The organism is Nocardia sp. NPDC051832, assembly GCF_040681285.1.
GTDB lineage: Bacteria > Actinomycetota > Actinomycetes > Mycobacteriales > Mycobacteriaceae > Nocardia.
The window spans coordinates 222,661-677,347 of the sequence record NZ_JBFAYL010000002.1; the positions used below are offsets into that span (position 1 = coordinate 222,661).

Sequence of the window (454,687 nt, forward strand, 5' to 3'; positions counted from 1 at the left end):
CAGCCTTCTTGTCTTCTTCCGACGCATTCGGATCGCCCACCGCAGGCTCGATCACGATCGTCACATCCGGCTGCGACTTGGGCCCCACCGAGATCCAGAACAGCCCCTCGGCCTGCACATCATTGCGCAGTTCGAGCCCGAGCACGTCGGTATAAAAGGCCAGCGCCTCGTCGTGGTCAGCGGCGGCGATGAAGGTTTGCGAAAGTTTGAGTTCCATGGCTAAAACGCTAGGCCCGCAGCCCCAACCAGCGCTTCTCGATTCCTGATCGGTGTCAGCCCTGATAAGGCTCGACCGTGAACTCCACCTGCCCGGAGGACCCGACACTGAGAGCGTTCACAGTGACCGTCCCAACAAACTTCCCAAACCCAGGCTGGAAGATCGTCGTCTTCGGATCACTGATCCAATACCCCGGCCCGGTAGCCTTCGCGGTCTTCGTCCCCGACTCCCCGGTATCCACATTCCGCCAGTGCAACGTGACATCCAGACTGCACGACCCGAACCCGGTCATGTTGGTACTCACCGTGAACGACGCCGAACTCGGATACCCCGGCCCATGCACCGACGACTCCACCACCGCAACGCAAAGCCCATTGGTCAACGAGTAGATCGTCTGAAACTTGCCGCCGTTGGCAGCGGTGGCAGGCGCGGCGGTAAGCGTTAGAACCGCAGCCGTGGCAACAGCACCTGCGGTAGGAAGCATGAAACCTCTTCTGACCGAATTCATCTGAAACCTCTACAGTTGGGAAGGATCTTCGGATGATGCGGGGAACCTTACTCGCACAGCGACCAGAACGGGGCCGGATCCCATAAACTCTGCCGCATTGCTGTGGACCTAATCGTCAGCGAGATCCGGTCAAGCTTGTCCTAATCCCGGGAGAACGCCTTTCCTATTTCAGATCGATTGATCGTGATGGGGAAAGTCAATTGGACTTATTATTGCGCTCTCGTGCAGCTTTCAGAACATCGATTATAGACTTTCCGACGGCCTGTGCAACTGGTGGAGGAAAAGCGTTCCCGACCTGTCGGTACTGCGCAGTCTTTCCTCCAGAAAATTCCCATTCAGTTGGAAACCCCTGGATTATAGCTGCCTGCCGAACGGTGAGCATGGGGCCATTCTCGCCGAAAAGTTCACGGTTCTCGACCCTTGTCCGCTTCTCCTGGTCGAACATTTTCAGCTCCTCAGGGTCGGTAGCCACTCCCATGCCAGATATGCCCAGGTTGTCCCAGGCTGCTTTTGCCCGGCTTGGTCCAAGATCTGCGCCGCCATGTTTTTTGGATCCACCGACTAGTGTTGGCGCAATACCGCCACCCTTTCCCGCTGTTGCGACTTCTCGCTGAGAAGCCTGATCATGCCACTTCTTGTACTTCTTGCGTGCTTCTTTTGAGCGCGGTCCATTGTAGTATTTCTTGTATCGCTGTTCCATTGATGGTTGAAGGCTCCGCGCAACACTAACTGGAGTTTCGTGGGTCGGCGAAGGCCATTCGTACTTGATATCTTGGAGGATGTCATCCCGAATTGCTACCAGAATTGCCCGAGGTCGAAGCTGTGGTACACCGAAATCGCTGGCCTCCAGGACATCCCATTTGCAAACCGTGTATCCGAGGCCTTCTTCAACGGCGAACTGCCCGTCGTCGCCAAAGTAGGTTCCGCCTTCCAGTTTCGCCTGGATCCAATCGCGGTAGGTCGAGAACTTCGGATCCATGATGCCGCGTACATTCTCGATCATCACGGCTCGCGGCCTGAGGATCTGGACGAGTTCGAGCATTCGTGGGAAGAGATCGCGCTCGTCGTTCTTACCCAACTGCTTACCTGCATGTGAGAACGGGGGGCACGGCACCCCACCAGCCAGTAGATCCAGGCCATGCTTTTTGAATATTTCAGCACCCTTGACCAAATCTTCGGAAGGCTCGAACTTCTTGACATCCTTTGGAAGAATGTCGCAGTGTTGGCGCTCCCAAGACCATACCTCGTGGTCCTCGATATTCAGCTCCAGCGTTTTGACAGCGTTTAGATCGATCTCCACGAGAGCTAAGTGCCTGAAGCCCGCCTGATGCAGGCCGACAGCTTGTCCGCCAGCGCCGGCGCAAATCTCAATCGACGTGAACTCCGCCGAGGTTGTCGAAGTAGTCTCGGGGTGTTCCTCGGCATCAGCGGTGGCAAGAGTCTCATCGACACGAAGCTCGGTCACGCTGGTGCCTTTCGTTGTAGGGGCTGGCGTCGTACGGTCGTTGGTGCGGGAGTATCTTTCCGCACGGTATTCGCTGGCATCGGACTGGGACAGATATGACGGAGAGTAGATCTGACGAGGCGCGCAGAAAAGCCCACCTGTCGGGCGCCTACCCGGCTCCGCTGAACGAGGGCCGCTCCCGGAACATGCGAGCGAACCGCCGCTCTGACACCAAGCCCGAGATCCTGCTGCGACGGGCACTGCATCGGCTGGGCTACCGGTATCGCAAGGATCTCCGACTCGACCTGGGTTCGGCGAAAGTTCGCCCTGACATAGTGTTTACGGCGAGGAAGGTTGCAGTCTTCGTGGATGGCTGCTTCTGGCACGTTTGTCCACAGCACGGTCGCCAGCCAACAATGAACGAATGGTATTGGACGCCAAAGCTTCGCCGGAACATCGAGCGCGATCGCGCCGCTGACGTCGCTCTGGCAGAAGCGGGTTGGCGAGTTGTCCGCCTGTGGGAGCACGAGCCCGTTGAGGATGCTGTGACCGCCGTAATCGAGGTGCTTCGTCGCGGATCCGAACATGCGAGCGATCATATTGGATAGACCCGCTGTTGATTGCGCGACGTGCTCGATTCGACGCGCAGCCCTGCATAGCTCACCCGGGTATGCCACTGAGCTGCCCCGGTCCTGGAAGGACGAGGACGACTAGGCTTCGCGGGTTCCACGTGCTGGAAGTGTCGGCGCTACGCAGGCTGGATCACTGGCCCGTGCCCTTCGCCACCGTTGACCGTCGATCATCACCCCCGAGGCTGCTGCCGGCGTAACTCGCACGGAGATGTAGTGCATGTCGTCCGGTGCCGGAACCCCCAGTTCCTCGGCAAGATGTGCGTAGTAGCTGCTGAGGATGATGTACCCCTCGGGTTTCAGTGCGGATCGAGCACCGCCGTTTGTTCGGACGCGCTTCTGGTCGTCGAGTTGCTTAGCGACAGTTCGGACAGTGTTGCGGTGTACTAGTTTTCCCTCAGTGGCTCGGAAGAGTCTGTTGACGCGTTGCGTACCGAACTTGCTGTCGAAGATATCTGCAACCGTCTCGTCGGGAAGCTGCAGCAGGATGCTCGCCGGCATAGGGTGTTCTTTCCACAACCACCGAATCGCGAAGTTGCCTAGCCGGTTCAGGGAGCTCTTCTTGTCACGGTTAAGGCCCTCGCGTCGATACTTGGCTTTCACACGCACCAGTCCCAGTGAGAACTGCGCGTCGGGGTCGCTCGCTGTCGCGACGAGCGCAAGTTCATCGAAGACCTCGGGTGGAAGCATCCATCCGCCCTCGATCTGACTCCACTTTGCGTCGACCTGGTGGCCGGTGATCCGAAAGTCGGTGGAATCTCCTCCCTCGAAGCCGAACTCGCGCTGAGCATTGATTTCGAAGACGGTCCCGAAGTGGGTTTTCTCTGTTTTCATTAGCTCCGACCAACGAAACCGCCCAGTCTCTGGCCCGTTGTAGATCATGTCGTAGGTGTGTCGTATGACCGCACCCCACCGTCTGCCACCGGGGTCTAGGCGGAGCAGTTCAGCGGCCACCTCGGCGAGCGCGGGATCCGGCACATCATCGAAGAGTCGAGGCATCGAAAAAATATACCCGCCTTGCTCTCCGTATGCCGGCTGGGAGCCGACGGCTGGAGCGTCCAGCCTCGAGCATTGGCGGCTGCTCGTAGGCTCAGAGCGTTGAAATCGATTCCACGTCGGGTTCACCGAAGGCTGCTATGGCACTGGGTTCCGACCCGCAGGTGACTGCTCTGGCCCGGCCGGATCGGGCTCCGGGGTGTCGACGTACTTGAACACCATAACCATGAAACTGGTGGCACCGGCGAACGCCGCACCGCCGGCGAGTACCGCGGAGGCGGGTACCTTCCCGCAGGCGATGGTCAGCCAGCCGGCAATGATGCCGGCGATGATGCCGATCAGGATTGCGATAATGGCCAGAAAGATCCTGATGGTTTTCTTGGACACGGTGTTCCTTTCGGGGACGCGTTTGATCGGAACCGGAACTTCGGATTCCGGCTCAGTTCTGAAAGCTCGCCTGAGAGGTAGGCTGCACCGCCGACGTGGTGTCTACCTAGGGCGAGATTCGGGTTATTCGGTTATGTGTGCGTGCGCACACAGGCGGGTGCACTTGACGCCCTCATGGGCCGGTGGTTCTGAAAGCGCTTGCGCCCCAACGTATGTGGAGACTGTTCGGAAGCGGCGATATAGGTCGGGCCAGTTGCAGTCCTCTCGTGCTGATCGGTCGTATGCGGCCGGGCTAGGTGATGTTCTCCGTTGCGAGCGGGCGTGAATTGACGACCGCGTGCTCCAGTAAGGCGTCGGCGTCATCTGCTTGGCCTTGCCGTTTCAGCGAGTGAAGGATGCGGAGCACATCACCCTCGGATCGGCTGCCCGCGTAGCTGATGATTGTCTCGGCGGCGTCATGGAGCGCTAGCTGGCGAGCCGAAGCGATTGCGGTAGCTGTCTCGCTGGGCGGTGTGTCGAGGCCCGCGTGGCGCACGAGGCCGTTGACTCGCTCCCAGTCGCCTGAATCGATGTAACGGGCGAGGTCGTGAACAGCCGGCCATGCAGGGCTCGATGCTTTGCGATTGTGCCGGTCCCCCCGTCTCGGGGGGACCGGCACAACATTTTCGGACATAACCCCGGCCGGCTTGCCTGGATCGTGCGTGCTGCTAGAGGTGCCAGCCTTGTTGGGGCTGTGGGCAGGTGGGACGGTGCCACATGAGGAGCAGGGCGCAGCGTGCTGACGGGATGTGGGCAGGAGGGCGCGCCAGAGCTCGACAAGGTCGGCCCAGGGGATGATCTCGTTGAGCTCTGCTTTCGAGCATGCGAGATCATGGAGCCGCTTGAGGGTATCCAGCGACGGAGCGCGCTTGCGCTTGCCGTTGGCCAGGTCCCATAAGGTCGACTTGCTCAGATAGGCCTGCTTCGCGACCTCCCGGAGTGGCAAGCCGGTGCTTCGGATCAGATCGCGCGCGGCTGTTCCAAGTGCCTCCCACTCCGGGGACGTGCCGGATTCGGTGGCCTCGGGCGCGCGTGCTTGTAGCTGGTTCTCTGCTCTGTGTGGCAAATGGGTTCTCCGCCATAGTGATCGGATAGTTCTCGATCGAGATTCTGCCTCCTGGGCGGCGTTTGCGCTAGATCATTAGAGAAATCTCCAATTTTTCGTTATCGCTATAAAAGGGCAATTTTGTGTCTGCCGTCACTAATTCTCCTGTCGGCTATGAAATAAACCGCTGTCCGGAGTTCTGCGCAAACTCCGGACGGTCAAACTCTTTACAATCCTCGGGGTGATGCGGTTCAGTTGCGGGACAGCTGTCTGCGCTCACCGGTACTGCAGACGGCTCATCCTGAAATTGGCTTCTCTGTCTTACTGAAAAGGATGGAACTTCCTTGACCATGCCTTCCTGGAGAGACTCGAATCTCGGCACCATGAAGCGTGCGGCACTGTGGCTGGTGCAAGAGGTCGGCGTCGGAGAGTTGTTCACGAAAAGTCAGCTCCGCGAGGCGTTCCCCGAGGTTGCGCAGATTGATCGAAGGATGCGTGACCTGCGTGATTTCGACTGGCGTATTGACACGAGTCGTGAAGATCCCGAGCTTGGGAGCCACGAGCAACGATTCGTCAAACAGGGTGAGCCGGTCTGGGAGCCGGGCAAGGCGAAGCGTAAGGCCGGCGTCACGATCACCGCGGCCGAGCGACAAGGGGCGATGATGCGAGACGGTCACAAGTGTCGCTCGTGCGGCATCGGCCCCGGCGAACAGTATGCCGGCACGTACATTACGTCGCAGCTTGACGTTGCCCGCCGGGTGGTTCGGTTGGCCGATGGCAGGGAAAGCCTGCAACTGGTGATCGAATGCACCCGCTGCCGCATCGGAGGCCGCGACCTGATTGCCGACCTGGGCGAGGTTCTCACTCGCATCGCTCGCCTCCCGGTCTACGAACGGAAGATGCTTGCCGCCTGGGTCGAGCAAGACGCCCGAAAGTTCAGTGAGACAGAAGATCTGTGGGCTGCGTATCGGACATTGCCGGCGGACTCCCGGGACCAGATCCGCAACATTCTGCGCAGCGACACATGATGTGGCTACGCAGCGCATCGACCGAAACCTTATCGCCCATAACGAATCTCGAGCTGTTCAAACTGCTGACAGGAGCTTTCCGCAATGTTCAAGGACTATGGCCTTCCTCCGACTGCCGCGGCTACCCAATCAAAAGTGGAGCAGCGGTTGAAAGAGCTGAGGGAAGGCGCAGGTGTCGCGGAGACTCTGACCGTCGAGTGGCGCGGCGCACCCTTGCATGTCGAGGTGATCGACATGCCTCTCGCGGATCTCTACTACAATCCCAGCACACACAGGATCCGAGCTCAGCGTGACCTCGAACCGAGCCGAGATGCAGCTCTTGCGAAGGATCCATGGAGCACGGAAAGCCAAGCCTATCTGGGGCACTTGCTTAAGGTTAGGCCTTCGGAGCCAGGACATCGGGACCCTGCGTTCGAAGACCTGAAGGCACATCTCAACGAACATAAGCAGATCGAGCCCGGCCTAATCACACGCGATGGGATTCTGGTCAACGGCAACACGCGTTGCGCAGCGCTGCGCGAGCTCAACACCATCACCAGCATTCGTGTCGGCATCCTGCCGGAGTCCTGCACCTGGGACGACATCAACGACGTGGAATTGTCGCTACAGCTGCGCTTCGACAAACGTCGCGATTACTCGTACATCAATCGATTGCTAGCGATCGAGGAGCAGCGGGTCGTTCTCCATCGGGACTTGTCGGTGATCGCCAAGGCTTTCCACACGGACGTCAGGTCGTGCGAGCGTGACCTGTGGATTCTTGCTCAGCTCAAGGATTTGATCGCGCGTAGCGCGACCGATGGGGGCCCGTCGTTGCGTCTGATGGACCTCGAGGGTGCGCAGGAGCGGCTCTACGAGCTCTACCGTGTCTATCGCGACGAGCACGCAAAGAACAAGGAGCGTGCCGACATTCTGAAGGAAAGTAGGCTGGCCGCAATTGTTCTCAACTTCTCGAAGACCGATGTGCGCTATATAGACCCGGACTTCCAGAAGAAGTATCTGGACAAGACGCTTCCGGATGAGCTGAAGCCGGCAAAGACGACAGCGTCAGCCAAGGCGATTCCAGGTTTGGGCAGGAGTGTGCAGGCAGAGGGCGCCGAGGTTGCGGCGGCACGTGCGCTGTCCGATAAACTTCTGCGGGCAAAGGCCGTTGAGGTCGCTGGGGAGGCCGCGACGCCTCAGGAACATGCTGCCGCAGCTGCCGTCATCGCCTCGTACAAAGGGGCCTTCAACGATGCAATCGAACGCGCTGGTAGGGACTTTCGCTTGCGGAAAAAGCGCCTGGCGGCCCCAGATCGGATCAACGACGCATGCAAAGATCTTGAGTTGTCTATCACCGACCTCGTCATGTCTCGCGGTAGTTCGAGTTTGGATGAAGATGCCTTCGATGACGCCCTTCAGCAGCTCCGCACCGTACTTGGATCACTGGCATTCGAAGCGAAGCGAACCGTCGAGCTTCCTGGGAAGGGTCTTGATTGGCTGATCACCGCGGTGGACGCGAAGGGATCGCAGCCATGAGTAGCGCCGAACCCTCACTCTCATTGGGTTTCGATGTAACTCGGACCAAGGTCGAGCTGCGCACAGTTCCGGCCTACCAGCGGGACTTCGGGCAGCTGACGGCGCGCATCTCCGCTGGTGGCCAGCGTGGCCCGCTCTCTGCGGAGATCGACCTTGACGACTTGCTGGTCAACCTTACTGAGCTGGCTACTTGGCCCAACGATGATGTCGAGTGGGCGCCCGACCTCGCGGCGCTCGTCAATGGTGTCCTTGACGACGCAGAAGTAGTTCAGAACCGCCTCAGTGACGGCGCGCCTGAAGATGTTAGCGACGGGATCCATCCCGATGAGGTTGTGGGCCTTCTCGGGAACGACTGGATCGCCGACCTCACATCTTTTCAGCGACGTGACATCGCACACCTGCTTTCACTGCGTCATGGTGCCAACTTCAGCGTCCCTGGAGCAGGCAAAACGCGTGTAGCGCTGGCGATCTACGCCGCGATGCGCGAGCGTGGGGACGCACAGCGACTGCTGGTGGTCGGTCCAAAATCGGCCTATGAGTCGTGGGAATTCGAGAACGCCGTCTGTTTCAAGGAACCCTTGCTTGCCACTGTGGCCGGACGAGCCGAGGACCCACTTGCGGAGTTGCGAATCGTCAATTACGAGCGGCTCCATCGCTCGATGGGCAGTCTTGCCGTCTGGCTGCGAACAGGACCAGCGATGGTCGTGTTGGACGAGGCTCATCGAATGAAACTGGGGGCTAGCGGTACATACGGTGCTGCCTGCCTCGCGCTCGGCCCCCTTGCCGACAGGAGGCTGATCCTCACCGGTACACCAGCTCCGAACGGCGCGAAGGATCTGGAGAACCTCCTGTCCTTTGTATGGCCAGGTCGCGGAAAGAGAGTCGTGACGGAGGCGGTCGGTGGTGGCGACCTGGCTTACGCCAGCTCCGTTCTTCGGCCCCTCTTCACCCGCACCACGAAACACGAACTTGGACTGCCACCGTTTGAGCCAAAGATCCGGTACCTGGACATGCCCCCCGTACACGCGGAGATCTACGACGCACTGAAGGGAAACTTCTCGGCTCGTGCCGAGGGCTCTCGGAAGAGCATCGAGTCGTTGGGCCGGGCTATGCTGCGGCTCCTGATGGCAGCGACATGCCCGGCTCTTCTCTTGGAGGGCGCGAGCCGCTACGAACCCCTGGAGTATCAGCTACCACCGTTGGAACCTGACCCCAGCGATTCGTTATATGAGCTCTTGCAGAACCTCCCGAGTATCGAGTTGTCGCCCAAATACCAAGAGGCGCTGGCGATCGTCGCCGATAACGCCGAGAACGGCCGGAAGACATTGGTCTGGACTACATTTGTCCGAAGCCTTACGACTTTGGAGAAGCTGCTAGAGGGCTATTCGCCGGCGGTTGTCCACGGCGGCACTCCCGACCGTGACGAGCAGTTGCGACGCTTCCGGCAGGATCCGGGCTGTCACGTCTTGATCTCCAACCCGGCTACCTTGGGCGAAGGCATCAGCCTTCATCAGGTCTGTCACGATGCTGTCTACGTAGATCGCGACTTCATGGCAGGGCGATTTCTGCAGAGTCTGGATCGTATCCACCGCCTTGGTTTGGCTCCCGATACTGAGACCAGGGTGACAATCCTGGTTGCTCGTAACACGGTCGATGAGGTAGTCCGTCTGCGCCTGGAGGAGAAGCTCGAGTTCATGGGCCGTATCTTGGACGACCCAGGTGTCCAACAGCTTGCTGATTTGCAAGAGGAACCGGCAGTTGGCGCCGGGATGGACGCGGCCGATGTCCGGGCACTCCTGCGGCACCTCGAAATTGGAGATCCGGTGACTTAATCACCATCAGGGCGGGTCGGCAACCGCTGGCGATAGTCGGCCGTGACGAACATCGTGTTCTGCTCCACACTCAGGCTCGCACCTACTTGCGCAGTCGCGCCATCGCGATTTGGGTTGTGTCCTGGGATTTCGGTGCGCCATATGGGCGCATGCCAGCACGGTCCGTGCGTCCCTCCCATTGCGGTGGTTGGGAGCGGTTCAGCTTCCGCTGCTGCTTTCGTTGCTCGACTTGCCGAACCCGCCGCGGAGGATTTTTCCTCCGCTGGCCGGTACTCCGCTGTCCCGTAGTCGGCCGGTTGTCGGCCGGATGAAGGTGCCGGCGCTGAGGAGGATGGCGGCGCCGATGGCAGGGTAGAGGAGGTCGGGGGTGTGGGGGTACCAGAAGTGGCGGTAGGGGGAGGTGGTGGATTTGCATTGGTCATCGGGGACTCGGACTGAGGTTTTGGGGTCGACGCAGACCGCTACGTTGGTGGGGTCTTCGGAGGCGGCGGTGCTGGTTGTTGGTGTTGTGGGGGTGACGCTGCGGTCTGGGGTGCCGCAGGCGGCGGCGAGTAAGGAGACCGCGACGGCCGCTGGGAGGGTGTAGGACACGCGGCGGGATTTGAGTTCGGTGCGGTTCGGTCGCTTTTCAGTGGATGCGCTTGGCATCTCCACCCCCTGAATTGGAAACGTCTAGCGACCCGAGGCTAGCAAAGGGATCTGTTCGGCGACAAAGGAGTTCAGCTTGTCGGCTGCAACTGGTAGGGGTGCATGGGGTTGGCCGGGTTCACGGGGCTGAGGGGGCTCAGTGCGCTCGACGGGTTGGCTGGGTTGTTCAAGTTCAGCGGGCTGGCGGGGTTGGCGGGGTTGTTCATGCTGGTGTCCCAGCACGGGTCGGTGGGTTCGCAGTCGTCGAAGGCGCCGATGGCGGTGGCCTGTGGGGTGGCGGGGGCGGCGACGGCGGGGATGGCTACGGCGGTGAGGGCGGCGGCTGCGAAGGCACTGGCGATGGCGACGCGGGCGTAGAGGCGGCGGGAGGCGGAGAGCGAGGACATCGTGGGGCCTTTCGGTCGAACCGGTGTGCGTCGGTGTCGGTCGCACAGTTCAACTTTGGCGTATGAAAGCGTGAAAATCGCTGTTACCAGCAACTTCCCAGGGAATGTTCATCCTCGAGAATGATCAGACAGGCCCGGGGTACTAGGGGTTGTCCCCTAAAGCAGAACCGTGGTGGCACTCGCGGTGAGGTCGGAGCCAAGTCTGTTGCTATGTGGTTACCGGACTGCGAGTCGTCGAGCGCCTCCGGTTGCGCTGAACAGGCAATTTATGTGAAGGTGCTGGATGTAAATGCGGTTGCTGGAGGGCCGCCACGACGGGGAGGTCCGATGTCGGAGACTTTCAAGGTTGATCCGGGAGCGGTGGACAAGTTCGCCGCGGACTTGCGGGCGCTGGCCGAGGCGAACGCGAATGTCGCGACCTATCTCGAGAGCTGGCTGGTGCTGGACAACACCGTGTGGGGTGACGGCGGGCTGATCCGGACGGGGCTCAGCGCCGTCAGCGAGGCCTACGAGAAGTTGAAGCCGAACTACGAGACCTTGGGCACCCTGACCGACGCGGCGGCGACGGAGTTGACCAAGGTGGCGCAGGTGTACCGGACCACCGACAAGGCGCGGGCCGATGAGCTGGACCGCACCTATCCCACAGGCAGTGGCCGATGACTCCGTCCGAGCGGCTGACCGAACCCGCGCTCGAGGACCCGCTCAACGACAGTTTCGAGTTCCTCATCACCTCCAATGTGATCTCGCCGAGCTACTGGGCGTGCAAGTGGAGCGAGAACGTCATCGGGATGGATCCACTGAAGTGGTTCTCGAGCAAGATCGCCGGTGACTGGGAGGCCTTGCAGAAGGCGGGCAAGGCGGTGGAGAACCTCGCGGCCTACAGTTCGAGCTTCGCCGAATCGGTGCAGTCCGCCGCGTCGACCGTCGACGCGACCTGGGACGGGAACGCGGCGACCAGCGCCCAGGCCTATTTCGCGAAACTCGCGGCGGGTATCGATGCCCAGGTCGAGCCGTTGAAAGAGATGGCTTCCGAGATCGGTCGCTTCGCTTCGACCGCCTACCACCTCTCGACGGCCGCCAGCAATACCGTGCAGGCCCTGCTGGACTGGGCCGCCATCGCGATCATCGAATGGGCCGCGGCGCAGGCGTCCGCGCTGACCGGTGTCGGCCTCGTCGCCACGGCGGCCCTGGTCGCCGCCGCCACCGCGACCACGATGCTGGTGATCAAGGAGTGGGGGCTGTTGGTCAACACCCTCAACAAGGCCTATGTCGCGCTCGAAGCGATCGCCGGCGCCGGTTTCGGCGTGGCCGCCGTCATCGAGTCCGCGGAGCTGCCCGCGCTGCCCACCGCCACCTACGACCATCCTGGAGCCTGAATGGACGCGCCTGAGCCGATGCATGATCTGGCCCGTGGCGATGTGGGGGTTTCGCGGCAGCTGTCCCGCGCGCTGCGCGTGCTGCTGGACACCGCGACCGATCCGCAGTTGAAGGACCAGTTGCGCGGCATCCTCGAGGGGAAGGGCAGCGCCCGTGACCTCCTGCACAACGAGGCGTTCAATCAGGTGCTGGATCAGACACTGCCCGCCGCCATGCAGCAGTTCGCCGAGATGCCGGAAGAGGAGCGGCAGCGGCTGGCCGAACAGGGTGAGGCCGAGTTGGAGCGACTTCGGTCGGACGTGCCCACGGAACCACCTGCGGAGCAGCAGCCTGCGGAACCACCTGCGGAGCCCCGGCTCACGGCACCTCCCGCTGAATCCCGGCCCACGGAACCCGCACCCACGGCAGAGGCCCGGCCGACCTCGCCCGTGGTCCCCGGCACCCGCAAGCCCAACCGCGAGGTCATCGTCACCCCGGACGATGACGACGAAGACGACGAGTACTTCCGCGACCGCCGCCAGCACGGCTGGCTGGAGTAACCGTGCCCCAGATCGGATTCGACACCGAGATCAACCCGGCCTGGCCGCCTGCCCCGGACCCGGCCGAGCTGATCCTCGCCGAGCCGATGCCGGACCTGTGCAGTGAACACGGCTTACCCGCCGCCGAAAATCGTTCCTGCACAGTCAATTCCAGCGGCCCGCTCTCGGTGCGGCCGACAGTCTGGGCCATGCTGCGCACCATCAAGCCCCCAGGTGCACACCGCGACCCGGTCCTGGCGCGCGTCCGATTCGACTGCCCGGCTTGCGAATTCTGCCTGCGCACCGCGCGCCGGTACCGCCGGATCGCGCTGCTCGCCCTGCTCGCGATTCCGCTGATCATCGCGGCGGTCTACGCGGCACGGGCTTTCGAGCTCGAATCGCTCTACTTACCTTTGGCTTTCGCGATCGTCCCGGGCTGCATGCCGCTCGCGCCGATGGTGGCGATGCTGGCCTGGAGCCGATCGGGTTATTTCGCGGACGTCTGGCTGAACGAATCGGCGGACCAGCTGATCGTCTCGGCGCATCCCGACTTCGTGGCCGCGGTCGAGGAGCGCCGGGCCGATAAACACTGAACACCCCACCGAAAGTTCCCGGCGGGGTGTGTGTGACCAGTGCTACCAGCTGCTGCCCGAGGAGAAGGGCGGACGGTGGTAACCGGGGTGGTGCGGCTTGCGGGGGCGATCGCACTTGTCCCAGAAGTTGTCCCAGGGATCGTTCCTGCGGTTGTCCCAGAAATCTTCCCACGGCTGCTTCTTGCGGCAGTCGTCGCGGCGGTGCGCTTCGGTGACGCCGGGGAGGTCGGCGGCCGGGGTGGCCGAAGCGGGAACGGCCAAGGCGGACAAGGGGATCGCGGCGAGGACGCCGGCGACGGCGACGCGGGCCAGGGTGCGGCGGGCGGTGGACTTTCTCGTCGTGTGCAACGTAAATCCTTTCGGCTCTTCGGCGAACATGCGCGTTCGCGGCGTTCGCACACCTGACACTGTGCCGCACTCGGGCTGAAAGGTCACTGGTGGAAAGGTATTCCAGTGCAGATCTCACTCTCGGGTATGAGACCTCGTCGGGGTGCACCCTGAGGTTCAGGTGGGGCTAACCCGACTTTCGGGGGTCCGCGCGAGCTGCGGTAGATCTTGCGAGCCGAGAGCGTCAGGCAATTGAATAGCAACCATTGTGCGGCGGAGCCGTAACGCAACGGTTCAATGCCTTGCCGCTCCGGAATATCGGCGGAAGACTGGGCCGATGACGAGCGCGGCGACCACTCGAACCGATCTTTCCGCCGCTGTGGAAGGCCGGGCGGCCCGCAAGGTGGTGCCGCGTTCCGCGCACGCGGAATGGCGGCCGCCGAAGCAGCGCGCCAACCCGGTGACGATCCTGGAAAAGCAGGCGAAAACTCGGGTCCCGGATCTCGTGCCCATTCGGTATGCGCGCATGTCGACCGGCCCGTTCCCCTTCTATCGCGGCGCTCCCGCGATCATGGCCGCCGACCTCGCCGTCGGCCCGCGCACCGACCTGATCGTGCAACTCTGCGGTGACGCGCACCTGTCCAATTTCGGCCTGTTCGCCTCCCCGGAACGCGAACTGGTCTTCGACCTCAACGACTTCGACGAAACCCTCCCCGGCCCGTTCGAATGGGACGTCAAACGCCTCGCGGCCAGTATCGCGGTGGCCACTCGCGCCAACGGCGGCAGCGACGCCGAAGCGAATACAGCGGTCCTGGCCGGAGTTCGTGGCTACCGCGAGGCAATGCATCGCTTGGCCGGTCTGGACTCGATCACCGTCTGGTATGAGCGCACCAACGCCCAGGCGGTCGAGGACCTGATGAGCACCGTCCGCTTCCGCAAAGGCGCGGCGAAGATCATCCAGGACGCCCGCGCCCGCACCAGCGCTCAGGCCCTGCACAAGCTCACCGAACCCGGCGCCGACGGCGGCCGGCGCATCCGGGAGAAAGTCCCGTTCGTCACCGAGACCACCGAAGCCGAGAAGGGTGCGATCGACGTCGCCTACGGCGACTACCGCCGCACCATCGCCGAGGAACGCCGCCCTTTGCTGGATCGGTACCGGCTGGTCGACACCGCCCGCAAGGTGGTCGGCGTCGGCAGCGTCGGCACCCGCTGCTACATCCTGCTGCTGGCGGACCTGCACACCGGTGACCCGCTGTTCCTGCAAGCCAAACAGGCGGAGGCGTCGATTCTCGCCCCCTATCTGAAGCCGAGCAGGTTCCGACACCAGGGCCACCGGGTCGTGGCGGGCCAGCGCCTCATGCAGGCCACCAGCGACATCCTGCTGGGCTGGGCCACCGGCCTGGAAAACCGCAACTATTACGTGCGCCAGCTGCGCGATATGAAGGGTTCGGTGGTCCTGGAGGAAATGCCCGCCCCGGTGCTCGCGGCCTACGCCGAGCTGTGCGGCGCCACCCTGGCCCGCGCGCACGCCCGCTCCGGCGACCGGGTCGCGATCGCCGCCTACCTGGGCAACGGTGACGTGTTCGACAAGGCGATGGCGGAGTTCGCCCACGCCTACGCCGACCAGACCATCGCCGATCGCCTGATCATGCTCGAGGCGATCGACTCCGGCCGCATCGAGGCCGCTCCCGAGGCGTACTGAGCCTTCCCTACACTGGTTACCGATGAGTAAGTTCTTTGCGTCGGTGGATGAGGTGACCGCGCGGTTGTCCGCGGCGGGATACCTGCCGTCCACCGATATCGCCACCGCCGTGTTCCTCGCCGGGCACCTGGGCAAGCCGCTGCTGATCGAGGGACCGGCCGGCGTCGGCAAGACCGAACTCGCCAAGGCGGTGGCGGAGGCGACCAGCTCGGAGCTGGTGCGCTTGCAGTGCTATGAGGGCATCGACGAGGCCCGTGCGCTCTACGAGTGGAACCACGCCAAGCAGCTGCTGCGGATCACCGCGGAGCGCGAGAACTGGGACAGCACCCGCGATCACGTCTTCACCGACGAATTCCTGCTCGAACGGCCGCTGCTCGCCGCGATCCGCAACCCGCACTCGACGGTCCTGCTCATCGACGAACTCGACAAGGCCGACGTCGAACTCGAGGGTCTGCTGCTGGAGGTGCTGGGCGATTTCCAGGTCAGCATCCCCGAACTCGGCACCATCACCGCCGTGCGTAAACCGTTCGTCGTCCTCACCTCGAACGCCAACCGCGACCTCTCCGAGGCGTTGAAGCGCCGCTGCCTCTACCTCCATATCGACTATCCAACAGCAGAATTGGAACGCGCGATCGTCCGATTGAAGGTGCCGGAACTGGACGAGGTCGTCGCGGCCTCGGCGGTCGAGATGGTCGGCGCGCTGCGCCAGCTGTCGCTGCGCAAGTCGCCGTCCATCGCCGAAACTGTCGACTGGGCACGAACATTGGTGACTCTCGGCGCGCGCAACCTGACCAGCGGCGTGGTGCGCTCCACGCTCGGGGTGCTGCTGAAGTACCAGTCCGACCATCGGGTGGCGATCGAGCGGCTCGCGCTGCTCGATCCGGATGCCGGCGACAAGGACGCACGGTGACCCGACTCGGCAGCCGGACGATGACCGATCGGCTCGTCGACTTCGTCGGGATCCTGCGCGAGCACGGCATCAACGCGGGACCGAGCGAAACCGTCGACGCCGCCGAGGCGATCATCGCGCTGGGGTTGTCGGACCCGAATCGGCTCAGATCCGGACTCGCCGCAACCCTGCTGCGCCGCAACGGGCAGCGGTCCGTCTTCGACCAGCTCTTCGACCTGTACTTCCTGGGTTCGGAACTGCCGCAGCAGGTTCCAGACATTCCGCTGGACCAGCTCCGTGACCGTTTGGTGGACGCCCTCGCGCAGGACGACCCCGCCGCCGTCACCGAACTCGCCCGCCAGGCGCTCACCATGCTCGGCGGCTACGGCGGTGTCGGCACCGGGCAGTCCGATCAGCCCGTCACGACCGCTTCCGGCGCGGGCTGGTCGTCCTACCTGACCATGAAGAACCTGCGCCCGGAAGATCTTCAGGACCGCGTCATCGAAGCCATGGGCGGCTCCGGCCAACTCGACACCGCCGTCCACACCATCGAAGCCCAGCGCCGCCTCACCGACTTCCGCACCCAGGTGCAGACCGAGGCTCGCCTGCGCTCCGCCGAACTCCGCGGCACCGACTACATCGCCCGCCGCGGCATCGAATCCGCGGCCGACCAGATCGATTTCCTGGGCGCCCGGGAACAGGACCTCGCCGAAATGCGCCGCCTGGTCAGCCCTTTGGCGCGCAAGCTCGCCACCCGCCTGGCCGCCCGCCGCAAGAAGGCCGTCCGCGGCCAGATCGACATGCGCCGCACGTTGCGCCGCTCCATGGCCACCGGCGGCGTCCCCGTCGACCCGGTGCTGCGGGCCCGCAAGCACGGCCGCCCCGACCTAGTCGTCTTCGCCGACCTTTCCGGCTCGGTCACCGGCTTCGCCGAATTCACCCTGCAACTCGTGCAGGCCCTGCAAGACCAGTTCAGCCGCGTCCGCAGCTTCGGCTTCGTCGACACCTGTGACGAGATCACCGGCTTCTTCACTCCCGGCGAACCGCCCGAGCCCGGATTGTCGGCGCGCATCCTCCGAGAGTCCCGAGTCGCCCGTTTCGGCAGCAGCAACTACGGCGAAGCCTTGCAGGGCTTTGCCGACCACTACCTCGACGCACTCGGACCCCGCACCTCACTGCTCATCCTCGGCGACGCCCGCACCAACCGCACCGACCCGAACATCACTGCCCTGCAACAGATGTGTGATCGCGCCAAGCATGTGTACTGGCTGAATCCGGAACCGTCGCGCTCCTGGTCGACGGGTGATTCCGCGGCCCACCACTACGCCGAGCAGGTGACCATGCACGAATGCCGCAACGTCAAGCAACTGGCCGAAGTAGTCGCCCGCCTACTCCCTGCCTGAGAGCCCCCGCATCAAGAGCTGCGCAGCGCCATCCAGTCGCCGGGTTTCTCCAAAGGCTGGAATCCGACCTTCGCGTAGACCCCGTGCGCGTCTCCGGTGGCGAGCAAGATCCGCCCCAGCCCGAAAGGCTCGAGGTGGTCGCGGACGGCGATCGCGAGGGTTGTGCCGAATCCTTTCCCGCGAACAGACCGATCGATGTAGACATCGCACAGCCACGCGAAGGTGGCGAGGTCGGTCACGACCCGCGCGTATCCCACCTGCACACCGGAAACAGACTCGTACACCCCGAAATTCAGCGATCCAGCGATGGCCGCATCATGCTTCGCCCGAGTCCGGCCCATAGCCCAGTACGAATCGGTGGACAGCCACTGATGGACCAGGCCCGCATCGAGACGGGCAGCGTCGGTGGATATCTCGTATCCGTCGGGTAGTGCGGAAAGTTGATCGGTCATTACCAAACCTCCTGTGCCGCGCCGCGCGGATCATGCCGCCTGACTATCTGCTTACCATGCGCGACCGACATGCCGGACATATCGGGAGCTCCCGCGGCTTCGGAGCGACTTGGTGAATCAGCGGCGTGCCGAGGCGGTTTGGGCACGTTACGCCGCCCCAATTTCCACACAACGTGCTCGCCGAGCGGGATATCGCGCCGTTTGCGGAACACCTTGCGCCGATGCGCGCGTACTTCCTGCTCGGCATGGTCGGCCCACGCCACATCCACGGGACCTGCCGCCCGCGCCAGGGACTGCGCGTCGAAGTGCCGATTGGCCCGATGCGCCCGGGCCCGGGCGCGCGGGATGTTCTTACGCGACGCCTTGTCGTTCTCGCCGTACTCGTTGCGGCAGTCTTTCGCGTAACTGAGCCGTTTCTTCTCCTGTGGTGTCTTCCGCACCCGGCCACGGTATGTCCGCTGGGGCCCCAAAGCACCCGAATTTCGGGTCAGTGCGCGCTGTGCACGTATTGCCAAGTGGCCCAGCCGGATATCGCGATCCCCACCAGCATCAGCACCACACCACAAGCGATGAGCCGCAGCGTGAGCCGCTGGTACAGGCTGAACCGCGACTGGTTGGTGAAGTACGCGTCGGTCGGCAGATCCCCGTTGATGAAACAGGATTCGGCAGCCCGAGCAGCACGATCGGCGCGCAGATCGGTGACGGCGGAGGCGAGTAGAGCGGCGACAGCGGTGGCGACACACACGATCGACACAGCGGTAGGCAAGACGTGCGACATGGGAACCCCCCCAAGGAAATCCAAACCGGATCAGCGCGGGCACGCTGTCCACCACCAGTGTGTCACCGCAGTACGACATCCCGCCGCTACCGGAGCGGTCGGTTCGGACCGCTCTAGCGGCGCACCTCGTCGTGGCGCACCGGGCGGCCGTCGCGGCGCGAGAGTTCGCAGGCCTCGGCGATGTAGAAGGCCTCGAGCGCGTCAGCGGGATGACAGGGGGTGGGAATCTCGCCGGTGACTACCGAGAGGAAGGCGAGGAGTTCGGCGGTGTAGGCGTGGTGGAATCGCTCCATGAAGTTGGGGTAGGCCGGGGAAGTGGATGGGGGACAGCCGGGTTCGACGGAGCGCAGGGGTGTGCGGTCGTCCAGGCCGACGATGGCGTTGCCGCGCGAGCCGAGGGCTTCCAGTCGCACGTCGTAACCGGCGCCGTTGTACCGGGACAGCGACACCGTCGCGAGCGTCCCGTCGTCGAGCGTCAGGGAGACCACGGCGGTGTCGACATCGCCTGCGGTACTGAAGAATTCGTCGCCTCGATTGCCGCCCGTGGCGTACACCTGGACGACCTCGCGCCCGGTGACCCAGCGGATGATGTCGAAATCGTGGACACCGCAGTCCCGGAACAGCCCGCCCGAGCGGGCGACGTACTCCGCGGGCGGCGGTGCCGGGTCGAGGGTGGTGGCGCGCAGCGTGTGCAGCCAGCCGAGTTCACCCGAGGTGATGGCGGCGCGGGCCGCGCGGTAGCCGGCGTCGAAGCGCCGCTGAAAGCCGATTTGTACTGGGACATCGCTGTTTTCGAGATGCTGGAGCACCGCGAGCGTGCCCTGGATGTCCGCGGCGACCGGCTTCTCGCAGAACACCGGAAGGCCGTGATCGACCGCGCGGGTGATCAGCTCGGGGTGCGAGTCGGTCGCCGTGGCGATGACCAGGCCGGAAAGTCCGGAGTCGAGCAGTGTTTCGACATCGGGCGCGAAATCGATGCCGAGTTTGGTCGCGGTGGCCTGCGCTCGGGCCGCGTCGGCGTCGGCGACGGCTACGGAGCCGACGCCGGGCAGGGATTTGAGGGTTTCGGCGTGGGCGGCGCCGATACGGCCGGTGCCGGCGAGGCCGATGCGGAGGTCGGTCGTGGTCATCGAATCTCCTTGGGTGCGGGCGCTGAGCTCAGGTGAGAGCGGCGGTGGTGGAGCGAACGACGAGAGACGGTTCGACCCGGCGGCGGACCGGAGTGGTCCGTCCGTCGCGCAGGCGTTCGGCCAGGGCCTCGAGGGCGAGCCGGCCCATTTGGATGCGTGGTTGATCGATGGTGGTGAGCGAGACGTGGCGGAGCGCGGCCAGCGAGGTGTTGTCGTAGCCGACGATCGACACGTCCTCGGGCACCCGCAGCCCGGCCTCCTCCAGCCCGGACATGGCGCCGACCGCGTTGAAGTCGTTGCCGCACACCAGCGCTGTGGGGAAGTCGTTGTGGGAGAACAGGTTCCGCAATTGCTGCACGGCGGCGAGACCGGCGGAGTCGGTGTGTTCGCTGGGGACGACCATCGGTTCCAGCCCGTGGCGCCGCATGGCGGCGAGGTAGCCGCGGCGGCGCGCGGCGGAGGAAAACGCCGCGCCGCCGTCGAGATGCACGATGCGGCGGTGCCCGAGCGTCACCAGATGGTCTACCGCCAGGGCGGACCCGGCCTCCCCGTCGTCGTTGACGGTGTCGACCTCGGGAACGGTCGAGCCACGCGACACCAGCACCACCGGACCCTGTTGCGCCGCAAGACGAATGGCGGCGGCGGGCAGCACGGGGGAGAGCAGGATGATGCCGCCGGGCCGGAATGCGAGCAGGCTCTCCACGGCGGTGCGTTCGCGGGCGGCGCTGCGGCGTCCGGTATTGAGGATGAGTTCGAAGCCGAGTTCCTGCGCCGCGGTGTCCATGCCCTCGACCACGTCGGCGAAGAACGCGTTGCGCAGATCGGAGACCAGCACGCCGACGATATTGGAGGTCCGGCTGGCCAGCGAACGCGCCATGATGTGCGGCTGATAGCCGAGATCCTTCGCGGCCGCCAGCACGGCGCGGCGGCGATGCTCGCTGACCTTGGGCGAGTTGCGCATGACCAGCGAGACCAGGGCGCGGGATACGCCGGCCCGGGCGGCGACGTCCTCCATGGTCGGTCGCGCCATCTCGCCTCCGGTCCGCCGGATCCGGCAGGCGCTGCACCCGCTCCGGTGTCCGTGCGGCTCGCACGTTACAAGGTCCGCTACGGCTAGGCAATAGAGCGCTCTAATCGATCGGCCGCCCGGCTCCGCTTCGGCTGAACGGCAACGTCTTCCGAGGTGGCGCGGCTTTCCGGCCCGAGCGCACACCCCTTGACACGCTGTGGCCTGCGTTACATAGTTGGAGCGCTCCAATCCGCGAGCCCTCGTGCACAGGTCGGAGAGTCCTGATGGCCGAACCGTTCCACCCGCCGCGTATCGCGGGCGCGCCGATCTCCTGGGGCGTCTGCGAGGTTCCCGGCTGGGGCCACGTCCTCGACACCCGGACCGTGCTGGCCGAGATGTCCGCGCTCGGCATCACCGCGACCGAACTCGGGCCGCCGGGCTATCTGCCCACCGACCCGGGTGCGCTGCGCGCGCTGCTGGACGAATACGGCATGCACGCGATCGGCGGTTTCCTCGCCGTACCCCTGCACTATCAACCCGATCTCGCCCTCGCGGCCGTCCGGCGCAACGCCGCGTTGTTCGCCGCGACCGGCGCCGAGGTCCTGATCCTCGCGGCGGCCACCGGCCTCGAGGGCTACGACGGCCGCACGCCCCTCACCGGCCGGGAATGGCAAACCTTGATCGACACCACGACGCGGGCCCGCGATATCGCCGCCGAACACGGCCTGCGCGCCGTGCTGCACCCACACGTCGGCACCCAGATCGAAACCCAGGCCGAGGTCGAGCGCTTCCTGGCCGACTCGGATCTGGACCTGTGCCTGGATACCGGGCACCTGCTCATCGGCGGTACGAGTCCGGTGCGCCTGGCGCGTCGCCACCCCGGCCGGATCGGGCACATCCACCTCAAGGACGTGCGCAGCGACCTCGCCGACGAAATCCGGGGCGGCAAACTCGAATACAGCCAAGCGGTGCGCCAGGGGCTGTATGTTCCGCTGGGTGAGGGCGATGTCGATATCGCGGCACTGGTAGGCGGTATGCACGAATCCGGTTACCGCGGTTGGTATGTCATCGAGCAGGACACCGCTCTGGCGCCCACCGGCGCGGCGAGCCGGCCGCGCCGGGACACCGAACAAAGCTTGCGCTATCTCGCGGGGATCAGCACCGCACTGGCGTCGGGTGAGAAAGTAGTTGGGAAGTGATGACAACGATGTCGATACAGCGCGTACGCCGTTTGGTGCCGTGGATCGCCGCGGCGACGATCCTGGCGGCCTGTAGCGGACCCGGCTCCGACGAGCCCGCCAAGACCGAATCCCCCGGGGCCCAGGGCACCCTGGAGTCGGTCGCGGTCGTCACGCACGGCAGCGCCGGCGACGCCTTCTGGAACGTCGTGAAGAACGGCGCCGAACAGGCGGGCAAAGATCTCGGCGTCCGCGTCGACTACAACTCCTCCGGCGACCCGGGACAGCAGGCCAAGCTGATCGACAACGCCGTCGCGCAGGGCGTCGGCGGCCTCGTCGTCTCCATGGCCAACCCGGACGCGCTGCGCTCCTCCATCGAAAAGGCGGTGGCGGCGGGCATTCCGGTGGTCACCATCAACTCCGGCGAGAACGACAGCGCCAAGTTCGGCGCCATCACCCACGTCGGCCAGAGCGAGACCCTCGCCGGGACCAACGCGGGCAAGCGCCTGGCCGACGCCGGAAAGAAGAAGCTGCTCTGCGTGATTCACGAGGCCGGCAATATCGGCGCGAACCAGCGCTGCGACGGCGCCACCAAGGCGTTCGGCAACGGCAGCACGCTGCAGGTCGACATCAACAACCCCACCGACGCCCAGGCCCGGATCAAGGGCGCGGTCGAAGCCGATCGCTCCATCGACGCGGTGCTGACCTTGAATTCGCAGGTCGCCGCGCGCGCCGTCGACGGCGTCAAAGAGGCGAGCTCGGCCGCGACCATCGCCACTTTCGACCTGAATTCCGATGTGGTGGAGGCGATCAAGGCGGGCAAGCTGCTGTTCGCGGTGGATCAGCAACAGTACGAGCAGGGCTATCTCCCGGTCGTGCTGCTGAAGCTGTACCAAACCAATCGCAACACCCTCGGCGGCGGCGCACCCGTGCAGACCGGTCCGGCGTTCGTGGACAAGAACAATGTGGAAGCCGTCGCCGCCCTGGTCTCACGTGGCACCCGCTGAGCAGGAGGCGATGACATGACCGTTGCGGCAGCCGGTCCCTCCCTGCTGCATCGCCTCCTCGTGCGGCCGGAGGTGGGCGCCGCCCTAGGCGCCCTGCTGGTGTTCGTGTTCTTCTCGATCGTCACCGAGCGGTTCCTGAGTCCGATGGGCATCGCGAACTGGCTCGACGACGCCTCCACCCTCGGCATCATGGCCGTCGCGGTGGCGTTGTTGATGATCGGCGGCGAGTTCGATCTGTCGGCGGGCGTGATGACCGCGTCGACGGCCCTGGTCACCGCCCTGCTGGCCGTGCACGCCGGCTGGAATGTCTGGGCGGCGCTGCTGGTTTCGCTGCTGCTCGCGCTGGCGGTCGGCGCGTTCAACGGCTGGCTGGTCATGCGGACGGGGATGCCGAGTTTCATCGTCACCCTCGGCACCTTCCTGGCGCTCCAGGGCCTCAACCTCGGCATCACCCGGCTGGTCACGGGAACGGTTCAGGTGGCGGGCATTCGGAGCGCGCCCGGCTACGAGTCCGCGGGCTCGGTCTTCGCCTCCACCCTGAAAATCGGCGGCACCAGCGTGCAGGCGTCGGTGCTCTGGTGGATCGTGCTCACCGCGATCGCCGCGTTCGTGCTGACCCGCACCAAGTTCGGGAACTGGATCTTCGCCGTCGGCGGATCGCTGCCCAGCGCCCGAGCGGTTGGCGTGCCCGCGGACCGGACGAAGATCATCCTCTTCATGACCACGGCGTTCGCGGGCTGGGTGGTCGGCTCCTGCATGATCCTGCGGTTCACCAGCGTGCAGGCCAACCAGGGGATCGGGCTGGAGCTGCACTACATCATCGCCGCGGTGGTCGGCGGCTGCCTGCTCACCGGCGGATTCGGGTCCGCGGTGGGCGCCGCGATCGGCGCGCTCATCTTCGGCATGGCGCGGCAGGGCATCGTGTTCGCCCGCTGGGACAGCGACTGGTTCATGCTGTTCCTGGGCGTGCTCCTGCTGGCCGCGGTACTGGTGAACAATCGATTCCAGAAGCGAGCCGAGAGGGTCAGGCGATGACGGCGGCACGCGGCGATTCGACCGGGAACGACGACCAGGCCAGGGATGCGCTGGGGCCGCCGCTGATCGAGACCGTCGATATCGGTAAGAGCTACGGCGGTGTGGTGGCACTGCACGATGTCTCGATGACGGTGCGCGCGGGGGAAGTGACCTGCGTGCTCGGGGACAACGGCGCGGGCAAGTCGACGTTGATCAAGATTCTCGCGGGTGTGCATCAGCACGACCGCGGGGAGTTGCGGCTCGGTGGTGTGCCCACCCGGTTCTCCTCTCCGCGTGCGGCTTTGGACCACGGAATCGCGACGGTGTACCAGGACTTGGCCGTGGTTCCGCTGATGAGCGTGTGGCGCAACTTCGTTCTCGGGTCCGAACCGACCGTCGGTGTCGGGCCGTTCCGCATGCTCGACATTCGCACCGGGCGGGAGATCGCCCGAAAGGGACTGTCGGACATGGGGATCGAGATTCGCGATATGGAGCAGCCGGTCGGCACGCTCTCCGGCGGACAGCGGCAGTGCGTCGCGATCGCCCGTGCGGTGCACTACGGGGCGAAGGTGCTGATCCTGGACGAGCCCACCGCGGCGCTCGGCGTCAAACAGGCCGGGGTGGTGCTGCGCTATGTCGTGCAAGCGCGGGATCGCGGGCTCGGGGTCGTGCTCATCACCCACAATCCGCATCATGCCTTCCCGGTGGGCGACCATTTCTTGCTGCTCAAGCGGGGCGGCGTCCTCGGCTCCTACGACAAGTCCGAGATCGATGTCTCCGATCTGACCAGGCAGATGGCGGGCGGCGCGGAACTCGAGGCGCTGGAGCACGAGCTCCAGCGGGTGGTGGACGCCTCGTGACCGAGCTGGAGGTCCTCACGATCGGGCGGGTCGGGGTGGACCTGTACCCGCAGCAGAGCGGCGTGCCCCTCGCGGAGGTCGAAACCTTCGCGAAATCGCTGGGCGGCACCGCGACCAACGTCGCCGTGGCCGCCGCGCGGCTCGGCCGGCGCAGCGCGGTGCTGACGAAGGTCGGCCCCGATGGTTTCGGTGATTATGTGCGGTCCGCCCTCGAAAGATTCGGCGTGACTTCGCGATACGTGGCGACCGCGCCGAATTTGCAGACGCCCGTGGTCTTCTGCGCACTGGATCCGCCGGAAGACCCGCCGCTGCTCTTCTACCGCTCGCCCCTCGCGCCCGACCTGACCATCGAAGCACGCGATGTCCCCTGGGATGTGGTGGATCGGGTGCCGCTGCTGTGGGTGACCGGCACCGGCGTCAGTGCCGAGGCGAGCCGCAGTACGCAGCGCGCGATCCTGCACCGCCGCGCCCGTCGTGGCCACACCGTGCTCGACCTCGACTACCGCCCGATGTTCTGGCCGGACCCGGCACTGGCCCGCCCGGAGATCGCCTGGATGCTCGACCACGTCACCGTGGTGGTGGGCAATCGTGCCGAAACCGAAGTGGCCGTGGGGACTTCCGATCCGGATGCGGCCGCGGACCGAATACTCGCACGGGGCGTCAGCCTGGCGGTCGTCAAACGCGGCGCCGAGGGTGTCCTGATCGCCACCGCCGAGGCGCGCTGGACGGTGCCGCCCTGTCCGGTACAGGTGGTCTGCGGGCTCGGCGCGGGCGACGGGTTCGGCGGCGCGCTGAGCCACGGTCTGCTCTCGGGCTGGGATCCGGAACGCATCGCCGTCTACGCGAACGCCGCTGGGGCACTGGTGGCTTCGCGGCTGGCGTGTGCGGACGCGATGCCGACGCACGAGGAGATCGACGCGCTGGCGACCAGAGTGCCCCGCAACGACCAGTGAGTGAGCAGGTTCCGTTCGAAGGAGGCGTGATGTATCTGACCGATGCTCGCTGGCGTGAACTGCTGCGCATCCGCGCTACCGACCCGGGCGCTGTCGAACGTGCCTACGCTCGCCGCGTCCGCCGCCCGACGCTGATGCCGGACAAGCGCACCCTGTTCCTCGTCGCCGCTGATCACCCGGCGCGCGGGGCCTTGGAAGTCGGCGCGGATCGCACTGCCATGGCCGATCGCCGGACCCTGCTGGAGCGCCTGCTCATCGCGTTGTCCAACGAGGCCGTGGACGGCGTGCTCGGGTCTCCGGACGTGGTCGAAGAACTCCTGCTCCTCGGTGCCCTCAACGACAAGGTCGTCATCGGGTCGATGAACCGCGGCGGCCTGGCCGGCGCGGAATGGGAGATCGACGACCGCTTCACCGGCTACGACGCCGCCTCACTGGTGAAGTACCGCCTCGACGGCGGCAAAATGCTACTGCGCCTGGTGGATTCGGATCCCGGCACCGTCCCGACCCTGCACGCCTGCGCCCAGGCCGTCTCCGACCTCGCGGCCCACGGCCTCATGGCCATGGTCGAGCCGCTGCCCTACCGCCGCGACGAATCCGGCGCACTGGTCATGAGCAAGGACGCTCCAGCACTCTCCCGCGCCATAACCGTCGCCTCCGGCCTCGGCGTCACCTCCGCCTACACCTGGCTCAAAATCCCCGCACCCGACGACAACTCGGTCCTCGACGCCACGACGCTGCCGGTAGTCGTCCTCGGCGGCATCCCGTCCGGTGACCCCGCCGCTGACTTGACCGCGTGGGGCAGCGCCCTCACCCATGACGTAGTCCGCGGCCTGGTCGTCGGCCGCTCCCTGCTCTACCCGCCCGACGGCGACGTAGCCGCGGCGGTCGACGCCGCGGCACGAGTCCTGAAGGAAGCCCGATGAACCCCTGTCCTCCCGGCGCGCTTCCGGCCGGGACCCGGGCAGCGGATTCCAGCGCGATCACCCACCGCACGGCGGCGCCCCGGCTCGCGGCCGAAAGCGGGCCGGGACGACGGGGCCGTCGCATGGATCGCGAGCGCTGCGTGGTCCGTGCGGGGATTCGGCGGCGGCGGTGCCTGGGCAGGTGCGCCGTGAGCAGGCGGGTGGTGGTGCGATGACGTTGCATCTCCCTGCGGGGACTCTGATGGACGGGCTCGACCCTGTTCTGCTGACTCCGGAGACGGCGCAGTGGCGTTACGCCGGGTTGCGGGTGGTGAGCGTGGCCGCCGGGACGTCGAGGACGGTGTGGACCGGGGAGTTCGAGGCGTTCGTGCTGCCGCTGGCGGGATCCGGGACTGTGCGTGTCGACGGGCAGACCTTCGAACTGCAAGGGCGTGCATCGGTTTTCACCCGGGTCACCGACTTCGCGTACGTTCCCCGTGCCGCCGAGGTCGAGCTGTCCAGCCGGGAGGGCCTGGAGGCGGCGTTGCCGATGGCGCGTTGCACGCGCCGCCTGACGCCGAAATACGGCCCTGCCGAGGACGTTCCGGTGGAAGTGCGCGGTGCGGGTCAGGCGACCCGTCAGGTCACCAACTTCGGGGTTCCCGGGGTCTGGGACCATGCCGACAAACTCAATGCCTGTGAGCTGCTCACGCCGGACGGCAACTGGTCGTCCTATCCGCCGCACAAGCACGACGAGGTGAGCGACTGCGAGGTCGTGAACGAGGAGATCTACTACTTCCGCATCGCAGGCGGGGACGGAATCACGCCGTCCCGCACTGGTTTCGGTATGCACCGCACCTACGGCGGCACGCTCGACGAGAACGTCGCCGTCCGGGACGGCGATGTCTTCCTGATCCCGCACGGCTATCACGGACCGTGTATCGCGGCCCCCGGCTACCCGATGTACTACCTCAACGTGCTCGCGGGACCCGCCGAGCAGCGCTCGATGGCCTTCTGCGACGACCCGGCGCACAGCTGGGTGCGCGAGACCTGGAACACCCAACCCCGTGACCCCCGCTGCCCCGTCACGAATCACCAGGGGCGCCTGTAGAGGACGGTTCCGATGAAGTCGACCACCGCACAAGCTCTCGTCTCCTGGCTGATCGCACAGCGCTCGGAAACGCTCGATGGTCGTGAAGTCCCGTTGTTCCCAGCGGTGTTCGCGATCTTCGGGCACGGCAACGTGCTCGGCCTCGGCACCGCGCTCCAGGAGCGGCGGGACGAAATACCCACGTGGCGAGGGCATACCGAGCAGGGCATGGCACTCGCGGCGGTCGGCTATGCGAAAGCGACGCACCGCCGTCAGGTGGGTGTCGCGACCTCCTCTATCGGCCCCGGGGCGCTGAACATGGTCACCGCGGCCGGGGTGGCGCACGCGAATCGGCTTCCGCTGCTGCTGCTTCCAGGTGACACCTTCACCGGCCGCGCACCGGATCCGGTCCTGCAACAGGTTGAGCATTTCCACGACGCCACCGGCACCGTCAACGACGCCTTCCGCGCCGTCAGCCGGTACTTCGACCGCGTCACCCGCCCCGAACAGCTCATCGCCACCCTGCCCCAAGTGGCCCGCGTGCTCACCGATCCAGCCGACGCGGGGCCGGTCACGCTGGCCCTGCCCCAGGACGTCCAAGCCGAGACCTTCGACTTCCCCGACGCGCTCTTCGAGCCCGTCCTGCATCGAATCCCGCGTCCCCGTCCCGACATTCGGGTACTCGCCGAAGCCGCCGCCGTCATCCGCACCGCCGGGCGACCGCTGATCGTCCTCGGCGGCGGCGTCCGCTATTCGGACGCGGTATCGCAGATACTGGAGTTCGCTGAGCGCCACGGCATTCCGGTGACCGAAACCACCGCTGGCCGCACTCTCGTCCCGCACGACCACCCGCTGCACGCGGGCCCGCTCGGCATCACCGGGTCGGAATCGGCGAATGCCCTTGCCGCCGAAGCGGATCTGGTCCTGGCGATCGGCACCCGCTTGCAGGACTTCACGACCGCCTCCTGGACCGTCTTCGCTCCCGGCGTCCGCCTCGTCACCGTCAACACGGCTCGCTTCGACGCCGTCAAGCACGGCGCGCTGGCCATCGTCGGCGATGCCCAGGCGACCATCGCCGAGCTGTCCGAGCATGTGCAGCGGGATTGGCGGGTCGAGCAGTCCTGGACCGAGCGCGCCGCGGCCCTGCGCGGGGCCTGGGATGCCGGTATCGACAAGCTCCGTGCCCCCACCGCGGGCGAACCCAGCTACGCCCAGGTCGTCGGTGTGGTGAACGAGCTCAGCGCGATCGGCGACTACGTCATGACCGCCTCCGGCGGTCTCCCCGGCGAGCTGATCGGCGGCTGGCGGGCCCGCGGCGGCGCACCGGAAATGGACGTCGAGTACGGCTTCTCCTGCATGGGCTACGAAGTGGCCGGCGCGTGGGGCGCGGCCATGGCGCACACCACAGGACTGGTCACCACGCTGCTCGGGGACGGCTCCTATCTGATGGCCAATTCCGAGCTGTTCTCCGCGGCGTTCGCGGGCCATCCGTTTGTCGCCGTCGTCTGCGACAACGACGGCTACGCGGTCATCGCGCGGCTGCAAGAGGGGCAGGGCGGAGTTTCGTTCAATAATTTCTACGCCGATTGCCGAACCACCCTCGCCGAACCACCGCGGGTGAATTTCGCCGAGCACGCCCGAGCCCTGGGTTGCGCGGTCTATACCGCCACTGACCTGGTCGAATTCCGTGCTGCCTATGCTCGGGCCCGGAGCGCGGCCGCCGAGCACTCCCGGCCCGCCGTGGTAGTGGTCCGCACCCAGCCCGCAACCTGGACCGAAGCCGGCGCCTGGTGGGAAGTCGGTGTGCCGCAACATCTTTCCGGACGAGCGGACTACGAGCCGGGCAAGCGCGACCAGCTCCGCTACCTCGGCCCGGCGGGTGCGAACTTTTCTCAGCTGCGCCATCGGCCTCCTCGCGCAGAACTTCCGGATGGAAATGGGCGTTGAGCGGGGGAAATGCCGATCGGGCGGCGGTCGCCACACCGCGCGGCAGAGGTTGTTTTCCTCACATCGGGGGTACCGGACTGTGGCCGAATTCGTCGGATCATGGCATCGTTGATCATCGAGACCAGGGCATTCCGTTTGCCAGAATCTGGCTCGTCTACAGAAGGTATGAAATGGCTCAGGGTGTAGTTAAGTGGTTCAACAGCGAGAAGGGCTTCGGCTTCATCGCGCAAGACGGCGGAGGCCCCGACGTCTTCGTGCATTACTCGGCTGTTAGCGGCTCGGGTTTCCGGTCCCTCGACGAGGGGCAGCGCGTGGAGTTCGAGATCGGCCAGGGCCAGAAGGGCCCGCAGGCGCAGGACGTCCGCGTTCTCTGATCTCGCGATCTAAGCTTCGACAGCCCCCGCACCGGCACGGTGCGGGGGCTGTCTCACGTTCGGGGCCGTTCTAGGATGAGCTTGTGGCGCAGGGCACAGTGAAGTGGTTCGACACGAAGAAGGGCTTCGGGTTCATCTCCGAGGACGGCGGCCTGGACGTCTTCGTCGACTATCTGGAACTCGACGGCTCCGGCTTCCGCAATCTCACCGAAGGGCAACGCGTCGAGTTCGAGATCCGGCACGCCAAAGCCGGCCCCGAAGCCCTCGGTGTCCGCCTCATCGACTGAGCGCGGTGTTCGATCGGCCACATCTTCGCGGGTGCGCCGTGATCATCGGACCGCTGGCCGATGCCCGATATGTCCGTTGCTGTCGGCGGGGTTCCGATGTCTGATCAATCCGATTCGCCCGAATAGTAAGCAGTGCCCGGCGCGGGTCGTGCAACGCAATCACGGCGTTGCGTTGCCTGCTCATCACGTGAGTATCACGGGTGAATCACCGAGAATTGTCGTCGACGATCGGCAGGGCGCAGGTGCCGCTGTAATGGCCTCAATGATTCGACATTCAATTCGTCTACCAGCAATTCTTAGACGGCTGCCAGAGTTCTCACATGAAGCCGCAACGCTCTGGCGAACTGGTCGATCGTCCAGCCTGCCGGTGTGGCATTTCCCCAGGTAAAGCCCCAGATTCCAGGGTCATTGGCGGCAATATTTGGTGACCTGGGCCACTTCAAGCCCATCGATGTGTCCTGCATCACTAATCGTGAGAATTCCGTAACCGCATTCGTCCGGGCCCCGATGTGCCATGTGCAAGCCAGTTCACTGGAAACATTACGACCGAAGAGGTTTTCAAATGATCCCCGTTATCATCGACACCGGTTCCGCTGCGCTCGACGGCCTGTTCAACACCTTTGGTGCCGCCCTCTCCGGCATCTTCAAGACCCTGTGGACCGGCTCCTTCGGCGGCTGATTCGAATTTCCGATCGAATAATTCGATCGACCCCGCGCCGCCCGGTCGGCGCGAAATGTGGGAAGGCCTCTCGCCCCTGTGGCGCGGGGCCTTCCGCCGTGTCCGGGCCTGCTCGCGGAGTGTCACACTGACGGCGGCTGCCTACCGGGGGGTAAGGGTGGCCGAAATCGATCCCACTAAGCTAGGCGGCGGTAAATGCCGACCACCATTCCCCAGGAGTACTCCATCGTGAGCCAAGCAGGCCGTCCCGTTGTCCTGATCGCCGACAAGCTCGCCCAGTCGACCGTCGACGCGCTCGGTGATGGAGTCGAGGTTCGTTGGGTCGACGGCCCGAACCGTCCCGAACTACTCGCCGCGGTACCGGAGGCCGACGCGCTGCTGGTCCGCTCCGCGACCACCGTCGACGCCGAGGTGCTCGAAGCCGGCAAGAACCTGAAGATCGTCGCCCGGGCCGGCGTCGGCCTCGACAACGTCGACGTGCCCGCGGCCACCGAGCGCGGCGTCATGGTCGTGAACGCCCCGACCTCCAACATCCACACCGCCGCCGAGCACGCCGTCACCCTGCTGCTCGCCGCCGCCCGCCAGATCCCCGCCGCCGACGCCACCCTGCGTGAGCACACCTGGCAGCGCAGCAAGTTCAACGGCGTCGAGATCTTCGGCAAGACCGTCGGCGTCATCGGCCTGGGCCGGATCGGCCAGCTCTTCGCCCAGCGCCTGGCCGCGTTCGAGACCAAGCTCATCGCGTACGACCCCTACACCTCCCCGGCGCGCGCCGCGCAGCTCGGCATCGAACTGGTGACCTTGGACGAGGTGCTCGAGCGCGCCGACTTCATCTCCATCCACCTGCCGAAGACGCCCGAAACCAAGGGCATGATCAACGCCGAGACGATCGCCAAGACCAAGAAGGGCGTCATCATCGTCAACGCCGCCCGCGGCGGGCTGATCGACGAGCAGGCGCTCGCCGACGCCATCACCTCGGGCCACGTGCGCGCCGCGGGTCTGGATGTGTTCGAGACCGAACCGTGCACCGACAGCCCGCTGTTCAACCTGCCGCAGGTCGTGGTCACCCCGCATCTGGGCGCGTCCACCGCCGAGGCGCAGGATCGGGCCGGCACCGATGTCGCCAAGTCGGTGCAGCTCGCCCTCGCCGGTGAGTTCGTGCCCGGCGCGGTCAACGTGACCGGCGGCGCGGTCACCGACGTTGTCGCGCCGTGGCTGGAGATCGTGCGCAAGCAGGGCGCGCTGCTCGGCGCCATCGCCGACGAGCTGCCGGTCAGCCTGGAGGTCCAGGTGCGCGGCGAGCTGGCTGCCAGCGACGTCGCGGTGCTGGAGCTTTCGGCGCTGCGCGGCGTCTTCTCCGCGCTCATCGAGGACGCGGTCACCTTCGTCAACGCGCCGTCGCTGGCCAAGGATCGCGGCCTGGAGTCCTCGGTCAGCACGCACACCGAGAGCCCGACCCACCGCAGCCTGGTGGACCTGCGCGCCGTGTTCGGCGACGGCAGCACCCTGAACGTGGCCGGCACCCTGACCGAGCCGCACCAGGTGCAGAAGATCGTCAACATCAACGGCCGCAACTACGACATGCGCGCCGAGGGCCTGAACCTGGCCGTCCTCAACTACGAGGACAAGCCGGGTGCGCTGGGCAAGATCGGCACCAAGCTCGGCGAGGCCGGCGTCGACATTCTGGCCGCGCAGCTGAGCCAGGACGTGGATCAGGAAGGCGCGACCGTGGTGCTGCGCGTCAACCAGGACGTGGCCGCCGACGTGCAGGCCGCGATCGCCGAGGCCGTCGGCGCGGCGAAGGTCGTGCTGGTCGACCTGGCCTGAGCCGGCTGAAAGTCTTTGCCGCCGAGTCCCTTCCACAGTGCGTGGAAGGGACTCGGCGTTTCGGTCAACCGATGCCGCGTGCCCGCGCCTCGACCGCGTCCTTGGCTTCCACCAAGCTGGCCGCGGGATCGAGATCGCGATAGGCCTTGATCGCCTGAATCTTCTTGCCGCGCTTGATCAGCGCGTCGACCTCGGCGTAGTCGAACGCCAGGCTCGGGTCCGGGATGTTCAGATGCTCGAGGATGAGGTCGAGTTTGCGTTCGAGCCGGTCGATCTTTCGCTCGAGTCTGTAGGTGTCGAACATGGTCCGAACCCTACCGACGCTCGGCTATCTCACTGTGTGAGAGAGGTTTGCCCTGGTGGCGGGGGTATCGGGGCCGCCAGCTATCGTGGGCCGTGTTGACGGGCGCACGAATTCGAACAGGAGCATTACTTTCATGAAGCTTGCTGTCATCCCTGGTGACGGAATCGGTCCCGAGGTCATCGCCGAGGCACTCAAGGTGCTCGACGTGGTGCTGCCCGGTGTCGAGAAGACCGAATACGACCTGGGTGCCAAGCGCTACCACGCGACCGGCGAGATCCTGCCGGAGAACGTGCTCCCCGAGCTGAAGCAGCACGACGCGATCCTGCTCGGCGCCATCGGCGACCCGTCCGTGCCCAGCGGCGTGCTGGAGCGCGGGCTGCTGCTGCACACCCGCTTCGCGCTGGACCATCATGTGAACCTGCGCCCGTCCAAGTTGTTCACCGGCGTCACCAGCCCGCTGGCCGGTAGCCCCGACATCGATTTCGTCGTCGTGCGCGAAGGCACCGAAGGTCCTTACACCGGCACCGGCGGCGCCATCCGCGTCGGGACCCCGCACGAGGTCGCCACCGAGGTGAGCACCAACACCCGCTTCGGCATCGAGCGCGTCGTGCGCTACGCCTTCAACCTGGCGCAGACCCGCCGCAAGCACCTCACGCTGGTGCACAAGAACAATGTGCTCACCTTCGCCGGCTCGCTGTGGCAGCGCACCGTCGACCAGGTCGCGACCGAATTCCCCGATGTCGCAACGGCTTACCAGCACATCGACGCCGCCACCATCCACATGGTCACCGACCCGGGCCGCTTCGACGTCATCGTCACCGACAACCTCTTCGGCGACATCATCACCGACCTCGCCGCCGCCGTCTCCGGTGGCATCGGCCTGGCCGCCTCCGGCAACATCGACGCCTCCGGCGTCAACCCCTCCATGTTCGAGCCGGTCCACGGCAGCGCCCCCGACATCGCCGGCCAATCCAAGGCCGACCCCACCGCCGCCATCCTCTCGGTCTCCCTGCTCCTCAACCACCTGGGCCACACCGAGGCCGCGGCCCGCATCGAATCCGCCGTCGCCAAGGACCTCGCCGCCCGCACCGGCCCCGCCTCGACCGTCGAAATCGGCGACCGCATCGCCGCCGCCCTCTGAGCCGAGCCGCATCGAAGGCTCGACCGAACGGTCGGGCATTCGATTTGCGCGCGCACCAGTACGTGCTGGTATCTGCCCAGGCAGTTACCATCGGCGTTAGGCTGATGTCCATTCGAACGGGACGTCGCGGCCAGGTTTGGTTGACCAGCCGCGTCGGCCCGACGTAATCGAGACGACCAACGGAGGCGAGATGACGGCACATCGATCCGCCCACGACGCTGGTTTCGGCCCCTACACTGTCCTCGATCTACACGAGTTGCCAGAGGACGGTAAGGGTTTCGAGCTCGAAGACGGCTGGCTGATCGAGGAGGCGGCGGGGTATCGACACAACTGGATTGCTCGGCGGCTTGCTCGATTGATCGAAGATGCCAGTGCTGGGACCTTGGTCGCACTGGACGGCGGTGAGTGGGAAGTCAATACCCCGAGCGGTGTGCGTAAGCCCGATATCGCGGTCCTGGATGTGGAGTTCGCGCACGCCCTCCTCCTCGAGGACTCCCCGAAGCTGATCCCTGGGAACGCGCTCGTCGTAGCGGTTGAGGTGATCTCGCACGGCAGTTCCAGCGAGCGTACCGATCGATTGCGGAAGGCTCACGAGTACGCAGCACTGGGAATTCCCGAGTACTGGATCATCGAACAGAAGCCGCAGATCCGGGTCCTCCGGCTGGTTCTCGATGGTGCGACTTACCGATCTGGAACCGCCGTTGCGGCGGGATCGGAATTCGTTGCTGATGTCGACTGGGACAAGCCGTTCCGGGTTGCGTTCGACCCTGCCACCCTGCTGGGGCACTGATCGAGAGCGCATAGTATCCGGCTGGCGCGCGTAGTTACGTTATGGCCCTGCACCTTGATGGTGCAGGGTCACAACGGTATTCGCGATGAGAAATAGGTGGTTCGCGGTTCCGCTGCCACGATGATCGAGATATGCGCGGTCTCAACGGGATCGGAGAGGAACGGCTGGAGGCGTAGCGGCCGGACGCCAGCGGCCTTTTGCAGGATGTGAGACGGCCGCGTTGCCGGGCCCAGCTGATGGCGTTGGTCGTCCAATTCTCTGGTGGCGAGTCGTGACCTGGCCCCCAGATGGACAGAGGCCGGAATTCGGGACTGTTTACTTCTCGCCCGGTGTGCCGGGTGGCCGGGGAGTGTCAGGCGGGCGAGGGTTGTTCGAATCTGTTGGTGGGGCTGGCTTTTCGCTTTGGGGATGTGGGTGCGTTCGCCAGGATGTGTCCGGGTGTGCTGGGTGAGCTCGTGGATGTGGTGGGGGAGTCGGCCATTCGTTGCCCGAGGGGCCATCGAAGTGGGGGCCGTCCGGGGGTGGCGGAAATCCATCGCCCGGTGGGGGCGGCCATGGTGCGCCAGGTGGTGGCGGGGGCCACGGGGCTCCGGGTGGAGGTGGTCGCCAATGAGGCTGCTGGGCAGGAGGATCCGAGTCCAGATGTGGCGGCGGATTCGAACCCCAATGAGGCTGCTGGGTGGGGGCACTCGGGTTGGCGGGCGGTACCGGCGGGGTATGGGGCCCATGTGGTTGTCGCGCGAGACGATCGGCGCCCGGAGGGGGAGGTGGGTGCGGCGGTGGATTCGGTCCCCGATATCGCTCCTGGGCAGAGGGATTGGCGTCTGGGTGCGGAGGCGGGTGTGGTGGGCGGGGTGCGCCGGTTGGTGGGGTGGGTGGAGGTGGTGGGTCAGGCGGGTTGTTGGGGTCGGTGGGCATTTCTATCTCCTTGTGGTGGAACGCAGTTCAGTGCTGATGTCCCGGGGTAGGCGGGTGGCCGGGGTGGGGCGGGGCTTGGATGTCGGGTGCGCTCGGCGGGGTTTGGAAGCCGGGAGGGGTCGGTGGGGTTCGGAAGTCGGGGGCCGCCGGTGGGCCGGGTGGGGCCGGGAAACTGGGGGCGGGCGGTGGGCCGGGTGGGGTTTGGAAGTTGGGGGCGGCTGGGGGGCCGGGCGGGAAGGGAGGCATTGGTGGATGCGGGAAGGGGCCGAGTGGGGGCATCGGGCCGCTGAAGCGCTGGAAGGCGGCCTGGCGGGAGGTGCCGAGGAGGTCGCCGAGTTCGGCCCAGGTGTGGCCTTCCTCGCGGGCTTGGCGGGCGAGGGTGTGCAGGATGTCGTCGACGAGGCGGCTCAGGTTGCGGGTGGCGGTGAGGGCGGCCAGGACGGGGACCTTCGGGTCGCCTGCTGCGGGGCGCAGGACTTCGACGACCAGGTCGGCGTTGGCGGACAACAACATTCCGAGGGTCGCTCGTTCGTCCTGTGGGTCGGGACGGTGTTCTTCGGTCATGTGTAAAGCGTGGCTTGACATCCAAGTGTTGTCAAGGCCAGCTTTACGTCGAGCGGGCTTACGCCTCCGTGTCGAACGGGTAGCGGTCGGCGAGGCGGGAGCGGTCGCGGTAGCCGAAGTTGATCACCAGATCGTCGGCGACCTGGAGGATTACGTCGCGGCCTTCGATGTCGGCGACCCAGTCCAGGGGGAGGGCGGTCAGGCCGTGGATGGCGCCGAGCAGATTTCCCGCGACTGCGCCGGTGGAGTCGGAGTCGCCGGAGTGGTTTACCGAAAGCATGAGGGCGGCGCGGACATCCTTGGTTTCCTCGGCTTGCAGCGCGCAGTAGACGGCGATGGCCAGGCATTCCTCGGCGATCCAGCCCGCGCCGACCTGCTCGACCGCCTCCGCGCTGGGTTCGGTCGAATCAGCCAGGCGGAGAGCGGTTTCCAGCGCGGCGACGGTTTGCTCGCTGCTCGGGATCCGACTCAGCTGAGTAATGGTCTGCGACAGGGCGGTTCGCAGATCGAGCCCGCCGAGAATACGGTCGAGCAGGGCGGCGAAAGCGCCCGCCGCGAGGTAGCCGGTGGGGTGGCCGTGGGTCAGCTGGGAGGCGCGGGCCGAGGCGGTGAACGCGATGTCGGGACCGAATCCGGCCAGGCCGAACGGCGCCGAACGCATCACCGTCCCACAGCCTTTGGAATTGCTGTTGACCGTGCCCGGCTCGCCCAGCGGCACCGGCGTCTCGAAACCCTTCCGCTGCTGGCGCAGGCCGCCCATGCAGGCATTGCCCGGTGCGCGCACGTCGTAGAGGAAATGCTGAGCGGCCAGCCAGCCGTCCGGCGCCGCACCGGGGCCGGACTGGTATTGGGTGTCCAGCCAGCGCAGGTATGCCCGGCGCAACGACGGCACCGGATCGACACCGGCGGGGCAGCGCAGCAAGCCCTCGGCAGTGAACAACGTCATCTGGGTGTCGTCGGTGATCCGATGCGGCACAGGGCGACCGGCCAGGAACCCGGTCACGCCCGCGGGCCCGTACTCCGAGCGGATCTGGGCCAGCGATTGGAACTCGATCGGCCACCCCAGCGCGTCCCCCACGGCCCCGCCCAGCAACGCGCCCCGGACCTTGTCGACGATCTGTGCGTACTCCTCCACCTGGACGATCCTGTCAGGTAACAGGATTCCCGGCCAACCATTCCGCTGACCGGGAATCCTGCCGCGCGCTGGTTGCGACGGCCCTAGCCCGGCGGGATCTAGAGCCGTCGCGCTCAGGATGGCAGCGTCTGGTGTCGATCCTTCGGCACCAGGGGCACTGCTGCCGCGGCCAGGACGGCTGCGGCGATGTAGGCCGCTGGGAATCCGGTCGCGGTGATCAGTGCGCCGAAAACCGGTGGAACAGCGGCGATAACCAGGTTCTGACCGGTGTTCTGGACACCCAGCCCGCGCCCGCTCCAGTACGGTCCCGCGATCTCGGCCACGGCGGTGAACGCCAGCCCGTTGTCCGACACGGTGATCACCGAGGCGGCGACCAGCAGCGGAATCGCCGCCCACCACCAGTGCGTCCACGCGGTGAATCCCAAGGCGGCCATGGCGATCACCGCGGCGATCGCCACCGTCCGCAGCGGTCCCATCCGGCTCCCGACCCGATCCGACCACGCGCCCGCGCCGATTCGCCCGAACGCGCCCAGGATCTGCGTGAACGTCACCAGCAGACCGGCCGCCGCCAGCGACCACCCCAGATCGCGGTGCAGCCACAGCAGCGCGAAGGTCCACACCGTGGCCTGCGGAACCACCAGCAGCACCGACACCGCGTGAATCCGCCACAGCGTCGAGTCGCCGCGATAGGGGTTGGCGCGCAACGCCGGATCGGCCTCGGACAGTTTCGGCCGCGGCGGGTCGACAATCCCCGCCAGACACCCGATCGCCGCCACGCCGGCCATCGCCGCGGGCACCAGAACGGCTGCCGCCACGCCGTGTTCGGCGGCCACCGACGGAATCGTCAACGCGCCCACGCCGACCCCCAGGGGCTGCGCGGTCTGCCGGATCCCCATGGCCAGCCCGCGCCGATGCGGCGGGAACCAGCCGACGATGACCCGGCCGCTGGCTCCGTTCGTGCTCGCGGCCCCGACGCCGCCGGCGAACAGCAGTGCGCCCAGCGCGATGTCGTTGTGCGTCAGCGCCGCCGCGATTCCGGCGGCGAACATCAGCAGCGGCCCGCCGACCAGGACCTTGCGCTCACCGATCCGGTCGACCACATAGCCCCACGCGATCAGGGTGCACACCAGGCCGACGGTCGGCATGGCCACCAGCAGCCCTGCGGTCGGCAGCGCCATGCCCCGCGCCGTCAGCGCGGGCAGCAGGAAGGGCACGCCGTGGATGAAGACCGAACTCGAGGCCTGCGCGAAGACGCCGAGGCCGAGCATGGACCACCGTCGAACCTCGCGGATCTCCGTTACGGTAGCCATCGGCCTCACCTCTGATCTCAATATGTGGAATTCTGGTCCCACTGTATGAACAACTGGTCGCTACGCTACACCGGCGTGACCGGATCCGTTCCCGCGCCTGGCTGTCGTACTTCTCACACCGGCCGGGGCCCTCGTCCCACCGACCGGCCCCGGGTCCGAAGCGGGGAACAAGTTCGGCCGCACCCCCTTTCGCACGGTCCGGACACGCCGGTAGAAGCCCGGTCGCGGCCCTGTTCGGCCAGGTCGACGCTGGTCGATAGACTGCCGGACATGCGCCTAGGTCGAGTTGCAAGTCCCGATGGGGTCGCGTTCGTCAGCATCGACGGGCAAGGAAGCGACGCCATCGCGAAGGAAATCGCGGAACACCCGTTCGGTACCCCCACCTTCACCGGGCGGAGCTGGCCGCTGGCCGACGTCCGCCTGCTGGCGCCGATCCTGGCCAGCAAGGTGATCTGCGTCGGCAAGAACTACGCCGCGCACGCCGCGGAAATGGGCGGCCCCGCGCCGGAGGAACCGGTCATCTTCATGAAGCCGAGCACCGCCATCATCGGCCCGAACGCCCCGATCATCCTGCCGCCCAGTTCTTCTCAGGTCGACTACGAGGGCGAGCTGGCCGTCGTCATCGGCCGCCCGTGCAAAGACGTGCCCGCCGCCCGTGCCAACGATGTGATTCTCGGCTACACCGTCGCCAACGACGTGACCGCGCGCGATCAGCAGCGCAAGGACGGCCAGTGGACCCGCGGCAAGGGCTACGACACGTTCTGCCCGATCGGCCCGTGGATCGAAACCTCCTTGGACGCAACGGATGTCGAGATCGTCACCGAACTGGACGGTGAAGTGAAACAGCGCAGTCGCACTTCGCTTCTGCTGCACGACATTCCGAAGCTCGTCGAATGGGTATCCACAGTGATGACCCTGCTGCCCGGCGATCTCATCCTGACCGGCACCCCGGAGGGCGTCGGCCCTATGAAGGACGGGCAGCAAGTGTCCATCACCGTCGAGGGTCTGGGCACCCTCACCAATCCCGTTGCCACCAAGCGCTGATCGCGAAAGAGAGCCATGACCGACGTACGCGTCCGCTTCTGCCCGTCCCCCACCGGAACACCGCATGTCGGCCTGATCCGGACCGCCCTGTTCAACTGGGCCTACGCCCGCCACCACGGCGGCAAGTTCGTCTTCCGCATCGAAGACACCGACGCCGCACGCGATTCCGAGGAGTCCTACCAGGCGCTGCTGGACGCGCTGCGCTGGCTCGGCCTCACCTGGGACGAGGGCCCGGAGGTCGGCGGCCCGTACGCGCCCTACCGGCAGTCACAGCGGCGGGATCTGCATCTCGACGTCGTGCGCAAGCTGGTCGAGGCCGGCGAGGCCTACGAATCCTTCTCCACCCCAGAGGAAGTCGAGGCGCGCCACAAGGCCGCCGGTCGGGACCCCAAACTCGGCTACGACAACTTCGACCGCGATCTGACCCCCGAGCAGATCCAGGCGTACCGAGATGCCGGTCGGCCCGCGGTGATTCGGCTGCGGATGCCCGACGCCGATCTGACCTGGCACGACCTGGTGCGCGGTGCGACCACCTTCAAGGCGGGCACTGTGCCCGACTTCGCGCTCACCCGCGGTAACGGCGACCCGCTCTACACGCTGGTGAACCCGGTGGACGACGCGCTGATGAAGATCACCCACGTGCTGCGCGGCGAGGATTTGCTGTCGTCCACTCCGCGTCAGCTCGCGCTGTACGGCGCATTGGAGCGGATCGGCGTGGCCGGCTTCACGCCGGAGTTCGGTCATCTGCCGTTCGTGATGGGCGCGGGGAACAAGAAGCTCTCCAAGCGCGATCCGGAGTCGAATCTGTTCGCTCACCGGGATCGCGGATTCATCCCCGAGGGTTTGCTGAATTACCTCGCGCTACTCGGCTGGGGTATCTCCGACGATCACGACCTGTTTTCGATGGCGGAGATGGTCGAGGCATTCGATATTTCGAAGGTCAATTCCAATCCGGCCCGATTCGATCAGAAGAAGGCCGACGCCCTCAACGCCGAGCACATCCGATTGCTGGAACCCGGTGATTTCGCCCGCAGGCTGCGCGAGTTCCTGACCGGACACGGCCATATCGGCGCCGACGTCGATGAGAAGACCTTCGCCGCCGCCGCGGAACTGGTGCAAACCCGCATCGTCGTGCTGAGCGATGCCTGGGAACTGCTGCGATTCCTGTTCGTTTCGCCGGCGGAATTCGCTGTGGACCCGGCGGCGGGCGCGAAGAATCTCGGCGCCGACGCGGTGCCGGTATTGGACGCCGCCATTGCCGCGCTGGAGCCGCTGGCCGAGTGGACCACCCCCGCTATCGAGGAAGCGCTGAAAACCGCGCTCATCGAGGATTTGGGCCTGAAACCGCGTAAGGCCTTCGCGCCGGTGCGAGTCGGGGTGACGGGTTCGCACATCAGCCCGCCGCTCTACGAGTCGATGGAACTGCTGGGCCGGGGTGTCACCCTGGACCGCCTGCGTGCGGCCCGAGACTGGACCACAACAGCGTAATTCGGCCAAAAATAGGGCTTTGACCAGGCGATTTGTAGTTTACCGGCAGAGGTTTGGTACTCTTCTTCTCGTTCGGAACACGGCCTCACAGTCACCCAGACGGTGGGGTCAAACGTTCTGGTCATTGGGGTATGGTGTAATTGGCAACACAGCTGATTCTGGTTCAGCCATTCTAGGTTCGAGTCCTGGTACCCCAGCTGGAGAATGTTGTTCGTCTCTCGGTTCGCGACCGAAAGTTGTTCAGCATCCGGCGATTTGGTCGCCGAGCTTCGGTCAGCTAAGCTAACCGAGCTTCCAACGATCACCAGATTGAACCTCTGGAGATCACTCGGATGGTCGCCACGGAAACGTGGAGGATCAGTCCTGGCCCCGTCGTCTAGCGGCCTAGGACGCCGCCCTCTCAAGGCGGTAGCGCGGGTTCGAATCCCGTCGGGGCTACACAAGATAGAAGGCTCGTGCTCACGAAGAGCGCGAGCCTTTCTTGTTTCGCATCATTTTGTGGGGGCGGAGCCCCCACACCCCACCCGGATGGGCTTCGCCCCCCGGACCCCCCTCCGTTGGGGCGCTGCTTCCCAGGCGCTGAGTGTGGAGGTTTGCATGTCGGGTCACCTTTTTGCGTGTGGGGGGGGCTGGGTGCTGTTTCTGCAGATGGAAAAGGCCCTCGCAGCGTTGCTGGGAGGGCCTTTCGGGGGGGCTGTTGCTTATCCGCTCTTGCGGCGGAATTCGCGCTTGTGGCTGGCGTTGCTGTGGGTTCCGGAGGCCTTCGAGCGGCCATCCAGATGGTCGTTCGACTGCGCGTGCTGGGACTTCTTGCGCTCCAGCGCCTCACGGAACTTGCGCTTCACCTCGTCGGCACTGGTGGCTGAACTTTCCGAATCCGTCATCGCCTGCTCCTCCTCGTCGACCTCTATCGAACTACCGAACGCTATACCCGCAGGCCCGCCGGTGTCATTCCGCTTTGCGGCGCGGTCAGTCGAGGGGGTCGGCGGTGGTGCCGCCGCGGGGGAGGGCGGGCAGGTCGAGTTTGCGGTGGTCCCAGGAGCGGGTGCGGTCGGGGACGATGCGGACGGCTACCCGCTTGTGCAGCATCTGGTCGACGAAGGGGCGCATTTCCTCGGAATAGGGGCCGGTGTAGCGCTCCCAGACGCTGACGCCCACCGCGAAGAGCTTGTCGGCGTCGTCGATGATCTCGGCGGTGCCTTCGAAGGAGACGCCGCGCAGCTGGTCGTAGGTGTCGCCAGCCTCGATCATCACGGTGACGCGGGGGTCGCGGCGCAGGTTCACTGCTTTTTGCGACTTGGCCTTCGTTTCGAACCAGATCTCGCCGTCGATCAGGGCGTACCACATGGCGGTCAGGTGCGGTGTGCCGTGCGCGCTGATGGTGGCCAGCGTCGCGACCCGGCTGCGCTGCAGGAACTCGGCGATCTCGGTCTCGGACATGGTGATCTGTGCCCGTTGGTTCACTCCCATGGGCCCACTGTAAGGCCCACGTCCTAGAACGTGTTACAGACGCTTGTGCAAAGCCTCGGCGGCGGCGACGAGATCGGCGGCCCAGCGGGCGCCGGGGCGGCGGCCCATGCGGTCGATGGGTCCGGATACCGAGACGGCCGCGACGATGGCGCCGGCGCTGTCACGGACCGGGGCCGAGACGCTGGCCACACCGGCCGCGCGCTCGGCCGCGCTCTGCGCCCAGCCGCGCTTGCGGACCTCGGCCAGGGCGCGTTCGCCGAAGACGGCGTCGGCCAGGATGGTGCGCTGCAACTCGGGATCGGCCCAGGCGAGCAACACCTTGGCGGCCGAGCCCGCGGTGAGCGGCAGCCGGGCGCCGACGGGAACGGTGTCGCGCAGGCCGACGGGCGGCTCCATCGAGGCGATGCAGACCCGGGAGTGGCCGTCGCGCACGTAGATCTGCACGCTCTCGCCGGTGATCTCGCGCAGGCGCGGCAGAATGGCCGCCGCGGCCTCCTGGAGCGGATCGGAGGCGCCCGCGGCCAACTCGGCCAGGGCCGGGCCCGGCCGCCACAGTCCGTTGCTGTCACGGGCCAGCAAACGGTGCACCTCGAGTCCGACCGCGAGCCGGTGCGCGGTCGCGCGGGGGAGGCCGGTGCGGGTGCAGAGCTCGTTGAGACCACACGGATGCTCGGCGACGGCGTAGAGCACCGCCACTGCTTTGTCGAGGACGCCGATACCGCTATGCTGTCTCATAGAACGATATTAGCGTCTCGGATGTTGAGATGGTCAACCCTGGGGGTGATCACCCGGATCCGGTGTCGCGGTTATCCAAACTCTTGGCGGCCGCCAACTCGCGCAATCAGCCCAGATCGCGGGATGACCGGTCGCTCGTCGGAAAGGTGATCGAACATGGCCGACCGCCCACGCACACTGGCCGAAAAGGTGTGGGAACAGCACGTCGTTGCCCGAGGCGAAGGCGAAGGCGCAGCGCGGGAACCCGATCTGATCTACATCGATCTGCATCTGGTGCACGAGGTGACCAGCCCGCAGGCCTTCGACGGCCTGCGCGCCGCCGGTCGCCCGGTGCGCCGCCCCGATCTCACCATCGCCACCGAGGACCACAACGTCCCCACGATCGATATCGACAAGCCGATCGCGGACCCCGTTTCGCGCACCCAGGTGGAAACGCTGCGGCGCAATTGCGCGGAATTCGGGGTGCGGTTGCACCCGATGGGCGATCTCGATCAGGGCATCGTGCACGTGGTCGGCCCGCAGCTGGGCCTGACCCAGCCGGGCACCACCGTGGTCTGCGGTGACAGCCACACCTCCACCCACGGCGCGTTCGGCGCGCTGGCCATGGGTATCGGCACCTCCGAGGTGGAGCACGTGCTCGCCACCCAGACGCTCTCGCTGCGCCCGTTCAAGACCATGGCGATCACCGTGGACGGCCAATTGCCGCCCGGCGTCACGAGCAAGGACCTGATCCTGGCCGTCATCGCCGAGATCGGCACCGGCGGCGGCCAGGGTTATGTGCTGGAGTACCGCGGCGAGGCCATTCGGGCCATGTCGATGGAAGCCCGAATGACGATCTGCAACATGTCGATCGAAGCGGGCGCGCGGGCCGGCATGATCGCGCCGGACGAAATCACCTATGAATTCCTGAAGGGTCGCCCGCACGCACCCGAGGGTGATGACTGGGATGCCGCTGTGACCGCCTGGGAAGCGCTCAAGACCGACGAGGGCGCGGTTTTCGATCATGAGGTGCACATCGACGCGAACGCGTTGACCCCCTTCGTCACCTGGGGCACGAACCCCGGTCAGGGCGCCCCGCTGGGCACCACGGTGCCGAATCCGGCCGACATTGCCGACGAGTCGGCGCGCGACGCCGCGGAGAAAGCACTCCGGTACATGGATTTGACGCCGGGGACCCCGCTGCGGGACGTCACGGTGGACACCGTATTCGTCGGTTCGTGCACCAACGGGCGCATCGAGGATTTGCGCGCCGTGGCCAGCATTTTGGAGGGACGCAAGGTCGCCGACGGCGTCCGAATGCTTGTCGTACCGGGGTCTATGCGGGTGCGCGTGCAGGCGGAAAAAGAAGGACTGGGCGAAATTTTCACGGCCGCGGGCGCGGAATGGCGGCAGGCCGGCTGCTCGATGTGCTTGGGAATGAACCCCGATCAGCTGGAGCCGGGTCAGCGCTGTGCTTCCACGTCCAACCGCAACTTCGAGGGACGGCAGGGCAAAGGCGGCCGTACGCACCTGGTTTCCCCGCTCGTGGCGGCCGCGACGGCGGTCCGTGGAACCCTGTCCTCGCCTGCGGATCTGGCCTGACCGGGCGCGAAACCCTACTCAATCAGGAGAATCTCATGGAAGCCTTCACCGTCCACCAGGGCATCGGGGTGCCGCTGCGCCGCTCCAACGTCGACACCGACCAGATCATCCCGGCCGTCTACCTGAAGCGCGTGACCCGCACCGGATTCGAGGACGGCCTGTTCGCGGCCTGGCGATCGGATCCGGACTTCATTCTCAACACTGAGCCCTACAAACACGGCAGCGTGCTGGTCGCCGGTCCGGATTTCGGCACCGGTTCCTCGCGAGAGCACGCCGTGTGGGCCCTGTCGGACTACGGCTTTCGGGTCGTGATCTCGTCGCGCTTCGCGGACATCTTCCGGGGCAATGCCGGTAAGGGCGGCGTTCTGGCCGCGCAGATGTCACAGAATGATGTCGAAATGCTCTGGAAGTTGATCGAGGAACAGCCCGGCCTCGAATTGGTTGTAGACCTCCAATCCCGCACCGTAACGGCCGGAACGGTCGTGTTGCCGTTCGATATTGATGACTACACGCGCTGGCGTCTGCTCGAAGGCTTGGACGACATCGGGCTGACGCTGCGGCGTAGCGAGGTCATCACCGAGTTCGAAAAGGCAAGGCCGGCTTGGCAGCCCGTCACGCTCCCGGCACGTATTTCGCAGGCGTAATCACACCGGACAGATAGCTGGGTACCACGGGAGAGGGTAGCTAGACGTGTGCTAAACCACGATGAATTTTGGCGTGGCACATAGACTCTTGCCCAATGTGGGTTTACCGTGGTACCTAGTCGGTCCGACGACGGGCCATTAGTCTGCGGAGGATTCAATGAACAAGGCGGAACTGATCGACGTTCTGACCGAAAAGTTGGGTACGGACAGGCGCACGGCTACCGCGGCAGTCGAGCATGTTGTCGACACCATCGTTCGCGCGGTTCACAAAGGCCAGAGCGTCACCATCACCGGTTTCGGTGTCTTCGAACAGCGCAAGCGTGCGGCCCGTGTGGCCCGGAACCCGCGCACCGGCGAAACCGTCAAGGTTAAGCCGACTTCGGTGCCCGCGTTCCGCCCCGGCGCCCAGTTCAAGGCCGTCATCGCGGGTAAGCAGAAGCTCGCCGCGAGCGGCCCGGCGGTCAAGCGTGGCGTGAATGCGCCTGTGGCAGCGAAGAAGGCGGCCAAGAAGACGGCGGCGAAGAAGACCACCGCCAAGAAGGCCACGGGCCCGGCCAAGAAGGCCGCCAAGAAGGCCCCCGCGAAGAAGACGGTCGCCCGCAAGACGACCGCCACCAAGACGGCTGCCAAGAAGGCTCCCGCCAAGAAGACCGTCAAGGCTGTCGTGAAGAAGGCGGCCCCGGCGAAGAAGGCTGTTGCCAAGAAGACGGTTGCCAAGAAGACCGCCGCGAAGAAGGCGCCCGCGAAGAAGACCACCGCCAAGAAGGTCACTGCGCGTCGCGCTCGCTGATCCAGCGTTCGACAAAATGCGGCACGGTTCCTACTGCGCCGCTGGGTAATTCGCTGCCGAGGCAGTCGAATCACCTGATGTACCGACTGAAAGTGGCCCCGAGGTTCATCCTCGGGGCCACTTTCGTTTTGTAAGTATGGAGCTGAATCAGCTTGTGGCGTCGGACTTCACGACGTCGGTCGACAGTGCGCGGTCCATATGATCGGCGGCCACCAGCTTGCCGTCGACGAAGGAAAGCGCCCACGCGCTGCCCTTGCGATTGCGCGCGGACGGCAGCGTCACGCCGTCGCGCTCGGCCCACCAGGCCAGCAGATCGGGAATTACCTTGCCCTGACTGCACACAACACGCACCGCGGAATCTGAAACAAGGCTGACCATGCGCGCTCGGGCTTCGTCTTTCGCTGCCGCATAACCGGATTCGGAGAGCAGGTGTTCCAGAGTTATTGGTACGCCCAGTTTCTCGGCCAGCGGCTGCACCGTCTGCACGCAGCGCAGCGGATCGGCGGAGAACACCTCGGATGCGCCGAACGCCAACAGGTTCGGCACCAGGCTCTGGGCCTGGCCCTGACCGGCCCGCTCCAGCGGACGCTCGGCGTCGGGACCGTCGAACCGATCGCGCCGGCCGGCCTTCGCGTGCCGCACCAGCAGCAGCGTGCTGGTGCGCGCGGGCAGCCGGGTGAACGAGCGCAGCACCTGCCGATCCATCGGATAGGACAGCTGATCCTGCACCTTGTCCAAGGTGTACCAACTGAGCTGATCCACTTCGGAATTGGCGGTGAACGCGCCGCCCGCCACCTCGGCGGACCAGTAGTCCACCCGCTTGAGCTTGCGATGGCCCGGAATCGGATAGGTGACGTGCCCGAGATAGCGGCCCAGCCGGCAGTCCAGCCCGGTTTCCTCGCCGACCTCGCGCACCGCCGCGATCACCGGGGTCTCACCGGGATCGAGCTTGCCCTTGGGCAGCGACCAGTCCATGTACTTCGGACGGTGCACCACGGCGATCTCCACCGCGCCGGTCTCCGCCGACCGCCGCCACACCACCGCGCCGGCGGCGTGAATATTGGCGTGTACTCGGGGATCCCAGAACGGCTGGCCGTTCTCCTCGTAACCGGTCGAACCCTTCACCGCTGATCAGGTCTCCGCAATCGCATCATGAACTCTTGGTGGTCACGCACTCGCACGCCGTTGGCGCTTTCCCCGGGCTCGGTGGGCCAGGCGTGCCAACTGCCGTCGGACTGGAGTACCCAGCACCGGGTCGTGGGATTCAACGCCGAGTCGAACACCTCGCCGAGTTGTTCGGTCAGGCGCGGATCTTTTACCTGCGCCATGACTTCCACCCGCCGGTCCAGATTGCGGTGCATCATGTCCGCGCTGCCGATCCAGTACTGGTCCTGAGCCTGGAAGTGCATGATCCGCGAGTGTTCCAGGTAGCGGCCGAGAATCGAGCGCACCTCGATGTTGTCGCTCATGCCGGGCACGCCGGGGCGCAGGCCGCAGATGCCGCGCACCACGATCTGCACCGGGACACCGGCCTGGGAGGCGCGGTAGAGCGCGTCGATCACCTGTTCGTCGACGATCGCGTTGGCCTTCATCCGGATTCGCGCGGGCTCGCCCTGGCGGGCCAATTCGGTCTCACGTTCGATTCGTTCGATGATGCCCTGGCGTACGCCCTGGGGTGCGACGAGCAGATTTCGGTAGTTCGCCTTGCGCGAGTAACCGGTCAGCGAATTGAACAGGTCGGTCAGGTCCGCGCCGATTTCCGGTGCGGCGGTGAGTAATCCGACGTCCTCGTAGAGCCGGGCGGTCTTCGGGTTGTAGTTGCCCGTGCCGATATGGCAGTAGCGGCGGATGGTCGCGCCCTCGCGCCGCACCACCAGGCAGGTCTTGCAGTGCGTCTTCAGGCCGATCAAGCCGTAGACGACGTGCACGCCGGCCTGCTCCAGCTGGCGGGCCCACTTGATGTTGGCCTGTTCGTCGAAGCGGGCCTTGATCTCGACCAGCGCGACCACCTGCTTGCCGGCCTCGGCGGCGTCGATGAGCGCGTTGACGATCGGGGAGTCACCGGAGGTGCGGTACAGCGTCTGCTTGATGGCGAGCACCTGCGGGTCGGCCGCGGCCTGCTCGATGAAGCGCTGCACGCTGGTGGAGAAGGAATCGTAGGGGTGGTGCACCAGCACATCGCCTTCACGCAGCGCCGCGAACACATTGCGCGGGGTCTCGCGTTCCCCGAAGGCGGGCGGGGTGGCCGGAACGTAGGGGAAATCCTTGAGATTGGGCCGATCGACGCCGTAGACCTGCCATAGGCAGGATAGGTCGAGCAGGCCGGGCACCTGGATGACATCGCCGGGATCGACGTCGAGCTCGCGGAGCAGCAGATCGAGCATGTGCTCGGTCATGTCGTCGGAAACCTCTAGTCGGACAGGTGATCCGAAGCGCCGGCGGGCCAGTTCACGTTCCAGCGCTTGCAGCAGGTCCTCGTCGCGGTCCTCGTCGACCTCGAAGTCGGCGTTGCGGGTGATCCGGAACGAATGGTGTTCCACCACTTCCATTCCGGGGAACAGCAGCTGAAGGTGCGCCGCGATGAGCGCCTCCATCGGCAGGAAAGCCGCGATGGGAGAACCGGATTCGGTGCGCCGCACGCGCACGAAGCGATCGACGTTGTCCGGCACCTTGACGCGGGCGAAGTGCTCGCCGCCGGTCGCCGAATCCTTCACGGTCACCGCGAGATTGAGGCTCAGGCCGCTGATGTAGGGGAACGGATGCGCCGGATCCACCGCCAGCGGCGTGAGCACCGGGAAGACCTGATCCTGGAAGTGCCCGGACAGCCGCCGGCGCTCGTCGTCGTCGAGATCGGACCAGTCGATGATCGCGATGCCTTCTTCGGTGAGCGCGGGCAGCACCGAATTCATGAAGACCCGGGCGTGCCGGTCGGCGATCTCCTGGGCGCGGGTGGCGATCAGCTCCAGTTGCTCGCTGGGGGAGCGGCCGTCGGCCGAACGCACCGTCAGGCCGGTCTCGGCCCGGCGCTTGAGGCCCGCCACGCGCACCATGTAGAACTCGTCCAGATTGGAGGCGAAGATCGCGAGGAACTTCGCGCGCTCCAGCAAGGGCAGCGAGGCGTCCTCGGCCAGGGCCAGCACCCTGGCATTGAAGTCCAGCCAACTGAGTTCGCGATTGAGGTAGCGATCACGGGGCAACCGCTGCGCCTCGGGGTCGGCCGAGAGCGGCGTCGCGGCGGGCGGTGGCGTCGGCAGCATCTGCTGCTTGACGATTTCCGTATCACTCACGCCCACGATCATCCCCTATTTCCGCCGTTGCGCGCAGGTCGACACCCGCCAATGCAGCGAGTCTCACGTCCGTTGGCGATCAACTAGCACACGCGGCGAACAGCTTCGTGAACCTCGGGGGACCAGCTGATTTCGCGGAGGAGAGCACGGGTGGCCGGGCCGGCCCCGAGCGCGACGGCGGCGTCCAGATCGGCCGCGGTGTCGACATCCAACCGTAACCCTGGCCAGTCACCCGCCAAGTCGACGGCGCCCGCGGCGCGATGGGCCTGGGCCGAATTGGGACCGAAGCGCGGATCCAGCGTCAAGGTGCCGTCGCCGACGAACAGCGCGGCCGTGCCGGTGCCCGCGTGATCGATGACGACGGAGCGTTTTCCGGCGGGCGCGGTGGCGAGCATGTCGGCCAGTTCCTCCGGGCACAGCGCGGGCAGGTCGGCTTGCAGAGCGAGCAGTTCGACGGGGCCGTGCTGGGCGCGCAGCGCGGCGGCCGCGTCGGCGAGCGCGCTGTTCAGATCGGCGGCGGAGCGCGGCTCCGGATGCACGACCGCGCCGAGTCCGGGTGCCAGGGCCGCGACCGTGGGATCGGGGGTGACCACGGTGACCGAGCCGATCCGGGGTACCGCCACCGCGGCGGTCACAGTGTCGGCCAGCATGGCGAGCACCAGCCGCGCCCGGTGTTCGGGGCGCAGGCGGTCGGCCAGTCGGCTCTTGGCCAGATCGAGGTTCTTCACGGCGATCACGGCGTGCACGGAGTGCGGACGCATGAGGTCGATCCTTCCATGCCGCGCCGGTGTCTTCCGGGGGCGGGCAGCGGGGGCGCCGCCGCGCGGGGGATGGCATATTGGGCAGATGACAAGGGCGGCAGTAATGGGTGCGGGTTCGTGGGGGACCGCGTTCGCGAAGGTATTGGCAGACGCGGGCACCGAGGTGACGATCTGGGCGCGCCGGCCCGAGGTGGCGCACGCGCTGGCGACCGAGCATCGCAATCCGTCCTATCTCACCGATGTGCAGCTGCCCGCGGTCGCGGCCACCTCCGATCACGAGGCAGCGCTGGACGGCGCCCAGATCGTGGTACTGGCGGTCCCGTCTCAGACCTTGCGGGGAAATCTCGAGAAGTGGAATGGCGCGCTGGAGCGCGCGGTGAGCGGCCAGGACGCCACCCTGCTGAGCTTGGCCAAGGGCATCGAAACCGGCAGCCTGCTGCGGATGAGCCAGGTGATCGAGCAGGTCACGGGCAACGATCCGAGCCGCATCGCGGTGCTCTCGGGCCCGAACCTGGCCGGCGAGATCGCGGCGGGACAGCCCGCGGCCGCGGTCGTGGCCTGCTCCGACGCCGAACGCGCGGCGGCCGTGCAGCACGCCTGCGCCACCGGATACTTCCGGCCGTACACGAATACCGACGTGATCGGTGCGGAGATCGGCGGCGCCTGCAAGAACGTCATCGCGATCGCGACCGGTATCGCCTCGGGCATGGGCCTGGGCTACAACACCCGCGCCAGCCTGATCACCCGCGGTCTCGCCGAGGTCATGCGGCTCGGAGTGGCGGTCGGCGCGGATCCGGTGACCCTGGCCGGCCTGGCTGGCGTCGGTGACCTGGTGGCCACCTGCACCTCCGCGGATTCGCGCAACTACTCCTTCGGATACGTGCTCGGCCAGGGCAAGTCCATGGAAGCCGCCCAGGAAGCCACTCATGGCCAGGTCGCGGAGGGTGTGAAGTCGTGCACATCGGTGCGCGCGCTGGCCGCGGTGCACCAGGTCGAGATGCCGTTGACGAATGCCGTGCACCAGGTCTGTCATGAAGGTGTGTCGGTGGCCGAGGCGGTCGGGATTCTGCTCGGCAGGCAGATCAAACCGGAGCGTTGATCGTCTGGGCCGGTTGGGCACCGAGGATTACGACTGCCTCGAGCGGGTACGGTTCCAGCCATGACGAACCGGATCAGGGTAGCTGTGGTCTTCGGCGGGCGCAGCAACGAGCACGCTGTGTCGTGCCGGTCGGCGGGCAGTGTGCTGCGCAATCTGGATCCGGAGAAGTACGAGGCGGTGCCGATCGGCATCACCCGCGAAGGCAGTTGGGTGCTGGGCGGTTCCGAGGTCGCCGCGATGGGGCTGCCGGACGCGAGCGGCAAGGCCGCGCTGCCGTCGGTGGACGCCGCGGGCGCCGCGCTCACCTTGACCACCGACCCCCAGCGGGCCGGTCAGTTGGTGGCTCTCGACGACGCGCCGATCGCCGAACTCGGTGCGGTCGACGTCGTTTTCCCGATCCTGCACGGACCGTTCGGTGAGGACGGCACCCTGCAAGGCATGCTCGAACTGGCGGGCGTGCCCTATGTCGGGCCGGGTGTGCTGGCCAGCGCGGCGGGCATGGACAAGGAATTCACCAAGAAGCTGTTCGCGGCCGAGGGCCTGCCGGTCGGCGTCCAGGTGGTGCTGCGGCCGGGCGTCAAGACGCTCACCGACGCCGAGCGCGAGCGGCTCGGGCTGCCGGTGTTCGTCAAGCCCGCGCGGGCGGGTTCGTCCATCGGCATCACCAAGGTGACCGACTGGGACGATCTGGAAGCCGCGATCGGCCTTGCCCGCGACCATGATCCGAAGGTGATCATCGAGGCGGGCATCGTCGGCCGCGAGGTCGAGTGCGCGGTGCTGGAGTTCCCGGACGGCCGGGTCGAGGCCAGCGTGGTCGCCGAAATCCTGATGCCCGAGGCCGACACCGCAGCTCCGGAGTTCTACGACTTCGATACCAAATACATCGACGACGTCTGCGAATTCGACGTGCCGGCCAAGCTGGACGACGACGTCTCCGACCAGATCCGGGAACTCGCGGTGCAGGCGTTCCGGGCGCTGGACTGCCAGGGCCTGGCGCGGGTCGACTTCTTCGTCACCGCGGACGGCCCGGTCATCAACGAGATCAACACCATGCCCGGCTTCACTTCGATCTCGCTCTACCCGCGGATGTGGGAGGCGACCGGAATCGACTACACGACCCTGATTTCCACGCTGATCGATACCGCGATCGCGCGCGGCACCGGCTTGCGGTAATCGGGATGTGCGTTCAGTTCGGGATTGGGCCCGGATCGATCGGCTTCTCGGGGAGCGCCTTCTTGATGGTGTCCGACACCTCTTGCAGTGGGGTGGGCCCAGAGCCGTCCGGAACCGTCAGCGCCACATAGGTTTCCCGGTCGACCGCGAACCAGGTGCTGGTCTTGGCGGTCTGGTCGCGGGCCTCGAACCACTGCACGCCGTTGACGATCTGCAATACCGAGGCGCGGTGGAAGTCCAGCGGGCGGTCCAGGCCGCAGCGCAGCACGATCGGGTCGCCGCCCTCGGGGAGCTGCCAGGCGCGGGTGCCCGGCGGCTGCGGGTCGACCAGCTGGGAGTGGGTGTAGTCGCCGAGCTTCGCGGGCAGCGCGGGCAGCAGCGTGGTGCACGCGGGGCCGTCCGCGGCGGGAGCCGGAACGGGACCGAGTACCAGCGGCTCCCGGTCGACCGGGGCGCGGCCGGCCAGCACGGCGGCCACGAGCACGCCGACGACGAGCGCGACCGGCAAGGCGACGGCGGCGGCCACCAGGGCGGGCGGATACGCATGCGTCCGGCGGCCCTCGGGCTCGGTGGTCTTCGCTTCGCCGTGCGCAGCGGCCGCCGGTTCCCCTGAGGGCTCAGCGGCCGTCGCTGCGGCGCTCCCGGCTTCGTCGCCGGTCTGCTCGATCCTCGGATTCGACGAATCGCTGTCCGGCTCCTGCGCCGCCATGTGTGCCGACCCTTTCGTGCTCGGTAGTCTCGACTGCCCTGGACAATGTACCGTCGTCCGGATTTCACCCAGTACGACGCCGGAAGGGGCGGGTCATCAGCGACAGCAGTCCAGAGGGATGGCGGCCCGCGGAGCCGGGTGCCGTGGATCCGACGGAGCCACTGGGCCGGGTGCGGCCGCAGACGGTGCGCGAGCTCGGCGAGTTCGCGCTCATCGAACGCATCAACGCGGGCCGCGTGCAGGGCCCGGCCGTGCTGCTGGGTCCCGGTGACGACGCCGCGGTGGTCGCCGCGCCGGACAGCCGGTTCGTGGTGAGCACCGACATGCTCATCGAGGGGCGGCACTTCCGGCTGGACTGGTCGAGCCCGGTCGACATCGGGCGCAAGGCGATCGCGCAGAACGCCGCCGACGTGGTCGCGATGGGTGCGGCGCCGACCGCGTTCGTGGTGGCCCTGGGCTGCCCGGCCGAGACACCGGTCGAGGTGGTCGACGGGTTGACCGAGGGCATGTGGGCCGAAGCCGGCCGGGCCGGCGGCTCCATCGCCGGCGGCGACCTGGTGCGCAGCCCGCGCATGGTGATCTCGGTGACCGCGTTCGGTGATCTGCGCGGCCACGCCCCGATCACCAGATCCGGTGCGCGCGTAGGCGACGTGATCGCGGTCGCGGGCCGGTTGGGCTGGTCGGGTGCGGGCCTCGCGGTGCTGGCCGCCGGGGCCGGGATCGATCCGTCCGCGGATCTGGTTGCCGCGCACCGGGCTCCGCGCCCGCCCTACGGCGCGGTGCTGGACGAGCCGTCGCGGCCGAACGCGCTGACCGATGTCTCCGACGGACTGCTCGCCGATCTCGGGCATCTCGCCGACGCCTCCGGTGTCGCCATCGATCTGGATTCCGCGGCGCTGTGGGATCCGGCGCTGGAGGCGCTGGCCGAACGTCTCGCGGTCGAGGTGGCGCTGGATGTCGATGCGGCGCAATGGGTTCTGGCCGGCGGCGAGGATCACGCCTTTGTCGCGGCCTGGCCGCCGGGCGCCGAACTGCCGCTGGGCTGGCGCCGGATCGGGCGGGTGCTGGCTGGTCAGGGCGTTACCGTGGACGGGCTGCGGCAGCCCGGCAACGGCGGCTGGGAATCGTTCAGCGGGGCGGACTCGGACCGCCGGTAGGTCCGGCCCCGCATCGGGTTCGACCTCGGTTGGACTTCGCCCAGCCGCGCCGATTAGGTTGTGCGGTCATGGGCGCGCAGAAACCATTGGCGGAAATCATGGATCCGGGCTGGGCGCAGGCGCTGGAGCCGGTCGCGGATCAGATCCGGACCATGGGTGAGTTTCTACGCGCCGAGAACTCCGGCGGCCACGGCTACTTGCCCGCCGGTGAGAACGTGCTGCGCGCGTTCCAACGGCCGTTCGAGAACGTGCGCGTGCTGATCGTCGGCCAGGACCCGTACCCGACGCCCGGGCATGCGATGGGCCTGAGTTTCTCTGTCGCGCCGGATGTTTCGCCGATTCCGCGCAGCCTGTCCAACATCTTCGCCGAATTGGCCAAGGACCTCGGCCATCCCGCGCCGTCCTGCGGTGACCTGAGCCCGTGGTCGGATCAGGGCGTGCTGTTGCTGAACCGCGTGCTGACGGTGCGCCCCGGCGCGCCCGCCTCGCATCGCGGCAAGGGCTGGGAAGCGGTGACCGAGCAGGCGATTCGCGCGCTCGTCGCGCGCGACGAGCCACTGGTGGCTATCCTCTGGGGCCGTGACGCTTCGACTCTGAAGCCGACCCTGACCGCCGCCGAGGTGCCGTTCATCGAATCCGCGCACCCCTCACCGCTGTCGGCCTCCCGCGGGTTCTTCGGATCCCGGCCGTTCTCGCGGGTGAACGAACTGCTCGACGAATTGGGCGCCGAACCCGTCGACTGGCGGCTGCCCTGACCTACGCACGACCGCACCACCGATAACCGATAGAGGAGCTCTTTGATGCAGACCCGAACCGCTCTCCGTGGCGCCACCGCCGCCTTCGCCCTGTGCGCTGCCCTGGCCGGAGGCACCGCCGCCGCGAGCGCCGAGCCGCTGAAGCTCGAGCCCGCCGCGCCCGAAACCACGGTCCCGGTCTCGGAGCAGATGACCTCCACCGGCTCGTCCACCATCTCCGCCTCGGTGAACGCGAAGATCGCGTGCATCTTCCAGAACACCCTGAGCGGCCACAAGCTCGACTGCTGAAAATCCATTCAGCGGAGGCTCATGTGAGCCTCGATTCTTGCTGTGCGATGCTCAGATCGTGAGTAACGCGAACAATCTGCTCGAGCCGGTTCGGCTGGCGCTGACCGGCGCGGGTGGAATCGAGCTGGCCGCCGACCAATTCGGCCCGGCGGACGGCCCGCTCGTCGTCTTCCTGCACGGCGGCGGCCAGACCCGGCATTCCTGGAAGCAGACCGGCGCGAAGCTCGGTGCGGCCGGGATGCGTGTGGTCACGCTCGACGCGCGCGGGCACGGTGACAGCCAGTGGGCGCCCGACCGCGATTACACGCGCGCGACCATGGTCGCCGATCTGCTCGCCGCGCTCGAACAGCTCGGCGCGACCCCGGACCACGGTGCGGTCGTCGTCGGCGCGAGCATGGGCGGCATCACCGGCCTGATCACCACGGCGGTGCCCGGCGCGCCGATCCGCGCGCTCGTCCTGGTCGATATCGTCACGCGCCCGGAACAAGAGGGCGTATCCCGCGTGCTCGATTTCCTCGGCAAGCACCGCGACGGCTTCGACACGCTGGACCAGGCCGCCGACGCGGTCGCCGAATACCTTCCGCACCGTCCGCGCCCGAAGAGCACCGACGGCCTGATGCGCAATCTGCGGGAACGCGACGGCCGCTACTACTGGCATTGGGATCCGGACATGCTGCGCGACCGCGTCGAGGACCCGACCGCGATGATCGGCGACATGGAGGCCGCCGCCCGCGAACTCACCATGCCGGTGCTGCTGGTGCGCGGCCTGCGTTCGGACGTGGTCAGCGCCGAGGGCGCGGCGCAGTTCCAGGAACTCGTCCCGCACGTCCAGATCGCCGAAATCGGCGGCGCCGCACACACCGCCGCCGGTGACGACAACGACGCCTTCACCGACGCCGTCGCCCAGTTCGTGCTGGCGAACTAGTCCGAGATCTGCCGGCCGCCGAAGGCCGCCAGGCGGTCGTACAGCGGTGCCGTGCCGGCGACCGCGACCTCCGGTGCGACGTGGAAACCAGCGGATTCGTCGCCGCGAATCTGCGGGACCATGTTCTGGTGCGCCCAGGCCAGCGCGAACTCGCCGAGATCGGGATCCAGCTCGGTGGACTGGCCGGTGGCCTTGGCGATATCCCAGGCGTGGATCGCGAACTCGGTCGCCTGCTGTCCGAGCAACCAGCTGCCCGGTACCTCGCCACCGGGCAGCACATGAACGCGGTCCAACGCGCCCGGTGCGCGCCACGCGGCCCGCAACGACTCGGCCGCGTTCTCGAACGCCGAGGTCCAATCGTCGCCGAGGTAGTCACCCGAGCTGGGGCCGCGCCGTCCGGTGGCGGTCGATTCGGTGAAGCGATAGGTCTCGTCGACGACGTGGTTGATCAGATCGCGCACGCTCCACGACACGCACGGCGTCGGCAAGCCCGCCTGATCCGGCCGTACCTTCGACACGAGCACGCCGAGCTGCTCGAGGGCCCGGAACACGTAGTCCTGGTTCATTTCCGCCTCCGTCTATTCGATTCACCCGAATAGACGGAATGCCGCGGCAAAACTCATCGCGGCGCCAAATCCGGTGTCTCAGTTCGCCTTCGTGTAGTCCGGCTTGCGCTTCTCGACGAACGCGTCGATGCCTTCGGTGCCCGCCGGGGTGCTCGCGGCGGCGGCGATGGCGTCGCGTTCGGCGTCGAGCTGGTCGCTCAAGCTCGCGGAGACCGACTGCGCCAGCAGGGTTTTCATGGTCGCGTAGGTGGAACGCGGTCCGGTGGCGAGGGTTTGGGCCAGGGTCAGTGCGGTGGCGCGGACTTCCTCGTCGGCGACCAAGCGGCTGAGCAGGCCGAGGCGGGCGGCTTCGTCGGCGTCGAGAACCGCGTCGGTGAGCAGGATTTCGCGGGCGCGGCCGAGGCCGACGATGCGCGGTAGGGTCCAGGACATGCCGCCGTCCGGGCTCAGGCCGATGCCCGGGTAGGCGGGGCGCAGCTTGGTCGAGGGGCCGCCGATCGCGATGTCCGCGGCGCAGACCAGGCTCATGCCGGCGCCGGCGGCCCAGCCCTGGACGCCGACGACCACGGGGACCGGAGCCGCGTCGAGCGCGCGCACGAAATCGTGCAGCGTGGTGGCGAGCGCGTGGATGTGCGCCGAGCGGTCCGCGGCGGCCGCGAAGCCGCGCACATTGCCGCCCGCGCAGAAGTTCGCGCCGGTTCCGGTCAGCAGGACCGCACCCACCTCGGGGGCCAAGCCCTTCAGCGCGGCGGTGCCCGCCTCGATGCCGGCGAAGTCCATGGACGTGCCCGCGGCGGCGGTGGCGATGGTGATCTGCAGGACGCCGTCGGCGATCGAGACGTAATCGGTGCTCATGTCCTGCACACTAACGGTCGCGCGGTGGGACCGGTTTCAGCGGCCGGGGCGCACCATCCGGACCTGCATGGCGGGGCTGAAACCCTCGACCTTGCGGGCGCCGTCGAGCTCGAAACCATGTTTGCGATAGAAGGCCTGGGCGCGCGGGTTCTGCTCGAAGACCCACAGCGAGCAGGAGGCTTCGGGGTCGACCGCCGCCCGCAGCAGCTCGTCGGCGAGGCCGGTCCCGTACCACGGTGACCGCACGTAGATGGCGTTGAGCTGGATAGTGGCGACCGGGGTTTCGACGGGGGTCTGCGGCGCCGCCACGGAGTCGGCCGCGCGGTCCGGCGCGGCGACCGCGAATCCGATGACGGCGCCCTCGGATACGGCCACGTGCAGACAACCGGGATGGCGGACCCGGTCCCGCTCCCAGCGTTCGGTCAGCCGCTCGACGTCGAAGGCCGCGAGCAGATGGTCCGGCACCAGTCCTCGGTAGGCCTCGCGCCAGCACGCGATGTGGCATTCGGCCAGGCCGCGCGTGTGCTCGGCGGTGAGGGGGCGGATCTGCCAGTGCGTCATGGTTGCGCAGTATCCCGCAGAATGCGATTGCCGTCACTCTCGCGCGTGGGTCGCAGCGCCCGAATTGCCTGAACTATACCCACTTTGGTTAATGAAAGGTTACTTCCACCTGAAAGGTTGCTTTGCTGGATATTCAGCCTTGCGAACGAGTTGTAGTGTCCGATCATCGCAGCGCAGCGATTCTCGATCTCCAATTTCACCGGGTGGCGAAGTGATCAGGACCACTTCCGAAAACCCTTGCCGTGGTTCGCAATGAGTGCGAGTCTACGGCCCGCCCGGTACCTCCGCAAAAGCACATCTCTTTTGATAGGTGGTCGAAATGGCCGATCTGTTGATGAATGAGTTTCACGGCGAAATTCGTACCTGGTCCGCGCCGCATTGGAGCGCGCACGACCTGATCGCCGCGAAACGCGGCCGAACGGTTTCGGTGGTACTCCCCGCGCTGAACGAGGAAGCCACCGTCGGCGATGTCGTCCGCGCGGTCCGATGCCTGCCCGACGGCCTGGTCGACGAACTGATCGTGATGGATTCCGGCTCCACCGACGCCACGATGCGGGTCGCGGCCGCCGCCGGCGCGACCGTGGTGCATCGGGAGGCGGTGCTGCCCGACCATCCGCCGGTCCCCGGCAAGGGCGAGGTGCTGTGGCGGTCCCTGGCGGTCGCCTCCGGCGACATCGTGATGTTCATGGATTCCGATCTCATCGATCCGGATCCGCAATTCGTGCCCAAACTCATCGGGCCGTTGCTGCTCGATGAATCCCTGGTATTCAGCAAGGCCTATTACCGGCGCCCGTTGCTCGTCGGCGAGACATTCGACGAATCCGGCGGCGGCCGGGTGACCGAACTCGTCGCGCGGCCGTTGCTCGCGGCGCTGCGACCGGGCCTGCGGCACGTGGTGCAACCGCTGGGCGGCGAATACGCCGCGACCCGGCAGGCCCTCGAAAGACTGTATTTCGCACCGCATTACGGCGTCGAGATCGGCTTGTTGATCGACGTTTACGACACCTACGGGGCCTCGGCCATCGGGCAGGTCGACTTGGGTGTGCGCAAACACCGCAATCGGCCGCTGCACGAATTGGGCGTCATGAGCCGGCAAATCGTGGCGACGGCGCTGGAACGGTGCGGCCTGCCCGATTCGGGCGCGGGCATCGTCCAGTTCCCGCTCGGGGCCGAGGGTTTCGCGCCGCGCGAATCCGCCCTGTCCACCCAGCATCGGCCGCCGATGCGTTCGCTGCTGCGGATCGCGTCGTGAACGCCGGCTCCGGAACCGAAGGAGGACCCCACTCATGATGCAGAGCGGGCTCATCGAGGACTGGCGGCCCAAGGGCGGCCGGCTGACGATCATTCGTCCCAGCGAGAACGCGCGCGCGGCGGCCATCCGGGCCCGGACCGACGCCACTCCGCCGTCCTTCCAGCAGGACGCCTACCTGGCCATGGCGCGCACCGCGAAACAGTCGGGCCGCCGCTTCGATCGGCTGATCCTGTGCGCGTTCACCCTCGCGGGCGATCCCGATATCGCGGCGCTGGTCCGCGCCACCACCGCGGTGGTGCGCCGGCACGACGCCTTCCACAGCTGGTTCGAATTCGACGCCGATCTCCGGATCCAGCGGCGGGTGCTCGAGTCCGAGGACATCGATCTCGTCGCCGATTCCTGGGGCGAGATCGACGGCCTGCTGATCAGCCGGATCGTGCAGCGGGTGACACCCGGACCGACCAGCTGGGATTGCTTCAGCTTCGCGATCATCGAACACGGCGGCTCGTTCACCGTGGTGGTGGCCTGCGATCACCTCAATACCGACGCCGTCTCCGGCGGGATCATCGCCGCCGAAGTCGTCCAGCTGTATTTCGATCCGGCCGCCGCGACCCGGCTCGCCGAGGCGCCGGTGGCCAGTTACCGGGAGTACTGCGGGCGGGAACGCGCGCAGGCGGCCGAGCTCGCCGCGCAGTCGCCGCAGATCACCCAGTGGGCCGACCGCATTCTGGCCAACGGCGGCAAGTTGCCCAGTTTCCCGCTGCCGCTGCGGGAACCGGAGGCGACGGCGACCACCTCGGCGGCCTCGGACCGGCGCGTGTTGTTGTCGGGCGCGCTGGCCGAGGCGTTCGAGGGCGAATGCGCCCGGGCCGGAGTGCGTTTGGTGGCCGGGGTTTTCGCCGCGGCCGCCTACGCCGAGTACCAATTGTCGGGGCGCACAAAGTATTTCAACCTCTCGCCGAAGAACACCCGCGCCGGCGCGGCCGAGCAGCGCACCGTCGGCTGGTACGCCAGCCTGATCCCGATCGCCTTCGAATTCGATCCCCGGGAAGGGTTCGCGGCGACGGCGCAGCGCGCCGATGCCGCCTTCGCCGCGGGCAAGTGGCTGTCCAATGTGTCGCTGCACCGCGTGGTGGAGCTCCTGGAGGAGCAGGAGGGCTTCCACGTCCGGCGCGGCTGGGTCGCTCCCATGTTGTCGTTCCTGGATTTGCGGAAGTTGCCGGGCGCCGAGCTGTTCTCCGCGCTCGACTTCTCCTTCTTCGGCAGCCGGGGCACCTCCGAGGAGGTATACACCTGGGTGCAGCGCACCGACGACATGATCTGGGCCGCATCGCTTTTCCCGGACACTCCGCTCGCGGCCGGGGCGATGACGCGCTACTGCGACGCGCTCACCCGGGTGATGGAATCGATCGCGCAGGCCCGGATCGGTGCGCTGGCACAGGATGTCGCGTGAGGGGCGCGCCGTGAGCGCCCTGACGCTCGAAACCCCGCGTCCCACCCGGAGATCCACCGTGTGGGCCGGGGTGGTGGCGGTGTTCGTCGCCGTCTTCATGCAAATGGTCGACGCCACCATCGTGACGGTCGCGATTCCGGATATCGTCCGGGAGCTCGGCGCGAGTTCGGCGGAATCATCGCTGATGCTCACCGGGTACACCGTCGCCCTGGCGTGCGCGCTGCTGCCGAGCGCGCGGCTCGGAATGCGCTGGGGGCGTGGCGGATTCTTCACCGCCGCGCTGGCGGTCTTCGTCGGCGCCTCGGTGCTGTGCGGCTTGGCGCCGACGCCGCTCGCGCTCATTGCCGCGCGCGTGCTGCAAGGGGCCGCGGCGGGCGCGGTCTCGGCGCAACCGATCGCGATCATCACCGCGCGCTTCGCCGATACCGCACGCCGCAACCTCGCTTTCGCGCTCTACGGCGCGACCGCGGGCACGGCGGCGATGCTGGGTCCGTTGCTCGGCGGGGTGCTGCTGGGCGCGAATCCCTTCGACCTGTCGTGGCGTTCGATCTTCCTGGTGAACCTGATCCCCGGTGCGGTCGCGCTCGTGCTGGCGGCCCGGCACCTGCGCGGGTCGGTGGTGCGCGAGCGGTGCGCGCTGGACGCGACCGGTGCGGTGCTGGCGACGGCGGGACTGTTCCTGCTCATCTACGGGCTCTCGATCGGCCGCGAACATCGGTGGTCGCTACCGATTCTCGCGATGCTGGGGGCGGCCCTGGTGATCTTCGCGGCCTTCGTCGCGCACGAACGCCGGGTGGCCGCGCGCGGCGGTGCGCCACTGCTCGATCCCGGATTGTTCGCCGAGCCACGGTTCTTCGGCTGGATCCTGGCCTGCCTGGTGGTGTACGGCGTCTTCGGCGCGTACCTGTTCACCATGTCGGTGTCGCTGCAATTCGGGCTCGGCTACAGCGCGCTGCGCACCGGAGTGGCGACGCTGCCGTTCTCGGCGGGCGCGGTCCTCGGGGCGCTGGCCGCGCCCCGGCTGGCCGGACGGCTGGGAGACCGGATGATCGGCGCCGGCTGCGCGCTGTTCGCGGTGCTGCTGGCCGGCTGGCTGCTGGCTTTGCAGCCGCAGCCGCCCGCACTGTCGTGGCCGGTGCTGCTGATCCCGTTGGTGCTCGGCGGATTAGGGGTGGGCGCGGCGGCCGCCCGCTTGCAGATCGCGGTGGTCGCCGCCGTTCCGTCCCGGTCCATCGATTCCGCGTCCGGCCTGGTGCCCACCGCGCAGCAAGTCGGAAACTCGCTCGGGGTGGCGTTGATCGGCATTCTGTTCTTCCACGCCATCGCTCTCGCGGCGCCCGCCGCGGTGCGTCAGGAGCGGCCCGAACTACAGCGGCAGCTCACCGCGGTCACCCCGTTCGCCCCGAGCATCGCCGACGAATTCGCCCGGTGCGCGACCCTGCAACTGCGATCGCCCACCCCGGAACGCACGCCCGAGGGCTGTGATCACTCGAACGCGTCGGCGCAACAGCCGGGTGCGGCCAAGACGGCGCAGCAGGTCACCCCGGTCGTCGAGGCCGCCGCGCGGAATGTGTCGGGGACGGTCTTCGTCACCGCTTTCCGGACCGCGGTGGTCGTGCTGCTGGGGCTGGTCTCGCTGACGAGCCTCGCGCTACTGATCCGCGGTCGAAAACACCGGTAAGAAAGGGAAACGCCCCGGTGCCCATAGAGGGCGCCGGGGCGTTGTCTCGTCAACGCTCAGCGCGTGACCTTGCCCGCCTTCAGGCAGGAGGTGCACACGTTCATGCGCTTGGTGTTGCCGGGGGCAACCTGGGCGCGCACGGTCTGGATGTTCGGGTTCCAGCGACGGTTGGTACGCCGGTGCGAGTGCGAGACCGACTTCCCGAAGCCGGGGCCCTTGGCGCAGACGTCGCAGACGGCAGCCATAGTCGCGAACTCCTTCATGTCTAGTGGGGGACCGCTACGACCAACGCAGCATGTCCGGAAACAATGTCTTAATGCCTTGCCGACTTGCGTCGGCCAGCGCGAACCGGCCAAGGCCGCGCGAGGCAACCCTGCAAGGGTAGCTAACGCAGCCCGGTTCCACCAAACCGATGGTTCGGGGAGGGGCCGAAGCGGCCGATATGCGGGATCCAGTCTAGCGGGCGGGCAGGTGCCGCCCCGCCACCCCCTCCTCCCGGTCTGCGCCCTGCGCTGTCGGTAACGCCCGCTAACCTGGCGGGAAGCATGCGGTGAGAGGGGAAAGTGAGGTGGCGGTGCCGGGAGCGCGGGATGTGATCGATGGCGCAGTTCTGCTGCATTGGGGCCGGATCTGCGTCGACGGCCTGGAGTCGCGGCGCGCGGAGATCAATGCCCTCAACGTCTTCCCGATCGCCGATGCCGACACCGGGACCAATCTGCTGGCAACCATGCGCGCGGCACTGCTGGCCGCCGAAACCGCGGCCGCGGGTGTGACGGAGATCGCCGCCGCCGAGGTCGCCGCCGCCATGGCGCGCGGCGCGACCTCGGGCGCACGCGGCAATTCGGGCATCATCCTCACGCAGGTGCTGCGCGGCATCGCCGAGGCGGTGCGCGAGGGCCCGCTCACGGCCGGCACCCTGCGGCTGGCGCTGAGCCGGAGCGCGGCGCTGGTCCGCGAATCGCTGAGCGTGCCGGTCGAGGGCACCATGCTCACCGTTCTGGACTACGCGGCCGGTTGCGCGGCGGATTGCCAGGACACCGCGCTGGCACGGGTGGCGCTGGCGGCCGCCGACGGCGCGGCCAAGGCGCTGGACGACACGCCCGCGCAGCTCGGCGTGCTGCGCGCGGCCGGAGTCGTCGACGCGGGCGCGCGCGGGCTGCTGGTGTTGCTGGACGGGCTGGTCACGGTGACCACCGGCGAATCGCCCGCGCGGCCGGAGTATCTGCCCGGCGACCACCAGCCCACGGCCGAGCCGACCGCCGCGCACCCGGAAAACGCCGCGGACGACCCGCATTTCGAGGTGATGTACCTGCTCGCCGACACCGACGAGGACCGCATCGCGCGCCTGCGTGATCGCCTGTCCGAACTGGGTGATTCGGTGGTCGTGGTCGGCGACGGTGCGGGGATGTGGTCCGCGCACGTGCACTGTGTCGACGCGGGCGCCGCGGTGGAGGCGGGCTTGGCCGCGGGCACGCTGCGCCGCATCCGTATCGAGAGTTTCGCCGTCACCGCGCCCGTCCACGCCGGACCGCGCGCCTGTGATCCCGCGACCGGCCCGGCCGATCGCGGGATCCTCGCCGTCGCCGCGGGCGCGGGCGCGGCCGCCCTGTTCGAGGCGGCCGGCGCGATCGTGCTCGGCGACGATCCGGTCACCCCGCAGGCCCTGCTCGCCGCGATCCGGAACATGCCGAACCGGGAAGTCCTGGTTCTGCCCAACGGCGCGCTACCCGCCCATGAACTCGTCGCCGTCGGTGTCGCCGCCCGCGATGCCCACCGCGACGTGCTGCTGCTGCCGAGCGGATCGATGGTCCAGGGCCTGGCCGCGGCCGCCGTGCACGATCGCGGCCGGATCGCGGTCGACGACGCCTTCGCCATGTCCGAAGCCGCCGCCGCGACCCGCTGGGGTTCGCTGCGCGCCGCGCGGGAGCGCGCGCTCACCATGGTCGGCACCTGCGCGGCGGGTGACGGGCTCGGCCTGGTCGGCCACGATGTCGTGGTGATCGACCATGATGTGCGCGCGGCGGCCCGCACGCTGCTCGATCGCATGCTCGGATTCGGCGGCGAGCTGGTCACGCTGCTGATGGGCGCGGGCGCGCCGGACGGGCTGGCCGAGGACTTGGCCGCGCACATCGGGCAGGGCTTCCCCGGAGTCGAGGTGATCGTGTATTCCGGTGGGCAGCATGGTGATCTGGTGCAGATCGGCGTCGAATGACACAGACAGGAATGCGGCATGGCGACACTCGGTGACCGGCTGGACCACGTTCTCGGCGTGAAAGCCGCCGAAAAGCTGGGCGAAGCCTTCGACATGAACACCGTCGAGGACCTGCTGCGCCACTATCCGCTGCGATACGCCACGCAGGGGCAGCCGCTCACCGAGAACGAGCCGGAGGACGGCGCGCACATCACCGTGGTCGGGCGGATCGCCAAGACCGAACTCAAGCCGATGCGCAACCGCCGCGGATCGCTGCTCAAGGTGCAGCTCGACACCGGTGCGGGCAAGCCGGTCGAGGTCACCTTCTTCAACGGCGACAAAGTGAAATACGTTGTCAAAGAAGGTCTTCGGGCGATGATGTCGGGCACCGTCAGCTACTGGCGACCGGGCAGCTGGAACCTCTCGCACCCCGGATACCTCATCCTGCCGGACGCCGAGGACGACGCGGTCGGCACCTTCACCAAGGTGCGCGGCGGCGGTGACCTGCGCGGGCTCGCCGAGAGCGCGAAAGGCGCCGGGGGCGTGGATGTCTCGTTCATGGAGCGGGAGTTCATCCCGGTCTACCCGGCGACGGCGAAGGTGCAGAGCTGGGACTTGCTGGCCTGCGTGCGGCAGGTGCTCGAGCAGCTCGATCCGATCGATGATCCACTGCCGGAACAGGTTCGCGACGAGCGAGCGCTGCTGGCGGTGTCCGACGCGCTGCGCCTGATCCATCTGCCGGAGCGCAAGACCGATATCGACCAGGCCAAGGAGCGGCTGCGGTTCGACGAGGCGCTGGCCTTGCAGCTGGTGCTGGCCGAACGCCGGCACGAGATAGCGGGCCGGACCGCGCGGCCCTGCCCGCCGCGCACCGACGGCATCGCCGCCGCGTTCGAGAAGAAACTGCCGTTCGAGCTGACCGCAGGTCAGCAGCAGGTGATCGCGGAGATCTCCGATGATCTGTCGCGGGTGCAGCCGATGCACCGCCTGCTGCAAGGCGAGGTGGGTTCGGGCAAGACCATCGTGGCGCTGCACGCCATGCTGCAGGTGGTCGACGCCGGTCAGCAGTGTGCGTTGCTGGCGCCCACGGAAGTGCTTGCCGCGCAGCACTATCGATCGCTGCGGAACATGCTCGGCGAGCTCGGCACGGCGGGCGAGCTGGGCGCGGCCGACGACTCGACCAAGGTCGTGCTGGTGACCGGATCGATGTCGGCGTCGGCGAAGAAGGCCGCGCTGCTGGACGCGGTGACCGGCGAGGCGGGCATCGTGATCGGCACGCACGCGCTGATCCAGGACGCGGTGGAGTTCTTCGACCTGGGCATGGTGATCGTCGACGAACAGCACCGCTTCGGTGTCGAGCAGCGAGACGCGTTGCGCGCCAAGGCGAAGCCGGGTGTCAGCCCGCATCTGCTGGTGATGACCGCGACCCCGATTCCGCGCACCATCGCGATGACCACGCTGGGTGATCTGGAAACCTCCACCCTGACCGAGCTGCCCCGCGGCCGGTCCCCGATCACCTCGAAAGTCGTTCCGCGCAAGCAGCATCCGGCGTGGGTAGAGCGTGCGTGGGAACGCATTCTGGAAGAGGTCGAAGCCGGACGCCAAGCCTATGTGGTGTGCTCGCGGATCGGTGACGACGAGGAGAACGGCTCGGGCAAAAGCAAGAAGGGCAAGAAGGACGAGGAGAAGGAGGCCCCGACCACGGCCGCGGCCCTCGACGTCTTCGACAGTCTGCGTACCGGCCCGCTGGCGAACGTCCGCGTCGGCCTGCTGCACGGCCGCCTGCCATCGGACGAAAAAGACCAGGTGATGCGCGATTTCAACGCGGGCGACATCGATGTGCTGGTCTGCACCACCGTGGTCGAGGTCGGCGTGGACGTGCCGAACGCGACGGTGATGGTGATCGTCGACGCCGACCGCTTCGGTGTCAGCCAGCTGCATCAGCTGCGCGGGCGCATCGGCCGGGGCAAGCACGCCGGTCTCTGCCTGCTGATCACCGATGCCGCCCCGGGCGGTTCGGCCATGGTGCGCCTGGAGGCGGTGGCCGGGACCACCGACGGCTTCGAATTGTCGGTGCTCGATCTGCGCCAGCGCCGCGAGGGTGACGTGCTCGGCTCCGCCCAGTCCGGCACCGCCCGGTCGCTGCGCCTGCTCTCGCTGCTCGACGACCTCGAAGTCATCACCGCCGCACAGGATCTGGCGCGCGAGCTGGTGGAGGCCGACCCGGGTCTGCAGAAGCACCCGGGCCTGGCAGGCATGATGAACGCTGCGGTCGATGCCGAACGCCTGGAGTACCTGGCGAAGTCCTGACCGGCCGGCTATGCGGCCACGGTATCCGTGCTGGGGGCCTGCTTGTTGTCCTGTTCGCCGCGCGAATCCGCCGTCCACATCCCGAGGACGGCGGCGGCCAGCGCGAGCAGCCCGCCGATCAGCAGCGCCCGCTGGAACCCGGAGGTCATCGCCTCGAGGGGCGCCTGCCCGGCGGCCAGCTGCGCGGTGGTGCGGGTGGTGGCCACGGCGGTGAGGATCGCGATGCCGATCGCGCCACCGATCTGCTGGGACGTATTCAGCAGCGCCGCGGCCAATCCCGCCTGTTCGGCGGGCACGCCGGCATTCGCGGCGGTGGTGTTCGCGACGAAGACGCACCCGGCCCCGACCGCCATGACGAGCATGCCGGGCAGCACATCGGTCGCGTAGGAACCGTCGGCGGGAATCCGCGACAGCATGATCAATCCGAGTCCGCAGATCGCCGCCCCGCCGACAATGACCGGCCGGGTTCCCCAGCGCGGGAACAGCTTCGCGGCCAGCCCGGCGGCGATGCCGATGGTGAGGCTGATCGGCAGGTAGGCATTGCCGGCCTGGAGTTCGCCGAAGCCGAGCACCGACTGCATATACAGGGTGACGAAGAAGAACATCGCCAGCATGCCGGCGGCGATAGTCAGATGCGTCAGGTTCGCGGCGGCGAGCCCTCGGATCCGGAAGATGGACAGTGGCACAAGCGGATCCGCGGTGCGGCGTTCATTGACCACGAAGCCGATCAGCAGGGCCGCCGCGGCGGCGAGTGTGACGATCGTCCGCATCGAGCCCCAGCCGTGCTCCGGCGCCTGCACCAGGCCGTACACCAGCAGCATCAAACCGGCGGTGGCCAGCGCGGTGCCGAGAACGTCGAAGCTGCCCCGGATTTCGTTGCGCCGGTCGTTGGGAATCAGCATCGGAACAAGCGCCAGCACCAGCACGCACACCGGGGTGTTGACGTAGAACACCCAGCGCCAGCCGGGTCCTTCACTGAGCAGTCCGCCGAGGAAAACCCCGGCCGCCGAGGCCAATCCGGCGGCGCCGCCCCACACGCTGAGCGCGGTGTTCCGATCGGCGCCCTCCCGGAAGCTGGTGGTCAGAATCGACAGCGCGGCGGGCAGCATCAGCGCCGCACCGACGCCCTGCGCGAGCCGGGCCCCGATCAGCGGTCCGGCGGCCTCGGCGAAACCACCCACGGCCGAGGCGACCGCGACGAGCACCGTGCCCGCGATCAGCACCCGGCGCCGGCCGAGCAGGTCGGCGAGCCGGCCGCCCAGCAGCATCAGGCCGCCGTAGGTGAGCATGTAGCCGCTGGTCACCCATTGCAGCGTCGACACTTCGAGCCCGAGTTCGCGCTGAATGGCCGGCAGGGCGACATTGACGATGGAACCGTCGACGAAATCCAGGAACGCGACGGTGCACAGCAATGCCAGCGTGAGTTTGCCGCGGCGGGTCGCCAGATACGACGGTGTTTCGGTGGATGACTGCACTGCGATGTCCTCTCACGGTCCGGACGTCGATTTCGTCCGCTCCCGAACCCAGAGCCGAACCGGTCGCGGCGACGTGACATCGTGAGAGTCGGATCACAAGGTGCGCGAAAGATGTCACGTTCCGGGTAGTGAGATGCCTCTAGGGAGGCGAGACCGGAACACAGGAGGCCAGATGTTCGACAGCGCCGACGACGAAGCGACCAGGGTCTTCGCCGACCATCGCGAGTTGCTGTTCTCGATCGTCTACAACATCCTGGGCACGGTGGCCGACACCGAGGACGTCGTGCAGGACACCTGGCTCGCCTGGGTGCCGCGTAATCGCCCGGGCGCCGAGGAGATCACCAGTCCGCGCGCGTATCTGGTGCGGATCGCGGTCAACAACGCACTGGCTCGGCGCGCGGTGCTGGCCCGCCGGCGCGAAACCTATGTCGGCCCTTGGCTACCCGAGCCGCTGGTCACCGACACCCCGGAGGTCCGCGACAGCGCCGACCCGGCCGATCCGGCGCTGCGGGCGGAATCGGTGTCCATGGCGATGCTGGTGGTGCTGGAAACGTTGTCCCCGCTGGAGCGCGCGGTGTTCGTGCTGCACGACGTATTCGGCTACCCGCACGCCGAGATCGGCGCGATGCTGGGCCGGGAGACCACCGCGGTCCGTCAGCTCGCGCACCGGGCCCGCGCCCACGTGCACGCCCGGCGGCCCCGGTATCAGGCCGATCCCCGCACGCAGCGCGCGGTGACCGAGCGGTTCCTGGCCGCGCAGGTCGGCGGCGACGTGCAGGCGTTGCTGGAACTGCTCGCGCCGGATGTGACCTTCTGGTCCGATGGCGGCGGCAAGTCGCGGGCCGCGCTGCGCCCGATTCAGGGTGCGGACAAGATCATTCGGCTGATCACCAGTCCGATGGTCACCGGGGTGCCCGATCTGGGGTTCGATTACCGCTGGGTCGGTGGGGATCCCTCCGCGGTGATTCTGTCGGGCGGCGCGCTGTTCGCGGTCGTGGTGCTCGACATCGATCCGGACACCGGCAAGGTGCGCGGGATCTACGCGGTCCGGAACCCGGACAAACTGACCCACATCCCCGCGTGAGTCAGCCGCCCAGCCGGGGATAGGGCAGGTCGGTGCTGGTGTGCTCGGCGACCGACAGCGGCGCGCCGATCTGCGGGAAGGCGCGTTGCGGGCAGGCGGGCCGCTCGCAGACTTTGCAGCCGGCGCCGATCGGCACCGCCGCGGCGGGTTCGTCGAGTTGCAGACCGGTCGAATACGCCAGCCGGTCGGCGTATTCGATATCGCAGCCCAGGCCGATCGCGAAATTCTTGGTCGCCGTGCCGTATCCGTGCGGGGTGGTGGCTGCGGTCCGGGCGATCCACAGGTAGCGGCGTCCGTCGGGCATCGCCGCGATCTGGGTAAGCACGCGGCCCGGATGCGCGAACGCCTCGTGCACCACCCACAGCGGGCAGCTGCCGCCCACCCGGGAGAAGTGAAACGCGGTGGCGGACTGGCGTTTCGAGATATTGCCGGCCCGGTCGGTCCGGACCAGGAAGAACGGCACGCCGCGCTGGCCCTGGCGTTGCAGGGTGCTCAGCCGGTGGCAGATGGTCTCGAAGCCGACTTCGAAGCGCAGGCTCAGCAGGTCGACGTCGTAGCGCAGTTCCTCGGCCGAGCGCAGGAACCGGCCGTAGGGCAGCACCAGCGCGCCCGCGAAATAGTTGGCCAGGCCGATCCGGGCCAGCGTGCGGGATTCGCCGGTGAGCGAGGGGGTTTCGTCCAGCACCGCGTCCAGGTCGTCGCCGTAGAGCAGGAAGCCGAGGGTGGTGGCGATCTGGAAGGCGCGCTGCCCGGGCCGCAGCCGGCGGGCCAGGGTGAGGGTGCGGCTGTCGGAATCGTAGTGGCGTTTAGGGATGGCCGGGTCCGCCCCGTCGCCGCGCACCAGCACGGTGACGCCCGCGCGTTCGTCCGCGATCCGGGCCAGCTGCCGATCCAGGGAGCCGATGGTCAGCCCGGATTCCTCGAAGAGGTGTTCGGCGGCCAGGTCCAGGTGCGGGATGTGATTGTGATGGTCGTAGAAGAAATCCCGGACGTCCTCGTAGGGCATCGGGACGCCGGGCGTACCGGTGGGCGCGGCCACCCGGGAGGACAGCAGGTCGAGTTGATCGGTGGCGGCCCGTAATCGCCGGTGCATGGCGACCAGGATGCGCGCCACTTCCGGCTGCCGGGTGGCCAGCTCCTCCACCTCGGTCAACGGCGCGCTGTCGCCGCCCGCGGCGTCGACCAGCACCTCGTGCAGGTCCGACACCAGGCGGGCGTCGGAGTCGGCGGCGAAGAACTGCACATCGAGGTCGAACGTCGAATTCAGTTTCAGCAGCACCGGAATGGTGAGCGGCCGTTGATCGCGTTCGAGCTGATTGAGATAGCTGGGCGAGAGGTCCAGCGACTTGGCCAGCGCCGCCTGGGTCATTCGCCGTTCCTCGCGCAATCGCCGCAACCGGGCTCCCGCGTACATCTTGCGCACCTGGTGGATGATAGTCGCGGAGCTTCGCAAACATCGCAGAATGGGCAGTTCCGGTCCGCGAAAATCCGCCTGTGCAAGGTGTTTTCGCGATGGGGGCGCATGCGTGGCGTGCGAAGTTCGGCGGAGGACGCCGCCCGGTCCGTCGGAGCAGGGATGAAGACTCATATCGTACGCGCATGCCGTGCGGCGGAATAGGTTCCGCGTTCGGAAACATCTGGCTATTCCATGAATCCACCCCACACCAGCGCCTGGGCGGCGATGACATCGGTGCCGTTGAAGGTCACCGCGGGTGGTCCGTGCAGCCGATAGCCCTCGTCGAGAAGGTCGCTGATCCGTTTGCAGAACGCGGCATCATCCACTCCGGTGATCAGCCGGTAGCGCAGCGGTTGGTCGGCGGACATGGGCACAGCCTAGGGCGGCGGCCGCGGTGGACAAGCGACCGGCACGGCCGATCTCGACGATCCGGCATTAGACCAAGCAATTGTTTGGTTGAATCGGGGTTTCCGTCCGACGAAAGCGAGATTCTCCGATGACCAGCCCCGACGAACTCGTCCGTGCCATGTGCCAGGCCTGGGCCGACCCGGACCCCGCCGAGATCGCCGGGTTCTTCGCCGAAGACGCGGTCTACCACAACATTCCGATGGAACCCGTCCTCGGTCGCGCCGCGATCGCCGATTTCGTCACCGGCCTGCTCGGCCCGTTCACCGCCATCGATTTCGACATCCACCTCCAGGTCTCGAACGGGGCCACCGTCATGAACGAACGCACCGACACCCTGCGCGGCAAAGACGGTCGCGATACCCCGCTGCCGGTGGTGGGCGTGTTCGAGGTGCACGACGGCCTGATCACCGCCTGGCGCGACTACTTCGACATGGCCGCCATCACCCGGGCCTTCGGCAGCTGAGTTTCGATCCGGCCCGGCCCCCGTTCTTCTTGCGGAAATAGCGGAACCGAATGACTGGCGGGTGCGTCGAAGGATTACAACAGGGGACGTCGGGTCTCCGGTGGCCGAGGAGCGTGGCACATGGTGTGTTGTCCGGAGGATCCGAAGTCGTGGCGGCTGGGGATCGGCGGGAAACAGCGGACGCGGCCGGTACCGAGGGCGGGTGAGGTCTGCGAGAGTTACGCGTCCCGGCGCAGACGGCCGCGGCCGAAGCCGGAATCCGATGCGGGCGCCGGTGGGTGATCAGCGCGCGGCCTCTTCCGGGAGCAGATGGGCGATCAGGAGTTTGATCAGCAGGATCGGCGCGAACCAGGCGGCGACAGCGGGCACGGTGAGGATGCTGGTGCTGAGCAGGATGCCGAAAACGGTGGTGGCGAAGGCGATCGGGCGGCGCAGCGGTTCGGCGGCGACGGTCACGGCGAGGGCGCTGAGCACGGCCGTGGCGTAGATCGCGGCGGCGGTGGGCCAGGTGAAGCCGGGCACCACCAAGGCCAGGATGAACGGCTGGATGTGGATCGCGACGAAGCCGAGATGATGCCGCGCCGTCCGGCCCGGGCGGTGATACCAGCGTTTCGCGGCGCAGGTGGAGTTGACCACGGCGCCGCCGAACATGTCGAAGGCGACCAGGGTGAGGATCGCGACTCGCCACCCGGTCAGGTCGGCGTGCAGGCCGAGGACGAGCACGAGGGAGGCGCCGAGGATCGCCGCGCTGTAGCCGCAGGTGGCCTCGCCGCGGCTGGCGTCCGGGGCGATCAGGCGATCGGTGAGTGTCATGTCCGGATCCCTTCGACGCAGAGTTGCAGGACAGGTTCGGTCAGGTCGCGCAGCGACAGCGCGGGGTCGACCAGGGCCTGGACCAGGCAGCCCTCGATCGCGCCGACGATCACCGCCGCGTGGGGCGCGCCGATGCCCGGGCGCAGTGCGCCGTCGGCGGCCGCTTCGGTCAGGAGATCCGCGATGGCGCCGCGGTATTCGCGATACATGCCGGCCATGTCGATGGGCGGATTCGAGGCCCACACATCCAAGAGCACCCGGGCGTGATCGGGGTGGGCGGCCAGCAGCTCCAGGGTCGCGCGGATCAGACGGCTCAGCCGTTCCAGCGGCGAACCGGCGCCCAGCTCGGTCAGCACCTGCGCCGCCTTCGCGGCGTAGCTGTCGAAAACCCCGGTGAGCAGTGCGTTCCGGCTCTCGAAGTACAGGTACACGCTGCCCTTGGCGATTCCGGCTTCGGCGGCCACGTCCTCGATGCGCGACGCGGCGAACCCCTTGCGCGCGAATACTTTCGCCGCCGCGTCCAGGATCTCCTCCTGGCGAGCGGCTCGGTCCACGATCTTCGGCATGCCTCTGATTATGAATGACCAGTCAGTCATAATCAAGCCCGCAACGCGGGAACGGACCGGCCGCAGGCGCCCTGCGGCCGGTCGCCCGGATCAGCGAACGGCGTGCGCGGCCGCGACCATATTGCGCAGCGACGCTTCCACCTCGACCGGCCCGCGGGTCTTGAGCCCGCAGTCCGGATTCACCCAGAGCCGCTCGGCGGGAACGGCTTTCAGCGCCGCTCGCAGCGAGGCGGTGATCTCCTCGACGCTCGGCACCCGCGGCGAGTGGATGTCGTACACGCCCGGCCCGACACCCAGGTCGAAGCCCGCCGCGTTGAGGTCGTCGAGCACCTCCATGTGCGAGCGCGCGGCCTCGATCGAGGTCACGTCGGCGTCCAGGCCCGCGATCGCGTCGATGACCTCACCGAACTCCGAATAGCAGAGATGGGTGTGGACCTGGGTGGTGTCGGCCACGCCGGAGGTGGCCAGGCGGAAGGCCCGCACCGACCAGTCCAGGTAGCCGGGCTGATCGGCGGCGCGCAGCGGCAGCAGCTCGCGCAGGGCGGGCTCGTCGACCTGGACGATGCGGATGCCCGCCGCCTCCAGGTCCACCGTTTCGTCGCGGATCGCCAGCGCGACCTGTGCGGCCGAGTCGGCCAGCGGCTGATCGTCGCGCACGAACGACCAGGCCAGAATGGTCACCGGGCCGGTGAGCATGCCCTTGACCGGCTTGCCGGTGAGCGACTGCGCGTAGGTGATCCAGTCGACGGTCATCGGCTCGCGCCGGGACACGTCGCCGAACAGGATCGGCGGGCGCACGCAGCGGGTGCCGTAGGACTGCACCCAGCCCAGTTCGGTGGCGGCGAAACCGTCGAGCTGCTCGGCGAAGTACTGCACCATGTCGTTGCGTTCCGGCTCGCCGTGCACCAGGACGTCCAGGCCCAGCTTCTCCTGCAGCGTGATGACATCGGCGATTTCGGCGCGCATCCGGCGGACGTACTCGGCCTGGTCGATCTGGCCCTTGCGCAGCAGCGCGCGGGCCACCCGGATCGCCGAGGTCTGCGGGTAGGAGCCGATCGTGGTGGTCGGCAGGCTGGGCAGGTCCAGGTGCGCGGCTTGCAGCGCGCGGCGTTCGTCGGCCGGTGTGCGCCGGTCGGCATCCGCGTCGAGCGCCGCCAGCCGGGCCCGCACCTGCGGGTCGGCCAGTCGCGGATCGTTGCGCCGGGTGTCCAGCGCCGCACGGACCGTGGCCAATTCGGCGGCGACCGCCTCCGTGCCCGATTGCAGCGCGGTGGCGAGCAGCCGCACCTCGGCGACCTTCTCCGCGCCGAAGGCCAGCCAGGACCGCAGCTGGTCGTCCAGGCCGGCTTCGACGGCCAGGGTGTAGGGCACGTGCAGCAGCGAGCAGGAGGTCGACACCGCGACCGCCGCCGCGGAACCGAGCACGGTGCCCAGCGACGCCAGCGCCCGATCGAGGTCGGTGCGCCAGACATTGCGTCCGTCGACCACACCGGCGACCAGCAGCTTGCCGGCCAGCGCGGGCACCGCCACCACCTCGGCGGGCTCGGCGGCGGTGAAATCGACTGCGACGCCCTCGATATCGGTGTCCGCCAGCGCGCTCAGCGCCGCCCGCGGCTGCCCGAAGTAGGTGGCGACCAGGATCGCCGGGCGATCGTCGCCGGCCGACAGCGCGCTGTAAGTGCTTCGCACCAGCTCGATTTCGGCGTCATCGAGATCGGTGACCAGCACCGGCTCGTCGATCTGCACCCACTGCGCACCCGCGGCGGCCAGCTGCCGCAGCAATTCCCGGTACAGCGGCACCAGCTCGTCGAGCCGATCCAGCACCGCGCCGCCGGTCGCCTTCGCCAGCTTCAGGAAGGTGAGCGGCCCGATCACCACCGGCCGGGCCGGAACGCCGAGCGCGATCGCCTCGGCCAGCTCGCTCAGCAGTTTCTCCGGGTGCAGCGAGAACACGGTGTCCGCACCGATTTCGGGCACCAGATAGTGGTAGTTGGTGTCGAACCACTTGGTCATTTCCAGCGGCTCGATGGTGTCGGTACCGCGCGCGGCGGCGAAGTACCGGTCCAGCGGATCCGCGAGACCGGCGACCCGCGGCGGCAACGCGCCGAGCAGTACCGCGGTATCGAGCATCTGGTCGTAGTAGGAGAAGGTGCCCACGGGCACCGAATCGATTCCGGCGGCGGCCAATTCGGCGTACTGCCGGCGGCGCAGGTCCGCTGCGACCCCGTGCAGGCCGGAGGCGTCCAAACGCCCGGCCCAGTAGGACTCGGTGGCGCGTTTGAGTTCCCGACGAGGTCCCACTCGCGGAAGCCCGAGAACCGTTGCGGTGAAAGGAGATTTGACAGTCACGATTGTGCTCCAGTGCTGTGTCGGTCGTGAACCATCGCCATTCGGGCGGGCAGCACCGGGAGACATCGCACGGGCCGTAGGGGAGCCCGAAGATGTCTGCACTGGTGGTCCGCGCGCCCATTCCACGAGGCGGTGGCCGCCGGATACGGCGTATCCGGCACAACTGGCAGGTCTTCGGACTTGCGGGCACGGGCCTTCTGGCCGACCCCCGGGGTGGGGGGCTCACCTACTGGCCGTCGCTTCCCGGATCACTCCAGTGCTTGGTTGACGGCGGTCGTTCCTGCATACCGCTGCGGGACAGTCCCGGATTCTCACCGGGTTCCCTCTCGATCCCCGGTGTACCGGAAAGATCTCGACTCCGATGCGTGACGTCGGGGCTCCAACTCGTCGCGCACTGGAGAAACCAGCTGCGTTGTCCAGCATAAGCCGCGCCGCAAATATTCCGGACACCGGGCACGGAAATGTGACGCCACGATTTCCGCAACTTCGCAACCGTGCTAGGCCCGGTTGTGAAGATGACTGCGAAGCCCGTATCCGTGTCGGAGCTGTGCTCTGCGCCAGGTACCTTGGGTCAATGTTCTCGAAAGTCTTGGTTGCCAATCGCGGCGAAATCGCCATCCGCGCCTTCCGCGCGGCCTACGAACTGGGCATCGGGACGGTCGCCGTCTTTCCCTACGAGGACCGCAATTCGGTCCATCGTCTGAAGGCTGCCGAGTCCTACCAGATCGGTGAGCAGGGACACCCGGTCCGGGCCTACCTGTCCATCGACGCGATCATCGACGCGGCCAAGTCCGCCGGCGCCGACGCGATCTATCCCGGTTACGGCTTCCTCTCCGAGAACCCCGACCTGGCCGCCGCGTGCGCCCGCGAGGGCATCACCTTCATCGGCCCCTCGGCCGAGGTGCTGGAGATGGCGGGCAACAAGGCCACCGCCATCGAGGCGGCCAAGGCCGCCGGGCTGCCGGTGCTGAAGTCCAGCGCGCCGTCGGCCGACATCGATGAGCTGCTGACCGCCTCCGAACAGCTCGAGTACCCGATCTTCGTGAAGGCCGTCGCGGGCGGTGGCGGGCGCGGTATGCGCCGGGTCGCCGCGCCCGAACAGCTGCGCGAATCGATCGAGGCGGCCTCGCGCGAGGCGGAATCGGCTTTCGGTGATCCGACGGTCTTCCTCGAGCAGGCGGTGGTGAATCCGCGTCATATCGAGGTGCAGATCCTGGCCGATCAGCACGGCAATGTCATGCATTTGTTCGAGCGTGACTGCTCGGTGCAGCGCCGCCATCAGAAGGTCATCGAGCTCGCTCCCGCGCCGAATCTGGATCCGGCGCTGCGCGAGCGGATCTGCAACGACGCGGTCGCCTTCGCTCGCCAGATCGGTTACAGCTGCGCGGGCACCGTGGAGTTCTTGCTCGATGAGCGCGGTAACCACGTTTTCATCGAGATGAACCCGCGCATCCAGGTCGAGCACACGGTGACCGAGGAGATCACCGACGTCGACCTGGTGCAGTCGCAGTTGCGTATCGCCGCCGGGCAGTCGCTGGAAGAGCTTGGCCTGAGCCAGGATTCGGTGTCCATCCGGGGTGCGGCGCTGCAGTGCCGGATCACCACCGAGGATCCGGCCAACGGTTTCCGCCCCGACACCGGGCGGATCACCGCCTATCGCACGCCGGGCGGCGCGGGCATCCGCCTGGACGGCGGCGCGAACCTGGGCGCGGAGATCGGCGCCTACTTCGACTCGATGCTGGTGAAGCTGACCTGCCGCGGCCGGGACCTGCCCGCGGCGGCGGCCCGGGCTCGGCGCGCCCTCGCGGAGTTCCGGATCCGCGGCGTCACGACCAACATCCCGTTCCTGCTCGCGGTGCTCGACGATCCGGACTTCAAGGCCGGCCGGGTCACCACCTCGTTCATCGACGAACGCCCGCAGCTGCTGACCTCCCGCGGGTCCGCGGACCGTGGCACCAAGATCCTCAACTATCTGGCCGACATCACCGTCAACAAGCCGCACGGTGAGCGTCGCAGCACGGTGTATCCGCACGACAAGCTGCCCGCCATCGATTTGAGCGTGCCGCCGCCGGACGGTTCGCGGCAGAAGCTGCTGCGTTTGGGTCCGGACGGGTTCGCGCAGGCGTTGCGGGAGCAGAAGGCGGTCGGGGTCACCGACACCACCTTCCGCGACGCGCACCAGTCCTTGCTGGCGACGCGGGTGCGGACCAGCGGGCTCATCGCCGTGGCTGGGCACGTCGCCCGGATGACCCCGGAGCTGCTGTCCATCGAATGCTGGGGCGGGGCGACCTATGACGTGGCGCTGCGCTTCCTGTATGAGGATCCGTGGGAGCGGTTGGCCGCGCTGCGTGAGGCGGTGCCGAACATCAACTTGCAGATGCTGTTGCGTGGCCGCAACACCGTCGGCTACACCCCGTACCCCGAAAAGGTCACGCGGGCTTTCGTTTCCGAGGCCGCGGCGACCGGTATCGACATCTTCCGCATCTTCGACGCGCTCAACAACGTCGACCAGATGCGCCCGGCCATCGACGCGGTCCGCGAAACCGGCACCACCCTGGCCGAGGTCGCGTTGAGCTACACCGGTGACCTGTCGAACCCGAACGAAACCCTCTACACCCTGGACTACTACCTGAAGCTGGCCGAGCAGATCGTCGACGCGGGCGCGCATGTGCTCGCGATCAAGGACATGGCCGGTCTGCTGCGCGCCCCCGCGGCCGCGAAACTCGTTACCGCCCTGCGTAGTAACTTCGATCTGCCGGTGCACGTGCACACCCATGACACCCCGGGCGGGCAGTTGGCGACTTATCTGGCCGCGTGGCAGGCGGGCGCGGACGCGGTCGACGGGGCCAGCGCCGCGATGGCGGGCACCACCAGCCAGCCCGCGTTGTCGGCGATCGTGGCCGCCGCCGCGCACAGTGAATTCGATACCGGCCTGGACTTGCAGAATGTGTGCGATCTGGAGCCGTACTGGGAGGCGCTGCGAAAGGTCTACGCGCCCTTCGAATCCGGGCTCCCCGCGCCGACCGGGCGGGTCTACACCCACGAGATCCCCGGCGGTCAGCTCTCGAACCTGCGCCAGCAGGCCATCGCACTGGGCCTGGGGGACCAGTTCGAAGAGGTCGAAGCGAAATACGCTGCGGCAGACCGCCTTCTGGGTCGCCTTGTCAAGGTCACCCCGTCCTCGAAGGTGGTCGGTGACCTCGCGCTGGCGCTGGTCGGCACCGGTGTCAGCGTCGAGGAGTTCGCCGCCGACCCGGCCCGCTACGACATCCCCGATTCGGTAATCGGTTTCCTGCGTGGCGAACTCGGCACCCCGGCCGGTGGCTGGCCGGAACCGTTCCGCACCAAGGCCCTCTCCGGCCGCGGTCCCGCCAAGCCGGAAACCGAACTCTCCGCGGCGGACGAGGCGGGTCTGGCGGGCAGCTCGCTGGAGCGGCGCAGCACCCTGAACCGGTTGCTGTTCGCCGGCCCGACCGCCGAATTCGAGGCGCACCGCGAGAAGTACGGCGACACCTCCGGGCTGTCGGCCAACCAGTTCTTCTACGGCCTGCGCCACGGCGAGGAGCATCGGGTTCAGCTGGAGAAGGGCGTCACGCTGCTCATCGGCTTGGAAGCGATCTCCGAGCCCGACGAGCGCGGCATGCGCACCGTCATGTGCATTCTCAACGGCCAGCTCCGCCCCGTCGCGGTGCGGGACCGGTCTATCGCCAGTGACGTCCCGGTCGCGGAGAAGGCCGACAAGACCAACCCCGCCCACCTCGCCGCGCCGTTCGCCGGTGTCGTCACCCTGGCGGTGTCCGAAGGCGACGCGGTCGCCGCCGGCGACACCATCGGCACCATCGAGGCGATGAAGATGGAGGCCGCGATCACCGCACCCCGCGCCGGCACCGTCGCGCGGGTCGCCATCGCCAAGGTGCAGCAGGTCGAAGGCGGTGACCTGCTGGTCGAACTGGCGGTCACGGGGGCTGCCGCCGAATGACGCGCATCGTCGCGGGAGCAGCGGGCGGGCGGCGCCTCCGGGTACCGCCCGCCGGCACCCGGCCCACCTCGGACCGGGTGCGCGAGGCCCTCTTCAGCGCCATCGACGCCCGTCTGGATCTCGAGGGCGTCCGCGTCCTCGACCTCTACGCGGGCTCCGGCGCCCTGGGCCTGGAAGCCCTCTCCCGCGGCGCCGCCCACGCCCTGCTCGTCGAATCCGACCGCAAGGCCGCCGCGATCGTCGCGGGCAACATCACCGACCTGGCCCTCCCCGGCGCCGAACTCCGCCAGGGCACCGTCGCCTCGGTCCTGCAACGCGGCGGCGCCGGCGAATACGACCTCGTCTTCTCCGACCCGCCCTACGATGTCGACACCGAAGCGGTGACCACCGACCTGCGCCTCCTCGCCGACCACAAATGGCTCGCCCCCGACGCCCTCGTCATTGTCGAGCGCTCCATCCGCTCACCCGAAATCACCTGGCCGCCCGGCTATACCGCCGCCAAGCCCCGCAAATACGGCGAGACCCGAATCGAACTCGCCGAATTCGACGCGGGCTAGCCGGCCGGGTCCCGGCGTTCGGTTCGCGGGGAAAGCGCGGTAGCGTCCAGTCATGGCTGGAGCACTGTGCCCCGGGTCCTTCGACCCGGTCACCAATGGGCATCTCGACGTATTCACCAGGGCGGCGGCGCAATTCGACGAAGTCGTGGTGACCGTGTCGGTCAATCCGAAGAAGCAGGGCATGTTCACCGTCGAGGAACGGATGGAGATGATTCGGGAGGCCACCGCGGAGTTGCCGAATGTGCGGGTGGCTTCGTGGCAGGGGCTGACCGTGGATTTCGCCAAGCAGGAGGGGATCGGCGCGATCGTGAAGGGGCTGCGCGACGGCAACGACTTCGGTTATGAGTTGCAGATGGCGCAGATGAACAAGAAGCTCACCGGTGTGGACACCTTCTTCGTCGCCACCAATCCCGTGTACAGCTACCTGTCCAGTTCGCTGGTCAAGGAAGTGGCGGCCTACGGCGGGGATGTCGCCGACATGCTGCCGCCGCTGGTGCACAAGCGCCTGCTCGCCCGCCTCGCCGAGCGGCGCGGCTGAGACCGAAAGAAAGCCCCGGTTCCGATGGAACCGGGGCTTTTAGTCTTTGCTGTCAGAAGACCAGGCCGCGCAGCGCGAGGAACCGCAGCCCGCCGACCGCGGCGGTCAGCGCCAGGACCGCGCCGGCCTGCGCCGCACCGCCCAGCCCGGGCGCCCAGATCTCCAGGGCCGCCAATCCGGCTGTGCTGATACCGAGCCCGATCAGGGCGAGCCCGCCGCCCTCCCACTGCGCGGTGAACCAGCCGACCCGGCCGGCCGCGTGGAAGGTGAGCTGACGGTGCAGTTCGTTGGCGATAATGGTGCTGACGACCGATCCCGCGACATTGGCGACCAGCGGCCCGACGCCGTGCATCGCGAAGAACAGCAGCACGTAGGCGACATTGCTGGACCCGCCGACCAGCGCGAACCGGATCAGCTGGGCGAAGGCCCGATCGCCGCGCAGGTACTGCATCAGCTGGTTGAACCGGACGTTCGTCAAGTCGCCCATGGCCGGGTATGCGACGGCCCACGGGGTGTACATGCTCGCGGGGAGAACCGCCTGCCGTGGAGCTTCGAGAACCGTCATGGTCATTTCCGATCGAACTGAGCCTCTGGAGACTCCGAGCTGCTTTCCAAGGTACTGCGTGTTCAGTATGTACTGAACGGATGAAACGTGTCAATCACCAGCTTCAGTGTCCTGCCCGATGCCTGCGAACCGCTTAAGAAGATCTTTCTCAGGTCTTCATTAAGAATGTAGCACCAAGCGGAGGGTGTCTCTCCACTTCTTTTTGTGGCGTACGAGACACTGCCGCGACACACCGATAGAAGTCTCGGCGTGGGCCGTGATCGGAGGCACACTGGCTCAGGTAGACACGGCAGAGAAGCGGGAGTGATCCATGTATCGCGTATTCGAAGCACTCGACGAGCTGGTGGCCATCGTCGAAGAGGCGCGCGGCATCCCGCCGACCCGCAACTGCATCGTGCCGCGCGGCGACGTGCTCGAGCTGCTCGACGACGTGCGTGACGCGCTGCCCGGCGAACTCGACGACGCCCAAGATGTCCTCGACCACCGGGACAAGCTCGTCACCGACGCCAGATCCGCGGCCGAGACCACCGTGACCACCGCCAACGAAGAGGCCGAACAGACCGTCGGCGCGGCCCGCGCCGAAGCCGATCGCATCCTCGCCGACGCCAAGGCGCACGCCGACCGGATGGTCGCCGAGGCCTCCGCGCACGCCGATCGCCTGGTGGCCAGCGCTCAAGCCGAGGCCGACCGCGTGGTCGCCGACGGCAACGCCGAGTACGAGGCCCTCACCGGCCGCGCCCGGATCGAGTCCGAGCGCATGATCGAGGCCGGTCAGGCCTCCTATGACCGGTCCGTCGCCGAGGGCGAGGCCGAGCAGTCCCGCCTGGTGCAGCAGACCGAGGTGGTGCGCGCCGCGCACGCCGAATCCGCGCGGCTCATCGATACCGCCCAGGGCGAGTCGGACCGGATGCGCGACGAATGCGACCACTACGTCGACTCCACCCTCGCCGACTTCGAGGAAACCCTGAACTCCACCTTGCGCACCGTCGGCCGCGGCCGGCACCAGCTGCGCTCCGGCGCGGGCGCGCCCGACTATGTGAGCGAGTACCGCCGCTAGCCTCAGCACCTCATTTGGGCGGGAGCGGGCTGCTCCAGTACTGTGGAGTGGTTGCCCATTCTCTTTTCCGATCGTGAGGTGAGTTCGTGATGTCCGCTGACAGCGGTCGTATGTCGCGTTCGCGTGCGGCCTCGCGCCGCGAGCCCGACGGCGCCTTCGTCGTCGACACCCGCAGCCTGGGGCGCCGCCCCGGCGATATGCGGGAGTTGCAGCGCACGGTCACCCTCGCCGATCGGATGGGTCTGGAGATGGTCGCCGCCCCGCAGGGCGCCGAAATGCGGCTCGATCTGATGCTGCAATCGGTATCCGAGGGTGTGCTGGTCACCGGCACGGTGACCGCGCCGACCGAGGGGGAGTGCTCGCGCTGCCTGGAGCCGTTCACCGCCGAGGTGCGGCTGTACCTCACCGAGTTGTTCGCCTACCCGGACAGCGCCACCGAGCAGACCACCGAGGAAGACGAAGTGCAACGCCTGGTCGACGACACCATCGACCTGGAGCCGGTGCTTGTCGACGCCATCGGGCTGGAGCTGCCGTTGCAGCCCACGTGCACCCCGGATTGCCCGGGACTGTGCGCGGAATGCGGCGTGCGGATGGCGATTGCGGGATCTGATCACTCGCATGAGATACTTGACCCTCGCTGGGCCAAGCTCGCGTCGTTTGCCGCTGAATCGCCCAAGCAAGACCAAGACCAGTAAGTAGTAGAAACCCCCCGTTTAGACCTTAGGAGAGTCAGTCGTGGCCGTTCCGAAGCGCCGGATGTCCCGTTCCAACACCAGGTCGCGGCGCAGCCAGTGGAAGGCCACCGCGCCGACCCTGATCACCTGCCCGAACCGCGCCTGCGGCGAGAAGACCCTGCCGCACATCGCGTGCCCGTCCTGTGGCACGTACAAGGGCCGCCAGGTCACCGCAGCCGTCTGACGGTTCGATTTCCACACGTACCGACGTGACCGCCAGTAAGGACGCCACCGGAGCAACCGGTGACCACGCGAGCCTGCTCGCCGCACTCGGAGTCGACGTACGACCGGATCTGCTACGCCTCGCGCTGACGCACCGGTCGTACGCCTACGAGAACGGCGGCCTGCCGACCAACGAGCGCCTGGAATTCCTGGGCGACTCGGTACTCGGCCTGAGCATCACCGAGCGCCTCTACCACGAGCATCCGGACAAGTCCGAGGGCGAGCTGGCGAAACTGCGCGCGAGTGTGGTGAACATGCACGCGCTCGCCGAGGTGGCGCGTGGGCTCGGTCAGGGCGGTCTCGGGCCGCACCTGTACCTCGGTAAGGGCGAAGAGCTCACCGGGGGCCGGGACAAGCCGAGCATTCTCGCCGACGGCATGGAGTCGCTGCTGGGCGCCGTGCATCTCGAGCACGGCATCGAGACCGCGCGCGGTGTCGTCCTGCGCCTGTTCGCCGAACTGCTCGAGCGCGGGCCCCGCATGGGCGCCGGCCTCGATTGGAAGACCAGCCTGCAAGAGCTCACCGCCGAACGTGGCATCGGCGTGCCCAGTTACGAGATCACCTCGACGGGCCCGGACCACGACAAGGAATTCACCGCGACCACGGTGATCGGCGGCCGCTCCTACGGTCAGGGCATCGGTCGTTCCAAGAAGGAAGCCGAGCAGAAGGCGGCGGGCGCCGCCTACCAGGCGCTGACCGCCGAAAGCTGACAGGTGCCCGAACTTCCCGAGGTCGAGGTGGTTCGCCGCGGCCTGGACGCGCACGTGGTCGGCCGAGTCATCGACGCGGTCTCGATCACGCACCCCCGCTCGGTGCGCCGCCATCTCGAAGGCGCCGCCGATCTCGCCGCCCGCCTGCAAGGCCTACGCGTCGAATCCGCGCAGCGGCGCGGAAAATTCTTATGGCTCACCTTCGACGACCCCGACGACGCCTTGGTCGTCCATCTCGGCATGAGCGGGCAGATGCTCGTGCAACCCGCCGACGCCCCCGTCGAGAAGCACGCCCACATCCGGGCCACCCTGCATGACGGCACCCAGCTGCGGTTCGTCGATCAGCGCACCTTCGGTGGCTGGGCACTTGCTCCGATCATCGAGGTGGACGGCACCCGCGTCCCCGAACCGGTCGCCCACATCGCCCGCGACCCCCTGGATCCCCTGTTCGACCTGGAACTCGCCGTCACCGCCATACGCGCCAAAAACACCGAAATCAAGCGCGTTCTGCTCGATCAGACGGCGATCTCCGGCGTCGGCAATATCTACGCCGACGAGGCCCTCTGGCGGGCGAAAATCCACGGCAATCGCACGGCCTCCAGCCTGACCCGGCCCGCCGTGCGTACCCTGCTGACCGAAGCGACCGCCGTCATGCGAGACGCGCTCGACGCGGGCGGCACCTCCTTCGACGCCCTGTACGTCAACGTCAACGGCGAATCCGGCTACTTCGAGCGTGCTCTGAACGTCTACGGCCGCGAAGACGAGCCGTGCCGCCGATGCGGTGCGCCGGTGCAACGCGTCAAGTTCATGAACCGTTCTTCCTACTTCTGCGGCCGGTGCCAGCCGAAACCTCGCCCGCGGGTGAGATGATCGTCCCCGCGCCCTGACCCAGGGGAGGCGAGGAGCGGAAACGCCAGCGGGGCAAGGTGAGTGGTGATGTCGATATGCGGTGGACAAGTCCCGCCGCAGTTTCCTTTTATGACCTCGATGGTCCCGAGCTCGGCAACATCGACGACTACTTCCAGGAACTCATCGGGGGAGCCGACGGCGTCGCTTCGGCCGCGGCCGCCGTCGCCAAACCCGTTGCCGCACGCCAGGTCGCACTCGCCGATATGCGGAACGGCATCGAGAACGCGATCTTGGTCGCCACCGGCATCGCTGCTGCGGTGGTTGTCGGAATCGTGCTCGTTTCGATCTTTCAGCCAGCGTGCACTGCGAGCGAAAATCAAGGCCACCGAGAAGAGCGAAGGTTGTCGCCACAGCAGTGGCGGCGGCGGACGCTAGCCGGTCGGATAGCCGGCGCTATCGCTTCTGGAGCCGACGCCAGAGCAGAGTAGGAAGACGATTTGTCTCGAGACGTAGAGAGCCTCCTGGCCGAGCTCCGCTCAGGTGATCCCGCGCGGCAGAGTGACGCGCTGCTCGCATTGAGCGATCACATGGATGCGTTGGCTTTGACCGATATTGCGCCCCTGCTGCGGTCCGGCGACGAGTTGGTACGGGAGGAGGCGGTCAAGATATTCGGGGAGCTCGGCGTTCTCCAGCCAGATGAGGCCGGGCCGATTCTGTTGCCGCTGCTCTCTGATCCGGAAATGCTGGTGCGCAATGAAGCAGTCGAGGCCTTCGGCCCCCTCGGGTTCCCGCCGGCGGTTCTTCCGCTGCTCGAGATTTTGCGTGCGGACCCGGCCTGGATTGTTCGGGCCTCAGCAGCAGAGGCTCTTGGCGGCTACAGCGGCAATCAAGTGACGGTGGCACTGGAAGGCGTCGTTCGGGATATAGACGAGGAAACCGCAGTCCGAATGTTCGCCGTCTCCTCGCTCGGGCGGCAGTCCGGGCCGGACGGACTGGCACCTGTCGAGGTTCTCATAGAGCAGTCCGATTCAGAACCACTTGTAGCTGTCGCCCTCCGGGCAGCCGCGTACCGCCTCGGTGGGCAACGGCACCTGGCCCCTTTCCTCGAAGCCTTGAGCAATGCTGAGCGGGATGACGCCCTGCGACTGCTCAACGAAGTCCAAGACTGGGCCGGTCACCCGGCCCCACCAACCCTCTCCGATGATCTCCCGTACATCGAGGCTGAGCTACGCGTCATCGCTGCCCGTTTTCCCATTGCAGCCATCCAGGTACAGCGGATCTTGGATCGGCTTGCGCAGCCCGGTACGGGCCGGCCACGCGGATGTTGCTGACCGAGACGAGCCAGCCCCCCAGGGGATGGCAGCCGGGGAAGTAAAGCCTCGCGGGGTGTGAGCAAACCGAGCTACCGTTTCTTCTAAGGGGTCCGGGCATCAGGCCGGGCGCCCGGGAGGAAGGACCACATGCGCAAGCTCACGTATTACGTCGCGTCGACGATCGACGGGTTCATCGCCACCGAGGAGGGCTCGGTCGATTTCTTCCCTGTGGGGGGTGACCACGGTCCGGCGATCACCGCGCAATATCCGGAGACGCTGCCGACGAAGGTGCGCGAGGCCAGAGGCATCACCAAGAAGGCCGCCTATTTCGACACCGTGCTGATGGGACGTAAGACGCACGACTTCGGGGTACGGACCGGCACGTCGAGCCCGTACGCGCATCTGCGCCAGTTCGTGGTGTCCACCACGCTGCCCGAAACTCCGGACCCGGCTGTGGAATTGATCGCCGCCGATCCGGTGTCGAAGGTGCAGGAGCTGAAACGTGAGAAGGGGCTGGGGATCTGGCTGTGCGGCGGCGGGGAGCTGGCGCAGGTGCTGCTGCCGGAGATCGATCAGATCTTCCTGAAGCTGTATCCGATCGTGCTGGGGCGCGGTAAGTCGCTGTTCGGTTCCGGGCCGCGGCTGCCCGATCCGGCGCGGTTCCGGGTCATCACCAGTCGCGTCTTCGAGGACGGGGTCGCCTTCGTGAAGTACAGCCGGATTCGATAACGCTGTGGCCGACCAGGATCCGATCCCGACCGGGCCCGTGCCCGGGCCGGTCGAAGCGCTGCGCGAGATCGGGTTCTGGTTGGAACGCGGTCGCGCCGAGACGCACCGGGTGAAGGCGTACCGGCGCGCGGCCGACGTGGTGGCCGGACTGTCGAAGTCCGAGCGCGCGAAACATGAACGGGCGCACAGCTGGCAGGAGTTGTCCGGGATCGGGCCGAAGACCGCCGCCGTCATCGAGCAGGCGTGCGCCGGTGCGATCCCGGACTATCTGGCCGGCCTGCGGACCGAGGCGAAACCGATCGGCGCGCCCGGAAAGCCGTTGCGCTCGTTGCTGCGCGGCGATCTGCACACCCACTCCAACTGGTCCGACGGCGGCAGCCCGATCAACGAGATGATGGGCGTCGCAGCGGCATTGGGGCACGAGTACTGCGCGCTGACCGACCATTCGCCGCGCTTGACCGTGGCGAACGGGCTGTCCGCGGACCGGTTGCGCCGTCAGCTGGACGTCGTGGCGGAACTGAACGAGCAACTCGCCCCGTTCCGGATCCTCACCGGCATCGAAGTCGACATCCTCGACGACGGCGCCCTGGATCAGCAGGCGGATCTGCTCGCCGAGCTGGATATCGTGGTGGCGAGCGTGCATTCGCATCTGCGCGCCGACAGCGATGTGATGACCAAGCGCATGGTGTACGCGGTCGCGAACCCGAACGTGGACGTGCTCGGGCACTGCACCGGCCGGCTGGTGACCGGCGGGCGCGGCACCCGGCCGGAATCCACCTTCGACGCCGAGGTGGTGTTCGAGGCGTGCAAGCAGTACGGCACCGCCGTCGAGATCAATTGCCGTCCGGAGCGCCGGGATCCGCCCTCGCGGCTGCTGCGGCTGGCCGTGGCGACCGGCTGCTACTTCTCCATCGACACCGACGCGCACGCGCCCGGCCAGCTGGACTGGCAGGGGTACGGATGCGAACGCGCCGTCGCCAATGCGGTTCCCGCCGAACGGGTTATCAATACCTGGCCGCTGGACGAGCTGCTCGCCTGGCGCACCCGCTAGACCGGCCCGGTGGCGATCCGGTGAACTGTTGCCGAACACTGCCGTAGCTCATCGCCGGGGCGGCCGGACCGGCCGACAATAGGCGGTACGGCGCTGCTGCGGCTGCCGGATCTGTGGGGAGTGGGATTTCTGGTGGGCGACTTTCCGCTCGATACCGTGCTGGCGCTGATCGGTATCGCGGTGCCGGTCGGCGCGTTCCTGTGGGAATTCATCGTGGTCGGCCGCCGGCGTCTGGGTTACCGCGTGCAGATGGATACGCCCGTCACCGGGGAGATCGCCTCGGTGTTTCCCGGCGTGCTCGCGCAATTACGCTCCGACCCCGCGGAATTGCGGGATCTGTCGGTGGTGCTGGTGCGGATCGAGAACAGCGGCGCTACCGCCATCGAGCCCGCCGACTATCTGCTCCCGTCGCCGAGAATCGGTCTGCACCTGCGTTTTCCGCAGCGCCGGGTGATCGGCATGGCAGTCACCGAGCTCAGCGATCCGGCCTTGGCCGACAGCCTCGGCGGCAATTCCGGGATCGGGGTGCGCGAGGACACCGGCGGGCACATCGGCGTGATCGATCTGCCCAAGGTGCCGCTGGACCGGTCCGACCACTACAAGATTCTCGCGATTCTGCAGCGTTCCGAGGGCAATGGCGGGTACCCGGCGCCCGTGCTGGTGGGCGGTCTCAAGCGCGGGCGGGTCACCGAAACCGAGAGCCGCACCGGGATTTCCCGGATGATGCTGGCGCTGGTCGCGTTTCTGGTGCTGGTGATCGTCGTGCAGTTCGCGGTCGCGGTGTTCGAGCCGGAACCGATGCCGGCGGATTGCGCCTCGGGCCGGCTCACCCTGGTCGGTTCCTCGGCCTTCGAACCGGTGATCCGGGCGGCGGCCGCGCAGTACGCGCAGCGGTGCACGGGTGCGGAATTCGCGTTCGGCTTCGAAGGCACCGAGCGCGGGCTCGATCGAGTCACGCTGCAGGGCAAGGACAATCGGGAACTGCTGGCGATCAGTGACGGCTCGAAGGGTGTCGGGTATCCGGCGCTGCGGCATCGGGCGCTGGCGGTGGCGCTGTTCGCGGTGATCGTGCACAAGGACGTGGGGGTCCGCGATCTCACCGTCGCGCAGGTGCGCGACCTCTTTCAGGATCGGATCACCAACTGGAAAGAGCTGGGCGGCAAGGATATTCCGGTGGTCCTGGTGAACCGGCTGCCCGGCTCCGGTACCCGGGACACCTTCGATCGGCGGCTGCTCGACGCCGAACAGCAGCCGTCGCGACGGCATGCGAGCTGCACCGGCATCAAGGACTTGATCGGCGCCGAGCCCGCGCACTGCGATGTGCAGGTGACCAGCGACATGATCCGCGCGGTCGCCGAACTGCCCGGAGCGATCGGGTACAGCGCGTTCGCCGAGGCGAGCAAGGCGGAGGTGGTGCCGGTGACGATCGGCGGTGTGCGGGCCGACCGGGACGCCGCGATCACCCGGACCTACCCGTTCTGGGGCGTCGAGTACGCCTACAGCTACGGCGACCCGCCCGGCGATTCGCTGGCGGCGGCGTTCCTGCGTTTCCTGACCGAGCAGACCGGGCAGGAGGTGCTGCGGGCCTTCGGCAACGCGCCCTGCGACGACCTGCCCGATCGGGACCGATGTTTGCCGGAATCCTAGGCGCGTGTCACATTTGCCGAGGCTGTGTCGTCTAGCTGGTGAAGACCGACGAAAGGACATTTCATGCCTCGCCTGAACCTGCCCGGACTCGCCCCTGAGGTCTATAAAGGCTGGTACGCCGCCGAGATGGCGATCCGGCGCGGACCGCTGGACGCGACGGTCCGGGAGCTGGTCAAGATCCGGGTCTCCCAGATCAACGGCTGCCTGTTCTGCATCGACATGCACACCACCGACGCCCGGCTGCACGGGGAAACCGAGCAGCGCATCTACTACTTGAATGCCTGGCGGGAGTCGGTGAAGTTCACCGATACCGAGAAGGCGGCGCTGGCCTACGCCGAAGAGGTGACCACGCTGGGGCCGCACGGCGTCACCGACGGGGTGTGGGCCGAGGTCGAGAAGCACTTCGAGGAGGACGCACGCGCCGGCCTGGTGGCGGTGACCGCCATGATCAATCTGTGGAACCGGATCGGCGTGCCGCTGCGGATGGAGCCGGCCGCGCCCTGAGCCCGCCGCCGCAGCGGGCGACGCTCGCGGCGGCGCGGTCACGGCGAATCTGTCGGTGGTCTGGGCGAGGATGGAGGCATGACCGAACTATCGCTGCGGGAATTGAACCGGACGCTGCTGGTACGCCAGCTGCTGGTCGAGCGGGTCGAGCTCACTCCGCTGGAGCTGGTCCGGCATCTGGTGGCGGTCCAGGGCCAGGAACCGAACTGGCCCTATGTCGGATTGTGGACGCGGCTGGCCGATTTCGGTCACGCCGATCTGGAAGCGTTGTTGCGCGACCGGAAACTGGTGCGCTCCACCATGATTCGCCGCACCGTGCACCTGGCCACCGCCGAGGACTTCACCTGGCTGCGCCCCACCATGCAGCCCTGGATCGACGCAATGCTGAAAGCGGCCTACTACCGGGAGGAGATCGACGGTGTCGACCTGGCCCGCTTGGCCGCCACCGGCCGCGCGCTCCTCTCCGGTAAAGCGTTGTCCCGCAGTGATTTCGGCAAGCTGCTCGCCGAGCATTTCCCGGACCGGCACGTGCGCCGGCTCGCCGAATCGGTGGAAGTCATGGTTCCGCTGGCGCACAGCGCCGAAACCGGGACCTGGGGCCGCTGGCGCAACCGCTACGTCACGGTCAGCCTGGCCGACGAATGGATCGGCGCCCCGCTCGCCCCCGCCGACCCGCGGCAGCTGATCCGGCGCTACCTGGCCGCCTTCGGCCCGGCCACCGTCGCCGACATGCAGGCCTGGTCCGGCACCACCAAGCTGGCCGAGGTCATCGACGGAATGCGCTCGGAACTAACGGTTTTCACCGACGACCAGCACAAGGTCCTCTTCGACCTGCCCGATGCCCCGCTGGCCGATCCGGACCTGGAAGTCCCGGTCCGCTTCCTGCCCGCCTTCGACAACGCCGTCCTCGGTCACAAGGACCGCCGCCGCATCATCGCCGAGGAAGACCGGCAGCGCATCGCCAAGGAAGCCTCGGCCGGGATCCCCATGTACCTGGTGGACGGCTTCGTCCACGGCCGCTGGGCCCTCGACGACGCGACCATCCGAATCACCCCGTGGCATCCGCTGTCGAGCTCCGACGAGGCGGCGGTGCGGGCCGAGGCGGAAGCACTGCTGCCGTTCATCGCCCCGGGTGCCGAGGGCAAGGTCGTCATCGAGGGATAGCCGGGCTCACGCAGTGGGTGCGGTCTTCTTGGGACGGCGGACGACCTCGCCCTGCTGGATCCGCACAGTGGTGCCCGACGGGTCGCGGAAAGCCGAGTCGCGCGGACCCCACGGACGGTCGACCGGTTCCTGGAGGACCTCCGCGCCGGCGGCCTTGACCCGCTCGAAGGTGGCTTCGAGGTCGTCGGTGGTGAAGACCAGCATGGGCAGAATGCCCTTGACCAGCACGGCCCGCAGCGCGTCGCCGTCTTCCTGGGAACGCCCGGCGTGCGGGGTGGACAGCACGTACTCGAGTCCGGGCTGGTTCGGGCTGGTGAGGTTGACCCAGCGCTTGTCGCCGGAGCCCAGGTCGCTGACGACCTCGAGGCCGAGGGCGTCGCGGTAGAAGGCCAGGGACTCGTCGAAATCGAGGACCGTGACCTGGACGTACTGCAGCGCCAGGGAGGTGGTGCGGGGCGGCTGAAAAGGTGTGTTGCACATGAGAAATACGGTAGGCGCGCGGCGGGCCCCGAGGCTTCTCGATTCCTGATCACTGGTGTGCTTGGCTGAACCGATGCGGAAACGGACTCGGCTGGCCGGCGGTCTCGCGCTGGTGCTGCTGTGGGGTGAGTGGGCGAATTGGCGCGCCGCGCGCCGGGGCGTGGGATCTGCTCGGGGTGGTTCCGAGGTCGTGGTGGTGCTGGGCTATCGCAATGCGGGCCCGCGCGCCAATGCCATGAACAGGTGGCGGGTGCGAGCCGGATTGCGGTCCATCGATCCCGGCGCGGTCGAGAGCCGAATCGTGTTCTGTGGCGGCGCGTGCGCGGGTCCGCGCAGCGAGGCGGCGCTGATGGCCGGTTACGCCGGCGCTGAACGCGGGTATCGCGGCGCGTTCGTCTTGGAGGAGGAGAGCCGGAGTACCTGGGAGAACATCATGTTCGCGATCCCGTTCCTGCGGGATGCCGATCGGATCAAAATCGTCTCGGTGCCGCTGCACGCGGAGAAGGCCCGGCGCTATCTCGCGCGGCAGGAGCCCGAGCTGGCGGCGCGGCTGGTCCGCGGTGCGGAGTATCGGTTCGGCGAGTGGATGCCGCTGAAACCGCTGCTCGCGCTGTACGGTTTGCGGAAGGACGCGACCGGCGGCTAGCTCGTCGGCGCTGGACTGGTCGCCGGTTCCGGGGTTGTCGTGAGTGGTTCGGTGACCACCGGGTAGGTGAACGGCCGGTGCGGTGTCAGCGGGATCTCGTCCGGTTGGGCGTGGAAGAAGACGAAGACGCCGCCGGTGGCCAGCGCGAGCGCCGCCGCGGCGCCGAGGGCCGCCCGGAACGCGTTTGCTTGCTGCTGGAGGACGTCGTAGAGGCGCCATAAACCGGGCGCGCCGAACGGACTGTCCTCATTACCCATCACGGCTCCCACCTTCGACCCCTTACGCATTCGATCGGGGCATGCCGGGCGATAGTTACGCCCACTAGGCTTCGGCCCATGAAATCTGTGTTGGTGACCGGGGCGGGACGCGGTATCGGCAAGGCCCTCGCGCTGCGATTGGCAGAGCAGGGCTGGCGCGTGTACGCCGGTGTTCGCAAGATCGCCGATGGCGAGGCGCTGGCCGCCGAGCACCCGGCGATCGTTCCGGTCGTGCTGGATATCACCGACGCCGGCCAGATCGCCGCACTGGACGAGGTCCTGCCCGCCGCGCTGGACGCCGTGGTGAACAACGCGGGCATCGTGGTGGACGGCCCGGTCGAGACGCTCACCGTGGACGATATGCGGCGGCAGTTCGAGGTGAACGTCTTCGGGACGATCGCGGTGACCCAGGCGGTGCTGCCGCGGCTGCGCGCGAGCAAGGGCCGCATCGTTTTCCTGTCCTCGCTCAGCGGCCGCATCTCCACCCCGGGCACCGGCGCCTACAACTCGTCGAAGTTCGCGCTGGAGGGCATGGTCGACGCGCTGCGCATCGAGTTGCGGCCGTGGGGGATTCCGGTATCGATGGTGGAGCCCGGTCCGACCGACACCGATATGTGGGGCGGCGCGCTGGACATGGTCGACGCGGGCCTGGAACGGCTGACGCCCGCGCAGCGCGAACTGTACGGGTCCCAGCTGGCGGGTATGCGGAAGATGGCGGCGCAGGTCCAGAAGCTGGCCGCGCCGGTCGGAACCGTCGTCGGCGCGGTCGAACGCGCGCTCACCGCTCGTAAACCCAAGGCCCGCTACGTGGTCGGACTGGCGGGCAAGGCGCAGGTCCTGTCCGCCGGTCTCACCCCTACGCCCGTGCTGGACCTGCTGCTGTCGTTCGCGAGCGGCATCAAGCGGCGATGAGCAACGGCGTCACGATCGGGCAGGCGGCGGCCTTCGTCGGCGTCACGGTCAAGACCGTGCGGCACTATCACAAGCAGGGTTTGGTCGCCGAACCCGATCGGGACAGCTCCGGCTACCGCCGCTACGCCTCGGCGGATCTGTTGCGCCTGGTCCAGGTGCGGACGCTGGCCGCCGCCGGGGTGCCGCTGGCCGAGATCGGGCCCCTGCTCGACGCCGACGCCGCCCAGTTCGCCGCCGCCCTGGCCGAAGTCGAACGGGACCTCACCGCACGGATCGAGGAACTGACCGCCCGGCGCGACACCTTGCACCGGCTCGCCGACGGCAATCGGGCCCTGCTGCCCGACCGCGCGGTGGCACTGCTGGAGCGGATGCCCGGCCTCGGGTTCGTCCCGGAGGAGATCGCGACCGCCCGTGAGGGCTGGGTGCTGGCCAAAGCCCTGGTGCCGGAAGGCTTCGACGAGTACCTCACCCACCTCGAGCAGGCGCTCGAAGACCCGCGGTTCGTCGCTATCAGCCTGCGCGCCTCGGAAGTCGCGACCTGGGCACCCGACGACCCGCGCATTCCCGAATTCGCCGACGCCATGGCCGACCACTACCTCGCCAACCCCGAGCAGCTGAAGATCCTGACCGGAATGCAAGCCCGCACCGAGGCGGCGACCCGTTACCGGATCATCGCCCACCACGGCGAGGAGCAGGAGTCGGCCGCGGCGCAGGTGGCGGCGCGCATCGAAGCCAGACTGCGCGCGGCGGGCATCTACATCCCGAGGCCGGATACCCGCTGAACCGGGGAGCTTCTCGCAGACGCGCGAGCGGCCGGTGACGAGTTGTCACCGGCCACAGGCGGTTTCGGATCAGCTCTTGAAGGGGTACCGGCTGTCCAGGTCCATGTTCAGCTGGAGCACGTTCACCCGCGGCTCACCGAGGAAACCGAGGGTGCGGCCCTTGGTGTGCGCCGCGACCATCTCCCGCACCTGGTCCGCGCTGATGCCGCGGGCCTGGGCGATCCGCGGCACCTGGATGGCGGCGTATTCGGGGGAGATGTGCGGGTCCAGGCCACTGCCGCTGGCGGTGACCGCGTCGGCGGGCACGGCCGGATCGGCGGGGGCAGCGCCGTAGATCGGGATGATCCGGCCGGTCGAGAAGTCCGCGCCGTCGTTGCAGACCACGGGGGTGTTCTTGTAGGTGGCAAGGAAGGGCTGTGCGGTCACCGAGCAGAACTCGTTGACACTCACCACCTTGGTGGGATGATCGACCTCGCCATCGGCCGCACGCGGACCGAGCACCGAAAGTACCGCGCCGACACCGTCTTTGGTGCAGAACGGGCGGGCGCCATCGACCCCCTCACGGTCGGCGATCGCCTTGCCTCGAGCGCACACCGTGGTCAGCAGACTGGCCTCGAGCTCCGGTTGCCCGTCCTCGCCGGTGCCCATGCTGTCCACGATGTCCTCGGGGCCGAGGTTGGAGGCCGAGGTGGACAGCGGGTCGTAGCCATCGCCGGCGGCCGAGGGCCGACTCTGGAAATACTGCACCAGCGCATTGCCGTCGGCGTCGGTGAAGCTCTGCCCGATCAGGCTGGAGCCCACCACCTTTCCGTCGACTCGCACCAGTGACCCGTCGGCCTTGTCGTGTAGGCCGGGGATCTGGGCGACACCGAAAACCGCCAGGGGATACACGATTCCGGTCAGCACGGTCAGCACGAGTAGCGCACGCAGTGCGGCCAGGTGCTGCCGAATCCAAGTTGACATGCGCATTTCAGGACATCCCGGGGAGGTGTTGGATTACGAGGTCGATGAGCTTGATACCGAGGAACGGCGCGACGATGCCGCCCAGACCGTAGATGGTCATGTTGCGGCTCAACAGTTTCGAGGCGTTGGCCGGTTTGTACTGGACACCGCGCAGCGCCAGCGGGATCAGCGCGACGATGATGATCGCGTTGAAGATCACCGCGGACAGGATCGCCGACTGCGGGCTGGCCAGCCGCATCACATTGAGCAGGCCCAGCCCCGGGAACAGCCCCAGGAACAGCGCGGGGATGATCGCGAAGTACTTGGCGATGTCGTTGGCGATGGAGAAAGTGGTCAGCGCGCCGCGCGTGATGAGCAGCTGCTTACCGATCTCCACGATTTCGATCAGCTTGGTCGGATCGGAGTCGAGGTCGACCATGTTGCCGGCCTCTTTCGCGGCCGACGTGCCGGTGTTCATGGCGACGCCCACGTCGGCCTGCGCGAGCGCGGGCGCGTCGTTGGTGCCGTCACCGGTCATGGCGACCAAGCGGCCCCCATCCTGTTCCTTCTTGATCAGCGCGAGCTTGTCCTCCGGCGTCGCCTCCGCGAGGAAGTCGTCGACGCCCGCTTCGTCGGCGATCGCCTTGGCCGTCAACGGGTTGTCGCCGGTGATCATCACGGTGCGAATACCCATGCGGCGCATCTCGTCGAAGCGTTCGCGCATGCCCTGCTTGACGACGTCCTTGAGATGGATGACGCCCAGGACCTGTGCTTTGCCGTCGAGCACCTGGCCCACGACCAGCGGCGTACCGCCGCTGGCGGAGATGCCGTCCACGGCCGCGCCGAGTTCGGCTGGGACGGTGCCGCCCTCGCTGCGAACCCACTCCGTGACCGCGCTGGCCGCGCCTTTGCGCAGCTGACGATTGTCCACGTCCACCCCCGACATACGGGTCTGGGCGGTGAATTCCACCCAGGTCGCGTGGTTCAACGAGCCGGCGGAGCGTTCCCGCAGTCCGTGCGCCTGTTTGGCGTAGACCACGATGGAGCGGCCTTCGGGGGTTTCGTCGGCGAGGCTGGAGAGCTGTGCCGCATCGGCCAGCTCGTCGACCGTGACACCGGGGACCGGAACGAATTCCGACGCCTGCCGGTTGCCGAGGGTGATGGTGCCGGTCTTGTCCAGCAGCAGGGTGTTGACGTCACCCGCGGCTTCGACCGCCCGGCCGGACATGGCCAGGACGTTGCGCTGCACCAGCCGGTCCATGCCGGCGATGCCGATGGCGGAGAGCAGCGCGCCGATGGTGGTGGGGATCAGGCAGACCAGCAGTGCGACCAGCACGATGCCGGTGATGCCGTTGCCGTCGAGCGCCAAGGTGTCGGCGACGCCCGGATTGTTGCCCTTGGAGAAGATCGCCAGGGGCTGCAGGGTGGCCACCGCGAAGACGAAGATGATCGTCAGCGAGGCGAGCAGGATGTTGAGCGCGATCTCGTTCGGCGTCTTCTGCCGGGACGCCCCCTCGACGAGCGCGATCATCTTGTCGATGAAGCTGGCGCCGGGTTCCTGGGTGATCCGCACGACGATCCGGTCCGAGAGCACCGTGGTGCCGCCGGTCACGGCGGAACGGTCGCCGCCGGATTCCCGGATGACGGGGGCGGATTCACCGGTGATGGCCGATTCGTCCACGGAGGCGATGCCTTCCACGACGTCGCCGTCGCCGGGAATGATCTGCCCGGCTTCGACCACCACGTAGTCACCGCGCTGCAGCTCGGGTGCTCCGACCTGCTCCTCGAGGATCCGGGCACCGGGCGACCAGTTGACCAGTCGCCGGGCCATGGTGTCGGTCTTGGCTTTGCGCAGGGTGTCGGCCTGGGCCTTGCCGCGTCCCTCCGCGACCGCTTCGGCCAGGTTGGCGAAGATCACGGTGAGCCACAGCCACACCACGATCGCCCAGGCGAAGAACGACGGATCCACCAAAGCGAGCAGGGTCGACCAGATCGCGCCGATCTCGACGATGAGCATCACCGGATTGCGCCACATGGTGCGCGGATCGAGTTTGCGCACGGCCTCGGGCAGCGACTTCAGCATCTGCTTCGGATCGAAGACGCCGCCGCGCGGGCCCTTGTCCTTCGGCTTCGCCGCGGCGCGGGTTTCGTTGGGCTTTTCTACTGTGGGACTGGACATTTCAGTGGATTCCCTCGGCGAGCGGCCCGAGCGCGAGCGCGGGCAGGAAGGTGAGCGCGACCAGGATGAACGTGACGCCGACGACCAAGCCGACGAACTGCGGCCGGTGCGTGGGCAGCGTGCCGATCGACTCCGGGGTGTGACCCTGCCGGGCCAGCGAACCGGCCAGGGCGAGCACGAAGATCATGGGCAGGAACCGGCCGAAGACCATCGCCAGACCGAGCGCGGTGTTGTACCACTCGGTGTTGCCGGTGAGCCCCGCGAAGGCCGACCCGTTGTTGTTGGCCGCTGAGGTGAACGCGTACAGCACTTCCGAGAGTCCGTGCGGGCCGCTGTTGAGCATCGACGCCCGCTGACCGGGCAAGGCCATGGCGATCGCGGTTCCCACCAGCACGATCAGCGGGCTGATCAGGAAGTAGGTCGCGGCGAGCTTGATTTCGCGCGGGGTGATCTTCTTGCCCAGGTACTCCGGTGTGCGTCCGACCATCAAGCCGGCCACGAACACCGTGATCACGGCGAGGATCAGCATGCCGTACAAGCCGGAGCCGACGCCGCCGGGCGCGACCTCGCCGAGCTGCATATTGAACATCAGCATCAGGCCGCCGAGGCTGGTGTAGGAGTCGTGGAACGAATCCACCGCGCCGGTCGAGGTGAGCGTCGTCGCCGCGCCGAAGACGGCCGAGTTGGCCACGCCGAAACGGGTTTCCACCCCTTCGGCCGCCGCGCCGATCGCGGTCGGGACGGTGCCGTGGCCACGCAGCTGGAAGTACATGGTCAGCGAGGTGCTGATCAGCGCGATGGTGCCCATCACGGAGACGATCGCGAAGCCCTGTTTCTTGCTGCCCACCATGCGACCGAAGGTCCGCGGCAGCGAGAACGCGATCACCAGCAGCAGAAAGATTTCCAGCCAGTTCGTCCAGGAGTTCGGGTTCTCGAACGGGTGCGCGGAGTTCACGTTGTAGAAGCCGCCGCCGTTGGTACCGAGTTCCTTGATGACTTCCTGGCTGGCGACCGGCCCGCCGGGCAGCGTCTGGGTGCCGCCGCTGATCGTCTCGACGACCTGATCGTTGAGCATGAAGTTCTGTACGGCGCCACCGGCGACGAGCACCACCGCGGCCACGAACGCGATCGGCAGCAGGATGCGCACGGTACCCCGCACCAGGTCCACCCAGAAGTTGCCGAGTTCGCTGGTGTTGCGGCGTGCGAAGCCACGCACCAGCGCGATCGCCACCGCCATGCCGACGGCCGCGGAAACGAAGTTCTGCACCGCGAGACCGGCCATCTGCACCAGGTGGCCGAGCGTGGATTCACCGCTGTAGTTCTGCCAGTTCGTGTTGGTGACGAAACTGACCGCGGTGTTCCAGGCCAGGGCGGGGGTCAGCTCGGTGGCCGGATCCTGCAGGTGCAGCGGAAGCCAGCCCTGTACCAGTTGGAAGAAGAACAGGAACAGGATGCCGACCGCGGAGAACGCGAGCACGCTGCGGGCGTACACCGCCCAGGTCATCTCGACGCCGGGCTGTACGCCGACGAGCTTGTAGACGACCTTCTCGACGCGAGAATGCTTGCTGCTGTTGTAGACCCGGTACATGTAGTCCCCCAGCGGCACATGGACCAGCGCGAGCGCGAGAATCAGGGCCACCAGGAAAACGATCCCGGCTGTTGTCGTATTCACTCAGAACCTCTCCGGGAAGAGCAGTGCCGCGACCATGTAGACGGCGATGCCGACGGCCAGAATCAGACCGATCAGATTCGCGATCACAGCTTCTCCACTCCGCGCTGGATCAAGCCCAGCAGCGCGAAAATCGCCACGGTGAGGACCGTGAACACCACGACAGACATGAATTCCTAACCTCCGTTCGCACTCCGGATGTGGGGTGCGCATGGGTGAGTCAAGCTGCCGAATGGCGTCGAACGGCCGGTTCTTACGGGTCCTTAGCGCCGCGAACTCGCGCATTTACGCTTTGTTTACGGCGGGCGGCGGGCTGATCGAAAGGATGCCGTCAAGGTCGGCCGCGCAAGCGTCAACACACCGTAAAGATGCTGATCATCCCGTTTTCCGGCAGGTAAGAAATGGGAGGCCGGACTGCACCAATGCACCCGGGCGTCGGATGGTTGCGGGAAGGTTCGTTATGTCGGCTGTCGCAGTGCTGCTGATCGTGGGATTCATCTGTGGCTTGCTGGCCATTCGTTTCCTGGGAGCTCGCCAGGAGGACACACGCACGGTGACGCGCTGGCGATCCGCCACGCCCGGACGCGCGATGATGGACCGGTGAAACGCGGCCAGCTACGGATCTACCTCGGTGCGGCTCCGGGAGTCGGGAAGACCTACGCCATGCTCGGCGAGGCCCATCGGCGCCTGGAACGCGGTGCGGACGTGGTGGCCGCGGTGGTCGAGACGCACGGCCGGACCAAGACCGCCGAGGCGCTCGAGGGCATCGAGCGGATCCCGCCGATAATGGTGGCCTACCGCGGTACCGAACTGCCCGAACTGAATGTCGAGGCGGTGCTGGCGCGCCGGCCCGATGTGGTGCTGGTGGACGAGCTCGCGCACACCAACGCACCGGGCAGCAAGTACGAAAAGCGCTGGCAGGACATCGCGGACCTGCTCGAGGCCGGCATCGATGTGATCTCCACGGTGAACGTGCAGCATCTGGAGAGTCTCAACGACGTGGTCGAGCAGATCACCGGTATCAAGCAGCAGGAGACCGTGCCGGACGCGGTGGTCCGCGGTGCGCAACAGGTCGAACTCGTCGATATCACGCCGGAAGCGTTGCGGCGCAGGATGTCCCACGGAAATGTCTATAAGGCCGACAAGGTCGACGCGGCGCTGCGCAACTACTTCCGGCCCGGAAACCTCACCGCGCTGCGGGAATTGGCGCTGTTGTGGCTGGCCGATCAGGTCGATGCCGCGCTGGCCAAATACCGCGCCGACCACAAGATCACCGAAGTGTGGGAGGCGCGCGAACGCGTGGTCGTCGCGGTCACCGGTGGGCCGGAATCGGAGACGGTGGTGCGCCGCGCCGGCCGGATCGCGACGAAATCCAGCGCGGATCTGGTGGTCCTGCATGTCGTGCGCGGCGATGGCCTGGCGGGGGTCTCGACCGAACGGTTGCACCGCTTGCGGGAACTGGCCGCCAGCCTCGACGCCAGCCTGCACACCGTCACCGGATCGGACGTGCCGACCGCCCTGCTGGACTTCGCGCGCGAAGTGAACGCCACCCAACTCGTCCTGGGCACTTCGCGACGGTCCCGCTGGGCCCGGATCTTCGATGAGGGCATCGGATCCACCGTGGTGCAGCGGTCCGGAAAGATCGATGTGCACATGGTGACCCATGAGCATGCCAACGCCGGTGCCCGCCGGTTCGCCTGGCGCCCACGCCAATCGGTGCTGGCCTGGCTCGCGGCCGTCGCCGTTCCCGCCGCGATCGCCGGCCTCGGTGTGCTGGTGACCTCGAACTACTTGGAGCTCGGCGGGCTGAGCGCGTTGTTCTTCGTCGGTGTGGTCGGCGTCGCGCTGCTGGGCGGCATCCTCCCGGCCGCGTTCTCGGCCTTGCTGTCCGGGGCGCTGCTGAATTGGTTCTTCACCCCGCCGCGCTACAGCTTCGCGGTGGCCGAACCGGACAACTTCGTCACCGTCGTGGTGCTGCTCATCGTGGCGGTCGCGGTGGCCGCGCTGGTGGACACGGCCACCAAACGAACGCGGCAGGCGCGCAAGGCATCCCGGCAGGCCGAGTTGCTCACCATGTTCGCCGGCGCGGTCCTGGGCGGTGCGGATCTACCGCATCTGCTCGAGCAGGTACGCGAGACCTATGGTCAACGCGCGGTGAGTCTGCGGTGCGGCGGCAAGGTGCTGGCCACCGTGGGAGACGAACCGCCGCAACGGCCGGACGAGGCCGAAACCACAGTCGAGGCCGGGGACGCCTCGAGTCAGCTGCTGCTGGCCGGACGTCCGATCGAAGCCGCCGACCGGCCGGTGTTGCGCGCTGTCGCGAACCAGGCGGCGGGCCTGGTACGTCAGGCCCGGCTGGCCGAGGAAGCGGGCGCCGCGGCGGCGCTGCTCGAAGCCGACCGGTTGCGGCGGGCGCTGCTCTCGGCCGTGAGTCACGATCTGCGTACTCCGCTGGCCGGGGCGAAGGCCGCGGTGTCGAGCCTGCGCAGCGACGATATCGAGTTCTCCGCCGAGGACACTGGTGAATTGCTGGAAACTATCGAGGAATCGGTGGATCAGCTGACGGCTTTGGTCGGCAACCTGCTCGACTCGTCCCGGCTGGCGGTCGGCGTGGTGACGCCACAGCTGCGCCAGGTCTATTTGGACGAGGCGGTCCATCGAGCGCTGGTGAGTGTCGGGATGGGTGCGCGCGGACTGCGGCGAGCCGCGATGAACCGGGTTCAGATCGAGGTCGGCGAGCTGTCGGTCCAGGCCGACGCGGGCTTGCTGGAGCGGGTGCTGGCCAACCTGGTCGACAACGCCCTGCGGCACGCACCGCGGGATTCGCCGGTCCGGGTGACCGCCGACGCACAGGGGGAGCGGGTATCGATCGCGGTGGCCGACACCGGACCGGGCGTCGACAAGAACGCCGAAGAGCAACTGTTCGAACCTTTCCAGCGTCTCGGCGACCGCGACAACACCACCGGTGTCGGCCTGGGCTTGTCGGTGGTGCGGGGGTTCGTGGAGGCGATGGGCGGCACTGTGCAAGCCGAACAGACACCCGGGGGCGGCTTGACCATGCTGGTGGATCTGCCGGTGGGCGGCGATGACGACGACGAAAGTTGAGGACCGCGTGACCAACAATGAAGCCGGTCCCCTGGCCACCAAGGTGCTCGTCGTCGATGACGAACCACAGATCGTGCGCGCGCTGCGGATCAACCTGTCGGTGCGCGGCTACGAGGTGCTGACCGCGGGCACCGGCGCCGCGGCGCTGCGCATCGCCGCCGACAAACATCCCGACGTGGTGATCCTCGATCTCGGCCTGCCCGACATCGACGGGATCGACGTGCTCGCCGGTCTGCGCGGCTGGACCTCGACGCCGGTGATCGTGTTGTCGGCGCGCACCGACTCGGCCGACAAGGTCGAAGCGCTGGACGCGGGCGCCGACGACTATGTCACCAAACCGTTCGGCATGGACGAGTTGCTGGCCCGGCTGCGGGCCGCGGTGCGCCGGGGCGCGGGCGATCCGGGCACGCATGAACCCGTGGTCGAGACCTCGTCGTTCACCGTCGACCTGGCCTTGAAGAAGGTCACCAAGAACGGCGCCGCCGTGCATCTGACGCCCACCGAGTGGGGGATGCTGGAAATGCTGGTGCGTAATCGCGGCAAGCTGGTCGGGCGCAAGGAGTTGCTGCGCGAGGTGTGGGGTCCGGCCTATGCGACCGAAACCCACTATCTGCGGGTGTATCTGGCCCAGCTGCGGCGCAAGCTCGAGGACGATCCCGGCCATCCCAAGCACTTGCTCACCGAGGCCGGGATGGGGTATCGGTTTCAGGAATAGGAATGAGTCAGTTCAGTCCGGTGTTGCCACGCGTGCACTGTACGACTGCGACGAGATGGCAGGATCGTGACCATGGCTGAAGAAACCCCGACCACCCTGTGGGTCGAACGCACAGGCACCCGGGCCTACACCGGCCGCAGCTCGCGCGGCGCGGAAGTGCTGATCGCGAGCCAGGGCGTACCGGGCGCGTTCACCCCGGGTGAGCTGCTGAAGATCGCGCTGGCCGGTTGCTCGGGCCTGAGCGCGGACTTCACGCTCGCCCGCCGCCTCGGCGACAACTTCGACGCGACCATCCGTGTCTCCGGCGACGCGGACCGGGAGAACGAGGTCTACCCGCAGCTGGACGAGCAGTTCGAACTCGACCTCAGCGAGCTCGACGACGCCACCCGGGACCGGCTGCTGGTCGCGGTGCAGCGCGCCATCGACAAGGCGTGCACCGTCGGCCGGACGCTGAAGGCGGGCACCAAGGTCAATCTGAACTTCGACGTCGACGCCTAGATGGACGCGGTGCGGCTGAGCGCGTGGGTGCACGGCACAGTGCAGGGCGTCGGGTTCCGCTGGTGGACCCGCGCCCGCGCACTGGAACTCGGGCTGACCGGGTACGCCCGCAACGCGCGCGACGGCCGCGTGCACGTCATCGCGGAAGGACCGCGCGCAGCCGGCGAGAAACTGCTCGGCCTGTTGCGTTCCTGTGAAACGCCGGGCCGTGTGACCCTGGTTGTGGAAAGCTGGGACCCCGCGCGGGGTGATATGTCCGGATTCGAGGAGCGGTAGTGAAGGCGGATCGGTGAGCACGCAGCACCCGGGCGACGGTGAGCACCGGCCCGAAGAGCCCGAGGCGACGCCGCCGCAGCGGCCCGAGCTCGCGCTGCCGCCCGAAGAACCCCGGTTCGGCAGCATCCAGCGCCAGGAACCCGGCGTCACCCAGCCGCGCCCGCCGACCGTGGCCGAGTCGCGGGCCCGGGACAAGGCCCGCAAGAAGGCCGATCAGGAGCGCCGGGCCGCCGAAGCCGCCGAGGCCGCCAAGAAGAAGACCCGCAAGCGAGTGCTGATGGGCAGCGTCGCGGTCGTCGGCGTCGCCGGGCTGGTCGGCGGCGGTTACCTGGTCTACAAGGCCGTCAACAAACCCGACCAGGTGACCGCGTCCTGCGTGCAGATCGATCAGAACGGCAAGGAAGTCGTCGTCCCCGACGACAAGTGCGGTCCCGGCAAACAGAACTTCAGCGACAACGACGGCTGGCACGGCGGACTGGGCGGGCTGATCATCCTCGGCGGCTGGCCGCAGTACCGCTACTACTACGGCGGCACCCCGACCATCGGGCAGACGCCCGTCGGCGGCAGCACCGTGAAACCCAAAGGCGCGGAGATCAAAACCAAGAGCGGCACCACCGTGCAGCGCGGCGGACTCGGCAGCAAGAGCTCGGGCGGGGGGTCCTGATGCGGCGGGTCCGCGGCACGCCCCGGCCGGGCTGGCAGCAGATCATCGAGGAGCAGGGCCTCGTCTACGGTGCGCCCGGCCGGGACGCCAGCGGCCTGCCCCGGCCGTACTGGGACGAGTCGGTGCACTACGAGTTCGACATGGACGAGATCCTCGCGCTGGAAGCCGATGTCGAACTGCTGCACTCGATGTGCCTCAACGCCGTCGAGCAGGTGATCCTGACCGAGCGGTTCCGGGATTTCGGTCTGCCCGACTGGAGTTGGGAGCCGATCACCGAATCCTGGCGGCGCGGTGACCCTTACGTGTACGGGCGGTTCGATCTGCGCTACGACGCGCGGCGGCCCGCGAAACTGCTGGAGTACAACGCGGATACGCCGACCTCGCTGCTGGAGGCCGCGATCATCCAGTGGCACTGGCTGACCACGCAGTACCCCGGCGACGATCAGTGGAATTCGTTGCACGAGAAGCTCGTCGAGCGGTGGACCGAGTTGCGGGACGTGCTGCCCGCCGCGCAGTTGCACTTCGCCTGGTCCTCGGCGGACGCCTCCGGCGAGGACAACGTCACCACGGCCTACATGCAGGAGACCGCCGCCGAAGCCGGGTTCGACACCATCGCGCTGCCCATCGAGGAAGTCGGATTCGACACGGAGCTGGATCGTTTCGTGGATCTGGCCGAGGCCCCGATCGAGTCGATCTTCAAGCTGTACCCGTGGGAGTGGGTGCTCGACGACGACTTCGGCAAGCGGGTGATCGCGAGCCTGCCCGCCACCATGTGGGTCGAGCCGCTGTGGAAGACGCTGCTGAGCAACAAGGCGATCCTTGCCGTGCTGTGGGAGATGTACCCCGGGCATCCGAACCTGTTGCCCGCCTACCTCGATCAGCCCAACGAGCTGACCGAATACATTCGCAAGCCGAAACTCGGCCGCGAGGGCGCCAATATGACGATCGTCGGCGCGGGGCTGGAAACCGCGACCGGCGGGGTGTACGGCGCCGAAGGCTTCGTGTACCAATTGCTGGACCCGCTACCGGAATTCGACGATATGCGCCCGGTCCTCGGCGCCTGGATGGTCGGGGGCAGCTCCGCCGGACTCGGCATCCGCGAGACCGCGGGCTTGATCACCGACGACGGCGCCGCCTTCGTCCCCCACCGCATCCCCGCCACTTAACTGTTCCCGGAAGGACTTTCGATGACCACACTTGCCCTCGAGCAGGACTATTGGCGCCTGCTCGGCGAAGGCGTCGGGGCCATCATCCTGTACGCCATCATCGGCCTGGCACTGATGCTGATCGGTTTCTACGCCATCGACCTCACCACTCCGGGCCGGCTGCGCGGCCTGGTCGCCGCGGGCAAGCCCAATGCTGTCGTCGTCACCGCCGCCGGAATCATCAGCATGGCGTTCATCGTCGTAGTCGCCATTTACACCTCCGGTGGCGACCTGGTGGAGGGGCTGATCGCCTCGACGGTGTTCGGCCTCATCGGCATTGCCGCCCAGGTGCTTTCGGTGCGCGTGCTGGAACGCGCCATCGGCATCGACATCGGCAAGGCGCTGCACTCGGAGACGTTCACCCCCGCCTCCCTCGCGGTCGCGGCGGCGCATTTCGCTCTGGGTCTGGTAGTTGCCTTCGCGGTCTTCTGATTCGCCACTCGCCCGCCTGAGATCGGCGCCGGTCCGGTCCGGCGCCGCACTGCTGGCCTGGGGCGCTGTCGTGCTGGGCGCGGCCGGGATCGCGCTGCACTTCAGCCGGTCGTCCTGGCGCTGGCTGGTCTACGCCGCGTCGGTCGCGCCGTACCTGATGTGTGCCGGACTCGTTGCGGCACTGGCGTTTACCGTGTTGCGGAAGCGGATCGGCGCGGCGGTGGCGGTGGTGGTCACCGCCGTCGCGGTGTGGACCCAGTTACCGCTGTATCTCAGCGACTCCGGTGCGGACGGCGGTCCCGAGGTGACCGTCATGCAGGCCAACCTCCTGTTCGAAGGCGCGGACCCGCACGCGCTGGTCGAGGCGGTCCACACCCGTCAGGTCACCATCCTGACCGTCAACGAACTCACCCCCGCCGCCCTCGACGACCTCACCCGCGCCGGCCTGGACCGGCTCCTGCCGCACCGGTACGTCTCCCCGGGCCGCACCGCCACCGGGACCGGGATCTGGAGCGCCTACCCCCTCACCGACACCGTCGAGTACGACGGCTACGTCCTGAACCAACTCTCCGCCACCGCAACACTTCCCGACGCGGGCGCGGTCACCGTCTACGCCTTCCATCCGGTCCCGCCCATTTACGGCACCGAGGTCTGGTCCGACGAACTCGCCCGCCTCCGCGCGATCCTTGACCGCGCCCCCGCCGATCGCCCGGCCATCGCGGGCGGCGACTTCAACGCCACCTTCGACCACTTCCAGTTCCGTGCACTGCTTTCCGGGCGCTTCCACGACGCCGCCGAACAGTCCGGAGCCGGGCACCTGGTCACCTACCCCACCGACAAGCCCTACCCGCCCGTCATCGGCATCGACCACCTGCTCCTCGCCGACGCCCGTGCCCTAGCGGTCGAAACGGTGTCGTTGCCCGGCGCGGACCACCGCGCGCTCGTCGCCCGCGTGCGCCTGGCGGACCGGTCTCACCTGTCGTGGCGCCGAGCGTAATCCAGTGCCGCACGAATGTTCCGGTTCCTGGCCGAGGACAAATGGACGCTGATGTATCCGCCGTCGGTGTGGAATTGCGGATCGGACAGCGGCGTGTTCCGGTCCACTTCCCACCCGATGTCGTCGCCGCCCTCCGTGCGCACGGCGCGCATGACCGCGATCAGGAGCGAGCGGCCGAGGTGCGGCCGGACCCTGAGCGCCCAGATATCCGGATCCGACCTACTGGTATCCGGCACGTATCGGATATCCCAGAGATGCGCGATCAGATCGGCGAAGGTTCCTACCCTGGGCAATTCGACCGAATGCCAGTGCGGCGCATCGAAATCGTCCCCGGCGTTGATGCTCTCGCGGTGCGCCATCACTTCTATCGTCGAGCTGTCTCCCATGATCGAATTCTGCCAGCGGCTCGGTGAAAGAGCGGACGGAGCGGTCGGGTAGCTCGTAGCCTGGTACTCCACGGGTATGCGACTCGGGAGTTGCGGTGGCCTACGAACTCAGCGCGGTAATCGGTGAATTGGCGTTGCTACAAGGGATCGGGCGTGAGCATGGTGTCCCGGTCGTCGCGCTGGCGGCGGGTTTTGCCCTGATTCCGCTCACCGACGAGATCGCGAGCGTGTTGCTGGCGCCGAATCGCCGGTTCGAGGAAGTGCTGCGCAAGTGGTCGATTCGCGGGCCGGTGATCTACGCGTGGTCGGAAATGCATGCCGGTCTCGGTGTGCAGGCGGCCACGATCTGGGAGGACGGGGTCGTCACGTACCACGAGACGGGTTATCCCAGCCACGGTCCCATCTCCATCGCGCTGCAACGCCTCGGCCTGACCGGCGCTACCGACCGGCGCGACGAATTCGATCTCGTCGGGCTCGGCCGGCATCGCCGCACCAGCGCCTGGATTCCCGCTCCGCCGGAGTGAGGGGTCAGTGGCCCCTGGCGAGCCAGTCGGACAGGGCGGGCTTCTCGGCGCCGATGGTGGTGGTGTCGCCGTGTCCGGTGTGGACGGTGGTTTCCGCCGGGAGCGTGAGCAGCCGGTCGCGGATCGAGTCGATGATGGTGCCGAAATCGGAAAAGGAGCGGCCGGTGGCGCCGGGGCCGCCGGAGAACAAGGTGTCGCCGGTGAACAGGGCCGCCAGGTCCGGGGCGTGCAGGGAGACCGAGCCAGGGGAGTGGCCTGGGGTGTGCAAAATGTCGATGTCGGTGCCCGCCACCGTGATTCGCTGCTTGTCGGCCAGCGACGTGTAGTCGACATCGGGGTGGGTCATGCGCCACAGGACGTCGTCGGCGGGATGCAGGAAGATCGGCGCGTCGAAGTGGCGGGACAGCTGCGGCGCGACGGTGATGTGGTCGTTGTGGGCGTGGGTGCAGAGGATCCCGACGACCTGCCGATCGCCGACGGCGTCGACGATCGGCTCGGTGTCGTGCGCCGCGTCGACGATGAGCACCTGCTCGTCGTCGCCGACCAGCCAGATGTTGTTGTCGACATCCCAGGTGCCGCCGTCCAGGGCGAAGGTGCCGGAGGTGACCACACGGTCCACGCGGGTCACAGGACCACCACCGAACGCAGTACCTCGCCGCTGTGCATGGCGTGGAAAGCCTTCTCGACCTCGTCGATGGTGATGCGCTCGGAGACGAAGCGGTCCAACGGCAGACGGCCCTGGCGGTAGAGGTCGATCAACAGGGGGAAGTCGCGTTCCGGGAGGCAGTCGCCGTACCAGGAGGACTTCAGCGCGCCGCCGCGGGAGAACAGGTCGATCAGCGGCATCTCCAGGGTCATGTCCGGCGTCGGGACGCCGACCAGGACGACGGTGCCGGCGAGATCGCGGCCGTAGAAAGCCTGCTTCCAGGTCTCGGGGCGGCCGACCGCCTCGATGACGACGTCCGCGCCGAAGCCGTCGGTGAGCTCCTGGATCCTCTCGACGACGTCCTCGTTGGCCGCGTCGATGACATGGGTGGCGCCGAAGTCCTTGGCCCACTCCAGTTTCCGGGCATCGCGGTCGATCGCGATGATGGTGCGGGCCCCAGCCAGCCGGGCGCCCGCGACGGCCGCGTCGCCGACGCCGCCGCAGCCGATGACCGCTACGGTGTCGCCGCGCGAGACGTTTCCGGTGTTCACAGCCGCGCCGATCCCGGCCATCACGCCACAGCCGAGCAGTCCGGCGACGGCCGGGTCGGTGCCGGGATCGACCTTGGTGCACTGCCTTTCGTGCACCAGGGTCTTGTCGGCGAAGGCGCCGATGCCCAGGGCCGGGCTGAGTTCGGTGCCGTCGGTGAGCGTCATCTTCCGGCTGGCGTTGCTGGAATCGAAGCAGTACCAGGGCCGCCCGCGCTTACACGCCCGGCACTCACCGCAGATCGCGCGCCAGTTCAGCACCACGAAGTCGCCGGTTTCGACGTGGGTGACCTGGCTGCCCACGGTCTCCACGATCCCCGCCGCCTCGTGGCCGAGCAGGAACGGGAACTCGTCGTTGATGCCGCCCTCGCGATAATGCAGGTCGGTATGGCACACCCCGCAGGCCTGTACCCGCACCACGACGTCGTGCGGGCCGGGATCCGGAATCACGATATCGACGAGTTCGACGGGGGTGCCTTTGCTGCGGGCGACGACGCCGCGCACGGTCTCGGACACGAACAAACCTCCTCGATCAACGTGCCAACGGCGGCACCGGTCCCATATTGCCGTGCGCATGCCGGCAAGTCACACGAATCGGGCGCGACCCGCGGCGGGACCCGGTCGCGCGCCGCAAGATGGAGTGATCACCGCAGGTGTCGTGAAAGGAAAGCGCTCATGGGAACTCTCGACGGCAAAGTCGCTCTGGTCTCCGGCTCCGGCCGGGGCATCGGCCGGGAGATCGCACTGAAACTGGCGTTCGAAGGGGCGCGGGTGGTGGTCAACGACCTCGACGCCGAACCCGCCAAGGAGACCTTGTCCGCGATCGATTCCGGTGGCGGGCAGGCGGTTTCGTGCGTCGGCAGCGTGACGGAGGAAGGCTTCGCCGAACGGTTCGTGCAGACCGCAGTGGACGAGTTCGGCGGTCTGGACATCATTGTCAACAACGCGGGCTACACCTGGGATTCGGTGGTCCAGAAGATGACCGACGAGCAGTGGGACGCGATTCTGGACGTACATCTCAAGGCCCCGTTCCGGATTCTGCGCGCCGCGCAGCCGGTGATCAGCGGACTGGTCAAGCAGGCCAAGGCGAACGGCGAGCCGGTGCCGTGCCGCAAGGTGGTCAACATTTCCTCGCTGGCGGGGACCGGCGGCAATGCGGGACAGGCGAACTACTCCGCCGCGAAAGCGGGCGTCCTCGGCCTGACCAAGGCGATGGCCAAGGAGTGGGGGCGCTACAACGTCACCGTCAACGCGGTCGCGTTCGGCATGATCAAGACCCGCCTCACCGATGCCCCGGCCGGCGGCAGCACCATCGATATCGAGGGCAAGGAGATCAAGGTCGGAGTCAACCCGCACCTGATCACCGCCATGGAGCAGATGATCCCGCTCGGCCGCGGCGGCACCCCGCGCGAGGCCGCGGGCGCGGTCTACCTGTTCACCCTGCCCGAAGCCGACTACGTCAGCGGCCAAACCCTGGTCTGCGGCGGCGGCTTCAACCTGTGACGCCGCGGCGCTGCCACACCAGGACCTGATCGGGCCGGAATCGCTTGACATTCCATAGTGGAGGGTTCATTCTGGAGGTACCTTCCAATGTGGAATATGGACTCGAAGGACCTGACATGGACATCACCTCCGGAACCCGCGCCTCCGACGCCGAACGCGATTCCGTCGTGCGCCTGCTCGGCCGCCACCTGGCCGACGGGCGGCTCGACCTGGCCGAATACGACAAGCGAGTGGCTCAGGTCTATGCGACCGCCACACGTGAAGACCTCAGTTCGGTGCTTTCCGATCTGCCCAAGTTGTCCAAGGAAACCCCGGCCGGGTTCGCGAAGACCGGCGGGCGCGTGCCGATCTGGCAGCGCATCGAGGCCGGCTCCTGGCTCGGGGTCAGCCTCCTGGTGCTGGGGATCTGGGCGGCCGTCTCCCTGGGCGTCGGCGAGCTCACTTACTTCTGGCCGGTGTGGGTGATCGGTCCGTGGGGTGCGGTGCTGGCGTTCCGCATGCTCACCGGTTTCGAATCCGGCAGCTGCCGCCCGGTGCGGCACTGATCGCCCGGCACGCACGAAATCGGTGGTGACCCACCATGCTGCTGGTGCATATCGTCTCCGGCACGCTCGGCCTCCTGCTCGGGCCCGCGGTGATGTGGCTGGACGGCCGCGGCCGGGGACGACGCACCGGCTACGTCTACGTGGGGACGGTCGTGGTCATCTGCGCCTCGGCCACCGTGCTGGTGCTGACCGTTCGCCACGACCTGTGGTGGCTGATCCCGGTCTCCGCCCTTACCCTGGGCCTCACTCTCCTTGCCCGCCAGGCCCTTTCGCGGTACGGAACGGGGTGGAGTCATGCCTACGCGCATGGCCAGGGCGGCTCCTATATCGCGCTGATCACCGCCACGATCGTGGTGAGCTTCGCGCTGGAGGACGGGCCGCTGACCGGCCCGAGTCAGCTGATCGCGTGGCTCGGACCCACGATCATCGGTACGCCGCTGATCGAACTCTGGCGACGCCGTCTGGTAGGGGAAGGCGTCGAGTGGCCGCCGCGCGGTCTGCGAAACCCATTGTCGGCCTGAGGCTCTCGGGGAGCAAGGCGCTCAGGCGTCAGCGACTGTGCCGGGAACGTGACGGAGCCGCACGGGGGATGTCTTCGTACTCCACGTCGTACTCGACGTCATAGTCGTATCGCGCGTCCAGACGGTTGAGCGGGACCTGAACCGGCCGATCGGTGACAGCCTGCCCCCGGCGTGGCGCGCGATCGGACGCGGGACGTGCAGGCCGATCGGCAGCCGAACGTGTCGGCCGGTCGGCTGCGGAACGTGTCGGCCGATCGGCTGCGGGACGTGCGGGTCGATCAGCTGCGGAACGCGCGGGTCGATCGGAATCGTTGCGGGCTGGGCGCTCCCGACGGCTCAGTGCCGAACGATCGGGCGAGCGCTGCGCGGAAAGATCCGCCTGCGGACGCCGGCTGCGCCGCGACGAATCCTCACGCAGATCCGGGATGTGCTGCTCCCGGCGAACATTCGGCTCCTCCCGCCGAGGCCGGGACCCGCGCCGCGACGGGGCAGCTTCATCAATGGAGGGTCGTTTTCGTGGCGAACGATCGGCGGGCTGTTCGGCGGCCGAGCGTGAGCGCCTGCCGGGGGCCTCGAGCTCCGGCTCCGATTCGACCTGGCGCCGCCGCGACCGCTCACTCGCCGGCTGTGCGTTGCGCTGCCGTTCCGCGGCCCCCGCACGCTGCCGCGGCGCTTCCGCGCTCGCATTCCGGCCGCGCGTGCCCGGCTTGGGCAGACCCAGCTTCAGCACCGGCAGCTCGCGCGTGACCTCGGTGGGATTGTCCCCCTTCTCCCGATAGGTCGCGGGCACCTCCTGTGCGCGTAACCACGCGCCCGGATCGGCCTGCCCGTCCCGATCCAGCTGGGGGATGGTCTTTTCCAGCAGTTTCAGCAGGTCACCACCGTCGTCGCCGAGCGCGGCGCGGATCGCGGGGAAGGCGGCGGGGCGGAAGGTCCAGGACCATTCGTAGTCGGTATCCAGATCGCGGCCGTGCAGGACGAGGTTGCCGGAGCGGGCGATCCGCCCCCGGATGATCCGCTCGCCGGTGTCGAAATGCAGGCCTTCGGCGCGGGTCTTCCCGTTCCGGGCGGAGCGCTCGTCGATCATGATCTCGAACCATGCCGCACCGATTCCGGCCATGCCGAAGGCGGCCGCGAGCAGGATCTCCACCCACACGTCGGAAAACATCGTGCTCCGGCTGCGTTCACAGGCATAAAGGAACAGCAGGCTTCCGACGACGAGCGCGGCGATCCGAGCGAGCCGGTAGCTGGTGCTGGTCCCGAAAAGGGGTGGCATCGGCGGATACTCCCGAATGACGGTGCGCTGGCAAATCAGGGTGGATGGTATGTGCCGCAGGTGTCCGGTGCTGGGATTTGGTGATCACGGGTTGGCATCGAATCTGACCGGCTCAGCTGACCAGTTTCGGCAAACCCTCGGCACACTGAAATATGCCTGTTTCAGGGCGGACTCGATACGCTGGAGCCAGTCGCCGTCACCGGACCCCCGATGCGCTCCCCGCGTACCAGACGGTCGGCGCGGGGTGGATATCATGGCTGGTCGCCCGCCCCGGATCATGCCGACTCCCGAAAGGTCGTCGAATTGCATTTGAAGAGTCTGACGTTGAAGGGATTCAAGTCCTTCGCGTCCGCGACGACCTTGCGGTTCGAACCCGGGATCACCTGCGTGGTCGGCCCGAACGGTTCCGGCAAATCGAATGTCGTCGACGCCCTGACCTGGGTGATGGGCGAGCAGGGCGCGAAAGCGTTGCGGGGCGGCAAGATGCAGGACGTCATCTTCGCGGGCACGTCCGGCCGCGCGCCGCTGGGGCGCGCCGAAGTCACCCTGACCATCGACAACGCCGACGGCGCGCTGCCCATCGACTACGCCGAGGTGTCGATCACCCGGCGCATGTTCCGCGACGGCGCCGGTGAATACGAGATCAACGGCAGCAGCTGCCGTTTGATGGACGTGCAGGAACTGCTCAGCGACTCCGGCATCGGCCGGGAGATGCATGTCATCGTGGGCCAGGGGCAGCTCTCGGCGATCCTGGAGTCGCGCCCGGAAGACCGGCGCGCGTTCGTCGAAGAGGCCGCCGGCGTGCTCAAGCACCGCAAGCGCAAAGAGAAAGCGGTACGCAAACTCGACGCGATGCAGGCGAATCTGGCCCGCCTGACCGACCTGACCACCGAATTGCGCCGCCAGCTCAAGCCGCTGGGCCGGCAGGCTGAAGTGGCGCGGCGGGCCCAGACCGTGCAGGCCGACCTGCGGGACGCCCGATTGCGCCTGGCCGCCGACGATCTGGTGACGCGGCGGGGCGAACTGGAGAGCCAGCAGAGTAAAGAGGCCTACGCGCGCGAACAGCACATCACCGTGCAGTCCGAGCTCGACGCCGCCAACGCGGTGCTGGCGCAGCAGGAATTCCAGCTGTCCCGGCTGACGCCGAGCGCGGAGGCGGCGGCGCAGATCTGGTTCCAGCTGTCGGCGCTGGCCGAAAGGGTGAACGCGACGATCCGGATCGCGGGGGATCGCGCGCGCCATCTGGACACCGAGGTGCAGGTCGGCACCGGCCGGGATCCCGAGCAGCTGGAAGCCGAAGCCGCGCGGGTGGAGGCCGAGGAGGCCGAACTGCGCGAGGCCGTGGAGATCGCGACCGAAACCCTGGAGGCGGCGCGGGACGCGCTGGCCGAACGCGAGTACGCCGCGAAGGCCGCCGAGCAGGCGCACCTGGCCGCGGTGCGCGCGATCGCCGACCGGAGGGAGGGTTTGGCGCGGCTGTCGGGGCAGGTCGATACCTTGCGCACCAAGGCGCAGTCGATGGACGCCGAGATCGCGCGGTTGTCGGTGGCGATCACCGAGGCCCGGCACCGCGGCGAAGCCGCGCAGGCCGAATTCGACACGGTGCAGAGCGAACTCGGGGAACTCGACGCCGGCGAGGAAGGACTCGACGCGCAGCACGAGCACGCGGTGCAAGCGTTGGAGCTGGCCGATCAGCGGGTCAAGGAACTGCGCGAACAGGACCGCGACGCCGGCAAGCTGGTCGCCTCGTTGAGCGCGCGGATCGAAGCGCTGAGCATGGGGCTGGCGCGCCGGGACGGCGCCGCCTGGCTGGTGGAGAATCAGACGCAGGGCTTGCTCGGGCCGCTGTCCGGGCTGTTGCGGGTGCACAGCGGCTTCGAAGCGGCCGTGGCCGCGACGCTGGGTCCGCTGGCCGACGCGGTCGCCGCCGACGGCGCCGCCAGCGCGCACGCCGCGGTGCGGTCGCTGAAGGAGGCCGACGGCGGCCGGGTCGCGCTGGTCTTCGGCGCGGACCAGGCCGGGACGTCATCCGGGAGCGCGCTGCCGGGTGCGGCGCGCTGGCTCGCCGAGGTGGTGGACTGCCCCGACTCGGTGCGCGGCGCCATCGCGGCCTTGACCGCGGGCGTGGCGGTCGTCGAGAACCTCTCCGCCGCAACCGAACTGCTGCGCGCTCGACCGGACCTGCGGGTCGTCACCCGGGACGGCGACCTCACCGGCACCGGCTGGATCCTCGGCGGCTCCGACCGCGCGCCCAGTCAGCTGGAGATCCAAGCCGATATCGACACCGCCAGAAGCGATCTGATCGCGGCGCAGCGGCACGCCGAGGAACTGGAAGCGGCGCTGTCGGGTGCGCTGGACGAACAGTCCGACCGCAAGGACGCCGTCGACCAGGCGCTGCTGGCCCTGCACGAGTCGGACCAGGCGCTGATGACGATCTACGACCGCCTCGGCCGTCTCGGTCAAGCCGCCCGCGCCGCGACCGGGGACAGCGATCGCCTCACCGAGCAGCGCGCCGCCGCCGAAGCCGGTCGCGAGGAATCCCTCACGGCGCTGGCCGAATTGGAAGACCGGCTGCGCGCCGTCGAGATCGAGCAGGACGACTCCGAGCTGGCCTCGGCGGGCACCGAATCCGCGGGCCGCGACCGTGAGGAAGCCGCCGCCGCGCTGGCCGAGGCACGCTCGATGGAGGTGGAAGCGCGCCTGGCCGTGCGCACCGCCGAGGAACGCGCGGAATCGGTCCGCGGCAAAGCGGATTCGCTGCGCCGCGCCGCCCGCGCGGAACGCGAAGCCCGGGCCCGGGCCGAACGCGCGCACGCCGCCCGCCGGCAGGCCGCCGAGGTGGCGGCGGCCGTCGCCGCGTCCGGCGCGCGGGTCGCCGCCGAACTGGAAAAGGTTGTCGCCGAGGCGAGTACCCGCCGCGACGAACTGGTGCGCCGCCGCACCGAAGCCGCCGCGCAGGTCGAGCAGATCAAGGAACGGGTGCGCGCGCTCGCGACGCAGCTGGCTCAGCTCACCGATGCCGTGCACCGCGACGAGGTCGCCAAAGCCCAAGCGGCGCTGCGCATCGAACAGCTCGAGGCCAATATCTCCGAGCAGTTCGGCATCGCGCTCACCGACCTGATCGAGGAATACGGTCCGGACGTGCCGCTGCCCGCCAGCGACCTGGAATGGCAGGAGTACGACCAGGCCCGGGAACGCGGCGAACAGGTCACCGCGCCCACCGCGATGCCCTACGACCGCGCCACCCAGGAACGCCGCGCCAAACGCGCCGAGAAAGACCTCGCCACCCTCGGCAAGGTGAATCCCCTTGCGCTGGAGGAGTTCGCGGCGCTGGAGGAACGCTACAACTTCCTGTCCACTCAGCTCGAAGACGTCAAGAACGCCCGCAAGGACCTGCTGGACGTGGTCGCCGAAGTCGACGCCCGCATCTTGCAGGTCTTCACCGAGGCCTATGAGGACGTGGAACGCGAATTCGTCGGCGTCTTCGCCAAACTGTTCCCCGGCGGCGAAGGCCGGCTCGTCCTCACCGACCCCGCCGACATGCTCACCACCGGCATCGAGGTCGAGGCCCGCCCGCCAGGTAAGAAGGTCAAGCGCCTCTCGCTGCTCTCCGGCGGCGAGAAGTCCCTGACGGCGGTCGCCCTGCTGGTCGCCATCTTCCGCGCCCGCCCGTCCCCGTTCTACGTCATGGACGAGGTCGAAGCCGCCCTGGACGACACCAACCTGCGCCGCCTCATCGGCCTCTTCGAGCAGCTCCGCGAAAAAAGCCAGCTCATCGTCATCACCCACCAGAAGCCGACCATGGAAATCGCCGACGCCCTCTACGGCGTCAGCATGCGCGGCGACGGCATCACCCAGGTCATCTCCCAGCGCATGCGCGGCGAGAACCTCGTGGGCGCGGCAGCGAACTAGTCGGACCAGACGGCCGGGTCAGGGGTTTGCATCGAGCGGCGCAGCACCGCGGGATGGCGGAGCAGGGCCGGGAACAGGCGCACGGCGACGAGGGTGAGGGCCAGCCAGGGGCGCAGGTGCGGGGCGAAGCGGCGGATTCGGCCGTCGACGTCCAGGTCGACGATCATGGCGTCGGTGAGGCGGACGGGTCCGATTTTGGCGTGGCCGAGGACGACTCGGCGATCGCCGGTGCCGATGGGGGCTTCCCAGCTGACGTCGGACAGCGCCGAGTAGATCGCGGTGAGCAGGATGCGGAGATCGTCGTGGCCGCGGAACACCGCGCGCCCGGACAGCGGCGAGACCAGGACCGCGTCCTGGGCGACCGCCTTCATCATGGTGTCGAAATCGCGCGCCGCCGAGGCGGCGCAGTACTCAGCCAGGAAATCTTCCACTGCCGGGGCCTCACTGCCGTATTGATCACTGGACACCGAATCTACGCCTGTCCGTCGTTGTGCCGGTGCGGCTTTCGCGGGCGGCAGGCGTAGACGCGGTGCGGTTCAGGGTTTCAGTACCGCGACCTTCGGCGTGAAGTTCACGCCGAAGTCGGCCCCGTCGAGGATCTGCACCCGATCAGGGTCCAGGCGCAGGATGTGGAAATCGGGGCTCTCCGGGCTGGGAGCCGCGAACTGGCTGAGGTCGTAGCCCAGGGGTGGGGGTGTGTTCATGAACAGATCCCAGACGTGTTTCTTGGTGTCCAGATCGTCCACCCAGCTCGTGCCCGCCTCACCCTGCACCACGCTTTGCGCCGGGCTCCAATACGAGAACGCCACCACCGGATTGGCGGCCAGGTGCCGCACCTTGATCGGGGTGCGGCCGGTGACGATCCAGCCGACCGGGCGGCCGTCGACCTGCTCCCAGATCGGGTGCAGGATCCGGGACCGGGGGCGGCCGCTGCCGTCGACCGTGGTGATCGTGCACCACACGACCTCCGTGGTGATGCGGAAGAAATCCGCGGCGATATCCTCGAAACTCGTTGTCACACCGAACTCCTAACGCGTGGGCCCAAACTGGCATGGTCGCACGGGGCACCGACAGGTTCGGGCGATCAGCTCGACAGGACGGCCTTCAGCTGCGCTGATCCGGTTGCGGCGAGCCAGGATTCGAGCGACATCAGCCCGGGATGCACGGCGCGCAACGCATGGATGTCGGCGTGCCAGCCGCCGGTGTGCCGGCTCCGGCGCCAGACATCGGCGATCTCCGGGCCGATGGCCTCCGCCTCGGCTTCGGTGAGCTCCTGGTAACGCACCGGTCGACCGATGTGCGCGCTGATCAGCGCCGCCGCCTCGGTGGGCTGGATTGCCGCACCGGCGATTTCGAGGATCAGGCCGTGGAAACGATCGGGATCAGCGAAGGCCAGGACGGCGAACTCGGCGACGTCGGCGACCGCGATCATCTGCAACGGGCGGTCGGCAGGGAACAGATGGCGGTGCACGCCGTTGTGGATGCCGTCGACCGGGAACCCCTGCAGCAGATAGTTCTCCATGAAGCGGACCGGCCGCAGGATGGTGTAGCGCAGGCCGCTGGTGAGCACGGCCTGCTCGATGCGGCGCTTGCCGCCGGTGCCCCAGTTGTCGTCGTCGCTCATCGAGGCGATACCGGTGAAGACCAGCTGGTCGACGCCTGCCGCGCGGGCGAGGTCCACCAGGAGTGCACCGCGTCCGGCTTCCAATTCGACATCCCAGCCCCCCGCTTCATAGGCGGCGGGCGGTACGAGGAAGACGGCCTGGACGCCGGTGAGGGCGGCCGCCAGCGTGTCGGGCCGATCGAAATCGCCGATGACCAGTTCGGCTCCGGCGGCCGCCAAAGCCTGTGCGGCCGCGGTGCTCTCGTCCCGGACCAGCGCGCGGACGACGGCCCCGCCGGCGAGCAGCCGGTGCGCGGTGGCGCCGCCCTGCTTGCCGGTGGCGCCGGTGACGAGGATCGGATTCTGCGGGAAGGACATTCGATGCCTGCTTCTGCGAGTGCTAGATTCAATCGGGTCGGGCGACCCGCTTTCGGACCATACGGGTGGCCTGCCCCGCTCGACCAGGCGTGAAAACGGAAGGCCGTAACGAAATGCCCGCTGCACCCCCGGCTCTCGGCCCCGCTTCTCGCACCGATGCCCGGCGCAACCGGGCCCTCGTGCTGGCCGCCGCGCAGCAGGCTTTCGCCGAACACGGAATCTCGGTGTCCCTGGCGGAGATCGCCCGCCGGGCGGGTGTCGGCGCGGGCACCGTCTACCGGCATTTCCCCACGAAATCCGATCTGCTGGAAGCGGTCATGCAGCAGCGCATCGACCGGTTGGCGCGCTTCGCCGCCGAACACCAGAACACCGCCGACCCGGGCGCCGCCTTCTTCGCGGTGTGCACCGAGGTTATCGCCTCCACCCCCGGCAATCAGGCCCTTTGCGACATAGTGCAATCCGATGACGGCTGGCCGCGCGCGCTGATCCAGAGCGCGGGCGCCCGCTTCCACCGCGCCCTGGAAACCCTGCTCGACGCCGCGCAGCGGCACGGCGCGGTCCGCGCCGACGTCACCCTGGCCGACGTGCTCGACATCTTCACCGGTTGCGTTGCCATCCAACGACATCAACGCCCCGACCGGAGCCTCGTCCGGGGCGCCGCCCTGGTCCTGGACGCACTACGTGCCGCACCCGCCGTAACGAAACCCGCGACGAACCCCAACTCGCAGAACGAAACCAAGCCACGTAACGAAACAGCGGCCCCGCGCTGCCCGATCTGCGCCGCCGACCTCCACCGCCCCCGGACCGGCCGCCCCGCTCGCTACTGCTCGGCCGCCTGCCGGCAGAAGGCGCACCGCCGCCGCGCGGCCCGATCCGCTTCGGTTACAGCAGGTCGCTGACGTCGTCCGGGACGTCGACGGCGTACTTGCGCAGGATGTCCATGGAGATGACCTCCAGGGCGTTCTCATGTGTGGCGGCGAGCACAACCGGGGCGGCGACGCCGTCCTCGTGGGCGTGTAGCCAGCGCACGGCGACTACGCACCATCTGTCGCCGGGTTGCAGGCCGGGGAAGTTGTTGTCTGGACGGGGCGTGGACAAGTCGTTGCCGATAGAGGCCTGATGCTCCAAGAATTCCGCCGTCACGACGGTGCACACGGTGTGGCTGCCGAGATCCTCCGGGCCGGTACTACAGCAGCCATCCCGGTAGAAGCCGGTGAGAGGATCGGCGCCGCACTCTTCGAGCGGCCCCCCAAGCACGTTTCGGTCGGTCACGCTGCCGATCCTATTGTCAGTTCGCGAGAAGTTCCGCAGGACAAGAAATCTCGCTGGTTGTGTCCAGTGCACAAACGCCTTCTGCCTGGAGCGGGAGGTCGCACTGCCGGACTCGTCCGGTTGTGCCTAGTCCGTGGCGTGTCGGTGGTCTGCAAGGATGGGCTGCGTGAGTGCCCAAGCCTGGATTCTGATCGCCGCGGTTGCCGCGTTGCTGCTGGTGGTGCTTGTCGCCGGTTCCGTCCGGTACAAGCGCCGCCGCGTGTCGCTGACGCCGCCGACCTCGGACAAGGAGGTGACCGACCGGTCCGGTGGTTATACGGCCCAGGGCGGATTCAGCTTCAGCCAGGGCGGCGGCACCGCGACCCTGGAACCGGTCCCGCTGGAGCGCACCGACGACGAGGGGCAACCGCACGTCGGTGACGACGCCGCGATCCCGCGCGACGCTCCCAAGCGCGGGATCACCAACGTCCCGCTGCCGGAGGCCGATGTCGAAACCTCGGGAGCTCCCGAGGTCTCCGCAGCGCCGGAGGCGCCCGAAGCCCCTGAAGTTCCCGGAGCCGTCGAGGCGCCCGAAGCTCCCCTCGACGAGATCGAACCCACCGAGGGCCGCCTGTTCCGCCTGCGCGGCCGCTTGGCCCGATCCCAGAACGCGGTGGGCAAGAGCCTGCTCGGCCTGCTCGGCGCCGGTGACCTGGACGAGGACTCCTGGGAGGAGATCGAGGACACCTTGGTCCTCGCCGACCTCGGCACCGCCAGTACCGCGTCCGTGGTGACCCGCCTGCGCGAGGAGATCGCCGCGCACAGCGTGCGCAGCCCCGAGGAAGCCCGCGCCATCCTGCGCAAGGTGCTGATCGAAGCGCTGCGACCGGACCTGGACCGCTCGGTGCGCGCCCTGCCGCACGACGACCATCCGTCGGTCCTGCTGGTCGTCGGCGTCAACGGCACCGGAAAGACCACCACCACCGGCAAGCTCGCCCGCGTGCTGGTCGCCGACGGCCGCCGCGTACTGCTCGGCGCGGCCGACACCTTCCGCGCCGCCGCCGCCGATCAGTTGCAGACCTGGGGTGAGCGGGTCGGCGCCGAGACCGTGCGCGGCAAGGAAGCCGCCGACCCGGCCGCCGTCGCGTTCGACGCGGTCAGCGCCGGCATCGACCGCGGCGTCGACGTGGTGCTCGTCGACACCGCCGGCCGCCTGCACACCAAGACCGGCTTGATGGACGAGCTCGGCAAGGTCAAGCGCGTCATCGAGAAGAAGGCCGAAGTCGACGAAGTCCTGCTGGTGCTGGACGCGACCATCGGCCAGAACGGCCTCATGCAGGCCCGGGTGTTCGCCGAAGTGGTGGACATCACCGGCGTCGTGCTCACCAAGCTGGACGGAACCGCCAAGGGCGGCATCGTCTTCCAGGTGCAGCACGAACTCGGCGTCCCGGTGAAGCTGGTCGGGCTCGGTGAGGGCGCGGACGATCTGGCCCCGTTCGAACCGGGCGCGTTCGTCGACGCGCTGCTGGGCTGACCGATTACCGATCGTTAGCCACTCGCCAACCCTCACACCTGGGCTTTTGTGAGTGGTCGGCACTATGAAACGTAGATGCAACACAACTGGCTCATCCGTTCACGCCCGCGAAACCTCGCGGCACGCCAGATGAAACACCGAGTGAGGAACCTTTCTGTTCAGGTCCATATCGCCGTAAGTCGGCTGGGCCCGAGATGAGGAGGACTTCAAGGTGGCATTTCCCGTAATCGGCGCGCCGGACGCCGGCGATACCGCATGGATGCTGACCAGCTCAGCACTCGTGCTGTTGATGACACCCGGACTCGCGTTTTTCTACGGCGGCATGGTCCGTAGCAAGAACGTGCTGAACATGATCATGATGAGCATCAGCGCCATGGGGTTGGTTTCCATCCTCTGGGTGCTGTACGGCTTCTCGATGACCTTCGGTGACGACAAGGGCAACTTCTTCGGTGACCCAGCTCAATACTTCGGCCTGAAGCAGATCTTCGGCGGCGCCGACCAGTCCAACGTGCTGGCCGACGTCGAGACCGCGGTACCGCTGGCGGGCACGATTCCGTTACCGGTGTTCGTCGCGTTCCAGCTCATGTTCGCCATCATCACGGTGGCCCTCATCTCGGGCGCGGTCGCCGACCGCCTCAAGTTCGGCTCGTGGCTGCTGTTCGCCGGTATCTGGGCGACGGTCGTGTACTTCCCGGTCGCGCACTGGGTCTTCGCCTTCGACGGCATCACCGCCGAGTCGGGCGGCTGGATCGCCAACAACCTCAAGGCGATCGACTTCGCTGGCGGTACCGCGGTGCACATCAACGCCGGTGTCGCCGGTCTGGTGCTCGCCGTCGTGCTCGGCAAGCGCAAGGGCTGGCCGAAGACGCCGTTCCGCCCGCACAACCTGCCGTTCGTGATGCTCGGCGCCGGTCTGCTGTGGTTCGGCTGGTACGGCTTCAACGCCGGTTCCGCCGTCGGCGCCACCGCCACCGCGGGTGCGACCTTCCTCACCACCACCGTCGCCACCGGCACCGCGATGCTGGCCTGGTTGCTGGTGGAGAAGTTCCGTGACGGACACGCCACCTCCCTGGGCGCGGCCTCGGGCATCGTGGCCGGTCTGGTCGCCATCACTCCGGCCTGTTCCTCGGTGAACGCGGTCGGCGCCATCGCCATCGGCGCGGTCGCCGGCGCCCTCTGCGCCCTCGCGGTCGGCCTGAAGTTCCGCTTCGGCTTCGACGACTCGCTCGACGTGGTCGGCGTGCACCTGGTCGGCGGTCTGGTCGGCACCCTGATGGTCGGCCTGGTCGCGACCGAGGAAGCTCCGGCGGCGGTCAAGGGCTTGTTCTACGGTGGTGGCATCGAGCAGTTGAAGCTGCAGGCCGTCGGAGCGTTCGCCGTCCTCGCATACTCGCTGGTCGCGACTACCGTGATCGCTTACCTCATCAAGTTCACGATCGGGCTGCGCGCCAGCGAGGACAGCGAGTCGGTGGGCCTGGACGAGTCCGAGCACGCGGAAACCGCATACGATTTCGCTGCTGTGGGTGGCACGGCACGCTCGGCCAGCTCGGTCCCGAGCTCGCTCGTCAAGGAGGCATGACGACCATGAAGTTGATCACCGCAATCGTCAAACCGTTCACTCTCGAGGACGTCAAGACCGGACTCGAGCAGGCGGGCGTGCTCGGCATGACCGTCAGCGAGGTGCAGGGTTACGGGCGGCAGAAGGGTCACACCGAGGTCTACCGCGGCGCCGAGTACTCGGTCGACTTCGTGCCCAAGGTGCGCGTCGAGGTCGTCGTGGACGACGCCTCGGTCGACAAGGTCGTCGAGGTGATCGTCGAAGCGTCGCGCACCGGCAAGATCGGTGACGGCAAGGTCTGGGTCACCCCGGTCGAGTCGATCATCCGGGTCCGGACCGGCGAACGCGGTACCGACGCTCTGTAAGACCAGAACGACAATCGAGCGGCGGCCTCGCTCCTACCGGTTTCCGGTCGGGGCGGGGCCGCCCGCATTGCGCACACAGGTGGTGGGTTGTGGGTCAGTCGAATGGAGCGGCCGAACTGGTCGCGGCACGGAAACAACTGCTCGACGGGGGAGTGCCCCGAAATCCGCGCTTGGACTCCGAGGCCGTGCGGGCGGCGCTGGTCGATCTGTACGAACTGTGGCTGACCACCAAGGGCGCCGAACTCGGCATCACCGCCGACAGCGGCCTGGCCGTGGTGGCCGTCGGCGGGCTGGGCCGCAAGGAGATGCTGCCGTACTCGGATCTGGATCTGGTGCTGCTGCACGACAATGTCGACGCGGCCCGGGTGGCCGAGGTGGCCGACCAGCTCTGGTATCCGCTCTGGGATGCCCATATCAAGCTCGACCACAGCGTGCGGACCGTGCCGCAGGCGCTGCGGGTGGCCGCGGATGACCTGATCGCGGCCATGGGCATGCTTGAGGCCCGGCACATCGTCGGGGACGCCGAGCTGAGCAACCTGCTTATCGGCGGGGTGCGCCGGGAATGGCGGACCGGGATCCGCGGTCGTTTCGACGAGCTCATCGCCCAGGCCGAAGCCCGCTGGCAGCGCAGCGGGGAGATCGCCCATCGCGCCGAACCCGATCTGAAGAACGGGCGCGGCGGGTTGCGGGACATCCAGTTGCTGGACGCGCTGGCTATCGCCCAGTTGACCGATGCCATGCCGGGGCTCGGTCCGGATGTGCCGGGTGGCGGCTTGAAGACCGCCCACCGACGTTTGCTGGATGTTCGCACGGAGCTGCATCGAGTGGCGGGGCGGGCTCGCGATCAACTCCGGGCCCAGGACGCCGACGAGATCGGCGGCGCCCTGCGCATCGGCGACCGTTTCGATCTGGCGCGCACGCTGAGCGATTCGGCGCGCACGGTGAGCTACTCGGTCGATGTCGGCCTGCGCACCGCCGCCAACGCGCTGCCGCGCCGCGGCCTGGCCCGGCTCCGCCGGATGCCGGTGCGCCGACCACTCGATGAGGGGGTGGTCGAGCACGCGGGCGAGGTGGTGCTGGCCCGGGACGCGCGGCCACAGCGCGACCCCGGGCTGATCCTGCGGGTCGCGGCGGCCTCGGCGCAGACCGGGCTGCCGATGTCGGCGACCACGCTGAACCGGCTCTCCGAGGACGCGCCCGAACTGCGCGAGCCATGGCCCAAGGACGCGTTGAACGATCTGCTCGTGCTGCTCGGCTCCGGCCGCGGCATCATCGACGCGATCGAGGCGCTGGACCGCACCGGATTGTGGGGGCGGCTGCTGCCGGAATGGGGTGCGGTGCGCGATCTTCCGCCGCGCGACGCCATGCACACCTGGACCGTCGACCGGCATCTGATGGAGACCGTCGCTTACGCAAGCGCTTTGAGCACCCGGGTCGCCCGCCCGGACCTGCTCGCCCTCGGCGCGCTGCTGCACGACATCGGCAAGGGCCGCGCCGGCGACCACAGTGTGGTCGGCGCGGAACTGGCCACCCACATCGGCCGCCGGCTGGGGTTGTGGCCGCAGGACGTTCGCACGTTGTCCGCCATGGTGCGGCACCATCTGCTGCTGCCCGACACCGCGACCAAGCGGGATCTCGCCGACCCCGGGACCGTGCGATACGTCGTCGACGCGCTCGACGGCGACATCCAGCTGCTGGAACTGCTGCACGTCCTCGCGGAAGCCGATTCGCTCGCCACCGGCCCTGGCGTGTGGGGCGATTGGAAGGCCTCGCTCATCGGTGATCTGGTGCGCCGCTGCCGTCTGGTGCTGAGCGGCGAAGAACTCCCGACACCCGAACCGATCGCGCCGGAGCTGATCGCCAAGGCCGAATCCGGTGGCGTGCACATCGATTTGCGGCCCGCCGACGGCAAATACACCTACGTCGTCACCATCATCGCGCCGGACAGCCCAGGGCTGCTGTCGGATTCGGCGGGCGTGCTCGCCCTGCACTCGCTGCGCGTGCTGTCGGCCGCGGTCGGCGGCGCGGGGGAGTCGGCGATCAACACCTTCGTGGTCGCACCGAAGTTCGGCGATCCGCCGGACCCCGGTCTGCTGCGCCAGGAACTGATCCGCGCCATCGCGGGCGATCTCGATCTGCCCGCGCTGCTGGCGAAGCGGGAACGCGACGCCGGAATCAGCCCGAGTCCCTACGCGCAGGCCGAGCCGCGCCTGATCTGGTCGCACACCAGTACCCCCGGGCAGTTGCTGCTGGAGTTGCGCGCCGAGGACCGGATCGGATTGCTCAGCCGGCTGGCCGCCGCGTTCGCGGCCTGCGACGCGAATGTGCGCTGGGCCAAGGTGGTGACCATGGGTTCGGCGGTGGTGGACGCGTTCTGCCTGGAACTCGGGCCCGAAGACGGCCCGGGCCGCCGGGAAACCATCGAAAAGGCGGTCATGGAAGTGGTCCCGCGCCCCGCGCCGAAGCGGCCGGAGGAGCCCGCCGCCACATAAAACGGCCCACGCTATCAAACCGTTGCACGCAATTTGCTGGAACCCGTAGGCAGGTGCTCGTCCCGCGCCCTAGTATCAGAGCGTCTGGCTATCGCGAGCGTGAGGGGAGCAGGTCGGTGGCAATTGAAGTCGTTTCGGCGTCGATGATGACGAGCAACGAGACAACGCACATGGCGCGCTGTGTCGGCGGTGACCGCTGGGTCGTCTCCTGGCTGCCCGGCCGCACCCTCACCGGGCAGCAGGCTGTGACCGCGATGACCATTGCCGTAACCGCCGCCTGCACCGACGCCCCGACCGACGCCGACTACGCCCTGCTCGACGACCTCGCCCTGGAACTCGGCCTCACCGGCCGCGAAGCCATCTTCATGGTGGGTGCGGAAAATCACGACTACCGCAAGACCGCCAAACCGCGTCGCCGCTCGCTGGACTGATCCGCGCCCCGTGCGCGATCACCGGCGTTCTCCGATTACTCTGGGGTGGTTGACGTCCGAACCCCCGTAGAGATTCAGGAGCGCGATCGGTGTTCGAATCACTGTCCGACCGGCTAACCGGTGCCCTCAAGGATCTGCGCGGTAAGGGGCGTCTGTCACCGGCCGACATCGACGCCACCTGTCGCGAGATCCGGCTCGCGCTGCTCGAAGCCGACGTCGCGCTGCCCGTGGTGCGCGGATTCATCGCCAAGATCAAGGAACGCGCCAAGGGCGCCGAGGTTTCCGCGGCGCTGAATCCGGCGCAGATGGTCGTCAAGATCGTCAACGAGGAGCTCATCGGCATCCTCGGCGGCGAGACCCGCCGCATCGCCTTCGCCAAGACCCCGCCCACGGTCATCATGCTCGCCGGTCTGCAGGGTTCCGGTAAGACCACCCTCGCGGGCAAGCTCGCGAAATGGCTGAAGGGCCAAGGACATACCCCGCTCCTCGTAGCCTGTGACCTGCAGCGCCCCGGCGCGGTCACGCAGCTGCAGGTGGTCGGTGAACGAGCCGGCGCGGCCGTGTTCGCACCGCATCCCGGCACCTCCGTCGGCGGCGGCGAGAATCCGCTCGGCATCTCCGCGGCCGACCCGGTCGAGGTCGCGCGCGCCGGTATCGAAGAGGCCCGGGCCAAGCAGTTCGACGTCGTGATCGTCGACACCGCAGGCCGCCTCGGCATCGACGCCGAGCTGATGTCGCAGGCCGCGGGCATCCGCGATGCCGTCAAGCCCGACGAAACGCTGTTCGTACTCGACGCCATGATCGGCCAGGACGCGGTGCACACCGCCGAGGCCTTCCGGGACGGCGTCGGCTTCACCGGCGTCGTGCTCACCAAGCTCGACGGTGACGCCCGCGGTGGTGCGGCGCTGTCGGTGCGGGAGATCACCGGCGCGCCGATCATGTTCGCGTCCTCCGGCGAGAAGCTGGAGGACTTCGACGTCTTCCACCCCGACCGGATGGCGTCCCGCATCCTCGGCATGGGCGACGTGCTGTCCCTCATCGAGCAGGCCGAACAGGTCTACGACGCCAAGCAGGCCGAGGAAGCCGCCCGCAAGATCGGCAGCGGCGAGCTCACCCTCGAGGACTTCCTCGACCAGATGCTGGCCATCCGCAAGATGGGCCCGATCGGCAACCTGCTCGGCATGCTCCCCGGCGCCGGCCAGATGAAGGACATGCTCGCCCAGGTCGACGACAAACAACTCGACCGCGTCCAGGCCATCATCCGCGGCATGACTCCCGCCGAGCGCGACAACCCCAAGATCATCAACGCCTCCCGCCGCCTCCGCATCGCCAACGGCTCCGGCGTCCAGGTCTCCGAGGTCAACCAGCTCGTCGACCGCTTCTTCGAAGCCAAGAAGATGATGACCATGATGGGTCGTCAGATGGGCCTGCCCGGCGGCAACAACCGCCGCAACAACAAAAAGGGCGGCAAGAAGGGCAAGAAGGGCGGCCGCGGCCCCACCCCGCCGAAGATGCGCGGTGGTTTCCCGGGCATGCCGGGTCTGCCCGGCGGCATGCCCGCGGGTATGCCGGACATCTCCGAAATGCCCCCCGGCCTGGACCAACTCCCCCCGGGCCTGGAAGGCTTCGACCTCTCGAAGCTGAAGTTCCCGAAGAAGTAAGCACTCGATGCCTGCGGCCGGTGGCGGTCGCAGGCATCGTGGTCAGGAAACGCGGACCTTGGTCGTGCGCGGGTCCGCGGGGTCGCCGTCGGCGAGTAGTGCGCCGGAGGCCACCAGGTCGATCACCCGCTTGTTCAACATCGCGTTTCCGGTTTGCTGGTAGGGGCCCTTGCCCTCGACGCGTGCGACGACCTCGCTGATGCGGGTCCAGTCCGTGCTCGCTTCGTCGAGCAGGAATCGGTCGAAGTGATCCGCCTGCACGGAGGCGACACCGGTCGAGGTCACCACCCGGAAGCCGGCGTTCTCGGCTTGCAGCTGACGCCATTCGTGTTGCCATCGAGTGCGTTCCGCCTCCTTGAGCCGGCGGTGCTTGCCGACCAGCGGTACCAGGTAATCCTCTCGGACCACCGAAACCGATTGCGCGCGATAGGTTTCGCCGCCCGCGAGGTGCCGCCGGGGTAGCTCGAGATCGGTGACGTCCATCAGGCCGATCGGCCGGCCGCCCAAGTGGCTCACCAGCGCCCGCAGCAGGATCGCCTCGCGCGCCGATTCGCGGCCGAACCACACCACCAGGTGCTGATCCCCGGCCGCGTCCAGGCGCTGCCAGAACTCGGCCAACCCGGCCTCGGAGACAGCCTGGTCGCCGTGGAAGCGCTGCCACCACCCGGCCCGCGTGGCGGGGTCGAAGGGCGCGATCGGCCCGCAGGTCAAGTCGTCGTGAAAGGCCAAGACCTCGTCGGAGCGTCCGGCATCCCTGATCGCGATCCGCAGACTGGCGCCCGCGGACGCGGTAGGGGCGATGTGCAGCGTTTCCATGGCGTGATCGTCGCACGGCCGAGGGCGCGCGGTCCAAGGTCAGCCGGAGCCGGTGACAAGGGTTACTCGGGCGCTGCCGCCACCAGGTCCGGATGACCTCGTCCGGTGCTGCTGCCGGGTCAGCGGTGCAGGATTTCGGCGGGGGCGTAGTGGGCTGGGCGGAGCCAGATCTGGGCCATGCCGCAGGAGCAGCGGGTGTAGCGGATGGTGCCTTCGGAGGTGCGGTGGCAGGAGACCGAGGGGTGGGGTTGTTCGATCGTCCGGCCGCAGCGGCGGCATCGTGTCAGGGACTCGGCGGTGGGGTTCTCGGTCAGGGGTGAAGGGGGCATAGTCGAAGTATTCGTCGAGTGGATGTGTGAATCCATCAAAAGATTCCGCACTGAATCGTGTTGAATAGCAGCATGATCGACCCGCGTTTGCAGACCCTGCGGATGCTGCGCGAACACGGCACGGTCACCGCGGCCGCGACGGCGCTGCACCTCACGCCTTCTACGGTGTCGCAGCAATTGCGCCAGCTCGCGCACGATTTGGATGTGGTCCTGCTGGAACAGGTCGGCAGACGGGTTCAGCTGACCGCTGCCGCGCACACTCTCCTGCGGCACGCGGACGAGCTGTTCGCCCAGTCGGAGCGAGCGCGCGCCGACCTCGCCACCCATCGGGCCGACCTGGCGGGCGTGCTGCGAATCAGTGCGATGCCGACCGCGATGGTGGCACTGGTGGCCCCGGCGGCGGCGCTGCTGCGGGCCGACCACCCGAGGCTGGCACTGGAGATCAACGAAGACGAAAGCCGGCACTGCTTCGACCTGCTGTTGGCCGGGGATACCGATATCGGTGTGGTCATCCCGGCCGCTGACGGGCCTTCCCCGGCCGACCCCCGCTTCGAACAGCACCCGCTCGCCGACGAACCCCAGGACCTGCTGGTTCCGGTCGGGCACCGGCTGGCCGGTCGCACCAGCGTCGAACTCGCGGAGGCCGCCGAAGAAGAATGGATCGGTGCTCCGGACCGAGTAGCGCACTGCCAGTTGCAGCTGAGCGCCTGTGCCGCAGCCGGTTTCACGCCCCGCGTGGTACACCGCGGCATGGACTGGATCGGCATATCGTCCCTGGTCACCCGCGGTTTCGGCATCAGCCTGATCCCGCGCCTGGCCTATCTCCCCGCCGAACACGACGTGGTCCGAGTCCGCCTGCACGGCCCCGCCGCCCCAAGCCGCCGCCACGTCGCCTTCGTCCGCCGCGGCAGCAGCACACACCCCTCGATCGCCGCCGGGCTGGCCGCCGTCCGCGCAGTCTGCCGCTCCCGCGCCGACATCACCACGGTCGAGCCGGAAGCCTGACCAACCAACGAGGTGGGCGGTAGGTTGGATGCTGCCGACGACGTCCAGGAGGTTGCTGTGCATCTGCGTGGTGTGGTTCTCCCTGATGACGAGGTGCGTGACCTGTGGGTGCGGGACGGCGTGGTGTCGTTCGAGCCGCTGGCGGGAGACGAAACCCTGTGTGGGGCGGGGTGGATCGTGCCGGGGCTGGTCGATGCGCACTGTCATGTCGGGATCCGGTATGGCGGGGGTGACGAGGACCGGGCCGGGGCGATCGGGCAGGCGGAGACCGAGCGGGATGCCGGTGCGCTGTTGCTGCGGGATGCGGGGTCGCCGATCGATACGCGGTTCATCGATGAGCACGAGGAGCTGCCGAAGATCATTCGCGCGGGCCGGCACATCGCCCGGCCCAGGCGCTACATCCGGGAACTCGGCATCGAACTGGACGACGAACGCGATCTGCCCGACATCGTCGCCGAGCAAGCGCGTTTCGGTGATGGCTGGGTGAAGATCGTCGGCGATTGGATCGACCGTTCCGTGGGCGATCTGCGCCCGCTGTGGAGCGACGCCATCCTGAAGGAGGCGATCGACGCCGCGCACGCCAACGGGGCTCGCGTCACCGCGCACGTCTTCGGCGAGGACGCGCTGCCCGGGCTGATCAACGCCGGAATCGACTGCCTCGAGCACGGCACCGGGCTCACCGACGACACCATCGAAATGATGGTCGAGCACGGCACCGCGCTGGTCCCGACCCTGATCAATATCGACACCTTCCCCGAGATCGCCGACAGCGCGGGCAAATTCCCCACCTACGCGTCCCACATGCGCGATCTGCACCGCCGGGTCCGCAACACCGTCGGCAACGCGCACGACGCGGGCGTCCCGATCTTCGCGGGCACCGACGCGGGCGGATCCATCCGCCACGGCCGCATCGCCGACGAGATCACCGCGCTGGCCGGTGCGGGATTGTCGGCGCACGAGGCGCTGGGCGCGGCCTCCTGGAACGCCCGGTCCTGGCTGGGCCGCCCCTCGATCGAGTCCGGGGCCCCCGCCGATTTCGTTGTCTACCAGGAAGACCCGCGCACCAACCCGGCCATGCTCACCGACCCGCAGTGGGTCGTCCTGCGCGGTCGCGTGGTGAAGTCGCCGAACCCCGTCACCGGTCACCGATAGTCAGAACCGCACATGCAGGTTCGCGTCCTCGAAGACCGTCACCCATTCGGCACCGACCGGCCGATACCCGAATTCCCGCCGCAGTCCCCGGACCACGGCGGGTATGTGCCCCGCACCGTAGGCGATGCCCACCACCTCGGGCCGATCCTTGCGCTCGGCGTAGATGCCGGCCAGTGCGTCGAGCAGTACCCGATCGCGCGCGTCGACCAGGTCCTTCGACCGGAACCGCGTTCTGACCTCGGTGTCGTCATTGACCACATAACGCTGCCGCAGCAGCCAGTCCCGCCCGCCCGCGATCATCACGACCGTGTAGAACGGCGTCATCAGCAGCACATCCAGCCAGCTGGCGGCGGACCGCCACCAGCTGCGGCGCGGTGTGCCCGACCCTTCCGGCCACACCGTCGGCGTGCCCAGGGCCGCGTAGTCGATGTCCTGATGCACCAGCGACCAGGCCGCACGCCGCCCGGTCAGGCGCATCGCGAGCACCACGGCGAAGCCGAGTGAACTGGCATTGTCCGTCCCTTCGGCGACGACCAGGTCGCATTCGCTCAGCCGCCGGGCCACGTCGCGGTAATACTCCGGGTTCCCGAGATGGACCATGGGAACGAGCCGGAATCGCAAGGGACTGCGCGGCGTTCGCAGATCGACGATCGACGAACGCAATCCGGCAACGCTGAACTCGGTGATCTGCATAGCTGGTTCCCCCGAACCGATTCTTCACGTCCTTCCAGGGTAAGGCCGTTTTCGCCGGCCGCGCGTATCGTCGGGAAAGTGACCATTCGCCTCGGCTATCAGATGCCCAACTTCAGCTATGGGCAGCCAGTACGCGATCTGTTCCCGACTGTGGTGGCGCAGGCCCGGGAAGCCGAAGCCGCGGGCTTCGACACCGTGTTCGTGATGGACCACTTCTATCAGTTGCCGGGGATCGGTTCGCCGGATGATCCGATGCTGGAGAGCTATACGACGCTGGGCGGGTTGGCGGCGTCGACCGGTCGAATTCAGTTGTCGGCGTTGGTGACCGGCAATACCTATCGCAATCCGGCGCTGCTGGCCAAGACTGTCACCACCTTGGATGTGGTGAGTGGCGGACGGGCGGTGCTCGGGATCGGCGCCGGGTGGTTCGAGATGGAGCACAAGGCGTATGGGTTCGAGTTCGGCAGCTTCACCGACCGGTTCCAGCGGCTGGACGAAGCGCTGCAGATCATTCATCCGATGCTGCGGGGCGAGCGCTCCACCTTCACCGGTGAGTGGTACCACACCGACGAGGCCATGAACGAGCCGCGCATCCGCGACGACCTGCCGATTCTGCTCGGCGGCGGTGGCGAGAAGAAGACCTTCGCGCTCGCGGCCCGTTACGCCGACCACCTCAACATCATCTGCAACGCCTCCGAACTGCCCCGCAAGATGGCGGCACTGCAGGAGCGGTGCGCCGAGATCGGACGGGATCCGAAGACGCTGGAGGTCAGCTTCCTCGCTTTTCTGATCATCGACGAGGACGGCGATCGGGCCCGCAAACAGCAGCAGGATCTGTTCAGTGCCAATGGCGTCGACCTGTCCTCGCTGTCGGAGGAACAACGCAGGAACTCGCCCGCCGACCGCCAATTCGCGGGTGCCCCCGACGAGGTGATCGAGCAACTGCGATCCCGGGTTTTCGCGCACGGCGTGCAGGGCCTGATCGTCAACATGGTCACCAACGGCCACGAACCGGGCGCTGTCGATCTAGCGGGGCGCACGCTCGCGCCGCTGCTGCGCTAGCGGGTGCACAGCGACCGCAGGATGCGGGAGTCGGCGTAGCGCAGGGCATTGGCTTCGGCCTGCCGCACGGAATTGCCCTCGGCCCAGGAGACCCGCCGGTTGGCCCGCGAATGGGCGACCGCGCCGCAGCGGGTGAAGGTCACCGCCATCCGGCAGTCGGATCTGCCGCAGGCGGAGAGGGCTCTGGACTGCGCCGACCCCGCTGTCGAGTGATTCCAGGAGGCTTTGGCGATCAGTTCGCTCGGGGAGTAGGCGATGGCGCCCCAGGTGTAGGAGTCCGCCTGCGCGGTGGCGGGGTAGGTGAACAGGGTCGACAGTCCGACGGCCGCGAAACCGGCGGCGGTGGCGAGCATTTTCTTCATGGCACAACCAGACCGCGAGCGGCCGGGTCCGAACCAGGCCGCTCGCGCACCTGGGGCGAGTATCCGCAGCTCAGATAGGTCGTGTGGATAATCCGGACCGGAAGAGCCGATCCGCCCGGACCGATGAATTCCGCCCGCGGATGGCGTCGGTATTCGCAGAGACGTTTCCGTGGAAAGGACGCAGCGATGCGGGATCTGGTGGTTACCGAGAACATCACCCTCGACGGGGTGATCGACGCGAGCGCGGGCTGGTTCACCGTCGGCAACGACGCCATCGACGACCAGTCCGACATCCTGGCCGAACTGATGGCGCACACCGCGGCCTGCGACGCGGTGCTGTTCGGCCGGGTGACCTTCGAGGACATGCGCGGGTACTGGCCGGAGCAGGACGACGACCAGACCGGGATCACCGAGGACCTGAACCAGATCACCAAATACGTGGTCTCCGGCACGATGGACGATCCGCAGTGGCAGAACTCCGTTGTGCTGCGCGACCTGGACGCGGTCCGCGCACTCAAGGAGCAGCCTGGCAAGGACATCGTCAGCACCGGCAGCATCACGCTGGTGCACGACCTGATCGCCGCCGGTCTGGTGGATGAGTACCGACTGTTCGTCTACCCGGTCGTGCTCGGCCGCGGCGCGCGACTCTTCGCGGACGGACAGGCAGCCCCCGACCTGCGATTGGTCGAAACCAAGTCGTTCAAGTCCGGAGTGGTGCTGCTGCGCTACCGCACGGCCTAGCCGGCCGCCCCGGTCAACGGCCGATTTCAGAGACGGTGAACCCGTCTGGCAGAATGAACCCTCGTCCTTCGAAGGACAAGTGTCAGCCCGTCTCCGGTTACGTACCGCGCGGCGGTCACGCACTCCAAGCGTGAAACCGGGCTCGCAGGCCATGCGGGTCGCTGAATTGCGCCGTGACCAAACTACTGAAAGAGGCAGATCAGCATGGCTGTGAAGATCAAGCTCACCCGTATGGGCAAGATTCGCAACCCGCAGTACCGCGTCGTCGTCGCCGACGCGCGCACCCGTCGTGACGGCCGGGCCATCGAGTCCATCGGCAAGTACCACCCGAAGGAAGAGCCCTCCTTCATCGAGATCGATTCCGAGCGCGCGCAGTACTGGCTGGGCGTCGGCGCGCAGCCGACCGAGTCGGTGCAGCGTCTGCTGGAGATCACCGGCGACTGGCAGAAGTTCAAGGGCCTGCCGGGCGCCGAGGGCACCCTGAAGGTGAAGGCCCCGAAGCCGTCCAAGCTGGACCTGTTCAACGCCGCGCTGGCCGCCGCCGACAACGCGCCGACCGCCGAGGCCGTCACCCCCAAGAAGTCGAAGGCCGCCAAGAAGGACGAGGCCGCCGCTGAGGCGCCCGCCGAGACCGAAGCCGCCGAGTAATGTCGGCCGTCGTCGCCGATGCCGTCGAACATTTGGTTCGCGGCATCGTCGCCAACCCCGATGACGTCCGCGTCGAGCTGATCACCGGCCGCCGTGGACGCACCGTCGAGGTGCATGTGCACCCCGAGGATCTGGGCAAGGTCATCGGCCGCGGCGGTCGCACCGCGACCGCGCTGCGGACCCTCGTCGCCGGTATCGGCGGCCGGGGCATCCGCGTCGACGTGGTCGACACCGACGCCTAGATGGAACTCGTCGTAGGGCGGGTCGCCAAGTCGCACGGTGTGCGCGGCGAACTCGTCGTCGAGGTCCGCACCGATGAACCGGATGCCCGGTTCGCCGTCGGCAACACCCTGCGTGGGCGGTTGCCGCGGTCCACAGAGGTTCGTGATTTCACCATCGAGTCGGCCCGGGAACATTCGGGCCGGCTTCTGGTGTTCGTCGCCGGCGTCTCCGACCGCACCGCCGCCGACGCACTGCGCGGCACCCTGTTCTTCGTCGACAGCGCGGACCTGCCGCCGTCCGAGGATCCGGACGAGTACTACGACCACGAGCTGGAGGGCCTGACCGTCCAGCTCACCGACGGCACGCTCGTCGGCACGGTCACCGAGGTACTGCATTCGGCCGCGGGCGAACTGCTGTCGGTCAAGGCGGCCGAGGACAACCGGGAGATTCTGATCCCGTTCGTCACCGCCATCGTGCCGACGGTGTCGATCGCGGACAAGCTGGTGGTCATCGATCCGCCCGAGGGTCTGCTCGATCCAGAATGAAACTCGACGTCGTCACGATCTTCCCCGAGTACCTCGAGCCACTGCGAACGGCGTTGCTGGGCAAAGCAATCGACAAAGGCCTGATCTCGGTCGACGTGCATGACCTGCGCGGCTGGACGCACGACGTGCACAAGGCTGTCGACGATTCCCCGTATGGCGGCGGGCCGGGCATGGTCATGAAGCCGACCGTCTGGGGTGACGCCCTGGACGAGGTCTGTCCCGACGACGCGCTGCTCGTCGTCCCCACGCCCGCCGGTGTCCCGTTCACTCAGCGCACCGCCGAACGCTGGGCCACCGAAAAGCACATCGTGTTCGCCTGCGGACGCTACGAGGGCATCGATCAGCGCGTCTTCGACGACGCTGCCCGCCGCGTCCGCGTCGAAGAGGTCAGCATCGGCGACTACGTGCTGATCGGCGGCGAGGCCGCCGTCCTGGTGATGACCGAGGCGTTCGTCCGCCTCATTCCCGGCGTGCTGGGCAATCAGCAATCCCACCAAGAGGATTCGTTTTCCGTCGGGGCGGCGGGGCAGGAAGGTCTCGGTCTGCTGGAAGGCCCCAGCTACACCCGCCCGGTGTCCTGGCGCGACCTCGACGTCCCGCCCATTCTGCTGTCCGGTGACCACGCGAAGGTCGCCGCCTGGCGGCACGAACAATCGTTGCAGCGCACTCGCGAGCGCCGCCCGGATCTGCTCCCGCCCGACTGAGCTACTCGGCGGGGATGACCGCGAGTTCGCCGTCTTTCAATTTGATCAGTACGCCCCACGGTTCGGGGTGCCCGATCATGGTTTGCGGCAAGGTCGCTTCGAATGCGGGCTTCTCCCCTTGTCCGGTGGCGCGGGGACCGGCGACCACCGTGCGCTCGCCCGTCGCCAAGTCGAAGGCCAGCAGCCAGCAGTCGTAATTTCCCCGGCGTTCGCGCATTGTCGCCAGCACCACATTGCCCGCGCCGCCGCCCAGCAGGATTTCCTCGGTTTCCGGGAACGGCGCGCGCCAGCGCTCCCGCCCGTCCACTTCCTCGAGGCGGAAATCCTTGTTGTCCTTGACGGTAGAGCTGTCCATGATCAGGGTCGCGCCGTCGGGCATGGTGACCTGCCACTCGGCTGCCGACTTGGTGCGCGAGCCCAGCACGCGTCCGGTGCCGCTGTCGATCACCTCGCGGGTCTCGCCGGAGAGGACGACCGCGAGCGTGTTGGTCGATCGGGCGAAGCTGCGGCGATCGGGGACCGTTCGCTTCCAGATCAACGCACCGGTGTCCAGCGTCAGCCCGCCGATCAGCTGTTCGCCTTCGAAGTTTTCCGGCCCAGGTTTGACGGGGCATCGGAACAGCGCCGCCTCGCGACTTTCGAACACGTAGATCGAATCCTCGGGAAGCCCAGCGGCGCAACCCAATGCGGTGTAGTCGAGGTCCCAGGCGCGGGCCCCGGTCCGCGGGTCGTTCCGGAGGAACCGGCCGTCCTTGGTGTCCAGCTCGAACCATTCCGAGTCGGTGCGCCACAGCTCGCGCCCGGTGTCGGCGGCGTAGGCGATCTGTCCCGGCGTATCGAGCCAGGACACCTGCAGGACCTTGCCGTAGTCCGCCTGATAGATCCGTTTCGGATCAGGTCGCAGGCCCTCGCGCCGCACCGTCCAGCGCCGCTCGCCGGACAGCGGATCGATCCCCCGTAATTCGCCGTCCGCGACGACGTACAACCCGTCCGCGGTCGGCTTGATGTCGTCGTGCGGCCCCACCGCGAGTTTGCGTATCCCGCCGAGATCCAGGATCGGTGCGTCGGGTGTGCCGACCAGCGCGGAACCCGACTCCGAACACCCCGCCAGCGCCGTCAGCAATCCCAGCACCAGCACGACCCGCAAATTTTTCCACCCCGAGCGTCTCACCGGGCGATCATCGCACGATCTTGCTCCCTCCTTTCAGGGGTGGTGCTAAACCGATGTGAGCCACATCATGTTGGGGACAGTGCGTCGGTCCGCGGAGGAGATCAAGCTATGCCAGTGGTTACCGGTCAGCCCAGCTACGCGTCGGGTGTTTCGGAAGCGCCGTTGCTCGGCGACACTATCGGCGCCAACTTCGATCGCGCCGTCGCCGCGCATCCGAATCGGGAAGCGCTGGTGGACGTTCCGTCCGGCCGGCGCTGGACCTACCGCGAACTCGCCGCCGCCATCGATTCGCTCGCGACCGGCCTGACCGCCCTGGGCATCGACAAAGGTGACCGGGTCGGCATATGGGCGCCCAACTGCGCGGAATGGTTCCTGGTGCAGTACGCGACCGCGAAAATCGGTGCGGTGCTGGTGAATATCAACCCCGCGTACCGCACCAGCGAACTGGAGTACGTGCTGCGCCAGGCCGGGGTGCGGCTGCTGATCGCCGCGCCGGAATTCAAGTCCTCGAACTACGTCTACATGATCGACGAGGTCCGGCCGAACTGCCCGGGGCTGGAGCAGGTCCTGATCCTCGGCACGGTGGCCTGGGACGTGCTGGTCCGCTATGAGCCCGATGCCGCCCGCCTGAGCGAGATCGCGGGCACGCTCGCCATGGACGACCCGATCAATATCCAATACACCTCCGGTACAACGGGATTCCCCAAAGGCGCCACACTCAGCCACCACAACATCCTGAACAACGGCTACTTCGTCGGCGAGCTGTGCGGGTACACCGAGCACGACCGGATCTGTCTGCCGGTGCCCTTCTATCACTGTTTCGGCATGGTCATGGGCAACCTGGCGTCCACCAGCCACGGTGCGACAGTGGTGATTCCGGCTCCCGCTTTCGATCCCGCGGCCACGCTGGCGGCGGTCGCGGCGGAGCGCTGCACCTCGCTCTACGGCGTCCCGACCATGTTCATCGCCATGCTCGCCGAACTCGACGGCGGTGCGACGCCGGACCTTTCGAGTCTGCGCACCGGGATCATGGCGGGCTCGCCCTGCCCGGTCGAGGTGATGAAGCGGGTCATCGACCGTATGGGCATGGCGGAGGTCTGCATCTGCTACGGCATGACCGAGACCTCTCCGGTGTCCACCCAGACCCGCCGCGACGACAGCCTGGACCGCCGCACCGGCACCGTGGGCCGCGTGCTCCCGCACCTCGAGGTCAAGATCGTCGACCCGGCAACGGGTTTGACGGTGCCGCGCGGCGAGCCGGGGGAGCTGTGCACCCGCGGCTACTCGGTGATGCTGGGCTACTGGAATCAGCCGGACAAGACCGTTGACGCGATCGACGCCGCCCGCTGGATGCACACCGGCGATATCGGCGTGATGGACGCCGATGGCTACCTGGCGGTCACCGGCCGCCTCAAGGACATGGTGATCCGCGGCGGCGAGAACATCTATCCGCGGGAGATCGAGGAGTTCCTCTACACCCATCCGGACATTCTGGACGCTCAGGTGATCGGCGTCGCCGACCCGAAATACGGTGAGGAACTGATGGCTTGGATCCGGATGCGCGAGGGCGCGACCCCGCTCGACGCCGACGCGATCCGGGCATTCTGTGCGGGCAAGCTGGCGCACTTCAAGATTCCGCGTTATGTCCACATCGTGGACGAATTCCCGATGACGGTCACCGGCAAAGTACGCAAAGCCGAGATGCGGGAAATGGCGAAGGCGCTGGTCCCGGCCGCGGGCAACGGTGCTGCGGGCGAAGGGTTCACCCAGGGGTAGGTCGTATGTCAGGAGGCGGCGGTAGTGTTGGCGGCCGTGACGACAGCGCCTGAGATCGCCAGTTCAGAGTCGAACAGCACCGACACCTCCGCCGCCGCTCCCACACCCTTGGCTTCGGTCGGGCGGCGGATCGCCGACGAGCTAGGAGTGCGCGAGACCCAGGTCCGTGCCGCCGTGGAGCTGCTCGACGCCGGGTCGACGGTGCCGTTCATCGCGCGCTACCGCAAGGAGGTCACCGACGGCCTCGACGACGCGCAGCTGCGTCAGCTCGACGAACGCCTGAGCTACCTGCGCGAACTCGACGAGCGCCGCGGCGCGATCATCGAATCCATCAAGGGCCAGGGCAAACTCGACAACGCGCTGCTCGGTCAGCTGATGACGGCCGAGACCAAGGCCCGCCTCGAGGACATCTACCTGCCGTTCAAGCCCAAGCGCCGCACCAAGGCCCAGATCGCGCGCGAAGCGGGCCACGAGCCGGTCGCCGACGCGCTGATCAACGACCCCGGCACCGATCCCGCCCAGTACAGCGCCGAGCAGCTCGACGGGGCCCGGGCCATCCTGGTGGAGCGTTTCGCCGAGGACGCCGACCTGGTCGGCGAGGTGCGCGAGCTGATGTGGAATCGCGGTCAGATCAAGTCCACGGTGCGCCCGGGCAAGGAAGAAGCCGGCGCGAAGTTCTCCGACTACTTCGAGTTCAGCGAACCGTTCACCAAGCTGCCCTCGCACCGCATCCTGGCGCTGCTGCGCGGCGAGAAGGAAGAGATCCTCAGCCTCCAACTCGAATCCGAGACAACCGAGTTGGCGCCGGGGGAGCGCTCCATCTACGAGGGCCGGATCGCGGTCAAGTTCGGTATCGCCGACCAGGGCCGCCCCGCCGACAGTTGGCTGCTGGACACGGTCCGCTGGGCTTGGCGCACCAAACTCCAAGTGAGCCTGGGCATCGACACCCGCATGCGCCTGCGGCAGGCCGCCGAGAAGGACGCGGTCGACGTGTTCGCCGCGAACCTGCGCGACCTGCTGCTCGCCGCGCCCGCCGGCACCCGCACCACCATGGGCCTGGACCCGGGGTACCGCACCGGCGTGAAGGTCGCCGTGGTCGATGCCACCGGTAAGGCCGTCGCCACCGAGGTCATCTACCCGCACAAGCCCCAGGGCCAGACCGAGAAGTCGCTCGCCGTGCTCGGCGCGCTGGTCGCCCGGTTCGACGTGGAGCTCATCGCGATCGGCAACGGCACCGCCTCGCGCGAGACCGACGCCCTGGCTACCGAACTGATCGCACGTATCGCGGCGGCGTCGCCGGACGGAGCGAAAAAACCCACCAAGATCGTGGTCTCGGAGGCAGGCGCCTCGGTGTACTCCGCCTCCGCCTACGCCAGCCAGGAACTGCCCGACATGGACGTGTCGTTGCGCGGCGCGGTCTCCATCGCGCGCCGCCTGCAGGATCCGCTCGCCGAGCTGGTGAAGATCGACCCGAAGTCCATCGGCGTCGGCCAGTACCAGCACGATGTGTCCGAAACCCTGTTGGCGCGCTCGCTGGGCGCGGTGGTCGAGGACGCGGTGAACGCGGTCGGTGTGGACGTGAACACCGCCTCGGTGCCGCTGCTGTCCCGGGTCTCCGGCATCACCGGCTCGGTCGCGGAATCCATTGTCGCCCACCGTGATCAGCACGGCTCCTACCGCAGCCGCAAGGCGCTGCTGGAGGTGCCGCGGCTGGGCCCGAAGGCCTTCGAGCAGTGCGCGGGCTTCCTGCGCATCCGCGGCGGCGACGACCCGCTCGACACCTCCGCGGTGCACCCCGAGGCCTACCCGGTGGTGCGGCGCATCCTGCAGAAGACCGGTAGCGGCGTCACCGAACTGATCGGCAACACCGGCGTGCTGCGCGCGCTGCGGGCCGACGAGTTCACCGACGAGACCTTCGGCGTGCCGACCGTCACCGACATCATCTCCGAACTGGAGAAGCCGGGCCGCGACCCGCGACCGGAGTTCAAGACCGCCGAGTTCGCCGCCGGCGTGGAGAAGGTCGGCGACCTGAAGCCCGGCATGGTGCTCGAGGGCGTGGTCACCAATGTGGCCGCGTTCGGCGCGTTCGTCGACGTCGGCGTGCATCAGGACGGCCTGGTGCACGTGTCGGCCATGTCGCACAACTTCGTCAAGGATCCGCGCGAGGTCGTGAAGTCCGGTGACGTGGTCAAGGTGAAGGTGCTCGAGGTCGACGTGGCCCGCCAGCGCATCGGGCTCACGCTGCGCCTGGACGACGAGCCCGGCGGCGCGGCGAAGCCCGAGCGCGGCAGCGGCAATCGGGGCGGCGGCCCGCGTGCCCAGTCCGGCCAGGACAACCGGCAGCGGCAGAATGGACAGAACAGCAAGCAGCAGAATCGCAACCAAGGCAATCAGCGGCGCGGCAGCACGCCCGCGCCGACCGGTTCCATGGCCGACGCGCTGCGCCGGGCAGGCTTCGGTAAGTAGGTTCGCACCAGACGGGAGGTTGGCAGGCAGCCATGCGCAGATGGCTCGAGAACGATGTGATCGCGCAGGGCCGCCTACCGCTGCTGTGCTTTCTGCTGGGGTTCATCGTCGGGTTCCTGTTCATTCGGATCAGCGTCCGGCTGATCCGCAAACAGGTGCGCTGGTGGCCCGGCAACCTCCGCGCCGGTGACACCCATATCCATCACATGGTCATCGGCGTGGTGCTGGTTCTCGGCTCCGGCCTCGGGCTGATCGCGGTGTACGACAGCGGCGGCGAACCGGTCGTGGCGGCGTTCGCGGCCGCGTTCGGCGTCGGCGCCGCCCTGGTCCTCGACGAATTCGCGCTGATCTATTACCTGCGCGACGTCTACTGGGAGGAGCAGGGCCGCACCTCGGTCGACGCGGTGTTCGTCGCGCTCGCCGTCACCGGTCTGCTCCTGCTCGGCTTCCACCCGCTCTCGATTCTCGAGATCGGGGACGTCCGCAGCTCCATCGGCACCGACGCCAAAGCCGTCGCCACCGTGATCGCCTTGTCGAACCTGATGCTGGCCGCCGTCGTCATCGCCAAGGGCAAGATCTGGACCGGGCTGTTCGGCATGTTCTTTCCGCCGCTGCTGTGGATCGGCGCGCTGCGCCTGAGCCGCCCGGGCGCGCCCTGGGCCCGCTGGCGCTACGCCGAACGCCGCCGCCTGATGTACCGCGCGATCGTCCGCGAGCGCCGCTACCGGCGGCCGGTCATCCGCGCCAAGATCTTCATCCAGGACCTGATCGCCGGAAAGCCGGATGTCGAGCACGTCCGCAGCGCCGCCGAAGCGGAATTGGCCCGCAAGGTCGTTCCCGCGCCACCGGCCCCGCATCCGCATCCGCTGTTCTCCCCGGAGCATTCGCTGTTCGCGCCGGAGCACAAGTCCGACCGCTGAGGTGCGTTAGCGTCGTCGGGTGGAGTTGCGACAGTTGCGGTATTTCCTCGCGGTGGCGGGGGAGCGCAATCTCACGCGGGCCGCTGACGTGGTCGGCATCCGGCCGACGTCGCTGAGCCAGCAGATCATCGCGCTCGAACGCGAGCTCGGAGCGGCGCTGTTCGAGCGCACGGCCGCGGGCATGACCCCGACCCGGGCCGGTCTGCGGCTGGTGCCGCATGCGCGAGCCGCCGTGGCCGCGGCAGGACGTGGACTCCATGCGGTGCGGGAAGGCGGCGCGCTACGGGTCGCGGTGACGCCGGGAGCGCCGCCGCACGTCGCGGCGGCGATCTGGCGGGCCGTCGATGATCCGGTCGCCGAAGTTGTCGATAGGCAGACCGCGGAACAGCTTTCCGGTCTGCGGGACGGAACTCTCGATCTCGGCGTGCTGCTGTTGCCCGCCGATCTCTCGGGACTGGACCACGCGGTCATCGCGGACGCCGAGTTGGGTGTGGTGGTAGCAGCCGATCATCGGCTGGCGGGGCGGGACGCGCTGCGCTGGACCGACCTCGACGGCAGCGCGCTGTTGTGGTTCGCGCGGTCCGCCGCGCCCGGCTACTACGACGCGGTGCGCGCGGCTTGGACGCGGGCGGGCTGGCAGCCCACCGCGGTGCGCGCGAGTTCCCCCCGCCGCGCGCTGTTCAGCGCTGAACTCGGTTTCGGCGGCGATGTCCTCGCGCTGCGCCCGGCCTGGGACGTCCGCCCGGGGGACGGCTGTCGTGGACGCCGTTCGCCGCCGACGCGCCGCGGATCCGCTACGCGCTCGTCTGGCACGCCACCGATTCCGCCGCCGCCCGCTACCACGAGATAGCCGCTGACCTGGTGTCTGCGGCGCCGCCGCACACCCCTCCGGCGTTGCCTCGTGGACAGGCGGGCCCGCGATCGGTTCAGCTGGACGGCGATCGGGTCGCACCGGACCAGGAGTGACCGCACCGCACATCGAGAGGCACCGACATGGCACTCACCGCATGGGGATTCATCTACACCGCGGCCGGCAGCGATCCGGCGAAGGAGATGATCGTCGAGACCGCCGATTGCCGCTCGATATTCGTCGGCGTGCACGACCCGAGCCAGGTGATCGACGTCGCACGCCGGCTCGTCGACCGCGATGTGCAGTTGATCGAACTGTGTGGTGGTTTCGGACCGGTATGGACCGCGCGGGTGCTCGAGGCGATCCAGGGTGCGGTTCCGGTCGGAGCCGTCGCCTATGGCCCAGAGGCGATCGATCAGATGCACGCGCTATTCGCTGAGCACTGACGGTCCCGCGCTCACCGGCGGTAGCTGGAGGCGGGCAATCCGGGCTGGGTCGGAGAGCAGTTCGATGGCGGTGATCCGATCGTCGGCGACGGTGAACCCGATCACCGAGATGGGCGCGCCGTCGACCGTATTGAGCAGGCCCGCAAGCCCGTTCACCAGGACGGGGTGCGACCGGCTGGTGGTGGCGAAGCGCTGGAAGACGGCCAGGCGGCCGGCGACCGCGGGGGCGCCGCGCAGCAGCAGGAGGCCGCTGCCGGAATCGCCGTGCAGCACCACGTCGGGATCGAGCAGGGCCAGCAGGGCGTCGAAGTCGCCGGTGCGGGCGGCGGTGAGAAACGCGTCGACCGCCCGGCGCTGGCGTGGGCGATCCGGGACCGGGCTGGGCTGGTGCGCCTGCACCCGGCGGCGGGCGCGGCTGGTGAGCATGCGGGTCGCGGTCGGAGTCTTCCCGATGACCTCGGCGACCTGATCGAACGGGACGGCGAACATGTCGTGCAGCACGAACGCGACGCGCTCGGCCGGATTCAGCGAATCCAGCACCACCAGCAGCGCCAGTCCGACCGAATCCGCCAGTACCGCTTGATGTTCCGGGTCGGCCGGATCGTCCCGCCGGACCACCGGATCCGGCAGCTGCGTGTCCAGCGGGTCCTCGCCGCGTATCGCGCGGCCGCGCAACTGGTCCAGGCAGATCCGGCTGACCGTCGTGGTCAGCCATCCCCCGAGATTCTCGATCGCCCCCGAATCGGCGCCCGCCAGCCGCAGCCACGCCTCCTGAATCACATCGTCGGCCTCGGTCAGCGATCCGAGCATCCGATAAGCTACCGCGGTCAGATGCCCCCGGTAGCCCTCGAACTGCCCCGCCAGCAGGTCCTGTGTTTTCACCTGTTCTCCTCTGCTCGTCTGCGGGGACGACGACGCAGGCCACCGGAGTGTGACATCGGCAACGTCCGCACCGCGCGGACACCGGTCAGAGCCCGGATCGGGGGTGCTGACCGGGGGCGATTTCGTCCGGCGCGGCGCGGTCTGGCACAATACTCGGGTTGCCCTGGGGAGATTTCTGTCCCGGGAGCACCCCCTAATTCGGAGCATGAACCGGTCGCGCGCCCTCAGCAGTGTCGAGGGAATGCCGCCAGGGTCCTCTGTTCGCGCAAACATCACAAAGGATGAAAATGAACACCCTTGACTTCGTCGACGAAAAGTCGCTGCGCACCGACGTGCCCGACTTCCGCCCGGGCGACACGCTCAACGTGCACGTGAAGGTCATCGAAGGCTCGAAGGAGCGCATCCAGGTCTTCAAGGGCGTCGTGATCCGTCGCCAGGGTGGCGGTATCCGCGAGACCTTCACCGTCCGCAAGGTTTCCTTCGGTGTCGGCGTCGAGCGCACCTTCCCGGTGCACAGCCCCAACATCGACCACATCGACGTCGTGACCCGTGGTGACGTCCGTCGCGCCAAGCTGTACTACCTGCGCGACCTGCGCGGCAAGGCCGCCAAGATCAAGGAAAAGCGCTGAATCGATAGCGACCCAGTCGCCACAGCAGAACTTCGTAGCCCGGCACCCGCCGTCAGACAGGGTGCCGGGCTACTCTGTTCGGCGTGGCAGACGAAAGTGGGTCGGTGTCGGTGTCGGGTGCGGACGACGAAGGGGCAGAGCGGAAGAGCCCCAGGGCGCGGCGCGCCAAGAAGACCAAGAAGCAGCGGCCGTTCTGGCAGGAACTGCCCATCCTCATCGTGATCGCGGCGGTCATCGCCGCACTGATGGTCACCTTTATCGGCCGCCCGTACGTGATTCCGTCGCAGTCGATGGAACCGACGTTGCACGGCTGCCCCGGTTGCGTCGGCGACCGCATCTACGTGGAGAAGCTCAGCTACTACTTCGGTGATCCGAAGCCGGGCGATGTCGTGGTGTTCGTCGGCCCGCCGTCCTGGAACACCCGCTACCAGTCGATCCGCTCGGACAACACCATGATCCGCGGCGTGCAGAATTTCTTCTCCTTCTTCGGCCTGGTGCCGCCGGACGAGAACGATCTGGTCAAGCGCGTCATCGCGGTCGGCGGGCAGACCGTGCAGTGCTGCGACGCGGAGGGCCGCATCCTGGTCGACGGCAAGCCGCTGGACGAGTCGTACGTGAAGAACGATTACCCGTGGTTCCCCGGCAAGCAGAACGCCACCTACCCGGCCGGCCGGGTCTTCGGCCCGATCAAGGTGCCCGAGGGCAACCTGTGGGTGATGGGCGACAACCGCGACCAGTCCGCCGACTCCCGCGCGCACGTCTCGGATTCGCTGCAGGGCACCGTCCCGGTCGACAACGTCCGCGGTAAGGCGGTGTTCAAGATCTGGCCGCCGAGCCGGATCGGACCGGTCAGTTCCATCGACCCGCAGGTGAACTGAGACCCCTGGCGAACTGAAAGCGCGCGGCGGCAGGATAATTGGATCGTGGGGTACACCCGGAGCACCACTCTTTGGCCGCCGCGCGTCGTCATGCGTAAGGCGGGTGGCTTGCGCACCCTGGAAGCGGCGCTGATCCGCAGCGGGCTAGGCCCGGTCGCCGGTGTCGACGAAGCCGGGCGCGGTCCGTGTGCGGGGCCGCTGGTGGTCGCCGCTTGCTTGCTTGCCCCCAAGGCTTATGACCGGCTCGGCGGGCTCGACGATTCCAAGAAGCTCACCGAGGCCACCCGGGAAGAGCTCTTCCCGATCATTCAGCGGCTGGCGCTGGCCTACGAGGTCGTGGTCATCCCGGCCTGGGAGATCGATTCGATCGGCATCCACGTCGCCAATATCGAGGGCATGCGCCGCGCGGTCGCCGGACTCGGCCAGACCCCGGGCTATGTGCTCACCGACGGCTTCCGGGTGCCGGGCATCCCCGCGCCGTCGCTGCCGGTGATCGGCGGTGACGCCGCGGCCGCCTGCATCGCCGCCGCCAGCATCCTGGCGAAGGTCACCCGGGACCGGATGATGGTCGACCTCGACCAGCGTCTGCCCGGTTACGGTTTCGCCGCGCACAAGGGCTACAACACGCCCGAGCACACCGAGGCATTGCAACGTCTCGGGCCCAGCAGCGAGCACCGGCGGTCCTGGCGCAATGTGCGGGAAATGGCGGGACTGGTGCCCGTCGATCCGGCGCTGGAGTACGCCGACGCGGTGCTGGCCGAGGATGTGCCGGAAGGCCGAGTGGCTAGCGACGCGGTGCATGCGAGATGATGTGCCGATGAGCGCCGAGGACCTCGAGAAGTACGAAACCGAGATGGAACTCTCGCTGTATCGCGAGTACAAAGACATCGTCGGTCAGTTCTCGTACGTGGTGGAGACCGAACGTCGCTTCTACCTTGCCAATTCCGTCGAGCTGCGGCCGCAGAACGCCGACGGCGAGGTGTACTTCGAAGTGCGCATGAGCGATGCCTGGGTGTGGGATATGTACCGCCCAGCGCGTTTCGTCAAACACGTTCGGGTGATCACCTTCAAAGACGTGAACATCGAAGAGCTGGAGAAGCCTGACCTGCGGCTTCCCGAGTAGTCCACAGCTGAAGGGTTATCCACAGCCTTTCCGTTTCCCCAGGTCGGCTCGACGGCGCCGCCGCGGTCGGCGCGCACGCTGTGCGGGTGACGGATAACAAGGCGCTCGGCGCACGCGGGGAAGAGCTGGCCGCGCAGTACTTGCAGGCCACCGGGTGGACCATCGTCGGCAGGAACTGGCGCTGCCGATTCGGGGAACTGGATCTCATCGCCCAGGATTCGACGGTCACGGCCTTCGTCGAGGTGAAGACCCGGCGCGGCTTGGGTTTCGGCCGCCCCGAGGAGTCGGTCACCTTCGGGAAGCGGCGCCGCATCCGGCAGCTCGCACTGCTGTGGCTGCACGAACAGGACGGGCCCTACCGCCAGGTCCGCTTCGACGTGATCTCGGTGCTGCTGCTGCCCGGCGAGCAGCCGGTCGTCGAACACCTCGAGGCGGTGTTCTGATGCCGCTCGGACGCGCGCACTCGGTCGCGGTCACCGGGGTGGATGGTCAGCTCGTCGAAATCGAGGCCGACATCGGGCAGGGTCTGCCCTCGGTGCATCTGGTCGGCTTGCCCGACACCGCATTACAGGAATCCCGGAACCGGGTCCGCTCGGCGGTCGCGAACTCGGGCGAGAAGTGGCCGGACGGGCGGGTCATCCTGGCCTTGTCTCCGGCCACCCTGCCGAAGGTCGGCAGCGTTTACGACCTCGCCTTGGCGGTGTCGGTGCTGGACGCTTCCGGTGCTGTGCCCTCCCAGCGGCTGGCCAAGACCGTAGTTCTCGGCGAACTCGCCTTGGACGGCCGCCTGCGGCGCGTGCGTGGCATCCTGCCCGCGGTGATCGCGGCCCGGAACGCGGGCTGGCCGACCGTGGTGGTGCCCGAACCGGTCCTGGCCGAGGCTGGTTTGGTCGACGGCATCGAGGTGCTGGGCGCGAGCAGCCTGCGCACCATGGTCGCCTGGCTGCGCGGCGAGGGGACGTTGCTCGAGCCCAACGGCGACCTGCCGTCCGCGTCCCCCGCCTGCGGCGATCTGAGCGAGGTCGTCGGCCAGGACGAAGCGCGCTGGGCCCTGGAGGTAGCCGCGGCGGGCGGCCACCACCTGCTCCTCACCGGCCCGCCCGGCATCGGCAAAACCATGCTGGCCCAACGCCTTCCGGGCCTCCTGCCGCCACTGTCGGATTCCGAGGCCCTGGAGGTGACGGCGATCCATTCGATGGCCGGCCTGCTCTCCGGCGACCAGCCGCTGATCACCACGCCGCCCTTCGTCGCACCGCACCACTCGACCTCCGCCGCCGCCATGGTCGGCGGCGGCTCCGGCTCGGCCCGTCCGGGTGCGGTCAGCCGCGCCCACCGCGGCGTCCTCTTCCTCGACGAATGCGCCGAAATCGGCACCAAAGTCCTAGAGGCCCTGCGAACCCCTTTGGAGGAAGGCGAAATCCGAATAGCCCGCCGCGACGGCGTCGCCAGATACCCGGCCCGCTTCCAACTGGTCCTCGCCGCCAACCCCTGCCCCTGTGCCCCCGCCCGGGACGTCGACTGCATCTGCGCCCCCATGGCCCGCCGCCGCTACCTCGGCAAACTCTCCGGCCCCCTGATCGACCGCATCGACATCTGGGTCCAAATGCGCGCCCACTCCGGAGCCAGCTTCAGCTCCGAAAAAGCCGAACCCAGCGCCACCGTCCGCGCCCGCGTAGCCGCCGCCCGCCAAGCCGCCGCCGCCCGCTGGCACGACGACGGCTGGACCACCAACGCCGAAGTCCCCGGCCACATCCTCCGCCAGCGCTTCCGCCTACCCCACGAATCCATCGCCCCGGTCGAAACCGCCCTGCGCATGGGCCGCATGTCCGCCCGCGGCGCCGACCGAGCCATCCGAGTCGCCTGGACCATCAGCGACCTCCGCGGCGCGAAAATCCCCACCGCCCAGGACGTCATGCTGGCCTTGAACTTCCGCCAGCGAGGTGCGCAATGAGCACCGATCGCCACCAGAGCAGGCGCCCACACAGCCACCGTCGCTTGAACCTAGCGCCAGCTTCGCAGCAGGAACATGGCGGTAGCCCAGGATGCCATGCCAGCGTCGGCCTTCTGGTATCGAAGTTCGCACGTGTTGTCGGTGCTGGCCGTCTGGTATCGAAGTTCGCACGTGCTGTCGGAACTAGCCCTCTGGTATCGAAGTCCACATGTGCTGTCGGAGCTAGCCCTCTGGCACGAAAGTCCACATGCGGTGCCAGACCTCGCTGTCTGGCAGCGGAGTCCATGGTGGGAGGAGCACGAGGCCCGAGTGTTCAGCTGGGTGTGCGGCGACTGATGGATGTCGGCGTCGGCGAGGTCAGCGCATGAGCGAGGCCGTGGAGGACGCCGGGACGGCGGGGGCCGTGCGTATGGCCGGGCACCCGGTGCATGGGGCGTGGGTGGGGCGGGAGGTAGGCAGCGGGGCGCGCGTGGTCGATCTTGATGCCGGAAGTTGCCATCCGGTCGGATTCTCGAGCGGTCCGACGGAGCTCATTGTGGCGGAGTCGAATTCGAGCGCGGATTTGCCCGGGGTGGTCGACGACGAGCGGCGGTTGGCGTGGGTGTATTTGTCCCGGGTGGTTGAAGGGCCGTGTGCGGCGCTGTCGGCATTGATCGAGTCGGTGGGGGTAGTGGAGGCGGCGCGGGCGGTGCGGGAGTGTGCGTTGCCGGAGTCGTTGCGGGGGCCGACTGCGAGGCGACGGGGGATGAATTGTGCGGAGCGGGATTTGGAGGTTATGGAGCGGTTGGGTGGGCGGGTGGTTACGCCCGACGATGCGGAGTGGCCGACGTGGCGGCTGCTGGGGCTCGAGCAGTTGCAGGCGGGGCGGGATCAGGATGGGGCTGTTCCGCTGGTGTTGTGGGTGCGCGGGGCGGGGTCGTTGGTCGAGGTCACTGCGCGGGCACTGGCGGTGGTGGGGGCGCGCAGCAGCACTCGATATGGGGAGCAGGTGACCTGGGACATCGTGAGTGATCTTGCGGCGGAACAGTGGACGATCGTCTCCGGAGCGGCCTACGGGATCGATGCGATGGCGCATCGAGCGGCGCTGGCCAACGGGGCTCCGACAATCGCTGTGCTGGCCTGCGGGGTGGATCGGCCGTATCCGGTCGAGCATGATCGGCTGCTCGCTCAGATCGCCGAGGTCGGAATGATTGTCAGCGAGTACGCGCCGGGAACCGCCGCACGCAAGCATCAGTTCCTGGCTCGGAATCGGTTGATCGCCGCGCTGGCGGACGGAGTACTGGTGGTGGAGGCGGGGCTACGGAGTGGGGCACGCAATACCGTGAAATGGGCCCGCCGACTGGGACGTCCGGCGTTGGCGGTGCCGGGTTCGGTCAACTCGATGTCGTCGGTGGGTTGTCATCGCATGATTCGGGATGGGGAAGCGTTGCTGGTCACTCGATCGGACGAGGTCATCGATGAAGCCGGCCCGCTGCGAATGTCGTTGCCGGGCACGGCGGGCGTGGTGACCGGGCCGGAGGATGCGCTCAGCGGTGACGAGGCGACGGTTTTCGCGGCGTTGCCGAAAATCGGCTCCCGATTGCCCGTCGACCTTGCCGGGCGCACCGACCTGCCGCTGCCGAGCGTGCGCGCTGCGCTGGCCGCGCTGGAGTTGGCCGAGCTCGTAGGTGTCGGTGAGCGTGGCTGGTACCGGCTCGCTTCGGGCCGAAGGAGGTCTGATCGATAGGGATGGCGGCGAAGGGACCGGATGACATCTGGCTTTCGGTGTAGCGCAGTACGATTCGGCACGTGAATCTGTTCGCGTGGGCCCGGCGGCGGGCAGGTCGATTGCCGGCGGAACTCCGGTCCGAACTCGAGGCCGAAGGCGTGCTGGTGCTGGCCGAAGAGTTGCCGGGGACATTGACGCTACGCAATTACCGCGCGCCGTGGCGATATACGTCGGCGAGCAAGGAAACCGTGACCGGCGCGGTGGGAGTGACGGACAAACGGCTGGTGGTGTGGGCACAGGGCCGCTCAGTCCTGGACGTCCCGCGGCTCGCCGGTCAGGTCGCGAAGCTCGAGGTCGCGGCCGAGGGAGCGGACACGATCTTCTTCGGGTTCGCCGCCGAAGACTTCCACGCGGACCGGTCCGGGCGGGTCGAATTCCGGTTCTGCACCATCGAGGCGGCGCGCATAGCCGAGCTGCTCGGCGCGCGTGGCTGATCGGATCGTCCTGGCCCGGCGCGGGAGCTTGCCAACGAAAGGGTGGGCGCGCGACGGTGGTCGGTATGGAGGAACTGCCTGAGGACCTGGACGCGCTGCTGGCCGAATATCAGCGGTATCTGCGGCTCGGGCAGAACCGGTCGGCGCATACGGTGCGGGCCTATCTGGGCGACGCGCGGTCGCTGCTGGCGCACCTGTGTGCGCGGGCCGCGGATTCGGCTGTGCGGGAACTGGATCTGGCGTTGCTGCGGTCCTGGTTGTCCGCGCAGTCGGCGAGGGGGGCGGCGCGCAGCACCATGGCGCGACGGGCCTCCTCGGCGCGGACGTTCACGGCCTGGCTGACCAAGAATGGGCACCTCGCCGTCGACCCGGGGCTGCGCCTCGGTTCGCCCAAAGCACAGCGCACCCTGCCCGCGGTGCTGGGCAGACAGCAGGCGGTCGAGGCCATGGAAGCGGCAGAATCCGGTGCGGCGCAGCGTGATCCGATGGCGCTGCGGGATCGGCTGATCGTCGAGATGCTATATGCCACCGGTATCCGGGTGAGCGAGCTGTGCGGACTGGACCTCGACGACATCGACCGGGAGCGCCGCCTGATCCGGGTGCTGGGCAAGGGCAACAAGGAGCGCTCGGCCCCGTTCGGCGGCCCGGCCGATCAGGCCATCGAGCGGTGGCTGCGCTACGGCCGGCCCGCCTTGGCGAACACCGAGTCCGGTCGCGCCCTGCTGCTCGGAAGACGCGGGCGCAGACTCGACCAGCGTCAGGCCAGAGATGTTGTGCACGAGGTGATCTCGGCCATACCCGGCGCCCCGGATATGGGCCCGCACGGCCTGCGGCACAGCGCCGCTACCCACCTGCTCGAAGGCGGAGCCGACCTGCGCGTCGTGCAGGAACTGCTGGGTCACGCCAGCATGGCGACCACCCAGATCTACACCCATGTCTCCATCGAACGCCTGAAGAAGGTGCACGACCAGGCGCATCCGCGCGCCTGAGCGCGGCCCGAGCCGAAAGCCTTCGAAGGAGCGCTCACGGCCCCTATTCTGAAACGAGTTCTAGTTTGGGAGGCTTCGTGAACGACGCAGGCGCTGTGCACAACGTGCTCGGCAAAGAGGTCAGGATGCCGGTCCAGATCCGGCAGGCTCGCGCCTTCATGGCGTCCTACCTGGTCCCCGCCGATCCCGCACAGCGCGCCATCGATTACTCGGGATTGCAGGTCATCCGGGTACCCGGCAATCGTGCCCTGTGCACGCTGGTCTTCGTCCAGTATGTCGACGGCGACCTCGGCCCGTACCACGAATTCGGCGTCTCGTTCTCGGTCCGCCACCACACCGCCACGGCCACCGGCGGTCTCGCCGACGTGCGCGCGCTGGCGAGCGGCAAGGCGGGCGTCTTCATCCACCGGCTCCCGGTCGACGGCGAGTTCACCCTGGCCGCCGGCCGGGGAATCTGGGGCTTCCCCAAGGAGATCGCCGACTTCCGCATGGATTACGAAGGCGTCGACCGGCACGGCGTCCTGCACCACAACGGCGAACTGGTGGTCGACCTCACGGTCCGCCCCGGCTTCGCCACCCCCGCCAAGCGCGGCGCGGGCACCTCCTTCGACGCCTACTCGCACATCGACGGCATCACCCGCTGCACCCAGTGGGAGATGGAGCCCGCGGGCATGCACGCCCGGGTCGGCGGCGCCGACCTGATCCTGGGCGACCATCCGTGGGCGCGCGAACTGGCCGGCCTCGGACTGCCCAAACGCGCCTCGATGAGCTCGACCATCGCCCGCCTGCGGATGACCTTCCAGGACGCCACTCCGCTGTGATCCGCGGGGTCACCGGCTTTGGCCCTTCCGGACGTTAGGGTGAAATCCCCGGCCGGAATGGAGAGGTGAGGTGAACCCCGAGTCGCAGCCAGTAGCAGCCGAAACGCAACTCGACTACCGCTTCGACCTCGCCAACGAACGCACCTTCCTGGCCTGGATACGCACCTCGCTCGGCCTGCTCGCGGGTGGTGTCGCGGTGCACACCCTGGCGCAACCCTTCAAGACCGCCGGCTTCCGCCGCGCGCTCGCGATGAGCTGCATCCTGCTCGCCGTGATCGTGGCGGTCGGCGCGTATGGCCACTGGCGCCGGGTCGGTACCGCGATGCGGCGCGGGGACGCCCTGCCGCGCACCGTGATGGTGCCGATCCTGTCCGGAGGCATCGCCATCATCTCGGTGCTGGCCTGTATCGCGGTACTGCTCAAGTGACGCGCGATCCGGGGCTCGCGGCCGAGCGCACCGCTCTGGCGTGGCGCCGCACCGCAGTTTCCGCGATGGTCTGCGCCGCACTGTTTCTCAACCACGCCGTCGGCAGCAGCTGGCGACCGGCCGAAGTCGCACCTCTGGCCGCGGCCATCGCCATGGGTGCGCTGGCCGCGCTGTGTTACGCCCGCAATCGCACCTTGCACGAAGGCCGGCACGGCCATGCCCGTGCCGCCGTCGCCACCACGGCTCTCGCGGTGGTTGGCGTCGCGTGCGTCGCGCTCGCCCTGGGCGCCGCCATGCCGAATCCCTGACCAGCACCAGGAGGATGAAGATGACCGAGCCGAGCAGCTTCATCGTCGCGCAGCAGCAGCGTGCGGCGGCCGAACTCCCGTTTTCCGACGAGGCCGATCGCGCGGACGCCGGGCGCGGATTCCTCGCCGCGCTGGAGCCCGGGGTGGTCACTACCGCCGACGGAACCGTGGTGTGGGACAACGACTCCTACGCGTTCCTGCGGGAGCCTTGCCCCGCCTCGGTGCATCCCAGCCTGTGGCGGCAATCCGGGCTGGTGATCGAGCAGGGCCTCTACGAGGTGACCCCTGGCATCTACCAGATCCGTGGCCTGGATCTGTCCAATATGACGCTGGTGGAAGGCGACACAGGCGTCGTCGTCATCGATCCGCTGATCTCCGCCGAGACCGCGGCGGCGGGCTTGGCGCTCTACCGCGCGCACCGCGGCGATCGCCCGGTGACCGGGCTGATCTACACCCACTCGCACGTCGACCATTTCGGCGGCGCGATGGGTGTGACCACCACCGAGGAAGTCGAGGCCGGGCGCTGCCCGGTGCTGGCGCCCGCCGGATTCCTGGAACACGCTGTGGCAGAAAACATCTACGCCGGCACCGCGATGACCCGGCGCGCGGCCTACATGTACGGCGCGGTACTGCCGCGCGGGCCGCTCGGCCAGGTCGGTGCGGGCCTGGGCCAGACCACCTCGCTCGGCACGGTGACGCTGATCGCGCCGACCCTCGACATCACCGCCACCGGCCAGACCGAAACCATCGACGGCGTCGAGATGGTTTTCCAGATCACCCCGGGCACCGAGGCCCCGGCCGAGATGAATTTCTACTTCCCGGGCCACCGGGCCCTGTGCATGGCCGAGAACGCCACGCACACACTGCACAACCTGCTGACGCTGCGCGGCGCGCTGGTCCGCGACCCGCACGTCTGGGCCAAGTATCTGACCGAGGCGATCACCCTGTTCGGCCGCGACTCCGACGTTCTGTTCGCCTCGCACCACTGGCCCACCTGGGGGTCCGAACGTCTGGTGGAATACCTTGCGCTGCAACGAGACCTGTACGCCTACCTGCACGACCAGACACTGCGGATGCTGAACCAGGGCTTCGTCGGCACCGAGATCGCCGAGCGGATCCAGCTCCCGCCCGCTATCGAAAAGTCTTGGCACACAAAGGGTTACTACGGGTCGGTCAGCCACAACGTGAAAGCCATCTACCAGCGCTACATGGGCTGGTTCGACGGCAATCCCGCGCATCTGTGGGAGCACCCGCCGGTCGAAAGCGCCCGCAGGCACGTGGAATTCATGGGCGGCGCGGACGAGGCGCTGCGCAAGGCTCAGCAGTCCTACGACGCGGGTGACTATCGATGGGTCGCGCAGGTGCTCAACTACGTGATCTTCGCCGATCCGGACAACCGCGCCGCCCGCGACCTGCAGGCGAGCACCTTCGAGCAACTCGGCTACGGCGCCGAGAACGCCACCTGGCGCAACTTCTACCTCAGCGGCGCCTACGAACTCCGCTACGGCTCCTTCGGCACGCCCACCAAGACGAACTCGCCGACCATGCTGTCCGCGCTGTCCGTCGATCAGATCTTCGACGCGCTGTCGCTGCGGGTGGACGGGCCCAAAGCTTGGGACCTGCGGGTGGTCACCGAATGGCGGATCAGCGATGAAAGCCGCACGCACCGAGTCGAATTGGGTAACGGTGTGCTGACGCACTACGACCGGCCGGACGGCGCTGCCCTGTCGGATCCGGACGCCACCTTCACGCTCACTCGGGCCACTCTCATCCGTATCTTGCTGACCGGCGCCGACTTCGGTGTCGCGGTCGCCGCCGGCGATATCGTGATCGATGGCGATCCCGCGGGCCTGGCCACCTTGGTCGGTGTTTTCGACGAGCCGGATCCCGACTTCGCCATCGTCACACCGTGATCAGCTGGAGACGTCCCGCGCTGCGCTCGGCGGTCGGCCGATGGTGACCGGCCGTGCCGCCGACGACCCGGCGAGCGGAACTGCCGCGCTGCGGGACCGGCTGCGCGCCGCGCTGACCGAGGCGATGAAGGCGCGCGATCGAGTGGCCGCGGCCGCGCTGCGGTCCGCGCTCGCCGCGATCGACAATGCCGAGGCGGTCGAGGTCCCAGAGGTACGGGCGGGCGCGATCGAAGACTCGGCGACCGGTCTCGGTAGCGCCGAAGTCCCGCGTCGTGACCTGAGCGCCGGGGACATCGCCGCGATCGTGCGCGCGGAGATCCACGAGCGGCGCAGCGCCGCAGCGGAATACGAGAGCGGCGGTCTCCTCGACCGCGCCGGGCGGTTGCGGGCCGAGGCAGACGCGCTGGCAGCGCTTTTGTAGGACAAGACTCGGATAATTTCGGCTATCCTGAGCTGCCGGTCAAACGCAAGCGGTTCGTAGGATGGCGTGGCACAGATCGATGAACTGACCGAGCGGTTCAGCTCGGCACTGCGACTCGGTGGGGGCGATATCTCCGCCGCGTGCCAGGCGTGCGTGCAAATTCTGCCCGTGCACGGCGCCGCGATCCTCATCGGCGAACGACATCTCGGTCTGTGGCCATGGTCGGTGACCGGCGCGGACGCCGCCCGGATCGAAGGTTTGCAGGCGGTCGCGGCCGCCGGTCCTGCCGTATTCGCGTTCGCCACCGGAGTGCCGGTGCCGCTGCCCGACCTCACCACACCCTGCCCACGGTGGCCGGAATTCGCCGCCGCCATGACACGCGAATCGATCGCCGGGGCGATGGTCTCGGTGCCGTTGCGGCTGGGCATGGCCCGGCTCGGCACCCTCGACCTGTTCGACCCGGACCCTGAAATGGCGGCGCCGTCCACTATTTCGGCGGCCCGCCGGCTCGCGGAACTGGTGACCGCACAGCTGGTTTCGGCACAGTCCGTACGAGCGAAAGGCTGGCTGACGCCTCCGCGCGGCAGCGTTCTGATCCACCAGGCGGCGGGTATGGTGATCGCTCATCTGCACGTCGGCGCGCCGGAGGCCTATGCGCGGCTGCGGTCTCTGGCTGCCCGCCAAGGCCTTTCATTGTCCGAGGTTGCCGAGCGTATTATCGAGCGCCGGCTACCGATCGCCGCCGCACTCGACGCACATTCGCCGAATACCCACGGCAACTGAAGGTTTCGCTGGAGGCGCATTGGTCCATACCATGGTGAGTTGGGCAGGATGCGGCGCAGGATCTCCGTGGCGGATACCAAGGGTTCGCCGGTACAGGGGTGGTTCGGATGTCTGACAGCGAGCTGCTGGTGACGGCACTGGCGAAGCTCGCGCGCCTGATGGCCGCCGACGATACCGCCGCCGTGCTCCAGCACGTGATCGACAGCGCCACCGACCTTTTGGAACTGACCGGCGCCACCGTGCTGCGGGTGTGGGACGGTCTGGGGCTACCGGACGGACAACCGGCAGCGATCACCGCCTCGACCTTCCCGCTGGGCGAGCTCGAACGTAGCCAGCTCGACGCGGCACGCGGGCCCGCGCTGGAAGCGATGCGCCACGGCGAGCCCGTCACCGTCACCGAGATCGGGAAATACCTCGATGTCTGGCCGGAATTCGCGAGTGCGGCCGAGCAGCACGGCATTTCCTCGGTCGCCAGCACTCCGCTGCGGCACGGCGACCTCAGCTTCGGCGCGCTCTGCATCTACTCCGCCGAGCGGCGGGACTGGGCCGCGCCGGACCTATCGGTGGGCGAGCTGCTGGCGCAGTTGACTTCCGGGCATCTGGTCACCGTGGACCGATTGCGCGAAAAGCAGCAACTCGCCGACCAGTTGCAGCACGCCCTCGACGCGCGCATCGTCATCGAACAAGCCAAGGGCGTGATCGCCAACGCCCGCAACATCGCTCCCGACGCCGCCTACAAGCTGATCCGGGCACACGCCCGCCGCAACCGGATCAGCGTGCACGCGGTCGCCACCGGAATCGTCGAGCTGCGACTACGGATCTGATCGCGCAAATGCACTCGCAAGGGCGTCCGCCGCTCGGTAATCTGGCGGATGGCGGATTTCGAAACCCCTGCCCCCGGAGCGGAATCCGAACGCCGACGTTGAGCATCCTTGCCCCCCGATGGTCGGTTCCCACACCGATCTCGCAGCCATGGGGGCATCATGGTCTCGCACGTCTCTTCCACCCGCCGCTACCGGCACCGTTCTGTCCATCGGAGCGAAGCCGACAACCTCGCGGAGTTGATGCAGCGCATCGGCGCCGGCGACCGCGACGCCTACGCGCAGCTCTACAACCGCACTCGCAACCTCGTCTTTCACCGGGTCCTGGCCATCGTGCGCGACCCCGGCTACGCGGAGGAGACCTGTCACGAGGTTTACCTGCAGGTTTGGCGCAGCGCCGCGACCTATGACGTGCGCCGGGGCTCCGTGGCGACCTGGCTGTGGACGCTCGCGCACCGCCAGGCAGTGGACCGCGTCCGCCGCGAACGCGCCGCCGTCGCCCACGATCTGGCCTGGGCGGTCGGCGATTACGGCCCGCCCGTGGACACCGTCGCCGAGGAAGTCCTGCGCCGCCACGAATATCGCAGCGTCCGGCGCGGTTTGGTCTCGCTCACCCCGCTCCAGCGTGAATCGGTGATCCTCGCCTACTACTACGGCCTCAGCTATCCGCAGGTCGCCGCCGAACTCGGCATCGGCCTGGCCACCGTCAAATCCCGCATCCGAGCCGGCCTGGCTCAACTCGAATCGGCGCTCTCCAGCGCCGCCTGAGCTCGCACACCCGTGCTATCCGCTGCCATGTCGGGTGTGCGAGCTCCTAGGCGGTCGGCAGCGCGTCGATGTACCGGCCGGCGAAGAGCCGCTGAATGATGCGCACCACCGGTCCGCCGAGCCGGGTGTACCACACGCCGGGCCGGGAGAAAGCGACGATCAGCCCGTACACGCTGTCGTCGGTGGCGTCGTACTCCACCGCGAACAGCTCCTCACCCGACTCGGGGTGCCCCGGCAACGTCCCGTACGCGAACCCGCGCCGATCCGGTTCATCCAGCACATACACCACCCGGCACGGCGCCATGATCCCGAACGGCCCCACCCCGAGCCGCACCGTCAACGCCGTCCCCACCTCCACCGTCGGCGTACTCGCCGCATGAAAAACCCCGGTCCCCTTCTGTATCCGATAAGCCAAGATCTCCGCCCCGGCACGCTCGAACAACTCCCGCCCCCGCCCGATCCGCCGCCGCAACCGGAACTGGTGATACCCCTCCGGCATCACCCCCCGCGTAGCGCCGACCTCGCTATAGGTAAACGGCACACCACCAACGTTCTCCATGCTCCGATCATCACCGCCCCACCCCCCACCGCATAGCCCCGCCCACCGAGATCCCGCCCACAACCCCCCGCAACCCGAACGAGCTACTACTCGCACGCCCACCCGGCACAGCGCACCGTTGCCGCGATGGCATCCGACCGCAGCACGTCTTGGTCCGCTGCGGGTTGGCCGAGTTGGTCCGCTGCGGGTTGGCCGCGTTGGTCCGCTGCGGGCTGGCCGCGACGCGTCCTAGCCGAGCGGTGCTCGCTAGCGCTTGTTATCGGTCGTGACGGGTTTCAGGCGGATGGGTGAAATATGTAGCAATGCAAGGGGATCGACGTATTCGCGGGCGCTGTGGCTGCTCGACTCGCGGCGGGCGCCCCAATGTAGGCAGGCGGGGGCTGGGCAGCCCTCGTGGCCGGACCGCAAAGTGCCGATGGGGCTGCCGCGGGTGACACGGCGGCCGACGGCGGTCGCGGCTTCGACCGGTTCGTAGGTTGTGCGTAGCCCGCCAGGGTGATCGATCGAGACGACGGGCTTTCCCGCGACTTCTCCTGCGAAGACCACGATTCCGTCGCCGGCTGCTAGGACCGGCTGGCCAGGTGTGCCCGCCAAGTCGACGCCGCGGTGTCCTGGTAGCCAGTTCCGCGCTGGCTTTTCGAAGCGTCGCTCGACGGTGGGACGGGGGCGAAGGGGCCAACTGAACTCACCCGCTGGCGCTCCCGCCGCCGGTGATTCAGCCAGGCCCGACCAACTCACCGCCAGGCCGGTCAGAGTCGCCACAAGCAAACGGGCACGCAGGCGGCGGCTCTGGCCGACGATTGGTGAATCGGTGCCCGCGGTCGCCAACGGCTCCATCGAAGCGACCGCGGGGGAGTCGGTGCGCATTACTTCAGCGCGCTCTCCGCGAGAGCGTGATCAGGACGGCGATCTCCTCCGGTGTGCAGAATTCGTCAGGCGGGCAGGTGATTTCGGGTTCCGCATTCGGGTCGGTCGCGCCTGAGCGCGGCACGAGGCGTGGCGCCTGTCGAGTTTCCGGTGCGGGATCGCCGGGCGCCGATCGAGGCCCGGGAGCCTTCGGCATGCGTGGCCGGGTCGGGCGCGGGTCCGGCTCCGAATCGGTGGGATGATCCACCGTCGGCGGCTGATCCTGCGGCGGCGGCATGACCGGCCCGATCAAGGCGCTCGCCAGCTCTGCTGTCCATGGCGCCAGCTGGGCGAGCGATCGGTCGACCTCCGCGAGGACGCGTTCGATATCGGCAGCTGGGCGGCCCAGTGCCGCGGTGATCCGAGGCGCCAGCTCCGCATGGAGTGGCGCCGCAGCGGCTGCTGCCAGCTGCGCCAGGGGCGGCCCGAGCTCCGCGACGAGCCGGTTCACTTCGTTCGCGGAAAGACCAAGCGACGCCGCGATCCGCGGGGCCAGCTGAGCTGCGAGCGGTACCAGCTGGGTGAGCGGTGGCCCGAGCTCCGTGATGAGCCGGTGCACTTCGTTGGCGGAGACACCGAGTTCCGTGATGACGCGGTGCACTTCGTTGGCGGACAGACCGAGTGCCGCGGCGACCCGCGGTATCGCTTCAGCTGCGAGCGGCACGAGTTGCGCCAAGGGCGGGCCGAATTCGGCGATGAGGCGGTTGACCTCGTTCACGGACACGCCCAGCGCCGCCGCGACGCGCGGCACAAGCTCCGCCGTCAGCTGCCCCAGCGGCGGCCCGAACTGTGCGACCAGTCGATCGACCTCAGCGGTCGAGAAGCCGGGCGGGACGTGGTCGATCCGCCGAGGCGTACTGCACACCGAGCCGGTGCACTGCCCGGCCACCGGATCGGGCATATCGGGCACGGCCCGGGCTGGCGCGGCGGTGATCACCGCCGCCGCGAAGGCCAAGGGGACGAGCATGGTCGTGGTGATCGAGGTACGGTTCATGCCGTCGAGATTCGTCCCGGTGACTGGCGTGTCGGAACCCCCGCTCCGGCGAGTGGGGATAACTTTCCCCACTGTGGACATCTCGTGTTTCTCCTGGTCAGGAGGCCGGGGTCCGGCCGATTTAGAGGTCGGGCCCCCTACGCCGTAGACTGATCGAGCGGTCTGTGCCTGGCATGGGCCGACTTCGCGCGCCATCCGTGCTTGTTTTCGCAACGGGGAATCGTCGGCTGGTCCCGGGCTTCGAGGCTCGGGTCCGACGGTTCGGGAGGCGCCAGGGCTTCGGATCACCGATTCGAAGCGTCAACCGGCAAAGAAAGAAGGATACGGGAGCAATGGCTGTCGTAACTATGAAGCAGCTGCTGGACAGCGGCGCGCACTTCGGGCACCAGACTCGTCGGTGGAACCCGAAGATGAAGCGGTTCATCTTCACCGACCGCAATGGCATCTACATCATCGACCTGCAGCAGACGCTGACCTACATCGACAAGGCCTACGAGTTCGTCAAGGAGACCGTCGCCCACGGTGGCACCGTTCTCTTCGTCGGTACCAAGAAGCAGGCCCAGGAGTCGATCGCGGCCGAGGCCACTCGGGTCGGTATGCCGTATGTCAACCAGCGCTGGCTGGGTGGCATGCTCACCAACTTCTCCACCGTGCACAAGCGCCTGCAGCGCCTCAAGGAGCTCGAGGCCATGGAGCAGACCGGTGGCTTCGAGGGTCGCACCAAGAAGGAAATCCTCATGCTCACGCGTGAGATGAACAAGCTCGAGCGCACCCTCGGTGGTATCCGCGACATGGCCAAGGTGCCCTCGGCCATCTGGGTCGTCGACACCAACAAGGAGCACATCGCCGTCGGCGAGGCGCGCAAGCTGAACATCCCGGTCATCGCGATCCTGGATACCAACTGCGATCCCGACCTGGTCGACTACCCGATCCCGGGTAACGACGACGCGATCCGTTCCGCCGCCCTGCTGACCAAGGTCGTCGCCTCCGCGGTGGCCGAGGGCGTGCAGGCCCGCGCGGGCCAGTCCTCCTCGGACGACAAGCCGGAAGCCGGCGCGGGCGAGCCCCTCGCCGAGTGGGAGCAGGAGCTGCTGGCGCAGGCCGCCCCCGCCGCTGCCGAGGCCCCGGCCGCCGAGACCCCGGCTGAGACCCCGGCCGAGGCCTGAGTTTCGTAACCAGCTGTATCAGCGGTGGTCACGTCGGCATGCCAACGTGACCACCGCTGCCCAGTTTCCCCCCAAACTTTTCTGAAGGAGGCTCGCCCGAGATGGCGAACTACACCGCTGCCGATGTGAAGCGGCTCCGGGACCTGACCGGCTCCGGCATGATGGCCTGCAAGAAGGCGCTCGAGGAGAACGACGGCGATTTCGACAAGGCCGTCGAGTTCCTGCGCATCAAGGGCGCCAAGGACGTCGGCAAGCGTGCCGAGCGCGCCACCGCCGAGGGCCTGGTCGTCGCGCAGGACGGCGTCCTGGTCGAGATCAACTGCGAGACCGACTTCGTGGCCAAGAACCAGGACTTCCTGGACCTGGCCAACAGCATTGTCGCCGCGGCCGCCAAGGCCCGCCCGGCCGACCTGGACGCGCTGAAGGCTCTCGACCTGGGTGGCAAGACCGCCGATGAGGCCGTGCAGGAAATGGCCGCCCGCATCGGCGAGAAGCTCGAGCTGCGTCGCGTCGCGTCCTTCGACGGCCCGGTCGCCGTCTACCTGCACAAGCGTGCCACCGATCTGCCGCCGTCCGTTGGCGTGCTGGTCGAGTACAAGGGTGAGGGCGAGGCCGCCGAGGCCGCCGCGCGCGCCGCCGGCATGCAGGTCGCGGCCCTCAAGGCCAAGTACCTGACCCGCGAGGACGTCCCGGCCGAGCTCGTCGCCAAGGAGCGCGAGATCGCCGAGGCCACCGCCAAGGAAGAGGGCAAGCCCGAGGCCGCGCTCCCGAAGATCGTCGAAGGCCGCGTCAACGGCTTCTACAAGGACGTCGTGCTGCTGGAGCAGGCTTCGGTCACCGACTCCAAGAAGACCGTCAAGGCGCAGCTGGAGGAGGCCGGTGTCACCGTGACCCGCTTCGCGCGCTTCGAGGTCGGCCAGGCCTGATTTCGCCTGTGCTGGGTTCAATCCAGTGAAAGGACCCCTCACACATTGTGATTCAATGTGTGAGGGGTCTTTTTCTGTTCGTCCGGACGCGCCTTGAACGGGGGCTTGTGCCGTGGTGTATTCCGGATAGGGCAGGATAAGAACGCTTTGTGTTGCGCACTCGCGCCATGTTGATGATCAATCGCCGAAGGAGACGAGCACCGATGACGGACCCGGGGACCGACCGCCCAGGATATCGCCGGGTGCTTCTCAAATTGGGGGGCGAGATGTTCGGTGGCGGCAAGGTCGGCCTGGACCCCGATGTGGTGCAGACGGTGGCCGAGCAGATCGCGGAGGTCGTCTCCGACGGCATCCAGGTGGCCGTGGTCATCGGCGGCGGCAACTTCTTCCGCGGCGCCGAGCTGGAGGAGCGCGGCATGGACCGCGCCCGCTCGGATTACATGGGCATGCTCGGCACCGTGATGAACTCCCTTGCGCTGCAAGACTTCCTGCAGAAGCAGGGCATCGATACCCGCGTGCAGACCGCCATCACCATGGGCCAGGTCGCCGAACCGTATCTGCCGCTGCGCGCCAAGCGGCACCTGGAGAAGGGCCGGGTGGTCATCTTCGGTGCGGGGATGGGCATGCCCTACTTCTCCACCGACACCACCGCCGCCCAGCGCGCGCTCGAGATCGAGGCCGACGTGGTGCTGATGGCCAAGGCGGTCGACGGCGTGTTCGACGCCGACCCGCGGGTGGTGGAGAACGCCACCATGTTCACCGAGATCACCCATCGGGAAGTGATCGAACAGGGCCTGAAGGTGGCCGACGCCACCGCTTTCAGCCTGTGTATGGACAACCAGATGCCCATTCTGGTGTTCAATCTGTTGACGAAGGGCAATATCGCCCGCGCGGTCGCCGGTGAGAAAATCGGCACATTGGTTCGGACCGACCCCGAGGCTTAGGGAACCGCCCGAGCCCAGGATCAGGACGATGACGACGCTGTGGAGTCGGTGTCAAGGAAGGACACGGTCGTGATTGAAGAAGCGCTCTTCGACGCCGAGGAAAAGATGGAGAAAGCCGTCTCGGTGGCGAAGGACGATCTCGGGAGCATCCGGACCGGCCGGGCCAACCCCGGCATGTTCAACCGAATCGTCATCGACTACTACGGTTCGGCGACCCCGATCACCCAGGTCTCCAGCATCACCGTGCCCGAGCCGCGGATGGTGGTGATCAAGCCCTACGAGCAGTCCACGCTGGGCGCGATCGAAACCGCTATCCGCAACTCCGATCTCGGTGTGAACCCCACCAACAACGGTGACATCATCCGGATCTCGGTCCCGCAGCTCACCGAGGAGCGGCGCCGCGAACTGGTGAAGCAGGCCAAGGGCAAGGGTGAGGACGCGAAGGTCTCCATCCGTAATGTCCGCCGCAAGGCCATGGACGAACTGGGTCGCATCCAGAAGGATGGCGAGGCGGGTGAGGACGAGGTCGGCCGCGCCGAGAAGGACCTCGACAAGACCACCGCCAAATACGTCGGTCAGATCGACGAACTGGTCAAGCACAAGGAAGCCGAACTGCTCGAGGTCTGAGTTTCATCGGACGGCGGTTGCGGCGGGGGACGAACGGAACTAGACGAGTTGAGCGACGGGACAATCGTGGCCGAGAAAGCAGCCGCGACCGGTGCGGCCGAGGAGCCGAGACCGGCCAACGGCACACCTGAAACTGAATACGCCACACCCGCCGCCGCCCCCGCGGCACCCAAGTCGCGGGCCGGTCGCAACCTGCCCGCGGCCCTGGCCGTCGGTTTCGGACTCGGCTTATCGCTGGTCGCGATCCTGCTGTTCGTGCCCAAGGTGTTCATCGCGGTCGCCGGCGCCGGCGTCGGCGTCGCCACCTGGGAGGTCGCCAAACGGCTGCGCGAAGCCGACGTGCTGGTGCCGCGCATCCCGTTGATCGTCGGCGGTCAGGCGGTGTTCTGGTTCGGCTGGCCGTTCGGCGCGAGCGGTGTCGCGGGCGCGTTCGCCGGCACCGCGCTGATCTGCATGGTCTGGCGGCTGTTCGACCACGGCTTGCAGCAGGCGCCGCGGAACTTCCTGCGCGACACCGCGATCACCATCTTCACACTGGCCTGGATTCCGCTGCTGGCGTCCTTCGCGACGTTGCTGCTGCTCGAACCCGACGGCAATCTGCGGGTCCTGACCTTCATGATCCTGGTGGTGTGCTCCGATGTCGGCGGCTATGTCGCGGGCGTGCTCTTCGGCAAGCACCCCATGGTCCCGTCGATCAGCCCGAAGAAATCCTGGGAGGGCTTCTGCGGCTCCCTGGTCTTCGCCGTCATCGGCGGTCTGCTCACGGTAACCCTGTTGCTCCAGGCCAATTCGATGATCGGCGTCGTCCTCGGTGTCGGCCTGGTCGTCGTCGCCACCATCGGCGACCTGATCGAATCCCAGGTCAAGCGCGAACTCGGCATCAAGGACATGGGCACCCTGTTGCCCGGGCACGGCGGCATCATGGACCGCCTGGATTCCATGCTGCCCTCGGCCTTCGTCTCCTGGCTGGTGCTCAGCACGCTGATCTAACGCTTGACGGCGCGCCGCAACTGCAAGATGCGCAACCCGCCGACGGCAGCCATGAGCAGCGCCCCGCCGATCGCGGACAACAGCACGGCGATGCCGATCGGGAGGTTGAACTCCCAGAAGAGCAGGCCCACACGCACGCTGTTCAGGTTCTGCAGGATGAAAACCAGCAGCACGATCAGGATGAGCGCACTGGCGATCAGCCCGACCCAGGTCCATCCGGTGCGGGTTCCGAGCGAGGTCTTGCGGGCTACCGCGGGCGCGGACTCCGGCGGCAGCGCGGGTGCGGTCGGCTCAGGGCCGGGCTTGGTATCGAACTCCGGGCCGTGTTTCTCGGTTTCCGTGTGATAGGCCTCCGGCCCGGGCTGATAGGGCTCGGGGGGAATGCGCTGCGGCGGAGGCTCCGGCCGCCGCGGTTCGGGCGAGTATTCGGGATTCAGCGACATGTTCCGGGCATTCCCGCTTGCGGCCGGGTTACGCACCGCGCCGGTTATCCATTTGATCACCGGATTCGGGAGCGGCGGGTGATCTCAGCAGGTGCTGGGTGCGGACTTTCCGGCGAAGCGGTCCGCCAGGTAGGCGATGACCACCGGCAGGCCGGTCATGGTTTCGGTGCCGTGTTCTCCGATCGGGTTTTGCACCAGCGCCACCGCGGCGCCGCCGGCGCAGTACTTCTCGGCGAGGGCGCGCGCCGCGCCGATCGGGGCGAACTCGTCGTTGATGGCGTGATGGAGCAGGACCGGCGCGGTCGGGACGCCTGCGCGGAAGAGTGGGCTCGCGCGGCGCGCGACCTTGCTGATCTCCGGGTTGTTCGTGAGCGAACCGGGCCAGGCCTCCACGTCCGCCGTCTTCAGGAACGGGTAGGCGAGCATCGCATCGTGCAGGCAGTACGTCTGGCTCTGGGCCACGACCTGTCGTCCGAATTCGTTGAGGTAACGCAGCACGTCCGCCTCGGGGTAGGAGCGGAGCAGGCCCACGAGACCGATCGCGAGCGCACCTCCGGCGACGCTGCCGCTGAACGATCGCAAGGTGGCTTCGTGATCGGCGACCACCCCGCCGAGTGCTACCCCGCTCACCCGCAGCTCCGGAGCATAGGTCGGCTGCGCCTGGACGGCGGCGGCGGTAGCCAGCGCCCCACCGGAATATCCCCAGAGCCCGATCGGCGCCGCCGGGTCGATATCGGCCGGTGCGAACGACTTCGCGGCACGGACGCCGTCGAGGACTCCACTGGCGTAACCGTCGGCTCCGGAGAAGTCGGAATTCGGTCCCTGATAGTCCGGCACGACTACGGACCAGCCCTGTTGCAACGCGAGACGAATGAAACCGGACTCATTGAGCGCCATGGTCGGACCGGCGCCGAGCCCGCCTCGCAAGGTGTAGGACGGAGCGCATTGCGAGCCGGCACTGTCCTCGGCGACCTGGTACGAGAGCAGTGGCCGGGGTCCTGGCCCGCTCCACTGCTGGTGTGGGACAAGAACAGTCGCGACGTATCCGCTGGGCCGCGCGTGATTGTCGATCGTCTTGTATTGGATCTGCCAAGCGTCGGCCGGCAACGGCAGCGTCATCGGCGCGGCCTCGATCGGCCTGGACGCGAGCACTGTGCCGTTCGGAACAGCCGAGATGTCCGCCGGCACGGTGTAGAACGAATCCGAGGCAGGTAGCGGGACCGCGGCGGCGTGGCCAGATTTCAGCGCCGTCAGCGCGATTCCGCCGACCACGCCCATGGCGATGGCGACCAGCAAAGCTCCGACCCGTGTTTCCCGCATGCACAGCCCCCACTGAAACGTGTTGCAATTTCTGCTCTGCGGCGACACTGTAGCTGAGATGCGCAGTGGACGGAGTGGTTCGACCTGCTTGGCTGATGCGCTGCGGCAGAACGAATTTCGTGGCGGCGGCCCGATCGGCCGCCGCGGCCCGCCGGCCTGAAAGTCAATGCACCTGGCGTTCGGTGTCGCCCCAATACTTCTGGCGCAGTTCGCGCTTCAGGATCTTGCCCGCGCCCGAAACCGGCAGTGCGTCGGTGAGTTCGACTGTGCGCGGGGCCTTGTAGCCCGCGATGAGCGCCTTGGCGTGCTCGCGGATCTCCTCGGCGGTGACCGTGGTGCCCGGCATGCAGACGATGACGGCGTGCACTCGTTCACCCCATTCCTCGTCCGGCACACCGATCACGGCGCACGCCGCGACATTCGGGTGCGCGGCGACCGCGTTCTCCACTTCGACGGAATACACGTTCTCGCCGCCGGTGACGATCATGTCCTTGATCCGGTCGACGACGAAGACATAGCCCTGCTCGTCCATGTAGCCGCCGTCGCCGGTGTGCATCCAGCCGCCGCGTAGCGCCGCCGCGGTTTCCTCGGGCTTGTTCCAGTAGCCGAGCATGACGTGGTCGCCGCGCACCTGGATCTCGCCGACGGTGCCGCGGGGGACCTCGTTGTCGTCGAGGTCGGCGATGCGGACCTCGGCGTGCGGCGCGGCCCGGCCGGCCGAGCGCATCAGGCCGCCGGTGTGGTCGTCGGGGCCGAGCAGGGTGGCGACGGGGGATAGCTCGGTCATGCCGTAGGCCTGGGTCATGCGGGCGTTCGGGAAGGCCTTCATCACGCGTTCCAGGACGGCCTGCGAGATCGGGGAGGCGCCGTAGAGGGCGCGTTCGAGGCTGGAGAGGTCGTGGTCGTGGATCTCGGGATGGTCGACCAGCATCTGGAGCATCACCGGCACCAGGAGCGAGTCGGTTACCTGGTGTTCCGCGATCGCGCGCATGGTGGCGACCGGTTCGAACATCGGGATGATGACGTGCGTACCGCCGAGGAAGACGACCACCGCCCAGCCGGTGAGGTCGGCGAGGTGGAACATCGGTGCGGCGTGCAGATAGGTGGCGCCCGGCGCGAACAGGTAGCCGGTGGCGACCGAGCCGAGCGCGGAGGCGAACAGGTTGTCGTGGCTGAGCATGACGCCCTTGGGGAATCCCGTGGTGCCGCCGGTGTAGAAGACGCCGGCCAGGTCCGCGCCGCCGCGCCGGGCGTCCGGGACCGGTTCGCTGTTGGCGATTAGGTCCTCGTAGGACAGCGCGCCCTCCGGGGTGGGCCCGTCACCACAGTGGATCACTGCGAGGAGGCCGTCGTAGCCCTGCCGGATCGCCGGGAGCATGGCCGCGAAGGCATCGTCGACGAAGAGCACGTTGGTGCCGGAATCGATGAAGCTGTAAATGATTTCGGCCGGGCTCCAGCGAATGTTGACGGGGTTGAGCACCGCGTTCGCCCACGGCACCGCGAGCAGATATTCGCTGTAGCGGTCGGAGTTCAGCGACAGCATCGCGACTCGATCGCCGTCGGCGACTCCCAGTCCGCGCAGCGCGCCCGCGAGCCGGGCGACTCGATCGGCGACCTCCGCGAAGGTGCGCGTGCGATCCCCGTAGATCGTCATGATGCCGCCGGGGTTCTGCTGGACCGCGTGGTGCAAGCCTTGGGTGAGGTACATCGACGTCTTCCTCCGTGCTCTCGATGTGAACGAATCGTAATGTAGCAGAGGTCACAAGATGTAGAGGTCCTGTCGATGATTCCTCAGGAAACCGCTATCTATCAGCGCGATTCGTGATCATGCTTGACGTAAAAACTGTCGCAGCGTTAACTAAGTGAATATTCGATAGTCCGAATCGTTAGGACCGCTATGAAGAATCGAGTGGTGGTGGCGGGGGTCGGGATGATCCCGTTCACGACGCCGAGCCGCACCGAGACCTACGACGTCATGGGCACCGAAGCGGCGCGCAAAGCGCTGGCCGACGCGGGCCTCGAGTACTCCGAGATCCAGCAGGCGTACGCCGGCTACGTCTACGGCGACTCGACCTGCGGGCAGGCCGTGATCTACGGCCTCGGCCAGACCGGCATCCCGGTCGTCAACGTCAACAACAACTGCTCGACCGGGTCGTCGGCGCTGTTCCTGGCCCGCCAGGCGGTCGAAGCCGGCGTCGTCGACGTGGCGCTCGCGGTCGGCTTCGAGCAGATGCAGCGCGGCGCGCTGGCTCTGGGCTACACCGATCGGCCCACGCCGTTCGACCGCTTCAACGTGGTGATGGACCAGATCCAGGAGCGCACCGACGCACCGTTCGCGGCGCAGATGTTCGGCGGCGCGGGGCAGCAGTACGCCGAGAAGTACGGCACCGCACCGGAAACCTTCGCCAAGATCTCGGTGAAGTCCCGCAGGCATGCCGCCAACAACCCGTACGCGGTGTTCAAGGACCCGGTCACGGTCGAGGAAGTGCTCGCCTCCCCGCACATCTACGGTCCGCTGACCCGCCTGCAATGCTGCCCGCCCACCTGTGGCGCGGCCGCGGCCGTCCTGGTCAGCGAGAAGTACGCCAGGGCCCACGGCATCGACGCCGCGGTGGTGATCAAGGCGCAGGCGATGACCACCGATTTCCCGTCGACCTTCACCGAGCAGGACATGACGAAGATCGTCGGCTACGACATGTCCAAGGCCGCGGCCCAGCAGGTGTACGAAGCCTCCGGCGTCGCGCCGGGCGATCTCCGCGTGGTGGAACTGCACGACTGCTTCACCGCCAACGAATTGCTCACCTACGAGGCCATCGGGCTGACGCCGGAGGGCACCGCCGAGAAGTTCATCAACGACGGCGACAACACCTACGGCGGACGGGTCGTCACCAATCCGTCCGGCGGACTGCTGTCGAAAGGGCACCCGCTGGGCGCTTCCGGTCTCGCACAGTGCGCGGAACTGGTGTGGCAACTGCGCGGTCAGGCCGGGGCGCGGCAGGTCGACGGTGACCTGAAAGTCGCGCTGCAGCACAACATCGGGCTCGGCGGCGCGGCCGTGGTCACCCTGTACGAGAAGGTGAGCTGAGCATGGCCATCGATCCCGCCCTCGTCGGAACCGCCTTCCCGGCCACCACGCTGACGGTCGACGCCGGTCGGCTGCGGTTCTTCGCCAAGGCGATCGGCGAGACGAACGCGGTGTACACCGACCTGGACGCCGCCCAGGCCGCGGGCTACCCGGACCTGCCGGTCCCGCCGACCTTCCTGTTCGCCATCGAGCTCGAAAGCCCGGACTCCTTCGGGTTTCTCGCGCGGGCCGGCGTCGATCTGCGCTTCGTGCTGCACGGTGAGCAGTCCTTCACCTACCACTCGACCGCGGTGGCCGGTGACGTGCTCACCGCGACCCCGCGCATCACCGACGTCTACAGCAAGAAGGGCGGTGCGCTGGAGTTCCTGGTCAAGGAAACCGCCATCACCCGCGCCGACGGGTCGGCGGTGGCCGACCTGAAGTCGGTCATCGTGGTCCGCAATCCGGGAGCAGGACAATGACAACCATCGACACCGTCCAGGTCGGTACCGAGCTGCCGCCCTTGCGGATCGGGGCCATCTCGCGCAGCACGCTGGCGCTGTTCGCGGGCGCGTCCGGTGACCACAACCCGATGCACATCGACATCGATGTCGCGAAGTCGGCCGGTCTGGACGATGTGTTCGCGCACGGCATGCTCTCGATGGCCTACCTCGGCCGGCTGCTCACCAACTGGGTTCCGCAGCAATCGATCCGGTCCTATGGCGTCCGGTTCGCCGCCATTACGCCGGTGCATGGCGAGCCCACCGCGACCGGAACGGTCGTCTCGATCGACGAGGTCGACGGCGAACGCCGCGCCACTGTCGAACTCGCTGTCACCCTCGCCGACGGCACGGTCACTCTCACCGGCGACGCCCTCGTCGCACTGCCCTGAACCCCTGAAAGGACTTGAAACACATGGGAACTCTGGACGGCAAAGTCGCCCTCGTCTCCGGCTCCGGTCGTGGCATCGGCCGGGAGATCGCGCTGAAGCTCGCCGCCGAAGGTGCGAAGGTCGTGGTCAACGACCTCGACGCCGAGCCCGCCAAGGAAACCCTGGCGGCGATCGAAGCGGCAGGGGGACAATCGGTTTCGTGCATCGGCAGCGTCACCGACGAGGATTTCGCCGAACGTTTCGTGCAGACCGCCGTGGACGAGTTCGGCGGTCTGGACATCATTGTCAACAACGCGGGCTACACCTGGGATTCGGTGGTCCAGAAGATGACCGACGAGCAGTGGGACGCGATTCTGGACGTGCATCTCAAGGCCCCGTTCCGGATTCTGCGCGCCGCGCAGCCGGTGATCGCCGCCGCGGTGAAGCAGGCCAAGGAGACCGGTGCGCCGATTCCGTGCCGCAAGGTCGTGAACATCTCCTCGATCGCGGGCACGGGCGGCAATGCGGGACAGGCGAACTACTCTGCCGCCAAGGCGGGGCTGCTGGGCCTGACCAAGACCATGGCCAAGGAGTGGGGTCGCTACAACGTCACCGTCAACGCGGTCGCGTTCGGCATGATCAAGACCCGGCTCACCGAGGCGCCCGCCGGCGGCGGCACGATCGATGTGCAGGGCAAGGAGATCAAGGTCGGGGTGAATCCGCAGCTGGCGGCCGCGATGGAGCAGATGATCCCGCTGGGCCGCGCCGGTACGCCAACCGAGGCCGCGGGTGCGGTCTATCTGCTCTGCACTCCGGAGTCCGACTACATCAGCGGCCAGACCGTCGTGTGCGGCGGCGGCTTCAACATCTGAGGACCGTGACGTGACCACCCCGGTGTACCGATCCGCCTGGATCGACGACGAAGTACTCGCGTTGCGGGACATGGCGACCAAGTTCTTCGCGACCGAATTGCTGCCGCACGAGGAGCGTTTCGCCACCCAGAAATGCGTGGATCGCGAATTCTGGAACAAGGCAGGCCAACTCGGCCTGCTGTGCGCCTCGATTCCCGAAGCCTACGGCGGCGGTGGCGGGACCTACGCCCACGATTTCGCCATCTTCGATGCCCAATACCGTTTGGGTGATACGGCTTTCGGCAACATGGTGCACAGCGGGCTGGTCGCGCACTACCTGCTCGCCTACGGCACCGAGGAGCAGAAGCAGCGCTGGCTGCCCAAGATGGCCAGCGGGGAACTGGTCGGGGCCATCGCGATGACCGAGCCGGGTGCCGGCTCGGACCTGAAAGCAGTGCGCACCACGGCGCTTCGGGACGGTGACGACTACGTCGTCAACGGCGCGAAGACCTTCATCACCAACGGCAAGCACGCCGACCTGGTGATCGTGGTGGCCAAGACCGATCCCGCGGCGGGCGCCAAGGGCGTGTCGCTGATCGTGGTCGAAGTCGCGCGGGCTGAGGGCTATCGGGTCGGGCGGGTCCTGGACAAGGTCGGCATGAAGGGCCAGGACACCGCCGAACTGTTCTTCGGTGATGTCCGGGTGCCCGCCGCCAACCTGCTCGGCGAGGAGGGCGCGGGCTTCGGCTATCTGATGAAGCAGTTGGCGCACGAGCGGCTGGTGGTAGCGGTCTGCGCGGTCGCGGCGACCGAGGCGGCGGTGGCGCTCACGGTGGCATACACCAAGGAGCGCAAGGCCTTCGGCGCGCCGCTGTTCGACATGCAGAACACGCGTTTCGAACTCGCCGAATGCGCGACCCTGGCGCAGGTGTCGCGGGTGTTCGTGGACAACTGCATCGAACGGCACCTGCGCGGCGAACTCGACGGCGCCGCGGCGTCGATGGCCAAGGCCTACAGCACCGACATCCAGGGGCAGGTCGTGGATCGCTGCGTGCAGCTGTTCGGCGGCTACGGCTACATGCTGGAATATCCGATCGCGCGAATGTACGCCGACGCGCGCGTGCAGCGCATCTACGCCGGCGCCAACGAGGTGATGAAAGAGCTGATCGCACGCTCGCTGTAGCGTCATCCCACGTGCAGGAGGTATGTCGATGGTGAACGGGCCGGGCGTGGTCCGTCCGGCTCGCGGCACCCGGCCCGCGAACCGGCGGGAACTGATCGTCGCCGCGGCGAGCGACCTGTTCTACCGCAAGGGGTACGCCGCGGTCGGCATGGGTGAGGTCGCCGAGGCGGTCGCGATCGGCCCGTCGGCGCTGTACCGGCACTTCCGCGGTAAACACAACCTGCTGGCCACCGTCGTCGCGGGCGCGTTGCAGTCGCTCGACGACGCGCTCGCGGCCTCGGAGCGCCGGCCGGAGCAGGTCGCCTCAACGCTGGCGGCCGCCGTGCTGGCCAACCGGGGCGCGGGCGTGCTGTGGCGGCGCGAAGCCCGGCATCTGGTCGAGGACGAACGCGCCGCCTTCCGGGAGCTGGCACGGCGCATCGGCGCCCGGATGACCGACATCCTCGCGGTGACCCGGCCGGAGCTGGACGCCGCCCAGCGGGACCTGCTGGCCTGGACGGCGCTGTCGGTGGCCAACAGCGTGTCCTTCCACAGCTTGTCGCTACCCGAACCCGAATTCTCCAGGCTCCTGCGCGAACTCATCACCCGGGCGCTCGACGCCCAGGTGCCCGAGCTGGGCGCGCGCCGCCCGCCCGCCCGGCGCGGTCCGCTGGCGGCCTTGTCCCGGCGCGAGGCGATTCTCACCGAAGCCACCAAACTCTTTGCCGAGCAAGGCTTTACCAGTGTCAGCGTGGAGGACATCGGCGCGGGCGTCGGCATCACCGGCCCGAGCGTCTACAACCACTTCGCGAGCAAGGCCGACATCCTGCTGGCCGCCATCGTCCGGGGCGAGGAATGGCTGCGCATGGGCGTGCACCGGGCGCTGGCCCAGGCTGTGGACCCGGCCGACGCGCTCACCCGGATCCTGGACAGCTATTGCGCCGTGGTCTTCGAAAATCCGCACCTGATGCAGACTCTGGTCTCCGAGACGCGGCACCTGCCCAAGGCGGAGCTCGATCGCGCCCGCACCGGTCAGCTCGCCTACATCGCGGAATGGGTGCATCTGCTGACCGCGATCCATCCCGAGTGGGACCCGGCGGCCGCGCGCATCCGGGTGCAGGCCGTGCAGATGATGATCAACGACACCGCGCTGACCCCGCACCTGCGTGCTTTGCCCGACATCGAGGCGGTCACCGCCGGGATCGGCGCGCAGATCCTCGGCAGCTAGCCTCCCGAGACCGCGAATCCGCACAACGGGCAGGACGCAGCCGCACACTCGTCGCGGCCCTGCCGTCAGGTCAGCACCGCGCGGTCGCGGGTGACCCGGCGAAGCGCCGGCCTAGGTATTCCAGCGCTGCGGGCAGTCCCAGCATCCCCGACGTGGCGTGCGTCGGGTCACCGGTCCGCACGTAGGTCAGCTGCCCACCCGGCCGGCACCACGAAGCGGCGAGCCGGTCGGCGGCCTCGATCGGCAGCACGTCGTCCTCGCTGGAGTGCCAGAAGTAGGTCGGCATCGACGGCGGTGTGGCCGCATCGACGTCGATTCGGCGTGCGATCGCCCGGATAGGTTGCGCGGTACCGATATCGGGTTCGATCGTGAAATCGTCGACGTCGGCGAACATGTACCTCAGAATGAATTCGAATCCGCAGTAGTTCTCGGTTTCGGCCAGCATGCGCTTGCCCTTGTCGTTGAGCAGTGCGGGGATACCGGAGTCGGGGGAGAGCCGATGCATCGCGGCCAGCACGAGGAAACCGAGCCCGGCGTTCATCGTGCCCCGCACGTGCCCCACGACCTCGTCCAGCCCGAACGGAACGCCGCCGACGGCGAGACCGGCCAGCGGAAGTTCGGGTGCGTACTCGGGCTGGGCCTGGGCGGCCCACACGCTCGCGAGTGCTCCGCCGGAGTATCCGGCCAGGCCCACCGGCGCGGATCCGAGGTCGGCGGGAGCGAACGACCGGGCGGCACGAAGGCTGTCGAGCACGCTGTGCGCGGCTTGGCTCTTGTCCAGGAAGCGTGCCCGCGGACCTTGATAGTCGGGGAAGGCGACAGCCCAGTTCCGCTGTAGTGCGATTACCGCGAGCGGGGCCTCCGCGTTGCCATTGTTGATTCGTGCGGACAGGCCGTGCGCCAGGGCGAAGGAAGGGGCGCACTCTGTTCCGAGGCTGTCCTCGGCCAGCTGGTGGCTGAGCAGGGGACGTGCGCCCGGGCCCGTCCACGGTGTGCTCGGCACGACGATCGTAGTGACGCCGGTGGTCGGGTGGCCACTGCCATCCAGCGACTTGTATTTCACCTGCCACGCGCGCACCGGTAGCGGGATCGGTAAACCGAGGAGGTTGATCGGCCGCGAGTCGATGATCGCCCCGTTCGCCAGCGCGGCCGGATTCGCCGGTGCGGCGTAGAACGGGTCGGTGGGCGGAATCGGCTGTGCCGCTATCGGTCCGGCGGCGGCGAGAATCGCGAGTGCGATCGCCAGCAGGACCGGCGCCAGCCTTCGCGGAACGGTAGTGCCATTCATGCGGCATTCGTAGCATGCGGTGAACCTGACTGCACCGCAACCTGTTTGGCGTCTGCCAGCCACGGCCGATCGGTATCCGCCGATCGTCGAGTGCTCGGTCGAAAGGCAATCAGCAGCCCCTGCCGGCCGCCGGTGGGTACGAAGCCGGTGCGCGGCGGGTGGTGGCGCGAATCACCCGGACGAACACGATCCTCGATATCCGCCGCGGCGCTGCCCACGGGCGCCCGAGCGGCCGGTCCGGGCCAAGATCTCGGTATGGGACACTGGAGGCACTATGACCGCCGTCCCCGTACCCCTCGTTTTCGATGCCCCGCGCCGGGGCATGCCCCCCACTCATCTCGCCGATCTCGATGCGGACGGGCGGAAGAAGGCGGTCGAGGAGCTGGGGCTGCCCAAATTCCGGGCAGATCAGATCGCGCGTCAGTACTACGGCCGATTACAGGCCGACCCGGAGCTGATGACCGATCTTCCGGCCCCGGTGCGCGAGAAGATCGGTTCCGCGCTGTTCCCGCCGCTGCTCAACGTGGTGAAACACATCACTTGCGACGCCGGTGAAACCCGCAAGACCCTGTGGAAGGCGGGCGACGGCACGCTCCTGGAGAGCGTGCTGATGCGCTACGCCGACCGCAACACCCTGTGCATCTCCAGCCAGGCCGGCTGCGGCATGGCCTGCCCATTCTGCGCGACCGGCCAAGCGGGCCTGACCCGCAACCTCTCCACCGCCGAAATCGTCGACCAGGTGCGCGCGGCCGCCGCCGCCCTGCGCGACGGCGACGTCGCCGGCGGCCCCGGCCGCCTCTCCAACATCGTCTTCATGGGCATGGGCGAACCCCTCGCCAACTACAAGCGCGTCGTCGCCGCCGTCCGCCGCATCACCTCGCCCGCCCCGGACGGCTTCGGCATCTCCCAGCGCAACGTGGTCGTCTCCACCGTCGGCCTGGCCCCGGCTATTCGAAAGCTCGCGGATGAAGACCTCTCGGTGACTTTGGCTGTCTCCCTACACACCCCGGACGACGAGCTGCGAGACACCTTGGTGCCGGTCAACAATCGCTGGCCGGTCGCTGAAGTTCTGGACGCCGCACGGTATTACGCCGACAAGTCGGGTCGCCGCGTCTCCATCGAGTACGCCCTGATCCGTGACGTCAACGACCAGCCATGGCGTGCGGACATGCTCGGCAAGAAGCTGCACAAGGCGCTGGGTTCCCGGGTGCACGTCAACGTCATCCCGCTCAACCCCACCCCCGGCAGCAAATGGGACGCCGCCCCCAAACCGGTCGAACGCGAATTCGTCCGCCGCGTCAACGAGCAAGGCGTGCCCTGCACGGTCCGCGACACGCGTGGGCAGGAAATCGCCGCCGCCTGCGGGCAGCTCGCGGCCGAAAACTGACAGCGGGCGAACCGCACAGACGCTTGCGGGCAAGCAGGGACATCGATGCCTAAACTCGCAGATCTCCGAGTGTGCGATTCACGCGTTCGACTATCCAGTTGTCCCAACCGTTGATCTGGCTGCCCACACACGCTTTGAGTGCAGGCGAGGGTGTTGCGAATCTGCGGCCGTCGTCGAGTTCGATGAACCCGTCCGAGGTCACAGTCGCGTGGAAGGTGCGCCGCTTTCGCGGTTGATTGTGTGTCAGGCGATCACCGGGCTTGAGACGCCCTTCCTCTATTAGCGCCATGAGCGCGCCGGTTGCCTCCGACGGCGGAGTTACGCTCCTGGCTGGCAGGAGAATTCTGCGCAACCACTCTCCAGTGCTGGTTGCTGGAGGCCCCGTGCGCCGCCTTTCGATTTATTCGAAAGCCAGGCACAATGTGAGGGACCATCCAGGAGGGCGTGATGACAGAGGCACTGAACGAACGCACGCTGCTACCGGAGCATCCGGATCAGTTGGCGGCGGTGCGCAGGTTCTTGGACACGATGTCCATGTCTGGTGAGGTGACTGTTCTCCGTTCGGCGCGGGGCGAAGTGGTGACGTTGCCTGCCGAGGTATTCGAGGGGCTCCGTCTTGTCGCACTCGCTCTCTCTGAAGGCAAGGCGGTCACGGTCGCGCCGTTGCACACCACTCTGACGACTCAAGAAGCCGCTGAATTGCTCGGTATGAGTCGGCCGACGCTGGTGAAGTTGCTGGATGCGGGCGAGATTCCATTCACTCGACCGGGCCGGCATCGCCGAGTGCGTCTAGCCGATGTACTGGCCTTCCGTGAGTATCGACGTGCCGAGCGTGCGGCGGGGCTTTCGGAGTTGACCAGGATCTCCGAGGATTTGGGTCTGTATGACGATCCTCCGTCCGAACTGCTGAGACGGGATGGATAAATGCAGCGAGTATTTCTCGACACCTGCGTCTTGTACCCGGCTCACCTGCGCGACACGATATTGCGATTCGCGGAGGCCGATCTGATCCAGCCGCTGTGGACCGCCGAGGTGCTCGCAGAGCTTCGCCGGAATCTCTGTGCCCGACACCAGGGCGACGAATCTGCAGTGTTGAAGGTAGACCGTCTGATCGGTATCTTGACCGGGTTCTTCCGGATGCGCTGGTCGACGGTTACGAAGTGCTGGTCGACCGGATGGAGAACCATCCGAAGGACCGGCACGTGCTTGCCGGTGCGTTGCAGGGTGACGCGGATGTATTGCTGACATTCAATCTGAAGGACTTCGAAGTCCGGCCCATCGGCGACGGATTCCCTGAGTTGATGCATCCGGATGCCTTCCTGCTAGATGTTTTGGATCTGGCTCCAGGGCAGGTGATCAGGCTCCTGCGGAAGCAGGTGACCGAACACAAGCGCCCTCCGAAGCATGTCCAGGGCTTGCTCGATGTACTTGATCGGACCGGCGTCTCAGGTTTCGCGGCTGAGGTGCGCAGACGCCTGGATTGATGGCGTAAGCGGCGGTCGCCGCCGTCCGCCGCACCACCTCGCCCGCCCCCGACGGCTTCGGCATCTCCCATCGCAACGTCGTCGTCTCCACTGTCGGCTTGGCCCCGGGCCATTCGCAAGCTCGCCGACGAGGACCTGTCGGTGACTTCGGCGGTGTCCCGTAGCGTCAGGCGGATGGACCTCGATTGGCTTCGCGCCAACCCACGCCAGTTGAGCATCTTCCTGAATCATCAACGGATTCGGGTGACGCCGGTGCCGGGTGGTGATGTCTGTGTCGCAACGCGATTGACCTTGGATGACGGCAGTGAGTTGTTCGCCAAGCAGCGCCCCGTGATGCCGCCTGCGGACTTCTTTGCCGCCGAGGCCGCCGGGCTCCGCTGGCTCACGGTGCCGGGCGGGCCGGCGCTGCCCGAGGTGATCGCAGTAGATGCGCAGGGCATCGCGTTGCAATGGGTCGAGCACGGGACGCCATCGGTTGCGGCGGCCGAAGAATTCGGCCGTCGCCTGGCCACGCTGCACCGCGCGCCGTGCCCGGATTTCGGCGCCGAATGGCAGGGCTACATCGGTACCGAACCGCTGGACAACACACCATCCGGAGGCGGCGCCTGGCTCGACTGGTACCGAACGCGGCGGATCGAGCCGTATCTGCGAACGTCTAGAGATGCGGACGCCCTCACCTCCGCCGATGTCGCGATGGTCGAGGCGGCGCTGGCCCGGATCGACCAGCCGGTAGAACCGCCCGCCCGCATCCATGGCGATCTGCACCCGGGGAATCTGCTGTGGGGCCGGGACCGCGCGTGGCTGGTGGACCCTGCCGCGCACGGGGGACACCGCGAAACCGATCTCGCGACCCTGCGCCTGTTCGGCGGCATCGCGCAGCTGGACCGAGTCGTGGCCGCCTACCAGGACATCTATCCGCTCGCCGCCGGTTGGGAGGAGCGCGTCGGCGTGCACCAACTGCACCTGGCACTGGTCCACACCGCCCTCTTCGGCCCCGGCTTCGCCGGTCTGGTCCGCGCCGCGTCCGACCACACGACCTGCTGACCCGCCTCATCCATGGGTGCGCTGAATCCCGCCGCTGGATGCGGCCGGATTCAGCGCAGCACTGATATCGCTACCTCACTGGTTTACGCAGCTCTTTGCTGCGCTGTGAGATGAGCGCTGCGAGGCGCCGGGTGGTCTTCTCTTCGAATCCGATGGCGCCCACCCGGTCTGCCCATTGCTCGGCCGCGGTGGTGATGCGCGTCAAGCTGCGGTCCATCGCTCGCTGCGGAACTCCCAGAGCGGTGGCCGCCGACGCCCACCAGCGGTGCGTGAGTTTGGCGTCACGGCCGTAGAGTGCCAGCGCCATGGGGTCGTTCCAGCTCAAATACGGCTGAGTGCTGAGCAGGTCATAGGCTGGAGTTACTTCCCAGATGTCATCGGGGCGTTGACGAATCGAGAGGTTTTTGCCGTGCAGGTCGCCGTTTCCGATGAGGTAGCTGAAGGCCGCGATCTCGAGCAGTTGCAGGACCGCCAGCGCACGTGAGCCGCGACCCACGCTAACCGCATCGGCCAGGCCGATGATCGCCTCCTGCAAGGTGATCCGGTACTTCGCGGCCGGATAGCGGCCGAGGATCTGACAGGCGTCCTCTTGGGCCAATCGGCGGACACCGGCGGACGTCGCGACACGATCGAATCTGTCGACGAACAGTGCCGTCCGCCCGTTCTTGTCGACAGCCAGCTGATGGTCCGGGACCCGGATCCCACAGGCGCGGGCCATGCTCAGGAAGAAGTTCTCGTTCTCGACCATCAGGGGATAGTCAGGTGGATTGAGTTTGAGGATCGCCGGGCCGCTGCGGGTGCTGACCGGTGTCGAAATCATCTGCGCTGACACCTTGATCTGGACGCCGGGCAGCGCGGTCCGGTCGAGAACGGCGAGATCGGCCGAAGTCGCGCGGGCGAACAACTGAGTGAAATCTGAACTCGCGGTGTCTATTTCACCGAACACCGGAGACGGGTCGAGCGGTGGCTGTCCGGCGGGCAGTACTTGGACGTCTCCGATCGTGTCGGCGCCGACCGCCAGCAGAATGCTGAAATGATCGTCCTCGCTGGTTCGTGCCGCGGTGGTAATCGCGGTGAGGCGCAGTCCCTCCGGGAGCAATCCTGCGAAAAAGGGCGGGACCGACCCTCCGGTCGCTCGGAACTCTCCCTGTGTCTTCGGCAGCGTGAACGCTATCGGCGGGGCCGACGGATGAGCGAGATACGTTTCGGCGTAAATGAATACGACATCGTCCCGCTCGCGGTGCAAACGTCCGGCGAGGCGGCCGGACTTGTAAACGTCCGCAGCGTCCGTGATTCGAAGTCTGCTCGGGTCGAGGGATGTCATCGGCCTGTTCCGGAGGTGCGGAGTTCGACGGCGTCATCTGTCAGTGTCCGAGCATCGATTTGCGGCATGCCGGCAAGGGACAGCCCGAGGGCGTCCAGGATGCGGAGCGCGACTGCGAGGGTCGGGGAGGTTTCGCCGGCCTCGAGGGTGCGGACCGAGGAGACGCCGACGTCAGCCAGATCGGCTACCTCGAGTTGCGTCAGTCCGAGGAGGTGGCGTCGGGCAATCAGGAAAGCGCCGAAATCAGCGAGTGGGCCGGTCTCGGCGCGGGTGCGCCGCCGGGGACGTGGCCGGGTCATCTGCGCCTCCTATCGTTGCTATTTCAATGTTTAGGGTAAAGGGTCGGGGCTGAACGACAGGTGGATCCGTTCCGAAGATGCTTAACAATGTCATCGCAATGATAGTGGTGATAATTGCAGGTAGTACAGCAAAAGATGGATCTTATCGTTGCTATCGCAGGGTTAGGTCGCCGCGGGAGGGTTCTTGCGCTCGATCGTGTCGTAGTCGCAACCCGAGCGGCACCCCGGGACAGGTGGTTGCCGGTACTGTCCGTCAAAGTACGGCCGGTCTGATTTGTTGCGTTCACCCGCGCAGAGGAGCACCGCATGACTTCACCTGGATTCGACCCGAATCAGCCGCATGACCCGCAAGGGGAGCCTCGCTACGAGCAGTACCCCGGGCAGGGTGGCCAGGAGTATTACGCGCAAGGGCAGCCGGGGTATGCCGAGCCGCTGCGGTTCTCGGCGAGCAACGCGGTGTCGTTCGCGTGGCAGCGGTTCAAGGCCAATCCGGTGCCGTGGGTCGGGGTGACGGCGCTGTTCGGGATCTTGCTCGGGGTGATCACCGGGGGAACCGGTGGTTTCGATACCGATGTCGAGTCGGCCGGTGTGGTGACGCTGAGCGCGGTGCTGACCTGGCTGCTGACCACGTTGTTCTGGAATGTCTTCACGCAGGCGGGGCTGGCCGAGGTCGCGGGGGAGCGGCCCAGCTTGAATCGGTTCACCACGCTGAAGAACTTCGGGCAGTTCCTGATCGCCTCCATCGTGATCGGGATCCTCGGGGTGATCGCTCAGGTGCTGGTCGGGGCGGGGGGTGCGGTGTTCGCGATCCTCGGGGCGCTCTGCGCGATTGCTTCGCTGGTGGTGGCGTTCCTGTTGCAGTGGACGTACTTGTTCATCATCGATCGGGACCTGGGTGCGATGGACGCGATCCGCGCCAGCGCCGCCGCGATCCGCGCGAACGTCGGCCCGATGCTGCTGCTGACGGTCACCCTGGCCGCGCTCAATGTGCTCGGTGCGCTGCTGTGCGGTCTCGGACTGCTCGTCACGATCCCGCTGACGGTGATCGCTTCGGCCTGGGCGTACCGGACCCTCTCCGGTGCGAAAACAGCGGAGGTCTGAACTCTCTAGGCCAGCAACAGCTCTCGGACGGTCGCCCGCTCGGCGGGGAGGTCGACGGGCGTTCCGGCGAGGGTGTCGAGCAGTTCCTGAAGCTTCCAGGTGTGCAGGACCCCGTAGCGGGCGGAGTAGACGCCGGCCGAATGCAGGCGGTAGTGATCGGTGGTGTCGAAGAGGGTGTAGCCGACGAGCTGGTGGATGGTGGCGCGCGGGAGTGTGTCGGCGCGCTCGCCGGATTTCGGATCCGCCCGGCCTTGAACGGTTTTGATGTCGATCAGCAGGCCCTCGACGATGACGTCGGCATCGGCGCGGCAGAGCTCGGAGGCGGCGAAGGTGGGGCCCAGGACGACCCACTTCGGCGGCCGGGGCAGGGCGGCGAAGAATTTCGCGCCCGCCAGATCGAGCAGCGCGCACAGCTGCCGGATCGCGTCCTCGGGAGCGAGTCTCAGCATTTCCTCCGGGGTGAAGCGCTCGGTGCGGCCTTGGCGAGCATGGCCGCCTTCTCGGGATCGGCGAGGGCGTGCAGAGCGGAAATCCCGGCGGTCTCCGCGACCTCGGCGATGCGTGCGTGCGCCGCCGGCGGGAAACCTTGCAGGGCCACCTGCGGAACATACTCGGGATCCAGCAGCTCCCGGATCATGAAATCGAAGGCTGTGCCGATCCGGGCGGGGTCGGAACTGCCGCCCAGGACCGCGATCGCACCGGCCTGTTCGCGATACTGCTGCTGAATCGGCCGCACGGCGGCGAAGCGCTCGTAGAATGCGATTTCCGCCGTGGCGGCTGGCCCCGGGCAGTGCCAACGATGGGCCGGAGCCCAGGCCGACCGGGTAGCATCCGAGCAAACCGCCCGGAAGTTCAGGAGAGATACGTGCTCGAGCCTGGTGATGTCTTCGCCGGTTACACCATCGAACGACTACTCGGCCGGGGTGGCATGGGCTCGGTGTACCTGGCGCGGCACCCGCGCTTGCCCCGGCAGACGGCGCTGAAGCTGCTGAGCCGGGAACTGTACGAGGACGAGGAGATCCGGGCGCGCTTCGAACGGGAAGCGGATCTCGTTGCGCAGCTGGATCACCCGAACATCGTGACGGTGTTCGACCGCGGCGTCGAGGACGAGCAGCTGTGGATCTCCATGCAGTACATCGACGGAATCGACGCGTCCTCGGTGGATCCGAAGAAGCTGCCCCCGCAGCGCGCCGCGCAGATCGTCGCGGAAACCGCTGCGGCCCTGGACTACGCGCACCGGATGAACGTGCTGCACCGGGACGTGAAACCGGCGAACATCCTGCTCGCCAAGGGCGCCGGCCGGGAACGCGTGCTGCTCACCGACTTCGGTATCGCCCGCCCGCGCGAGGACACCAAACAGCTCACCCAGACCGGAACCTTCACCGCCACCCTGGCTTACGCCGCCCCCGAACAGCTCACCGGCGCGAAGCTGGACGACCGCACCGACCAGTATTCGCTGGCATGCAGCCTGTACTGGCTGCTCAGCGGCTCGGTGCCGTTCGAATCACCGCATGCCGCCGCCGTCATCCAGGGCCATCTGCAGCAACCGCCGCCGCCGGTGAGCGCGCTGCGCCCGGATCTCCCGCAGGCCCTCGATCAGGTGCTGGGCCGCGCGCTGGCGAAAAGACCCGGGGATCGCTACGACTCGTGCGTCGAATTCGCGGCGGCGGTGCAGCGCGCGCTGTCCGGCACCAGCACCGCGCACCGCCCGTCCACCGGGCCGACGCCGATGCCGATGCAGGTCGCCGCGCATACGCCGCACCCGATGCCGACCGTGCAGCCGCACCTCGGCCAGCAGTCCCAGCCGCATCTTGGCCAGCAGTCCCAGCCGCATCATGCGCCGATGCCACAGCCTGCGCCGTATCAGCAGCCGCGGCCCCAGCACGCCGGGAACCAGTTCCCCGCAGCCGGTTACGGCCAGCCCGGCTACCAGTCCGGGCCCGGGTACCAGCAGGGCGGCTACCGTCCGCAGCAGCAGGGCATGGCCTCGAACATGAAGATCCTGCTGATCATTCTGGGCGCGGTCGTGTTCCTGACCATCATCGCGTTGATCTGGGCCATGGCCGCCTGATCGGGCGGCGCTCGGGGGTAGAAGGGGAGTTACGTGCTGCAACCGGGGGATGTCTTCGCCGGGTACACCATCGAACGACTGCTGGGACAGGGCGGGATGGGCGCGGTCTATCAGGCCCGGCATCCGCGCCTGCCCCGGCAGATCGCGCTCAAGCTGTTGAACCGGGAACTGTTCGCGGACAGTGAGATTCGGGCGCGCTTCGAGCGGGAAGCGGATCTGGTCGCGCAGCTGGATCATCCGAACCTCGTGACCGTCTTCGACCGTGGGACCGAAGACGACCAGCTGTGGATTTCCATGCAGTACATCGACGGGATCGACGCGGCCTCGGTGGATCCGCGCACCTTGCCGCCCGTCCGGGCCGCGCAGATCATCGCGGAAACCGCCGCGGCACTGGACTACGCGCACCGGATGAACATCCTGCATCGCGACGTGAAGCCCGCCAACATCCTGCTCGCCCGCACCTCCGGCCAGGAACGGGTGCTGCTCACCGACTTCGGCATCGCCCGCCCGCGCGAGGACACCAAGCACCTGACCCGGACCGGAAGCTTCACCGCCACTTTGGCTTTCGCCGCACCGGAGCAGCTGACCGGCGCACACCTGGATCACCGCACCGATCAGTATTCGCTGGCGTGCAGTCTGTACTGGCTGCTCAGCGGAACCGCGCCATTCGAATCACCGCATATGGCCACGGTGATCCAGGGCCATCTACAGCAGCAGCCGCCGCCGCTGAGCGGTGTGCGACCCGGCCTGCCGCGCGAACTGGACGATGTGCTCGCCCGGGCACTGGCGAAACGCCCCGGCGATCGATACGACTCGTGCGCCGAATTCGCGGCGGCCGTGCAGCGCGTGCTGTCCGGAGCGCCGGTGGCGGTCGCCGCGCACACCCCGCGCCCGATGCCGCAACCCGCGCCGCCCTACGCCGGAAGTGCGCTGCCCGCAGGCGGTTACGGCCCCCAGTCGGCGCAGTGGCCGGCGAGCGGTTACCCGCCCTCGGGCTACCCCGCCCCGGCTCGCCGGCAGAGCTCCGGCGGCCGGGTAGCCCTGACCATCCTCGGTGTGATCTGCGCGCTGATCGCGGGCTGCGGCATCTGGGTCTGGCAGGACGAGACCACCTGGGTCTCCCAGCTCACCAACCGCTCCAAAGGCCACAAGGATCTTCAGGCGATGGCCGACGCCTTTCCGCAAATGCTCCCGAGCGATATCGGCAAGACCGGAACCGGATACCAGGGCACCCAATGCCAGCCGGCTCCGCAATGGCGGGACTTCTACGCCACCAAGGGCGGTCTGGCGGCCTTCGACCACTGGGTGGCGCGGTGGAACTGCATGACCATGGGCGACGGAAAACTGGCCTTCCGTTTCTACAGCTTCGACAGCTGGGATAAACGTCAGCAGGTGTTCCGCACGTTGGAGGCCACGACGAAAACCGTGGAAACCCGCGGTGTCGGCGCCAACCGCATCGACACCCACTACATCTACAAGGACGAATACGACCAGGAGGTCGCGATCATCGTGTCGTCCTTCACCGATGACTCCCGCAAGCGCTGGCTGCTGACCTTCCTGCCCGCCATCAAGGGCGCGGCCGGCCTCGAGCAACTGGTGCAGCGGGTGCGCGAGGCCCCGCTGAGCTGATCGGCGCGGTCAGCCGCGATTCTTGGCCGGACGGTTGGAGGCGGCGCGGCGGTCGGCTTCCTTGGCCTTCACCCGCTCGGCTTCCGCGCGGACGGCGACGAAATTGGCCTGCTCCCGGACCAGCCATTGCGGCGGGTCGGCGAGCAGCGCTTCGATCTCGGTGGCGGTGAGCGCGTCGGAGACCTCGGCGCGCTGCAGCCCGCTGTTGGAGATGCCGAGTTTGCGGGCGCTGATATCGCGCGGGAACGGGCCGGTGCGGCGCAATTCGGTCAGCCACTCCGGCGGATCGGTGCGCAGCGCCTCGAGCTGGGCGCGGGAGAACGAGGAATTGCGGAACTCCTCGGGGGTCGCCGGAAGGTAGATGCCGAGCTTGCTCGCCGCCGTCAGCGGCTTCATCGTCTGCGAATTCTTCTCCTGGCTCACCGGGTCAGCATAGTCGGAGCTACCGGGGGTGGTTCGCAGGTGACCCGGTGGGGGTGCCTTACGCTTTTGGGAATGAGCCGTTTCTCCTCGATCGATGTCGAGCGTCTGCGCTGGTTCACCGCGGTGGCCGAGGAACTGCATTTCGCGCGGGCGGCGAAGGCGCTGCATATCTCGCGGCAGCGGCTGAGTCATACCGTCATCGAACTGGAGGAAGAACTCGGCACGAAACTCTTCGTGCCGGGGGCCGCTCCGACGCAATTGACCGACGACGGGCGAGAACTGCTGCGCGAAGCGCGGGAACTGCTGGTGCTGGCCGAATCGGCGAGCCAGGAGCAGGCCTCGGACGCGCCGGGCGCGCTGCGGATCGGGTTCGTGCCCGGAGTCACGGTGTCGAAATGGACCCGGATCTGGAGTGAGCGATTCCCGGAGACGCCGCTGCAAGTGGTCGCGCTCGCGGCCGCCGACCAGTTGCCCGCGCTGCGGGAGGGCCGGGTCGACATGTGCTTCGTGCGGCTGCCCATCGATCGGGACGGGCTCAGCGCGATCCCGCTGTATCGCGAGCTGCCGGTGGTCGTGGTGCCCAAGGAGCATCCGATCTCCCTGTTCACCGAAGTCGGTCTGGCCGATCTCGCTGAGGAGAAGATGCAGGACGCCGGCGATATCGATGCGGCGGGCGTGATCTTGGAAATGGTCGTGGCCGGAGTCGGGCAGGCGATCGTGCCGCATTCCATCGCTCGCCTGCACGCGCGGCGTGACCTGGTCTATCGGACCGTCACCGATGCGCCGGAGACGGAAATCGCGCTGGCTTGGCCGACGGAGCGGACCAATGACCTGACGGAGGAGTTCGTCGGGGTGGTGCGGGGGCGGTCCGAGCGCAGCTCGCGGTCTCCGTCGGGGCAGAGCCAGCCGACGCAGCGGTCCGGCGCCGCCCAGAAGTCCGGCGCGGCCCAGAAGTCCGGTGCGGCGAAGAAGGCGGGTTCGGCCAAGAAGCCCGCGGCGGCTCGCAAGCCCGGCTCGGGCGGGAAACCCGCTGCCGCGAAGAAGAAGCCGGTCAAGCGGCGCGGGCGTTAGCTGAGCGCGAGGGCGCTTGTCGGAGTTGCTGCGTATGCTGGACGCACTCGCGGAAAGGGCAGGCCGCGAGACAGATTCGCCTCCGCTCGGGGCGGATCGCCACGGTAGCGCGGGTTGGGAGGGAGCTCCGATGGAGTCGACCATCCACGATGGGACGGTGCTGGACGTCCGGGTACTCGGGCCGGTGCGGCTGTTGTTCGGCGGCGCCGAGATCCCGGTCCCCGGGGTGAAGTTGCGGGCGCTGCTCGCCATCCTGGTCATCAACCGGCGCCGCGCCGTGCCGAAAACTGCTCTGGTACAGGCCATCTGGGAAGACGATCAACCGGCGCGCTCGGTCGACGGGCTGTACGCCTACATCTCGAATCTCCGCACCGTGCTGCGCGGTGCGGGCGTCGACGATCGGGCGGTGCTGCGCACGGTCCCCGCCGGATACCTGCTGGAGCTCCGCGACGAGGAATGCGATGTCGGGCGCTTCGAGCAGGCCCGCACACACGGCGCGATGGCCGCCGCGGCGGGTGATCCGGCAGCGGCCGCAAGACATTTCGCCGCGGCGCTGGCGCAGTGGAGCGGCGAGCCGGTCGCCGGGCTGCACGAGCTGCGCTTCGCCGGCAACTTCGCCACCGATATGGCCGAACGCCGGCTGAACGCGCTCGCCGATCGGCTGGAAGCCGATATCGGGTGCGGTCGCGCCGGGGCGGTGATCGGCGAACTCACCGCGCTCACCGCCGAGCATCCGGTGAACGAGCGCCTGTGGCGGCTGCTGATCACCGCGCTGTACCGGGCCGGCCGCCAAGCCGACGCGCTCGCCGCCTGTCTGCGAATTCGCCGCAATCTCGCCGACGAGCAGGGCATCGACCCCGATCCGCGCACGGTCGCGCTCGAGGAAGCCGTGCGCGGCCAGCAGCAGATGCACACCGAGGGGCCCCGCGCGGGCGCGACGACCAGGGAGGCGCCGGAGATCCGCCGCCGCGCCTGGCTGCGGGTCGGCGACGCCGATCCGATGCCGATCCCGCCCCTCGGCCTGCGGATCGGCCGCGCGCCCGACAACGACGTGATCCTCGACGACAACCGGGTAAGTCGCAAACACGCCCGGATTCTGCATCGCGAAGACGGCGTGTTCATCCGCGATCGCGATTCCGCCAACGGCGTGTACGTCAACGGCGCGCCGATCGGAGCGGACACGCCCCTGTCCGACGGCGATGTCATCCGAGTCGGCTCCACCACCCTGCGCTTCGAGCTACATGCCGAACGGCCGGTCGCTCCGCAATGGGACATTCACGGCTCGCGTAACTGAGTCCGTCGCCGTATCCCGTTTCGGCGCGTACGCCCGGGGTATCAGTCGACCATGAGCTTCGGCGCGGCCCTCCGCGTGGTCACGGATCGAGCACAAGCCTTGGCAGCAACAGCAAACATCTGGCAATCTTCGTCCAGGCTTCTTTCGCGCATTAGCTCCGGACTCTTCTTCTCAAATTCCGAATCTAGGGAGACCGACCATGAAGCGGTACACCACCCTCCTCGCGACCGCCGGTTTAATCGCCGGCGGCACCATCGTCGTCCAGCTACTCGGTGGTGGTGAGGACGGTGGACCGCTGCCCTTGATCCTGGAGGCGCCGAACAGCCGCGTCGAGATGTCGCACACCGAGCAGGCCGACAATCCGCTGCCCGACGCCTGGGGTCTGCTCTACCGCTAGCCGTCAATATCCGGCCGGTAGCGCGGCCAGCATGTCCCGAGTGACCGCGACCGCGTTGTCCGAACTCCCGCCCTGCACCAGCAGCGTCGCGAACGCCATATCCCCGCGGAAGCCGACGAACCACGAGTGCGACCCACCGCCCGCCTCGGCCTCCCCGGTCTTCCCGTAAACCTCGCCCTGATCGGCGATCCGTTCCGCGGTGCCGCCCGTGACCACCTTGCGCATCATGGTCCGCAGGCCCTGCACCACCTTCGGTTCGATCGGCGGCGGCGCGTGCTGGACGGCGGTCTCGCGCCCGGCGATCAGGTAGGGCACCGGCACCGAACCCCGCGCGATGGTCGCCGCCATCAGGGCCATCCCGAACGGGCTGACCAGGACCCGGCCCTGCCCGATGCCGTCCTCGGTGCGCTGCACCAAACCCGGTGCGGGCGGCACACTTCCGGTGATCGTCGGGATGCCCAGCACCGTATAGTCCGGGCCCACGCCGAGTTTCGCGGCGGCGAGGTGCAGCGCGTCGGCGGGCAGCGTGCTGGCCAGCTTGGCGAACGCGGTGTTGCAGGACCGCTCGTAGGCGGCGCTGAGTGGCGCGTCGCCGATGCTGAACAGGTTGTAGTTGGGAATCATGCGCTCACCGATGGTGATTCGGCTCGGGCACGGGAGCACGGTGTCGGGCGTGGCAGCCCCGGTGGCCATGGCCGCGGCGGCGGTGACGGTCTTGAACACCGACCCGGGCGGGTAGGCGCCGATGGTCGCGACCGGGCCGTCCCGGTCGGCCGCCGGGTTCTGCGCGACCGCGAGGATGGCCCCGGTGGACGGCTGCAAGACCACCATCATGGCCTGCTCGGTGCGCGCGTCCACCGCGCGCTGGGCCGAGCTCTGCACATTGCGGTCGATGCTCAGCGCGAACGACGGCGCGGGCTGGGCGGCCACCTCGGTGAGCACGTCGGTCTCCATGCCGTTGGCGTTGCGGGTCACCACGCTCCAGCCCGCTTTGCCGTCCACCTCGGCGATCACGGTCTTGCGGATCTGCGTCATCAGGTCCGGGGCGAACCAGCGGTCGGTGGGCAGCAGATCCCACTGCTCGGTCACGTGCACGCCGGGCAGCGTGGTCAGATCGGTACTGACCGCGTCGAATTCGTTCTCGCTCAGATCCGCGACCCGGTACGGGCCCTCGGTGTCCAGCGCCGCGTCCCGGATCGCCTCGGCGGTCAGCTTCCAGTCGAAACGCCGCAGCGCCGAGGACAGCACGATCGACACCCAGCCCGGGTCGGGGGCCTCGGCGGCATTGAACGTCACCCGGGAAACCTGGCCCGGCACAAGGACATCGGTGCCGGACTGCTCGTTGACGCGGGCGCGTGGGGCCGGGGTGACCCGCAACTGCATGGTCTGGGTGTCGCCGAGCTTCGGATGGATGTCCGAGGCGGTCCAGCGCACCTTCCAGCTGCCGTCGCTGCGGCCCATGTGCAGCTGGCCGGTGTAGGTCCAGACCCGGTCCTTGGGCAGCCGCCAGCGGTAGGTGTAATCCACCGTCCCGGCGTCGCCGTTGATCCGGATCGCGCCGGTGTGCGCCGTCAGCTCCTCGGCTTGCAGCTGCGTCCAGGCAGAATCCATTGCGGCGGCGGCCTTCTCGGGCAGGCTGGTGAGCTCGGCCGCCCGGGTGAGATCACGCTGGGCGAAGGCGGTGACGAAGGCCTCGGCCGCCGCGACCGGTCCCTGTGGGCTGGTCGAGCATCCGGCGGCGGCCACGACGATCGCCACGATCGCGGGCAGGATCAGAAGACGTGTCGATGACATCGGCACGAATCGTAGCGCCCTGCTTCAGCAAACAAAGGTGGCGCACCGTAAAGCGCTTGTTGGTCAGTCGAGCAACACGGTGGCGAAGGTGGCGATCTGGCGGAATCCGATGCGCCCGTAGGCCCGCCGGGCCACGGTGTTGTAGTCGTTGACGTACAGACTCGCGGTGCGCCCCGAGGCCACCACGGCGTTGGCGATGGTGGCGGTGCCCGCGGTGCCGAGCCCGTGCCCGCGGCGATCGGGGCGCACCCACACGCCCTGGATCTGCCCGGTGCGCCGCGACAGCGAGCCGACCTCGGCCTTGAACACCACCTCGCCGTCCTCGAAACGCGCCCAGGCCCGGCCGGATTCGATCAGGCTCTGGATGCGGCGGCGGTAGCCGCGGCCGCCGTCGCCGGCCCGGGGGTCGATGCCGACCTCCTCGATGAACATGGCGATCGCCGCGTCCAGATAGCGGTCCAATTCGTCGAGCCGGGCCCGGCGCACCAGCGGGTCGGGTGTGGCCAAGGGCGGCTGCCCCAGCGCGAGCAGCGGTTGTTCGCCGCGCAGTTCGCGCTCCGGGCCCCAGCGCACGGTCAGCATCTCCCATAACGGCAGGGCGAGTTCCTGGCGGCCGACCACCGAGGAAGCGACCCGCGGCCAGCGCGCCGCGCGATCGGCGAACGCGCGCAGCGCCTCCTGATCGCCGCGCAACGGCACCAGATTGGCGCCGGAGAAGCACAGCGATTCGGCGGGTGCTCCGCGGCTCCACAGCTCACCCTGCCCGGCGCGGGTGTCGATGCCGAACTCTTGGAGTCGTGCGGCGACCATGCACGAGGCCACTGGATCGGCATCGAGCACGCGCAGGACCTGAGCCAGGTCACGGTTCGCGAGCTGACGCGCGGGCAGGTATCTCGCCCGACGCGCCGGCTCCAGCAGACTCCGCACATCGACAGCCTGCCACGTCACAGGCTCATCTGGTACGGCTATGTAGAAACGTGACTTAGCTGATCGTCACAGTGGGTTCACCCGAGGGGACGTCCGCCATTCCCTCGGCGATGCGCATGGCTTCTTCGATCAGGGTTTCGACGATGAGGTGCTCGGGCACGGTCTTGATGACCTCGCCCTTGACGAAGATCTGACCCTTGCCGTTGCCGGAGGCCACACCGAGATCGGCCTCGCGAGCCTCACCCGGCCCGTTCACGACGCAGCCCATGACGGCCACCCGCAACGGCACCTCCATGCCCTCGAGCCCCGCGGACACCTGATTGGCGAGGGTGTACACGTCGACCTGGGCGCGGCCACAGGACGGACAGGACACGATCTCCAGCTTGCGCGGCCGCAGGTTCAGCGACTGCAGGATCTGATCGCCGACCTTGATCTCCTCGGCGGGCGGAGCCGACAGCGACACCCGGATGGTGTCGCCGATGCCCTCGCTGAGCAGCGCGCCGAAGGCGACCGCGGACTTGATGGTGCCCTGGAAGGCCGGACCGGCCTCGGTCACGCCCAGGTGCAGCGGGTAGTCGCACTGCGCGGCCAGCTGCCGGTAGGCCTCGACCATGATCACCGGGTCGTTGTGCTTGACCGAGATCTTGATGTCGCCGAAGCCGTGCTCCTCGAACAGCGAGGCTTCCCACAGCGCGGACTCGACCAGCGCCTCCGGGGTGGCCTTGCCGTACTTCTCCATCATCCGCTTGTCCAGGGAGCCGGCGTTGACGCCGATGCGGATCGGAATGCCCGCCGCCCCAGCCTCTTTCGCGACTTCCTTGACGCGGCCGTCGAACTCCTTGATGTTGCCGGGGTTCACCCGGACCGCCGCGCAACCGGCCTCGATCGCGGCGAAGATGTACTTGGGCTGGAAATGGATGTCGGCGATCACCGGGATCTGCGACTTGCGGGCGATCGTCGCCAGCGCGTCGGCGTCCTCCTGCCGCGGGCACGCGACGCGCACGATGTCGCAGCCGGAGGTGGTGAGTTCGGCGATCTGCTGCAGTGTGGCGTTGACGTCGTGGGTTTTGGTGGTGGTCATCGACTGCACCGCGATCGGGTGATCGCTGCCGACACCGACGGTGCCGACCATCAACTGACGAGTCTTGCGCCGGGGCGCGAGAACGGCGACCGGTGCGGTCGGCATGCCCAATCCGATTGTGGTGGTCACTTTCGGCTGCCTACTTTCCTGCGATGACGTGCGGGCCGTTCGCCTCCCGAGCTTAGTCGGGCAGGCGTGGGGGAACTGTGTGACGACGGTGACATGACGGTGGAGACAACCACTGGCGAGGGTACCGGCTCAGGGGAAGAGCTTCACCGGATTCACGATGTCCGCGGCCAGGGTGAGCAGCATGTACGCGCCGCCGATCACCACCGCGACGTAGGTCAGTGGTAGCAGTTTCAGGTAGTCCACCGGCGCTCCCGGTGACAGGCCCTTCCAGCCGCGCAGGGTGTTGCGGATCTTCTCGTAGATCACCACGGCGATGTGGCCGCCGTCCAGCGGCAGCAGCGGCAGGATGTTGAACGCGCCGAGGAAGAAGTTCAGGCTCGCCAGCATCAGGATGAAGACGCTCCAGAGCCCGCGTTCGGCGGTCTCGCCGCCGATCCGGCTGGCGCCGTAGACGCTGACCGGGGCCTCCGGGTCGCGCGGGCCGCCGGTCACGGCGGTCCACAGCGCCGAAACCTTCTCCGGCATCTGCATCAGCGACTGGAAGGTGCGCACGAACATGTCGCCGGTGAAGACGACCGAGGCGGGGATCGCGGACAGGACGCCGTACTGCACGGGTTCGTAGAAGTCCGGGCCGACGCCGATGGCGCTGACCTCTTTGCCGGGCTCGCCTTCGGCCGGGTAGCGCAGGGTGCGCTGCGGAGTGACCGGGATGGTGAGGGTCTGCCCGTCCCGGTCGACGGTGTAGGTGAAGGTCTGGGTCTGCTTCTGGGTTTCGGCCTGGAACTGCTTCCAGGTGGACACCGGGACGCCGTTCACGGACTTGACCACGTCACCGCGTTGCAGCCCGGCCTGCTGGGCCGGGCCCGCGCCGGTGCACGGCTGCAAGGTCAGGTCGGGATTCATGGTCGCGACGCAGCCCATGGTGCCGAGCGCGGTCTCCGGCGGCTGATCGAAACGCGGCAGACCCCAGCCGATCGCGAGCACCACGATCAGCAGGAAGCCGAGCAGGAAGTTCATCGCGATACCGCCGGACATCACCAGCAGCCGCTTCCAGGTGGCCTGCCGGTACATGGCGCGGTCCAGGTCCTCGGGCGCCAGCTCGTCCAGCGCCGTCATGCCCGCGATATCGCAGAAACCGCCCAGCGGCAGCGCTTTCAGGCCGTACTCGGTCTCACCGCGCTGGAAGGAGAACACCTTCGGGCCGAAGCCGACGAAGTAGCGGCGGACCTTCATGCCGGTGGCCTGGGCGGCCCACATGTGCCCGCACTCGTGCAGCGCGACCGAAATCGTGATGCCGAGGGCGAACAGCGCGAACCCCAACGCGAACACCATGTGATTGACAGCCCTCCTGCATGACGCAGACCTCGATGACAGACGGCCCAGGAAAGCCGGACCACGCCCAACCACACTAACCGCAGCCGGGCAACCCTTACGCGACAGTGTGCCAGGCTCGGTTCGGAGCGCGCGTCGGGATGACGCTGTGGCCAGAATTACCCGGCGCTGACAAGGGCCCTTGCGAAGTCGCGGGCCCAGGTGTCGGCGGCGAGTACCTCGGCGAGATTTTCGGGTTCGGCGTGCCACTGGCCTGCGGCGTCGACCGCGCGCTGCACGGTGCGGACGATGTCGGGGAAGCGGATGTGGCCGTCCAGGAAGGCCTGCACCGCGATCTCGTTGGCCGCGTTGTAGACGGCGGTGACGCTGCCGCCCGCCTCGCCGGCCTGGCGAGCCAGATCGATCGCCGGGAACACCGTGCTGTCCACCGGTTCGAAGGTCCAGGTGGACGCGGTGCCGAAATCGCAGGCGGCGGCCGCGCCGGGGACCCGGTCGGGCCAGCCCAGAGCCAGCGCGATGGGCAGTTTCATATCCGGCGGGCTGGCCTGGGCCAGCGTCGAGCCGTCGGTGAAGGTGACCATGGAGTGCACGATCGACTGCGGATGCACGGTGACGTCGATCCGGTCGTAAGGCACGCCGAACAGCAGATGCGTCTCGATCAGTTCCAGGCCCTTGTTCACCAGCGACGCCGAGTTCAGCGTGTTCATCAGACCCATCGACCACGTCGGATGTGCTTTGGCCTCGGCCGGATTCACCGATTCCAGCATCTCGGTGGTCCAGCCGCGGAACGGGCCGCCCGAGGCGGTGAGCACCAGCCGGTCGACCTCCTCGGCCCGGCCGCCGCGCAGGCACTGGGCCAGCGCCGAGTGTTCGGAGTCGACCGGGACGATCTGACCGGGGGCGGCGGCGCGGGTGACCAGCGAACCCCCGGCGACCAGAGATTCCTTGTTGGCCAGCGCCAGCCGCGTGCCGGATTCCAGGGTGGCGAGGGTGGGTTCCAGGCCGAGCGATCCGACGAGCGCGTTGAGCACCACGTCGGCGTCGGTGCGCCGCACCAGTTCGGTCACCGCGTCCGCGCCGCCGAGTTCGAGCTCGAGTTCCCGGGCGGCGGCCGGATCGGCGACCGCGACATTGCGGGTGCCCGTGGCCGCCATCTGCTCCGCCAGCAACGCGGTGTTCCCGCCGCGCGCGGCCAGTCCGGCCACTGCGAACTTGTCGGGGTTGGCGGCGATCACCTCGAGGGCTTGGGTACCAATGGATCCGGTGCTGCCGAGCAGCAGGACTCTCACGATGTCGGACACGAACCTCATTGTTACAACGACAGCATCGCGCAGCGATACAGTGGGGGGTGGTGGTCGGGCGACGGGCGGGCTCGAGACGACGCGACTGGCCCGGCCGACTTCCAACGACACACCGTCGTATGTCACGATAACGGGCAATAGCCCCTACCCGAACGAGCTGAGGAGCGATCGTGGCCGCCACGGAACTCGAAACCACCACCACCGAGCGCCGGATCGTCACCCACGTGGACACCGCCGAGGTCCCCTCGGCCGCCTGGGGTTGGAGCGGTGAATCGCCGCGCACCTTCCGCATCGCGGGCCTGGTCGTCGCGCTGATCCTGCTCGGCATGCTGTTCGCGGGCGTGCAGGGCAGCTCGTCCGGCTCCGGCAACGTCGGCTACATCTTCCTGATCGGGTTCGCCGCGCTGCTGTTCGGCATTCTGATCCGCGACGCGTTCACGCGCAACAAGCCGCGGTAGTACCGCTTTATTCGGCAGTCTTCGCCGCTCCGGCCACGCGCTGGGGCGGCGAAACTCGTTTCAGGCGGCCGGATCGCGGCGCAGGGTGGCCGCGAGGTGATGTTGCAGCGGTTCGCCGACCGCCGCCATCCGCAAGCTGTAGTCGATGGTGTCGCCGGATACGCGCAGCGAACGACCCAGTGCCGTCACGGCTTTCGCGGTGCTGGAGCGGCCGATGCTGGTCGAGTCGAACTCCATGCGCAGCTCGCCGTCGGTCACGGTGAGCCCGCCCTCGCAGATCTCGGTGATACCGGTGGGGTGCGCCAGAATGAGCTCCAGCTGGTCCGGCCGCGGGCAGCGCAGATAACCGGTCTCGGCGTGCATCGGCCGGCTGCCGTCGGCGGCTCGGGTGCGCTGGCGATAGGTGAGGAACGGCCGGCCGAGATGCCCGAACCGAATCTCCTCCAGGTAGTCGAACGACTCGATGGTCGGGTACTCCCCGCGTCCGGCCCCGCGCCAGGTACCGAGCAGCGGCGCGAGCGGTGCGATATCGGGGTGCAGGGCGACAGACGGCGTAGGTTCGACCACGGCCGACAGCATAGGCGCGGACTGCTGGTCGCGTTCGCTTACCACCGAATCTTTCCGGTCAGTGGTCGTCGGAATTCTCGCTGTCGAGTCGGCTGGACCAGCGCTGTGACCAGGCCCAAACCGACTCCAGCGCGGTGCCGAGTGCCACACCCGCCGGGGTCAGTTCATAGGTCTTGTCGGGGTTCTTGGCGAGCAGTCCGGCGGACTGGAGGTGGTGCAGGCGGGTGGACAGCATGCTCGAGGAGCACTGGCCCATGCGGCGGCGGAGTTCGAGGAATCCGAGCTTGCCTGGTTCCAGTTCCCAGAGGACGCGCAGGTTCCAGCGTTGGCCGAGCAGATCCATGGCGGCGAGCATCGGCGCGTGGGCCGGATCGGCATGACCCCGGGGTGGTTTGGCTCCGCTTGCGCTTCTCATTTCGAATCACCATAGTGGTTCTAAATCAGAAGCAAGTGGTCGGGGCGAAACGTTAGGGGAGACAGTGGAATCAGCGCAGCGGATCGTCCTGATCACCGGGTCGTCGCGCGGCATCGGGGCCGAGACGGCGCGGGTGCTGGCGGCGCGGGGGGATCACGTGATCGTCAACTACCGGGAGAAGCGCAAGCGGGCCGAGGTGATAGCGGCGGAGATCGGCGCGGCGGGCGGGAGTGCGTCGACCGCGGGCGCCGACATCGCGGCGGCCGACTCCGCGCGCGCGTTGATCGACGGTGTGGCGGACCGGTTCGGCCGGATAGATGTGCTGGTGCTCAACGCGTCGGGCGGGCTGGAGCGCGGTGCGCGGCCGGACTACGCGATGGCGCTGAATCGGGACGCGCAGACGCGGCTGGTTCGTCTTGCCCTGCCGCACATGCCTTCTGGCGGCCGCATCGTGTTCGTGACGAGTCATCAGGCGCATTTCCACGGGCGCAAGCCGGTCCCGGCCGACTACGCGCCGATCGCCGCGAGCAAGCGCGCGGGCGAGGACGCGCTGCGGGAAATGATCCCTGAGCTGGCCGAACGCGGAATCGAGCTGCGAGTGGTGTCCGGTGACATGATCGACGGCACCACCATCGTGCTGCTGCTGGAACGCCGCGATCCCGACGCGGTCGCGGCCCGGAAGGACCACGGCGACCTGCCGACGATCGAGCAGTTCGCGGTCGCGGTGGCCGAAGCGACCACGGGCACAGCGGAATCCGGCCATACGGTCTACGTCGGCGGCGCCGACTACCTCGATGCTGAAGTGTTGCCGCCGGTCTCCGCCGGTCCGTAAAACCGCCTGTGTCCGGGTATTTCGGCGATCTTGGCGCGGTATGCGGACAATCGGGGGACCATAGAGTTGTCCGCTTCCGTTCGCGGCGCTGGTCAGGGAGGGTCTAGTCAGTACTTGGTGGTCGGTGGGAGGCCGATGCGATGACGGATGCGAATGACAACTGGATGGTGCCCGGCAAGGAGCTGCTGCTGGCGGCTTGCCGAGGTCTGCCCCACGAGGATCATCCGATCTTGGACGCCGCAGGCGAACTCACACAGCTGCACGTGATTCGGGAGCGCACCCCGGTCTGCGAGATGGCGAAAATCGATCGCCGGCGCACCCAATTGGTGCGGGCGATCGACCGCTGGGTCACGCTCGTCACCCCGGTGCCGCTGGACAACGGTTACGTGCATTGCGAATCCGTCGGGCAGGTGGTGGACCGGCTGGCCGAACTGGCCTCGCAGGCCATCCCGCTGGCGCACGCGCCGGATCCGGTGTTCTACGACACCTGGTTGCGGGTCGGCGAAATGGCCGACACCTACCAGGATTTGGTGGACGGGCTCTGCGCCGGGACCCGCCGGCCACCCATGCGTGGTTACTGGTTACCGGCCGACCCTTGCGAGCGCCCCGCGACCAATCGCTAGCGGCGACCGAAGAGGCGGCGGCCGCGGCGGCGCGGCAGCGTCGCGTACACCATCGTCATGTCGGCGAATACTTCGGCTTCCTGCTCCCGCTCGACGCCGAACTCGTTGCGGCCCAGCACATGCTGCACCGAGATCGACGGCAGCAGCGCCGCCAGCGTGGGCGGCAGCGTCGCGGACTGTTCCTGCTCACCCTTGCCGTGGCCGAGCAGCATGTGCCCGATCTCGTGCAGGATGATGTGATCGGCATTGCGGTCGGTGGCGGCGCCGTCGTAGACGATGATGTCATCGTGTTTCCGGGCGACCCACAAACCCTTTCCCCGGCAACCTTTTTCGGACAGCATGTCGGCCGGGACGGGACGCAGCGAAATGGAGCGCCCGCGGTAGGCGGCGACATCGGCGAGGTACGCGTTGAGGTTCCACGGATTCGGTAGTGGCACTGTCCGGGTAGCGTCACCGAAGCGGGCTTCCATGCTGGTCATCGAGGCACACATTACCCACCCGTACGGCCTCGCGTCACGTCCGTCCGGTTACGGTGGAACGAGTTACAGCTCCGGCGCCGGGGTGATGTCGGCCTGCGGCTTGTTCGGCGGCGGCGCAGCGCCGGTGAAGCGCAGCACGAGATAGTTGATCACCCACAGCCCGACGCCGATGGCCAGCAGCACGCCGGCGATGGCGTACTGGTCCGGATTCCGGTCGGTGTACGGCGTCACCAGGAACCCGCAGGTGAGCGCGCCGACGATCGGCAGCACCGTGGGCGTGCGGAAATGGTCGTGCGGCACCGGATCCCGGCGCAGCACCAGCACCGCGACATTCACCACGGTGAACACCGCGAGCAGCAGCAGGGCGGTGGTGCCGCCCAGCTCGGCGACCTTGCTGACGAAGAAGATCAGGCCGAGCGCGAGCGCGGTGGTGAACAGGATCGCGATGTGCGGGGTGCGGCGGGCGTGGTTGACGCTGCCGATCGGCCGCGGAATCACCCGCTGCTTGGCCAGGCCGTAGAGCAGCCGACTGGCCATCAGCATGTTGATCAGCGCCGTATTGGCGACCGCGAACATGGAGATGATGGCGAAGAGGTGCGTCGGGAAAGCGGGCGCGCCTATCTCCACGACTTGCAGCAGCGGTGTGTCGCCTTTGGAGAGATCCTTGACCGGAACCAGCGCGACCGCGGTGATCGCCACCAGAACGTAGACGAGCGCCGTGATCAGCAGCCCGGCCAGCAGTACCTTCGGGAAGATCCGGGAGGGTTGTTTGCATTCCTCGGCCATGTTCACCGAGTCCTCGAAGCCGACCATCGCGTAGAAGGCCAGGGTCGTGGCCACGATGACGCCGCCCAGCGCCGAGCGGTCGCCGGTCTCGAACTCGGTGACCCGGCTGAAGTCGCCGTTGCCGAAACCCAAGGCCCACAGGCCGATTCCGATGACGATCAGCAGACCGGTCAGCTCGACGCAGGTCAGCAGCACGTTGAGCTTCACACCCTCGGAGACGCCGCGCAGATTGATCGCGCCGACCACCAGCATGAACGCCAGCGCCACCAGGGTGACGCCGATTCCGGTGCCGAGGTCGAAATCGAAAGCCGCGGCGAAGTTGGCGGCGAAGGCGCGGGCCGCGGTCGCGGCCGAGGTGATGCCGGAGCTCATCACGGCGAAGGCGACCATGAAGGTGAGGAAGTGGATGCCGAACGCCTTGTGCGTGTAGAGCGCGGCGCCCGCGGCCTGCGGATACTTGGTGACCAGCTCCAGGTAACTGAGCCCGGTGACGAGCGCGACCAGGAACGCGACCAGGAACGGCACCCACACCGCGCCGCCCACGTGGCCGGCGACCTTGCCGGTCAGCGAGTAGACCCCGCTGCCGAGGATGTCGCCCACGACGAAGAGCAGCAGCAGCCAGGGGCCCATCACCCGTTTGAGCGAGGGTTCTTCCCGGGCAGCGGATTCAGCGGTCACATCGGCCATGGCGGCACCCCTCTGTGCGACATCTCTGTGCGACATCCGGAAGAGGCAGGTTACCCGTTTCTGAGCGAAACTATCCGCAGGTCAGCGAGTTTCGTGTCGCATCGGTGACCCTGTCGGCGCTACTGCATTCCGGCGGCAACGTCCTCGATCAGCACCGAGGAGTCGCGTGGGCTGAGCGCCATCGCCCGGAGCTGATCGAAGATGACGCCGAAGCGCCGGATCTCGGCATGACCTTCGATGAGCTCGTCACCGGCGATGCCTTCGACATAGACCAGTTCCGGGTCCTCCGGCTTCGGGAAGTCGACCAGCGTGAACGAGCCCGCCATCCCGGGATGCGCGCCCGCGTTGAACGGCAGGATCTGCAGGATGACGTTCTTCCGCTTGCCCTCCAGGATCAGCTTCTCCAGCTGGCCGTGCATCACCTCCGGTCCGCCGACCACGCGGCGGATCGCGGCCTCGTCGAGGACCACCCACAGCTCCAGCGGGTCGTCCTTGCTGAGCACCCGGGCGCGTTCGATCCGGGCCTGGGCGCGGCTCTCCATGATGGACGCCTCGACCTTCGGCATGGCGGTGTCGATGACCGCGACGGCATACTGCGGGGTCTGCAAAAGTCCTGGGATATAGGAGGTCTGGTAGTGCCGCGCCGAGAGCGCCTCGGATTCGAAGTTGATGTACGCGGCGTAGACCTCGGTCAGGTTCCCTTCCCAGGGTCGCGACATTCCTGGTTTCTGCGCGTCGGTCAGCAAATCCAGGGCATACTTGCGTCGTTCCGGTTCCACCCCGTACATATCGAGCAGCGTCATCAAGGTGCGCCGCTGCGGGCGAGCCTGCGCCGCCTCGATGCGATAGAGCGTGGTGACGTTGATCCCGGTCTTGCCGCTGACCTCTTCCTTGCTGAGCCCGACACCTTCCCGCATCTCGAACAGCAGCGCGGCCAGCCGGCGCAAACCCGCGGTGAGGACGGTGCGCTTGCCCGCCATGTCGACAGTCCTTTCCCCATGCGAACGTGAGAGTTCACCCAGTCCAGCAGATTTGCGCGGAAAAGTGGTCAGTTTGTTCGAGCGGAGGGGGATGGGCCCGGTTACGGGACCTTGACGGGGGCGTCGCAGCTCGCGGGCGGGTCGACCAGAGCGCAGTCGGAGGGCGCGCGCACCGGGACGTAGCCGGCTGGGACGCCGCCGGTGGCGATGATCCGGCGGTAGGTGTCGACCGCGTCGGTCGGCGTGCGCCGGAGGCTGGGGTCGGTGCGGACATCGACGGTGTAGAGCCCGAAACGGGGTGTGTAGGAGCTCCACTCGTAGTTGTCGGTGATGGACCAATAGTTGTAGCCGATGACGTTCATGCCGTCGGCCTTGGCGCGTTGCAGCCAGTAGACGGTGTCGCTGAGATGGTTGGAGCGGGTGTACCCGTCCGCGCGGGGCTTCCCGTCCTCGGTGGGCATGCCGTTCTCCACGATCCATAGCGGCTTGCCCGGATACAGCCGTGAATAGTGTTGCAGCGCGAAGTAGATGCCCTCGGGGCTGATCGGCAGTTCCCACATGCCGCGGGGACGATCGGCGGCCACCGAGCCGGGCGGCTCGTGGCCGAAGTAGTAGTCGACGCCGATGAAGTCGAGTTTGGCGGCGATGCGGCGCATGAGCGGGCCGTTGGTCTCTTCCTCGGCGCCGGCGACATACCCGACATTGCTGGTCACCATCGCGTCGGGCTGGACCCGGTGAATGTAGTCGTAGATGGTGTTGTGCGCCTCGGCGATCCGGTCCAGCATCTGTTCGGGGTCGGTGTCGTTCTGCCGGACCTCGTGCATGACATAGGCGACCGGCTCGTTGACGGTGACCCACACCGGCTTTCGGGCGGCGAAGCGGTCCACCACCACCCGGGCGCTGGCCAGCCATTGTTCGACCATGCCCGGGTTGCGCCAGCCGCCTTGTTCGGCGGCCCAGCCCGGGTAGACCCAGTGGTCGAGGGTCAGCATGGGGTGCATCCCGGCATCGACGATCGCCTTGACCACCTTGTCGTAGAAGACGAAGGCGCTCTCGTCCCACTGGTCCGGACTGGGCTGCACCCGCGCCCATTCGATGCCGATGCGGAACACCTTCGCGCCGAGGCCGGCGGCGAGCTCGATGTCCCGGAGGTACTGGGCGCGGAAGTCGACGGAGTCCGCGTAGCGGTCCCAGTCCGGGTTGGCCTCGATGTAGCGGATCCAGTTCGAGTCGGGTGCGTCCCCCTCGGATTGGAATCCGGACGCGGCCACGCCCCACCAGAAGTTCGGGCCGAGTCCGGCCTCGGTGGCGGCGGCCGGTGCGACCGGCGTCGCGGTCGTCGTGGCAGCGGGCAGCAGGGTGGCGGCCATGATGATGAGCCCCGCCAGGGCCAGACGTTGCAGCCGGGTGCGCACCAGAAGCCTCCTCCGGGACAAGAGTGTCGGGAATGTCCGAATGGAGGGTAGCTGTAAATTAGCTGATTCTGGTGGCTATGCGGCGAGTGTCGCGGATCCCGGTCGGTCGCCCGAAGCGATGCGATCGGCGGGTGTTCGACCCCCGGCCCGCTGCGGCGGTGCCGATCGCCGTGGCGTAGCGTCTCGGATCATGCTGGACGGTTGCTATTGCGAGCGGACGACGCGGTCGATGAGACCCTGAGCGTAACTAATGAGCGTGCCGAAGTTGTTGTCGGGCAGTCGATGTCAGGGCACCTGCGGTTTGCGAACGCACTCTTGCGTTCTTGCATCTGTAAGAGCATGATTCGGCTAGCGTAGTAGTGAACTACCAATCAGCGACACGGGATAACCGAATCGAGAGCCAATCATGTTGGTACACAGAGCGTTGGTGTCGGGTGTATTTCGGGTGATGTCATGAGCGCCCCCACGGTGGGGGCGCTGCCTACGGCGCCACAATTGTTGTGCGCATTTCAGGGGCGGCGCTTCCTGGATCGGGAGTTGCTGCGCTCGGCGCATGCGCTCGCGGAACTGCACGCCCGCCGCAACCAAGTGGGCGATCCGTTTCTAATTGCTGAAATCGATTGCCGTCGAAGCGAACTCGTCGACGACATCAATGATTGGGTCACCTCGGAGGTGCCGCAGCACCGCAACGGTGCGTCGCTGCACACCGAGAGCCTAGGCGCGGTGGTCGATCGGATGGCCCGCAGCTGGGTCGATGCCAACAAGGCCATCGACGCTTCCGGCCCGCGCAGCGACAATACCCATAAACATTGGTACCACCTGGCAGAACTTGTTGACGGCTACACTGATCTGGTAACCGACGTGGCCGGAGGGCGACGTCGATTGCCGGAACAGTGACTCGGCACGACAGTTCTTTGTCCGGACAGTGACACTGCTCCAACAGCGTCACTGCCGGATAGGGTGGCGTCCCTGGCGGATTCATCCGACCAATGTTTCCACCAGGATGCAAACGCCGCCGGCATTGACGGCGGGCGCAACGGGGCGCCCCGCCCGGCGTGCCGCGTGGTCGACTGGCGCGGCCCGCCCGCCGCTGATTCAGGCTCTTATTCGGCAACCGTGAATTCCGCCGAAGCCGCCGCACGAATATCGATCTTGTTATGCGTACGCATTCGTGCAAGCAATTCTTTCCATTCCGGCGACCAGCCGAAATGTGTGCCGCACAACGAGATCAATGATACGGCGGAATAGGCGGTAGCCAGATCGCTGCTATCGGATAGCTCTCGGCCGATGGTCAGCATTGCCGAGTCGGTGGTCGCGCGCAGGGTGATGGGGTGCAGGGCGCGCTCCAGCAGCCGTGCCGGATAGCAGACCAGCACGCCGTCGGCGAGCGTGCCGGCCCGGCGTAGCGCGTCGATCGCGGAATCCGGTTCGTCCCAGCGAATTCCGGCCAGGTGCAGGTCGATCGTGGCCTGCCGCCAGAGCGGGTCGGTCGTCAGCTCGGTGGCGACCACCGCCGCGGCCGCACGGCCCGCCGCCGACGACCGGGCCGCGCTGGAGAGCAGAGCTGCCAAGGCGGACAGTCGTTGTCGCGCGGGCAGGTCCCGGCCGGGCAGTGTGACGCCGCCCGTCGTCAGCAGCTGACGCACCGCCGCCAGGAGCGCCGAGGGGTCGTTCGTGGCGAGGGTGAGGTTGACCAGCGCCTGCCCGGCCGCGCGCCACAGACCCAGTTCGCTGAGGTCGCCGACCCGGCGCACCAGCTCGTCCGCCATCTCCGGCGGACTCCAGCGGCTCCACTGCGGCAGGGCCGCGAGCGCCTGGGACGCGAGCTGGGCATCGGTGCTGCGCGCCATCGCCAAGATCAGGCTCGCCAACCGCCGGCGTTGCTCGACCGGCAGCAGGCGCGGCGCGAAATGCAAAGCCTCCCCGGCTACTTCGGGATCGGCGGCGGCCTCGGCCAGTACCTCCCAGGCGGCGGCCCGGTCCAGCAGGAACCGGCACGCGAACACCACCGCCCGCCGCACATCCCGATGCTGACCCGGGCGCTGCCAGAGCTCCTGGAGCGCCGCCATCGCCTCGGGCGCGTGCAGCTCGGCGAGCAGGCGGGCGCCCTCCTTGTTGGCGGTGATCTTGCGGGAGTTCAGCAACGGCGCCACCGCCACCGCGAGCCGTTCGGGCGCAATGCCTTTCGCGCACGCCGACATGCTGCTCACCGCCACGCGGGCGCGATCGGAGTCGACGTGGCCGGCGAGCAGACCTAGCGCGCGCTCAGGATCCGCGCTGCGTCCCAGCGCGGTCAGGGCGGCTTCGGACACCGTGAGCTCGGGGTGCTCGACATACCCGGCCAGGCGCTCGAAGGTATCCGGCAGCCGGCCCAATTGCCGGACCGCCCAGGTCTTTTCCCAGAGGGAGGACTTCCGGTGGTCGGCGTGCGCGCCCAGCAGCCGCGCGTACTGCTCGGTCTGGTGTCCGGTCCAACCGGTGAACCCGCCCGGAAAGCTCGGCACGAAGCGCACCTTGGCGGCGAGGAAGCGCCCTGGCGTGGCCGCGCCGAGCAGCGATTCCAGCAGGTCGGTGCGGCGCGCCCCGATCAAGCGCTGGACCGGCGGCAGGCTGATCAGCGAACGATCCCGCTTCAGCAACGCCGACAGGCGATCGTCGCGGGTCGCCGGATTGCTCAGCGTGAGGTCCACTGCCCGGAGCACCACGGCGTCGTTGCTGGCCGCGCAGGCGCGCAGCACCAGGCGCTGGAGCTCGGGGACGTTCCAGGCGCGCTTGTCCAGGCCCGCGGCCAGATCCAGGGCGAGATCCCAGTCGTCGCGCGCCGCGTCGTTGTCCAGCCGCCGCCGCAGCGCCTCGAACAGGCGTTGTTCGGCGCCGCGGGGCAGGTTCTCGTGGATGCCCCAGAAGGGCACCCGGACGGTATGCGCCGCAAGGAGTTCCATCGTGCGCAGCGCGGTGTCGGCGAAGGCTTGGTCGCCGCCGGGGGCGACCGCGCGGAGCAAGAGCAGGCGGGCCAGGGTCGCGACAGCGTTCGTGGTGTCGTAGGAACGGTCCCGGGCTTGCAGCGCGTCGCCGCACAGCTGTTCCAGGGCGGGCAGGTGCCCGGTGCGGAGCAGGGTCGGCGGGACCGCGGTCAGCGTCTGCAACGCCCGGGCGCGCACGGGATCCTGTTCGTTGCGCAATCGGCACAGCGTTTCCAGGAGCGTGCCGAGGACCTCCGGGTCACGCGCGCCGCAGGCGGCGGTGATCAGCAGCGGGTAGGCGTAGGCGCGTTCCTCGGCAGTGGGCCGGCGGATGGCCTCGGCGAGCACGGGTTGTGCCTCGTCCCATGGCAATCGGGCCGTCAGGCGTTCGCGGACCGTCCGGACCTCGGAGCCGCCCGGCCGGCCGAGCAGTTCGCGCGCGAGTTCGGCGCGTTCGTGCCGGGGGAGCAGTTCGAGCAGGGAGGCGTCGAAGGCGGCCGGGTCGACGCCCGGCCGGGCGAAGACGGCGCGGACGATCGCGGTCCGGCGCGACGGCGCGAGCGCCCGGACGAAGCGCGTCTGGTGGTAATGGGGGTAGACAGCGCAGAGGGCGATCAGTCGCTCGTCGGGTTGCTCGCGCAGCACCGACCACAGCGCGTTTCCGGACAGGCCGGCGCCGCGGCCGGACGGATGCAGGACGAGCGCGACCACGGATTCCAGGTCGTGCCGGGCCAGCCGACCCCCGACGGGCTGGAGCTGCGGGATCTGGGTGTGCCGGATCGCGCGCGCCGCCAAGGCGAGCAGCCGATCGGGATGCTGCTCGGCGGCGGTCCGGGCACAGCTGCCGACCCGGGACCACAGCTCCTGCCACTCGGATTCGGTCGCGGTCGGCGCGAGTTCTTCGGCGTAATCGAGAACGGTCCCGATGTGCCTGCGGCCCAGGGCCGGCCAGTCCGGCACGGCGTAGGCGAGTTCGGGCAAATACTTGGCGACCGTCGGCTCGGAGCAGTACGGCAGGATCCGCGCCGCCTCGCCGTCGCCGTAGAGCCGTCGGATATCCGGCAGCAGCGGGTCCGCGACGTAGGCGCCTTTGGCTCGGGCCAACGCTCGGTACAGCGCGCGCCGAGTGCGATGGGACAGCCGCGGCAGCCGATCGATCAGCTCCGCCAGCTCGACTTCGGAACGCACCAGCGCGTTCACCGCGCGCGCCGCCAGTTCGGGGGACGGCGCGTCGAGCCGGCGCAGCAGGTACTCCCGGTCGCCCGCGACCACCGCCAGATGGATGGCCAGCACCTGTTCGTAGTGCCCGCGTTCGGTCAACTCGGCCAGCAGGCCCGCGAGCTCCCCGGTCCCGCGCAGTCGCAACGCGCAGGCCGCGACCGCACGCCGGCGCGCCGGTACCGGCAGCGGTTCGATCTCCTCGAGCAGCTTGGTCGCCGTGGCACCCATTGCCGCCACCCCCTTCATCGTTTCCCCAGGCCAGACGGCCTCGAACACCCTGGCGATGCTAGGCGATCCCCTGGCCCGCCGCACCGGCTTTAGGGCGCGGGTTACCGGCTGAGCTGAGCTTCGAACGCGATCCGGTCACCGCGGTAGAGGGCGCGGACGCGTTCGATCGGCGCACCGTCCTGGTCCAGGCTGCGCCGATGCAGCAGCAGCAGCGGCAGCGCGGTCGTGCATTCGAGCAAGGCGGCTTCGCGCGGGGAGGCGAGCACGGTTTCGATGCGTTCGGTCGCGGAGCTGTAGACCACGCCCGTCGCGCGGACGGCCGCGTAGAGCGAGGTCGTCGGGTCGTAGTCGGCGCGCAGCCCGGCGAAGCGGGCGCGGGGGAGGTAGGTGCTTTCCAGGCCGATGCGTTCACCGTCGGCGAGCAGGACACGTTCCAGATGCATGACGGGGGTGCCGGGAGCAAGGCCGAGGGCCTGCGCGGTGTCGGCGTCGGCGGGGATGTCGTCGAAGCTGACGACCAGGCGGCCCGGGACGCGGCCGAGGCTGATCGCGCCCTCGGTGTAGGACCGCAACGAGAGCGGCTGCACCATCTTCGGGCGGGACACCACGGTGCCGCGGCCCTGCCGCCGGATCCGGCCCTCGACCAAGAGATCGCGCAGCGCCTGCCGGACCGTTTCCCGGGCCACTTCGAAGCGGACGGCGAGATCGCGCTCGGACGGGACGGGATCGCCCTCCTCGAGTTCGGCGAGGATCCGCTCCAGCTCGGTGCGCACCACATAGGACTTCAGCTGCCGCGCCGGGAGTACCAATTCCTCACTCCCGCTAGGCATTTCGGCCGATGCGGCGCCCGTCACCTCGGTTGCTTCCATGCTGCCAGCGTACCCGGTATTGGTCTATACCAATTGTTAACCCAGCGTTCGCACAGGAAACACCCGTTGGTCTAGACCATTAGTCACCATGGTGTTCATGCGATTGGTCATCATCGGAGGTGGAATCCTCGGCACCGCCCACGCGTTCGCCGCGGTCGGTCGCGGCCACGAGGTCGTGCAGCTGGAACGGGAGCCCGAAGCGCGCGGCGCGACCGTACGCAATTTCGGTCTGGTGTGGGTGTCCGGGCGGTCCGCCGCCGAACTCGACCTGACCCTGCGGTCGCGGGACTTGTGGGAGGAGATCGGCGGGAAGGTGCCCGGTGTCGGATTCCGTCCGGCGGGGTCGCTCACGCTGGTGCGCACCCCCGAGGAACTGGCCGTCGCCGAGGCGGCCGCGGGGTCGGCCACGGCGGCGGCTCGTGGTTTCGAACTGCTCGACACCGACCGGGTGCGGGAGCTGAATCCCGCGTTGCGCGGGAAATTCCTTGCCGGACTGCACTGTTCGACCGATGCCGCGGTGGAGTCGCGGCAGGCGCTGCCCGCGCTGCGCGCCTACCTGACAGCTACCGGCCGCTACACCTTCCACGCGAGCACCGAAGCGCGGTCGATCACCGACAACGGTTCCGGTGCGACGGTGCTCGACGATCAGGGGCGAACCTTCGACGCCGACCTGGTGCTGGATTGCCCGGGCGCCGCGCACACCGGCCTGACCCGGGAACTGGTCGGCACGCTCCCCGTGCGCCGGGTCCGGTTGCAGATGATGCAGACCGCGCCGCTCGGCGAGCCGCTGACCACCGCCATCGCCGACGGCGACAGCTTCCGCTACTACCCGGGCTTCGCCGGGCCGGAGGTGGACGCCCTGAACGCCGAGCAGTCCCAGGCCGCGACCGCCGCCGAGCACAAGATGCAGCTGCTGTGCGTGCAGCGGCTGCACGGCGGGCTCACCATCGGCGACACCCACGAGTACGCGGAGCCGTTCGCGTTCGACGTGGACGAGGCCCCGTACGAGCACCTCACCCAGGTGACCGAAGAACTGCTGGGACGCAAACTGCCGCAGGTGATCCGGCGCTGGGCCGGGGTTTACAGCCAATCGACCGATCCGAACGCGATCGTCACCCGGGCCCAGGCCTCCGAGCGGGTCTGGGTGATCACCGGCCCCGGCGGCCGCGGCATGACCCTGGGACCCGCCCTCGGCGAACAGACCGCCGACCTACTGAATCTGTGAGGAATGCTATGCCGCACAACGATATTCAGCTCGCGGTCTTCGACATGGCCGGTACCACCGTCGCCGATGGCGGCCTGGTGGTGCGCGCGTTCGATGTCGCCGCGACCGCCGCTGGTCTCGAAGCCGAAGGCCCGCACCGCGATCAGGCCCGCCAGTACGTGGTCGACACCATGGGGCAGTCCAAGATCGTGGTGTTCCGGGCGCTGTTCGACACCGAGGATCGAGCGCAGGAAGCCAACCGGGCCTTCGAAGCCGCCTACGACGCGTTGATCGACGAGGTCGGCGTCGCCCCGATCCCGGGCGCCGCCGAAGCCTTCGAGAAGCTGCGGGCCGCGGGCATCAAAATCGCGCTGACGACCGGATTCAGCCGCGGCACCCAGGACAAGCTGCTGACCGCCCTGGGCTGGACCGGCATCGCCGATCTCACCCTCGCGCCCGCCGACGCCGGACGCGGCCGCCCCTATCCCGACCTGGTGCTCACCGCGCTGCTGCGGCTGGGCGTCGACGCCGTGGATCGCGTTGCGGTGCTGGGCGATACGACCAGCGACATCGCGACCGGCTTGGCCGCCGGTGCGCGGATCGTCGCGGGCACGCTGACCGGCGCACACGACGAGGAGCAGTTGCGCGCCGCCGGCGCCACCCACGTGGTGCCCTCCGTGGCCGAGTTCGCCGAGCTGCTCCTCTCCGAAACCACCTGACCGACCTGTCCCTGCGAACCTCCACCTCTTCGAAGCGAAAGTTGTTCAACCGTGCGTACTTCCACAACGCGCCTGTCCACCAAGATCGCCCTGCTGCTGGCCGCCGTGTCCACGGTCTCGCTCACCGCCGCCTGCGGCGGCACCGGCTCCAGCGCCGCCGGCGAGCAGACCGTGACCGTTTACTCCGCCGACGGCCTGGACGGCTGGTACAAGACCCAGTTCGAGAAGTTCAAGGCCCAGACCGGCATCTCGGTCAATGTGGTGGCCGCCGGCTCCGGCGAAGTGGTCAACCGGGTCGAGAAGGAACAGTCCAACCCGCAGGCCGACGTCGTGGTGACGCTGCCGCCGTTCATCCAGAAGGCCGACGCCGCCGGGCTGTTGCAGCCGATCGGCGTCGACACCTCCGCGATCGCCGACTCCGAGAAGGACCCGAAGGGCAAGTACGTCAGCCTGGCCGGTAACTACCTGAACTTCATCGCCAACTCCTCGGTCGACGCGTCCAAGCTGAGCTGGGAGGACCTGCTGAAGCCGGAATACCGAGGCAAGCTGCAGTATTCGACGCCCGGCCAGGCCGGCGACGGCACCGCCGTGCTGATCCTGCTGCAGGCGCTGCGCGGCAAGGAAGGCGCCCTGGAATACCTGAAGGCGTTGCAGGCCAACAATGTCGGCCCGTCCTCCTCGACCGGCAAGCTGCAGCCCAAGGTCGACAAGGGTGAGCTGCTCATCGCCAACGGCGACATCCAGATGAACATGGAGTCGATCAAGTCCAAGGGCTCGAAGTTCACCATCTTCTTCCCGGCCTCGGCGGACGGCAAGAAGCACACCGTCTCGCTGCCCTACTTCATGGGCCTGGCCAAGGGCGCCCCGCACGCCGACGCCGCCAAGAAGCTGATGGAGTACCTGCTCAGCAAGGACGTGCAGGCCACCCTCGGCCCCGACGCCTTCGCCGTCTCGGCCCGCAAGGATCTCGCCGAGGTCACCCCGACCAGCACCGGGCCCACCCCGGCCTCGCTCATCAAGGGCGTCGAGGTCGTGCATCCGGACTGGTCGAAGGTGATCAGCGAACTCGACGCCGATGTCGCCGCGTACCAAAAGGCCACCGGCAGCTGAGCATTCTGCCCGAGAAGGAGACCGATCTCATGAACGTCGGTGACGCGCTGACGAAATCCACTACGGCCCGAGTGTCCTCGGTCGTCGAACCCGCCATCGTGTTCGACCGGGTCGGGGTGCGGTACGGCACGGGTCGCAAGACCACGGTCGCCCTGTCCGATTTCACCCTGCGCGTCGCCGCCGGGGAGACGGTCGCCCTGCTCGGGCCGAGCGGCTCCGGCAAGTCGACCGCGCTCAAGGCCCTGGCCGGATTCGTCCGGCCGACCTCGGGCGCGGTCCGGCTGGCCGGTCGCGACGTCACCGACCTCTCGCCCGCCAAGCGCGGAATCGGGGTGGTCGTGCAGTCCTACGCGCTGTTCCCGCACATGACGGTGCACGGGAATGTCGCGTTCGGGCTGAAGGCGCATCGGGTGCCGCGCAGGGAAATCGACGTGCGGGTGGCCGAAGCGCTGGAAATGGTCGGCATGGCGTCCTATGCCAAACGGCTGCCCCGCGAATTGTCGGGCGGCCAGCAGCAGCGCGTGGCGATCGCCCGCGCCCTGGCGATCCGCCCCAAGGTCCTGCTGCTCGACGAACCTCTCGCCGCGCTGGACGCGCAACTGCGTCAGTCCATGCTCGGCGAACTGCAACAACTGCGAAAGGCGTTGCCGGACACGGCAATGCTGTACGTCACCCACGATCAGGCCGAAGCGCTCGCGCTCGCCGACCGCATCGCGGTGATGCGTGATGCCCGGCTGGTCGACATCGACACCGCCGAAAACCTCTGGCAGCGCCCACCCAGCGATTTCACCGCCGCCTTCCTCGGCGGCGCGAACCTGGTGCCCTGCACCGTGAACCACATCTCCGGCGACGCGGCCCTGGTCACCGCCGGTAAACACACCCTGCGTGCGAAGGCCCCGAAACCCGGTGTCGGCAAAGCCGCGTGGGCTCCGGACGCCGAAGCCCTGCTCTGCATCCGCCCCCACACCCTCACCATCGGCGCCACCACCGACCGAGACGCCCTGCGCGCCACCGTCCGCGCCAGTGTCTGGCGCGGCGCCTCGACCCGTCTACAACTCTCCGTCGACGGCCTGCCCGGCGACATCGCGGCCGACGTCCCGGGCCACCTCGCCGCCGACCTCGATTCCGTTGTCGGCGTGCGCTTCCCGGACCCGGCGGGCGTCCTCATCCCCACCGAGGTGGGACCCCCACCCTCGACCCCCGTGGCCGGCGGGGACGAGACGGGACCGCGGGCATGAGGGGGCCCGCGGTTCCACCCGCCACCCCTGACCCCGGCACTTTGCCCACTCGTCGCCCTAACCAGCATTCCCTGCGAGAGCAGGAGTTCGGACAGCACAAGAGACCCGGGCACCATGCGGAACCCCAAGAGGCGGGTCGGTTCTCGGTGGCTGCACGGCTCGAGGATGGGGAGCGCCAAGGGGTGGGTGGGTTCTCGGTGGCTGCACGGCTCGAGGATGGGGAGCGCCAAGGGGTGGGTGGGTTCTCGGTGGCTGCACGGCTCGAGGGCGGGGAGCGCCAAGGGGTGGGTCGGTTCTCGGTAGCTGCACGCCTCCGGGACGAGGAGCTGTCATGAGTGCTCCTGCGCTGCTGGAACCCCCGGTCGAGGCTGTCGACTCTCCGCTTCCCGCGGCACGGCGCAATTGGCGGCCGGTGTTGTGGACGGTGCCGCCGGTGCTGATCGTGCTGATCATCGCCGTGTATCCGATTGGCCGGGTGCTCGCGGAGTCGACCGTCACGCCCACCGGGCGCGGGACCTCGACGTGGACGGAAGTGCTGGCGTCGGAGGCGTTCCGGCAGGCGTTGTGGCGCACCGTCTCCATCGCTGTCGCGTCGACCACAGGATGTTTGATGCTCGGTACCTTTCTCGCGGTGGTGCTGGCGTTCGTGCCGTTCCGTGGGTCGGCGGTGGTGGGCAGGCTCATCGATACCGTGCTGACGCTGCCCTCGTTCCTGGTGACGCTGGCGTTCACGTTCCTCTACGGCACGGCGGGGGCGGTGAACGCGCTGATCAGTGAGATCACCGGGCGGCAGACGCCGCTGGTGAACTTTCTCACCACCCCGTGGGGTGTGATCGCCGCGGAGATCACCTTCTTCACGCCGTTCGTGGTGCGGCCGCTGCTGGCCGCGTTCGCGCAGTTGCCGCGCGAACAGCTCGATGTGGCGGCGAGTTTGGGGGCGTCGCCGTGGCGGGTGCTGCGGCAAGTGGTGCTGCCGGAGGCGTGGCCCGCGATGGCGGCGGGCGGGAGTCTCGTACTCCTGTTGACGCTCAACGAGTTCGGCATCGTGCTGTTCACCGGTGCCAAGGGGGTGCTGACGCTGCCCGCGATGATCTACACCCGCGGCATCGTCACCTTCGACCTGCCCGGCGCGGCGGTGCTCGCCACCGTGCAGGTGGCGCTCTCGCTGACCCTGTACGCGGCCTATCGAATGGTGTTTGCCCGCTTCACTTCCCGGAAAGGACGCTGACCATGCTGGTGTGGACCCGTACCGGTAAAGCGGTGGTGCTCACCGTCTTCGGGCTGGTGCTGACCGTCGTGTTCATCGCCCCGATCGCGACCGTGGTCGCGGCGGCGCTGGCGGGCAGCTGGACCGGTCCGCTGCCGTCGAACCTCGGCTTCGCCAATTTCAGCCAGGCACTGACCGGCGATGACGCGGCCAGTCTGTCGGTGAGTCTGCAAACCGCGCTGCTCGCTGGGGCGCTCGCGCTGATCCTCGGCACCTGGGCGGCACTCGCGGCCCGCGAAGCACCCGGCTGGTGCCGCCGCGTCACCGACGCGGTGTTTCACCTCCCGGTGGCGGTCCCTTCGGTCGCTATCGGCCTGGGTGTGCTGATCGCGTTCAACGAACGCCCGCTTCTGCTCGGCGGCACCAAATGGATTGTCATCCTGGCCCATACGGTCCTGGTCCTGGCGTACGCCTTCAGCGCCGTTTCCGCCGCGCTGGACCGCCTCGACCCCGGCTACCGCCAAGCCGCCGAATCCCTGGGTGCGGGCCCGGTTCGAGTCCTCTGCCAAGTAACGCTGCCCCTGTTGCTTCCGGCCCTGGGCGCCGCCGCCGGTCTCTCGATCGCCCTGTCCATGGGCGAACTCGGGGCCACCATCATGGTCTACCCGGCCACCTGGCGCACCCTCCCGGTCACCATCTTCGGGCAGACCGACCGCGGCGAAATCTTCACCGCCGCAGCCAGTACCAGCCTTCTGGTCCTGGTAACCCTCGTCTCGCTGGTCCTGCTCGGCCGGCTACGCGGTCGCGCCGCGGTGCGCTAGTGCTGCTCGCTCAGCGTGCTCTTCTGAAGGTGGTTCATGTCCGACTCACTACTCGCGACTGTGCTGGCACTGATTTCCGCACTGATGCACGCTTCGTGGAATGCCGCCGTGAAATCCGGCACCGACCGGCTCACCACGATGGGGATGGTCGATGCGACCGCGTTGGTCGTCTGCGTGGTGGCCTTGCCGTTCGTGGCACCGCCGAACAAAGAGGCGTGGATCTTCATCGGGATCTCCACGGTGCTGAACACCGCGTTCCGGCTGTGCCTGATCAAGGCGTACCAGCTCGGCGATTTCGGGCAGATGTATCCGATCATGCGCGGTGTGCCGCCACTGGCGGTCGCCGTGATATCCGTGGTGGCGCTGAATCAGTCGTTGACAGGGCTCGCCTGGGCCGGGGTCGGACTGGTCTCGATCGGGGTGGCCAGCCTCGTGCTGTCGAACAAGCTCGGAGCCATCCGGGTACTGCCGGTCACCTATGCGGTCCTCGCCGGCCTCGCGATCGCGGGATACACCGCCTCCGACGCGGGCGGCGTGCACGCGGTCCACAGCCTGGCCAGCTACCTGGTCTATCTCTTCCTGATCGAGAGCATCCCGATCCCGGCCCTGGCGATCGCCGTCCGCAAGCGCGAGGCGTTCAGCTACGCGCGCCGCAACTGGAAGGGCGGTCTCTTCGGCGGCGTCAACGCGCTGCTGTCGTATTCGCTGATCCTGTGGGCGCTTTCGCTCGCCCCCGCCGCGAAAGTCGAGGCGCTGCGCGAAACCAGCGTCGTGCTCGCCGCGGGCATCGGCGCGCTGGTGTTCCAGGAATCCTTCGGCCGCAGCCGGGTGATCTGCTCGATCGTGGTGGCCGCCGGGATCGTCCTGATCAGCATCTGACCGGTGCGTCGCGGCACCGGCCGCGCCCGCGGCCGCAACTAGGATCGATCACGTGTCCTTGCTCCCGTTGATTTTCACCGCAGGCTGGGCGAGCGGCATCAACGCCTACGCCGTCGTACTGCTGTTCGGCCTGTTCGGTGTGACCGGCCTGTCCGACGAGGTCCCGGAAGGTTTGCAGCGCCCCGATGTCCTCATCGCCGCGGGCGTGCTGTTCCTGATCGAGGCGGTCGCCGACAAGATCCCGTACTTCGATTCGTTCTGGGATTCGATCCACACCGTCATCCGCCCGGCCGCGGGCGCGGTCGTCGCCGCGCTGCTGGCCGGCTCCGACGGGTCCTTGCCGCAACTCGCCGCGGCGGCCGTCGGCGGGACCACGGCGCTGGTGAGTCACCTGGTCAAAGCCGGACTCCGGATGGGCATCAACACCTCGCCCGAGCCCGCGAGCAACATCGTCGCCAGCACCCTCGAAGACCTCGGTGTCGCGAGCGTCATCACCCTCGCCGTCTTCCATCCGCTGCCGGCCGCGATCATCGCGGGCGTACTGCTGATCCTCGGAATACTGCTGGTCGTCTTCCTGGCCAAGCGAATTCGACGATCCTGGCGTCGATTCCGGGCATGGCTGGAAACCCGGCGCAGCCCGGCGCCATCGCGCTAGCGCCGGGCCCGGGTTTCAGCGCACCTGCGGCGCGATCTTCTCGCCGAGTAGTTCGATATTGCGAATCACCTTGTCGTGCGGGAGCGTTCCGACGCTGGTGTGCAGCATGAACCGGTCCAGCCCGAGGGTGTCGCGAATATCGGCGATCTTCTCGGCCACATAGTCGGGCGTGCCGACGAACAGCGAACCGCTTTGCGAGCGCAGCGCGTCGAACTGCTGCCGGGTCATCGGACCCCAGCCGCGTTCCCGGCCGATCTGGCTCATCGCCGCCGCGTACGGCTCGTAGAAGTCGGCGATCGCCTGCTCGTCGGATTCGGCGACATAGCCGTGCGCGTGCACCGCGACCGGCTGCTTCTCATGGCCGCCCTCGGCCAGCGCCCGGTGATACAGGTCGACCAGCGGCTTGAAGCGTGCGGGCTGCCCGCCGATGATCGCGATCGCCAGCGGCAGGCCGAGCAGGCCCGCGCGAATCACGGATTCGGGACTGCCGCCGACCGCGATCCACACCGGCAGCGGGCGGTCGTCGGTGCGCGGGTAGACGATCGCGTCGCGCAGCGGCGGCCGGAACTTGCCGGACCAGGTGACCGGGCCTTCGTCGCGGATATGCAGCAGCAGCGCCAGCTTCTCCTCGAAGAGCTCGTCGTAGTCGGACAGGTCGTAGCCGAACAGCGGGAACGATTCGGTGAAGGAACCGCGTCCGGCCATCAGTTCGGCGCGGCCGTTGGACAGGCCGTCCAAGGTCGCAAACTCCTGGTACGCACGTACCGGATCGGCCGAGCTCAGCACGGTGACCGCGCTGGTCAGCTGAATGCGCTCGGTGCGCGCCGCGATCGCCGCCAGCACCACCGCCGGTGCGGAGGCCGCGAAGTCCTTGCGGTGATGCTCGCCGACGCCGTACACGTCGAGGCCGACGCGCTCGGTCGCCACGGCTTCTTCCACCACTTCGCGCAGCCGCTGCCCGGCACTCGGCGCGGGTCGGTCGCCGACCGGCATGACCTCGGCGAATGTCGTCATTCCCAATTCCACGGCAGGTTCCTTGTCTGTGAGTGGCAACCTTGACTAGCAGCTTAAACGGACCTTGGTCCGTATCTATTCCGGGTAGGCCTTCCTGAGGTGGTGGGCGGGTGCCGGACGGAACGGACCGATAGTCTTGATCCATGGCAGTTCGCACCCGCAAACCCCTCGTCCCCGGCACGCAGTCGCCCATCCGCGAGGTGCCCCGCTCCATCGAGCGGCCCGAGTACGCGTGGAAGAAGACCGTGAACGAGGGCCGCGAGCCCTGGGTGCAGACCCCTGAGACGATCGAGAAGATGCGGGTCGCGAGCAAGATCGCCGCGCAGGCCCTGGCAGAGGCCGGCAAGGCGGTGGCGCCGGGCGTCACCACCGACGAGCTGGACCGGATCGCGCACGAATTCCTGTGCGACCACGGCGCCTACCCGTCCACGCTGGGATACAAGGGATTCCCGAAGTCCTGCTGCACCTCGCTCAATGAAGTGATCTGCCACGGCATTCCGGATTCGACCGTGATCGAGGACGGCGACATCGTCAATATCGATGTCACCGCCTACATCGACGGCGTGCACGGCGACACCAACAAGACCTACCTCGCCGGCGACGTCGACGAAGAGGTGCGGCTGCTGGTGGAACGCACCGAAGAGGCCACCCTGCGGGCGATCAAGGCGGTGCGGCCCGGGCGCGCGCTGAATGTGATCGGCCGCGTCATCGAGTCCTACGCCAATCGTTTCGGTTACGGCGTGGTGCGCGACTTCACCGGTCACGGCGTCGGCCCCACCTTCCACAGCGGCCTGGTCATCCTGCACTACGACCAGCCCGCCATCGATTCGGTCATCGAAGAGGGAATGACCTTCACCATCGAGCCGATGATCAACCTCGGCGGCATCGACTACGAGATCTGGAACGACGGCTGGACCGTGGTCACCAAGGATCGCAAGTGGACCGCCCAGTTCGAGCACACCTTGGTGGTCACGGCGACGGGCGCGGAAATCCTCACGCTGCCGTGAGCCGGTGCGCCGGGTGCATGCGGGTCGTGCAAAGTTCCGCTGAGAGGGGCGATTTCGGCGGGATCGCCGGGGGAACTGGAGCGCCTGCGTCGTGAAGGGTGCGTTGCTCGTCGCGGGAACCACCTCCGATGCTGGGAAAAGCGTTGTGGTGGCGGGGCTTTGCCGGATGTTGGCGCGCCGGGGCGTGAAGGTGGCGCCGTTCAAGGCGCAGAACATGTCCAACAACTCCGTGGTCACGCTGGACGGCGGCGAGATCGGGCGGGCGCAAGCGCTCCAGGCGCAGGCGTGCGGGCTGGAGCCGAGCGTGCGCTTCAATCCGGTTCTGCTGAAACCGGGTAGCGACCGCCGCTCCCAGCTCGTGGTACGCGGCAAGGCGATCGGCACCGTCGGCGCGCGCGACTACTTTCAGCATCGACAGGATCTGCGCAAGGTCGTTGCCGCCGAACTGGATGCACTGCGCGCGGAATTCGACGTGGTGATCTGCGAGGGTGCGGGCTCGCCCGCCGAAATCAACCTGCGTGCCACCGATCTGGCGAACATGGGACTCGCCCAGGAAGCGAAACTGCCGGTTGTCGTTGTCGGCGATATCGATCGCGGGGGCGTGCTGGCCCACCTGTTCGGCACCGTCGCGATCCTGGAACCCGAAGACCAGCAACTGATCTCGGCCTTCATCATCAACAAGTTCCGCGGCGATGTCGAACTCCTCAAACCGGGCCTGGACCGCCTCGCCGAACTCACCGGCCGCCCGACCCTCGGCGTCATCCCCTACGCCGAAGACCTCTGGATCGACGCCGAAGACTCCCTGAGCACCCTTGCCGACGCCCCTGTCGGCCGCCCTCGGCCGCCCCTCGGCACCGAATGGCTCACTATCGCCGCCATCCGCTTGCCCCGCATCTCCAACTCCACCGACATCGAAGCCCTGGCCTGCGAACCAGGCGTCTCGGTCCGCTGGGTCACCGAACCGTCCCGCCTGACCGACGCCGACCTGGTCGTCCTCCCCGGCAGCAAGGCCACCGTCTCCGACCTGGAATGGCTGCGCCGCACCGGATTAGCCGCCGCTCTCCAATCACGCGCCGCCGCCCACCGCCCCATCCTCGGCATCTGCGGTGGCTACCAAATGCTCGCCACCCACATCCTCGACCCCATCGAATCCGGCGCGGGCCCGGTCGAAGGCCTCGGTCTCCTCGACCTCGAAGTCGAATTCGCCGACCCGAAGGTGCTGCGCCGCACCAGCGGCCACACCCCGACCGCGCCACGAATCCCCGTGCAGGGCTACGAAATCCACCACGGCCGAGTCACCCACACCGGCGACCAACCCTGGTTCCAGCTGGCGGGCGAACCCGAGGGCAGCGTCAAGAACGCGATATGGGGTACCCACCTGCACGGCCTGATGGAATCCGACGCCTTCCGCCGCGCCTGGCTCGCTCAGGTCGCGACCGCCGCCGGACGCCCCGGCTTCGTCGTCGCAGCCGATGTCTCGGTCGAGGCCGTCCGCTCCACCCAACTCAACCTGCTGGCCGACCTGATCGAACACCACCTCGACCTCACCGCGATCGAGAACCTCCTCACACATGGCGCCCCCACACCCCTCCCGACAATCACCGCATCCCTGACCGGCCGCCCACAAAATGGGACATGACCGAGGTGTTTCGCGAGTGGCGCCCTCGGTGGTGTCCCACAAACGAGAGCCCCTCTGTTCTAGTGCGACGACCGGCGCGAGTGGGTATGACGCGCGGACTTGTTCACGGGGGCGGTGTAGCGTTCTGCGGCATGAAATCTCGGCAAATCGCGGTGGGGGACCGGGAATGGACCGTGCGGGTCGACGGCCCGGAGTCTCGGCACAGCGTGCTGCTGCTGCCGGACGCCGGTGATCCGGCGGACGTTTTCGATCAGGTGTGTGCCCGATTGCACAATTCTGACCTGCGGACCATCGTGGTGGAATCGATCGACGGGCTGGAACCGGCGGGGATACACGCGATCCTCGACGAGCTCGCGGTGCCCTACACGCACGTTGCCGGTCGCGGGGCGGGTGCGCAGCTGGCCTGGAAGTTGTGCGCGGGCACGTTCGGCCGGTTCATCAGCCTCGTGGTGGCCGATCACGGGCATCCGGCGGTGCCTGGCCCGGACGGCGTGATCGCCGATCCGGAGGTCCGTCCGATGGAGCTTCCGGTCACGGTCATCGCGACCAAGCGGTTGTCGCGGGCGGTCGCCGACACCTCCGGGCGCTACATCTACGGCGAGTTCCGGGTCGTGCAGGTCGATGTCGACAATGTGGCGACCGAGGCCGACCATGAGCTGGCCACCGAGATCGTGCTGCGCACCAGCCTCTGGTGACCGGCCACCACGTCATCCGGCAGGCGCCACCTCCGTTGTCCCGGCGTGGCGTTCGAGCATTCGCGTAACCGCTGCCATCGCTCTATTGTTCGGGTGCGCGGCAGTACGACGCTGCGTGGACGACGCGAGATGGAGTATCCAATGCGGGGGAAGTGGGGGATGCTCGTGTTCGGGGCGGCAGCAGCGCTGCTGACCGGGTGCACGAACATGGTGCCGGGGAGCCCGGCGCCGGAGCCCGCGGCGCGAGCTCCGGTCACCATCGACGATTACGGGTTGGACCTGACCCTGCGTGAACGCGGCGACCTGCAGACCGCCGCGGTACTGCGCACCATCGATCCCTGCGGGTTCTTCAGTCACGCCCAGCTGTCCAAATACGGGCAGGTGGCGCAGGTGGCCCCTTATCTCACGCCGGAAAGCTGCCAAGTCCGGATCCACTCCGGCGACACCCGGGCCGAGAGCATCGAGGTCCAGCTGAGCGCCCGCAAACCCGACTCGGCCGCCGACCACCCGGTCGACGGCGGGTCGGTGCTGCGTGCGAAGGAGCCGGTGGCCGATGAGGAATGCGAGCTCATCGTGCCGATGAAGCTGCCCGCCGCGGGCGTCGGCGACCCCGGCGGCAGCACGTTCACCGAGTACGCCCAGGTCACCGCCGAATCCTTCAGCGGCGACAACTGCGCCCCGGCCGGTGCGGTGGCCTCGAGAATCCTTGGCGCGGTACGTGATCTGAAGGTGCCGCTGCGCCGGTATGCCGTCACCGTGCTGCCGGGCGGGGATTTCGACCCGTGCGCGCTGCTGGGCCGGATGCCCGCGGGCTGGACCGTGGCCCGGCTGACCTCGGTGGCCAATCCCTACGACTGCACCTTCTACGCCCGCAAGGACCAGGTGGATCAGTACATCGCCGTGCGCTTGGAGGTCGGCAAGGCCGACGCCCCGGCCTCCACGCGCCAGGCGTCGATCGACCTCGGCGGCCGCCCGGCGACCAGCTACTGCCCGGGCACCTCGTCACCGGAGGTCCCGGAGACCTGCTTCATCGACTTCGCCTTGGACGGCGTCTACGACGGCAATATCGCGAACTCCCCGCTGCGCACCTCCGAACAGGCCTACGGCAAGGTCCGGACCACGGTCAGCGTGTACGGAGCCAAGACCGTCGTGCAGGAGCTGGCGCTGGCGGCCGCGGCGATCTACCGCTGAGCGGTCAGGCCTCGGGCTGCTTGGCCCGATACTCCGTCAGCCAGCCCAGCCAGTTGTCGAGTTCGGTGAAGGCCTGGGCCAAAGGCTCGGCGGAGGACAGGAATACGTCGTGGCGCGCGCCGTCGATCGGCACGATATTGGTGCGGTCGCCCAGGCAGCCCGCCCAGCGCTGGATCTGGCGCACGTCGAGCACCACGTCGGCGACGTCGGCGGCGGGCCCGTACTTGCGGGCGAACTTCGTCAGCCGGGAGCGCAGGATCAGCGACGGCACCCCGATGTCGAGGCCGCGCTGCAACCGCGCGTGCCCGTTGCGGATCGCGCGCAGCCAGCCGAACCGCACCGGGAACCCGGCCAGCGGCTTCCAATCCAGGTTGTAATCCCATTCGCCCGCGACGGTCTGGTGCAGGCTGTCGCCGTAGGTGCTGATCTTCGCGCCCGGCAGTTCGAACATCGAACGGAATCGGCCCAGCGCGTTGATGACCGGCGTGCCGACGGTCCGATAGTAGGACGGGCCCTGCAAGTCGAACCACGGGCTGTTCAGCACCAGCCCGGTGATCCCGGAGGCGGCGACCCCGGCCGACTTGTTCAGCCGGTCCAGCCACAGCGGCATGATCAGGCCGCCGGTCGAGTGCGCGACCAGCAGCACCGGCGCGCCGGTCTCCTCCTTGACGATGCGCAGCGCCTCGTTCAATTCGGCGTCGTAGAGCGCCAGATCGGTGACGTAGTGCGGTGTCTGCCCGTCGCGCAGCGAGCGCCCGCACTTGCGCAGATCCAGCGCGTAGAAGCGGTGCCCGCGCTCGGCGAAATGCTCGGCCAAGTGCTGCTGGAAGAAGTAGTCGGTGAAACCGTGCAGGTACAGGACCGTGGCCTCGGTCGCCGCCGGGCCGGTGCCGGGGGTGTAGCGCACGAGGGTCGCGACCGCGTCGCCTTCGCCATCCGGGTCCGGGCCGAGCGGAATAGTGCGATGCTCGTAACCGGCCCCGAGGACGTCGGGGTGCCACTCGCGAGTAGTGATGTCCGACACGCTGACCGAGGTTTCATCCGTCACGAGACCCAATGTAGGCCAGGTCGGGCCCGGATCGAAGACCGGTGGGGATGACTTTATCTATGTCACATTCGCCGGGTTCGTTGCAGGTATTCGGGGCGGTGAGGTGCACAATCGGGGTAGGTGACTCGAGGGTAACCTTTTGTTCACCTAGCGCCCGTGCCCACGCCGCCCACCGTTGCCCGGTGGGTGGCGAGAAGTGACAAGGAAGTCGATCAACCGTGCCGAACGCTGCCATGACTGAAAAGACCGATGTCGTTCTCATCGGTGCCGGCATCATGAGTGCCACTCTCGGCGCGCTGCTGCGGCAGCTGCAGCCGAACTGGTCGATCTCCATGTTCGAGCGGCTCGACGCCGCCGCGGCCGAGAGCAGCGACCCGTGGAACAACGCGGGCACCGGCCACTCGGCGCTGTGCGAGCTGAACTACAGCCCGCAGACCGCCGACGGCTCCGTCGACGTCACCAAGGCCGTCGACATCAACGAGCGCTTCCAGGTGTCGCGCCAGTTCTGGGCCTACGCGGTCGAGAACGGCATCCTCGGCGACCCGTCGCGCTTCATCAACCCGATCCCGCACGTCAGCTTCGTGCACGGCGCCGACGACGTGCAGTACCTGCGCAAGCGCTACGAGGCGCTGGCCGGGCACCCGCTGTTCGAAGGCATGGAATACGTCGAGGACTCCGACGAATTCGCGCGGCGACTACCGCTGATGGCACGCGGTCGTGACTACTCCGACCCGGTCGCGCTGAACTGGACCGACGCGGGCACCGACATCGACTTCGGCGCGCTCACCAAGGAACTGCTCGCCTACCTCGGCGGGTCCGGCGCGGATATCGCGTTCGGCCACGAGGTGCGCAACCTGACCAAGCAGGCCGACGGCAGCTGGCTGGTGAAGGTCGAGAACCTGCGCAACGGCAAGGCGCGCACCATCAACGCGAAGTTCGTCTTCGTCGGCGCGGGCGGCGGCGCGCTGCCGCTGCTGCAGAAGTCCGGCATCAAGGAGATCAGCGGTTTCGCCGGGTTCCCGGTGTCCGGTCAGTTCCTGCGCTGCACCAACCCCGAGCTGATCGCCCAGCACGAGGCCAAGGTGTACGGCAAGGCCGCGGTCGGCGCGCCGCCGATGTCGGTGCCGCACTTGGACACTCGTGTCATCAACGGTGAAGCCGGTCTGCTGTTCGGCCCCTACGCCGGCTGGACCCCGAAGTTCCTCAAGGACGGCTCCAACGGCGACCTGTTCAAGTCGATCCGCCCGGGCAACCTCGCGCCCATGCTCGGTGTCGGCCTGACCGAGATGTCGCTGGTGAAGTACCTGGTCAGCGAGCTGCTGAAGTCGTACTCCGGCAAGGTGTACACGATGGAGGAGTTCATCCCGCGCGCCGACGGCCGGGACTGGGAGATCATCACCGCCGGTCAGCGCGTACAGATCATCCGCCGCAAGGGTGCGGGCGGTGTGCTCGAACTCGGCACCGCCGTCATCGCGGCCGAGGACGGGTCCATCGCGGGTCTGCTCGGCGCGTCGCCGGGCGCGTCGACCTGCGTCACCGCCATGCTCGACGTGCTGCAGCGCTGCTTCCCGCGCGAGTACGCCGACTGGACCCCGAAGCTGCAGACCATGGTGCCGTCGCTGGGTGTGAAGCTCACCGACAACAAGGCGCTGTTCGGCGAGGTCTGGGACTGGACCTCGAAGACGCTCAATCTGACCTCGGCGAAGCACGTGGCGAACACCGCGAATTAGGCCAGGAGGCTCGCGCCGAGGGCCTGGGCGTGGTAGCAAGATGCGATGATGTCAACGGTTGTTCTCAAGCGGTCATGGGCACAGGATCTCGACACCGCCACCCTCTACCAGCTGTTGAAACTTCGCGTCGAAGTCTTTGTGGTGGAGCAGAAGTGCGCCTACCCGGAGTTGGACGGTCTGGACCTGCTCCCGGAGACCAGGCACTTCTGGCTCGACGACGAAGGTGATGTCGTCGCTGTCGCGCGCCTGTCCGAGGAGCACAACGACGGTGTGAAGTCCTTCCGCATCGGCCGGGTCTGCACCGAGAAGGCGGCGCGCGGCCACGGCTACGCCAATCGCCTCGTCAAAGCCGCCATCGCCGAGGCCGGCTCGGACACCATCCGCCTGAGCGCCCAGAGCTACCTGGTGGACATGTACACCAAGCTCGGATTCCAGGTGGACGGCGAGGAATTCATCGAGGACGGCATTCCGCACGTCCCGATGCGCAAGGGCTGAACCGCCGAGTGGTTGCCGGGCGTCCAGAAGCGGGGTGCTCGGCGGCCAGCGGTGGTGTGCGGAAACGACGGGTGCGGCCGGGGTGGTGCGGGGACTGTGATCCGGCGCGCATAGAGTTGGGTGCGTGTCCGTGTCCCATGCTGAAGTTGCACTGTCGTCCCAGACCAGCGAGGCGGGGTTCCCGTTCTCGGCCGTGGTCGGGCAGGAGCGATTGCAGCTGGCGCTGATTCTGTGCGCGGTGCATCCCGGGATCGGCGGCGTGCTGGTGCGCGGGGAGAAGGGGACCGCGAAATCCACTGTGGTGCGGGCGCTTGCGCAGCTGCTGCCGCCGGTGGTGGACGAGACCGGGGCGCGTCCGGCGCGGCTGGTGGAGTTGCCGGTGGGCGCCACCGAGGACCGCGTGGTCGGATCGCTGGACCTGGAGCGGGTGCTGCGCGACGGGGAGCAGGCGTTCCGGCCCGGGCTCCTGGCGGCCGCCCACCATGGCGTGCTCTACGTCGACGAAGTCAACCTCCTGCACGACCACCTCGTGGATGTCCTGCTCGACGCCGCCGCCATGGGCCGCGTGCACATCGAGCGGGACGGGGTTTCGCATTCGCATCCGGCCCGGTTCGTGCTCGTCGGCACGATGAACCCGGAAGAGGGCGAGCTGCGACCGCAGCTGCTCGACCGCTTCGGGCTCACCGTGGACGTCGCCGCCTCACGGAATGTGGACGTGCGCATGGCGGTGGTGCGCCGCCGCCTCGACTACGAAGCGGATCCGAACGGTTTCGCGGCCGGCTACGCCGCCGCCGACCGCGAGGTCGCCGACCAGATCCTCACCGCCCGCGACCTGGTCGCCCGGGTGCGGCTCGACAACGTGGAATTGCGCCGGATCGCCGCGCTGTGCGCGTCTTTCGACGTCGACGGCATGCGCGCGGACCTGGTGGTGGCGCGCACGGCGACAGCGCACGCCGCGTGGCGGGGTGCGGATCGGGTCACCGAGGAGGACGTGCGCGTCGCCGCCGAACTCGCGCTGCCGCATCGGCGGCGGCGGGATCCGTTCGACGAGCCGGGGATCAGCGAAGACCAGTTGGACGCGGCGATGCGGGAGGCGGCCGAAGAAGCCGAGCGCGAGCAGGGAAGCGCCGAATCCAATTCAGGGACAGACGAACTCGAGCAGAGTGCCGTAGATGATTCGGCCCCGGACGCTGACCACCGCCCGGCGGATGACCGCACGGACAACTCCGACGACAGTCTGGATGACAATCCGGACGACGACCCGGATGGCGGACCCGACGGCCCGAACGGCGGATCCGATGGCCCCGAGGCTCCGAAGCCGCCGAAAACGGGATCACAAGACAGCTCCAGCGGCTCGGCTACCCCGAACGCGCCGTCCCGCGAAAGCCACACCGGAACACCAGCTTCCAACAAGATCACTGCCCCTCGCTGGGAGGTCCCCGGCGTCGGCGAAGGCGCACCTGGCCGCCGCTCCCGCGCCCAAACCCGCAGCGGCCGCGTCGTCCGCTCCAGCACCGAAACTACCGGCGGCCTGCACCTGCTCGGCACGATCTTCGCGGCCGCACCCCACCAGCACCGCCGCCGCACCACCCTCGGACTCGCTGCGGCGTTCACGAGTGGCTTCAGCGGTGGTGACGGTGTCGGGGACAGCTGGATTGATGGCGATATCGCGGCTGACCACGCAGCCATTGCGGACGGCGATGTGCGGGGTTCGGCGGGGCGTGGCCGGCGGCTGCTGTTGCGGTCGGAGGATCTGCGCGGGGCGTATCGCGAAGGGCGCGAAGGCAATCTGGTGGTGTTTGTCGTCGACGCTTCCGGGTCGATGGCGGCTCGTGATCGGCTCTCGGCCGTCACCGGTGCGGTGGTCGCTCTGCTGCGTGATGCCTACCAGCGTCGTGACAAGGTCGCTGTGATCACCGTGCGGGGCCACGAAGCCGAACTCGTTCTGCCGCCGACCTCTTCGGTCGATATCGCTGTCCGCCGGTTGGCGGGCATGCGCACCGGTGGCAAGACTCCGCTTGCCGCCGGGCTTCTGAAGGCTCGGGAGGTGATCGGCCGCGAACGCGTTCGTGATCCCCGTCGCCGCCCGATGCTGGTCCTGCTCACCGACGGCCGGGCCACCGGCGGCGTCGACCCGGTCATTCGCGCCCGCACGGCTGCCGAGATGCTGGCGCGGGACGCGGTCACCGCCATGGTCGTCGATTGCGAGCGCGGCATGATCCGTCTCGGCTTGGCCGCTGATCTGGCCCGCGACCTGCGTGCCGGTTACCTTCGTCTGGCCGAACTCACCGGCGATGCCGTTGCCGATGCCGTCCGCGCCGGATCCGGTCGACCGGCGGCCCGCGCCGCGTGAACGTGCGGACGCAGCACGGTCCGGACGGCCGAGTCCGGCCGATCGCTCAGATGTCTGTGACAGCAAGGAGTTTCGATGCCTAAGGGTGTGCCGGAGACGGTTCCGGATGACGGGTTGACGACGCGGCAGCGGCGCAATCAGCCGGTGCTCGCGGTGCATACCGGGCCCGGCAAGGGGAAGTCGACGGCCGCGTTCGGGATGGCGCTGCGGGCCTGGAATCAGGGCTTCGACGTCGCGGTGTTCCAGTTCGTGAAGAGCGCGAAGTGGAAGGTCGGCGAAGAAGCCGCATTCCGCACCCTGGGCACCCTGCACGAGGAAACCGGCGCGGGCGGCCCCGTCGAATGGCACAAGATGGGCGAAGGCTGGTCCTGGACCCGCAAACAAGGCACCGACGAAGACCACCAAGCCGCCGCCCTGGCCGGCTGGCAAGAGATCGCCCGCCGCCTGGCCGCCGAACAACACCGCTTCTACGTCCTCGACGAATTCACCTACCCCCTGAAATGGGGCTGGGTCGACCTGGACGAAGTCGTCGAAACCCTCGTCAACCGCCCCGGCAACCAGCACGTCGTCATCACCGGCCGCGACGCACCCCAACCCCTCCTCGACGCCGCCGACCTCGTCACCGAAATGACCAAGGTCAAACACCCCATGGACGCCGGCCGCAAAGGCCAGCGCGGGATCGAATGGTGACCCGACCCCAGATAACCGGGACATGGCCGAGGCAAACTGCGAGTAGCCCCCTCAGCCACGTCCCACTTCTCCGATGGGATGCGGTTCCGGGAGGTGCCTTGTGAGGGTGCCTGCTGTGGTTGTTGCGGCGCCGGCTTCCGGGAGTGGGAAGACCACGCTGGCAACGGGGTTGATCGGGGCACTGCGGCGGGCGGGGCATAGGGTTGCGCCGTTCAAGGTAGGGCCGGATTACATCGATCCTGGGTACCACGGGCTGGCTGCCGGGCGGCCTGGGCGGAATCTTGATCCGGTGCTGGTTGGGGCGGAACGGGTTGTGCCGCTGTATCAGCATGGGACCCAGGGGTGCGGTCTCGCTGTTGTCGAAGGCGTGATGGGGCTGTTCGACGGGCGGATCGATGAGAATCATTCCGGTCCGGTCGCGGAAGGGTCGACCGCGCAGGTCGCGAGTCTGCTTGGGGCGCCGGTCATCCTGGTCGTGGATGCTCGTGGGCACAGCCAGAGCCTCGCCGCGCTGCTGCACGGATTCGCGACCTTCGACAGTGGGATTCGCCTCGGTGGTGTGATTCTCAACCGCGTCGGCAGTGAACGCCACGACCAAGTACTGCGCGCAGCTTGCGCCCGCGTCGGTCTTCCCGTGCTGGGTTCGTTGCCGCGGATGGCCGAATTGGAAGTGCCCTCACGGCATCTCGGCTTGATCCCGGCCGTCGAGCACGGCAGCGCCGCTACCGCGGCGGTCGCCGCGATGACGGATCTTGTCGCGGCGCATGTGGACCTTGCGGGGATCGCCAGGCTTGCTCGCTCGACGGCCGGCGGCCCGGCCTGGGATCCAGAGGGTGGTCTTGGTGCTGCTGGTGGTGGCGGTGCTGTCGGCGCTGGGCCGGATCGCGGCTGGAGGCGTGGCGGGGCGGGCGGTGTCGTGATTGCGATGGCGGGTGGGCCTGCTTTTACGTTCGGGTATGCCGAGCATCGGGAGTTGCTGAGTGCGGCCGGCGCTAATGTCGTGGTTTTCGATCCGCTACACGAGGAACTGCCGAGTGGCACAGCGGGTTTGGTTTTGCCCGGTGGCTTTCCGGAGGAGCATGCTGCCGATCTGGCGGGGAACGTCGGGCTCCTGAAAGCGGTGGGGGAGCAGGCTCGGCTGGGGTTGCCGATCCATGCTGAATGCGCGGGACTGCTGTATCTGACCCGCTCGCTGGACGGGCACGCGATGGCGGGTGTGGTCGACGCCGACGCGGAATTCGGCCCTCGTCTGACGCTCGGCTACCGCGACGCTGTCGCGCTGTCCGATTCTGTGCTGTGGCAGGCAGGTCAGCGCGTGCGCGGCCACGAATTCCATCGCACCAGGCTGGTTGCCGCAGGCGCTGACGCCCCGGCTTGGGGCTGGCACGGTAACCAGGGCGAACGGGTCCGCGAAGGCGCTTTGGTGCACCAGGTCCACGCCTCCTACCTGCACACCCACCCCGCTGGAAACCCCGCAGCCGTAACCCGTTTCGTGACCGCCGCCGCCGGCTATGCCCGGATCCATGCCGCCACGTGAACGGCGGCAGCACAGCCTGCGCAAGTCGGTCCCGGTGTCCGACCTGGTAGTGGGCATCGGTCTGCGCCCCGGCGCTTCGGCCGCCGGGATCCGCCGGGCGGTGCGGGAAGTGCTGGGCAACAATGTGATCCATTGCCTCGCGACCATCGACCGCCGCGCCACGGAACCCGGATTGCTGACAGTGGCGGCGGAACTAGGGGTGCCGGTCCGCGGCTACTCGGCCTCCGAACTAGACCTGATCGCGGTCCCGAACCCCGTCGGCCGCACCCGGGACGCCGTCGGCACAGCCAGCGTCGCCGAAGCCGCCGCCCTGCTCGCAGGCGTAGGCCCCCTGCTGATCGACAAACAGAACGTCGGCGGCATCGTCATCGCCGCAGCCCGTTTCCAGCCCGGCTCGGTCTGAACCACTCGCTTCCCACCCCCCGCTCGGCTTGGGTCGCAGCCCAGCTCTGCCTGGCCTTTCAGTTCGACTCGGCCTGTCTGGTCCGGCTCGGCTGTTCAGTCGGGTGCGAATCGGCTCGGCGGGGTTTGGTGCGGAAGGTGCCTGGTCGACCGCAGGCACCTGCCGGGTAGCGGTTACGGGGCGACCGAGGTCCAGTCGGCGAAGCCGGTGGGGTCGTGGCGGCCGAGGCTGGCGTGTTCGAACAGGCCCCAGCCTTCGGCGTCGCCGCAGCGGGCGTGGCCGACGTGGTCGATGACGCCGAAGGGGATGCGGCCTTCGAGGGCGGGGTCGGTGAGGTCGTAGGCGCGGGAGTCGACCCAGTCGCGGCCCTTCCATTGGCCGTGCAGCCAGTCCGGATCGCCGCCGTAACCGCACCCGATGTGCAGGGGGATGGCGGTGCCTGCGGTGACTTCGATCTCGAGCGGTTTGCCGTCCGGTGTGGTGCAGTCGAGTCGGACGGCGACGGGAATCCTTGTGCCGGAACGGTATTGGAGGGATACCCGGGGCCAGCCGAGTTGTTCGACCCGGCCGTCCGGCCAGATGCGGGTGGCGTCGTTGAGAGTGCGGGTGCCGTCGGGTTCTTCCTGGACGATGACGATGATCGAGAAATCGTCGAAGCGCAGCGGCACGTACAGCCACCAGAATCCATCGGCGGGTTCGGCGCCCGCGCGCCCCGCCGGCTCGGCGTCGCCGACCGGGCGGATGCCCCAGGAGCGGTCCCTTGTTCCGGTCCAGACCGCCGGATCGATCTGGGTGTCCATGCCTTCGACCGTCAAAGTGCCTGCCCAGGAACCGACTTGGGCGAAACGCTGGGCATCGATGATCGGCTTGCCGCCGCGCATGATCAGATGCGGCTGCTCCTGCACGACCGGGAACGCGCCTTCCCAGGTCAGATCGAAGCTGAGATCGTCGTGCTCACAGATCACCCGCAGTTTCTGGAGCGCCTCGACCACCTCGATGCGGTAGCCGCCGACCGACATGTCCAGGCTGCGGTCGCCGAGCGCGTCGGAGAAGCGGACCGAGCGCTGCCGGTCGCCGCGCCCGACACAGGCGTAGGCGTCGACGACGCCGAGATTCGGATAGACGCCGAAACCGGTGACGAGGAAGGTCCCGCCGTCCCGATCGTGGGCGTTGAAATAGCTGCGGTCGTAGAAGTTCCGGTCGCTGCTGGCGACCCGCGCCATGGTGAGCGGGGTCTGATGGATCGGGTATTCGTCCAACGGTGCGGGCCCGAAGCCCCGAATGCGTTCAGCCATGGTCGTTCTCAATCCCACTGGTAGGTTCCGTCGAGCAGAGCCTCCAGGCTCGCCCGGTGCATCACGTAGTCGTCGCGGTCGGGGGTGTCGGTGTCCTCGCCGAAGTGCATCATCCGGCGCTTGACCCGGGCCATCACGATCGCGTGCTTGAGCGCGGAGAAGACGATGTAGAAGTCGAGATCCCGCAGTGTATGTCCGGTCAGCTCCTCGTATTTCGCGACCACGTCCGCGCGGCGGCAGAAATCCGGCAGTCCCGGCTGGCCGAACTTGACCGCCAGGTCCTGGAAGAAGCGGTGCAGGAAGATGACCCAGGCCACGTCGAGCTCGCGCGGGCCGATGGCGGCCATCTCCCAGTCCAGGACGGCGGCGGGCTCGAAGCCGCGGTAGAGGATGTTGCCGGGCCGGGAATCGCCCCAGCACAACACATCCGGGCCCGGATCGGCGGGCCAGTGCTCATCGAGCCAGGTGAAGGCCCGCTCGATGATCGGGATGGCGTAGCCGTCGTCGGCCAGACCCCACCGATACCACCCGCGGTACCAGTCGACGTTGCGGCGCAGTGCCTGTCCCGGGCCGTCGAGCATCGGGAATTTCGTTGCGGGGTCGGGGATGTCGTGGATCTTGGCGATCGCCTCGACGGTGCCCGCGACCAGTTGGGCGCGCTCCTCGGGGGTCGCGTCGAACAGCCAGCCGAGGAAGACGTAGGGCGGATTGTCCGACACCACGCGGCCTTCGGACTTCTCCATCACGAAAAACGCCGCGCCGAGCACACTTTCGTCGGTCTCCAGCCAGCGCAGCCCGGGCACCGGCACCTCGGAGGCCGCGGCGACCCCGGCCATCACCTGATATTGCATGGTCAGGTCGTAGGTTTCGAAGATCGGGAAATCGGCGTCCTGCGGCGCCAGCCGGGCCACGAACGACCCGCCGTCCGGCCGGCCGCCGACACTCCAGTGCGCGTCGAAGAACACCGAGGTGCTCGACATACCCGCACCCTCCGGACGCGACAGCGCCGAGATCTTCGGCGGCTCGTCGGCCGCGACCCGGTCGCCGAGCCAGCGCGACAGATCCTCGCCGAGGCTGTCGAGATCACGGCCACTGACGGTGAGTTGCACCCGTTCGGTGGGGTCGGGCCCATCGGCCATAGTCGTCCTCCTGAAACCAGTTCGTCTGAGCGCGAATGTATCCCGCCTAGTGCAGCGGCGCAGCGTAAATCCGGCTCGGCGGCGAACCGGCCCACTACGCGGACGAGCTGGCTCACTGGACGGAATCGCTGGTTGACATGTCCGGCCAGAACGCGTTCGCTTGCAGCCCAGCCGCCGGGACAGGTGGGGCTGGCACGAAGCCGGCGGTGCGGCTCTCACCCCGGGGAGCTAGAGCTGTCACCCCGCGGGGCTAGGGGTGGCACGTAGGTCCTGAGACGTAAGGGAAGACCAGGGATTTCCTGGAGGTGCGCACCCTGGGACGGCGGATAACTTCGGCTCACCAAATGTTGTCGGTGAGAGTGAGGTGGGTCGCGTGGGCGTGGTGCTGATGGAACGGGACGACAGTGCGGTGCAGGAACCGCCGGAGCCCAGGACGCCGTGGCATCCGCTGGCCCGCGTCGGTTTCCGGTTCTGCTTCGCCTACCTGAGCTTGTTCTGTCTGCTGTTCGCGCAGATCCTGTTCGTCTTCGCCGGCATCGCGGTGGCCGTGCTGCCCGACGAGGCGATCAATTGGCAGATGGTCCGGATCGCCCCGTTCGCCGAATGGGTGGGCGAGCATGTCTTCGGCATCGAAGCGGTGCTGCGCGAGAACGGCAGCGGCGACCAGGCGGCGATCTGGGTGATGATCTTCTGCCTGCTCGTACTGGCTGCGGCGATCACCCTGATCTGGACGGTCCTGGATCGGCGGCGCACCGAATATCGCACGCTCAGCACCTGGTTCGTGACCGCGATCCGGTTGTGCGCGGGTGGGCAGCTGCTCTGGTACGGCTGGGCGAAACTGGTGCCGAATCAGATGCCGTACCCGTCGCTGACCACCCTGCTGCAGCCCTACGGCGACATGGCCAAGATCGACGTGCTGTGGAATCAGGTCGGGGTGTCACCGGTCTATCAGGTGCTGCTCGGCGCGGCCGAGGTGGTGGCCGGGTTGCTGCTGTTCCTGCCCCGCACGGCGACTTTGGGCGGCATGATCGGTCTGGTCAGCATGCTGCAGGTCTTCCTGCTGAATATGACCTATGACGTGCCGGTCAAGATCCTGGCCTTCCACCTGGTGCTGATGTCGCTGGTCGTGCTCGCGCCCCAGCTCCGCCGGATCATGAACTTCCTTGTCTTGCAACGCACTACAGATCCGGCGACGCAACGCCCGCTGTTCGGCAGCCGGCGCGCCAACCGCATCTCCGCTGTTGTCCAGGTGGCCCTGGGCCTCTGGGTGACCACCGCCTGCCTGCACGACGCGCATAAGGGCTGGTACGAATGGGGTTACGGCGCACCGGAACCGGCGCTGTACGGCATCTGGAACGTCACGGAGTTCACCCGTGCCGGGCAGCCGCTCCCGCCCTTGACCACCGATGAGACCCGCTGGCAGCGGCTGATCGTCGACAAAGGGTTTATCGCCCATCAGGAGATGGACGGCACCCTGGTCAAGTCGATGGGCGAGGTGGACGCCGCGGCCCACACCCTCACCCTTGTGGCACCACCGAAGTCCGCCGACAGCGCCCCCGTCCCCTTCGCTCAGCTCGCCTTCGAGGAACCCGCCGCTGATCAGCTGGTCCTGCGCGGCGAGATCGACGGGCAGCCCGTGACGCTGTCGCTCCAGAAGCAGGACCTCGACAGTTTCCGGCTGCGCGGCCCCGGCTTCCACTGGGTCCAGAACGAACCCTCGTTCAGCTGAGTGACTCCCGCCCGCCGCACTGGACTGCCCGGTGCGGCGGGCTCGCCACCTCATCACCCCGTGCGGGCCGGGGCCGAGAAGTCCGCAGGCTAGGTTGGCTGCGCGGCGGAGTTCGGCAGAAGTGAGGTAGTCGCGTGGGGCAGGTCGATGGTGCGGGGCGGGTGCGAGATGCGGTCATCGGCGAGCGCGCGCCCTGGCATCCGATGGCTCGGATCGGGTTCCGGTTCTGTGTCAGCTATTTCCTGCTCTTCGGACTGGCGTTCACACAGATCGTGTTCCTCTTCGCCGGGGCGGTCACCGACTTCCTGTCGGAGGAGTCGGTGTTGTGGCGGATTTCCTGGCTGACGGCGGGCCCGGAGTGGGTGGGCCGCACCGTCTTCGGCGTCGACGCGCCGCTGCGGATGAGCGAGAGCGGGGATCAGGCCTATATCTGGGTGCTGATCTGCTGCTTGCTGCTGCTCGCCGTGCTGGTGACGATCGTCTGGACCGTACGCGACCGGCGTACCGAATACGCCCGGCTCGGCGCGTGGTTCGTGTGGGCCGCGCGGATCGTGCTCGGGACGCAACTGCTCTGGTACGGGATCGCGAAGCTGGTGCCGAACCAGATGCCGTATCCGCCGCTGACCACCCTGCTGGAACCGTTCGGTGGCTTCACCCGGATGGAGGTGCTGTGGCACCAGGTCGGGATCTCGCCCGTCTATCAGATGCTGCTCGGTGCGGTGGAAGTGCTCGCCGCCGTGCTGCTTCTGTTCGCCCGAACCGCCACGCTCGGCGGACTGCTGGCGCTGGTGTGCCTGGCTCAGGTGTTCGTGCTGAACATGACCTATGACGTGCCGGTGAAGCTGTTCTCGTTCCATCTGCTGTCGCTGACAGCGGTGGTGCTGGCGCCGCAGGCACGCACGCTCGCGAACATCCTTGTGCTGCAACGCTCGTCCGCGCCCGCGGTGCAACCGGTGCTCTCCGAACGCGCCCAGACCAACCACATTGCCAAGATCCTGCCGCTGGTCCTCGGCCTCATGGCGAGCGTCACCTGCCTGCGGGACGCTTGGCAGTGCTGGCACGACTGGGGCTACGGCGCGGCGAAACCCGCGCTGTACGGAATCTGGGACGTGACGGAATTCAGCGCCGACGGTCGAGCACTGCCGCCCTTGACCACAGACGAATTCCGTTGGCAGCGCCTGATTGTGGACATCCCCGGCCGGACCCAGCAGCGGACCGGTCTGGCCTTTCAGCGGATGAACGGCACGCTGGTACCCGCGCGCGGCGAAGTGAACGCCGCCGAGCGCACCATCGCGATGCCCGGAATCGCCACTTTCGCATACCATTCCCCGACCCCTGAACTGCTGTTTCTGCAAGGGGATTTGAACGGCCTATCGGTCACGGTGTCGTTGACGCGGCACAACCTCGACGACTTCCGAGTACGCCGCCCCGGCTTTCATTGGGTGCAGGAGTCGCTGCCTCGCGACTGACATTCCGCCTCGGGCAGGCTGCTGGGGTCCGCCGCGCGAGAGCGGCTACCCGCATTTCCGGTTTGTTGCGGACCGCGCGGCCGGTGCGGCGCCTGACCAGGCGTCCCGTAGGCTCGAACCTTGTGTCGAACACGTCAGCAAACACCGATGAGCACGCGGAAACCACCCCGGCCGGGGATCCGAACTACCTGGTCGGCCTCGATCTGAACGGCCGCCGCGTGGTGGTCGTCGGCGGTGGCACGGTCGCGCAGCGCCGCCTCGGCCTGCTCATCGCCTCGGGCGCCGACGTGCACGTCATCAGCCGGACCGTCACCCCCGCCGTCGAGGGCATGGCAACCTCCGGGCAGCTCACCGTCACCCTGCGCGCCTACGCCGACGGCGACCTGGACGGCGCCTGGTACGCCATCGCCTGCACCGACGAACCCGATACCAACGCCGCCGTCGTCGCGGAGGCCACCCGCCGCCGCGTCTTCTGCGTGCGCGCCGACACCGCCCGCCTCGGCACCGCGGTCACCCCTGCCACCGCCCGCTACGACGGCCTCACGCTCGGCGTCCTGGCCAGCGGTCAGCACCGCCGCTCGGCCGCGATCCGCAACGCCCTGCTGGAAGCCCTGCAATCCGGTGTCGTGACCGATGATTCGGCCCCCGTCGCCCCCGGCGTCGCCCTCGTCGGCGGCGGCCCCGGCGACCCCGACCTGATCACCGTCCGCGGCCGCCGCCTGCTGGCCCGCGCCAACCTGGTCGTCGCCGACCGCCTGGCCCCGCCGGAACTGCTCGCCGAACTCGGCCCCGACGTCGAGGTCATCGACGCCGCCAAGATTCCCTACGGCCGTGCCATGGCCCAGGAAGCCATCAACGCCGCCCTTGTCGAAGGCGCGAAGGCGGGCAAGTTCGTCGTCCGCCTCAAGGGCGGCGACCCGTATGTCTTCGGCCGCGGCTTCGAAGAACTCGAGGCCTGCGTCGACGCCGGGATCCCGGTCACCGTCGTCCCCGGCATCACCAGCCCCATCTCGGTCCCCGCCGCCGCGGGCATCCCCGTCACGCACCGCGGCGTCACCCATGAATTCGTCGTGGTCAGCGGGCACGTCGCCCCCGACCACCCGGACTCCCTGGTCGACTGGCCGGCCCTGGCGAAACTCCGTGGCACCCTGGTCCTGATGATGGCGGTGGAACGCATCGACAAGTTCGCCGTCGCCCTGCTCGAAGGCGGCCGCCCCGCCGACACCCCGGCCACCGTCATCCAGGAAGGCACCCTGCGCACCCAGCGCGTCGTGCGCGCCGACCTGTCCACCGTCGCCGCCCGAGTCCGCGACGAAGGCATCCGCCCCCCAGCCATCGTCGTCATCGGCCCCACCGCAGGCTTCTCCGCCGACGCGAACTGACCCACCCCCGAGAACAGGTATGCCGCTGTCCCACTCCGAGCGACCAACCCCGAGCATGGTGCGGTGTCGTCGCTCAGAGTGAGACGCCCACATGACCCAGCGGAGAGGCCACCACTTGTTGGAGGCCACCGCGATCGGCCGGATGCCGAGGCCTTGACCGCCGGCCAGAACTGGCCGAGCGGGCGAAGTGGGACCTGGCCGAGGCGAACATCGAGTGCCCACTCCGGTGGTGTCCCACTTGTCGCTCGCGGCGGGCTGGGGCGGGCGGTTGGGCGTCAACTGGGGGCTGGCGGTTGGCGGCGGGTCCACTACAGTGGCTTCCTGTGCTCCAGAACCCCGCTGCGCCGATGCAGTATCCAGTGACGCAGCGGGCTTTCGGGCTCGCGATCCTTGTCCTCAGCGGGATGCAGCTGATGACCGTGCTGGACGGCACGGTGACGATTCTCGTGGTGCCGCGGCTCCAGGCCGACTTCGGGATGACCGCGTCCAGTGCGAACTGGGTGATCACGGCGTACGCGCTCACCTATGCGGGGCTGATGCTGCTGGGCGGGCGGGTCGGTGACGCGTTCGGGCGCAAGCGGATGTTCCTGCTCGGCGTCGGACTGTTCGCGTTCGCGTCGCTGCTGTGCGGTGTCGCGATCAACGGCGGCATGCTGATCGGCGCGCGGGCGTTGCAGGGCGTCGGCGCGGCCTTCGCCTCGCCGACCGCCATGGCCTTGGTGGTGACGACGTTCGCGCCGGGCAAAGCGCGCAATCAGGCCATCGCGATCTTCGGCTCGATGGTGGGCGTCGGTTCGGTGGCCGGCTTGGTGCTCGGCGGCGCGCTGGCCGATGTGTGGTGGCGTGGCATCTTCCTGATCAACGTGCCGATCGGACTGCTGGTCATGGTCGGGGCCATGAAGTGTCTCAAGGACACCGAGCATCACCGTCTCACTCTCGACGTGCGCGGCGCCGTGCTGGCCACAATCGGCGTGTCGGCCTTGGTCTTCGGCGGGATGGAGGGCCCGGTGCTCGGCTGGGCGCACCCGGCCATCCTCGGGTCCCTGATCACCGGCGCCGTGCTGCTGATCGCCTTCGTCGTCGCCGAAGGCAGCGTGGACAACCCGCTGCTGCCATGGTCGCTGTTCGGCAGCCGGGACCGGGTGGCTACCTTTGTCGCCGTCCTGCTGGCCGCCGGCGTGATGGGCGGGATCTCCATCTACGGCGCGCAGTATGTGCAGAATGTGCTGGGCTACACCGCCTTACAGTCCGGTCTCATCTTCATCCCGTTCACCATCGGCATGGGCGCCGGCGGTGCGCTGGCGTCGCAGCTGGCCACGCGGATCGCGCCGCGCTGGGTGATCGCGATCGGCGCGACCCTCGCGGCGGCGGCGCTGCTGTTCGGCTCGACACTGGATCGTTCCGCCCACCTGCCGACCCTGCTGGCGCTGTTCCTGGTGATCGGCACCGGCGTCGGCATCGTGCTGGTGATTGTGCCGCTGTGCCTGATCGTCGGCGTCGAAGTGACCGAGGTCGGCCCGCTGAGCGCGGTCGGTCAGATGCTGATGGCCTTCGGTCCGGCGCTGGCGCTGGGCTTCCTCGGACCGGTCGTGGTGTCGAGAACGCTCGCGCTCGGCGGCAGCGACAGAGTCAAACCCAGCGACATGAGCGCCACCCAACTCGATGCTCTCAGCAGTGGTTACACCCTCGCGCTGTTCCTCTGCGGCGCCGGCGTCCTGCTCACGCTGTTCATCGCGCTCACCATCCGCTACAGCGCCGCCCAGGTCGCCCAGGCTCAGCACGCCCAGGAAGAAGCGCAGCAGACCTGACAACCCCGCTCCGACATGGGAAGATCGCCTAGGTGACCAGCAAGCCCACCCCCGAGGAACGTCTCAGCGACCTCGCGCGGTTGCGCCGGGTTCGCGACCGCATCGACCGGGAATACGCCCAGCCGCTCGACGTGGCGGCGCTCGCCCTCGACGCGCACATGTCGGCCGGGCATCTCAGCCGCCAGTTCAAGCTCGCCTACGGCGAATCGCCCTATTCCTATCTGATGACCCGCCGTATCGAGCGCGCGATGACCCTGCTGCGCCGCGGCGATCTCAGCGTCACCGAGGTCTGCTTCGAGGTGGGCTGTTCGTCGCTGGGCACCTTCAGCACCCGCTTCACCGAGCTCGTCGGCATGCCGCCCAGCGCCTACCGCGAGCAGGAAGCCATGGCTACCGAGGGCATGCCCCCATGTGTGGCGAAGCAAGTGACCCGACCGATCAGGAATAAAGAAGCGCAGGCTACCTAGCCGCAATTAGCCTGATCATCATGGAAATCGCCATTTATCAGAGCTATCTTCCGCAGACCGATCCGGACGCCGCCCTGGCCTTCTACCGCGACACCCTCGGCTTCGAGGTGCGCAACGACGTCGGCTACAACGGCTTGCGCTGGCTGACCGTGGGTCCGCCCGGACAGCCCGACATCGGCATCGTCCTCTACCCGCCGGCCGCCGACCCGGGCATCACCGAGGAGGAGGGCCGGGTCATCACCGAGATGATGGCCAAGGGCACCTTCGCCAGCATCAATCTGGGCGCCAAGGATCTCGACGGTGTCTTCGAGAAGCTCCAGGCCAGTGGCGCCGAGGTGGTGCAGGAACCGACCGACCAGCCCTACGGAGTGCGGGACTGCGCCTTCCGCGACCCCTCGGGCAACATGATCCGTATCAAGCAGGCCGGTTAACTCACCGACCGCAGCCGCTGCAGGGTGGGCCGATCGAGATCGAGCTCCAACTCGATCGGCCCGAGTTCGGCCGCGATCCGCGCGAACTCCTCGGCCCAGCGGTTCTGCTGCCCGGAACGATGAACGAGACCCCAACTGAGCGTGGGATTTTCGTCGATCGGAAGGTACACGGCCTCACCCCGGTCGTAGTACTTGATCGCCTGTCCGCACGCGAAGGCCACCGCGTCACCGGAAGCCACGGCGAACAGGATCTCCTCGCGCGTGGGCTGCGGCGCATCCGATTCCCGCGGCGGCAACGGCGAGAACGACTTCTCCCAGTAGTCCGGCATCGGCAACCCCGAGGGCAGGACTTCGTACTCGGCGACCTCGGCCAGCGAGACCGAGGCGCGCCCGGCCAGCTCGTGCCCGTGCCCGACGACCAGCACGATGGGCTCGGTGAAGGCCGCCGACCCGACCCGCAGGTCGGCCTCCAGCACCGGCATGGCCAGCAGGGCCACGTCGACGTCACCGTTGCGGATCAGCGCGAACGGGTCGTCGATGCGCACCTCGCGCATGCGCAATCGCACTTGCGGACAACGGGTTCGGAACAGCGCGGTGATCGGCGCCAAGTCCTGCCACATCGGCCCGAGCACGCCGAGCGTGAGGGTTTCCGGCCCACCCCGCGCGGCGCTGGCGGCGGATTCGACGCCGTCGAGAATGCGCCGGTAACCGGCTTGCAGATCGTCGCGCAACTGCTCGCCGAGCGGGGTCAGGGTGACCTTGCGACTGGTTCGTTCGAACAGCGGCGCACCGATGCGCCGCTCCTGCTTGGCGATGGTCTGGCTGACCCGCGGCGTCGAGATATGCAATCTCTCCGCGGTCCGGCCGAAATGCAGCTCCTCGGCCAGGGTCAGAAAGATCTCGATGTCACGCAATTCCATTCCGCAATGGTCCGTGATCGTTAACCCCGTGCGCAACCGCCGTTTCGTGATTGCTCATTGTTCGCCCCCTTGCGGGACGGAAAACTAAGAGTCGTAAGGAAAACCGCTGGATCTTCCAGAGAGCGAAAGGTCAGGACCATGGCAGTCGTACGGACTCACCGATACACCGTGGTGACCGGCAAGCTGGCGCAGTTGCTCGAACAGCGCACGCGATTGATCCGTGGCCTGCGGTCGGCGAACCCCGCGTTCACCGCCGCCACGTTGATCCGCCAGGAAGACGGGTCCTACCTCGACATCTGGCGCTGGGAATCGGCCGAGGCGCGACGCGGCGCCGTGGCCGAAGCACTCGGATTTCCGTTGACCGCGGTGACCGCGGCATTGACCACCGACCACACCGTCGTGGACGGCGAGGTGCTCGTCGAACGATGAGGTCCGGCGCACACCAACTCGATTGTTAATCGCAAATAGAAATATCGGAGAAGAAAATGAGCACTCAGAAGCAGCAGCGTAAGCCCGGCACCCCCAGCGCGTTCTCGCGGTGGATGCAGCAGAAGATGAACACCCGGATGAACCGCAAGATCCGCGGCGGCCATGGCACCTTCATGGGCATGGACGTGCTGATCCTGAACACCATCGGCCGGCGCAGCGGGCAGCCGCGCCAGACGCCGCTGGCCTGGTTCCCCGACGGCGAAAACAGCTGGGTGCTTGTCGGTTCGGGCGGCGGCAGCCAGAACCCGGACTGGCACGCCAACATCATGGCGCACCCGGATCAGGTCACGATCGAGCTGCCCGGCGGCGACGCCTTCCCGGTGACCCCGCAGCAGCTCTCCGGCGCCGATCGCGAGCAGGTCTGGCAGCGCATCGCCGCCGCGCAGCCCCGGATCGCGAAGTACCAGAGCAAGTCCGAGCGCGAATACCCCCTCGTCCGCCTCACCGCACGCTGATCGAAAAGGAGATCCACGATGTCCTACAGCAAGAACAACCGGAAACTGCACCGCGCGATGTCGATCACCTTCGTCGCGACCGTGCTGCTCTGCTTCATCGCCGTCCCGTTCGGCGCGCTGGATTCGGCGCCGTGGATCTTCTACCTTCCGCTCCCGCCGCTGTTCGTGCTGATGGGCACCGGCCTCTATATGTACGCCCAGCCCTACCTCGTGAAACGCCGCAATAAGATCGCAAACATGGAGACCCGATGACCACCCCCGCCGACAGCCACGACCTGATCCGCGTACACGGTGCGCGCGTCAACAACCTCAAAGACGTCAGCATCGAGCTGCCCAAGCGCCGCTTGACCGTGTTCACCGGGGTCTCCGGCTCGGGTAAGAGCTCGCTGGTGTTCGATACCATCGCCGCCGAGTCCCAGCGCTTGATCAATGAGACCTACAGCACCTTCGTCCAGGGTTTCATGCCGACCCTGGCTCGCCCCGACGTCGACGTGCTGGACGGCCTCACCACCGCGATCAGCGTCGACCAGCAGCGCATGGGTTCGGACCCGCGCTCCACGGTCGGCACCGCCACCGACGCCAACGCCATGCTGCGCATCCTGTTCAGCCGGCTCGGCAAGCCGCATATCGGTTCCCCGCAGGCATTCTCGTTCAACGTCGCCTCGATCAGCGGTGCGGGCGCGGTCACCGTGGAGAAGGGCGGCAAGGAGGTCAAGGAACGCCGCAGCTTCTCCATCACCGGCGGCATGTGCCTGCGCTGTGAGGGCCGCGGCCAGATCAACGACATGGACCTGACCGCGCTGTACGACGAGAACAAGTCGCTGAACGAGGGCGCGCTCACCATTCCCGGCTACAGCATGGACGGCTGGTTCGGCCGGATCTTCAGCGGCTCCGGCTTTTTCGACATGGACAAGCCGATCAAGAAGTTCACCAAGAAGCAGCTCAACGACCTGCTGCACAAGGAGCCGACCAAGATCAAGGTCGACGGCATCAACCTGACCTACGAGGGGATCATCCCCAAGATCCGGAAGTCGATGCTGTCCAAGGACGTCGACGCCATGCAGCCGCACATCCGCGCCTTCGTGGAGCGCGCGGTCACCTTCGGCACCTGCCCCGATTGCGGCGGCACCCGGCTCACCGAGGCGGCCCGCTCCGCCAAGATCAAGAAGCTGAGCATCGCCGACGCCTGCGCCATGCAGATCAGCGACCTGGCGGTCTGGGTGCGCGGGCTGAACGAGCCGTCGGTGGCCCCGCTGTTGGAGAAGCTGGCACACACCCTGGACTCGTTCGTCGAGATCGGCCTGGGCTACCTGTCGCTGGATCGGACGTCGGGCACGCTCTCCGGCGGAGAAGCGCAGCGCGTCAAGATGATTCGCCATCTCGGCTCCGCGCTCACCGACGTCACCTACGTCTTCGACGAGCCGACCGTCGGCCTGCATCCGCACGACATCCAGCGGATGAACAACCTGTTGCTGCAATTGCGGGACAAGGGCAACACGGTGCTCGTGGTGGAGCACAAGCCGGAGGCGATCGCGATCGCCGACCATGTCGTCGACATCGGCCCCGGAGCCGGTACGGCGGGCGGCTCGGTCTGCTACGAGGGCACGGTCGAGGGGCTGCGCGCCAGCGGCACCGTCACCGGCAAGCACCTCGACGACCGTGCGGCACTGAAGGATTCGGTCCGCGAACCCACCGGCAAGCTGGCCATCCGCGGCGCGAACAGCCACAACCTCCAGGACGTCGACGTCGACATTCCGCTGGGCGTGCTGTGCGTGGTCACCGGTGTCGCGGGCTCCGGCAAGAGCTCGCTGATCCACGGGTCGGTGCCGGCCTCGGAGGGCGTGGTCGCGGTCGATCAGACCCCGATTCGCGGCTCGCGCCGCAGCAACCCCGCCACCTACACCGGGCTGCTGGAGCCGATCCGCAAGGCTTTCGCGAAGGCCAACGGCGTGAAACCCGCACTGTTCAGCGCGAATTCGGAAGGCGCGTGCCCGAACTGCAACGGCGCCGGCGTCATCTACACCGATCTCGGGATCATGGCCGGGATGGAGACCGTCTGCGAGGTGTGCGACGGCAAGCGCTTCATGGCCGAGGTGCTGGACTACAAGCTCGGCGGCCGCGACATCAGCGAGGTGCTGGCGATGCCGGTCGCCGAGGCGGAAGAGTTCTTCCGCGCGGGCGAGGCCAAGATCCCGGCGGCGCACGCGATCCTGGACCGGCTGGTCGACGTCGGACTCGGGTACCTCACCATCGGGCAGCCGCTCACCACGCTGTCCGGCGGCGAGCGGCAGCGCCTGAAGCTGGCCACCCATATGGCCGACAAGGGCGGGGTCTACGTCCTGGACGAGCCGACCACCGGTCTGCACCTCGCCGATGTCGAGAACCTGCTCGGGCTGCTGGACCGGCTGGTCGAGTCCGGTAAGTCGGTCATCGTGATCGAGCACCACCAGGCGGTCATGGCGCACGCGGACTGGATCATCGACCTCGGACCCGGTGCGGGACACGACGGCGGCAAGATCGTCTTCGAGGGCACGCCGTCGGAGCTGATCGCCGATCGGTCCACCTTGACCGGCCAGCACCTGGCGGAATACGTCGGTGCTCCGGCCAAGGCCGCGCGCAAGAAGGCCGCCGCCCGGCGCTGACCCCGGCGCGGACTTCGGCCGGGACCCAGGCATCACCTTCGGAGACATCGCGTTTCCGGATTCGGTGCCCGGGTCCCGGCCGAACGCATGCCGGGACCACGAGTTACAGGCTGCCGACCACCTTGTGCGGGGTGACGCGCACGATGACGCGGTCCGCGTCGTGCACGGACGCCGGGTTGAACTCGGAGTAGGGGAGTCCGGTGTACTTGCGGGACAGCTCGTCCGGGAGCAACCGCTCCGGATCGGCGCTCACCGTCGCCGTGCCTCGGATCTCGGCGTACACGAACGGATTCTCCGGCGGGTTGACCAGGATCGTCACGCGCGGATCCCTGGCGATGTTCTTGGCATGCTGGCGTGCCACCGTGGTGGACAGCAGAATGTCGTCGCCGTCGCGGGTCAGCCAGAACGGGGCCAGATGCGGTTGCCCGTTCGATCCGGTCGTCGCCACGACGGCGTAGACCTTGGATTCGTCGAGGTACTTCTTCAGGTCGGGTGAGAGCTCAGCCGTCATGCGTTGGTGAAACCGCCTGCTCGCCGGCGATATTCCCGTCAGATCTGGGTGAGTACGAAGCTCGCCGCGCCGGGCATGAAGTGGTAGTAGTTCGTGTGCGCCTCGAAATCGGTTCCCGGAGCGGTGAACCCGTTGCAGACCGGGTCGCCGGGCTCGCAGAAGTCGCGGCTGCGGGCGGCGTAGGGCTCGGGCACCTGCTTGCCCTCGGCGTGCATCGGACTGCCGAACAACAGGACCGCGCGGACTCGCGGCTCGAGCTCCGCCGGAACGGTCAGTGCCACCGGCCCGCCCACCGACGCCGAGCTGCTGTCCATGCCGATCGAATTGCCGACGACGTTGGCGCCCTGGGAGTACCCGGCCAGCACGAACACCTGATCCGGGCAGGCCGCGGCCTGTGCCCGGAGGTGCCCGACCAGATCCTGGTTGCCGATCGGCACGCCGCGGGCACCGACCAGATCGGCCGGGTAGGCCACGTTGTACTGGCTCCAACTCCGTTCCGGATCCGCCGCCCGCAGCGCCGCGTACAGCGGCTCCCCAACCTTGTAATCGGGAATCGCGTCGGGCGCCGCGAAGAACAACCCGTCGTCGAAGTCGGTGCCGCGCGCCATGATCAGCTGGGCATCGGTGCACCCTGGTTCCGCTTGCGCGACCGCCGAGAGCGGAGCAGGGGTGAGCAGCGCGGCCGCGAGCACACCCGCGGACAACAAATGGCGTCGCGACATGGACGTTCCTCCGTGCGGTGCAGCGACGATCGGGGTGATCGACGAAAACCGAACGCTACTCTGTATTAACTCCGGGTGACAATCTTCTGGTGGACGCCGCTCAGGTGTTCTGCGGGAACCCCAGTTCCAGCCCGCCGTGACTCGGGTCGAGCCAGCGGGTGGTGACGGCCTTGCCGCGGGTGAAGAAGTGGACGCTGTCGGTGCCGTGCGCGTGCGAGTCGCCGAACAGCGAGTTCTTCCAGCCGCCGAAGCTGTAGTAGGCCATGGGAACCGGGATCGGGACGTTGATGCCGACCATGCCGACCTCGACCTCGTGGTGGAAGCGGCGGGCGGCGCCGCCGTCGTTGGTGAAAATGGCGGTGCCGTTGCCGTAGGGGTTGGCGTTGATCAGGGCGAGCGCCTCGTCGTAGGTGCCGACGCGCACGACCGACAGGACGGGGCCGAAGATCTCGTCGGTGTACACCGTCATCTCGGTGCCGACGTGGTCGAGAATCGTCGGGCCCAGCCAGAATCCGTCCGCGTCGCCGTCGGCGTCGATGCCGCGTCCGTCGAGGGCGACGGTGGCGCCGGCGGCTGCGCCCGCCTCGATGTACTTCGCCACCCGGTCGCGATGCTCGCGCGTGACCAGCGGACCCATGTCGACGCCGCGGGTACCGTCCCCGGTCTTGATGGTGGCGGCCCGCTCGGTGATCTTTCCGACCAGTTCGTCGCCGACCGTGCCGACCGCCAGCACCACGCTGATCGCCATGCACCGCTCACCGGCCGAACCGAATCCGGCGTTCACCGCGGCGTCGGCCGCCAGATCCAGGTCAGCGTCCGGCAGCACCACCATGTGGTTCTTCGCGCCGCCGAGCGCCTGCACCCGCTTGCCGTTCGAGGTGCCGCGCTGATAGACGTAGCGCGCGATCGGCGTCGAGCCGACGAACGACACCGCCTTGATCGCGGGATGGTCGAGCAACTCGTCCACGGCTTCCTTGTCGCCTTGCAGCACGTTGAAAACCCCTGCGGGCAAACCGGCTTCGGCCCACAGCTCGGCCAGCCACAGCGACGACGACGGATCCTTCTCGCTCGGCTTGAGCACCACGGTGTTGCCCGCGGCGATCGCCACCGGGAAGAACCACATCGGCACCATCGCCGGGAAATTGAACGGCGAGATCACCGCCACCGGGCCCAGCGCCTGGCGGAGGGAGAAGATGTCGACCTTCGTCGACGCGTTCTCGGTGTAACCGCCTTTGAGCAGATGCGGTACACCGCAAGCGAATTCGACGACCTCGAGCCCGCGGCTCACTTCGCCCATCGCGTCGGCGTGTACCTTGCCGTGCTCGGCGGTGATCAGCGCGGCAAGTTCTTCCTTGCGGTCGTTCAGCAACTCCCGGAACCGGAACAGCACCTGCGTCCGCCGGGCCAGCGAGGTGTCGCGCCATTCGGCGAAAGCCGCTGTGGCGGACGCGATCACGGCTTGGGCGTCGGACCGGTTCGCCAGCGCCACCTGCCCGGTGACGACACCGGTCGCCGGATTCGTCACCGGCGCGGTCCGCTCGCTGGTACCGCCGAACGCCTTGCCGTCGAGCCAGTGCGCGATTGTCTGCATGATCGTCCTCGATTCGGTCGGCCACCCGGGCTTGCGCCTCAATCCTGCCCGCCCGCCCGGGCGCCCGCACCGGAATCGCGTCCCCTATTCTTCAGGTCCGCCCATCATCCGATCAGTGGTGCACCGAGGCGCCGAGCGAGGCGGTCAACACCGCGGGCGGCGTCCACCCGGCCAGCAGGTTCGCTCGCTCCTGCGGCGTCAGCTGCTGTCGGCGCCGGAGCAGCTTCGTGGCGCGGTGGCACGCGGTCCGCAGGGTCGGCGCTGAGAAGTCTCGGATGACCATGGTTTCTCTCCTTAGATGAACTGTCCATTCTCGAATTCGCCTGCGCGGCAGGCCAGGTCATGGGCGAATTCGCTACGAATCCCAGATGCTTCGCATCCGATCGGCGGGCGGCGCCGCGGCAGACCGTGCTGGGGCCGGCGATAACGCGGCAGCACTTGGACCAGCTCAGATGTCGGCCGCCGGTCCCGCAAGGCGCCCGGTTTCGCCCGCCGTGAGGTGTCAGGATTCCGCAAAGAAGGCCCGTGCGATCCGAAACGGCGGAGACCCCAGGGGTCTTGCCTTCCCCTGGGGTCTTGCATGCCGCCCAATTCGCACAACCGGATCGGTGGGATCGGATCACACTCACCGCGACGCGTCCTACGTTTGGACCATCTCCCATCGAATAGAGAGGCTGGGAGAGCCGGGGTTGAACCGGCACCTCGTCGCTCCGCGTCCTTTCCTCGTGATCGGTGTTCGGCGGCGAATACTCAAGCTGGAGCGAGAATCTGAACTTTGGCCACGGTGTGTTCGACCGCTCGGGTTTCCCGGGCGAGAACCGGGCCCCGTCTGGTCACCGTGTGATTCAGTCTGAACTTCAGTTTGAGGTTTTGCGCCCTCGGGGCGCACCCCCGCGCTCCAGCGGGGGAGTTTCTCGGCGTCAGCGGAACAGGTAGTCGAAGATCACCTTGCCGGTCTTCTGGTCGGTGATCTCGCTGCCGTTGGCTTCCTCGCGGGCGAATTTCACTGCCTGCTGCAGCTTTTCGATGCGTGAGGTCAGCTCGTTGACGCGCCGCGCGGGCAGCGCGCCGCTGAACTTCACCGTGGTCCAGTAGCCGACGGCGATGTCCTCGTAGTACACCTCGACCTGTGCCGGGTGCTTCTCGGTCGCCTCGGCCTTGACGTGGTTGCGCGGCACCTTCTTGGTGCGGATGGTGCGGACCGCGTCGGTGCGCCAGGTGTCGGTGGAATCGTCGAACGCCCAGGCCTCGGCCGCGTCCAGCACCGGCAGCCGCTTCACGAAGGCCTGCAGGTCGGCGAGCTGCTTCTCCAGGAAGAGCAGGTACGACACCGGAACATCGGCCAGCAGCGTCTCACCGTCCACTCGCACGTCGGCCTTGGCCGCGCAGTTCGCCCAGTCCTTGGTGGCGGTCACGTCGAAGAGCCGGGTCAGGGTGCTCGCGGTCTCGCGGAGCACCTCCTCCGACTTCACCTGCACCCGGGTCGCCTCGGGCGGGAGCTGCTCGCCCTCTTCGTCTTTCGGCTGGTAGGCGCGCGTGATGCCGGCCAGCAGGCCCGGCTTGTTCAGCAGATTCTGCTTCTCCGCCAGCTCGCGCAGCGACGCGCTCTTCACGCCCTTCTCCACCGCGATGATCTGATTCAGCTTGGTCATCTCCACCTCCCCGCAACGCCCACGCGCCGCTCGCAAATGTCTTCCGCGGCACCGGTTCTCGATACCCCTGCGCTGCTGCGGCAACGGTACCCAGTGCCGCGGCGAGCCGCATCCGAATTAGTTGCCCGGTGGTGGCGAAGTCCACAGGCGGCAGGCATTGTCGGCGTACCGGTGCTGCACCACACTGAGCGGATGGGAGGACAGGTAGATCAGGATCTGCTGGCACGGTGGGTGGAGCTGGCCGGCGCGGCCGCCGAGCCGGTGGGGGTGGACCTGGTGCGCCGTTATCGGGAACCGCACCGGCGATACCACACGGTCGATCACTTGGCGACCATGCTGGGCGTCATCGACGAGCTGGCGGCCGACGCCGCCGACGCGGACGCGGTCCGTTACGCCGCGTTCTTCCACGACGCCGTCTATGCGGTCGATCGGCCGGACAACGAGGAACGCAGCGCGGAGCTGGCTGAGCAGGTCCTCGAATCACTCGGTGCCGCAGCCGAACTCGTCGCGGAGGTCGGCAGGCTGGTCCGGCTCACCGCCGGGCACGATCCCGAGCCGGGTGATCGGAACGGGGAGGTGCTCTGTGATGCCGACTTGGTCATCCTCGCCGCCGACGCACCCGGATACGCCGCGTACACCGCCGCCGTGCGCGCCGAATATCAGCACGTTCCCGACGATCTGTTCCGGGCGGGGCGAGCCGCGGTATTGCAAGGGCTCGCCCGGCAGCCCTACCTCTTCCGGACCGCTACCGCCCGAGCTCGTTTCGAGTCTGCCGCTCGCGTCAACCTCAGCGCTGAACTCGCCGTCCTCACGGCAGCGCGCTAGCGGGCCGCTGCGCCGTGCCGGTCGGTGAGACCCGAGAATGGGCGAAATCGACTGCGTAGCAATGCCTGCCGATCCCGTGATTGCCGCCGGGCGGACCCGATGCTGGATTAGTCTTCCAGGAACACAGCCACACAGCTCGGAGTTGGACATGACAACGCTTGGATTGATCGGCAGCGGCCGCATCGGCGGCACGGTGGCGCGGCTCGCCGTGGACGCCGGACTCGAAGTGGTGCTGAGCAATTCGCGCGGCCCCGAAACCCTCGCCGAGCTGGTCGCCGGGCTCGGTTCCCGGGCCCGCGCCGCCACCGCGGCCGAGGCCGCCGAAGCGGGCGACATCGTGGTGGTCACCACCCCGTTCCGGGTCTACCGCGACCTGCCGGTCACCCCGCTGGCGGGCAAGATCGTCATCGACACCACCAACTACAACGCCCAGCGCGACGGCACCATCCAGGACATCGAGGACGGCGCCGTCACCAACAGCGAACTGCTGCAACAACACCTCGCCACCTCGAAGGTCGTCAAAGCCTTCAACACCATCTTCTTCCCGCACCTCGCGGCGCTGCCGCGCCCGGCGGGCGCGGCCGACCGCTCCGCGCTCCCCATCGCCGGCGACGACACCACCGCCAAGACCACCGCCGCCGAATTCCTCGACACGCTCGGCTACGACACCGTCGACATCGGCCCCCTCGCCGAATCCTGGCGCCTGCACCCCGGCACCCCCGCCTACGGCACCCCCTACGCCGCCGGCACCCCCTTCTGGGAGCACGACCCCAGCCCCGCCGACCCGGCCGCCATCCGCGCCGCCGTCGAAAAAGCCAGCCGCTGAACCGAACTCCCGGTCACCTCACGATTTCCTCATAGTCGGCTCGGAATGCTGACTCCGTCCGCGGGAGCGTCCCGGGGGCGGAAGTGCGAGAGGGACAGTCGTGAACCAGAAGTTTGCAGTGGTGTTGGCGGGGGCGGCGATGCTGGGGCTGGCCGGATGCGGTGGCGGGACCTCCGACGTAACACCCGTGGCCACCGTCACGTCGACGGCGGCAGCACCCACCTCGGTCGATCACGCGGCAGCGACCAAGAAGGCCTGCGACGCGGCCGAACCCGCGCTGGTCGCCTTCGGCGATCGGAAGGAGGTCGACGTCGCACCCGGTGACCTCGCCGGATTCAAGGCGCTCTACCAGCCGATGGCCACGGGCTTCACCAATGCCGCGGCCCTGGCGACCGACCCCAGGATGAAAAGCGGTATGACCGCGCTGGCTTCCTCCGCGGGCGCGGTGACCAGCGCGACCACGCTGGAGGAAGCCACCGCCGCGATGGACATGTTCCTCGCCGCGCTCGATACCGCGGAGTCCAAGAACGTGGCGCAGGTCTGCGGGTTCTAGCTTCAGGTCAGGATGAGAAGTTCGGTCGGGGAGGCGATTTCGGTGCGCAGACCGGACTTCTCGGCGACGCGGGCGACCGATTTGATGTCGCCGGGTTCGGCGCGGGTCAGGACGAGGGCTCGGGCGAGCAGGCCCTTGTGGTGCTTGTTGAAGTGGCTGACGACGGTGCGGGAGCCGTCGGGGTGCTCGGTCAGGACGTTGGCGGTGAGGGCGCCGGGGACGCGGCCGAGTTGCTGGTAGGTGCCCGAGCGCAGGTCGATGACCAGGTCGCCCGCGGCCTCGGCGGTCAACGCGGCCGGAAGGGCATCGCGCCACAGGGCCGAGAGGGTCGGCAGGCCCGGCAGTTTGGAGCCGCCGGAGAGGCGGTAGGCGGGGATCGGGTCGCCGGCGCGGACGGCGCCGAACAAGGCCGAGCCGATGCCGAGACGGGCGTAGGCCTTCTCACGCTGGGCCTTGGTGAAGGATTTCGCGTCGAGGGCGTCGTAGAGAACGCCGGTGTAGCGCTCCAGGGCGGGGCGGGTAGGGGAGGTGCGCAACGTCGCGTTGCGGGCGATTTCGGCGTCAGCCCCCTTGCCGAGGGCCAGCGCCTTGCGGGAGACGGCCGGGTCCTTGGCGAGCTCGATCAGTTCGGTGACCAGCTTGTCGCGCACCGCGGTGAGCTGCGGCATCGCGAGGTCGGCGAGGTCGAGGGGTGCGCCCGCACCGCCGTCGGACTTGGTTTCGGAGGGAGGCAGCAGCACCAGCACGAGCGGATACGGTACCGGCGGTGGCGTGGGCACGCCTGAATGGGTAATGCGATGGAATCATCGAATGGCCAGCGACTACGCTGAGCACCCGTGATCACCCGCCTCTCCCACCTGTTCCTGCGTACCCTGCGCGACGATCCCGCCGACGCCGAGGTGCCCAGCCACAAACTGCTCGTCCGCGCCGGATACGTGCGCCGCGTCGCCCCGGGTGTGTACTCGTGGCTGCCGCTGGGCCTGCGTGTGCTGCGGGAAGTGGAGCGTGTGGTCCGCGAAGAGATGAACAACATCGGCGCGCAGGAGATCTCGCTGCCCGCGCTGCTGCCGCGCGACCCGTACGAGACCACCAACCGGTGGACCGAATACGGCGACGCCCTGTTCCGGTTACAGGACCGCAAGGGCGCCGACTACCTGCTCGGCCCCACCCATGAGGAACTGTTCGCGCTCACCGTGAAGAGCGAATACAACTCCTACAAGGATCTGCCGGTCTCGCTGTACCAGATCCAGACCAAGTACCGCGACGAGGAACGCCCCCGCGCCGGCATCCTGCGCGGGCGCGAGTTCATCATGAAGGACTCCTACTCCTTCGACCTCGACGAAGCCGGCCTGAAGGCGTCCTACAACGCGCACCGCGAGGCCTACCAGCGCATCTTCGAGCGGCTCGGCGTCAAGTACGTCATCGTGGCGGCCACCTCCGGCGCCATGGGCGGCAGCGCGTCCGAGGAGTTCCTGGCCGACAGCCCCGTCGGCGAGGACACCTATGTGGTGTGCCGCGAATCCGGTTACGCCGCGAACGTGGAGGCCGTGGTCACCCCGGCCCCCGCCGCGCAGCCGGTCGAGGGCCTGCCCGCAGCGGTCGTGCACGACACCCCGGACACTCCCACCATCGCGACCCTGGTCGACTGGGCCAACGCGGCGGGCATCTACGGCCGCACCGTCACCGCCGCCGACACTCTGAAGAACGTCATGGTGAAGCTGCGGCACCCGGACGGCAAGTCCGAGATCGTCGGCATCGGCATCCCCGGCGACCGCGAGGTCGACGACAAGCGCCTCGGCGCGTCGGTCGAACCGGCCGAGGTCGAGCTGCTCACCGACGAGGACTTCAAGAACAACGCGTTCCTGGTGAAGGGCTACATCGGCCCGAAGGCCTTGCAGGACAACGGCGTTCGCTACCTCGTCGACCCCCGCGTGGCCACCGGCACCAGCTGGATCACCGGCGCCGACATCCAGGGCAAGCACGTCGTGGGCTTGGTCGCCGGCCGTGACTTCACCCCCGACGGCACCATCGAGGCCGCCGAGGTCCGCGACGGCGACCCCTCGCCCGACGGCCGCGGCACCCTGGTCTCGGCCCGCGGCATCGAGATCGGCCACATCTTCCAGCTCGGCTACAAGTACACCGATGCCTTCGAGGTCGACGTGCTCGGCGAGAACGGCAAGCCGACCCGTCTGATCATGGGCTCCTACGGCGTCGGCGTCTCCCGCATGGTCGCCGTCATCGCCGAACAGCAGCACGACGAGAAGGGCCTGCGCTGGCCCGCCGAGGTCGCCCCGTTCGACATCCACGTCGTCATCGCCAACAAGGACGACGCCGCCCGCACCGGCGCCGAACAGGTTGTCGCAGGCCTGGATTCGCACGGCCTGGACGTCCTGTTCGACGACCGCACCGCCTCCCCGGGCGTGAAGTTCAAGGACGCCGAACTGCTCGGCATGCCCTGGGTGCTGGTCATCGGCCGCGGCTGGTCCGAAGGCAACGTCGAACTCCGCAACCGTTTCACCGGCGAAGCGGAAGAACTCCCAGCTGATTCGGCGGTCGAAGCGGTCCTGGCCAAGCTTCGGGCCTGATCTCCGCGCTCGGCGGGTCCGCGCCGGCGGCCGGGTCCGGTTCCGGACTCGGCCGCAAGCAGGCGAAGGGTCCGACGGTCGTGCCCGCCGCGATCGTCGAGCGTTCCGCGTGGCTGCGTGTCACCGTCGCGGCCGAGCCGACCGTCACCTCGGTCAGCGTGGTGTCGGGACCGATCACGGCGTCCTCACCGATGACGGTGCTGCGGTAGAGGTGCACGCCGGGCAGCAGGATGGCGTCGCGACCGATCCGGACATCCGCGTCCACCCAGGTCGAGTCCGGATCCAGCACGGTCACCCCGGCCCGCATGTGCCGCTCCAGCGTGGCGCGGTTGAGCAGCCGGGCGGCGTGGCCGAGCTGAATCCGGTCGTTGATACCGGCGGCCGCGGCCTCCTCCGCCAGCCGGACCGCCTGGATCCGGTGCCCGGCGCGGCGCGAAATCCGCAGGACGTCGGGGAGATACAGCTCGTGCTGAGCGTTGTCGCGGGACAGTTCGCCGAGCCCGGCGCGCAGGACCGGCGCGTCGAAAACGTAGACACCGGAATTCACTTCGGCGATGCCGAGCTGTTCCGGTGTCGCGTCGGAATGCTCGACGACCTCGCTGAGCCCACCCTCCGGCGTGCGCACGATCCGGCCGTACCCGCGCGGGTCGGCGGGCACGAAGGTCAGCACCGTCGCGGCCGGCGGCACGGTCCCGCCGCGATGCGCCGCGAGCAGCGCGCCGAGAGTGCCGCCGTCCAGCAGCGGCACGTCGGCGGCGAGGACGATCACGTCTCCGGTGAAATCGGCGGGCAGCACGTCGAGGGCGCAGCGCACCGCGTGCCCGGTACCCAGCTGCGGCTCCTGCACGGCGAGCGCGATCGGGCGGCGCAACGCCGTCGCCACCGCGTCCACCGCCACCGCCACCTTGGCGCGATCGTGGCCGACGACGGTGAGCAGATGTTCCGGCGCGAGGGTGGTCGCGGCCCGCAGCGCGTGCGCGAGCAGGGTCCGGCCGCCGATCCGATGCAGCACCTTCGGGGTTTTCGACCGCATACGGGTGCCCGCGCCCGCGGCCAGCACGATCACGGCGGTCCTTCGAGCGGTCAGCATCGGACCTCCGCCGTGCCCGCGCCGATGGTGAAGCAGAGTTCCGACATGTCCTGGACCAGGTAATCCGCGGTGGCGGCGAGATCCGTCCCCCGCGAGCCGACACCGATGACGGTGAGCCCCGCCAGCTTCGCCGCGAGCGCGCCATTGTGACTGTCCTCCAAGGCGACACACTCTCCGGCCGTGCGCCCGAGGCGGCGCACGGCGTCGAGATAGGGCTGTGGATGGGGCTTGCCGTAGGTGACGTCCTCGGCGGTCACCAGGGCGCGCGGCGCCGGTATGCGGGCCGCGGCAAGGCGAGCCAGGACGACCGGGCGAGCACCGGAGGTGACGATGGCCCGTGCCGCGGCGGGCACCGCGTTGTAGGCCCGCAACGCGCCGGGGAGCGGCCGGGTATCGGTCGCGGATTCGACCTCGAGGCGCTGGATGGCGGCCGCCTCGGCCGCGGGATCCAAGTGCGGTGCGGCCGTGGCGACGAATTCCCGATCGGTCATCGAGCGCGCCGCCGCGTGCAGGCCGGTCAGGTCGACACCCTGCACGGCGGCCCACCGGGTGATCACCTCCTGGATCTGCGCGGTGCTGTCGACCAGGACCCCGTCCAGGTCGAAACAGACAGCGGCACAGCGGATATCGAGGGTAGCGGGATCGGACAGCGGTGCGGGCGTCAGCGTGGAACGGAGCATGGCAGGTCCTTTCGCGGTCATTCGACCGTCACGCTCTTGGCGAGGTTGCGCGGGCGGTCGACATCGCGGCCCAGGGCGCGGGCCGCGTGATAGGCGAACAGTTGCAGCGCGATGTTCATCAGCAGGTGATCGAGGTAGGGGTGCAGCACCGGCACCCGGACCGTCGTCGCGCCCGCGAAGTCGGCCGAGTCGCCCTGCGTGACGACCAGAACGCGGCCGCGGCGGGCCTGAATCTGCTCGACCGTCGTGCGGTTGCGCTGTTCGTTGTCGTCGCGCGGAACCAGGACGACGCTGGCCAGTTCCGGCCCGACCAGCGCCAGCGGGCCGTGCTTGAGCTCGGAGGCCTGATACGCCTCGGCGTGGATGTAGGAGATCTCTTTGAGCTTCTGCGCGCCCTCGCGGGCGATCGGCCACATCCCGGCCCGGCCGATGAAGTACATGTGCGCGAAATCGCTGAATTCTGTTGCCGCCCGCTGTATCGCGTCGCTGTTGTCGATAAGGTCGCCGATCACGCCGGGCAGTATCGACAGGGCCGCTTGCAGTTGCGGAAGCTCCGCATCGTCGCCCTGGGCGAGGTGTGCGGCCAGAGCGAGAAAGGCCAAGCCCATATTGGTGAAGACCTTGGTCGAGGCGACCGAGATCTCCGGCCCCGCCCGCAGCAGCATGCGGGCGTCGCTCTCCCGGGCCAGGGCGCTGTCGGCGACATTGACCACGCCGAGCACCGGCATGCCCCGCTCCCGCAGGAAGCGCCCGGCGACCAGGGTGTCGAGGGTTTCCCCGGACTGACTGATCAATACGTAGAGGCAGGATTCGTCGAGTAGGGGATCGCGGTACCGGAATTCGGTAGCGGGCTCGGCGTCGGCGGGGATCCGGGCCAGGGATTCGACGAAGTGCGCGCCGAGTTGTCCCGCGTAATAGGACGAGCCGCAACCGAGGAACTTGACCCGGCGGATACCGCTTCGATCCAGATACGCCTGCCAGCCTCCGGATTCGGCGGGTTCGTCGGTGACATCCAGGAAACGCTGTGCGGCCGTGCGCTGTTCATGGATCTCCTTCGCCATGAAATCCGCGAACCCGCCCTGGGTGAATTCGGCCGTCCGATCCGCGCCGAGCGGCTGCCAGCGCCCCTCCGGCGCGCGCTGATCGTGCTCGACGACTCCGTGCGGTGTGAGACTGACGATCTCGCCCGCGCGCAGACTGCGGTAGTGATCGCAGCGGCCCGACAGCGCCGCCAGATCGGAGGCGACGCGGACCCCGTCCGGACCGGTCCCGACCAGGAGCGAGCCGCCGTTGGTCGTCGCGACGATCGTCCCGGCCAGCGTCCGGTCGATGGCCAGCACCGCGTAACTGCCGTCCACCAGTGCCACCGCGTCCCGGACCGCTTCGCTCAGTGGCACTCCGGTGCCGACCGCCGTCCGGATGAGATGGGCGAGCACCTCGCTGTCGGTATCGGAGCTGAGCACGATGCCGCGTTCCGCCAACCTCGCCCGGAGCGCGGTCGCATTGTGCAGGGTGCCGTTGTGCACCACGGCGATTCGGTGGTCGGAACTCAGATGCGGGTGCGCGTTGCGTTCGCTCGGCGGGCCGTGCGTGGCCCACCGGGTGTGACCGATGCCGGTGGTCGCGGTGGACCCGGGAAGGGTGCGTTCGAGGTCGGTGACGCGGCCCGAAGCCCGGTGCCGGACGATCCTGCCGTTGTCGATCAGGCAGATTCCGGCCGAGTCGTATCCGCGATATTCGAGGCTGTGCATCATGCGCACCAGCTCGGTCTGGGCTCTGGTGCCGACGGTTCCTGCGATTCCACACATGGCTGAACCTTTCAATTCGGTAGTAAGGCAGTCGTATTGGCGGTTACCGGGAAGACGCGAGCGTCGCGGAAACCCTCCGCGAACGCCACGCCGCACTGCAGCCCGCGCAGGGCGGCCTGCTTGTCGACGTAGTCGACGTAGTCGAGTTCGTGCATGCGCCGCATCCAGGCGTTCTGGGATTGATGGCAGCGCAGCATCTCTCGCTTCGTCTCGATGGTGGCGCTGATGTCCACCCAGGTTTCGGCGGCGGTGCCGGTCAGTGCCAGCGGGTCCATGTAGAGCACCGGTGGCGCCGAATTCAGCACCGGCTCGGCGGTTTCGATCAGTTCCGCCGACGCGAGCTGGCGGACGTTGAGGGCGATCAGGCTCGCCGTGCGGTGATCCGGGTGATAGTCGGCCGGATCGTGGGTGAGCAGGATGTCGGGCGCGAAGTCGCGGACCGCCGCCAGCAGCGCCATGCGGGTCGGCGTCGTGTCGAACAAGAATCCGTCCGGCTCGCCGAGCCAGTAGAGCGTCGCGCCGATGATCTCGGCCGACCGCTGGGCCTCCTGTCTGCGGAGCTCGGCGACGGCGGCCCGGTCCCCGGACTCGGCGCCGAGCTCGCCGTTGGTCATGACGCAAATCGCGACGGCGTGCCCGTCGAGGCGATAGCAGGCCAGGGTGCCCGCCGCCAAGATCTCGATATCGTCGGGGTGGGCTCCGATCGCCATCACTCTCATACCGTCGCCTCCAGCCGCAGGCCGGCGACCAGGTCGAGTTCGGCCAGCAGATGGGTGTCCGGCAGGAAGTCGCGGCGGACCCGCTCCGCGGCGGCGTGGCCGATGCCGCGGCGCCGGTCGGCGTCGCTCAGCAGCTCCAGAAGTGCGGCGCCGAAGGCCGCCGGCGATGCCGAGGGTGCCACGAGCACGCCGACTTGCGGGCTGTCCACCTGTAGTCGCAAGCCGCCCACCGCGGTGGCGAGGACCGGGGTGGCCTTCCACATCGCTTCGGTCACGGTGAGGCCGAACCCTTCGGACCGGCTCTTCTGCGTCACTACCGTCGCGTGCCGCTGGATCGCGTTGATCACCGTGGCGTGTGCGTCGGGATCGGACATGGGCAGGCACACCAGATGGACCCGGCCGCGGATCTCGGCCGGCAGGCGCCGCCACTGCTGCGCGCACCGCTCGAAGTAGGCCCCGGCCTCCGGATCGTCGGCGACGCCGGTGACCTCGGGACCTACCAGCAGCAGGTCCGCATCCGTCGCGGGGGCGACGACTTCGGCGAAGGCCCGCAGGACGCCGGCCATGTCTTTGACATCGTCCCAGCGCGAGACCTGCACCACGGTGGGCCGGTCTTCCGGTGTCGGGCCGCCGGAGCGCAGGATTGTCGGCCTCAGCGCCGGATCCGTTGGTGAAGAGCGGGTTTCGATGATTCCCCAGCGGCCCAGAGACTCGGCGGTCTCGCGCGGCGACAGGCTTCGGTTCTTGGCCGACAGCGGATCGAGGAAGGGCGTGATCGTGGCGGTGGGCTTGTCGCGCAACCAGGCCGGACCGAAATGCGGCATGGAAGTGATGAAAGCAGCGGCGTCCGCAAGGTAGGGGCGGAGGAAATGCCAAGCCGCGGTGGTGTGCTCGTTCTCCTGGTCCGCGCCGTTGTGCAGCCGCCAGACCGGGACGGCTCCGAGGGCGGCGACCTGTTCGACCAGTCCCGCGGTCTGCGGGTCGTGCAGGAACACCACGTCGCCCGGCCGCACGAAGGCGTCGAGCCCGGCGCCGGCGGCGGCGCAGGCGCGCCGGTAGACGCGATGTTCGCCGGCGCCGAGCGGGCCGCCGTCGCCGCGGACGCCGGACAGGCCGTTGTCCACCCGCTTGGTGAGGGTGAAGAAGTCGAGATCGGCCTCGATCACCAACCAGCCCACCGTGATTCCGAGGTCTCGCCCGTATCCGATCAGCGGGCGCAGCATCTCGGCGACGCCGCCACCGGCGGCCGTGGAGTTGACGTGCCACAGCGTGCGGACGCGCTGCCGGCCCGCTGCCGCCAGCCGATCCCAGCGTTCGGGCAGCAGGTGCGGACGCAGCCGGGCGGCGTCCTGTGTGGTGACGGGTACTTCGATCAATTGGGCCATGTGATTTTTCCCCTTTCGAGTTGTTCCGCACGGTGTTCGGCGGAGGGCAGGCGCCGTCCGCTCAGTGCCATGGCGATACCGCAGATCAGGGTGGTGATGGCGAAAGTGACAGGCAGGGAGAGGGTTTCGGCGCCCAGGCCGACCAGCGGCGGACCCCCGAGGTAGGCCAGGTAGCCGACGGCGCTGACCTTGGCCGCCATGGCGGCGGCGTCGGCGGGTCCGGCGAGGCCGGCCGCGGACACGGCCAGCGGGAAGAGCGGGCCGAGCACCAGGCTCATCGCCATGATCGCGATCAGCAGGCCGGTGGGGGAGGGTTGGGCCAAGCCCGCCGCCATGGTGAGGACCGCGATCGCGGCGCCGGCGACGCACAGGCGGCGGGCGCCGAACCGCTCGACCAGCGCGTCGCCCAGGCTGCGTGACAGGAACATGGCGAAGCTGAATCCGGTGATGGCGAACGCGCCGAGGCTCGTGTCGCCCCCGTAGTCGCGACCCACCAGCAGAGCCGACCAGTCGGTGACCATGCCCTCCAGGAGCAAGGCGGCCACGGCAAGCGCCGCGATCTGCCACGGAATTCTGGGCACACGTCGTCCGGCGGGCGGCGCGGCGTCCGGCCGAGGCGGGCCGTAGCTGGGCAATCGGCGCGAAACGCTCAGCGCCACAGCGATCAACGCGGCGGCCACCACACTGAAGTGCCGGCCCACCGAGACGTCGAAATGGGCCGCGAGACCGCCGGCGCCCGCGCCCGCCAAGACGCCCAGGCTGTAGCCACCATGCAGCCGCGACAACACCCGCGCACCCCTGCGCTCCTCGAACCGGATCCCGAGCGCATTCATGGCCACGTCCAGACAGCCGCTCGCCGCCCCGAGCACGGCAAGCGTCAGGCCGAGCGTGAAACCGTTGTGCGCCAGGGCAATCGAGGGCAGAGCCGCGGCGAACACGACGGCGGAGAGCAGACAGACCGCTCGGGCCGGAGCCCGGCGCAGCAGCGCGCCGGTCGCGAACAGCGCCGGCACCGAACCCGCCGCGACCCCGAACAACGCGAGGCCGAGCACGCCATCGGAGAGGTGCAGATCGTGTTTGACGTCAGGAATCCGCGGCGCCCAACTGGAGAGCACCGCGCCATTGAGAAAGAAGATCAGCCACAGGCTGAACAGAGCTGCATCGATACGACGGACCATGGTTGCCTCATGGGCCGCCCTGCCGACTGCAGTAGTGGCTACCCCCGGACGGTCAGGAGCACCGTGTTCAATCTCAGAGTACCGACCGGCGCACCCCGCAAAACCTGGCGCGTCGCGAGGCGCTGGCGAGCCGCAACGGAAGCCGCAGGCCACACGCCTTTGTGGCGTTCACCACACCCGCGCCCCGGATCTCTCCCGCCTGCGACCGCCAATTGCATTGTGTTGGAACCTAATTCCCTTCGCGCGGCGTCGGCTTGAGTGCCGGCGCGGGTGGCGCGTCGGCGGCGGCGTTGAGCGCGTCGAGGATCGCGAGCTCTTCGAACGCGAAGTGTTCGCGCAGTCGGGTAATGAGGAGGTGCAGCTCGGCTCGAAGCTCGCGCGGGTCACCAACTCCTGGTTCGTAGTCCGCCAGCAGGTTACGGATCGAGGAGTTGATCTCGGCTACCACCACATGTTCGGCTCGGAGTTGGTCCAGTGTGCGCGCGAGGGCGGGAAACGCCTGCGCAACCGCTGGAAATGCGCCGAAATCCTCGCCCATGTGGTGTCGTTCGAGTGCGCCACAGAAGGTGATGCACCGCTCACGCATTTGCGCATGCAGCGTTCTCGGCGGCAGCGCCACCGGCGTGGTCGTATCCGAGGTCGCTATCAGCGTGTCGACCTGCGCCAGTACGCCATCCAATTCCGCGGACAGCCATCCGTGTACCTCTCGCATGAAGTCTCCCAGCCCGCGCACTCGGTCGAGCCCCGCACGCGAGGGGAGCGGCCGGACCTCCACCAGGGGGATCACCCGGGCTGTCCGCTGCTGATAATCGCCGTATCCAGGTTGGCGGCGCACCACCTCGGCCCAGCGGCGATCGCGTTCGGCGCCGGCCAGTATCGAGGTGATCGCCGGATAGGTTTCCGAACCGACCTCGACGGTCACCACCGGATGCGCTCGAAGATTGTGCAGCCATGCTGGATTGCGATCCGCCCCACCGGCAGAGGCGACGACAACGCGGGTGCCGTCGATGTCCAGGTAGCCCAGTGGAATGGTGTGGCGGTGACGGGTCCGCGCGCCGACGGTGGTCAGGAGCAGCAGCGCCGAGCCTTGGAAGGGGCCGCCGACGACTCCGGCGTTCGCGCGGAACTCATCGATGACGTGTTGCTGAAAGTCGAGGGCGGGTGCGGATGATTCGGGTTCGTACATGCGAAAGTCCTTTGTCCACGCGTGCTGGACACCGCACCTCGTGGGTGGCCGGCGCATACCAGCAGCGAAAGAAAACGGGTGACAGCGCCGTCGAACTTCCTCAGCGGACGAAAGTAGGACCTGAGGGGTCGAGCTCGCGCGGCGGATGCCTGCTTCCTCGCTCGCCCTCTGACGCGAACTCACTGCATATGGCAGGGACACGAACATCCAGGTCGCCATCTTGCCATCGACAGCCGCGACGGATCAAACAGAGGTGGGCAATGTTCGGCCCCGCACCGGCTAGATCGTGCCAATTGCGGTGTGGTGGGGGCTGATTCCCGCGCATCGGCAGGTGGGGTGCGGTTGAATCGGGGTATGGCACCTGACGAGTATCTGGCGTTGCTGCGGGCCGAGTTGGATGCGTTCGGGCATTGCATAACCGGGCAGCTGGATGCGCCGGTCGAGCATTGCGGAGAGTGGACGCTCTACGACCTGATCGATCACATGGGTGGGGGAAACCTGTGGGTGGTGACCGCGGTGAAGGAACACCGCGGTGACTACGACCCGCCTGCTGGGCCACGGGATCCGGCCGCGCTACGGGACTGGTACAGCGAGACGGCGAACGCGCTGGTTTCCGTTCTCGCCGCCGACCCGGACACCCCGGCGTGGACCTTCTTCCCGCCGCACACCGTCGGCTTCTGGCGTCGCCGCCGTTGGCTGGAAACCCTGGTGCACCGCTTCGATGCCGAGCACGCGCTCGGCATCGACAGCCGGATCGAACCCGCCCACGCCGCGGACGGAATCGCCGAGGTGCTCGAGGTATTCGTGCCGCGCATGATCAAGCGCGGGCTGGCGACCGAACCTACCCACGCGGTCCGGTTGTCCGCCATCGACACCGGCGGTTCCTGGGTGCTGGGCCCCGGCGACCCGGTCGCCACCATCAGCGGCCCGGCCACGAAACTCTTTCTGGCCCTGTGGAACCGAGCCCCCGCCACCGAACTCTTCTGGTCCGGCGACGTAGCCACCGCCCGGGAGGTCATGAAAGGCCCACTGGTTCCCTAGCCCCGTTGTCCCGGCCGAGAACGCCCTGCCCGGCCTCGTTACGCGCCGAGGTCGGCGAACATCTTTCGCTTGATGGCGGGGACGGCGTTGGCGGTGCGGAAGAACAGGCGGCCGGCGGTGCGGGCCAGGCGGTTGTCGGACACCGACTGGTTGGCTGTCTTCAAAGACGCGCGGACGGCGTCGAAGCCATACTCGATCATCCGAGCCTCATATTCGTGAATCCCGGCCAGCAGCTCCTGATCACCGCGGTCGGCGGCAATCAGCTTGCGGCACAGCAGTTGTGCGTCGCGCAGCGCGGTATTGGCGCCGATGCCGCCGTACGGGGTCATGCTGTGGATGGCGTCGCCGAGTACGGTCACGTTTGTGGTCTGCCAGGGCGGCACCGGCACCGAGGTCTTGATCGGAATCAAGGTGACTGTGTCGCTGTCGGTTTCGGCGACCAGGCGGCGCAGCGCAGGGGCCCAGCCATCGGTCATCCGCTGCGTGAGCTCGTGCAGCTCAGCGGTGCTCATCGATTCCAGGCCGGTCCCGAACCGTTCCCGCTTGGCCCCGAACCCCCACAGCACGTACGGCTGTGTGTTGTCGAACAGCGCCCCGGACAGCCCTGCCTCGTTGCCGCCGATCGCCCCGGCAGCAGGTGCGTCGAAATCATGGGCCGCGACGAACATTCCGCACCCGCCCGGCGGAATCACACTGAACGGATGCGTCAGCAATCGCGGATCGAGCCGCTCGCGCGACTCCGGCGTGAGTGCGAACTTTCCAGCGATGGTGACGATTCCGGTATCGATCCGCTCCGCCTGCGGCAGATACTGAGCCCGCACTCGCGAAGTACCCCCATCCGCGCCGATCAGCACGTCACCGACTTCGGTTGTCCCATCGGCGAAATGCGCGACTACCCGCCCGTCCGCCTGATGCTCGTACCGCTCGAACATGCTGTCGTAGCGCACCACCTCGCCCAACTCGGCAAGCAGTATCTGGCGCAACGTGATCCGGCTGACCCCGTAGTGATCGCCGCCGGCCGGATCGTGGGTCGGCTCGACCGGATCGAACTCCAGCAGCTCCTTCAGCTGTTCGGTGACGAACCCGAACCCGGTATCGCCTTTGCCGGAGGTGGCGATGAACGTCGAAAAGAGTTCCGGCGACAGCAGTTCCGCCAGCGCCCGGCTGCCGTTGGGGTTGATGTGGATCCGGAACCCTTGCAGCCGATCGGTGCGCTGGATCTCCCGCTCGTGCACCGAAACGCTGACCCCGGCCCGGCGCAGGCCGTTCGCGAGCGCCAGCCCGCCGATACCGCCGCCGGCGATGATTACGTGCAAATTGGACATATCTCTGACTCCTGGTTGAACTAGGTCCGGCTCCAGCCGAACCCTCCGGGGCGACGTTTCGTCGCCCGTTGCTGATGTGCCGAACCCGTGCTGGCCCAGTCCTCGAGCATCCGGTTCAGCAACCGGTCGAGGGTGGCCACGTCGTCGTCGGACCATTCGGCGATGACCGCCGCGAGCACCTGATCACCGGCCGCCATGAACTGCGCCAGTTCCGCACGCCCCGCCTCGGTCACCTCGACGAGCACGGCGCGCCGATCGGCCGGATCGGGCGCGGTGGCGACCAGCCCGGATTCGGCCAGCACCTGGACGTGCCGGGTGATGGAGGAGGGCAGCGCGTCCAGCCGCTCGGCCAGCTCACCGGCCCGCATCGGTCCCGACTCCGCCGTGTGCTGCAGGACGCCGACCCGCACCGGGTCGTAGACCCGGGAAGTGCCCTGCCGGGTCGCCTCGGCGAACCGGATGATCGTCCGGGAGAGCCGCTCCACGAGGTCTTTATTTGCTTCCATGAAACAATAATATCATTTGCTTGCGTGAAACAAAAGAGTTGCTCGCCGACCTACGGTGCCGTAGGTCGGATTTGCAGGTCAACGCTTGATCACACCCGGCCCACGCTGCTGTTACCCGCTGGTAAGTTAACCGGCATGACGAGCACCGACCCGCTGTTGTTCAACCCGGCGACCTACGACCCGGAGCACTTCGACGCCGAGACCCGTCGACTGCTGAAGGCCACCATCGAGTGGTTCGAGTCCCGCGGCAAGGCCCGGCTGCTCGCCGACGACGCGCAGGCCACGTGGGTTTCCGACTTCCTGGAGTTCGTGAAGGCGGAGAAGCTCTTCGCGACCTTCCTGACCCCGGCGGCCTACGCCGACGGCGACGAGAACCGCCGCTGGGACGCCGCCCGCAACGCCGCGCTCTCGGAGATCTTCGGCTTCTACGGCCTGGCCTACTGGTACGCCGAGCAGGTCACCATCCTCGGCCTGGGCCCGATCTGGCAGAGCGACAACGAGATCGCCAAGAAGAAGGCCGCCGCCGACCTCGCCGCCGGCGAGGTGATGGCCTTCGGCCTGTCCGAGCAGTCGCACGGCGCCGACATCTACAACACCGACCTGGTGCTCACCCCCACCGAGCCGGGCAGCGCCGATCACGAGGCCGGAATCCTGTTCCGCGCCAACGGCGAGAAGTACTACATCGGCAACGGCAATGTCGCGAGCATGGTCTCGGTGTTCTCCCGCCGTGCCGATATCGAAGGCGCCGAGGGGTACATCTGGTTCGCCGCGGACTCCCAGCACGAGAACTACACGCTGCTCGGAAACGTTGTGCACCAGCAGATGTACGTCTCCACCTTCCGCCTGGAGAACTACCCGGTGCGCGCCGAGGACATCCTGCACACCGGTCCCGAAGCCTTCTCCGCCGCGCTGAACACCGTCAACGTCGGCAAGTTCAACCTCTGCCACGGCGGCGTCGGCATGGTCGAGCACTCGTTCTACGAGGCCATCACACACGCCAACAACCGCATCCTCTACGGCAACCCGGTCACCCAGTTCCCGCACGTGCGCGGCAATTTCGTCGACGCCTACAGCCGCATCGTCGCGATGAAGCTGTTCAGTGACCGTGCCGTGGACTACTTCCGCAGCGCCAGCCTCGACGACCGCCGCTACCTGCTGTTCAACCCGATGACCAAGTCCAAGGTGACCTCCGAGGGCGAGGTCGTGATGACTCTGCTGCTGGATGTGCTGGCCGCCAAGGGCTTCGAGAAGAACACCTACTTCGCCGAGGTCTCCCGCCTGATCAACACCCTGCCCCGGCTCGAGGGCACCGTGCACGTCAATGTCGGCCAGATCCTGAAGTTCATGCCGAACTACCTGTTCAACCCGAAGGACTACCCGGAGATCGGCACCCGCCAGGACGCCGCCGACGACACCTTCTTCTGGGCGCAGGGCCCGGCCCGCGGCGCCGGCAAGGTGCAGTTCGCGGACTGGACTCCGGTGTACGAGAAGCACTCCGACGTCCCGAACGTGGCCCGCTTCTACGAGCAGGCCCAGGCGCTGCGCAACCTGCTGCTGCACGCCGCCCCGGACGAGGCCCAGCAGAAGGACCTGGACTTCATGCTGACCATCGGCCACCTGTTCTCGCTGGTGGTCTACGGCCAGCTGGTGCTGGAGCAGGCCGCGATCACCGGCCTGGACCGTGACGTGCTGGACCAGATCTTCGACTTCCAGGTGCGCGACTTCAACGGCCACGTCACCACGCTGTACGGCAAGCCGTCCACCACCGCGGCCCAGCAGGAATGGGCCGTCGGCGCGTTGCGCACCCCGCTCTCGGACCGCGAACGCTTCGACCGCGTCTGGAACCAGGTCGTGGCGTACGACGGCGCCTACGAGATGAATCCGTAGTCATCGTGATTCGGCCGGTCCAGCAAGGGACCGGCCGAATCACGACGTTGCCTAAGCGGGTTTTCCGGGGAACGGTGTGGTCGGGGGATTGGTTCCCAGGATTGCTTGCCAAGTGGCTTGGCGGACAGCCGATTCGGTGAGGGCGTCGATGCCGGTTCGGCGGATGTCGGCGGTGTCGGCGCGTTCCACGACCGCGCGCCAGGCGATGGTGCAGTCGTTTTCGACGGTGACGGCCAGCTTTGCCGCTGGGATCGGGTCGTCGACCGGGAACGGGGCGGTGTAGGCGGGATCGGGGGCGGGGACCGCTACGCCCGCGAGCTTCAGCGCATCGATGGTCGAGTCTCGTCGAGCTCGGTGTGCCGCAACGTATTCCGACACCAGTTTGGATCGCTCGGTGTTGGCGTAGGCGGCGACCACGCCGTAGGCGTAGACCGCGGCGTATTCGGCCTCGAGAGCGTCGAGCAGCGACTGCTGCTGGCCGGTGGTCATGTGAGCAGAACCCCCACTTCGGTGGCGCAGGACGCGCTGATGGACGCGAGCAGGCCGGCGCGGTATCCGGAGAGGGCCCGGGCCAGATCGGCTGCCGAGTGCTGGGATCGGGCGATCTGGTCGCGCAGTTGGTCGAGGGTCGGCGGAGTGGTCGGCGGCACCTGTGTGCCGGTGGGGCCGCCCGGTGCCGTGGCGCCGGGCGTCGTGGCGCTGCGGGTGCGCGGCACCGGGGTGGTGCCGTCGCCGTAAACGCCTATGACGCGGTCGATTTCGGTTTGCAACGCTTCGGCGTGCGCGGTGCGCTCGGCGGCGATGGCGTTGAGCGCGTTCTGTTTCTGCGGCGCCAGCGCGATCGCGGCGGTGGCCGCCGCGGCGTCGGCCTTGGCCGAGGTGACCTGTGCGGCAAGCGGATCCGGCGCCTGTAGCGGCTCCTCACCGCAGGCCGTGGTCGCGCCGAGCGCGAGCGCGCCGAGGGCGCCGCCACCGGCCAAACGGAATGCGGCGCGGCGAGTGAAGCCTGTACCCGGGGTCGGCAGGAGGCGCAGCCGGCTGGGTGGGTAAGTAGAGTGGCCGGGCGAGCACCCGGCAGGCGGGGCGAGGAGGCGGATGGGCACGGCACCATCGTGCCAGATTCCCCCTGCCGGTCCGGTGGCGGCGCGGGCGCGATAGATCAGGACGCGCGCATGTGACGTACCCAGCAAACTTGCTTCCGACGGCTGGTCCTTTACACTCTCCGAGCGCGTTACGCTAGACCTTCGGTACAGAAAATTTCTCCCCTCGTCACAACTGAACCAGGAGCCGCCCCAGATGCCGATGCCGACCGAGGAAAGGGTGAGCCAGCTAGTAGCTGGGCTCGTCGAACGCCGAGGGCTCGACCTCGAGGGCGTTGAGATCGCCACTGCCGGACAGCAAACCGAAGTGGGCGATCCGGGTCAGTATCGAGTCAAAGTCGTCGTCGACAGCGACGCGGCGGTCGATCTGGACGCCGTCGCCGCGCTGAGCAACGAGATCTCCGAGGCGCTCGACGCGGCCGGCGATTTCGGCGAGACGGCGTACCTGCTGGAAGTCACCACCCCGGGCATCAATCGTCCGCTCACCGCGGACCGGCACTGGCGGCGCGCGCAGGGCCGCAAGGTCCGCGTCAAGCTACGCGGCGACGCGACCTCGCCCGAGGCCACCGGCGCCTCGAAGTTCGAGGGCCGCGTCGGCCGGCTCGACGGCGACAAGATCGCGCTGGTGCTCGGCGGCAAGGTGAAGCCGCACCTGGTCACGGTCGCGCTGGCCGATATCGCCGAAGCCGTGGTCCAGGTCGAGTTCAACCAGCCCGGCGCCCAGGAACTGGAGCTGGCCGGCGGCATCGCGCCCGGCAAGCCGCTACCCGGTTCCGAACCCGAAGACCTCTCATCCGAAACAGCATCCGAAGGGATCGTGGAATGAACATCGAAATCGAAGCCCTGCGCGCGATCGTCGCCGACAAGGGGATCTCGATCGAGACGGTGATCTCCGCGATCGAGTCCGCGCTGCTCACCGCCTACCGGCACACCGAGGGTCATCAGCCCAACGCCCGCATCGACATCAACCAGAAGACCGGCACCGTCCGTGTGATGGCCCGGGAACTGGACGCCGACGGCAACGTCATCTCCGAATGGGACGACACCCCTGAGGGTTTCGGCCGGATCGCGGCGACCACCGCGCGCCAGGTGGTGCTGCAGCGGCTGCGGGACGCGGAGAACGAGAAGTCCTTCGGCGAGTTCTCCACGCACGAGGGCGACATCGTCGGCGGTGTGGTGCAGCGCGACGCGCGGGCCAACGCCCGCGGCACCGTGGTGGTCCGGATCGGCAGCGAGTTGCACGGCACCGAGGCGCTGATCCCGTCCGCCGAGCAGGTGCCGGGCGAGACCTACGAGCACGGCGATCGCATCAAGGCCTACGTCTACGGGGTGTCCCGGGGCCCGCGCGGCCCGCAGATCACGCTGTCGCGCACGCACCCGAATCTGGTTCGCCGCCTGTTTGCCCTCGAGGTGCCCGAGATCGCCGACGGCTCGGTCGAGATCGTCGCGGTGGCGCGCGAGGCCGGGCATCGCTCCAAGATCGCGGTGCGCTCCACCGTCCCCGGCGTCAACGCCAAGGGTGCTTGCATCGGCCCGATGGGCCAGCGCGTGCGCAACGTGATGAGCGAACTGGCCGGGGAGAAGATCGACATCATCGATTGGGCCGAGGATCCGGCCACCTTCGTCGGCAATGCGCTCTCGCCGTCGAAGGTGGTATCGGTCACCATTGTGGACCCCGAGGCCCGGGCCGCCCGCGTGGTGGTGCCGGACTTCCAGCTCTCGCTGGCGATCGGCAAGGAAGGCCAGAATGCCCGCTTGGCGGCGCGTTTGACCGGCTGGCGCATCGATATCCGCAGCGACGCCGCCCCCGACATGGGCGAAGGCGTGCGGTCGGAGGCGCAGCGCGGTTGACGGAAAGGCCAGCACAGGACCGCCGGGATGACATGTTGGTAACTTCCGCAGGGGCGGGGTTCGTCGTTATGACCGGGTCGGCGGTAGAGTGGTCCCAGGTTCAGCGCGAGCCTTCGGTTCCTTTGCAAGAACGCACCAATGAGCAGTCCTCTCGGGTAGCTCCGGTGCGCACATGTATCGGATGCCGGAAGCGCGAGCTGGCCGTCGATCTGTTGCGGATCGTGGCACAAGATCGGGAATCGTCCGACGGATCCCGTATCGTCGCGATCGTTCCCGATCCTCGGCGCAGACTGTCCGGGAGGGGTGCTTGGTTGCACCCCCTTTCGTCTTGTCTGACCGTGGCAGAGCGACGCCGAGCATTCGGCAGAGCACTACGAGTGTCCGGACATCTGGATATCTCAGCCCTGGAGCATTACCTCGAGAACAGGCACGAGCACTCATGAGCACACCGTGAAGTACCAACGATGAACGTCCATCGGAGATAACCCGAGGTCGTGCGGGCCGCCGTCCCCTGAAACGGCGGAGCTGCTCGACCTCTCAGTGAGGAGAGCAGTGGCAGGCAAGGCCCGCGTGCACGAGTTGGCCAAAGAACTCGGTGTCACCAGCAAGGAACTACTCGCGAAGCTCAAGGAGCAGGGCGAGTTCGTGAAGTCCGCGTCGTCGACGGTGGAAGCACCTGTCGCACGCCGGCTGCGCGAGTCGCTGGCGGCGAAGAACGCCCCCAGCACCGAATCCAAGTCCGGGTCCAAGCCCGGTCCCGCTTTGTCGGCCAAGCCGGCCGCGAAGCCCGCACCGGGCGGTCCGCGCCCGGGACCCAAGCCCGCCGCGCCGGCTCCGGCCGCAGCGGCTCCGGCGGCTCCGGCCGCCGGCACCCCCGCGGCTCCGGCCGCCGCGACTCCGGCCCAGGCTGCGCCGCGTCCGTCCGAGGGCGCTCGCCCCGGTCCGGCCGTGAAGCCGGGTCCGGCCGCCGCTCCGGCTGCTCCGGCCGCCGAAGCGCCCAAGACGGCGCCGGCTCCGGCCGGTCCGCGCCCCGGCACCCCCGCGGCCACTCCGCAGCCGGGTCAGCAGCAGCGTCCCGCTGCCGCGGCTCCCGCGGGTCCGCGGCCGGGTGGTCCGAAGCCGGGTCCGAAGACCCCGCGCGTCGGCAACAACCCCTTCTCCTCGGCTCCCGAGCGTGAGCGCGCGCCGCGTCCGACCCCGGGTCAGGGCGGTCCCCGCCCCGGTCAGGGTCAGGGTGGCCCGCGTCCCGGCCAAGGCCAGGGTCAGGGCGGTCCCCGTCCCGGTCAGGGTGGCCCGCGTCCCGGTGGTCCCGGTCAGGGCGGTCCCCGTCCGGCCGCGGCCCAGGGTCAGGGCGGTCCCCGTCCCGGTGGTCCGCGTCCGAGCCCCGGCTCGATGCCGCCGCGCCCGAATCCCGGTGCCATGCCTGCTCGTTCGGCCCGTCCGGGTCCGGGTGGAGCCGGTGCGGGTCGTCCCGGCGGCGCGGGTCGCCCCGGCGGCGGCGCCGGTCGTCCCGGTGGCGGCGGCGGTGGCGGTGGCTACCGCGGCGGCGGTGCGGGTGGCGGCAACACCGGTGCTCCCGGTGCCGGTGCTCCCGCGGCCGGTGGTTTCCGTGGACGTCCCGGTGGCGGCGGCGGTCGCCCGGGTGGTCCCGGTGGCCGTGGCGGTGCGGCCGGTGCGTTCGGCCGTCCCGGTGGCGCTCCGCGTCGTGGCCGTAAGTCGAAGCGGGCGAAGCGCGCCGAGTACGAGTCGATGCAGGCGCCCGCCGTCGGTGGCGTGCGGCTGCCCCGCGGCAACGGCGAGATCATCCGCCTGGCCCGTGGCGCCTCGCTGTCGGACTTCGCGGAGAAGATCGACGCGAACCCGGCTGCCTTGGTACAGGCCTTGTTCAACCTCGGCGAAATGGTCACCGCTACCCAGTCGGTGAACGACGAGACGCTCGAGCTGCTCGGCGGCGAGATGAACTACGTCGTGCAGGTCGTCAGCCCAGAGGACGAGGACCGCGAGCTGCTCAGCTCGTTCGACCTCACCTACGGCGAGGACGAGGGCGGCGAAGAGGATCTCGAGAGCCGTCCGCCGGTGGTGACCGTCATGGGTCACGTCGATCACGGTAAGACCCGACTGCTCGACACGATCCGTAAGGCCAACGTCCGTGAGGGCGAAGCCGGCGGCATCACCCAGCACATCGGCGCCTACCAGGTGCTGACCTCGCTGGAAGGCAACGAGCGCCTGGTCACCTTCATCGACACCCCGGGTCACGAGGCCTTCACGGCCATGCGTGCCCGTGGCGCCAAGGCCACCGACCTCGCGATCCTCGTGGTCGCCGCCGACGACGGCGTCATGCCGCAGACGGTGGAGGCCATCAACCACGCCCAGGCGGCCGACGTGCCGATCGTGGTCGCGGTCAACAAGATCGACAAGGAAGGCGCGAATCCGCAGAAGATTCGCCAGCAGCTGACCGAATACGGCCTGGTGGCCGAGGAATACGGTGGCGACACCATGTTCGTCGACATCTCGGCCAAGCAGGGCACCAACATCGACGCACTGCTCGAAGCCGTCCTGCTCACCGCGGACGCGGCGCTGGACCTGCGGGCCAACCCGGACATGGACGCCCAGGGTGTCGCCATCGAGGCGCACCTGGACCGCGGCCGTGGCCCGGTGGCCACCGTGCTCATCCAGCGCGGCACCCTGCGGGTCGGCGACTCGATCGTGGCGGGCGACGCCTACGGTCGCGTGCGCCGCATGGTCGACGAGCACGGCGAGGATGTCGAGGCGGCGCTGCCGTCGCGGCCCGTCCAGGTCATCGGCTTCACGTCGGTGCCGGGCGCGGGTGACAACCTGCTCGTGGTCGACGAGGACCGGATCGCGCGCCAGATCGCCGACCGCCGCAATGCGCGCAAGCGCAACGCGCTGGCCGCGCGTTCCCGCAAGCGGATCAGCCTGGAAGATCTGGATGCCGCCCTGAAGGAGACTTCGGAGCTCAACCTGATCCTCAAGGGCGACAACTCCGGCACCGTGGAGGCGCTGGAAGAAGCCCTCATGCAGATCCAGATCGACGACGAGGTGCGACTGCGGGTCATCGACCGCGGTGTCGGTGGCGTCACCGAGACCAACGTCAACCTGGCTTCGGCCTCGAACGCGATCATCATCGGGTTCAACGTCCGCGCGGAGGGCAAGGCCACCGAGCTGGCCAACCGCGAAGGCGTGGATATCCGGTACTACTCGGTGATCTACCAGGCCATCGACGAGATCGAGAAGGCCCTCAAGGGCATGCTCAAGCCGATCTACGAAGAGGTCCCGCTGGGCCGCGCCGAGATCCGGGCGATCTTCCGTTCGTCGAAGGTCGGCAACATCGCCGGCTGCATGGTCACCTCGGGTTCGGTCAAGCGCAACGCCAAGGCGCGCTTGCTGCGCGACAACGTCGTGATCGCCGAGACCGTGACGATCTCCTCCTTGAAGCGGGAAAAGGACGACGCCACCGAGGTCCGTGAGGGCTTCGAATGTGGTTTGACCTTGACCTACAACGACATCAAGGAAGGCGACATCATCGAGGCCTACGAGATGCGCGAAAAGCCGCGCGACTAGTAGTTCTCGGATTCAAGACGGCGACGGTCCCGACCTCCCCCCGTGGTGTAGGGGCCGTCGCCGCATTTTCGTTCATCCACACAGCAAACGGGGGTTTCTATGTTTCTTGGTGCGCTCGAATTCGACATCCTGCTCGGCGACGTTCATTCGCTGAAAGAAAAGCGCTCGGTGATCCGGCCGGTATTGGCCGAATTGCAACGTTTCGGCGTGAGTGCCGCAGAGGGCGGGGAACAGGACCGCTACCGTCGTTCGTTGCTGGGGGTGGCGTTGGTCAGCTCCGGCATGGACCATCTGACCCAGGTGCTCGATCGGTGTGAACGCACCGTGGCGGCACGTCCGGAGTTAGAGTTGCTGGCAGTGCGCCGGCGCATCTTCGGACCCGAAGACTGAACTTTCTAGAGAGGGGATGGCCATGGCAGATCAAGCCAGGGCACGCCGACTCGCCAAGCGGATCTCCGAAATCGTGGCAACGGCCATCGACCACGAGGTGAAAGACCCGCGACTGCGCTTCGTCACCGTCACCGACGCCAAGGTCACCGGTGACCTGCGCGACGCCACGGTGTACTACACGGTCATGGGCGAAACGGTGAACGCCGATCCCGATTACGCCGCCGCGGCCGCCGGTCTGGAGAAGGCCAAGGGCGTGCTGCGTTCCAAGGTCGGCGCGGGTACCGGCGTGAAGTTCACGCCCACACTGGCCTTCGTGCTCGACAAGGTTCCCGAGGTCGCGCGCGACATGGAGGAACTGCTGGCGCGCGCCCGCGCCGCCGACGAGGAAGTCGCGGCGGCCCGGGCGAACGCCACGCCCGCGGGCGACGCCGACCCCTACAAGGTCGATCGCGACAGCGAGTAACGGGCGGGAATGACACTCAGCGAGAGCCCGGCGGGGGAGGGCCATGACCGGATCGGTGCGGTAGCGCACGGGCCGGGCGCGGTCGTCGGCGCGGTGGGGGTAGGTGCGGGTCTGACCCGCTCGGTCGTGACCGAGCCGGTGGCGGCCGTCGCCGACGGGGTGCGTTTCGAGTCCGCCATCGAAGCACTGGACGCCGCCCGGTCGGCGACCATCGTCTGCCATGTGCAGCCCGACGCCGACACCATCGGCAGCGGGCTCGCGCTGGCGCTGGTGCTGGAACGGCGCGGGATCCCGGTACGGGTGTCCTTCGCCGAACCCGCCGAGCTTCCGCTGTCCATGCACACGCTGCCGGGGTTGCGGCATCTGGTGCCGCCCGACGCGGTGCCCGCCGAGACCGATCTGCTGATCGCCGTGGACTGCGGCAGTGCCGGTCGCCTCGGCGCGCTCGCCAGTCGATTGTCCGGCGCCGCAACAACTTTGGTGATCGATCATCACCGGTCCAACACCGGATTCGGTACCGTCGGCGTGATCGACCCCGAGGCCGAATCGACGACCGCGGTCATCGCGCGGCTGCTCGACGCCTGGGGTGAACCGATCGACGCCGAGGTGGCGCACTGCCTCTACGCCGGGCTGGTCACCGATACCGGTTCCTTCCGCTGGGTGCGTCCCGGCACCCACGCCCTCGCCGAACGGCTGCTGGCCACCGGCATCGACGGGCCCGAGATCGCCCGCACCCTGCTCGACACGCACCCGTTCGCGTGGCTGCCGATGCTGGCCAATGTCCTCGGTACCGCGCGCCTGGAGCCCGCCGTGCGCGGTGGCACCGGCCTGGCCTATGTCTTCGTCCGCCGGTCGGACGAAATCGGCGTCGGTTCCGAGGAGATCGAGAGCGTCATCGATATCGTCCGGACCACCGCCGAAGCCGGAATCGCCGCCGTCTTCAAGGAATCGCGCACCATCGACGATCGCTGGACGGTGTCGCTGCGGTCCCGCGATTCCGGGCCGGGCATGCGGGACGGCATCGACGTCGCCGAAGTAGCGACCGCGCTGGGCGGCGGCGGGCACCGCTACGCCGCGGGCTACACCACCTACGGCACCCCCGACGACATCGTCGCGGCACTGCTCGCGGCCCTCGGCTGAGCCGGACCCCCAGTCCCGCAACCGGTTGCGCTCGGCGGCGATGGCTCGCCGCCGAATTCCTCGGTCGCCGGCGCGGGAAAGGGCTGTTAGTTGTGGGCGCGTGGGGTGGATTTGTCGGTGTGGGGTGATTGGGTGGGGAGGTTGGGTTGGTTGCGGCGGCCAGGAGGTTCGGTGTGAGTCGGCGGCGCGAGGTTTCGGTGCGGGCCGATCCGGTGGCGGAGGTGGGGCCGCGGCGGATTCTCGGGTTGGCGTTGCCCGCGCTCGGGGTGCTGGTGGCGGAGCCGATCTATCTGCTGTTCGATATGGCCGTGGTGGGGCGGCTCGGAGCGCTGGCGCTGGCGGGGCTCGCGGTCGGCGGGTTGATTCTGGCGCAGGTGAGTTCGCAGCTGACGTTCCTGTCCTACGGCACCACGGCGCGGGCGGCGCGGCGGCACGGTGCGGGCGACGATCGCGGGGCGGTGGCCGAAGGGGTGCAGGCGACCTGGATCGCGGTGGCGGTGGGGGCGTTGATCGTCGCGGTGGTGCAGGTGTTCGCGGTGCCGCTGACCAACGCGATCGCCGGTGGGGGTGAGATCGCGGCGGAGGCGTTGCTGTGGCTGCGGATCGCGGTGTTCGGGGTGCCGTTGATTCTGATCTCGATGGCGGGCAACGGATGGCTGCGCGGGGTGCAGAACATCATCCGGCCGATGATGTATGTGGTTGCGGGCCTGGCACTTTCGGGTGTGCTGTGCCCGGTGCTGGTGCACGGGTTGCTCGGTGCGCCGCGGCTGGGTCTGCCCGGGTCGGCGGTGGCGAATGTCGCAGGGCAGGCGGTGAGCGGCGTGCTGTTCCTGTACGCGCTGGTGCGCGAGCGGGTTTCGCTCGCCCCCCGCTGGCCGGTGATCAAAGCGCAGCTGGTGATGGGCCGGGACCTGATCGCGCGCAGCCTCGCGTTCCAGGCGTGCTTCGTCTCGGCGGCGGCCGTCGCATCCCGGTTCGGGGCGGCGTCGGTGGCGGCGCATCAACTGGTCCTACAGCTATGGACCTTCCTGGCCTTGACCCTGGATTCGCTGGCCATCGCCGCGCAGACCCTGGTCGGTGCCGCGCTGGGCGCGGGTAACGCCGCGGGGGCCAAGCGGTTGGCGCGGCGAATCACCGAGTGGTCGACGGTGTTCGCGGTAGTCCTGGCCGCCTGCTTCGCGGCGGGGTACGCCGTGATCCCGAAGCTGTTCACCACCGACCCCACGGTGCTGGACCGGACCGGCGTCGCCTGGTGGTTCTTCGTCGCGATCATTCCGGTCGCGGGCGTCGTCTTCGCCTTGGACGGTGTGCTGCTCGGCGCGGGCGACGCGGCGTTCCTCCGGACCGCGACCTTGGGCGCTGCCCTGATCGGATTCCTGCCGGCGATCTGGCTGTCGCTGATCTTCGATTGGGGCATTGCCGGCATCTGGACCGGTCTGGTCGCGTTCATGCTCCTGCGCCTGGCCGCCGTGGTGTGGCGGGCGTTGTCCGGCAAGTGGGCGCGGGTCGGCGCCGACGTTCCCGCCGGGAGCGCGTAGCGACTCAGGCCGGGTGATGGTCGGTGACCGCGCCCAGTTCGAGGTCGTGCTCCAGCCAGGCTTTCATCCCGCACAACATGGTCGAGAAGCCGCCGACCGTGTCGTTCACCCACTGGACGAGCTCGTCGCCCGTGCCCTGGAAGCCGGTTTCCGTGATCTCGACGAACGTGGTTTCCGCCGAGTGCGGCGTGAACTTCACCTCGACCGTGGTCGGCTGTTCGTAGTTGCCCCACTCGAACCGGATCGAACGATCCGGCTCGACGTCGAGCACCTTGACATCGGCGGAGGCCCCGTACGTCTCCCATTCCCACCGTAATTCGGCTCCCGGCACCATCGGACCGGTGCTCTTGCTGTACCAGAATCGGGCGGTGACTGCCGGGTCGGCGAAGGCGCGGAAAGCTGCCGCGGCGGGCCTGCGAACGATCATGCAGGCAGACGCCGCCGGAGCGTGCGTGAGCTCGAGTTGCTGCATGCCACGATCATGCCCGCTCGCGGCGGGACGCGCGGGCGTGTGCCGCCGCGTGGCGCGTGGCGACCTTCGCGGTCATCGATGCAGGACGACTTGCCGGGTGGGGCGGAAGCCGGCTGCCTCGTAGAACGGCACGAGGTCCTGGCCGCAGAACAGGGATACGACGGGGATTTCGCGAAGTTCGTCGAGTAGCCGGCGGACGAGTTCGCTACCGAGGCCCTGGCCACGGTAGCCGGGAGCGACGATGACGTCCTCGAGGTAGGCGCGCAGGACGCCGTCGGTCACCGCGCGGGCGAAACCGATGAGGCGGTCCTCGTGCCAGGCGGCGATGGTGGGGGTGGTGGCGAGGATGGACTCGAGTTGGGCGACGGTGCGGTCGGGCCACCACTCCTGGGTGCGGTAGAGCGCGAGGAGGTCTCGGGCCGGGATCGGGCGGATCGCGTGGGTGGTCAGCGTGGTGTTGTCCGGCATACCTGGAAACGATAATCAGTACTGGCAAGATGGGGGAATGCTCGAGAAACAGCCGGCGCGCGTGCTGCGGGACAAGGTGTCGTCGACCTCCGTGCTCGTGGGGTTGCTGGTGCTTGCAGCGCTGGTGCAGACGCAGGTGGGGGCGTTGATCGGGTCGGCCGCGCGCTTGCAGACGGCGGTGACGGTGTTCGTCGGGGTGTTTGTGCAGGCGGTGCCGTTTCTGGTGCTCGGGGTGCTGGTCAGTGGGTGTATTGCGGCCTTCGTGTCGCCCGCGGTGTTGCGGAAGGTGTTGCCGCGCAATGAAACCGCGGCGATCGGGGTGGCGGGTGTGGCGGGGATGGCGTTGCCCGGATGTGAGTGCGGGGTGGTGCCGGTGGCGCGGCGGTTGATCGATCAGGGTGCGCCGAGTTCGGTGGCGCTGGCGTTTCTGTTGTCGGCGCCCGCGATCAATCCGGTGGTGCTGGTGTCGACGGCGGTGGCGTTTCCGGGGGAGCCGGGGATGGTGGGGGCGCGGTTCGTGGGCTCGCTGGCGACCGCGATCGTGATGGGCCTGATCTGGTCGCGGATCGGACAGCCGGGGTGGATGCTGCCGCATGGTGGTCACGAGCACTCGGCGGACGGCGGACACTGCGTGACCGGGCGGACCCGATGGGAGGTCTTTTCCGAGGCCGCTCGCCACGACTTCTTGCAGGCCGCAGCGTTTCTCGTGCTCGGAGCCGCCGCCGCGGCCGCGCTGCACGTGCTGGTGCCGCCGTCCTGGTACGAGCAGCTCGCCGGGCAGATGGTGATCGCCATCCTGGTCCTGGCCGTGCTCGCGGTGGTGCTTGCGCTGTGCTCGGAGGCCGACGCTTTCGTCGCCGCGAGCATGTCGGGCCTGCCGCTGCTGCCGCGACTGGTGTTCCTGGTGGTCGGCCCAGCCGTCGACGTGAAGCTGTTCGCCATGCAGGCAGGAAGTTTCGGGCGCTTCTTCGCGCTCAGGTTCTCGCCGTTGACCTTTGTCGTCGCGGTGACCTGCGGCACGATCGCCGGTTACCTCTGCCTCGGCGGCGCCCGATGAAACGTGAGGCCCAGAACCTGCTGCTGCTCCTCATCGGAGCGGCCGTCCTGATGATCACTCTCGACGGCACCTACCTCAACTACGTCAAACCCGGCCTGTTCCCGTTCCTTCTGGTCAGCGGAGTCATCATCCTGGCGCTCGCACTGATCGCCATCGCCCGCGACATCCGCGGCGGCCGAGCCACTCCGGGCCACGACCACGGCGCCGGCCGCGCACAATGGCTACTCCTGATCCCGGTCTTCGCCCTGCTCCTGATCGCCCCGCCCGCCCTCGGCGCGGGCGCCGCCGAAACCACCGCACCGGTCCGCGTCGCCACCGATTCCCCTGGCGGCCAAGCGAAATCCTGGCCGTTCCCGCCCCTGCCCGCCGAACCCGCACCAGCACTGTCGATCTCGGAACTGGTGACCCGAGCAACGCTGGACTCCCTGCGTTCCTTGGACGGCCGAACCGTCCTGATCCGCGGCTTCATCCTCCGCGCCGAACGGGCCAACGGCACCGACCTGGCCCGCGTCGCCATCACCTGCTGCGTCGCCGACGCACGCTATGTCCGCGTCCACCTCACCGGAATCCCCGACGAGTTCGCCGAGGACACCTGGCTCGAGCTCCGCGGCCGAGTGGAACCCGGCAGCGCCCAACGCGATCCGGATCTGACACCGACATTTGTCGTGGCCGAGTACCAGCCGATCGAACGGCCCGAGCACCCGTACGAACGAGTCCGCTGAGCGGACAAACCAGCGAAGCCGGCGGGCCGATGCGTGGATGTCGTCCAGCAATCAGGTGCGGTGGCGGCGGACGATCACGCTCGCCGGTCTGATCGAGCGTCCGGAGACCGACAGGCCCGGCTGGATCAGGGCGTCGATGGTCCGGTCCGCCGCGGGGTCGGCGGTGGCGGCGACATCGGTGGCTTCCATGGTGAGGGGGTCGAAGGGTTCGTCGGGGCGGGGTGTGACGAGTGCCGCGCCGCGGCCGGCGAGTAGTCGTTCGACCCGGGTGGTGGCGGCGGCGAAAGCGTCTCGTTCGCGGTCGGATTCGGCGGTGGACGCGCAGGCCGCCGAGTCGTTGTACAGGGCGAACAGTTCGACGACCAAGGGCAAGTCCGCGCCGGCGCGTTCCTGTTGCGCACGGGACCTGGCGTCGTCGGTGAGGCGTTCGATGGTGGCGGCTTGGCGGGCGATCACCCGGGAGAGGTCTTCTACCTGCTCCACCAGGCGGGTCAGGGTCTGCTGTACGGGATCGGGTGGCGCGGTGGCGGCTGCCGGCTCGGCGGGTGGCCGCCGGATGGGGCCGGTCGGTCCGTCGAATTCCCCGGCCTGCCGCGCGACTGATTCAGACATATCCGCACGATAACGCGCGCCCGGACGGAAGGGGCGGGGCGGCAGCGGAATTGGCTGGTCGGCCGCTGTGCCGGGGTCGGATTCGGCTGCTACGATCGCCGCCATGGGGGTCTACGGGATCGACCTGGGCACAACGAACTCGGCAATCGCGCGGATCGACGCCGACGGTCGTCCAGAAGTCATGGTTGGGATGAACGGCGAGCCGACGGTGCCGTCGGTGGTGCTGTTCGCATCCGCGTTCGATCATCTCGTCGGTGAAGGCGCGCGGCGGCAGGCCCGGCTCGACCCGGAGCACGTCTGCGCGCTGGTGAAACGGCGCATGGGCGATGCCGACTGGCGGTTCACCGCGCACGGTGAAAGCTGGTCCGCTCCCGCGGTTTCGGCGCTGATCCTGAAGAGTCTCGCCGCCGACGCCGAATTCGGCGGCGGCGGCCCGGTGCAGCGTGCGGTGATCACGGTGCCCGCCTACTTCGGTGACGAGGAGCGGCGGGCCACCATCCAGGCGGGCAGTTACGCGGGCTTCGAGGTGGCGGGCGTGCTGTCCGAGCCCATCGCCGCCGCCCTGTCGTACGGTTTCGGCCGGCTGAGTTCACCCACCCCGTCGGCTGCCGCCCCCCAGCACGGCAGCGTCGACGTCGAGAAGTCCGATGCCCGCGAGACGGTGCTGGTCTACGACCTGGGCGGCGGCACCTTCGACGCCACCGTCATCGAACTCGCCGACCGCCGCATCTCGGTGCTGGCCGTGGAGGGCGATCACCAGCTCGGCGGCGCCGATTGGGACGAGCGGATCGCGCTGTACCTGTCCCAGCAGTTCTGCGCGGCCAATCCCGACGCCGAAGATCCGCTGGACGATTCGGCGGGTTCGCAGATGCTGGTGCTGGCCGCCGAACGAGCCAAACGCGAGCTGAGCGAGGTCGAGCGCACCGATGTGGTGGTCGCGCACGACGGGGCCCGCGCGGTGATCTCGCTCACCCGCGACGAAGTCGAATCGATGACGTCCTCGCTGATGCGCCGCACCCTCGACCTCACCAAGGACTGTCTGGCCGCGGCCGGCAAACGCGGTGTCGCGGCGGTCGATCGCCTGCTGCTGGTCGGCGGTTCCTCCCGGATGCCGATGGTGGCGCGCGAACTTCAGGCCGAGCTGGGGCTGGCCGGTGAGCTACGTGACCCCGATCTATCGGTGGCGCGCGGCGCGGCGCTCTACGGCGAGAAGCTGGAATTGGAACGGCTGATCATCGCTGATCTGGTCACTCGTGGCCGGCTCCGCGACGGCTCGCCGCTGACCGAAGCCGCTCCGGCCGATCTGGAACAGGCGGTCTCGCGGGTCGCGGCATCGTTCGGCCAGCCGGTGAGCCTGGTCCGCCGGATGCTGGAAATCCAGGTCGACACCGTGGTTTCGCGGGGGTTCGGCGTGCTGGCGCTGGACACGCATTACGGGCTGTCCGCGGCCTGGCTGGTGCACCGCAATCAGACCTTGCCGGTGCGGGTGCGGAAATCCTTCGGGACCATTCGCGAGGATCAGGATCAGATCAAGCTCACCATCGTCGAACAGCAGGGGCAGGCCGCCTCGATGCGGCCCGAGGACGCGAAAGTGCTTGTCGAGGGTCAGATCATGGGCATCCCGCCCGGCTATCCGGAAGGCAGCGAAGTCCGTGTCACCTTCGAGATGGGTTTCGACGGCGTCCTGCACGTCACCGCGCATCACGTCGACGCCGACATGCCGCTGACCTTGTCCGCCCAGACCGGCGCCACCCTCTCGCAGTCGGAGGTGGCGCGGGAGCTGGATCAGGTCCAGCGTTCCCGTCGCCGCGCAAGCTGAGCCGCCATGGAAGCCTTCGTCCCCAACGACTACCGCAAACGCGTCCTCGCCGAGGTCGAACGTCGCGGCGGTATCGAGTTCTCGGACCCGTTCGAGCTCTACGATATTCCGCTCGACGAAGCCGAAACCCTCAGCGACGCCGAGGTTTCCGCTCGGGTGGCGGAGGTGTGGGGTTTCTGGCAGAAGCAGCGCGACCACCCCAAGTACCGGGTGCTGGTCGGCCTGCTGGTCGACGGACACGAGCTGCGTTCGGATCTGCTGCTGTACAGCGGTTCTCGCCGCGCCGAAGCGCTGCGGGTCCGCAACGAGCGGGAGCAGCGCGACGCGGAACGCTTCGAAATGCTCGACACCGCCATCTCCCGCCTGGTGCAGCGCTACGGCGGCGTGCCCGCCGGGAAAGTGGCCGGTCTCGAGGAGATCGGCACGATGGGCGGTCTCACCGCGGCCGAGGTGGCCGCGCGCCTGCGCCGCCACCGCGTCATCGAGGATCAGGCCCCGCCCGCGTCGGCCGTGCTCACCGAGCAGCGCCGCAAACAGATCCGCCAGCTGCTCAGCGAATGGGAGCGCCTCCTCGAAGGTCCGCCGACGCCGACACTGTTCGCCCTGCTCCAGCTCGATTCGACGCAGGCGACCCACACCGGCGAGATCCGCTTGCGGGCCGACGCCCTGCGCGCGCGATCCCGGGAACTGCCGCCCGGCCGCCTCCGGGTGGTCCTCGACGAACTGCTGGTGCACGTCCAGGACCTGCTCGAGGCGGGCCCCGCGGTCGCCGAGGAGTACGTCCGCTCGATCACCGAAGACGTTGCCGCGGAACTGCGCCCGAAGGTCCGCGCCGCGGTCCTGGTGGAAGACCAGCTGGTCGGCGAGGACTACGACTTCCTGCTCGAGGAGGCGATCGAACTCGGTCTCGACCGCGCCGAGGCGATCCGCCTGCTCGCCGAAATCGCCGGGGCGCTCGGGGCTCGCATCGAAAGCGGCACGGCGGCAACACAATACGCCCCACCGGCGGCGCGCACCGGAACACCGGGGTCGCACACCGGAACGCCGGGAGCGCGCACCACCGCACCGCACCGCACGTCGAGCGCGGGCACCTCCCGCGAATGGGAAGAGCCCCTCAAAGCCGCACGCGCCGCACTGCGGGCGGGCCGCCCGCAGGAAGCCGCCCGCCACGTCGCGGAAGCCAGACAACTCGACGCGGGCGCCAACGGCGGCGCCACCCCCATCCGCCCCGTCGCCGACGAGGTCGAACGAGTCCTCGCCGAAGCCGCCGCGCATTGGCGCGACGCCACCGCCGCCTGCGCCGCGAAACGTTTCGTCGCGGCCACCCAGCACCTGGAATACCTGCGGCGCAACGCCTCCGACGTCCCGCCGCCCACCGGCCAGTCCACCACCCTCGACCAGCTGGTGACCCAAGCCCGCGAAGCCGTCGCTACCGCGGATCACTTTGTCGCCGAAGCGAACTCCGGACCCGCCCAAGACCGCACCCGCGCCCTCCTGGCCGCCCAGGCCGCCTGCGCCGACCACGCCGCCGCGACCGCCGCCCTCGCCACCACCTCGATCGAGTCCCCCGGAACCGTCCACGCCGCCCGCCTGCACAACGGCTCGATCCTGGTCACCTGGACCCCCTCACCCACCGGCCCCGCCGACTACAAGGTGACCCGCCTCCAGCCGGACGGCTCGTGGCGCACAGTAGGCCGCACCCGCACCACCGAACTCGAAGACGGCGGCGCCCCACCCACCGGCCAACCCGTCTACGCCGTAGTAGCCGCCATAGCCGGCCGCTACTCGGACCCCGCCCGCACCGACGCCCCACCCCCCGAAGCGCCCGCTCCGCCCGCACCAGCGAACAAGATCTCGATGGCTCGGCCAGCCGAGCCCACAACGTCGAGTGACTCTGGTGATGCGGCTGAGGAGCCTGCTGCGGGAGCGCCCCCGATCTCTGTGGATCGGCCGGAAGGTCCGTGGAGTGAGCCCGTTACGGCGGGCGGCCAGATCCCGGAGTCCCAGGTTGACCAGCCGGTTGCGGCAACCCGGCCTGCCGGTGCGAATCAGGACGAACCGTCGATGGCGGAGGCGACCCAGGCGTTTTCGGCCGACGAGCTGACTGCCACGACGCAGCAACTATCGCTGGAAGGCGAAGTTGTTGCGGCGCAGCAGGTTCCATTGCATGCCCAAGCTTCAACCGCGGCCGAGCCCGTGCTCCCGGACGAGCCGACTCCGAGTGGGATTCCCACCGTCAGCAATCTGGCCATCCGCGACGGCCGCCTGATTTTCGACTGGCCCGCCGGAGTCACGGAGGTCATGGTCGTCGTCCGCCCGGATAGCCCGCCGGTCACCCCTGCCGACGCCCAGGCCACCTCCTGGAAAGTCACCAACTCTCGCTACGAGATCGATGGCGGCGTACTCATCCAGCCCACCCTTACTCCGTGTCACCTCGCGGTCGCCTCTTGCCGCCGCCAACCCAACGGCACTCTTACCATCGCCTCGGGCTTCGCTTCGACAGCGCGACTGCACTGGGCTACCTGAGGCCGACCGGTCCTTCCCGAACCCTGGTCGGAGCCGGTCGGTGCGCGGGGGTAGGTGCGAGTGTGCCAATGTGGGTGTGGTGATACCCAAGTTGATGGCGGTGAGCGATGTTCATGTCGGGCACCAGGGGAATCGGCCGGTGGTCGAGCAGATCACGGCGGATTCGCCGGAGGATTGGCTGATTGTCGCCGGGGACGTGGGGGAGAAGACCGACGATATCCGGTGGGCGCTGGAGTTGCTGCGGAGCCGGTTCGCGAAGGTGATCTGGGTCCCGGGGAACCACGAATTGTGGACCACGCCCAAGGATCCCGTGCAGATGCACGGTGCGGCCAGGTACGACTATCTGGTGTCGATCTGCCGGGATCTGGATGTGATAACCCCGGAGGATCCGTTCCCGGTGTGGGCGGGTGCGGGCGCCGAGGAGTACGGCGGACCGGTGACGCTGGTGCCGATGTTCCTGCTCTACGACTATTCGTTCCTGCCCAAGGGCGCCACCACCAAGGCCGAGGGCCTGGCGATCGCCCGGGAACGCAATGTCGTCGCGACCGATGAGTTCATGCTCTCGCCGGATCCGTACCTGACCCGTGACGCCTGGTGCCACGCCCGAGTCCAGGCCACCAAACGCCGGCTCGACGCGCTGCCCGCGGAGACCCCGCTGGTCCTGATCAACCATTTCCCGCTGGTCCGGCAACCCACCGACGTGCTGTTCTACCCGGAGTTCGCGCTCTGGTGCGGCACCGACCTCACCGCCGACTGGCACACCAGCTACAACGTGGTCTGCTCGGTGTACGGACACCTGCACATCCCGCGCACCTCCTACTACGACGGCGTCCGTTTCGAGGAGGTCTCCCTCGGCTATCCGCGCGAATGGCAGCGCCGCGGCCTGCCGGACCCGCTGCTGCGCCAGATCCTTCCCACCCCCGAATACCCGCCGGGCTCGCTCAACAAGTTCGGCGGCCACTTCAAGCTCACCCCGGAAATGGAGAAGGCAGCGGCCGAGATGCGTGAGCGCGCCGAACGCCGCCGCGGCGTATAAGCCGCTCGCCGCCGCTCTTGCGTCCGTTGCGACCTCGGGCGCGGGCACGAACTGGCACGGTGGGCAGGCGAAGTAGGTAGTGGCCGCTCGGATAGGCTCGGTGGTGATGATCGAGAACATTCTGCCCAGTGGTGTCGCGTCCGCTGAACTGCTGGAGTACCCGGAGGACCTGAAGGCGCATCCGGCGGAAGAGCACCTCATCGCGAAGTCGGTGGAGAAACGCCGCCGCGACTTCATCGGTGCGCGGCACTGCGCCCGGCTGGCCTTGGAACAGCTGGGTGAGCCGCCGGTGGCGATCGGCAAGGGCGAGCGCGGCGCGCCAGTGTGGCCGCGCGGCGTGGTCGGCAGCCTCACCCACACCGAGGGCTACCGGGCGGCGGCGCTGGCGCACCGGCTGCGCTTCCGCTCGGTCGGCATCGACGCCGAACCGCATGCCGAACTGCCCGAAGGCGTGCTCGATTCGGTGAGCTTGCCGGAGGAGCGAGAGTGGTTGCGTACCAGCGCCTCCGGGCTGCATCTCGATCGGTTGCTGTTCTGCGCCAAGGAAGCCACCTACAAGGCGTGGTTCCCGCTGACCAGCCGGTGGCTCGGTTTCGAGGACGCGCACATCACCTTCACCCTCGACGACGTCTCCGCCGGCGCGGGCGCGGGCACGTTCCACAGCAAGATCCTGGTCCCCGGCCAGACCACCGACGGTGGCGCCCCGTTGCTCACCTTCGACGGCCGCTGGCTGATCGCCGACGGGCGCATCCTGACCGCGATCGTGCACGGCTGATGGCCGGCGCACCCGCTCTCGGCGGCCTGCTGATCGTCGACAAGGACGGCGGCTGGACCAGCCACGACGTCGTCGCCAAGAGCCGAAGGTTGTTGCGCACCAAGAAGGTCGGGCACGCGGGCACCCTGGACCCGATGGCGACCGGTGTGCTGGTGCTCGGCGTCGAACGCGCCACGAAGCTGCTCGGCCTGCTCACTTTGACCACCAAGGCCTACACCGCGACGATCCGCCTGGGGCAGTCCACCAACACCGACGACGCCGAAGGTGAAGTCCTCGCGACCACCTCGGCGCTGCACGTCGGCAACGACGACATCGCCACGCACGTAAAGACTTTGACCGGCGACATCCAGCAGGTGCCGGCCACGGTCAGCGCCATCAAGGTCGACGGTGAGCGCGCTTACGCCCGCGCTCGCGCCGGGGAGGACGTGCAGCTCGCCGCCCGCCCCGTCACCGTCTCCCGCTTCGATGTCCTTGCCCGCCACGATATTCCGGACGGCGAGTTCGTCGATCTCGACGTCGAGGTCGAATGCTCGTCCGGCACCTACATCCGCGCCCTCGCCCGCGATCTCGGCGCCGCTCTCGGCGTAGGCGGCCACCTGACCGCGTTGCGCCGCACCAGGGTCGGACCGTTCACCCTCGAACACGCCCGCACCCTGGACGAATTGGGCGCTACGGCGGAATCCGACCCCGAGGCCTCCTTGCTCAGCCTCGACATGGACGAAGCCGTGCGCACCGCCTTCCCACACCGCGACATCGACGAAGCCCAAGCCAACGACCTCCGCAACGGCCGCTGGCTCGACCCGATCGGCATCGCGGGCGTCTACGCCGCCATCGACCCGTCCGGCCAGGCCATCGCCCTGCTCCAGGAAAGCGGCAAACGCGCCGCCTCCGTCATGGTCGTCCGCCCGTCGAACCTCTGACCGTGTGGCCAGGGCCGGATTCGATCCTGGGCGGCTAATCACCCTGCTGTGGGTTGGGGAGGACCGATCCGAGCGCGCCGAGGAGCGCACCGACGCCGACGTCGCGCATCTGCTCGCGGGTCATGGTGTGGTGTTCCAGCCAATCGACGGTCAGGACTCGGAAGAAGGTGAGCCAGCTCATCAGGATCGAGGACGTCATGGTGCGCGCGGCGCCCTCGACGCCGATGACGTCGAGCAGGCGGCGGCGTAGTTCGTCGAGTTCTCCGGTGATGATCGACTGGACGGTCGGGTCGGTGGCCAGGACTTTGTTGGCGGCCAGCACCGCGTGGGCGTTGGCCTCGAAATAGTCCAGGTGCGCGTCCAAGCCCGCCACCAGCTGTTCGAGCAGCGGCTGGGTGGGATCCAGTGGGGTAACCACCAGCAGTTGCTCGGCCGCCTGCTGGTACACGGCGACGAAAAGCTCTCGCTTGCTGGGGAAGTGGCGATACAGCAGGGCCCGTGAAATGCTCGCCGCCGCTGCCACGTCCTCCATCAGTACCTCGTCATAGGAGCGCTGAGCGAACAGCCCCGCGCCGGCTTCCACCAACAGGCGGCGGCGTTCGTCCGAGGCGAGGCGGCGTCGAGTACTCACGCCACGGATCTTAGTTGACGCGCGTCTACTAGTGGTCGTACGCTGCCGTTAGTAGATGCACGTCTACTAAGCGCAACGGCACCCGCCCACGCGGCGCGCCGAAGACGCCGCCATCAGGAGGAACGCCATGTCGAAACTGCTCAAGATCTTGGCCCTCACCATGGGTATCGCCTGCGTAGCGATCGGCTTCATCCACATCGCGCTCGGCAACGACTCGGTCCCCGACATGAGCGACGCCGGCGTAACCGCCGACAGCCAGAGCCGCTTCTTCGGCGCGATCTTCGCCGGTTACGGCGTCGCCTGGATCTGGGCCGCCCGCCAAACCCCCATCCCCGCCCTCGCCATCCGCTGGCTCGCGGGCATCTTCCTGCTCGGCGCCGTCGGCCGCGCCGTCTCCCTGGCCGTGCACGGCTGGCCGCACTGGTTCCAAATCGTGCTCACCGTCATCGAATTCGCCTTCCCGCCCTTGTTCTTCTGGCTGGCCACGGCAGACGAGAAGCGCGCGCTGAGCAGCCATGAACCGTTGGCCCCCAGCCGTTCTCGGTCGACCGTGTAGTTTGTCAGCGACCTCCGGTAGGTGCCGGCGGCGGTAGCCGACCAGCCGTGCTAGCGCGTCGCACGGTCCGGCTGAAACGTGCTGACGCTCGGCTGGTTTCGATCAGGCCCTCGGGCCGGGTCCTGCGGTGTCGACTGACCGTGCTCGCGCATTTGCCTCGACTCTGGCTTGGGCGTCCGACTACCGGACAGTTCGATCAGCCCTGCAGGAACTTGGCGACGTCCACCGGGAATCGACGATCCTCGATCGCGGAGTTGTGGTTGCGGCCTTCGTACAGGACGAGGGTGGCGCCGGGGATGCCGTCGGCGGTGTCGCGGAACATCTGGGCGGGGTAGGCGAGGTCTTTGTCGCCGCCGAGAACCATGGTGGGGGTTTGGATTTCGGCGAGGCGGTCCTTGATGTCCCACTGATCCTCGGCCTCGATGGCCCGGATGCCGTCGGTGTAGTCGCCGGTGGATGGGCGCATCATCGGGTCCAGCATCCAGAGCAGGCCGGCCATCAGGCGCTGACCGAGCTTCGAGGTGCTGGCGATGGCGGCGAAGGCGGTGGCGGGGCGCTTTCCGGCGGCGGCACGTTCGGCGAACTGGCGCATGGCGGCTCGGCCGCTGGGGCTCAGGGTATAGGCGGAGCTGGTAACCACCAGGCGGCGAACGGCTTTGGGGTGGCCGAGCGCGAGCTGCTGCGCTACCGATCCGCCGGTGGAGTAGCCGAGGACGTCGACGGGCGCATCGAATTCGCTTCGCAGCGCCTCGGCCAGATCGGTGGCGATGTCGGCCATGGTGGTGCCCTCCGCCAAGCCGGGGCGCCGGTTCACGACGTAGACCGTGTGCCGTTCGCCCAGCGACAGGAACGGCTTGATCATGAACTTCCGGGCGCTGCCGCTCAGGTTCCCGTTCTCGGCGGTCGAGCCTGGGAGGGCGATGAGCGGCGCGCCACTGCCGAAGCTGAGGTAGGGGAGCCCGTTGGGGAAGGTGCCTTCGCGGATGTCGAGTTTGCTGGTCATGATTTCCTCCGGTGCGGTAGCGATGTCTCGAGTCTATCGGAATAAATCATTCCGTTCCAGTCCAATTCTGAACTTTCTCGAGCGGAGTCGCGCGCACGTAGAGTGACTGGCGTCCGCCGCGGCGATCGGCGGCAGTGCCGATGAGGGGTAATGCGATGAGTGGACAACCGGATTCGTTCGATCTGTGGGATCGGGACAACGACGGACTGGTCTCCGTCGAGGACATCCTCGTCGGCATCCGCGCCCTCGGCGTCGAGGTCGACGACGAATCGGTCGAGCGCATGGTCGCCGCCGCCGACACCAATGGCGACTTCCTGGTTTCCCGAGCCGAATTCGATGCCGCCATGGTCGCGGGCAAGATCGAGGTCACCGACGCGGACGCCGCCTTCCAGGTCTTCGACGTCAACCAGGACGGCAAGATCTCGGTCGAGGAACTCGAACAACTCATCCGCCAGGTGGGCCAGGGCATGATCGACGGTCCCGCCGCCGCCCTCCTCGACGCCGCCGACGCGGACGGCGACGGCTACCTCTCACCCCCGGAATTCCGCGCCCTCCTCGACTTCCTCTCCCGCTGAGCGCATTCCAGCAAGATCATCCGGCTCAAGTAATCCTGGGGAAAAGCTCTAGGTAGGGGGCTCAATCTTGGTGCGTCGGCCCAAACGTGGGCCGCGGTCGGGTGCCTCTTGTCGCGTGCCTGATCGGCGCGCCGGTAGGCCCGGGCATCCTCAGGATTCGAGTGAAAGGGCCGTGTGGCGATAGTGATACACGGAATCGTCCGGAAGACAGTAGTTCTCGCCGCTCTGGCGGTGCTGGCGGTGGGCTGCGGGAGCGGCAACGAACCCGCCTCGCCCACCAGTCAACTGCCGGAACTGACGACACCGGTAACCACAGTCCCGCTGCAACCGGGTCCGACCAACGCCGGCGTGACCGACACCCCGCCGCCGGAGCCGAAACCCGCTCCGCCGCAATCCACCACGGGGGTCGCGATGATCTTCACCCGGACGTTGTCCAACCAGCCGGTGCCGAACGTCCCGGTCAACCTGCGGCTCATCCAGCCCTGCGACCCGAAGAACGACGACATCCCCGACGACGGCAAAGAGGTCAAGCGCTGGGACGGCGTCACCGACGCCACCGGGCGCGCGATCTTCACCGTCCCGGTCGGCTGCTACCGGATGGGCATGGGCCAACCGCCCGCGGGCGCCACGCCCGTGCCGGAGGGCTACCACCATCTGTTCCTCATCCGCCCCGACTCGACCGTGGAAGGCGCCTTCCGATTCCAGAACCCGGTGGCGCCGGACAAGTGCTCCGCGCAGACGATCGTCTCCGATCTGGCCGCGCAGGGCCAGCTCTATTCGGGACAAGAGGATTGGACGCTGGCAGCGGTCCGCGACTGCGCGGATTCCTGGGGCGTGATCAGCTGGAACACCCCCGGTGACACGCAACGCATCGTCCGCCGCTCCGGCGACCGCTGGAGCACCTACGTCATCTTCCCGCACTCCACCTGCTGGAGCGACGCCGCCGCCGACGGCGTCCCGGATCGCCTGCGGGGCTATTTCCCCGCCTGCGCGAGCCGCGCCTGCACCGCCGCATCGATCGTCGGCGACCTGGACCGCCAAGGCGAACTCTCGCCAGGACAAGCGGATTCATCGTTGCTGCAAATCCAGGACTGCGCCGGCAGCTGGGCCCTCGTCAACTGGAAAACCCCCGGCGACACCGCCCGCATAGTCCAGTACACCGGCCACAGCTGGACCACCTACGTCCGCTTCCCGCACGACCTCTGCTGGTCCCAGGCCGCCAAAACCGGCGTCCCCCAACGCCTGCAGGCCCACTTCAGCAAGTGCTGATCCGATAAGTGGGACATGACCGAGGCCGCTACCCGCGAAACGCCTCGGTCATGTCCCACTCAGGCGGTCAACCAGATGGCTTCGGCGGCAGGGCGGCCGAGGTCGATGGGGGTTTCCGCGGAGCCGAGGCGCAGGGCGATGGTGCCGGCGAAGTCGCGGCGTTCGACGACGGTGATGGCCGTGTCGAGCGCGATGCCGACGGAGTCGAAGTAGCGGAGCATGTCCGGGTCGGAGTCGGAGATGCGGGCGACGCGGCCGGATTCGCCCGCGGCGAAGTCGCTGAGCTGCCGGGCGGGCGGGGTCGGGACCGCGCCGTCGACCGACGGGATCGGGTCGCCGTGCGGATCACGGTCGGGGTAGCCGAGTTTCGCGTCGATGCGCGCCATCAACAGCTCCGAGACCGCGTGCTCGAGCACCTCGGCCTCGTCGTGCACCTCGTCCCAGCCGTATCCGAGCTCGTTGACGAGGAACGTCTCGATCAGCCGATGCCGGCGCACCATCGCGACCGCGGCGCGCCGCCCGTGCTCGGTCAAGGTGATCGAGCCGTAGCGCGCGTGCTCGACCAGCCCCTGATCGGCGAGCTTGCGCACCGCCTCGGAGACGGTGGACGCGGAGACCCCGATGCGTTCGGCGAGCAGTTTGGTCGACACCTTCTCCTGTGACCACTCCTGCGCGGTCCAGATCACCTTGAGGTAGTCCTGGGCGACCGAGGTCAGCTCCGGGGCAATCGTCGCGGTGCCGCCGGGTACGGCTTCGTCGGCGGGCGTCGGGGCCTGCTCGGCCAGCTCGCGTCGGGTGGCGATGTCTCGTTTACCGGGCACGTACCTGAGCTTATGCACTCCTTCGCCGATACACACATCTCGGCGTGGGACACGAACGCCTGTTCACCAAGTGGATAACGTCGTGTGACTTGTGGGACGCCGGAATATTGTTCGTGACCCCATTTGCGTACGCTGCAACCGTGCAGAGATGGCGAAGTCTCGACGAGGTGCCCGCGGACTGGGGCCGCTGCGTACTCACGATCGGCGTGTTCGACGGCGTGCATCGCGGCCATGCCCAGTTGATCAGCCGCGCCGTGAAGTCCGCGGCCGCGCGGGGCGTCCCGGCGGTGTTGATGACCTTCGATCCGCACCCCATGGAGGTGGTGCGCCCCGGTTCACATCCGGCGCAGCTGAGCACTCTGACCCGCCGTGCTGAACTGGCCGAGGAACTCGGCGTCGACGTCTTCTGCGTCATTCCGTTCACCCCCGAATTCATGACCCTGACCCCCGAGGCCTACGTGCACGACCTGCTGGTCGAGCGCCTACACGTGGCCGAGGTCGTGGTCGGCGACAACTTCACCTTCGGCAAGAAGGCCGCGGGCACCGTCGACACCATGCGGGAGCTGGGGGAACGGTTCGGTTTCGAGGTCGACGGCGTGAAGCTGGTCGGGGAGCACGCGGTCACCTTCTCCTCTACTTATATCCGCGCCTGCCTGGAGGCCGGCGACATGGCGGCCGCCGCGGAGGCGCTGGGCCGCCCGCACCGGGTCCAGGGCGAGGTCGTGCACGGCGAGGGCCGCGGCAAGGACCTCGGCTTCCCCACCGCGAATCTGGCGCCGACGCCCTATGCCGCGATCCCCGCCGACGGCGTCTACGCGGGCTGGTTCACCGTGCTGAATCCGGACGGCCCGGCGATCGGCGCGGTCGCACCGGGTCAGCCGGCGATGGCGGCGATCTCGGTGGGCACCAATCCGCAGTTCGACGGGGTCACCCGGACGGTGGAGGCCTTCGTGCTCGACGGCGAGGCGAATCTCTACGGTCAGCAGGTCGCGATCGATTTCGTCGAGCACCTGCGCGGCATGCGCAAGTTCGACTCCCTCGACGAACTGCTCGAGGCCATGGCCCGGGATGTCGAGAACGCCCGCAAGGTGCTGACGGCGGTCGAATAAGCCCCGATTCGGTGTGCCGGATTCGCTCCGGTAAGGTAGATCCTCGGGTTTGCTGCGGTCCGCGGTGGCGCCCATCCCCGGGTAACCGGATATTCGAGCGCGGAACTGAAAAATAGGAGTGGACGCCGCATGGCTCTGACCACTGAGCAGAAGACCGCCATCCTCAAGGAATACGGTCTGCACGAGAAGGACACCGGTTCCCCGGAGGCGCAGATCGCACTGCTGTCGAAGCGGATCTCGGACCTGACCGAGCACCTCAAGCAGCACAAGCACGATCACCACACCCGCCACGGCCTGCTGGCCCTGATCGGTCGTCGTCGTCGCCTGTCGAAGTACCTGCAGGCCAAGGACATCAACCGGTACCGCTCGCTGATCGAGCGTCTCGGCCTGCGCCGCTGAGAACAGTGGACACGCTGGCTTTCGCAGTCCAGCGGTAACCGAGCCAACGGGGAGACGTACAATCTCCCCGTTGGCTATTTGCGTATGTGGGGTGGACACCATCCCTGACGCACAACATTGCACAGCCGTATGCACCCGCCCGCGTGGCGTCGGTCTTCGGTAGTGGCCTCTCGGTAGAACCGTTGGGCTTCGATCGATGATCGCCTCCGCGTCGCCGGGTGCGCGCGTCGCAGCCACGAGGGTTGCCGCGCGTCCGTGCCAGGTACGGCTGACGAATAGCCGGATCGCGCCTACGAGGCGCGCAATCCGGCGAAGACGAGAGGTTGAGAGCAGAGAATGACCGAAACAACTGAACGCAAGTCCTCGGCCGTCGAGGTCGAGCCCGGTGTGTTCGAATCCGTCGCGCTGATCGACAACGGCAGCTACGGCACCCGCACCATCCGCTTCGAGACCGGCCGCCTGGCCCGGCAAGCCGCCGGCGCGGTCGTCGCCTACCTGGACGACGAGACCATGCTGATGTCCGCGACCTCCGCGGGCAAGCACCCCAAGGACCAGTTCGACTTCTTCCCGCTGACGGTCGACGTCGAAGAGCGCATGTACGCCGCGGGCCGCATCCCCGGCTCGTTCTTCCGTCGCGAGGGCCGCCCCTCCACCGACGCGATCCTGACCTGCCGCCTGATCGACCGGCCGCTGCGCCCGTCCTTCGTCGACGGCCTGCGCAACGAGATCCAGGTCGTGGTGACCGTGCTGTCGCTGGATCCCAAGGATCTCTACGACGTCGTCGCGATCAACGCCGCGTCCGCCTCCACCCAGATCGCGGGCCTGCCGTTCTCCGGCCCCGTCGGCGGCGTGCGCGTCGCCCTGATCGAGGGTCAGTGGGTCGCGTTCCCGACCGTCGAGCAGCTCGAGGGCGCCGTGTTCGACATGGTCGTCGCGGGCCGCGTGGTCGAGTCCGGTGACGTCGCGATCATGATGGTCGAGGCCGAGGCCACCGACAAGGTCATCGAGCTGATCGACGGCGGCGCGCAGGCGCCGACCGAGGCCGTCGTGGCCGAGGGCCTGGAGGCCGCCAAGCCGTTCATCGCCCGCCTGTGCCGCGCGCAGTCCGACCTCGCCGAGCTGGCCGCCAAGCCGACCGGTGAGTTCCCGCTGTTCCCGCCGTACGAGGCCGATGTCTTCGAGGCCGTCGAGGGCACCGCCAAGCGTGAGCTGAACGAGGCGATGAGCATCGCCGACAAGCAGGAGCGCGAAGCCAAGATCGACGAGATCAAGCTGGACGTCCTGGGTCGGCTGGGCGACGACTTCGCCGGCCGCGAGAAGGAGCTGGGCGCCGCCTTCCGCTCCGTCACCAAGAAGCTGGTGCGCCAGCGCATCCTGACCGACGGCTTCCGCATCGACGGCCGTGGGCTCGCGGACATCCGCGCCCTGTCCGCCGAGGTCGCCGTGGTGCCGCGGGCGCACGGCTCCGCCCTGTTCGAGCGTGGCGAGACCCAGATCATGGGCGTCACCACCCTGGACATGGTGAAGATGGCGCAGCAGGTCGACTCGCTCGGCCCGGAAACCTCCAAGCGCTACATGCACCACTACAACTTCCCGCCGTACTCCACCGGTGAGACCGGCCGCGTCGGTTCGCCGAAGCGTCGCGAGATCGGCCACGGCGCCCTCGCCGAGCGCGCCCTGATGCCGGTGCTGCCGTCGCAGGAAGAGTTCCCGTACGCCATCCGTCAGGTGTCGGAAGCGCTGTCCTCCAACGGTTCCACCTCGATGGGCTCGGTCTGCGCCTCCACCCTGTCGCTGCTGAACGCCGGTGTGCCGCTCAAGGCCCCCGTCGCCGGTATCGCCATGGGCCTGGTGTCGGACACCATCAAGAACGACAAGGGTGAGGACGAAGTCCGCTACGTCGCCCTGACCGACATCCTCGGCGCCGAAGACGCCTTCGGCGACATGGACTTCAAGGTCGCCGGCACCCGCGAGTTCGTCACCGCGCTGCAGCTGGACACCAAGCTCGACGGCATCCCCTCCAAGGTGCTGGCCGGTGCGCTGAGCCAGGCGCACGACGCCCGCACCACCATCCTGGACGTGATGGCCGAGGCCATCACCAGCCCGGACGAGATGAGCCCGTACGCGCCGCGCGTCACCGCGATCAAGATCCCGGTCGACAAGATCGGCGAGGTGATCGGGCCCAAGGGCAAGGTCATCAACCAGATCACCGAGGAAACCGGCGCCAACATCTCGATCGAAGATGACGGCACCGTCTACGTCGGTGCGACCAACGGCCCCGCGGCGCAGGCGGCGATCGACCAGATCAACGCCATCGCGAACCCGCAGCTGCCGAAGGTCGGCGAGCGCTTCCTGGGCACGGTCGTCAAGACCACCGCCTTCGGCGCGTTCGTCTCGCTGCTGCCGGGCCGTGACGGCCTGGTGCACATCTCCAAGCTGGGCAACGGCAAGCGCGTCGCCAAGGTCGAAGACGTCGTGAACGTCGGCGACAAGCTGCGCGTGGAGATCGCCGACATCGACAACCGCGGCAAGATCTCGCTGGTTCCCGTCGAGGAAGCCACCGAAGAGCCGGCCGCGGACGACGCCGTTGAAGCGGCGGCGGCAGCAGAGTAGTACTTGTCTCTGTGACGAAGAAGAAGACGGCCCCCCTGCTCCCCAGCGAGCAGGGGGGCTCGTCACTCCGCAGAACCGACGAATCCCTGTCGCACTCCGTCGATTCCGGCGTGCGCCGAACCGTGCTGCCCGGCGGGCTACGGGTGGTCACCGAGCATGTGCCCGGTGTGCGCTCGGCGTCGATCGGTGTGTGGGTGGGCGTAGGTTCGCGCGACGAAGGCCCGACCGTGGCCGGCGCCGCGCATTTCCTGGAACACCTGTTGTTCAAGGCGACTCCGACCCGGTCGGCGCTGGACATCGCGCAGGCCATGGACGCGGTCGGCGGCGAGCTCAACGCGTTCACCGCGAAGGAGCAGACCTGCTACTACGCCCACGTCATCGACGAGGACCTGCCGCTGGCGGTGGAACTGGTCAGCGACGTGGTGCTGAACGGCCTGTGCCGCGCCGACGACGTCGACCTGGAACGCCAGGTGGTGCTGGAAGAAATCGCCATGCGCGACGACGATCCGGAGGACATGGTCGGCGACGCGTTCCTCACCGCGCTGTTCGGCGATCACCCGATCGGGCGGCCGGTGATCGGTTCGATCGAATCGATCGAGGGGATGCGGGCCGCGCAGCTGCGCTCGTTCCATCTGCGGCGTTATCGCCCGGACCGGATGGTGGTCGCGGTCGCGGGCAATATCGAACACGAACGCACCGTCGAACTGGTGCATCGCGCGTTCGAGCACCGGCTGGACCTGTCGGCGGCGCCCGCGGCCAGACGCGAGGGCAGATACCGGCCCGCCGGCGTTCCGGAACTGCACTGGAGCCACCGCGACAGCGAACAGGCCCACCTCACCTTCGGTGTGCGGGCATTCGGGCGGCACGAGGGCGAACGCCGCTGGCCGCTGTCGGTCCTCAACACCGTCATCGGCGGCGGCCTGAGTTCCCGGCTGTTCCAGCGCATTCGTGAGGATCGCGGCCTGGCGTACTCGGTGTACTCCAGCGTCGACACCTTCGCCGACACCGGCGCGTTCTCCGTCTACATCGGCTGCCAGCCCGAAAACCTCGGCAAGGTGGCGACTTTGGCCCGCGGCGTCCTGGAAGAGGTCGCCGAGCACGGCATCACCGACGCCGAATGCGCCCGCGCCAAAGGTTCACTCCGCGGCGGCCTGGTCCTCGGCCTGGAAGACTCCGCCTCCCGCATGAACCGCATCGGCCGCAGCGAACTCAGCTACGGCAACCATCGCAGCGTCTCCGACACGCTGACCCGCATCGACGCGGTTACCACCGAAGAAGTCTCCGCCGTCGCCCGCACCCTGCTGTCCCGCCCCTTCGCCGCCTCGGTGGCGGGCCCCTACCGCCGCACCCGCGAACTCCCGGCCGCCGTCCGCCACCTGGTCGACGCTTAACCCTGTCCCGCACCCACTTTCGGTATCGCACGGCATACCGCCTGTGCGACACCGCAAGTGGGTGTGCGACAGCAGAATCGGCCATCGCGCAGCGGAACGATTGGGGCTGGTCCGTCCCGGTGCGGGCTAGGATCGGCGTGGCTTTGGAGATCGAGCTTCGGGCCGGGGTGAAATCTTTGGGGGGCATGTGAATACGGTCGCGTCCGCGTTGGAGCGGGCCCGGGTTGCCAAGACGTTGGGCCGGGCCGAGGAGGCGCGGCGGATTGTCGGGCAGGCGTTGATCGATGCGCCGGATGACGCGGATCTGCTGGTCTGGCTGGCGGATTACGAGTCCGATCAGGAACGGTATGACGAGGCGTCGCGGCTGATCGGCGCGGCGTTCGCGGCTGATCCCGATCATGTGGGCGCGCACATCACGGCAGCGCTGGTGCAGCTCGGTCGTGACGATCCGGACGGGGCTTTGCGGATTGCCCGGCGGGCGGTGAGCTTGGACCCGAACAGTCTGTCCGCGTTGGTGACTCTTGTTTCGGTTATCGCGCACACGCCGAAGTTCAAGCGGCTCAAGGCCGAAGCGCGGTCCGCGCTCGAGACGGCGGCGCGGCTGTACCCGGACAGTGCCGAAGCCCATGCTGTGCTGGCCGACCGCTATCGGGAACTCGGCGATCTGGATGCCGAACGTCGCCACATCGACGCCGGTTTGCAGGCCGACCCGCTGCACGCCGACATGCTGGCGCGGCGGGCGGAGCGGGAGCCCTCCCGCGGCAAGGCCGTGGCGACGTTGCGCGGTTTGCTCGGATCGCAGCCCTCGCATACCCCAGCGCGTCAGTTGCTTGCCGCGATCATGTGGCGGGCGCTGATGCGGCTTGCCGTATGGGTGTGGTTCTTCGCGGTGATGGTGACGTTGGCGTCGCTGTGGATCGGTCCGGGTGCCCTGCGTTTCCTGACGCCGGTGCTGTGGTTGTTCATCCCCTTCGCCTGGTGGGGTGTCTTCCGGGTATTGCGCAGGCAGTTGCCGCCGGGATATCTGCGCACGCGGTTGCGTCGCCGCCCCGGCGCGATCGTGGCCTTGGTGCTGCTGGTGCCGTCGAGCCTGCTCGCGGATCTCGGGGCGATGATGCTGCGCATGGATTGGTCGGCGGGGTTTGTCCGGGCCGCGTACGTCCTGTTGCTGATGGGTGCTGCCGGTGCGGGCATCGCGCATCTGCTGTTGTTCCGCGCCTGGATCCGCCGAAATCACGGTGAGGAGGACTGGAACAACAGCTTCGCGCTCACCGGCGTCGACCTGATCATCACGTTGCTGGCCGCCCTCGTGGCGGCGATCGCGGTTGCCGCGGGGGGCTACTGGGCCCGGCAGCCCTTCGCGATCTGGGTGCTGCTGACCCTGCTGTGCGGCATCGCGGTCGTCATCCTGCTCGAAGGTCTGGTCGCCTTGGTATTGGATCTCGGCACGCCGGACACCCTGCCGTGGCGGGCCTGGCCCCGCGTGGCCTGGGTTGCTCTGGTGGTGATCGCGGCGCTGGCGGCATCGCTTCCACTCGGACTCTGGTGGGGCGCGAGCCATCTGACTACCGCACCGGTGCACAGCGAGAACCGGGGCCCGATCCGGAAGACGCCGGAACCCCTGCGGCCCAGGCAAATCGAGATGCCGACCCTGCGGCTCACCGTGCCGCCCGTCCCACCCGGCGAGCGCTAGGTCTGGTTCGCCGCGGTGACGATGGCCGGGAGCAGCCCGGGCAGTGCCCGGTCCACATCCGTGGCGCGGAGGCGCTGGTGGATCTGCCCGTCGATGACGAGGCGCTCGATGAGACCGGCCTCGCGCAGGATCTTGAAGTGGTGGGTGGCGGTGGATTTGTTGATCACGCCGTAAAGCGCGCTACACCGGACGGCCGTGCCCGCGTTGCTGAGGCGGCGGATCATCTCGAGACGGATGGGGTCTTGTAGCGCACCCAGGACCGTGGGGAGGGAGGCGACCGGCGGTAGCGGTTCGTTAGCTTCGGTCATGATCTACCTCACAGAGGGGTTCGGTGATTGTCGCTCCGGGCGTAGGGTCAAAGTTCGATCGACATCAAACTTACCTGATCGGAGCGATAATGGCCGTGGCAGTGCCCGCCGGTGAGCAGACGGTCCAGCGCTGGGCGTACCCACTGGTACTGGCGGCCAGCGGTGTGGCGCTGGGGGTGTCCGGCGTACCCGCTCCGCTGTACGGGCTCTACGAAACCCAATGGCATCTGTCGCCGCTGACCACGACCCTGGTGTTCGCGGTCTACGCGTTCGCGGCGCTCGCGGCGGTGCTGGTGTCGGGCCGGATCTCGGATGTGGTCGGCCGGAAGCCGGTGCTGCTGGGTGCCTTCGCCACCATGATCGTGGGCCTGGTCGTCTTCATGCTCGCCGATTCGGTGCCGATGTTGTTGCTGGCCAGAGCCTTACACGGGCTGGCGGTCGGGTCGACGGTGGTGGCCGGCGCGGCCGCGCTGCTGGACCTGCGTCCGCATCGCGGCGCGCGCTCCGGACAGCTCAGCGGCGTGGCCTTCAATGTCGGTATGGCCGTGGCGATCCTGGGTTCGGCGCTGCTCGCGCAATACGCGCCGTATCCGCTGCGCACGCCGTACGTGGTGATCACGGTGGTCTGCTTGATCATCGGCGTCGGCGTGCTGGCGCTGAACGAGCCGCACGGCGCTCGCGTCGCGGGACGGATCCGGATCGCGAAACCCGCGGTGCCGCAGGAGATCAGCGCCGACTTCTGGTTCTCCGCCATCGGCGTGATGGCGGCCTGGTCGGTGCTCGGAGTGCTGCTGTCGCTGTATCCGTCGCTGGCCGCGCAGCAGACCGGCATTCACAATCTCGTCTTCGGCGGCGCCGTGGTCGCCTCGACCGCCATCTCCGGAGCGACGAGCCAGCTCTTCGCGACCGGCATTCCGGCCCGTCGCGCCGCGATCATCGGCGATACCGGCATGGCGGTGGCGCTGCTGCTGACCGTGCCCGCGCTGGCCACCCACAACTGGGTCGCGGTGCTGGCGGCGGGCGTGGTGCTCGGGGTGACCTTCGGGCTCGGGTTCGGCGGCTCGCTGCGGCACCTGTCCAACGTTGTGCCGCAGCACAAGCGGGGCGAGACGATGTCGGCCTACTACCTGCTGGCCTACTCGGCGATGGCGCTGCCGACCATTCTCGCGGGCTGGGCCGCGACCACGTGGGGCTTGGACAAGGTGTTCCCCTGGTTCGTCGGTGTAGTCGCCGTGGCCTGCCTGATCGCCGCCGGGCTGGGGCTGCGCGGCAATCGGCGTGCCGACCAGTCGGCCTGAATCCCGGCTTGTCGCCGATGGATGGGTGACATCTGAAAATGTCTGGGGCACAGGCGTAGCCGATCTTGTCCTATAGGCGACGCGCACCATTCCCGTTTAACATGCCCAACATGCGATGGGGGAGGTTGGGCGATCGGGTGCGCCGGGCGGCGCTGTTCTTCGCGGTGTCCATCGTCGTCCTGCTCGGGCTCGCCATCGGCGGCCTGACCTGGTGGTTACTGCGGCTCGGCCTGGGAGTGCAGGCGGAACGGCCGAATCAGGTGCAGCTCACCGCGATCGCGCTGGCGGTGCTCGCGGGCATCGGCGGCGCGGTCGCGGTGACCGTGGCCTACCGGCGGCAACGCGACCTGGAGCGCGGGCGCTTCGCGGAGCTCATCGGCGGCGCGGTGCGGCAGCTGGGCGATGACGATCCGGCGGTGCGGATCGCCGGGGTCTACGCCGTCGCCGTCATCGCCGACGAATGCTCCGCACCGCGCCGGCGGCAGCAGTGCATCGACGTACTGTGCGGTTACCTCCGGCTGCCCTACGAACCCGGCGACGGCTCGAATCACCTTGTCTCCCGGTCGGAATCGCTGGCGGAATCCGGCAGCCGGGTGGAGCGGATCTATCACATCCGGCGCGACGACCGTGAGGTCCGGCGCACCATCGTCCGGGTCATCGCCGAACATCTGCGCCGCGCGCCGCAGGATTCCTGGTCCCGGCGCTACGCCGATGTCTCCTGGTCGCAGTGCGACTTCGACTTCACCGGAGCGGTCTTCGACGACGCCGATTTCCAGGGCGTCGAATTCGCGGGCCGCTGGACGCTGTTCGCCGGGACGCGGTTCGTGGGCGATCTGCGCACCGATTTCGAGCGTGCCCGGTTCACCGGGCGGCACGTCAGCTTCCACGGCGCCGTCTTCGGCGAGGCGCCGGTGGTGTTCGACCGCGCCGAGTTCCGGGGCGAGCAGACCAGTTTCGACGAGGCCATCTTCAAATCGCCGTATACCTCGTTCGACGACGTGTCGTGTACCGGCGGCCGCACCGGCTTCACCGGCGCCCGATTCGTCGGCGACGAGACCTCGTTCCGGGCGGCCAGGTTCGGCGCGGATCTGACCTCGTTCGAAGGCGCCACCGTGGACGGTGAGCGCGTCTCGTTCGCGCACGCGGTGTTCAGCGGTGCGCGCGCCGCGTTCAGCGGAGCCCACTTCTGCGCTGCCGGTGTGGAATTCGACGACGCGCGGTTCGGCGGGCAAGGCCTGCGCCGCAACAAGGCGACCCGCGAGGTCGATTTCGCGAAGGCGCAATTCCATGGCGGGGTCACTTTCGCCCGCACCGTTCTGGGCGGTCGTACCGCCGATTTCACCGCCTGTGATTTCTTCGGCGACGTGTCCTTCGCCGAAGCGCGGTTCGCCGCCGGGCAGATTCAGTTCGACAACCCGACGGCCTGGGTGGGCGTGCGCTTCGATTGGGACGAAAACCCCACGCGCAAACCGGCTTCGGTGAAACCGAGTCCGTGGCCTCCGGCGCTGGACGCCGTGCCGGCGCCGGAGGCTTGAACCGAGGCTGTCCGGACTACGCCGGCCAGCCGCCATACGGGACGGTGATCAACTCCATGTAATGACCGCTCGGGTCCTCGAAGTAGACGCCGCGACCGCCGTCGTGGTGATTGATCTCGTTGACGCCGTGCTTCTGCGGATCCGCCCAGTGGTCCAGCTGGTAGCGCTGGATCTTGGCGTAGGCCACGTCGAATTCGGCTTCCGAGATCAGGAAGGCGTAGTGCTGGGGTTGGATGTCCTCGATGAACGGCGGAACATTCGCCAAATCGAAGGTGACGCCGTTCTCGGTGGTCAACGGGATGAAGTGTCCCGCTTCCTTACCGATTTCCAATCCCAGCAGGTCCGACCAGAATTCCGCGGACACTTGCTTGTCGCGACAACCGACAATGGTGTGATTGAACTGAACTGACAGGGGATTACTCCTTGAAGTCGTGACGGTCCCGACCCTGGGCTCGGTACAAGGCGGCCAACAGGAGCACCGTCACGGTGAAGGAGATTAGCGGGATGGCCGCGCGAATTTCAACCCCCCGGTGACGCAGGCCATGTTCAGTTGTAGCGTCGGGCGAATGAAGATTCGTGGTGCGGTTCTCGAGCGGATCGCTGCCCCTGTGCCCTTCGCCGAGTCGGCGCCGATCACCCTCTGTGAGCTCGAGCTCGCCGAACCCGGGCCCGGTGAGCTGCTGGTGCGCATCGAGGCGGCCGGGCTGTGCCATTCGGATCTGTCGGTGGTGGACGGCAACCGGGTGCGCCCGGTGCCGATGCTGCTCGGCCACGAGGCCGCCGGTCGCGTCGAAGCGGTCGGTCCCGGCGACGGCGATATCGCGGTCGGCCAGCGCGTGGTGATGACCTTCCTGCCGCGCTGCGGCGAGTGCGCGGGCTGTGCTAGCGAAGGCCGAACCCCTTGTGGGCCAGGCAGTCTCGCCAACAATGCCGGTGAGCTCCTGAACGGCGGACGCCGGTTGCGCCGCGACGGCGCGGAGGTGCACCACCATCTGGGCGTCTCGGCTTTCGCCACGCACGCCGTGGTCGATCGCCGGTCGGTGGTGCCGGTGGACGACGACGTCCCGCCGGAAGTCGCCGCCGTCCTCGGCTGCGCGGTGCTCACCGGCGGTGGGGCCCTGCTGAATTCGGCGAAACCGGGTCCCGGCGACCGGATCATGGTCGTCGGCCTCGGCGGTGTCGGCATGGCTGCGGTCCTGGTCGCCGTCGCCCTCGGCCGGGAGGTCATCGCTGTCGATACCGTCGCCGAAAAGCTCTCCCTCGCAACTGAACTCGGCGCTGCCGCGGTCTACACGCCCGGCGAACTGGCCGAGGGGTCGATCCAGGCCGAGATCGTGATCGAAGCCGCGGGCAACATCCGGGCCTTCGAGACCGCCGTCGCCGCCACCGCGCCCGGCGGCACGACTGTGACCGTCGGCCTGCCCGCGCCCGACGCTCGCGCCAGTATCTCGCCCCTCGCCCTGGTCGCTCAGGGCCGCACCATTATCGGCAGCTACCTCGGCTCCGCCATCCCCGATCGTGACATCCCCGAGTACGTCCGCATGTGGCGCGCGGGCCGGCTTCCCGTCGAACGCCTCGTCTCCGCGCACATCGGGCTGGACCAGATCAACCACGCCATGGACGAGCTCGCCGCCGGTCACGCCCTACGCCAGATCATCGTCTTCGACTGAGCGCGGCGCGCTGACCTGGATGCTTACCTCCAACGGGGGTATTCGACCAGAAAGTAGGTACTTGCCGGTCGCCGGCGAGCACCCCAAGACTGGGCGTCGCGGGCCTCGCCGGGCTCGCGGCGAATCGACTTGGGAGGCAGCATGACCGGCAACAATCACACCCCGGTGACGGTGCTCGGTATCGGCTCGATGGGCCGGGCGGTGGCCGCGGCGTTCCTGGCCGCCGGGCATCCGGTCACGGTGTGGAATCGCAGCCCGGAGCGGGCGGCGGCATTGGTGGAACACGGTGCGGTGCACGCGCTGTCGATCGAGGACGCGGTCGCGGCGAGCCCGGTGATCATCTCCGTCCTGACCGGATTCGACGCCACCCTGCACGCCTTGGCTCCGGCCGCCGGTGCCCTGGCGGGCCGGACCGTGGTGACCTTGAACAGCGGCAGCCCGGCCGGGGCCCGCGCGGTCGCCGCGTGGGTGACCGCGCGGGACGCCCGCTTCCTCGGCGGCGCGATCAAGAATGTCCCTGCGGCAGTGGGTGATTCGGACACGCTGCTGTACTTCGGCGGCGATCGTGCCAACTTCGACGCGACCGCGGATACCCTGCGCGTGCTGGGCGGCGAGATCGTCCACCTGGGACCGGAACCGGACCTGGCCGCCCTCTACGAAGCGGCGGTCGGGGCCACCCTGCTCCCCGCGCTGCTCGGCTTCTTCGAGGGCGCGGCGGTGCTCGCCACCCGCGGCATCCCCGCCGCGGCCATGGTCCCGTACTCCCGCAAATGGCTCCAGATGATCGAGTCCCTGCTCCCGCTCCTGGCCGAGGAAATCGACACGGCCGACTACACCAAGCTCGGCTCCTCGGTCGCTCTCTTCCACGACTCGCTCCCCGAGGACCAAGCCCTCGCCGCGGAGACCGGCGTGGACATGTCCTGGCATGCCCCGATGCATGACCTGCTCCGTCGCGCGATCGCCGAAGGGTATGGGGAGCAGAGCATTTCGGCCCTGTACGAAGTGATCCGGAAGCCCGCGGCCTAGCCGGGCGGGAGGGACGCTCGAACTCGGCGGCCGGGTCTGGCGCGGGCGGTATCCAAGGCGTAGCATGAATTAACCAGAGTGGTCATATTGGTCTGAGAGGTGGTCGAAATGGCACGTAAACGGGCGGAATCAGCAGAGCCGAGCACTTCGAATCGTCCAGATATCGCATGGCCGCTCGCCGACGCGAAGGCCAGATTCTCCGAGTTGGTCGACACGGTGGAACGGGAGGGGCCGCAGGTGATCAGTAAACACGGGCGCGAGGTCGTGGTTGTCGTCCCGATCGACGAGTGGCGGCGGAAGAGCAAGCGGCAGGGCAGTTTTGCCGAGTTCATGGCCACCTCGCCGCTACGTGGCGCCGATCTGGTGGTGGAGCGGGAACGGAGCGATTCGTCGCATCGCGACGTGGTGCTGTAGTGGCGAGCAGCGAGCGTGTGGTCGTGCGGACCGGCTACCTGCTGGACACGAACGCGATCTCGGAATGGATGAAGCCGCTGCCGGACCGCGGCCTGATGGAGTGGTCGCATGCCACCGATGAGGATCTGCTGTTTCTCAGTGTCGTCACGATCGGAGAAGTTCGGCGTGGGATCGAACGGCTCCCGGAGGGCCGGCGGAAAGCCCGCCTGACCACGTGGCTCGCCGAAGAGGTCATGGACCGATTCGGCAAGCGCCTGCTGTCGGTGGACAGCGCGGTGTCGCAAGCCTGGGGAAGAATGCGCGCACGAGCCGACCTGCAGGGGCGCGGGGTCGACCCGATCGACGGCTTGATCGCGGCGACCGCGGAATCACATGGGCTCACCGTCGTCACCCGGAATCGGAAGGATTTCGCGAACACCGGTGTGCCGGTCATCTGCCCCTGGGACGACTAGGCCAGCGGTAGCGCTCCGGGGCTGCCTACTAGGCTGGCCGGGAACGCGGGGTGCGCAAACGCCCCAGGACACAGGAGGTGCGGTGACCATTCGGGTCGGGGTGCTCGGAGCACGCGGGAAAGTCGGACAGGCGATCTGCGCGGCGGTGGAGGAGGCGGCTGATCTCGAGCTGTCCGCGGCCGTCGACAAGGACGACGCGCTGACGGCGTTCACCGAGAGCAAGACCCAGGTGGTTGTCGACTTCACCCATCCCGATGTCGTGATGGGGAACCTGAAGTTCCTGGTGCAGAACGGTATTCACGCCGTGGTCGGCACCACCGGCTTCGATGCCGCGCGGCTCGACGAGGTGCGGGGCTGGCTGGCGCAGCAGCCCGAGACCGGAGTGCTGATCGCACCGAACTTCGCCATCGGCGCGGTGCTGTCGATGCGGTTCGCCGAGCAGGCGGCGCGGTTCTTCGAGTCCGTCGAGGTCATCGAGCTGCACCACCCGAACAAGGCCGACGCGCCCTCGGGTACCGCCTACCGCACCGCGGGCCTGATCGCCGAAGCGCGGGAACGCGCGGGCGTCGGCAAGAGCCCCGACGCGACCAGCACCGAACTGGACGGCGCGCGCGGCGCCGACGTCGACGGGGTGCGCGTGCACTCGGTGCGCCTGGCCGGCCTGGTCGCACACCAGGAAGTGCTGTTCGGCACCCAGGGCGAAACCCTCACCATCCGCCACGATTCCATCGACCGCTCCTCCTTCGCGCCCGGCGTGCTGCTCGGTGTGCGGGAGATCGCCCAGCGTCCCGGCCTCACCGTCGGGCTCGACCCGTTCCTGGATCTGTGACAGTTCAGGGGTCCTCCGGCAGCGACGTCCGCAAGGTCGTCGCGTTCGTCGCGGTGCTGGTCGCGGTCCTCGGTTTCTACTTCCTGCTGCTCGGGCGCATCGCCTTCGCACTGCTCACCTCCGGGGACTTCGCGGGGATGGCGATCGGCGTCGGCGTGCTGATCCTCCCGCTGGTCGGCATCTGGATCGTCGTCGCCACCGTCCGCGCCGCCCTCGATCACCAGCGCCTGGCCGCGCGCATGCGCGAGGAGGGCCTGGAACTCGACACCTCCGCACTGCCCCGCCGCCCCTCCGGCCGCATCGAACGCGCGGCCGCCGACACCCTGTTCGCCCAGGTGCAACAGGAATGGGAAGCCGACCCGGACAACTGGCGCGTCTCCTACCGCCTGGCCCGCGCCTACGACTACGCCGGCGACCGCACCCGAGCGCGCGAAACCATGCGCCGGGCAGTCGCTTTGGAAAAACTCGAACGCGAAGGCTGACCCGATGCCCCGCCTGCTGATCATCCATCACACCCCCTCCCCGCACATGCAAGCCATGTTCGAGGCGGTGGTCTCGGGCGCGACCGACCCGGAGATCGAAGGCGTGGAGGTCGAACGCCGCGCCGCCCTCGCGGTCACCGCCAGCGACGTGCTCGCCGCCGACGGCTACCTGCTCGGCACCCCGGCGAACCTCGGCTACATGTCGGGTGCGCTCAAGCATGCCTTCGACACCTTCTACTACCCGTGCCTGGACTCCACCCGCGGCCGCCCGTACGGGCTCTACATCCACGGCAACGAAGGCACCGAGGGCGCCGAGCGCGGCGTCGAAGCCGCGACCACCGGCCTCGGCTGGGAGCAGGCGGCGGCCTCGGTCATCCTCTCCGGCCCGCCCGGTAAGGACGACATCCAGCGTTGCTGGGAGCTCGGCGCTACCGTCGCCGCGCATCTGATGGGTTGAAACGCGCGAATGGGGTGGTCCTTGGTCAGGACCACCCCATTCGGATTCCGGTGCACGCGAACCTCAGGCGAGGCCCCAGGCGTGCAGCAGGTAGGTGATGTTGGCCGCGATGTTGGTCACGACGTTCGCCAGGTCGAGGGCGGCGGAACCCAGATTGATGAGCGGCACAATTCTTCCTCGGATCGATCGAACACTTTGCTCCTCGACGGTAGGAGGGGGAGCAATTTTCTGGCAAACCTGAGGGGCGAACTATGAGGGAACTCACCGCGGGGCTAGCGGTGGAACGGCACCGCGGCGCCTGCCGCGCCGAATAATCCGGCGATCCGGGCGAACTGGACGGCCAGCCAGGATGTCGCGGGCTTCGGGGTGGCGAGGGCATCGCGAGTAAGGGTGGTCATGGCTTATGCCTCCTTGTTGTCGTCGAGTTCCGCGAGACCTGCCGCCATCGCGGTCCCGGTCAGCACGGCCAGAATGGTGAGGACGGTGATCGCGGCGACGAGGGCGGTGAGTGCTTGCATGGCAGTAAGTTTCGCCGAGTCAAAAAGCTGCCACCAGTGGCTGGATTGACATAGTTCGCAAATATTCCGCCAAGTGCTGGCGCAAGGAAGCCCCCGATTTTTGGTGTCTGACCTTTCTGGCCACCCGCGCGTCATACTCGACGTGACGTTGTAGCGGTGGGGAAGTGTGCACCGGGTTCCGGCCCGGGATGGGAGTGTTGTTTTGATGAGCGCCGAAGGGGGCGACGTCGCAGCGCGACGGATCGGACTGGTCGAAGACCATGAATCCGTAGCGATCGGGCTGGCCGCGATGCTGGCGCCGGAACCGGACCTGAATCTGGTGCTGACCGCGGGCACCGTGCCGGAACTGCTGGGGTCCGCGGGTGCGGCAGACCTGGACCTGGTGGTGCTGGACCTGCGTCTGGCCGACGGTTCCTCCCCGGAAGACAACGTGCGCGCCCTGCGTGATCGCGGCATCGAGGTGCTGGTGTTCACCGGCGCCGACAACGCCTTCCTGGTGCGCGCCGCCGCCAAGGCCGGGGTGCTGGGAGTGGTCCGCAAGTCCGAGGACGCGTCGACCGTGGTCGCCGCCGTGCGCCAAGCCGCCTCCGGCAATCAGGTCGTCACCACCGACTGGGCCGCCGCGATCGACGGCGACCCACAACTGTCCGACGTCGGCCTCAGCCCCCGGCAGGAAGAGGTGCTCACCCTGTACGCCTCGGGGGAGAAGGCCTCCCGGGTGGCCCGGCTGACCGGTCTGTCGGAACAGACCGTCAACGACTACCTCGGCCGGATCCGGCAGAAGTACGCCGACGCGGGTCGTCCCGCGCCGACCAAGACCGACCTCTACAAGCGGGCGGTGGAGGACGGATGGCTCCCGGTTCCCGAGCGGCATCCCAGGGCATGACGCTGTCCAGCACGCTGGACACCACCCCACCGACCGCGAGCGCCGCCTCGCTCGACCCGATCCGGGCCGCGCGCTGGCGCCGGGGGTTCGCCGCGGTGTCCCAGGAGAAATCGTCCGAGGCTGCCTCGGACCGGATCATGCGCCGGCTCGCCCTCGTCTTCGGCATCGCCGGTGTGCTCGCCGTCATCGCGGAGATTCCGGAGATCGCCGATCAGAGCCGGGCCGCCCCGCTGGCCTGGACGATCCTGACGGTCGTGCTGGCCTTCGGGTGGTTCCCGGTGCTCGCGATCGTGTCGATGGGTTTGAGTACCCGCGTCATCCAGTGGGTCGCGGGCGCCGCGGCGGTCTGTTTCCTGCTGGCGTTCGCGATCGTGCCGTTCACCTACCGGGAACCGCACATCGACGCCACCGCGGTGTGGCTGTACCGGGTGTTCGCGCTCGGCGTGCTCGCGGCGGCGCTGGCGTGGCGTCCGATGATCGCGGTGATCTATCTCGTCATCGGCGCGGCGGCCTCGGCGGTCGCGAACATGTATGTGGTGCCGCATGGTTCGGCGTGGACGCTGGCCGGGGATTTCGCGCGCGCCGCCGGTTTGTGCGTGCTGTTCCTGTGGTGCGCGATCTACGCGCGGGCCGCCGCGGCGCGCGTGGACCGGGAGTCCGCGATCGCGAGCAGCCGGGCCGCGATCGCGGCGGGCGCGGCCGCGCGGGACCGGGAACGCGCCCGTTTCGCCGCGCTCATCCACGACGCGGTGCTGTCGACCTTGCTGGACGCCTCCCGTGCGGGCACCGAATCGCCGGTGCTGCGCCGCCAGGCCGAACGCACCCTGACCCAGCTCGACGAGGCGCGCGGCAGCGCGATCGAACCGGACCGGCTCAACGCCAAACAGGCGATCGGGTTCCTGCGCGCCGCCGTGCACGAGGTGAACCCGGGCATCACCGTCACCGCGCGCCGCTGGTCCGGTTTCGACGATCTGCGCTTGCCGGTGCAGGCCGCGGGCACCATCGCCGCGGCGCTGGCCGAGGCGGTGCGCAACAGTCTGCGCCACGCCACGGTGCCGGGCCGCGCGGTACTGCGCACGGTCACCGTGACCGTCAGCGCCGGCGGCATCCGGGTGGTGTTCCGCGACGACGGCGCCGGTTTCGATCTGAGCCAGGTCCCCGCCGACCGCCTCGGCGTCTCGGTGAGCATTCTGGGCCGGATGCGGCAGTTGGCCGGCGGCGCGGGTTTCGTGGAATCGCAGCCGGGAGAGGGGACGACGGTGACTCTGGTGTGGGGTAGCGATGGCTGATTCCGACAACGAATTCGGCCTGCGCGATCTGCTCGGCCTGCGCGATGGTTCGGCGTGGCTGTTCCTGATCATTCTCGAGCTGACCATCGTGCTGTACATGGTGCGCAACCTCTCGCACGTGCCGCTCCTCGCCGCGGCGGTGGCGGCGGCGCTGCTGGTCGTGGCCGGGGTGCTGGTGCTGGTCATCCCGGTGGACCCGTTGCCTTGGCCCGCAACGGTTTTCGTGACCGCGTCCGGTCCGGTGGCGACGGCCATCACCACCATGGACGTGCAGAGCGGCTGGTCGCGGCCGGTCTGGACCGCGTTCGCGTCCTCCTATGTGCTGGCGGTGCTGGTGCTGCGCGGACGACTGGGCGCGGCCTGGCTCGGCGTGGCCGGTATCGCCGTGGTCGTGGTGAGCGCGGGGATCGTCGGCGAGTTGCGCGCGGGGGTGATGGCGGGTTCGGTCGTGCCGGTCGCCACCGTCGCCGGCGTCTCGGTGTGCGCCGCGCTCATGCGCCCGACCCAGCGTTCGCTGCGGTTGCTGCGCGAGGAGGCGACCATGCGCGCGGCGGCCGAAGCCGGCATGGAGGCCGAAAACGGTGAACGCGACCGGCAATTGGCCCGCTTGGACAAGGTGGCCCGCCCGATCCTGGAACGCATCGCCGACGGCGTCGACCTGACCGCCGAGGAACGCGAGCAGTGCCGGTTGCTGGAAGCCGAACTGCGGGACGGCCTGCGCGCGCCGCAGCTTGTCACCGACGAATTGAGCAGTGCCGCCCGCGGCGCTCGCTCTCGTGGCGTCGAGGTGGTGCTGCTCGACGACGGCGGGTTCGCGGGCGTGCCGCGCTGGGTCCGCGAACGCGTGATCGAGGCGGCGACCAAGGAGTTGGACGCCGCGAACGCGGGTTCGGTGACGGTGCGGGTGCTGCCTATGGGGCGCCGCATCCTGGCCACCGTGCTGGCCAACGCTCCCGACGCCGACCGGCGCACCGAGATCGACACCGCGGGCGCGGTCAGCGTCATGACCGAGGCCTGCGACGCGTAGGGTTCGCCGAACTTGTCGGACCCCCGTGGCATCCTTCGACAGGTGCGAAGGATTAGTGCGGCGGCCGCGCGCCGGACGGCGTTGGCGGCGCAGGGGTTCGGCAAGCGGAAACCGGCGGTCACCAACCGCCGGTCTATTCAGGATGCGCTGAGCAAAACCCAACTGCTGCAACTGGATTCGGTCTCGGCGGTGGTGCGCGCGCACTACGCGCCGGTGTTCAGCCGGATCGGCGCCTACGACCGGGCGTTGCTCGACGAGTCCGCGTGGAGTCACAGTGCGCGTCACCCGCGCAAGCTGGTCGAGTACTGGGCGCACGAGGCCGCGCTGCTGCCGGTCGAGGACTGGCCGCTGATGCGCTGGCGGATGGCGCAGTTCGAGCATGGTCGCTGGAACCAGGCCAAGCGGGTGCTGGAACACAGCCCGACGCTGGGCAAGGACATTCTCGACGTGATTCGGGAAGCCGGTGCGCTGACGGCGGGCGAGGTGGAGAAGCATCTCGAGCTGGACAAGCCGAAGTCCAAGGACCATTGGGGCTGGAACTTCAGCGATACCAAAGTCATTTGCGAGCAGTTGTTCGCCGCGGGCGAGCTGTCGGTGGACAAGCGGGTCGGCTTCGCCCGGCACTACGACCTGACCGAGCGCGTCATCCCGCCGGAGGTGCTGGCCCGTCAGATCTCCGGCGAGGACGCCTATCGTGAGCTGATCCGGCGCGCCGCAACATCTTTGGGCATCGCGACCGAACCCGACCTGCGCGACTACTACCGCATGCACCGCTCCCAGACCGAACCCGCGATCGCGGACCTGATCGACGCGGGCGAGCTGGAACCGGTCGAGGTCGAGGGCTGGGGCAAACCGGCCTACCTGCACACCGCCGCGAAGACACCGCGCCGCGTCGAGGGCGCGGCTCTGCTCTGCCCGTTCGACCCGCTGATCTTCTTCCGCCCGCGCACCGAACGAATTTTCGACTTCCACTATCGGATCGAGATCTACACCCCTGAACCCAAACGGGTGCACGGCTATTACGTCTTCCCGTTCCTGCTCGACGGGCAGCTCGTCGGCCGCGTCGACCTGCGCGCCGAACGCGCGTCCGGTCGTTTGCTGGTACCCGGCGCCTTCGCCGAACCGGGCCACGGCACCCCGGAAACCGCTGCTGCCCTGAAGAACTCGCTGCGCGAGATGGCCGACTGGCTCGAACTCGACGAGATCGTGATCGGAGCGAAGGGCGATCTCGCGCCCCTGCTCTGACTCCGGCTCAGAGGTCGGTCTTGCCGAACCCGGTGTCCCGATCCCGCTTGTGCCGGCTGCCGTACCCACCCATCTGATGCCGCAACGCGTCGCTGACGGTGTTCTGCAGCCACCCGTTCAACGACATCCCGCTCTGCTGCGCGGCCTCCTCGGCCTTGGACTTCAACTGCTCGACCATGCGCAGGGTGACCCGGCTGATGTCGCCGGTCATCTCCTCGAAGGTCGGCGGTTCGTCCGAGCCCGGGTTCTTGCGCACGTCCACGGTGGCGTCGGTGCCGTCGACCGACACGTGCACCGTCCGGTCTCCGAGTTCGGCGCTCACCTCCGCGGCCAGATCCGACAGCGCCGCCAGCAATGCCAGCCGGGCCGAGCTCTCGGTGGCCGCCGCCAGCGCGGCGGCGGTCGCCTGGGTCTTCTCGTCGCCGAGCGCGGCGGCGGCGATCAGGTCTTCGCGCAGCCGGGTGGTGTACTTGTTCAGATCCATGACACCAGTGTGACGTCATTTCTGATGTCAGACAAGGGCGGATTGATGCCACGGCTCATCGGAGTGGGAGGTGAATCACCGGTCCGGGCGCGTCGATCGGCGGTCAGGATGTCGTTCCTGATCTCTGGACCGGGTAGCCTTTCTGACCATGACGAACGGTGAATCGACGCCAACACCGCGCAGTGCGTCCGGCACGGTCGGTGTCGCAATGGTGACCCCTTTCAGTGCCGACGGCAAGCTGGATGTCGATGCCGGCGTTGCCCTGGCCGCGCGTCTGGTCGACCGTGGGGTGGACCTGCTCGCGATCTCCGGCACCACCGGGGAATCGCCGACGACCACCGAGACCGAGAAGTTCGATCTGCTGAACGCCGTCGTCGAGGCGGTCGGTGACCGGGCCACCGTGATCGCCGGTGCGGGCACCTATGACACCGCGCACTCCATCGAGCTCGCCCGCAACGCCCAGCGCGCCGGGGCGCACGGCCTGCTCGTGGTCACTCCGTACTACTCCCGGCCCACCCAGGACGGCTTGATCGCGCACTTCACCGCGGTCGCCGACGCCACCGATCTGCCCCTCACGCTCTACGACATTCCGCCGCGCTCGGTCGTCCCGATCGCTTCGGACACCATCCGCACTCTCGCCGAGCACCCGAACATCGTCGCGGTCAAGGACGCCAAGGGCGATCTGAACGCGGGCGCCGACCTGATCGCCAGCACCGGCCTGGACTTCTACTCCGGCGACGACTGCCTGAATCTGCCCTGGCTGTCCATCGGCGCGGCCGGGTTCATCAGCGTCATCGGCCATCTGGTGCCGGAACGCCTGCGCGAACTGCACGAGGCCTACACCACCGGTGACGTGGTGCGCGCCCGCGAGATCAACGTGAGCATGCTGCCCCTGAACACCGCGATGGCCCGCCTGGGCGGTGTCGCCATGACCAAGGCCGGACTGCGCCTGCTGGGCGTGGACGTCGGCGAACCACGATTGCCGCAGCTGATGCCGAGCACCGAGCAACTCGACCAGCTGGCCGCCGACCTCCGCCTGGCGGGGGTCGCCGCATGACCGAGCCCCTGTCGCCCCGTCCCCGCCGCCGCGCCGCCAGCCGCGCCGCGGGCGCTCCCGCCCCGGTCCAGCCCGATGCCCCGAAGCGCATCGAAAAGCCCGCTCCCGAGCCTGCTCCGGCCACCGAAGCGGTCGCGCGGGAGCCCCGCCCCGAGCCGGTGATGCACGCCGAGCCCGACGCGCCGCCCGCCCGGCGGAGGGCGAAGAACGCCGAGGAAGCCCCGAAGGCCAATCAGTCCAACCGCGGCAACCGCGGGCGGCAGGGTGGTCGCGGCCGCCGCGACCAGGCTCCCGCGCCCGCACCCGTGAAGGCCGCGCAGGATCGGCTCGGGCTGCCCCCGAAGGCCCCGAAGAACGGCCTGCGCGTGTTCGCGCTCGGCGGCATCGGCGAAATCGGCCGCAACATGACCGTTTTCGAATACGGCGGCAAGCTGCTGATCGTCGACTGCGGCGTGCTGTTCCCCGAGGACCAGCAGCCCGGCGTCGACCTGATCCTGCCCGACTTCCGCCCGATCGAGGACCGCGTCGACGACATCGTCGCCGTCGTGCTCACACATGGTCACGAGGATCACATCGGCGCGGTGCCGTTCCTGCTGCGCTTGCGTTCCGACATCCCGATCATCGGCGCCAAGTTCACTCTCGCGCTGATCGCCGCCAAGTGCCGCGAGCACCGGTTACAGCCGAAGCTGATGGAGGTCGTGGAGGGCGAGACCACCATCCACGGCCCGTTCGAGTGCGAGTACTTCGCGGTCAATCACTCGATTCCGGACGCGCTGGCGGTGTCGATCCGCACCCCCGCGGGTGTGGCGTTGCACACCGGCGACATCAAGCTCGACCAGCTGCCGCTGGACGGCCGCCTCACCGACCTCGCCGGGTTCTCCCGCCTGGGCGACGAGGGCGTCGACCTGTTCCTGGTCGACTCCACCAATGCCGAGGTCCCCGGTTTCGTCACCCCGGAACGCGAGATCGGCGGCGTGCTGGACACGGTGATCGGCAAGGCCAAGAACCGCGTCATCATCGCCTCCTTCGCCAGCCACGTGCATCGCATCCAGCAGGTCGTTGACGTGGCCCACAAGCACAATCGCCGGGTGTGCTTCATCGGCCGCTCCATGGTCCGCAATATGCAGATCGCGCAGGATCTCGGTTATCTGCGGGTGCCCGACGGCGTGGAAGTCGACATGGAGGTCGCGGCGACCCTGCCCGGCAACCGCCTGGTGCTCATCTCCACCGGATCGCAGGGTGAGCCGCTCTCCGCGCTGTCCCGGATGGCGCGCGGCGAGCATCGCCAGATCCACATCCGTTCCGACGATCTCGTGGTGCTGGCGTCCTCGCTCATCCCCGGCAACGAGAATTCGGTGTTCGCCGTGGTGAACGGCCTGGCCCGGCTCGGCGCCACCGTCATCACCCAGCAGAGCGCGAAGGTGCACGTCTCCGGGCACGCCTCCGCGGGCGAGCTGCTCTACCTCTACAACGCGGTGCGGCCCACCAATGCCATGCCGGTGCACGGTGAATGGCGGCATCTGCGCGCCAACGCCGCGCTGGCGGTGGCCACCGGTGTGCCGGAGGAACGCGTCGTGCTGGCCGAGGACGGCGTGGTGGTCGACCTGGTCGACGGCATCGCGAGCATCGTGGGCCGGGTCCCGGTCGGGCACGTCTACGTCGACGGTCTCTCCGTCGGTGACGTCGGCGAATCCACGCTGTCGGATCGGCTGGTGCTCGGCGAGGGCGGCTTCATCTCGATCACCGTCGCGATCGACTCCACCACCGGTAAGGCGGTCAGCACGCCGGAGCTGAACGGACGCGGCTTCTCCGACGATCCGACCGCGCTCAGCGACGCCGCGGAACTGGTCGAGGCGGAACTGCTGCGGCTGGCCGGCGAGAACGTCACCGACGCCCACCGCATCGCGCAGAGCGTGCGCCGCGTGGTGGGCCGCTGGGTCGCCGACGTCTACCGCCGTCGCCCGATGATCGTTCCGACGGTCATCGAGGTCTAAGGGACAACGAAAGCGCCGGGAAGCGATCGCTTCCCGGCGCTTTCGCGTTTCCGGTGCTTACTTCGCCTGGCAGGCAGCCGAATCCAGCTTCGCGGCCTTGACGATGTTGCAGGTGAACTGGTTCGAGACCTTCCACCCCTCGGTCTCGGCGACGAACTCGACGAAGGCGTTGTCCACCGGCGCACCGCCGATGGTGACCTTGGCGTCGGCCTTGAGCTTGCCGTCCTTGGGCTCCTGAACGCCGGTGATCTCGACCTTCACGTTGTTCTTCTTCGCGGCGTCGACCAGCTTGTCGACCAGCTGCGGATCCTTCTCGGCATCCTGCACCCAGCTGATCTTCTCCTGCTCGCCGACCGAGGCGTCGAAGGCCTTGTTGATCTTCTCGTTCAGCTCGGCGACGGTCGGCTTGGGCAGGTTCGGCGGCGGGGTGGTGGTCAGCTCGCCTTCGGCCTCGACCGCTTCACCGGCCTTGGTGCCTTCTTCGTACTGGCCGGCGGGCGTGGTCGTCGCGCTGGGGGAGGCGGAGTCGCCGCCCTTGTCGGAGCTACATGCGCCCAGCGCGAGCGCGGAGGCGGCGGCCACGATGGCGACCGTGACGCGGATGGATCGGAGTTTCACGTATTCCCCTCGATGAAAAGTGTTCGCCGCACCGGGTTTGCCGCGGCAAAGGTACCGGTTCTAGCTGTAGCCGTTGGTGCAGCGCCAGGTCACGACGTGGCTGCCGGCCAGGCGGGACAGGGCGGCGTCCCGGGCGGCGCCGTAGTTGGACCGCGAGGAGGCCTGCCAGGTCGTCGAGCGCGGGTTCTTGCGCGCTACCAGGACGGCACAGCCGTTGCGCCAGGACAGCAGGACCGAGCAGCCGCCGCCACAGGCCCGTACCGCGGCCCCCTCGGCCTCCTGGAAGCCGTTGTAGTTGTTGGTGATACTCCACCGGCCGTTGCTGCCGGTGGCGATGGCACCGTAGTAGCCACCGCCCTGCGCTTGCGCGGCGGGAGCCGAAACGGCAAGTGCCGCACCGACGGCAACCATGGTGGTGGCTGCGGTGATGAGCTTCTTCACGGGTGAACGTCCTCCATTGACTCTGCGATCCGGACCCAGCGGATCGTTGACAACGTACATTTCGGGCAGGATGCCCGCTACAGCGCGTAGCCCTCCGTGCACGCCCAGTGCCGGATGTAGGGATTGACTCCGGGGTTGTTGGCCCGGGCCCGATTGCTGGCGTCGCGCACCGACGCGCCGGAGCCGTAGCTCCAGTGCGTCCGCGAAATGGCGAGTGCGCCACAGCCGTTACGCCAGGTGAGCACCGGATGGCAATCGGAGTTACCGCCGAATTGCAGGCACGCGCTGACCGCCATCTCCTGCGCCTGCCCGTGATTGGAACCACCGGTGTTGAAGCCGAAGTGGTGGTTCGACATCGCTACCGCGATACCGCCGTACGATCCACCCTGGGCGTGCGCCGGTATCGCGGTGGCCATGACGGACCACAGCGATGCCAGCATGATGGCGGCAAGCGTCGCGAACTTCTTCAAAACATTGATCCCCTCGGTCGACATCGGGGGCGTGGCCCACGACGGAACGAGACAAACGTACATTTGCCGCATCTCGGACGCCAGTCCGATATCTGGGATTCCAGGTATCTCATAAGAATTCGACAAGGCTGTGTCTGAGTCGGCGGGTGCGGAATAGCGGCGCGGTCGGCTATCTTCAGCCTTATGAGCATGGCGCAGCGTGAACGGCAAGCACTGGTGGTCGCGATGTCCGCCGCCGGGCCCGAGGCGTCCACCCTGTGCGGGACCTGGACGGTGCGAGATCTGGCCGCGCACCTGATCGTTCGTGAGCGCCGCCCCGATGCCGCGCCCGGCATTCTGCTGAAACCGTTCGCCGGATATCTGGACTCGGTGCAGGACAGTGTGGCGCGCAAGCCGTTCGACGAATTGCTCGAATCGGTGCGGACCGGGCCGCCGTGGTGGTCGCCGCTCAAGCCGGTGGACGCGGTGGCCAATCTGAGCGAAATGTTCGTCCACCACGAAGATGTGCGCCGGGCCGCGCCCGGGTGGGAACCGCGCGAACTCCCTGCGGCGGACGAGGCGAAGTTGTGGGGGCTGGTGCGGCGGATGGCGAAGATGTCCTATCGCAAGTCGCCCGTGACGCTGGTGCTGCAAACGCCCGACGGCCGTCGGGCGGTCGCGAAAACCACCTCCGGCGCAGAGGTGACACTGACCGGTCAACCCTCCGAATTACTGCTGCACGCCTTCGGCCGGGACGAGGTCCGGCTCGAAACCGCGGGTCCGGCCGAGGCGGTCCGGTCCGTTCTCGAACTCGACCGGTCGGTCTGAATCGGCCGCCCACCTGCGGGAAATCGGGATATCGGGGAGCTGAGACGGCCGATGCCAGTGTTGCGGATGGTCTGGATGGGGCCTTTGCGGCTAGCCTGAAGCAATGGCAGGTAAGTCCCGCAACACCGCGACGCCCCGGTCACGGGCGGGCGCAGGGCGGGAACCACAGCAGTCAGGAGCGGCCAGAGCGCGCAGCACTGCCACGTCTCGGTCAAGGGCGGAAACACAGCAGGGGGCAGCCGGAGGGAGGACTACCACGTCCCGGTCTCGTTCGACCACAGCGCGTTCCACCGCTCCACGCACCACTCAGCGCCGCACCGGCCCGACGCCCCGGGCCCGGGCCACCCCGCCGCGGCGGCCACCCGCCCGCGCCGCGCGCGGCGGGTCCAGCACCGCGCCCCTGGCGGTTTTCAGCCGGGTCGTCAGCGGCGGCTGGAACATGCTCGCCAACGGCCTCGGCGCCACCACCCGGACGCTGAGCCGCGCCGGCGATATCGAACACGGACATCGGCGCGACGGCATGGCGCTGGCGCTCATCGCGGTGAGCGCGATCGTCGCGGCCGCGGTGTGGCTGTCGGCGGGCGGCCCGGTCGGCCGCTGGGTCGAGGAGGCGATCCGCTGGGTCGCCGGATCGGCCTCGGCGGGTATGCCCTTCGCCTGCGCCGGGCTCGCCGTCCTCCTCATGCGCACCGAACCGCATCCGGAGATCCGGCCCCGGCTGGTCCTCGGCGGGATGCTGGTCAGCCTGCCGTTCCTCGGCCTGTGGCATCTGGCCGCGGGTGCCCCCGACGACGCGCACGGTCGTTCGCGCGCAGCGGGTTTCACCGGTTTCGTGGTCGGCGGTCCGTTGACCGACGGTCTGACCGCCTGGTTGTCGGTACCGATTCTGTTGCTGGCCATCATCTTCGGTCTGCTGCTGCTCACCGGCACCACCGTGCGTGAGGTGCCGCAGCGGTTGCGTGAATACTTCGGCACCGGCAGCGGTGGCGACGAATACGGCGACTACCGCGGCGAACAAGGCGAATTCGACCCCGCCGACTACGACGCCGACGGCTTCCCGCTGCACCGCGGGCGGTCCCGGCGCCGCGGCCGGACACCCGCCGAGAACTATCCGCCCGACGAGTTCGGCGATCCGGACGCGGTCACCGAGGCGCTGGCCGAGCCGCCGCTGCGGGACGCGAAAACCATCGCCACGGCAGCCGAATTCGGGGCCGAGGAGGCCGCGCCGGCGCCGAAGCCGCGCAAGCGCGTGCCGCCCAAGGTCACCGATCAAACGCCGCCCCCGCCGCCGAAGGAACCCGATTTCGCTCCGGAGCGCGTCATCGAGGGTGACTACACCCTGCCCCCGGTCAGCTTGCTCACCGACGGCGATCCGCCCAAGAAGCGCAGTGCCGCCAACGAATCGATGATCGAGGCGATCACCGAGGTGCTGGTGCAGTTCAAGATCGACGCGGCGGTCACCGGTTTCGTGCGCGGCCCGACGGTCACCCGCTACGAGGTCGAACTCGGGCCCGGCGTGAAGGTCGAGAAGATCACGGCGCTGGCCCGCAATATCGCCTATGCCGTTGCGACGGAGAATGTCCGGTTGCTCGCCCCGATCCCGGGCAAGTCGGCGGTCGGCATCGAGGTGCCCAACTCCGACCGTGAACTGGTGCGCCTGGCCGACGTCCTCAAAGCGCCGTCCACCCGAAACGACCACCATCCCTTGGTGATCGGCCTCGGCAAGAACATCGAGGGTGATTTCGTCTCCGCCAACCTGGCGAAGATGCCGCACCTGCTGGTCGCGGGTTCCACCGGTTCCGGCAAGTCGAGTTTCGTGAACTCGATGCTGGTGTCGCTGCTCCAGCGCGCCACCCCGGACGAGGTCCGGATGATCCTGATCGACCCGAAAATGGTGGAACTCACGCCCTACGAAGGCATTCCGCACCTGATCACGCCCATCATCACCCAGCCGAAGAAGGCCGCCGCCGCGCTGGCCTGGCTGGTGGAGGAGATGGAGCAGCGTTACCAGGACATGCAGGCCAACAAGGTGCGCCACATCGACGACTTCAACAAGAAGGTGAAGTCCGGTGCGATCACGGCCCCGCTGGGCAGCGAACGGGTCTACCGCCCGTACCCGTACATCCTCGCCATCGTCGACGAGCTCGCCGACCTGATGATGACCGCCCCGCGCGACGTCGAGGACGCCATCGTCCGGATCACCCAGAAGGCCCGCGCCGCGGGCATTCACCTGGTGCTGGCCACCCAGCGTCCCTCGGTCGACGTCGTCACCGGTCTGATCAAAACCAATGTCCCGTCCCGCCTGGCCTTCGCGACCTCGTCGCTGACCGACTCCCGGGTCATCCTGGACCAGCCGGGCGCGGAGAAGCTGATCGGCATGGGCGACGGCCTGTTCCTGCCGATGGGCGCCGGCAAACCCACCCGCCTGCAGGGCGCCTTCATCAGCGACGAAGAAATCCACGCCATCGTCGATTTCACCAAGAACCAAGCCGAACCGGACTACCAGGAAGGCATCACCGCCGCCAAGGCCGGCGAGAAGAAAGACGTCGACCCCGACATCGGCGAAGACCTCGACGTCTTCCTGCAAGCCGTCGAACTCGTCGTCACCTCCCAATTCGGCTCCACCTCGATGCTGCAACGCAAACTCCGCGTCGGCTTCGCCAAAGCCGGCCGCCTGATGGACCTGATGGAAACCCGCGGCGTCGTCGGCCCCAGCGAAGGCTCCAAGGCCCGCGACGTCCTGATCAAGCCCGACGAACTCGACGGCCTGCTCCTGTCCATCCGCGGCGGCGACGCCCCGGACATGGACGGCGAGTAACGGCCTACTTCAACGCGACCCGGGTCCCGCCGGAGAACATCGAATCGTGGAATTCGATGACGGTCGGGACGGAGCCCTTCGGCACGTCGAAAACGAGGACGGCCTCCACCTTGTTACCCGGATTGATATCCGCCGAGAGATTCTTGTTCAGATTCAACTCGGCCATGGTGTCGTTGGTGTACTCGCGGCCCTGCTCATCGAGCAGTTTTTGGTTCACTCCGGAAAAGTTCCGCGGCTCGTTTCCGACGTTGTGAATGGTCACGTGGACGAGCAGATACTCGCCCTGCGCGGTCTGCTGCCAGAACTCGCCGGTGCCCACTACTGGAACCGGCGGGTCGACGGCGGTAACCACAAAGGCGAACTGGCCGTCTCGTACCTCCGATCCGGCCGACTCTGTGCGGCTTTGGGATTTGGTGTCCTCGGCGACCTCATTCGCGACGAGCGCGACGCAGCCCGCGAACAGGAGGCCGAAGAGGGCGAAAACGCCGAGCAGTACCCACGGCCAAATCCGGCGCTTGGGTGGCGGATACGGCGGTGGCTGATTGTAAGCAGGCGGCTGGTTCGGGAAGGGTTGTTGTGGTTGCTGTGGCGACGTGCTCATCGACAATCCCCTGGTAATCAGCGAGAAGGCGCTTCTCGGAGAGGTCGGCGGAGCGAGTGCTGCGCCGATGCCACATCCATAGCGAGATCACATGAATGCGTTACAGGGCACATTGTCGAATGGCGCGTCGGCCTTGGCGGGTCGCCGCGGAATCGGGTCTGTCGTCCTCAGTAGCCGAGCCAGCGGAGGCTGGAATCGCTGGCCGTGTTGCAGGTCAGGTTGCGGCCGTCGGCGGACTTGGCTTTGCGGCCCGGGGTATCGCAGGGTGCGCCCAGGGTGGGCTGGCCGTCGGCGGAGGGGATTTTGGTGGCGGAGGGTTTTGTCGTGGTGGTGCGGTCGCTGGCGGATCCGCAGGCGTAGGTGATGCCGAAATCCTCGGAGTCGATTTGGCCGAGGCAGCCGAAGGGTTCCGCGCCGGCGGAGCTGAGCTGGGCGGCGATGCCGGCGGATTCGTTGACGCAGAACAGGCCGGCTTGGTCCATGCGGCAGTCGAATTCGTTGAAGGTGATGCGGCTGCCGTAGTTCAGGACGGCGCCGTCGCCGTAGGAGAAGTCGCCGGGGTCGCCGGCCAGGCGTCCGATGCCCAGTTGGGTGCCGTGGAGGGTGGTCCAGCTGCCGACCCAGTTGCCGTGGCTGGGGGCACCCTCCGGGCGGTCCGGCGGGTTGTCGTACTGCACAAGGCAATTCATGCCCGGCCGGGCGGTGCCCGCATTCCGGGGTGACATGCAGCGGAGCTTCTTGGACGGGCTGCTGAAGGCGACGGCCGCGCCGAGATCGGTGACCTTGCCGTCGCGCGAATCGGTCGCGCTGTGGAAGGTCTTCAGATCGACCGGGGTACCCGCCTTGACCCACGCGACGACTGTCGCCAGCGACGCGCCCGGCGCCGGGACCGGCAGCGTCCGTGCGGATGTAGTGGGCGCCGGTGTCGTCTGCACCGCCGCGGCCGGAGCCGCGTCACCACCTCCATCGGATTTGTTGAACGCCCCGTTGACGAACAACCCGCCGACGGTAAGCACACCACCGACCAGCAACGCCGTCAGCCCGATGATCACCCACTGCTTGACCTGCGGCGATTTCGGCTCGTCCTCCGCCCACGGTGCTTCCTGGTCGCCCTGGACCGGCGCGAACACCTCGGTGCGCTGATCCCACGGCTCCTCCGGCCCACGGTATCCGGATGCCATCTGTCCTCCATCACGATCGATCATGGGCATACCGGAACATGGCCTGTGCCCGTCGCGAGCATACGACGCGTCCGACCCTGTCGCGCAACGATCTTCGGCCAACCACGGTGGCTCATCGTGGAGTCGAACCACGCGATCGGGCCTTATCAGAGTCCGTCGGCAACCGTGCATGAGCCGTAACTGTAGTGCCAGGATTCGAACCCGGACCCGCGAAGTCAAAGTCCGCGATGCTGCCCTTACACCACACTCCAGTGCGCCTGGGAGGACTCGAACCTCCAACACCCTGCTTCGTAGACAGGTGCTCTTCCGCTTGAGCTACAGACGCGGACCCGCGCGAACACGGGATCGGTACCCATGGGTGGATTCGAACCACCGACCTTCGCCTTCGGAAGACGCTGCTCTATTCCGCTGAGCTACACGGGTTTGTATTCAGTTGGGCTACGAGGGAATGGATGGCACACGAAGAAAAGGGGGCCACTCCTGGCTGGGTAGCCGGAGTGACCCCGATAGGTCTGCTCGAAAGAGACCTCAGGGGCGGCTCCGGGACGCCGGGATTCGCTGCGCCGGCAGCTGGACTCGGCTACGCGAAATAGCGGCGAGCGCGCTGCGTCGCCGGTGTTGGATCTGCGCGATCATGGCCTTGTCCTTTCTGAAGTGCTCTCAACTGTTGTCTATGACGCTAACACTCGGACCGGCGCGGGAAAACCGATTAAATTTCGCGGCTAGGGAGTGTCGAGCCTGCCTGCTTTGACGGCGACCCAGGCGAGGCTGTCGTGCACGATATCGCTGTGCGCGCCGAAGGGCGCACGGCCGTTCGCCACCGTCGCCGAGGCGTCGATGTTGATGAGTTGTCCAGTGGCGAAGGGATATTCGGTGCCGACCGGCCGCAGGTCGACCTGCGGGACGTCGAAGGCGCCGACCGCGCCCATCGCGGTCCACGGGTTGTCGCCGTGCGCGCCCGCGGCGTTGTCCCGGGCGACCTTGGACGCGAGCGGATAGAAGTTGCTCAGCGCGCCGTCGTGCTGGGAGAAGCACACCGAAACCGGCCCGTCGACCCGTCCGGCCCGTCCGGCCAAGCCGCCGCGGCGATTCCGATCGAACGGCAACGGATCCGCGAACGAGAAACTCGAGAACGCACCCTGGAGCAGCGTGACGGATTTGACCGGCGACACCTGCTCGCCGGGAATTCCGTTGAGAGCGTAGGAAACCACCCGGGCCCCGAAGCTGTGCCCGATGAGATTGAGGCGCAGGCCGGGGAATTCGCCGTGCAGCCGACCGAGCAGTGGCCCCAGACCGCGTTCACCGACGACTCCGGCACGGTTCTTCATTTGCCAGTACGTCGCCGCCCGCAGCGCTTCCTTGGCGCCGTGCAGCACTTTCTTGAACACGTCCCCGAATCCGGCCGCGCCCCCTTCCTCCGAATCGAGGTCGACGCCGGATTTCCGTAGCTGCATAGCGAATTCGCGGAAGACCTCGGCGGGTTCGTTTTCCGCGCTGAGCATGGGCGGCACACCGACGTCCGCATCGTCTGGACCTTCGGAGTCGGTGTGCCCCGGGAAGGTGGCGATGCTGAATTCCCGCATCTGGTCGAACAATTCGTCGATGGTGTCCTTATCCGGCTCGTCGGTCGCCAGCAGTTCCGCGATCCGATCGAGTTGCTGTTCGCCGTCGGGGAAGGTGGTCTTCAAATCGCGCAGGGTGTCGGCGTCGAGCGCCGGCGAGCCGGCGGCGACCGCTTCTCGGGCCTCCGCGCCCGCCGCTCCGCCGGGCGCATCGGCCAGCGGAGCGCCGTCATCCGATTCGTCGCTCCAGCGCTCCGACGGCCAGATCACCCCCACATACCCGATCCGCCGCGACCCGGCCCGCGGCAACGCGTCGAGTTTTCCGAACCACCGCTGATACAGGTCGACGGCTTTGCGCCGATCGTTGTTCCAGCCGTGGGAGAACAGCATCAGGTCACTGACCTCGCGCTCCCGCACGCCCGCGATCAATGCGTCCACACCGCCTGCCCCGGCGCCGTCCTTGTCGAAGGACACGATCCACAGCGGCTTGTCCCCAATGGATTCCGACATTGCTGTTCTCCTTACTCGCCGCGCTCACACCGACTGCATGGCGCGCATCAGGTCGACGATTCCGCCGCCCTCGAGGTAGTGGTCGCGACCGAGCGAGGTCGCCGACTCGACGAAGATCCGTTTGACCGACTCGGGGTCGCCGACGAACTCCCGGCGCACCGAGAGGAAGGCCGCGATAGCGCCCGACACGTGCGGGGCGGCCATGCTGGTGCCGCTCTGCTCGATGTAGACGGCCGCGTCCTCTTCGTTGCGGCCCAGCGACCGGAAGGCGTCCTCGCCCAGTTTGCCGGTGCCCGCCGAGGTGATCCGTTCGCCCGGCGCGACCAGATCCGGCTTCAACCGCCCGTCTCCGGTCGGCCCGCGGGAGGAGAAGTAGGAGATGCCGAAGGTGTGCGGTGCGTCGCGGTGCGTGGAGCCGACGGTGATGGCGCGCTTGGCGTTTCCCGGATCGTTGATGGTCATGCCGGTGCTGAACCGGGTCGGCGCGTTCCGGTCTTCGACGAAATGGCTGACGTAGGCGGAATTGCCGGCCGCGACCACGACGATCACCCCGCTGCGGACGAGTTTGTCGACGGCCAGGCACAGCGGGCTGCTGCCGCAGGCGTACCACTGCGGATCGAAACCGTATCCGAGACTGAGGTTTACGCCGTGGATGCGGGGCGTGCCGTCGCTGGCCGCGTTGACCTTGCGCACGTAGGCCAAGGCTTGGATGACCCGCCCGACCCGTGCCGATTCATTGCCCTTCGCACCCAGCACCTTCAGGCTGACCAGCCTGGTGTACGGGGCGATCCCGGACAGCCGCGCCGGGTCGACGGTGCGCCTGCGCAACTCGGCGCCGTCGGCGGTGTTGTACCGATTCTCGGTGACGACAACCCGTTTCGTCTTGGCGTCGAGGCCGCCGGCGATGATGCCCGCGACATGGGTGCCGTGCCCGGCATCGTCGACGAGCGCGCCCTCGCGCACGGGCGGACCATCGCCGGGGCAGGTGCGGTGCAGGTCGCGCACGGATCGGTGGCTGAGGGTCGAGTGGGCGCGGAAATGCGCGTGCTTCTCGTCGATGCCCGAATCGACCACCGCCCAGACGATTCCCGCGCCGAACGCGTTGAACGAACGCTGGGCGGCTTCGGCTTTGATCGTCACGAAGGAACGGTCGATCTGCACATCGACATCGAAGTCCGGCCAGATGCTGTGCAGGGCCCGGGTGCGCAGCGTCGAGGCCACCGCGTCCGCCGCCACCAGCCCCTCGATCTGGTCCGGGGTCAACCATCCCGTGGCGTACTCCTCGGTGAGGTGATACGGGACGCCGGTGTCCGCCACCAGCTTCCACAGCGTCCTGAGCCGTTTGAAGGAGGCCTTGAGCCCGCGCCCATGGCTGAAGTTCAGCTCGATCATGATCGCGATCGGGTCATCGATACCGCGCGGCAGCGGGATATTCGCGTCGGCGGATCGCGCCCGCTCGGAACGGCGCGCCTCCAGGGTCGCCCGCAAGGGCGGTGCGATGACTCCCGCCACGGGTACTCGGCCCGGATCGCCCGCCGTGGCCGGGCCCCGTTTGGGCACGTAGCTCGCCGCGCGCACGTCGGCTTCGACTGCCGCCTCCCGTCCGGCGGCGGTGAGTTCGATCATCGGTTCCGGCGCGGCCAGGCCGGCGTCACGGAGTTTGCCCAGCGCGGCGGTGACCATGGCCCACCACATCGGTTCGCCGCCGATCGAATCCCGTTCGCCCGCTTCGAATTTAGCGGCGAACCGGGCCGCGATCATAGTCAGCAGCGTCTTCTGATTGACCTGTTTGCCATGGGGCACGGTAACCAGGACCGACAGCACTCTGTCTTTCCAAACCTCGATGTCACCAGCCATGACTTCGGCTCCACATTGCTAACGCACCGTTCGTGCGATCTTCAGTATCCAGCAGTCATCGCCCCAGGTCATGGGTAGTGCACTACTCGATTCCCCACAGTTGGGAAGCGAACACACTGGACGCAGTCCGAGCGCGGCTCAGAGCAGAGGGAGCCAGATAGTTGTCTACACAAATTTCGGTCGATCGGCCCGGGGCCGATGCGGAGATCGATGCGGAGCCAGCCAATTCCCTGGTGGAACGAGGGCTTGCGGATAGTCCGCCACCCTATCCGCACGGGTGGTTCGCCGCCGCGTTTTCCAGCGACATCCGGCCGGGGACCATTCTCACCCGGAAATTCATGGGCCGCGACATCGTCGTCTATCGCACGAAGTCCGGTCGGCTGTGCGCGTCCGAGGCGTATTGCCCGCACCTGGGCGCGCATCTCGGGCACGGCGGCCGAATCTGCGGTGAAGCGATCGAATGCCCATTCCACGGCTTCCGCTTCGGAACCGACGGCAATTGTGTGTCGACGCCCTACGCGGGCGGTATGCCGCCGCCTGCCGCGCGATTGGCGACGCTGCCGGTCCGGGAATGCTTCGGCATGGTGATGGTGTATCACGGGGCGAGCGGCGAACCACCGTGGGAAATCGAGGTTTCCGCCGACGACGGCGGGTGGCGTCCGTTGCAGAAACGGAAGCTGAGGTTTCACAGTCATCCGCAGGAAGTAACCGAGAACGCGGTCGACTACGGTCATTTCGGCGGTGTCCACAATATGGGCAACTTCGGAGTGGTTACGCCGCTGACGATCGACGGCCCGCGGTTGCGGGTGACTTATCGGGCCGACAAACCGGTACCGATCACGGGCGCGGTGAGCGGTTGCTTCGATATTCGCGTCGACGGACTGGGCTACTCGATCGTCGAAGTCTCGCTGAATATCGGCTGGACGTTCCGGCAGCTGGTTCTCACCACGCCCACCGTCGGGCGCGAAGTAGACGCTTTCCTCGCCGTGAGTGTCCGGCGCTCCCGCCATCGCCTGGTCTCCCTGGTGCTGGCGCCGCTCGAACGAGCCTGGGGCAGGCTTGTCCTGGAGCTCATCGTCCTCGAGCTCGCTCGGGACCGGAAGATGTGGGACCACAAGAAGTACTTGAGCAAACCCGCCTTGGCGGGTGGTGACGGCCCGATCGGGAAATACCGGCGCTGGGCGCGGCAGTTCTACCCGGAGTTGCGTGATGGCAACGACGCTGAGTAGCGACAAGGCCGCGGACCACACGTCGAGGGGACTGCCCAGCGGGCTCGCGCCCGCCGCGCTGGTCGCGAGCCTGTGGGGCGCGAGTATCGCCTGTCACACGAGTCTGCGCGGATTCAGTTGGACAGCAACGATGCTGAGCCTGTTCCTCGCGATCAACCTGCTGATCTGCGCCTGGGAACTGGTGCTGTGGCGGTATCTGCCCGACATCCAGGAGGACTACCGGCAACACGGTTCCGAACCGGCCGACTATCGCGTGATCGCCGATGTCTTCCGAACCCGTTCTCGCAGAGCCGGTTTCGATTCTCGCCACTGGTTCCACGTCTGGTCGTTCTACGCGCGCCTGGACCGCAGTTACATCGAGCGAAGCTCCTACGGTTTCGTCATAGACGTCTGCAACGGCCTGTTCACCTTGCTACCGAGCCTGCTCATCCTGGTGATGCTGACCTGGCAGGAGATGCCGGCCCGCTGGCTCGGCGTTGTCATGCTTGCCGCGTTCTACCAAATGCTGTACGGAACTGTCGCTTATTTCTTCGCCTATATCGTCAACCGGCGCGGCCACGCCCACCCGCTCAGCCGAGTCCTCGTCCTGGTCGGCGGATCGAACTCGATCTGGATCATCTTCCCCGCCTTCGGAATCAGCACCGCCCTCGGCCTGATCGGGTCGGGGAACTATTCCGGTCTGTGAGGGTGGGTCTCGGCTTGTCGTTCCCGATGAAGAAGGTCAATCCATTGCCCGCGCTGTCGCGGACGCTGGCTGCCCGCCCGATCGCGATGCGCACCGCGCCGGTGGTGCTGACGCTGGACCGGACCGTCCGGCGAATTACCCGGGGACGCAGCGGAATACTCGACGTGGCGGGGTTGCCCTCACTCGAATTGACTGTCGCCGGGCGGCGCAGCGGACTGGCTCGGACCGTGTCCCTTCTGTATGTTCCCGATCCTCGGGACCCGGATACATTCTTGCTGATCGGTTCCAACTGGGGCCGGACCCGCCATCCGGAGTGGTCGGCGAATCTGGCTGCCGCCGAGCGGGCCGAACTGCATTGGCGCGGTGAACGATTCGAGGTTGAGGTGCACAGGCTGGCGAGTGCCGACCGGGAACGTGCCTGGGAGCGGGCGGTGGCCTTCTGGCCCGGTTACGTGATGGAGCAGCAACTGGCGGGAGATCGAATCTTTCGGCTGTTCGAGTTGCGCAGAAGGGTGCCCCGAGCACATTGTCGGTTGTAGGTGCTCCAACCGGTTTCGCTATGTTCATAGGGTTGCTGTTCGTATGCCGGATAGATGTGGAGTGAAGTGCGATGCACTGGGATCAAATGACTGCCACAACGGAGAAACTGCGCACTCGGACGACGCGGCTGCGCAGTGGTGCGGGCCAGACCGGCGTCTTGGAGTCGATCCTCGAGGCGGCGGACGGACCATGGCTGGGCGACTTGGATGTCGACGGTCGCGGCACCGCCGAGCTGCGTATGCACCTGGCGGGCTGCTACCGGTTCGCCGCGGTGGTGACCAGCGCCGGCAAACTCAGCGAAGTCCGGATGACCGACACAGACGGCGACCGCACCCTGTCCACCAAACTCGCGAACCGCCGCGGCTGGGACACCGAAAAGATGCCCAAGCCGCCAACCTGGCTCGACTACGCCCTGAACTGGGTCAGCACCGCCAGCCTCTCCGTGGACCGCCGGGCCGTCATCGAATGGCACCTCACCGGCGCGGACCGCAGGCTCGCCGGCATGGACGACACCATCGACAGCATGCGCGCGAGCCTGCACGAACGAGAACACCTCCGCGCCCAGCTGGCCGCCGAGATCGCCGCCCTGCGTGCGGAAATGGACGCCCTACCCCAACCCGTGCGGTAGCTCCACCATCGTGGCTGTTCCCTCGACGAGATTCGAACTCGCAACAACCGCTGGGCGCTAGTGAATCACCGGTAGCAGGGCGAATGCCTGTCGCACCAGTGCGGAGAGATGGGGCGGATCGGCGGTGTCCTGGGTGCGTAGCTCCCAGTCGCGGATCAGGGCGGTGCGCAGGACGGCGACCGCGGTGCGGGCGGCCAGGTCGGCGGCGTAGTCCACCTCTTCGGGTGCGGTCCCGTTGCGGCGCATCCGGTCCCGCAGCGCATCGGCGATGGCCGATTCGAACTGAACCAGGAGCGACCGCGCCGAGCGGCCGAGCTGTGTGCGGGGTGGGCCTTGCAGAAACAGCCACAATGCGCTGGGTGTCCCGGAGGTGTCCGGGGCGTGTTCCACGGCGGCCAGCGCCGCCCGTTCGATCGCGGTCAGGGGTCTCTCGTCGTCCGGGCGGGCGCGGATCGCCGCGGTGAATTCCGGCAAACCGTCGATGATGTCGTCCACCAACAGCTCCTCCTTGCCGGCGAAGTACCGGAAGAAGGTCCGCTCGGTCACTCCGGCCTGGTCGGCGATCTCCCGCACGGTGGTCGTGGTGTACCCCTGATCGGCGAACAGGCGGGTCGCGGCCGCCCGCAGCGCCTCGCGCGTGGCGGCCTTCTTTCGTTCCCGATGACTGGTCTGCTCACTCACCGCCCTCACGATAGCGGTCCGGCCGGTTCCCGCGAGCCAAGAAATGTCAGTACTGACGATTGTCAGTACTGACATTTTATGCGAGTCTCTTTCCCGAACCGAAGGGATATCAATGAAGATTCTCGAACGCCGCCGGATCCTGATCGTGGCAGTGGCCGTGCTGGTGGCCGCCGCGGCGACCAGCATCCTCCAGCTGAGACAGAACACCCCGCCATCTCGCACGGCCGACCCCACGGATGCGATGTACGGGGGAACGATGAGCACGTGCTTCTGGAAATACGGTGCGGTCGGCGCGGTGCCCGGCACGGTCAACGTGGCCTACCCCGACGCCGACGCCGTGTACTGGACCGCCGCCTTCCGCCGCCCGCCGGGCAGCACCCTGACGCTGTCGGGAACATTTCCCCATGCTCGCTACACATCGCTGATCAGCTACGACAACTCCGGCAGAGTTATCGACGGACTGGCCGACTATCAATACGAACCCGATGCCGGGTCGGTCAACCCGTTCCGTCCGGGCGCTCCCCGTGGTGGTACCGACCATTACACCGTGACCGTCGCCGAGCAACAGAACCTCGACCCGGTCACCGGTAAGCCCCGCTTCAACCGCAACCCGAAATACGGTGAGGCCCCGCGCAATACCCTGTACGCCCGCCCGGACACACCTAATACCGAAACCGTCGACGGACGCGATTACGCCATCGAATCCGTCACTTTGCGCACCTACGTGCCCGACCGAGGCACCGACCTGAACGGTGGCGTACCGCTGCCCGAGCCGCGACTGACCCTCGCCGACGGCACCCGGCTCACCGGCCAGGGACTCTGCGATGCCATCGACTCCGAATCCAAGGACCTTCTCGCCCACGGTCTGCCGCCGCGCGGCGCCGCCGCCGACGCCCTCCGCCTGGACGACAGCACTTTCGCCGCACTGCGTCATCCCGAGGCCCTGGCTCAGCCCTGCAATGTGCTGGCCCCGACCGGATGCCCCACCGATTACACCGTTCCACCAGCACTTGTGCAGCAGCCGCGCCCGATCGCCGACCCGGCTACCTTTCCCGCCACCCCCGAGGCGAACTGGCGCGCACAGTACGACCGCCGGTACCTACTGCAGCTCTACACCGGCGACGACGCGCCCGGCGCGAACATGAACCCACAGCGCGCCGGTGGCGGCGGCTTCTTCCCCAATATGCACAACAACTACGTTCGCGACGCCCTCAATCACCGCCTCGGCGACGTCGTGGTGCTGCGCGGCAAGCTGCCCACCTCGCCCCGCACCGAAGGCGGCGCGACCACCTTCCCCGACAACACGTTTCAGACGCGCTACACCTCGTTCTGCATGACCGAGTCGATCCAGACCACCCGAACCATGAACTGCGTCTACGACGAGCAGATCGCCACGGATCCGGAGGGCTACTACACCATCGTCATCAGCCGCGCGGCCGATCGCCCCGCCAATGCCGATCCGCGATGCGGGCGTACCTGGCTGGAATGGCAGACGCCACAGGACACCGACCCGGACTTCGCGTTCATCCAGATCCGCAACATGCTGCCCGACCAGTCCTTCGCCCAGGCCATCCAGAACACTCGGACCCCGGGTGATGAGAAGGCCGTCATGGGCGATTACCTGCCCACGGTCACCTACATGAGTAAGGACCAGAGCGAGACCGCCGGCTGCCAACCCTGACGCACTGTCAGGTGGAGCGCTCGTACACAGCAGAGTCAGTGGTCCGGCGCGACAAGCGGATTCGACTATCGGCGGTTTCTGCCCTTTCAACAGCAATTTCGCGTCCTTTCGGTCGCGATGGACAGGAGTGATGAACTGATGAGCTGGTCGCGATGTGTGCGCCCGGGAACCGTTGCCGCCGTGTTGGCTTTGGCCACGGCGCTGGCGGTTCCGGCGTGCAGCAGCAACTCTTCGGAATCGGGTGCTGGCGGCACCTCGTCTCCGGCGCCGGCCGGGCACGGTCCGGCGCGGAATCCCTATCTGGCCGCCGACAAGTACGCCGTCACCCACCTGGACTCGAGCCAGTCCGACACCTTCGACGATCCGGTGCCGCCGGGCACCTTCCACATCGATCCGGCGCAGATGCCGCGTGTCGCGGTGGGCCCGGTCAACATCATCACCCTGGCCGCCACCGACCCGAAGTACCGATGGATCTCCTCGTCGGCGGGCGTGCGATACGTCGACGTTGCCGACGGCGGGTTCAAGGAAGTCGCCGGGATGGACGCCCCCGGTGTCGCACCGATCCCCGCGCCGGCGTTGGACTCGGTCCTGAATCAGAACTTCACCGACGTCGCCCAGATCAAGGACGCGGTGCGGCAGGACTGGGGCGGGATGAACTGGACGCGGATCGCGAACGGCGTCTACAGCCTGGTGGACAAGGACAATCGTGTCTACTACACCACCAACGACTCCCAGCTGTACGTGTTCGGGCTCGTGAACAACGCCAAGCCCGAAGACGGAATCAAGGTCATCAAGCACCTGGACCTGAAACCGTTCCTGGGCACCGGCACCACCGCCACGGGCCTGCGGGAAAACGTGGTCGGGGTGAACCTGACCTACGACGGACGCCTGCTCGTGGCCTCCACCCGTGAGCTGCTGGCCTTCGACCGCACCAACCTCGACGCCCCGCCGCAGCGGGTGCGTTTCGGTGACGACGAGACCGTGTCGAACTCGATGTCCATCGACGAGGACAACGGTATCTACATCGCCTCGAACAAGATCATGCGCAAGATCGTGTGGACCGGCTCGAAACTCTCGACCGACGAAGCCGACGGCGCGTGGTCCTCGCCCTACGACACCGGCCGCCGCCCCCCGGCGGTGAAGTTCGGCACCGGCACCGGCTCCACACCCACTCTGATGGGGTTCGACGGCAAGTCCGACGAGCTGGTCGTGATCACCGATGGCGCGGACCAGATGAATCTGGTCGCGTTCTGGCGCAACAAGATCCCCGAAGGCTTCCAGCAGAAGCCCGGCACCAAATCCCACCGCATCGCCGACCAGATCCAGGTGACCGCGGGCCTGCCCGACCCGCTCCCGGAATTCGTGCAATCCGAGCAGTCGGTCGTGGTCGATGGGTACGGCGCGTTCGTGGTCCAGAACATCGGTGCGGGCGGCCAACCCGACCGGCTCATCGACGTCCTCGCCAACGGACCGGTCGACACCCCGCCGCACGGCATGCAACGCTTCGAATGGGACCCCGCCGGACACCGCTGGACCTCGGTCTGGGCACGCGGCGATGTCGCCTCGACCTCCATGGTCCCGGCCGTCTCCACCAGCACCGGGATCGTGTTCGTCAACGGCTACAGCAAAGCCGACGGCTGGGAGGTCACCGGCCTGGACTGGAAGACCGGAGAAACCGTGCACCGCACCATCTTCGGTCAAACCAATCTCGGTAACGGCGCCTACGCCATCATCGAAGCGCTGCCCAACGGCGACCTGCTGTTCAACAGCATCGGCGGACCCTTCCGCGCCAAGATCGTCAAGTAACCCCGGCACCGACGCGACGGTCTGCCCCGATCTCACAGCGGATCGCCACCCCGAGCTTGATGATTGCCAGAAGTTTGCTATTTGCTGTAATTATCTTCAAATGAGTGTGCGACATGAGGGTTTCCTCCGCTCCCCGCGGCGGCGATCGGGTAACGCTCGGGTAGTGGCGCTGTTCATGGGTGTGTCGCTAATGGTGATGGGATGTGCATCCGGTACGAATCACCAGGGTGGTGACGCGTCGCCGCAAAGTTCGGACACTCGTGCGGCGGATGCGAAAGCTGAAGAGGAGTGGGCGTATTCGGTCGGTCTCCAGAACTACGTGTTCGGGCTGCCACTGACCATCTTGGAGCGCGAGCGCAAGCTCCGGATGGATCCGGTCGCACTGGAGAAGGCCAAGGCATACGCCCCGGCCGCGCCGCTCAACCAGATCGGCCACATGAAGACCCTGGCCACGGCGGATACGAAAATGCCGTACACGCCGAACAACGACACCGTGTACAGCGGTGTGGGGTTCGAGCTGAAGGACGAGCCGATGATCCTGACCGCACCGGACATCCTCGACCGGTACTGGTCGGTCGAGGTCGCCGACACCTACACCAATAATGTGTTCTACCTCGGCACCCGGGCGACCGGCGGCAAGGGCGGCGACCACGCGTTCGTGGGACCGAACTGGCATGGTCAGCTGCCGCCGGGCGTGATCGAGCATCGGCTGCCGAACGATAGCGTGATGGTGGCGATCCGCATCGGCGTGATCCCCGGCAGCGCCACCGATCTCGCCGAAGTCAATGCGCTGCAAGAGAAGTTCACCACGACCGCGCTGTCCAACTGGAGTGATCCGGCCAAGCATGGTCAGGTCACAGTGCCGGATCTGGGGCCCCGCCCGAACTACACCGGCGATCTGGCGTTCTTCCAGACGATTGCCGATCTGGCGGCCGAGAATCCACCGGCGCCGGGCAACGAAGCGGCTATCGAACTGCTGCGCCGGGGTGGGATCACCCTGGGTAAGCCGATGGACGTCGACGCGCTCAGCGAACCGATGCGAACAGGTTTGGCGCGCGCCGCGGTCGATGGTCCGGATGTCATGTCCTGGAAGGTGAAGTACCGCGGCACCCCGTACCCAACGCGCTGGAACAATCTCGAGCCGGGCAACTACGGAGTCAACTACTTCGACCGAGCCGCCGGGTCGCTCGAAGGATTGTTCGTGCACGACCGCGACGAGGCCGAGTACTTCAGCTCCTACGAAGACGGCGACGCGAACCTGCTCGACGGATCACAAAGGTACGTCCTGCATTTCGACGCCGACCAGCTCCCGCCCACCCTGCCGCTCGGATTCTGGTCGATCACCATGTACGGCGCCGATTTCCAGCTGGTGAAAAACCCGATCGACCGGTACTCCATCGGTGACCGGACACCGGGCCTGACCAAGAATCCCGACGGATCGCTGGACATCTACATCCAGAACGAGCCACCGGCAGGGCACGAGAGCAACTGGCTGCCCTCGGCCGCCAGCGGACTGTTCCGCCTGAACTACCGCATCTACCTCCCCACGGGTGACGCGAAGGACCCCGCGGCCCTCGGCAAATACCTGCCCCCCATCAAGAAGACCAGCTGACACCACCGCTCCGCTGAGCATCTTCACCTGATTGCGCAGCGAGCATCGATGGAACCTCGGCACCCGTGGTCAGGGGTCTATTTGTTCCCTCGACGAGATTCGAACTCGCAACAACCGGCTCCTAATGCCGGCGCCTCTGCCAATTGGGCTACGAGGGAGCACGGATTGCCGCTCTTCCCGCTGAGCTACATCCGTAGGAAAACGAACTGTTCGGAGACGAAAAAAGGGTCACTCCTGGGCGTAGCCGCCGGAGTGACCCCACTGGGTCGTCTGCTGGTGCTGCGACCTCAGGGGCGGCTCCGGGTACGCGCGAGGCGAGCCTGGTAGCTGGCCGATAGACGGGCGAACCCATGCCAGGCGCCATCGAACGACGGCTGCCGCTGCTGCATGGTGTGCCGGATCATGGTGTCGCCCTTCCTGGTTGGTCGAAGTTTGCCTGCTATGACGCTAACACCCCAAATCGGTACGTGGAACACATTTTCCGGCGCGCCGTCTCAGATGTCCGCTCAGGTTTGCTGGCGAGGTTTGCTGGCGGGGGACCGGGTATACCTGCCCACCTGCGCCGATGTGGAATCATGGGGAGCAAATATCCGGCTAGCGGACAGAAATGGACAAATCGGGCAATATGGACGCCATGAGATTCCAAGCCGATCGGGCTGACGCATGCATGTGACCACCTTGACCTGGGTAATCACCGTGCTGGTGATCCTCGGTCTCTTCATTTTCGACTTCTTCGCCCACGTCCGCACCCCGCACGAGCCGACTTTCCGCGAATCCGGATTCTGGTCCGCGGTGTACATCGGGATCGCGCTGCTGTTCGGCGGGTTCGTCGCCTGGCAATGGGGCGGAACCTACGCCGGGGAGTACTACGCGGGCTTCGTCACCGAGAAAGCGCTCTCGGTGGACAACCTGTTCATCTTCCTCATCATCATGTCCACCTTCGCGGTGCCCCGGATCTACCAGCAGAAGGTGCTGCTGATCGGCATCGTGCTGGCGCTGGTGATGCGCGGCATCTTCATCGGGGTCGGCGCCGCCGCGATCAGCGCCTTCAGCTGGGTGTTCTATCTGTTCGGCGCGTTCCTCGTCTACACCGCCGCCAAGCTGCTCAAGGAGAGCGGCCACGAGGCGGAGGTCGAGGAGAAACGCGACAGCCGGATCGTCGCCCTCACCAAGCGGTTCCTGCCGACCACCGACGAATACCACGGCGACAAGCTGATCACCCGCATCGACGGCCGCCGCACCCTGACCCCGCTGCTGCTGGCGCTACTGGCCATCGGTTTCGCCGACCTGCTGTTCGCGCTGGACTCCATCCCCGCGATCTACGGCCTCACCGAGCAGCCGTACCTGGTGTTCACCGCCAACGCGTTTGCTCTGATGGGTCTGCGCCAGCTGTTCTTCCTCATCGGCGGACTACTGGATCGCCTGGTCTACTTGTCCTACGGCCTGGCCGCGATCCTCGCGTTCATCGGCGTGAAGCTGGTGCTGCACGCGCTGCACGAGAACACGCTGCCGTTCATCAACGGCGGCGAGCACGTCAGCGTCCCGGAGATCTCCACCCCGGTCTCGCTCGGTGTGATCCTCGGCATCCTGGTCATCGCGACCGTGGCCAGCCTGGCCAAGACTCGCGGCGCCGTGAAGCAGGACTAGATCCGCACGAAAAACCCGCGCACCTCGAGGGTGCGCGGGTTTTCGCGTCTCAGGCGCCGAAACGCTCGCCGATGGTCGGAGTCCACTCGACCACGCGAACCTCCTCGACCAGGTTCTCCCGCGCGAACGGGTCCGCCGCCAGCAGCTCCTTCAGCGCGGCCTCGCTCTCGGCCCGCCACAGCAGCAGCGCGCCGGACCCGTCACCGTAGGGGCCGCTGCACAGCATCGGGCCGGCCTCGGCCTGATCCGCGAGCCACGCCCGATGCTCGGGCCGGAAGGCGTCGCGACCGGCGACGGTGGCCTCGGCGTAGGTGTACTGGACGGCGAAAGTCGGCACTGGGTATCTCTTTCTCTCAAAGGGTGAGCAACATGCGAGTGTTGCCGAGCGTGTTCGGTTTCACATAGCTGAGGTCCAGGAACTCGGCGACACCGGTGTCGTAGGACCGGCACATCTCCGCGAACACCTCGGCGGTCACCGGTGTGCCCTCGATCTCGGCGAATCCGTGCCGGGTGAAAAAATCCACCTCGAAGGTGAGCACGAACAACCGGCGCAGCTCCAGCTGCCGGGCCACGGCGACGAGCCGATCGACGATCAGTTTCCCGACCCCCTGCCCCTTGACGTCGGGGTGCACCGCGACCGTGCGGACCTCGCCGAGATCGGCCCACAGCACATGCAGCGCGCCGCACCCGACGACCCGGCCGCCGACCTCGGCGACCCAGAACTCCTGCACCGCCTCGTACAGCGTGACCAGGTTCTTTTCCAGCAGGATCTTGCCCGCGTACACATCGACGAGGTTCTTGATCTCGGGGACATCGGAGGTTCGCGCGCGTCGCACCACCGGCGTGGCGGACTGCGCATCCATCGATGCGCCCGGATAGGCGTCGCTGGTCGAACCACCCTGTGGTCCCCGAGAGGTCATGGGGTGCACAGTAGTCGGGTCGGTTACCGATAGGCTGACCCTGTGCCGCACATCCCCTCGCTCCGATCGCCTCGCGCTGCCCGCGTGTGGGTCGGGGTGCGCGCGTCTTCGGTAGAGGCGGAGGCGTGAGCGTGCAGCCGGAAGAAATCGAGCAGCCGTGGGTGGAGCCGGTCCGCTCCGGGTTCGTGCCGGTGCACGCCGAGCCCAACGTGCCGCTGATGAACATCGCGAACGTGCTGACCATGTTCCGGATCGCGATCGTCCCGGTCTTCGTGCTCGCCCTGTTCGCCGGCGACGGCCACCACCCGGGCTGGCGGATCGCCGCGGCCGCGCTGTTCGGCATCGCCGCTATTACCGATCGCTTCGACGGGCAATTGGCTCGCAAATACGGATTGGTCACCGATTTCGGCAAGCTGGCCGACCCCATCGCGGACAAGGCGCTGATCGGTTCGGCCTTGATCGGGCTCTCGGCACTGGGCGATCTGGCGTGGTGGATCACCCTGGTCATCTGCGGCCGGGAAATCGGCGTCACTTTGCTGCGGTTGGTGGTCGTGCGCCGGGGCGTCATCCCCGCCGGGCGCGGCGGCAAGCTGAAGACGCTGGTCCAGTCGGTGGCCATCGCGGTGCTGCTGTTGCCGCTGACCGGTGGTTTCGTCACCGTCGGCATGGCGCTGATGTACCTCGCGGTCGCGCTGACCGTGCTCACCGGCCTCGATTATGTGGGCCAGGCGGCCCGGCTCTGGTTCGCGGGAGCGCACAGCACCCGATGAGCTCGGATCCGCTGTCCTCCGGTAGTCAGGCCGCCGACCTGGTGCGCGCGCTGGTTACCCACGGGCAGACCGTCGCCACCGCCGAATCTCTCACCGCCGGATTGCTTTCCGCCACCATTGCCGGCATTCCCGGCGCCAGCGCGGTGCTGCGCGGCGGCTTGGTGGTCTACGCGACGGATCTGAAGCATTCGCTGGCCGGAGTCAGCGCGGACACGCTGCGGACCGACGGCCCGGTCGCGGCGAGTACCGCCGAGCAACTCGCCGTCGGCGCCCGGACCAGGTGCGATGCCACCTGGGGCTGTGGCCTCACCGGCGTCGCCGGGCCCGATTCGCAGGACGGGCACCCGGTCGGCACGGTGTTCCTCGGCGTGTCCAGCCCGTGGCACACCGAGGTGATCCGGTTGCAACTCCCCGGCGACCGGTGGACTATCAGAATCGCCGCGACCCACATCGCGGTGCGGGAATTGCTCCGGTGCGTCCGAAGTGGCCTGACCGGGTAGCCGGTGAGATCACGAGGGCGGGAACTCACCGGGCGGCATCCGACGTTGTGCCAGAAAGAACGGGTGCGCGTCGGCGCCGGAGTTGCCGTGCGGGTCCGTTGGAGTGTGGACGGGGCGAGTGCCCGGTCCGCGCATACTGGGAGCGAAGGAGAACGTGATGACGCTGCTTCGAGAGGCGATCGGGGACAGTCTGCGGCGTGCACGCCTCGCCCAGCACCGGACCTTGCGCGAAGTGTCCACTTCAGCCCGGGTGAGCTTGGGGTACCTGTCCGAGGTCGAGAGAGGCCGCAAAGAGGCCTCCAGTGAGCTGCTCGCCGCCATCTGCGCGGCGCTGGACGTGCCGTTGTCGCGGGTGCTGTGGGATGTGAGCACGATCATGGCGGGCGCGGACGGCATCCCCGTCCCGGCCGAGGCCGTGCCCGCGAGCGAAGAGTCGGCCGCCGCGGCGGTCGAACCCGCGGCCGCCCCGGCCGGCGACACCGCCGCCGAGCCGACCGCCGCGACCGCCACCATGTCCGCGGCCGGTGCGCGTACTTCGCGCATCGCCGAGGACACTCGCATCGTTATTCCGGCCCCCAAGTCGGACATGCTGATCCTGGTGAAGAGCAACTAACTGAGAAGTTCTGGTGGACAACGGCGCCGCGATGCGGGCCGGGGTCCGGAACGGATAGATTTTCTCTAGATCGGTGGTTCGCTCGGGCCGGGTTCGCCCGGTCCGAGCGCCGCATGGTGGAGGATAGGCACAGACGGGTGCGTGACGGTCGCGCACCGACTACCGCGGGCAGCGGTAGGAGCACATGGAGGCGGGATCAATCGATGGCTAATCCGTTCGCAAAGGCCTGGAAATACCTGATGGCCCTCTTCGATTCGAAGATCGAGGAGCACGCGGATCCGAAGGTTCAGATCCAGCAGGCAATCGAGGAAGCCCAGCGCCAGCATCAGGCCCTGTCGCAGCAGGCCGCGTCGGTCATCGGCAACCAGCGTCAGCTGGAGATGAAGCTGAACCGGCAACTGGACGAGGTGGAGAAGCTCAACGCCAACGCCCGGCAGGCGGTCATGCTCGCCGACCAGGCGTCCGGCGCGGGCGACACCGAGAAGGCGATCCAATACACCAACGCCGCCGAGGCTTTCGCCGCGCAGCTGGTCACCGCCGAGCAGTCGGTGGAAGACCTGAAGGTGCTGCACGACCAGTCGCTGCAGGCCGCCGCGCAGGCCAAGAAGGCCGTCGAGCAGAACGCGATGATGCTGCAGCAGAAGGTCGCCGAGCGCACCAAGCTGCTCAGCCAGCTCGAGCAGGCCAAGATGCAGGAGCAGGTCAGCGCCTCGCTGCAGCAGATGGACTCCACCCTGTCCGCGCCCGGCAACACCCCAAGCCTGGACGCGGTCCGGGACAAGATCGAGCGCCGCTACGCCAATGCGCTGGGTTCGGCCGAGCTCGCGCAGAACTCGGTGCAGGGCCGCATGCTCGAGGTGCAGCAGGCCAGCATCCAGATGGCCGGCCACAACAAGCTCGAGCAGATCCGCGCCTCCATGCGCGGGGAGTCGCTGCCGGCCGGCGGCCAGCAGCAGGCGATCAACCCGGCTCAACCGCAGCCGGCGCAGACCGAGGTACGGTACGAGAAAGGCCAGGCGTAGGCATCGGTTCGACGCGCTAGGGAATTCTTCGATGAAGGTTGTGCCGGGGACACTATGAGCCGCAAGCGAACTCACCCGCAGTCCGGTCAGCGGCTGCCCGCCGTAGCGCCGGGATTCGGTGCGCCGCCGTCGAATCTGCCCGAATCCCTGCGCGAGGCCGGCGAGAGCGCGCTGACCGCGGTCCGTAAGTGGGCCGATCCGCGGGAACGGGAACTGCGTAAACGCCGTCGTGCGCGCAGGGCCAGTTACCAGCTCGGCACGGCCTCCGGGCTGACCACCGCGGGCGCCATCGGCCTGGTGGTCATCTCGGCGCCCGCCGCCGCCGTGGTGTTCCTCGGCGGGGTCGCGGTGGCGCTGGTCACCGGCGCCGCCTACACCACCCGTCGTTACCTGCGGCTGCGTGGCGCGCCGCTGCCGATGGCCGCGTACGTGCCGCGCAAGCAGCCGCCGCTGGGTTCGGTCGCTCGCCCCGCGATCGCACGGCTGGTCCAGGCGGAACGGGCGATGCACGGGCTGACGGCCGCGATCGGCCGTTCCAGCCGCCTGCCACAGGACGAATTCGCCGAGATGGTCGACACGGCCGCCTCGGGCGCGGAAGCGCTGCACGCGCTGGCCGTCGACATCGTGCAGATGGAACGCGCCCTGGTCGCCGTCGGCTCCGAGGCCGCGAAAGCCTTGCGCGGCAACGTGCAGTTCGCGGTGTCGCGCCTGGAAGCCGGCGTCGCGGAATACGAGCAGGTGGTGGCCGCCGCCGGCGGCGTGCTCGCGGTCCCCGAAACCCTGGTCGTGGCACACCAATTCGACACCATCGTGGCCGATCTGCGGCATGCCGCCGACCGGCTGGACGGCTGGGCGCAGGCCCTCACCGAGGTCGCCGACCAGCCGTTGGGGGCTACCACCCTGCAATTCGGCACGCCGACTCTGAATATTCAGGCGCCGACCGACCAGCAGCTCCGCTGATTGATCACCGCTACCGCTTGGTCAGCAGTCCGGTCACGGTGAACCGCGCGCCGTCGGCGTCCGTGCCGATGCTCTGGGCGACTTGATCGCCGCCCGCGGCGGCGATGGTGAAATATCGGAGGGTGACCGCCTGGTCCCGGACTGTGCAGGTCTGCACCGGTGGATCGAGTTTGGCGGTATTGCCTCGCGTCACCAATGTCCAGTGGCACCCGTCCGCGGTGCGTGCGGTGACCCGGTTGCCGAAATCCCTGGACAGCACGATAGATCCGGATTCCGGCCGTACCGCGGGCTTTCCGTCGGCGCCGAAGGTGAGTCTGGTGTTGGCCCCGCCGTAGGACGGATCCGGCGCGCCGTAATCCCAGGTACCCGTGAAGAGCGCTGAGCTGCCGGGATCGTATTCCTCGACCCGGCTGCGGGCCCCGCGGTCGAGGACGAATTCGTAGTCCGCGTCGGCATGATGGCTGATCGCGGTAATCGATTCGGTTTCGCGCCCCTCGGCGACCCGGACCGTCCACGCGGTGGTCGTGTAGGAGTAATTCGATGTCGGGTTGTGGCACAACTGATTCGGCGGGTCCAGGACCAGTGCGTCCGAGGTGACGCGGAACTGCCAGGTGCACCCGACATCGGTACGACCGGTGACACGGCCGGGTTCCGGCGAGGTGAAGACGATGTCGCCGATCTGCGGCCCCAGTGCGCCGCCGGCGGTGTTCAGCGTCGCGATGTTGGTCATCGCGGCCCGGTCGGGCAGGTCGTAGTTCCAGCGGCCCAGATACGGCCCGGGGTCGGGTTGTGCGGTCGCCTGCGGCGTGCAAGCGAGCAGTGTGGTCAGGGTTGTGGTCGCCACGAGGGCGGTCGCCAGTCGTCGTAAGTGCATGGCGGGTTATCCTTCACTGAGAAAAGCTAGATACTAGGTAACCTAATTGCTAGGAAACCTAGTTATTAGGATGCCGAGAGGAATCTGGAGTGTCAACGCGCAAAGGCGAATTGGTCGACGCGGTGCTTGCCGGATTCGGGCGGACCGCGGAACGAGCGCTCCGGATGAATCAGGTCGCGGCAGCCGAACTGGGTGTTAACGCCAGCGATATGCAGTGCCTTCAGCTGTTGCAGCAGGGCCCGCGCCCAGCCGGGGAGCTGGCGGCGTTGACCGGGCTCACCACGGCATCGATGACCGGAATGATCGATCGGCTGGAGAAGGCCGGGTTCGTCACCCGGGTCCGGGACGAGACCGATCGCCGTCGCGTCCTGGTGCACCTGCGGCTCGAGCGCGCCACGGCGGACATCGCGCCGATCTACCACCCGCTGCTGGGCCGCTGGCGCGGCGCGCTCGCGGACTACAGCGAACCGGAGCTGACTCTCATCGCGGATTTCCTCGCCCGGATCGAGCGGGGATTCGACGACGAGCTGTCCTGATTGTGAACTCGCATACCCCGACGGGTGCGGGATCGTCGAAGCTCCAAGGTTTCGCCGAGTAGGCGGGCTCGGGCGGGCGGCGCGCCTATCGTTCGGTCGTGGTTGGTTCGAATCAGCGGTGGCCGGGGCAGTTGCCCGCGGAAACGCCCCCGGCGCGGCAGCGCGGGACCGCGCGCGCCGGGATGATCGTGGCGGGCCTGCTGACGGCGACATTCGGGTTGGTGGCGCTGGCGGTCGTGGTGGTCGCCGAGACCGGCTCCGGGCCGATCGCGCTGGTGGATCAGGAACCGCTGCCGGCGCTGGGGACCGTCGGCTACGAGGTCACCGCGTCCACCGGGACCGCGCACAGCGTCGCCTACGTCGGCGGTGACAATCTGTTGCGGACCGAGGTGTCCACGCCGCTGCCGTGGAAGAAGCGGGTTACCAGCCCCACCCTGGCGCTGGCGCTGAATGCCCAGCGCAACGGTATCGGCGACATCACCTGCCGGATCACCGTCAACGGGCGCACCGTCGCCGAGCAGACCGCCAGCGGGTTGTACGCGGTGGTGAACTGCACCGCCCCCGTCCCCTAGTACCGCCGGGGTACCCGGGTCAGGGTCTTCCCGGATCTTTCACCGATATCGCCGCTGACCTGGTGATTTCCTGGCTGGAAGCTGTCAGAGTCGAAGGTGCGGATCGTTGGATGACGGTCCTGGAGACATTCGGAGGCAGTAATGCTGTGGAAGATCATCGGTGTGGTCGCGCTCGTCTGGATCGCGTTCATGGTTGTCGGTGCGCTCATCAAGGGTCTGTTCCCGATCCTGATGATCAGCGCCATCGTGTTCGGCCTGTACCTGCTGTACAAGGCGGTCACCGGGTCGGAGGAGAAGACCACCATCGACAAAATCTGAGCGAGTGCTTGAATGGTTCCTCGTGGAGCAGATTCCGGAGGACTGGCAGCGCGGCATCGTGATCGTCGCGCATCCCGACGACATCGAATACGGGGCCGCCGCCGCGGTGGCGCGCTGGACCGCGCAGGGCAAGGACATTCGCTATGTCCTGGTCACCAGCGGCGAGGCGGGCATGGCCGGGGTGCCGCCCGCCGAAGCGGGCCCGCTGCGGGAAGCCGAGGAGATCGCCGCCGCCAAGGCGGTCGGGGTGCACGTGGTCGAGTTCCTCGGCCACCCGGACGGCCGCGTCGTCGAGAGCCTGGAGTTGCGCCGCGACCTGGCCGCGGCGATCCGCCGGCATCAGCCGGAGATGGTGGTGCTGTTCAACTTCGGCGACACCTGGGCGCCGGGCTACGCGAACAGTGCCGACCACCGCGCGGTCGGTCGCGCCGCCCTCGACGCCATCTCCGACGCGGGCAACGAGTGGATCTTCCCCGAACTGGCGGAGCAGGCCCCGTGGTCGGCGCGCTGGGCCGCGGTCGCCGGTCCGAAGACCACGCACGCGGTCGATGTGAGCGCGCACCTGGACCAGGCCTTCGCCTCCCTCGCCGAACATCGTCGCTACCTGGAGATCTTGAGCGACGAACCCCTCGACGACCAGGTGCGGTTCATCGTCGACCGGGCTACCGGCCCGTTGGAAGGCTTCCCCGCCGAGCACGCCGTCGGCTTCGAGCTGTACTACTTCGCGAGCTGACCTACGGCCTCGTTCGGCGGCTGGGAGCGTGTGGCAGGCTGAGCCCATGCGTGTAGCCGTTGTCGCCGGGCCCGATCCCGGACATGCGTTTCCGGCGTTGGCGCTGTGTGAACGGTTCCTGGCCGCCGGTGACGAGCCGGTGCTGTTCACCGGCCCGCGCTGGTTCGAGGCCGCGAAGGACGCCGGGATCCCGGTGCGCAAGCTCAAGGGTCTCGCGCCGCGCACCGGGGAGAACGACGGCGATGCCGGACGGCGGATTCATGAACGCGCCGCGCACATTTCGACGGAGATCATGCCCGATCTGGGTGCGATGCTGCCGGAGCTGGTGGTGTCGGACGTGCTCACCGCGGGTGGCGGCATGGCGGCGGAACGGCTCGGTGTGCCGTGGGTGGAACTCTCCCCGCACCCGCTCTACCTGCCGTCGAAAGCGTTGCCGCCCATCGGCAGTGGTCTCGCGGTCGGCGAAGGCGTGCGCGGCAAGCTGCGGGACAACATCCTGCGCACCCTCACCGCCCGGGACGTCCGCAACGGCCTGCGGCAGCGCGAACAGGCCAGGGCGACCGTCGGTTTGCCCGCCACCGACCCGGGCCCCGCGCTGCGGTTGCTCGCCACCTTGCCCGCGCTGGAGGTGCCCCGGCCGGACTGGCCGGACAACGCCCACGTCATCGGGCCGCTGCTCTGGGAACCCACGAAGGAAATCCTGACCCCGCCCCCGGGCGACGACCCCTTGGTGATGGTCGCCCCGTCCACTGCCCATACCGGTGTCGCGGGCATGGTCGATGTAGTTCTGGAAGCGTTGACCGGAGCCGGTGTCCGCGTAGCCATTTCGATGCTCGACACCCCGCCCGCGGACCTGCCCTCCTGGGCGAGCGCCGGTCTGGGCCGCCAAGACGAACTGCTCTCGCACGCCGCCGTCTGCATCGGTGGCGGCGGCCACGGCTTGCTCGCGAAATCCCTGCTGGCGGGCGTCCCCGTCGTCACCGTCCCCGGCGGCGGCGACCAATGGGAACTCGCCAACCGCGCTGCCCGCCAAGGCAGTTCGATCATCATCCGCCCCCTCACCCCGGAAACGATCCGGGCGGCCGTGCACGCGATGCTCGATCACCCGCGATACGCCGCCGCCGCCGAGGCCGCCTCGATGACCCAAGCCGACGTCGCCGATCCCATCAAGCTCTGCCACCAGGTCCTGGACAACGTCTCAACCCAATAGGCCCTGCGCGGGCACCGTCACCTGCTCGGGATAGGCGTCCCGAGCCGCCGACGATCGCGAGTGCTTCGCCGTCGACGGGTGCTCTCCACTGCGGATTGTCGCGGGCAAGGCGGTCGAGCAGGGCGCCGAGGGAGCGGTCGTAGACGGTGGGCAGCCTGGTCGCCAGGAGGTCGTCGGGGGGTGTGGGTGATCAGGTTGCCCGGGTGGGGACGAGACGCGGGCGGGAGCGCGAGTATCTTGAACACGGTGCGGTTGACTGAGTTCCAGGAGCTGTTGCATACCGAGTTCGGGACGGCGCGTGGTGACGTGCTGCTGCGTGATCATGTGATTCCCGGGCTGGGGCGGACCGGCGCTGCCGCCATCGAGGCGGGTGTCGATCCGCGCGAGGTGTGGCGGGCGTTGTGTGCCGAGTTCGATGTGCCGAAGGTGCGCTGGTGACGGTGGCGTATCGGTTCGATGAGCGGCAGCGGATGATTCCGGTCGATCCGGAAGGGCTGGCGGCGCGCGTCGCCGCGGCCGAGCCCGGGGATTTCGCCGGATTCCGGCAGACCGGTATCGAGCTGATGCTGCTCGGGCGATTCGAGGAGGCCCTCGACCATCTGGATCGGGCGCTGGAGCTGGCCGACGCCGGATCGGCCGACGGATTGCGGTCGGGGGAGCAGCGCCGGATTTCGGTGTGGATCAATCTCGGCGACGTCTACCGGTACCAAGGCGATGTGGCCACCGCCGAAGAGCTGTACAGCCGGGCGGTGGACGCGGCCCGGGCGTGCGCGCCGGCCTCGGAGTTGCTGTCGTTCGCGGTGCAGCATCTGGGTAAGGCGCTGGCCGAACAGGGCCGATTGGGCGAGGCGCGGACCTTGCTCGTCGAGGCTCAGCATCTGCGCATCGCCGAGGGCGACGCCGAGCTCATCGAGTCGACGCGGGTCGCGCTGGAAACCTTGGAGCAGTTGCCGATTCCGCTGCCGCCCGCGATCGTGGCGCTGGTGGGGGAGACGCCCACGTTCTCCGACGAGCACGAAGGGCAGAGCGGGGGCGTCGCTTTCGTCAACGGCAGCTATTGGATGAAGCGCGGACCGCGCGCCGCCGCCGAGCACGATCGGCTGAAGTGGTTGCAGGGCCTGGGAATTCGCCTACCTGATATCGCCGCCTTCGACGCCGATGTGCTGGTACTCGCCGACGCGGGTGTGCCGAGTCTCGCCGCGCGCGGCCACGATTATGACGATGAAGGCGAGGCGGCCACGGCGGTAGTTGCTGGCGCCGGAGGTCCGTCGGTCGGCGCGATCATGGGCACTCTGCTGCGCCGTCTGCACAGCATCCCGATCGAGGAGTGTCCCTTCGATGGGCGGCTCGAGATTGCCTTGGCGCACGCGCGCAGAATGGTGCTCGAAGGCCTGGTCGACGCCGAGGACTTCGACGACGACAACCAGGAGCAGACGCCGGAGCAGGTGCTGGCGCGACTGCACGAGGAACGCCCTGAGGAGACGGATCTCGTTGTCGCACACGGCGATTTCACCTCCGCCAATGTGCTGGAGGGCGAGATCTTGATCGACGTCGGCGCGCTCGGTGTCGCCGATCGCTACCGGGATCTGGCGCTCGCCGCGCGTGATCTGAGCGGCCACCACAGCGCGGACGAGGTTACAGCGTTCTTCGCTGCCTACGGAGTACCCGAACCCGACCAGCGCCGCCTGGACTACTACCGGTTGCTCGACGAATTGTTCTAGCTACTGCTTCGCGTAGTGCCGCGCCGCTTTGGTGCGGTTGCCGCAGGTCGCCATCGAATGCCAGCGTCGCGTCCCGTTCTTGGACGTGTCGTAGAAGAAGAGCACGCACTGCGGATGTGCGCACTGCCGGATTCGATCAGGGTTGCGTTCGAGCAGTTGTAGCAGGTTGTCGGCGGCGAGCCAGCCGGGTAGCCAGGCGGGATCGGCGACATCCGGCACCCCCGTGGGGCCGGATTCGGTGAGCACGCGGCGGATCCGCCCGTGGTCCAGGATCTCGTTGAGCGCCGTGTGATCGGCGTGCCGCACGGTGTCGTAGAGCGCGGAACGGGCGGCGAGGACCGCCTCCAGGGTGCGCTCGTCCGCCGGGGCGCTGATCCCGGCCGAGGTCAGCCAGATCTCCAGACCGGTCACGCCGGTCAGGAGATCTTGCGGTCCGTTGTCCATCCACCGGGTGTTGAGCAGGTCCAGCGCGAGTGGTTCACCGAGGTGGGGGCGTGGATCGAGCATGCCTGAGATTAGCGGTCTCTTTCGGGTCGATGCGGCAGCCACCGCGTTCTAACTACTTAAAGTAAGTTTACCGGTTGACCGCAAGGGTGCCTCGGGGCTAAGTTCTAACCAGTAATTCAATAGACACTGGTTAAACACCCTGGAGGCTCGTTCATGACCACCGCCCAGCTCGTCACCGGCCACATCGGACTCAACGTCTCCGACCTGGACCGCTCGGTCGAGTTCTATCGCCGCGCACTGGGTTTCGAGCAGCTCGGCGTCAGCGCCGACGACACCCAGCGCTGGGCCTTCCTCGGCGTCGACGGCGCGCTGGTCCTCACGCTGTGGCAGCAGTCCGCGGGCACGTTCTCCACCGAAACCCCTGGCCTGCACCACCTTTCGTTTCAGGTCGACACCCTCGAGCAGGTCCGCGCCCTCGAAGCCGGGCTGCGCGAGCTGAACGTGACCTTCGCCCACGAGGGCGTGGTCGCGCATGGCGAAGGCGCCTCCTCCGGCGGCATCTTCTTCACCGACCCCGACGGAATCCGGCTCGAGATCTACGCCCCGACCGGCGCCGAATCCGCGCCCGCCCCGACCGGCGCCGCTCCGACGTGCGGGTTCTTCTGAGCCCGTTCGAGTTTGCCGGGCGCTGAGGCGGGCAGATCTGCCTCATGAGCGCAGACGAACAACAGACCCAGCGACAGCAGCGGGAACGGGGCGCGGCGGAGGCGGTTCCAGAGCCGGAAGTCGAGGACAAGCACCGGGATCAGGCCGAGGAATTGGCCGAGACCTACCAGGACGACCGGCCGCACACGATCTTGCCCGGCACCGACGGGATGATCGCCGGCACCGCCGTCGCCGACTGGGTGGCGGAGAAGGACCGCGGGCAGCGTGACAACCAGCCGCCCGACGATTACGAACGCGTCCGGGACCGGAGGAGCAGCGAGTAGGACGGCGAACGCCCGTTCTTCTGGCCGCTCGACCGGACCCGTCCGAACAGCAGGCAGGACAGGAGAATGGGGATGGCTCCCTTCCATTCCGGCGAGCTCGCCGTGCAAGAACGCATGGGCCAGGCGCACATCGCCCAGCGCGTCGGCCGCATGATCCAGGCCGAGATTCCCGCGGTGGCAGCGGATTTCCTCGCCGAACAGCCGATGGTGGTGCTCGGCGCGGCGGACGCCGCCGGCCGCCTGTGGGCGAGTCAGCCGGTGGGACCGCCGGGTTTCGTCCAGGTCGTCGATGCGGAAACCGTCACGGTAGCCGCCGGATTCGCGCCCGGGGATCCCCTACGCGCGGCCTTGAACGAACCGGCCCGGATCGGCATGATCGCCCTGCAACCGCGGCGCCGCAGGCGGATGCGGCTCAACGGGCGCGCCGAACCCGTCGCCGGCGGGCTGCGGATCGCCGCCGATCAGGTGTACTCGAACTGCCCGAAGTACATCTCCCGCAGGCAGATCGAGTCCTATCGGCCCCAGGATTCGCCGCCCCGGCGCGGGACCGAACTCGATGCGGCGCAGCAGGCGGCGATCGCCGCGGCCGATACTTTTTTCGTCGCCTCCGCCGATGCCGACGGCAACGCCGACGCCTCGCATCGCGGCGGGAATCCTGGATTCCTGCAGGTGCTTTCGCCGACCCGCTTGCGCTGGCCCGACTATCAGGGCAACTCGATGTTCATGACGCTGGGCAATCTGGCTGTCAATCCGCGCTGCGGCGTGCTGATCCCGGACTGGGCGACCGGCGGTGCGCTGCAACTCACCGGCACCGCTGAATTGAACTGGGAATCCGGCACGTTCGCGACCGGATCGCAGTGCTCGATCGACTTCACCCTGACCGAGATCGTCGAATCCCGGGGACCGCTGCGCTGGGGTCCGGCGGAATTCTCGCCGGTCAATCCCGCGGTGGAATAACGCGACCAGCTCGCGACTTGCTCTCCCACACCTCCGAAGTAAGGACCTGCCATGCGACCACCGCTGCCCCCGTTCGATCTGGCCTCCGCGCAGGCCAAGGTCCGAGCCGCCGAAAATGCCTGGAACACCCGTGATCCCGAACGCGTCGCCGCCGCGTATACCGAGGACTCGGTGTGGCGCAATCGCGACGAGTTCTTCACCGGCCGCGCCGCCATCGTGGAGTTCCTCACCCGCAAATGGCAGGTCGAGAACGGGTACGCCCTGCGCAAGGACCTCTGGGCGTTCGAGGGCAACCGCATCGCGGTGCGCTTCCAGTACGAATGGCACGACGAAACCGGCCAGTGGTGGCGCAGTTACGGCAACGAGCAGTGGGAATTCACGCCCGAGGGCCTGATGTCGCGGCGCGAGGCCAGCATCAACGACGTCCGGATCGCGGCGGCCGAACGCCGGATTCTCGGCGCTCGCACACCCGGGGAGGACGCGGACCCGCTCCCGCAGCGGTAACCTAGCTGCGGCTTTGCGTAGAGATTGCCGCGTGTCGGAAGTCGTGGAGCGTGTCGTGGGGCGCGTCGCTTGACTCGAACAGGTGTTCGTCTAATCTGGTCGCCAGAACTTGTCGGTGCCGCCCTCTACTGTGGGCGCCAACCAAGCAACAGGACTTACCCATCGAAAAGGGGATCACGACATGGCACCACAGGCTTACGACCGCGACAAGGCCCTCGATCTGGCGCTGGCCCAGGTGGAGAAGAGCTTCGGTAAGGGCGCGGTCATGCGTCTGGGTGAGGAAGCCCGCCAGCCGATCTCGGTGATCCCCACCGGTTCCATCGCGCTGGATGTGGCGCTGGGCATCGGCGGTCTGCCGCGTGGTCGTGTCGTGGAGATCTACGGTCCGGAATCCTCGGGTAAGACCACGGTCGCGCTGCACGCGGTGGCCAACGCCCAGGCCGCCGGCGGTGTCGCCGCGTTCATCGACGCCGAGCACGCGCTCGATCCCGATTACGCCCGCAAGCTGGGCGTCGATACCGACGCGCTGCTGGTCTCCCAGCCGGACACCGGTGAGCAGGCGCTGGAAATCGCCGACATGCTGATCCGTTCCGGCGCACTGGACATCATCGTCATCGACTCGGTGGCCGCGCTGGTGCCGCGCGCCGAGATCGAGGGCGAGATGGGCGACAGCCACGTCGGCCTGCAGGCCCGCCTGATGAGCCAGGCGCTGCGCAAGATGACCGGCGCCATGAACAACTCCGGCACCACCGCCATCTTCATCAACCAGCTGCGCGAGAAGATCGGCGTCATGTTCGGCTCGCCCGAGACCACCACCGGCGGTAAGGCGCTGAAGTTCTACGCCTCGGTCCGCCTGGATGTGCGTCGCATCGAAACCCTCAAGGACGGCACCGACGCGGTCGGCAACCGCACCCGCGTCAAGGTCGTGAAGAACAAGGTCTCGCCGCCGTTCAAGCAGGCCGAGTTCGATATCCTCTACGGCCACGGCATTTCCCGTGAGGGTTCGCTCATCGACATGGGTGTCGAGCACGGCTTCGTCCGCAAGTCCGGCTCCTGGTACACCTACGAGGGCGACCAGCTGGGTCAGGGCAAGGAGAACGCCCGCAAGTTCCTGCTGGAGAACGTCGACATCTGCAACGAGATCGAGAAGAAGATCAAGGAGAAGCTCGGCATCGGCGCCGATCTGACCGCCGAGGCTCCCGAAGTTCCCGCGGACTTCTGAGCTGTTGAACGAGCCGAGTATGGGCAAAGCAGCATCGAACCCGATGTCGCCGGGTGCGGCGTCGGGGACGAAGCGCGGTCGGCCGGTCGATCCCGTCGCGGACGTCCGGCACCGATTGGCCCAGCTCGGCGTCGAGATCGAACACCCGTCCAACACACGGGAACCCAAGCCAGTCCGGCGGGGCGCAGGTGGTAGCGCCGAGCCGGACTCCGCGGGGACCCGGTCGAGCGATCCCGATCCGCAGCGGGCGCGCTCGACCGGGTTCACGCCCCCGGCCCGGCGGTCACGCCGGGGCCGGGGACACCACAGCGCGGATCCGGTGGCGGCTGGATCCGAGGGGTACGGCTCCGAGCCGGGCGCCGATTCCGATCGGCCCCGCAAGGACCGCACCCCGCAGGGCGGGACGGTCGAGCAGGCAAAGGAGGCGTGTCTTCGCCTGCTCGCCGTCCGCGCTCGCAGCCGCGCCGAACTAGCCCAGCGCCTAGCCGCGAAGGGCTACACCCCGGAAATCACCGAGGAAGCCCTGAACCGCCTGGCCGACGTCGGCCTCATCGACGACGCCGCCTTTGCGGCCGAATGGGTGCACGCCCGCCACACCTTCTCCGGCAAGGGCAAACAAGCTCTCGCCCAAGAGCTCCGCCGCAAGGGCGTAGCCCAGTCCGACTCCGCCCCCGCCCTCGAAGCCATCAGCTCCGACGACGAGACCTCCCGCGCCGCCGACCTGGTCCGCCGCAAACTCCGCACCATGCCCGCGAACCTGGACCGCGAGAAAACAATCCGCCGCCTGGTCGGCATGCTCGCGCGTCGCGGCTATCCGCAGTCGGTCGCCTTCACCGTGGTGAAAGCTCAACTAGCAGAGCGGGACACCCCGGAATTCGAGTCGCTGGAGCTGGAGCCGTAGCGGCTTCGGGTGCGGCGCCGGTAGTCGGCCAGCACCACCGCCGCGGCGGCCAGGGTGAACGCGGCGCCGCACCACAACGCTATTGACGGTTGATCAGTGTGATCGACGACCAGACCGGCGGTGGCCGGGCCCACGACGGCACCGATGTTGAGGGCGGTGGTCGCCAGCGCTCCCGCGATACGCGGCGCGGTGGGCGCGCTGTACTGCACGATCGAGGCGATCAGGGTCGATCCGACGCCGAACGCGACCGCACCGGCCACGGCCGCCATGATCATGACTCCGGCCAGGGTGTGCGCGGTCAACGCGGCAAGTAGCCAGACCGCGCTGAGGACCATCGTTCCGATCAGGACGATCCGCCCTCGGTAGCGGTCGCTGTAGCGACCGCTGAGCGTCACCCCGGCGAATGACCCGATACCGAACAGCGCCAGCACAACCGGAATCCAGCGGCCCTCCGCGCTGACCCCGGCGGTGATGGTGCCGAGAAAGGTGAACCCGGCGAAGGTCGCGGCGTTGACCAGCACACCGGCCCCGATCGCCGCCCGGACCGGCAGTATCCCGAGCACCGCCCATTCACCGCGGAACGAGCGGTCGGCCGATCCAGTGCGCTCCGGTCGCGTAGGTCGCTGTCCGGCCGTGCTCGCACGGCCCGGCTCGTGCTCGTCTCGCGGCACCAGCACCCAGACCAGCACGAGCGCCGCCGCGCTGAGGATCGCGATGGCCCAGAAGGCCGATCGCCACCCCCACGCCTGGCCCAGCAGCGTCCCCGCCGGGACGCCCGCGATACAGGCCATCGTCACCCCGGACACGAGGACAGCGGTAGCGCGCCCGATCAGCACCGGTCCGACCAGCCGCGGCAACGCCGCCAGCGCGGTCGCCAAGAAACCGGCGTTGGCGACCGCCGCGACGATCCGAGTCCCCAGCAGCATCGGGAACTCCGTCGCAAGCGCGCCGACGACATGAGCAGCGCAGAAGATCGCCAAGAACGCGAGCACCGCGTGCCTGACCGGTAACCGGCCGACCACCAGCGCCATCGCCGGAGCCCCGAGGACCATGCCGGCGGCGAAGAGGGACGTCAGCAAACCGGCGGCACCGAGCGAGATCCCCAGCTCCCCGGCGATCGGGACGAGCAATCCCGACACCATGAACTCAGATGTGCCCTGCGCGAAAACAGCAGCGGCCAACACGAAAACCACAATGGGCATAGAAAAGAAACTCTCCGGTCGCAGAATCGGTGAACATCGACCGACAGCAAGGAGCCACATCGTCCGGCGCTACGAAATACCCCTCCGCCGCGGCGATCGAGCCGACCTGCGGGGGAACACAACTCACAACGCCGCCCGGCACCAAGGTCGGGCGGCTACCTTCTGGACGCCTCCGGAGAACTCACACGCACACCGTAACGGCTTCGCTCCTGACAGGGCAACGCATTATCGCGCTCAACTGCGAAAACGGCGGCGCGGCAACGGTTTCTGTAGCGTGGCGGCTGTCAGTGCCTGAGGGGTGGGCAGGCGGGGTATGGGCGGAGCGAGGTCGGCTGTGGGCGAGATCGGGATCGATGAACCAATCAAGATGGTGGAGGGCGATTTCTACGCCGATCCGCATCAGTACTACGAGCGGTGGCGCAAGCACGGGCCGCTGCATCGGGTGCGGTTCGCACACGGGATTCCCTGCTGGGTGATCATCGGGTACGCCGAAGCGCGGGCGGCGCTGGCGGATCCGCGGCTGCGCAAGAACGCCGCGGATATGTATGAGCTGTTCCGGCGCAAGAGCTCGGAGATCCTCACCGACGAAAACGCCGAGGCGCTCGGTTCGCACATGCTCAACAGCGACCCGCCCGACCACACCCGGCTACGCAAGCTGGTGACCAAGGCGTTCACCCCGCGGCGGGTGGCGGCGCTGCGGCCCCGGATCGAGGAGATCACCGCCGCGCTGCTCGACGACATGGCGGGCCGGGACGAAGTCGACCTGATTCAGGCTTTCACGAATCCGTTGCCGGTCACCGTGATCTGCGAACTGCTGGGCGTGCCGTACCAGGATCGGGCCGACTTCCAGGCGTGGACGCGGGTGCTGGTCGGTTCGGGCAACACCATGGCCGATCGCGGGGCGGCGACGGTCGCGATGACGGAGTACCTGCGAAAGCTGATCGCGGCCAAGCAGAGTCGCCCCGAGGCGGACCTGCTGTCGGGGCTGGTACAGCCGGCGGACGACGGCGAACGGCTCGACGAGCAGGAACTGGTGGCCATGTCGTTCCTGCTGCTGGTCGCCGGACATGAAACCACCGTGAACCTGCTCGCCAACGGCACGTACGCATTGCTGCGCGACAGAGCGCAGTGGGACGCGCTGCGCGCCGACCCGTCGGGCATCCCCGCTGCCGTGGAGGAGTTCCTGCGCTACGAGGGCCCGGTGGGCTGGTCGACGGTCCGCTACACCTCCGAACCGGTCCGTATCGGCGAAATCACCATCCCCGCAGACGAACTCGTCTACGTCGCGCTCGCCGCGGCGAACCGCGACCCGGCCCGCTTCGACGACCCGAGCCACCTCGACATCAACGCCAACGCCGCCGGGCACCTGGCCTTCGGCCACGGCATCCACTTCTGCGTCGGCGCACCGCTGGCCCGCCTGGAAGCCGAGATCGCGTTCTCGTCCCTGCTCCGTCGTTTCCCCGCACTGGATTTCGCGGACCAGGCCTACACCCCCGAATGGCAGCACAGCATCCTCTTCCGCGGCCTGAGCGACCTCCCGGTCCGCCCCGGCGCCTAGCGCCACCCGAACACAACGCCACCCGAAAAGGCAGCAGCCCCGCCGATTTCGTTCGGCGGGGCTGCTGCGCGTCCAGAGCTACTTCTGCGTGAGATCCACGCCCGGAGCCGCATCGGTGAGGATGGAGTCGGCGGCGACCACCGCACCACCCTTCTTCCGGGTGCGCAGCCGCTGCTCCAGCTTGGTCGCCAGCACGGTGAGCGCGCTGTTGAAGGCGATCATGATGACGCCCGCGACGAGCAGAGCTGGAATGGTGTTCTGCAGGGCGGCGCCCATCTGGAAACTGGAGCGCACCAGTTCGGTGTAGAGGATCAGATAGCCCAGCGCCGTATCCTTGAGCGCCACCACCATTTGCGAGACCAGCGCCGGCAGCATCGCGGTGACGGCCTGCGGCAGCAGCACCAGCCGCATCAGCTGGTTCTTGCGCATGCCGAGCGCGACCGCGGCCTCGCTCTGCCCCTTCGGCAGCGACCGGATGCCGGCGCGCACGATCTCGGCGATGACCGAGCCGTTGTAGATGGTCAGCGCGGTCACCACGGCCGCGAGCGTGCGCTGGCTGGTGTCGAACACCTTGTACTCGGAGAAGATCGCGTACAGGAAGATCATCAGGATCAGCACGGGGATGGACCGTGCGACCTCGACCAGCGTGCCCGCGAAACCGCGCATCGTCCGGTGATCGGACAACCGCAGAATGCCGAAGATCATGCCCACGATCAGGGCGAACACGATCGAGAGCACCGCGGCGACCAGCGTGCCCTTGATGCCGGGCAGCAGGTAGGTCTCCCAGATCGCGGCCTCGGTGAACGGCCGCCACTTGTCCGCGGTGAACTGTCCTTTGTCCTGGAACTGGAGGAACAGCCACACGCCGCCCGCGAGCACGGCGACGACCACTACGACGGAGTAGATGAAGTTGCGCACCCGCGCCTTGGGGCCCGGCGCGTCGAAGAGAACGGAAGCGCGTTTGGTCATCGGGCCACCTCGAATCGCTTGGCGAGCCAGCCGAACAGCAGGCCCATCGGCAGGGTCAGCAGCACGAAGCCGAGTGCGAAGATCGCGCCGATGGCGAGCAGCGCGGCTTCGTTCTCCAGCATCTCCGACATGAGCAGCGCGGCTTCGGAGACCCCGATGACCGCGGCCACGGTGGAGTTCTTGGTCAACGCGATGAGCACACTGCCCAGCGGGGCGATGACGGAGCGGAAAGCCTGCGGCAGCACGATGAATCGCAGATTCTGGCCGAAGGTCAAGCCGAGCGAGCGGCCCGCCTCGGACTGGCCCAGCGCCACGGTGTTGATACCCGACCGCAGCGATTCGCAGACGAACGCGGCGGTGTAGACCGACAAGCCGATGATGGCCCAGCGGTAGTTGGTGTCGGTGAGCTGATCGCTGCCGAGCGTCCAGCCGAGCGTGGAATACAGGCCCAGCGAGCAGAAGACGATGATCAGCGTCAGCGGGGTGTTGCGGAAGATGGTGACGTAAGCGGTACCGACCGCGCGAGCGATCGGGATGGGGGACACGCGCATCGCGGCGACGACGGTGCCCAGGATGAGTGCGCCGACCGCGGAGAAAGCGGTCAGTTTGATGGTCACCCAGAAGGCTTCGAGGATCTTGGTGTCATACCGCGAGATCAAGTCGAACACGTGGGCGCGGCCCTCCGATCGGATGTGGATTTGCTAATCGGTCTGGAATGCGAGCGGGTGGCTCGAGGATCGCCCGAACCACCCGCGCGAAGCACAACTCAGTAGCGGTCGACCGCGGGAGCGGCCTGCGCCTTGAAGCCCGACGGGCCGACGGTCGCGTCGAGCGCCTTCTGCCAGGAGCCGTCCTTGATCATCGCTTCGATCGCGTCGTTGATCTTGCCGCGCAGTTCGGTGTCACCCTTCTTCACACCGATGCCGTACTTCTCGGTGCTGAACGGCTGGCCGACGAGCTTCAGCTTGCCGGGGGACTGCGCCGCGAAACCGGCGAGAATGATGTCATCGGTGGTCAGCGCGTCGACCGAGCCGTTGAGCAGCGCCTCGACGCACAGCGAGTAGGTGTCGAACTCCTGCAGCTGAACGTCCTTGGCGTACTTGGTCTTGACGTTCTGCGCCGGGGTGGAGCCCTTGACCGAGCACAGCTTCTTGTTGCCGGTCAGCGATTCCGGACCGGTGATGTCGGTGTTCTCCGACTTCACCAGCAGCGACTGACCCGCGATGAAGTACGGGCCGGCGAAATCGATCTTCTCTTTGCGCTTGTCGTTGATGGAGTAGGTGCCGACGATGTAGTCGACCTGCGCGTTCTCCAGCAGCGTCTCGCGCTGCGGGGTCGGGGCTTCCTTGAATTCGATGTTCTCCGGCTTCACGCCGAGCTTGTCCGCGACGTACTTGGCGACCTCGACATCGAATCCGGTGAAGGAGCCGTCCTTGGTGCGCAGGCCCAGACCGGGCTGGTCGTACTTGATGCCGACGGTAATTTTGCCGTCCTTGGCCTTGTCGAGAGCGGACTTCTCGTCGCCGCCGCCACAGGCGGTGACAGCCAGTGCCAGGGCGATCGCCCCGACACCGAAGCGAAGTGCACGGTTGATCCTCATCGGGTTCCTTACTCCTCTAGTGAATTGCGAAGACTCAGTGGCTCAAGATCTTGCCGAGGAAATCCTTGGCACGGTCGGATTTCGGGGCGGTGAAGAAGACATCGGGGGTGGCGTCCTCGACGACCTCACCGTCGGCCATGAACAGCACCCGGTTGCCGGCGCGGCGCGCGAAGCCCATCTCGTGGGTGACGACCAGCATGGTCATCCCCTCCTTGGCCAGCGACACCATGACGTCGAGCACCTCGTTGACCATTTCCGGGTCCAGCGCCGAGGTCGGCTCGTCGAACAGCATCACCTTCGGGTTCATCGCGAGCGCGCGGGCGATGGCCACACGCTGCTGCTGGCCGCCGGAAAGCTGGGCGGGGTACTTGTCGGCCTGATTGGCGATGCCGACCCGCTCCAGCAGCTCCATGGCGCGGGTGCGGGCGTCTTCCTTCTTGGTCTTGCGCACCTTCATCGGCGCGAGCATCACGTTTTCGAGGATGGTCTTGTGCGCGAAGAGGTTGAACGACTGGAACACCATGCCGACATCGGCGCGCAGCGCGGCCAGCGCCTTGCCCTCGGCGGGCAGCGGGACGCCGTCGATGGCGATCGCGCCGGAGTCGATCGGCTCGAGCCGGTTGATGGTGCGGCACAGCGTCGACTTACCCGAGCCCGAAGGGCCGAGCACGATCACGACCTGCCCCTTGGGCACTTCGAGGTTGATATCGCGCAGCACGTGCAGGTCGCCGAAGTGCTTGTCCACCGTTTTCATGGAGATCATCGGTGGTCCGCTGGCGGCGGGCCCCGGATCGGTGCTCGGGGCGTCCTTGGTCAGCGTCGGCGGCGCGGAGGTGGTAGCGCCTTCGTCCCCGGATGAAGCGTTCCCGGTTGTGTCGGGCGCGGCAGCGGCGTCGTCGGTCATGGTCCAAGACCTTAAGGGGAAAACGTGCGTTCGCCCCGGTTTTCGAAACACGCCGCGCCGACACGCCGATCCGTCACATAGATGTAACACGGTTCACGCTTCCGAGACCTCGTGGTGGCGGTCGCCCGTCCTGCGCCGATACCGCGGCGCGGCGATACGATCGTGCCGTGGGCGCAGACGCATCCGAGTACCGTCCGATAGCCACGACCTCCGCCTTCGTGCTGGCTGTCGTCGGCGGGGTGGTGACGGCGCTCAGCGTGCCCGGAACCTGGCGGGTACTGGCCGAGGGGTACAGCGCGGGATTCCGGGACACCTACACCGTGGTGCCACAGGGGTCGCTGCGGCTCTACTACTGGTGCGCCGCGATCCTCGATCCGGCCGTCGTGATTCTGTTGATCGGTGGCGCGATTCTGTTGTTCTGGCGACGGGAGTCGGGGCGGATCCTGTTGACGGCCGGGTGTGCGCTGGTGATCGCGCTAGGGGTTTTCGGGGCCGCGGTGAAGCCCGATCTGTTCGGTCTCGGGCCGGCGGGCGCGATCGACAAGGTGCTTTATCTTGTGCCCCTGGTCTTTCCGGTCGCGACGATCGTGCTGACCTGGTCGCGCCGGACGTCGGCGAGTCCGGTGATGCACTGATCAGCCGCCGCGCAGCCATTGCTCCTTGAGCATCCAGTGGTTGGCCCACCAGGCGCGGACTATCTCGGGGTCGGCGTTCGCGGGTGGCGGCGGGGATTCGCCGGGGAAGAGCCAGTTGCCATCGGGTGCGCCGACGGTGGTCCGGGGCGGCGGAGGCGGCGGTTCGGTGCCGGTGCCGGGTTCGGCGGGCGGTTCGGCCGGGTCCGGGGTGTCGGGTGGGGCGACAGGTCTTTGGGTGACCGGGGGCGCGGTGGTCCAGATCGCCGCGGGCGGTGGGGCGGGGGCCGGCGGCGGAGCGGTGGTGATCGGTTCCACCGGGAGCGGGGCGTCGGTGGTCGGCGGGAGCTCGGCCGGTGCGGTCGAGATGGTTGTTGGCGCGACGGTCGCCGGTGCGGGGATCGCCGGCGCGCTGGGTGAGGAGACCGCCCGGTTCTCGGCTTCCGCCGGTGGATCGTCGCGCAGCGCCACAATGGCGAGCGCCGAGGTGCCCAGCACGGTGGCGGCGACGGCGGCGGCCAGTAATCGCCGGTTGCGTCGGCGCACCGGCGGCGCCGGCGGGGGGACCAGCTGCCGAAGTTGTTCGGCGGCAACGAGAGCGGCGCCCCGGGCGGCGGCGTCCGCGTGATAGGGGATCAGGCTGACCGAGGCGGGCAGGCCGCGGCGCAGCGCGGGCGTCAAGCCGGGATCGCCGGTGCCCGAACCACACAGGATGACCGCGTCCGGCCGGGTCGCGACCGCGTTCAGGGTCGGCAGGATCTGGCCGGCGGTGTCGGCGTCGACCGAGCCGAAAGCCCAGGAGTCGGCGGCGGATACGGTGTTCCGATCCGGACCGAGGCAGACGTAGGAGGTGTGCCCGTCCAGGACCTCGAGCACCATGAGCTGGGGGAACTGGTCGAAGCCGGACTCCGCCCGGGTCAGCGCCGCCAGCGCCGCGCGGTCCGAGACCAGCGACGAGGTCGCCCACTTGCCGGTCGCCAGCTGCGCCAGGATCGACCGGCGCTCGGGCACCGAGCGGTACACGATGGCGACGTCGTCGATGCGGGCGCGTTCGCCCAGCTCCGCCGCGAAACCGTCCAGGACGCTCGTGATCACCGCGCCCTCCGGGTCGCCCGGTAGCCGGCGCTGTGTCGCGCGTAACACGATCTCCGGGGGTTGTGCCGTCAGCACGATCCCGCGCACCACGGTCCGTTCGATGGATATCCCGACTGTGGCCATGCCGAACACCTCTGCTCGAAAACAACTCTCATCGATGCTTCGACACCGAGCCTTCGTACGACTGCACAACGGCGTTATTTCTCAGGAAAAATTTGATCTGGGGCAGGGTGGCCTTGGGAATGTCCGGTTTGCATACCCCCGTACCCTGGATGGGTGGATTCGAACGGACAGGTAGTGGGGCACCAGCGTAGTTACGAGGTCCGCACCTTCGGTTGCCAGATGAACGTGCACGATTCCGAGCGCCTGTCCGGCCTGCTCGAGGATGCGGGATACGTCAAGGCCGCCGCCGGCGCGACGGCCGACCTCGTCGTCTTCAACACCTGCGCGGTCCGGGAGAACGCCGACAACAAGCTGTACGGCACCCTGGGCCACCTCGCGCCGATCAAGGCCGACCGGCCCGGCATGCAGATCGCCGTCGGCGGCTGCCTGGCCCAGAAGGACCGCGACGTCGTCGTCCGCAAGGCGCCGTGGGTGGATGTGGTGTTCGGCACGCACAACATCGGCTCGCTGCCGGTGCTGCTGGAACGCGCCCGCCACAATGCCGAAGCCCAGGTCGAGATCCTCGAATCGCTGGAAGCCTTCCCCTCCACGCTGCCCGCCAAGCGCGAATCCGCCTACGCGGGCTGGGTGTCGATCTCGGTGGGCTGCAACAACACCTGCACGTTCTGCATCGTGCCGGCGCTGCGCGGCAAAGAGGTCGACCGGCGTCCGGGTGACGTGCTGGCCGAGGTGCAGGCGCTCGTCGACCAGGGCGTGCTCGAGGTGACCCTGCTCGGCCAGAACGTGAACTCCTACGGCGTGAACTTCGTCGACGAATCCGAACCGCGCGACCGATCCGCTTTCGCGAAGCTGCTGCGCGCCTGCGGCACGATCGACGGTCTCGAACGGGTCCGCTTCACCTCGCCGCATCCGGCCGAATTCACCGACGACGTCATCGAAGCCATGGCCGAGACCCCGAACATCTGTCCGCAGCTGCACATGCCGTTGCAGTCCGGGTCCGATCGCGTGCTCAAGGCGATGCGGCGCTCCTACCGCAAGTCGCGCTACCTCGGGATCATCGAGAAGGTGCGCGCCGCCATGCCGCACGCCGCCATCACCACCGACATCATCGTCGGCTTCCCCGGCGAAACCGAGGAGGACTTCCAGGAAACCCTGGACGTGGTCCGTCAGGCGCGTTTCACCAGCGCCTACACCTTCCAGTACTCGATCCGCCCTGGCACGCCCGCCGCGGACATGCCGGATCAGCTGCCGAAAGCCGTTGTGCAGGAACGCTACAACCGGTTGATCGCGCTCCAGGAGGAAGTCTGCCTCGAGGCCAACCGGGAGCTGATCGGCACCGAGGTGGAGTTGCTGGTCGCCGAGGGTGCGGGGAAGAAGAACGCCGCCACCGCCCGGATGAGCGGTCGGGCCCGGGACGGGCGGCTCGTGCACTTCCGCCCCGGCGGGACGGACGAGACGATTCGGCCGGGCGATGTCGTCGTCGTCGACGTCACCGAGGCCGCGCCGCACTTCCTGATCGCCGATTCGCCGATCAAGTCGCATCGCCGCACCCGTGCGGGAGACGCGCACGAGCGCGGCGTCACCCCGAAGACCGAACCGATCGGCGTCGGGCTCGGCCTGCCCCGCATCGGCGCGCCGATCCTGGAACCGGTCGCCGCGTCGGGCTGCTCGACTGGTTGCGCCAGCTGAGGCGCACCACCGTGAAAGCCGTTGAGCGGCAGCGTCTCCGCCGGTAGCGTGGACGGCGGGGGTGATCGGAATGCAACAGCCCACCGTCGAGGTCCCGGATCTGCACGACGTGTCGGCCCTGGACGCGGATATCGCCTTCTTCGATCAGGATTGATCGCTACCGCCGGAATCCGTTGGGCGCTAGCCTTGATCAGGGGTGAATCGAAGTGGCTGACGCATCGATCGAGGTGCCGGATTTCTGCGGGATGCAAGCGCTGGACGCGTGGCTGCTCGGCCATGATCTGGGGCTGCTGCTGGTCGGACCGGATCCGGACAGTCCGGAACCGCTGATGCACGGCATCGTGACTCGGCAGCAACCGCTGCCCGGGGCCAAGGTGGGCCGGTGGGATCCGGTGACGGTGTGGGTGCGGCGTCCGCCGGACGACTCCGGAGACCGGGAGCCCCAGCAGCCGCTGCCGCCTAAGCAGTCCGACGCTGCCTTCTTCGACGAGGATTAGGCCGCTGTGGTACTACCGGGGACAACGCAGGAGGTGACATGAACGGCGGCGCGGCGCGCGACGATCGGGACGACGCTACTACTGGACGTAGTGGGGCGGCTGATCGGGCTGGGAGCGGGGATGGCACAGTGGACACGCCAGGCGCCGCCGATTCAGCCGAAGGAGACGAGGGTTCTGTGAACTCGGTCGACAGCAGCAAGGACTTCGAACAGTTCCGTGCCGAACTGGACTCCGTCGAGCGGCGGATCGCCGGGGAGATCGATCCGGGGATGCGCGCGATGGTGGTAGCGGGCGCGGTGTTCGTGCTGCTGTTGTCGTTCGTGCTGCCGCATGCCGGCGCCGCCCGCGGCTTCGACGTGCTGCTCGGCACCGACGTCACCCGGCTCGAGCACATCGGCCTGCCCTCGCGCCTGTTCGTCTGGTTCGGCGTGGTCTTCGGCATCGGTTTCTCGCTGCTGGCCCTGATGACCCGCCGGTGGGTGCTGGCCTGGATCGCGGTCGCCGGATCGGCCGTCGGCTGCGCGTTCGGCGTGTTCTCGATCTGGCACCGCCAGACCCCCGGCCTGGGCAACATCCAGAGTTCCGGCCCCGGCCTGGGCCTGATCCTGGGCACCCTCGCCATCATGGTGCTGACCTTCCACTGGATCCGCGTCGTCTGGAGCCGCACCACCCTGCAACTGGCCGCCGAGGAACAGCGCCGCATCGCCGCCGCCGAAGCCGAAGAACGCGACCGCCGCCGCCTCACCGGCGAATAGTCTCACCCGATCTTGGCGAGAATCCGGGCGCTGTAGGAGCGGTCGGGTGCCGCGCGCCTGGAGTGCGACCGGGCCAGATAGGCCCCGATCCCCGCGCCCGCCGCGTTCATCAGCACGTCGTCGATCGAGGTGTAGCGCCCCAGATCCAGGACGTACTGGGCGATCTCGAGCGAGGCCGACAACCCCGCCCCGACCAGTGTCATCCGCAGCACGCCCGCACACCGCGGAAACCGCAGCGGCAGTAGGAAACCCAACGGCAGAAACAGCACCATATTCGCCGTCACCTGCACCACGGTGTTGCTCGACGCCTCGGTCAGCGTCTCGAACAAATCCCGCAACGGAACCAGAATCACCTGCCGCTCACCGTCCGCCGGCGTCAAGATCATCCACACCCACGGCAACGTCCCCCCGAGGATCCCCGCCTCGGCCGCCGTATCCCGAAATGCCTGCTCCGGCGCGCGCCCCTGCCTCACCCGCGCCCGAAACACCAGCCCCGCGCCAACTATCAGCATCGGCACCGCCAACGCCCAGACAACCAGCACGTCGCCCCAGGAATCCCATACTTGCCGCACCATGCTGACGTTATCGGCTCAACCCGCTACGCCGTTGCGCCCCAACCACACCCGCCCAACCCCGCCACACTCTCTCCACAAACAAGATCATCCGGAACTGGCGGCGGAGGCTGTGCCGCCCTCGGTTCCGGATGATCGTGGTTGGGGCCTGGGTCAGAGGTTGCTGACAGCGCCTTCGGCGGCTTCGGCCCACTCCCGCCACTGTTGGGCTTGGGCGAGGGCCTTCTCGGCGTCGCGCTTGTTGCCGGCGGCTTGGGCTTTCGCGGCTTGTTCCTCGAACTGGGCGACGCGTTCGCGGAACTGGGCGGCGCGGGCCATGGCTTCGGGGTCGCTGCGGCGCCACTGCGCGTCGGCGGCCTCGCGGACGCGCTTCTCGATGGTGCGGAGCTTGCCTTCGAGTTCCTGCATGCGTTCGCGGGGGACCTTGCCGATGGCGTCCCATTTGTCCTGGAGTTCGCGCAGCGCGGCGCGGGCGCTGTCCAGGCCGCCGGCCGGGTCGATGTGCTCGTAGGCGCGCAGCAGCTCTTCCTTGGCGGTGGCGTTGTGCTCGAACTCGGCGTCGCGTTCGGAGACCGCCGCGTTGCGGGCGGCGAAGAACACGTCCTGGGCGCTCTTGAAACGCCGCCACAGCGCCTCGTCGGCTTCGCGGGGGGCGCGGCCCGCGGCTTTCCATTCGGTCAGCAGATCGCGGAAGACGGCGGCGGTGCCGCTCCAATCGGTGGAGCCGGACAGCTCCTCGGCCCGCACGCACAGCTCTTCCTTGCGGGTCTTCGCGGCGGCGCGTTCCCGGTCCAGCTCGGCGAAGTGCGCGCCGCGCCGCCGGTTGAACGCCTCCCGGGCCTTGGAGTACCGCTTCCACAGGGCGTCGTCGACCTTGCGATCCACCCCGCGGATCGACTTCCACTCGTCGAGGATTTCGCGCAGCCGATCACCGGCGGCCTTCCACTGGGTGGACTCGGCGGCAATCTTCTCGGCCTCCGCGCACAGCGTTTCCTTGCGCTCGGTGTGCTCGTGCTTGGCGCGTTCCTTCTCCTCCTTGGCGTGCGCGGCGGCCTCTTCGGAGTGCTCGGCGATCGCCTGCAAGCGGCGCGCCAGCCCCTCGACATCGCCGATCACGGCGGCGGTGGGCAGCGATTCGGCCAGCGTGACGGCGGCGGCCTTGGTCTTGCGGGCATCCGCGCCGGCGGCCAGGCGCGCTTCCAGCAACGCCACCTCGGTGGCCAGATCGTCGAAGCGGCGACCGAAATGCGCCAGCCCCTCGGCGGCGTCACCGGCCTGCCAGGATCCGACAACCCGTTCGCCCTCAGCGGTTTTCACCCAGGCGGTGCCGTCCTCGTCGACCCGGCCCCAGGCGCTGGGATCGGTGACGGAGGGCACGACGACGGGATGCGGGTGCGGCTGGGCCGGGCCCGGAGCGGGCTTCATCGCATGCGGCTTGGGGTGGGGGGTGGGGCCGCCGGGTTTGGGGGCGCCGGACGGGCGCGGGCCGGGGGTGGGGTTTGCGGAGGCCTGGGGGTCGGCAGCCGGCGGAGCTTGCGGAGCCGGTGGGGTGGGTGAACTCTGCTGGGTGGCCTTCGCGGTTCCGTTGCTGTCGCTCATTGCTCTCCGTCCTTGCCGCGCGTCACGGCTGCCTGGTTACGCCCTAGCTCATTCCATTGAACCCGGTCCGAGCTCTTCGAGACCCTCGATCCACGCTCTCCCCCGGTGAAATCCGGTGGATGTCAACCCGTGATGACCTGGGTTGTAGCACCTCGAGACTATCAATCCCCGGCTCGGATTGACGCAGAGACACTCGAGCTGGCGGCGCGGCGGGGTCCGCGGGTTCCCCGCGTCGGCGCACCCGGTGCCGCGCAAGGCCGTAGACGGCAACGACTACCGTTTACGGAGTGTTCTCCCTAGCGGCCCTGGTCCCGTCGCCGCCGATCCTGGTTCCCGAGCTCGGCGGGGCGGTCGCGCGCACCGGCGCGGATCCGGTCGCGCCCCTGCGCGAAGCCGTGCTGGCGGCGGTGCGCGCGCTGGATGCCGCGGGGGAGTGGGTGGTCGTCGGGATCGGTGATTCCGGGCAGCGCAGCCTGGGCCCGCGCGACGGAATCGGGACCTTCCGGGGTTTCGGGGCGGATGTGCGGGTGGGGTTGTCCGCTGCCGCCCTGCTCGGCGAGAGCGGTGCTGCCGCGGATCTCGCCGAGCCCGTCACACCCGATCCGGCGTGGCCGCTGCCGGCGCTGATCGCGGCTTGGGCTCGAGGGCAGGTAGCGCCCGATGCGGAACCGACGGTGTGGTTCGTCGAAGCCGATTGTTCCGCGGATGATTGTGTGCGGTTCGGCGCCGGGCTGCGTGCCGGTTTCGATCACGGTCGGACCCCGGTCGGGGTGCTGGTGATCGCGGATGGTTCGTCGAAACTGACCGTCAAGTCGCCGGGCTACTTGAATCCGCAGGCGGCCGCGGTACAGGAAGAACTGGACAATGCCTTGGCGGCAGGAGACGCCGACGCATTGCGCGCGCTGGATCCGGCGCACTGCGCAGACCTCGGTATCTCCGGTCGCGCGGCGTATCAGGTGCTGGCGGGTCTCTTCGCCGCGGACTCGGCCGTCGGAAAGGCCGAAACCCTTTATCAGGACGCCCCTTTCGGCGTTGGCTACCACGTCGGGCTGTGGCATCCGGGTGGTGCCGCACGATCGAGCGCCGGTAGCGCGGGAGGTGTGTCGTGACAGCCGGGATTACGCCGATCGCGGTGGTCGGACCGACCGCCACCGGCAAATCCGATCTGGGTCTGGAGCTGGCGGAGCGATTCGGCGGCGAGATCGTCAATATCGACGCGATGCAGCTGTATCGCGGCATGGACATCGGGACCGCGAAACTGCCGGTGGCACAACGGCGGGGTATTCCGCACCATCAACTCGACGTGCTCGACGTGACCGAATACGCGACTGTCGCCGCCTATCAGACCGCCGCCATCGCCGACGTCGAGTCGATCATGGCGCGCGGTCACGTCCCGGTGATCGTCGGCGGCTCGATGATGTATGTCCAAGCGCTGCTGGACAATTGGGAGTTCCCGGCCACCGACCCCGTGGTCCGGGCGCGCTGGGAGGCGGTGCTGGCGGAGCGGGGCGTCGCCGCGGTGCACGCGGAGTTGACGAAGTCCGATCCGGCCGCCGCCGCGACCATCCTGCCCACCGACGGCCGCCGGATGGTGCGCGCCCTCGAGGTGGTCGAGCTCACCGGCAAGCCGTTCGCGGCCTCCGCCCCCACGATCGGCGAACCTCGTTGGGGCACAACGATCATCGGCGTAGACCGGGACACCGCCGAACTCGATGCCCGGATCGAACTGCGCACCGCGCTGATGTTCGACGCCGGTCTCGTCGAGGAGGTCCAGGCCCTGATCGGCAAGGGTCTGCGCGACGGCGTCACCGCTCGCCGCGCCATCGGCTACGCGCAGGTTCTGGCTTACCTCGACGACGAGTACGACCTGGCCCAGGCGCGGGAACGCACCCTGATCGGCACCCGGCGCTATGTGCGGCGGCAACGCTCCTGGTTCCGCCGGGATCCGCGGGTGCGCTGGGTGAACGGCGCCGACCCGGATCTGGTCGCCACCGCGCTCGGGCTCCTCGAATCATCCAGTGCTACAACCTCTCTCGCTGGAAGCGGCCCGCAGGCCGCCGACCGGCCCGAAGCGACGGAACGGACAGCGCAGTGACCCAGAATTCCCGGCACCGGCCGGGCCGGCCCGAAGACGACGGCGGCAAGCGAGTGAGCACCCGCAACGCCTCGGTCCAGGTCTGGCAGGCGTATCTGACCAATCGCAACACCCGCAACCGGGACTCGAAGTTCCTGGTCCAGGGCGTGCGGCCGATCACCCAGGCGATCGCCAACGGCTGGCCGCTGGAAACCCTGCTGTACCGCCTCGGTGCTCCCGAATTGTCCAGCTGGGCAAGGGAGTTGCTCGACACCACCGACGTGCCCTGCGTCGGCCTGGTCCCGGAATTGATGGCCGAGCTCGGCGAGAAGTCCACGGGCACACCGGAGGTGGTCGCCGTCGCGGCATCCCGGCAGGACCGCCTCGACACCTTCGAACCCGGCGAACCGGGAGATTTCCCGATCGTCGTGGTGTTCGATCGCCCCAACTCGCCCGGCAATCTGGGCACCCTGATCCGTTCGGCCGACGCCTTCGGTGCCGACGGCGTGATCGTCACCGGCCACGGCGCCGACCAGTACGACCCGCAGGCCGTCCGCGCCTCCACCGGCTCGCTGTTCGCGATGCCGGTGCTGCGGGCCCCGGGCGCTGCCCAGGTCGTCGCCTTCCGGGACCGGCAGATCCAGCGCGGCATCCCCACCCGCATCGTCGGCACCGACGAGCACGGCACGCACGCGATCTTCGATCAGGATTTCAGCGAGGCCACCATCCTGGTGATCGGCAACGAGACCAGCGGCATGAGCCAGGCGTGGCTGGAGGCCTGCGACGATCTGGTGTCCATCCCGATGGGCGGCACCGCCAGCTCGCTGGGCGCACCCTCGGCGGGCGCGGTCGCGCTGTATGAAATTTCCCGGCAACGCCGGACGTTTGCCCGATGAGTAGCGAGGAGACGAGGAACGTGGCCGATATCGAGTTCACCAAGGGACACGGCACCCAGAACGATTTCGTGGTGCTGCCGGACCTCGATGTCCGCCTCGACCTGACCGTCGAGCGCGTCGCCGCGCTCTGCGACCGGCAGCGCGGTCTCGGCGCGGACGGCGTGCTCCGGGTGGCGCGCGCCGGCGCGCTGCTGGACGCGGGCGTGCTCACCGAGCTTCCCGAGGGCGTCGCCGGCGACGACTGGTTCATGGATTACCGCAACGCGGACGGCTCCATCGCCGAAATGTGCGGCAATGGTGTCCGGGTTTTCGCCCATTACCTGGCCGCGAAGGGCCTGGAAACCCGCGACCGGTATGTGGTCGGCAGCCGCGGCGGCGCCCGCCCGGTCACCGTGCACGCGGCGGACGCTGTGCACGCGGAGGTCACCGTCGCCATGGGACAGGTCCGCGAGCTGGGCCCCTCGACCGCGACCATCGCCGGCGGCGCTTATCCGGGTATCGGCATCGACGTCGGCAATCCGCACCTGGCCTGCGTCGACCCGAATCTGACCGCCGAGGCGCTGACCAAACTCGATCTGTCCGTTTCCCCCGGCTTCGACCCCGAGCTCTTTCCGCGTGGCGTCAACGTCGAAATCCTCACCCCGCTGGACGCGGACGGCGCGGTGGATATGCGCGTCTACGAGCGCGGCGTCGGCGAAACCCGTTCCTGCGGAACCGGAACCGTCGCCACCGCGGCTGCCGCCTTGGCGCATCAGGGTTTCGACATCCAGGCGGATACCGGCCAGGTGATCGTGCGCGTGCCGGGTGGTCAGGTCACCGTCGCCCTCGCGAACGGCGCGGCGACCTTGCGCGGCCCGTCCGTGCTGGTGGCGACCGGTCAGCTGGCGGGGTCGTGGTGGGCGAGCCTCTGACGGCAGGGGTGTCTCCGCTAACGAATCAGTTCCCGTAACCGACGAACGGAGTGGGGCGGCAACAACTATTGCCGGGGCTCGAACAGTACGTGCACCACACCATCTGGGAAGGAACACGCCATGTCCAGCCGATCCGCACTTCTCGCTTGTTCTGTCGCCGCACTGGCCGCGGGACTGGGCGCGACCGCCGCGCCCGCCGTCGCCAACGGTGACCTCGACAACTACACCCCGGTGAATCCGGCCGACTACTTCGTCGCGGACCCCGCCTACAAGGGCACCGTCTTCTTCAAGACCCCGGACGGCCGGAACTGCGCCATCTACTGGAACAACGGGTACACCGGCTGTGACGCGGTCTCGATGGATGCTCCGGCCGGCACCAACCAACTGCGGGTGGCGCGGTGGGAGGCCGCGAATTTCGTGTACTCGGCCGAGCAGACCTTCACCCATCCGGAGGCCAAGGTGCTGCCGGAAGGCCACAAGATCACCCACGACCAAACCACCTGCGGGATCGGCTATCAGGGCACGGTCAACTGCGAGGTCGTCGACCACGGCTTCGTCCTGTCCGCCGTGTACAGCGTCCTGCACTGACCCTGCTTTGCGGTAAAACAAACCGAATGGCACGATAGTCCCGTTCGGGGGGCTCTATCGGAATCACCCAACTCTGTGTAACCACAAACTGATTGGGTGATCCCGTGAATCTCGACTTCTCCGCCGACCCGGAGTTCGCTTGGTATGTCGTGTTCTTGTTCGGCAGCGGCTTGGCCATGCTCGCCATGTCGTTCTCCAAGGGCGCGGGCACTCTCTCGCAGGTGCTGAACATCGTCTTCGGCGTGCTGTTCACCGGCTACGCCATCTACCTCGGCTTCCTGTTCGAAGGCGGGAACTACATGATGTTCTTCTACGCGTTCATCCTGCCGATCGTCCAGGCGTACCAGTGGTACAAGTCGCGGAGCAGCTCGGCCTAGTCAGCGGGCCGGTCGATGTCAGGAAAAAGAAGATGCGGTGTGGCCCGCCCGCGCAGTACCGTAGGGCGCATGTACGGGAAATTCGCAGCACTCACCTGATCTGCACCAGCGACCGCGTCTCGATGAAACGCGCACTGAGACACGGGCATCCCGTCTCCAGCGCGCTGATCCGACGCGCACCGCTGGTCCGAATCCCGCCGCCCGCGCCCTTCTGATGGCGCGCGATCCTGGCGGCAGTGCTATCGCATCAAGATCATCGGAACGCCTGGGCGGGCGCCACTCGTTCGATGCCGCCACCGGTTCCGGTTGATCTTGCAGACCTGACACTCATCGGCCCGTCGCAGGACGCGCCGCAAACTTTGGTGTGCACCACGGCGTGGCAACGTGGCAGCATGGAGGGCGTATGACGAACTCAGAGACTTTTGACATGACTCCGGCCGAGGGTGAGGACTTCACCGAGGCGGCCGGGAGCACCGCGGATTCCCGCGATGTGGTCGCCGAACACGCCGCCCGCATGGCGGCGCGGGAAGAGCGACTGAAAGGTACCGCCCATTCCGGGTGGGCCAACGAGCCCGGCGGGCACGACCCGACGATCGGCGAAATGCAGGTCGAGGAGCGCAGCTCGCTGCGCCGTGTCGCCGGTCTGTCCACCGAGCTCACCGACATCACCGAGGTCGAGTACCGCCAGTTGCGCCTGGAGCGCGTCGTGCTGGTCGGAGTCTGGACCACCGGCTCCGCCGCGCAGGCCGACGCGAGCATGGCCGAACTGGCCCTGCTCGCCGAAACCGCCGGCTCGGAGGTGCTCGAAGCGCTGATCCAGCGTCGCGACAAGCCGGACCCGGCCACCTATATCGGTTCCGGCAAGGCCGACGAACTGCGCGCCGTGGTCCTCGACACCGGCGCCGACACGGTGATCTGCGACGGTGAACTGACCCCCGCGCAGCTGACCGCGCTGGAGAAGGTCGTCAAGGTCAAGGTGATCGACCGGACCGCCCTGATCCTGGACATCTTCGCCCAGCACGCCACCTCCAGCGAGGGCAAGGCGCAGGTCGCGCTCGCCCAGATGGAATACATGCTGCCGCGTCTGCGCGGCTGGGGTGAGTCCATGTCCCGGCAGGCCGGCGGCCGGGCCGGCAGCAACGGCGGCGTGGGTTTGCGTGGTCCCGGTGAGACGAAGATCGAAACCGATCGCCGTCGCATCCGCGAGCGAATGGCCAAGCTGCGCCGCGAGATTCGGGAGATGAAGACCGCGCGCGACACCAAGCGGGCCCGCCGCACCGGCAGCGGCATCCCCTCGGTGGCGATCGTCGGCTACACCAACGCGGGCAAGTCGAGTCTGATGAACAGCCTCACCGGCGCCGGTCTGCTGGTGCAGGACGCGCTGTTCGCCACCCTGGACCCGACCACTCGCCGGGCCGCGCTCGACGACGGCCGCGAGGTCGTCTTCACCGACACCGTCGGTTTCGTGCGGCACCTGCCGACCCAGCTGGTCGAGGCCTTCCGCTCGACCCTGGAGGAGGTGACCGGCGCCGATCTGCTGCTGCACGTCGTCGACGGTTCCGACCCGATGCCCTCGGGCCAGATCAACGCGGTCCGCGAAGTGATCACCGATGTGATCAAGGAGCAGGGCACCGTCGCGCCGCCGGAACTGCTGGTGGTCAACAAGATCGACAACGCCGATCCGACGGAGCTGACCCGCCTGCGCGCCATGCTCCCCGACGCGGTGTTCGTCTCGGCGCGCACCGGAGCCGGGCTGCAGGAACTGCGGGACCGGCTCGCCGAGGTGCTCGGCGGCCTCGATGTGGAGGTCAGCGTCCTGCTGCCCTACACCCGGGGCGATCTGCTGGCCCGCATTCACGCCGACGGTCGCATCATCGGCTCCACCCACGAAGAGGGTGGGACCAGGGTGCATGCCCGGGTGCCGCATTCGCTGGCGGCGGCGCTGTCGGAGTACGCGCACGCGTCCACCAACGGTGCGGATCCCGACGCGGAGTAACCCACGGCAGGTGGGATTTCGAGCAACCGTGTGTGGTCGGCGACCACACACGGTTGCTCGTCAGTTAGCCGGTGCGATCGTGTCGGTGGAGTCGCGGTTGGGTATGTGCGGCCGGACGCCATGGTGCGGCGAATTCAGACCTGCGGTCCTGATCTTGCGCCGCGCGCAGCTATCGATGTGACCGGGACGTCAGGTTTCTAGCGCCGTCAACGGGTACCCGACACCTGTAACCCGTTGCAGCCACATGCGGTAATCTATGGCGCACAGGGCCGTATCTAGCTGCGGCGCAGGGGAAATCATTCCAATACGACGATGTGCTGGGATCCGACATTCGATGGGGACACCGATGCCTGAATCCTTGCCTGTTAAGGCAGTTCTGTCCGATGGAGCTCCGCTCGAGGTGACCTTGAGTGAGACCGATAAGACCGTGCTCGACGCGCTGACCGCGCCCACCCGGGCCTGGACCAGTCCGAAGTTCTACGGCCTGGACAACATTCCCGCCGACGGCCCCGTGCTGCTGGTCGGTAACCACACGCTGATGGGCGGCATGGACGTGCCGGTGCTGATGACCGAGGTGCTGCGCCGCCGCGGTCGGCTGCTGCGGGGGCTCGCCGAGGACGTGCTGGTCAACGTGCCGGGGCTGCGCGACTTCATGCACCATTTCGGCATCGTGCGCGGCAACCGCCGCAACTGCACGGCGCTGCTGCGGCGCGGTGAAGCGCTGATCGTTTTCCCGGGCGGCGGACGAGAAGCGGTCGGGCGCAAGGGCGACCAGAAATACATCCTGGACTGGACCGGTCGTACCGGGTTCGCGCAGATGGCGATCGAGGCGGGCGCGACGATCGTGCCGATCGCGATGATCGGCGGCGACGACATGTACGAGGTCGTCTTCGACGGGCAGCATCCGGTGATGAGCCCGCTGCGCAAAGTGGTCGAGGCGGTCGGGTTGAAGTCGAACCTGACGCCGCCGCTGATCCGCGGGCTCGGGCCGACGCTGATCCCGCGTCCGGAGCGGTTCTACTTCTCCGCGGGCGCGCCGATCGATCCGGAACCGTGGCGCGACGAGGACAACGTCGAAGCCGCGGCGGCCGAACTGCGCGACGTGGTGCGCAAGGCCTTGGAGGAAGAGATCAAGTTCCTGCTCGCCGAGCGGGACCGGGATCCGGGCCGGACGCTGAGCGGACGGCTCCGCCGGATGCTGCCCGTATAGCCAGGGCAGCCGGTGCCGATCCGGGCGAAAGCCCGGTGACCGCACCGGTTTGCGCGATCGCCGACGTGATCCGCGTCGCATTTTCGCGCGAACCTGGTGTGTCGCGCCAGCCGGGTTCCGTGACCGAAGCGCGCACTCAGCACGGGCTCCGCGAAGCGTTACGGCTACCGGCTGATGGTCCGCTGATAATTCCCTGAGCTACCTCTCAGCAACAGTTCCGTACGGTTGCCGCCATGGCTTGGTTCAGGAAGAAATCGGCGGTACTGGCAGGCGCGGTAGCCGTGGCATGCGGCGTGAGCCTCGCCTCGGCGGGTGTGGTGACCGCCGCGACCCCGGTGGATCCGATCATCGCCTCCGGTCATCTGCTGGCCACCCCGCAGTCCGCAGACGGCTCACGCATCGCCGGTTACAAGATCGAAGACGACCGCACCATCGAACTGCAGGTCTACTCGGCCGCGATGGACAAGAACATCGAGATCGACGTCCAACGCCCGAACGACGCCTCGGTCCCGCGCCCGACGCTGTACCTGCTCGCCGGCGCGGGCGGCGGCGAGGACAAGGCGACCTGGGCAGCGCAGACCAAAGTTCCGCAGTTCCTCGCCGGTAAAGACGTGAACGTGATCCAGCCGGTCGGCGGCAAATTCAGCTACTACACCGACTGGATCAAGGACGACCCGGAACTCGGCGTCAACAAATGGAAGACCTTCCTCACCGAGGAACTGCCACCGTTGATCGACGCGGCGCTGGGCACCAGCGGGGCCAATGCCATTGCCGGACTGTCGATGTCGGGCACCTCGGTGCTGCAACTGGCCGAGGCGAAACCGGGCCTGTTCGCCTCCGTCGCCGCCTACAGCGGCGCCGCGCAGATCAGCGACCCGGTCGGCTACGACTTCGTCAGCACCGTCGTGCGGGCCGGCGGCGGCAACCCCGACAACATGTACGGCCCCAAGGGCGACCCGATGTGGGCCGAGAACGATCCGCTGCTGCACGCCGATCGGCTGCGCGGCACGAACCTGTTCATCTCCAGCGGCTCCGGTCTGCCCGGCCCCTGGGACACCCTCGACGGCGAGTACGCGCTGCCTGGTCCCGGCGGATTGGCCAACCAGGTCACCCTCGGCGGCGCGCTGGAGGGCGCGACCAACTGGGGATCGCACAATCTGCAGAACCGGCTGAACGAACTCGGCATCCCCGCCACCTATGACTTCACTCCGGTCGGCACCCACTCCTGGGGCTACTGGGAGGACGCGTTCCGTAAGTCCTGGCCGGTCCTGGCGCAGGGTATGGGCCTGCCCGCCTGATTCGAACTTCCCACTTCAATTGCCCCGTTCGTTCGTCTGATGACCAGGTGGGGCGATTGTTTCGGCCCCAGAAGTGAACTGCCGTTCTCGTTCGGGGTACCGTAGTGGCAACGACGGGTCGGTGTGGACCGCCCGGGTGTGGTCACTAGGAGGTTGGTGTGGAGCGCACACTGTTCGAGCCCGAACACGATTTGTTCCGGGAGTCGTTCCGCAAGTTTCTCGATCAGCATGTCGCCCCGAACCACGCGCAGTGGGAAGAGCAGGGCATCGTCGACCGCGACGTCTGGCTCGAGGCGGGTAAGCAGGGCTTCCTCGGCATGGCGGTGCCGGAGGTATTCGGCGGCGGCGGCGTCAAGGACTTCCGCTACAACGCCATCGTCACCGAGGAGACCGTGAACGGTCAGTACTCGGGTCTCGGCTTCACCCTGCACAACGACGTCATCGCGCCGTATCTGCTGGAGCTGGCCAACGACGAGCAGAAGCAGCGCTGGCTGCCCGGCTTCTGTTCCGGCGAGATCATCACGGCCATCGCCATGACCGAGCCCGGCACCGGCTCCGACCTGCAGGGCATCAAGACCCGCGCGGTCAAGGACGGCGACGACTGGATCCTCAACGGCGCCAAGACCTTCATCACCAACGGCATCAACGCCGACATCGTCATCGTGGTCGCCCAGACCGACCCCGAGAAGGGCGCGATGGGCTTCAGCCTGCTCGTCGTCGAACGCGGCATGCCCGGCTTCGAGCGCGGCGCCAACCTCGACAAGCTCGGCCTCAAAGCCCAAGACACCGCGGAACTCTCGTTCACCGACGTCCGCGTCCCCGGCAAGAACCTGCTCGGCACCGAAGGCATGGGCTTCATCCACCTCATGCAGAACCTGCCCCAGGAGCGCCTGTCCATCGCCGTCATGGCCGCCGGCGCCATGGAAGCCTGCCTGAACATGACCATCCAGTACGTCCGCGACCGCAAAGCGTTCGGCAAGCCCATCGGCGCCCTGCAGAACACCCGCTTCGTCCTGGCCGAACTCGCCACCAAAACCACCGCCGTGCGCCTCATGGTCGACCGCTTCATCGAAGACCTCAACGCCGGCAAGCTCTCCGTCGAAGACGCCGCCATGGCCAAATGGTGGAGCACCGAAGAACAGGTAGACCTCATCGACCGCTGCCTCCAGCTCCACGGCGGCTACGGATACATGAAGGAGTACCCGATTGCCAAGGCCTACATGGACGCCCGCGTCCAAACCATCTACGGCGGCACCACCGAGATCATGAAGGAAATCATCGGCCGCTCCCTGAAACTGAGCTGACCGCACCGATTTCACCAACGGCCGCACGGATCACCGTGTGGCCGTTGGCTTGTTTCGAACTCCGCGGCCACAGGGTCATCAATTGGATTGCCGCTTCGCAGCTCTCAAACCCGGCACCCGCGCTTCGGCGGCTTCCAGAGTCGCCTGGTCGACAGTAGGTAATTCGTAGTTGTTGAACGAAATGTGCGTTACCAGATCCGCCTCAGGCGAGACATTGTGGTTTCGCAGGAAGAACGGCACCTGGGCCGGCCAGATCCAGGTGCCGTCGGTGTGCCAGGCATGAGGGATGCATGCCGGCCCATTAGGGAAGTCTGGATCGAACAGGTCTGGCATCATCCCATCCTGGGAGTAGCAGATCGGTGCTGATTCCAGGTAGTCGAGCACTGGTTGCCGCAGGCCGGCTGGGAGCGGGTTGCGGTTCACGACGGGTGGCCGACCAGGTTGCCATTGGTCAACCGGGCGTGCCATTCGGAAACGTTCGCCTAATGATGTGGGTGGGCGCTCGTTGGAGTCCAGTCCGGCTTGAAACCAGTCGGGGATGTGTGCGCTATCGCGTGGAAATCGTTCCAGCTCTTGTCGAAAGGCTTCGGATCCCGGGGTATAGCGGCCCCAACCGGCGTCCTCATCCCAGAAATAGGCGATTTCGTACGCTTCGGGAAAACGCAGCGTCAGGTCCATGCTCAACCAGGCCCCTCGGCCCGGGCGTGCGGAAATCTGCCGCAGGCGATCGAAAAGTGCAGTCGCCGCCGCGGGCGGACGCCAGGCGCGCATCTGATTGTCCAGACCCCAGACCATTGCCGGAGTCTGTGAATGCTGACCCAGCGCACGGTACTTCTGGACCAGAATCGTCCAATCCGACGGTAAGTAGTGGTGCAGCAAGGTAACCAAGCTGTTGACTACTTCGAGTTCGCCGGGTGAGTTCAGGCCTTCGGAACTCATGCTGTCACGTCCTCCATCGTGTGGCTGATCGATTCTCGGTCAGATTGTTTCGAGCCAAGCGGGCACAGCTGGCCGCGGGTAGAACTCGAAGTCTTCGCGATACACCTCGGGCGGCACCGTTGGACTCCAGTCCGGCAGGTGGTCCCAATTGAAACTCACAAAGGGCGGTTGATCAGGAGTCAACATGATCCGCGCCGACAGCCAAGTCCCTCGCTCGGGAGTCCAGCTGAGGTGCCGATGCTCTCGTAGGGCGCCGAAACCTTGCTCAGGCATCTCCATGGGCTGCCCGATGGTGTCATCGACGAAAACGCGCAGTCGGGCGTCGCTCACGCTCAGAGTAATATTCGAACGCAGGTCGATCCGGCGCCAACCTGCTGGCGCCGCGCGCTTCAGCCCGTCCACGATGTATGCAATCGACAATTCAATTCTTTTTTCTCGAGTCTCATTGTCTGGCAATTCTGGACCTGCATAATCCGGGTCACCTGGCTCCGCCAATTATCTATCCTGCCTTGTTCGAAGTATTTACTGTGCGTCATCGTACACGTTCCGTGTCTAGGTGCCACCCCCACTTGTTGCACCACCGCTGGGCGGTGGTTTCCTCGGAACATTTTCGAACGTTCGATAATGAGCCTCGTACATAGTGCGGGTTACCGTCTGTGGCGGATCGCCGGTGATGATCTGCTCGGTTTTTACCTCGAACCATCTTACATGTATTCGGTTTGGTGTCCGCTTTTTCGACGTACGCTCATAGAATATGTCGGGCCCGTGCACTTTGGTGCCAGGTATTTTGGACCGTGCCGTGAGATCCCTCTCCATCCGGAACCAGATGTCGTCCGATATGAGCCGGAATTTTTTCAACTTTCGATTCTCGGGCGACCACTGCGGGACATAGTTGATGAGCTCGGGCGGGCCGCCGGCCTCGTCGCCATGCGCATGTCCGCCATCCATATCTTTGGTGTCGTACTCTTGACGGCCTATGGAGTTTCCTAATCCTTGTAGCGTCGTGTCCCGCTGCCGTTCGTCCTCTTCGGCTTTGACATATGCATCGTCTCGATGTGTGGATGCCGTATCGCCATTCTTGTCGGTCTCGTAAATTTGACGAACCGGGTCCGTTTCCGTGGGGTGCACCAGTTTGTTGGTAGCCGTGTCTCGGACCGGTGCGGAGACCGCGACTTTGATGTTCGGCCTTGGAACGCGATTCCGTTTTATTATTTCGCCGTTATCGCGTTTCTCGTCCAGTTCTAGGTGTTCCCTCCGGTTTCCGAGCTCCGGATTCGTATATGTCGGCCTCGATGGGTACCGGCTGCTGGGGCGGGTCGCTCCGGTCTCGACTGCATTCGTTGCGGCGGCGGTCCAAGTCTGGATATGCGAAATTTCTCCGGTTTCGTTCGTCCAGAATGTGCCGAGCCAATTGTTGTCCTCGTCGTGTACGACATACCGAGTTTTCGGGTCCAAGTCGTCGCGCAGACTGAATGGCCCGGTCTTCGGGTCATGCTTCCGTGGCTCGGTGCGGCAATCGGCAGGGGGGTCCCAATCGACCGCACGGCGTGGCGTCCCATCCTCGTTCAGTTGATGGACGAACTCGCCGTCGCCGGTGTCCGCCCGGACGGTCGTCCCATCGGAGATGGGATCGCCCGGCCCGAAGGTCAGATCCGGATTGACCGCAGCGTCGTTGATGTCGCTGGGTGGGTCGTTCTCATACGTCCGCTTGTTGTTTACATCGCCGCTGACATGCGTGATCTTGACGTCGCCATTGGCATCTCGTTCGCCGGTGTAGACCTCGGAGCGCTGGATGGTCGAACCATCTTCTGGGCGGGTTTCGAAGACGGCGTATCGGACACCAGGGTCGAGCTGTCCATTCAGGGCGTCGATCAGCCGTTGCCCTGGCCGGACAAAGACCGGTCGAGTGGGCAAGTCGGGCGGATACCAGTCGGCTTGGCGCTGAGGGGTGTGTGGTTCTGGCGGAGGATCGTCGGATTCCTGATCGGAATCGTCGTCGGATTCCTGATCGGAAGAGTTCTCGTCTACGTCCGGCGGGTCGCCGTCTTCCATGTAGTCGACGGGTGTGTCGTCCGGGGAGTCGGTAGGCGGTGCGGCGGACTGTCGTGTGGTCGGGGCTGGTGTGTTGCCGTCTGGGGCCGTCGGGTAGTGGGTGGTCCAGGTGCCGTTGTTGCGGACGTGGGCGGGGGAGTCGGGTTTGGCGGGGACGCCGACGGCGTCGGAGGCGACGGTTACGGGGGCGCCGAGTTCGTTGGCTAGTTGTTGGGCGAGGTCGGGGTTGTTGGCGGCATGGCAGGCGATGAGGCGGACTGGGGTGCCAGGCTTGTAGTTGGGGTTGGAGCGGATGGCGTCGGCTATTTGTTTGGGGGAGAGGTCGTTTCGGGGGTTGCCGGAGCGGTCGGCGTGGAAGATGACGTCGAAGTCGCCTTCGTTGCGGAGGTTTTGGCGGACTCGGTTTGTCGCGGGGTCGTCGCCGATGGAGGTGCTGGTTGGGGTGTGGTGGGTGTTAGCGGGTGGGGTGGGTTTGGTCGAGGTGGGGTCGGATGGGTTGGGGGTGTTCAGGTTTGGGCGGGGGTTGTTGGGATCGCCGGGGTGCCCGCCGTCCTGCGTGGTGGGGCGGGTTGCGTTGAGGGGTTGCTGATCTGGGGTGGTGGGGTGCTGCGCCGGGGTGGTGTTGGGGGGTGTCGACTGGGTGGGGTTCGCCTGCGTGGAATTGGGGTGGGTGGGGCTTGTTTGTGGGGTAGCGGGTGCTTGCGGGGTGGCGGGCTGAGAGGGGTTTGGCTGTGTGTTGGTGGGGTGGGAAGGGTTGGTGGCGTTGGGGTTCCAGGGGGTGGAGTTGGGGTTGTATTCGTGCTGTTTGAAGAGCTTTTGCCAGTCGGAGGCGGAGCGTTTGGGGTAGGAGGTGGGTTGGGTGCGGTCGGGTTGTTGGGACGTGCGGGGGTCGGGTTGGTTGGTGGGGCGGGTGGGGGTGCCGTAGTCCGAGCGGGGTGGGGTGGACATGGGGGCACGGGTGTCAGGGAGGTTTGAGAAGGGGTTGGGGTTGCGAGGTGGGGAGGTTGAGAGGGGTTTGGTGGGGTCGGGTGTGTTCGAGAGCGGTCTTGTGGACTGGGGCGGGGTGGATTGCGGTGCGCGGGTGTCTGAGGGGTTGTAGTTCGGGGGAGTCTCTGGGCGGCGGGATGGAGAGAAGTTGGGGGACTGCTGGTTCGGGCGAGAGGGCGGCTCGTCGACTGGGTACGCGGAGTTGCCCGGGTGGGTGGCAGTGCGGGGGTTGGGTGGAGTGTTCGGATCAGTGGTGGCGGGAGTTGTTGGGGTGGAGGGGGTTTGAGGGTTGTTAGTGGTCGGGGTGGTGGGGGATTGATTCTGGAGTTGGGTGCGTTCGGCTTGGAATTCGGCTTCGGTGGGCTGGTAGCGGCCGATGTGGGGGTTGTACTGGCCGGCGTAGAAGGGGTCGCGTTGGATGGGGCGGCCGTCGTTGTAGTGGGCGATGTATTTGTGGGTGGCGGGGTCGTGGCCGGGGCGGTCCTTGGGGGCAAGGGCGTCGGTTGAGTTCTGTTGGGGGGTGGTGGGGTTCTGGGCCGGAGTTTGGGCAGGGGTGTTAGACCGGGCGGGTTGACCGGTTGCGGTGGGCGGGATGTTGGGGCGTGTTGTGTCGGGGGAGCGTTGTTGGTCGTTCGGGCGCTGGTTCGGACGGGAGGTTTGGCTCTGTTGGGTGGGGGTTGTTTGCTGGTCTGCTGGCCGTGATGACTGGTCGGATCGGGTTGGGGTGGGCTGGTTTTGGGGTGAACGGGAGGCGGGGGCGGCAGCGGCGGGGGTGCCGTCGGCGTTCGGCGGTGTGTTGGTGCGGGGTGTGGAGTCGGATGTCGGGGCAGTTGGTGTGGCGGGGAAGCCAGTGGACATCGGCGGGGTCGCGGTAGAAGTTGCCGCGGTGGTGGTGTCGGTGGACGCCGGAGCCTGGGTTGGGTTGGTCGGGTTTGTGGTGCCGGGTGTCGCGGGAGTCGACGGCGTGGTGGGCGCGGTCGGGGCTGTCGGGGCGGGGCTTGCTGGAGTGTTGGAGTCCGGGGTGGCCGGTGTGGGGTTTTGCGCAGGCTGAGAAGGATTTTGGGTGGCGGGGGTATCGGAGGCAGGGTTGTTCGGTTGGGCGGGGGGCTGCGTAGTTGCCGGTTGCTGGCTTGGTACCTGTTGGGCGGGCTGGTTGTCCGGGGACGGTGCCGGTTGAGTGGGCTGGCTCGGATTCGGTTGTGCTGGTTGGGTGTCGGACGGCTGCTGACTCGGTGACTGCTGGGCCTGCTGTTGTTGGCTCGGCGGGTTGTCCGACGGCTGGTTCGGATTCTGCTGTGCCGGTTGGTTGTCGGAGGGTTGGCTCGGCGACTGTTGAGCTGGCGTTTGCTGTGCTGGTTGGGTTTCGGACGGTTGGCTCGGCGACTGCTCAGTCGGGTTTTGCTGTCCGGATTCGGTATTCGAAGGCTGGCTGGGGGACTGCTGGGCTGGAGTCTGTTGCCCCGGTTGGGTGTCCGAGGGCTGATTCGGTTGTGCGGGGTTCTGCTGTGCGGGTTGGGTGTCGGGGTTCTGTTGGTTCTGTTGTTGCTGAGTGGGTTCGGTGTCTGGGTTCTGTTCTTGGTTGGGCTGTTGTTGGTTCTGTTGGTTTGCTGGGTTGGGGGTGTTGGCGGGGTCGGTAGTTCCGGGGGTGTTGTTGGCGGGTGTGGTGGGGTTGTCGGGGGATCCTTCTCCGTTGCCGTTGCCGTTGCCGTTGCCGTTGCCGTTGCCGTTGCCGTTGCCGTTGCCGTTGCCGTTGCCGTTGTTGTCGGGGTTTTGGTTTTCGTTTCCGGCGGGGTTGGTGTTGCCGGGGTTGTTGTCGCCGCTGTTTTCGAGGGCGCTTTGGCCGGCGCCGGCGAGGGAGGAGGTGAGGGTGTCGGTGGTGAGGATTTCGGAGAGGTTGAATTCTTGGTCGGTGAGGGCGGCGGTGGTGGCGGCGGCGGCGACTTCGCCGGCGAGGCCTGCGCCGAGTTCCTGGACGCCTTCTTTGACGGCTGAGCTGAGTTTGCTGCTGTTGGGGTTGCCGTTGCCGCTGGTGAGGGCGCCTTCGGTGGCGCCGGCGGCGGCTGCGGCGGCGATGGTGGCGCCGGATTCGAGGAGTTCTTCTTTGGTGAGGGCGTCGCGGTTTCCGGCGGCGACTTGGGCGAGTTTCAAGCCGATTTCGAGGAAGCCTTCTTCCAGGACCGCGGACCAGGCGCCTTTGAGGGCGGCGCGGGCGGCGGCTTTGATGCCTGCTTTGGAGATGATGCGTTTGAGCAGGGCTTTGATGGCGATGCGGATGGCGACCTGGGTGGCGACGCGGGCGGCGGCTCCGGCGGCGGCGCCGGCGGGGGCGCCGATGCCGGTGGCGGCGGCGGCGAGGGCGGCGGCCATTTCGACGGCGAAGATGACCAGGGAGGCGATGATGACGAGTTTGGTGTGTTCGATGTCGGCGGCGCCGTCGCCGATTTCGTCGGCGAGGGTTTCGATGGTTTTGATCAGGCCGTCGAAGGCGCCGGTGCCGCCGCCGAGTTTGGTCCAGTGGGCGGCGAAGGCTTCGCCGGTGGCGCCGTCGAGTTGTTCGATGGCTTGTTTGACTGCGTAGGTGGCTTCGTCGTCGAGGTCGGTGAGGGTGGTGGCCAGGCCGGTCCAGGCGTCTTCGACGCGGCGCATGGCGGTTTCGTCGCCTTCGGGCCAGTCACCGGCTCCGACTACGTATTTCGCGACCCATTGCAACGAATCCGGAATCTCGATCCCCACCCGCAGAACCCCTCACCCGAATCCGCCCACCAGTTCTGGGCATAGAACATACCTACAACCCGTAAGACGCAGTTAATCCAGGGATGGTTCCATTTAGTACGAAAGATCCTGGAACCAGTGCCTTTTGGTAGTGGCGGGGCGTGGATGCGAAAAGCGCCCGCACCGAACCGGTGCGGGCGCCTTTGGTGGGCTGTTGTCAGAGGTTGGCGCCGAGGAGGCCGCCGGCGACGCCACCTGCTACGGCACCGCCCACCGCGAACGGTATTCCGGCCGCGGCAGCGCCCGCGACGCCGCCGATTACGCCGCCGACAGTTCCACCCACGGTGATGGCGACGAGGGGGTTCACAATCCAGACCGGGGTGCTGACGACGGTTCCGATGAAGGTGCCCGCGGCCGCGCCGGCGACGCCGCCGACGATGGCGGCCGGGACGCCCGCGCCGACCGCGCCGAGAGCCGCCCCGGCGACGATGCCGGCAGCGATCTTGTCGGCACGGGCGGGGTCGATACCGATGGACTGGCCGCCGGTGGCGATCGCGGCCTCGAGGTCGGCGGCGGTGGTGTTGATCGGGTCGAGCAGCGTGTCGGGAACGTTGTCCGGGACCGGCTGGGTGTAGTCGCCGAGGCGGAGGGTGCGCGGCGGCGGCGCGATCGGCGCGACGGGCGTGACGGCGGTCGGTAGGTGGAGCTCTTGCACGTCGATCGGCGGCGCCTGGGTGGGGGCCGGGATCGGGCGGCGGCGCTCCGGGACGAGGTAGTCGACCGGGGGACGCGGCGGTCCGGTGGTGATGCCCGGCTGCGCCGGGGTGGTCGCGGGGCCGGGGGCCGCGGTGCTCACGCCCGGTTGCAGTGCGGAGTAGCGGGGCGCCGGACGGTCGGCGGTCGAGGGCGCAGCCGGACCGGGGGAGGGCTGAGTCGGCGCTTGGGTGGTCGGCGACTGCGGGCTGGCCGGCTGGCTGGCCGTGGCGCTGGGGCTCGGTGCCGGGGCGGCCTGCTGCGGGTCCGCGGCGCTGGAGCAGGCGACGGCCAGGGCGAGCGGGAGCGCGCCGGCGACCAGGGGGCGGATAGCGCGCCGCGACGCGCCGGACTGTATTTCTCTATGCCGACTCACGTCGAAAAACCTCACCAGGATTGCTAGTTGAATCAGGTCGGCCAGGAACGTGACCGGTCGCCGGTGATATTAGCTGCAAGAAAGCTGAGTAACGCAACCTGGGTTGCAATACTCACAATGTGGAACCGGATGCGGCGTGAATACGTCGAGACCAGCAGTAATCAGCGGCGCGATTCACGAGCGGAATCGATCCGACGGCAGCAGGAGGGCTGGCTGAACGGTTGCCAATTCAGCTGGCGAGCGAGATGTCCACATTGGGATATGCGTATCGATGCATGGCCCAGCCTTCGACCTACCGAGGGGATAGGTCGAAGGCTGGAGTCAACGGCACGCGGTGACGCCGGCCGGCCCCCGCTCAGAGCACCACCACGTAGGTGTTCATCCCGCGCTCGCGGTGTCCACCCACCGAGCACCAGAACTGGTAAACGCCGGGTGGCAGATCGACAGTGAGCTCGGACATCCCGCCGGAGCCGACGACGGCGGTCCGCCCGATCTCCATACCGAGCAGATTGGAAATAACCAGGTCGTGGGGCGCGCGCCCGGTGTTGTTGGTGGCGAAGGTATAGGTCCCCGGCCGCAGCCACATGGGCACGGCGACGGAGAACTCGTATTCGTCGATGGTGACCCGGGTTCCGTCGTGCACGGCGTGCAGCCCGGACGGTTCGGGTGGGGCGGCCGCGGATTGGGGTGCGGCCAGGATTGCCAAGCTGGAGACGGCGGCCAGGGCGCCTACCGTGTACCGCCTCTTCGGTGATGTCATCGCCCGCCTCCTCGGGGTGCAGGGGCGTAGAAATTCGAAGCATTGCGCGATCTATTGGGGAGCCTACGCCGCCTGATCCGGCGTTGAAACCGGTTCGACCTGGCTTTTTCCGTGCGCTCCGATCAGTCCGGCAGCAGCCGTCCCGTGATCGCCGACCGTGATGCCGGTCCGGTGATGTGCGTCTCGAAAGCTAGCCTGGAAGTAACCGTGCCCATTGCACTCTCAGTCAGGTTAGGCTAACTTAACCGACGCATGCCGGGTGGTAGCCGGGCAAGCGCGGACTGTCGAACCAGAGTTAGGAACAGGTAAAGCACGATGAGGATGAGGGAATTCGCTGCGGCGTCGATGATTACGGTGGCCGCCATGACGGTCGCGGGCGGAACCGCCGGCGCCGCACCGGCTCCGGCCGCACCGCAGGGCGGGTTCACCGTGCCGATCGTGCCGGGCGTGATCAACTACACCACCAACAACGACGGCAACACCGCTGTCGTCACCACCGACGCGGGCAGCCTGGTGGTCAAGGACGGCCAGTTCCAGATCCTTTCTGCCGCAGGCGATATCGTCGGCGGCGTGCCGCTCGAGGTGAATGTCGACGACATCGTCTACCCGATCAGCGCCACCATCGAGGGCAACAAGGCGACCCTGAAGCCGGTCGTGGAGGGCGCCTACTACCGCCCGGCCGCGTTCGCGCCGAAAGACATCTCCAGCAAGGAGGCTCAGGCGCGTGAGTCGGCCGCGTGGTCGAAGTTCGGTAGCCGTCTGTCGGTCGGCGCGGCGATCGGCGCGATCGTCGGCGCCATCGGCGCGGGCATCGTCGGCTGTGTTGCCGGCGGTGTGCTCGGCCTGGGCCTGACCCTGCCGGTCGCCCTGCTGCTCGGCGGCGGCCCCATCGCGGGCTGCCTCGCCGGCGCCATGACCCTGGGCCCGCTCGGTGCCATGGCTGGCACCATTCTTGTGGGCGCCCCGGTCGCGATCGCCGCGGCGATCGAGTACTTCAGCACCGTCAACGCGCCGCTGCCGCCCGCGGAGCCGGCTAAGTAACGCGTCGTCTGTGCGAGGTTTCGGCCGGTGCGCCCCAGGTTGGGGCGCACCGGCCGCAGCCGTTTGTTTGTCGGAGTAGGAGAGGTCAGTGGTCGAAACACCCACGGTCGCAGCGGTACCGGCCGCGGCGATGGCACGGCGGACGCTATTGCTGCTGGTGGGGGTCGGGGTGCTCGCCGCGGTGTGCGTACTCAGCCTGATGATCGGCGCCCGGGACATCCCGATGGGCACTGCCTGGGACGCGCTGTGGCACTTCGACGGCTCCGACGAGCATGTGGTGGTGCGCACACTGCGGGTGCCGCGGACCATTCTCGCGGTGATCGTCGGTGCGGCGCTGGGGGTTTCGGGCGCGCTGATCCAGGCGATGACGCGCAATCCCTTGGCCGATCCCGGCATCCTGGGTGTCAACGCCGGCGCGGGATTCTTTGTGGCGCTCGGTGTCGCGGCCTTCGGGCTCACCAGCATCTGGTCCTACGTGTGGTTCGGGTTCCTGGGCGCGGCGGTGGTGATGGTGGCGGTGTACGTGCTGGGCTCGATGGGCCGCGGCGGTGCGACGCCGATCCGGCTCACGCTCGCGGGCGTCGCACTCGGGGCGGTGCTGCACGGCGTGACGGTGGGGCTGATGTTGTTGGATCCCAAGACTTTCGACCAGATGCGCTTCTGGAACGCGGGCACCGTCGAGGGCCGCGGACTGGAGATCGTATGGCCGGTGACAGCGTTCATCGTGGTCGGTCTGGTGCTGGCGATAGCGGTCGCCCGCCCCTTGAACGCGCTCGCGCTGGGTGAGGACATCGCCCGTGCCCTCGGCACCGACATCGGCCGCGCCAGGGTGCTCACGGTAGCCGCGGCGACCCTGCTGTGCGGTGCGGCGACCGCCGCCGCCGGTCCGATCGGGTTCGTGGGCTTGATGATTCCGCATGTCGCCCGCTGGATCGTCGGACCGGATCAGCGCTGGATCCTGCCGTACTCCATGGTCGGCGCCCCGATTCTGGTTCTCCTCGCCGACATCATCGGCCGCGTCGTGATCAGGCCCGACGAGATGGCGGTCGGCATCGTGACCGCCTTCGTCGGCGCGCCCGTGCTGATCGCCCTGATCCGCCGCAAGAAAGTGAGCTCGCTGTGAAGTCGGCATCGGGGATAGATTTCGGGCGCCGCGTGGTGGTGCTGCGTGCCGGGGACCGGATGTCGGTCCGGATCGGGCTGCGGACACCCGCCGTGATCGCGGTGCTGATGGCGGTGAGCGCGGTCGTCGCGGTGCTCGCGCTGGGCACCGGTGAATACCAGCTGTCCCCGATGACGGTGCTGCGCACGGTCTTCGGGGACTCGACCCGGCTGGCCGAGTTCGTGGTGATGAACTTGCGCATGCCGCGGGTGCTGCTCGCCTTGCTGCTCGGTGCGGCGCTGGGCGCCAGCGGGGCGATCTTCCAGTCGTTGACCCGCAATCCACTGGGCAGCCCGGACGTCATCGGCTTCAACACCGGCGCCTATACCGGCGCGCTGGTGGTCATGCTGAGCTTCGGCGGCGGTTACCAGCAGACGGCTTTCGGCGCGCTGATCGGCGGGATCATCACTGCCGCCATCATTTACGCCCTGTCCTACAAGGGCGGCATGCAAGGCTTCCGGCTGATCATCGCCGGTATCGCCATCAGCACCATGTTGCAGTCGGCCAATGTCTGGCTGCTGTTGAAGCTCGATGTGAATACGGCGACGGCGGCGGTGGCGTGGGGGTCGGGCTCGCTGTCCGGTTTGGATTGGTCGCAGGTCATGCCGGTGGTCATCGCCCTCCTGGTGCTGTTGCCCGGCGTGCTGTGGCTGGCTTACCGGATGCCGCTGCTCGAGCTCGGCGACGACACCGCGCAGGCGCTGGGGCTGCGGCTGGAGTCGACCCGGCTCATGGCGGTGCTGGTGGGCGTGGCCCTGACCGCGGTCGCCACCGCGGCGGCCGGCCCGGTCGCGTTCTTGTCTTTGGCCGCACCGCAATTGGCGCGCCGGCTGACCCGCTCAGCCACGGTCGCGCCGGTGCCCGCCGCCGCGATGGGCGCGCTGCTGCTGGTGTTGAGCGACTTGATCGCACAGCGCGCCTTCGCGCCGACCCAGCTGCCGGTCGGCGTGGTGACAGTGTCCGTCGGCGGCGCGTACTTCGTGTGGCTGCTGGCCCGCGAGGCCCGACGGTGAATCGAAATGGATGGAAAGGACATCGCCGATGACAGTGAGCACGCATGTGGAGCGGATCGCCGAGGTCCGGGCCGGATCGGGCGGGGAGAAGGTGCCGTATCCGATCGGCCTGCGGGAACTGGAGGTGCTGCGCACCGAGATGGTCGGTACGGCGTTGCGGCGCTTGACCTTCGGCGGCCCCGAACTCGAAGGCTTCGAATCACACGCGCCCACCGAGCATGTGCGCCTGATCTTCCCGGATGCCGATGGCTCGCTCCGGCTACCGGAGAAGGTCGGCCTGAGCATGAAGTGGCCGCGGCCGCTGCCGATTTCCCGGGAGTACACGGTGCGGCGCTTCGACGCCGCGGCGGGCGAGCTGGATATCGACTTCGCGCTGCATCCCGGTGGTTTCGCGGCCGGCTGGGCGGCGGCGGTCGTGCCCGGTACCCGGGTGTATATCGCGGGTCCGCCGGGTGGGCTGGTGGTGCCCGACACCTACGACCGCTACCTGCTCGCCGGTGACATCACCGCCTTGCCCGCGATGGCGCGCTGGCTGGAGACCTTGCCGCCGACGGCCGCGGGATGGGCGTTCATCGAAGTGGCCGACGCCTCGGAGGTGGTCGAACTGACCGCGCCGGAAGGGTTTCAGGTGCAGTGGCTGTCTCGTGACGGGGTCGCCGCCGGGCACTCGGAGGTCCTGGTCCAGGCCGTGCAGGCGGTGCCGGCTCCGCCGGGCGAGCGGGTCTATGCCTGGATCGCCGGGGAAGCCGTCACCGTGCGCCCGCTGCGTCGCTGGTTGCGTGACGAATTCGGCCTGTCCGCAGCAGATCACCTGGTCACCGGGTACTGGAAGCGCGGCGTCGCGGACTTCGAAGAGGCGCACGAGCACTAGTGACTTTGCCCGGATCCCGGCCCTCTAGGTTCCAGTTTCCGCACGCGATAGTTTAGGCTCATTCAAGTTAGGGTTGCCTATCTTGAATAGGTGATCGAGTTCGAAGGATGAGGAGTTCGGTGTGGGTGCGCTGCCAGGTGTGGGTTCCGAAGCCGGTGGTGTGCGGGTGCTTTCGCTGACCGGCGCGCAACTGGGTATCTGGAACGCCCAGCGCCTGGATCCCGAATCGCGCAGCTACCTGGTCGGTGAGGTGCTCGAGATCTCCGGCCCCGAACCGATCGACATCGCACTGCTCACCGAGGCGATCCACCGGACCATCGGCGAAGCCGAGACCATGCGCCTGCGGATGGTCGAAACCCCGGACGGGCCACGGCAATTCGTCAGCGACGCGGCGCCCGAACTGCGTCCGATCGCGGACCTGCGCGCCGAAGCCGACCCGGTCACCGTCGCGCACGCCCTGGTCGACGCCGAACGCAGCCGGGCCTCGGAATACTGCCGCCACATGGTCGACCGCCAGCTCTACACCTATCAGCTGATCCGGTTGACCGACTCCGAGGTCTGGTGCGTTCAGCTCTACCATCACCTGATCGTCGACGGCTACAGCGCGGCCATGCTGTCGCGGCGGGTCGCCGCCCACTACACCGCGCTCGTCCAGGAAACCGAGGTCGCCCCAGTCGGTTTCGGTTCGATCGAGACCCTGGTCACCGAGGACGAGCAGTACCGCTCCGGCGAGCAGTTCGACCGCGACCGCGCCTACTGGCGTGACCTGCTCACCCCGCTGCCCGCCCTGGACGGCCGGGGCGAGCGGGTCGACGGCCCCGCGGAGCGCACCATCCAGGCGCGCGCCGTGCTCTCGGCCGCCGATCTCGCGCAGGTCCGCGCGGTCGCCCAGGCCACCGGCACCACCTGGGCCGAAGTGCTGATCGCCTGCTACGCGGGCTTCGTGCACCGCGTGCTCGGCGAATCCGACGTGGTGATCGCCATGCCGCTGATGGCGCGTGTCGGCAAGACCGCGCTGACCACGCCCGCCATGGCGGTGAACGTGCTCCCGCTGCGGCTGACGGTGCGCAGCCACGACACGCTGGCGGCGCTGAGCAAGCAGGTCGCCGATGCGATGCGGGGCCTGCGCGCCCACCAGCGCTATCGCGGCGAGAACCTGGCCCGGGACCTCGGCGCGGCGGGCACCGGTGCGCTGCTGCACGGCATCGGCATCAACCTCAAGGCCTTCGACTTCGCCCTGGACTTCGCCGGTGCGGTGGGTGTGCTGCGGAACGTGGCCGGCGGCCCGCCGGAAGACCTGGGGCTCACCGTGACTCCGATCGCCGACGGCGAGGTGCAGCTCGGCTTCGAGGTGGACGCGCGGACCAACAGCCACGAGACCGTGCAACGGCGGCTGGCCGGGCTGGTCCGCATCATCAAGGGACTCACCGAATCCGGGGATCCCGCCATCGGCCGCGTGGAGTTGTCGTCGGCGGGGGAGAGCGAGCGGATTCTCGCCGAGCGCGCCGCCGCCGCACTGCCCGGCGTCCCCACGGACGTGCCCTCGGCGCTGAACCAGCTGGCCGGCCAGTCCCCGGACGCGGTCGTGCTGGTGTGCGAGGCGGACCGGCTCACCGCCGCCGTGCTCGCGAGCCGGGTGCACCGGCTGGCGCGCGCACTGCGCGCTCGTGGGATCGGGCCGGACGACCTGGTCGCGATCGCCCTGCCGCGCACCGCCGACCTGGTGGTATCGCTGCTGGCCGTGCTCGACGCGGGCGCCGCCTATGTGGCGCTGGACCCGGAACATCCGGCGCAGCGGTTGCGCGCCATCATCGATGACGCGCGGCCCGTGCTGGTGCTGAGCTGCGCCGAACTCGCCGCCGCGCTGACCGGCGACGGCCGCCCCGAACCCGTGCTGCTGGAATCGGAGTCGTTCGCCGCCGAGCTCGCCGCCTACCCGGACCGTCCGCTCACCGCCGCCGAACTCGCCGCCCCGCGCGACAGCGAGCACCTGGCCTATGTCATCTACACCTCCGGCTCGACCGGCACACCCAAGGGCGTGCTGGTCCGCACCGGCGGCCTGGCGCATCTGCTGCACCACCACCGTTCCACGATCTACGCCGACGCCGCCGCGCGCTCCGGCAACCGGCAGCTGCACACCGCGCACACCGCGTCCTTCGCCTTCGACGCCTCCCTCGACCAGCTGCTGTGGCTGCTGAGCGGGCACCGGGTGCACGTCTACGACGCCGAATTGCAGCGGGACGCGGCGGCCTTGGTCGCTGCCTTCGCCCGGGACGCCATCGACGTCGTCGACACCACCCCGTCGATGGGCGCGGCCCTGGTCGACAACGGTCTGCTGACCGCCGCTCGCCCGCAGCTGCTGGTGATCGGTGGCGAGGCGGCGCCGCCGGCGTTGTGGGACACCATCATCGAGGCCGGCATCGCCGCCCACAATCTCTACGGCCCGACCGAGGCCACCGTCGACGCCATCGGCACCCGCATCGCGGACGGTACGCCGCGCATCGGCCACCCGCTGGCGGGCACCCGCACCTACCTGCTCGACAGCGCGCTGCTGCCCGTCGCCGACGGCGAGCGCGGCGAACTGTATTTGGCCGGACCGCAATTGGCGCGCGGCTACCTGGGCCGCCCGGCTGTCACCGCCGACCGCTTCGTCGCCGACCCGTACGGTGCGCCCGGCGAGCGCATGTACCGGACCGGCGACCGCGCACGCTGGGTGCCGGGACTGGGCTATGAGTTCCTGGGCCGCAACGACAAGCAGGTCAAGATCCGCGGCCATCGGGTCGAATTGAGTGAAGTGGAAGCGGTTCTCGGCGCACTGCCGGGTGTCGCCGCCGCCGCGGCGGTGATCACCACGTCCGCCCAGGCGCAGCTCATCGGCTATGTCGTTGCGACGGCCGGGATTACGCTGCCGTCCGCCGACGAACTGCGCCGCACCCTGGCCGCCGACGTCCCCGACCATCTGGTGCCCGCGGCGATCGTGCTTCTCGACGAACTTCCGGTGACCGTCAACGGCAAACTCGATCGCGCCGCATTGCCCGCCCCGCAACTGGATTCGCAGGGCCGCGCCGCCCGCACGGACCGCGAGCTGGTGGTGTGCGAGGTGATCGCCGAAGTCCTCGGCCGCACCCGGGTCGGCATCGACGACGACTTCTTCGGCCTCGGCGGCGACAGCATCACCGCCATCAGCGTTTCCAGCCGCCTGCGTGGTCGCGGGCTGATCCTGCAACCGAAAGAGCTGCTCGCCCAGCGTGATCTGGCCACCCTGGCCGCTCAGGCCACGGCGGTCGAGGCCGACGAAGCGCCGCGCACCCCGGACGTCGCCACCGGCACGGTGCCGGTCCCGCCGATCGTGCGAGCCTTGTTCGAGCGCAACCCCGACCTGTCCGCGGTCGCCGGATATGCCCAGTGGACAGCCGTTCTCGTGGACGAGCCCTTGGCCCTGGCCGATCTCACCGCCGGTGCGCAAACCCTCCTCGACCGTCACGACGCCCTGCGCCTGCTGCTGCGCCGCGACGCCGAAACCGGCGCACCGGATCTGATCATTCGTGACGTCGGCGCGGTCGCCGCCGCGGACATCGTCACCGAACTGCCCGCGGCAAGTGACGCCCACTCGGCGGGTGCCGGAAACCAGCCGAACCTGGCGGGCGTCGAGTCGTCCCCGGGCCGGTCGGCGCAACACGCAACGGCGGCGGTCGCCGACCAGCGGTCGTCGACCCCGAGCGCGCGAGGCGACGGTGCGATGGGGACCTCCGTGGCCGGTGACCTGGACGACCAGGTGCGGCGGCTAGCCGAGCGGGTAGCCGACGGACTCGACCCGCATGCCGGGGACCTGCTTCGCATTGTGCTGCTGCGCGACGAGTCCGGACCGGATCGGGTGATCGTCGTGGCGCATCACCTGGTCGTGGACGGTGTCTCATGGCGAATTCTGTTGCCGGACCTGCACGACGCGTGCTCGGCCGCGCGGGAGCGGCGGACGCTGCCCGCGTTCCCGGCGAGCACCTCGTGGCGGCGGCATGCGACTGTGCTGGCCGAACAGGGCGCGGCCGGTGCGCGGCGTTCGGAACTGGCCTATTGGCAGCGGGCGCTGGACGCTGCCGTGCCGCTGGGTGCGCGCGGTTTGTGCGCGACCCGGGATACGGTCGAAACCGCCTCTCGGACACACACTGTCGCCTCGCCGGATCTGACGCACGCGGTGCTGACGACCCTGCCGAATGCCTATCGGGCCCGCGTCGACGAGGTGCTGCTGGCGGCGCTGATGCTGGCGCTGCGTTCCTGGCGGCAGGCGCACGAGCAGCCGGGCGGCGCGGCGCAGCTGGTGTCCGTCGAGGGCCACGGCCGCGACGCGTTGACCGCCGACACCGATTTCGCCCGCACCATCGGCTGGTTCACCAGCGAGTACCCGGTCCGGGTGCCCACCGACGCGATCGCCGACAGCGACGATCTGGCCGACGCGCTGGACGGCGGCGCGGCGGCAGGGCGACTGCTGCGGGCAGTGAAGGAAGCCAAGCGCGCGGTGCCGGACGGAGGTGTCGGGTTCGGCGTGCTGCGCTACCTCGACCCCGAAACCGCGCCGGTGCTCGCCCCGCCGGACGGCCCGGAGCTGCTGCTCAACTACCTCGGCCGGTTCCCCGCGCTGCCGGGGTCCGGGTGGCGGCTGCCCGAACAGGATCCGTTCGCGGTGTTCGAACCGCAAGCCAAAGCGCTGACCGAAGTGCTGGCGCTCAACGTCTTCGTGCACGAGTCGGCGCAGGAGCGGCTGGCCGTCGAATGGACGGCCGCGTCGAACGTGCTGGACGCCGCCAGTGTGGCCGAGCTACAAGAACATTGGGAGCTGGCGCTGGAAGCGCTCGCGACGCACGCGGTGCTGGCGCAGGGCGGACTGACGCCGTCGGATTGCCCCGAAGTCGAAGTCGATCAGGACGGCATCGACGAGCTGGAGGCGCTGCACGGCCCGCTGGCCGATCTGCTGCCGCTGTCCCCGTTGCAGGAAGGTTTGCTGTTCCACGCTGTTCGCGACGGCGAGAACGACGTCTACACGCTGACCGCACGTTTCGACCTGACCGGCCCGCTCGACGCCGACCGGCTCGTGCACGCCTTCGACCGGGTCGTCGCGCGGCATTCGAACCTCGGTGCGGCGTTCCACTACGAGCAGTTCGACCGGCCGGTGCAGGCGATTCCGCGTGAGGTGCGGGTGCCGTGGCGGCACGTCGACCTGTCCGCGCTGCCCGCGCGCGCCGCGCTGCGGTCCGCGGACCGGCTGGAAGACGAAGTGGCGGCGCAGCTCTTCGACGTGAGCACCGCACCGCTGTTGCGGGCGTTGCTGATTCGCCTGCCCGGTGACGCGCACCGGCTCGTGCTGAATGCCCACCATCTGCTCACCGACGGCTGGTCCACACCGATCATGGTGCGGGAACTGCTGTCGCTGTACCACGCGTCGTCCGATCACGAACTGCCCGCGCCGGCGCACTACCGCGACTACCTGCGCTGGATCGCCGACCGTGATCACCAAGCGGCACAACGGGTCTGGGGTGAGCGGCTGGCCGGACTGGCCGAGCCGACGCTGATCGGCACGCCCGGCGCGCGCGGTACCCGATCCGCCTTGCGGGTACCGCTGCCGGAGGCGGCCGCCGCCGCGCTCGCCGCGCTCGGCCGATCCCGCGCGCTCACCTTGAACACTCTGGTCCAGGGTGCTTGGGGCGCTCTGCTCACCGAACTCACCGGCCGCCCCGATGTGGTGTTCGGCGCGACCGTCTCCGGGCGGCCCGCCGACCTGCCCGGCGTCGAAACCATGGTGGGCCTGTTCAGTAACACCATCCCGGTGCGGATGACCATCGATCCGGCCCAGCCGCTGCTGGACCAGTTCACCCGTTTGCAGGATGCGCAGTTCGGGATCCAGGAGGTCGAGCACACCGGTCTCGCCGAGGTCGAACGCCTGGCCGGTCTCGGCCAGCTCTTCGACACCCTGGTGCTGTTCGAGAACTTCCCCAATTCCGGCCCAGGACAGCCGGAATCGCACGAACTCCGGGTCGCCGCCTTCACCAACCGGGGCGTCACGCACTACCCGATCACCTTGCTCGCCCCACCCAGCGCGGGCCTGGACCTGATCCTGGACCACGACACCACCGCCGTCTCCACCGCCTTGGTGGAGCGGGTCGCCGCCCGGCTCGTCGCCATCCTCACCGGACTGATCGCATCCCCGGACCAGACCGGCGCCGCTCTGCTGACGGAGGCCCCCGACGCTGCGGTGCTCAATCGCCCTGTGGCGACGCCGAACTCCGCGGTTCTGTCCAGCGTGCATCCCGGCGTTCGCCAGGATGACGGAGAGACTGTTCGTGCGGACGGGCAGATGCCTAGGACGGACGGATTTGCCGACGGGACAGCGGGATTCGCCGAACTCGTCGATGCCGTCCGCACGTGCGCCGCACGGGTCCTCGAAGTCCCCGAGGTCGGCTCCGACGACGATTTCTTCAGCCTCGGCGGCCACTCGCTCACCGCGATGCGCCTGGTAGGAGCGCTACGCAAGCTCGGCCTCCGCATCGTCGTCGCCGATATCTTCGACGCCCCGACCCCCCGCGGTCTCGCCGCCTGCGCGGTGGTCGACCCAGTCCGCTGGGAGCAGGCACGGGCGGGCGCGGCACCCGGACAAGCGAAGGCCCTCAGCGGGGGCGCGACGGATACCGCGCCCGGTCTGGAGGGAGTCGTTCGCACAGCGCCTGCGTCCCAGGGCGGGACGGTCGCCTCGGACGGGATCGGCGCGGTTGCCGACGGCGTGCCGGATCCGTTGCGGCGCACGGAAGTCCCGCAGGGTGTCGCGGCCGGGTTCGCGGCTCAGGTGCGGCGCACGCCGGATGCCGCCGCGTTGATCAGCGGCGGAGCAGTCCTCAGTTATGGCGAACTCGGTGCGCGGGTGGATGAGCTGGCGCGGCGGCTGCTCGCGATAGGAGTCGGTCCCGAACAGGTTGTCGCCGTGGCGCTTCCGCGTTCGGCCGACCTGGTCGTGGGTCTGCTCGCGGTGCTGCGGGTCGGTGCGGCCTATCTGCCGCTCGATGTCGACTACCCGGCGCAGCGGCTGGAGTACATGCTCGAGGACGCCGCGCCGCGCTGTGTGCTGACCAACTCCGGCACCGTCGATCGACTACCGGGCGCGGCTCCGCGGACGGTGCTGGTCGATGCGGCGGAGACGGCCGATGCCGCGATCGCGCTGCCCGAGCCGCCCCGTGCGGGCGATCACCTGGCTTATGTCATCCACACTTCCGGCTCGACGGGCAACCCGAAGGGCGTGCTGATCAGCACCGCCAATCTCGCCGCGTTCGCCGAGACGGTGGTGGCGGACGGCTGGATCCGGCCCGGTGATCGGTTCGTCGCCGTCACCACGGTCTCGTTCGACATCGCGGTGCTCGAACTGCTGTGCCCGCTGACCGCCGGCGCGACAGTCGTCGTCGCCGACCGCCCGACCGTGCTCGACCCGGATGCCTTGCACGCCTTGATCGCCGAGACCAGCGCGACCGTCGTGCAGGCGACGCCGTCGCTGTGGCGGATCCTGGTCGAACACGAGGACGCGGATCGGCTCGGTGCGGTGCGGGCGCTGGTCGGTGGCGAGGCATTGCCTGCCGATCTCGCCGCCGACATGGTCGCGCACTGCGCCGCGGTGCGAAACGTCTACGGGCCCACCGAAGTAACCGTGTGGGCGACCTCGGCGGAACTGACGCAGGGCGACCCGGTCACGATCGGCGCACCCTGGACCGACGTGCACGTCCGCGTGCTCGACAACGACCTCCGCGTGGTCTCCGAAGGCGAGCTGTATCTCGGTGGCGCACAAGTCGTCCGCGGGTACCTGAATCGCCCGGCCATGACCGCCGGCCGCTTCATCGCCGATCCGAGCCACCCCGGACAGCGCCTGTACCGCACCGGTGACCTGGTGCGCCGCACCGACAACGGGCTACTGTTCCTCGGCCGCGCCGACGACCAGGTCAAGGTGCGCGGCTTCCGCATCGAACTCGGCGAAGTCGAAACCGCCCTCCGCCGAGTCCCGGGCGTGACGGCCGCCGCCGCCTGCGTCCGCGCCGATTCCTCCGGTACCGGAAGACTTTTCGGCTACATCGTCACCCCGGATGCGTTGCCCCTCGATCCCGCGACGGTGCGCTCCCACCTCACCGCACTGCTGCCCGAATACATGGTGCCGCAGTCGATCACCACAATCCCGGAACTACCGCTGACCCTGAACGGAAAACTCGACCGAAAGGCGCTGCCGAACCCGGGCTCCGCGCGATCCGCAGGTTCGACGGCAGTGGGCGGCGCCGCGGCTGCGGCTGTGGTCGAGCAGCCGTTGCTGGTGTTGGACGCCGATGGGCGGGCCCGCCTGGATGCGTTGTGCCCCAACTGGGTCGAAGCGCTGCCATTGGGGCCGTTGCAGGAGGGCATGTACTTCCAGTCGCTGGTGGACAGCGCCGCGGGCAGCGACGCCTATCATATGCAGCCGCGATTCTCCTTCGCCGCAACGGAATCGGGCGGCAAGGCGGTCGACGTGCCCGCATTGCGTGCCGCTGCCGACACACTGCTGCGCCGGTACCCGAACTTGCGGGCCGGGTTCAGTCACGCCGGATTCACGCAGCCGGTGCAGTTCATCCCGTTGGCTGCGACCATGCCGTTCCGCGAGGTCGATCTCACCGAGCTGGCGGAAGCAGAGATCACCTCGGCGCTGAAGGAGCTCGACAACGCCGAGTTCGCGACACCGTTCGACTACACCGCGCCGCCGCTGATCCGCATGACCCTGGCGTGGTTGCCGGGCGGCCGGGCCTACCTGGTGTGCACACAGCACCACCTGCTGACCGATGGCTGGTCGCAGACGCTGATGTACCGCGAGCTGTTCGCGCTGTACGAGCACGCTCGGAGCGGGGCGGCCGACCTGGACGCCGTGCTGCCCGCGCCCGCCGATTTCCGCGATCATCTGCGCTGGCTCGCCGCAACCGACAGCGCCGCGGCCGAAGCCGCCTGGTCGGCCTATCTCGCGGAACTGCGGCAGCCGACGCTGATCGCCACGAAGCAGGCGGCGGAGAAGGCAGCGCTTCCGGTGTTCACCCGGGTCAGCCTGCCCGACAGCACGACCCAGGGTTTGCACGGGTTCGCGCGGGGCGCGCGCGTCACCCTGTCCACGGTGGTCTCCACCGCGTGGGGCCTGGCGTTGCGGGCCACCACCGGCGCCGATGACGTGGTCTTCGGCGCCACCGTCTCCGGTCGTTCCCCGGAAGTGCCCGACGCCGACCGCATGGTGGGCTTGGCGCTGAACACCGTGCCGGTGCGGGTCCGCACCCGCCCGAGCGAGCCGTTGACCGACCTGGTCCGGCGGGTGTTCCGGGAACAGGGCCGCCTCACCGACCACCACCAGCTCGGCCTCGGCCGGATCCAGCGGGCGGCGGGCGTCCCGGCGCTGTTCGACACCCTGACCGTCTTCCGCAATGTGCCCCGCGACCACGAGGCGCAGTCGGAGATGTTCCAGCGCAACGGAATCTCGGGTTTCGAGGCGATCGACGGCACGCACTACGCGATCACCATCGATATCGAACCGGGCTCACCCACCACCCCGATGGCGATCACCTGTGAGCACCGCCCGGACCTCGTCACCGACTCCGAGGCCGCCGCGCTGCTCGAACGCCTGGTGGCGATACTCGATCTGTGCGCGACGAAAACCGCTGCGCACGTGGCCGACACGGCCGTGCCCGCCGCCGGCACTCCGCTGGAGTTCGCGCCGGAGCACGTCGAGGTCCCGGAGCCCGGTCAGGCGGGCGGCAGCGTCGACGCGCTGCTGCGCGAGCGCGGACAGGCGACGCCGGACGTGACAGCCCTTGTCTGCGGCCCGGTTTCGCTCACCGCGCGCGAACTCGACACCCGCGTGGACCGGCTGGCCCGCATCCTCGCCGGGACCGGCGTCGGCGCGGGCGACACCGTCGCCTTGGCGCTGCCCCGCACCGCCGACCACGTGGTCGCGATCTTCGCGGTGATGCGCACCGGCGCGGCCTACCTGCCGCTGGATCTCGCGCATCCGCCGGCCCGGCTGCGCGACCTGATCGCCGACAGCGCCGCGGCAGCGGTGATTTCGACGACGGTCGAGGCGAGCACGCTCCTCGACGAGACCCACCGCGCGGTGCTGCTCGACGACCCCGCGGTCGCCGACATGCTCGACGGCCGCACCGCGCTCCCGCCGGTGCCGGATACCGCGGTGCGCGGCCCGATCAGCGCCGACCAGCCCGCCTACGTCATCTACACCTCGGGCTCGACCGGCAAGCCGAAGGGCGTGATCGTCGGTCACCGCGGCCTGACCGCGATGTACCACAACCACGTCGACGAGATCTTCAGGCCCACCGAGCAGTCCGCGAACCGCGGCCGCCTGCGGATCGCGCACACCGTCTCGTTCTCCTTCGACATGTCCTGGGAGGAGCTGTTCTGGCTGCTCGCCGGACACGAGGTGCACGTCATCGACGAACGCGCCCGCCTGGAGCCCACGGCACTGGTGCGGCACTACCGCGCTGTCGGGATCGACGTCATCAACGTGACGCCGTCCTACGCGAAGGAGCTCATCGCGGGCGGTCTGCTGGACGGCGAGCACATCCCGGCCCTGGTCATCCTGGGCGGTGAAGCGGTACCCGCCGACCTGTGGACCCGGCTGCGCGAACAGCCCGGCGTCGACGGCTACGACCTGTACGGGCCGACCGAATTCACCATCAACGCGATGGGCTCACCGGTCCAGGGCTCGCGGACACCGTGCCTGGGCCGCCCGGTGCGCAATGCCCGTGCGCGCGTGCTGGATTCGGGTCTGCGCGAGGTTCCGGTCGGCGCGGTCGGCGAGCTGTACATGTCCGGTGACGGTGTCGCCCACGGCTACCTGGACCGGCCCGGCCTGTCCGCGGCCGCCTTCGTCCCCGACCCGTTCGCGGCCGACGGCGGGCGCATGTACCGCACCGGAGACCTGGTGTGGCGCAGGCGCGATGGGCAATTGCAGTACATGGGCCGCGGTGACCATCAGGTGAAGATCCGCGGTGTCCGCATCGAATTGGGCGAAGTCGAAGCCGCTCTGGCGGCCTGCGACGGTGTGCGGCGGGCCGCGGCCAACGTCCTGCGGGACGCGGCCGGCACGGCCAAGCTCGTCGGATACGTGGTCCCCGAACCCGGCCGGGCGCTCGCGGACCTGCGACCGGAACTGCGCAAGCGGCTCCCCGCCCAGCTGGTGCCGTCGGAGATCGTGCTCATCGCCTCGATCCCGTTGACCCCCAACGGAAAACTCGACCGCGCCGCACTGCCCCAGCCGCCGGCCCGCAGCGCCGGCACCGGACCGCGCACCGACACCGAACGCGCCCTCTGCGCGGTCTTCGCCCGAGTCCTCGGCGTCGCCGAGATCGCCGATGTCGAGGACAGCTTCTTCGATCTCGGCGGCGACTCACTGCGCGTGATGCGCCTGGTCGGCGAACTGGAACGGGAATTCGGCGTCACCCTCGCGGTCGGCGCGGTCCTGGCCCAGCCGACCGTCGCCGACCTCGCCGGACTGCTGGAGACCACCCGAGTTTGAGCCCCACCGCGGGGCTTACCCATCGGCCACTCGTGGCCGAGCACAACGAGGAGAGAAATGAGAGTTCCAAGCATGCCGTCCGGCGGCCGCCCGCGGCGGCTCGCCGCACTGGTGGCGCTGCTGCTCGTCGCCCTGACGGCGTTGATCGGCTGCGGTTCGGACACCGAGGCGGCGTCCTCGGAGGGCGCGACCCGTGTCATCCAGACCGAAAAGGGCCCGGTCACCGTGCCCGCGCAGGCCAAGCGCATCGTGGTGCTCAGCGGCGGCCTGGCCGGCTACCTGTACGCGCTCGACGCTCCGGTGGCCGCCACCGACACCCGCGTGCTCGGCGTCACCAACTTCGACGGCGGCTTCCCGCCCTCCTGGGCGGCCAAGGCCAAGGCGCAGGGCACCACGCAGCTGCCCACCGGTGAGGAACTCAACATCGAGGCCGTCGCCGCGGCCGCGCCGGACCTGATCATCGGTGGCGGACAGGGCATTACCGCCGTGCAGGCCGAGAAGGTCTACGACAAACTGGCCGCGATCGCGCCCACCGTGCTGGTGTCCAAGACCGTCGCGGCTTGGCAGGAGCAGCTGCGCCAGGTCGCCGACGCCGCCGGACGCTCGGACCGCGTCGAGGCCATGATGACCGCGTACCGCGACAAGGTCGCCCAGGTGAAGTCCTCGATCAAGGTGCCGGCCGGGAACTTCGCCTACCTGCTGTCGCTGCCGAACAACAAGCCCTACCTGGTCCCGCAGACCGCGGCGCTGCCCGCGCTGCTCGGCGAACTCGGCTTCACCGCCGACGACGTGCTGGCCAAGGCGGGCAATCCGAAGCTGTTCGGTTCCGGTGACTCCGTCGAGGTGAGCCCCGAACTGCTGTCCCAGGTCGCGAGCGCGCCGCAGGCGTTCTTCATCCCGGTCGGTGGCCGCACGCAGGACCAGCTGAAGCAGGATCCGGTCTACGCGAACCTGCCCTCGTTCAAGGACAACAAGCTCTACGAACTCCCCGCCACCAGCTACCGCCCGGATTACGACGGTGTGATGGCGACTCTGGATCTCATCGCGAAGCGCTTCGCATGAGCAGGCTGGGTGGGCTGGTCATCGATATCGCGCCGCTGCGATCCAGCCGCGCGTTCCGGTATGCCTTTGCCGCGCGGCTGATCTCGCTGCTCGGCATCGGACTGCTGATCGTCGCGGTACCGGCCCAGATGTATCAGCTCACCCGGTCGAACCTGCACGTCGCCGGGGTCTCGGTGGTGATGGCGGCCGCGATGTTCGCCGGCAGCCTGGCCGGGGGCGTGCTCGCCGACCGGTTCGACCGCCGGCGCACCATCCAGTTCTCGCGCACCGTGGCGGGATTGGGCTTCCTGGTGCTGGGCCTCAACGCGGTGCTCGAGCATCCGGCGGTGTGGGTGATCTACGCCGCCGCCGGCATCGACGGTCTCGCGGGCGGAGTCAGCAGCACCGCCCTGATGGCGCTGACGCCCGCGCTGGTCGGCCGGGACAAGATGGCCGCCGCCGGCGCGCTGGTCACTCTGACGACCGATCTCGGCACCATGATCACGCCGGCCCTCGCGGGTGTGATCATCGCCGCGGGCGGCGTCTCGTGGACCTACTTCGTCGCCGCCGCCGCGACCGCGATCACGGTCACCTTGTTCCAGGAGGTCGGCCCGTCCGCCCCACCGGAGATGGTCCGGGAGACACCGCTGCGCGCGTTGCGCACCGGTCTCGCATTCGCCATGGGGGAGCGGACGATTCGCGGCGTGCTGGTCGTCGGACTGGTCGTCATGCTGGCCAGCGGCCCGACCGTGCTGCTGCCCGCGTTCGTCGACCAGGTCCTGCACGCGGGCCCGGCCACCCTGGGCCTGCTCTACGGCGCACCCGCGGTCGGCGCGGTGCTCGGCACGCTCACCAGCGGCTGGACCGGCACTGTCCGTCGCAGCGGGCTGGCGTTGCTCGCCTCGATGCTGGCATTGCCGATCGGATCCTTGGTCCTCGGCAGCACCGGCAACGCGGCGACCGGAGCGGCCTTGATGGCCTTCCTCGGCCTGGCCGGTTTCGGTCTCGCCCGCGCGGTCAACGACATCTTCCGTTTCGCGGTCCTGCAACACAGCACCCCGGATGAACTGCGCGGCCGGGTTTCGAGCCTGTGGCTGATCCAGGCTGTCACCGGCACCGCGCTCGGCTCGATGACGGCGGGCGTCCTGGGCCAGTACTTCGCCCCGGATACCGCACTGCTGGTGTACGGCCTGATCGTCGTGGTCATCGGAGCCGTGCTGTTCGCGACGCTGTCCGCTGTCCGCTCCGCCACGGCGCCGGAATCCGTCCCGGTCTGACCCTTCGTTGTCCCCGCATGCTTTCGGCCGGGACCCGGACATCAACCCCCTCATCGAGGCGGATGCCGGGTCCCGGCCGAAACTGCACCGGGACAACGAAATCAGCGGTTGGCGTGCTCCGACAGCGCGGCACGCAACGCCCGGCGGCTGGTCTTACCGACACCGGTCTCCGGGAAACTGTCCACCACTTGGAGCAGATCCGGCAGCTTCCACGCCGCCACCCCGCGCTCGCGCACGAAGCGCCGCAACTCCGCGAGCGTCGGCGCGGCCTCGGGCTCGGTCGCCAGCACGAACGCGCACGTCCGCTCGCCGAGCGCCGGATCCGGCACCGAAACGATGGCGGCGTCCCGGACCGCCGGGTGCTCGAGCAGGTGCTCCTCGAGCTCCTCGGCCGACACCTTCTCCCCGCCCCGGTTGACGTGGTCGCCATTGCGGCCCTTGACCACGAGGTTGCCGTCGGGCCGCAGCGCCACCACGTCGCCGGTCCGGTACCAGCCGTCGGGGGTGAAGGAGGCGGCGTTCGCGTCGGGATTGTCGTAGTACCCGCGAATCGTGTACGGGCCCTTGGTGATCAGCATGCCGTCGGCGCCCGGCGCGACCGGGTCGCCGTTTTCGTCGATGACGGCGACATGATCGAGATCCGACATCGGCCGTCCCTGCGTGCCGACGATGACCTCCTCGGGGTCATCCAGGCGCGTGTAGCAGACCAGGCCCTCGGCCATGCCGAAGACCTGCTGCACGGTGACGCCCAGGGCCGGCCCGATCCGCCGAGCCAGTTCCTCCGGGCAGCGCGCACCGCCGACGAGCAGCACCCGCAGGCTCGAAAGATCATGCGGGGTACCGGCTTCGGCGCGCTCGGCCCAGACCCGGGCCAGCGGCGGCACCAGACCGGTGATGGTCACGCCGAACCGTTCGATCGCCGCGAACGCGGTGCTCGGCGTGGGATCGGCCGACAAGGCGATGGTCCCGCCCGCCCACAGCGCGCCCAGGATGCCCGGCGAACTCATCGGGAAATTGTGTGCGACCGGCAGGGCGGCGAGATACACGGTCCCGGAATCGAGTGCGCAGATCTCGGCGCTGCGGCGCACGCTGTAGAGGTAGTCGTCGTGCGTGCGGGGAATGAGCTTCGGGATCCCGGTGCTGCCGCCGGACAGCTGCAAGAACGCGACATCGGCGGCGTCGAGCGCCGGGAATTCGCCTGGCGGCTTGCGCAGTTCGTCCAGCGGCACGAAGCCCTCGGGCGCGGCGGCACCGCGGTCCGGCACCACGACGACGTGCTCCTGGGCCGGCGCCTCCGCGCGCACGGTCGCGGCCAGCGCCGCGTGATCGAAGAGCTGATGGTGATGACAGGTCACCATCGCCACCGCGCCACTGGCCCGTGCGATCGGCACCAGTTCGGCCTGCCGGTGCGCGGGCAGGCAGAACACCGGCAACGCCCCGGCCTGGAACAACCCGAAGATCACCTCGACGAACTCGGCGATATTCGGCAGCTGCACCAGCACCCGGTCCCGCGGCCGGATCCCGAGCGCGAGGAAACCGGCGGCCAGTTCCTGGGCCCGGGACTGCAATTCGGCGTAGGACCAGCGGTTCGCGTCGTCGACCACGGCCACGGCCTCGGGCCGGCTCGCGGCCCGCGCGGCCAGCAGGTCGCTGAAGGTTTCGCCGGTCCAGTAGCCGAGCGAGCGATACAGCTCGGCTTCGGCGAGTGGCCACGCGGTGAAACCGGGCAGTGGGGTGTCCAACATCGAGCCCTTCCATCTGGCATTGTCATTCGCGAGAAAGTCAGTATAGGCTAACCTTATGTCGCAGAGCTGGAAAGCATGTGGTCCGGTCATCGTCACCGGAGCGGCGGCAGGGATCGGTCGGGCGGTCGCGGAATTGTTCGCGGCGCGTTCGGCTCCGGTATCACTGTGGGATTCCGATCCCGCCGTATTCCGTGTGCGCACCGAAATCCGTGCTGCTGAGGAGGGTTTCGTCGGCCACGCGGCCCGCGTCGACGTCGCCGACGGCGACGCGGTCGCCGAGGCCTTCGCCGACGCGACCCGCGCCATCGGCCCGGCGGCGGTGCTGGTGCACGCCGCGGGCGTGCTGGAAACCGGCGATGCCGCGGATCTGACGGCGGCGCAGTGGAATCGCTGCCTGAGCGTGAACGCCACCGGGACGATGCACGTCACCCGGCAGGGGGCCACGGCAATGGCCGCCAACGGCGGCGGCTCGATCGTCGTGGTCACCTCCAATGCCGCCAGCACCCCGCGTGCGGGAATGGCGGCCTACGGTGCGTCCAAGGCCGCCGCGGCCGCCTTCGCGCGCTCGCTCGGCCTGGAAGTCGCCGCCCAGGGCGTCCGGGTGAACCTGGTCTCGCCCGGCTCGACCGACACCCCGATGCTGCGCGGGATGCACGGCGACGACGCCGAACTCGCCGATCTCGCCCGGGAACGCATCATCGCGGGCGATCCGGACCGTTATCGCGCCGGAATCCCGTTGCAGCGCATCGGGCTTCCCGAAGACGTCGCCGAGGCCGCCTATTTCCTGTCCTCGCCCGCCGCCCGGCACATCACGCTGCACGACCTGCGGGTCGACGGCGGCGCGACCCTCGATATGTAGCACCCCCGAAAACCGTTCCGTCGTAGGAGGATTCTGTCTTGGCTATCCCGCCGATCGCCCCGTATTCGCTACCCACGCCCGACGAGGTGGACGACAACCGGGTGCCGTGGTCGCTGGATACGTCCCGCGCCGCGCTGCTGATCCACGACATGCAGCGCTACTTCATCGATGCCTACCGCACCGATCAGGAACCGATGGCCACGGCGCTGGCGAACATCCGCCGGCTGCGCCAGTTCTGCACGGTGGCGGGCATTCCGGTGATCTACACCATGCAGCCCGGCGATCAGCATCCCTCGCGGCGCGGCATCCTGGCCGACTTCTGGGGCAGCGGTCTGGAGAGCGGCCCGCAGGCCGAGGTGGTGCCGGAGCTGGAGCCGGGCCCGTCCGACATCCAGGTCACCAAGTGGCGCTATTCGGCCTTCCAGCGCACCGATCTGCGCGAGCTGCTCAACCACTACCAGCGTGACCAGTTGATCATCACCGGCGTCTACGCCCACATGGGCTGCATGCTCAGTGCCGCCGAGGCATTCATGAGCGATGTGCGCCCGTTCTTCGCCCTGGACGCGACCGCCGACTTCACCCGCGAGGACCACCTCATGGCGCTGAACTACGTGGCCCGGCGCTGTGGCGTGGTGGCGACGACCGACCAGCTGGAGCTGAGTTTGCGGCAGGTTCAGGCGGCCTGAACGCGGGAGTGACTCGGGTCACTTTTTCCCGAATGGGCCGAAGTGTGGTTAGGGTGGCCTTACCTTTCCGCCCGGAAGGGTTTCCGTTCTAGAGCGCGAGGTGACGCAGCAGTGCCGATGATGACGCGGATCGCTCAGGCGGTCGAAGGAATCGGTGACTCCTTCGACCGTGTCGCGATTCTCGACGACGACTGCGCGCACACCTACGACCTCCTGGCCGAGGCCGTCGAACTGCTCGCCGACGAATTGCGGGCCGCCGGCGTGCGCCCGGGCGAGCGGGTCGCGGTCTACATCCACTTCGGTCACGCGGCCCTACTGGCGGCGCTCGCGGTGAACTACGCGGGCGCCGTGGCCATCCCGCTCGATACTCGCGAAACCTGCGCGCGCACCGAACGCAAACTGCGGATCGCCGGGGCGCACTGGGTGCTCGGGCACACCGGCGACGACCACATCGTCGAAGACGTGGTGGGCCTGGACGATCCGCCGATGACCGCCGTCGCGGGCGACTACACGCTGGTGGGTCTGCCGGGACCCACCGCCCGGCCGGGAGCGACGGCCGGATTCGCCTTCTGCACGCCGGAGGGTTCCCGGTGCCGCGTCGTCGACGCCGCGGTGCTGACCGCCACCGCGCAAACAGTGGCGGGGCAGTGGGGCATCGGAGCGGACGACACCGTCGCGCTCGGCCCGGAACTCGGTGAGTTCGAAGCCTTCCTGGCGGCCGCGGCGACGCTGGTCTCCGGCGCGACGCTGTCGCTGACCCGCCCCCCGGACGGGACCGGGGAGTGGGGCGCCGCCTCGGTACTCGTGCACGCCGACCTCGACGGCCCGCCGTCGGACGGCGGCGGCCCGGCCCGCGATCGGCTGGGCACGGCGCTGTTCGGCCGCTGGTCCTCGCCGCCGCCGGAGTCAGCCGGCCACGAGGTCCGCGAGCTCCGTTTCCCCGCGCGCCCGCAGAGCTCGGCCCACAGCGGGCAGGTCCGTCGCTGCGGGTAACCACACCGCCTCCGCGAGCGCGGCGGCCAGCTCTCCCTTGGGCAGCCGCGCCGCCCCCGAATGCCCGGTCGCGGCCAGGGCCCGGCGCACTGTGTCGCCACCCGTGGCCGCCACCACCGGCACCACGTCGAACCGCAAACCCGTTGCGCCGGGTGTGAATTCGAGGAAGACCTCGTCCCCGGCCGCCAAACCGAGATCGTCGGCGAACCGTTTGATGGTCCCGCAGCGCGCCTGCACCGATACCCACAGCACCGCCTGCGGCCCGAGCCGGCTCGGCAGTTCCACCGGATGATTCGGCCCGACCCCGACCAGGCCCGCCAGCGCCGAGGGCAGATTGAACGCCGAGCCCTTGAGATGGGCGGCCGCGATGGTGGTCCGCCAGCGGAACACCTCGCCCTCGCGATACAGACCGCGCGTCTTGGCCGGCGACTTGCGCGGTGCGTAACTGCGCTCGCGCCGGGTGACCACGCCCGCGGTGGTGACGTATTCGCCGGTCGCGGCGTAGGTCCGGACGCTGACCGCGCGCACGTCGAAGCTGTGCGTGACCTGGCGCACCAGTTCCTCGAGCTCGATCCGGCCGCCGTTGGCGTCCAGGATCTCCCCGATCTGCCGGTGGATCGGCACATAGCGGGTGCCCCACCGGGTCAGTCCCCAGCGGGTGCGGTCGGCTTTGCCGAACCGCTCGTCGGCCACCATCGCGTTGCGGATGCTCGACACCGACCGGCGCGGGATCACCGCGGCCTGGATCTCGGCGACGGTCATCGGCTCGCCGGCCAGCGCCAGCACCGCGGCGATCGCGTCGTGCACCGAGGCGGAGCGGATCAGCACGTGCGCGTCGAGCACCCGATAGCCGAGGTAGGTCAGCAGCTGCTCGGTCTCGGCGACCGGCAGCCCGAATGTCTCGGCCGCGGCGTCGATTTCGACGAGTCCCTCCGGCGTCGCCGCGACCGTCAGGATCTTCTGCACGCGCTGGCGGGCGGCCTCGATCGAAGTGTCGACGATCCAGTCGTCGACGACGTCGATCCGATCGTCGAGCCGGATCAGCACCTGCCACAGCAGCAGCCCGGCCGCCGGCACGGGCGCGGTGAGTTCCGGCGCGCCGGCGCAGACCCGGGTCAGTGCCGCCATCGGGCGCGCGGCGCCGGCCAGCACGTCGGCGGCGCGGCGCAACTCCCGCGCGGTGTGGAACATGGTCCGGACCTGGGTGCGCAACCGGCTGTCGAGCTGATTGACCCGCTCGCGGGAAATGCCGAGCTCGATGCCGCAGCTGACGAGCGTCATCGGTTTCGCGGCGAGAATGCGCGCGGTGAGCAGAAATCGGTCGCGGTCGGTGAGCCCGGCGGCGAAGGACTCGAATTCGGCGACCGCGGGCACGGCCGTTTCCGCCGGAATGCTCGCGCGCACCAGCGCCGCCCCGATTTCGGCGAGCGCGGCCCGGCCGATGCCGGGCAGTCCGGCCAGCTCCCGCATCGTGAGACCGCCGAGGGCGGCCATGGAGCCGTTCCCGGCCAACGCGATACGGACTTTCGCGCTCAGCCCCAAATCCTCGAAATCGGCGGCCGCGAATGCGAACGGAAATGCGACCGCCAACCCCATATCCCGGTGCTGATCGAGGAAAACCACCGCGATCCGCCGGCATACTTCGCCGAGGAATTCCGGGGGCACCCCGGCCCCGGCCGGTGTCGACATCCACGCATTCGGAATGAGAACGTCATCACCGAGCAGCGATGGACCGGCGCGGTGCGCGCCGAGCCACGGCAGTATCTCCAGCCAGGACCGCCCCATGGCCGCGCGCGGTTGGGTCGTCACCTTTTCGGCGGCGCCCGGCGACCCACTCACCGACTGTTTCTCCCTCGCTATGCCCCGACGCTGTTGAACAGGTCGATCATAGGCGCACAATCCGAATTCGCTGCGCCCGTGCGGTGGTCGCGGAAGGATTCGGCGTGTCCGAAACCGATACGGTTCTTCGAATCAGTGTTCGGTCGCGCCCAGCGCGGCGAGCATTGTCCCGAATTTCGTTGTGGTTTCGGCAAGCTCGGCGTCCGGATCGGATTCGGCGACAATCCCGCCGCCCGCGTAGGCCAGAATCGAGCGGCCGTCGGCGGACAATTCCGCGCAGCGGATACTGACCATCCATTCCCCGTCGCCGTCGGCACTCGCCCAGCCGACCGCGCCGGCGTAGAAGCCGCGGTCGCCTTCGAGTTCGGCGATGAGGTCCCGGGCCGCGGCGGTGGGGGTGCCGCAGATCGCGGGTGTCGGATGCATGGCCAGCGCGAGATCCAGTGCGGTGCTGGACGGGTCGCGGACCACGGCGGTGATGGGGGTGCCCAGGTGCCACAGCTTCGGGGTGCTGGTGAGTTCGGGCACATCCGGGATGCTGATCTCGCGGCACAGCGGCGTCAGGGCGGCGCGCACCTGATCGACCACGAACGCGTGCTCGCGCAGGTTCTTCGGCGAATCCAGCAGGGTCGCAGCGGTTTCCCGGTCGAGGACCGGATCCCGGTGCCGGGGCGCGCTGCCGGCGAGCGGATGGCAGGTCACCACGTCGCCGCTGCGCCGCACCAGGACCTCCGGGGTCGCGCCGACGAGCGTCTTTCCGGCGTAGTCGGTGCCCGCGGCGCTCAGGTCGACGCTGAAGCCGTTGCCGAAGGCGTCACCGGCGACGAGCCGGTCCAGGATCTGGGCGGCGGCGACCGGAGCCACGGCGGTCAGCCGCAGCGCGCGGGCCAGCACCACCTTCTCCAGCTCGGTGCCGGTGTCCGAGAGGGTGGCGATCAGCGATTTCAAGCGCTGAAGATGTTCTGTGGCTTCCGGAATCGCGGCATCGACGCTGATCCGGGGCAGCGCCGCGCCGTTCGCGGCCAGCGGGCCCTCCGAGATCGATACCGAGGTCGGCGCCCACAACGCGGCCGGGGCGGCCGGGTCGAACGGCAGCGCGCCGACGATGTGGGTGGCGGTGCCGCGGCGCAGGGCGGCGGCGGCCTGTCCGGCGTCCTGGAAGGTCGCGGCCTGCCCGTCGGCTCGCACGGTGGCGTGCGGGCGGGACAGCACGAACGCTGCCGCAGAGGGGGAGAGAGCTGCCGTGGCCTCGCTGCGTGCCGGGCTGAAGATGTTGATGGCGTTGCCTTTCCGTGCGCGGCCGATCTCCCCTAGGCGTTTGACAGCCTATCCCGGCCAATGACCAATATGGTAGAAGTTAGTGTAGCCTAAACAAACGTTGGACAGGCTGGGCACGTGGTCCAGCCGCACGGACCGAGGAGTCGCATGAACGAGGCTTTGACCGCGCTCGACCGGCAGCAGGTGCTCGCCGATATCGCCGCCGCACTCGACCTGCGACCGGAGGAATTGGCCGAGGACACCAATCTGCTCGACGCGGGCCTGGATTCGGTGCGCCTGATGTCGCTGGTGGAGAAGTGGCGGGCCGCGGGCGCGGCGCACACCGACTTCGTGACCCTGGCCGCGGAGCCGGTGCTCGGCGTGTGGCTGGATGTGGTCACCTCCGAGGCCGCGTGATGCGCGACTCCGACGACATCGTCGATATCGCCGGCATCGGGTTCGGCCCGTCGAATCTCGCGCTCGCCATCGCGCTCGCGGAATTCAACGAGAACCGCAGCGCGGGCACCGCGCTGACCGCCCGCTTCGTCGAGCGCAAGGAACAGTTCGGCTGGCATCCCGGCATGCTGCTGCCCGGTGCGACGATGCAGATCTCCTTCCTGAAGGACCTGGCGACGCAGCGGAATGTGCACAGCCGCTTCACATTCCTGAGCTATCTGGCCGAACGCGGCCGGCTCAACGACTTCATCAACCATCAGACGTTCTTCCCGACCCGCCTGGAGTTCCACGACTACCTGGCGTGGGCGGCGAGCACCGTGGCCGCCGAGGTCAGTTACGGCACCGCCGCGGAGACGATCACCGATACCGGGGACTGCTTCGAGATCCAGTTGAGCGGCCGCGACGGCGGCCTGCTGCGCGCCCGCAATATCGTTGTCGCGGGCGGGCTCTCGGCACAGCTGCCGGACGGGATCACGGCCGGTGCGCGGGTGTTCCACAACCATCATCTGCTGCCCGGGCTGGCCGCGCTGCCGGACCTGACGCAGCAGCGTTTCGTGGTGCTCGGCGCGGGACAGAGCGCCGCCGAAGTGGTGCAGTACCTGCACACCACCTATCCGGGCGCCGCCGTGCACGCGGTGTTCGCCAAGTACGGGTTCAGTCCCTCCGACGACAGCCCGTACGCCAACCGGATCTTCGATCCCGCGGCGGTCGACGACTTCCACTCCGCCACACCGGAATTCCGGCGCCGGCTGATGAACTACCACCGCGGCACCAACTATTCGGCGGTGGACCTGCCGTTGATCGAGGAGCTCTACGCCCGCGAATACGCCGAACGGGTCAGTGGTGTCCGGCGCTTGTTCATGCACGGCGCCTCCCGTGCGGCGCAGGTCACCGACACCGGCGACGGCGTCACGGTCACCGTCGAGCACGAGCCGACCGGGTTGACCGAGGAACTGCGCTGCGACGCGGTGGTCTGCGCGACCGGATTCCGTCCGATGGACCTGCGCGTCCTGCTCGGGGACCTGGCCGAGACGGTGGTCACCGACGCCGAAGGGCCCCGGGTGGCGCGCGACTACCGGCTGGTCACCACGCGACCGTTGCCCGGCGGGATCTTCCTGCAGGGCGGCACCGAGCACACGCACGGTATTTCGTCGTCGCTGCTGTCGAACGTGGCGGTGCGGTCCGGAGAGATCGTGCGCTCGGTCGCACGCGAGCCCGCGGTGCGGCCCGTGGTGGCGCATCACGGGTGATCGGACGCACGATGGCTGGGTGCGGGTTTGGTACGCGGCCTACGGGTCGAACATGCATCGGCACCGGCTGCGCTGTTATCTGCGCGGCGGCCGACCCGACGGCGGCGCACTCACCCTGCCCGGCTGCCGGGACCCGTCCGACCCGGCCCGATCGGTGCCGTTGCGGCTGCCCGGCGTGCTGTACTTCGCGACCGAATCACTCACTTGGACCGGCGGCCGCGCCTTCTATGACCCGCGGGTGCCGGGGGAGGCCGCGGTCGCCGCGCACCTGCTGACTGCCGCGCAGTTCAGCGATATCTTCGCCCAGGAGATGTATCGCCCGCCGGGGGCTGATCTGGATCTCACCGAAGTGCTCGAGACCGGCCGGATGACGCTCGGTCCCGGCCGGTACGAGACGCTGGTGTGCGCGGGCGTGCACGACGGTTGTCCGGTGCTCACTTTCACCGCGCCCTGGCGCTACCGCGACGTTCCCGGTAATCCGCCTGCGGCCGCCTATCTGCGCCACCTCGCCGCGGGGTTGCGAATCAATCACGGCTGGAGCAGTGCCGCCATCGCCGGATATCTCAGCTCGCGTCCGGGCGCGGATCTGTACTGGACGCCGGAATCGGTTGCCGCCTTGGTGGACTGAGTCGGCGGTGTAAAAGGCCGCCGTATTCCCCATCCTTGTGCTCGACTGCGCCGAATCACTGTCGAATCCGTCGCGGCCACCGTTCATTCGACGGCAGCGTCGATTCGTACGGATCGGCGTAATTCGCACTGTAAGGCAACCAGAACATGGAAGGTTCACGATGATTCCCAACCTCATCGGCAGCATCCTCGGCGCGACCTATGGCTTCCTCGGCGCCACCGTCGGCACTGTCCACGGTTTTCTTTCCACCCTGTTGATGCCCTAGTTGACGACGCCCGGAACGGGGGTCTTTGCCGTTCCGGGCAATCAGCCCAATCTCGCACTGCCCGAATCGCATTCACGTCGGCGCATAGGCATTGCCCGCGCCGCCGCAGCGAGTTAGGTTTACCTAAATTCGGTGCGTCGCCGACTCGATCGGCTCGCGGTGCGAAAGGGTAATAGATGAGTTCGGATGTGGAACTGGACGGCGTCCCGCTGACCATGTTGTGGACATTGCACAATCGCGCGTCGGAATCCAAACGCGCGGACGCGATCTTGCGCGATCCCGATTGTGAGCGAATTTACGACGCGATCGCCTTCGATTACGAACGCACCTTCGGCGCGCCCGACGGTACCCACGCGGTGCGTTCCAAGAAATTCGACGATGTCGTCACGCCGTGGCTCGCCGCGCACCCGGGCGGCACGGTCGTCGAACTCGCCGCCGGTCTGGAAACGCAATTCCAGCGCTGCGATGACGGCCGGGTGCAATGGCTGTGCGTCGACGTGCCCGAATCCATCGCCGTGCGCGAGCGGTTCCTGCCCGCCACCGAACGCTGCCGGTATCTGCCGATCAGCGCGCTCGACCCGGCCTGGATGGCCGAGGTCGACCCCGCGCGCGGCGTATTCGTCACGGCCCAAGGGCTTTTCATGTACTTCCAGCCCGAGCAGGTGCGCGAACTCTGCACGACCATCATCGACCGCTTCCCCGGCGTGCAGCTGATGTTCGACAGCATCCCGCCGTGGTTCTCCCGCAAGACCGTGCGCGGTTTCCAGAAGACCCCGCACTACCAGGCGCCCCCGATGCCCTGGGGCATCGAGGGCAGCAAGGTGCCGGCGCTGGTGCGCGGGTGGAGTCCACGGGTCACCGAAGTGCGGATGTCCGGGTTCGCGCCCTCGCACGGGATGCTCGCGACGATCGCGCCGCTGTTCGCGGCAGTGCCGGTGCTGCGCGACATCCCGCCCGCCATCGCGCATGTGATCACCGCCGCGGGATCGTCCTAGCTGCCCGACGGATTGTCGATGACGTAGCGCCACTGTCCATCGAAGCCGCGCCGTACGACGTCGGTGGCGGTGCCGGACATATCGACGGCGCTGCCGTCGGCGGCCGTGCCCCGCATCGTCCAATCGACAAGCAGCAGCGCCACATTGACGACGGTGTAGCACTGGCGAATGCGGGCCGTCATCGGCACGCCGAAGCCCACGAGGTGGGCGAGGGCGGCCGAACGGCCGGCCTCGCTGACCGCGTGCCCGGGCGTCGGCACCACCACCGCGTCCGGTTCGTACAGCAGGTCCAGGGCGGCGAGGTCGCCCGCGTTGAACAGCTCCACCCATTGGGCGATGAGCTGGGTGATCGCGTCGGGAACGGGCGTGGCGGCGGCGGGCAGGTCGTGATCGAGCGTCATGATTAAGGAATCGTAATTCGTTGCCGGACAGGATGATCGCCGGATGGTCCGGAAGCGCGCCGCGGGGCGGCGAAACTCGCCGCCCCGCCGCGCTCACACCTTGCGGATGACCGTGACGACCTTGCCGAGGATCCGGGCGTTGTTACCCGGGATCGGTTCGAACAGCGGGTTGTGCGGCAGCAGCCACACGTCGCCGCCGGTGCGCTTGAACGTCTTGACGGTGGCCTCGCCGTCGATCATGGCGGCCACGATCTCGCCGTTGTCGGCCACGTTCTGCTGGCGCACCACCACCCAGTCGCCGTCGCAGATCGCCGCGTCGATCATCGACTGGCCGACGACCTTCAGCAGGAACAGCGAACCGTCGCCGACCAATTCGCGCGGCAGCGGGAAGACATCCTCCACCGCCTGCTCGGCCAGAATCGGGCCACCGGCGGCGATCCGGCCCAGGACGGGCACGAACGTCGGGGCGGGGCGGCTGGGATCGACGCTCTCGGAATCGTGATCGGCGCCGTGCAGGCTGGTCACCGAACGCACCGTGTCGTCGAGGCCGCGAACGTCCACGGCGCGCGGACGATTCGGGTCGCGCCGTAAATAGCCCTTACGTTCCAGCGCCCGTAACTGATGGGCAACCGAGGACGTCGAGGTGAGCCCGACCGCGTCACCGATCTCCCGGATGCTCGGCGGGTAGCCGCGCTCGGCCACCGAGGTGCGGATGACCTCTAGGACCTTGCGCTGACGCACGGTGAGATCCGCCCCGGTCAGGGGCTGGTCGGTGCCGACTCCGCTCTCTTCGCCCGTGTCGTCTGTATGGCTCACCGGAACCGCCTTCCCTGTGTTGATGATGTGCCACTTGAATTTAGTCCGGTCACGCCGATGTTTCAAACACCTGTTCGACCTAAGTCGTGTTTCCTGCTGACTTTGTCGGTGCCGCGTGGTAGAAATCGAACACAAGTTCTTCGAACGCATGATCGAATAGCGCGTCTCTCCTCAGCACCGACCACGGAGGTTCGTCCGATGAGCACAGCGATCCGCGAGACCACATCCCCCTCCTTCCTCGACCTCGGGCTGGTGCCCGTCGATCCCGGCCGCGCACCGGCCGTGGCGCCGGGTCCGGTGCTCGAAGCCGGCACCGTGTCCCTGGTGCGCCGCCCGCACCGAACCGGTCTGCGCACAGTGGATTCGGCGCCGCGCCCGCTCGCGGATCGGCGCCCCCGGGACGGTCGCCCGTCGAGTTCGGAGCGGGTGTACCGGCGGCCGGTGCGCACCTCCGCGTTGCGCCCGCCGCACGGCACGCATCCGATGGAAACGCGGGTGGCCGAGGCGCAGGTCGGTTTCGCGGTGCTGGCGGTGGCGGCGCTGCTGAGCGCCCTGGTGGTGACGACGCTGATCCTGCTGGCGCAGTGGCGGGCCGGCAGCTTCGGCGTGCAACCGGCCACGACGCCGGTCGTAGTAGAACAGCTGCCCGCCGCGGAATACGGCCCGGTGCGATAGCGGATCTGTTGCGGCGGAAGTTGGTTGACGGGCGGTGGCCGAAATTCTCGATCGAGAATAAGAACACGTTGCTACGGTGCTGAGCAACGTGTCTGAGGCAGTTACTGCCACGATCGATGTCGGGATTTCACGCGATGACGCACCACACCGCCGGACGTTCGCCCCGGGTCACCGCCAGCCGCTGCCTGCCCGGTCGCTGGACCTGGCCGGTCCGGCTTGCCGTGCTGGTCACCTCTCTGTTGCTGGGTCTCGGCGCCATGCCCGCCGTCCAGGCCGAACCCGGCTACGCCGCCTATCTGGACCTGCCCGCCGTCAACGGTGACGGAGCGGGCGGCGGCGGCCTGAATCCCGCGCTGCCCCTGGACGAATCGGTGTTGCGCGCGGCGCTGGACCAAGCCCGCGCCGACGGCGTCGCCCCGCCGCGCTACGGCACCCTGCTGCACCAGTACTGGCTTGTCGTGGCCACCCGCAACGCCCAAATCGACCTCGCCGCCTGGGATCCCACCCGCGGCGTCGCCGTCAACGAACGCACCTTCAATCAGGTGTACGTCAACTATCTGCGCCTGACCACCGAGCATCCGGAACTGTGGTGGGCCGGGCTGGCCGGTATCGCGGGCGGCTCCTTCGCCTCCGGGTTCTTCGATCTGCGCGACGTCGGCGTCATCCTGGACGTGCCCGGCATCCATCAGCTCGGCAATGCCGTCGCCGACCTGTTGCGCGTCACCCCGGCGGAATTGGTGGCCAAGGTCCCCGCCGACATCAAACTGCTGGCGACCGAGGGGTCCCGGCTCAGCGCCGCCGATGTCACCTGGTACCAGACCCGGCTGATGATCATGCAGAAGCACATCTTCACCGACCTGGTCCCGATGCACGAGGCCTACCTCGCCGAGGGTATGGCCGGCATCGACGAGATGCTCGCCGCGGGCGTGATCGACGACGGCATCCGCACCGCCTGGCAGTCCGTCGCCTCGGGCACCCGGGACGGCTACATCGACGCGCTGATCCGGATGACCGACCGCGAACAGAACGTCGTCATCGCCGACCAGTGGGACGCGACCTCCGGTGGGCGCGGCGCGATCGGGCGCGTTCTCACCTATGTCAGCACCGTCGCGGGCAAGCCCGCGGTGCCGGGCGTCCGCGCGCCGGGCAACTTCCGCCCGGCGATCGTCAGCGCCGACGTCGCCGGCCGCACCCTGAGCCTGCGCACCCCGCTGCCCGCGTTCAACTGGGCCGACCGTGAGGACCGCTGGACCTACATCATGGGCGACCTGAACCCGCGCCACATCGACCTGGAATCCAACCCGGCCCGCGCCGCTTCCGTACTCGGCGAACCGTTCTGGAACAAGCTCGCCCGCGGTCGCGCCATCGCCCGCATCCCCGAGTTGATCTCCGATATGACTCAGCAGTGGGCAGTGGTGGAATAGCCGCCGAGCGAAATCGGTGGTAGGCGCCGAGTATCCTCGAAGAACTATGGCATCGACGAAGGATCTCTCGGATGCATTGCCCGTACTGCCGGCACCCTGACTCGCGGGTGGTCGACTCGCGCGAGGCCGAGGAAGGCGCGGCCATCCGCCGTCGGCGCTCCTGCCCGAACTGCGGCCGCCGGTTCACCACCGTCGAGACGGCGATCCTGTCGGTGGTCAAACGCAGCGGCGTCACCGAACCGTTCAGTCGCGAGAAGGTCATTCGCGGCGTGCGTCGCGCCTGCCAAGGCCGCGAAGTCGACGACGACGCCCTGAACCTGCTGGCCCAGAAGGTAGAAGACGCCGTCCGAGCCAAGGGTTCGCCCGAGGTCCCCAGCCACGAAGTCGGCCTGGCCATCCTCGGCCCGCTGCGGGATCTGGACGAAGTCGCCTACCTCCGATTCGCCTCGGTCTACCGCTCCTTCACCTCCGCCGACGATTTCGAACGCGAGATCCAGGACATGCGCACGGCCCGCGCCGAAGCGGCCCGCGCCGACTGAAACCGTCCACCCCGAACCGCCGAGTGCTCTGGTGCGCTCGGCGGTTCGTTCTGTCATGCGGTCAGGATGTGCAGTTCACGCAGCAGCTCGGAGGCGGACACCGGGTCCAGCTCACCGAAGCGGCGGTGCACGTCGGTTGCCCAACTGCCTTCGTGGCCGGTCGGTGTCAGGTGGACCGAGGTGATCTTCTGGTCGCCCAGCTCGTGCACCATGCCGACCGGGATCCCCGGGTCCAGGTCGGCGACGACCGAGCCGGCCGCGCCGATCGGGCGGAAGATGTGGTTGGAGACGCCCGCGTCCTGGGGTGGTTGCCGATCCCAGCCGTACTTGGTCATGCCGAGCGCGCGGCCGGTGGGGACGGGCAGTCCGTGGAAGCGGTCGAGGGTTTTGGCGCCGAGCTCCGCGGTGGTGAGCGTGTGTGTTTCACGCTGTAGCTGCGGAAACGGTTGCAGGATCTCGTAATCGGCGAAAACCTCGCCCCAGGCGCCGAGCTCGGTCGTGAGGTGCAGCGGGTGCGCGATGCCGATCAGCGCGCCGGGGTGCAGGACCGCGAGGTCGTCGCCGGAATCGGCGCGGGTGCCGTCCTCGGCGACGCGGAACGACTTGGTCACCGCGCCGTCGGCGTCGAACGCGGTCCACACCAGGCGACGAGTGAGATGACCGAGCAAGGGGTGCTCGACGAAGAGGCGGTGGTGGTCCTCGGGTGACCAGCGGCGGCCGGTGATCATCGCGACCTCGAAGCGGCGGATCTGGTCGGTCGCGGCGGTGCGGACGTCCTTCTTCAAGGTGCTGAACGCCTTATAGGCCGCGGTGGCCAGTTCCGGGTCGTCCTTCGCGCCCGGCTTCGGCAACGACTTGCGAGCGGCGCCGTCGGCGTCGGCGACCGTCGGCTTCAGCTGCTCGTCGAAACCGATGACGAAGGCGCGCGGCCCGTAGTCCAAGCGGAGCCTGCCGTCGGCGTCGAGGCCGAAGTCCGGGATCATCCGGTCCGCCAGCTCCTCGGCGGTCAAGCCGAGTTCGGCGGCGACCTCGGAAACCTTCTCGCGCGCCTTGGTTTTCAGTCCCTTGAACTTGGCTTTCTCCGAGATTCGGCTGAGCTGCAACAGCGCCACGTCGGTACCGATCGCGCTGAGCACATCCAAAGCGGCGACGGCGCGGGTGTGCGCGCCCTCGCCGGGCCAGACGCCGATCAGCGGCGTGAGCCGGCGCGCTGTCTCATCGTCGCCGAGCAGGCCGAGGGCATGCAGCGCCCAGTTCTCCTTGGCCGGATAGTCGGCGAAGCGCCACTGTTCGAAGATGCCCCAGGCGAATTCGGCCAGCGTGGCGGGTTCGGCCAGCGCGGCGACCACCTCGACGCCGGGGTAGTCGAAGGTGGGTCCGCTCATCGCCAGCATGGTGCACATCGTGGCGGCGGCGTCGGCGGGGAGGGCGCAGTTGTTCGCGCGCAACACGATCTGCGGCAGCGCGGACGGCGTGAGCCAGACCGGGAGTGCGGGGATCTTCTTCGGGAGCTCCAAGAGTCGATCGCTGTCGAGGATGCCGGTGATCGCGGCGGCCACCGGCTCGCCCAGGTCCGCCGCGGCGGCGAGGATCGATGCGCGGTAGCCCCGGTCCGCCAGGACGCGGAGCTGGTTCTCGGCCAGCGTGCGGTCTTTGCCCGGCTTGGCCAGCGCGGCGACCACGAGATCTGTTGTGGCGGTGTCGAGGTGGCGGCGGAACCAGGCGCGGGCGACCGGCCGGGTGCGGGCCCGCTGCTGGAGTTGCAGCATCGTGCTCGTGATCGCGGTGCCTGACAGCGGCAGCAGCAGTTCGGACAGCGCGGGAGTCGCCGCCACCGCGCTGAGGAGGTAGTCGATGGCCTCGTCGCCGAAGCGGCCGAGAATACGGCGCGCGGCGTCGTCGACATTCCAGAGGTTGCCCGGGCGGGCGGTCCGCAGGTAGGGCAGTGCCAGCTCGTGCGGCGCCTGTGCCAGCAGCAAGGTTAGCCCCGCCTCGTGGGAACGCGCCGCCGCGTGAGCCAGATCGGCCGCCCAGTCCTCGTGCCGGTAGTCGGAGATCGGCAGTGTGGCCCATTGCTCTTGCTCGCCCGGGAGCCAGGCACAGGTGGTCGGTATGGGCGCGCGCAGGCCGGTCAGCACCACCGGCTTGCCGCGCTGGGCCGAACGCTCCCACGGCGGGGTGCGCAGCAACTCCGGCAGCTGAGCCTCGGTGGCCAGCGGTGCCGTCTCGATCTCGATGCCGAACTCGGCGGCCAGGTCCGGGTGTGCTCGCGCATGACAGTGCAGGAGAAACCGGACCGCCGCCGAGGGCGACTCGACCGCCGTCAGCAGGCGCATGGCGCGCCGCGGAAACCGCTGGGCCGCACTGTGCAGTGCACTGCGGATCGGTGGGTTGCCGATATGGCCCAAGAGCAGCAGGAAGGCTTCGTCGGTGGGGACGGCGGCCAGTATCTCCGCGTACTCGTGCTGGTCGGATTTGGTGGCGTAGTGATCGGTGAGCCCCCGGCCCACGACCGGGGCCAGCGCCGGACCCACCTGGATGATGGCGCTGAACCAGCGGATTCGATCCTCGGCGAGCAGATCCTGATGCTGCTGCGGCCAGACGGCGTCGGCGAAGGCCGCGCGCTGGGCGTCGGTGGTGACCGAGGCGGCCAGCAGCTGCGCGGGGCCGTGCGCCGCGAGATCGGCGTCGACCCACTGCTGTTCGGTGGGAGCCAGATACGAGGTGGCGATGTCGACACTCCGGCAGGCGCGCTCGCGGCGCAACGCCGCCAGCTGCTCGACGATCCCGCGGTAGTCCGCCTCCTCGGCGGCAGCCAGGTGGGCGCGGATCCGGGCCAGGGCCAGAAAGGTGACCTCGGTGCTCTCGGCGTCGGGATGCAGCCAGCCCAGTTCCGCCCGCCACCAAGGCGATCGGAAGGCCGACAGGTAGACCACGGTCGACACCGCGAACGCGAGACCATACCTGTCCACCAGGGCGTCGGCGATCCGGTCGGTCTTGGGCAGGTCGGCGTTGTACGGACTGATGAACCTGGCCAGGACAACGGCAGCGACCCCGAGCGGGGTATGACCTTCCGGACTGTCGAAGACCGCGTTCCCGGCCGCCGCGATGTCGGCGGCCCCCGCCTCGGCAGTCTTCTCGAACCGCCACCGGGGATTCTCGATACCGAACTGCGAGCTACCGGAATCGATCAAGAACCGGTCGAGCTCCGAGCCTTTCGCCTTCGATGTAATCGGCCGCGCCTCCCCGACACCACGCCCCACCGCGAGCCTCACCTGCCACTCGGCAGGCACCACCCAAGCGTCCTCATCGATCTGCGGTCCTGCGGCGTGGGACATGTTCCCCCTCATCATGATTCCTGCGTTGTGCGGCGACTGTAGCGACCGCCACCGACACGAGCGGCACTCGATCGCAACCGCACAGACTCAGCCGCCACCACACAAGGGTGATCGCGCGGGTGCAGTCACTCGCGCAGCGTTCGGGGCTTTGGGGCAGGCTTCAGCGGCGGACGGTGGAGATGGCCTTTTCGATGCGCTTGACGGAGATGGGGTAGGGGGTGCCGAGTTTTTGGGCGAAGAGGCTGACGCGGAGTTCTTCGATCATCCACCAGATCTCGGCTACGTCGGGGGCGGACTTGCGGTGGTCGGGGAGGGCATTGACGAGGCGGTCGTAGGCGGTCAGGGCGCGGTCGACTTCGAGCATGCCCTGGCGGTCGCGCCCTGCGGCGGCGGGGAGCGCTTCCAGGCGGGCGGCGGCGGCCTGAAGGTAGCGGGGGAGTTCGCGGAGGCGGGTGGTGCCGAACTCGGAGATGAAGCCGGGGAAGACGAGTTCGTCGAGCTGATGGCGGACGTCCTCGGCGATGTCCTTCTCGCGGGTGTCGGCGAGGGCCGAGGAAACGCGATGTGCGGCGGCGAGAATCGGTACTACCAGGCGGACCAGAACGGCGACGGCGGTGGACAGTTGCGGGCGGACGGCGGCGACCAAGGTGGTGAAGCGCTGCGGGTCGTGGACGGGTCCGCCCGCGGCGGCGATCAACTCGTCGGCGGCCGCGGCGCGGCAGTCCTCGACCAGGGCGTCGAGGGAACCGTAGGGGTTCTGGCTCAGCGCGAGGCGGTCGCCGGGCGGCAGGCCCGCGGTGACGGTGCGCGCGGAGGTCGGGATGGCATGCAGCACAAGGGCTCTGGTGCCCGCGCGCATGGCGGCGGCCTGTTCGGCGGGGGAGCTGAGCACCCGAACGGCCACGCCCTCGCCCTCCGGGACCAGTGCCGGGTACCCGGTGACGGTCTGCCCGGCGACTTCGCGGCGCACGGTCGGCGCGACGGTGCCCAGGGACTCCGAGGTCCACACGGTCGACGCCGAGCGTTCCGCGCTCGCGGTGGCGCGCGCGACGGATTCGGAGACCTTGTCGGCCAGTTGGGATTTCAACTGGGTGAGGCTCTTGCCCTTGGCCAGTACCTTGCCGGAGGTGTCGACGGCGGCGAAGGTCATGCGCAGATGGTCGGGCAGCGCCGCCGGGTCCAGATCGGCGGGGGAGATGGCGGCCGAACCGAGGCGCGCGAGTTCCCGGGCCAGGCCGGTGCGCAACGGCTCGGCGCGCGCGGTGAGCGCGGCCAGGGCGGCGGCGGCGAAGTCGGGGGCCGGAACCACCAGGCGGCGCAAAGCTTTCGGGAGCGTCTTGATCAGGGCGGCGGCGAGTTCTTCGCGCATGCCGGGCACCAGCCAGTCGAAGCCGACCGGGCGCACGTGCGCGAGCTGCTCGACCGGGATGCGCACGGTGACGCCGTCGTCGTCCTGGCCGGGCTCGAACTGGTAGGTGAGCGGGAAGCTCAATTCGCCCTGCCGCCAGGCATCGGGGAAGGCGGTCGGGTCCAGCGGCGCGGCGCCGTCGTTGACGACAGTGGACTTCGAGAACTCCAGCAGCGCGGGATCTTTGCGCTTGGCGCTCTTCCACCAGCTGTCGAAGTGCCGGACCGAGACGATGTCGGCGGGAACGCGTTGATCGTAGAACTCGAACAGCACCTCGTCGTCGACCAGGATGTCGCGGCGGCGGGCTCGGTGCTCGAGATCGGCGACGTCGTCGAGCAATTCCCGATTGCGGTGGAAGAACTCGTGTTTGGTCTGCCATTCGCCTTGGACGAGCGCGTGCCGGATGAACAGTTCGCGCGACACCTCGGGATCGATCCGGCCGTAGTCGACGGGCCTGCTGACCACGAGCGGGATTCCGTACAGCGTGACTCGCTCATAGGCTCGCGCCGCGCCCCGCTTGGATGACCAATGCGGCTCGGAATAGGTACGTTTCACCAGGTCGCCGGCAAGCTGTTCGGCCCACTCCGGCTCCACTCGCGCGGCCATCCGGCCCCATAGCCGCGAGGTCTCGACGAGTTCGGCGGCCATCACCCAGCGTGGCGGTTTCTTCGCCAGCGAGGAGCCCGGGAAGATCATGAACTTGGCATTGCGCGCGCCTAGGAACTCACGCGATTCGGCTTCCCGCACGCCGATGTGCGAGAGCATCCCCGCCAGCAGCGACTGGTGGATCGCGGTGGAATCCCAAGGCAGGCCGTCGGATTCGCCGATGCTCGCGGTCAGGGGTGCGCTCGTGCCCGTACCGGGCGCACGTCGGCCGCCACGGCCACCGGCGCGATCCCCGCCCGCCCGCTGCGGTGCGCTCTGCGCTGAACGGCCCCCGCGCCCAGCGGAATTGCCGCGTCCGCGACCGGTCTCGTCTGCCGTCCGGCCGGTCTCGCCGGCCGTGGATTCGGTAGCTGTGCCGCCGGTGGACCACCCGAGCCCGCGGGTGATCGTCCGCAACTGCCCGTGTAGATCCTGCCATTCCCGGATCCGCAGGTAGTGCAGGAACTCGTCCCGGCACATCCGGCGGAATTGATTGGACGATAGGGACTTCCGCTGCTCGGTCAAGTAATCCCAGAGCCGCAGGTAAGCCAGGAAGTCCGAGCCCTCGACCACGAACCGGGCATGTTTGGTATCGGCGGCCTGCTGATGCTCGGCCGGACGTTCGCGCACATCCTGAATCGACAGCGCCGCGACGATGATCAGCACCTCGGCGAGACAGCCGTCGCGCTGCGCCTGCACCAGCATGCGTGCCATCCGTGGATCCACCGGGATCTGCGCCATTTCGCGGCCGATCGCCGTCAACGTCAGCGCCGCGGCGTCCGGCTGCCGTGCCGTGCTGCCGCTCTCCGCTTCGGTCTCGCCGCCGCGCGCCGAATCGGTGTGGCGCACAGGCGTTGTCGTTGCTTTGCTGAGCGCGCCCAGCTCCTCCAGCAGCGCGATGCCGTCGCGGATCGCACGCTTGTCGGGGGCTTCCACGAACGGGAAGTTCTCGATATCGCCGAGCCCCAGCGCCGTCATCTGCAGGATGACCGCCGCCAGGTTGGTGCGCAGGATCTCCGGTTCGGTGAAGGCGGGCCGGGCTTCGAAGTCGTCTTCCGAGTACAACCGGATCGCGATGCCGTCGGCCACGCGCCCGCATCGACCGGAGCGCTGCCGCGCCGAAGCCTGCGAGACCTCCTCGATCGGCAGCCGCTGCACCTTGGTGCGCATCGAATAGCGGGAGATGCGAGCGGTTCCCGGGTCGACGACGTAGCGGATCCCGGGCACGGTCAGCGACGTCTCGGCCACATTGGTGGCCAGCACGACGCGCCTTCCGGTGTGCGGCTGGAACACTCGATGCTGCTCGGCCGCCGACAGCCGCGCGTACAGCGGCACGATCTCGGTGCGCGCCAGGTTCAGATCGCGCAAAGCGTCCGCGGTGTCCCGGATTTCGCGCTCGCCGGAGAGGAAGACCAGCACGTCGCCGTCGCCCTCGTCGAACAGCTCGCGGACCGCGTCACCGATGGCGTCGACCGGGTCGCGGTCCACCACGCGGGTGTCCTCGTCGTCGTCCTCGGCGGCCGAAGGCAGTTCCAGCGCCAGCGGCCGGTAGCGGATCTCCACCGGATAGGACCGGCCGGACACCTCGACAATCGGTGCGGGCGTGCCCTTTTCGTCGGCGAAGTGCCGCGCGAACAGTTCCGGATCGATGGTCGCGGAGGTGATGATCAGCTTCAGGTCCGGGCGGCGCGGCAGCAGCTGCTTCAGATATCCGAGCAGGAAGTCGATATTGAGGCTGCGTTCGTGTGCCTCGTCGATGATGATCGTGTCGTAGCGGCGCAGCAGCCGGTCGCGCTGGATCTCGGCGAGCAGGATGCCGTCGGTCATCAATTTGACCAGCGTGCGATCGGAGGCCTGATCGGTGAACCGCACCGTGTAGCCGACGACATCGCCGAGTTCGGTGTCCAACTCCTCGGCGATCCGCTCGGCCACCGTGCGCGCGGCCAGCCGGCGCGGCTGGGTGTGGCCGATGGTGCCGCGAACACCGCGCCCGAGTTCCAGGCAGATCTTCGGGATCTGGGTGGTCTTGCCGGAGCCGGTCTCGCCCGCGACGATCACCACCTGGTGCGCGGCGATCGCCTCGGCGATGTCGGCGCGGCGCTGGGTGACCGGCAGTTGCTCGGGGAACCGGATCTGCGGTACCGCCGCCCGGCGCGCCTCGACCCGTAACTCGGCGGCGTCGATCTCGGCCGCCACACTCGCGAGCTCCTTGCCGCGGGCCCGATCCAGCTTGCGGCGCAGCCGGTATTCGTCGCGGAGGGAGAGGTTCGCCAGTCGGGTGCGGAGCTCGCGCGCTGCGGGGTCGGCTGTCCTGGTCATGGCATCGTCAAGCCTAGCGAACCCCGGGTACCGCCCGGTCGTCAGCGGGCGCAATACCTGTCGGTAGAGATCGCTAGGAGTGTGCTGTTTGGTGTTTCCGGCCCTCTGATGGGCTCGCGCTATGCGATCATCAGCCTATGAACGCGAGCTCAGGCACGCCGCTATGGATTAGAGCGCTCCGTGTTGCCTTCGGTGTGCTCGGAGTCGTCGCCCTGGTCTGGATCCCGCTGCGCAACGTGGACACGGCCACTTTCTCGACGGCCAACTACTTCAGCTACTTCACGATCGAGTCCAACATCCTGGCGGCCGTGGTGCTGCTGATCGGCGGCCTGCGCGACCCGCGCGGTCACCGCTGGCAGGTCTTCCGCGGTGCGGTCACGCTGTACATGGTGATCACCGGGCTGGTGTACGCGGTGCTGCTCGCGAACATCGATGTGATGCTGACCGACAAGTGGATCAACGACATCCAGCACCGGGTGATCCCGATCGTGCTGTTCGTGGATTGGCTGCTGGTGCCCGTCGCCCTGAACATCACCGCCCGGCTGATCGGCGGCTGGCTGCTCTACCCGTTGGTCTACGGGGTCTACAGCTTGCTGCGCGGTCCGATCGTGGACTGGTATCCCTACCCGTTCCTCGATCCGCGTACGCAGGGCTACGGCCCGCTTGCCGCCGGGCTGGTCGTTCTCGTCGCGGTGTTCGTCCTGCTGGCGTACGGCGTGGTCGCCCTCGGTGGCGTGGCCAGTCGCTGGCGACGATCCTCGGCAACACTGAGCAATCCCTGAGCGAATCGGACGACCGCGGTTACCGCGGTCGTCGCCGTGGCAGAATCGCCGGATGCACGCCGTCGAGGTGTCTGCGAGGTCCGTGCGTTCCCCGCAGTGGCTGCGCGCCCTGCGCATCGTCTTCGCCGGGCTGTCTCTGACAGCCTTGATCGCCGGGCCGATACAGCAGGCGGGGTCCTACGGTTACACCCTGGCCAACCACTTCAGCTACTTCACCTTCCAGTCGAACGTGTTCGCGATGGTGATCCTGCTGATCGGTGGTGTCCTCGATCCGAGCGGGCGGCGCTGGCAGCTGTGGCGCGGGGCGGCCACGCTCTATCTGGTCATCACCGGGATCGTGTACGCGGTGCTGTTGTCGCATCTGCCGCTCGGCGCGGAAGCTCCGTGGGTCGGTGACGTGCTGCATCGGGTGCTGCCGATCGTCCTGGTCGCGGACTGGATGGTGGCGCCCTACGCGCTCGGCGTGAGCGCGAAACTGATCGGAACCTGGCTGGGTTACCCGGCGGTATATGGCGCGTATACCCTGATCCGGGGGCCGATCGTGAACTGGTATCCGTACCCGTTCCTGGACCCGCGCGGCCAGGGATACGTCTCGATGACGATCGGCCTGGTGGTATTGGGTGTGGCGTTCGCGCTGCTCGCCGTCGCCGTCGTCGCCCTGGGCGAACTGGCCGGCCGGTGGTGTGGCGCGGCGAAGTCCGACAAGCAGAGGTGGTTGGAATGACAGCGTTGTGGCATGGGTTCGCCGACATGGGTGCCGTCGAGAAGGACGGTGCGTTCGTCGTGGCGCGCGGTGACGGCGCCTATATCTACGACCAGGCGGGCACCCGCTACCTCGATGCCACCGCGGGTCTCTGGTTCACCAACATCGGGCACGGCCGCGGCGAAATCGCCGACGCCGTCGCCGCCCAGCTGCGCCAGATCGCGCACTACTCCAACTTCGGCGACCTCGCCGCCCCCGCCACCCAGCAGCTGGCCGAGAAGCTCTCGACCATCGCCCCGATTCCGGGCAGCAAGATCTTCTTCACCTCCGGCGGATCCGACTCGGTCGACACCGCCGCCAAGCTGGCCCGCCGCTACTGGCAGGAAATGGGCAAACCCACCAAGAAGATCCTGGTCAGCCGTCAGAAGGCTTATCACGGCATGCATGTCGGCGGCACCGCGCTCGCCGGGATCCCGGTCAACGCGGAAGGCTACGGCGAGCTCATGGCCGACACCCGCATCGTGGCCTGGGACGACGCCAAGGCGCTGCTCGCGCTGATCGAGGACATCGGCGCGGAGCACATCGCCGCCTTCTTCTGTGAACCCATCATCGGTGCGGGCGGCGTCTACCCGCCGCCGGCGGGCTACCTCGCCGAAGTCCGGCGCATCTGCCGCGACAACGACATCCTCTTCGTCGCCGACGAGGTCGTCACCGGTTTCGGCCGGATCGGCGGATCCTGGTTCGCCTCTTCGCGTTTCGACCTCCAGCCCGACCTGATGACCACCGCCAAGGGCCTCACCTCGGGCTACCTCCCGATGGGCGCCGTCTTCATCGCACCGCATCTCGCCGAACCGTTCTTCCGCGGCGGCGTCTGGTGGCGGCACGGCTACACCTACGGCGGGCACGCCGCCGCGGCCGCCGCGGCCCTGGCCAACCTGGAGATCATCGAACGCGAAAACCTGCTGGCCGAGTCCGCCCGCCTGGAATCCACGCTGCACGAAAAGCTCGCCCCGCTCGCCGAGCACCCGCGCGTCGCCGAAATCCGCAGCGGCCTCGGCGCCGTCGCCGCAGTCCAACTGGCCGACCCCGCCGAAGGCCTCCCCCTGGTGAAAACCCTCCGCGCCCACGGCATCTCGGGCCGCGCTGCCGGCCAGGGCGCCATGCAGATCTCCCCCTCCTTCGTGATGACCGACACCCAGGTCGACGAACTGGTCGAAGGCTTCACCAAAGCCCTCGGCTAGTCACAATTCCGATGCCCCCGCACCTGCCGGGGGCACGGTCATGCTCAGGCAGCTCAGTGCGGAAAAGGCCGTGGCTCGCGCAGGGCGGTTTCGGCGCGGTAGCGGCCGATGCGGTGCCGGACGTCGGCCATGCTCTCGGTGTCTTCCAGGGTCGGCAAGTAGGCGTTGCGGGCGGCCAGGCCTGGTAGATCGAAGGTGAAATACACGGCCATCAGCGGGTTGACGAAGAGGTTGTCGGCCCGGCGACCGCCGATGCGAACCTGGCCGTGGCGACCCAGGGTCGCCGCCGCGATCTGGCCGTTGACCAGGCTCGGGCGGCGCGCGGTGTGGGTGGCGGCGTGTTCGACGGCGTCGCGGTAGCGGCAGGCTTCCGAAGACCGGCCGGGGAGGGAGAACGCGCCGAGATAGGCTCCGGCAGCGTCCAATTCGGCGATGTTCTCCAAAACGTGCACATGGTTCACGCCATGGAAGGCGTCGATGCCGAACCCGATGCCGGCGACCAGCCGCACCGGCACGTCTTCCAGGCCCGCCACCGCGGCCAGACTGGTCGCGTCTTCTTCCGGTGTGCCGAGCAGCATTTCGTCACCGCGCAGGAGGATGTCGGTGCCACCGTCGACGAGCACGATGGCGTCGATGCCCAATTCCTTGATCAGGGTGCGGTATCCGGCTCGGAGCCCGCGAACTCCGGTGCGCGGGAAGGCGTAGACCGTCGACGGCTGGTCGTGCTCTGCCATCCAGATCGACAGCGTGCGTTCCGGAAAGTAGTGCTCGGGTCCCGCCAGGCGCGGTGTCACGGCGACGACGTGCTCGTCGATCCAGCCGTACGGATCGACGTCGGCCAGTGCGGTGAACGACAGATTCGCCAGGTGCACAGCGATGCCCAGGTCCCGGAGCGCGAAAGCGACAGGGAGCCCGGCGTAGACGTCGAAGCCGCCGCCCGCGCCCGCGATCAGGACCGACGAGCAACCTTCCAGTCGGCGGAAGATCTCCGGCCCGTGTGTCAGTTCTCCCATGTCAGTTCACCAGGACGAGGTCGAGGTGAAGCGGTACCAGGGGCCGTAGTGGTGGGTGTAGCTGGTCGAGGAGCTGTATTCGCCTCTCGTCGAGGTGTTCTGGGGTGCGCTGCCGGGGTAGTAGGCGAAGCCGACGCGGTCCAGGAAACCGGCTTCGGTGGTGAACTCGCAACCGTCTTTGGTTTTGTTGACGTGGGTGATGGTGTAGATGCCGATGCGCTGCTTGCTGCCCGGGCCCTTCTCCTGGCAGGTGGCCGCGGCTCGTTCCAGTGCGCCCTTCGAGATCCGCCACGCCACCTTCTCGTGGACGCCGGACCAGGTGATAAGAGCCCAGCCGACGACCATGATCGGTGTGATCAGGGTTGCGACGAAGGCGCGGTAGCTCACGAGGCCGACGATGCCGAAGACGAACCACAGGACGCCCGCCGCCACCAGGAACATGGCGCGCACCACCCAGTCGGCGGGATCGCCCTCGCCTGCCTGGTTCCACATCATCGCGGCAAGGCTGAGCGCCACGCCCGCCGTCGAGATCCCCATCCACACGTACCACCACGTCGGTGTCGCACGGCGCAGCCGCGTATGCCCCCCAATAGTCATGCGCCCAATATATGCGGGCGGTCAGGGTTGGCGGCGCGCCAGCTGGTTCAGGTCGCGACCGTCCAGCCCGCACCGCAACGGGATTCGAGCTGTTCAGAGCTCCAGCGTCATGAAATAGCTGTGCGGATCCGCGGTGTAGTCGGCGAACGGACCACAGAAATCGAAGCCGTGGCGCTGATACAGGCGGACCGCGGGTGCGAAGAAATCCGCGGTGCCGGTCTCCAGGCTGAGCCGGGTGTAGCCCCGCGCCCGGGCCTCGGCGATGAGGTGCGCGAGCAGCGCGGCGGCGATACCGCGGCCGGTGTGACCGTCCGCCGTGCGCATGGATTTGATCTCACCGTGGGTGGGATCGAGTTCCTTCAGCGCGGTGCAGCCGACCAGCGCGTCGCCATCCCGCGCCGCCCAGAAAGTGATCTCCGGCTTCCGCAGTTTGTCCAGGTCCAGGGCGTGCACGCTGTCCTCGGGGGAGTTCGCGTACATGTCCGCCAGGTGCTGGGTGAGCAGCGCGGCGATCTCCGGCCCGGCGAGGTCGTCGACGGTGATATGCAGGGGCGGCTGGCTGGACATTCGTCCATCATGGCCGAGCCGATGCGGCGGGTCGCGCGCGGGCATTCGGTCGACGGATCGATGTGACAGACCTTACTGTGAGGTCACATGCCTTCAGGGCGGCCGCGGAGAGCAGAGGAGGGGGCTCGGTGATGAAGCTCGCCAACCCGATCGGTACGGCGGTGGGCGCGCTGCGCCGGGTGGCCGACGAGGCGTATTACGCCTCGCTGGCGGTGCGCGCCGGGCTCGTGACACCCGAGCGGCCGGACCGGCTCGCGAAAATGGGTGCGGCGGTGGTGCGTTCGGGGATGATGGGCGGGCTGGTCACCGTCGCCGCGCAGCGTTACCGGGACCGCGCGGCCCTCATCGATGAACTCGGCTCGGTGACGTTCCGGGAACTCGACGAGCGCACAACGGCTTTGGCGAACGCGTGGCGGGCGCGAGGGTTGCGGGACGGCGAAGGGGTCGCGATCCTGGCTCGCAACCATCGCGGGTTCCATTACGCGGTGTTCGCCGCGGCCAAGTGCGGGGCTCGAATCGTGTTGCTGAACACCGATTTCGCGGGGCCGCAGCTGCGTGAGGTGGCCACTCGCGAGGGTGTCGATCTGCTGGTCTACGACGACGAATACGCCGGCATCCTGGGCGATCTCGAACCGCGGCGCGGTCGCTACCGGGCTTGGACCGACCAACCCGGCGTCGACACCTTGGACAACCTGATCGCGAGCGGGTCCCGCTCGGCGCCCCGGCGCGCCACTACGTCGGCCCGGATCATCCTGCTGACCAGCGGCACCACCGGCACTCCGAAGGGCGCGCCGCGCAGCGAGCCGAGTTCGCTCGCCCCGCTGGGCGCGATCCTCGGGCGGGTGCCGTTCCGGGCCCGGGAAATCACCGAATGCCCTGCGCCCCTGTTCCATACGCTCGGGTTCGCGCACGTGATGATGGCGGTCGGATTCGGTTCCACGCTGGTGATCCGCCGCCGATTCGACCCGCAGGCCGTGCTCGACAGCCTGCACGAGAACGGCGCGACGGCCCTGGTCGCGGTGCCGGTGATGTTGCAGCGGCTGGTCGACTTGCCGCCGGAATCGCGTGCCGGAAAGAATCTTTCGCGTCTGCGCATCATCTTCGTCGCCGGTTCGCAGCTGGGCGCGGACCTGTGCCAGCGCGTCACCGAAGCGTTCGGCCCGGTGGTCTACAACGTGTACGGCTCCACCGAGGTGGCCTACGCGACCATCGCCACTCCCGCCGATCTCGCCGAGGAACCCGGCTGTGTCGGCACCCCGGCCCCGAGCACCACCGTGAAGATCCTGGACACCAACGGTTTCGAACTGCCGCCGGGCCGGACCGGCCGCATCTTCGTCGGCAACACCTACCAGTTCGAGGGCTACACCGGCGGCGGCGACAAGGACCGCATCGGCGAACTCATGTCGACCGGCGACGTCGGCCACTTCGACCGTGCCGGAAGGCTTTTCGTCGACGGCCGCGACGACGACATGATCGTCTCCGGCGGCGAGAACGTCTTCCCCGGCGAGATCGAGGAACTCCTCGCCGCCCACCCCGCCGTCGAGGAGGTCACCGCCTTCGGCGTCGAGGACCCCAAGCACGGCCAGCGGCTACGTGCGGTTGTCGTTGTGCGCGAGGGTCATGCGCTCACCGCAGACGAGGTGCGCGAGCACGTGAAGCAGAACCTCGCCCGATTCAAGGTCCCGCGAGACGTGCTGTTCGTCGATGAACTGCCCCGCAACCCCACCGGCAAGGTCCTCAAGCGCGTCTTGCGCGAGCTGTAGTCCCTCACACCATTCCCAGCATCCGCCGCATCGTGTGCCTCAACTGAACGGGGTCCGGTACCGCCGTGCGAAACCAGCCGTTGGGCGGCACGACCACCAGCCCGGCGCGCTGGTGCTCGACGCAATCGACGATGGCGTCGGCCACCGCCTCGGGGTCGGGCGCGTAGCCGGGCGCGATGGTGCTGACGATGACGCCCTGCTCGGCCAGCCCGCGATGCAACGCCGTGCCGAGCCCGACCACCGCGTGCTTGGTCGCGGAATACACCGCGGCCCCGAGGGACGCGGTGACGCCGATGGCCGAGCCGATGTTGACGATGTGACCGTGTCCCTGTTCGACGAATCGGATTCCCGCCAAACGGGATCCGGTGATCACCGCGCGCAGGTTGCAATCGATCTGACGATCGGACTCGGCTTGCGATTCGGTGAGGAAGGTCCCGGTCGGCCCGACGTCGGCGGCGTTGACCACCACATCGAGTCCGCCCAGCCGGCGTTCGGCGTGCTCCAGGAATTCCGCGAACCGGCCGCCGTCGGTGACGTCCACCGGTAGCCCGACCACGTCGGCGCCGTGCACCCGGTTCAGTTGGGAGGTGATCGCGCGTACCTTGCCCGGATCGGCGTCGCCGATAGCGACCTCCGCGCCCGCGGCCAAGAAGGCCAGCGCGGCCTCCTTACCGATCCCGTAGGTGCCTCCGGTGATCGCGACTCGTGTTCCAGCAAGCGTCTTTTTCGGCATGGTGGTTTCGCCTACCTTGGTCTGCTCGACGATAGCTACAACGCTAGGCGTGCTGTCGCGCGGTGGCCATGCGATTACAGGTCATGACCTTGCGCAAAGCGGTCAACCACCTCCGGTTCGGGGTGAAATCGCTTGGTAGTTAGGGGTTTCGGCCAGGTTTCTACGATATTCGGCCACACCTTTCCGGCCACAGTTTCGAACTTCGGCCACCGGATCCGCCGGGTTCGCGGAAAGTTGCCGAGTCGCCGGCCGTCGAGCGCATGCGATGTTCGGCCAACGCCTTGCGGAAACCGGCCATCCGCGACCACGATGGAGGCGTGGTCCCAGGGGAGCGGCAGCGGTCCGTGGCGAACGTGGCGATCCTCGCGGACGTCGCCCATCGGCACGGCCTCTCGACGGCCGATTGCGTTCGCGGCACCGGTATTCCGGCGGAGCTGATCCGCACGCCCGGCGCCGAAATCGGCGCGTCCCAAGAGCTCGAACTGATCCGCAATGTCGTGACCGCGCTCGGCGACCCGCCGGGGCTCGGCCTGGAAACCGGCTTACAGAGTCCGGCCACCGCGCACGGCGCGTTCGGGCTGGCGCTGGTGAGCAGCCCGACGGTGCGCGCCGCACTCGACGTGGCGGTGCGCTATCACCGGTTGTCGTCGTACATGCACTACTCGCACACCTACCGCGAGGACGAAGTGGTTGTCGCTCTCGACGATCGGGAAGCACCCGCGGACCTGCGTGGATTCTTGGTGGAATGGGAGATCTCGGCGATTCTCACCAACTGGATGATGGCCATCGGCGCGCTGCCGCGGATACTGCGCATCGAGTTGTCGGGCGGCCTGCGCGCCAGACTCGGGCCACTGCTGGAGGACCACTTCGAGATCCCGGTCCTGGCCGGCACCGGCCCGCACACCGCCACGATCGACGCCACCGGCTTCGACCAGCCGATGCCGTTCGCGAATCCGATGACGGCGATCCTGGTCGAGGAGCAGTGCGCGGCGCTGCTGGAACGCCGTGGCCTGCACGAAGGTCTGGCCGGATCGGTGCGGGAAGTGCTGATGCGCCGGATCACCGGCCGCGTCACCCAGGAGGACGTGGCCGCCGGTCTGAACATGAGCCTGCGCACGATGCGCCGCAGGCTTGCCGAGGAGGGCACGTCCTATCGGCAGTTGTGTGTCGAGACCTATGGCAGCTTGGCCGAGGATCTGCTGTCGACCGGGCTCACCGTCGAGGATGTCGCGTTCCGGATGGGTTACTCGGGCGCGCCGAGCTTTTCGAACGCGTTCAAGCAATGGCGGGGTATCTCACCAGGTCGTTTCGCACGCGACGCGGTCGGCGCGCGGTCGCACGCCATGCTCCGCTGACCGCCGGAAGCCGCACTGCCGCAGCACATGCGGACAAGGAGGACGACATCGTGTCCTTGCTATGTCCGGCCAGAAACTTGCGTGTCCCGGCCAGCCGCGCGAAATCATGAAGTGTGGCCTCATGGGAGTGGCAGCGGTCGGTCGCGCACGCGGCGATCCTCGTCGACGTCGCCGACGATCACCATGTGACCCGCGCTGACCTACTGCGTGACACCGGCATCGATCCGGTGGTGCTGAAGACGCCCGGCGCGGAGATCACGGCCGCCCAGGAACTGGGCATGGTGCGCAATCTCGTGACGCTGCTGGGTGATCCGGCCGGTCTCGGCTGCGAGGCGGGCGCGCGCACCCGGGTCACCACGACCGGCGTGCTCGGCATGGCGATTCTGAGCAGCCCCACCATTCGTTCCGCGCTCGACGTGGGCCTGCGCTACATCAGCCTGATGACCTCCTTCGCCCGACTGTGGCACGTCGACCGCGGTGACGAGATCTGGCTCTACTTCGACGACAGCGACGTGCCGGCCGACCTGCGTGACTTCCTCGCCGAACGCGATGTCTCCGCGGTGCTGACCAACTGGTACCTGCTGCACGGCGAACCGCCGCGGATCAAGCGCGGGGAACTGTTGCCCGAACTGCTCCCGCGCATCAAGCCGCTGCTCGACGACTTCGATATCCCGTGCGGCACAGCCGAAGACGTGACCATCGCGGTGATCGACACCAGCGACGTCGACAAGCCGATGCCGCACGCGAGCCCCATGAGCGCGCTGCTGTTCGAAGAGCAGTGCGCCGAACTGCTGCAGCGCCGCGGCCTGTGCGAAGGCGTGGCCGGTTCCGTGCGCGAGGTGCTGCTGCGTCAGATGAACGGCCGCATCACCCAGGAGGACGTGGCCGAACGCCTGCACATGAGCCTGCGCACCATGCGCCGCCGGCTCTCCGAGGAGGGCACCTCCTACCGCAGGCTGTGTGTGGAGACCTACGGCGCGCTCGCCGAGGAACTGCTCGCCACCGGCCTCACCGTCGAGGATGTCGCCTACCGCATGGGTTATGCGGGCGCGCCGAGCTTCTCGAACGCGTTCAAGCAGTGGCGCGGCGTCCCGCCCGGCCGCTACGCGCGCACGTTCGGCGATCGGCAGCGACCCGCCGTGCACCAGTAGGCTTGGCGCATCCTGAATTCGGCCAAAACCTTGCGAATAGCGGCCACGGGCGAGAAGTATTGACGCGTGTCCTCTTGGGAGTGGCGGCGGGCGGTGACGAACTCGGTGGTGCTCGTCGAGGTCGCTGAGGAACACGGTGTCGGCCGGGAGGAGATCCTGCGCGGCACCGGAATCGACCCCGCGGTCTGCTCCGAGCCCGACGGGGAGGTCACCGCCGCACAGGAACTCGCGCTGGTCCGCAATCTGGTCACCCGCTTCGGCGACCAGCCGGGGCTGGGTGTCGAGGCCGGGCTGCGGATGCGTCTGACCATGCACGGTGTGTACGGCCTGGCGGTGCTGAGCAGCCCGACCTTGCTCGAGGCGCTCGGCATTCTGGTGCGCTACTCCGCGCTGACGACGTCGTTCGGCCGGGCCTGGCAGCAGACCGACGGCGCGGAATTCTCGATCTTCCTGGACGACACCGAGGTACCCCGCGATCTGCGAGCGTTCCTGTTGGAACGGGATATGGCCTCGGCGCTGAACAATTGGCTGCTGGTGCTGGGCGCCAAGCCGCCGCTGGTGCGGCTCGAGTTCGCGGGCGGGCTGAGTGCTCGGATGGCGCCGGTCTTCGAGAGTGTCGAGGTGCCCTTGCTCGATCGGGACGATCCGCATCGGCTGGTCCTCAATCTCGCCGAACTCACTGGGCCGATGCCGATGGCCAGCCCGCTCACCGCGGCGCACTTCGAGAAGGAATGCGCGGAGTTACTGGAGCGCAGGGGTTTACACAAGGGTGTGGCCGGGTCGGTGCGCGAGGTCCTGATGCGTCAGATGAACGGCCGCGTCAGCCAGGAGGAAGTCGCCGCGCAGTTGAATTTGAGCTTGCGCACCATGCGCCGCCGCCTCGCCGAGGAAGGCACCTCCTACCGGCAGCTGTGCAGCGAAACCTACGGCAGCCTGGCCGAGGATCTGCTGTCCACCGGGCTGACCGTCGAGGATGTCGCCTACCGCATGGGTTACTCGGGCGCACCGGCGTTTTCGAACGCCTTCAAGCAGTGGCGAGGGATTTCGCCCGGGCGGTTCGCGCGCGAAGTCGCCACCCAGAGTCACCGGTCCGCGGTGCATCACTAGCCGCTTGCGTTGTTCGGCCAAAAGCTTGCGAACATCGGCCATAGCCGGGAACTATGGACGCGTGGCCCAATGGGAGTGGCGGCGTTCGGTGCTGAACTCGGTCGTGGTGGCCGAGGTCGGGGAAGAACATGGTCTGGGGCCCGCGGATCTGTTGCGCGGCACCGGCATCGACAAGCAATTGCTCGCCGACCCGGCCGGCGAGGTCGCCGCCGCGCAAGAACTCACGCTGATCCGCAATCTGGTGACGCGGCTCGGTGATCCGCCGGGCCTCGGGATCGAGGTCGGATTGCGCAACCGGCTGACGATGCACGGCGTGTACGGGCTGGCGGTGCTGAGCAGCCCGACCCTGCGAGCGGCGCTGTCGCTGGCGGTGCGGTACATCGGTTTGACGACCTCGTTCAGTCGCGCGTGGCAGGCCACCGACGGCGCGGAAGTGCTGGTGTTCTACGACGACACCGACGTGCCCGCCGATTTGCGCGGATTCCTGATGGAACGCGACGCCACCGGCCTGATGGTGGACTACGCGATGATCGGCGAAGGGCCGCCACCGCTGCTGCGGATCGAGGTGGCGGGCGGATTGTGCTCCCGGCTGCGTCCGATCTTCGAGCCGCAGGGCGTGGCTTGCGTGCCAGGCTCCGATCCGCATCTGCTGGTGTTCGACGGCGCCGGACTGGAACGGCCGCTGCCCTTGTCGAGCCCGCTGACCGCGCAGCTGTTCGACCGGGAATGCGCGGAACTGCTGGAGCGCAGAGGTTTACACCGAGGGGTGGCCGGGGCGGTGCGCGAGGTACTGATGCGCAGGCTGCACGGGCGCGTCAGTCAGGAGGACGTGGCCGCCGGACTGCACATGAGTTTGCGCACCATGCGCCGCCGATTGGCCGAGGAAGGCACCTCCTATCGGCAGCTGTGCGCCGAAACCTACGGCAGCCTGGCCGAGGATCTGCTGTCCACCGGGCTCACCGTCGAGGACGTCGCCTTCCGGATGGGTTACGCGGGCGCGCCGAGCTTTTCGAACGCGTTCAAGCAGTGGCGCGGGGTCTCGCCCGGTCGCTTCGCGCGCACATTCGCGGTGCATCCGCCCCAGCACACCGCCGCCCGGTAGTCCGTAGGGCCAGGTAAATCGCTGGCAGGGCGGTTGCCGCCGCGGGTACTCTCCCGAAACGTCGAACGGGGGAGGAGAAGGATGGAGGCAACGGTCACGGTGACCCCGGACCAGCTGCCGGAGTTGCTGTTGCATGTCGCCGTGGTGCGCCCGGTATTCCTGTGGGGTGCACCGGGTATCGGGAAGAGTTCGCTGGTGCGGGCCTTCGCGGAATCACTCGGGCTGGAATGCGTCACGCTGCTGGGCACGCAGCTCGCGCCGGAGGATCTGATCGGTGTGCCGCAGATCGTCGGCGACCGCAGCCGGTTCGCGCCGCCGGAACTGATCGCGCGGCCCGAACCGTACTGCCTGTTCCTGGACGAGTTGAACGCCGCCTCGCCCGAGGTGCAGAAGTCGTTCTACTCGCTGATCCTGGACCGCCGTATCGGCACCTACGAACTGCCCGCCGGTTCGGTGGTGATCGGCGCCGGCAACCGGGCCACCGACAACGCGCTCGCCCGTCCGATGGCTTCGGCCCTGGTCAACCGCCTGGTGCACCTGCATCTGCGCGCCGATGTGGACGACTGGCTGAAATGGGCCGCGCTCAACGACATCCACCCCTGGATCGTGCGCTACCTGACCCAGCGTCCGGACCACCTGTGGTCCAAGCCGCCCAAGACCGAGGCGCCGTTCTCCACCCCGCGCGGATGGCACATGCTCTCCGACGCGCTGCACTCCTGCGGTGACGATCTCGACGACACCATGCTCGAGGTGTTGTCCTCGGGGACGCTCACCGCCGGGCACGCCTCCGGATTCCGGGCGTTCGTCAAGACCATCCGGCACGCCTACGACCTGGAGGCCGTGCTCAAGGGCGAGGCGCTGTGGCCGCGGGAACCCGGGGATCGGGATCTGCTGTACTTCCTGTCCGAAGCGTTCCGGGCGCGGCTGATCAAAGAGCTTCCCGGTGCGCGCGAACATGTTTCGCCCGCGGTCAAGCGGTTCGTGCTGCGCGCCAAGGCGATGCTGATCGAATTGGCCGAAATCTCGGTGGAGTGCGCGCAATTGGTGATCGCCTCCGACGACAACGGCGTGCCGGTGCTGCCGTCGTGGTTCCTCATCGAAGTAAGCCGCGATCTGCCGCGCTTGGCGGCGCGGCGGTGAGAGTGGGGAGATTCTGATGACCCGGCGGCGTAAGCAGTCCGGTCAGCTGGATCCGTGGCAGCAGGCGGTCGCCGACGGCTGGCAGCTGGCCATGTCGCACTTGGCATTCCGGCATCTGCCCAGGTATTGCTACGAACTCGACGAGAACACTCCGCGCGAGGTATGGGCGCACATCTCCGGCGGCGGTATCGGCTATCACCCGAAACGAAGGGCGGAGGCGGCGGAGTGGGCGTGGGCGTTCGCGCACTGCCTGTTGCACGCCGGCTTCGGCCACCTGGATCCGCGGACGACCGGGCCGGGCAACATCGTTGCCGCGACCAGCCGGAGCCGCACCGGGGACACCGACCAGGCGGAGCCGCATCCCGCCTATCGGGCCGCCTGCTGCGCGGTGGTCGACCAATATCTGGCGACCATGAAGATCGGCCGGCGGCCGCTGGATTTTCCCGTCGCGCCGAACATGTCGGACGAGCACGAGACCGCCGCGCGCTGGCGTGACACCGGCGTGCCCGCCGATTATCGGCGAGCGGAGCCGCCCGACTTCGTGATCAGCGGAATCGAGGCGGCCAAGGACGCCGACTACCCGGCCCGCTTCGCCGCCGGGATCAGTGACGCGGCGCGGGCCGCGCTGGAAACGGCCAGCGGCCAGCGGGTCGACGGGGTGCTGCGCTCACAGCACCCCTGGGATCAGGCGCTGAGCTGGTTCGTGTCCTCGTACCCGCTGCTGGGTGCGCTGGCGGCTGGAATGACGATCGTCGCCGACACCGATATCGCTCGCGGCTGGCACATTTCGATCGCCGCCGTCAACGCCGAAGCGGCGGAGATCTATATCAACCCGCTCGTCGGATTCGACACCGAGCAGTGGCGATTCGTGCTCGCCCACGAAATGCTGCACGCCGCCCTGCGGCACGGCGAGCGGACGAACTGGCGGGACCCCTACCTGTTCAATATCGCCTGCGACTACGTGGTCAACGGGTGGCTGGTGGAGATGAACGTCGGCGTCATGCCGGAAGGTCTGCTCTACGACCCGGACCTGAAAGGCTGCTCCGCGGAGGAGGTCTACGACCGGATCGCCACCGACCTGCGCCGCCTGCGCAAACTCGCGACGCTGCGCGGCCGGGGCCGCGGCGACATCCTCGGCGAGCCGCTGCCGCACCCCGGCAGCGCCGGACGCTACATCGACCTCGACGAGTACTACCGCAACGCCCTCGTCACCGGTCTCGCCTACCACCAGAACAGCGGACGGGGTTACGTACCGGCCGGTTTGGAGCAGGCGATCCGGGCCCTCGACCACCCGCCCCTGCCCTGGGACGCCGCCCTCGCCCGCTGGTTCGACGAGCACATCCCGGCCGTAGACAAGAAACGCAGCTACGCCCGCGCCTCCCGCCGCCAAGCCGCCACCCCCGGCATCCCGCGCCCGGCCTGGGTGCGCCCGGAGGAAAACGTCCGCCTCCCCACCTTCGGCGTCGTGCTGGACACCTCCGGCTCCATGGACACCCAGCTCCTCGGAAAAGCGCTGGGCGCCATCGCCTCCTACGCCACCGCCCGCGATGTCCCGCGCGCCCGCGTCGTCTACTGCGATGCCGCCGCCTACGACGCCGGTTACCTCCCCGTCGACGAGATCGCCCAGGGCGCGCGGGTCCGAGGCCGCGGCGGCACCATTCTGCAACCCGGTATCCGCCTGCTCGAACGCGCCGACGATTTTCCGCCCGAGGGCCCGATCCTCATCATCACCGACGCCCAATGCGATGTTCTGCGCGTACGCCGCGAACACGCCTACCTGATCCCCAACGGCGCTGCCCTGCCCTTCCACCCCCGAGGTCCCGTCTTCCGCCTGCGTTGACGACCCCGCCACCTGTCCCGACGCAGCCAGCACGCACCGCGTCGGCGGAAACGCATCGCACGAGGGTGAGTACGAGGCGATCAGGAGGTGATCGAAGCACTGTGGTCCGCCCCGACGGTGGTGTGCCGAGGTGCGGTGCGCGAAAACGTCAGGGCGGGGGCGGGTTACCGGGAAAGGGTGCCCTAAGGGGTGGCGAGGTGCGAGCATGGTGGGCGGGACCTCGATCGTTGCGACGAGAGGTGGTGGGTGTGGCGCATTTCGTGCAGGAATATGCCGCGTTGCGGTGGTCGGTCGTGGGTGCGTTCTTGGTGGCGTCGGTGATCGTGGTGGGCCGGTTGGCTGCTCCGGCGCGCTGGGGCGTGGGGATGTGTGGCGGGTGGCTTACGACAGGGAATTCGGTGCGCGGCAGCGAGTTCGGGGCCGAGCGGGTAGTAGCCCGGGACGGACGGCGACGGGAAGCGGCGCATCAGGAGTCCGATGCCGCGCACCTGCTCATGTGCCTGGTCATGCTCGCGATGCTGGTGTTCCCGTCGACTGCCGATCCGGCGGCGCTGCGCGGCGTACTGGTCGCGATGGCGGTGGTGTTCGGCGCGCTGATGGTCAGTCGAATCATGGAGTGGCGCAACGGTTCCCGAGATCAGATCGTGGCGATCGGCTACCACCTGCTGGCCGCCGGGGCCATGCTGTACGCGATGTCGGGACATTCCGCGGCCGGGCACAGTGGGCCCGCCCCGGCGCTCGCGTACGGGCTCGCGGCGCTGTTCCTGCTGGACGCGCTCGCGGTCGTCGTGACCGGCGGCCGGCATTGGCTCGGGCATCCGGCCGGCTCGGCGCTCTCCTCGGCGCTGGTGCCGCATGTCGTGATGGACCTGGGCACCGCCTACATGTTGATCGGCGCGGTCCTCACCTGAACGGTGGCGCGTTTGCCCGGGTCGACGCCGGGTACCCGGCCGTCGATTGGGAGGTACCAACCATGACGGAGACACAGAGTGTGCCACCGGCCGAACGACGGTCGGTCGCCGAACTGGTCAACGATGCCACCGACCAGATGAGCCGGTTGATCCGCGATGAGATCCAGTTGGCCAAGCTCGAATTGCAGAGCAAGGGCAAACGGGTCGGGCGGGGCGCGGGTCTGGCCGGCGCGGGTGCCGTGCTCGCCCTCTACGGTGGGGCCGCGCTGATCGCGGCGCTCATCTTCGCACTCGCGATTCCGCTGAACGGATGGGCCGCCGCCTTGATCGTCGGCGTGGCGTTGCTGACCGCCGGCGCGGTACTCGCGATGCTGGGCAAGAACGACGTGCGGCAGGCGGTGCCGCCGGTGCCTGAGGAAGCGGTGGCAGGCGTGCGACGCGACATCGAAAGTATCAAGGACGGGAGCAAGCGATGACCGACAAACGACCGCACGCCGGCGAAGCCGAAACCACTCCGGCCGCACCGGCGGTCAGCGTCCCGAAGGACGCCGAAGCCGTTCGCGCCGACCGCGACCAGACCCGGGAAGAGCTGGGACAGACCGTCTCCGAACTCACCGACAAGCTCGACGTAAAAGCCAACGCGCAGCGCAAGGCCGCCGAGGTGAAGGACAACGCCCGCCAGAAAGCCGCGGAAACCGCGGACGCCGCCCGCGCGAAAGCCAAGGACGCCAAGGAAACCGCGCGCGTGAAGGCCGCGGACGCGAAGGCAGCCGCTCAGGTCAAGGCCGTGGAAACCACAGCGGCAGCGAGCCAGAAGGCCACTGACGCCAAGGAAGCCACCCGGGTCAAGGCGGCCGAAGCCACCGAAGCGGTCCGGCAGCAGGCGAACGCGACGCGAGAAACCGCCCGCCATCAAGCCGCCGAGGCGCGCATCGCGGTGGAGGAGAAGACCGAGCAGGCGAAAGCCCAGGTCCGTCAGCTGACCGAAAAGGCTGAGGCCGCCACCCCGGACCCGGTGGTCGAACGCGGTAAGCAAGCCGCCGACTATGCCCGCCGCCGACCGGCCGCTCCGGTCGGGGCGGCCGCGGTCCTCGCGGCGCTGATCGTCTGGCTCATCCTGCGCCGCAGGCAGCAGCGCTAGCCCGACCGGCGTCGGCCCGGGCGGTGTGCGCTACAGGTCGACGACGGTGTCGGAGACGACGCGGCCGCCCAGCCGGACCCAGCCGTCGGAGTCCCATTCGGTGAAGATCTGGGAACCCGCGCCCTGGGTGATGGACAGGCCGCGGCGCAGGCGCGCGGTGATGGCGACCGCGGCCGCGCCGGTGGCCTCGTCTTCGGCGATGCCCATGTCCGGGGCGAACATTCGGGAGCGCAGGTGGCCGCGGTGCTCGTCGGTCCAGGTCCAGAAATAGTGCTGGCCGGCCGCGAACTCGTCGGGGTGCAGGGACGCCAGCTCCTCGGCGTCGTCGACCTCGTGGAAGGCGAAATCGGGCGCCCATTCGCCGCGCGCGGTGATCCAGGTGAGGGTGTCGGCGTACTCGACCGGCAGCGCTCCGGCGGGTACGGCCAGCGCCTGCACCGGCGTCCCCTGCTGCCCGAACCACCACGCGGTGCCGACCGACGGGTGCCCGGCGAAGGGAAGCTCTACGGCGGGGGTGAAGATCCGGACCTTCGCGACTCCGTCGACGGGCTCTTCGAGGAACACGGTCTCGCTGTACCCCGCTTTGGCGGCCAGCGCCTGCCGATCCACCTCGTCGACCTCGGCCGCCCGGGCCAGCCCCAGCTCGTTGCCGAACCGGCCCGTGGAATCGGTGAACACCCGCACGACCTCGACTCGAACGCCCATAGCCTCCACTTCCTCCCGGTGCACCCCTCAACTCCGGAGCCTACCGGCAGCTGGTTACCGGATGTCGGAGAGCCAGGTCAGGTCGCGGAGGATCTCGGAGGTGGTGATCGGGCCGAGGTCGGCGAAGGTAGGCGGCCGGCTGGTGCGAGATTGGAGGCCCGCGGATTCGATGGTGCGGACCAGGGGGTCGGTGGGGAAACCGGCATGCATGATCGGGGTGACGGTAAGGACGAAGGTGTTGTCCGCCGGGAGGGGTTTGGTGAAGTAGTAGTAGCGGCCCCCGTCCTCGGCGTCGGGCCGGTCCCAGCCCCGGCGCGGGAGGCCGAGGATGCGCGTGCTTTCGACTTCGACGCCGAGGAACTTCGTGATCGTCGAGGCGCCGGCCAGCTCCGGGGCGGTGTAGACGGCCCGGGCGAGTTGCGGAAAAGGTTGCAGGAGTTCGTAGTCGGCGAAGAGGCTGGTCCAGCCGGGGGTGGCGGCTCCGAGCTCGAGGGGATGGGCGACGCCGATGGCGGCGGTGGCGGGCAGGTGGAGTTCGTTGTCGGAGAGGTCGGCGAAAGTGCTGTCCTCGGCGACGCGGAAGGCGGTGCGCAAGGCATCGCCGTCGTAGACAGCCCAGACGATGCGGCGAGTGAGGGTGCGGCGCAACGGGTGATCGATGAACAGCGTGCGGAGCTCGTCGAGGCTGAAGCGGCGGCCGGTGAGCATCGCGCGTTCCAGGCGGGTGATCTGGTCGGCGCCGAGGGCGACGGCGTTCTTCTTCAGCTTGCGGAAAGCGGTGGCCGCGGCGGCGGCCAGATCCGGGTCGTCGCTCGCGGACGGTTTCGGCAGGGTGGCGCGGGGAGTGCCGTCGAGCGTGCGGACGGTGGCGCGGAGTTGTTCGTCGAGAGCGACCACGAACTGGCGCGGACCGAAATCGAGGAGCGTGGTCCCGTCGGGGCGCAGGCCGAGGTCGGGGACGAGACGGTCGGCCAGCTGGTCGGGAGACAGTCCGAGGCCCTCCGCGATCGCGGTCACGCGATCGCGGGCGCCTTCGCGCACGCGGGAGGTTTTCACCTTCTCGCTGACCGTTTTCAACGCGAGCAGCGCGGCGTCGGATCCGATCGCCACCAGCGCGTCCAGCGCGCTGACGGCTCGTGCGTCGGCGGAGTCGGCACGAATCAGGTCGAGCAACTGCTGCACGGTGCTGTCGTCGCCGAGCCCGCCGAGCGCTTCCCATACCCACGCGTCCCTGGTGTGCGCGCCGGCTCGCCGCCACTGCTCGTGCACCTCCCACATGGCGGCCGCGAGCGAGGCGGGCTCGCACAACGATTTGACCTGGGCCAGAGGGGAATACGGCACACCGGGCTGGGACAGCATCGCCATGGTGATCACGGTGCCGACAGCGGGCAGCGGCAAGCTGTGCGTGCTCTCGGCGAGCACGATGGGCGGCAGGGTGGTCAGGGCGAGCCACTCGGGCAGGCTCGGCACCCGCGCGGGCAGCACGGTCGACAGGTCGGTGTCGAGCACCGCCCGTACCGCCGACAGTGCGGGGCCGCCGTATTCCGTGGCAGTGGCCACTATTTCGTCACGGAATCCGATTTCCACCAGAACCCGCAGTGCGTTCCCCGCGTCCTTGCGATCCCGTCCGGGTTTACCCACCGCCGTCGGGATCAGCAGCGGCACGGCGAACTCGTGGTGGATGCGGAACCACTCGAAGGCGGTGGCGCGCAGCGTTCGTCGTTCGAGTGCCCGCATCGCCAGGCGGAGCATGTGCGGGCTGGCCAGGCGGACCAAGCCCGGGTCCAAGCTGGGGTAGCTGTACCACTCGCGCAGCAGCTCGGCCGGCGGCTCGAGTCCGGTGACCACCTGCGGCTTGGACTTCGGGCGCAGCCACGGCGGGGTGCGCAGGAGCTCGGGCACCAGTTCTTCGGGCGCCACATTGCTCCGGGTGAGGGTGGCCAGCTCCGCGTTCAGCACCTCGCCCATCTGCTGCGGGAGAACGCATTCGGCCGCCGCGCGGGCCACCTCGGGGTGGCGGCGGATGTGATCGCGGAACAGCTCCGAATCGTTCCGGACGCCGAAGACCCAGAGCGCGCGGCGCGGCGTCCGAGCGGCGACATCGAGAATCGCGGGCAGGATGTAAGGCCCGCCCTGCAAGTCGAGGAGAGCGGTCAGTGCCTCCTGAATGTCGAGTTGCTGCAACATCGTCACTACCCGGCGACGTGGTTTCGCCTCCGCGACCCGCCGGTAGACGCGCACCAGGACACCGGGGCTGTCGAGGCCGAGCTGTACGCCGAGACTGTGGATGAGTTCGGGCCGGAAGCTGATCTGGCTGGGGCGGATCATGGCGATGACGGCGTCCGCCTGGTCCGGAGTCCGCACGCAGGCCAGCAGCCGGGTGACCGCGATTTCCTGGGGCGCGCTGCGCGCGGATCCGGAAAGCATCGCGAGATCGCTTGCCAGCCAATCCTGTTCGGTCGGCAGCAGGAAGGTCGAGGCGAGATTCGCCGGCCACGCACCGGTGCGCATGGTCGCGAGCCGAGCGCGAGTCGCGTCGTACTCTGCCTGTGGTGCGGCCGCCAGCAGCGCGCGCATCCGCCGCATCGCGGCCTGCGTCAAATAGCCTGTGCTGGAGGTGGGTTCGCGCCAGATGCTGAGCTCGCCCACCCACGACGACCAGGTCATGCCGGGACGGCGCGGGTCGCCGAGGGACAACTCCGACATCGCGACCATCGTCGCCGCGGCAAAGGCCGAATCATGCTTGCTGACCAGGTAATCGGCCAGCTCCGCCCCGAAATCATGGAAAACCGACCACAGCAGGATCAGGCCGATCACGGCCGCCTCCTGCGGCGTGGCGTCCTCGGGCGACGCCAGATAGGCGCGCCCCAGCTCGGCGAGCCGCGGATCGGTGCCCCGCTTGTTCAGCACGGCTTGCACGTGCTCGTCGATATCCCGCAGCCGCGCCTCGAACCTCGCCACCGCCGCGGCGTCGACCTCGCACCGCCGGTCGGGCCCCAACCCCCGGAACGGCTCTGCTTTGGCCCACCATTGCCGCGGTACCTCGGTGGCCTCGGGCTCTGCCTCGAACACAACGAATGTCATCGGAAATTCCCCCACTACGCGATCCGCCGAACCTCCTGATCGGCGACTGCCCTCACGCTAGCGAAACCCACCGACACTGTCGCCGTCAGCGCGGTCCGCCCAACCATGCGAGGTCCCGCAAGATCTCGGAGGTGGTGAGTGGACCCAGAGCGCGGAAGGTAGGGGCACCACCCGCGCCGCGCGGGCCCGAGAGGTAATTCCAGCTCAAGGTGTGTACCGGGGGCGGGGTTTCGAATAGCTCGAAGCCTGGATCGACGCTGATGCTGAACTGGCGATTGCCGGGCAGCGGTTTGTCGAAGCTGTTGCTGGGGCCGCCGCCGCGTTCCATGGGCGTCCAGCCGCGCCCGGCCAGACCGAACAGGCGGCCGATCGGGATCTCGATGCCGATCGCCTGGGCCAGCCGGGGTTCGTCCAGCAGTGCCGCGTCGAGTACGTGGACTTCCCGGTCGATCTGTGAAAATGGTTGCAGCAGTTCATAATCGGTGAGCACCTCGGACCACGCCGCGATCAGATCCGGCCCCAGGTGCACGGGATGGGCGATGCCGAGCACGGCGTCCTCGGCGAGAGTCAGGGCGTTGTCGGCGGCGTCGGCGAAGGAGTCGTCCTCGGCGATACGGAACGACGTCACCAGCCGATCGTCGCGGAACTCCGCCCAGATCAGGCGGCGGGTGAGATGCCGGCGCAGCGGGTGTCCGAGGTATTCGTCGCGTAGTTCCTCGACCGAGAAACGCCGTTCGGTGACCATCGCGCGTTCCAGCCGCCGGATCTGGTCGGCGGCGAAACGTTTGACGTCTTTGCGGAGCTGGCGATAAGTGGCGATCGCCGCGGTGGCCAGTGGCCGATCGTCGTTCTTTCCCGGCTTCGGCAGAGCTTTCACCACGGTGCCGTCACCACGGATGAGCACGGTCCGGAGTTGTTCGTCGAAATCGACGGTGAATTGCCGCGGTCCGAAATCGAGCAGCGCCGTTCCGTCGGCCCGCAACCCGAGATCGGGTACCAGGCGATCGGCCAGCTGATCGGGTGTGAGTCCCAGAACCTCCGCCACATCGGTGATCCGGGACCGCGCGGAATCGCGGACCGCGGACTTGTCGGCCTTCTCGCTCAGGTCGCGCAAGGCCAGCAGCGCGGCGTGGCTGCCGAGGGCGACGAGCGTGTCCAGCGCTCGATCGCGGGCTTCGTTGGCCCACACCCGCGATACCAGCAACTTGATCGTCGTGTCGTTCCCGAAGAAGCCCAGCATGTCCCACACCCAGCCGTCGCGCCGAGGTCCGCCCGCCGCCTTCCACTCGTCGTGGACGGCCCCGGCGAAGGCGGCGAGGCTGTCGGCGGTGCACGCCGCCCGCACCGGAATCAAACCGGCATGCGGCGCACCGGGATCCGACAACATGACCAGGGTGAGCAGATTCGTGACCGCCTGGTCGGGCAGCGCGCCACCGGCTTCCAGCTGAATCGACGGCAGCGCGGCCACCGACAGCCAGCGCGGATGCTCCGGAATCCGGGCGGGCACCACGTCGGCCGGATCGGTGCCGAGGACGTCCCGGACCGCCGCCTCGGCTTTGTACTCCGCTGCCGCGGTGTGGATTTCGTCGGAATGTCCGAGCAGGGCGAGGGCGCGCAACGCCGCGCCATGGGTGCGCCGCAGTTTTCGTCCCTTGCCGACCGCGCCGGGGATGAAAGCCCGTGCCGCGTAGGCGGGATGACGGCGCAGCCAGTCGATCGCGATCTTGCGGCGGGACACCAGCGACAACCAGCCGCTGACCAGCGCGGCGACCTCCGCGCTCTCGAAAGGCGCGATGGCAACCGCGTTCTCGCGGGGATCCTTGCTCAGCAAATCCACGACAAGGTCGTGCGTCGCGGCCCCGTGCGCCGCGATCAGCGCGAAGAGGTCGCGTTGATCCCAGCACCATTCCATTCGGCAGACACGCAGCAGCCGTTCGGCCTCCGCGGGTTCGGCCCAGGCCAGCGTGCCCAGCTGCGCGGAGTAGATCGCGGGATTCGCCGCGATGACGTCGAGTTGCTTGCGCAGCTGAGCGGGCTCGATCGGAGTGCGGTCGGCCAGTGCTCGCTCGCGCTCCTCGGGTCGCCACGCCACCGCCACTCCCGTCGGAACTTGTAGCCCGGTCACGGCGATCTCCTTGCCGCGCGGGCGATCCCACGGCGGATCCCGCAGAATCGCGGGGATATCCGCCTCCGCCGCCGCCGAATTCGAGCGATCGCGTGCCAGGAGTGCGGCGATGACCTGTTGCGCGGCTTCCGGCAAGGTGCCGGCCAGCTCGGTCGCGAGCTCGGGATGGCGGAGCACGTGCGCGCGGAACTCCCGCGGCCGGCCCGCCGCGTCGGCGGCGAAGACCCGCAACGCCCGCGCGGGGAATCGGTCGGCGGCGGCGAACAGGGCCGACGCCGTGCCCTGCATGTAGGAGTGCTGCATCAGCACGTGGAAGGCGTGATCGGCGGGCAGGTGCGACATGATGCGGGCCAGCGTGTTCTCCGCCGGCCCGTTCGTCTGGCCGTAGCGCCCGTTCCAGATCCGCTCGAGTGGGCGCGCGGCCGCCGGACCGAGATGCGCGGCAAGGGAATACACCAGTTGCGGACGGTCGCCGAGCACGCGCCAGTTGGTGTGGTCGAGCAGGTCGAGCACGCGGTGGGCCTGCGCTTCCTCGGTGACCGACGCCAGCAACCACAACGGGCCGCGCTGCCCGGCCCGGATCTGGTCGTCGAGGAGATCGGCTGTCACCCAGTGTTGTTCGGTGGGAAGCAGATACGAGGTGAGCAGCCGGATCGGCAAGGTGGCGCGGGCGCGCAACCGAGCGGTGGCGGCCACCGCACCGGCGTACTCGGCATCGTCGGCCGCCGCCAGCAGCGCCCGCAGCCGGCGCATCAATCCCGTGGGGGGCTTGGCCTTTCGCGACGGCTTGACGAGGAAGTTCACCGGGTTCTTTCGCCAATCCTGGCTGCTCGCTACCACTTCCTGGAAATCGCTGCGGATGCCGGTGAGCCCCGCCGTCGCGGCCACCGCGAAGGCGAGACCGTGGGTGTGCACCAGATAGTCGGCTAGGTCCTCGGATTCGCCCAGCACCCCGCGGTGTTCCCAGGCGTGTACCGACGAGGGCACCCGGCGGTAGGAGCCGATCGCCAGGCACACCGCCGCGCCGATCGGATCGGTGCTCGCGGCGGGCGCGCCCAGATACTCCGCACCGCGCTGAACCAGCGACGGATGCGAGCCCGGATGCAACAGCGCCGCGCCCACCTGCGTCGGGGAATCGGTGAGCTGCGCCAGCACGGCTTGCGCCGCTGCGTGATCGAGCGCGGCGGGCTTGCCGGAGCGGCCGCGGAAGGGCTCGGTCTTCGACTGCCAGGCAGCGGGAACGGCCCATTCTTGATCAGGGCGGGACAACGTCTCGACGGACATGGGGAACAGGCTAACCAGGGTGTCCGACAACCGTCGGCCACGAAAACGACTCCGGCCCCGTCCCTTTCGGAACGGGGCCGGAAACCGGACTGATTACACCGAGGCCACGGCCAGCGTCTCGGTGGACTCCACCGCCTGGCCGACGCCGGCGACGATCGCGGCCACCCGCAGCGACTCGAAGATCACCTCACGCGAGACACCCGCCGCACGCAGCGTCTTCTCATGCGCCTCCAGGCAGTGCGCGCAACCGTTGATCGAGGACACCGCGAACGACCACAGCTCGAAATCGTCCTTGTCCACGCCCGGGTTGCCGATGATGTTCATCCGCAGGCCCGCGCGCAGGTCGTCGTAGCGGCCCTCCAGGAACGCCTTGCCCCGGTAGAACACATTGTTCATGCCCATGATCGAGGCGGCGCCGAGCGCGGCGTTGTAGGCCTCCGCCGAGAGGGTGTCGGCGGCCTCCTCGGCGATCTCACGCAGCGTGCTCGCCGACCGGGTCGCGGCCGCCGCAGCGAGCAGGGTGCCCCACAGCTGCTGCTCGTTCAGCACGGTGGTGCGGCTGATCGAGGACAAATTGAGCTTGAGGTCCTTGGCGTACTCGGGGAGGGAGTTCTTCAGGTTCTCAATGCTCATTCGAATGCTTTTCCTTTGCGGTTCAACGGTGCTGGATCAGGTGGAGATAGGCGTCAGACGCCGGCGGTCATGAGCTCGCCGGCATTGATCGTCGGGTCGCCCTTCTTCCAGTTGCAGGCACACAGCTCGTCGGACTGCAGCGCGTCGAGCACGCGCAGCACCTCGTCGACGTTGCGGCCGACCGAACCGGCGGTGACGGACACGAACTGGATCTCGTTGTTCGGGTCGATGATGAAGGTGGCGCGGTCGGCGACACCGTCGTTGTTCAGCACGCCGGCGGCCGCGGCGAGCTCACGCTTGAGGTCCGAGAGCATCGGGAAGGGGAGGGTCTTGAGTTCCTCGTGCTGCGCGCGCCACTGGAAGTGCACGAACTCGTTGTCCACCGAAGCGCCCAGGACCTGTGCGTCCCGGTCCTCGAACTCCTCGTTCAGCTTCCCGAAGGCGGCGATCTCGGTGGGGCACACGAAAGTGAAGTCCTTCGGCCAGAAGAAGACGATGCGCCACTTGCCGGCGTGATCGTCGGAGGTGATCTGGGTGAAGTAGTCGTCAGGCTGCTGAGCGTCGACCTTCGACAGGTCACCGCCGATGACAGCGGTGAGGTTGTATGCCGGGAACTGGTCGCCAATGGTCAGCAAAGCCATGCTTGTCTCCTCGTCCTTTTGGGGTGGGGGTTGAACACAGATGTTTCAGAAGCGTGTGCCGTTGCGATCTTGCCTACGAGCCTGCGAAAGGTAAAGGTGATCAGTCGCACTACACTGATAGGCGTGACTGATCAGACTTATCAGCCCACACTGTCACAGCTGCGTGCGTTCGTAGCCGTCGCGGAGTATCGCCATTTCGGTACCGCGGCAGCTCGGCTCGGTGTGAGCCAACCCACGTTATCGCAGGCATTGGCCGCGCTGGAAAACGGACTGGGGCTGCAACTGATCGAGCGCAGCACCCGCCGGGTGCTGGTCACAGCGGAGGGCACCCGACTGCTGCCGCAGGCGATGGCCACCCTGGAGGCCGCTGACCGATTTGTCGCCTCCGCCACCGGAGATGGGCTCGGCGGCACCCTGCGGATGGGCATCATCCCGACGGTCGCGCCGTACGTGCTGCCCGCGCTGCTGCCGGAGTTGCGGCGGCGGGTGCCGGCGTTGGCGCCGCAGGTCATCGAGGACCAAACCGCCCGGCTCCTGGACGGTTTGCGCACCGGGGTGCTCGACGTCGCGCTGCTGGCGTTGCCCGCCGACGCCCCGGGGCTCACTGAAATACCCTTGTATACCGAGGAATTCGTGCTTGTCACGCCGCGCGGTCACGAGCTGGCCGGGCTCGGTGACATCGCCGCGTCGGCGCTGGAGACCTTGCCGCTGCTGCTGCTCGACGAAGGGCACTGCCTGCGGGATCAGACCCTGGAGTTCTGTCGGTCCACCGATACCCGCCCCGGTTCCGTCGGCGACACCCGTGCCGCCTCGCTGACGACCGTAGTGCAGTGTGTCGCAGGCGGATTGGGTGTGACTCTGATCCCGGAGATGGCCGTGGCGGCGGAGACCGCACGCGGAACCCTCGAGACGGCGCGGTTCGCGGACCCCGCCCCCGGGCGCACCCTGGGACTGGCGTTCCGGACCTCGACCGCGCGCACCGAGGATTACCGGCAGCTCGCCGACATCATTCGCGGGCAGCGCCCCGGGTAGGGCTCAGGCGTCGACCAGCACCGCGTTGTTGATGACCTCGCCGAGCCGGGCGGCATGCCCGAAGCGGACGTAGTCGTCGGTGTGGCGGCCGTCGAGCAGATAGCCGCGAGCGAAAGCGATTGCCCCGCCCCAACTCTGGAAGTTCTCCGGCGACCACCAGTCCTGCATCTGCCGTTGGATCGCCACATCGACCAGGCTCTGACCCCAGCGCAGCACCGCCTCCGGACCGGTGAGAGTGAAATACTGCGACAGATCGGCGATGGAGCGCAGCGGATTTCCCGGCGGCAACGCGGTGATCGGATCACCCGGCGCCGCCGACCAATACGTGGGAACGCTCTCGATATGGCGTTCCCCGGCGATGCCGTAGCCACCCGGATCGGGATCGAGGAATCGGCCCGCCGGGCGCAGTGGATCGGCGATCAAGGCGCAGGCCAGCACCTCCATCTCGGGCCGCAGCCCTTGTCCGATCTCTGCGGCGAGATCACCGGCGATGATCGCGCCCTGCGAATAGCCCGCGAGGACGACGCGGTTGCCGGTGCCGTGCACCGCCTCGATCAGGGCGGCGGTACCGGCCGCGCGACTGTCCGCGAAAGCCGTCTGCCGTCCGTAATCCGCTGGGTAGGGCACCATTCGGGTGCTGAACCGGCTGGGGTCCAGCGCTTGCGCGAACGCGTCCGTCACCGGGTGCCCGTGCGGGGCCCAGGTGCCGCCGACGATCAGGAC

The 454,687-nt window shown here is 68.0% G+C and carries 439 protein-coding genes, 6 tRNA genes, 3 pseudogenes and 1 riboswitch (2 of these 449 running past the window's edge); of the genes and pseudogenes, 287 read left to right on the forward strand and 161 right to left on the reverse strand.

Translation table 11 applies throughout. The features are described from left to right. The 3 genes from AB0M14_RS10740 to dcm form a co-directional block, all read right to left on the reverse strand. Positions 1–217 carry the 5' portion of a VOC family protein gene (locus AB0M14_RS10740; protein WP_364992079.1) on the reverse strand. Its footprint begins 203 nt before the window's first position, so 217 of the gene's 420 nt are visible here — the first part of the coding sequence; it begins with the start codon at positions 215–217; its stop codon lies off the left edge, out of view. 55 nt (positions 218–272) lie between these two features. After that, positions 273–725 (reverse strand): hypothetical protein, encoded by a 453-nt coding sequence (locus AB0M14_RS10745; RefSeq protein ID WP_364992081.1) that lies wholly within the window; start codon positions 723–725, stop codon positions 273–275. Positions 726–921: 196 nt separating this feature from the next. After that, a complete protein-coding gene (gene dcm / locus AB0M14_RS10750) occupies positions 922–2,190 on the reverse strand; it encodes a DNA (cytosine-5-)-methyltransferase (RefSeq protein ID WP_364992084.1) in 1,269 nt (422 codons plus the stop codon). Between the two features lie 95 nt (positions 2,191–2,285). Here dcm and AB0M14_RS10755 point away from each other — a divergent pair, with 95 nt between their 5' ends. Then, positions 2,286–2,777: a very short patch repair endonuclease gene (locus AB0M14_RS10755; RefSeq protein WP_364992086.1), complete on the forward strand. Its 492-nt coding sequence runs from the start codon at positions 2,286–2,288 to the stop codon at positions 2,775–2,777. Between the two features lie 102 nt (positions 2,778–2,879). Here AB0M14_RS10755 and AB0M14_RS10760 read toward each other — a convergent pair whose 3' ends face one another. The 3 genes from AB0M14_RS10760 to AB0M14_RS10770 all read right to left on the reverse strand — a co-directional run bounded on the left by AB0M14_RS10760 (position 2,880) and on the right by AB0M14_RS10770 (position 5,286). Continuing rightward, a complete protein-coding gene (locus AB0M14_RS10760) occupies positions 2,880–3,797 on the reverse strand; it encodes a NaeI family type II restriction endonuclease (protein WP_364992089.1) in 918 nt (305 codons plus the stop codon). A gap of 135 nt (positions 3,798–3,932) precedes the next feature. Next, the gene (locus AB0M14_RS10765) at positions 3,933–4,181 is read right to left on the reverse strand and encodes a hypothetical protein (protein ID WP_364992091.1); all 249 of its coding nucleotides are present in this window, start codon (positions 4,179–4,181) and stop codon (positions 3,933–3,935) included. A 292-nt stretch (positions 4,182–4,473) separates the two neighbouring features. Continuing rightward, a complete protein-coding gene (locus AB0M14_RS10770) occupies positions 4,474–5,286 on the reverse strand; it encodes a helix-turn-helix transcriptional regulator (RefSeq protein WP_364992094.1) in 813 nt (270 codons plus the stop codon). 329 nt (positions 5,287–5,615) lie between these two features. On the opposite strand from AB0M14_RS10770, the gene AB0M14_RS10775 reads away from it, so the two are divergent. The 3 genes from AB0M14_RS10775 to AB0M14_RS10785 all read left to right on the forward strand — a co-directional run bounded on the left by AB0M14_RS10775 (position 5,616) and on the right by AB0M14_RS10785 (position 9,640). Continuing rightward, the gene (locus tag AB0M14_RS10775) at positions 5,616–6,293 is read left to right on the forward strand and encodes a hypothetical protein (RefSeq protein ID WP_364995636.1); all 678 of its coding nucleotides are present in this window, start codon (positions 5,616–5,618) and stop codon (positions 6,291–6,293) included. A gap of 84 nt (positions 6,294–6,377) precedes the next feature. Beyond that, a complete protein-coding gene (locus AB0M14_RS10780; RefSeq protein WP_364992096.1) occupies positions 6,378–7,808 on the forward strand; it encodes a transcriptional regulator in 1,431 nt (476 codons plus the stop codon). Next, the gene (locus AB0M14_RS10785; RefSeq protein ID WP_364992098.1) at positions 7,805–9,640 is read left to right on the forward strand and encodes a DEAD/DEAH box helicase; all 1,836 of its coding nucleotides are present in this window, start codon (positions 7,805–7,807) and stop codon (positions 9,638–9,640) included. Before AB0M14_RS10780 ends, AB0M14_RS10785 begins: the two co-directional genes overlap by 4 nt. A gap of 198 nt (positions 9,641–9,838) precedes the next feature. Here the strand turns inward: AB0M14_RS10785 and AB0M14_RS10790 are convergent, their stop codons facing one another. Both AB0M14_RS10790 and AB0M14_RS10795 read right to left on the reverse strand, forming a co-directional pair. Next, positions 9,839–10,288, reverse strand: coding sequence for a hypothetical protein (locus AB0M14_RS10790; protein WP_364992100.1), 450 nt, complete (start codon positions 10,286–10,288; stop codon positions 9,839–9,841). Positions 10,289–10,359: 71 nt separating this feature from the next. Further along, positions 10,360–10,674, reverse strand: coding sequence for a hypothetical protein (locus tag AB0M14_RS10795; RefSeq protein WP_364992102.1), 315 nt, complete (start codon positions 10,672–10,674; stop codon positions 10,360–10,362). 327 nt (positions 10,675–11,001) lie between these two features. On the opposite strand from AB0M14_RS10795, the gene AB0M14_RS10800 reads away from it, so the two are divergent. From AB0M14_RS10800 to AB0M14_RS10815, 4 genes are read left to right on the forward strand one after another with little or no spacing between them, the layout of a single operon-like run. Beyond that, on the forward strand, positions 11,002–11,334 hold the full coding sequence (locus tag AB0M14_RS10800; RefSeq protein WP_364992105.1) for a type VII secretion target: 333 nt from the start codon (positions 11,002–11,004) through the stop codon (positions 11,332–11,334). Further along, positions 11,331–12,050, forward strand: coding sequence for a WXG100 family type VII secretion target (locus AB0M14_RS10805; RefSeq protein WP_364992109.1), 720 nt, complete (start codon positions 11,331–11,333; stop codon positions 12,048–12,050). Before AB0M14_RS10800 ends, AB0M14_RS10805 begins: the two co-directional genes overlap by 4 nt. Next, on the forward strand, positions 12,051–12,590 hold the full coding sequence (locus tag AB0M14_RS10810) for a hypothetical protein (RefSeq protein WP_364992112.1): 540 nt from the start codon (positions 12,051–12,053) through the stop codon (positions 12,588–12,590). It abuts the gene before it with no gap. A gap of 2 nt (positions 12,591–12,592) precedes the next feature. Next, the gene (locus tag AB0M14_RS10815; protein ID WP_364992115.1) at positions 12,593–13,162 is read left to right on the forward strand and encodes a hypothetical protein; all 570 of its coding nucleotides are present in this window, start codon (positions 12,593–12,595) and stop codon (positions 13,160–13,162) included. Between the two features lie 42 nt (positions 13,163–13,204). Here the strand turns inward: AB0M14_RS10815 and AB0M14_RS10820 are convergent, their stop codons facing one another. Next, on the reverse strand, positions 13,205–13,510 hold the full coding sequence (locus tag AB0M14_RS10820) for a hypothetical protein (protein ID WP_364992117.1): 306 nt from the start codon (positions 13,508–13,510) through the stop codon (positions 13,205–13,207). A 316-nt stretch (positions 13,511–13,826) separates the two neighbouring features. On the opposite strand from AB0M14_RS10820, the gene AB0M14_RS10825 reads away from it, so the two are divergent. From AB0M14_RS10825 to AB0M14_RS10835, 3 genes are read left to right on the forward strand one after another with little or no spacing between them, the layout of a single operon-like run. After that, complete coding sequence (locus tag AB0M14_RS10825) at positions 13,827–15,191, forward strand: DUF2252 domain-containing protein (RefSeq protein WP_364992119.1); 1,365 nt, start codon at positions 13,827–13,829, stop codon at positions 15,189–15,191. A gap of 22 nt (positions 15,192–15,213) precedes the next feature. After that, on the forward strand, positions 15,214–16,101 hold the full coding sequence (locus AB0M14_RS10830) for a MoxR family ATPase (RefSeq protein WP_364992122.1): 888 nt from the start codon (positions 15,214–15,216) through the stop codon (positions 16,099–16,101). After that, on the forward strand, positions 16,098–17,483 hold the full coding sequence (locus AB0M14_RS10835; protein WP_364992124.1) for a VWA domain-containing protein: 1,386 nt from the start codon (positions 16,098–16,100) through the stop codon (positions 17,481–17,483). The genes AB0M14_RS10830 and AB0M14_RS10835 overlap by 4 nt, the downstream gene beginning before the upstream one ends. A gap of 11 nt (positions 17,484–17,494) precedes the next feature. Here the strand turns inward: AB0M14_RS10835 and AB0M14_RS10840 are convergent, their stop codons facing one another. The 5 genes from AB0M14_RS10840 to AB0M14_RS10860 all read right to left on the reverse strand — a co-directional run bounded on the left by AB0M14_RS10840 (position 17,495) and on the right by AB0M14_RS10860 (position 20,873). Then, positions 17,495–17,935 (reverse strand): GNAT family N-acetyltransferase, encoded by a 441-nt coding sequence (locus AB0M14_RS10840; protein WP_364992126.1) that lies wholly within the window; start codon positions 17,933–17,935, stop codon positions 17,495–17,497. Further along, positions 17,935–18,375, reverse strand: coding sequence for a hypothetical protein (locus AB0M14_RS10845; RefSeq protein WP_364992129.1), 441 nt, complete (start codon positions 18,373–18,375; stop codon positions 17,935–17,937). The genes AB0M14_RS10840 and AB0M14_RS10845 overlap by 1 nt, the downstream gene beginning before the upstream one ends. 47 nt (positions 18,376–18,422) lie before the next feature. Further along, entirely contained in the window at positions 18,423–18,713 is a 291-nt protein-coding gene (locus AB0M14_RS10850) for a hypothetical protein (protein ID WP_364992131.1), read from the reverse strand. Positions 18,714–18,826: 113 nt separating this feature from the next. Next, on the reverse strand, positions 18,827–19,843 hold the full coding sequence (locus tag AB0M14_RS10855; RefSeq protein ID WP_364992133.1) for a Gfo/Idh/MocA family oxidoreductase: 1,017 nt from the start codon (positions 19,841–19,843) through the stop codon (positions 18,827–18,829). Between the two features lie 28 nt (positions 19,844–19,871). Beyond that, on the reverse strand, positions 19,872–20,873 hold the full coding sequence (locus tag AB0M14_RS10860) for a LacI family DNA-binding transcriptional regulator (protein WP_364992135.1): 1,002 nt from the start codon (positions 20,871–20,873) through the stop codon (positions 19,872–19,874). Positions 20,874–21,136: 263 nt separating this feature from the next. On the opposite strand from AB0M14_RS10860, the gene AB0M14_RS10865 reads away from it, so the two are divergent. The 11 genes from AB0M14_RS10865 to serA all read left to right on the forward strand — a co-directional run bounded on the left by AB0M14_RS10865 (position 21,137) and on the right by serA (position 32,970). After that, on the forward strand, positions 21,137–22,051 hold the full coding sequence (locus AB0M14_RS10865; RefSeq protein WP_364992139.1) for a TIM barrel protein: 915 nt from the start codon (positions 21,137–21,139) through the stop codon (positions 22,049–22,051). Positions 22,052–22,059: 8 nt separating this feature from the next. After that, on the forward strand, positions 22,060–23,037 hold the full coding sequence (locus tag AB0M14_RS10870; RefSeq protein WP_364992142.1) for a sugar ABC transporter substrate-binding protein: 978 nt from the start codon (positions 22,060–22,062) through the stop codon (positions 23,035–23,037). Positions 23,038–23,052: 15 nt separating this feature from the next. Then, positions 23,053–24,072 (forward strand): ABC transporter permease, encoded by a 1,020-nt coding sequence (locus AB0M14_RS10875; RefSeq protein WP_364992145.1) that lies wholly within the window; start codon positions 23,053–23,055, stop codon positions 24,070–24,072. Continuing rightward, positions 24,069–24,911 (forward strand): ATP-binding cassette domain-containing protein, encoded by an 843-nt coding sequence (locus AB0M14_RS10880; protein WP_364992148.1) that lies wholly within the window; start codon positions 24,069–24,071, stop codon positions 24,909–24,911. Before AB0M14_RS10875 ends, AB0M14_RS10880 begins: the two co-directional genes overlap by 4 nt. Beyond that, the gene (gene iolC / locus AB0M14_RS10885; RefSeq protein WP_364992151.1) at positions 24,908–25,864 is read left to right on the forward strand and encodes a 5-dehydro-2-deoxygluconokinase; all 957 of its coding nucleotides are present in this window, start codon (positions 24,908–24,910) and stop codon (positions 25,862–25,864) included. Before AB0M14_RS10880 ends, iolC begins: the two co-directional genes overlap by 4 nt. Positions 25,865–25,893: 29 nt before the next feature. Next, positions 25,894–26,787 carry an aldolase gene (locus AB0M14_RS10890; RefSeq protein WP_364992154.1) on the forward strand — a complete coding sequence of 298 codons (894 nt, stop codon included), beginning with the start codon at positions 25,894–25,896 and terminating at the stop codon, positions 26,785–26,787. A gap of 211 nt (positions 26,788–26,998) precedes the next feature. Further along, positions 26,999–27,877, forward strand: coding sequence for a 5-deoxy-glucuronate isomerase (gene iolB / locus AB0M14_RS10895; RefSeq protein ID WP_364992158.1), 879 nt, complete (start codon positions 26,999–27,001; stop codon positions 27,875–27,877). Between the two features lie 12 nt (positions 27,878–27,889). Continuing rightward, positions 27,890–29,803, forward strand: a complete 1,914-nt coding sequence (gene iolD, locus AB0M14_RS10900; RefSeq protein ID WP_364992162.1) for a 3D-(3,5/4)-trihydroxycyclohexane-1,2-dione acylhydrolase (decyclizing) — start codon at positions 27,890–27,892, stop codon at positions 29,801–29,803. Positions 29,804–29,973: 170 nt separating this feature from the next. Beyond that, complete coding sequence (locus AB0M14_RS10905; protein ID WP_040708909.1) at positions 29,974–30,177, forward strand: cold-shock protein; 204 nt, start codon at positions 29,974–29,976, stop codon at positions 30,175–30,177. Positions 30,178–30,260: 83 nt separating this feature from the next. Next, complete coding sequence (locus tag AB0M14_RS10910) at positions 30,261–30,464, forward strand: cold-shock protein (RefSeq protein ID WP_364992165.1); 204 nt, start codon at positions 30,261–30,263, stop codon at positions 30,462–30,464. Between the two features lie 907 nt (positions 30,465–31,371). Next, complete coding sequence (gene serA / locus AB0M14_RS10915) at positions 31,372–32,970, forward strand: phosphoglycerate dehydrogenase (RefSeq protein ID WP_364995640.1); 1,599 nt, start codon at positions 31,372–31,374, stop codon at positions 32,968–32,970. A gap of 64 nt (positions 32,971–33,034) precedes the next feature. Here serA and AB0M14_RS10920 read toward each other — a convergent pair whose 3' ends face one another. Then, positions 33,035–33,274 carry a hypothetical protein gene (locus AB0M14_RS10920; protein ID WP_364992167.1) on the reverse strand — a complete coding sequence of 80 codons (240 nt, stop codon included), beginning with the start codon at positions 33,272–33,274 and terminating at the stop codon, positions 33,035–33,037. 133 nt (positions 33,275–33,407) lie between these two features. Here AB0M14_RS10920 and AB0M14_RS10925 point away from each other — a divergent pair, with 133 nt between their 5' ends. Both AB0M14_RS10925 and AB0M14_RS10930 read left to right on the forward strand, forming a co-directional pair. Beyond that, a complete protein-coding gene (locus AB0M14_RS10925; protein WP_364992169.1) occupies positions 33,408–34,415 on the forward strand; it encodes a 3-isopropylmalate dehydrogenase in 1,008 nt (335 codons plus the stop codon). A gap of 136 nt (positions 34,416–34,551) precedes the next feature. Further along, entirely contained in the window at positions 34,552–35,205 is a 654-nt protein-coding gene (locus AB0M14_RS10930) for a Uma2 family endonuclease (protein WP_364992171.1), read from the forward strand. 945 nt (positions 35,206–36,150) lie between these two features. Here the strand turns inward: AB0M14_RS10930 and AB0M14_RS10935 are convergent. The 3 genes from AB0M14_RS10935 to AB0M14_RS10945 form a co-directional block, all read right to left on the reverse strand. Next, complete coding sequence (locus AB0M14_RS10935) at positions 36,151–36,687, reverse strand: hypothetical protein (RefSeq protein WP_364992174.1); 537 nt, start codon at positions 36,685–36,687, stop codon at positions 36,151–36,153. 58 nt (positions 36,688–36,745) lie between these two features. After that, entirely contained in the window at positions 36,746–37,822 is a 1,077-nt protein-coding gene (locus AB0M14_RS10940) for an ADP-ribosylglycohydrolase family protein (protein ID WP_364992176.1), read from the reverse strand. Between the two features lie 113 nt (positions 37,823–37,935). Further along, positions 37,936–39,132 (reverse strand): MFS transporter, encoded by a 1,197-nt coding sequence (locus tag AB0M14_RS10945; protein WP_364992178.1) that lies wholly within the window; start codon positions 39,130–39,132, stop codon positions 37,936–37,938. Positions 39,133–39,402: 270 nt separating this feature from the next. On the opposite strand from AB0M14_RS10945, the gene AB0M14_RS10950 reads away from it, so the two are divergent. The 4 genes from AB0M14_RS10950 to AB0M14_RS10965 all read left to right on the forward strand — a co-directional run bounded on the left by AB0M14_RS10950 (position 39,403) and on the right by AB0M14_RS10965 (position 42,102). Next, entirely contained in the window at positions 39,403–40,176 is a 774-nt protein-coding gene (locus AB0M14_RS10950; protein WP_364992181.1) for a fumarylacetoacetate hydrolase family protein, read from the forward strand. 15 nt (positions 40,177–40,191) lie between these two features. After that, on the forward strand, positions 40,192–41,664 hold the full coding sequence (gene gltX, locus AB0M14_RS10955) for a glutamate--tRNA ligase (RefSeq protein WP_364992184.1): 1,473 nt from the start codon (positions 40,192–40,194) through the stop codon (positions 41,662–41,664). A 125-nt stretch (positions 41,665–41,789) separates the two neighbouring features. Continuing rightward, a tRNA-Gln gene (locus AB0M14_RS10960) sits at positions 41,790–41,861 on the forward strand. A 168-nt stretch (positions 41,862–42,029) separates the two neighbouring features. Continuing rightward, positions 42,030–42,102 (forward strand) — tRNA-Glu (locus AB0M14_RS10965). Between the two features lie 263 nt (positions 42,103–42,365). On the opposite strand, the gene AB0M14_RS10970 is transcribed toward AB0M14_RS10965, so the two are convergent. The 3 genes from AB0M14_RS10970 to AB0M14_RS10980 all read right to left on the reverse strand — a co-directional run bounded on the left by AB0M14_RS10970 (position 42,366) and on the right by AB0M14_RS10980 (position 43,869). Further along, positions 42,366–42,548: a DUF5302 domain-containing protein gene (locus AB0M14_RS10970; RefSeq protein ID WP_364992187.1), complete on the reverse strand. Its 183-nt coding sequence runs from the start codon at positions 42,546–42,548 to the stop codon at positions 42,366–42,368. 85 nt (positions 42,549–42,633) lie between these two features. Beyond that, complete coding sequence (locus AB0M14_RS10975; protein WP_364992189.1) at positions 42,634–43,134, reverse strand: PPOX class F420-dependent oxidoreductase; 501 nt, start codon at positions 43,132–43,134, stop codon at positions 42,634–42,636. A gap of 33 nt (positions 43,135–43,167) precedes the next feature. Continuing rightward, positions 43,168–43,869 (reverse strand): IclR family transcriptional regulator, encoded by a 702-nt coding sequence (locus tag AB0M14_RS10980; RefSeq protein ID WP_364992192.1) that lies wholly within the window; start codon positions 43,867–43,869, stop codon positions 43,168–43,170. A 156-nt stretch (positions 43,870–44,025) separates the two neighbouring features. On the opposite strand from AB0M14_RS10980, the gene leuC reads away from it, so the two are divergent. The 3 genes from leuC (at position 44,026) to AB0M14_RS10995 (ending at position 46,884) form a co-directional block, all read left to right on the forward strand. After that, positions 44,026–45,450, forward strand: coding sequence for a 3-isopropylmalate dehydratase large subunit (gene leuC / locus AB0M14_RS10985; protein ID WP_364992195.1), 1,425 nt, complete (start codon positions 44,026–44,028; stop codon positions 45,448–45,450). Between the two features lie 35 nt (positions 45,451–45,485). Further along, a complete protein-coding gene (gene leuD / locus AB0M14_RS10990; RefSeq protein ID WP_364992197.1) occupies positions 45,486–46,094 on the forward strand; it encodes a 3-isopropylmalate dehydratase small subunit in 609 nt (202 codons plus the stop codon). Positions 46,095–46,251: 157 nt separating this feature from the next. Beyond that, positions 46,252–46,884 carry an HU family DNA-binding protein gene (locus AB0M14_RS10995; protein ID WP_364992199.1) on the forward strand — a complete coding sequence of 211 codons (633 nt, stop codon included), beginning with the start codon at positions 46,252–46,254 and terminating at the stop codon, positions 46,882–46,884. Positions 46,885–47,031: 147 nt separating this feature from the next. Here the strand turns inward: AB0M14_RS10995 and AB0M14_RS11000 are convergent, their stop codons facing one another. The 3 genes from AB0M14_RS11000 to cofC form a co-directional block, all read right to left on the reverse strand. Next, on the reverse strand, positions 47,032–48,009 hold the full coding sequence (locus tag AB0M14_RS11000; RefSeq protein ID WP_364992202.1) for a bifunctional NUDIX hydrolase/histidine phosphatase family protein: 978 nt from the start codon (positions 48,007–48,009) through the stop codon (positions 47,032–47,034). After that, positions 48,006–50,141 carry an RNA degradosome polyphosphate kinase gene (locus tag AB0M14_RS11005; RefSeq protein ID WP_364995642.1) on the reverse strand — a complete coding sequence of 712 codons (2,136 nt, stop codon included), beginning with the start codon at positions 50,139–50,141 and terminating at the stop codon, positions 48,006–48,008. Before AB0M14_RS11005 ends, AB0M14_RS11000 begins: the two co-directional genes overlap by 4 nt. Before the next feature lie 113 nt (positions 50,142–50,254). Further along, positions 50,255–50,932, reverse strand: coding sequence for a 2-phospho-L-lactate guanylyltransferase (gene cofC, locus AB0M14_RS11010; protein ID WP_364992205.1), 678 nt, complete (start codon positions 50,930–50,932; stop codon positions 50,255–50,257). Positions 50,933–51,017: 85 nt separating this feature from the next. On the opposite strand from cofC, the gene AB0M14_RS11015 reads away from it, so the two are divergent. Continuing rightward, positions 51,018–52,031: an NAD(P)H-dependent glycerol-3-phosphate dehydrogenase gene (locus tag AB0M14_RS11015; protein WP_364992208.1), complete on the forward strand. Its 1,014-nt coding sequence runs from the start codon at positions 51,018–51,020 to the stop codon at positions 52,029–52,031. Positions 52,032–52,091: 60 nt separating this feature from the next. Next, the gene (locus AB0M14_RS11020; RefSeq protein WP_364992211.1) at positions 52,092–53,204 is read left to right on the forward strand and encodes a D-alanine--D-alanine ligase family protein; all 1,113 of its coding nucleotides are present in this window, start codon (positions 52,092–52,094) and stop codon (positions 53,202–53,204) included. A gap of 13 nt (positions 53,205–53,217) precedes the next feature. On the opposite strand, the gene AB0M14_RS11025 is transcribed toward AB0M14_RS11020, so the two are convergent. Then, a complete protein-coding gene (locus AB0M14_RS11025) occupies positions 53,218–53,913 on the reverse strand; it encodes a DUF3515 domain-containing protein (RefSeq protein WP_364992214.1) in 696 nt (231 codons plus the stop codon). A gap of 185 nt (positions 53,914–54,098) precedes the next feature. Here AB0M14_RS11025 and AB0M14_RS11030 point away from each other — a divergent pair, with 185 nt between their 5' ends. From AB0M14_RS11030 to AB0M14_RS11045, 4 genes are all read left to right on the forward strand, one after another. Further along, positions 54,099–55,070, forward strand: coding sequence for a thiamine-phosphate kinase (locus tag AB0M14_RS11030; protein WP_364995644.1), 972 nt, complete (start codon positions 54,099–54,101; stop codon positions 55,068–55,070). Between the two features lie 68 nt (positions 55,071–55,138). After that, entirely contained in the window at positions 55,139–55,825 is a 687-nt protein-coding gene (locus AB0M14_RS11035) for a uracil-DNA glycosylase (RefSeq protein ID WP_364992216.1), read from the forward strand. A 45-nt stretch (positions 55,826–55,870) separates the two neighbouring features. After that, entirely contained in the window at positions 55,871–56,113 is a 243-nt protein-coding gene (locus AB0M14_RS11040) for a hypothetical protein (protein WP_364992219.1), read from the forward strand. A gap of 58 nt (positions 56,114–56,171) precedes the next feature. Continuing rightward, positions 56,172–57,038, forward strand: a complete 867-nt coding sequence (locus tag AB0M14_RS11045) for an alpha/beta hydrolase (protein ID WP_364992221.1) — start codon at positions 56,172–56,174, stop codon at positions 57,036–57,038. On the opposite strand, the gene AB0M14_RS11050 is transcribed toward AB0M14_RS11045, so the two are convergent. The 3 genes from AB0M14_RS11050 to AB0M14_RS11060 form a co-directional block, all read right to left on the reverse strand. Further along, positions 57,035–57,604 carry a TIGR03086 family metal-binding protein gene (locus AB0M14_RS11050; RefSeq protein ID WP_364992224.1) on the reverse strand — a complete coding sequence of 190 codons (570 nt, stop codon included), beginning with the start codon at positions 57,602–57,604 and terminating at the stop codon, positions 57,035–57,037. The genes AB0M14_RS11045 and AB0M14_RS11050 overlap by 4 nt on opposite strands. A 78-nt stretch (positions 57,605–57,682) precedes the next feature. After that, positions 57,683–58,459 carry an enoyl-CoA hydratase-related protein gene (locus AB0M14_RS11055; protein ID WP_364992227.1) on the reverse strand — a complete coding sequence of 259 codons (777 nt, stop codon included), beginning with the start codon at positions 58,457–58,459 and terminating at the stop codon, positions 57,683–57,685. A 36-nt stretch (positions 58,460–58,495) separates the two neighbouring features. Continuing rightward, positions 58,496–59,020 (reverse strand): GNAT family N-acetyltransferase, encoded by a 525-nt coding sequence (locus tag AB0M14_RS11060; protein ID WP_364992229.1) that lies wholly within the window; start codon positions 59,018–59,020, stop codon positions 58,496–58,498. Positions 59,021–59,339: 319 nt separating this feature from the next. Between AB0M14_RS11060 and AB0M14_RS11065 the strand changes: the two genes are divergently transcribed. The 3 genes from AB0M14_RS11065 to AB0M14_RS11075 are packed head-to-tail and all read left to right on the forward strand — an operon-like array spanning position 59,340 to position 63,406. Further along, the gene (locus AB0M14_RS11065) at positions 59,340–60,272 is read left to right on the forward strand and encodes a glucosyl-3-phosphoglycerate synthase (protein WP_364992232.1); all 933 of its coding nucleotides are present in this window, start codon (positions 59,340–59,342) and stop codon (positions 60,270–60,272) included. Positions 60,273–60,306: 34 nt separating this feature from the next. Then, a complete protein-coding gene (locus tag AB0M14_RS11070; protein ID WP_364992235.1) occupies positions 60,307–61,725 on the forward strand; it encodes a condensation domain-containing protein in 1,419 nt (472 codons plus the stop codon). 10 nt (positions 61,726–61,735) lie between these two features. Continuing rightward, positions 61,736–63,406, forward strand: coding sequence for an MFS transporter (locus AB0M14_RS11075; RefSeq protein WP_364992237.1), 1,671 nt, complete (start codon positions 61,736–61,738; stop codon positions 63,404–63,406). A gap of 56 nt (positions 63,407–63,462) precedes the next feature. Here AB0M14_RS11075 and rpmB read toward each other — a convergent pair whose 3' ends face one another. After that, complete coding sequence (gene rpmB, locus AB0M14_RS11080; RefSeq protein ID WP_194814704.1) at positions 63,463–63,651, reverse strand: 50S ribosomal protein L28; 189 nt, start codon at positions 63,649–63,651, stop codon at positions 63,463–63,465. 323 nt (positions 63,652–63,974) lie between these two features. On the opposite strand from rpmB, the gene AB0M14_RS11085 reads away from it, so the two are divergent. Together AB0M14_RS11085 and recG are read left to right on the forward strand one after the other, a co-directional pair. After that, complete coding sequence (locus AB0M14_RS11085) at positions 63,975–65,618, forward strand: DAK2 domain-containing protein (protein WP_364992240.1); 1,644 nt, start codon at positions 63,975–63,977, stop codon at positions 65,616–65,618. Between the two features lie 18 nt (positions 65,619–65,636). Then, entirely contained in the window at positions 65,637–67,907 is a 2,271-nt protein-coding gene (gene recG / locus AB0M14_RS11090) for an ATP-dependent DNA helicase RecG (RefSeq protein ID WP_364992243.1), read from the forward strand. An 8-nt stretch (positions 67,908–67,915) separates the two neighbouring features. Here recG and AB0M14_RS11095 read toward each other — a convergent pair whose 3' ends face one another. Then, complete coding sequence (locus AB0M14_RS11095; RefSeq protein ID WP_364992246.1) at positions 67,916–69,382, reverse strand: MFS transporter; 1,467 nt, start codon at positions 69,380–69,382, stop codon at positions 67,916–67,918. Between the two features lie 172 nt (positions 69,383–69,554). Between AB0M14_RS11095 and sigJ the strand changes: the two genes are divergently transcribed. Then, on the forward strand, positions 69,555–70,466 hold the full coding sequence (gene sigJ, locus AB0M14_RS11100) for an RNA polymerase sigma factor SigJ (protein WP_364992248.1): 912 nt from the start codon (positions 69,555–69,557) through the stop codon (positions 70,464–70,466). Position 70,467: 1 nt separating this feature from the next. Here sigJ and AB0M14_RS11105 read toward each other — a convergent pair whose 3' ends face one another. Together AB0M14_RS11105 and AB0M14_RS11110 are read right to left on the reverse strand one after the other, a co-directional pair. Beyond that, entirely contained in the window at positions 70,468–71,889 is a 1,422-nt protein-coding gene (locus AB0M14_RS11105; protein ID WP_364992249.1) for a short-chain fatty acyl-CoA regulator family protein, read from the reverse strand. Positions 71,890–72,107: 218 nt separating this feature from the next. Next, complete coding sequence (locus AB0M14_RS11110; protein WP_364992252.1) at positions 72,108–72,290, reverse strand: DUF1737 domain-containing protein; 183 nt, start codon at positions 72,288–72,290, stop codon at positions 72,108–72,110. Positions 72,291–72,418: 128 nt separating this feature from the next. Here AB0M14_RS11110 and AB0M14_RS11115 point away from each other — a divergent pair, with 128 nt between their 5' ends. Further along, a complete protein-coding gene (locus AB0M14_RS11115) occupies positions 72,419–72,793 on the forward strand; it encodes a limonene-1,2-epoxide hydrolase family protein (protein ID WP_364992255.1) in 375 nt (124 codons plus the stop codon). A gap of 282 nt (positions 72,794–73,075) precedes the next feature. Here the strand turns inward: AB0M14_RS11115 and AB0M14_RS11120 are convergent, their stop codons facing one another. The 3 genes from AB0M14_RS11120 to metE form a co-directional block, all read right to left on the reverse strand. Next, positions 73,076–73,606 (reverse strand): hypothetical protein, encoded by a 531-nt coding sequence (locus tag AB0M14_RS11120; RefSeq protein WP_364992258.1) that lies wholly within the window; start codon positions 73,604–73,606, stop codon positions 73,076–73,078. Continuing rightward, positions 73,603–74,172, reverse strand: coding sequence for a TetR/AcrR family transcriptional regulator (locus AB0M14_RS11125; protein ID WP_364992261.1), 570 nt, complete (start codon positions 74,170–74,172; stop codon positions 73,603–73,605). The genes AB0M14_RS11120 and AB0M14_RS11125 overlap by 4 nt, the downstream gene beginning before the upstream one ends. 90 nt (positions 74,173–74,262) lie before the next feature. Further along, positions 74,263–76,521: a 5-methyltetrahydropteroyltriglutamate--homocysteine S-methyltransferase gene (metE, locus tag AB0M14_RS11130; protein ID WP_364992264.1), complete on the reverse strand. Its 2,259-nt coding sequence runs from the start codon at positions 76,519–76,521 to the stop codon at positions 74,263–74,265. Positions 76,522–76,668: 147 nt separating this feature from the next. After that, positions 76,669–76,882: riboswitch (cobalamin riboswitch) on the reverse strand. 213 nt (positions 76,883–77,095) lie between these two features. On the opposite strand from metE, the gene AB0M14_RS11135 reads away from it, so the two are divergent. Genes AB0M14_RS11135 through coaD form a run of 3 tightly spaced genes read left to right on the forward strand, consistent with a single transcriptional unit; the run spans position 77,096 to position 81,595 of the window. Continuing rightward, positions 77,096–80,500 (forward strand): pyruvate carboxylase, encoded by a 3,405-nt coding sequence (locus AB0M14_RS11135; protein WP_364992267.1) that lies wholly within the window; start codon positions 77,096–77,098, stop codon positions 80,498–80,500. Then, on the forward strand, positions 80,497–81,057 hold the full coding sequence (rsmD, locus tag AB0M14_RS11140) for a 16S rRNA (guanine(966)-N(2))-methyltransferase RsmD (RefSeq protein ID WP_364992270.1): 561 nt from the start codon (positions 80,497–80,499) through the stop codon (positions 81,055–81,057). The genes AB0M14_RS11135 and rsmD overlap by 4 nt, the downstream gene beginning before the upstream one ends. Before the next feature lie 52 nt (positions 81,058–81,109). Further along, positions 81,110–81,595 carry a pantetheine-phosphate adenylyltransferase gene (gene coaD / locus AB0M14_RS11145; protein ID WP_364992273.1) on the forward strand — a complete coding sequence of 162 codons (486 nt, stop codon included), beginning with the start codon at positions 81,110–81,112 and terminating at the stop codon, positions 81,593–81,595. A gap of 52 nt (positions 81,596–81,647) precedes the next feature. Here coaD and AB0M14_RS11150 read toward each other — a convergent pair whose 3' ends face one another. Continuing rightward, positions 81,648–82,160, reverse strand: a complete 513-nt coding sequence (locus AB0M14_RS11150; RefSeq protein WP_364992276.1) for a GtrA family protein — start codon at positions 82,158–82,160, stop codon at positions 81,648–81,650. Between the two features lie 310 nt (positions 82,161–82,470). Here AB0M14_RS11150 and AB0M14_RS11155 point away from each other — a divergent pair, with 310 nt between their 5' ends. The 13 genes and pseudogenes from AB0M14_RS11155 (at position 82,471) to AB0M14_RS11215 (ending at position 92,140) form a co-directional block, all read left to right on the forward strand. Beyond that, complete coding sequence (locus AB0M14_RS11155; protein ID WP_364992278.1) at positions 82,471–83,217, forward strand: DivIVA domain-containing protein; 747 nt, start codon at positions 82,471–82,473, stop codon at positions 83,215–83,217. A gap of 89 nt (positions 83,218–83,306) precedes the next feature. Further along, entirely contained in the window at positions 83,307–83,912 is a 606-nt protein-coding gene (locus AB0M14_RS11160) for a DUF177 domain-containing protein (protein ID WP_364992280.1), read from the forward strand. 40 nt (positions 83,913–83,952) lie between these two features. Then, positions 83,953–84,135, forward strand: a complete 183-nt coding sequence (rpmF, locus tag AB0M14_RS11165) for a 50S ribosomal protein L32 (protein WP_014987105.1) — start codon at positions 83,953–83,955, stop codon at positions 84,133–84,135. 25 nt (positions 84,136–84,160) lie between these two features. Beyond that, positions 84,161–84,883 carry a ribonuclease III gene (gene rnc / locus AB0M14_RS11170; RefSeq protein WP_364992283.1) on the forward strand — a complete coding sequence of 241 codons (723 nt, stop codon included), beginning with the start codon at positions 84,161–84,163 and terminating at the stop codon, positions 84,881–84,883. Positions 84,884–84,886: 3 nt separating this feature from the next. Next, positions 84,887–85,753: a bifunctional DNA-formamidopyrimidine glycosylase/DNA-(apurinic or apyrimidinic site) lyase gene (gene mutM, locus AB0M14_RS11175; protein ID WP_364992286.1), complete on the forward strand. Its 867-nt coding sequence runs from the start codon at positions 84,887–84,889 to the stop codon at positions 85,751–85,753. 56 nt (positions 85,754–85,809) lie between these two features. Further along, positions 85,810–86,220 carry a hypothetical protein gene (locus tag AB0M14_RS11180; protein WP_364992289.1) on the forward strand — a complete coding sequence of 137 codons (411 nt, stop codon included), beginning with the start codon at positions 85,810–85,812 and terminating at the stop codon, positions 86,218–86,220. A 9-nt stretch (positions 86,221–86,229) separates the two neighbouring features. Continuing rightward, positions 86,230–86,307: pseudogene (locus AB0M14_RS11185) on the forward strand (hypothetical protein); the annotation flags it as partial. Between the two features lie 12 nt (positions 86,308–86,319). Next, positions 86,320–87,063, forward strand: a complete 744-nt coding sequence (locus AB0M14_RS11190; protein ID WP_364995646.1) for a HEAT repeat domain-containing protein — start codon at positions 86,320–86,322, stop codon at positions 87,061–87,063. Between the two features lie 129 nt (positions 87,064–87,192). Then, positions 87,193–87,774 (forward strand): dihydrofolate reductase family protein, encoded by a 582-nt coding sequence (locus AB0M14_RS11195; RefSeq protein WP_364992292.1) that lies wholly within the window; start codon positions 87,193–87,195, stop codon positions 87,772–87,774. Positions 87,775–87,778: 4 nt separating this feature from the next. Beyond that, entirely contained in the window at positions 87,779–88,825 is a 1,047-nt protein-coding gene (locus AB0M14_RS11200) for a PHP domain-containing protein (RefSeq protein WP_364992295.1), read from the forward strand. A 132-nt stretch (positions 88,826–88,957) separates the two neighbouring features. Then, on the forward strand, positions 88,958–90,472 hold the full coding sequence (locus tag AB0M14_RS11205) for a substrate-binding domain-containing protein (protein WP_364992298.1): 1,515 nt from the start codon (positions 88,958–88,960) through the stop codon (positions 90,470–90,472). Between the two features lie 63 nt (positions 90,473–90,535). Next, entirely contained in the window at positions 90,536–90,976 is a 441-nt protein-coding gene (locus AB0M14_RS11210; protein ID WP_364992302.1) for a carboxymuconolactone decarboxylase family protein, read from the forward strand. 78 nt (positions 90,977–91,054) lie between these two features. Next, on the forward strand, positions 91,055–92,140 hold the full coding sequence (locus AB0M14_RS11215) for a winged helix DNA-binding domain-containing protein (RefSeq protein WP_364992305.1): 1,086 nt from the start codon (positions 91,055–91,057) through the stop codon (positions 92,138–92,140). 6 nt (positions 92,141–92,146) lie between these two features. On the opposite strand, the gene AB0M14_RS11220 is transcribed toward AB0M14_RS11215, so the two are convergent. Beyond that, entirely contained in the window at positions 92,147–92,620 is a 474-nt protein-coding gene (locus AB0M14_RS11220; RefSeq protein WP_364992308.1) for a VOC family protein, read from the reverse strand. 73 nt (positions 92,621–92,693) lie between these two features. Here AB0M14_RS11220 and AB0M14_RS11225 point away from each other — a divergent pair, with 73 nt between their 5' ends. Then, positions 92,694–93,266 carry a YdcF family protein gene (locus AB0M14_RS11225; protein ID WP_364992311.1) on the forward strand — a complete coding sequence of 191 codons (573 nt, stop codon included), beginning with the start codon at positions 92,694–92,696 and terminating at the stop codon, positions 93,264–93,266. On the opposite strand, the gene AB0M14_RS11230 is transcribed toward AB0M14_RS11225, so the two are convergent. Then, a complete protein-coding gene (locus AB0M14_RS11230; RefSeq protein WP_364992314.1) occupies positions 93,263–93,526 on the reverse strand; it encodes a hypothetical protein in 264 nt (87 codons plus the stop codon). The genes AB0M14_RS11225 and AB0M14_RS11230 overlap by 4 nt on opposite strands. A gap of 75 nt (positions 93,527–93,601) precedes the next feature. Here AB0M14_RS11230 and AB0M14_RS11235 point away from each other — a divergent pair, with 75 nt between their 5' ends. Together AB0M14_RS11235 and AB0M14_RS11240 are read left to right on the forward strand one after the other, a co-directional pair. Next, on the forward strand, positions 93,602–94,435 hold the full coding sequence (locus AB0M14_RS11235) for an SDR family oxidoreductase (protein ID WP_364992317.1): 834 nt from the start codon (positions 93,602–93,604) through the stop codon (positions 94,433–94,435). After that, positions 94,432–95,217 carry a MerR family transcriptional regulator gene (locus tag AB0M14_RS11240; protein ID WP_364992321.1) on the forward strand — a complete coding sequence of 262 codons (786 nt, stop codon included), beginning with the start codon at positions 94,432–94,434 and terminating at the stop codon, positions 95,215–95,217. The genes AB0M14_RS11235 and AB0M14_RS11240 overlap by 4 nt, the downstream gene beginning before the upstream one ends. Before the next feature lie 69 nt (positions 95,218–95,286). Here the strand turns inward: AB0M14_RS11240 and AB0M14_RS11245 are convergent, their stop codons facing one another. From AB0M14_RS11245 to AB0M14_RS11260, 4 genes are read right to left on the reverse strand one after another with little or no spacing between them, the layout of a single operon-like run. After that, complete coding sequence (locus AB0M14_RS11245; RefSeq protein ID WP_364992324.1) at positions 95,287–96,186, reverse strand: potassium-transporting ATPase subunit C; 900 nt, start codon at positions 96,184–96,186, stop codon at positions 95,287–95,289. 1 nt (position 96,187) lies between these two features. Next, a complete protein-coding gene (gene kdpB / locus AB0M14_RS11250; protein ID WP_364992327.1) occupies positions 96,188–98,338 on the reverse strand; it encodes a potassium-transporting ATPase subunit KdpB in 2,151 nt (716 codons plus the stop codon). Between the two features lies 1 nt (position 98,339). Then, complete coding sequence (kdpA, locus tag AB0M14_RS11255; RefSeq protein ID WP_364992331.1) at positions 98,340–100,010, reverse strand: potassium-transporting ATPase subunit KdpA; 1,671 nt, start codon at positions 100,008–100,010, stop codon at positions 98,340–98,342. Next, positions 100,011–100,292 (reverse strand): potassium-transporting ATPase subunit F, encoded by a 282-nt coding sequence (locus AB0M14_RS11260; RefSeq protein WP_364992334.1) that lies wholly within the window; start codon positions 100,290–100,292, stop codon positions 100,011–100,013. A gap of 175 nt (positions 100,293–100,467) precedes the next feature. On the opposite strand from AB0M14_RS11260, the gene AB0M14_RS11265 reads away from it, so the two are divergent. From AB0M14_RS11265 to AB0M14_RS11305, 9 genes are all read left to right on the forward strand, one after another. After that, entirely contained in the window at positions 100,468–100,611 is a 144-nt protein-coding gene (locus AB0M14_RS11265; RefSeq protein ID WP_364992337.1) for a hypothetical protein, read from the forward strand. Beyond that, positions 100,608–103,112: a sensor histidine kinase KdpD gene (locus AB0M14_RS11270; protein ID WP_364992339.1), complete on the forward strand. Its 2,505-nt coding sequence runs from the start codon at positions 100,608–100,610 to the stop codon at positions 103,110–103,112. The genes AB0M14_RS11265 and AB0M14_RS11270 overlap by 4 nt, the downstream gene beginning before the upstream one ends. Positions 103,113–103,119: 7 nt before the next feature. Beyond that, on the forward strand, positions 103,120–103,827 hold the full coding sequence (locus tag AB0M14_RS11275; protein ID WP_364992342.1) for a response regulator: 708 nt from the start codon (positions 103,120–103,122) through the stop codon (positions 103,825–103,827). A 72-nt stretch (positions 103,828–103,899) separates the two neighbouring features. Beyond that, positions 103,900–104,325 carry an OsmC family protein gene (locus AB0M14_RS11280; protein WP_364992346.1) on the forward strand — a complete coding sequence of 142 codons (426 nt, stop codon included), beginning with the start codon at positions 103,900–103,902 and terminating at the stop codon, positions 104,323–104,325. Beyond that, positions 104,326–104,601: an acylphosphatase gene (locus AB0M14_RS11285; RefSeq protein WP_364992349.1), complete on the forward strand. Its 276-nt coding sequence runs from the start codon at positions 104,326–104,328 to the stop codon at positions 104,599–104,601. A gap of 13 nt (positions 104,602–104,614) precedes the next feature. Continuing rightward, positions 104,615–105,265, forward strand: coding sequence for a hypothetical protein (locus AB0M14_RS11290; RefSeq protein ID WP_364992352.1), 651 nt, complete (start codon positions 104,615–104,617; stop codon positions 105,263–105,265). After that, positions 105,265–106,431, forward strand: a complete 1,167-nt coding sequence (locus tag AB0M14_RS11295) for a glutathionylspermidine synthase family protein (protein WP_364992355.1) — start codon at positions 105,265–105,267, stop codon at positions 106,429–106,431. The genes AB0M14_RS11290 and AB0M14_RS11295 overlap by 1 nt, the downstream gene beginning before the upstream one ends. A gap of 21 nt (positions 106,432–106,452) precedes the next feature. Next, complete coding sequence (locus tag AB0M14_RS11300) at positions 106,453–106,902, forward strand: DUF350 domain-containing protein (RefSeq protein WP_364992358.1); 450 nt, start codon at positions 106,453–106,455, stop codon at positions 106,900–106,902. After that, entirely contained in the window at positions 106,883–107,899 is a 1,017-nt protein-coding gene (locus tag AB0M14_RS11305; protein ID WP_364992361.1) for an endonuclease/exonuclease/phosphatase family protein, read from the forward strand. Before AB0M14_RS11300 ends, AB0M14_RS11305 begins: the two co-directional genes overlap by 20 nt. On the opposite strand, the gene AB0M14_RS11310 is transcribed toward AB0M14_RS11305, so the two are convergent. Beyond that, positions 107,875–108,285 carry a hypothetical protein gene (locus AB0M14_RS11310; protein WP_364992363.1) on the reverse strand — a complete coding sequence of 137 codons (411 nt, stop codon included), beginning with the start codon at positions 108,283–108,285 and terminating at the stop codon, positions 107,875–107,877. The genes AB0M14_RS11305 and AB0M14_RS11310 overlap by 25 nt on opposite strands. Positions 108,286–108,380: 95 nt before the next feature. On the opposite strand from AB0M14_RS11310, the gene AB0M14_RS11315 reads away from it, so the two are divergent. After that, entirely contained in the window at positions 108,381–108,809 is a 429-nt protein-coding gene (locus tag AB0M14_RS11315; RefSeq protein ID WP_364992366.1) for a hypothetical protein, read from the forward strand. A 4-nt stretch (positions 108,810–108,813) separates the two neighbouring features. Here AB0M14_RS11315 and AB0M14_RS11320 read toward each other — a convergent pair whose 3' ends face one another. Then, the gene (locus tag AB0M14_RS11320; RefSeq protein WP_364992368.1) at positions 108,814–109,437 is read right to left on the reverse strand and encodes an MBL fold metallo-hydrolase; all 624 of its coding nucleotides are present in this window, start codon (positions 109,435–109,437) and stop codon (positions 108,814–108,816) included. Further along, positions 109,434–110,519, reverse strand: a complete 1,086-nt coding sequence (locus AB0M14_RS11325; RefSeq protein ID WP_364992370.1) for an S-(hydroxymethyl)mycothiol dehydrogenase — start codon at positions 110,517–110,519, stop codon at positions 109,434–109,436. Before AB0M14_RS11325 ends, AB0M14_RS11320 begins: the two co-directional genes overlap by 4 nt. A gap of 159 nt (positions 110,520–110,678) precedes the next feature. Here AB0M14_RS11325 and AB0M14_RS11330 point away from each other — a divergent pair, with 159 nt between their 5' ends. From AB0M14_RS11330 to AB0M14_RS11340, 3 genes are all read left to right on the forward strand, one after another. Then, complete coding sequence (locus AB0M14_RS11330) at positions 110,679–111,506, forward strand: SDR family oxidoreductase (protein ID WP_364992373.1); 828 nt, start codon at positions 110,679–110,681, stop codon at positions 111,504–111,506. Between the two features lie 116 nt (positions 111,507–111,622). Next, the gene (locus AB0M14_RS11335) at positions 111,623–112,051 is read left to right on the forward strand and encodes a DUF1707 domain-containing protein (RefSeq protein WP_364992375.1); all 429 of its coding nucleotides are present in this window, start codon (positions 111,623–111,625) and stop codon (positions 112,049–112,051) included. 35 nt (positions 112,052–112,086) lie between these two features. After that, complete coding sequence (locus AB0M14_RS11340) at positions 112,087–112,572, forward strand: hypothetical protein (protein WP_364992378.1); 486 nt, start codon at positions 112,087–112,089, stop codon at positions 112,570–112,572. Positions 112,573–112,600: 28 nt separating this feature from the next. Here the strand turns inward: AB0M14_RS11340 and AB0M14_RS11345 are convergent, their stop codons facing one another. Then, on the reverse strand, positions 112,601–113,848 hold the full coding sequence (locus AB0M14_RS11345; protein ID WP_364992380.1) for a hypothetical protein: 1,248 nt from the start codon (positions 113,846–113,848) through the stop codon (positions 112,601–112,603). A gap of 303 nt (positions 113,849–114,151) precedes the next feature. Here AB0M14_RS11345 and smc point away from each other — a divergent pair, with 303 nt between their 5' ends. Next, positions 114,152–117,760, forward strand: coding sequence for a chromosome segregation protein SMC (smc, locus tag AB0M14_RS11350; protein ID WP_364992383.1), 3,609 nt, complete (start codon positions 114,152–114,154; stop codon positions 117,758–117,760). Here the strand turns inward: smc and AB0M14_RS11355 are convergent. The 3 genes from AB0M14_RS11355 to AB0M14_RS11365 all read right to left on the reverse strand — a co-directional run bounded on the left by AB0M14_RS11355 (position 117,757) and on the right by AB0M14_RS11365 (position 119,741). Continuing rightward, the gene (locus tag AB0M14_RS11355; protein WP_364992387.1) at positions 117,757–118,227 is read right to left on the reverse strand and encodes a nuclear transport factor 2 family protein; all 471 of its coding nucleotides are present in this window, start codon (positions 118,225–118,227) and stop codon (positions 117,757–117,759) included. The two genes, smc and AB0M14_RS11355, sit on opposite strands and share 4 nt — an antisense overlap. Positions 118,228–118,296: 69 nt before the next feature. Next, the gene (locus AB0M14_RS11360) at positions 118,297–118,779 is read right to left on the reverse strand and encodes a pyridoxamine 5'-phosphate oxidase family protein (protein ID WP_364992390.1); all 483 of its coding nucleotides are present in this window, start codon (positions 118,777–118,779) and stop codon (positions 118,297–118,299) included. 65 nt (positions 118,780–118,844) lie between these two features. After that, positions 118,845–119,741: an NmrA family NAD(P)-binding protein gene (locus tag AB0M14_RS11365; protein ID WP_364992393.1), complete on the reverse strand. Its 897-nt coding sequence runs from the start codon at positions 119,739–119,741 to the stop codon at positions 118,845–118,847. 113 nt (positions 119,742–119,854) lie between these two features. Between AB0M14_RS11365 and AB0M14_RS11370 the strand changes: the two genes are divergently transcribed. Next, entirely contained in the window at positions 119,855–120,640 is a 786-nt protein-coding gene (locus AB0M14_RS11370; protein WP_364992396.1) for a helix-turn-helix domain-containing protein, read from the forward strand. Here the strand turns inward: AB0M14_RS11370 and AB0M14_RS11375 are convergent. Beyond that, positions 120,624–121,013, reverse strand: coding sequence for a DUF2237 domain-containing protein (locus AB0M14_RS11375; RefSeq protein WP_194814653.1), 390 nt, complete (start codon positions 121,011–121,013; stop codon positions 120,624–120,626). The two genes, AB0M14_RS11370 and AB0M14_RS11375, sit on opposite strands and share 17 nt — an antisense overlap. Positions 121,014–121,170: 157 nt before the next feature. Here AB0M14_RS11375 and ftsY point away from each other — a divergent pair, with 157 nt between their 5' ends. From ftsY to ffh, 6 genes are all read left to right on the forward strand, one after another. Beyond that, complete coding sequence (gene ftsY, locus AB0M14_RS11380; RefSeq protein WP_364992399.1) at positions 121,171–122,526, forward strand: signal recognition particle-docking protein FtsY; 1,356 nt, start codon at positions 121,171–121,173, stop codon at positions 122,524–122,526. Positions 122,527–122,737: 211 nt separating this feature from the next. Beyond that, a complete protein-coding gene (locus tag AB0M14_RS11385) occupies positions 122,738–124,105 on the forward strand; it encodes an ammonium transporter (protein ID WP_364992402.1) in 1,368 nt (455 codons plus the stop codon). Positions 124,106–124,110: 5 nt separating this feature from the next. Next, positions 124,111–124,449 carry a P-II family nitrogen regulator gene (locus AB0M14_RS11390; protein ID WP_040780799.1) on the forward strand — a complete coding sequence of 113 codons (339 nt, stop codon included), beginning with the start codon at positions 124,111–124,113 and terminating at the stop codon, positions 124,447–124,449. An 89-nt stretch (positions 124,450–124,538) separates the two neighbouring features. Then, on the forward strand, positions 124,539–126,941 hold the full coding sequence (locus tag AB0M14_RS11395) for a [protein-PII] uridylyltransferase (protein ID WP_364992405.1): 2,403 nt from the start codon (positions 124,539–124,541) through the stop codon (positions 126,939–126,941). Positions 126,942–127,057: 116 nt separating this feature from the next. Further along, positions 127,058–127,372 (forward strand): hypothetical protein, encoded by a 315-nt coding sequence (locus tag AB0M14_RS11400; RefSeq protein ID WP_364992408.1) that lies wholly within the window; start codon positions 127,058–127,060, stop codon positions 127,370–127,372. Between the two features lie 89 nt (positions 127,373–127,461). Then, on the forward strand, positions 127,462–129,033 hold the full coding sequence (gene ffh, locus AB0M14_RS11405; protein ID WP_364992410.1) for a signal recognition particle protein: 1,572 nt from the start codon (positions 127,462–127,464) through the stop codon (positions 129,031–129,033). A 42-nt stretch (positions 129,034–129,075) separates the two neighbouring features. Here the strand turns inward: ffh and AB0M14_RS11410 are convergent, their stop codons facing one another. Together AB0M14_RS11410 and AB0M14_RS11415 are read right to left on the reverse strand one after the other, a co-directional pair. Beyond that, positions 129,076–129,849 carry a DUF3658 domain-containing protein gene (locus AB0M14_RS11410; RefSeq protein ID WP_364992413.1) on the reverse strand — a complete coding sequence of 258 codons (774 nt, stop codon included), beginning with the start codon at positions 129,847–129,849 and terminating at the stop codon, positions 129,076–129,078. Between the two features lie 119 nt (positions 129,850–129,968). Continuing rightward, positions 129,969–130,178: a hypothetical protein gene (locus AB0M14_RS11415; RefSeq protein ID WP_364992416.1), complete on the reverse strand. Its 210-nt coding sequence runs from the start codon at positions 130,176–130,178 to the stop codon at positions 129,969–129,971. A gap of 72 nt (positions 130,179–130,250) precedes the next feature. On the opposite strand from AB0M14_RS11415, the gene AB0M14_RS11420 reads away from it, so the two are divergent. Further along, complete coding sequence (locus AB0M14_RS11420; RefSeq protein WP_364992419.1) at positions 130,251–131,183, forward strand: LysR family transcriptional regulator; 933 nt, start codon at positions 130,251–130,253, stop codon at positions 131,181–131,183. 57 nt (positions 131,184–131,240) lie between these two features. Beyond that, entirely contained in the window at positions 131,241–132,335 is a 1,095-nt protein-coding gene (locus AB0M14_RS11425) for an amidohydrolase family protein (protein WP_364992421.1), read from the forward strand. Here AB0M14_RS11425 and AB0M14_RS11430 read toward each other — a convergent pair whose 3' ends face one another. Then, positions 132,336–133,028, reverse strand: coding sequence for a hypothetical protein (locus AB0M14_RS11430; RefSeq protein WP_364992423.1), 693 nt, complete (start codon positions 133,026–133,028; stop codon positions 132,336–132,338). A gap of 78 nt (positions 133,029–133,106) precedes the next feature. Here AB0M14_RS11430 and AB0M14_RS11435 point away from each other — a divergent pair, with 78 nt between their 5' ends. Further along, entirely contained in the window at positions 133,107–134,090 is a 984-nt protein-coding gene (locus tag AB0M14_RS11435) for an LLM class F420-dependent oxidoreductase (RefSeq protein ID WP_364992425.1), read from the forward strand. Here the strand turns inward: AB0M14_RS11435 and AB0M14_RS11440 are convergent. After that, a complete protein-coding gene (locus AB0M14_RS11440) occupies positions 134,087–134,452 on the reverse strand; it encodes a DUF4189 domain-containing protein (protein ID WP_364992427.1) in 366 nt (121 codons plus the stop codon). The two genes, AB0M14_RS11435 and AB0M14_RS11440, sit on opposite strands and share 4 nt — an antisense overlap. Before the next feature lie 186 nt (positions 134,453–134,638). Between AB0M14_RS11440 and AB0M14_RS11445 the strand changes: the two genes are divergently transcribed. The 5 genes from AB0M14_RS11445 to trmD all read left to right on the forward strand — a co-directional run bounded on the left by AB0M14_RS11445 (position 134,639) and on the right by trmD (position 137,312). Beyond that, positions 134,639–135,193 carry a dihydrofolate reductase family protein gene (locus tag AB0M14_RS11445; RefSeq protein ID WP_364992429.1) on the forward strand — a complete coding sequence of 185 codons (555 nt, stop codon included), beginning with the start codon at positions 134,639–134,641 and terminating at the stop codon, positions 135,191–135,193. A gap of 204 nt (positions 135,194–135,397) precedes the next feature. Next, positions 135,398–135,841, forward strand: coding sequence for a 30S ribosomal protein S16 (rpsP, locus tag AB0M14_RS11450; protein WP_364992432.1), 444 nt, complete (start codon positions 135,398–135,400; stop codon positions 135,839–135,841). After that, entirely contained in the window at positions 135,841–136,083 is a 243-nt protein-coding gene (locus AB0M14_RS11455; protein WP_163822793.1) for an RNA-binding protein, read from the forward strand. Before rpsP ends, AB0M14_RS11455 begins: the two co-directional genes overlap by 1 nt. Continuing rightward, positions 136,084–136,608 carry a ribosome maturation factor RimM gene (gene rimM / locus AB0M14_RS11460; protein WP_364992436.1) on the forward strand — a complete coding sequence of 175 codons (525 nt, stop codon included), beginning with the start codon at positions 136,084–136,086 and terminating at the stop codon, positions 136,606–136,608. Then, on the forward strand, positions 136,605–137,312 hold the full coding sequence (gene trmD / locus AB0M14_RS11465; RefSeq protein ID WP_364992439.1) for a tRNA (guanosine(37)-N1)-methyltransferase TrmD: 708 nt from the start codon (positions 136,605–136,607) through the stop codon (positions 137,310–137,312). Before rimM ends, trmD begins: the two co-directional genes overlap by 4 nt. A 1-nt stretch (position 137,313) precedes the next feature. On the opposite strand, the gene AB0M14_RS11470 is transcribed toward trmD, so the two are convergent. Then, positions 137,314–138,483 carry a PQQ-binding-like beta-propeller repeat protein gene (locus tag AB0M14_RS11470; RefSeq protein WP_364992442.1) on the reverse strand — a complete coding sequence of 390 codons (1,170 nt, stop codon included), beginning with the start codon at positions 138,481–138,483 and terminating at the stop codon, positions 137,314–137,316. Positions 138,484–138,591: 108 nt separating this feature from the next. On the opposite strand from AB0M14_RS11470, the gene AB0M14_RS11475 reads away from it, so the two are divergent. The 5 genes from AB0M14_RS11475 to AB0M14_RS11495 all read left to right on the forward strand — a co-directional run bounded on the left by AB0M14_RS11475 (position 138,592) and on the right by AB0M14_RS11495 (position 144,941). Further along, positions 138,592–140,259 (forward strand): AMP-binding protein, encoded by a 1,668-nt coding sequence (locus AB0M14_RS11475; RefSeq protein ID WP_364992444.1) that lies wholly within the window; start codon positions 138,592–138,594, stop codon positions 140,257–140,259. Positions 140,260–140,367: 108 nt separating this feature from the next. Further along, positions 140,368–142,725 carry a Tex family protein gene (locus AB0M14_RS11480; RefSeq protein WP_364995649.1) on the forward strand — a complete coding sequence of 786 codons (2,358 nt, stop codon included), beginning with the start codon at positions 140,368–140,370 and terminating at the stop codon, positions 142,723–142,725. Between the two features lie 32 nt (positions 142,726–142,757). After that, the gene (locus AB0M14_RS11485) at positions 142,758–143,645 is read left to right on the forward strand and encodes a hypothetical protein (RefSeq protein WP_364992446.1); all 888 of its coding nucleotides are present in this window, start codon (positions 142,758–142,760) and stop codon (positions 143,643–143,645) included. A gap of 19 nt (positions 143,646–143,664) precedes the next feature. Continuing rightward, on the forward strand, positions 143,665–144,495 hold the full coding sequence (locus AB0M14_RS11490; RefSeq protein WP_364992448.1) for a LysR family transcriptional regulator: 831 nt from the start codon (positions 143,665–143,667) through the stop codon (positions 144,493–144,495). 143 nt (positions 144,496–144,638) lie between these two features. Continuing rightward, entirely contained in the window at positions 144,639–144,941 is a 303-nt protein-coding gene (locus AB0M14_RS11495) for a DUF6506 family protein (protein WP_364992451.1), read from the forward strand. Here the strand turns inward: AB0M14_RS11495 and AB0M14_RS11500 are convergent. After that, positions 144,924–145,823 carry a sigma-70 family RNA polymerase sigma factor gene (locus tag AB0M14_RS11500; protein WP_364992454.1) on the reverse strand — a complete coding sequence of 300 codons (900 nt, stop codon included), beginning with the start codon at positions 145,821–145,823 and terminating at the stop codon, positions 144,924–144,926. The two genes, AB0M14_RS11495 and AB0M14_RS11500, sit on opposite strands and share 18 nt — an antisense overlap. 287 nt (positions 145,824–146,110) lie before the next feature. On the opposite strand from AB0M14_RS11500, the gene rplS reads away from it, so the two are divergent. The 17 genes from rplS to AB0M14_RS11585 all read left to right on the forward strand — a co-directional run bounded on the left by rplS (position 146,111) and on the right by AB0M14_RS11585 (position 159,857). Continuing rightward, positions 146,111–146,452: a 50S ribosomal protein L19 gene (rplS, locus tag AB0M14_RS11505; RefSeq protein WP_364992456.1), complete on the forward strand. Its 342-nt coding sequence runs from the start codon at positions 146,111–146,113 to the stop codon at positions 146,450–146,452. A gap of 83 nt (positions 146,453–146,535) precedes the next feature. Next, positions 146,536–147,330, forward strand: coding sequence for a signal peptidase I (gene lepB, locus AB0M14_RS11510; protein ID WP_364992459.1), 795 nt, complete (start codon positions 146,536–146,538; stop codon positions 147,328–147,330). Positions 147,331–147,375: 45 nt separating this feature from the next. Continuing rightward, positions 147,376–148,140 carry a ribonuclease HII gene (locus tag AB0M14_RS11515; RefSeq protein WP_364992463.1) on the forward strand — a complete coding sequence of 255 codons (765 nt, stop codon included), beginning with the start codon at positions 147,376–147,378 and terminating at the stop codon, positions 148,138–148,140. Between the two features lie 7 nt (positions 148,141–148,147). Then, a complete protein-coding gene (locus AB0M14_RS11520; protein WP_011210678.1) occupies positions 148,148–148,453 on the forward strand; it encodes a DUF2469 domain-containing protein in 306 nt (101 codons plus the stop codon). An 86-nt stretch (positions 148,454–148,539) separates the two neighbouring features. After that, positions 148,540–148,896 carry a YraN family protein gene (locus tag AB0M14_RS11525; protein WP_364992466.1) on the forward strand — a complete coding sequence of 119 codons (357 nt, stop codon included), beginning with the start codon at positions 148,540–148,542 and terminating at the stop codon, positions 148,894–148,896. Continuing rightward, the gene (locus AB0M14_RS11530; protein ID WP_364992469.1) at positions 148,896–150,404 is read left to right on the forward strand and encodes a YifB family Mg chelatase-like AAA ATPase; all 1,509 of its coding nucleotides are present in this window, start codon (positions 148,896–148,898) and stop codon (positions 150,402–150,404) included. The genes AB0M14_RS11525 and AB0M14_RS11530 overlap by 1 nt, the downstream gene beginning before the upstream one ends. Before the next feature lie 364 nt (positions 150,405–150,768). Further along, the gene (dprA, locus tag AB0M14_RS11535; RefSeq protein ID WP_364992472.1) at positions 150,769–152,130 is read left to right on the forward strand and encodes a DNA-processing protein DprA; all 1,362 of its coding nucleotides are present in this window, start codon (positions 150,769–150,771) and stop codon (positions 152,128–152,130) included. A gap of 62 nt (positions 152,131–152,192) precedes the next feature. Continuing rightward, a complete protein-coding gene (locus tag AB0M14_RS11540; RefSeq protein ID WP_364992474.1) occupies positions 152,193–152,606 on the forward strand; it encodes a hypothetical protein in 414 nt (137 codons plus the stop codon). Positions 152,607–152,671: 65 nt separating this feature from the next. Next, complete coding sequence (locus AB0M14_RS11545; protein WP_364992476.1) at positions 152,672–153,595, forward strand: tyrosine recombinase XerC; 924 nt, start codon at positions 152,672–152,674, stop codon at positions 153,593–153,595. 125 nt (positions 153,596–153,720) lie between these two features. Further along, positions 153,721–154,416, forward strand: coding sequence for an acetoacetate decarboxylase family protein (locus tag AB0M14_RS11550; protein ID WP_364995652.1), 696 nt, complete (start codon positions 153,721–153,723; stop codon positions 154,414–154,416). Positions 154,417–154,486: 70 nt separating this feature from the next. Continuing rightward, positions 154,487–154,843, forward strand: coding sequence for a DUF202 domain-containing protein (locus tag AB0M14_RS11555; RefSeq protein ID WP_364992479.1), 357 nt, complete (start codon positions 154,487–154,489; stop codon positions 154,841–154,843). Further along, a complete protein-coding gene (locus tag AB0M14_RS11560) occupies positions 154,840–155,151 on the forward strand; it encodes a DUF202 domain-containing protein (protein ID WP_364992482.1) in 312 nt (103 codons plus the stop codon). Before AB0M14_RS11555 ends, AB0M14_RS11560 begins: the two co-directional genes overlap by 4 nt. Before the next feature lie 14 nt (positions 155,152–155,165). Continuing rightward, positions 155,166–157,064 (forward strand): alkyl sulfatase dimerization domain-containing protein, encoded by a 1,899-nt coding sequence (locus tag AB0M14_RS11565; protein ID WP_364992485.1) that lies wholly within the window; start codon positions 155,166–155,168, stop codon positions 157,062–157,064. Between the two features lie 40 nt (positions 157,065–157,104). Beyond that, positions 157,105–157,485 carry a hypothetical protein gene (locus AB0M14_RS11570; protein ID WP_364992488.1) on the forward strand — a complete coding sequence of 127 codons (381 nt, stop codon included), beginning with the start codon at positions 157,105–157,107 and terminating at the stop codon, positions 157,483–157,485. Positions 157,486–157,551: 66 nt separating this feature from the next. Continuing rightward, on the forward strand, positions 157,552–158,268 hold the full coding sequence (locus AB0M14_RS11575) for an ANTAR domain-containing protein (RefSeq protein ID WP_364992491.1): 717 nt from the start codon (positions 157,552–157,554) through the stop codon (positions 158,266–158,268). Positions 158,269–158,375: 107 nt separating this feature from the next. Further along, positions 158,376–159,092: a GAF and ANTAR domain-containing protein gene (locus AB0M14_RS11580; RefSeq protein ID WP_364992493.1), complete on the forward strand. Its 717-nt coding sequence runs from the start codon at positions 158,376–158,378 to the stop codon at positions 159,090–159,092. Between the two features lie 159 nt (positions 159,093–159,251). Further along, positions 159,252–159,857 carry a sigma-70 family RNA polymerase sigma factor gene (locus AB0M14_RS11585; protein WP_364992496.1) on the forward strand — a complete coding sequence of 202 codons (606 nt, stop codon included), beginning with the start codon at positions 159,252–159,254 and terminating at the stop codon, positions 159,855–159,857. A gap of 46 nt (positions 159,858–159,903) precedes the next feature. Here the strand turns inward: AB0M14_RS11585 and AB0M14_RS11590 are convergent, their stop codons facing one another. The 3 genes from AB0M14_RS11590 to AB0M14_RS11600 all read right to left on the reverse strand — a co-directional run bounded on the left by AB0M14_RS11590 (position 159,904) and on the right by AB0M14_RS11600 (position 162,316). Further along, positions 159,904–160,416, reverse strand: a complete 513-nt coding sequence (locus AB0M14_RS11590; protein ID WP_364992499.1) for a DUF1990 domain-containing protein — start codon at positions 160,414–160,416, stop codon at positions 159,904–159,906. Between the two features lie 246 nt (positions 160,417–160,662). Then, entirely contained in the window at positions 160,663–161,154 is a 492-nt protein-coding gene (locus AB0M14_RS11595) for a M23 family metallopeptidase (RefSeq protein ID WP_364995655.1), read from the reverse strand. 133 nt (positions 161,155–161,287) lie between these two features. Next, positions 161,288–162,316: a hypothetical protein gene (locus AB0M14_RS11600; RefSeq protein ID WP_364992502.1), complete on the reverse strand. Its 1,029-nt coding sequence runs from the start codon at positions 162,314–162,316 to the stop codon at positions 161,288–161,290. 332 nt (positions 162,317–162,648) lie between these two features. Here AB0M14_RS11600 and rpsB point away from each other — a divergent pair, with 332 nt between their 5' ends. From rpsB to AB0M14_RS11625, 5 genes are all read left to right on the forward strand, one after another. Beyond that, positions 162,649–163,482 carry a 30S ribosomal protein S2 gene (gene rpsB, locus AB0M14_RS11605; protein WP_364992504.1) on the forward strand — a complete coding sequence of 278 codons (834 nt, stop codon included), beginning with the start codon at positions 162,649–162,651 and terminating at the stop codon, positions 163,480–163,482. 101 nt (positions 163,483–163,583) lie between these two features. Beyond that, a complete protein-coding gene (gene tsf, locus AB0M14_RS11610) occupies positions 163,584–164,408 on the forward strand; it encodes a translation elongation factor Ts (RefSeq protein ID WP_364992506.1) in 825 nt (274 codons plus the stop codon). A gap of 203 nt (positions 164,409–164,611) precedes the next feature. Next, on the forward strand, positions 164,612–165,352 hold the full coding sequence (pyrH, locus tag AB0M14_RS11615) for a UMP kinase (protein WP_364992509.1): 741 nt from the start codon (positions 164,612–164,614) through the stop codon (positions 165,350–165,352). Between the two features lie 69 nt (positions 165,353–165,421). Continuing rightward, complete coding sequence (gene frr / locus AB0M14_RS11620) at positions 165,422–165,979, forward strand: ribosome recycling factor (RefSeq protein ID WP_364992512.1); 558 nt, start codon at positions 165,422–165,424, stop codon at positions 165,977–165,979. Positions 165,980–166,045: 66 nt separating this feature from the next. Further along, the gene (locus tag AB0M14_RS11625) at positions 166,046–166,969 is read left to right on the forward strand and encodes a phosphatidate cytidylyltransferase (protein ID WP_364992514.1); all 924 of its coding nucleotides are present in this window, start codon (positions 166,046–166,048) and stop codon (positions 166,967–166,969) included. On the opposite strand, the gene AB0M14_RS11630 is transcribed toward AB0M14_RS11625, so the two are convergent. From AB0M14_RS11630 to AB0M14_RS11640, 3 genes are all read right to left on the reverse strand, one after another. Then, on the reverse strand, positions 166,966–167,412 hold the full coding sequence (locus AB0M14_RS11630; protein ID WP_364992516.1) for a lipopolysaccharide assembly protein LapA domain-containing protein: 447 nt from the start codon (positions 167,410–167,412) through the stop codon (positions 166,966–166,968). The genes AB0M14_RS11625 and AB0M14_RS11630 overlap by 4 nt on opposite strands. 84 nt (positions 167,413–167,496) lie before the next feature. Continuing rightward, positions 167,497–168,732 carry a lipase family protein gene (locus AB0M14_RS11635; RefSeq protein ID WP_364992519.1) on the reverse strand — a complete coding sequence of 412 codons (1,236 nt, stop codon included), beginning with the start codon at positions 168,730–168,732 and terminating at the stop codon, positions 167,497–167,499. 163 nt (positions 168,733–168,895) lie between these two features. Then, a complete protein-coding gene (locus tag AB0M14_RS11640) occupies positions 168,896–170,440 on the reverse strand; it encodes a long-chain-fatty-acid--CoA ligase (RefSeq protein ID WP_364992523.1) in 1,545 nt (514 codons plus the stop codon). Positions 170,441–170,629: 189 nt separating this feature from the next. On the opposite strand from AB0M14_RS11640, the gene AB0M14_RS11645 reads away from it, so the two are divergent. The 6 genes from AB0M14_RS11645 (at position 170,630) to AB0M14_RS11670 (ending at position 175,908) form a co-directional block, all read left to right on the forward strand. Then, positions 170,630–171,817, forward strand: a complete 1,188-nt coding sequence (locus AB0M14_RS11645) for a lipid-transfer protein (protein ID WP_364992526.1) — start codon at positions 170,630–170,632, stop codon at positions 171,815–171,817. A gap of 2 nt (positions 171,818–171,819) precedes the next feature. Further along, complete coding sequence (locus tag AB0M14_RS11650) at positions 171,820–172,278, forward strand: MaoC family dehydratase N-terminal domain-containing protein (RefSeq protein WP_364992529.1); 459 nt, start codon at positions 171,820–171,822, stop codon at positions 172,276–172,278. Then, positions 172,275–172,688 carry a MaoC/PaaZ C-terminal domain-containing protein gene (locus AB0M14_RS11655; RefSeq protein ID WP_364992531.1) on the forward strand — a complete coding sequence of 138 codons (414 nt, stop codon included), beginning with the start codon at positions 172,275–172,277 and terminating at the stop codon, positions 172,686–172,688. The genes AB0M14_RS11650 and AB0M14_RS11655 overlap by 4 nt, the downstream gene beginning before the upstream one ends. 23 nt (positions 172,689–172,711) lie before the next feature. Next, positions 172,712–173,539 carry an SDR family oxidoreductase gene (locus AB0M14_RS11660; protein ID WP_364992534.1) on the forward strand — a complete coding sequence of 276 codons (828 nt, stop codon included), beginning with the start codon at positions 172,712–172,714 and terminating at the stop codon, positions 173,537–173,539. Positions 173,540–173,609: 70 nt separating this feature from the next. After that, positions 173,610–174,701: an acyl-CoA dehydrogenase family protein gene (locus AB0M14_RS11665; protein ID WP_364995658.1), complete on the forward strand. Its 1,092-nt coding sequence runs from the start codon at positions 173,610–173,612 to the stop codon at positions 174,699–174,701. A 28-nt stretch (positions 174,702–174,729) separates the two neighbouring features. Further along, positions 174,730–175,908 carry a TetR/AcrR family transcriptional regulator gene (locus AB0M14_RS11670; RefSeq protein WP_364992537.1) on the forward strand — a complete coding sequence of 393 codons (1,179 nt, stop codon included), beginning with the start codon at positions 174,730–174,732 and terminating at the stop codon, positions 175,906–175,908. A gap of 70 nt (positions 175,909–175,978) precedes the next feature. On the opposite strand, the gene AB0M14_RS11675 is transcribed toward AB0M14_RS11670, so the two are convergent. After that, positions 175,979–177,196 carry a lipase family protein gene (locus tag AB0M14_RS11675; RefSeq protein ID WP_364992540.1) on the reverse strand — a complete coding sequence of 406 codons (1,218 nt, stop codon included), beginning with the start codon at positions 177,194–177,196 and terminating at the stop codon, positions 175,979–175,981. 274 nt (positions 177,197–177,470) lie between these two features. Here AB0M14_RS11675 and rlmN point away from each other — a divergent pair, with 274 nt between their 5' ends. After that, positions 177,471–178,583, forward strand: a complete 1,113-nt coding sequence (gene rlmN, locus AB0M14_RS11680) for a 23S rRNA (adenine(2503)-C(2))-methyltransferase RlmN (RefSeq protein ID WP_364992543.1) — start codon at positions 177,471–177,473, stop codon at positions 178,581–178,583. A gap of 49 nt (positions 178,584–178,632) precedes the next feature. On the opposite strand, the gene AB0M14_RS11685 is transcribed toward rlmN, so the two are convergent. Further along, entirely contained in the window at positions 178,633–178,935 is a 303-nt protein-coding gene (locus tag AB0M14_RS11685) for a hypothetical protein (protein WP_364992547.1), read from the reverse strand. A gap of 95 nt (positions 178,936–179,030) precedes the next feature. On the opposite strand from AB0M14_RS11685, the gene AB0M14_RS11690 reads away from it, so the two are divergent. From AB0M14_RS11690 to AB0M14_RS11710, 5 genes and pseudogenes are all read left to right on the forward strand, one after another. Beyond that, positions 179,031–179,507: an excisionase family DNA-binding protein gene (locus tag AB0M14_RS11690; RefSeq protein ID WP_364992550.1), complete on the forward strand. Its 477-nt coding sequence runs from the start codon at positions 179,031–179,033 to the stop codon at positions 179,505–179,507. Next, complete coding sequence (locus AB0M14_RS11695; RefSeq protein ID WP_364992553.1) at positions 179,508–179,828, forward strand: PIN domain-containing protein; 321 nt, start codon at positions 179,508–179,510, stop codon at positions 179,826–179,828. After that, on the forward strand, positions 179,744–180,067 hold the full coding sequence (locus tag AB0M14_RS11700; RefSeq protein WP_364992556.1) for a hypothetical protein: 324 nt from the start codon (positions 179,744–179,746) through the stop codon (positions 180,065–180,067). Before AB0M14_RS11695 ends, AB0M14_RS11700 begins: the two co-directional genes overlap by 85 nt. Positions 180,068–180,081: 14 nt before the next feature. Continuing rightward, a pseudogene (locus AB0M14_RS11705) lies at positions 180,082–180,223 on the forward strand (23S rRNA (adenine(2503)-C(2))-methyltransferase RlmN); the annotation flags it as partial. Between the two features lie 18 nt (positions 180,224–180,241). Beyond that, positions 180,242–181,111 (forward strand): fructosamine kinase family protein, encoded by an 870-nt coding sequence (locus AB0M14_RS11710; protein WP_364992558.1) that lies wholly within the window; start codon positions 180,242–180,244, stop codon positions 181,109–181,111. Positions 181,112–181,181: 70 nt separating this feature from the next. Here the strand turns inward: AB0M14_RS11710 and AB0M14_RS11715 are convergent, their stop codons facing one another. Together AB0M14_RS11715 and AB0M14_RS11720 are read right to left on the reverse strand one after the other, a co-directional pair. Further along, the gene (locus AB0M14_RS11715) at positions 181,182–182,435 is read right to left on the reverse strand and encodes a HipA domain-containing protein (RefSeq protein ID WP_364992561.1); all 1,254 of its coding nucleotides are present in this window, start codon (positions 182,433–182,435) and stop codon (positions 181,182–181,184) included. Further along, positions 182,432–182,734: a helix-turn-helix domain-containing protein gene (locus tag AB0M14_RS11720; protein WP_364992564.1), complete on the reverse strand. Its 303-nt coding sequence runs from the start codon at positions 182,732–182,734 to the stop codon at positions 182,432–182,434. Before AB0M14_RS11720 ends, AB0M14_RS11715 begins: the two co-directional genes overlap by 4 nt. Before the next feature lie 306 nt (positions 182,735–183,040). On the opposite strand from AB0M14_RS11720, the gene AB0M14_RS11725 reads away from it, so the two are divergent. Next, entirely contained in the window at positions 183,041–183,835 is a 795-nt protein-coding gene (locus tag AB0M14_RS11725) for a hypothetical protein (RefSeq protein ID WP_364992567.1), read from the forward strand. A 5-nt stretch (positions 183,836–183,840) separates the two neighbouring features. On the opposite strand, the gene AB0M14_RS11730 is transcribed toward AB0M14_RS11725, so the two are convergent. Beyond that, entirely contained in the window at positions 183,841–184,284 is a 444-nt protein-coding gene (locus AB0M14_RS11730; RefSeq protein WP_364992570.1) for a hypothetical protein, read from the reverse strand. Further along, entirely contained in the window at positions 184,278–184,571 is a 294-nt protein-coding gene (locus tag AB0M14_RS11735) for a hypothetical protein (RefSeq protein WP_364992573.1), read from the reverse strand. Before AB0M14_RS11735 ends, AB0M14_RS11730 begins: the two co-directional genes overlap by 7 nt. Positions 184,572–184,700: 129 nt before the next feature. Between AB0M14_RS11735 and AB0M14_RS11740 the strand changes: the two genes are divergently transcribed. Both AB0M14_RS11740 and AB0M14_RS11745 read left to right on the forward strand, forming a co-directional pair. Next, positions 184,701–185,906: a protein kinase gene (locus AB0M14_RS11740; RefSeq protein ID WP_364992576.1), complete on the forward strand. Its 1,206-nt coding sequence runs from the start codon at positions 184,701–184,703 to the stop codon at positions 185,904–185,906. A gap of 33 nt (positions 185,907–185,939) precedes the next feature. Beyond that, a complete protein-coding gene (locus AB0M14_RS11745; protein ID WP_364992579.1) occupies positions 185,940–187,535 on the forward strand; it encodes a serine/threonine-protein kinase in 1,596 nt (531 codons plus the stop codon). 9 nt (positions 187,536–187,544) lie between these two features. Here the strand turns inward: AB0M14_RS11745 and AB0M14_RS11750 are convergent, their stop codons facing one another. Further along, positions 187,545–187,958: a DUF5997 family protein gene (locus AB0M14_RS11750; protein ID WP_364992583.1), complete on the reverse strand. Its 414-nt coding sequence runs from the start codon at positions 187,956–187,958 to the stop codon at positions 187,545–187,547. 72 nt (positions 187,959–188,030) lie between these two features. Between AB0M14_RS11750 and AB0M14_RS11755 the strand changes: the two genes are divergently transcribed. The 3 genes from AB0M14_RS11755 to AB0M14_RS11765 all read left to right on the forward strand — a co-directional run bounded on the left by AB0M14_RS11755 (position 188,031) and on the right by AB0M14_RS11765 (position 190,720). Next, entirely contained in the window at positions 188,031–189,029 is a 999-nt protein-coding gene (locus AB0M14_RS11755; RefSeq protein ID WP_364992586.1) for a LysR substrate-binding domain-containing protein, read from the forward strand. A 130-nt stretch (positions 189,030–189,159) separates the two neighbouring features. Next, positions 189,160–190,323 (forward strand): BTAD domain-containing putative transcriptional regulator, encoded by a 1,164-nt coding sequence (locus AB0M14_RS11760; protein ID WP_364992589.1) that lies wholly within the window; start codon positions 189,160–189,162, stop codon positions 190,321–190,323. 199 nt (positions 190,324–190,522) lie between these two features. Then, on the forward strand, positions 190,523–190,720 hold the full coding sequence (locus AB0M14_RS11765; RefSeq protein ID WP_364992592.1) for a hypothetical protein: 198 nt from the start codon (positions 190,523–190,525) through the stop codon (positions 190,718–190,720). A gap of 3 nt (positions 190,721–190,723) precedes the next feature. Here AB0M14_RS11765 and AB0M14_RS11770 read toward each other — a convergent pair whose 3' ends face one another. The 5 genes from AB0M14_RS11770 to dxr form a co-directional block, all read right to left on the reverse strand. Continuing rightward, on the reverse strand, positions 190,724–192,514 hold the full coding sequence (locus AB0M14_RS11770; protein WP_364992595.1) for a penicillin-binding transpeptidase domain-containing protein: 1,791 nt from the start codon (positions 192,512–192,514) through the stop codon (positions 190,724–190,726). Between the two features lie 63 nt (positions 192,515–192,577). Then, entirely contained in the window at positions 192,578–193,441 is an 864-nt protein-coding gene (locus tag AB0M14_RS11775; protein ID WP_364995661.1) for a GNAT family N-acetyltransferase, read from the reverse strand. Positions 193,442–193,496: 55 nt separating this feature from the next. Next, positions 193,497–194,651, reverse strand: coding sequence for a flavodoxin-dependent (E)-4-hydroxy-3-methylbut-2-enyl-diphosphate synthase (gene ispG, locus AB0M14_RS11780; RefSeq protein ID WP_364992597.1), 1,155 nt, complete (start codon positions 194,649–194,651; stop codon positions 193,497–193,499). Positions 194,652–194,780: 129 nt separating this feature from the next. Next, positions 194,781–195,983, reverse strand: a complete 1,203-nt coding sequence (locus AB0M14_RS11785; protein ID WP_364992600.1) for a M50 family metallopeptidase — start codon at positions 195,981–195,983, stop codon at positions 194,781–194,783. 158 nt (positions 195,984–196,141) lie between these two features. Then, the gene (dxr, locus tag AB0M14_RS11790) at positions 196,142–197,284 is read right to left on the reverse strand and encodes a 1-deoxy-D-xylulose-5-phosphate reductoisomerase (protein WP_364992603.1); all 1,143 of its coding nucleotides are present in this window, start codon (positions 197,282–197,284) and stop codon (positions 196,142–196,144) included. A 170-nt stretch (positions 197,285–197,454) separates the two neighbouring features. Here dxr and AB0M14_RS11795 point away from each other — a divergent pair, with 170 nt between their 5' ends. Beyond that, positions 197,455–197,742: a DUF2631 domain-containing protein gene (locus AB0M14_RS11795; protein ID WP_364992605.1), complete on the forward strand. Its 288-nt coding sequence runs from the start codon at positions 197,455–197,457 to the stop codon at positions 197,740–197,742. Positions 197,743–197,802: 60 nt separating this feature from the next. Here the strand turns inward: AB0M14_RS11795 and AB0M14_RS11800 are convergent, their stop codons facing one another. Then, the gene (locus AB0M14_RS11800) at positions 197,803–198,321 is read right to left on the reverse strand and encodes a peroxynitrite isomerase (RefSeq protein ID WP_364992608.1); all 519 of its coding nucleotides are present in this window, start codon (positions 198,319–198,321) and stop codon (positions 197,803–197,805) included. A 46-nt stretch (positions 198,322–198,367) separates the two neighbouring features. Continuing rightward, the gene (locus tag AB0M14_RS11805) at positions 198,368–198,724 is read right to left on the reverse strand and encodes a helix-turn-helix domain-containing protein (protein WP_364992611.1); all 357 of its coding nucleotides are present in this window, start codon (positions 198,722–198,724) and stop codon (positions 198,368–198,370) included. A gap of 64 nt (positions 198,725–198,788) precedes the next feature. On the opposite strand from AB0M14_RS11805, the gene AB0M14_RS11810 reads away from it, so the two are divergent. Beyond that, positions 198,789–199,556, forward strand: a complete 768-nt coding sequence (locus AB0M14_RS11810; protein WP_364992614.1) for an SDR family oxidoreductase — start codon at positions 198,789–198,791, stop codon at positions 199,554–199,556. Positions 199,557–199,696: 140 nt separating this feature from the next. Continuing rightward, positions 199,697–200,179, forward strand: coding sequence for a hypothetical protein (locus AB0M14_RS11815; protein WP_364992616.1), 483 nt, complete (start codon positions 199,697–199,699; stop codon positions 200,177–200,179). Here the strand turns inward: AB0M14_RS11815 and AB0M14_RS11820 are convergent. The 4 genes from AB0M14_RS11820 to AB0M14_RS11835 form a co-directional block, all read right to left on the reverse strand. Further along, positions 200,176–200,658: a hypothetical protein gene (locus tag AB0M14_RS11820; protein WP_364992618.1), complete on the reverse strand. Its 483-nt coding sequence runs from the start codon at positions 200,656–200,658 to the stop codon at positions 200,176–200,178. The two genes, AB0M14_RS11815 and AB0M14_RS11820, sit on opposite strands and share 4 nt — an antisense overlap. A gap of 63 nt (positions 200,659–200,721) precedes the next feature. Beyond that, positions 200,722–202,131, reverse strand: a complete 1,410-nt coding sequence (locus AB0M14_RS11825) for an APC family permease (protein WP_364992621.1) — start codon at positions 202,129–202,131, stop codon at positions 200,722–200,724. A 119-nt stretch (positions 202,132–202,250) separates the two neighbouring features. After that, positions 202,251–203,111 (reverse strand): helix-turn-helix transcriptional regulator, encoded by an 861-nt coding sequence (locus tag AB0M14_RS11830; protein WP_364992625.1) that lies wholly within the window; start codon positions 203,109–203,111, stop codon positions 202,251–202,253. Between the two features lie 101 nt (positions 203,112–203,212). Further along, positions 203,213–204,526, reverse strand: coding sequence for a family 1 glycosylhydrolase (locus tag AB0M14_RS11835; protein WP_364992628.1), 1,314 nt, complete (start codon positions 204,524–204,526; stop codon positions 203,213–203,215). Positions 204,527–205,063: 537 nt separating this feature from the next. Between AB0M14_RS11835 and AB0M14_RS11840 the strand changes: the two genes are divergently transcribed. After that, the gene (locus AB0M14_RS11840; protein ID WP_364995664.1) at positions 205,064–205,423 is read left to right on the forward strand and encodes a DUF4254 domain-containing protein; all 360 of its coding nucleotides are present in this window, start codon (positions 205,064–205,066) and stop codon (positions 205,421–205,423) included. A gap of 206 nt (positions 205,424–205,629) precedes the next feature. On the opposite strand, the gene AB0M14_RS11845 is transcribed toward AB0M14_RS11840, so the two are convergent. Further along, positions 205,630–208,938 (reverse strand): hypothetical protein, encoded by a 3,309-nt coding sequence (locus AB0M14_RS11845; protein ID WP_364992630.1) that lies wholly within the window; start codon positions 208,936–208,938, stop codon positions 205,630–205,632. A 101-nt stretch (positions 208,939–209,039) separates the two neighbouring features. Beyond that, positions 209,040–209,768 (reverse strand): GntR family transcriptional regulator, encoded by a 729-nt coding sequence (locus AB0M14_RS11850; RefSeq protein WP_364995667.1) that lies wholly within the window; start codon positions 209,766–209,768, stop codon positions 209,040–209,042. A 136-nt stretch (positions 209,769–209,904) separates the two neighbouring features. Here AB0M14_RS11850 and AB0M14_RS11855 point away from each other — a divergent pair, with 136 nt between their 5' ends. The 8 genes from AB0M14_RS11855 (at position 209,905) to AB0M14_RS11890 (ending at position 217,640) form a co-directional block, all read left to right on the forward strand. Next, complete coding sequence (locus AB0M14_RS11855) at positions 209,905–211,032, forward strand: TIGR03364 family FAD-dependent oxidoreductase (protein ID WP_364992633.1); 1,128 nt, start codon at positions 209,905–209,907, stop codon at positions 211,030–211,032. A gap of 8 nt (positions 211,033–211,040) precedes the next feature. Further along, the gene (locus AB0M14_RS11860) at positions 211,041–211,730 is read left to right on the forward strand and encodes a phosphonatase-like hydrolase (RefSeq protein WP_364992635.1); all 690 of its coding nucleotides are present in this window, start codon (positions 211,041–211,043) and stop codon (positions 211,728–211,730) included. Between the two features lie 51 nt (positions 211,731–211,781). After that, positions 211,782–212,840 (forward strand): 2-aminoethylphosphonate ABC transporter substrate-binding protein, encoded by a 1,059-nt coding sequence (locus AB0M14_RS11865; protein WP_364992639.1) that lies wholly within the window; start codon positions 211,782–211,784, stop codon positions 212,838–212,840. Positions 212,841–212,869: 29 nt separating this feature from the next. After that, positions 212,870–214,078, forward strand: a complete 1,209-nt coding sequence (locus tag AB0M14_RS11870; RefSeq protein WP_364992641.1) for an ABC transporter ATP-binding protein — start codon at positions 212,870–212,872, stop codon at positions 214,076–214,078. 331 nt (positions 214,079–214,409) lie between these two features. Then, positions 214,410–215,306: a 2-aminoethylphosphonate ABC transporter permease subunit gene (locus AB0M14_RS11875; protein WP_364992646.1), complete on the forward strand. Its 897-nt coding sequence runs from the start codon at positions 214,410–214,412 to the stop codon at positions 215,304–215,306. A 2-nt stretch (positions 215,307–215,308) separates the two neighbouring features. Then, entirely contained in the window at positions 215,309–216,106 is a 798-nt protein-coding gene (locus AB0M14_RS11880; RefSeq protein WP_364992649.1) for an ABC transporter permease subunit, read from the forward strand. Between the two features lie 36 nt (positions 216,107–216,142). Continuing rightward, entirely contained in the window at positions 216,143–216,985 is an 843-nt protein-coding gene (locus tag AB0M14_RS11885) for an EamA family transporter (RefSeq protein ID WP_364992651.1), read from the forward strand. A gap of 52 nt (positions 216,986–217,037) precedes the next feature. Then, positions 217,038–217,640: a DUF4126 domain-containing protein gene (locus AB0M14_RS11890; protein ID WP_364992653.1), complete on the forward strand. Its 603-nt coding sequence runs from the start codon at positions 217,038–217,040 to the stop codon at positions 217,638–217,640. Positions 217,641–217,655: 15 nt separating this feature from the next. Here AB0M14_RS11890 and AB0M14_RS11895 read toward each other — a convergent pair whose 3' ends face one another. Next, a complete protein-coding gene (locus AB0M14_RS11895) occupies positions 217,656–218,666 on the reverse strand; it encodes an LLM class flavin-dependent oxidoreductase (protein ID WP_364992656.1) in 1,011 nt (336 codons plus the stop codon). A 131-nt stretch (positions 218,667–218,797) separates the two neighbouring features. Between AB0M14_RS11895 and map the strand changes: the two genes are divergently transcribed. The 4 genes from map to AB0M14_RS11915 all read left to right on the forward strand — a co-directional run bounded on the left by map (position 218,798) and on the right by AB0M14_RS11915 (position 223,186). Then, a complete protein-coding gene (map, locus tag AB0M14_RS11900) occupies positions 218,798–219,661 on the forward strand; it encodes a type I methionyl aminopeptidase (RefSeq protein WP_364992658.1) in 864 nt (287 codons plus the stop codon). 91 nt (positions 219,662–219,752) lie between these two features. Then, positions 219,753–221,300 (forward strand): cobyric acid synthase, encoded by a 1,548-nt coding sequence (locus AB0M14_RS11905; RefSeq protein ID WP_364992661.1) that lies wholly within the window; start codon positions 219,753–219,755, stop codon positions 221,298–221,300. A gap of 131 nt (positions 221,301–221,431) precedes the next feature. Then, complete coding sequence (locus tag AB0M14_RS11910; protein ID WP_364992663.1) at positions 221,432–221,995, forward strand: alpha/beta hydrolase; 564 nt, start codon at positions 221,432–221,434, stop codon at positions 221,993–221,995. Positions 221,996–222,136: 141 nt separating this feature from the next. After that, the gene (locus tag AB0M14_RS11915; RefSeq protein ID WP_364992666.1) at positions 222,137–223,186 is read left to right on the forward strand and encodes a hypothetical protein; all 1,050 of its coding nucleotides are present in this window, start codon (positions 222,137–222,139) and stop codon (positions 223,184–223,186) included. Positions 223,187–223,190: 4 nt separating this feature from the next. On the opposite strand, the gene AB0M14_RS11920 is transcribed toward AB0M14_RS11915, so the two are convergent. Then, complete coding sequence (locus tag AB0M14_RS11920; protein ID WP_364992668.1) at positions 223,191–224,234, reverse strand: alpha/beta hydrolase; 1,044 nt, start codon at positions 224,232–224,234, stop codon at positions 223,191–223,193. Between the two features lie 218 nt (positions 224,235–224,452). Here AB0M14_RS11920 and mqo point away from each other — a divergent pair, with 218 nt between their 5' ends. From mqo to AB0M14_RS11950, 6 genes are all read left to right on the forward strand, one after another. Further along, the gene (mqo, locus tag AB0M14_RS11925; protein WP_364992672.1) at positions 224,453–225,964 is read left to right on the forward strand and encodes a malate dehydrogenase (quinone); all 1,512 of its coding nucleotides are present in this window, start codon (positions 224,453–224,455) and stop codon (positions 225,962–225,964) included. 45 nt (positions 225,965–226,009) lie between these two features. Continuing rightward, positions 226,010–226,459, forward strand: coding sequence for a GNAT family N-acetyltransferase (locus tag AB0M14_RS11930; RefSeq protein ID WP_364992675.1), 450 nt, complete (start codon positions 226,010–226,012; stop codon positions 226,457–226,459). A gap of 124 nt (positions 226,460–226,583) precedes the next feature. Beyond that, on the forward strand, positions 226,584–228,812 hold the full coding sequence (locus AB0M14_RS11935) for a VWA domain-containing protein (protein WP_364992679.1): 2,229 nt from the start codon (positions 226,584–226,586) through the stop codon (positions 228,810–228,812). 75 nt (positions 228,813–228,887) lie between these two features. Continuing rightward, positions 228,888–229,502 carry a cob(I)yrinic acid a,c-diamide adenosyltransferase gene (cobO, locus tag AB0M14_RS11940; RefSeq protein WP_364992682.1) on the forward strand — a complete coding sequence of 205 codons (615 nt, stop codon included), beginning with the start codon at positions 228,888–228,890 and terminating at the stop codon, positions 229,500–229,502. A gap of 73 nt (positions 229,503–229,575) precedes the next feature. Continuing rightward, positions 229,576–231,039: a cobyrinate a,c-diamide synthase gene (locus AB0M14_RS11945; RefSeq protein ID WP_364992684.1), complete on the forward strand. Its 1,464-nt coding sequence runs from the start codon at positions 229,576–229,578 to the stop codon at positions 231,037–231,039. Continuing rightward, positions 231,026–231,442: a cobalamin biosynthesis protein gene (locus AB0M14_RS11950; protein ID WP_364992687.1), complete on the forward strand. Its 417-nt coding sequence runs from the start codon at positions 231,026–231,028 to the stop codon at positions 231,440–231,442. Before AB0M14_RS11945 ends, AB0M14_RS11950 begins: the two co-directional genes overlap by 14 nt. Positions 231,443–231,615: 173 nt before the next feature. Here AB0M14_RS11950 and AB0M14_RS11955 read toward each other — a convergent pair whose 3' ends face one another. Both AB0M14_RS11955 and AB0M14_RS11960 read right to left on the reverse strand, forming a co-directional pair. Next, the gene (locus AB0M14_RS11955; protein ID WP_364992690.1) at positions 231,616–232,737 is read right to left on the reverse strand and encodes a hypothetical protein; all 1,122 of its coding nucleotides are present in this window, start codon (positions 232,735–232,737) and stop codon (positions 231,616–231,618) included. Between the two features lie 8 nt (positions 232,738–232,745). After that, positions 232,746–233,876 carry a phosphotransferase family protein gene (locus AB0M14_RS11960; RefSeq protein ID WP_364992693.1) on the reverse strand — a complete coding sequence of 377 codons (1,131 nt, stop codon included), beginning with the start codon at positions 233,874–233,876 and terminating at the stop codon, positions 232,746–232,748. 373 nt (positions 233,877–234,249) lie between these two features. On the opposite strand from AB0M14_RS11960, the gene AB0M14_RS11965 reads away from it, so the two are divergent. From AB0M14_RS11965 to AB0M14_RS11990, 6 genes are all read left to right on the forward strand, one after another. Further along, on the forward strand, positions 234,250–235,605 hold the full coding sequence (locus AB0M14_RS11965; RefSeq protein WP_364992696.1) for a DoxX family protein: 1,356 nt from the start codon (positions 234,250–234,252) through the stop codon (positions 235,603–235,605). Between the two features lie 134 nt (positions 235,606–235,739). Continuing rightward, the gene (locus AB0M14_RS11970; protein WP_364992699.1) at positions 235,740–237,074 is read left to right on the forward strand and encodes a DoxX family protein; all 1,335 of its coding nucleotides are present in this window, start codon (positions 235,740–235,742) and stop codon (positions 237,072–237,074) included. Positions 237,075–237,196: 122 nt separating this feature from the next. Continuing rightward, the gene (gene cobA / locus AB0M14_RS11975; RefSeq protein WP_364992701.1) at positions 237,197–238,456 is read left to right on the forward strand and encodes a uroporphyrinogen-III C-methyltransferase; all 1,260 of its coding nucleotides are present in this window, start codon (positions 237,197–237,199) and stop codon (positions 238,454–238,456) included. A 347-nt stretch (positions 238,457–238,803) separates the two neighbouring features. Next, positions 238,804–240,264, forward strand: coding sequence for an MFS transporter (locus AB0M14_RS11980; RefSeq protein WP_364992703.1), 1,461 nt, complete (start codon positions 238,804–238,806; stop codon positions 240,262–240,264). A gap of 32 nt (positions 240,265–240,296) precedes the next feature. Then, positions 240,297–240,731 (forward strand): AraC family transcriptional regulator, encoded by a 435-nt coding sequence (locus AB0M14_RS11985; RefSeq protein WP_364992705.1) that lies wholly within the window; start codon positions 240,297–240,299, stop codon positions 240,729–240,731. Between the two features lie 20 nt (positions 240,732–240,751). Next, positions 240,752–241,162, forward strand: coding sequence for a VOC family protein (locus AB0M14_RS11990; RefSeq protein WP_364992707.1), 411 nt, complete (start codon positions 240,752–240,754; stop codon positions 241,160–241,162). Here the strand turns inward: AB0M14_RS11990 and AB0M14_RS11995 are convergent. Then, positions 241,159–242,082: a LysR family transcriptional regulator gene (locus tag AB0M14_RS11995; protein WP_364992709.1), complete on the reverse strand. Its 924-nt coding sequence runs from the start codon at positions 242,080–242,082 to the stop codon at positions 241,159–241,161. The two genes, AB0M14_RS11990 and AB0M14_RS11995, sit on opposite strands and share 4 nt — an antisense overlap. 138 nt (positions 242,083–242,220) lie before the next feature. Between AB0M14_RS11995 and AB0M14_RS12000 the strand changes: the two genes are divergently transcribed. The 4 genes from AB0M14_RS12000 to AB0M14_RS12015 are packed head-to-tail and all read left to right on the forward strand — an operon-like array spanning position 242,221 to position 245,668. After that, complete coding sequence (locus AB0M14_RS12000; RefSeq protein ID WP_364992712.1) at positions 242,221–242,511, forward strand: hypothetical protein; 291 nt, start codon at positions 242,221–242,223, stop codon at positions 242,509–242,511. Between the two features lie 56 nt (positions 242,512–242,567). Beyond that, positions 242,568–243,026: a nitroreductase family deazaflavin-dependent oxidoreductase gene (locus tag AB0M14_RS12005; protein ID WP_364992715.1), complete on the forward strand. Its 459-nt coding sequence runs from the start codon at positions 242,568–242,570 to the stop codon at positions 243,024–243,026. Positions 243,027–243,044: 18 nt separating this feature from the next. Further along, positions 243,045–243,278, forward strand: coding sequence for a hypothetical protein (locus tag AB0M14_RS12010; RefSeq protein ID WP_364992718.1), 234 nt, complete (start codon positions 243,045–243,047; stop codon positions 243,276–243,278). Next, positions 243,275–245,668, forward strand: coding sequence for an excinuclease ABC subunit UvrA (locus tag AB0M14_RS12015; RefSeq protein ID WP_364992721.1), 2,394 nt, complete (start codon positions 243,275–243,277; stop codon positions 245,666–245,668). Before AB0M14_RS12010 ends, AB0M14_RS12015 begins: the two co-directional genes overlap by 4 nt. A gap of 103 nt (positions 245,669–245,771) precedes the next feature. Here AB0M14_RS12015 and AB0M14_RS12020 read toward each other — a convergent pair whose 3' ends face one another. The 5 genes from AB0M14_RS12020 to AB0M14_RS12040 all read right to left on the reverse strand — a co-directional run bounded on the left by AB0M14_RS12020 (position 245,772) and on the right by AB0M14_RS12040 (position 250,144). Continuing rightward, positions 245,772–246,179 carry a PPOX class F420-dependent oxidoreductase gene (locus AB0M14_RS12020; protein ID WP_364992724.1) on the reverse strand — a complete coding sequence of 136 codons (408 nt, stop codon included), beginning with the start codon at positions 246,177–246,179 and terminating at the stop codon, positions 245,772–245,774. Between the two features lie 38 nt (positions 246,180–246,217). Beyond that, a complete protein-coding gene (locus tag AB0M14_RS12025) occupies positions 246,218–246,901 on the reverse strand; it encodes a cutinase family protein (RefSeq protein ID WP_364992728.1) in 684 nt (227 codons plus the stop codon). A 100-nt stretch (positions 246,902–247,001) separates the two neighbouring features. Then, positions 247,002–248,492 (reverse strand): CoA-acylating methylmalonate-semialdehyde dehydrogenase, encoded by a 1,491-nt coding sequence (locus AB0M14_RS12030; RefSeq protein WP_364992731.1) that lies wholly within the window; start codon positions 248,490–248,492, stop codon positions 247,002–247,004. Positions 248,493–248,604: 112 nt separating this feature from the next. After that, the gene (locus AB0M14_RS12035) at positions 248,605–248,775 is read right to left on the reverse strand and encodes a hypothetical protein (protein WP_364995876.1); all 171 of its coding nucleotides are present in this window, start codon (positions 248,773–248,775) and stop codon (positions 248,605–248,607) included. A gap of 637 nt (positions 248,776–249,412) precedes the next feature. Then, positions 249,413–250,144 (reverse strand): hypothetical protein, encoded by a 732-nt coding sequence (locus AB0M14_RS12040; protein ID WP_364992735.1) that lies wholly within the window; start codon positions 250,142–250,144, stop codon positions 249,413–249,415. A gap of 192 nt (positions 250,145–250,336) precedes the next feature. Here AB0M14_RS12040 and AB0M14_RS12045 point away from each other — a divergent pair, with 192 nt between their 5' ends. The 3 genes from AB0M14_RS12045 to AB0M14_RS12055 all read left to right on the forward strand — a co-directional run bounded on the left by AB0M14_RS12045 (position 250,337) and on the right by AB0M14_RS12055 (position 252,348). Next, the gene (locus tag AB0M14_RS12045; protein ID WP_364992737.1) at positions 250,337–250,969 is read left to right on the forward strand and encodes a metal-dependent phosphohydrolase; all 633 of its coding nucleotides are present in this window, start codon (positions 250,337–250,339) and stop codon (positions 250,967–250,969) included. Positions 250,970–251,030: 61 nt separating this feature from the next. Next, complete coding sequence (locus tag AB0M14_RS12050) at positions 251,031–251,795, forward strand: NAD(P)-binding domain-containing protein (protein WP_364995670.1); 765 nt, start codon at positions 251,031–251,033, stop codon at positions 251,793–251,795. Between the two features lie 100 nt (positions 251,796–251,895). After that, positions 251,896–252,348, forward strand: coding sequence for a hypothetical protein (locus AB0M14_RS12055; RefSeq protein WP_364992740.1), 453 nt, complete (start codon positions 251,896–251,898; stop codon positions 252,346–252,348). Between the two features lie 2 nt (positions 252,349–252,350). Here AB0M14_RS12055 and yaaA read toward each other — a convergent pair whose 3' ends face one another. After that, positions 252,351–253,094: a peroxide stress protein YaaA gene (gene yaaA / locus AB0M14_RS12060; protein WP_364995672.1), complete on the reverse strand. Its 744-nt coding sequence runs from the start codon at positions 253,092–253,094 to the stop codon at positions 252,351–252,353. Between the two features lie 90 nt (positions 253,095–253,184). Here yaaA and AB0M14_RS12065 point away from each other — a divergent pair, with 90 nt between their 5' ends. Further along, entirely contained in the window at positions 253,185–254,933 is a 1,749-nt protein-coding gene (locus AB0M14_RS12065) for a proline--tRNA ligase (RefSeq protein WP_364992742.1), read from the forward strand. A 49-nt stretch (positions 254,934–254,982) separates the two neighbouring features. On the opposite strand, the pseudogene AB0M14_RS12070 reads toward AB0M14_RS12065, so the two are convergent. From AB0M14_RS12070 to AB0M14_RS12100, 7 genes and pseudogenes are all read right to left on the reverse strand, one after another. Further along, positions 254,983–256,023 (reverse strand): annotated as a pseudogene (locus AB0M14_RS12070) (NTP transferase domain-containing protein); the annotation flags it as partial. Beyond that, a complete protein-coding gene (locus AB0M14_RS12075; protein WP_364992745.1) occupies positions 256,017–256,703 on the reverse strand; it encodes an HAD-IA family hydrolase in 687 nt (228 codons plus the stop codon). The pseudogene AB0M14_RS12070 and the gene AB0M14_RS12075, both read right to left, overlap by 7 nt. Before the next feature lie 17 nt (positions 256,704–256,720). After that, on the reverse strand, positions 256,721–258,511 hold the full coding sequence (gene glmS / locus AB0M14_RS12080; RefSeq protein ID WP_364992748.1) for a glutamine--fructose-6-phosphate transaminase (isomerizing): 1,791 nt from the start codon (positions 258,509–258,511) through the stop codon (positions 256,721–256,723). Positions 258,512–258,522: 11 nt separating this feature from the next. Continuing rightward, positions 258,523–259,230, reverse strand: coding sequence for a PIG-L deacetylase family protein (locus tag AB0M14_RS12085; protein WP_364992751.1), 708 nt, complete (start codon positions 259,228–259,230; stop codon positions 258,523–258,525). Beyond that, the gene (locus AB0M14_RS12090; protein ID WP_364992754.1) at positions 259,227–260,615 is read right to left on the reverse strand and encodes a glycosyltransferase; all 1,389 of its coding nucleotides are present in this window, start codon (positions 260,613–260,615) and stop codon (positions 259,227–259,229) included. The genes AB0M14_RS12085 and AB0M14_RS12090 overlap by 4 nt, the downstream gene beginning before the upstream one ends. Continuing rightward, complete coding sequence (locus tag AB0M14_RS12095; RefSeq protein WP_364992758.1) at positions 260,603–261,793, reverse strand: MFS transporter; 1,191 nt, start codon at positions 261,791–261,793, stop codon at positions 260,603–260,605. The genes AB0M14_RS12090 and AB0M14_RS12095 overlap by 13 nt, the downstream gene beginning before the upstream one ends. Positions 261,794–262,022: 229 nt before the next feature. Next, complete coding sequence (locus AB0M14_RS12100) at positions 262,023–262,979, reverse strand: nitroreductase/quinone reductase family protein (RefSeq protein WP_364992760.1); 957 nt, start codon at positions 262,977–262,979, stop codon at positions 262,023–262,025. Between the two features lie 354 nt (positions 262,980–263,333). Between AB0M14_RS12100 and AB0M14_RS12105 the strand changes: the two genes are divergently transcribed. Next, positions 263,334–264,020 (forward strand): maleylpyruvate isomerase family mycothiol-dependent enzyme, encoded by a 687-nt coding sequence (locus AB0M14_RS12105; RefSeq protein WP_364992763.1) that lies wholly within the window; start codon positions 263,334–263,336, stop codon positions 264,018–264,020. Between the two features lie 38 nt (positions 264,021–264,058). On the opposite strand, the gene AB0M14_RS12110 is transcribed toward AB0M14_RS12105, so the two are convergent. Together AB0M14_RS12110 and AB0M14_RS12115 are read right to left on the reverse strand one after the other, a co-directional pair. Next, positions 264,059–265,345: an FAD-dependent monooxygenase gene (locus tag AB0M14_RS12110; protein ID WP_364992766.1), complete on the reverse strand. Its 1,287-nt coding sequence runs from the start codon at positions 265,343–265,345 to the stop codon at positions 264,059–264,061. A gap of 20 nt (positions 265,346–265,365) precedes the next feature. Beyond that, a complete protein-coding gene (locus AB0M14_RS12115; protein ID WP_364992768.1) occupies positions 265,366–265,851 on the reverse strand; it encodes a MarR family winged helix-turn-helix transcriptional regulator in 486 nt (161 codons plus the stop codon). Between the two features lie 135 nt (positions 265,852–265,986). Between AB0M14_RS12115 and AB0M14_RS12120 the strand changes: the two genes are divergently transcribed. Continuing rightward, complete coding sequence (locus AB0M14_RS12120; protein WP_364992770.1) at positions 265,987–267,738, forward strand: acyl-CoA dehydrogenase family protein; 1,752 nt, start codon at positions 265,987–265,989, stop codon at positions 267,736–267,738. Positions 267,739–267,789: 51 nt separating this feature from the next. Here AB0M14_RS12120 and AB0M14_RS12125 read toward each other — a convergent pair whose 3' ends face one another. Both AB0M14_RS12125 and AB0M14_RS12130 read right to left on the reverse strand, forming a co-directional pair. Beyond that, the gene (locus AB0M14_RS12125) at positions 267,790–268,227 is read right to left on the reverse strand and encodes a ferritin-like domain-containing protein (protein ID WP_364992773.1); all 438 of its coding nucleotides are present in this window, start codon (positions 268,225–268,227) and stop codon (positions 267,790–267,792) included. After that, complete coding sequence (locus AB0M14_RS12130) at positions 268,224–268,841, reverse strand: hypothetical protein (RefSeq protein ID WP_364992775.1); 618 nt, start codon at positions 268,839–268,841, stop codon at positions 268,224–268,226. Before AB0M14_RS12130 ends, AB0M14_RS12125 begins: the two co-directional genes overlap by 4 nt. A 193-nt stretch (positions 268,842–269,034) precedes the next feature. Here AB0M14_RS12130 and rimP point away from each other — a divergent pair, with 193 nt between their 5' ends. The 8 genes from rimP to AB0M14_RS12170 all read left to right on the forward strand — a co-directional run bounded on the left by rimP (position 269,035) and on the right by AB0M14_RS12170 (position 277,802). Beyond that, positions 269,035–269,664: a ribosome maturation factor RimP gene (gene rimP / locus AB0M14_RS12135; protein ID WP_364992778.1), complete on the forward strand. Its 630-nt coding sequence runs from the start codon at positions 269,035–269,037 to the stop codon at positions 269,662–269,664. Beyond that, a complete protein-coding gene (gene nusA, locus AB0M14_RS12140) occupies positions 269,661–270,689 on the forward strand; it encodes a transcription termination factor NusA (protein ID WP_364992781.1) in 1,029 nt (342 codons plus the stop codon). Before rimP ends, nusA begins: the two co-directional genes overlap by 4 nt. Before the next feature lie 122 nt (positions 270,690–270,811). After that, the gene (locus AB0M14_RS12145; protein WP_364995674.1) at positions 270,812–271,132 is read left to right on the forward strand and encodes a YlxR family protein; all 321 of its coding nucleotides are present in this window, start codon (positions 270,812–270,814) and stop codon (positions 271,130–271,132) included. Between the two features lie 109 nt (positions 271,133–271,241). Beyond that, positions 271,242–274,271 carry a translation initiation factor IF-2 gene (infB, locus tag AB0M14_RS12150; protein WP_364992784.1) on the forward strand — a complete coding sequence of 1,010 codons (3,030 nt, stop codon included), beginning with the start codon at positions 271,242–271,244 and terminating at the stop codon, positions 274,269–274,271. 99 nt (positions 274,272–274,370) lie between these two features. Continuing rightward, on the forward strand, positions 274,371–274,661 hold the full coding sequence (locus tag AB0M14_RS12155; protein WP_364992785.1) for a DUF503 domain-containing protein: 291 nt from the start codon (positions 274,371–274,373) through the stop codon (positions 274,659–274,661). Positions 274,662–274,683: 22 nt separating this feature from the next. After that, the gene (rbfA, locus tag AB0M14_RS12160; RefSeq protein ID WP_364992788.1) at positions 274,684–275,124 is read left to right on the forward strand and encodes a 30S ribosome-binding factor RbfA; all 441 of its coding nucleotides are present in this window, start codon (positions 274,684–274,686) and stop codon (positions 275,122–275,124) included. Between the two features lie 9 nt (positions 275,125–275,133). Beyond that, the gene (locus tag AB0M14_RS12165; protein WP_364992791.1) at positions 275,134–276,264 is read left to right on the forward strand and encodes a bifunctional oligoribonuclease/PAP phosphatase NrnA; all 1,131 of its coding nucleotides are present in this window, start codon (positions 275,134–275,136) and stop codon (positions 276,262–276,264) included. 197 nt (positions 276,265–276,461) lie between these two features. After that, positions 276,462–277,802, forward strand: coding sequence for an MATE family efflux transporter (locus AB0M14_RS12170; RefSeq protein ID WP_364995677.1), 1,341 nt, complete (start codon positions 276,462–276,464; stop codon positions 277,800–277,802). Between the two features lie 4 nt (positions 277,803–277,806). Here AB0M14_RS12170 and AB0M14_RS12175 read toward each other — a convergent pair whose 3' ends face one another. After that, complete coding sequence (locus tag AB0M14_RS12175) at positions 277,807–278,274, reverse strand: SRPBCC domain-containing protein (protein WP_364992794.1); 468 nt, start codon at positions 278,272–278,274, stop codon at positions 277,807–277,809. 72 nt (positions 278,275–278,346) lie between these two features. Continuing rightward, positions 278,347–278,742, reverse strand: a complete 396-nt coding sequence (locus tag AB0M14_RS12180; RefSeq protein ID WP_364992797.1) for a GNAT family N-acetyltransferase — start codon at positions 278,740–278,742, stop codon at positions 278,347–278,349. 37 nt (positions 278,743–278,779) lie between these two features. Here AB0M14_RS12180 and AB0M14_RS12185 point away from each other — a divergent pair, with 37 nt between their 5' ends. Next, a complete protein-coding gene (locus AB0M14_RS12185; protein WP_364992802.1) occupies positions 278,780–279,799 on the forward strand; it encodes a permease in 1,020 nt (339 codons plus the stop codon). Continuing rightward, a complete protein-coding gene (locus AB0M14_RS12190; RefSeq protein WP_364992806.1) occupies positions 279,796–280,521 on the forward strand; it encodes a TIGR03943 family protein in 726 nt (241 codons plus the stop codon). Before AB0M14_RS12185 ends, AB0M14_RS12190 begins: the two co-directional genes overlap by 4 nt. A gap of 51 nt (positions 280,522–280,572) precedes the next feature. Here the strand turns inward: AB0M14_RS12190 and grpE are convergent, their stop codons facing one another. Continuing rightward, the gene (grpE, locus tag AB0M14_RS12195) at positions 280,573–281,133 is read right to left on the reverse strand and encodes a nucleotide exchange factor GrpE (RefSeq protein WP_364992810.1); all 561 of its coding nucleotides are present in this window, start codon (positions 281,131–281,133) and stop codon (positions 280,573–280,575) included. A 103-nt stretch (positions 281,134–281,236) separates the two neighbouring features. On the opposite strand from grpE, the gene AB0M14_RS12200 reads away from it, so the two are divergent. The 5 genes from AB0M14_RS12200 (at position 281,237) to truB (ending at position 288,209) form a co-directional block, all read left to right on the forward strand. Then, complete coding sequence (locus tag AB0M14_RS12200) at positions 281,237–282,952, forward strand: Hsp70 family protein (protein ID WP_364992813.1); 1,716 nt, start codon at positions 281,237–281,239, stop codon at positions 282,950–282,952. 6 nt (positions 282,953–282,958) lie between these two features. Then, entirely contained in the window at positions 282,959–285,478 is a 2,520-nt protein-coding gene (locus tag AB0M14_RS12205; RefSeq protein WP_364992816.1) for an Ig-like domain repeat protein, read from the forward strand. A gap of 79 nt (positions 285,479–285,557) precedes the next feature. Further along, positions 285,558–286,514, forward strand: coding sequence for a metallophosphoesterase (locus AB0M14_RS12210; protein ID WP_364995680.1), 957 nt, complete (start codon positions 285,558–285,560; stop codon positions 286,512–286,514). Between the two features lie 106 nt (positions 286,515–286,620). Beyond that, a complete protein-coding gene (npt, locus tag AB0M14_RS12215) occupies positions 286,621–287,289 on the forward strand; it encodes a 4'-phosphopantetheinyl transferase Npt (protein ID WP_364992819.1) in 669 nt (222 codons plus the stop codon). Next, a complete protein-coding gene (gene truB, locus AB0M14_RS12220) occupies positions 287,289–288,209 on the forward strand; it encodes a tRNA pseudouridine(55) synthase TruB (RefSeq protein WP_364992822.1) in 921 nt (306 codons plus the stop codon). The genes npt and truB overlap by 1 nt, the downstream gene beginning before the upstream one ends. A 34-nt stretch (positions 288,210–288,243) precedes the next feature. Here the strand turns inward: truB and AB0M14_RS12225 are convergent, their stop codons facing one another. Next, a complete protein-coding gene (locus AB0M14_RS12225; RefSeq protein WP_364992826.1) occupies positions 288,244–288,840 on the reverse strand; it encodes a helix-turn-helix domain-containing protein in 597 nt (198 codons plus the stop codon). 127 nt (positions 288,841–288,967) lie between these two features. On the opposite strand from AB0M14_RS12225, the gene AB0M14_RS12230 reads away from it, so the two are divergent. Continuing rightward, positions 288,968–289,396 carry a DUF4345 domain-containing protein gene (locus tag AB0M14_RS12230; protein ID WP_364992829.1) on the forward strand — a complete coding sequence of 143 codons (429 nt, stop codon included), beginning with the start codon at positions 288,968–288,970 and terminating at the stop codon, positions 289,394–289,396. Positions 289,397–289,592: 196 nt separating this feature from the next. Here AB0M14_RS12230 and AB0M14_RS12235 read toward each other — a convergent pair whose 3' ends face one another. After that, positions 289,593–290,399, reverse strand: a complete 807-nt coding sequence (locus tag AB0M14_RS12235) for an alpha/beta hydrolase (RefSeq protein WP_364992832.1) — start codon at positions 290,397–290,399, stop codon at positions 289,593–289,595. Between the two features lie 155 nt (positions 290,400–290,554). Here AB0M14_RS12235 and AB0M14_RS12240 point away from each other — a divergent pair, with 155 nt between their 5' ends. Both AB0M14_RS12240 and AB0M14_RS12245 read left to right on the forward strand, forming a co-directional pair. Beyond that, complete coding sequence (locus AB0M14_RS12240; RefSeq protein WP_364992834.1) at positions 290,555–290,974, forward strand: EF-hand domain-containing protein; 420 nt, start codon at positions 290,555–290,557, stop codon at positions 290,972–290,974. Between the two features lie 174 nt (positions 290,975–291,148). Next, positions 291,149–292,243 (forward strand): hypothetical protein, encoded by a 1,095-nt coding sequence (locus tag AB0M14_RS12245; RefSeq protein WP_364992836.1) that lies wholly within the window; start codon positions 291,149–291,151, stop codon positions 292,241–292,243. A 59-nt stretch (positions 292,244–292,302) separates the two neighbouring features. On the opposite strand, the gene AB0M14_RS12250 is transcribed toward AB0M14_RS12245, so the two are convergent. After that, positions 292,303–292,971, reverse strand: a complete 669-nt coding sequence (locus tag AB0M14_RS12250; RefSeq protein ID WP_364995683.1) for a metal-dependent transcriptional regulator — start codon at positions 292,969–292,971, stop codon at positions 292,303–292,305. Between the two features lie 233 nt (positions 292,972–293,204). Between AB0M14_RS12250 and AB0M14_RS12255 the strand changes: the two genes are divergently transcribed. The 5 genes from AB0M14_RS12255 to AB0M14_RS12275 all read left to right on the forward strand — a co-directional run bounded on the left by AB0M14_RS12255 (position 293,205) and on the right by AB0M14_RS12275 (position 300,269). Next, positions 293,205–294,173, forward strand: a complete 969-nt coding sequence (locus AB0M14_RS12255) for a bifunctional riboflavin kinase/FAD synthetase (protein ID WP_364992839.1) — start codon at positions 293,205–293,207, stop codon at positions 294,171–294,173. Positions 294,174–294,302: 129 nt separating this feature from the next. Continuing rightward, positions 294,303–294,572 (forward strand): 30S ribosomal protein S15, encoded by a 270-nt coding sequence (rpsO, locus tag AB0M14_RS12260; protein ID WP_364992842.1) that lies wholly within the window; start codon positions 294,303–294,305, stop codon positions 294,570–294,572. Positions 294,573–294,908: 336 nt separating this feature from the next. After that, positions 294,909–297,185: a polyribonucleotide nucleotidyltransferase gene (locus AB0M14_RS12265; RefSeq protein ID WP_364992845.1), complete on the forward strand. Its 2,277-nt coding sequence runs from the start codon at positions 294,909–294,911 to the stop codon at positions 297,183–297,185. An 86-nt stretch (positions 297,186–297,271) separates the two neighbouring features. Further along, entirely contained in the window at positions 297,272–298,576 is a 1,305-nt protein-coding gene (locus AB0M14_RS12270) for a pitrilysin family protein (RefSeq protein WP_364995687.1), read from the forward strand. Between the two features lie 187 nt (positions 298,577–298,763). Beyond that, the gene (locus tag AB0M14_RS12275) at positions 298,764–300,269 is read left to right on the forward strand and encodes a tetratricopeptide repeat protein (RefSeq protein WP_364992848.1); all 1,506 of its coding nucleotides are present in this window, start codon (positions 298,764–298,766) and stop codon (positions 300,267–300,269) included. Here AB0M14_RS12275 and AB0M14_RS12280 read toward each other — a convergent pair. Continuing rightward, positions 300,266–300,577 (reverse strand): helix-turn-helix transcriptional regulator, encoded by a 312-nt coding sequence (locus tag AB0M14_RS12280; RefSeq protein WP_364992851.1) that lies wholly within the window; start codon positions 300,575–300,577, stop codon positions 300,266–300,268. The two genes, AB0M14_RS12275 and AB0M14_RS12280, sit on opposite strands and share 4 nt — an antisense overlap. A gap of 89 nt (positions 300,578–300,666) precedes the next feature. On the opposite strand from AB0M14_RS12280, the gene AB0M14_RS12285 reads away from it, so the two are divergent. Together AB0M14_RS12285 and AB0M14_RS12290 are read left to right on the forward strand one after the other, a co-directional pair. Continuing rightward, positions 300,667–301,875, forward strand: a complete 1,209-nt coding sequence (locus AB0M14_RS12285) for an MFS transporter (protein WP_364992854.1) — start codon at positions 300,667–300,669, stop codon at positions 301,873–301,875. Positions 301,876–301,985: 110 nt separating this feature from the next. Further along, complete coding sequence (locus AB0M14_RS12290) at positions 301,986–303,410, forward strand: pentapeptide repeat-containing protein (protein WP_364992856.1); 1,425 nt, start codon at positions 301,986–301,988, stop codon at positions 303,408–303,410. A gap of 16 nt (positions 303,411–303,426) precedes the next feature. Here the strand turns inward: AB0M14_RS12290 and AB0M14_RS12295 are convergent, their stop codons facing one another. Next, entirely contained in the window at positions 303,427–303,822 is a 396-nt protein-coding gene (locus tag AB0M14_RS12295; protein WP_364995690.1) for a VOC family protein, read from the reverse strand. 154 nt (positions 303,823–303,976) lie between these two features. On the opposite strand from AB0M14_RS12295, the gene AB0M14_RS12300 reads away from it, so the two are divergent. The 7 genes from AB0M14_RS12300 (at position 303,977) to AB0M14_RS12330 (ending at position 308,740) form a co-directional block, all read left to right on the forward strand. Next, positions 303,977–305,080: an alcohol dehydrogenase catalytic domain-containing protein gene (locus AB0M14_RS12300; protein WP_364992859.1), complete on the forward strand. Its 1,104-nt coding sequence runs from the start codon at positions 303,977–303,979 to the stop codon at positions 305,078–305,080. Positions 305,081–305,221: 141 nt separating this feature from the next. After that, positions 305,222–306,106: an NAD(P)-binding domain-containing protein gene (locus AB0M14_RS12305; RefSeq protein ID WP_364992861.1), complete on the forward strand. Its 885-nt coding sequence runs from the start codon at positions 305,222–305,224 to the stop codon at positions 306,104–306,106. Positions 306,107–306,214: 108 nt separating this feature from the next. Beyond that, positions 306,215–306,520: a type II toxin-antitoxin system Phd/YefM family antitoxin gene (locus AB0M14_RS12310; protein WP_364992864.1), complete on the forward strand. Its 306-nt coding sequence runs from the start codon at positions 306,215–306,217 to the stop codon at positions 306,518–306,520. After that, the gene (locus AB0M14_RS12315) at positions 306,520–306,972 is read left to right on the forward strand and encodes a type II toxin-antitoxin system VapC family toxin (protein ID WP_364992867.1); all 453 of its coding nucleotides are present in this window, start codon (positions 306,520–306,522) and stop codon (positions 306,970–306,972) included. The genes AB0M14_RS12310 and AB0M14_RS12315 overlap by 1 nt, the downstream gene beginning before the upstream one ends. Positions 306,973–307,054: 82 nt before the next feature. Then, on the forward strand, positions 307,055–307,801 hold the full coding sequence (gene dapB, locus AB0M14_RS12320; protein WP_364992869.1) for a 4-hydroxy-tetrahydrodipicolinate reductase: 747 nt from the start codon (positions 307,055–307,057) through the stop codon (positions 307,799–307,801). Then, entirely contained in the window at positions 307,798–308,283 is a 486-nt protein-coding gene (locus AB0M14_RS12325) for a hypothetical protein (protein WP_364992872.1), read from the forward strand. The genes dapB and AB0M14_RS12325 overlap by 4 nt, the downstream gene beginning before the upstream one ends. Positions 308,284–308,287: 4 nt before the next feature. After that, positions 308,288–308,740, forward strand: a complete 453-nt coding sequence (locus tag AB0M14_RS12330) for a flavodoxin family protein (protein ID WP_364992875.1) — start codon at positions 308,288–308,290, stop codon at positions 308,738–308,740. Between the two features lie 272 nt (positions 308,741–309,012). Here the strand turns inward: AB0M14_RS12330 and AB0M14_RS12335 are convergent, their stop codons facing one another. Next, positions 309,013–309,138 (reverse strand): hypothetical protein, encoded by a 126-nt coding sequence (locus AB0M14_RS12335; RefSeq protein WP_364992877.1) that lies wholly within the window; start codon positions 309,136–309,138, stop codon positions 309,013–309,015. A 325-nt stretch (positions 309,139–309,463) separates the two neighbouring features. On the opposite strand from AB0M14_RS12335, the gene AB0M14_RS12340 reads away from it, so the two are divergent. The 4 genes from AB0M14_RS12340 to AB0M14_RS12355 are packed head-to-tail and all read left to right on the forward strand — an operon-like array spanning position 309,464 to position 313,705. Further along, positions 309,464–310,144: a response regulator transcription factor gene (locus AB0M14_RS12340; RefSeq protein ID WP_364992880.1), complete on the forward strand. Its 681-nt coding sequence runs from the start codon at positions 309,464–309,466 to the stop codon at positions 310,142–310,144. Next, entirely contained in the window at positions 310,108–311,433 is a 1,326-nt protein-coding gene (locus tag AB0M14_RS12345) for an ATP-binding protein (protein WP_364992881.1), read from the forward strand. The genes AB0M14_RS12340 and AB0M14_RS12345 overlap by 37 nt, the downstream gene beginning before the upstream one ends. Then, complete coding sequence (locus AB0M14_RS12350; RefSeq protein WP_364992883.1) at positions 311,426–312,460, forward strand: hypothetical protein; 1,035 nt, start codon at positions 311,426–311,428, stop codon at positions 312,458–312,460. Before AB0M14_RS12345 ends, AB0M14_RS12350 begins: the two co-directional genes overlap by 8 nt. A 42-nt stretch (positions 312,461–312,502) precedes the next feature. Next, positions 312,503–313,705 (forward strand): crosslink repair DNA glycosylase YcaQ family protein, encoded by a 1,203-nt coding sequence (locus tag AB0M14_RS12355; RefSeq protein ID WP_364992886.1) that lies wholly within the window; start codon positions 312,503–312,505, stop codon positions 313,703–313,705. A 7-nt stretch (positions 313,706–313,712) separates the two neighbouring features. Here the strand turns inward: AB0M14_RS12355 and AB0M14_RS12360 are convergent, their stop codons facing one another. Then, the gene (locus AB0M14_RS12360; protein WP_364992888.1) at positions 313,713–314,189 is read right to left on the reverse strand and encodes a hypothetical protein; all 477 of its coding nucleotides are present in this window, start codon (positions 314,187–314,189) and stop codon (positions 313,713–313,715) included. A gap of 148 nt (positions 314,190–314,337) precedes the next feature. Between AB0M14_RS12360 and dapA the strand changes: the two genes are divergently transcribed. Both dapA and AB0M14_RS12370 read left to right on the forward strand, forming a co-directional pair. After that, a complete protein-coding gene (gene dapA, locus AB0M14_RS12365; RefSeq protein WP_364992891.1) occupies positions 314,338–315,246 on the forward strand; it encodes a 4-hydroxy-tetrahydrodipicolinate synthase in 909 nt (302 codons plus the stop codon). Beyond that, complete coding sequence (locus AB0M14_RS12370) at positions 315,243–317,240, forward strand: ribonuclease J (RefSeq protein ID WP_364992893.1); 1,998 nt, start codon at positions 315,243–315,245, stop codon at positions 317,238–317,240. Before dapA ends, AB0M14_RS12370 begins: the two co-directional genes overlap by 4 nt. A 57-nt stretch (positions 317,241–317,297) precedes the next feature. Here AB0M14_RS12370 and AB0M14_RS12375 read toward each other — a convergent pair whose 3' ends face one another. From AB0M14_RS12375 to AB0M14_RS12385, 3 genes are all read right to left on the reverse strand, one after another. Beyond that, entirely contained in the window at positions 317,298–317,858 is a 561-nt protein-coding gene (locus AB0M14_RS12375; RefSeq protein ID WP_364992896.1) for a hypothetical protein, read from the reverse strand. 60 nt (positions 317,859–317,918) lie between these two features. Further along, on the reverse strand, positions 317,919–318,299 hold the full coding sequence (locus tag AB0M14_RS12380) for a DUF4189 domain-containing protein (protein ID WP_364992899.1): 381 nt from the start codon (positions 318,297–318,299) through the stop codon (positions 317,919–317,921). Between the two features lie 77 nt (positions 318,300–318,376). After that, the gene (locus AB0M14_RS12385) at positions 318,377–318,769 is read right to left on the reverse strand and encodes a DUF4189 domain-containing protein (protein ID WP_364992901.1); all 393 of its coding nucleotides are present in this window, start codon (positions 318,767–318,769) and stop codon (positions 318,377–318,379) included. Positions 318,770–318,952: 183 nt separating this feature from the next. On the opposite strand from AB0M14_RS12385, the gene AB0M14_RS12390 reads away from it, so the two are divergent. Continuing rightward, positions 318,953–319,576 (forward strand): TIGR03085 family metal-binding protein, encoded by a 624-nt coding sequence (locus AB0M14_RS12390; RefSeq protein WP_364992903.1) that lies wholly within the window; start codon positions 318,953–318,955, stop codon positions 319,574–319,576. 306 nt (positions 319,577–319,882) lie between these two features. Here AB0M14_RS12390 and AB0M14_RS12395 read toward each other — a convergent pair whose 3' ends face one another. Then, complete coding sequence (locus tag AB0M14_RS12395; protein WP_364992906.1) at positions 319,883–320,017, reverse strand: hypothetical protein; 135 nt, start codon at positions 320,015–320,017, stop codon at positions 319,883–319,885. Between AB0M14_RS12395 and AB0M14_RS12400 the strand changes: the two genes are divergently transcribed. After that, positions 320,016–322,394 (forward strand): DNA translocase FtsK, encoded by a 2,379-nt coding sequence (locus tag AB0M14_RS12400; RefSeq protein ID WP_364992911.1) that lies wholly within the window; start codon positions 320,016–320,018, stop codon positions 322,392–322,394. The genes AB0M14_RS12395 and AB0M14_RS12400 overlap by 2 nt on opposite strands. A gap of 4 nt (positions 322,395–322,398) precedes the next feature. On the opposite strand, the gene AB0M14_RS12405 is transcribed toward AB0M14_RS12400, so the two are convergent. From AB0M14_RS12405 to AB0M14_RS12435, 7 genes are all read right to left on the reverse strand, one after another. Beyond that, the gene (locus tag AB0M14_RS12405) at positions 322,399–322,995 is read right to left on the reverse strand and encodes a DUF4352 domain-containing protein (protein ID WP_364992915.1); all 597 of its coding nucleotides are present in this window, start codon (positions 322,993–322,995) and stop codon (positions 322,399–322,401) included. 167 nt (positions 322,996–323,162) lie between these two features. Beyond that, positions 323,163–324,176 (reverse strand): hypothetical protein, encoded by a 1,014-nt coding sequence (locus tag AB0M14_RS12410; RefSeq protein ID WP_364992918.1) that lies wholly within the window; start codon positions 324,174–324,176, stop codon positions 323,163–323,165. A gap of 180 nt (positions 324,177–324,356) precedes the next feature. Then, positions 324,357–324,427, reverse strand: a tRNA-Gln gene (locus AB0M14_RS12415). Between the two features lies 1 nt (position 324,428). Beyond that, positions 324,429–324,501, reverse strand: a tRNA-Arg gene (locus tag AB0M14_RS12420). A gap of 24 nt (positions 324,502–324,525) precedes the next feature. Beyond that, positions 324,526–324,599, reverse strand: a tRNA-Arg gene (locus AB0M14_RS12425). Positions 324,600–324,898: 299 nt separating this feature from the next. Next, positions 324,899–326,248, reverse strand: a complete 1,350-nt coding sequence (locus AB0M14_RS12430; protein ID WP_364992920.1) for a serine-threonine protein kinase — start codon at positions 326,246–326,248, stop codon at positions 324,899–324,901. A gap of 24 nt (positions 326,249–326,272) precedes the next feature. Further along, positions 326,273–328,105 carry a S8 family peptidase gene (locus AB0M14_RS12435; RefSeq protein ID WP_364992923.1) on the reverse strand — a complete coding sequence of 611 codons (1,833 nt, stop codon included), beginning with the start codon at positions 328,103–328,105 and terminating at the stop codon, positions 326,273–326,275. Positions 328,106–328,338: 233 nt separating this feature from the next. Here AB0M14_RS12435 and AB0M14_RS12440 point away from each other — a divergent pair, with 233 nt between their 5' ends. The 4 genes from AB0M14_RS12440 to AB0M14_RS12455 all read left to right on the forward strand — a co-directional run bounded on the left by AB0M14_RS12440 (position 328,339) and on the right by AB0M14_RS12455 (position 331,187). After that, positions 328,339–329,334 carry a Rieske 2Fe-2S domain-containing protein gene (locus tag AB0M14_RS12440; protein WP_364992926.1) on the forward strand — a complete coding sequence of 332 codons (996 nt, stop codon included), beginning with the start codon at positions 328,339–328,341 and terminating at the stop codon, positions 329,332–329,334. After that, positions 329,315–330,019, forward strand: a complete 705-nt coding sequence (locus tag AB0M14_RS12445) for a hypothetical protein (RefSeq protein ID WP_364992930.1) — start codon at positions 329,315–329,317, stop codon at positions 330,017–330,019. The genes AB0M14_RS12440 and AB0M14_RS12445 overlap by 20 nt, the downstream gene beginning before the upstream one ends. Next, positions 330,016–330,558, forward strand: a complete 543-nt coding sequence (locus AB0M14_RS12450; protein WP_364992934.1) for a nitroreductase family deazaflavin-dependent oxidoreductase — start codon at positions 330,016–330,018, stop codon at positions 330,556–330,558. Before AB0M14_RS12445 ends, AB0M14_RS12450 begins: the two co-directional genes overlap by 4 nt. 86 nt (positions 330,559–330,644) lie before the next feature. Continuing rightward, complete coding sequence (locus AB0M14_RS12455) at positions 330,645–331,187, forward strand: hypothetical protein (protein WP_364992938.1); 543 nt, start codon at positions 330,645–330,647, stop codon at positions 331,185–331,187. Between the two features lie 57 nt (positions 331,188–331,244). On the opposite strand, the gene AB0M14_RS12460 is transcribed toward AB0M14_RS12455, so the two are convergent. Further along, on the reverse strand, positions 331,245–331,868 hold the full coding sequence (locus tag AB0M14_RS12460; RefSeq protein ID WP_364992941.1) for a TetR family transcriptional regulator: 624 nt from the start codon (positions 331,866–331,868) through the stop codon (positions 331,245–331,247). A gap of 112 nt (positions 331,869–331,980) precedes the next feature. Here AB0M14_RS12460 and AB0M14_RS12465 point away from each other — a divergent pair, with 112 nt between their 5' ends. The 3 genes from AB0M14_RS12465 (at position 331,981) to AB0M14_RS12475 (ending at position 336,967) form a co-directional block, all read left to right on the forward strand. Then, positions 331,981–333,549 (forward strand): hypothetical protein, encoded by a 1,569-nt coding sequence (locus tag AB0M14_RS12465; protein ID WP_364992944.1) that lies wholly within the window; start codon positions 331,981–331,983, stop codon positions 333,547–333,549. Positions 333,550–333,687: 138 nt separating this feature from the next. Next, on the forward strand, positions 333,688–335,355 hold the full coding sequence (locus AB0M14_RS12470; RefSeq protein ID WP_364992948.1) for a hypothetical protein: 1,668 nt from the start codon (positions 333,688–333,690) through the stop codon (positions 335,353–335,355). A 319-nt stretch (positions 335,356–335,674) separates the two neighbouring features. Then, on the forward strand, positions 335,675–336,967 hold the full coding sequence (locus AB0M14_RS12475; RefSeq protein WP_364992950.1) for a DUF1254 domain-containing protein: 1,293 nt from the start codon (positions 335,675–335,677) through the stop codon (positions 336,965–336,967). 84 nt (positions 336,968–337,051) lie between these two features. Here AB0M14_RS12475 and AB0M14_RS12480 read toward each other — a convergent pair. Continuing rightward, positions 337,052–337,125 (reverse strand) — tRNA-Leu (locus AB0M14_RS12480). 505 nt (positions 337,126–337,630) lie between these two features. Here AB0M14_RS12480 and AB0M14_RS12485 point away from each other — a divergent pair. Further along, positions 337,631–338,614, forward strand: coding sequence for a TerC family protein (locus AB0M14_RS12485; protein WP_364992954.1), 984 nt, complete (start codon positions 337,631–337,633; stop codon positions 338,612–338,614). A gap of 49 nt (positions 338,615–338,663) precedes the next feature. Here AB0M14_RS12485 and AB0M14_RS12490 read toward each other — a convergent pair whose 3' ends face one another. Next, positions 338,664–338,951, reverse strand: a complete 288-nt coding sequence (locus AB0M14_RS12490; protein ID WP_364992957.1) for a YciI family protein — start codon at positions 338,949–338,951, stop codon at positions 338,664–338,666. A gap of 16 nt (positions 338,952–338,967) precedes the next feature. Then, positions 338,968–339,477, reverse strand: a complete 510-nt coding sequence (locus tag AB0M14_RS12495) for an amino-acid N-acetyltransferase (protein ID WP_364995693.1) — start codon at positions 339,475–339,477, stop codon at positions 338,968–338,970. 218 nt (positions 339,478–339,695) lie between these two features. Here AB0M14_RS12495 and pgsA point away from each other — a divergent pair, with 218 nt between their 5' ends. From pgsA to AB0M14_RS12520, 5 genes are all read left to right on the forward strand, one after another. Beyond that, positions 339,696–340,304, forward strand: a complete 609-nt coding sequence (gene pgsA, locus AB0M14_RS12500) for a CDP-diacylglycerol--glycerol-3-phosphate 3-phosphatidyltransferase (protein ID WP_364995695.1) — start codon at positions 339,696–339,698, stop codon at positions 340,302–340,304. After that, entirely contained in the window at positions 340,301–340,804 is a 504-nt protein-coding gene (locus tag AB0M14_RS12505; protein ID WP_364992961.1) for a CinA family protein, read from the forward strand. Before pgsA ends, AB0M14_RS12505 begins: the two co-directional genes overlap by 4 nt. Positions 340,805–340,958: 154 nt before the next feature. After that, positions 340,959–341,417 (forward strand): helix-turn-helix transcriptional regulator, encoded by a 459-nt coding sequence (locus tag AB0M14_RS12510; RefSeq protein WP_364992964.1) that lies wholly within the window; start codon positions 340,959–340,961, stop codon positions 341,415–341,417. Positions 341,418–341,620: 203 nt separating this feature from the next. Then, on the forward strand, positions 341,621–342,439 hold the full coding sequence (gene pspA / locus AB0M14_RS12515) for a phage shock protein PspA (RefSeq protein WP_364992967.1): 819 nt from the start codon (positions 341,621–341,623) through the stop codon (positions 342,437–342,439). A gap of 54 nt (positions 342,440–342,493) precedes the next feature. Beyond that, entirely contained in the window at positions 342,494–343,399 is a 906-nt protein-coding gene (locus AB0M14_RS12520; protein ID WP_364992969.1) for a hypothetical protein, read from the forward strand. 10 nt (positions 343,400–343,409) lie between these two features. Here the strand turns inward: AB0M14_RS12520 and AB0M14_RS12525 are convergent, their stop codons facing one another. After that, entirely contained in the window at positions 343,410–344,273 is an 864-nt protein-coding gene (locus AB0M14_RS12525) for a hypothetical protein (protein WP_364992972.1), read from the reverse strand. 89 nt (positions 344,274–344,362) lie between these two features. Here AB0M14_RS12525 and AB0M14_RS12530 point away from each other — a divergent pair, with 89 nt between their 5' ends. From AB0M14_RS12530 to AB0M14_RS12560, 7 genes are all read left to right on the forward strand, one after another. Further along, on the forward strand, positions 344,363–344,809 hold the full coding sequence (locus tag AB0M14_RS12530) for a MarR family transcriptional regulator (RefSeq protein ID WP_364992975.1): 447 nt from the start codon (positions 344,363–344,365) through the stop codon (positions 344,807–344,809). 98 nt (positions 344,810–344,907) lie between these two features. Next, the gene (locus tag AB0M14_RS12535; RefSeq protein WP_364992977.1) at positions 344,908–345,381 is read left to right on the forward strand and encodes an MmpS family transport accessory protein; all 474 of its coding nucleotides are present in this window, start codon (positions 344,908–344,910) and stop codon (positions 345,379–345,381) included. A 141-nt stretch (positions 345,382–345,522) separates the two neighbouring features. Beyond that, entirely contained in the window at positions 345,523–345,699 is a 177-nt protein-coding gene (locus tag AB0M14_RS12540; protein ID WP_364992979.1) for a hypothetical protein, read from the forward strand. Positions 345,700–345,721: 22 nt separating this feature from the next. Continuing rightward, entirely contained in the window at positions 345,722–346,432 is a 711-nt protein-coding gene (locus tag AB0M14_RS12545) for a PIG-L deacetylase family protein (protein ID WP_364995698.1), read from the forward strand. 46 nt (positions 346,433–346,478) lie between these two features. After that, positions 346,479–347,642, forward strand: a complete 1,164-nt coding sequence (locus AB0M14_RS12550) for a nucleotide disphospho-sugar-binding domain-containing protein (protein WP_364992982.1) — start codon at positions 346,479–346,481, stop codon at positions 347,640–347,642. Positions 347,643–347,888: 246 nt separating this feature from the next. Continuing rightward, positions 347,889–348,080, forward strand: coding sequence for a DUF3046 domain-containing protein (locus tag AB0M14_RS12555; RefSeq protein WP_356981480.1), 192 nt, complete (start codon positions 347,889–347,891; stop codon positions 348,078–348,080). Then, positions 348,077–349,363 (forward strand): phosphotransferase, encoded by a 1,287-nt coding sequence (locus tag AB0M14_RS12560; protein ID WP_364992985.1) that lies wholly within the window; start codon positions 348,077–348,079, stop codon positions 349,361–349,363. Before AB0M14_RS12555 ends, AB0M14_RS12560 begins: the two co-directional genes overlap by 4 nt. On the opposite strand, the gene AB0M14_RS12565 is transcribed toward AB0M14_RS12560, so the two are convergent. After that, positions 349,364–349,870, reverse strand: a complete 507-nt coding sequence (locus AB0M14_RS12565) for a CGNR zinc finger domain-containing protein (protein WP_364992988.1) — start codon at positions 349,868–349,870, stop codon at positions 349,364–349,366. It lies immediately after the preceding gene. 153 nt (positions 349,871–350,023) lie between these two features. Here AB0M14_RS12565 and AB0M14_RS12570 point away from each other — a divergent pair, with 153 nt between their 5' ends. From AB0M14_RS12570 to recX, 6 genes are all read left to right on the forward strand, one after another. Continuing rightward, on the forward strand, positions 350,024–350,476 hold the full coding sequence (locus tag AB0M14_RS12570) for a VOC family protein (protein WP_364992990.1): 453 nt from the start codon (positions 350,024–350,026) through the stop codon (positions 350,474–350,476). Between the two features lie 44 nt (positions 350,477–350,520). Beyond that, positions 350,521–350,799 carry a hypothetical protein gene (locus AB0M14_RS12575; RefSeq protein ID WP_364992992.1) on the forward strand — a complete coding sequence of 93 codons (279 nt, stop codon included), beginning with the start codon at positions 350,521–350,523 and terminating at the stop codon, positions 350,797–350,799. Between the two features lie 72 nt (positions 350,800–350,871). Next, entirely contained in the window at positions 350,872–351,756 is an 885-nt protein-coding gene (locus tag AB0M14_RS12580) for a pyridoxamine 5'-phosphate oxidase family protein (RefSeq protein WP_364992995.1), read from the forward strand. Positions 351,757–351,807: 51 nt separating this feature from the next. Beyond that, a complete protein-coding gene (locus tag AB0M14_RS12585) occupies positions 351,808–352,260 on the forward strand; it encodes a nuclear transport factor 2 family protein (protein WP_364992998.1) in 453 nt (150 codons plus the stop codon). 181 nt (positions 352,261–352,441) lie between these two features. Then, the gene (gene recA / locus AB0M14_RS12590; RefSeq protein WP_364993001.1) at positions 352,442–353,482 is read left to right on the forward strand and encodes a recombinase RecA; all 1,041 of its coding nucleotides are present in this window, start codon (positions 352,442–352,444) and stop codon (positions 353,480–353,482) included. 319 nt (positions 353,483–353,801) lie between these two features. After that, positions 353,802–354,383, forward strand: coding sequence for a recombination regulator RecX (gene recX / locus AB0M14_RS12595; protein WP_364995701.1), 582 nt, complete (start codon positions 353,802–353,804; stop codon positions 354,381–354,383). Here the strand turns inward: recX and AB0M14_RS12600 are convergent. Then, positions 354,329–355,645 carry a Cmx/CmrA family chloramphenicol efflux MFS transporter gene (locus AB0M14_RS12600; RefSeq protein WP_364993003.1) on the reverse strand — a complete coding sequence of 439 codons (1,317 nt, stop codon included), beginning with the start codon at positions 355,643–355,645 and terminating at the stop codon, positions 354,329–354,331. The two genes, recX and AB0M14_RS12600, sit on opposite strands and share 55 nt — an antisense overlap. A gap of 274 nt (positions 355,646–355,919) precedes the next feature. On the opposite strand from AB0M14_RS12600, the gene AB0M14_RS12605 reads away from it, so the two are divergent. Further along, complete coding sequence (locus AB0M14_RS12605; RefSeq protein WP_364993006.1) at positions 355,920–357,143, forward strand: cytochrome P450; 1,224 nt, start codon at positions 355,920–355,922, stop codon at positions 357,141–357,143. Positions 357,144–357,221: 78 nt separating this feature from the next. On the opposite strand, the gene AB0M14_RS12610 is transcribed toward AB0M14_RS12605, so the two are convergent. The 4 genes from AB0M14_RS12610 to AB0M14_RS12625 all read right to left on the reverse strand — a co-directional run bounded on the left by AB0M14_RS12610 (position 357,222) and on the right by AB0M14_RS12625 (position 360,475). Next, positions 357,222–358,112, reverse strand: a complete 891-nt coding sequence (locus tag AB0M14_RS12610; protein ID WP_364993009.1) for an amino acid ABC transporter permease — start codon at positions 358,110–358,112, stop codon at positions 357,222–357,224. Further along, positions 358,109–358,780, reverse strand: a complete 672-nt coding sequence (locus tag AB0M14_RS12615) for an amino acid ABC transporter permease (RefSeq protein WP_364993011.1) — start codon at positions 358,778–358,780, stop codon at positions 358,109–358,111. The genes AB0M14_RS12610 and AB0M14_RS12615 overlap by 4 nt, the downstream gene beginning before the upstream one ends. Positions 358,781–358,878: 98 nt before the next feature. Then, positions 358,879–359,712 (reverse strand): glutamate ABC transporter substrate-binding protein, encoded by an 834-nt coding sequence (locus AB0M14_RS12620; protein ID WP_364993015.1) that lies wholly within the window; start codon positions 359,710–359,712, stop codon positions 358,879–358,881. A 34-nt stretch (positions 359,713–359,746) separates the two neighbouring features. Then, positions 359,747–360,475 carry an amino acid ABC transporter ATP-binding protein gene (locus tag AB0M14_RS12625; RefSeq protein ID WP_364995703.1) on the reverse strand — a complete coding sequence of 243 codons (729 nt, stop codon included), beginning with the start codon at positions 360,473–360,475 and terminating at the stop codon, positions 359,747–359,749. Positions 360,476–360,783: 308 nt separating this feature from the next. Between AB0M14_RS12625 and AB0M14_RS12630 the strand changes: the two genes are divergently transcribed. Beyond that, complete coding sequence (locus AB0M14_RS12630) at positions 360,784–361,251, forward strand: hypothetical protein (RefSeq protein WP_364993017.1); 468 nt, start codon at positions 360,784–360,786, stop codon at positions 361,249–361,251. On the opposite strand, the gene AB0M14_RS12635 is transcribed toward AB0M14_RS12630, so the two are convergent. Further along, positions 361,252–362,466 carry a hypothetical protein gene (locus AB0M14_RS12635; protein WP_364993022.1) on the reverse strand — a complete coding sequence of 405 codons (1,215 nt, stop codon included), beginning with the start codon at positions 362,464–362,466 and terminating at the stop codon, positions 361,252–361,254. It lies immediately after the preceding gene. A gap of 174 nt (positions 362,467–362,640) precedes the next feature. Between AB0M14_RS12635 and miaB the strand changes: the two genes are divergently transcribed. From miaB to AB0M14_RS12650, 3 genes are all read left to right on the forward strand, one after another. Further along, complete coding sequence (miaB, locus tag AB0M14_RS12640; RefSeq protein ID WP_364995706.1) at positions 362,641–364,155, forward strand: tRNA (N6-isopentenyl adenosine(37)-C2)-methylthiotransferase MiaB; 1,515 nt, start codon at positions 362,641–362,643, stop codon at positions 364,153–364,155. 206 nt (positions 364,156–364,361) lie between these two features. After that, the gene (locus tag AB0M14_RS12645; protein ID WP_364993026.1) at positions 364,362–364,652 is read left to right on the forward strand and encodes a PASTA domain-containing protein; all 291 of its coding nucleotides are present in this window, start codon (positions 364,362–364,364) and stop codon (positions 364,650–364,652) included. A gap of 176 nt (positions 364,653–364,828) precedes the next feature. Continuing rightward, positions 364,829–365,407: a hypothetical protein gene (locus AB0M14_RS12650; protein ID WP_364993029.1), complete on the forward strand. Its 579-nt coding sequence runs from the start codon at positions 364,829–364,831 to the stop codon at positions 365,405–365,407. Positions 365,408–365,409: 2 nt separating this feature from the next. Here AB0M14_RS12650 and AB0M14_RS12655 read toward each other — a convergent pair whose 3' ends face one another. Next, on the reverse strand, positions 365,410–365,979 hold the full coding sequence (locus tag AB0M14_RS12655; RefSeq protein WP_364993033.1) for a VanZ family protein: 570 nt from the start codon (positions 365,977–365,979) through the stop codon (positions 365,410–365,412). A gap of 153 nt (positions 365,980–366,132) precedes the next feature. After that, complete coding sequence (locus AB0M14_RS12660) at positions 366,133–367,578, reverse strand: DUF349 domain-containing protein (RefSeq protein WP_364993035.1); 1,446 nt, start codon at positions 367,576–367,578, stop codon at positions 366,133–366,135. 287 nt (positions 367,579–367,865) lie between these two features. On the opposite strand from AB0M14_RS12660, the gene AB0M14_RS12665 reads away from it, so the two are divergent. The 10 genes from AB0M14_RS12665 (at position 367,866) to AB0M14_RS12710 (ending at position 378,232) form a co-directional block, all read left to right on the forward strand. Further along, positions 367,866–368,687 carry a hypothetical protein gene (locus AB0M14_RS12665; protein WP_364993038.1) on the forward strand — a complete coding sequence of 274 codons (822 nt, stop codon included), beginning with the start codon at positions 367,866–367,868 and terminating at the stop codon, positions 368,685–368,687. Continuing rightward, positions 368,684–369,673 (forward strand): tRNA (adenosine(37)-N6)-dimethylallyltransferase MiaA, encoded by a 990-nt coding sequence (miaA, locus tag AB0M14_RS12670; protein ID WP_364993041.1) that lies wholly within the window; start codon positions 368,684–368,686, stop codon positions 369,671–369,673. Before AB0M14_RS12665 ends, miaA begins: the two co-directional genes overlap by 4 nt. Further along, positions 369,670–370,548: a TrmH family RNA methyltransferase gene (locus AB0M14_RS12675; protein ID WP_364993044.1), complete on the forward strand. Its 879-nt coding sequence runs from the start codon at positions 369,670–369,672 to the stop codon at positions 370,546–370,548. The genes miaA and AB0M14_RS12675 overlap by 4 nt, the downstream gene beginning before the upstream one ends. A 29-nt stretch (positions 370,549–370,577) precedes the next feature. Then, positions 370,578–371,459, forward strand: a complete 882-nt coding sequence (gene dapF, locus AB0M14_RS12680) for a diaminopimelate epimerase (RefSeq protein ID WP_364995708.1) — start codon at positions 370,578–370,580, stop codon at positions 371,457–371,459. 120 nt (positions 371,460–371,579) lie between these two features. Further along, entirely contained in the window at positions 371,580–372,047 is a 468-nt protein-coding gene (locus AB0M14_RS12685; protein WP_364993047.1) for a hypothetical protein, read from the forward strand. A gap of 104 nt (positions 372,048–372,151) precedes the next feature. Next, positions 372,152–372,424, forward strand: a complete 273-nt coding sequence (locus AB0M14_RS12690; RefSeq protein WP_364993050.1) for a hypothetical protein — start codon at positions 372,152–372,154, stop codon at positions 372,422–372,424. A 403-nt stretch (positions 372,425–372,827) separates the two neighbouring features. Next, entirely contained in the window at positions 372,828–374,420 is a 1,593-nt protein-coding gene (hflX, locus tag AB0M14_RS12695; RefSeq protein WP_364993053.1) for a GTPase HflX, read from the forward strand. Between the two features lie 400 nt (positions 374,421–374,820). Next, positions 374,821–375,630, forward strand: a complete 810-nt coding sequence (locus AB0M14_RS12700; protein ID WP_364993058.1) for a lysophospholipid acyltransferase family protein — start codon at positions 374,821–374,823, stop codon at positions 375,628–375,630. Between the two features lie 233 nt (positions 375,631–375,863). Next, entirely contained in the window at positions 375,864–376,928 is a 1,065-nt protein-coding gene (locus tag AB0M14_RS12705) for an alpha/beta hydrolase family protein (protein WP_364993061.1), read from the forward strand. A 158-nt stretch (positions 376,929–377,086) separates the two neighbouring features. Further along, entirely contained in the window at positions 377,087–378,232 is a 1,146-nt protein-coding gene (locus AB0M14_RS12710; RefSeq protein ID WP_364993064.1) for an acyl-CoA dehydrogenase family protein, read from the forward strand. A gap of 78 nt (positions 378,233–378,310) precedes the next feature. Here AB0M14_RS12710 and AB0M14_RS12715 read toward each other — a convergent pair whose 3' ends face one another. The 5 genes from AB0M14_RS12715 to AB0M14_RS12735 form a co-directional block, all read right to left on the reverse strand. Beyond that, positions 378,311–379,171 carry a hypothetical protein gene (locus AB0M14_RS12715; protein ID WP_364993067.1) on the reverse strand — a complete coding sequence of 287 codons (861 nt, stop codon included), beginning with the start codon at positions 379,169–379,171 and terminating at the stop codon, positions 378,311–378,313. Between the two features lie 39 nt (positions 379,172–379,210). Next, complete coding sequence (locus tag AB0M14_RS12720; protein ID WP_364993070.1) at positions 379,211–379,666, reverse strand: hypothetical protein; 456 nt, start codon at positions 379,664–379,666, stop codon at positions 379,211–379,213. A gap of 57 nt (positions 379,667–379,723) precedes the next feature. Then, a complete protein-coding gene (locus tag AB0M14_RS12725) occupies positions 379,724–384,943 on the reverse strand; it encodes a hypothetical protein (RefSeq protein ID WP_364993073.1) in 5,220 nt (1,739 codons plus the stop codon). 196 nt (positions 384,944–385,139) lie between these two features. Further along, the gene (locus tag AB0M14_RS12730; protein ID WP_364993078.1) at positions 385,140–386,051 is read right to left on the reverse strand and encodes a hypothetical protein; all 912 of its coding nucleotides are present in this window, start codon (positions 386,049–386,051) and stop codon (positions 385,140–385,142) included. A gap of 355 nt (positions 386,052–386,406) precedes the next feature. Then, positions 386,407–386,811, reverse strand: coding sequence for a hypothetical protein (locus AB0M14_RS12735; RefSeq protein ID WP_364993083.1), 405 nt, complete (start codon positions 386,809–386,811; stop codon positions 386,407–386,409). 321 nt (positions 386,812–387,132) lie between these two features. Between AB0M14_RS12735 and AB0M14_RS12740 the strand changes: the two genes are divergently transcribed. From AB0M14_RS12740 to entS, 7 genes are all read left to right on the forward strand, one after another. Beyond that, positions 387,133–387,852, forward strand: coding sequence for a hypothetical protein (locus AB0M14_RS12740; RefSeq protein ID WP_364993086.1), 720 nt, complete (start codon positions 387,133–387,135; stop codon positions 387,850–387,852). 130 nt (positions 387,853–387,982) lie between these two features. Continuing rightward, complete coding sequence (locus tag AB0M14_RS12745) at positions 387,983–388,975, forward strand: iron chelate uptake ABC transporter family permease subunit (protein WP_364995710.1); 993 nt, start codon at positions 387,983–387,985, stop codon at positions 388,973–388,975. Between the two features lie 59 nt (positions 388,976–389,034). After that, complete coding sequence (locus AB0M14_RS12750; RefSeq protein WP_364995712.1) at positions 389,035–390,027, forward strand: iron chelate uptake ABC transporter family permease subunit; 993 nt, start codon at positions 389,035–389,037, stop codon at positions 390,025–390,027. Between the two features lie 28 nt (positions 390,028–390,055). Beyond that, positions 390,056–390,898: a siderophore-interacting protein gene (locus AB0M14_RS12755; protein WP_364993089.1), complete on the forward strand. Its 843-nt coding sequence runs from the start codon at positions 390,056–390,058 to the stop codon at positions 390,896–390,898. Positions 390,899–391,019: 121 nt separating this feature from the next. After that, complete coding sequence (locus AB0M14_RS12760) at positions 391,020–402,458, forward strand: amino acid adenylation domain-containing protein (RefSeq protein WP_364993092.1); 11,439 nt, start codon at positions 391,020–391,022, stop codon at positions 402,456–402,458. A gap of 57 nt (positions 402,459–402,515) precedes the next feature. Further along, a complete protein-coding gene (locus tag AB0M14_RS12765; protein ID WP_364993094.1) occupies positions 402,516–403,520 on the forward strand; it encodes an ABC transporter substrate-binding protein in 1,005 nt (334 codons plus the stop codon). Then, positions 403,517–404,776, forward strand: a complete 1,260-nt coding sequence (entS, locus tag AB0M14_RS12770) for an enterobactin transporter EntS (RefSeq protein WP_364993097.1) — start codon at positions 403,517–403,519, stop codon at positions 404,774–404,776. The genes AB0M14_RS12765 and entS overlap by 4 nt, the downstream gene beginning before the upstream one ends. 101 nt (positions 404,777–404,877) lie before the next feature. Here entS and AB0M14_RS12775 read toward each other — a convergent pair whose 3' ends face one another. Beyond that, a complete protein-coding gene (locus tag AB0M14_RS12775) occupies positions 404,878–406,521 on the reverse strand; it encodes an AMP-binding protein (RefSeq protein ID WP_364993100.1) in 1,644 nt (547 codons plus the stop codon). Positions 406,522–406,576: 55 nt separating this feature from the next. Between AB0M14_RS12775 and AB0M14_RS12780 the strand changes: the two genes are divergently transcribed. The 3 genes from AB0M14_RS12780 (at position 406,577) to AB0M14_RS12790 (ending at position 409,059) form a co-directional block, all read left to right on the forward strand. Beyond that, positions 406,577–407,380 (forward strand): SDR family oxidoreductase, encoded by an 804-nt coding sequence (locus tag AB0M14_RS12780; protein ID WP_364993103.1) that lies wholly within the window; start codon positions 406,577–406,579, stop codon positions 407,378–407,380. A 38-nt stretch (positions 407,381–407,418) separates the two neighbouring features. Then, complete coding sequence (locus AB0M14_RS12785; RefSeq protein WP_364993105.1) at positions 407,419–408,066, forward strand: isochorismatase family protein; 648 nt, start codon at positions 407,419–407,421, stop codon at positions 408,064–408,066. A gap of 117 nt (positions 408,067–408,183) precedes the next feature. Further along, positions 408,184–409,059 carry an AMP-binding protein gene (locus AB0M14_RS12790; RefSeq protein WP_364995715.1) on the forward strand — a complete coding sequence of 292 codons (876 nt, stop codon included), beginning with the start codon at positions 408,184–408,186 and terminating at the stop codon, positions 409,057–409,059. Here AB0M14_RS12790 and AB0M14_RS12795 read toward each other — a convergent pair. Next, positions 408,973–410,898 carry a hypothetical protein gene (locus AB0M14_RS12795; protein ID WP_364993108.1) on the reverse strand — a complete coding sequence of 642 codons (1,926 nt, stop codon included), beginning with the start codon at positions 410,896–410,898 and terminating at the stop codon, positions 408,973–408,975. The two genes, AB0M14_RS12790 and AB0M14_RS12795, sit on opposite strands and share 87 nt — an antisense overlap. 132 nt (positions 410,899–411,030) lie before the next feature. Next, positions 411,031–412,170: an isochorismate synthase gene (locus AB0M14_RS12800; RefSeq protein WP_364995718.1), complete on the reverse strand. Its 1,140-nt coding sequence runs from the start codon at positions 412,168–412,170 to the stop codon at positions 411,031–411,033. Positions 412,171–412,323: 153 nt separating this feature from the next. Here AB0M14_RS12800 and AB0M14_RS12805 point away from each other — a divergent pair, with 153 nt between their 5' ends. From AB0M14_RS12805 to AB0M14_RS12820, 4 genes are all read left to right on the forward strand, one after another. Further along, positions 412,324–412,572, forward strand: a complete 249-nt coding sequence (locus AB0M14_RS12805) for a phosphopantetheine-binding protein (protein ID WP_194814373.1) — start codon at positions 412,324–412,326, stop codon at positions 412,570–412,572. Beyond that, positions 412,572–413,861 carry a SidA/IucD/PvdA family monooxygenase gene (locus AB0M14_RS12810; RefSeq protein WP_364993113.1) on the forward strand — a complete coding sequence of 430 codons (1,290 nt, stop codon included), beginning with the start codon at positions 412,572–412,574 and terminating at the stop codon, positions 413,859–413,861. Before AB0M14_RS12805 ends, AB0M14_RS12810 begins: the two co-directional genes overlap by 1 nt. A gap of 19 nt (positions 413,862–413,880) precedes the next feature. Further along, positions 413,881–414,489: a histone deacetylase gene (locus AB0M14_RS12815; RefSeq protein ID WP_364993116.1), complete on the forward strand. Its 609-nt coding sequence runs from the start codon at positions 413,881–413,883 to the stop codon at positions 414,487–414,489. A 441-nt stretch (positions 414,490–414,930) separates the two neighbouring features. Then, positions 414,931–415,749 carry a class I SAM-dependent methyltransferase gene (locus tag AB0M14_RS12820; protein ID WP_364993118.1) on the forward strand — a complete coding sequence of 273 codons (819 nt, stop codon included), beginning with the start codon at positions 414,931–414,933 and terminating at the stop codon, positions 415,747–415,749. Here the strand turns inward: AB0M14_RS12820 and AB0M14_RS12825 are convergent. Together AB0M14_RS12825 and lexA are read right to left on the reverse strand one after the other, a co-directional pair. Beyond that, positions 415,746–416,150, reverse strand: a complete 405-nt coding sequence (locus AB0M14_RS12825) for a DUF4440 domain-containing protein (protein ID WP_364993122.1) — start codon at positions 416,148–416,150, stop codon at positions 415,746–415,748. The two genes, AB0M14_RS12820 and AB0M14_RS12825, sit on opposite strands and share 4 nt — an antisense overlap. A gap of 93 nt (positions 416,151–416,243) precedes the next feature. After that, entirely contained in the window at positions 416,244–416,912 is a 669-nt protein-coding gene (lexA, locus tag AB0M14_RS12830; protein ID WP_364995721.1) for a transcriptional repressor LexA, read from the reverse strand. A gap of 252 nt (positions 416,913–417,164) precedes the next feature. Between lexA and AB0M14_RS12835 the strand changes: the two genes are divergently transcribed. The 3 genes from AB0M14_RS12835 (at position 417,165) to nrdR (ending at position 419,604) form a co-directional block, all read left to right on the forward strand. Beyond that, positions 417,165–417,641 (forward strand): hypothetical protein, encoded by a 477-nt coding sequence (locus AB0M14_RS12835; protein WP_364993124.1) that lies wholly within the window; start codon positions 417,165–417,167, stop codon positions 417,639–417,641. Between the two features lie 134 nt (positions 417,642–417,775). Next, positions 417,776–419,065 (forward strand): hypothetical protein, encoded by a 1,290-nt coding sequence (locus tag AB0M14_RS12840; protein ID WP_364993127.1) that lies wholly within the window; start codon positions 417,776–417,778, stop codon positions 419,063–419,065. Between the two features lie 71 nt (positions 419,066–419,136). Continuing rightward, positions 419,137–419,604 (forward strand): transcriptional regulator NrdR, encoded by a 468-nt coding sequence (gene nrdR / locus AB0M14_RS12845; protein WP_364993130.1) that lies wholly within the window; start codon positions 419,137–419,139, stop codon positions 419,602–419,604. 53 nt (positions 419,605–419,657) lie between these two features. Here nrdR and AB0M14_RS12850 read toward each other — a convergent pair whose 3' ends face one another. Both AB0M14_RS12850 and hrpA read right to left on the reverse strand, forming a co-directional pair. Then, positions 419,658–422,942 (reverse strand): DUF4132 domain-containing protein, encoded by a 3,285-nt coding sequence (locus AB0M14_RS12850; RefSeq protein ID WP_364993133.1) that lies wholly within the window; start codon positions 422,940–422,942, stop codon positions 419,658–419,660. 160 nt (positions 422,943–423,102) lie between these two features. Further along, positions 423,103–427,314: an ATP-dependent RNA helicase HrpA gene (gene hrpA, locus AB0M14_RS12855; RefSeq protein ID WP_364993137.1), complete on the reverse strand. Its 4,212-nt coding sequence runs from the start codon at positions 427,312–427,314 to the stop codon at positions 423,103–423,105. Between the two features lie 137 nt (positions 427,315–427,451). Here hrpA and AB0M14_RS12860 point away from each other — a divergent pair, with 137 nt between their 5' ends. From AB0M14_RS12860 to AB0M14_RS12870, 3 genes are all read left to right on the forward strand, one after another. Next, a complete protein-coding gene (locus AB0M14_RS12860) occupies positions 427,452–428,096 on the forward strand; it encodes a Pr6Pr family membrane protein (protein ID WP_364993138.1) in 645 nt (214 codons plus the stop codon). A gap of 82 nt (positions 428,097–428,178) precedes the next feature. Beyond that, complete coding sequence (locus AB0M14_RS12865; RefSeq protein ID WP_364993141.1) at positions 428,179–428,820, forward strand: Pr6Pr family membrane protein; 642 nt, start codon at positions 428,179–428,181, stop codon at positions 428,818–428,820. After that, positions 428,817–430,040, forward strand: a complete 1,224-nt coding sequence (locus AB0M14_RS12870; protein WP_364993144.1) for an aminotransferase class III-fold pyridoxal phosphate-dependent enzyme — start codon at positions 428,817–428,819, stop codon at positions 430,038–430,040. Before AB0M14_RS12865 ends, AB0M14_RS12870 begins: the two co-directional genes overlap by 4 nt. A 53-nt stretch (positions 430,041–430,093) precedes the next feature. Here AB0M14_RS12870 and AB0M14_RS12875 read toward each other — a convergent pair whose 3' ends face one another. The 3 genes from AB0M14_RS12875 to AB0M14_RS12885 form a co-directional block, all read right to left on the reverse strand. Next, positions 430,094–431,053 (reverse strand): DUF1152 domain-containing protein, encoded by a 960-nt coding sequence (locus AB0M14_RS12875; RefSeq protein ID WP_364993146.1) that lies wholly within the window; start codon positions 431,051–431,053, stop codon positions 430,094–430,096. 6 nt (positions 431,054–431,059) lie between these two features. Next, on the reverse strand, positions 431,060–431,650 hold the full coding sequence (locus tag AB0M14_RS12880; protein ID WP_364993149.1) for a hypothetical protein: 591 nt from the start codon (positions 431,648–431,650) through the stop codon (positions 431,060–431,062). Between the two features lie 93 nt (positions 431,651–431,743). Continuing rightward, the gene (locus AB0M14_RS12885) at positions 431,744–432,217 is read right to left on the reverse strand and encodes a GNAT family N-acetyltransferase (protein WP_364993152.1); all 474 of its coding nucleotides are present in this window, start codon (positions 432,215–432,217) and stop codon (positions 431,744–431,746) included. Positions 432,218–432,348: 131 nt separating this feature from the next. Here AB0M14_RS12885 and AB0M14_RS12890 point away from each other — a divergent pair, with 131 nt between their 5' ends. Next, a complete protein-coding gene (locus tag AB0M14_RS12890) occupies positions 432,349–433,980 on the forward strand; it encodes an acyl-CoA synthetase (protein ID WP_364993154.1) in 1,632 nt (543 codons plus the stop codon). A gap of 4 nt (positions 433,981–433,984) precedes the next feature. Here the strand turns inward: AB0M14_RS12890 and AB0M14_RS12895 are convergent, their stop codons facing one another. After that, positions 433,985–434,713 (reverse strand): SDR family NAD(P)-dependent oxidoreductase, encoded by a 729-nt coding sequence (locus tag AB0M14_RS12895; RefSeq protein ID WP_364993158.1) that lies wholly within the window; start codon positions 434,711–434,713, stop codon positions 433,985–433,987. Between the two features lie 317 nt (positions 434,714–435,030). Between AB0M14_RS12895 and AB0M14_RS12900 the strand changes: the two genes are divergently transcribed. The 9 genes from AB0M14_RS12900 to AB0M14_RS12940 all read left to right on the forward strand — a co-directional run bounded on the left by AB0M14_RS12900 (position 435,031) and on the right by AB0M14_RS12940 (position 444,460). Next, positions 435,031–436,068, forward strand: coding sequence for an AraC family transcriptional regulator ligand-binding domain-containing protein (locus AB0M14_RS12900; protein WP_364993161.1), 1,038 nt, complete (start codon positions 435,031–435,033; stop codon positions 436,066–436,068). Between the two features lie 113 nt (positions 436,069–436,181). Continuing rightward, positions 436,182–437,219: an AraC family transcriptional regulator ligand-binding domain-containing protein gene (locus AB0M14_RS12905; RefSeq protein WP_364993165.1), complete on the forward strand. Its 1,038-nt coding sequence runs from the start codon at positions 436,182–436,184 to the stop codon at positions 437,217–437,219. Between the two features lie 66 nt (positions 437,220–437,285). Further along, the gene (locus AB0M14_RS12910) at positions 437,286–438,326 is read left to right on the forward strand and encodes an AraC family transcriptional regulator (protein WP_364993171.1); all 1,041 of its coding nucleotides are present in this window, start codon (positions 437,286–437,288) and stop codon (positions 438,324–438,326) included. Positions 438,327–438,387: 61 nt separating this feature from the next. After that, positions 438,388–439,428: an AraC family transcriptional regulator ligand-binding domain-containing protein gene (locus AB0M14_RS12915; RefSeq protein ID WP_364993175.1), complete on the forward strand. Its 1,041-nt coding sequence runs from the start codon at positions 438,388–438,390 to the stop codon at positions 439,426–439,428. Between the two features lie 81 nt (positions 439,429–439,509). After that, entirely contained in the window at positions 439,510–440,568 is a 1,059-nt protein-coding gene (locus tag AB0M14_RS12920; protein ID WP_364993179.1) for a MoxR family ATPase, read from the forward strand. Between the two features lie 16 nt (positions 440,569–440,584). Further along, positions 440,585–442,408 carry a hypothetical protein gene (locus AB0M14_RS12925; protein ID WP_364993181.1) on the forward strand — a complete coding sequence of 608 codons (1,824 nt, stop codon included), beginning with the start codon at positions 440,585–440,587 and terminating at the stop codon, positions 442,406–442,408. A 248-nt stretch (positions 442,409–442,656) separates the two neighbouring features. Further along, positions 442,657–443,319, forward strand: coding sequence for a DUF5134 domain-containing protein (locus AB0M14_RS12930; protein ID WP_364993184.1), 663 nt, complete (start codon positions 442,657–442,659; stop codon positions 443,317–443,319). 62 nt (positions 443,320–443,381) lie between these two features. Then, entirely contained in the window at positions 443,382–443,795 is a 414-nt protein-coding gene (locus AB0M14_RS12935; RefSeq protein WP_364993187.1) for a phage holin family protein, read from the forward strand. Then, positions 443,792–444,460: a DUF3618 domain-containing protein gene (locus AB0M14_RS12940; protein ID WP_364993191.1), complete on the forward strand. Its 669-nt coding sequence runs from the start codon at positions 443,792–443,794 to the stop codon at positions 444,458–444,460. Before AB0M14_RS12935 ends, AB0M14_RS12940 begins: the two co-directional genes overlap by 4 nt. Before the next feature lie 30 nt (positions 444,461–444,490). On the opposite strand, the gene AB0M14_RS12945 is transcribed toward AB0M14_RS12940, so the two are convergent. The 5 genes from AB0M14_RS12945 to AB0M14_RS12965 all read right to left on the reverse strand — a co-directional run bounded on the left by AB0M14_RS12945 (position 444,491) and on the right by AB0M14_RS12965 (position 452,932). Continuing rightward, the gene (locus AB0M14_RS12945; RefSeq protein WP_364993193.1) at positions 444,491–445,165 is read right to left on the reverse strand and encodes a PhzF family phenazine biosynthesis protein; all 675 of its coding nucleotides are present in this window, start codon (positions 445,163–445,165) and stop codon (positions 444,491–444,493) included. Positions 445,166–445,219: 54 nt separating this feature from the next. Continuing rightward, positions 445,220–448,249 carry a DUF4132 domain-containing protein gene (locus tag AB0M14_RS12950; protein ID WP_364993196.1) on the reverse strand — a complete coding sequence of 1,010 codons (3,030 nt, stop codon included), beginning with the start codon at positions 448,247–448,249 and terminating at the stop codon, positions 445,220–445,222. 85 nt (positions 448,250–448,334) lie between these two features. Then, entirely contained in the window at positions 448,335–451,658 is a 3,324-nt protein-coding gene (locus tag AB0M14_RS12955; RefSeq protein ID WP_364993199.1) for a DUF4132 domain-containing protein, read from the reverse strand. A 93-nt stretch (positions 451,659–451,751) separates the two neighbouring features. Next, complete coding sequence (locus tag AB0M14_RS12960) at positions 451,752–452,291, reverse strand: carboxymuconolactone decarboxylase family protein (RefSeq protein WP_364993202.1); 540 nt, start codon at positions 452,289–452,291, stop codon at positions 451,752–451,754. A 53-nt stretch (positions 452,292–452,344) separates the two neighbouring features. Then, on the reverse strand, positions 452,345–452,932 hold the full coding sequence (locus AB0M14_RS12965) for a peroxiredoxin (protein WP_364993204.1): 588 nt from the start codon (positions 452,930–452,932) through the stop codon (positions 452,345–452,347). Positions 452,933–453,055: 123 nt separating this feature from the next. Here AB0M14_RS12965 and AB0M14_RS12970 point away from each other — a divergent pair, with 123 nt between their 5' ends. Then, positions 453,056–453,964, forward strand: coding sequence for a hydrogen peroxide-inducible genes activator (locus AB0M14_RS12970; RefSeq protein WP_364993210.1), 909 nt, complete (start codon positions 453,056–453,058; stop codon positions 453,962–453,964). Positions 453,965–453,967: 3 nt separating this feature from the next. Here the strand turns inward: AB0M14_RS12970 and AB0M14_RS12975 are convergent, their stop codons facing one another. Continuing rightward, a protein-coding gene (locus AB0M14_RS12975) for a PE-PPE domain-containing protein (protein ID WP_364993214.1) crosses the window boundary here: on the reverse strand, positions 453,968–454,687 show its 3' portion. It continues 9 nt past the right edge of the window; only the last 720 of its 729 coding nucleotides appear in the window; its start codon lies off the right edge, out of view — the gene reads right to left on this strand; its stop codon occupies positions 453,968–453,970.

Coding starts and splice junctions, on each gene's coding strand:
- AB0M14_RS11885 (WP_364992651.1), top strand. CDS start 216,143: ATGTCCGACTCACTACTCGCGACTGTGCTGGCACTGATTTCCGCACTG.
- AB0M14_RS12000 (WP_364992712.1), top strand. CDS start 242,221: ATGGCAGTCGTACGGACTCACCGATACACCGTGGTGACCGGCAAGCTG.
- AB0M14_RS12505 (WP_364992961.1), top strand. CDS start 340,301: ATGAGCTCGGATCCGCTGTCCTCCGGTAGTCAGGCCGCCGACCTGGTG.
- AB0M14_RS11870 (WP_364992641.1), top strand. CDS start 212,870: ATGAACGTCGGTGACGCGCTGACGAAATCCACTACGGCCCGAGTGTCC.
- AB0M14_RS12810 (WP_364993113.1), top strand. CDS start 412,572: ATGCGCGACTCCGACGACATCGTCGATATCGCCGGCATCGGGTTCGGC.
- AB0M14_RS12045 (WP_364992737.1), top strand. CDS start 250,337: ATGGGAGGACAGGTAGATCAGGATCTGCTGGCACGGTGGGTGGAGCTG.
- AB0M14_RS12035 (WP_364995876.1), bottom strand. CDS start 248,775: ATGGTCATCCGAGACTTCTCAGCGCCGACCCTGCGGACCGCGTGCCAC.
- AB0M14_RS10855 (WP_364992133.1), bottom strand. CDS start 19,843: ATGACCACGACCGACCTCCGCATCGGCCTCGCCGGCACCGGCCGTATC.
- AB0M14_RS12330 (WP_364992875.1), top strand. CDS start 308,288: ATGCCCCGCCTGCTGATCATCCATCACACCCCCTCCCCGCACATGCAA.
- AB0M14_RS12095 (WP_364992758.1), bottom strand. CDS start 261,793: ATGGTCCGTCGTATCGATGCAGCTCTGTTCAGCCTGTGGCTGATCTTC.
- AB0M14_RS11440 (WP_364992427.1), bottom strand. CDS start 134,452: ATGAAGAAAATGCTCGCCACCGCCGCCGGTTTCGCGGCCGTCGGACTG.
- AB0M14_RS12755 (WP_364993089.1), top strand. CDS start 390,056: ATGACAGTGAGCACGCATGTGGAGCGGATCGCCGAGGTCCGGGCCGGA.
- tsf (WP_364992506.1), top strand. CDS start 163,584: ATGGCGAACTACACCGCTGCCGATGTGAAGCGGCTCCGGGACCTGACC.
- AB0M14_RS11665 (WP_364995658.1), top strand. CDS start 173,610: ATGGCGACCAAGTTCTTCGCGACCGAATTGCTGCCGCACGAGGAGCGT.
- AB0M14_RS12565 (WP_364992988.1), bottom strand. CDS start 349,870: ATGCTCGATCCACGCCCCCACCTCGGTGAACCACTCGCGCTGGACCTG.
- AB0M14_RS11690 (WP_364992550.1), top strand. CDS start 179,031: ATGACAGAGGCACTGAACGAACGCACGCTGCTACCGGAGCATCCGGAT.
- AB0M14_RS12265 (WP_364992845.1), top strand. CDS start 294,909: ATGACCGAAACAACTGAACGCAAGTCCTCGGCCGTCGAGGTCGAGCCC.
- AB0M14_RS11335 (WP_364992375.1), top strand. CDS start 111,623: ATGGACATCACCTCCGGAACCCGCGCCTCCGACGCCGAACGCGATTCC.
- AB0M14_RS12310 (WP_364992864.1), top strand. CDS start 306,215: ATGGCACGTAAACGGGCGGAATCAGCAGAGCCGAGCACTTCGAATCGT.
- AB0M14_RS12190 (WP_364992806.1), top strand. CDS start 279,796: ATGAAACGTGAGGCCCAGAACCTGCTGCTGCTCCTCATCGGAGCGGCC.
- AB0M14_RS10795 (WP_364992102.1), bottom strand. CDS start 10,674: ATGTCCTCGCTCTCCGCCTCCCGCCGCCTCTACGCCCGCGTCGCCATC.
- AB0M14_RS12200 (WP_364992813.1), top strand. CDS start 281,237: ATGGGGGTCTACGGGATCGACCTGGGCACAACGAACTCGGCAATCGCG.
- AB0M14_RS10830 (WP_364992122.1), top strand. CDS start 15,214: ATGAGTAAGTTCTTTGCGTCGGTGGATGAGGTGACCGCGCGGTTGTCC.
- AB0M14_RS10935 (WP_364992174.1), bottom strand. CDS start 36,687: ATGACCGAAGAACACCGTCCCGACCCACAGGACGAACGAGCGACCCTC.
- AB0M14_RS12010 (WP_364992718.1), top strand. CDS start 243,045: ATGTCCTACAGCAAGAACAACCGGAAACTGCACCGCGCGATGTCGATC.
- AB0M14_RS12885 (WP_364993152.1), bottom strand. CDS start 432,217: ATGTCCAGCCAGCCGCCCCTGCATATCACCGTCGACGACCTCGCCGGG.
- AB0M14_RS10800 (WP_364992105.1), top strand. CDS start 11,002: ATGTCGGAGACTTTCAAGGTTGATCCGGGAGCGGTGGACAAGTTCGCC.
- AB0M14_RS11310 (WP_364992363.1), bottom strand. CDS start 108,285: ATGGGAGACAGCTCGACGATAGAAGTGATGGCGCACCGCGAGAGCATC.
- rplS (WP_364992456.1), top strand. CDS start 146,111: ATGAACACCCTTGACTTCGTCGACGAAAAGTCGCTGCGCACCGACGTG.
- iolB (WP_364992158.1), top strand. CDS start 26,999: ATGACGTTGCATCTCCCTGCGGGGACTCTGATGGACGGGCTCGACCCT.
- AB0M14_RS10760 (WP_364992089.1), bottom strand. CDS start 3,797: ATGCCTCGACTCTTCGATGATGTGCCGGATCCCGCGCTCGCCGAGGTG.
- AB0M14_RS12410 (WP_364992918.1), bottom strand. CDS start 324,176: ATGGCATCCGGATACCGTGGGCCGGAGGAGCCGTGGGATCAGCGCACC.
- AB0M14_RS11850 (WP_364995667.1), bottom strand. CDS start 209,768: ATGCCTAGCGGGAGTGAGGAATTGGTACTCCCGGCGCGGCAGCTGAAG.
- AB0M14_RS12340 (WP_364992880.1), top strand. CDS start 309,464: ATGAGCGCCGAAGGGGGCGACGTCGCAGCGCGACGGATCGGACTGGTC.
- AB0M14_RS11390 (WP_040780799.1), top strand. CDS start 124,111: ATGAAGTTGATCACCGCAATCGTCAAACCGTTCACTCTCGAGGACGTC.
- cobO (WP_364992682.1), top strand. CDS start 228,888: ATGCCTAAGGGTGTGCCGGAGACGGTTCCGGATGACGGGTTGACGACG.
- AB0M14_RS11655 (WP_364992531.1), top strand. CDS start 172,275: ATGACAACCATCGACACCGTCCAGGTCGGTACCGAGCTGCCGCCCTTG.
- AB0M14_RS10980 (WP_364992192.1), bottom strand. CDS start 43,869: ATGAGACAGCATAGCGGTATCGGCGTCCTCGACAAAGCAGTGGCGGTG.
- AB0M14_RS11910 (WP_364992663.1), top strand. CDS start 221,432: ATGAAATCTCGGCAAATCGCGGTGGGGGACCGGGAATGGACCGTGCGG.
- AB0M14_RS12685 (WP_364993047.1), top strand. CDS start 371,580: ATGTCCAGCCGATCCGCACTTCTCGCTTGTTCTGTCGCCGCACTGGCC.
- AB0M14_RS12945 (WP_364993193.1), bottom strand. CDS start 445,165: ATGGGCGTTCGAGTCGAGGTCGTGCGGGTGTTCACCGATTCCACGGGC.
- AB0M14_RS10860 (WP_364992135.1), bottom strand. CDS start 20,873: ATGGCGCGACCGACCATGGAGGACGTCGCCGCCCGGGCCGGCGTATCC.
- AB0M14_RS11960 (WP_364992693.1), bottom strand. CDS start 233,876: ATGGCCGATGGGCCCGACCCCACCGAACGGGTGCAACTCACCGTCAGT.
- AB0M14_RS12040 (WP_364992735.1), bottom strand. CDS start 250,144: ATGACCAAGCTGAATCAGATCATCGCGGTGGAGAAGGGCGTGAAGAGC.
- pspA (WP_364992967.1), top strand. CDS start 341,621: ATGGCTAATCCGTTCGCAAAGGCCTGGAAATACCTGATGGCCCTCTTC.
- iolD (WP_364992162.1), top strand. CDS start 27,890: ATGAAGTCGACCACCGCACAAGCTCTCGTCTCCTGGCTGATCGCACAG.
- AB0M14_RS12005 (WP_364992715.1), top strand. CDS start 242,568: ATGAGCACTCAGAAGCAGCAGCGTAAGCCCGGCACCCCCAGCGCGTTC.
- AB0M14_RS12015 (WP_364992721.1), top strand. CDS start 243,275: ATGACCACCCCCGCCGACAGCCACGACCTGATCCGCGTACACGGTGCG.
- AB0M14_RS11785 (WP_364992600.1), bottom strand. CDS start 195,983: ATGGTGTTCGCGTTGGGGTTCGCGCTGTTCGCCCTCGGCATCACGATT.
- AB0M14_RS12205 (WP_364992816.1), top strand. CDS start 282,959: ATGGAAGCCTTCGTCCCCAACGACTACCGCAAACGCGTCCTCGCCGAG.
- AB0M14_RS10945 (WP_364992178.1), bottom strand. CDS start 39,132: ATGGCTACCGTAACGGAGATCCGCGAGGTTCGACGGTGGTCCATGCTC.
- entS (WP_364993097.1), top strand. CDS start 403,517: ATGAGCAGGCTGGGTGGGCTGGTCATCGATATCGCGCCGCTGCGATCC.
- sigJ (WP_364992248.1), top strand. CDS start 69,555: ATGTTCGACAGCGCCGACGACGAAGCGACCAGGGTCTTCGCCGACCAT.
- AB0M14_RS11955 (WP_364992690.1), bottom strand. CDS start 232,737: ATGGCTGAACGCATTCGGGGCTTCGGGCCCGCACCGTTGGACGAATAC.
- AB0M14_RS10805 (WP_364992109.1), top strand. CDS start 11,331: ATGACTCCGTCCGAGCGGCTGACCGAACCCGCGCTCGAGGACCCGCTC.
- AB0M14_RS12430 (WP_364992920.1), bottom strand. CDS start 326,248: ATGTCGGAATCCATTGGGGACAAGCCGCTGTGGATCGTGTCCTTCGAC.
- AB0M14_RS12955 (WP_364993199.1), bottom strand. CDS start 451,658: ATGTCCGTCGAGACGTTGTCCCGCCCTGATCAAGAATGGGCCGTTCCC.
- AB0M14_RS11580 (WP_364992493.1), top strand. CDS start 158,376: ATGTCTGACAGCGAGCTGCTGGTGACGGCACTGGCGAAGCTCGCGCGC.
- AB0M14_RS12960 (WP_364993202.1), bottom strand. CDS start 452,291: ATGAGCATTGAGAACCTGAAGAACTCCCTCCCCGAGTACGCCAAGGAC.
- recG (WP_364992243.1), top strand. CDS start 65,637: ATGGCGACACTCGGTGACCGGCTGGACCACGTTCTCGGCGTGAAAGCC.
- AB0M14_RS11345 (WP_364992380.1), bottom strand. CDS start 113,848: ATGCCACCCCTTTTCGGGACCAGCACCAGCTACCGGCTCGCTCGGATC.
- rpsP (WP_364992432.1), top strand. CDS start 135,398: ATGGCTGTGAAGATCAAGCTCACCCGTATGGGCAAGATTCGCAACCCG.
- AB0M14_RS10870 (WP_364992142.1), top strand. CDS start 22,060: ATGTCGATACAGCGCGTACGCCGTTTGGTGCCGTGGATCGCCGCGGCG.
- rbfA (WP_364992788.1), top strand. CDS start 274,684: ATGGCAGATCAAGCCAGGGCACGCCGACTCGCCAAGCGGATCTCCGAA.
- AB0M14_RS12390 (WP_364992903.1), top strand. CDS start 318,953: ATGAGCATGGCGCAGCGTGAACGGCAAGCACTGGTGGTCGCGATGTCC.
- coaD (WP_364992273.1), top strand. CDS start 81,110: ATGGCTGGAGCACTGTGCCCCGGGTCCTTCGACCCGGTCACCAATGGG.
- AB0M14_RS12585 (WP_364992998.1), top strand. CDS start 351,808: ATGCGACCACCGCTGCCCCCGTTCGATCTGGCCTCCGCGCAGGCCAAG.
- AB0M14_RS11365 (WP_364992393.1), bottom strand. CDS start 119,741: ATGTCCTTCCCGCAGAATCCGATCCTCGTCACCGGCGCCACCGGCAAG.
- AB0M14_RS10875 (WP_364992145.1), top strand. CDS start 23,053: ATGACCGTTGCGGCAGCCGGTCCCTCCCTGCTGCATCGCCTCCTCGTG.
- AB0M14_RS12485 (WP_364992954.1), top strand. CDS start 337,631: ATGCATGTGACCACCTTGACCTGGGTAATCACCGTGCTGGTGATCCTC.
- AB0M14_RS10970 (WP_364992187.1), bottom strand. CDS start 42,548: ATGACGGATTCGGAAAGTTCAGCCACCAGTGCCGACGAGGTGAAGCGC.
- AB0M14_RS12635 (WP_364993022.1), bottom strand. CDS start 362,466: ATGGCCACAGTCGGGATATCCATCGAACGGACCGTGGTGCGCGGGATC.
- AB0M14_RS11190 (WP_364995646.1), top strand. CDS start 86,320: ATGGATGCGTTGGCTTTGACCGATATTGCGCCCCTGCTGCGGTCCGGC.
- AB0M14_RS11020 (WP_364992211.1), top strand. CDS start 52,092: ATGACGAACCGGATCAGGGTAGCTGTGGTCTTCGGCGGGCGCAGCAAC.
- AB0M14_RS12715 (WP_364993067.1), bottom strand. CDS start 379,171: ATGAGTTCCGAAGGCCTGAACTCACCCGGCGAACTCGAAGTAGTCAAC.
- AB0M14_RS11265 (WP_364992337.1), top strand. CDS start 100,468: ATGTCGGCTGTCGCAGTGCTGCTGATCGTGGGATTCATCTGTGGCTTG.
- AB0M14_RS12350 (WP_364992883.1), top strand. CDS start 311,426: ATGGCTGATTCCGACAACGAATTCGGCCTGCGCGATCTGCTCGGCCTG.
- AB0M14_RS12610 (WP_364993009.1), bottom strand. CDS start 358,112: ATGACCAAACGCGCTTCCGTTCTCTTCGACGCGCCGGGCCCCAAGGCG.
- AB0M14_RS11160 (WP_364992280.1), top strand. CDS start 83,307: ATGTCCGCTGACAGCGGTCGTATGTCGCGTTCGCGTGCGGCCTCGCGC.
- AB0M14_RS12965 (WP_364993204.1), bottom strand. CDS start 452,932: ATGGCTTTGCTGACCATTGGCGACCAGTTCCCGGCATACAACCTCACC.
- AB0M14_RS12525 (WP_364992972.1), bottom strand. CDS start 344,273: ATGCACTTACGACGACTGGCGACCGCCCTCGTGGCGACCACAACCCTG.
- AB0M14_RS10810 (WP_364992112.1), top strand. CDS start 12,051: ATGGACGCGCCTGAGCCGATGCATGATCTGGCCCGTGGCGATGTGGGG.
- AB0M14_RS10950 (WP_364992181.1), top strand. CDS start 39,403: ATGCGCCTAGGTCGAGTTGCAAGTCCCGATGGGGTCGCGTTCGTCAGC.
- AB0M14_RS12395 (WP_364992906.1), bottom strand. CDS start 320,017: ATGTTCCAGCCGCCGCTGACGACCCGGCTGAAAACCGCCAGGGGCGCG.
- AB0M14_RS12940 (WP_364993191.1), top strand. CDS start 443,792: ATGACCGACAAACGACCGCACGCCGGCGAAGCCGAAACCACTCCGGCC.
- AB0M14_RS11765 (WP_364992592.1), top strand. CDS start 190,523: ATGAAGCGGTACACCACCCTCCTCGCGACCGCCGGTTTAATCGCCGGC.
- AB0M14_RS11455 (WP_163822793.1), top strand. CDS start 135,841: ATGTCGGCCGTCGTCGCCGATGCCGTCGAACATTTGGTTCGCGGCATC.
- AB0M14_RS12090 (WP_364992754.1), bottom strand. CDS start 260,615: ATGGCCCAATTGATCGAAGTACCCGTCACCACACAGGACGCCGCCCGG.
- AB0M14_RS12745 (WP_364995710.1), top strand. CDS start 387,983: ATGGCACGGCGGACGCTATTGCTGCTGGTGGGGGTCGGGGTGCTCGCC.
- AB0M14_RS11990 (WP_364992707.1), top strand. CDS start 240,752: ATGGAAATCGCCATTTATCAGAGCTATCTTCCGCAGACCGATCCGGAC.
- AB0M14_RS12030 (WP_364992731.1), bottom strand. CDS start 248,492: ATGCAGACAATCGCGCACTGGCTCGACGGCAAGGCGTTCGGCGGTACC.
- AB0M14_RS12155 (WP_364992785.1), top strand. CDS start 274,371: ATGTTTCTTGGTGCGCTCGAATTCGACATCCTGCTCGGCGACGTTCAT.
- AB0M14_RS11060 (WP_364992229.1), bottom strand. CDS start 59,020: ATGACGCACTGGCAGATCCGCCCCCTCACCGCCGAGCACACGCGCGGC.
- AB0M14_RS12165 (WP_364992791.1), top strand. CDS start 275,134: ATGACACTCAGCGAGAGCCCGGCGGGGGAGGGCCATGACCGGATCGGT.
- AB0M14_RS11420 (WP_364992419.1), top strand. CDS start 130,251: ATGATCGACCCGCGTTTGCAGACCCTGCGGATGCTGCGCGAACACGGC.
- AB0M14_RS12280 (WP_364992851.1), bottom strand. CDS start 300,577: ATGACCGAAGCTAACGAACCGCTACCGCCGGTCGCCTCCCTCCCCACG.
- AB0M14_RS11065 (WP_364992232.1), top strand. CDS start 59,340: ATGGCCGATCTGTTGATGAATGAGTTTCACGGCGAAATTCGTACCTGG.
- trmD (WP_364992439.1), top strand. CDS start 136,605: ATGAAACTCGACGTCGTCACGATCTTCCCCGAGTACCTCGAGCCACTG.
- AB0M14_RS11295 (WP_364992355.1), top strand. CDS start 105,265: ATGCGGCGGGTCCGCGGCACGCCCCGGCCGGGCTGGCAGCAGATCATC.
- AB0M14_RS11720 (WP_364992564.1), bottom strand. CDS start 182,734: ATGACCCGGCCACGTCCCCGGCGGCGCACCCGCGCCGAGACCGGCCCA.
- AB0M14_RS12805 (WP_194814373.1), top strand. CDS start 412,324: ATGAACGAGGCTTTGACCGCGCTCGACCGGCAGCAGGTGCTCGCCGAT.
- AB0M14_RS12890 (WP_364993154.1), top strand. CDS start 432,349: ATGAAGCTCGCCAACCCGATCGGTACGGCGGTGGGCGCGCTGCGCCGG.
- AB0M14_RS12465 (WP_364992944.1), top strand. CDS start 331,981: ATGAAGATTCTCGAACGCCGCCGGATCCTGATCGTGGCAGTGGCCGTG.
- rpmB (WP_194814704.1), bottom strand. CDS start 63,651: ATGGCTGCCGTCTGCGACGTCTGCGCCAAGGGCCCCGGCTTCGGGAAG.
- AB0M14_RS12580 (WP_364992995.1), top strand. CDS start 350,872: ATGGCTCCCTTCCATTCCGGCGAGCTCGCCGTGCAAGAACGCATGGGC.
- AB0M14_RS12125 (WP_364992773.1), bottom strand. CDS start 268,227: ATGACCACCGGCCAGCAGCAGTCGCTGCTCGACGCTCTCGAGGCCGAA.
- AB0M14_RS11285 (WP_364992349.1), top strand. CDS start 104,326: ATGGACGCGGTGCGGCTGAGCGCGTGGGTGCACGGCACAGTGCAGGGC.
- grpE (WP_364992810.1), bottom strand. CDS start 281,133: ATGTCTGAATCAGTCGCGCGGCAGGCCGGGGAATTCGACGGACCGACC.
- AB0M14_RS12895 (WP_364993158.1), bottom strand. CDS start 434,713: ATGCCGAAAAAGACGCTTGCTGGAACACGAGTCGCGATCACCGGAGGC.
- AB0M14_RS12880 (WP_364993149.1), bottom strand. CDS start 431,650: ATGACTATTGGGGGGCATACGCGGCTGCGCCGTGCGACACCGACGTGG.
- AB0M14_RS11015 (WP_364992208.1), top strand. CDS start 51,018: ATGACAAGGGCGGCAGTAATGGGTGCGGGTTCGTGGGGGACCGCGTTC.
- AB0M14_RS12790 (WP_364995715.1), top strand. CDS start 408,184: ATGATGACGCGGATCGCTCAGGCGGTCGAAGGAATCGGTGACTCCTTC.
- AB0M14_RS12455 (WP_364992938.1), top strand. CDS start 330,645: ATGACTGCCACAACGGAGAAACTGCGCACTCGGACGACGCGGCTGCGC.
- AB0M14_RS11070 (WP_364992235.1), top strand. CDS start 60,307: ATGATGCAGAGCGGGCTCATCGAGGACTGGCGGCCCAAGGGCGGCCGG.
- AB0M14_RS12825 (WP_364993122.1), bottom strand. CDS start 416,150: ATGACGCTCGATCACGACCTGCCCGCCGCCGCCACGCCCGTTCCCGAC.
- dprA (WP_364992472.1), top strand. CDS start 150,769: ATGAGCGAGGCCGTGGAGGACGCCGGGACGGCGGGGGCCGTGCGTATG.
- AB0M14_RS12085 (WP_364992751.1), bottom strand. CDS start 259,230: ATGAGAGTGATGGCGATCGGAGCCCACCCCGACGATATCGAGATCTTG.
- AB0M14_RS12705 (WP_364993061.1), top strand. CDS start 375,864: ATGGCTTGGTTCAGGAAGAAATCGGCGGTACTGGCAGGCGCGGTAGCC.
- AB0M14_RS11005 (WP_364995642.1), bottom strand. CDS start 50,141: ATGCTGCCGACGCCACCGCCCGCCGCGACGCCGCTCTCGGCCGACCCC.
- AB0M14_RS11475 (WP_364992444.1), top strand. CDS start 138,592: ATGCCAGTGGTTACCGGTCAGCCCAGCTACGCGTCGGGTGTTTCGGAA.
- AB0M14_RS11225 (WP_364992311.1), top strand. CDS start 92,694: ATGCGGAAACGGACTCGGCTGGCCGGCGGTCTCGCGCTGGTGCTGCTG.
- AB0M14_RS11155 (WP_364992278.1), top strand. CDS start 82,471: ATGTATCGCGTATTCGAAGCACTCGACGAGCTGGTGGCCATCGTCGAA.
- AB0M14_RS11570 (WP_364992488.1), top strand. CDS start 157,105: ATGGTGACCGGCCGTGCCGCCGACGACCCGGCGAGCGGAACTGCCGCG.
- AB0M14_RS11235 (WP_364992317.1), top strand. CDS start 93,602: ATGAAATCTGTGTTGGTGACCGGGGCGGGACGCGGTATCGGCAAGGCC.
- npt (WP_364992819.1), top strand. CDS start 286,621: ATGATCGAGAACATTCTGCCCAGTGGTGTCGCGTCCGCTGAACTGCTG.
- AB0M14_RS11805 (WP_364992611.1), bottom strand. CDS start 198,724: ATGAGAAGCGCAAGCGGAGCCAAACCACCCCGGGGTCATGCCGATCCG.
- AB0M14_RS11120 (WP_364992258.1), bottom strand. CDS start 73,606: ATGACACTCACCGATCGCCTGATCGCCCCGGACGCCAGCCGCGGCGAG.
- gltX (WP_364992184.1), top strand. CDS start 40,192: ATGACCGACGTACGCGTCCGCTTCTGCCCGTCCCCCACCGGAACACCG.
- AB0M14_RS11710 (WP_364992558.1), top strand. CDS start 180,242: ATGGACCTCGATTGGCTTCGCGCCAACCCACGCCAGTTGAGCATCTTC.
- AB0M14_RS12370 (WP_364992893.1), top strand. CDS start 315,243: ATGACCGAGCCCCTGTCGCCCCGTCCCCGCCGCCGCGCCGCCAGCCGC.
- AB0M14_RS11600 (WP_364992502.1), bottom strand. CDS start 162,316: ATGAACCGTACCTCGATCACCACGACCATGCTCGTCCCCTTGGCCTTC.
- AB0M14_RS12235 (WP_364992832.1), bottom strand. CDS start 290,399: ATGACCAGCAAACTCGACATCCGCGAAGGCACCTTCCCCAACGGGCTC.
- AB0M14_RS10905 (WP_040708909.1), top strand. CDS start 29,974: ATGGCTCAGGGTGTAGTTAAGTGGTTCAACAGCGAGAAGGGCTTCGGC.
- AB0M14_RS12540 (WP_364992979.1), top strand. CDS start 345,523: ATGCTGTGGAAGATCATCGGTGTGGTCGCGCTCGTCTGGATCGCGTTC.
- AB0M14_RS11980 (WP_364992703.1), top strand. CDS start 238,804: ATGCAGTATCCAGTGACGCAGCGGGCTTTCGGGCTCGCGATCCTTGTC.
- AB0M14_RS11945 (WP_364992684.1), top strand. CDS start 229,576: ATGGGATGCGGTTCCGGGAGGTGCCTTGTGAGGGTGCCTGCTGTGGTT.
- AB0M14_RS11590 (WP_364992499.1), bottom strand. CDS start 160,416: ATGGAGAACGTTGGTGGTGTGCCGTTTACCTATAGCGAGGTCGGCGCT.
- AB0M14_RS11875 (WP_364992646.1), top strand. CDS start 214,410: ATGAGTGCTCCTGCGCTGCTGGAACCCCCGGTCGAGGCTGTCGACTCT.
- AB0M14_RS12345 (WP_364992881.1), top strand. CDS start 310,108: ATGGCTCCCGGTTCCCGAGCGGCATCCCAGGGCATGACGCTGTCCAGC.
- AB0M14_RS11025 (WP_364992214.1), bottom strand. CDS start 53,913: ATGGCGGCGCAGGAGCCGGACAGCGATTCGTCGAATCCGAGGATCGAG.
- AB0M14_RS12105 (WP_364992763.1), top strand. CDS start 263,334: ATGGCACCTGACGAGTATCTGGCGTTGCTGCGGGCCGAGTTGGATGCG.
- AB0M14_RS12025 (WP_364992728.1), bottom strand. CDS start 246,901: ATGTCGCGACGCCATTTGTTGTCCGCGGGTGTGCTCGCGGCCGCGCTG.
- AB0M14_RS11730 (WP_364992570.1), bottom strand. CDS start 184,284: ATGCTGAGACTCGCTCCCGAGGACGCGATCCGGCAGCTGTGCGCGCTG.
- AB0M14_RS12835 (WP_364993124.1), top strand. CDS start 417,165: ATGAGCACAGCGATCCGCGAGACCACATCCCCCTCCTTCCTCGACCTC.
- kdpB (WP_364992327.1), bottom strand. CDS start 98,338: ATGTCCAGTCCCACAGTAGAAAAGCCCAACGAAACCCGCGCCGCGGCG.
- nrdR (WP_364993130.1), top strand. CDS start 419,137: ATGCATTGCCCGTACTGCCGGCACCCTGACTCGCGGGTGGTCGACTCG.
- AB0M14_RS11150 (WP_364992276.1), bottom strand. CDS start 82,160: ATGACGGTTCTCGAAGCTCCACGGCAGGCGGTTCTCCCCGCGAGCATG.
- rimM (WP_364992436.1), top strand. CDS start 136,084: ATGGAACTCGTCGTAGGGCGGGTCGCCAAGTCGCACGGTGTGCGCGGC.
- AB0M14_RS11520 (WP_011210678.1), top strand. CDS start 148,148: ATGAGCGCCGAGGACCTCGAGAAGTACGAAACCGAGATGGAACTCTCG.
- AB0M14_RS11415 (WP_364992416.1), bottom strand. CDS start 130,178: ATGCCCCCTTCACCCCTGACCGAGAACCCCACCGCCGAGTCCCTGACA.
- leuC (WP_364992195.1), top strand. CDS start 44,026: ATGGCCGACCGCCCACGCACACTGGCCGAAAAGGTGTGGGAACAGCAC.
- AB0M14_RS11800 (WP_364992608.1), bottom strand. CDS start 198,321: ATGCTGTCGGCCGTGGTCGAACCTACGCCGTCTGTCGCCCTGCACCCC.
- AB0M14_RS11110 (WP_364992252.1), bottom strand. CDS start 72,290: ATGTCCGCCGACCAACCGCTGCGCTACCGGCTGATCACCGGAGTGGAT.
- AB0M14_RS12850 (WP_364993133.1), bottom strand. CDS start 422,942: ATGTCCCACGCCGCAGGACCGCAGATCGATGAGGACGCTTGGGTGGTG.
- AB0M14_RS11125 (WP_364992261.1), bottom strand. CDS start 74,172: ATGCCGAAGATCGTGGACCGAGCCGCTCGCCAGGAGGAGATCCTGGAC.
- AB0M14_RS11760 (WP_364992589.1), top strand. CDS start 189,160: ATGGAGTCGACCATCCACGATGGGACGGTGCTGGACGTCCGGGTACTC.
- AB0M14_RS11950 (WP_364992687.1), top strand. CDS start 231,026: ATGCCGCCACGTGAACGGCGGCAGCACAGCCTGCGCAAGTCGGTCCCG.
- AB0M14_RS12600 (WP_364993003.1), bottom strand. CDS start 355,645: ATGTGGCTCCTTGCTGTCGGTCGATGTTCACCGATTCTGCGACCGGAG.
- AB0M14_RS12925 (WP_364993181.1), top strand. CDS start 440,585: ATGACCCGGCGGCGTAAGCAGTCCGGTCAGCTGGATCCGTGGCAGCAG.
- nusA (WP_364992781.1), top strand. CDS start 269,661: ATGAACATCGAAATCGAAGCCCTGCGCGCGATCGTCGCCGACAAGGGG.
- AB0M14_RS11430 (WP_364992423.1), bottom strand. CDS start 133,028: ATGCAGATCACCGAGTTCAGCGTTGCCGGATTGCGTTCGTCGATCGTC.
- AB0M14_RS11670 (WP_364992537.1), top strand. CDS start 174,730: ATGGTGAACGGGCCGGGCGTGGTCCGTCCGGCTCGCGGCACCCGGCCC.
- AB0M14_RS12400 (WP_364992911.1), top strand. CDS start 320,016: ATGCTCGCCAACGGCCTCGGCGCCACCACCCGGACGCTGAGCCGCGCC.
- AB0M14_RS12175 (WP_364992794.1), bottom strand. CDS start 278,274: ATGCAGCAACTCGAGCTCACGCACGCTCCGGCGGCGTCTGCCTGCATG.
- AB0M14_RS12405 (WP_364992915.1), bottom strand. CDS start 322,995: ATGAGCACGTCGCCACAGCAACCACAACAACCCTTCCCGAACCAGCCG.
- ftsY (WP_364992399.1), top strand. CDS start 121,171: ATGGGCTGCGTGAGTGCCCAAGCCTGGATTCTGATCGCCGCGGTTGCC.
- leuD (WP_364992197.1), top strand. CDS start 45,486: ATGGAAGCCTTCACCGTCCACCAGGGCATCGGGGTGCCGCTGCGCCGC.
- AB0M14_RS12575 (WP_364992992.1), top strand. CDS start 350,521: ATGAGCGCAGACGAACAACAGACCCAGCGACAGCAGCGGGAACGGGGC.
- AB0M14_RS11755 (WP_364992586.1), top strand. CDS start 188,031: ATGAGCCGTTTCTCCTCGATCGATGTCGAGCGTCTGCGCTGGTTCACC.
- AB0M14_RS11630 (WP_364992516.1), bottom strand. CDS start 167,412: ATGTCGCTGAATCCCGAATACTCGCCCGAACCGCGGCGGCCGGAGCCT.
- AB0M14_RS12920 (WP_364993179.1), top strand. CDS start 439,510: ATGGAGGCAACGGTCACGGTGACCCCGGACCAGCTGCCGGAGTTGCTG.
- truB (WP_364992822.1), top strand. CDS start 287,289: ATGGCCGGCGCACCCGCTCTCGGCGGCCTGCTGATCGTCGACAAGGAC.
- pyrH (WP_364992509.1), top strand. CDS start 164,612: ATGACGGACCCGGGGACCGACCGCCCAGGATATCGCCGGGTGCTTCTC.
- AB0M14_RS10850 (WP_364992131.1), bottom strand. CDS start 18,713: ATGTCGCACGTCTTGCCTACCGCTGTGTCGATCGTGTGTGTCGCCACC.
- AB0M14_RS12180 (WP_364992797.1), bottom strand. CDS start 278,742: ATGCCGGACAACACCACGCTGACCACCCACGCGATCCGCCCGATCCCG.
- AB0M14_RS12625 (WP_364995703.1), bottom strand. CDS start 360,475: ATGATCTCCATGAAAACGGTGGACAAGCACTTCGGCGACCTGCACGTG.
- AB0M14_RS11635 (WP_364992519.1), bottom strand. CDS start 168,732: ATGCGGGAAACACGGGTCGGAGCTTTGCTGGTCGCCATCGCCATGGGC.
- AB0M14_RS10785 (WP_364992098.1), top strand. CDS start 7,805: ATGAGTAGCGCCGAACCCTCACTCTCATTGGGTTTCGATGTAACTCGG.
- AB0M14_RS11245 (WP_364992324.1), bottom strand. CDS start 96,186: ATGCGCATGTCAACTTGGATTCGGCAGCACCTGGCCGCACTGCGTGCG.
- AB0M14_RS11545 (WP_364992476.1), top strand. CDS start 152,672: ATGGAGGAACTGCCTGAGGACCTGGACGCGCTGCTGGCCGAATATCAG.
- AB0M14_RS10745 (WP_364992081.1), bottom strand. CDS start 725: ATGAATTCGGTCAGAAGAGGTTTCATGCTTCCTACCGCAGGTGCTGTT.
- AB0M14_RS12520 (WP_364992969.1), top strand. CDS start 342,494: ATGAGCCGCAAGCGAACTCACCCGCAGTCCGGTCAGCGGCTGCCCGCC.
- AB0M14_RS11040 (WP_364992219.1), top strand. CDS start 55,871: ATGCAGACCCGAACCGCTCTCCGTGGCGCCACCGCCGCCTTCGCCCTG.
- AB0M14_RS11220 (WP_364992308.1), bottom strand. CDS start 92,620: ATGTGCAACACACCTTTTCAGCCGCCCCGCACCACCTCCCTGGCGCTG.
- AB0M14_RS12860 (WP_364993138.1), top strand. CDS start 427,452: ATGAACGCGAGCTCAGGCACGCCGCTATGGATTAGAGCGCTCCGTGTT.
- AB0M14_RS10755 (WP_364992086.1), top strand. CDS start 2,286: ATGACGGAGAGTAGATCTGACGAGGCGCGCAGAAAAGCCCACCTGTCG.
- AB0M14_RS11650 (WP_364992529.1), top strand. CDS start 171,820: ATGGCCATCGATCCCGCCCTCGTCGGAACCGCCTTCCCGGCCACCACG.
- AB0M14_RS12765 (WP_364993094.1), top strand. CDS start 402,516: ATGAGAGTTCCAAGCATGCCGTCCGGCGGCCGCCCGCGGCGGCTCGCC.
- rlmN (WP_364992543.1), top strand. CDS start 177,471: ATGACCGCCGTCCCCGTACCCCTCGTTTTCGATGCCCCGCGCCGGGGC.
- AB0M14_RS11815 (WP_364992616.1), top strand. CDS start 199,697: ATGACGGATGCGAATGACAACTGGATGGTGCCCGGCAAGGAGCTGCTG.
- AB0M14_RS11495 (WP_364992451.1), top strand. CDS start 144,639: ATGGCACTCACCGCATGGGGATTCATCTACACCGCGGCCGGCAGCGAT.
- rsmD (WP_364992270.1), top strand. CDS start 80,497: ATGACGCGCATCGTCGCGGGAGCAGCGGGCGGGCGGCGCCTCCGGGTA.
- map (WP_364992658.1), top strand. CDS start 218,798: ATGGCAGTTCGCACCCGCAAACCCCTCGTCCCCGGCACGCAGTCGCCC.
- AB0M14_RS10890 (WP_364992154.1), top strand. CDS start 25,894: ATGTATCTGACCGATGCTCGCTGGCGTGAACTGCTGCGCATCCGCGCT.
- dapA (WP_364992891.1), top strand. CDS start 314,338: ATGACGAACGGTGAATCGACGCCAACACCGCGCAGTGCGTCCGGCACG.
- AB0M14_RS11725 (WP_364992567.1), top strand. CDS start 183,041: ATGACTTCACCTGGATTCGACCCGAATCAGCCGCATGACCCGCAAGGG.
- AB0M14_RS11050 (WP_364992224.1), bottom strand. CDS start 57,604: ATGAACCAGGACTACGTGTTCCGGGCCCTCGAGCAGCTCGGCGTGCTC.
- AB0M14_RS12495 (WP_364995693.1), bottom strand. CDS start 339,477: ATGGATGCGCAGTCCGCCACGCCGGTGGTGCGACGCGCGCGAACCTCC.
- AB0M14_RS11195 (WP_364992292.1), top strand. CDS start 87,193: ATGCGCAAGCTCACGTATTACGTCGCGTCGACGATCGACGGGTTCATC.
- rimP (WP_364992778.1), top strand. CDS start 269,035: ATGCCGATGCCGACCGAGGAAAGGGTGAGCCAGCTAGTAGCTGGGCTC.
- AB0M14_RS11210 (WP_364992302.1), top strand. CDS start 90,536: ATGCCTCGCCTGAACCTGCCCGGACTCGCCCCTGAGGTCTATAAAGGC.
- AB0M14_RS12305 (WP_364992861.1), top strand. CDS start 305,222: ATGACCGGCAACAATCACACCCCGGTGACGGTGCTCGGTATCGGCTCG.
- AB0M14_RS11215 (WP_364992305.1), top strand. CDS start 91,055: ATGACCGAACTATCGCTGCGGGAATTGAACCGGACGCTGCTGGTACGC.
- AB0M14_RS12290 (WP_364992856.1), top strand. CDS start 301,986: ATGCGATGGGGGAGGTTGGGCGATCGGGTGCGCCGGGCGGCGCTGTTC.
- AB0M14_RS11995 (WP_364992709.1), bottom strand. CDS start 242,082: ATGGAATTGCGTGACATCGAGATCTTTCTGACCCTGGCCGAGGAGCTG.
- AB0M14_RS12185 (WP_364992802.1), top strand. CDS start 278,780: ATGCTCGAGAAACAGCCGGCGCGCGTGCTGCGGGACAAGGTGTCGTCG.
- AB0M14_RS12335 (WP_364992877.1), bottom strand. CDS start 309,138: ATGACCACCCTTACTCGCGATGCCCTCGCCACCCCGAAGCCCGCGACA.
- AB0M14_RS11930 (WP_364992675.1), top strand. CDS start 226,010: ATGATGTCAACGGTTGTTCTCAAGCGGTCATGGGCACAGGATCTCGAC.
- AB0M14_RS11260 (WP_364992334.1), bottom strand. CDS start 100,292: ATGCGCGAGTTCGCGGCGCTAAGGACCCGTAAGAACCGGCCGTTCGAC.
- AB0M14_RS10995 (WP_364992199.1), top strand. CDS start 46,252: ATGAACAAGGCGGAACTGATCGACGTTCTGACCGAAAAGTTGGGTACG.
- AB0M14_RS11855 (WP_364992633.1), top strand. CDS start 209,905: ATGCGATTGGTCATCATCGGAGGTGGAATCCTCGGCACCGCCCACGCG.
- AB0M14_RS11530 (WP_364992469.1), top strand. CDS start 148,896: ATGCCGCTCGGACGCGCGCACTCGGTCGCGGTCACCGGGGTGGATGGT.
- AB0M14_RS10825 (WP_364992119.1), top strand. CDS start 13,827: ATGACGAGCGCGGCGACCACTCGAACCGATCTTTCCGCCGCTGTGGAA.
- AB0M14_RS11660 (WP_364992534.1), top strand. CDS start 172,712: ATGGGAACTCTGGACGGCAAAGTCGCCCTCGTCTCCGGCTCCGGTCGT.
- rpsB (WP_364992504.1), top strand. CDS start 162,649: ATGGCTGTCGTAACTATGAAGCAGCTGCTGGACAGCGGCGCGCACTTC.
- AB0M14_RS12470 (WP_364992948.1), top strand. CDS start 333,688: ATGAGCTGGTCGCGATGTGTGCGCCCGGGAACCGTTGCCGCCGTGTTG.
- AB0M14_RS11340 (WP_364992378.1), top strand. CDS start 112,087: ATGCTGCTGGTGCATATCGTCTCCGGCACGCTCGGCCTCCTGCTCGGG.
- AB0M14_RS12740 (WP_364993086.1), top strand. CDS start 387,133: ATGAGGGAATTCGCTGCGGCGTCGATGATTACGGTGGCCGCCATGACG.
- AB0M14_RS11300 (WP_364992358.1), top strand. CDS start 106,453: ATGACCACACTTGCCCTCGAGCAGGACTATTGGCGCCTGCTCGGCGAA.
- AB0M14_RS12120 (WP_364992770.1), top strand. CDS start 265,987: ATGACGAGCACCGACCCGCTGTTGTTCAACCCGGCGACCTACGACCCG.
- AB0M14_RS12660 (WP_364993035.1), bottom strand. CDS start 367,578: ATGAGCGACAGCAACGGAACCGCGAAGGCCACCCAGCAGAGTTCACCC.
- AB0M14_RS11035 (WP_364992216.1), top strand. CDS start 55,139: ATGGGCGCGCAGAAACCATTGGCGGAAATCATGGATCCGGGCTGGGCG.
- AB0M14_RS11645 (WP_364992526.1), top strand. CDS start 170,630: ATGAAGAATCGAGTGGTGGTGGCGGGGGTCGGGATGATCCCGTTCACG.
- AB0M14_RS12100 (WP_364992760.1), bottom strand. CDS start 262,979: ATGTACGAACCCGAATCATCCGCACCCGCCCTCGACTTTCAGCAACAC.
- AB0M14_RS11550 (WP_364995652.1), top strand. CDS start 153,721: ATGCCGGTCCAGATCCGGCAGGCTCGCGCCTTCATGGCGTCCTACCTG.
- AB0M14_RS12115 (WP_364992768.1), bottom strand. CDS start 265,851: ATGGAAGCAAATAAAGACCTCGTGGAGCGGCTCTCCCGGACGATCATC.
- AB0M14_RS10775 (WP_364995636.1), top strand. CDS start 5,616: ATGCCTTCCTGGAGAGACTCGAATCTCGGCACCATGAAGCGTGCGGCA.
- AB0M14_RS12285 (WP_364992854.1), top strand. CDS start 300,667: ATGGCCGTGGCAGTGCCCGCCGGTGAGCAGACGGTCCAGCGCTGGGCG.
- AB0M14_RS12775 (WP_364993100.1), bottom strand. CDS start 406,521: ATGTTGGACACCCCACTGCCCGGTTTCACCGCGTGGCCACTCGCCGAA.
- AB0M14_RS11370 (WP_364992396.1), top strand. CDS start 119,855: ATGCCCGCTGCACCCCCGGCTCTCGGCCCCGCTTCTCGCACCGATGCC.
- AB0M14_RS11280 (WP_364992346.1), top strand. CDS start 103,900: ATGGCTGAAGAAACCCCGACCACCCTGTGGGTCGAACGCACAGGCACC.
- AB0M14_RS11565 (WP_364992485.1), top strand. CDS start 155,166: ATGAAGATGACCGAGCCGAGCAGCTTCATCGTCGCGCAGCAGCAGCGT.
- AB0M14_RS12435 (WP_364992923.1), bottom strand. CDS start 328,105: ATGGCTGGTGACATCGAGGTTTGGAAAGACAGAGTGCTGTCGGTCCTG.
- AB0M14_RS10865 (WP_364992139.1), top strand. CDS start 21,137: ATGGCCGAACCGTTCCACCCGCCGCGTATCGCGGGCGCGCCGATCTCC.
- AB0M14_RS11860 (WP_364992635.1), top strand. CDS start 211,041: ATGCCGCACAACGATATTCAGCTCGCGGTCTTCGACATGGCCGGTACC.
- AB0M14_RS11825 (WP_364992621.1), bottom strand. CDS start 202,131: ATGGCCGATGTGACCGCTGAATCCGCTGCCCGGGAAGAACCCTCGCTC.
- AB0M14_RS11915 (WP_364992666.1), top strand. CDS start 222,137: ATGCGGGGGAAGTGGGGGATGCTCGTGTTCGGGGCGGCAGCAGCGCTG.
- rpsO (WP_364992842.1), top strand. CDS start 294,303: ATGGCTCTGACCACTGAGCAGAAGACCGCCATCCTCAAGGAATACGGT.
- AB0M14_RS11055 (WP_364992227.1), bottom strand. CDS start 58,459: ATGAGCACCGATTACGTCTCGATCGCCGACGGCGTCCTGCAGATCACC.
- hrpA (WP_364993137.1), bottom strand. CDS start 427,314: ATGACCAGGACAGCCGACCCCGCAGCGCGCGAGCTCCGCACCCGACTG.
- AB0M14_RS11135 (WP_364992267.1), top strand. CDS start 77,096: ATGTTCTCGAAAGTCTTGGTTGCCAATCGCGGCGAAATCGCCATCCGC.
- AB0M14_RS11115 (WP_364992255.1), top strand. CDS start 72,419: ATGACCAGCCCCGACGAACTCGTCCGTGCCATGTGCCAGGCCTGGGCC.
- AB0M14_RS12075 (WP_364992745.1), bottom strand. CDS start 256,703: ATGCTCCGTTCCACGCTGACGCCCGCACCGCTGTCCGATCCCGCTACC.
- AB0M14_RS12300 (WP_364992859.1), top strand. CDS start 303,977: ATGAAGATTCGTGGTGCGGTTCTCGAGCGGATCGCTGCCCCTGTGCCC.
- AB0M14_RS11410 (WP_364992413.1), bottom strand. CDS start 129,849: ATGGAAACGCTGCACATCGCCCCTACCGCGTCCGCGGGCGCCAGTCTG.
- AB0M14_RS12950 (WP_364993196.1), bottom strand. CDS start 448,249: ATGACATTCGTTGTGTTCGAGGCAGAGCCCGAGGCCACCGAGGTACCG.
- AB0M14_RS12570 (WP_364992990.1), top strand. CDS start 350,024: ATGACCACCGCCCAGCTCGTCACCGGCCACATCGGACTCAACGTCTCC.
- AB0M14_RS10880 (WP_364992148.1), top strand. CDS start 24,069: ATGACGGCGGCACGCGGCGATTCGACCGGGAACGACGACCAGGCCAGG.
- AB0M14_RS12230 (WP_364992829.1), top strand. CDS start 288,968: ATGTCGAAACTGCTCAAGATCTTGGCCCTCACCATGGGTATCGCCTGC.
- AB0M14_RS12735 (WP_364993083.1), bottom strand. CDS start 386,811: ATGACATCACCGAAGAGGCGGTACACGGTAGGCGCCCTGGCCGCCGTC.
- AB0M14_RS12240 (WP_364992834.1), top strand. CDS start 290,555: ATGAGTGGACAACCGGATTCGTTCGATCTGTGGGATCGGGACAACGAC.
- AB0M14_RS11715 (WP_364992561.1), bottom strand. CDS start 182,435: ATGACATCCCTCGACCCGAGCAGACTTCGAATCACGGACGCTGCGGAC.
- AB0M14_RS12875 (WP_364993146.1), bottom strand. CDS start 431,053: ATGGGAGAACTGACACACGGGCCGGAGATCTTCCGCCGACTGGAAGGT.
- AB0M14_RS10780 (WP_364992096.1), top strand. CDS start 6,378: ATGTTCAAGGACTATGGCCTTCCTCCGACTGCCGCGGCTACCCAATCA.
- AB0M14_RS10975 (WP_364992189.1), bottom strand. CDS start 43,134: ATGGGAGTGAACCAACGGGCACAGATCACCATGTCCGAGACCGAGATC.
- AB0M14_RS10920 (WP_364992167.1), bottom strand. CDS start 33,274: ATGTTCGACACCTACAGACTCGAGCGAAAGATCGACCGGCTCGAACGC.
- AB0M14_RS11695 (WP_364992553.1), top strand. CDS start 179,508: ATGCAGCGAGTATTTCTCGACACCTGCGTCTTGTACCCGGCTCACCTG.
- AB0M14_RS12020 (WP_364992724.1), bottom strand. CDS start 246,179: ATGACGGCTGAGCTCTCACCCGACCTGAAGAAGTACCTCGACGAATCC.
- AB0M14_RS10790 (WP_364992100.1), bottom strand. CDS start 10,288: ATGCCAAGCGCATCCACTGAAAAGCGACCGAACCGCACCGAACTCAAA.
- AB0M14_RS11845 (WP_364992630.1), bottom strand. CDS start 208,938: ATGGGTGCCACGGCGACCAAGCTGCTCGAGGAGATCGAACCGCTGCCG.
- AB0M14_RS12750 (WP_364995712.1), top strand. CDS start 389,035: ATGTCGGTCCGGATCGGGCTGCGGACACCCGCCGTGATCGCGGTGCTG.
- AB0M14_RS11770 (WP_364992595.1), bottom strand. CDS start 192,514: ATGTCATCGACACGTCTTCTGATCCTGCCCGCGATCGTGGCGATCGTC.
- AB0M14_RS11820 (WP_364992618.1), bottom strand. CDS start 200,658: ATGACCAGCATGGAAGCCCGCTTCGGTGACGCTACCCGGACAGTGCCA.
- AB0M14_RS12870 (WP_364993144.1), top strand. CDS start 428,817: ATGACAGCGTTGTGGCATGGGTTCGCCGACATGGGTGCCGTCGAGAAG.
- hflX (WP_364993053.1), top strand. CDS start 372,828: ATGACGAACTCAGAGACTTTTGACATGACTCCGGCCGAGGGTGAGGAC.
- AB0M14_RS12820 (WP_364993118.1), top strand. CDS start 414,931: ATGAGTTCGGATGTGGAACTGGACGGCGTCCCGCTGACCATGTTGTGG.
- AB0M14_RS12550 (WP_364992982.1), top strand. CDS start 346,479: ATGCGTGTAGCCGTTGTCGCCGGGCCCGATCCCGGACATGCGTTTCCG.
- AB0M14_RS11485 (WP_364992446.1), top strand. CDS start 142,758: ATGCGCAGATGGCTCGAGAACGATGTGATCGCGCAGGGCCGCCTACCG.
- AB0M14_RS12780 (WP_364993103.1), top strand. CDS start 406,577: ATGTCGCAGAGCTGGAAAGCATGTGGTCCGGTCATCGTCACCGGAGCG.
- AB0M14_RS11445 (WP_364992429.1), top strand. CDS start 134,639: ATGCGGGATCTGGTGGTTACCGAGAACATCACCCTCGACGGGGTGATC.
- AB0M14_RS11330 (WP_364992373.1), top strand. CDS start 110,679: ATGGGAACTCTCGACGGCAAAGTCGCTCTGGTCTCCGGCTCCGGCCGG.
- AB0M14_RS11585 (WP_364992496.1), top strand. CDS start 159,252: ATGGTCTCGCACGTCTCTTCCACCCGCCGCTACCGGCACCGTTCTGTC.
- AB0M14_RS11240 (WP_364992321.1), top strand. CDS start 94,432: ATGAGCAACGGCGTCACGATCGGGCAGGCGGCGGCCTTCGTCGGCGTC.
- AB0M14_RS11675 (WP_364992540.1), bottom strand. CDS start 177,196: ATGAATGGCACTACCGTTCCGCGAAGGCTGGCGCCGGTCCTGCTGGCG.
- AB0M14_RS12445 (WP_364992930.1), top strand. CDS start 329,315: ATGGCAACGACGCTGAGTAGCGACAAGGCCGCGGACCACACGTCGAGG.
- AB0M14_RS12050 (WP_364995670.1), top strand. CDS start 251,031: ATGCCTGCCGATCCCGTGATTGCCGCCGGGCGGACCCGATGCTGGATT.
- AB0M14_RS11640 (WP_364992523.1), bottom strand. CDS start 170,440: ATGTACCTCACCCAAGGCTTGCACCACGCGGTCCAGCAGAACCCCGGC.
- AB0M14_RS12620 (WP_364993015.1), bottom strand. CDS start 359,712: ATGAGGATCAACCGTGCACTTCGCTTCGGTGTCGGGGCGATCGCCCTG.
- recA (WP_364993001.1), top strand. CDS start 352,442: ATGGCACCACAGGCTTACGACCGCGACAAGGCCCTCGATCTGGCGCTG.
- AB0M14_RS11880 (WP_364992649.1), top strand. CDS start 215,309: ATGCTGGTGTGGACCCGTACCGGTAAAGCGGTGGTGCTCACCGTCTTC.
- AB0M14_RS12840 (WP_364993127.1), top strand. CDS start 417,776: ATGACGCACCACACCGCCGGACGTTCGCCCCGGGTCACCGCCAGCCGC.
- AB0M14_RS12935 (WP_364993187.1), top strand. CDS start 443,382: ATGACGGAGACACAGAGTGTGCCACCGGCCGAACGACGGTCGGTCGCC.
- glmS (WP_364992748.1), bottom strand. CDS start 258,511: ATGTGTGGAATCGCAGGAACCGTCGGCACCAGAGCCCAGACCGAGCTG.
- AB0M14_RS12360 (WP_364992888.1), bottom strand. CDS start 314,189: ATGGATCTGAACAAGTACACCACCCGGCTGCGCGAAGACCTGATCGCC.
- cofC (WP_364992205.1), bottom strand. CDS start 50,932: ATGCGTCCGCACTCCGTGCACGCCGTGATCGCCGTGAAGAACCTCGAT.
- AB0M14_RS11830 (WP_364992625.1), bottom strand. CDS start 203,111: ATGGCGGGCAAGCGCACCGTCCTCACCGCGGGTTTGCGCCGGCTGGCC.
- AB0M14_RS12110 (WP_364992766.1), bottom strand. CDS start 265,345: ATGTCCAATTTGCACGTAATCATCGCCGGCGGCGGTATCGGCGGGCTG.
- AB0M14_RS10840 (WP_364992126.1), bottom strand. CDS start 17,935: ATGACCGATCAACTTTCCGCACTACCCGACGGATACGAGATATCCACC.
- AB0M14_RS10925 (WP_364992169.1), top strand. CDS start 33,408: ATGAAGCTTGCTGTCATCCCTGGTGACGGAATCGGTCCCGAGGTCATC.